The organism is Domibacillus indicus (assembly GCF_023715895.1).
Classification (GTDB): domain Bacteria; phylum Bacillota; class Bacilli; order Bacillales; family Domibacillaceae; genus Domibacillus; species Domibacillus indicus_A.
Window position 1 is genome coordinate 1 of record NZ_JAMBOO010000001.1, and the last position, 461,373, is coordinate 461,373.

Consider the following 461,373-nt stretch of genomic DNA (forward strand, 5'->3'; position numbering starts at 1 on the left):
TAAAGGAAAAAGAACAAAAAGCCTAAAAGGAAATAGGCAGATTCCTGTTGAATTTTGAACAGGAATCTGCCTATTTTTGTTGGAGAAACAAGCAAGAATTTAAAAACGTAAGTTTTTCAGTGCCCTCCTCTAGAGGAGCTGGTGTTTTTCATTTGTCATCAGTTCATTGCCTCACTGACCTGGCTCATTTCTCCCGCCCACTGCCGGGCCTCTTCATAAATCATTTTCACTGTTTGCACATTCAGCCCAAGCTCTTGCACTTTTGTTTCAATGATCTTCCAATCCACAATATCCATACCGACCACAAGTTCTAAGAAAGGAGTGATAGGCGTGATAGTTCCCCTTAACGTTTCATTTACCTGATCAGATAATGGAATTTGCGCTAATACATCTGACATGCTGCACTTAAGCAGTACATCCACGAGTGAAAACATACCTGCAAGAAAAAACTCGGCTGCATTCCCAGCTTGTGTGTTCCTGGCCAGTTCCTCGCATGCTTTTGCGCGAAACAGCGCCGATTCCATTAATTCTTTTGTTTTGGCCGGCAAGTCCTTTTGAATTTCCCGCAGAGCCAGCATATACAGCCATTTTGTCAGTTCAATAAACCCAATCATCATAATCGCTTGTTTAATAGACTTAATCTTGGCTCTTGTACGCAGTGCAGGTGAATTGGCCAGCTTTAATAGATGATACGACAGTGACACATCCCGTTCAATCAAGCGGGTAATGTTTTCAATATCGATTTCCTCTTCCTGCAAAAGCTTGATCAAATGAAAATAAGTGACCGCATTGATCGGCAGGTATGCTGACTGAATCAGCTGCGGTTTCGCAAAAAAGTAGCCTTGAAACAGTTCGTAACCTGCCCTTTTTGCCCTCTCGAATTCTTCATGTGTTTCAACCTTTTCTGCCAGAAGCACAATATGCGGAAAATCGTTTTTCACTTTTTGTTCGATGGCCAGCCGCTCGGCGGGTGTTGTGTGTAAAAAATCTACCTTTATGTATGTAGTCAGGTTAAACAGCTCATTATACAGGTCTGTCTGCCCGCGCAGAATAAAATCATCTAAAGCAATTGAGTACCCTTTTTGTTTCAGTCTCTGAAGAACGGCAATCAGTTCAGCTGTAATTGGAATATCCTCCAGCACTTCAATAATAACGTGCTCCGGCGGAAAGTTTTCAGCCACTTTTTCTTTTAACAGCGTTTCTGTAAAGTTAATAAAACAAGGGTGCCCATGGGCTATTTTTTCTACTCCAACCGTCAAAAATGAATGAATTAACACTTCAATTGTCGCCTGATCCGGGGACACATCCGGAAAAGTATTGGTTTCGCTGTTTCGGTACAGCAGCTCATAACCAAATACGTGCTCATTGACGCTGAAAATGGGCTGGCGTGCCATAAATAAATTCATCTTTTTGTGCTCCGATCATTATTAATCTATGACATTATACCAATATATAGATAAAAAGTCCCTTTTTCAAGCAAAAAAAGTCATCCTTGGAAAAGGATGACTTTTTAATCGTTTACACGAGTGATTTTCACATCTTTTAAAATGTCACGAACAACATAGCTTGCTGCGATTAAGCCCGCAACAGATGGAACAAAAGCGTTTGAAGCGGGAGGCATTTTCGCTTTGCGAATTTCCGCCTCATCGTTGCCGACGACCTGACGTACATCTTCCCGGATCACAATTGGGCTTTCATCCGAGAAAATAACGGGAATGCCTTTTCGAATGCCTTCTTTGCGCAGGCGTGTGCGAATCACCTTTGCAATAGGATCCGTATGGGTTTTAGAAATATCGGCAATGGTAAACCGTGTCGGGTCTAACTTATTCGCCGCCCCCATGCTGGAGATGATCGGAATATTTCGGTTTAAACATTCTTTCATTAAGTGAATTTTGTAAGAGATCGTATCGGACGCATCCACAACGTAATCGAGTCCGTAGCTGAAAAACTGCTCATATGTTTCTTCTGTATAAAACATTTTCAGTGCGATCACTTCACATTCAGGATTGATATCCGCAATTCGTTCTTTCATTAGATCCGCTTTTGGCTGTCCGACTGTTGATAAAAGTGCCGGCAGCTGGCGATTAATATTTGTAATATCGATCACATCTTTATCGACCAGAATTAAGCGGCCGACTCCTGAACGGGCAAGTGCTTCCGCTGCAAATGAGCCCACTCCGCCAATGCCCAAAACGGCAACGGTTGCATTTTTTAATAGGTCAAGCCCTTCTTTTCCGAAGGCAAGTTCATTACGGGAAAATTGGTGAAGCATTTAAACAATCACTCCTGTTTTTAAGCATAAAAAAAGACGGCGAATCCCAATCGTGCCGTCGTTGTAATAACATATGTTTTGAACCCGCTCTACAGCAGGTGGGTGCCCTGTTCTGGGCGTTGCAAGTCCCCGCAAAGGGCATGTGCGCTGTCCAAAAACTCAGACTCCCTAACATATAGTGTTCGGTCAAAACAGAATGTGTAACTAACGTACACATCAGGATCCGCCTCATTGAAATCATATTATCATACGTTTTTTTGAAAATCAACTAATGATCACTGCGAATTTATCAGAAAATTAAAAACACAACTTTTTTCTTATTTCGCTGTTTGGCTGATACGTAGATGCAGTTCTTCAAGCTGTGCATTGGACACTTCGCCCGGCGCATCTGTTAATACGTCTGCTGCACTTGCTGTTTTCGGGAAAGCAATAGTATCACGCAGATTTGTACGGCCGGCAAGAAGCATAACCAAACGGTCTAAGCCCAGCGCAATACCGCCGTGTGGAGGCGTACCATATTCAAATGCATCCATAAGGAAGCCGAACTGTTCTTTCGCCTGCTCTTCTGTGAAACCAAGCAGCTTGAACATTTTTTCCTGCACATCACGTTCAAAAATACGAATCGAGCCGCCGCCGAGTTCATAGCCGTTTAACACAATGTCATAGGCTTGCGCACGTACCGCGCCCGGGTCTGATTCCATTTTCTCGATATCTTCACGGAATGGCATTGTAAATGGATGGTGCGCTGCGTAGTAACGTCCTTCTTCTTCGTCATACTCAAGCAGCGGCCAGTCTGTTACCCAAAGGAAATTGTATTTAGATTCATCGATCATGCCAAGCTCTTTACCAAGTTTTAAGCGAAGAGCACCCAATGCATCGGCTACAACCTGCTTTTTGTCTGCGACGAACATGATTAAATCGCCTGTTTTTGCTCCGGCTGTTTCCAGCATCTTTGCCTGTTCTTCGTCCGTGAAGAACTTGATAATCGGCCCTTTCATGCCGTCTTCTTCAACTTTCAGCCAAGCAAGGCCTTTCGCACCGTAAATCGCTGCAAACTCTGTTAGATGATCAATATCTTTACGAGAATACTTTTCAGCACCGCCCGGTACACAAAGCGCTTTTACTTGTCCGCCTGACTCTACAACCTGCGCGAATACTTTAAATCCAGATCCACGAACCACATCGGCCATATCGATCAATTCAAGACCAAAGCGTGTATCCGGCTTGTCAGAACCAAAACGGTTCATCGCGTCTTTATATGTCATGCGTTCAAAAGATCCATCAATGTCGAGGTTTTTCACGCGCTTCATCACTTTTTTCAGCATCTCTTCTGTCATTTGCATGATGTCTTCCTGGCTCATAAAGCTTGTTTCAATATCGACTTGTGTGAATTCAGGCTGACGGTCTGCACGCAAATCTTCATCACGGAAGCAGCGGGCAATTTGATAGTAACGATCTACACCAGACACCATAAGCAGCTGTTTGAAAATTTGCGGTGACTGCGGCAGCGCGTAAAACTCGCCTGGGTGAACACGGCTTGGAACCAGATAATCACGTGCGCCTTCCGGTGTTGATTTTGTTAAAATCGGTGTTTCCACATCAAGAAAACGATTTTCGTCTAAATAATCACGAATCGTTTTTGTTACATCACTGCGCATTTTCAGTGTTTCAAACATCACTGGACGGCGAAGATCCATGTAGCGATATTTTAAGCGGACGTCTTCGTTTACTTCCGTTCCGTCTTCAATCATGAATGGCGGTGTTTTCGCTTCGCTCAGTACGTTGATTTCCGTTACGTGTACTTCAATCGTACCAGTCGGGATGTTTTCATTTACGGTTTCCGCATCACGCTTTACAATTGTCCCTTTGACATCAAGTACATATTCATTGCGGACTTTTTCTGCCACAGCAAGTGCTTCTGCTGAAATTTCCGGGTTAAACACGATCTGCATGATGCCTGTACGGTCACGCAAATCAATAAAAATGACGCTCCCAAGGTCACGGCGGCGCTGCACCCATCCTTTTAATGATACTTCTTTTCCAATATGTTCTTCGGTCATTTCACCGTTATAAAACGTGCGTCCAAACATTTACTTCGCCTCCATTTTTGTTTTAATATAACCAGCCAGCTCATCCAGTGACACCTGGTCCTGCGAACCCGCCGCCATGTCTTTGACGGTAATTCGGTTTTCCGCCAGTTCATCTTCACCCAAAATCGCTGTAAAGCGGGCGTGCTGGCGATCAGATGCTTTAAGCTGAGCTTTCATTTTTCGGTCCTGGTAGTCACGGTCTACTGAAAGACCCGCTGTACGCAGCTCATGAACAAGCGAGACGGACCGGTCTTTTGCTGCATCTCCAAGCGCTACTACAAAACAGTCAATTCCTTGATCGATCGGCCATTCTACACCTTCTGCCTCCATCGCGGCAATAAACCGCTCAATACTGAAAGCAAAGCCGATTCCCGGTGATTCTGGACCGCCAAGCTGCTGGACAAGACCGTTGTAGCGTCCTCCTCCACACAGCGTCGTGATGGCCCCGAAGCCCTCTGCCTCGCTCATCACTTCAAAAGCTGTGTGATTGTAGTAATCAAGCCCGCGGACAAGCTTTGGATCTACGGTATATGAAATGCCGATTGCATCTAAATAGCTGGTTACTTTCTCAAAGTACGCTTTTGATTCTTCGTTTAAGTAGTCCAGAATAGAAGGTGCTGTCTGCATCAGCTCATGATTCCGGTCTTTTTTGCAATCTAAAATCCGGAGCGGATTTTGCTGCAAACGCGTCTGGCAGTCGCTGCAGAATTCCTCAATACGCGGCTCGAAATGACCGATGAGCGCTTCCCGGTGTGCATTTCGGCTGTCAGCATCGCCAAGAGAATTAATGACGAGATTTAACTTTTGAAGCCCTGCTGCTTTGTAAATATCCATTACAAGTGCAATCACTTCCGCGTCGATGGCCGGATCTTCGCTGCCAATCGCTTCTACGCCAAACTGGACAAACTGGCGGTAGCGGCCCGCCTGAGGGCGTTCATACCGGAACATCGGACCTGTGTAAAACAGCTTGACCGGCTGATCCGGGTGGCCAAACATTTTGTTTTCCACAAACGAACGGACAACCGCGGCTGTTCCTTCTGGGCGAAGGGTTAAACTGCGCTCTCCTCTGTCTTCGAACGTGTACATTTCTTTTTGAACGATATCGGTTGTATCGCCGACGCTGCGCTTGAACAATTCGGTATGCTCAAAAATCGGTGTGCGAATTTCTTTATAGTGATAACGGCGGCAGACGTCTTTAGCAATGGATTCTATGTACTGCCATTTTTCTGACTGTCCTGGCAAAATATCCTGCGTACCACGTGGAATATTCACTGACATGGTCGTTCCTCCTTTATTTGTAAAAGCACATAAAAAAACTTCCATCCCTGCACTGCGCGCAGGGACGGAAGTTTTCCGCGGTACCACCCTCGTTAAAGCCGAAGCTTTCCCTTTTTTGATAACGCAATACGCGGTTTTTCCTACTATTGTTTCAGAAAAACGCCTCAGAAGTGTCTGTTCATGAAGGTGCACCGTAAATGCTCTCAGTCGCGGCATTTTTCTCTGTCCGGGCATGGGCTTCACTACTTTTCTTCGTCTATGGCTTTTCATATGTTCTTTTATGATGGACTGGATATCCAGCCGATGAAAAGATTATAAAAAACTTTTCCCCTGATTTCAACCTTAATCTTTCGTATCAAGAATTAAGGTAACCGGACCGTCGTTTACAAGCGACACATCCATCATGGCGCCAAACACACCCGTTTCCACCTGTACGCCTTTTTCGCGGATGAGGCGGTTAAAGGCATCATATAGCCCTTCTGCCTGGGCACCGGCTGCTGCCTTCATGAAATTCGGACGCCGCCCTTTTTTGCAGTCACCGTACAAGGTAAACTGGGAAACCGATAAAATCGATCCGCCCCGCTCAAGCAGTGATTCATTCATTTTTCCCGACTCATCTTCGAAAATACGCAGATGCACAATTTTTTCGGCGAGCCAGGCTGCGTCCTGCTCCGTATCCTCATGTGTTACACCGACTAGAAGGACAAGGCCTGAGTCAATGGCTCCTTTGATTACTCCGTCCACCGTCACGCTTGCTTGTTTGCTTCTTTGTAAAACCACTCTCATTCTTCTACACCTGCCAACGTTAATTCATAATGCGGCGGACTGCATAAATGTCCGGAATTTGTTTGACCCGTTCCACCACTTTTTGCAGGTGATTCACATTACGAATAAAAATAGACATATCGATTTTGGCCATTTTATTTCGGTCTGAACGTCCAGATACCGCGGAAATATTTGTTTTTGTTTCACTGACTACATGCAGCACTTCATTTAAGAGACCTTGACGGTCGTAGCCGGAAATCTCAATATCAACCAAATACTCTTTTTGATTTGCACCGCCTGACTCCCACTCAACCGGGATCAAGCGATTTTCTGCATCGTCATCCGCCGTCACGTTCGGACAGTCTTCCCGGTGAACAGAGACACCGCGTCCTTTTGTAATATAGCCGACGATATCGTCACCCGGTACAGGGTTACAGCAGCGGGACAGCCGAATCAGCAAGTTGTCGATGCCTTTAACCGTAACACCGGCATTTTTCTTTTGAGCGGCTGGATTTGGCGGCGTTTTAATTTCCTTCACCACTTCACTCAGCGCCGCTTCCTGATCACGCTGCTTGCGAAGCTTTTCAGTCAGCCGGTTGGCTACTTGAAGAGCGGTGACTCCGTTATAACCGACTGCTGCATACATGTCTTCCTCATTCAAGAAGTTGAACTTTTCCGCCACGCGCTTTAAGTTCTGCTGCGTCAACACTTCTTTTACATCGAATTCCATATTTTTAATTTCATTCTCGACCATTTCCTGGCCTTTTTCCACGTTTTCTTCACGATTTTGCTTTTTGAAGAATTGGCGGATTTTGTTTTTCGCCTGCGACGTCTGCGCCATTTTGATCCAGTCTTTACTCGGGCCGTATGAATGCTTTGACGTCAAAATTTCTAAAATATCGCCTGTTTTTAATTTATAATCAAGCGTAACCATCTTCCCATTTACTTTTGCGCCAATGGTTTTATTGCCGATTTCTGAGTGAATACGATAGGCGAAATCAATCGGGACAGAACCGGCCGGCAGCTCCAGCACATCGCCTTTTGGCGTAAACACAAACACCATATCCGAAAACAAATCGAGCTTTAATGATTCCATAAACTCTTCTGCATCCTGCGATTCATTTTGGAAATCCAGAATTTCACGGAACCACGTCATTTTCTTTTCAAACGAAGCATTTTCGTCTACCGTTCGTCCTTCTTTATAGGCCCAATGCGCCGCAACCCCGTACTCGGCAATTCGGTGCATCTCTTCTGTGCGAATCTGCACTTCAAGCGGATCACCTTTCGGGCCGATGACCGTCGTGTGGAGAGACTGGTACATGTTCGTTTTTGGCATCGCTATATAATCTTTAAAACGTCCTGGCATCGGTTTCCAGCATGTATGAATAATGCCGAGCGCTGCATAACAGTCTTTGATGCTGTCTACGACAATACGAACCGCTAATAAGTCGTAAATTTCATTAAACTGTTTGTGCTGCATGGCCATTTTCCGATAAATACTGTAAATATGTTTAGGGCGGCCGGAAATTTCCGCGCTGATATCCATCTCATCGAGCCGTGTTCTCATTAAATCAATGACGTCATCTAAATACTGCTCCCGCTCCTCGCGCTTACGTTTCATCAAGTTGACAATCCGGTAATACTGCTGTGGATTCAAATAACGAAGTGCTGTATCTTCCAGCTCCCATTTAATCTTCGACATTCCAAGACGATGGGCAAGAGGTGCAAAAATTTCCAGCGTTTCGTTGGAAATACGGCGCTGCTTTTCCTGCGGCAGGTGTTTCAACGTTCTCATATTGTGCAGACGGTCTGCCAGCTTGATTAAAATCACACGAATATCCTGTGCCATTGCGACAAACATTTTCCGGTGATTTTCCGCCTGCTGTTCTTCTTTTGACTTATATTTAATTTTTCCAAGCTTTGTGACACCGTCTACCAGCATTGCTACTTCCGCATTAAATTCATTCGCCAAGTCCTGCAGTGTCACATCCGTGTCTTCTACCACATCATGCAGAAAACCGGATGCGACCGTTGCCGGGTCCATTTCAAGATCAGCCAATATGCCCGCAACCTGGATAGGATGAATGATGTACGGTTCGCCCGATTTACGAAACTGGTGCTTATGCGCTTCTTTTGCGTACTCAAACGCACGCCGGACAAATCCGACATGCTCTTCGTTCAAGTAGGCACGGGTCCGGTCGATGACCTGGTCGGCGGTTAATATCTGGTCTTTCGCCATATGTTTTGTTCACCTTCGCCCTTTCCGAAAAAAACTGATTGTTCTTATTATCGAAAAAAAAGCGCAGGATGTAAAGTCATCCTGCACTTTTTTTGTGAATTAGGCGATTTTTGTCGAATCAGTCGTACGGAATGATGGTTAATACATCATATCCATCCAATTTTTCGCGCCCGTTCAAGTAATTTAATTCAATTAAAAATGCAATACCTACTACAATACCGCCAAGTTGCTCTACAAGCTTGATTGTCGCTTCAATCGTACCGCCTGTTGCCAGCAGGTCATCTGTAATAAGAACACGCTGACCCGGCTTAACGGCGTCTTTATGGATCGTCAGCACGTCTTTTCCATACTCAAGCCCATATTGTACTTTGATCGTCTCACGCGGCAGCTTGCCTTCTTTACGGACCGGCGCAAAGCCAACACCAAGAGAGTAGGCAACCGGGCAGCCTACAATAAAGCCACGCGCTTCCGGACCTACAATTAAATCTACTTGTTTATCTTTTGCATACGTGACAATTTGATCCGTTGCATAACGGAATGCCTCGCCATTGTCCATAAGTGGTGTGATATCTTTAAACTGAATGCCCGGCTTTGGCCAATCCGGCACAATTTTAATATACTCTTTTAAATTCATGTTAATCGTTCCTCCCAGTGTCTAGCGGGCTGCTTCATCCATTCATCCAGAATTATTTTTAATTCACGGTAGGATGAGTACAGCAGCTTTTGTTCAAGGTTAAATTGCGTCTGCTTTCGTATGTAGGCAGGCGACTCGCTCAAATCACGCTTGTCCGCTTCTCTTTGCACTTCAATCTTTCCATTCTCTAGTTTAACAAATCCAAGCTCTAAAAACACGTTTGACATAAAACGAACAGCAGCATAAGACCAGCCCTGCTTTTTCGCCAGCAGCTCACCATGCTGTTTCACATCAAATGAGCCTCTTTTCAATAAAAATGCGTAATACCATTTGAAATGATCCCGTGTTGGCATCGAACTGAAGAAATGATTCTCCTGCGTGCTGAAATGGGCATAAATACGAGCCGGCGACTTTCCACCCAAGAGTGACTTGATCACTTCTTCCCTTTCCGGCAAATCTAACAGTACTACATTTTTGCCATCCATTTCAACGGCTTGGGCATCCTGTTCGTTTTGAACAAATACGACATTAGGATCCCCTGATGCACGGCTGAAGGATACAGCGACCTTTACATCGGGTATGTTCTTGTACCAGCTTGAAACATTTCTTCCGCCGCGCATATCAAACAGCTGGCATTCGTCCACCCGAAGGTCGCGAAGCATAAGCTGCGGGCGGCGCATATTATTCCATTCATTAATAGACAGTTCGCCAATCACCGAAATGTCTGATGTTTTCGCTATTTGATCGGCGTACTCTCCCATGCCAAAACCGACTCCGTCAATGGTCTGCCCGTTTTGTTCAAACGCTGCTTTTAAGTGCGTTTGGTTGGCGCCAATCTTTTTCATCGAAGCAATTTTAGCATCCTGGATCACAAAAAGCGGTTTCGGGTTGTTCATGCCAAACGGCGCCAGCTTATTCAGCTCCTCAATCCCCTGCACTGTAATATCAGACACCGAGGCCTGCGCATCGACTTGAACAATCGGCGTAAAATCCTCTTCCCTAAGTGTATCCTTAGCGATACGAACCATACGGCTGCGCAGCTCATCTACATCATGAATCGACAGGGTCATGCCGGCAGCCATTGGATGACCGCCGAAATGCGGCAAAATATCCCGGCAGGTTGACAAGCTTTTAAACAAATCAAAGCCTTTAATGCTTCTGGCTGAGCCTTTCGCAATGCCTTTCTCAGAATCAAAACCAAGCACGATAGCCGGCCGATAAAATGTATCAGTCAAACGGGACGCAACAATTCCGACAACACCGGGATTCCACCCTTCCTTGCCTACCACAATGACCGGGTACTCATCCGGCGGAAACTCCTGATTTACCATGTCAATTGCTTCTTTTGCCATGTCGTTGACGATAGACTGCCGTTGTTTATTCATTGCGTCAATTTCTTCTGCAAGCATCATCGCTTCTTCTATGTCTTCCGTTAACATTAATTCTGCAGCAGGACCTGCATCATCAAGGCGGCCAGCTGCATTAATACGCGGTCCGATCATAAATCCGACCGTTTCTTCATCAATAGATGACTGCTCTGTGCCCGTCTGTTTGCAAAGCGCGACAATACCCGGCCGCTCTGTCTGGCGCAGGGCGGACAGACCTTTTTTGGCAATCAGCCGGTTCTCTCCGTACAGCGGCACCAGATCGGCAATCGTGCCAATTGCAGCCAAATCAAGCAGATGTTCCGGTACTTTCCCGTATAACGCATGTGCCACCTTCAGCGCCACCCCTACACCGGCAAGATACCCAAATGGATACGTGCCCTCTGGATGCTTCGGGTGTATAATCGCTAATGCTTCCGGCAGTACAGGCCCGGGTTCGTGATGATCCGTAATAATTAAGTCAATGCCAATCTCCTTGGCCACCTGTGCTTCATGAACGCCTGAAATTCCGGTATCAACCGTAATAATCAAACCAAAGCCACTTTCTTTCGCATGACGAAAAGCCGGCTCATTCGGACCATAGCCTTCAGTGAACCGGTTCGGAATATAATAATCAGCGAGAACACCATAATCGCGAAGCGCTGTTAAAAGCAGCGACGTACTGCTGACACCGTCAGCGTCATAGTCACCAAAAACAAGAACAGCTTCTTCCCGCTCTTTCGCCTGACGAATGCGGTCGATTGCTTTGTTCATATCTTTTAACAAAAAAGGATCGTGAAAAGCGACACCTTCATCAAACAAAAATGCACGTGCTTCTTCTTTTTCTGTGATTCCCCGTCCCAATAAAAGCGATGCAGCGAGAGGGCTTGTTCCAACTTCCTCCGCAAACGCTTCACTTTTTTTGTGGTCCACTTCTTTCAAGGACCAGCGCATTTTTGGTTTCAGCATAATTTCACCCCATAACGTACTCATTATACGGGTCAATTGAACAAATGACAATATGATTCAAAAGAAGAGAGCTGAGTGGGTTTCACTCAGCTCTCCTTTTTCTTTTATGAATCACCGTCCGGCGCCAGCCGGGTTGACGTAGCAGCGGGTGTTCTCTGCTCCCGGTGCTCAAGCTTTAATTCGTGCAATTCTTTTTTTAGCTGCTCATTTTGCCGGACCAGCTCCTTACGCTGCCGCTTAAGTGCCAATGTACGAAACAAACTAAACATAAAGATAGCGAGTCCGCCAAGCAGCACAGAAAACAAAATAACAAGAATTAGCGGCCATTGTGCAGAACCAAATAGGTAATTTACCGTTACCGGATTTACATTAATGACAGCAAAAACAGCGATAACAAGTGCGAAAATCAATCCTAAAATAAGAGCTGTTTGTGTTTTCATCTTTTCCCCTCCCTACATGTCTTTACTTTTCCTTTTTCGAATTCACTTCAAACATTGGCCGGCCGCTTCTCTCTTGAATTCTTTTTCCAAAACAGGCACGATAAGAGAAAAAGAAAGCAGGAGTAGCATGCAGCGTTTTTATATCGACATTCTTCAAGGAAGAGGGAGTTATTATGATCTCGGGCTTCTTGCCGGCGAAAAATTAAAGGAATCGCCGCTTTTTGCGGCTCATCAAAAACGGCGCCAAAAGTCTCTTCGTTCTTATGATATTGATTTCAAAAAGGTAAAAGCCTACTTTCAATCCTTCCTTCCTCTTATATGGGAAGAGCTTGAGGGCCTTGCAGAGTCCCTTAGCTGGTCTTTATATGAGGTGGTTCACGAATACAGCGGTTTTCAAGCCGATGATGTAAACAGCGGATGTTCTGCCCTGATGAACAATGGCATTTTCGCAAGAAACTATGATTATCACCCGAAAACCTATGAAGGCAGACTTTTATTGTGGCAGCCTGATCATGGCTACGCTTCAGTCGGTATAAGCGGCAGGATGATTGGGCGGATTGACGGCATGAATGAAAAAGGGCTTGTGATTGGCTTTCACTTTGTAAATCGGCGTCGTGCTGAAGATGGATTTACGTGCAGCGTTATCGCTCGCATGGTGCTGGACTCGTGTGCGACAACAGACCAGGCGATCGACCTGCTTCGTTCTATTCCACATCGACATGCATTTAATTACTCTCTTTATGATGCCTCCATGCATAGTGCAGTTGTCGAAGCGTCACCACGAGGGGTACAAGTGCACAAGCAGGCTGCAGCTTGTGCGAATCATTTTCTCTCGGACACCTTATCGTCCGAAAACCGCCATCATACAGCTGAGTCTATAGAACGGCTGCAGACGCTGCAACACTTTTCCGGAACCGCACAAAGCACCATGGAACGATACAAGCTTTTCAACGATCCTGCTTATGGCATTTTTAAAAAGAAATACGCCAGCTGGGCGGGAACACTTCACACAACCGTATATGAACCGGCTTCTCTCCGGATGCTTCTTGGCGTCGGCGAAAGCGCCCATCCTCTTCCCATTGACTTCGGCCGCTGGCTGGCTGGAGAGCGGCTTCCCATTACCCGTGTGTTTGGAAAAATTGATTCGAATGAGTCGTTTTTGCATATGTCATGAGCGTACAAAAAAAGACAGGCTTTTTCAGCCTGTCTTTTTTATTATGCAGATTTTGATTGCTGTATTTGACGCACTTCTTCGAGGTATTGTCTCCCTTTCGCTTCATTGTACTGTCCTTCCCATTTAGACATTACAATAGCAGCAAGAGAGTTACCTACAACGTTAACCACTGTACGGGCCATGTCCATGATCCGGTCGATTCCCGCGATGAATGCCAAGCCTTCAACCGGGATTCCCACGCTTCCAAGTGTAGCAAGAAGCACGACGAAGGAAACGCCTGGAACTCCTGCAATCCCTTTAGAAGTAACCATTAACACAAGTACAAGTGAGAGTTGTTCTGCCATCGACAAGTCGATTCCATACATTTGCGCGATAAACAAAGCTGCAATCGCCTGGTAAAGGGTAGATCCATCAAGGTTGAATGAATAACCCGTTGGAATAACGAATGAAACGATCGCTTTCGGGCAGCCGAACTTCTCCATTTTTTCAATTAATTTCGGCAGCACTGTCTCCGAACTTGACGTGGTATACGCAAGAATCATTTCGTCTTTTAAAATTCTAAATACGTTAAAAATGTTTACTCCAGCGATTTTCGCTGTAATTCCCAATACCACAAGGATAAAGAAAATCATTGACCCGTATACAAGAATAACCAATTTGCTTAGCGGGATCAGTGATTCAACCCCGAATTTAGATACGGTTACACCAATCAAGGCAAACACGCCGAACGGCGCGAATTTCATGATTTGGTTTGTAATATAAAACATCGCCTCTGCCGTTCCCTGGAAAAATTGCAGAACCGGCTTTCCTTTTTCACCGATTGCGGCAATACCAAGACCAAATACAACAGAGAAAAAGATGATTGCCAGCATATCACCCTCTGCAAGAGACGTGAATAAGTTTGACGGCACGATATTGACAAACGTTTCAGCAAACCCATGGCTGGATGTTTCTTCTGTTGTGTCTACGTAGCTGCTGATATCGGTTTTATCCAAATTGGACATATCAACTCCAGCACCCGGCTGAAAAATATTGGCGGCAGCAAGACCGACCAAAATCGCGATTGTTGTAATGATTTCAAAGTAAAGAATTGTTTTACCGCCCAGTCTTCCAAGCTTTTTCGTGTCGCCGACACCGGCTACCCCGACAATAATGCTGGAAATGACAATCGGAATGACAATCATTTTAATGAGACGCAGAAAAATATCGCCAATTGGCTGCAGATACGTGGCAACATGCGGGTTTCCAAAAAACATGGCTCCGACCGCTATACCAAGAATTAAACCAATTAAAATCTGCCATGCTAAACCTATTTTTTTCATTTCATCAATCCCTTCCCCTTATTTATCATCCATCGCTGCATTCAACTGTCCGCCAAATGCGGCTGGTTATTCCCTAAAAAAAGCTGTCAACTGTGCTTTTTTTATTTACATCCAGATGACAGGTATACTTCCATGTATATAACTATATTTCACTACCTACAAAATCATACAATTACCTACAAAGGGAGCGTTTTTTTATATAAAAAAAACGTTAAGTTGTATTACGTATCGCCCAATTGTATACTATTCTTCATAAATCGAAACAAAAGGAGGGGTTTTTATTTTTCCTTCCCGTGCCTTTTTGAAAAATGAGCGGCTCCTGATACTTATCATGATTTTCGCTGTTCCAGCAGCAGGAGAACTGAAGATTTATCCATTTGGAGAAGTGTTCCGGATTGGCCTGGGTCCACCGGTTATGTTTTTCTTTTTGTTATATTTAAGGAAAGAACGGATCATATGGGCCGGCCTGCTTACCGCTGCAGCGGTCTTTTTATTTCGTACCGGTCTTGAGACAGCTTCTTTTCATGAACAAGATCTCATTCTTTCTTTTTCGCATCATGTTCCAGCTTTTATTTATTATTTTTCATACGCTTGTTTGTTCCGTCTTTTTTACGTAAAAAGTCATCGAAATAGGCTGCTTGGCGTTGGATTTGCCATGCTTGGAATTGATTTGGCTTCCAATTCTATCGAGCTTTTTATTGATTATCTGCTGTTTGAGATTTCTCTTTCTTTCAACGACATAAAAGAAATTATTCTGATTGCACTTGCCCGCAGTTTTATCGTTGTTAGTTTGTTGAACATGCTGAAACTAAATGAAGCGCATACAAGAGAAAAGCATATCACGGAGCGAAATGAGTATATGCTCATGCTTGTTTCCAGTTTGTATGAAGAAACCGTTTATTTAAAAAAAACGCTCACTGATGCAGAAGAAGCGACAAAAGAATCCTATCATCTCTATCGCTCTCTAAAACAGGAAGATCATCCGGCAAGCCAGGAGGCATTGAAGCTGGCGGGTAAAATTCACGATATTAAAAAAGATAATCAGCGGATTTATGCCGGACTTTCCAATGTGATTACAAACGAAAGCCCGAAAGATTTTATGAGTGCCGAGGAACTTCTTCAACTAACAGTCCAGATTAATGAAAAGTATGCTATTGCCTTAAAAAAGAAGGTGACCTTTTTATCTGCAGTATCGGGAGAGCATCCTCCGTATCATGCTTATACGTTCCTGTCCCTTCTGAATAATTTGGTTTCAAATGCTGTCGAGGCCATACCGAAGGAAGGGTTTGTCCAAATCAAGCTTTTATCACAGCAGGAGCACATTGAGCTTCAGGTGCGCAATAGCGGTCTTTCTATTTCCGATAAATATCAGAAGGTAATTTTCGAGCCGGGCTTTACAACAAAGTATGATGAGCAAGGAAACCCTTCAACAGGCATTGGGCTTGCCCATGTAAAGGAGATCGTGAATGGCTTTCATGGCAGCATTGAATTAAAAAATGAACAGGGCAGTGTTTTGTTTCAAATTAACATTCCGGTTCAGGCGTTTATGCAGAAAGGTTGATTACATATGCGTTTTTTTCTTGTAGATGATGATGATGCAATTCGTCTTACGCTGACGAAAATTATTGAAGATGAGGATTTGGGAGAAGTAGCCGGAGAACAAGCAGATGGCGATGGATTAACCGGTGCGTTTTTGAACATGCAAAAAATTGATATCCTTTTTATTGATTTGCTGATGCCCATCAAAGACGGCCTGGAAACGATCCGCGACCTGGCAGGGTACAATGGCAAAGTGATTATGATTTCACAAGTAGAAACGAAGGAACTGATCGGCGAAGCATACGCCCTCGGTGTAGAATACTACGTTATGAAACCGATCAATCGAATTGAAATCATTACGGTTATTCGAAAAGTAAAAGAGCGGATTCAGCTTGAAAAATCAATCCAGACGATTAAAACATCCTTAAACAGCCTGCTGCCGGCCGAAGAATCGGACAGACGCGCTGCACAAAGCGAAACGAGCTTAATCGATACAGGAGAATACCTGCTGGCTGAAATGGGGATTGTCGGCCATAACGGTGCGAAGGATTTGCTTGATATTCTTTCTTTTTTATTTTCAGACGAGGAATCTGCTTTTGATCAAAGCTTTCCTTCTTTAAAAACCATTTTTGAAAAGACGATTCAAAAAAGACTGGGTGAATCTGCTTCCGCCCAAGCGGTTAACAGGGAAATAAAAGCTTCGGAACAGCGGGTCCGCCGCGCTATTATTCACTCCATCGTTCATTTCGCTTCACTCGGGCTGACTGATTACGCCAATCCTAAATTTGAGTTTTATGCGGCCAAGTTTTTTGATTTTATGACCGTCCGCCAAAAAATGCTGGAACTGCAAAAAGACCCAAATGCCGCTTCTGCTCCCGTTAAAGTGAATATGAAAAAATTTATCCAAATGTTCTTTTTTGAAGCGAAACGCTTAAGAACCGAAACAAACCACCCATATTAACAGAAAAAACCTGCAGACTGATGCGTCTGCAGGTTTTTTGCATTTATACTTGTAATTCGTCTTTGTTTGCTGCTTTTTCTTTGTACGTAATTAATTTGCCTTTTTTCTTTAATTCTTTCTTTTTCCAAATCAGCCATAGCTGGGAAGCAATAAAGATAGACGAGTATGCTCCACCAATCAAGCCGACCAAAAGCGCAATAGAGAAGTTTAAGATCGACGGGCTTCCAAGCACAATCAACGTGATAACAGCAATGACGACAGTTAAAACCGTATTGATAGAACGGGCCAGCGTCTGCCGGATACTTTTATTGACAATATTGTCCAACTGCTCCGGTGCCGTGATTTTCTTTGCTTTCGTCATATTTTCGCGAATCCGGTCAAATGTAACGATCGTATCGTTAATTGAATACCCGACAATCGTCAATACAGCCGCGATAAAGGTAATATCGACTTCAAGGCGCGTTAAACTGAAAAACGCAATGATGAAGAATACGTCATGCAAAAGTGCTAAAACGGCAGCAAGGCCCATATAAAATTCAAAGCGGAACGCCACATATAAAATAATTCCTATTGTGGCAATGGCAAGTGCCTTTATTGCATTTTTCGCCAGCTCTTTCCCAACGACCGGCGAAACGGTGCTGATATTTGGCTCAGAGCCAAATTTTTCATTCATGCCTGCTTTGACTTTAGCAATTTCCTGCTGCGTCAGCGCTTCATCAAACCGGGCAGATGCAATGGTTTGATTGTCCCCGCCAAGCGTTACATTTACGTCATAGCCAAGCTTGTCGAGCTCTGCTTCAACCGCCTCCTCGGTTAACGGTTTCTCAGACAGCAATTCCATCCGGGAACCGCTGGAGAAATCAATACCGAGGTTTAAACGGAACACAGCCAGTACAATCATGCCGGCAATAATCGCCACAGCCGACAGTGCAAACAGCTTTTTATGCGGTTTAACAAAATCCAGCTTGTCAAATTTAGTTGGCAGATCCAGTGCATCATATCCTTCACTGATCGGATGAATATCTGCTTTTTTCACGCCAAACCAGCCCGGCTTATTATTTAGCCAGTTGCTTTTTACAAGAATGCTCATCAGCACCCTTGCACCCCAGATAGCGGTAATAAAGCTGACAAGAATACTGATAATCAAAGTTGTCGCAAAGCCTTTTACAGAGCTTGTCCCAAAGTAAAATAAAACGCCGCCTGCCAGCAGTGTCGTTAAGTTTGCGTCAACGACGGTCAGGAAGGCATTGCTGCTTCCTGTCTTGAAAGCGGCTTTGATCGGCCGGCCGATCTTAATTTCTTCCTTGATCCGCTCTGCGGTAATGATGTTTGCATCTACTGCCATCCCAACCCCAAGTATAAGAGCCGCGATACCCGGCAGCGTCATGACTGCACCAAGCAAATCAAAAATAAGCAGTGTTAAGTAAAGAAAGGCTATCAGTGTAATGACTGCTACGAATCCCGGCAAGCGGTAATATAGAATCATAAATAAGAAGATGATCCCGATACCAACAATACCAGCCAGCATCGTTTCATTGAGTGCTTGTTCACCAAACTGTGCCCCAACGGACGTTGAATATATTTCTTTCAGTTTGACCGGAAGAGCCCCTGCATCCAGCAGTGCTGCAAGTTCCTGTGCTTCTTCTACTGTAAAATCCCCTTGAATGGTGACTTCTGTTGTATTGAATACCTCGTCAACATTTGGGGCCGACAAAAACTTCGGATTTTCTTTTTGAACTTCCTTGGCAAAAGAATCTTTGCCTTCTTCAAAATCAAGCCAGATGACCAGCTGATTGTTTGGTGCCATGGAAACAATTTTTTCTGTTACTTCTTTGAATTTATCTTTATCTTTTAACTTAACAGCGACGTTGGGCTGCCCTGTTTCCGTAAAGGACTGCTCAGCTCCACCTTCGACAAGATCGCTTCCATCCATCATCAACTTGTCGTTTACATCGCGAAAAGATAAATTTGCCTGTGTAGACAGCATGCTTCGTGCCTGCTCCTGATCCTCTATACCAGCCAGCTGCACACGAATCCGATTGCCTTCCTCCACTTGAATGCTTGGCTCGCTGACACCGAGAGCGTTAATTCGCTTATCCAGCGCTTCAGCGGTATCCGCTACTACACTTTCCGTTATTTTCTGTCCTTCTTTTGCAGGCTGTACTTCATACAGCACTTCAAAACCACCCTGCAAATCAAGCCCCAGCTTAATATCCTGGACGATGTTTTTTGCCGTTGTACTCATCGCTCCTAACAAAACGAGGACCACGAGCAAAAAAGCAACGATCCGGCTCCGTTTTACCATTCTACATTCCCACTCCTTATGATATATAAAAACCAGTTGATAAAAAAAATTCCGGTAACGAATACCAGAATCCCTCAGCCCTCTACATTATGAATGAGAACAAACAGGCTGTCAATTTACTCCCTTTCTTTAGGCGGAGCAAACAAAGCAGCTATTTCCACATCAGACAGCGGTTCACTCCATTCCGGCGCTTTAAAGGCCGTCAGCTGCGTGTAATTCATATATTCCCCCGGCTTCACTGATAAGATATCTCCTACTAAACGGGAAAGCGAACGCTCTGTGTCCATTGATTTCCACCTTTTTTCTTTCAAAAACCGCCATAGCATTCCCGTTTCTGCAGTTTCATAGTGAAGCAGCCTAAACTCTTCAACTTTGCTGATTAGTGCCGGCAGCAGCTTGTCGTAATACACATCGTACGGATGATTTCCCATCATGAATGCCCCCTGTCATGCTCGTCCATCTTTGTACATATATCTCATTATACAATACTTTTCTCACAATTACTTTCTTAGAAAAGGCGGTGGCAGATTGTCATCATTTATAAAAGGAACGATGTGGCTTGCAGGCGCTATTTTCCTTGTGAAAATCCTTGGCTTCGTCAACCGGATGGTCATTGCCCGGTTAATTGGCGAAGAAGGCGTCGGCTTGTATATGGCTGTATTTCCAGCTTTTATATTAACGATTACAGCCGTTCAGTTCGGACTGCCGGTGGCTGTTACACGAAGCGTTGCCGCTGCAGAAAATGATGCACAGCGAAAGCATATTTTCTGCACATCGCTTTTTATCACCCTTTCACTGGCAGCCGTTTTAACACCTTTATTTTGTTTGCTGGCACCCTATCTTGCTGAAAACTTATTTCATGATAAACGGGCAGTCCTGCCGCTTTATGCCATAGCACCATCGATTCCAATTATCGCCATTTCATCTATTGTGCGCGGCTATTTTCAAGGAAAGATGAATATGAAGCCGGCTGCTCTTTCACAGCTGATTGAGCAGATCGTCCGAATCGGCTTGATTATCGTATCAGGGAGGCTTCTTCTGCCTTATGGAATCGAGTATGCTGCAGCAGGTGCCATGGCAGCTGCTTCAGCTGGAGAGCTGATTTCCCTCCTTTATCTTCTCGGCTCCTTTCGTTCGGAGTGGCGGAAAGTCCGGAAGTATCCCGGCAGGCGGACAAGCCGGCCTCTTTTTGGCGAATTGGCGGAAACGGCTCTTCCTGCTGTTGGAAGCCGGCTGATTGGGTCTGGTGCCTGGTTTTTAGAGCCGATTGTCGTCGTGAAGAGCCTGGCCATTGCAGGGCTTGCTTCGAGTGAAGCGATGAAAGAATACGGAGTGTTGACAGGCTACGCGCTGCCGCTCATGTTCCTGCCGTCTTTTTTAACGGTTGCTCTTTCCTCTTCGCTCGTTCCGGATATTAGCGAGTCTTTCAGTAAAAAAAGATTCAGCAACGTTGCCTGGCGGGTAAATGAATCTATCCGCTTTTGCTTGTTTTCAGGCGGATTCGCTACGATTATTCTGTTTTTGTTTGCAGAGCCTTTTATGCTGGTGATGTATCATACCCAAAAAGGAGCCGATTTAATTCAGGTTATGGCACCCTTTTTCCTTCTTTATTACTGCCAGGGACCGCTCCAGGCTGTTCTTCAGGCACTTAACTTGTCACGTGCTGCCATGCTGAACAGCTTTTATGGCGCTGTGGTAAAGCTTCTGGTTATCTTTCTTTTATCAAGCCAGCCTGCATTTGGTATTCGCGGCACCGCCATTGCTATAGCGGCCGGCATCGTGATTGTTACACTTCTTCACACAGCATCTATGCTAAAAGCCGTACCGTTTTCACTTCAATATGGCTTATACGCAAAAATCGGTTTGCTGCTTCTCTTTACCTTTTTCAGCGCCCAGGCGTTTCTTCCCTTTCTTAAAGAGAGTACCTTCCTTTATGTAGGAGGTGGAATGACCGGCTGCCTGCTCGTTTATGTGGCTGGCGCTGTTGTACTCGGTATCTTTAAAAAAGACGATCTGTCCACGCTTCTTTTTTGGCGCACATAAAAAGCCCGGAATATTTTCCGGGCTTTTGCATGTTAGACAGTCGTTTTGTTTACTACATCACGTACCGCAGAGCGGTCAAATGTTAAACGTGTACCATCGCCGACTACAATGGTAATCGTTGTTTCATCGGTTGATTCAATCATACCGTGAAGACCGCCAATTGTGACGATTTTGTCTCCTTTTTGCAAATTGGTCTGCATTTCCATCACCGTGCGCTGACGCTTTCGCTGCGGGCGGATCAATAGGAAATAAAACAGGGCAAACATGATAATCAAAGGGAGAAACTGAGCTAATGCTTCCATTCGTATTCTTCACTCCTTTCCAAAAACAAACAACGTCAAAAGTTTTTTGCATCCGGACGATTGAACCCGTATTGCTCAAAGAACTCCTCGCGGAAATCACCAAGCCGGTCCTCTCGGATCGCTTGACGTACGTTTTCCATTAATTTTATCAGAAAATGTAGGTTATGGTAAGTCGTAAGTCTAATTCCAAATGTTTCATTGCAATGAAGCAAATGGCGGACATACGCACGAGAATAATTTTTACATGCATAGCAGCTGCAATTTGGATCAAGCGGCCCAAAATCACGGGCATACTTGGCGTTTTTTACGACAAGTCTTCCTTCACTTGTCATCAGGGTGCCGTTGCGGGCAATGCGTGTCGGCAGTACGCAGTCGAACATGTCGATTCCGCGTATCGCTCCATCAATTAACGAGTCTGGTGATCCTACCCCCATTAAATAGCGCGGCTTGTCTGCCGGCAAATGAGGCGTTGTAAACTCAAGTACACGATTCATGACATCTTTTGGCTCGCCGACCGATAAGCCGCCAATGGCATAACCCGGGAAGTCAAGCGACACGAGGTCACGAGCGCTTTGTTTACGAAGATCTTCATATTCACCGCCCTGTACAATACCAAACAGCCCCTGATCCTGCGGCCGTTGGTGTGCAGTAAGGCAGCGTTCTGCCCAGCGGGATGTGCGCTCTACAGATTTTTTCATATATTCATACTCTGCCGGATACGGCGGGCACTCGTCAAATGCCATCATAATATCAGAGCCGAGCGCATTTTGAATCTCCATCGCTTTTTCAGGAGATAAAAACAGTTTGTCGCCATTAATATGATTACGGAAATGAACGCCTTCTTCTTCGATTTTCCGGAATTCACTTAACGAAAATACTTGGAACCCGCCGGAATCGGTTAAAATAGCGCCATCCCAATTCATAAATTTATGAAGGCCGCCTGCCTCCTTCACAATATCGTGCCCGGGGCGCAGCCATAGATGGTACGTGTTGCTGAGCAAAATGTTCGCGCCCATCGCCTTAATATCTTCCGGCGCCATTGTTTTAACCGTGGCAAGCGTTCCAACCGGCATAAAAACCGGCGTCTCGAAGCTGCCATGCGGTGTATGTACACGGCCAAGACGGGCTCCTGTTTGTTTACATGTTTTAATGTGTTCATATTTAATAGCTGTCATTCGTTTTGTCACCTTTCACATCGATAATAAGCATCGCATCTCCAAAACTGAAAAAGCGGTATTTTTCTCTTACGGCTTCTTCATAAGCTGCGAGGACACGCTGCTGTCCGGCCAGAGCACTGATTAACATAATGAGCGTAGACTTTGGCAAGTGAAAATTCGTAATCATGCCGTCAATCGCCCGGAATTCAAATCCCGGATAAATAAAAATATCGGTCCAGCCGCTTGATTGTTTCACTTCCCCGTGTTCGCGTGCAGCCGTTTCAAGCGTACGAACAGAAGTTGTTCCGACCGCAATAACCCGGCCGCCTGCTCGTTTTGTTTCGCGAATCGCTTCTTCCGTTTCGGCAGAAATGGTATAGTACTCCGCATGCATATCATGGTCTTCAATTGAATCAACCGAAACCGGACGGAATGTCCCAAGACCGACATGTAGCGTAATAAACTCGATTCGTACGCCTTTTTCTTTTAACTCGGCTAAAAGCGGCTCAGTAAAATGAAGACCCGCCGTCGGTGCAGCCGCAGAGCCGCGCTCTTTCGCATATACGGTCTGGTAGCGGTCCCGTTCTTCAAGCTGTTCTTTAATATACGGAGGGAGCGGCATTTCACCAAGCTCGTCAAGCACTTCATAAAAGATTCCTTCGTATTCAAAGCGAAGCATCCGTCCGCCCTGTTCTTTTTCTCCGACACAGACCGCTTTCAGTTTACCATCTCCGAATGAGATGACACTGCCTTCTTTAATACGCTTGGCCGGCTTTACCAATGTTTCCCATACATCCGTTTCGTCCTGCTTCAAAAGAAGCACTTCAATATTAGCGCCTGTTTCTTCTTTGACGCCATGCAGACGAGCCGGCAGCACTTTTGTGTCATTTAACACAAGTAAGTCGCCCGGCTGCAAATAGTTTGTGACATTTTGAAACGTTTCATGAGTGACGCTTCCCGTGCCCTTATCGAGCACCATCAAACGACTCTTAGCCCGCTCTTTCAGCGGTGTCTGTGCAATTAACTCTTCAGGAAGCTCAAAATCAAAATCTTCTACTTTCATTTCTTACACCTCTAATTTATCTCCATTTTCCAATTACATAAAAAAGAAGCGACAGCACAATGCTTGCCACGATCGATGTTACAATCGGAAAATAAAAGGTTGCGTTTTCTTTTTTAATCACAATATCGCCCGGCAGCCGGCCGAGCTTTCCAAATTGGACAAGAAGCCCAATGAGGAATAAAACGGCCCCAGCTGCCATCAGCATTTTGCCCATACTTGTCATAATGCAGGCAGCTCCATTCCAAAATGCTCGTAAGCCGCTGGCAGGGCGATTCTTCCACGCGGCGTCCGCTGCAGAAAGCCAATTTGCAATAAATAAGGTTCATATACATCTTCTATTGTAGCAGATTCTTCGCCAATGCTGGCAGCCAGCGTATCAAGCCCCACCGGACCGCCTTTAAAACGGCTTAATATCGTGTTAAGCAATTTATGGTCAATATGATCAAGGCCAAGGCGGTCGACCTGCAGAAGCTCAAGCGCTTCGTTCGCTTTTTCGATCGTAATGTGCCCTTCTCCACGGACTTCCGCATAATCGCGCACCCGTTTTAATAATCGATTGGCAATACGGGGTGTACCGCGTGAGCGGCGCGCCAGCTCATCGGCTCCTTCTGCATCAATAGAGGTACCCAGTATATCTGCTGTTCGTATGACTACTTCCTTGAGCTGATCAGGCGTATAATACTCTAACCGGGAGTGAACGCCAAACCGGTCACGAAGCGGCGCAGAAAGTGCCCCAGCCCGTGTGGTCGCGCCAATAAGTGTAAACGGAGGCAGATCAAGCCGCACTGACCTTGCTTCCGGTCCTTTTCCAATCACAATATCAAGACAGAAGTCTTCCATTGCCGGATAAAGGACTTCTTCAATCGAGCGTGGCAGCCGGTGAATCTCATCAATAAACAGCACATCGCCTGGGGCAAGGGCTGTTAATACTGCGGCTAAATCTCCTGGACGTTCAATGGCCGGACCGGATGTTGTCCGGAATCCGGACCCCATTTCGTTGGCAATGACCGCTGCCATCGTTGTTTTGCCAAGTCCGGGAGGCCCATACAGAAGCACGTGATCCAGTGTTTCTTCCCGTTTCAATGCTGCTTCAATAAAAATAGACAAGTTTTGTTTAACTTGTTCCTGTCCAATATATTGACGTAACGTTTGCGGCCGGAGCGACTGCTCTTCAAATCGTTCTTCTGCTCCGGCTCCGCCTGATAATACCCGCTGATCTTCCAATCCAGTCCCTCCTTCTTATCCAAGCAGCAGCTGCAGTCCTTTTCGAATGTACTCATCAGTAGACATGGCTGCTTCTTTCTCGAGCCGGCCCGTAATGCGCTTGATTTCCCGCGCTGAATAGCCTAGCGCCTCAAGCGCAAGCAGCGCTTCATCAAGCGCAGCATTCCCCGATGAAGCAGGTTCCGGCTGTTTTGGAGCAAATAAACCGGTCAAGGAATCCGATACAACGTGATCCAGTTTTCCCTTTAAATCTAAAATCATTTGGCGCGCCGTTTTTTTGCCGATCCCCGGGAATTTCACTAAATAGGGCTCGTCTTCGCGCTCGATTGCACTGACAACATGTGATGGTGTACCAGAAGCCAGAACCGCCAGCGCTCCTTTTGGACCGATGCCGGACACACTAATCAGCTTTTCAAATAGCCTTTTTTCTTCCATCGTTGCAAATCCAAACAGAACATGAGCATCTTCACGGACATGCTGATACAAATAAACCGTTTTTTCTTCCTGCTCATGTTTTGAAAAAGCAAATGGGTTCGGTGTAAGCACTCGATAGCCGATGCCATTGTTTTCAACAACAATATACTCCGGCCCTACAAATGTAATAAATCCTTTAATATACTCGTACAAATTCCTGTCTCCTTTTATACGCTTGTTCATTGTATCATATCATATCAGCGCTAAAAAAGAAACATTTGTTCCCTGAATATTCAGTCACCTTTAAAAAACTCATCAACTGCCACAACAAGTGCTCCCATTCGCTCATGTTCCGGTGCTACCACCCGTGTGATGCCATATTCGCTTAGCGTTCCAGTTGTAACCCTGCCAATCGAGCCGGCAACCGCTTTTTCATTAAAAGCCTGCGCCAGCTGCCCGGCCAGCCCTTGTTTTTCCGCTTCTTTAAATAAAACACGCACTTGTGGCGTCGCCGTAAATAAAACAGCATCGATTTCACCGTCAATGATTTCATGGACCAGTTTCGTGACTACTTCAGGATATGGAACTGTCGTTTCGTACGGCATAATGCATGTTAAATCTGCTCCCTTTTCTGCAAACCCCTGCTCAAGAGCCGGCACCCGCTCTCCATGAAGCTGTAAGAACACGCGCTGTCCAGCTAAATCCACTTCTTCAAGCGCCCCAAGCAGTCCGGCGTTTGTGCCGTCACCATCAATAATTTCTGGAGCTAACCCATGTTTTTTTAACTCCTGCACAGTTTTGTAGCCGCGCGTTGCAATTCGGGAAGCCGCTACCGCTTTTTGAAGCGGCTCACTCAGGCCAAGCGAGGCAGCTGCTTCAAAAAGAGCCGCTGTTCCGACACCCGTTGTAAAAACACTCCAGTCTGTTCCGTTTGCGATCACGGCTTCAAGAATTTCCTGCATATCCTCCGGCTTACATTTTATTGTTTCCTGAAGTGGCCGTTCGTAAGCCGTGCCGCCTTTTTTTTGAACCATCATGCTCATTTCTGCCATTTTCCGTGAGCCAGTAATGGCAATTCTTTTTTCATGCAAGTTTCCCATTTTATCTCTCCGTTTCTCTTTTCTTTTAATACTATCCGTTTCCCCGGCTTTTTTCCATAGAAAAAGGCGGCTCAACCTCGGTTGAGCCGCCTTAGTTCCTTATTTAACTGGCTTTTTCAAAACAGCAAGAAGGAGAGCTGTTACAGCTGCGCCTACCAGGACTGCTACCAGGTAAAGAAGGGGATTTCCTTGTACAACAGGGAAAACGAAGATCCCGCCGTGTGGTGCAGGCAATTTAACACCAAAAATCATTGTCAGCGCACCGGCTACTGCTGAACCGGCTACTGCCGCTGGAATTACGCGTGCTGGATCTTTTGCAGCGAACGGAATCGCTCCTTCCGTGATAAAAGAAAGACCCATAATGTAGTTTGTTTTACCTGCATCGCGTTCTTGTACAGTAAAACGATTTTTAAAGAATGTTGTCGCAAGCGCGATACCAAGCGGCGGAACCATACCGCCGGCCATAACCGCTGCGTGCGGTGCAAAGTTGCCGGCATCAATCATGGCAATACCAAATGTAAAAGCGGCTTTGTTAATCGGGCCACCCATATCAACAGCCATCATACCGCCAAGAATCACACCAAGAAGAACAAGATTGCTTGTTCCCATTCCGCCAAGGGCATCTACAAGCCATTGGTTCAAGGCACTTACAGGACCATTAATCACATAAACCATTGCCATACCGGTAATAAAGATACCGAATAGCGGGTACAACAGAACTGGCTTAATTCCATCCAATGCCTGAGGAAGGCCAGCAAAGATTTTTTTCAACAATACGACTGCATAACCAGCAAGGAAACCGGCGATTAAACCGCCAAGGAAGCCAGAACCGCCATTTGCAGCCAGCATACCACCAACTAAACCAGGAGCAAGACCAGGACGATCCGCAATACTCATCGCAATGAATCCAGCAAGAATCGGAATCATAAGAGCAAATGCACTGCCGCCGCCAATATCCATTAATGCTTTTGCAAACGGATTGTATGTTGGATCATCAGGATTTACTGCATTAATACCAAAGAAGAATGAAATCGCGATTAAAATACCGCCGCCGACTACAAGCGGAAGCATTGCGGATACACCGCTCATTAAGTGCTTGTAGAATGCGTTTCCAGCTGAAGAATCGCTTTTCGATGAAGAGGCTGCAGCACCACCGCCGCCCTGGAATACAGGTGCATCTTGTTTTACGGCACGGTCAAGCAATCCATCCGGGTTGCGAATCCCTTGTGCCACCGGCACTTGAATCACATGCTTGCCTTTAAAGCGCTCCATTTCTACCTGCTTGTCCGCTGCGACAATAATGGCGGACGCTTTCGCAATTTCATCGGCTGTAAGCGCGTTTTTCACGCCGCTTGAACCGTTTGTTTCCACTTTAAAGTTTAAGCCTTTTTCTTTCGCTTTTGCTTTCAGTGAGTCTGCTGCCATATACGTATGCGCAATCCCTGTCGGGCAGGCTGTTACCGCCAGTACAAGCGGTGCATCCGCCTCAGCAGGAGCAGCTGTTTCTTCTTTTTCTTCTACATTTTCACGCAGGTCAAACGCTTGAATAATTTCATCTTCGTTTTTAGCGTTCATTAGCTCATCCCGGAAGCCAGGATCCATTAAAAAGCCGGATAAGCTTGAAAGTGTCTCTAAGTGCGCTTCGTTTGCGCCATCTGGAGCCGCGATCATGAAGAAAAGTGTAGATGGCTGTCCGTCTAATGATTCATAATCAATTCCATTTTTCGCACGGCCAAATGCTACAGCCGGTGTTTTAACCGCTGCTGTTTTCGCGTGTGGAATGGCAATGCCTTCTCCAACACCTGTTGTGCTTTGTGCTTCACGGGCTAAAATGGCTTCTTTATAGGCAGCACGGTCGTTTAAACGGCCGGCTTGATCTAGTTTCGCAACCAATTCATCAATAACAGACGCTTTATCTGTTGCAGACAAGTCCATGATGACTGTGTCTTTTTTCAGCAAGTCTGTAATTTTCATACTAATCCCTCCTGTTCTGCTTCTACAATCGTCACACGGCTGTACACGTCTTCTACTTCTTCTTTTGTGCACAGATCATCCGAAAACGCTGTTGCGCTTCCTGCTGCAACCGCCCAGCGGAACGCTTCATGCGGCGCTAGACCCGCATCGATTTTAGCCATGAATGCTGCTACCATGGAGTCACCGGATCCGACTGTGTTTTTCACTGTACCTTTTGGTGAAGAAGCGAAATAAACGCCTTCTTTATGAACAAGAACAGCACCATCACCGCCCATAGAAACGATCACGTTTTGAGCGCCTTCATCTACGAGTTTTTTCGCAATAGAAGCAGCTTGTTCTTTTGTTTCTACTTTTGTATCGAACAACTCACCAAGCTCATGATGGTTCGGTTTTACGAAAAACGGCTTATATGGAAGAAGTGCTTTAAGGGCTGCGCCGCTTGTATCAACGACAACCCGCGCCCCTTTTGCTCTTGCCGCATCGATTAATGTTCCTGCATAGTCTGCTGGCAGTGAAGACGGTACGCTTCCGCCGATGTGAAGCCAGTCCCGATCCGTTAATTCGCTCGTTAGCTGAACCAGCTGCCTCGCATTCTCGTCTGAAATAAGGGGTGATGGACCATTGATTTCTGTTTCGCTGTTTGATTTCAGCTTTACATTAATACGTGTGGCGCCTTCAACAGGTGTAAAGCGGTGAGATACCCCTTCGCGATCCAGTTCGCTTTTGATAAACTCTCCTGTAAATCCTCCTGCAAAACCAATCGCGCACGTGTCGCTTTCAAGGCGCTTCAGAACACGCGATACGTTAATTCCTTTTCCTCCGGCATACATATCGGCGCTTTCAGAGCGGTTTAATCCACCTGCTTGAAATTGATCGACCCGTATCACGTAATCAATGGCCGGGTTTAGTGTGCATGTGTAAATCATGATAGTGCCTCCTTGATGTCCGTTACTTTCTCGAACATCCGTCTTGTTTTCTCCGGGATTTTGCCCGTAATAATGACTGCGTCTTCAAGATTAGCAATATGAGCAAACGTGCTTTCCTGAAACTTCGACGCATCCGCTAAAATAAACGGCTGCTGTGCACGCTTTATTGCCTCTGTTTTCACAGCTGCTTCTTCCGGATCCGGTGTAGTATACCCTGCTTTTAAATGAATCCCGTTTACACCAAGAAATGCTTTGTCAAACCAATATTGCTGAAGGCCGTGTACCGCTCCAGTTCCCGTTAAAGCTTCCGTAGACTTCTTTAACCGGCCGCCGGTTCCGTACGCTTCAATTCCCTGTTCAGCTAAGAGACGCAAATGATCAAAACCGCTCGTGACGGCGACAATATTTTTCGCTTGAATATATGGAATAAGAGCAAGTGTTGTTGTTCCCGCATCAATAAACACGCAGTCATTGTCTTCAATAAGGGATGCAGCCAGGCGTCCGGCCGCACGCTTTTCTTCTGAGAAACGATTACTTTTTTCACCCATCGATGGTTCAATACGTTTCCTGGATACTTTTGCAGCGCCGCCGTGAACCCGCCTAAGGAGTCCTGATTCTTCCAGATCCGTCAAATCGCGGCGGATGGTAGATTCTGACGCCCCTGTTGCTTCCGTTAGTTCTTGAATCTTAACCACTTCTTTTTCTTTTAAAAGATTTAAAATCGTGGCGTGGCGTTCTTCTGTCAGCACTGGCTGCATCCCTCCTTTATTTTTGTTACTTTCATTATATAACCGCTTTCATGCAAAAACAATCATTTTCAATCATTATTTCTCAAAAACATTCACATTTTGATTATTTGTGACTGATTCATGAAAAAAAACGGGCAATTTCTGCACTGTTTTATCTGAAAATTATGTGAATATACAAAAACATACTATTTTCTACTCCACAAAAAAAGACGTGCGAAAGCGCACGTCTTTTCAGTCAACGATGACAGTATGGGCATTTTGGCATCATCATTTCCGGATAATGCATGTTATCATGATGCTCTTGTTCTTCCTCATCTTCCATCTCTGGCATCAACCCGTAAGGCTGGTGCATGTACGGCACTGGGCAAGGCACCGGCACAAAGTAACATGGTATTGGCGGACAAGGCATCATCATCTCGTGTTCAAGCTGTGGCGGTGCGGATGGCATGGATGGCACCTGCGGTACAGATGGCATCGATGGCATAGACTGTATCGGCGGCACAGACGGCATTGATGGTGTTGGTGTTGGTGCTGGCGCTGGTACAGATTCTGCCGTTGGTGCCGGTACCGGCTCTGTCATCCAGTCTTCCGGCATGGTCAGTTCAGGTTCAGATTTCATGTCTTCTTCGATTCCCTTTACTTCTTCCATTCCTTTTGTTTCTTCCATTAAAGGTGGGTATGCAAATGGCTTGTTGTTTGCATATGGATGGCTTTTTTCCATTATTGCAGCAGTATCGGGCAATTTAATTTTCATACCCGGAACGATCATATCCGGATTGGCCAAATGGGCATTTAGTTTTTGTACTTCTTCAAACGTCACTCCATGTTTCTCGGCAATCGACCATAGCGTATCACCGCGCTGCACAATATGGATCTTCATTGTGTCCCTCCTCAATGATCATTCCCCCATATTGTATGCGCCCGGTAGGCCGGTGTGCGAAAAAATCAGTATGCTCGTGCCAGCATACGGTCAAGCGACCATTTGGCTTCTTGGGCCGTGCGTGCATCCACTTGAATAATGTTTCCGCTCTTTCCTTCTGCAATGGTTTCCAGTGACCAAAGCAGGTGTGGCAGGTCGATCCGATTCATGGTAAGGCACGGACACATATTCGGATTTAACGAGACGATTTCTTTGTCCGGATGCTGCGCCATAATCCGTTTAACAAGGTTCATTTCTGTTCCAATAGCCCAGGCTGTACCTGGCTCTGCCTGCTCAATCACATCGATAATATACTTTGTGGAGCCGTTATCATCTGCCATCGCCACTACTTCTCTACGGCATTCCGGATGAACGATAATCTTCATGTCCGGCCGTGTGCGGCGCAGTTCTTCAATATTAGCAACCGTGAAATTTTCGTGAACCGAGCAGTGTCCCTTCCATAAAATAACCCGGACTTTTTCTATATCTCCTTCATATTCCAATGTATCGGTAATCGGGTTCCAGACCGCCATTTCTTCAAGCGGCACACCAATGTCGAAGGCTGTATTGCGCCCAAGGTGCTGATCCGGCAAAAACAAAATACGCGGCTTTTCCGTAAACGCCCATTCTACCATTGACCTTGCATTGGATGAAGTGACACATGACCCGCCATTGCGTCCGGTAAAAGCTTTTATCGCTGCGGTTGAATTGACATAAGTCAGAGGAATCATCGTGTCACCGAACAACGCCTGAAGGGCTGTCCACGCGCGCTCTGTCTGGTAAATATCAGCCATATCCGCCATAGAGCATCCTGCACGCATATCCGGCAGGTAAACCGTTTGTTTTTCACTTGTTAAAATGTCGGCTGTTTCCGCCATAAAATGAACGCCACAAAACACAATATGTTCTGCTTCACGGTTCGCTGCTGACACCTGTGCAAGTTGAAGAGAATCTCCTACTGCATCTGCGAATTGAATGACTTCATCTTTTTGATAATGGTGGCCAGGAATAAATAACGATTTGCCCATTTCCTTTTTAATTTCCCGCACCCGTGCTTCCATATCCTCCTGCGCCATTTGCCGATATTGATCCGGCAGCATCCCTTTAACCAGTTCAGTTAATGCCATGCAAAACCTCTCCTTTCATTTCTACTCTTGCGCTAATATCAAGTGCTTGAACGGAATGTGTTAATGCACCAAGCGAAATCCATCCGATTCCTGTTAACGCGTAGTCACGGATTGTTTCAAGCTCAATGCCTCCTGATGCTTCTGTTTCAATATGCGCCGGTACAAAAGGCAGCCACGCTTCGATCTGGGCCGGCGTGCAGTTATCAAACATAATAATATCCGCGCCTGCCTGCACAGCTTCTTTGAGCTGTTCTTCCGATTCAATTTCCACTTCAATTTTGATGGTGTGTCCGCATGACTGCTTCGCTTTTGTAACAGCCTGCTTAATTCCGCCTGCAAATGCAATATGGTTATCTTTCAGCATAATGGCATCATAGAGCCCGTTGCGGTGATTGAATGCACCGCCTGTCCGAACTGCATACTTTTCAAGCATACGAAGGCCGGGAACCGTTTTTCTTGTATCACATATTCTCGCCCTTGTTCCTTCTATTTCTTTTACCGCGGCCGCCGCAGCTGTGGCAATCCCGCTCATTCGCTGAACCAAATTTAAAATGACCCGCTCTCCTGCTAAAAGCGATCGATACGGCCCTGTAATTCTTGCAAGGCATTCTCCTTTTTTCACCTGGTCGCCGTCTTGTTTCAGTACACTTGTTGAAATGGTTTCGTCTACGAGCCGGAATCCCCGTTCAATCACAGCTCTTCCGCAAAAAATACCGGCTTCTTTTGCCCAAAAAGAAAACGTCCCTGCTTCGTGTTCACTAAAAATGCTCTCCCCTGTCAGGTCGCGATCTCCTATATCCTCAATAAAAAAAGCTTTCAGCATATCGTCCAGTTTCATGCCATTCATGTTCTTCACTCCTTGTATACAGCCATTTATTTTGAAAGGTAATCCATGTTTTTGCCCATTGCTCATTTTTTTCCGGGTAATCAGCCCGAATATGAGCGCCGCGTGACTCAGTACGTTTTAACGCGGCGGAAACAATCAAATAAGCGGTTATATGCATAAAGAAACGCTCGATTTTCTCGATCGGCCAGCCGCTGATATCCCCTTTTTGTGTTCCTGCCTGCTTTAAGCAGTCTTCGAGTTCTTGAAGCGTTTTCTTTGTCCGGATAATACCGGCTCCCTCCATCATAGCCGCCTGAAGCTCTTCTTTTTGTAAAAGCGGCAGAGGGGAAGGCGGCATCACCGGCTCCGGTCCATATACACTTCTTTTCTCTTCTTCGTTGTGAAGCACCGCTTCAACAAAACGTTTTCCAAAGGCGAGGCCTTCAAGAAGAGAATTGCTTGCTAAACGATTTGCCCCATGCACACCTGTACAGGCTGTTTCTCCAATTGCATACAGCCCTTTTACACTTGTACGGCCGCATGTGTCTGTTTTTACGCCGCCCATTAAAAAGTGGCTTCCGGGTGCAACAGGGATGCGTCCTTTTGTAACGTCTACGCCGTGCCGGCGGCATAACGCGGCAATAGACGGGAAGCGGCGGTCAAACTCTTCGATCATCGAGATATCCAAAAAAACATCTCTTCCCTGCTGCCGGGCTTTGTAAATCTCAAAAGCTGTCACATGACGGGGTGCTAAATCTTCGAGCGGATGTATATCCTTCATTATTTTGCGGCCCTGCTCATCGACTAGAATAGCCCCCGCTCCCCTGACCGCTTCTGAAACGAGTCCTTTCGTTTCGCCATTTATAAATAAAAGAGTCGGGTGAAATTGCATAAATTCCATATCGGTTACTGCGGCTCCAGCCCGGCAGGCCAAAGCAATCCCGTCACCCGTAATCGTCTCCTGGTTAGAGGTAAACGAATAAAGAGCTCCGGCCCCGCCCGTTGCCAGCACAATATGGTCTGCATCATAGTGATACAAATCCCCTTGACTTGATTTTGTTTTAACACCCGTGCAGATGCCATCATAAACAATGAGTTCAATCGCCATTTCTCCTTCACGGATCGTGACCTGCTCCGGCAGGTGTGCGATTAAATGCTCAATTGTCCACTTCCCGGTTGCATCGCCGCCCGCATGAATAATCCGACTTGTGCTGTGTGCTCCTTCTAAACCGAATGAGAGACTTCCATCTGCTTGCCGATCGGCCGGGAACCCTTCCCTTAATAAGCTGTTTACTTCACGAGCTCCTTTTACAACCAGCTCTCTGACGGCTTCTTTATTGTGATGGTATTCACCCGCCGCGAGAGTATCTTGTATGTGAGATTCATTTGTATCAGATAAAGACAAAACGGCTGCAATACCGCCTTGCGCATAGTAAGAGTTGCTTTGCCGAATCGTCGTCTTTGTGATAACAATCACATTCATATGCGGCGCTAAATGTCTAGCGGCCTGCAGCGCCGCAACCCCGGAGCCGATAATGACCGCCTGTGGCATTTTTTTCATTGCCCACCCTCACTTTACAGTTGTCTTGACACCTATCTTTACATAAAATAAAAAGAAAGACAAGCTTTAATTTTTTGCTCAGAAAGCAGGGATAATATGTATTTTGATTATGCAGCCACCTCTCCAATGAAAAAAGAGGCACTCGATATATATATAGAAGCAGCAAGTCGTTTTTGGGGAAACAGTTCCAGTCCGCATGATGAAGGAACACGGGCTTCCCTCCTGCTTGAACGAAGCCGAGCTCTTATTGCTGAGCGGGCTGGTGTGCAAAAAGAGGGGATTTACTTTACAGGCAGCGGAACGGAAGGGAATTTGCTGGCGATTCTCTCCTTAGCGCGAAGCAGCGGAAAAAAACATATCATCACCTCTATGGCAGAGCATACATCCGTACATTCTGCGATGTCCGTTCTGCAATCAGAAGGGTTCTCTGTGACGAAGCTGCCGATGACCAGGGAAGGAATTGTTGCTGCAGAATCGGTAAAAGCATCGATCACCTCCCAAACCGGGCTCATTTCCATTCAGCATATTAACCCGGAAATCGGTACGATTCAGCCGGTGGAAGAACTGGCTGTGGAGGCAAAGAAGCGAGGGATTTTTTTTCATACAGACTGTGTTCAATCGTTTGGCAAAATGCCTCTTCATTCCATTCACGCCGACGCCATGACTTTTTCAGCCCACAAAGTCGGCGGCCCAAAAGGCTGCGGGGCAATTTATCTGTCTCCATTTCATGCGTTAAAGCCTGTGTTTCCCGGTTTAACGCATGAAAAAGGCGTTCGCGGCGGTACAGTGGATACACCGGCTGCTGCGGCTTTTGCAGAAGCTGCCCAAACGAATTCATCTCTTGAGAAGCTTTCCTCCCTGCGTCGTCTGCTGAAACAGGAGCTGAAGGACTCTTCGATTCGGTGGATTGAAGGGCCAGACAGCAAGCAGTACCCGGGTGTAATTGGTATGTGTATTCCCGGCGTGGAAGGACAGCTGGTGATGCTGGCTTTAAATGCCCGGAATATGTATATCTCAACCGGGAGTGCTTGTGACGCTTCTTCTGCATCAGGCATGAAAGCAGCACTTGCGATGGGAATGTCCATGGAAGAAGCACGGCAGTTTTTCCGCGTTTCCTTTGGTTCTGAGACGACAGAAGACGAAGTCCGGCAGCTCGGACAGGCACTTATTCATGTTGCAAAACAAGCGGTTGTGCTATGATTACCGGTGGAGGGATTGCATCATGATAGATAAAAGAAAACTGATCGGCGAAAACCGGCGTGAGCAGATTTTGCACTGGCTTCAATCAAGCCAGAATCCGCTGACCGGGAGTGAGCTGGCCGAACGGGCACAAGTGAGCCGTCAGGTTGTAGTCGGAGATATTACGCTGCTTAAAGCCCGCGGCATTCCAATTGTGGCGACAAGCCAAGGGTATGTATATATGGATTCACCTCAGAGCGGACAAGTGGAACGGATCGTTGCCTGCTCGCATCCGCCCGGTCAAACAAGAGAAGAGCTTCTTCTCCTCGTAGACCTTGGTGTTCTTGTTAAAGACGTTAAAATTGAACATCCGGTTTATGGTGATTTAACTGCGTCCATTATGGTATCAAATCGAAAAGAAGCAATGCAGTTTTTGGATAAAATTAATCAAACAGGTGCGGCTTACTTGTCTGAGCTGACAGAAGGCGTTCATTTGCATACATTGTCCGCCAAAGAAGCCGCGGTGCTTGATGAAGCCGAGCAGGCTTTGCGTGAAGCCGGATTTTTGCTTCAATAAAATAAAAAAGAAGCCCGTTTTGAAACAGGCTTCTTTTTTATGCTTTTTCTGCGGCTTGTCCTACTTCATAGCCGTAATAACTTCCGAGCACCTGCACCTTGCATCCGAGTGCTTCCATCTCAGCGAAAGCGCCCGGCACTAACACATCGTCAATGCGCTGTGCAACATCAATAATGAAAAAGTAATTGCCCAGACCTGTTTTAAGAGGGCGAGACTCAATTTTCGCAAGGTTCAGATTTCGCCAGGCGAACGTTGCCAGTACTTGATGAAGCGTCCCTGGCCGGTCTGTCGGCAGCGTAACAACAATGGTTGTTTTACCGCCTGTTTTAGGAAGTGAAAACGATAACTCTTCGTGTGTTTTAGATAAAACAAGAAAACGAGTATGATTAAACGCCAAATCATGAATATCTGCTTTTGCTGTATACAGGCCATATTCTCTTGCTGAAAGTGAATTGGCTATGGCTGCAATGCATTCTTCCGGATGCTCACTTACATATTTCGCTGCGGCCGCCGTCGAAGTCATTTGCTGCGACGGAACGCCATAAAAGTAACGGTGCAAAAATTTGTGGCATTGCGCAATGGCATGCGGATGCGACAAAACTCTTTTAGCTTCTGTCCATTTTTGGGCGTTGTCCGGATGAACAAGCAGGTGTTGCTGAATCGGAGCCGTTAGTTCGCCGACAATGGTTAGATCCGCTTCATGAAACAAATGATCGATGGTCATATTGACCGTGCCTTCTAAGGCGTTTTCAATCGGTACAACAGCCAGATCTGCTTTTCCTTCAATAACATAGTCCATGCATTCCGGAATAGTCACACATGGAATCCGCTCATCATTCGGGAATGCTTCTGATACTGCAATATCAGTGAATGTAGCCGCGGGACCTAAAAAAGCAATTTTCCTCAAAACAGTTCACTCCAGTCTTCTCTTCAAACAACTTATGCGCCCGAACCGAGCACTTCTACTGTATCAACAAATTCCAATTTTTTTAATTGAGATAATAGCTCGTCCAGCCCGGTAATCATACCGGTCACATTCAAGGACAGCGTCACGTTTGCGCGTCCCTGCAGCGGAATCGTCTGGTGAATCGTCAACACGTTTCCGCCGCAGCTCGCGACAACGGCCAGCAGTTCAGATAAGGTACCCGATCGGTCTTCCAGGTGAAAAAATAAAGTAATGATCCGCTCTTTGACAACGGTGTGAAACGGAAACACCGTATCGCGGTATTTATAAAAAGCACTGCGGCTCAGATCCACTTGTTGAACCGCGTCCCACACAGAGTCTGCTCGTTTCCGTTCGATTAATTCTTTTGCATCAAGCGTTTTTTTCATCGCTTCCGGAAGTACATCTTCGCGGACAAGATAAAATTTTTCATTCTGTTCTTTCTTCCCCATGTCGCTCCCCCTCAAAACCGCCGGCTGCAGCTTTTAATCGACAAATTCAAATTCGTAATCAAGCAGACGGACGATGTCGCCGTTTTCAGCACCCCGTTCACGCAGCGCTTCATCTACCCCCATTGAGCGCAGCTGGCGGGCAAAGCGTTGAATAGATGGTTCCCGCGAGAAGTCCGTCATTTTAAACAATTTTTCAATTTTGCTGCCTGTCAGCTCAAACGCTCCATCCGGACCGCGTGTAATCACAAACTCAGCGGCTTGCTTGTCATGGCGGTACATCACCCGGTTTACAGACAAATCTTCTTCTTCGTGCTCAAGCGGGAATTCAGGCGTCTCTTCCACTTTATCGGCAATAGCAAACAGCAAGTCGCGCAGCCCGCTGCGTGTCAGCGCAGAAATTGGGAAAATAACCGCATCTTCTCCTACTTTTTCCTTGAACACTTTCAAATTTTCTTCTGCTTCCGGCATATCCATTTTATTGGCTACAATAATTTCTGGACGCTCTGTCAGCCGAAGATTATACTCTTTTAGCTCATTGTTAATGGTTACGTAATCCTCATACGGATCACGGCCTTCCATCGCAGACATATCAAGTACGTGAACAATGACGCGCGTCCGCTCGATATGACGCAGGAATTGATGGCCAAGTCCGGTTCCTTCATGCGCACCTTCAATTAATCCTGGCAGATCCGCCATAACAAAGCTCCGGCCGTCTTCGGTCTCAACCATGCCGAGATTTGGAACAAGCGTTGTAAAGTGGTAGGCCGCGATTTTTGGCTTAGCCGCCGTTACGACTGAAAGAAGAGTGGATTTACCCACACTTGGAAAACCGACAAGTCCTACATCTGCCAAAAGCTTTAATTCTAACGTAACATTACGCTCGATACCAGGCTCCCCGTTTTCAGAGATTTCCGGTGCCGGATTAGCCGGTGTCGCAAAGCGGCTGTTTCCACGGCCGCCGCGGCCGCCGTGTGCAATAATGGCCTGCTGCCCGTGTTCTACGAGATCCGCAATCACTTCTCCGGTTTCATCATCTGTTACAACTGTGCCCGGCGGAACTTTGATAATCATATCTTTTGAATTACGGCCATGCATGTTTTTGCTCATGCCATGCTCGCCGCGTGGCGCTTTGAAATGGCGCTGGTAACGGAAGTCCATTAATGTGCGGAGTCCTTCTTCCACTTCAAATACTACATTCGCACCGTTTCCACCATCACCGCCGGCCGGCCCGCCGTTCGGTACGTATTTTTCACGGCGGAATGCGACCATCCCATTACCTCCGTCGCCGCCTTTAACATATATTTTAACCTGATCTACAAACATATTGTCTGTTCCTCCTAAAATGTCACTTCCATTAGTATATCCCCGGAATCCGTTTCCCACACAGCAGTTTTAAGCTCAAGACTATGCGCAAATTCCTTTATTTTCTTCAGAAGCAGCGGCCGGTTAGCCACTTCTCCCATCCATTCCATCTCTGCAGCAAGAGACCCTTGTTTTTCAGATAAATGAACAAACAGCTCGTGCTCGTTAAATTCTTTTACATGCTGCTCCAGCAGCGAAAATAACTCATTAAAGAAACGGCACGCTTTTTGGTCGTCCGCCGTGCCGGCAGCAACGGATTCATCCAGTTCATATTCAAGCCGGAATAAGTGCTGCGACCAGTTAAACGTCATAAACAGCTCCGCCATCCCCGGCATGCCAAGATTACACAGCCTCGACTCCTGTACAGCCTTTAAAATGATATGATCTGCAGCTCGGGCTGCGGCATCAATGTTATTAAGAGAAAGATACCCTTTGACAATTTGTATATCATTCATCCAGTCATGACGCGCATGACGAAGCGTTTTTAACAACGTCCATTTTTCATTTTCCACTTGGCTGATCACGCCCCCCGCTCGTTCCAACGTTCACACATTCTTTTTTAGTATAGCAGAAAAATGTCCCAATTGAACGGGAAAACCTCAAAGCCTGCACACAAAAAAATAGAGGCGCTCCGAAAGGTTGACTTTCAGAACGCCTCCATTCGTTCATCCAATTATTGAGCAGCAGGATAAACACTTACTTTTTTACGATCGCGTCCAACGCGCTCGAAACGAACGATACCGTCTGTTTTCGCAAACAATGTATCATCGCCGCCACGGCCAACGTTTTCACCTGGGTGAATTTTTGTACCGCGTTGACGGTAAAGGATTGAACCACCTGTAACGAATTGACCGTCAGCACGTTTAGCGCCAAGGCGTTTTGCTTCAGAGTCACGTCCGTTCTTTGTAGAACCTACCCCTTTTTTGGATGCGAAAAATTGAAGATCCAATTTCAACAACATGTGATTTCACCTCCTATAGAAAATTTATCTTAATATACTGTCCGTGCCCTTCTTCAATCGTCTGCAGTGAAACGACCATGCCTTCGAGCAGAAGCTGAATCTGGCTGCGCTTGTCTTCAGGCAGTCCGTCCGGCACCTTGCAGTAAAGCAGGCCGCCATCTTCCCCCAGTTCAATATGAGGTGTGATACCGGTCAATGCCTGTACTGCATTAATGGCGCCGAACGAAACAGCTGATGCACCGGCGCAGACAAGATCTTTGCCGCTTTCATCAAAGCCGGCATGTCCTTTCATCGTAAATGACTGAATGAGCCCGGCCTCGTTTTTGTTCACATCTACATAGATCATTGCATCATCGCCTTATGCGTTGATTTTTTCAATGACTACTTTCGTGTAAGGCTGACGGTGTCCTTGCTTTTTGCGGTAGTTTTTCTTCGCTTTGAATTTAAAAACGATGATTTTCTTCGCGCGTCCTTGCTTTTCAACCTTCGCCGTTACAGTTGCGCCTTCTACGACTGGGCTGCCGACTTTCACGTCGTTGCCACCAACGAAAAGAACTTTATCAAAAGTGACAGTGTCACCATCTTGTGCGTTCAATTTTTCGATGTAGATTGCTTGACCTTCTTCAACTTTAACCTGCTTGCCGCCTGTTTCAATAATTGCGTACATTTCTGCACCTCCCTGTTTACTCAGACTCGCCACTTAACAGGTGATCGATCGATACTTAAAACCTGCTGTGCGCGGTTGTAGCACGGGTGCTACAAACAATAACATATGAATTCTATCATCTTTTAAAAGAAGTGTCAATCCATATTTTCATCAACTTCCCGGATGTATTTTTTTCCGGCAAAAAAGGATTGAAGCAATTGTTCTTCTGTCATGTCCCTGCCGCCTTTCACTTTAAGCGTGTGCGTCCGGTTCCGTTTAAACCTTCTGACCGTGTAAAGCAGGCGGTCTGATTTCAATACAGGCAGATCAAGCAGGCGCAGTGAAACCGGCTCATAATAGCGGGCCGTTAAAAATCGGATAAACATTACTTCTTTTTCTTTCCACATAACAAGAAGCTGGACTGCGACGTAGGAAGCCGTTAAAACGAGCTGGACGTAAAAGGGAAGCAGAACAACGGCTGCCCCCATCAGCAAAGCAAGCGACGCAAATGAAAAAAAGATCGACTGCTTGTACGCTTTGTAGTAAGGATGAAGTGTACATAGAAGGAGCTGAACCATTTTTCCCCCGTCAAGCGGCAGGACCGGAAGCAGATTAAACAAAAAAATAAAAGCATTTAATTGAAACAGCAATTGTGATACATCTGCGCTGATCCAGCCGGCTTTTTGCATAAGTGTGCTTGCCGCAAGCATTGGGACATGCATAAAAGGACCAGAGATGACAACGAGCCATTCCTCGACAAGCGGCCGTCCGGCATGCTCATCTGTTTCAAGCTTTCCACCAAATGGCAGGAATTCCATTTTGGTGATGCGCCAGCCTGCTGCTTTAGCGGCAGCGGCATGCCCCATTTCATGGACAAACAGAATGAGGGCGACACAAAGCCCTTCTAAAAAGAGACCTGTGGCAGCAGCAACAGCCCCAAACAGCCAGGTGATCGGATGAACGGATACCTTATTCATTTACATTCACTTTTCTGGAAGAAAGAATCTGGCCGTTTTTTCGTTCGATGAATTCAACCGATTTTCCAGAAGCGGCTCCAACCGGCTCCCCTTGTTTAATGCGTTCAAAAAGACGATACGAATGAGGACGCAGTCCCTTCACCTCCATTTCTGAACCATCTTCCTGCTGAATGACGATATATTCAGCGCCAACCCGTACCACTACGCCGTTTTGTTCCGCGGCGAGCAGGCTGTTTGTGCTGGCAACGAAAGTCTGCCTGTCATTTGTTTGATGCATAGCCGGCAATAAAGGACCGAATTGTTCCTCATATGCGGCCGAAAAAACGGCAAACGAAAAGTCACGGGTAAAGATGGTTTGCACAAAGGAGGTGTGCTGATTAACATGCACGGCCGCAAATAAGCAAACAGAAACGAGGACTTTCTTGATCATCAGAATCCCTCCCGCCTGCTTATGTATATGCCGTCTAAAGAAAAAAAGCCGCTTTAAAAAAGCGGCTTTTTTTATCGGCTCATGCCAATAAATCGTTTGAACTTCGTGAGAAACGTATCCTTTTCCTGATCAAGCGGCTGAAGCGGAACCGACTCGCCGAGTATACGGCGGGCGATGTTCCGATATGCGATTGAAGCGCGGTTGTTCGGATTATGCGCAACCGGCTCTCCGTTATGAGACGATTTAATGACCTCATCATCATCTGCTACAATCCCGATCAGCTCAATCGACAAATGAGCAGCTACTTCATCCACATCCAGCATGTCACCTTCTTTGACCATATGATTGCGGATCCGGTTTACCACAAGCTTTGGCGGTGCCATGCCTTCTTCTTTTTCCAAAAGACCGATTACACGGTCTGCATCCCGGACGGACGACTTTTCCGGTGTAGTCACGACAATGGCGCGGTCTGCGCCAGCTACAGCGTTTTTATATCCCTGCTCAATTCCAGCGGGGCAGTCAATTAAAATATAATCGTAATCTTGTTTTAATTCATCGACCAATTTTTTCATTTGCTCAGGCGTAACAGCAGACTTATCGGTCGTTTGGGCAGCCGGCAGCAAATAGAGGAGATCATTAAAACGCTTGTCCTTCACAAGAGCCTGATGCGTTTTGCACCGCTCCTCCACTACGTCAACAAGGTCATAAATAATCCGATTTTCAAGTCCCATGACTACATCCAGGTTACGAAGACCGATATCTGTGTCAATGAGACATACTTTTTTCTCCTGCAGCGCAAGCGCTGTACCGAGATTGGCGGTCGTTGTTGTTTTGCCGACTCCGCCTTTTCCAGAAGTAATGACAATTGCTTCCCCCACTTAAAAGCCCCCTTTAAACGTCGATAAATCAGGACGCAAATATTTCAATACTTGCAGCCGATCAATCACCAATTGTTGTGCTTCATTAATAAACGCGCATTCCGATTCTGTAACGTCTTCTTCATCATATCGGTCTGGTGAACGGGTTAAATGACTGCTGATCCGCAGCTGGGACGGCATCATTTTTCCAGCGGCAATCACCGCATTGTCATTTCCATAGCAGCCCGCGTGCGCCATGCCTTTCAGCGCCCCCATGATAAAAATGCTTCCTCCTGCCATCACAGCACCGCCAGGATTTACATCCCCAATCAGCAGTAAATCTCCCGGCACTTCCAGCACCTGACCGGAACGGATACGGCCTGTATATGAAACAATTTCATTTTCTTCTTTCCATTGTATAGCTTCGTCAATTGTCAGCACGTTGGACTTGATGTCTTCGACAACTAGGTGACGGCGCTGCCTGATCAGCTGACGCAGTTCTTCTTTTTCTTCTTCAGTCAAATATCGGTTCCCTGTTTGAACCGTGACTGTAATGAGTGCATTTTCGCCGTCTTTTGTAACGGCATCTAATTTTTCGGTTAATTCCTCTATTAATTCATTATAGGAACATTTATCACTTAACTGAAGAGTCAGGCCGTCTTTCGTCCCTTTAATGACGACATTTTGACTTTGTTTCATAGAAAGTATCCCACCTCTGTACGTCTCAATATTCGACAGCGCTATCCGATATTCCTTTTTTCTCTCTTAATCGAACACTTTTTTCAATTTCAAAAAAGCACCTCGGAGCGGGATGGCAAACAAAATGTAAAAAAGAGCGTTTAACACAAGCGTTGCCAAAAGCCGCATATAGGTGAACTGCTCAAATGAAAAGGTTGTCCGCTGTACGAGCACATTCAATCCGTACATGACCAATTCAAGCAGGGCAATATCAAACAACACGATAACGAGAAAAACAGGCAGCGTACCATGAAGCCATTTCGTCAGCATGGATGTTATGTAAACGATAAGCGGCAGGAAAAAGAAATAGGCGCCTAGAAGCCCTGTATAAAACATATCAAATAAAAAGCCGAAGAAAAAGCCATATTTTATAGCTGTATTCCGGTCAAAGAAAACAGACATAAACAAAAGGCCAATGATAAAAAAACGCGGAACCGGCATGTAGGCCCCGTCAAAGGCCTGTTCTGAAAAAAAGATCATAAACACACTATCACTATAAAACAGGGCGGTCATTAAAAGAGGAAGGAGCGCTTTTTTCACATTCCTTCCTCCTCAACCACTACCTGCTGGCGGTCTTCTTCTTCAGGCAGTACTTTTGTCATTTTACGCTTGGACACCATAACGTGTTCCAAATCGTAAAAGCTTGCGGCCGGTTTGACAAGTGCTGTCTGCGTTAAACCAAACTCATCCGGAACAAGCTCTGATACCTTTCCAATCACCAGGCCTTTCGGGAAAACGCCGCCAAGGCCGGATGTTGTGACAGCTTGTCCTTTTTTCACTTTCGCATCGGATGGAATCTTCGTTAGTTGAAGCATTTGTTTTTCTTCATCATATCCTTCAATAAGCCCATAAACGGTTTTGTCGCCTTGGACAAGCGCCGAAACGCGGTTGTTTGAATCGTGAGCCGACAAAAGCTGCACAGTAGACGTGAACTTTGACGTACTCTGTACTTTTCCGACCAAGCCGCTCGCTGTCATCACTGCCATATCCGGCTCAATCCCATTTGATTCTCCTTGATCGATGGTAATCAGCTCATACCAGCGGTCAGGATTGCGGGCAATGACCGTTGCCTGCACGGGCTCGTAATCAGCCAGGCTGTCTTCTTTCTCAAGCACTTTACGGAGTTCGGCATTATCTTTTTCAAGACGCGCCACGTCACTTTCCAGCTGGGCAAGCTCTTCCAAGTGAGTGCGAAGCTTTTCATTTTCTTCATATGTATGGCGCAATCTGCTTACATCGTCAAAAAAAGACTCCACAGCACCCGCGGGCTTCGACACAATATTCTGCCCGAAACCTGTTACGTCTTTAATAAATTTTTCCGACCAAGTGATGTTCTCCCGGTCCCGCATGGAAAAACCAATCATAGCAACAAGAAGAATAATACTGCCGAGCAATATAATCAACCGCTTGTTTGTTAAAAAGTGCGGCATGAATTCCACCTCAGTTTTCTAAGCATTCAAAACGGTGAGGCTGGTTCAACGCGCACCGGAAAACCGGTTAAGACGCGCGGAGAACCGGCCTCATCGTCAAGGATTATTTGTTTTTAAACAGATGAATGTGATCCAATGCAAGACCCGTTCCTACTGCAACACAGTCAAGTGGATTTTCGGCAATAATAACTGGCATATTGGTTTCCTTGCTGATCACCTTGTCTAAATTGCGCAGCAACGCACCGCCGCCCGTTAGTACAATACCGCGGTCCATAATATCGGCCGCTAATTCCGGAGGCGTTTTTTCCAAGGTACTTTTTACCGTTTCTACAATAGCGTAAACTGTGTCTTTTAGCGCATCTGCTATTTCTTGTGCGGTAATTTCAATCGTTTTCGGCAATCCTGTCAACAAATCACGGCCGCGGATTTCCAAGTTTGGAATGCCTTCCGCATCACCGGCTGACCCGATTTCCATTTTAATCATTTCTGCTGTCCGGTCTCCAATCAGCAAATTGTACTGCTTGCGGATATACGCAATAATCGCATCATCCATTTCATCACCGGCAATCCGAAGTGATTCGCTTGTCACAATACCGCCAAGCGAAATAATCGCGACTTCTGTCGTACCGCCGCCGATATCTACTACCATGCTTCCCGTTGGTTCCCATACAGGAAGATTGGCCCCGATGGCTGCTGCAAACGGCTCTTCAATCGGATAAGCATCCCGTGCCCCTGCCTGGCGTGTCGCATCAATTACCGCGCGGCGTTCAACGGCTGTAATGCCAGATGGCACACAAACCATTACATACGGCTTGCTTGATAGGAAGCCGCTTGCACCTTTTGTCGCCTGCTTAATGTAGTACTTAATCATCGTGGCTGTTGTTTCATAGTCGGCAATAACACCGTCTTTCATCGGGCGAGTGGCAATGATATTACCCGGTGTCCGGCCGATCATGTTGCGTGCATCATTTCCAACTGCCACGATCTGTTTTGTATCTGTCTGCAATGCAACAACAGATGGCTCCCGTACAATAACACCTTTTCCTTTTGCATAAACAAGTGTATTCGCTGTTCCAAGGTCGATGCCAAGGTCACGGCTCCCAATTCCAAACATGTAGTGTATCTCCCTTTCCTCAATAGACCCTTTTTATCGTGATCATTTCACTAGATATGGCTGTTTTAAAATGTGTGAAAAGCTTCTCAAAAACCATAACTTATATTATAGCGGAACGAAAAAAAAAAGCATAGCGTTATAAATAACCTTTTTCTTTCAAACTCACATATTTCTTCTCACCTATAATCAAATGGTCGAGGATATCAATGCCTAATATTTTTCCGCACTCCACCAGCCGTTTAGTTACATCGATGTCTTCACGGCTCGGAGACGGGTCGCCCGATGGATGATTATGCAGACAGACAATCGAAGCAGCGGAACGGCGGAATGCTTCTTTAAAGACCTCGCGCGGATGGACAATCGAAGCATTCAAGCTGCCAATAAACAGCGTTTGTTTGTGCATCACCTGGTTTTTTGTGTTTAAGTAAAGTGCAACAAAATGCTCCTGGCTTAAGAAGCGCATTTCTTCCATCATATAATTAGCGGCATCTTCCGGAGAGCGGATGGTAAAACGCTCATCATACTTTAAGCGTTCTATACGCCGCCCTATTTCAACGGCCGCCATCAGCTGAATCGCTTTGGCGCTTCCTATTCCTTTGAGGGATGTAATTTCTTCAAGCGAGGCATCCTTGAGCAGGCGCAGGCCTTCAAAGTGGATTAAAATGCGATTGGACAGCTGCAGAACCGACTCTTCTTTTGAACCGGTACGAAGTAAAATAGCGAGGAGTTCATGGTTGGATAAACTGTGCGGACCGCTCGCGATCATTCTTTCACGCGGGCGGTCGTGCGGCGGAACATCCCGTATCATCAGCGGCTGAGACGGGATTGTTTTATCATGGGTCATTTGGATTCTTCCCTTCTTTCAATCGCGGACCGGCCCGTCCTCAAGAAGGCCCAATTGATTCAAGCGGCGGTGAAGTGAGGAAACCGGAAGTCCCACTACATTAAAATAATCACCGTGAATCGCTTTAACAAAAAGCGCGCCGGCTGTTTGAATTCCATAGCTGCCTGCTTTATCAAATGGGTCACCTGTCTTGATATAAGCTGCGATCTCCGCTTTTGTCAGTTCCCAAAATTCAACATCAGTTTTTTCATGAAAGACCACTTTTTCATTTTTCAAGAGAATGGCCACACCGGTATAAACGGCATGGTGACGGCCGGAAAGCCTGCAAAGCATGTCCATCGCCTCCTGCTCGGTTTCCGGCTTTCCAAGAATACGATCGTCAACAGACACAACGGTATCCGCACCGATCACTACTTTATCCGGATATTCAGCCAAAACAGCTTCTGCTTTTCGAAGAGCAAGCTGCTCAACTGCCTGAGCCGGATGCATTCCAGGTATGATGGTTTCGTCCGTATTGGCCGCATGAACGGTAAAAGGAATGTTCACTTGAGCAAGCAATTCTTTTCTGCGGGGCGATGATGAAGCCAAAATAATGTGGGTCAAAGAGGATCACCTTTCCTTTTGGTTGGATATAAAGAGTCATTGGGAGTTACGCGTTTATCATATCAAACAAACATACCGGCAAACAAATAAAACCCGCCGGATGGAGGCAGGCTAGGGTGACAGAATCGAGGCGGCTTCTTCCAGCTGCTGATCCTCTGCCGCTTTTTTTAACACTTTTTCTTCTTCGCTTGAAACAGTGACTTTCGTTTCTTTTACATAAGCGGCTGTTCCGTCCGATTCCAATTGCTGCTCGGCTTGATCCGCTTCGGGTTTGGAGAAAAAAACACCGTAGATCATGCTGTATTGCTTCTCTGATGAAAGGACAGCGGCCCGCTCTTCTGATGCAGCAGCTGCTTCGTCTGCTGCCGATTTTGTAGAATAAAGCCCTCCTTGAAGAACAAACAGCGAAATATTTTTTTCGGAAGCAGCTATTCCTTTTTCGGCCGGCTCCTCTGCTGACGGCGCCGCTTGCTCAGAAGGCGTACCCGATGCCTGCACTTGTTTGGCTGATTTTTGATCCGGAACCGCGCTCATCATTAACAGCCCGAACACACTGCCTGTTAAAAGAGCAGCAAAAATAATTAGGATTCCCGTCCCTGCTTTTAAAGCAGGCTTTTTTTTCGGCTTCGGCAGTACCGTTTCTTCACCGGGAAGCTGCCAAATCAATACCTCTCCATCCCGGCGTGTCCAGTCCGGCTCTTCCATGTTTATCCCTCCTCTCTTAAACATACGGCTTATAGAAAGCAAAAAGAACAGAATAAATATTATTCTGTTCTTATAATTTTTAATAGACAAGATGATCACTAGATACGTTTCTTTACACCTGTTTTTCAAAAGAAACTTAAGTACAATCAATAAATATATTACCTTTAAAATAAGCTAGCAATGTACCCATCGAAATAAATGGAGCGAAAGGGACAGGTTCTTTTCTTTTTATTATTCCAAAAAATAAAAGAATAAGACTTATGACAGCTCCAAAGAAACAAGCAAGGAAAAAAGCTAGCAGAATCAATTTAAATCCTAATGTAAATCCAAGCAGCGCAAACAATTTAATATCTCCTCCGCCAATTCCTCCCCTTGATAACATAGCAAATGCTGCTAATACACCAAAAGTGAATAAAGCGGCTAATAAAGAGTTTCCCCAAGATTCTAGGGGCTTAATAAGCCATATAGGAAATATGATGCTTCCAAAAACCAGTAAGATTTTATTTGGAATAAGCATATAAACAAGATCTGAAACAATAAGAATACTAAGTAACGAAATAAGCAGAAAGGCGTATAAAAAAGATAACGACCAGCCAAAAGTTTGATATGCAAATACAAAAAGCAGTGGTGTAACGAGCTCCATTTTGAACTACCACCCACTTACCTGACGGTTGAAGTGAAGGATTCCTGGGCAAGGGGACCTTCGACCCCCAGTAATCAGGCTAACCCCGTATTCCAACGGTTTTATGACCAATCTTAAATAGACTGAAGTGAAAGAAGCCGAAGGGCTTCTTTTTTAATATTCAGGCTCGCATTCAGGTCCCGGTCGTGACACACACCGCAGGATGGACACTCCCACACCCGGACAGCAAGACTCTTTACATCCTTATGCTGGTGGCCACACCCGGAACAGAGCTGGCTTGATGGGAAGAACGGATCGACTTTTATAATCGTCCGTCCGTACCACTTTGCTTTGTAGGCGAGCATTTCGTTGAATCTCGACCATGACGCATCGTGAATCCGCTTGCTTAGTTTTTTGTTTTGGACGAGATTCTTCACTGACAAATTCTCCACTGCGATCACTTGGTTTTCATGAACGAGCCTGGTCGTCAGCTTGTGAAGAAAATCCTCTCTTGTGTGTTTGATTTTTTCGTGCAGTTTAGCAATCTGGGCTTTATTTTTTTTCCACGATTTCGAACCTTCTTTTTTACGTGCAAACGCACGCTGAAGAAAGGCTAGTCGCTTTTCGTATTTTTGGTAGTATTTCGGGTTGGCAATGGATTCACCATTGGAGAGCACGGCAAACTCTTTTAATCCCAGATCAATGCCAACGGCATCCTTGGTGCTTGGTTTGTACGGGGAATAAGGCATCTCGCAAATGAACGAAATAGAATACCGGCCGGTGCTGCTTCGGCGTACGGTGACACGCTTAATGTCACCTTCAATGTTTCGGGACTTGGAAAAACGAATCCAGCCGAGTTTCGGCAGCTGAACGCGATTGTCTACGATTTTAATATTGTGATTTGTCATTTTGGTTGTGTAGCTTTGGACTGGGTTTTTCTTGCTTTTGAATGTTGGATGGCCCTTAAAGTCATACGCCGTTGGCGTGTAGCCTTCTGCACATTTTTTAACGGCTCGTTTTTTTAATTCTTTTTTCGGCTGATCCTTATATTTTTTGAATCCTTCGTACTGATATTCGATGCTTGCCTGAAGAGCAATACTGTCAGAATCAGACAACCATTTGAACGTTTCCTTTAGCCCAGGGAGGAGCTTTTTAGCGGCTGTTTCTGTATACCGTTTTTTTGTTTTTTCAAAACTCTTGATGTTTTCATTTAATATATAATTGTAGACAAACCGGCAGCAGCCGATCGTTTGGTTAATCAGTTGTTTTTGCTCGTCACTTGGATGGATTTTAAACCGAAATGCTTTAAAATGAAGGTTCTTTTTTTCATCTTTTTTGGTTTTTATCATCTTCCTCACCCTTGAACACTTGTTCTATACCTAATTATACCATTTTAGCCATAGAGCGTTCAAGGAAAAAGAATGACTGAAAGAGCAACGATTCATCCCCCACTTAGCAAGCTTGAAGTGGGGGTGTTCTCGCCAAAGATGATAAAATAAAGAGGAAAAATACTCTTTTTACACTTTCTACACCTGCCTCTTAACAGGATATAGGATATAAGAGGCAATAAGTCAGCAAAAGTTAAGCGATACTGACAGTGAGTGCATGTGCTTGGCGGGTAAAGAATTGACTTTCCGGCTGGAACACGCATCCCTATTACATTATAAAACGAAGTGAAAACAAGTCCATATAGAAAAATCACCAAAGAATTCGCCATTAAACTTGATCATTAGAAACATGCATAGACTTTTTGTAAATTTTTGATCTGTTGGCCTTCTTCTGAAAAGTGAACGGATACATAAAATTCTTACTTTGTTTGTATTTGATTAACCTAATCATTCTAATGTTCTTCCTCCACTTCTTTTACTTTGTGCTCACTATACTTTAAATTTTTCTGGTTATGAAATGTAGAAATGACGTATTTCTACCCATATATTTACCATTTCCCTCTCTATATCTAAAGAACTTATACATTTGGTCTTTAATCCAAAAAAAGAAAAGAAGACAATAACACTGATAGTAATATCTTTTGGAGGACATTAAAACGATGTAAATTAGTGAGCAAATAATCCTTTTGCTCCTTTTTTCCACTTTGAACTAACCATTTAAATGGTTAGTTCTTGTTTTATCATAGAAATAAAATAAAGAGAGCCCGTGACAATAAGAATATCTTGAACGGTAGAATTTTGCTGGAAGTCTCGAATAACCCTAACACAATCCGGATCAAATATAACTGATGCGCTTTGAAATGGTGCATACTCTTTTGCACCCGCGGCTCTTGGAAAGTCAAACGAAGTCAGGTACAGCTGATCTGCCATTTGATTTAAGCGTGCAATCATTCCATCCAGCGGTTTGTCCTTCATGGCCGCAAACAGGACCGTTATGTTTTTATTCGGAAACCGCTGGCTGGCTGTCCGCACAAGTGCTTCTACTCCCTCTTCATTATGGGCGCCGTCTGCAATGATCAGCGGATCGTCTGAGAGTGTTTCGAATCGTCCCGGCCATACGGCTTTTTGGAGCCCTTGCTCAATATGGTGCTCTTCGATTAAAAAGGAGTAAAATACACGTAAAAAGTCAGCTGCCATCACGGCTGTCGCCGCATTTTGCACCTGGTGCAGCCCGGCCAGTCCCGTTTCGAGGGCAGGACGGCTGCTGTAAAGGGACGTGAAGTCAAATTGTTCTCCTTTTTCCGTTGAAGCGATCCAGCTGCCCGTGAAATCCCGGCCGTATTGGTAAAGTGCTGAACGTTTTTGCTTTGCCGTCTCGGCAATCACAGCAAGAGCTTCCGGCTGATGAACCGCTGTTACAACGGGCACACCGCTTTTAATAATGCCTGCTTTTTCCCGCGCAATTTCTTCCAGCGTGTCACCAAGGAATTGAAGGTGATCCATGCCAATCGTGGTGATCACCGACAGCAGCGGATGAACAATGTTTGTTGAATCCAGGCGGCCGCCAAGACCGACTTCAAATAAAACAAGGTCAACCGGGTGCATATAAGCAAAATAATAAAAAGCCATAGCCGTAATGATTTCAAATTCACTCGGCCCGCCCATTTCCAGCTCTTCCATTTCATCTGCAATCGTTTTAATTTTCACTGCCAAAGCCGTAATCTCTTCATCTGAAATAGGCGTCCCATTAACGCTGATCCGCTCATTGAATTGTTCAATGTAAGGTGATGTAAACGTCCCTGTTTCAAAGCCGGCTTCCGTTAAAATCGACCGCAGCATAGCGGTAGTCGAGCCTTTTCCATTTGTTCCGCCAATATGGACTGCACGCAGGCGGCGCTCGGGATGATCAAGCCGTTCCATCATATATTCCATCCGCATCAGACCCGGCTTAATGCCTACGCGCAGACGTCCATGAATCCAGGCAAGTGCTTCTTCGTACGTATTCATGCCATTTCTTCTCCTTATGTACGAAAAAGACGAACCGCCTTGAGGCGGGTTCGTCTTCTCGATTAATTCTTTAAATCTTCGATACGTGCTTCAACAGCAGCGAGCTTTTCACGGTAATCCGCTTCTTTCGCGCGCTCTTCATCAACGACTTTTTGCGGTGCTTTTGAGATAAACCGCTCATTAGACAGCTTTTTCAGTACGCGGTCTACTTCAGACTGCCACTTTGCTTTTTCTTTTTCAAGACGGGCAATTTCTTCATCAATATTTAATAGACCTGCAAGCGGCATAAAGAGCTCGGCTCCCGTTACAACAGCTGTCATCGCTTTTTCAGGCACTGCCGGGTTTGCATCAATTACAAGCTCATCCGGGTTACAGAATCGCTCAATGTAGTAGCGGTTTTCTGTTAAAGTAGAAAGAACTGCTTCGTCTTTTGCTTTTAAAACAAGCGGTACTTTCTTGCTCATCGGCGTGTTCACTTCTGAACGAATGTTGCGGACAGCACGGATAATATCAACGAGCAGCTTCATGCTGGCTGCTGCTTCTTTGTTTGTTAAAGAATCATCTGCTGTTGGCCATGATGCTTCGACAATCGTTTCTCCTTCGTGCGGCAAGTTCTGCCAAATTTCTTCGGTAATAAACGGCATAAACGGATGTAGAAGACGCATTGTGTTGTCGAGCACGTAAGCAAGAACCGAACGGGTCATTTGCTTCGCCTGTTCATCTTCTCCGTACAGCGGCAGTTTCGCCATTTCAATATACCAGTCACAGAAATCGTCCCAAATAAAGTTATACAGCGTCCGGCCGACTTCCCCGAACTCGTATTTATCCGATAAGTGTGTCACACTTTCAATCGTTTCATTTAAGCGTGTTAAAATCCATTCATCTGCAACTGATTTTTTGCCCGTCAAATCAATTTGATCATATGTCATACCGCCCATATTCATCAGGGCGAATCGAGACGCATTCCAAATTTTATTGGCAAAGTTCCATGTTGCTTCCACTTTCTCGGTTGTATATCGCAAGTCCTGTCCAGGCGAGCTTCCCGTTGCAAGGAAGTAGCGAAGTGAATCGGCACCGTACTGGTCAATGACTTCCATCGGGTCCACACCGTTGCCAAGAGACTTCGACATTTTGCGTCCTTCTGCGTCGCGTACAAGACCATGGATTAAAACATCTTCAAACGGACGTTCACCTGTAAATTCAAGCCCCTGGAAAATCATTCGGGATACCCAGAAGAAAATAATATCATACCCCGTTACAAGGGCTGCGGTCGGGTAATAGCGCTTGAATTCAGCAGAATCCTCATCCGGCCAGCCCAGCGTTGAAAACGGCCACAGAGCTGATGAGAACCATGTATCGAGTACGTCGGTATCCTGCTCCCAGTTTTCTGCATCCTGAGGCGCTTCCTGCCCTACATAAACTTCACCTGTTTCTTTATGGTACCAGGCTGGAATGCGGTGCCCCCACCAAAGCTGACGGGAAATACACCAGTCACGGATGTTCTCCATCCAATGCAGGTATGTTTTTTCAAAACGATCCGGTACAAAGTTTACTTTGTTTTCGTTTTTTTGAAGCTCAACGGCTTGTTCAGCCAAAGGACCCATTTTAACAAACCACTGGGTAGACAAATACGGCTCGACAACAGCGCCGCTTCTTTCCGAATGGCCGACTGAATGTAAATGGTCTTCAATCTTAAATAGGACACCTTGTTCCTGAAGATCTTTGACAATCTGCTTACGGCATTCAAAACGGTCCATGCCGCTGTATGTACCGGCTTCTTTGTTCATTGTTCCGTCTTCATTCATCACAAGGATACGCGGAAGGTCATGACGGTTTCCGACTTCAAAATCGTTCGGATCATGCGCTGGCGTAATTTTTACAACACCGCTTCCGAATTCTGGATCTACATACTCATCAGCGATAATTGGAATTACCCGGCCGACAATTGGCAGGACAACATTTTTGCCGATTAAATGTTTGTAACGCTCATCTTCTGGATGAACCGCTACGGCCGTATCACCAAGCATCGTCTCCGGACGTGTTGTGGCAACTTCAATAGAGCCCGAGCCGTCCTCAAGCGGATATTTCATATGATAAAAAGCACCTTGTACATCTTTATAGATAACTTCAATATCTGACAGCGCCGTTTTAGTAGACGGATCCCAGTTGATAATGTACTCACCACGGTAGATGAGCCCTTTTTCATACAGCTTTACGAATACTTCACGAACGGCTTTTGACAACCCTTCATCCAGCGTAAAGCGTTCCCGGCTGTAATCAAGACCAAGACCAAGCTTTGCCCACTGGGCACGGATATGCCCGGCGTATTCTTCTTTCCATTTCCATGATTCTTCAAGGAATTTCTCACGGCCAAGATCATAGCGGGTCTTGCCTTCTTCTTTTAACTTCTGTTCTACTTTTGCCTGTGTCGCGATACCGGCATGGTCCATTCCTGGAAGCCATAGAACGTCAAAGCCCTGCATGCGCTTCATGCGCGTTAAAATATCCTGCAGTGTTGTATCCCATGCATGCCCAAGGTGAAGCTTGCCTGTAACATTCGGGGGCGGAATAACAATCGTATAAGGGGTTTTGGATTCATCGTTTTTTGCTTCGAAAAATTTGCCGGCTGTCCACCAGTCGTATCGGCCTTTCTCGATCGCCTGTGGATCATATTTTGTCGGCATCGTTGTTTCTTGTTGTGACATTGTTTTTCCTCCTTGTAAAAAAGCGCAAGGCACACGTTTTTCAGCGGCAAGCTTAAGACAACCCCTCACAGAGACGGTTTATACCTCCGGAAGGAACCGGCTTATGCCCTTGCTGATGGCGCCTGGAGCTTGGACATCATAAAAAAAAGCCCCGCCGTCTGAAAAGGACGAAGAGGCTGCTTGCGGTACCACCTTTTCCCGGTCCACACGTTTCTTTTCAATACCATTATCTTAGCCGAAAATGCTTCAGTGCGTCAACCTTACGCACCTTTTTTCGTGCAATTCATATGATGTCAAAAAGGAGTGTTTTCCATGATGCGCCATTACGATAGGTGGCCGCCGTGGCTGCGCCGCTGCCGCCTTATGTGCTGCCGGATTATTATTCCGCTTTGCTGCTTTCAAGGGCTGCGCACGCTTTTTTTGCCGACGACGTTTGATGTTATTCTGTTGTCTCTTTTGATTCTTCTTGCGGCTGCTCTTCATCTTGAGTGGTTATAAGTTCCACATTGCCGGAGGATACCTGGAACCGCCATTTTGCTTTTTGTGCAGGCCGCTCTTCAAGCCAGCTAAAAACGGAAGCATCGTCTTCCGCCCGTTTTTGAACTTGAACAGCGGCATCTTCTGATTCTATTTCGGCTGTTTCCTGCTCTTCTTCGGCTTCTGCGCTTTCTTCTGCTTCACTCTCCTCAAGCTCTTCTACGTCGCTTTCTAAGCTTCCTTCTGGCTCGTACTCGTACGCAGCTGCCACGATTGGCGCTGGTTCTTCCTCTATTTTTCTGACAGTGGACACTGCAATAGCAAGCTCTGCTTCTAAAATAAGCCGGTCCGGCTTTTCTACTGTATAATCAAAGGTGTGAATTTCAATATCTGCCCCCTCCGCCGCACGCTGGTCCGGAGGCAAGACGGCCTGCACCGGAATATGACGGAAAAACTGGCGGATAGAATCTTCTTCCAGGCCAAAATAATCGTGTATACGATACTCGCCTGTTACCTCAATAGAGCCCTGCACACTTGCTCCTTGAATCACAACTTGCGGATCAAGGGAAATGGACAGCAGTTCATCCACTTCTTCTCCTTCTGGAAATACAACATCCTCCTGAAGCGCAACGAAAAATAACTCTTCCATGCACACCCCTCCCTTTCGCGCTAGTGTATGCGCGCAGAAACGGAAACATGAAAAAAAGGTGTCTATAACATAGCCTTAAATGCTTTGTTATAGACACCACGTCGTTTTATTTTGCCAAGCGGCTAAACGCTTTTTCGGCTGCTTGAATGGTTTGATTAATATCCTCATCTGAATGCGCTGTTGATAAAAACAGCCCTTCAAATTGGGACGGAGGCAAGAAAACACCTTCAAGCGCCATTTCGCGGAAATAATCAGCGAACAGAGCAAGGTCCGACCCTTTTGCATCTTCATAGTTTTGAACGGGTCCTTCATGGAAGAAGCAGCCGATCATCGAGCCAGCACGGTTAAACGTGATTGGAATCCCATAATTACGTGCCGCATCCGTCAGCCCTTTTTCAAGCATATCCGCTTTGCGTCCAAACTCCTCGTAGGATGCCGGCGTCAATTGACGAAGTGTTTCGATTCCGGCAGTCATGGCCATCGGGTTTCCGGACAGCGTGCCCGCCTGATAAATGGTTCCCGCCGGCGCCACATTGTTCATAATTTCCGCTTTGCCGCCGTAAGCACCAACCGGAAGACCGCCGCCGATCACCTTGCCAAGACAGGTAAGATCCGGCGTAACGCCGAAGTGCCCCTGTGCACAGTTGTAGCCGACACGGAAACCCGTCATCACTTCATCAAAAATAAGCAAGGAACCATTTTGCTCCGTAATTTCACGCAGGTCTTCTAAAAAGTCCGGCAGCGGAGGAACAACGCCCATATTGCCGGCAACCGGCTCGACAATTATACAGGCAATATCCTCACCATATTGTTCAAATGCAAAACGAACACTTTCCAAATCATTGTATGGAACCGTAATGGTGTTTTTAGCAACACTCTCCGGCACACCCGGGCTGTCCGGCAGTCCGAGCGTTGCAACACCGGAACCGGCTTTAATGAGCAGCGAATCTCCATGTCCGTGGTAGCACCCTTCAAACTTAAGGATTTTGTTGCGTCCTGTATATCCCCGTGCCAGCCGAAGCGCACTCATTGTAGCTTCCGTACCGCTTGATACCATTCGAACGACTTCGATCGACGGTACGCGCTCAATGACGAGCTTTGCCATTTCATTTTCAAGCAGCGTAGAAGCGCCGAAGCTCGTACCTGTTTCCGCCGTTTTTTTCAATGCTTCGACTACCTGGTCATTTGAATGGCCCAAAATAAGCGGACCCCATGACAGTACATAATCAATGTACTCATTCCCATCAATATCCCAAATTTTTGACCCTTTGCCCCGCTCCATGAAAATAGGATCGATATTGACCGATTTAAACGCACGAACCGGACTATTTACGCCGCCCGGCATCATTTGAACCGCTTCTTTAAAAGCAGCTTTTGATTTTTCGAATGAACGCATGAAAAAGCCTCCTCTTATTGTTCGTTTAGCCAGCGTGCCGCATCTTTTGCATGATACGTCATAATTAAATCTGCACCTGCGCGCTTCATGCCGGTTAATGTTTCAAGAACAATCGCCCTTTCATCAACCCAGCCATTTAAAGCAGCGGCTTTCACCATGGCATATTCACCGCTTACGTTGTATGCCACAATTGGTGCATCAAATTCGTTTCGTACATCCCGGACAATGTCCATATAGGAAAGAGCCGGCTTAACGATTAAAAAGTCTGCACCCTGTTCAATGTCAGCCCGCGCTTCCCGAATCGCTTCACGCCGGTTTGCCGGATCCATTTGATACGTTTTACGGTCGCCAAATTGCGGTGTAGAATCCGCCGCATCACGGAATGGTCCATAATAAGCAGAAGAATATTTTACAGCGTAAGACATGATTGGCACTTCTGTAAAGCCCGCTTCATCCAGCCCTTTGCGGATTGCTGCGACAAACCCGTCCATCATGTTTGATGGCGCGATGATGTCGGCACCTGCTTCTGCCTGGCTGATTGCCGCTTTGGCCAAAAGGTCAAGAGATGGGTCGTTTAATATGCGGCTTCCTTCGATAACGCCGCAATGACCGTGATCGGTATATTCACATAAACATGTATCCGCAATCACAATAAGGTCTGGGTAATGGTTCTTAATATGGCGTGTAGCTTTCTGGACAATGCCATCATTATGATAAGCGCCTGTTCCAACTGCATCTTTTACATCAGGCAGACCGAATAAAATCACCGATTTAATGCCAAGCCCGACTACTTCTTCGATTTCCTCGTTTAATTGATCAATAGACAATTGAAAAACGCCCGGCATAGATGGAACCTCGTTGCGGATGCCCTCTCCTTCTGCTACGAAAATCGGGTAAATAAAATCATTCACATCAAGCTGTGTTTCCCGCACAAGCGCCCGCATATTTGCGGTTTGACGCAAACGGCGGTGACGTTCAAAATTCAATTCCATTTGTATCACTCCTTATAAAATCTGCTTATTTCCTTTACAAGCGCGTCAATGGTAAAAACGGATGGACAGACCGAAATCGGTATGCCGCATGCTGCTGCTTCTTTTTCTGTTACCCGGCCAATCACTCCGTAATCTGTTCTTGGCAGCGGCTCTTGTGCCTGCTTCAGAATCTGCATAAAATGCCGGACAGCAGATGGACTTGTGAATGTAATCATATCTACTTTTTCCGTCCGAATCAGCTTTAATAAGTGTGCCCGCTCATCGGCTGGAAAGTACGTTTCATAAACAATCCAGTCGTCTGCCTGTCTGCCTGTCTCACGAACGGTATCCGCTATTAAGCTGCGCGCCATGCTGCCTTTTGGAATCAGCACTTTTTCGGGCAGAAAACATCCTTTTCGTATGTCTTCGGCAACATCCTCTGCGGAAAACCGTCCGGGCATATAAGAAACAGAAAGTCCATAGGATGCTGCTGCTTTAGCCGTCTGTGTGCCGATCGCCGCCCATTTTGCCCTTATTCTGTGCAAAAGATGACCGGCTTTTTGCATAAAAAAATCAACGCCGTTTTTGCTTGTAAACAAAATCCAATCATATGTATGCAAGCTGGCCAAAATGGCCTCTTCCTGCCCGTCTTCAAACGTCCGGAATGCGATAAGCGGCACTGCGTATGCTGTGCCGCCCGCTTCTTCTATTTTACCAATAAACGGTGCTTCCTGTCCCCTCGGACGGGTTACAACGATTCGTTTACCAGCGAGCGGCTTCATTCGGCTGCCGCCCTCGCTGCCTGGATTAATTCGAGCGCACCCCGGTCCTTTAAAAGATGTGCCGCTTCTAAGCCCACTTTTTCAGCGTTACTTCCGGAGACCGTTTCTTTTAAAATGGTTTTTCCATCCGGTGAAGCAACAAGTGCTGTTAAAGACAGCTCTTCACCTTTTGTTGTAGCAAAACCAGCTACCGGTACCTGGCATCCGCCCTCTACTGCTCCTAAAAAAGCACGCTCTGCCGTAACCGCTCGTTTCGTGTTGTCACAAGTGAATTGGTCCAGCAAATTCCGTAATTCTTTGTCATCTTCACGGCACTCAATCGCCAGAGCCCCTTGACCGACAGCGGAAACCGACAATTCTTCACTCAAAAATTCTGTTACGGTATCTGCAGACCAGCCCATACGTGCCAGACCTGCGGCAGCAAGAATAATCGCATCATATTCTTCGTTCTGGAGCTTGGTCAGCCGCGTGTCAATATTGCCCCGAATCCATTTAATCTCAAGATCCGGTCTTTCCGCCAAAATCTGGGCGCTCCGGCGAAGACTGCTCGTACCAACAATGGAGCCGGCCGGCAATTCATGAAACTTCACATGCCCGTTTGAAATAAGCGCGTCGCGATGATCTTCCCGCTCCGGCACGGCGCCAATCACCAGACCTTCCGGCAGGACAGCCGGCATATCTTTCATGCTGTGAACAGCCATATCGATCTCGCCATCAAGCAGTGCCTGTTCGATTTCTTTTACAAACAAGCCTTTACCGCCCACTTTTGATAACGTCACATCCAGAATACGGTCGCCTTTTGTCACGATTTCTTTTACTTCAAACTCTGTTCCCGGCGACAGCGCCTTCAGCTGATCGATCACTTGATTCGTTTGTGTGAGCGCCAGGCGGCTTCTTCTCGATCCAACAATAATTTTCCGCAAGATGATTCCCTCCATAACCGCCCGAAAGCCGGTGTCACGAATACCAGAAATGGAATGTGGACAGCCGGCTTCCGAGGAAAAAGTTCATTAAGATGATAAGAAAAGCCGCTGCATTGATCGATGCAAGGGTTTTTCCCGAGACTCCTTTTCGCACTTTCACATACAAAAAAGCACTATATATAAACAGTAAAACAAAAGAAGTAACAATTTTCAAATCAAACCAGCTTACATCAGGCAGTTTAATCGTTTTCCAAACCAGTCCTAAAATTAAGCTCAGCAGCAAAAGCGGAACACCCATTGCATTCCAGATGACTGACAGTTTTTCAAGCTGGCCAAGATCGCCAAGCCTCCAGAGGCGTTCATTCCACTTTTTCATTTTTAAAAGCCGGTATTGAAGCAGGTATAGGGCTGAAAAAATAAACGAAAGCGAGAACGCTCCATACGACAAAATCGCTGTCGTGATATGAAGAAGCAAAAGTTCCGATACCAGTTTTTCCGCTGCCGCCTGCGACTCTACCTGAACCGGCGCAAAGGTATGGATCGTCATGATCATAAATCCTATCACATTCGTAAAGAAAACCGTGAAATCCATCCGAAGCAGCTTATTTAAAACAAGGGAAAACGTAACCAGCACCCATGCATAAAAATAAAGACCCTCAAAAAGAGTCAATACAGGAAATCGGCCTGTATTATACATATACAAGCCTAAAAAAATAGTTTGAAGGCTCCAAACCACTGTTAAAATCCAGAAGGCGATTCGATTCGCCCGCTGGTTTTTTTGAACAAAATCAAGAAAATAAAGCAATACGCTTACAGCGTACAAAATAATCATAAGTTCATGAAGGCGGATCATTCCTTGCTCCAACATCACGTAACCTCACTTAAAACTGGAGTAAAGGCTTTGTTTGAACCCTCTGAACACGCTCTTCCTCTTCCTGTGCACGCTTCAGTTCTTGAACGTCTTCCTCAATATTGAAAATGTGCATAAAAAGCTCAAGCTTTTCAGCCGCCCGCTTGTCACCGGCTAATTCTTTTGCCTGCAAGATCGGATCTTTCAGCATCTGATTGACGATACTTTTTGTGTGCTTACTTAATACTTTCCGGTCACGCTCTGATAAATGCGGGAGCTTCCGGTTAAGGCTCTCCATCGTGTCCGCTTGAATCGAAAGTGCTTTTTGGCGCAAAGCCGAAATAACCGGCACAACACCAAGCAAATTAATCCACTCATTAAACGCGACGATTTCCCCTTCAATCATAAGGCCTATTTTTGCGGCGGCTTTTTCTCGTTCAGCCAGGTTCGCTTCGACAATGCCTTCCAAGTCATCGATATCATATAAGAAAATACTGTCCAAATCTGCAACCTCAGGAGCAATATCACGAGGAACTGCAATATCGACCATAAACAAAGGACGCCCTTTGCGCAGCTTTTGAACACCCTCGATTATTTCTTTTGTGATGACGTAATCCTTTGAGCCGGTTGAGCTGATTAAGATATCCGCTTCAACCAATGCGCCTTGCAGCTCGTCCATTGTTTTAGCCCGGCCCTGGAACCGCTCAGCAAGCGCTTCTGCTTTTTCGAACGTCCGGTTTACAACAGTCACTTTTGTCGCACCGCTGCCATGCAGGTTCTGGATGGCCAGTTCGCCCATTTTACCAGCACCCACAACTAAAACATGACGGCCGGCCAAGCGGCCAAAAATCTTTTTGGCAAGTTCCACTGCTGCATAGCTGACAGATACTGCATTCGCGCCAATATCTGTTTCGGCATGCGCCCGTTTAGCCAATGTAATCGCCTGTTTAAATAAATGGTTAAAAACGGTACCTGCCGCTTTTACTTCTTGTGATTGCAAAAAGCTTTGGCGGACCTGTCCTAAAATTTGTGTTTCGCCCAGAACCATTGAATTTAATCCGGCAGACACACGAAAAAGATGTTCAACCGCGGCCTCTTGCTCATAAATAAACAAAAACGGCGTAAAGTCTGCCTGAGGAATATCGAACCATTTCGACAAAAATTCTTTTATATAGTAACGGCCGGTATGCAGCTGATCAACAACCGCGTAAATTTCTGTACGGTTACACGTTGATACGATGACATTTTCAAGCACACTTTTTTGTTTTTGGAGCTCTGCCATCGCTGCCGCGAGCGTTTCTTCTCTAAATGAAAGGCGCTCACGAATTTCTACCGGGGCTGTTTTATAATTTAATCCCACCGTGATGATATGCACGTCACTGCACCCCCGAAAACGATTCATTGTAGGTTTCATTATACCATAATGTAACGTTTTTATTTTTTATAAATTGTGAACATATGCTAACATAAAAGACAGTCATGCTTTTAAAACATATGTACACGTATTCCTGTTTCTGTTTGTACTATAGACAGAAACTCCAATGCTAAAACGACGGCGTCACCGATCACCGTTATAACGCATGTGCTAATGCGCTGAACAACAGGTAAAATGACATAAGTTCGGGGCCGTATTTTTTCAAACGACGTTTTGTTTGGTTTCTTATTTATAAATATTATCAAATAAAAATCATTTTAGCAATAGGATGAAATCATTGTACAAAGACTAAGAACGTGACATCCTGTCACAACGTCTTCGTGACCCACTTCCTATGGGCCTCAAATAAAAATTATTTTAGCAACAGGTTGAAATCATTGTATAAAGACTAAGAACGTGGCGTCTTGTTACAACATCCTCATCACCCACTTCCTGTGGGCGCTCTATTAATCGTGTTGGAAAGCGGGGCTTAATCGATATGAATGAACAGCGTATCTTCCCAGGAGTTTTATTAATTGGCTTTGGTTTGTACTTTTTTCTCCAGCAATCAGCTTTTACGTGGGTTAAGCCTTATCTTGGCTGGCCGGCTCTGCTCTTTATTACAGGTCTTGCTTTTCTTGCCCAAGGGTTTAAAGGTGATGGAAGCGGACTGGTTCCCGGTGTCGTACTTTCGGGATTTGGCTTTCATTTTTATGTAGTCGACTATCTCGGCTGGTGGGCCAATGATACCGGTGTTTTTCTTCTCATCATTGCCGTAGGCTTTTTGCTGCAGCATCAGCAGACCGGCCGCGGCCTTTTAAACGGTGTTTTATTTTTGGCTTTAGCAGCCGTTATGCTTTTTTATGGCACTGTAAAACAATGGCTGGGACCGGCGGGTTCCTTTTGGCAGTTTTGGCCGCTGATTTTAATTGTGGTGGGCGGATACCTGCTGTTTGTGAAAAAAAACAGCGGGCCGGCCCGTAAAAAAACATAAAAAAACAGCCTCCCTTGTTGGGAGGCTGTTTTTATTCTTCTCCGAATTCTTCTTCTTTACGCAGCTCTGTTTGATATTCTTTTTGATCGAGCATCCGTTTTTTCACGGCTTTCCACACTTCATCTTTTCCAAGGCCCGTCTCCGATGAAAAGACAATGATATCATCTAGCGGATCAAAATCAAGGGTTTCTTTTACCACTTTTAAATGCTTTTGCCATTTTCCTCTTGGAATTTTGTCTGCTTTTGTCGCAATCACAATAGCTGGAATGTCGTGATATTTTAGAAACTCATACATCGCTACATCGTCAGCAGACGGAGCATGACGCAAATCGACAATATGAATGCAGGCAGTAAGCGGCTCCCGGTCTGTCATATACGTTTCGATCATGCGTCCCCAGGCCTCACGCTCTGTTTTAGCCACTTTTGCATAGCCGTAACCCGGCACATCGACAAAAAAGACGGTGTCTTCAATTTTATAGAAGTTCAGTGTTTGCGTTTTGCCGGGTTTTGATGAAATACGAGCCAGGCTTTTACGGCCGATCATGCGGTTAATAAAAGATGATTTTCCTACGTTCGACCGTCCGGCAAGTGCAAATTCCGGCAGTCCATCCGTCGGGTATTGGTGCGGTTTCGCGGCACTGATCACCAGTTCCACATTGTTTACTTTCATGAATTGCTTCCTCCGATCGCGATATCCAATACTTCATCCATGGTCGAAACAGGCAGGAACGTCATGCCTTCACGGATACTTTCTGGAACATCATCGATATCTTTTTCATTGTCTTTAGGCAGAATGATCGTTGTTAAACCGGCACGATGCGCACCGAGTGATTTTTCCTTTACACCGCCGATAGGCAGCACGCGGCCGCGTAGTGTAATTTCTCCCGTCATGCCCACATCCCTGCGTACTGGACGTCCCGTAAGAGCCGAAATAAGTGCCGTCGCCATTGTAATCCCTGCAGATGGCCCGTCTTTCGGAACTGCCCCTTCTGGAACGTGAATGTGAATGTCATGATGTTCATGAAAATCTGCTTCAATGCCGAGCTCATCCGCTTTTGAACGCACATAGCTGAATGCAGCCTGCGCGGATTCTTTCATCACGTCTCCCAGTTTTCCGGTTAAAATAAGCTTGCCTTTCCCCGGAGAAAGTGACACTTCGATTTGCAGCGTATCGCCGCCGACAGAGGTATAAGCCAGACCGTTTGCTACGCCGATCTGATCTTCGGTATCAGCCTGCCCATAGCGGAAAATACGCTTGCCAAGAAACTCCTGCAAGTTTTTGTCTGTAACCGTAATCCGTTTTTTCTCGCCTGATACGATTTTTTTAGCGGCTTTGCGGCAGATGGCAGCCATTTGGCGTTCAAGACCCCGCACGCCGGCTTCACGAGTATAATAGCGAACGATATCCCGAATCGCTTCTTCTTTTAACCGAAGCTGATTTCGTGAAAGGCCATTTTCTTTTACTTGTTTCGGGAATAAATGGTCTTTTGCAATATTGATTTTTTCCACTTCTGTGTAGCCGGCGATAGAGATCACTTCCATGCGGTCACGCAGCGGTCCTGGAATAGCACTCAGATCATTGGCTGTTGCAATGAACATGACATTCGATAAGTCGTATGTTTCTTCAATGTAATGGTCACTGAAGTTATGGTTTTGTTCCGGATCAAGCACTTCTAAAAGCGCAGCAGATGGATCACCACGAAAATCGCTCGACATTTTATCAATTTCATCAAGCAAGAAAACGGGGTTGATCGTACCTGCTTTTTTCATCCCTTGAATAATCCGTCCCGGCATAGCACCTACGTACGTGCGGCGATGGCCGCGGATTTCCGATTCATCACGGACGCCGCCAAGCGAGATGCGTACAAAATTCCGGCCAAGCGATTCCGCGATAGAACGGACCAGACTTGTTTTCCCTACGCCCGGAGGACCTCCAAGGCAAAGAATCGGCCCGCGCAGTGACTGCGTTAATTGACGGACAGCTAAAAATTCAAGCACCCGCTCTTTTACTTTTTCAAGACCGTAGTGATCGCGGTTTAACACGTCTTCGGCTTTTAATACATCCAGGTCATCTTCAGTCGCCTTGGACCATGGCAGTGTAACGAGCCATTCAAGATAGTTGCGGATAACCGCACTTTCCGCGGCGCTTTGCGGAATTTTTTCGTAACGGTCAAGCTCCTTCATGGCTGTTTTTTCCACATGCTCCGGCATATTTGCAGCCATAATGCGTGTGGTCAGTTCTTCAACTTCCCCTGTTTTTCCTTCTTTATCGCCAAGTTCAAGCTGGATCGCTTTCATCTGCTCACGCAAATAATATTCTTTCTGCGTTTTTTCCATCGATGTTTTCACACGCTGTCCGATTTTCTTTTCTAAATTCAATACTTCCCGTTCACTGTGAAGAAGGGAAATTAATCGTTCCAGTCGTTCTTTTATAGAGAATGTCGCTAAAATCTCCTGCTTTTCTTTTACTTTTAGTGACATGTGAGATGTGGCAATATCAGCCAGTCTTCCCGGTTCTTCAATATCAGCCACTGAACTGATCGTTTCCGCGGAACCTTTTTTCGACAACTTGACATATTGCTCAAACTGCTTTAACAGCATCCGCATCAATGCTTCTGTTTCTGTATCTTTTGTCACGTCTTCTTTATGCACTTCTACGACCGCTTCATAAAATGCTCCCTGGTCTACAACAGAAATCAGCTTTGCCCGGTCCAGCCCTTCAACAAGCACACGAATCGTCCCATTTGGCAGCTTCAGCATTTGCTTTACTTTCGTTAATGTACCGACTTCGTATACATCATCCCCAGATGGATCATCTAAATCCGGGTCTTTTTGAGCGGATAAAAAAACAAGCTGATCGTTCATCATGGCTTTTTCAAGTGCTTCGATCGACCGATCACGGCCTACATCCAAATGCAGAACCATTGTCGGATATACATGCATTCCGCGCAGCGGAAGCAATGGCACAGTATAAATTGTATCTGCCTTCATGACAAATCTCCCTCCCAGTAAGAAAAGCGCAAGGCGCCCGTTTATCCATTTAAACAAAAGCCACGATATCATACCATGGCGCTTTTATGCTTTACATAAGTGGATCTCCGGCAGCGCTCGAAGCTGGATAACGTCCAAAATATCTCTTTTCTTCCCTTTCTTTCTTCCTATCTTAACGCAAACGAACAGAAACTGTCGATTGAAAAGAAGGGACAGCACCCCGAGAGGCACTGTCCCTTCCTAAAATGACCCGTCTTTATGCAGACGTTTTATCGGCAGAGCCGACATCGTTTCCATTTTCATCAAGAAGACGCGGCGGCGCAAGGTCGGTTACGGTTTCCTTCGTGATCACACATGTTTTAATATCTTCACGTGTCGGCAATTCATACATTACATCGAGCATAATGCTTTCAATAATGGAACGAAGACCACGGGCACCTGTTTTCCGCTCAATCGCTTTTTTCGCAATTTCACTTAAAGCCGCATCTTCAAATTGAAGATCTACATCGTCAAGCTCCAACATTTTTTGGTACTGCTTGATCAGCGCATTTTTCGGCTTTGTTAAAATTTCAATCAACGCGTCTTCATCCAGCTGCTCTAGGCTTGCAATCACTGGAAGACGTCCGATAAATTCCGGAATTAATCCAAAACGAAGCAAGTCTTCCGGTACAAGCTGAGCAAGGTAGGATTTTTCCTCGCCTTGATCATTTTTCTGCTCGGAGCCAAATCCAATGACTTTTTGGCCAAGGCGGCGTTTAATAATTTGTTCGACGCCGTCAAACGCTCCACCACAGATAAATAGGATGTTCGTTGTGTCAATTTGAATAAATTCCTGATGCGGATGCTTACGTCCTCCTTGCGGCGGTACGCTCGCTACTGTTCCTTCCAGGATTTTCAACAGCGCCTGCTGAACACCTTCACCGGATACATCACGTGTAATCGATGGATTTTCTGATTTTCGGGCTACTTTATCAATTTCATCGATATAAATAATCCCTTTTTCAGCTTTTTCCACATCATAATCAGCCGCTTGAATTAACTTAAGAAGGATATTTTCAACATCTTCCCCTACATAACCAGCTTCTGTCAGTGATGTTGCATCTGCAATCGCAAATGGCACATTTAAAATACGCGCCAGCGTTTGAGCAAGAAGCGTTTTCCCGCTTCCTGTCGGGCCAATCAAGCAAATATTTGATTTTGCCAATTCAACATCATCAATTTTGCTGTTTGAATTAATACGTTTATAGTGGTTATACACTGCCACAGCAAGCGATTTTTTCGCACGCTCCTGACCAATAACGTACTCACCTAAAATTTCACGAATTTCAGTTGGTTTTGGCACATCTTTAAATTCTACTTCTTCTTCTGTACCCAGTTCTTCTTCCACGATCTCTGTGCATAGTTCAATGCACTCATCGCAAATATAAACGCCAGGTCCCGCGACGAGTTTCCTCACCTGGTCCTGTGATTTTCCACAAAACGAACATTTCAATTGTCCTTTTTCTTCATTGAACTTAAACATCTGTTCACCCCTTATGCTATGTTGGTGCAGCTGGGAGCCCCTTTTTAATAGTCCGCTTTTTAACTGCGCCGTAACTAAGTTATGTATCGCATTGTAGCACATCTGCCACAAAACCAAAACGAAAAAGCGTTTCTCAGCTCTTTTTGGGTAGAAAACAAGGCACGATCACGTCGCGCCCTGTCAGTTTGTTCTTTATTTATTATGCACCAACTGTGCTGTTTTCGACAAGAAATTCGACTGCTTTACGAATTTTCAAGTCTGCTTTCATGCCTTCAAGACTTCCAAGTGCTTTTTGAATGTCTTCTTTAGAAAGACCAAATTGCTCAGACATTTTTGTTACTTCTGCATCTACATCTTCGTCTGTTGGCTCAAGGTTTTCTGCTTCTGCGATCGCTTCAAGCGTTAAGCTTGTACGTACGCGTGTTTCAGCATTTTCTTTCATTTGGCTGCGAAGGTCTTCTTCTGTTTGTCCAGAGAATTGATAGTACAAGTCAAGATTCATACCTTGCATAGAAAGGTTTTGCGTGAATTCTTGAAGCATACGGTCGATTTCTGTGTTAATCATTGCTTCAGGCACGTCTGTTTGTGCGTTGGCAACTGCTTTTTCAACAAGATCGTCACGAAGCTTTTGCTCTGCAGCGTTTTTCTTTTGCTCTGCAAGACGCTCTTGGATTTTTGTTTTTAATGCTTCTAATGTTTCTACTTCTTCGTCTGTTTCTTTTGCGAATTCATCGTTCAGCTCAGGAAGCTCCTGCGCTTTGATTTCATGAAGTTTTACTTTGAACGTTGCTGGTTTACCCGCAAGCTCTTCTGCATGGTACTCTTCAGGGAATGTTACTTCAACGTCTTTTTCTTCACCTGTTTTCATGCCGATCAATTGTTCTTCAAAACCTGGGATGAATGTGCCAGAACCGATTACGATTGAATAGTTGTCAGCTTGGCCGCCTTCGAATGCTTCACCATTCACGAAGCCTTCAAAATCGATTACAACTGTGTCGTCGTTTTCAACTGTACCGTCTTCTTTTACAACAAGCTCAGCATGACGTTTTTGAAGATCTTTTAATTCATTTTGCACATCTTCTTCTGTTACTTCTGTGTTTTCTTTTTCTACTTCAAGGCCTTTGTAGTCGCCAAGTGTTACTTCAGGTTTTACCGTAACTTTCGCAGTGAAGATAAACGGCTTGCCTTTTTCGAATTGCTCTACATCGATTTCTGGACGGTCAACTGGCTCAATGCCTGTTTCGTCGATCGCTTTTCCGTATGCTTCAGGAAGAATCGCATCAATCGCATCCTGGTAAAGAGCTTCCACGCCAAAACGCTGTTCAAACAACGGACGCGGCATTTTCCCTTTACGGAATCCTGGAACGTTAATTGTTTTAACTACTTTTTGAAATGCTGTGTTAAGGCCTTTATCAACGGTTTCAGCGTCAACCTCAACTGTTAGTACGCCTTGGTTGCCTTCTTGTTTTTCCCACTTTGCTGACATAAAAATTCCCTCCAACAATCTATTAATAAATATGAACGTTCGTCCTATGTATATTCTGAATTGATATAAAAAGGACACAATACGACTTTTACATTATACCATACAGCGGCTTTGTTTCAACTAAAAGGCTGAAATTTCATCGAGTTCTTTCATAAATTGAAGTGCTGCTTCGCCTTCTGAAGTACCTTCCTCTGTACTGCTCATCTCGTACAGGCGGCTTATTTTCAGCACCAATGCCTCCGTCCACTGCTCTACAGATGCAGGGGGATCAAAAGGATACAGCAAAAATTGATACTGTCTGGCCAGCTCCACAGCCTGCTCGCACAGGGCGGGGTCATTTTGGCCGGCGGTTTCTTCTAAGTATTGTATTACACCTCTGAAAAAAGGATGGCTGAACACTTCCCCTTCCATCACAGGAATGACCTCTTTTTCAAAGTGAAATTTGCGCACCAACACCCTTTCGGCAGTTCCTATATCCCGCAGCAGCCCAAGAGCCATCGTTTGAATAAAAGGATGCTCGGTTTGATCGCCCGCTCGGTCTATCAGCTCTTTTTCAAAAGGAGCGGCATCCGTTTTGGCCAGTTCTGCCAGCTTCATCATTTTATCCTGAAAGGAATCGTCCGTTTTAAACAGCGTTTCTTCTTTTTTTACACTCATTCGGTCTGCCAGTGCTTTTAAGTGTGCAAAATGCTCGTAACGATCTGGCGGAAGCCCTTCTTCAAGCAGGACGGATAATGTATCCGCGACTTCTTTATACCGCCGTTTTTGAATGAGCATCAACACATGCAGGTCAAGCACGTCAAAATAATGGCCTTCTCCTGCATGCAGCATCGCACGTGAAAGCTCTATCCCTTCATCGTGGTTCCCGCTTTCGTGATAAGCAATTAAGAGAGCTGTTTTAATTTCTTCCTGGTGCCCTTCGTCAAAACGGAGCGCTTCGGTATACAGACGAATGGCTTCATCAAACCGCTTTTCCTCCAGCGCCTGCTGTCCCTGCTGCTGGAGCCGGGCTGAGGTGCCGGGAAATTGAACGACATTGCCTGATTTTTTTATTCTTTTTTTCTTCAACGTTCTCACCCGCCAGCTCTTATAATAGTTGAGTGTAGCATGGTACCGGACGGTTGAACAGAGAAAACAGTTGCTCTCGCCGCTTCCGACTGTCATGCTGTTAGTATGAATACAATGAAAAGGAGATCCAATCATGATCGAAGTTAAAACATCTACATTAAGCGACGGTGAACTGAACCGCGGCGTTTTCGCTGTCCGTGATATAAAAAAGGGAGAGATGCTTCACGAGGCGCCTGTTATTCCCTACCCGAACGACCAGCACATCCATATCGAAAAGACCCTGTTAGCCGATTATGCTTTTGAATACGGCGTCAATCACTCAGCTATCCTGCTTGGTTATGGTATGCTGTTTAATCATTCCTATGACCCTAATGCTATATATGACATTCATTTTGAAAGTCATTCTTTTAAATTTTATGCATATCGGGATATTCAGGCCGGTGAAGAGATTTTAATTAATTACAATGGTGATGTGGATGACAACGCTCCGCTTTGGTTTAATGATGACAGCCTGGAGCAATAAGAGTAAAGCTGCCGTACTTTCAAGGCGGCTCTCTATGTCCAGTTTATAATAAGCCCTCTCGTCCTGCATCATACATTGCAAAAAAGCCATATATCCCCTGTATGGCTTTTGCTTTGTTTTATATATCGGACTGCCAGATTTCTTTTTTCGCTCTATAAAAAAAATCAAAGCATTGGTCCATGCTTTGATCTGCAGCTTTACTTAATATAATAAAAATAAAGATAGATTCCTATAAAATACACAAAAAAAGCGCCCTACGGCGCTTTTTTTATTACGTCCCAGGAGGGATTCGAACCCCCGACCGCTCCTAGCCCGCATATGTATACGCTATTCTAATCCGTCAGTTGAAACGTTCATTGATCGGTCATTCGACCGCTTGTGGCGATTTTACCATCGTGTGGCATTACGCGTCAAGCTGTTACGGTTTTCTACCTATTTATAAGCACAAAAAAGAGCCGCCCAAAGGCAGCCCGTTGTTTATTACGATTAAGCTCCGCCGTCCATTACTTCCGCTAATCTACGGTTCATGTACGCTGCGAAACGGTCCATTTCGGCTTTATCGAGCTTTTGGCCTCCGTTATACGCGACGTTGAGGTAAATGGTGTTACCGCCGGATCTTCCTGCACGCCATGCCGCAGCTTGGTCGCGATTCAAGACAGCTTCGTCCTTATGGAGACGCGTTACGTAATTATCATAGGGAATTTTTTCCATACCGTGGTAATTACCAGGAATCACGCCGCCTGAGCCTCCACCTCCGCCAGTAATTGCGCTAACGATCTTACCAGCACCCGAAAGAACGGACGAAACAGCATCCGGTAACGAGAATCCTTTCAAAGCGCTTGTTAAGTCGTCAAAACGGCTCTTGGCGCGGCTAATGAAATCGAGCAAAGGTTCAAAAAACGCCGATACCTTCGCTTTTGCACTGTCCATCGCGTCGCCGATCGTCGATTTCACCTTGTTAAAGACTTCGATTGATTTCGCCTTCACTTTGTCCCAGTTTTTGTACAACGCGACTCCAATCGCAATTACGGCTCCGATCGCTGCGACTAACCACGTTCCAGGGAAAAGAAGCATCGCTAATCTAACAAGTGTAAATGCGGTTTTTACTACCTTGAAAACCTTCGTTAGAACGCCGAATACAGCAATCGCGCCGCGAACTAGAGTCAGAACGCCTGTGATGATCTTAAAACCAGCGAAAGCTGCAATCACTGAACCGACAATCGGAGCAATTACGCTGAAATTATCGCGCACATACGAAGTGAAGCTCGCTAAACCTTGTAACAACGTTGAGCCAATCGGCATAAGAGCTACAATCGTTTTTCCGGCAATACTGGCTAAATTACTGAACACCTGCATGAGCACCGGTCCATTCGCCTTTGCATAATCGATAAACGCTTTGAATCCGTTTGATGTGGCCAAAGTCTCCGACCAGGTGCGGAAGCGCTCAGTCAGTCCGACCAGTCGTGTCTCCATGCTCGCTCCGACAGACGAAAAAGAGTCGAGTATATTGACCACGCCTGCAAACGTATTGCCCGCCATTGTAGCGAAGTTTTGAAGGCTCCGAGCCGCATTACCTTCGAGCCATGCGAAGAAAGTCTGCATAGTGCTACCGGTCATCGACTTATTAATATCGGTCATAACCTGAGTAACAACGCCTGAGACGGCTGTTATCGTTGGCTTTAGCCCGTTCAGCAATCCTTTTGTTGCTTGAAGCGATTGTCCGAACGCATCAAATACCGGATTTTCAAATTCCTTCGTAAAGCCCGCCCAAAACGACTTGAACGACTGTAGGTCTTTAAGCGCTCTGGCCTGCGATTTGCTCATGCCTTCGTAAAGCGCCGCCAATTCTTTCTCGGCTGCTAGTCGCTCCTTAGCCGTATCTGCCTGCGCGATTTTCTCGTTAATCTTCTCAAGCTCGTCGGATGCCTCAACAACCTTTCCGATTATGGATGAGGCAACGACGCCGTAGGCTGCAAGGCCTCCTGCTGCTGCGCCAAAGCTCGATGCCAAGCCACCAGCTGCGGCTCCAAGCGGAGCAATCGCAGATACTGCAAGAGCGCTTCCAGTAGCCACAGCCGGCAACGCATTAGCGAAACGCATTGTAGCGGACGTCGTCTCCCCGGTCATACGGTTGAGCGTATCCATGTGCTTGTTTACGTCGCGAAGCGGCTTAGAAATGCGGTCCTGTAATTTTAATGTGGCAACCAAGTCCCAAGCCATGTCACATCAACGCCTTTTCTACGCGATCCATTGCGTCAATTACCGCAGCGACCGCCTTTTGCAGCTCGCTAAAATCATCGCCTGTATTGAAATAGTCCACGTAAGCCAGCGTCTTCTTAATCAAGCTCAGCGCAGCAAACGTCATGTAGCTCGGATCTTCCTTTAAGAAAATCGCTTTATGTGCCTCTAATTCGCTCACATGCATATGACTGATACGGTGATTACTGCCGGTCGCTTTAATTACGTTATCTACCGCGCCTAATAGCGCTTTTAATTTCTCGATTTGTTCATCCATTTCTCTCTCCCTTTCCGGATAAAATAAAAAAAGCAGCCCGTTAAGGCCGCTTTTTACTTACTGAATGCTGCGATGTATTTTTGCTTTAGCAATTTGTACTTTCCGATCGCCTCGACTGTCTTTTTAGCGCCGGCAACCTCATACAGTTTCGCTAACTCATCTGCAGTAGCGCGAATACCGTCTATATTGACTTCCTCAAGGTTTTCACCTTCAATTTTCGTCAGTAAATCCTCATCACCTGTAATGCTGATTTGTCCGTTTTCAGTGTGAAATATTTTCATTTATACGTCCCCTTTTCTGTAAATTTAGAAGCCGGTGAACGTGAAACACCGGCCTGTTTAACGGAGGCTATTGCGGTCTGACTTCCCGGTATGTCATGCCGGAGCCATTCAAACCCGCGATTTATTTATTCAGCTACTCGTTTTACTTGTGCGTATAGCGCGATATTTTCTGCCGACGACTGATGCTTTGCTGCTCTTTCCATCGCTTTAACATCCGCTGAGGTCATCTTTTCACCAGCGATTAGTTTCTGTCGCAGCCTGTTTACTGTCTGATGCGTTTGTTCATGCGCTCCATTATGGCGGTACTCAGTGCTTTCCCGGCGATCTCTGGCGAGCTCATAACGCATTTTGTCGGCTTCGTCGCCTTCTTCCGCTTTGGCTTTAAGCCCCTCAACGTAATCAGCGCTAGGCAGGTTCGGCAGAGGCTCATCATCGGTAAAATAAGCCGCTACAGTTTCGTTGTATTGCTTCCGAGCCGTACTATAAGCCGCTATCTTCTCCGGATTACCGCGGCTCATCATTTTCATTTCGTCTAATTTTTTAACGCTTGTAAATTCCGCCATTATTTCTTCACCTCTGATTTAATTGATTCGGGCATCTGCGCCATGTTCAGATCATTAATGTCGGCCTGCTTAATAAAGTAGCGATCCGTCTCTTTTGTTGTATTGAGTGCGGCATCGTTAAACTTGTAATAGTGCGTCTGTGCCAGTTCCGCGCGGTTTTCAGCACGACTATCCTCGAACTCTGATACGGCAGTGTGATAGTCAATTACCGCAGCAGCGTACTCCAATTTAGCAGCGAGAAGCCGTTCGAGAACCGGCTCAAGTCGCTCTTTTTTGAACGCTGGAATTACCTCGTTATTAAAGGCGTTAATAACGTCCTGCGGAGTAATGGTATTTAACGGATCCATAGCACTGTAAACGCGCTGTTCCTCTCTGCGGCGCTCACACGCTTTTTTCGCTGCGTCAATTTGCCCGGCAAGCTCATCGAGTTCAGCCGTTTTATCAACGCCAGATACAATCGATTCACGGATAAGAGCTTCATGTTTCGCTTTGAGCGCCTGGTAATCCTCATCTGCTTGCGCGATTCTACGCTGAAAATCCTCTGCAGCCTTAGTGCCGGCGGCTTTCTGCGCTTTATACTCTTCTAGTTTCGTCATTGTTTTCTTAGCCATATAGTTAACTCCTCCAATTTCGTAATTAAGTACAATCGCCACTTTGGAAGCGGCTTTTTTGGCGGCAATGCTTCGATTTGGAATATCTCACAGAGCAGGTCCGCTTGTTGCTCGATGGCTCGCCTTGTGTCAGCCGTATCGTCAGAGTGTTTATACTCCGCACCGATGCCGACAATCTGTAACAGAAAGCCATACAGTTCTCGATCGCTTGTCCATGCTTGTTCAGCGCCGATTTCCTGCAGTAATGCGACTGCCTGCGGATAACTTTCAAATTTTCGTATAATCTGGTCGATCAGCTGGCCGCTCTCATTGCTATATACGTTCGCCACGATAAGACGGCCGGACTCTAACGGCTCGACGTTTATGACTGCGAACCTACCCGCCATGTTTGTTCAGCTCCTCGTATGCCATCCGGTAACATTCCCCAGGCAATTTCTCCGAATGAAGGATGCGGACATCTTTTAAAGACCACCGCTTCAATCGGCGCGGATCCGTCTTGAATATCTCCGCTGCTCCAATAAACACCGTGCCATTCTCGGCATATTTAAGCAGTAGATGTCGAAGGCATCCGTTCCGGCTCGGATAAACAGAGCGCGACAAAAAAGCCGATTCCATCGAAATCAGCCTGCCACGATCGGTTATCATCACACCGGCGCCGAAGCCGGCTTTACTCTCCGCCAGGGCTATGCTTACGCGTATTTCTGCGGCGACTGGGTGTCTTTTTTGGAGCACCGGCCAGTTTTTGCAGCTTGCGCGCTTGTTCCGGATCTAACATGTCTGCGAGAGTGAATCCGTTATTAGTTTTCTTCATTTGTCGGTTGCTCCTTCGCGTTTTCTAAGGTTTTCATCATACGCTCCCCGAATTTATTGAAATCATTGCGGCCGTGCGTCTGTGCCTTACGTTTTTCTTTCCGTTGTTTCCACTGGCTTAACGAGCTATATCTTGCATCCTTGCTACTCTTGCGCCCCATATTATCGAGCCTCCCATTTCACGACGTTGCTGCTGGCTAAATACTGAATACGCTGCTCTGAAACATGCGGACCCACAGACATCCAGCCGACGCGGTTATTTTTTGTGATTTTCACTAGTTTTGGACCTCGATTGACGCTTTTACAGACTGTTATGCGCATCCTCTCCGAACCTCCTAGCAAAAGTGTGTGTATTTGACGGATTTCAAGGGAAATCAGCCGTTTTAAGCGTCTTTTATTTCGTTTTGAATACTAGCGGAAGGGTAAGGCATCAAAACGGCTTAAATCGCCTCATTTTCCTTATTTTCTGCACCGTAAAACATACGCTCAGCAGGCCGCCGTTGTTCAATCGGTATTTTAAATTGAACGCCGACTAAACGATTCCCCTTAAAATAATCCGCCATGATCGTCCAGTCCTTTTTGTACCGCTTGATTCTGCGAATAAGGTCGCGATCCTCCGTATAGCCGCAGAGAAAGCCGGTTTCAAACTTCCAGAGCTCATTTTTCATCCTGTCGCCTCCTCTGCAGCCCATCCGGCCATGATTTTACGAATACGCTCGTTATTCCACTGACGCTGCTCCTCTACAAAGTCAGCCAGGACATCGCTGTAAGGAACGCCCTTACGTGTAGCCACTTGCCGCATAAGATCATCCGCTTCTCGATGCCGCAGCCGAACCTCCAAAAAGTCGAGAAAATCACCGTCTCCTTTTTCCTTGTTACACCGGGCACAGACCGCAGTACAGTTGGAAATCGTATTCGGATGCCCTTTGCTCATCGGCAGTAGGTGTTCAAGGGTCAGCCGGTCAAGTCGGTTACAGTAATTACAGCGGCCGCCTGAGATCGCGAATAAATACGCTACATCATCAGCAGTAAGGTCGCTGTATACTCCGAACTTGGCGGCTTTTCTTGCGGCATTACGGGCGGCAGTGGCAGCGATATTTGATTTGGAGTGCATACGCCACTTTGCGGACTGGCGCTCACAGGCGATACAGTAATGTCGGCCAGCGTTGTAAAATTCCTTTATCCTCTTCGTTTGGTCGCAGCGGGTGCAGTGTTTTGTTTTCATTCCGTTCCATTCCCTTCGTTTCAGTTATTTTTTCAGTTCGAGCTCCACTTTAATGGCTGCGATTGCCTCGGCGATTTCCCTGCTAACGTACACATTGCCGTTACGCTCGATTTGAGCCAGAGCCGCGATGTATGCTGCCAGGTTTGCCGCACGTCCTTCATTCCGTTCCATTCCAATCACCTCCTTAAATGAGCGCATAGAAAAAAGCCCCGCAAATGAATGCGTAGGCTTCTCTGTTTTATATAAATAGGACTCTGATTCCGTCTAAACTGGCGCCGCCACCCGCATAAACTACCGACGGGTTAACGACTACCTTTCTTGCTCGCTTGTCTCCGTCGATTTCAAAAAGGCCGAAGACTGACTGGTTATTGTGCTTTATCTTCCGCAGGGCTGTTACGAGTTTGTGCGTGTCTTTGTAGCCGAGCGCCGCCGCGAGCTTGTCCAACGTCATAGGTCGAACGAGATCCACGTTACTCTCCTCCGGATTGTAGCAGATAACGTTGAAATTGAAGTTCACGAACGGCAGCACCGAATATATAATGGCGAGTTGCTTGATTGCGCGGCCTCCGTACAGTTCATAAAGCTCCCGCACGGTTTTCCGGAACAATCGAGTGTACTGGACATCGCCAAGCTGTTTGCGGACATCGCCGAGATTGCCGCGGTAAAAGACCGCCGCATTTACAAAGAGGTCTCCGTCTTTTTCACGGATAATTTCTTCCGCTACTAGCTTCTTATAAAACGTACCGAATGCCGGTCTGCTTACGTTTAATAGCTCCGCAAGTCCTTTCTTATCGATCGGACGCCCGTTGTCGTGCTTTAGCTGGCCGGTTTCCCATGCCGCATATGTACCGATAAACATGAGGCGCGCCAGGTCCGATTGTGTCAACGTTGGGAACTGGCCGTCCATCGTTTGTGCAGCGTCAAAAAAGGCGAATACGAAGCCGCCATGCTCTTTTTGATGCTCGGCAAGCTCAGCTATTGCGTTGAGGCTGTCGCGCTGTGGTGGCGTTGTAGCGTTCACTCTCGGCTGCAGTTCGAATAGATAAGTGAGATCGCGTCCGTCTTCCGTAGTGAACCTGCCGTTTTCGATTCGCAGATTATCCTTATTTTCCATGTAATCACGGCGTACTTTCGGATGTGCGTTTACCCATGCGCGTTGTGCTGCTTGTCTGTTATTTTCCATTCATCGTTCCCCCAGTTTTATCGGATTCAGAAAAATACACTGCTTTTCGTTTACAAAATCGGCTAGATACACTGCTTTTCGTTTACATAGCAAAAGTGTCCTAACGCCAATGGTGGCGCGGGTTACAGCCGTTTTTTGCTTTGCTAGCTTATCTTAATCAGTCTTTACGGAATACGTCCGGTACGAGAAATAGCGAAGGTATTTAGCTTCGGGGCAAAGAGCGCCCCTCGCGCATCCATAGGAAAACCGCCTATGAATGCATCACTTTTAACGTTGGTTTTAAAGCATACGCAAAGAGATATACGATAGTAGAGATTGCAGAGCAGGTGCTTTTCCTGCGAATGCCGGGCCGGTCTTGCCCGTTGTTCTTTGCTCTTGTAACATTCTAACCGCCTTGTCGATATTCTCCGATTTTAGCGTATAGCCTGCGTATTTCTTGAAGGCGTTCTATGTCGATATTTAAGGCGGCCATGATCCGCAATGACACGGATTCTGTAACACGGCGCTGGCCGTTTTCTATCATCGTAATGTAGGCGGTAGTATAACCGGTCTTACTGGCGAGTGCTTCTTGAGTGAGCGAGTAGCAGTGGCGAATATTAGCAACGTCAATTGCGGTCATGTCGATTCCTCCTATTAGTTTTGTTATAAAATGCAACAAGTAGCGTAAATAAAAACGGCAGCCGATAATAGCTGCGGAAACTTCTCCACACTTCCTTAGTCCTTAAACAACAATCATTGACGAAACTTTTTAGTCCCCTCATCTTTTAAAGCACAACGTTTTGGCCTTTTTCGCCCCTATAAACGTAAAATGTAATAAAACTGTAATATTCCAGGTTAATTTTATAACTTAAATGTCCTTCCCCTCTATTAAAAATACTTGTATTATGTGACACTTAATTAATTTTTTCTAAAATTCTTTGGAATCTTTTTCTGACTAAACTCTCTTTAATGCCTAGCTTTTCCGCAATATATTTCTTAGAAACCCTTAATTCGCCGTCTATTTCACATTTATAATCGTCCATATTCCCGGCTTTCTTGTCCGCTTCTACTATTTCATATACTTCCTGGATAAATTCTCGCTGAGCATCATTCAAATAGCGTAATGAGTCACTAATATCATCGCCAAATATGACGTGGTAAATATTCTTCGGAAAATATGGCTTCACCAAATAAGACGAGCGCTCTTTGCCGAATGTTTGCCGCTGGATCCGTCTTAAACCATTGCGCTTTGCTTCTGCGTCGGATAGCTTGCTGCTGAACGTCATATTTACGTACTTAACGATTTCCTTTTCGCTTTTGTTGACGTCTACATACTTTAAAGCATACTTGAGCGCTCCAATGGAAATTTCGTGGATTTCCCGCTGTCTTTCCGCTCTTTCTGCACGCATTTGTAATTCGAGCTGCTTATATTTATCGAACATCCAACGGAAATAACGGAACTCATCTACACTAAATCGTTCTTCCAGCTCCGGCATAAGCGGCTCTAATCCCTCAAAAAGCTCGGAATTTAACTTGAAATAGTATAGAAACTCGTCTTTATCGTATATAGTCGCCTTAAACTGAATGCCGAAGTCAATGTAAATGATAGATAGATACCGTTGAAATTCGTTAATGTTATCGGAGAACTCCACCATTACATGCCGCAGCAAAAGCTCTCTCATCGCTCGAATGCGATAGGCGATATATTCGTAATTTTTATTCAAGCTAATACGAACGCCCCCGGAAGCTGTACCGTCTACAATACGTGTTCTCGTAGGATTCCCCATGAAATCCTTTTCTACTGCGGACATAATGTCATCGATAACCGTTTCATCCCCATTTTGCTGATAATTAGCGATTTTCTTCTTAAATTCGGACACTGCGCATCCCTCCTACTAAAATAATAACAAAAAATGCTAACCCGACGCGATACAGGCGCCGGGCTTTTTGCTTTTATACTTATTTAACACCTCATTGCGTCCAAAAGTGGGCTGTTTTTGTTATGCAACGTAAGGTGCTAGTTCGATAACGGACATGCGGGCTAGTTTTTCCGCGCTCATTTGCTTTCCTTCCTCCGATAAATAAATCCATGAGCAGTGAATATCCGTTACGTCTACGCCGTCGGCATCCTGCGGAATCGGTTGTGGCAGCGTGAACAGGTTTAGCTTCTCATCGTCGCGGATTGCGATTGTGCGCTGCCCTACTACCGTCCCCATACGTACGCTCCATTGATCCTCCCAGTTCACCGCAAGATCGTCCTGGCACCATTCGATTACTCTGATATTTCTTGACGTCATTTCGCATTCCTCCGATTTTTGTATTTTGTATTGGATGCGCTGCTCTGGCGCTGTTATCATCGTTCGTACCGTTTAAGATTCGCAAGGCGCTCATTCATTTCGTCGTAGCCTTTGAATAGATCCCGTAGAGGAAGAAGATTCATGGCGATGTTTTTAATACGGGCGCGATCGGCCAGTAGTTGCTGCATTTCATGTGCGGTAATGTCGTCGATGTCGCCACGATTCTTTAATTCGTTGATTCTTTTATCAATGTCTCCCTGGGCGCGGGAGTAGTAGCGCCAGTCCGAGTTTACTTTCTCGCAAATAGTATCAAGCTGCTCAAGATAACGTTCATGTGGTGGTGTCATAATAAAATCCCTCCGATTTTTTTTTATTAAAATGCTTTACGCTAGGTATCGAATTAATTTTGATAGCGGCATCCCTGCCAATTTATCTAACGGTTCATTAAGGCCGTCGGCATTCAGTTCCAGGGAGATCGGCGACAAGTCGGTAATGTCGACTACTTCGTCCAGCCCGACGACTGGCTTCGGTAGTATGTAAGCGTGGATCTCAGGAAAGGTCCGGCTTTCGTCTCGCCATGCGACAATATCACTGTCGAAAATGATTCCGTCGTAATATTCAGTGCTCGCAGGATCGAGTGGCAAGTCGGCTTCGATGTGCTGCACCAGTTTAATCGGGCTGAATTTCATCGCTGTCCCTCCGTTTTATTGTATTTTGTGTTCGACTTCTTGTACTTATAATACGATATGTAAAAACGGACGTCAACTGTTTTCGTAAAAAAAGTTCGATAAGTCGAATATTTTATTTCTATTTACGTAGATGTAGTATAGAATTAACGTATGGGAGGCGTTGAACATGGCAAGAGAAAGAAGAAAAGCCGAAAGCATTGCTCCGTCGTACAAACCGATGGACATTACGCTAATCAAAAGAGATAAAACGCGCACTGATCTGCGGAATGACTTGAAAATATCACCGTCCACACTGGCGAAAATGAGTGCCGGCGAGTATGTGGCGCTTGATGTAATCGCCTTGATTTGCGAGTACCTGGACTGCGATATTCAAGACGTAGTGGAATTTAAGAAGGTCGAACAACAAAAAGACGCCCCTCGCGATTGAGTAGGCGTTTTTTTTCTGCGTTAAAATAAGCTCGACATCATATCAGCCGTCTTTGTAAGCGTCCAGTGCGTCATTTGCCCGAACATGTAAAACGTGGCGATTCCGTGGTCGATTGGCGAGTAATCCTCAAACACCGGCCACACTTGATGCATTTCATGTACGTAGGCATTAACGGTGGACTGATCCACACAGACCTCCGCATTTGCCGTGTTAAACATTTCCTCATAATTGAACGCCTCAGTCGGCTCACACATGCGCAGTTCCTCTCCGTTCACCGTTACTTTCATATTTACACACCTCGATTGTTTTTTATTGTAATCACCGGGGCTTTACGCGGCTTCCCTGTCGCTGTCGGCACTGTTCTGGCGCCCATAATGCGCATAAATTCGTCGATTGACTCGGCTTGAATAACGGCAAACCGGTCGCTTTTAATGGCGTATTTCTTCGTTGTGAGCAGCAAAACAGCCGGGAATACAGGCGACTTTCCTTGCGGCTGCCACGGCTCACTATCGAGCAGGTGCGAATCATACAGCGCCTCATAGCGTGCGATCTTTTCCTTCATTAACTTTTCGGAGTACGTACTCCGCTGAACCTCGATAAATAGAGGCGACTTTTTGAATACGGTGAATATGTCGGGCTGTGCTAAGCCCTTCTGATACTGTATTTCAGTGCGGAAGATGTCCGGCTGTTCATACGCCAGAAGGTCGATATACACTTTTACAAGTTCGAGGTAGTGAGGAATTTTCTGCGAGTTCTTTTTCATGGATGAATTAGCGGGAAAATAGACGAATGGTTGATAGTCGGTCGTTCTTTCGATTAAGTCTTGCCGGTAAAGCCTTAACAGCGTTGCATTTGTGGCCTGTATCGGGTCCTTTACATGCGAGAAGTAAATGGCGGCCACCGAGTCTCGATCCATGCAGGAGAAGCGCTTGAGATCCGCAAGGATAGCACGGTCACGCTTACTTAGTCGCATCGTTCGCACCCCCTAGCAATCCGAAGCTGTACTGCGGTTCTTGCGGCTCAGGTTCAGCGTCAAATACTTCCTTGCGCTTACGGCCCGTCTGTTTCAGCGGATTCAATAGGCGCTTTGCTTCTTCAAACGATAGCCACGGCGTTTGTACGGTAACGGCTTCCTCCGCCATAAGGATCATGCGGCCACGATCGGTTACTTTTATATTTTCCGAGCCAGGAACCCCGGCGACAGTAGCGTTGGTTGTGTTTGATTGCCTTCCGGAGATTCTGACGACAAGATTATTTTTGAGCCTTCCCGACAAAATTCCGGCGTCTGGACGTTGCATAGACAAAAGCAAGATAATACCGAGGGAACGGCCAATTGACGAAATATCCTCAACGATAGCCATTAGCTCTTTTTCTTCTCTTAAAAGCGCGACCTCATCGATGGCAACGATAATGTAATTGAGTTTTTGCGGCAGATCCTTTATATGCGGCATCTCTGCGTCATCTAATAAATCCCCTCTACGATCCATCTCGATTTTCACCTGCATCAACGCTTGCTCAACATCGCTGATTTTTATATGAACGCCTCGCACATGCGGTAAATTTTTAAAAAGCCCGAACTCGCTGCGCTTCAAATCACATAGAACTAGCTCCACCTGGTCCGGCGTGCGTGACAGTATTAAATTCGTGAGGATTGACCGCAGTAATGAAGATTTACCGGAGCCCGTTTCGCCAGCAATGCTCACATGCGGCAGCTCAGCGCAGTCAAAAGCGACCTTCCCGCCTTGTTGATTAACACCAACGATAATAGGCAGCGTCATGCCTTCGGTTGCTTCCGTCCAGTCAGCCGGCCGATACTTTACTTCACGCGGCATCTTTTTACGATAGACGGTAAGAACAAACTTCTTTGCCGTACCTTCTAACGTCATGTTCTCGCCTAACACCTGATGAAAAGCGAATAGTTTATCGTGGAGGAGCTTCGGATTCATTCCGTTTGGAATCGTGAAGACGTACCGTGTAAAGCCTGGCGTCATGGTAACGTCGTGTATAAGCGGTTTATAGTCGCTGAATAAGCTGAACACATTAACGAGCTTCCTGCGGGCTGCCAGGCGTTCAAATACGCTCATAAGATCAACCCCATGACCGCTGTAAAGCCTGCAATAGCTCCGACAGGCAGCAAGACTTTTAAGGCGGCGGCATAGCGTGGCAGACCGTGTTGCTCACAGAACTTCTCTAAGCTGGCTATCGCTATAACTCCGATTAGGCTCGTAATCAACAGTACATCTTCCATCTTCCGTTTCCTCCCTTTATTAAACAAAACTCTGAAACCGTATACCTACGGGCTTTATCGAGGATTAACTGTATTAACGTAAGTGGATTCGCTACTGCAATTTCTGCTGGCGTTTCTGCATCTGCTGTTAATGTATTAACGACTGCTTGTACATGTTGTATAATTTTTTTCATTTTTTTCAAAAGTTGCCGCAGGTATAAAAATGTAAAACGTGGACAATACTGTTTGCCAGGAGGTGACCGACATGTTTAGTTGGTTCGGATTAGGAAAGAGCAGAACGAAGTTTGGACGATTTATTGACGAAAAGGGAATTACACAGTCGGAGCTTACAAGTAAATCGAAGGTAAGTCACGCAACGATCTCACGGATGTGTAACGATGATGACTACATACCGAAGTACGCGACGCTGGTAAAAGTAAAGAAGGCGATCGAGGCGATGGGTTACCGGCTGCCGAAAGATTTCCTCGACTAGCCCCCTGAGTTAAAATTTTTGTAGCGAATTTTTTTTCAGACGCAGCTGCATCGTCAAAAAACAAGGTATGGGGTAAATATGATTGGTAAAAATTGGTCAAAATGTTTTTTTGTTGTGAGCAAATTCCGGACACCAGCTGAGGGGTATTCGGTGGGTACGCTATGGGGGTCAACGCAAAAAAGAGCCGCAGCATCACGCCTGGCTCGATTCCTTACGTTTATTTAATTCTTTATATAACAACGCTTTGCTGATTCCTGTTGCTTCCGTTATCTGAGCAACTGAGTATTGATTGCTGTCGTACATTACAAGCGCCTGCTTTACCTTCTGCGGATTGGCTGCAGGTCTTCCACCTTTACGACCCCGTGCGCGTGCAGCTTCCAGCCCGGCCTGTGTACGTTCCTTAATGATGTCCCGCTCTAGCTCTGCCATAACGCTTATCATACCGAACATGGCGCGCCCCATTGCTGTCGCTGTATCAAGTTTCTCCTGGATGCTTACGAGTTCAATGCCACGCTCCTGCAGGTCATCGGCTATCTCGCGTAATTGCTTAGCGCTACGGCCGAGACGATCGAGTTTATAGACGATTAGTGTATCGCCTTTTCTCAATACGTCCAAGCAACGTTGCAGCTCCTTACGATCCCACTTGCCGCCGCTTTGCTTCTCCGAAAAGATTCGTTCAGCCCCCGCCTTGTTTAATGCGTCCATTTGAAGATCCAGCGACTGATCCGCCGTAGATACGCGAGCATAACCGATTTTCATAATAACCGCCCCTTGTCGTTTGTTTGTACCTTAATAGTACATCAAACGTATGGAGAAGTCAACTATGATTTATGAACGAGTTTATAAACTAAATAACGAGTAAATAGACGTCATTTTGCGGAGTTTTGTCGGAGTTTATAAACCGTTCGTTTTATAGACGATAGCCGAACCCCCTAGTGATCGCTGAAATCGGAAATTTCCGGAAGCAAAATAGACCCCCCGATATTTTCAGAGGCGTCCGTCCCGCGAGCATCCAGCCGATGAAATGCACAATAATGCACAACGGATTTATTACGTAATGTAACCCTATGTAAAGTTGATTTGACGTGTTTCTTCTATATAGTGCGCTAAAACGGAACTACGTTACATCGTCATTGTGACGCAATGTGCCGCCAAAGTGTTTCGGGTACGTGTCCGCCAGAGGCACGCAGCCGGTGTTTTGTGTAATATTGAGTAACGTCATTTCCGATTTCCTTCTATAAGGTATCCCGTAGTTCAGTCATTACACATTCGGAAAGTTTCCGGCGTGTCTCCGTCTGGACCCGCGTGCCCGCAAATAGTAAAGCAGAGTAAAGCGAAATCATAACTTTTCCTAACCCGTTTGAGCGCGTTTCTTCTATATAGTGCGTAGAAATAACGTAGTTAGGGTCGCACTTTAGACTGTAGCGCCCGTCGCAGCCTTTTTTTTTTATGTAATCAGACGTCGATCCCGTAGTCCTCTCGCAACACTCTCCGCAGAGCCACGTTAATAAGCTCCTTCTTAAACCCGCGTGCTGGCGCTGTGGCTTCGAGCTGATCGATAATAGGCAGCAGTTTGTTTTCAACGTGAAAAGTCCGTCTCGTATGCGTTTCTGACAGTTTTGGCCGCGCTGCTTTCTTGGCCATAACGTCGTGAATCGATTTAGGCGCAGCGGCTTTCTTTTTCTTGCTCATGGTGCGTTCTTCCTCTCGCAGTTAATAGACGTATACCGTATCACTACACGGAAGGTCTACGCAAATGGTAAACCGCCTTGAACCCGCGCCAGGGTTGTGTTTCAGACGACCTACGCTATTAATTTCGGTGCCATTTTCGAACGATTTACCACACCGGCAGCGGTGCCGTTAATGGAACGGATTCTTGCTCGATAATATCATCGATATAACTGTCTATCATGCGGCTAATAACGCCGTTAAAAAAGCCCGGCAGGTTACGTATGCGGCGGCTTTTAGTCGCCATTACAGCGGCGTGCAGGGCGCTCATGGCAATGTTTTCGAGGTCTTCCTTGTCATATGCGTCGCTCTTTAATAAGGCTGCCGTTTGCCCTCTGTAAACGCCGTACATGCGGCTTGCAAGCGTCTCGTCTTGGCTATTTACGTTCTTAACGAAGGATTTAAAACGTTGATAAAACGTTAGCGGCTCCGCAGGATACGTATTGGTATTAATATTAGTACTAGTCTTAGAAAAGATATTGTCTTCATGCTCCCCGTTTTCTGCGGGCGCTTGCCCCCGTTTTTCATTTTCCGCAGGCTCAGCGGGCATGATTTGCACCAAATTCACGGTCTGCTGCATCGTCGAGCTGCGTTTAGTCGGCAGTATATTAACGATACCTAAAGACGCCAATTTCTTTAGCCATACGCCAATCGTGTCCGGCTTCTTTACGCCAAAGTCAGCGGCAATCTTGCGCTGGCTACGGAACGATAGGCCGGGATAATTACGGGAAATGTCGCGCAGATAGTCCAGTAAACGGATGAGCTTGCGCTTCCAGGCGGCAGATAGCTCGCTCGCTTCTATCGTGCGAACGTGTTTATTCACTGCGATTCTAAGTCCATCCATATCTTTGAACTTTGCAAAATCTGACTTTTGTATTTTATCGAACACAATATTAATCATTTTAAACGGCTCCTTTAATAGGACACCGCAAGCAAATAAGCACATACGTTCTGTTAAATGAACAGACGGGCAGAATTTGCTTAAAGCCGAAATTTTTGATAAACTAACCTTACGACGGGGGTCATCATCTGTTTCGGCAGGCGGTGGCCTTTTTTTGTTTTATAGAAATCTCCGCAGGCTCTCTGCGACTTCTTCTTTGTCGAGGTGCAAGTATCGACTGGTAACGGCTATATCGCTGTGACCGAGCGCTCTTGAGATCATCGCTACGTTCGCTCCTTTATCGAGCAAATTCTTAGCGAAGCCTCTACGTAATGCGTGCGGATTAATATTTTTTAGTCCGTATTCACGGGCGTATTTAGCCAGCCGTTTCTGTATGTTATTGTGAGACGCTCCAGAGGCCGTAGGACCGCCGTTCTTAGTTATGAATACAAAATCATTACGACAGCGGTTATGGCGCCTTACAACGTCATTCTGACGCATTAAAACGTCTAGCAAGCGTGCTAGGTCATCGCCAATAGGTAAATGTAGTTGTTCGTGGTTCTTAACGATACTTCCGTCAATTTTAAGGAGTTTGGCTTGAATATCGACGTGCTTGTTTTCGAGTTTGGCGATTGTGCCGACGCGTAGCCCCGTCTGATACATCATCAAAATGGCGGCAGCATCACGTAGTTCAACGAATCTCGTTAAATCAAGCAAGTGTAGTAGAATACGAATGTCTTTTTCGGCGGCACCTGTTTTAACGGGGCTATCAACCTTTATATTGATCGCTCGCCAAAAACGTGTCTGAACCCAGCCTAAGTCGAAACAACGGCCTAGAAACGCCTTGAGGCACTTTAGACGCGTTAATTTCGTTTGATTGCTGACGTTCATGCTCGAAAGCCACTCGTAAATGTGGTCGGCTGTCAATTCGTCTAGGAACTGGACGCCGGTTATTTTTGCGAAGTGTGTAACGTGGAGTCTATAATCGCTGATCGTTCTTTCTCGGAAGCCAGTCGCTTCCATGTGGCGGGTAATCGTGAACAGCGCTTTTTCTATCGGCATACCTTCCGCAACAAGACGACGCTGTTGCTTCGGTTGCTGCTCGATAAAAAGATCGGATAAATCTGCGTTTACGGTTAATGACGCATTCTTTTTAGACAACAAAAAAACCTCCTAACGCGTGAATGTCGGTTACGATCGGCTGTTGACCGGATCATTGACCGTTTCATTCGACGCATTAGAAGGCGTTTTGTAAAGCGCCCTACGGCGCTTTTTTTATTACGTCCCAGGAGGGATTCGAACCCCCGACCGACGGCTTAGAAGGCCGTTGCTCTATCCAGCTGAGCTACTGAGACTTCCTCTGAAGACAATATCTATAATATCAATCCATTTATCGCCTGTCAACACTTATTTCATTTTAAAATAAATTATTTGTTATACCGCTCGATTTTTGACTTGAAACAAAAACGCCCTGCGCGAACAGCAGGACGTTCTGTTCGCTCAACGGCTGAATGTGCAGCTCAGTTCTTTTACTTCTTGATGTGTGTCATCATAAAATTGAACAGAAATCGCCGATTTGCTTACATCGACAATAGCGTATGTTTTTTCACGGCGTCCTCTCGGCAGGGAAATGCTTCCCGGGTTCAAATACAAAACACCGTCTTCCATTTCAGCACCCGGGGTATGAGAATGACCGAAAAAAACAAAATCGGCTCCGGTTTCTTTTGCCTTCATAGCTAAGTTCGTTAACGTCATCTTGATATTGTAGCGATGGCCATGTGTCACAAATACACGGCAGTCTTCTACACTTTCTAAGATGTCGTTTGGGAACTTGTCCTCATCATCGCAATTTCCGCGGACAATCGTATAGCCGACGACTTCCGGGTCTGTTGCCCTCATTTCGGAATCTCCGCAATGAATCATCACCGAAACTTTACCTGCATAGTGCTGCTTTAAATCCGACAAAATGCTGTTCCATCCATGGTTATCACTTACGACAAGCATCTTCATTCCGGTTCACCTGCCAATTCCGGCAGCTGTGCCCGTAATGACTGAAGGGCATTTGCACGGTGGCTGATTCGGTTTTTTTCTTCCGGATCAAGCTGTGCCATTGTCACATTGTACCCTTCCGGAATAAACAATGGATCATACCCGAATCCATGCTGGCCCGCTTCTTCAAAACCAATGATTCCTTCACAGCGCCCTTCTGCATAAATCGGGTCACGCCCATCCGGAAACGCTACAGCGAGCACACACATAAAACGGCCGGTCCGGTCTTCTCTCGGTACGTCTTTCATTTCGGCCAGTACTTTGTCATTGTTCGCCTGATCGTTTTTTTCTTCTCCGGCATACCGTGCTGAATACACGCCCGGACGTCCATCAAGCGCATCAATGATCAAGCCTGAATCGTCAGCAATCGCCGGCCGGCCTGTTGACCGGGCGGCAAAATCAGCTTTTAAAAAGGCATTTTCCGCAAAGGTTTTGCCTGTTTCCTCTACATCCGGAAGATCGGGGTAATCAAGCAGTGTTTTCACTGTGATGCCGACAGGCTCAAACATGCGAATAAATTCCTTTGCTTTACCAGCATTACGTGTAGCCACGATGACTTCATTCATTGACTGACTTCCTTTCGTAGATCAACTCTGCTGCAACGCCAAGCGCCTCTGCTTGAATATCAAATAACGTTTCCAGGCCGCTTTGTGCTGCTTGAAGCATTTCTTGAAGCTCGTTCATAGAGAAAGTGGCTTCCTCTCCTGTTCCCTGTACTTCAACAAATTGTCCGGTCCCTGTCATGACGACATTCATATCTACTTCTGCAGTGCTGTCTTCTTCATAATTTAAATCTACAACAACTCCCTGCTCCTTGACAATGCCAACACTTGTGGCCGCAAGAAAATCCGTAATCGGATAAACGGAAAACTCCTTTTCGATCGCCAAATCATGCAGAGCCAGGGTCATGGCTACGAACGCGCCTGTAATGGCTGCAGTCCGAGTTCCGCCGTCTGCCTGAATCACATCGCAGTCGATCCAGACAGTGCGCTCTCCAATGACATCAAGGTCTACGACTGCGCGCAGCGCCCGGCCGATCAGCCTCTGAATCTCCATCGTCCGTCCGGTTACTTTTCCTTTTGTTGATTCCCTCATGTTGCGCTGGCCGGTCGCTCGCGGAATCATCGCGTATTCTGCTGTAACCCAGCCTTTTCCGCTCCCTCTCATAAAAGGCGGAACCCGGTCTTCAATCGTCGCGGTGCAAATTACTTTTGTATTTCCAACCGAAATCAGCACGGACCCTTCCGGATGTGTTAAAAAGCTGGTTTGAATGTCAACCGGCCGAAGTTCTTTTTCTGTCCGTCCATCTGTGCGCATATACATTCCTCCGTTTTTTCCTGCTTCCGCTGTCCATTTTCCAAAAATTATACGCGTCTGTCAAATATTCATTCGGCAGATGGAAGACTTTCTTCGTTTACAAATAAAGGAGTCGTCAAGGAAGCCGGCAGAGGGGCCCCTGTTTCCATTTTCACTTCTGGGTGGCCTTCCACTTCAACCCCTATACTTTCAATTTGGGCAGTAGCAGCCAGCGTCAGTGATAACGGCTTTAACAGACTGCTTGAAACAAGAGCTTCCCCGTTGTTTTCCAAAACGGCCTCGTTAAACTGAAGAACAGCCCGTCCATCTTCTACTTCTGGTTCTTTTGTCAGCTTTGCATCAGCCGGCCAGCTTGTCATAAGCCCGCTGCCTGCTGCAGGTCCTTTCGCAAGCTCTTTTACAGAAGCAGCAATAAGGTCTGTTTCATCCTCTGAAATGCGGCGGGTAACCGGCACTAAATAAGGTCCCTGTTCATTTTGTCCGGTAAAATACACAGTAATCGGTTTTGTTGCTCCAGGATCGGTATAGCCCGCTTTTAAGTTGATGCCATCTTCCCGCTTCATGCCTCCGGCTGCAATCGGCAGTCCTACTTTCGGCATGGACTCCAGTGTTTCGCCGTTAAATTTAATTTGAACGCGATCCGCCTGGCCCATTCCGGTAACCGTCCACGTAATGGCTGATGCGACAAGTTCCTCTTCCTCTGCCGGATAATTGGCAAAAGCGCCCCCCACACTTACGATGGCTGTTTTCCCATCGAGCTCGACATCTTGAATAACGGTTCCTTCAGGCAATGGAGAACGGAAGCCGGCTGGAATGTTCCCTTCCGCCAGCGCGATAAGCGCAGCTTGCTCTTCCTGCCCGTTCCCTTCGACTGCCGCTATTTGAGGAACAAGAAGTCCATTTTCGTTCACCACATACAATTCTGCCATCACTTTTTCTTCTGCCGCGACCGGCTTGTCTCCCTCTTCTTCGGTATACACCACTTTCACCGGCAGTCCTTCCTCTGGTTCCGCTGAACAGCCTGACAGTATAAGCAGCAACAGCAAGCCACATTTTTTCTGCACTTAAACCGCCCCTTTCATTTGCATTCATACAAATATATGCAGACAAATGAAAAAAAGCCGGCATTTATGCCAGCTGAATTTTTTTCGTATTTAATGGAACATCCCCAAGCCAGTCTGCTGCAATCGCGTTAAAAGCCCGGACACTTCCGGTTGTAAAAAAACGGTGATCCGCCTGTTCGCTATCTGAAAGCATCTCATTAAACTCTAAAATCGCACTGACTTCACGGGCGGTTTCATCACCAGAACTAATGACTGACACCTCTTCCCCCATAAAATCCGCAATAATCGGTTCCAAGAGAGGATAGTGTGTGCAGCCAAGTATAACCGTATCAGACGGCGTTTCTTTTAGCGGTTCAAGTGTATGGGCCACCACCTGCTTGGCTCGCTCACTGCGATATTTTCCACTTTCAACAAGCGGGACAAATCCCGGGCAGGCAAGAGCATACACTTCTGCTCCCGGATCAATGGCAGCAATAGCTTTTTCATAAGCTTTGCTTTTCACCGTGCCGGCGGTTCCAAGCACAGCAATACGACGGTTCTTGGTTTGTTTAATAGCCGCGCGGGAGCCTGGCTGAATAACACCGACAACCGGAATAGGAAGCTGGCGTTTAATTTCATCTAACACAACGGCCGTAGCCGTGTTGCAGGCAATCACCAGCATTTTCATATCATACCGCTCTAAAAAACGGGTCATTTCCCAAGTAAACTGCCGTACCTCTCCGGGCAGCCGCGGGCCGTACGGACAGCGCGCTGTATCCCCTATATAATAAATGGTTTCTTTAGGCAGCTGGCGCATCATTTCTTTTGCAACCGTCAGCCCGCCGACACCTGAATCAATTACTCCAATTGGTCTGTTCAACACCGACGCCTCATTCCACTTTCATTTCAATGTGCATTTTACTTAAAAGGGCATTTAATTGCGCTGTTTCTTCCTCCGAAAAGTTATCCAGCACATCCTCCACATATTGGCGGCGCCTTTTAATAACTTCTTTAATAATTTTTTCGCCTTCTTCTAGAAGATGAATCCGGACAATGCGCCGGTCTTTTGTGTCCCGGACGCGCGCAACAAGGGATGCTTTTTCCATTCGGTTAATTAAATCCGTTGTCGTGCTGCATGCCAAAAACATTCTTGAAGAAAGATCGCCAATAGTTGTATCCCCTTTTTCATATAATGAATGCAGGGCAATAAATTGTGGCGGCGTAATCATGTAATCATTTAAAATTTCACGGCCTTTTTGCTTGATAATGCTGTCAATATGACGCAGGTTCCGTTCAATATCGGCGACCGCTTCTCCCGAACTGCTTCGTGTGAGAGACATGTTTTTGCACCCTTTCATATGTAAAACAATATGCCATTCTTCTTTTATTTTCGCTTTTTTTCAAACAAAATGCAAGCAAGGGAAAAGCCGCGCCCTTCTCGGCACGGCTTTAGCTTTATAACGTAAGCTCCCCGATCCGAAGCAATTCTACAATGGCTTGTGCCCGTCCTTTGACGCCCAGCTTTTGAATGCCATTTGAAATATGGTTCCGGACCGTTTTTTCACTGATTCCCAATTCTTCTGCAATGTCGTGTGTAGATTTTCCGTCAACCAGTCTCTTGAATACGTCTTTTTCGCGCTTCGTCAAAATCAGAGCTGCCACAAACAACGTCACCCTTTCAAAGAGCAGCCTGTGTCGGTTAGCCGCCACTACCCTTATCATATGCGCGCTATACGTAATTGGTTTTACATAAGAAGCTCTTTTGTATTAACAGTAAAAGAAACGGGCCGGCCATAGGTTTTATCAAGGGCATCATCACGTTACTTTTTCGCCATAAAAACCACCGGGAAAGTGACAAGGGAAGCTGTTTAAACTTACATTTTAATTCATTACGATAGAGCACTTTTCCCTATAGTCACTTATAAATCAGCTGTTACAGCTGTAATGAGTTCCACGATTGGTTTTTTTGGGAGCCGCCCGCCTGCAAAAAGCAAACGAGACCTTTTCCAGAACATATAAATACGGCGGGTGTATGACGGGGACATGCCCATTCTTCCAAAGCCTCACATACGCAGCTGCTTTCATTCACCGACAACGGTCATGGTATCTTTCCATACAAAAAACCTCCAGCATAAGCTGGAGGTTTTCTATTAATCTACTGCGTGGTCGCTTCCGAAGAAATTACGGAACGACTGGAATGTAGCTTCACGGTTTAACGCAGCGATCGATGTCGTTAACGGAATGCCTTTCGGGCAGGACTGAACACAGTTTTGTGAGTTACCGCAATTGGCAAGTCCTCCGTCTCCCATAATCGTTTCGAGGCGCTCATCACGGTTCATGGCACCTGTTGGATGCGCATTAAACAAACGAACCTGCGATAGTGGCTGCGGACCGATAAAGTTTGATTTGCTGTTTACATTCGGACAAGCTTCCAAGCATACACCGCATGTCATACATTTGGACAGTTCATATGCCCATTGGCGCTTCCGTTCCGGCATACGCGGTCCAGGCCCTAAATCGTATGTTCCATCAATTGGTACCCATGCTTTAACACGCTTCAATGAATCAAACATACGGCTGCGGTCTACCTGAAGGTCACGGACAACTGGGAACGTATTCATTGGAGCCAGGCGAATCGGCTGCTCCAATTGGTCAACCAGAGCTGTACAAGACTGGCGCGGCTTGCCATTGATATTCATAGAGCAGGCACCGCATACTTCCTCAAGACAGTTCATGTCCCAGGTAATCGGTGTTGTTTTTTCACCTTTTTTATTTACCGGATTACGACGGATTTCCATTAGGGCGGAAATCACGTTCATATTCGGACGGTAGGGTATTTCGAACTCTTCCTCATACGGAGTAGAATCAGCGGCATCTTGACGTGTGATGAGAAATCGAACTGTTTTTTGCTCACTCATTATTTCTCCTCCTTCTTCTTCGAGTAGTCCCGTTTACGAGGCGGAATGAGCGATACATCGATGTCTTCGTAATGGAAAGAAGGCGCCGTGTTTTCACCTGTGAACGTGGCCATCGTTGTTTTCATAAATTCCTCGTCATTACGATCCGGGAAGTCCGGCTTGTAGTGTGCTCCTCGGCTTTCGTTCCGGTTCAAAGCACCAATCGTCATGACGCGTGCTAAATGAAGCATGTTTTTCAACTGGCGCGTAAACATCGCACCCTGATTGCTCCACTTGGCTGTATCGTTAATGTCGATGTTTTTATAGCGTTCCATCAACTCAACAATTTTATCGTCTGTCTGCTGCAACTTATCATTATATCGAACAACGGTCACATTAGCGGTCATCCATTCGCCCAATTCCTTGTGAAGAACATAGGCATTTTCAGATCCTTTGTTTAAGGACATGACATCGTTCCATTTTGCCTGTTCCTGCTTCACATGATTGTCGAAAACAGACGAAGAAACGGCCTCGGCACTTTTCTCTAGTCCGTTAATGTACCGTACTGCGTTTGGTCCTGCTACCATACCGCCATAAATAGCGGAAAGGAGAGAATTCGCCCCAAGACGGTTTGCACCGTGCTGTGAATAGTCACACTCACCAGCTGCAAAAAGACCTGGAATATTGGTTTGCTGGTCATAATCAACCCATAGTCCGCCCATAGAGTAATGAACAGCAGGGAAGATTTTCATCGGTACTTTACGCGGATCATCACCCATGAACTTTTCATAGATTTCGATAATTCCGCCCAGCTTGATGTCTAGTTCGTGTGGATCTTTATGGGACAGATCCAAGTATACCATGTTTTCACCATTGATACCTAGTTTTTGGTTTACGCAAACGTCAAAGATTTCACGTGTTGCAATATCCCGCGGTACCAGGTTTCCGTAAGCTGGATACTTCTCTTCCAGGAAGTACCAAGGCTTTCCATCTTTATATGTCCAAACGCGTCCACCCTCACCACGCGCCGATTCACTCATTAGGCGAAGTTTGTCATCGCCTGGAATCGCTGTTGGGTGAATTTGAATGAACTCGCCATTTGCGTAATGAACGCCCTGCTGATACACAATTGATGCAGCTGAGCCTGTGTTGATAATCGAGTTTGTAGACTTACCAAAGATAATACCAGGGCCGCCTGTTGCCATAATAACTGCATCTGCTGGAAACGATTGAATTTCCATCGTTGCCAGGTTTTGCCCAACAATCCCACGGCAAATTCCTTCGTCATCAATTACGGCGCCGAGAAATTCCCAGCCTTCATATTTTGTCACAAGGCCTGCTACTTCAAAGCGGCGCACCTGCTCATCCAGCGCATACAGCAGCTGCTGGCCTGTAGTGGCACCTGCAAAAGCAGTACGGTGATGCTGTGTGCCCCCGAAACGGCGGAAATCAAGAAGACCTTCCGGTGTCCGGTTAAACATAACGCCCATACGGTCAAGCAAATGAATAATGCCTGGTGCCGCTTCTGCCATCGCTTTTACCGGCGGCTGATTCGCTAAGAAATCGCCTCCATAAATGGTGTCATCAAAATGTACCCACGGAGAATCGCCTTCCCCTTTTGTATTAACCGCTCCATTAATGCCGCCCTGCGCACAAACGGAATGAGAACGCTTTACCGGAACGAGCGAAAATAACTCGACAGGCGTACCTGACTCCGCTGCTTTAATCGTAGCCATCAAACCGGCCAAACCGCCGCCGACTACGATAACTTTACCTTTACTCATTGTGAGGTCCACTCCCTTTTCAGTCCTGCCTTCTATCTATCTGACAAAACTCCATTCATTGCCGGGTTTTATACAAACGCAAAGATAGCGCTTAATCCGACATACGATAAAGCTAAAAATACAAGTAATGTTGCGTATGTAACAATGCGTTGTGAACGTGGCGATACTGCGATTCCCCAGCTCACACAAAACGACCATAAACCATTTGCAAAATGGAAAATTGCTGAAAGAACTCCAACTATGTAAAAAACAAGCATAAATGGATTATCTAAAATATTCTCCATCATCTGAAAATTCACTTCTGCACCAAGCGCAGCTTGAACCCGTGTTTCCCATACGTGCCATGCAACAAAGATCAGTGTAATCACGCCTGTCCAGCGCTGCAGCACAAACATCCAGTTGCGGAAGTACCCAAAGCGTCCAGGATTGTTTTTCGCAGTGAACGCAATGTAAAGCCCATAAATCGCGTGGAACAAAAGTGGCAGGAAGATCACTAACGTTTCAAGCACAAGCACAAAAGGTAAACTTCCCATAAAGCCTGCCGCCTGGTTAAACGCTTCTTCCCCTTTCGTCGCAAAATGATTCACGACTAAATGCTGCGTCATAAAAAGCCCGACTGGAATGACACCGAGCAATGAGTGCAGCCTGCGGTAAAAAAACTCTCGATTGTCAGCCACCATTTTCCCCCCTTGAATTTGAAGCATCCGACAAATATTTTGTTTATTCGCACATTGCTTCATCTAGTAATCTTACGATGTGACAAATTCATTTTACTCCCATAAATTAAGAGCGTCAAGGTAAGGTGGGGACATTTTTGTCCGGCTTTTCATGCGGAATATGCTTTTTTTGGGACGATCAATTGTATATAATAACGAGAGAGAAAGCGAGGAATTCACTTTGACTATTGAAAACGAAGAACAGGGACTCGTTGAAGCACCGAAAGCGTCCGTTTCTGTCTTTGGCTATGAACTGATACGGGATGTTTTACTTGGCGATCTGCTCGGAAATGACGCGGCTGAAATCTTATATTGGGGCGGAAAAACGCTGGCGCGGCGCTTTCCTTGTGCAAATACAGAAGAATTGACAGCTTTTTTCAAAGAAGCTGGCTGGGGTACAATTGAACTTGTAAAAGAAACGAGAAAAGAATGGGTCTACCACTTATCTGGAAGTTTAGTTGAACGGCGGTTTACCGTGCAGGCAGATCCTGCTTTTACACTTGAAAGCGGCTTTATTGCGGAACAGGCAGCAGCCCATTTTGAGTCGAACGCTGAAGCAATTTGTCATTTACATAAGAAAAATAAGCATGTCGAAATTACGGTAAAATGGGAATAGACCGCTCGCTGAGCGGTCTATTCTTCATTTAGAGCTGCCATAACGGCTTCGGCTGTTTTGGCTGGAATCCCAGCCGCCATGATTTCTTCTTTTGATGCTTCTTTTAGTTTTTTAAGAGAGCCAAATGCTTTTAACAGCTGCTTTTTCCGCTGCGGCCCCACGCCCTCTATGTCATCTAAAATAGATTGGAAAGCACCTTTGCCCCGGATTTGCCGATGGAAGGTAATCGCAAACCGGTGCACTTCATCCTGAATACGCTGAAGCAAATAAAATGCCTGGCTGTTGTGCGCAAGCGGAACAATTTGCAGCGGGCTTCCATAAAGAAGCTGAGAGGTGCGGTGACGCTCGTCTTTTGCGAGGCCGGCGACCGGGATATCAAGCCCAAGCTCATCTAGCAATACATCGCGCGCTGCTTCTATCTGCCCTTTTCCGCCATCGATAATAATTAAATCAGGCAGCGGCAGCCCTTCCCGCAGCACACGAGTATACCGACGCCGCACTACTTCCCGCATAGAGCCGTAATCATCGGGCCCTTTTACAGTTTTAATTTTATATTTTCGATATGCTTTTTTTTCAGGCTTCCCGTCAATAAAGACAATCATCGCCGATACCGGAGCTGTTCCCTGGATGTTTGAGTTATCAAATGCTTCAATTCGACGGGGAACATGAATATTCATGGCTTCGCCAAGCTGCTCAGCCGCTTTGATCGTTCTTTCTTCGTCCCGGTCAATTAACGCAAATTTTTCTTTTAAAGCCGCTTTTGCGTTGTTGCCTGCAAGCTCCACCAATTCCTTTTTCTTGCCCCGCTGCGGCTTTGTAACCGGCACACCGATCAGCTGGCCGGCAAGATCTGCATCAACGGCGTCTGGAAGAAGAATCTCCTTCGGCTTAAAATGCTCCGGCGCCTCATAAAAACGGCCAAGAAATGTTAAAAATTCTTCTTCAGGCTCACTATAAATAGGAAAAGTGGACACATCCCGTTCAATTAAGCGCCCCTGACGCACAAAAAACACCTGCACACACATCCAGCCTTTATCGACTGTATAGCCAAAAACATCACGATCAGTAAGGTCGGCCATGTTGATTTTTTGCTTTTCCATCAAGGTGTCGATATGAGAAATTTGATCACGATATTCTTTTGCACGTTCAAATTCAAGCTTTTCCGCTGCTTCTTCCATTTTTGCGGTTAAAGCTTTTTTCACTTCTTGATGGCCGCCATTTAAAAAGCGGGTAATTTCCGCTGCCATTTCCTTATACGTATCAGCTGGCACTTCTTTTACACAAGGAGCGAGACACTGCCCCATATGGTAATAAAGACAAACGCGGTCAGGCAGCGTTGAGCATTTGCGGAGCGGATACAAGCGGTCCAGGAGCTTTTTTGTTTCCGATGCAGCATACGCATTCGGGTACGGGCCAAAGTACTTCCCTTTGTCTTTTTTTACCTTCCTCGTGATAATAAGGCGCGGATGCCGCTCTGCAGTCAGCTTAATAAACGGATAACTTTTGTCGTCCTTAAGCATGATATTATACTTTGGATCGTATTTTTTAATTAAGTTCAGCTCTAAAATAAGTGCTTCAAGATCCGAGGAAGTAATAATATATTCAAAGTCTACAATTTCACTGACCAGTCTCGTTGTTTTCGCATCATGCGAGCCGGTAAAATAGGAACGGACCCGGTTCTTCAGCACTTTTGCTTTTCCCACATAAATCACTGTCCCGTGCCGGTCCTTCATTAAATAGCATCCAGATTCATCCGGCAGGAGAGCCAGTTTATGCTGGATCAGTTCATTCATCTTTTTTCACTCCTTTTATATAAGAAAGCATACGGCGGACGAGCCAGGCAGCATTCTTTACCGGAAGGCTGGCTGCCTGGCAGGAAAACGAAGGAGCTTTTTAAGGAAATAACGTAAAAAAAACGCCCCGTCAATGCGGGACGCCTTTTCTTTCATTACGCGTTGCGGTTGATTAGTTCTTCAAGCGCTTCTTTTGGCTGGAATCCAATCACTTTATCGACCGGCTGGCCGTCTTTGAATAAGATCAGTGTCGGGATACTCATTACGCCATACTCGCCAGCAGTTTGTTGGTTTTCATCAACGTCAATTTTGACGATTTTTACTTTTTCGCTCATTTCAGAATCTAATTCTTCAAGAACAGGCGCAATCATTTTGCACGGTCCGCACCAAGGTGCCCAGAAATCCGCGAGAACAAGTCCGCTTCCTGTTTCAGTCGAGAAGTTTGCATCAGTCGCTTTTACAATTGCCATGTATAAATACCTCCTAAAGTTTCTGTACGGAAAGTATATCACCGTTTTTTGGGGTTAGCTATTATTTTGCTTACCCTAAGTAAAAGAGCCCCAAACTCAGGGGCTCACCGCCTTTACTTTTTTCAGCTCTTCCGTCAGCATCGGGACTACCTCAAATAAGTCACCGACAATTCCGTAATCCGCCACCTTAAAAATCTCTGCATCCGGGTCTTTATTGACCGCTACAATCACTTTTGAATTGGACATTCCGGCTAAATGCTGAATGGCTCCGGAAATGCCACAGGCAATGTATAAATCAGGGGTTACCACCTTACCCGTCTGTCCAATTTGCAGAGAATAGTCACAATAGCCGGCATCACAGGCTCCCCTCGAAGCACCAACGGCTCCGCCCAGAACATCCGCCAGCTCCTGCAGCGGCCGGAAGCCTTCCGCACTTTTTACCCCTCGTCCGCCGGCTACAATCACTTTTGCTTCTGAAAGATCTACGCTTCCTGCTGATTTTCGAACGACCTCCTCGATCACAACGCGGATATCTTTAACCGGAAAAGAAAGAGGAGAAATATTTCCGGAACGCGTCCGATCCCTTGGGCATGGCTCAATGTTATTCGGCCGGATGGCCGCCAGCAAAAGGCCTTCAGGAACGGTTACTTTTTGAAAAGCCTTGCCCGCATAAATAGGTCTTGTAAATACAACCTCCCCGCTCCTTACTTCGAGAGCCGTCACATCCGAAACGAGCCCTGCATCCAGCTGTGCAGCGATTTTGGGAGCTAAATCCTTGCCGAGCGCTGTATGCCCGAAGAAAATGCCATCTGGCTGCTCCTGCTCAACAGCCGCAATCATCGCGCTGGCAAATCCGTCTGATGTGTAGTGACCGAGCTTTTCATCTTCTGCTGTCCGCACCCGGTCTGCACCATATTGAATCATTTCTTCAGCAAGAACACCGGCCTCTTTGCCAATCAGAACACCGACCACTTCCCCGCCCTCTGCAGCGGCTTTTGCAGCGGCAATGGTTTCAAAAGAAACACGGCGGAGCTGTCCTTCTCTTATTTCTCCTACTGCCATGATTTTCTTTGGCATAATAACCCCTCCCCTAGAAATCAAATGACATGTGCTTCAGAGCGGAGCAATGTGACCAGCTCACTGACCTGTCCGGCTAAATCTCCCTGCAAAATGCGTCCGGCTGTTTTTTGGGGCGGCATAAATACTTCAACGGTTTTTGTTTTGGGCGCCGCATCGTCTTCCTCCAGTTGAAGGTCGTCGAGCTCGCATTCTTCAAGCGGCTTTTTCTTCGCTTTCATAATGCCAGGCAAAGAAGGATAACGGGGATCGTTTAACCCCTGCTGACAGGTTACAAGAAGCGGCAGTGTTGTTTTTACTTTTTCGGTATCACCTTCTACATCCCGGGTGATCAAAACTTCCCTTCCGTTTATTTCTATTTTTGTAATGGTCGACACGCAGACCATGCCGAGACTCTCTGCTACACGTGGTCCGACCTGGCCGCTTCCTCCGTCAATCGTGACGTTTCCCGCTAAAATAAGATCTGCTTTTTTGTTTTTTAAATACTCGGTCAAAACTCGGGCTGTGGTAAAGGCATCTCCATCCTCGATCTCTTCTTCTATATTGATAAGCACGGCTTTGTCTGCGCCCATGGCGAGAGCTGTTCGAAGCTGCTTTTCAGCTTCGTCCGTGCCGACAGTTATAACGGTTACTTCTCCGCCGTGCGCATCCCGGATTTTGATGGCTTCTTCAATTGCATATTCATCATATGGATTGATAATAAATTCGGCTCCGTCTTCTTGAATACTTCCGTCTGAAATAAAGATTTTTTCTTCTGTATCAAATGTTCTTTTCATTAAAACATATAAGTTCATTTGATTTCCTCCTTCTGTTCAGACAATTAACGGCCTGAAAAACCATTTAACAGCATCCTGGTTACTTCTTCCGCTGAAGCAGCCAGGTTATACTTTTGGTCATTCATCACCCAGGTAGTGACCATTTCATCAAGTGTTCCGAATACCATTTGCCGGGACAGGCGTATATTTAAGGCCGCGTTGAACTCGCCGTTTTGGACTCCCTTTTGTAAAATTTGTTCGATCAGCTGCAAGTATGATTTTAACACTTCATTGATTTTCAAACGCAGCTCCTTGTTGGACTGACGCAGTTCTAACTGGGTTACAACCGCCAGATGGGGGTCTTCTGCAAGAAGCCCGAAGTGGTTTTGGACAAGCAGCTCCAGCTGCTCAGCTGCTGTTTGCTTCGTTTCAATAATTTCACTTGTTTTTTGGATAAATGTCCCCATTTTTTCCTGGAACAATGAAATTAAAATATCTTCTTTGTTTTTAAAGTATAAATAGATGGTTCCATCCGCGACACCGGCCTGCCGGGCTATTTTCGATACTTGTGCTTGGTGGTAGCCGTTCTCGGCAATAGCGACAACGGCGGCATCGATGATTTGATGGTATTTTGGTTTGTTTCGCTGCATGAAGCAAGCCGCCTCCTGTGAAATCAATAATGAATGACTATTCATTCATGAATTTATCTTATTCTTATTCTTTGATTTCGTCAAGCAGGCAGCCCCCCTTCAGCTTTTTCAGTCCGTTTTTTGCTTTTCTTCTTCAATGAGCACGCGGCGTAAAATTTTACCGACAGCTGTTTTCGGCAACTCGTCACGGAATTCATAAATACGGGGTACTTTAAAAGCGGCTAAATGTGTCCGGCAGTAATTGTCGAGCTCTTCTGCAGCTGTATGCCGGCCTTCTTTCAAGACGATAAAAGCTTTGACTGTTTCACCGCGGTATGGATCTGGAACACCTGCCACTACGGCCTCTTGGACGTTTTCGTGCTCATAGAGTACTTCTTCTACTTCGCGTGGATATATATTAAATCCTCCTGCGATAATCATGTCTTTTTTTCGATCGACTACATAAAAGAAGCCGTCTTCATCCATATAGCCAATGTCTCCCGTTAACAGCCACCCGTCTTGAAAACACTGTTCCGTTTCTTCCGGCCGGTTCCAATATCCTTTCATCACCTGCGGGCCGCGGACAGCAATTTCTCCACGTTCTCCCGGCTGATCCACCGGCTTACCGGTTTGCAGTGATAAAATCACAGCTTCGGTATCCGGCCATGGAACGCCGACACTTCCTTTTACACGCTTTTCCCAAATAAAATTAGCGTGGGTAACGGGAGAGGTTTCTGTTAACCCATATCCTTCAACAAGCTTTCCGCCTGTGGCCCGCTCAAACTTTTCCTGCACCTCAACCGGCAGCGGCGCTGAACCGCTGATACATGAATCAATAGAAGATAAATCGTACTTTTGTAAGCGTGGAGCGTTAAGCAGACCAATGTAAATCGTCGGCGCCCCCGGAAAAATAGTCGGCTTTTGCTTATGAATCGTTTTTAAGGTTGTTTTCACATCAAACTTCGGCAGCAGTACCATTTTATATCCTTGCATAACGCCTAAAATCATCACGGTTGTCATGCCGTATACATGGAAAAAAGGAATGACGCCTAAAATCACTTCCCCGCCAGGGCGGTATTTGTACATCCATGCGCCGCACATCGAAGCGTTTGCCACAAGATTTTGGTGAGTTAGGACCACACCCTTTGGAAAGCCCGTCGTACCTCCTGTGTACTGCAAAACGGCCAGATCGTTTTCAATATTCACTTCCAAGGCTTCTTCCTTTGCTTCGGCCTCTTCCATAATAGATGTGAAAAAGTGATTGTTATAACGGTTTTCTATACTTACCGAGATGCCAGTTTGCTTTTTTTGAATGAAGGGATAAAGGACGTTTTTTGGAAAGGGCAGATAGTCTTTGATAGCGGTTACAATCAAATCCTGTACGTTTGTATGGTGAATGATTTTTTGAACGCGTGGATAAAGAAGATCGAGGACAATCATCACTTTGGCACCACAATCTTTTAACTGATACTCGATTTCCCGTTCTTTGTATAGCGGATTAAACTGGACAACGACTGCCCCTGTGTACAAAATAGCGTAAAAGCTGATCACAGCCTGCGGCGTATTGGGAAGCATAATACCGATACGATCGCCTTTTTGAATGCCGAGTTTTTTTAAATAGGAGGCAAGTTTTAGTGCGGATTCATGAAGCTCTTTGTAAGACAGTTCTTTCCCAAGAAAATGAATAGCCGTTTTGTCGGGATACTTCGCAGCGGCTTTCGTGAGAAACGATGACAGCGGTTCCTTCGGGTAATCGAGCGCAGCGGGAATTTCCTTCGGATAATGAATCAGCCACGGTTTTTCGGACATCTTCATCTGCCCCTTTGCAAAAAGAATAGGTGCTGCCTTCAGTATAATGAACAGAAATTCATTTTACAAGAGAAGAAAAAGCAGCTCTTGAGCCGCTTTTTCTTTCCGCCATAAGCGGTTTTATTTCTTTTTTATTTTATGAGTTCATCACCATATAAATGATGCCGACAATCAAAAAAGCTGCACAGCAGGCCATCAAGATCTTTGCTAATGTTTCCATGTTTGTGCTCCTCTTTTCTTTACAAAAGCGCAGCGCCAATCATGTATGAGAGGCCTGCAGAAATAATAAATGAAATAAAGCCGACAGCCCGGTTATCACGCTGGATTTCTTTGTCCACGTTAAAACTCGGCGTCAGAAACTCAAACATAAAATAGCCGGCCAATAGCAGGATAAAGCCGAAAATGCCCCATCCCGCCATGGTTAAAACAGAATCATTATGCAAAATAGAGTGGTGAAAAACATTGGCAATACCGAAGATTTTGCCTCCAGTTGCCATGGCTACTGCCATATTGCCTTTTTTGATTTCTTCCCAATTCCGATAGGATGTGACCAGTTCAAATATAGCCAGGCAGATAATAATACAGATGGTTGCAATGCTGTAATAGCCCGCCATCTGCACATATTGGTTTTCCCAAAAACCTGTCATAACCCGGCCCCCCTCTTATTTCAGCTCAGCGATTGTGACACCAAGTCCGCCTTCGCCCGCTCCGCCAAATCGTATATTTTTGACCATCCGGTGTTTTGTCAGGTAACTGCGTACCCCTTTCATAAGCGCACCCGTTCCTTTTCCGTGGATAATCGACACTTGATGATACCCCGCTAAAAGCGCGTCATCCAGGTACTTTTCCACTCGCTTCAGTGCATCTTCATATCGCTCACCGCGTAAATCCAGTTCAGAGGAAACGTGAAAGTCTTTGCCCCGGATCGTCGCAATTGGTTTTGGTTCTTTCTTTTTCTCGGATTTAATGAATTCCATATCCGATTCGGCTACCTTCATTTTGATGATCCCCATCTGAACGATCCATTCATCGCCGGCGGCTTTTTCAATGATGCTGCCTTTTTGGCCGAAGCTGATCACTTTGACTTCATCGCCTGGTTTCCACTGGCGTTTCGCTGGTTCAATAGCCGGCTTTTTCGTTTTCTGTTCCGGCACCGCGTCTTCCAGCCTTTTACGTGCTTCAATCAGCTCATGCTCTTTTACATTCGCTCCGCCTGCCAGCCGAAGTGCGCGAAGCTCTTTCATCACTTCTTCTGCTTCTGCACGTGCTTTTTCTACAATCTCGGCTGCTTCCGCACGCGCTTTTTCTTCCATTTTCTCTTTCTGCTCGTGATAAGCAATCACTTCTTTTTGCAGGTCACGATGAAGTTTTTCTGTGTCACGCAAATAAGCACGTGTTTCCTGTTCATGCTGTTCAGCTTTGCGGCGGCTCTCATCAAGTGCTGCAATCATATTATCCACTTCGTGCGAATCGGCGCTGATCAAATTCCGGGCATTTTCGATAAGCGCAGTATCAAGCCCAATCCGCTTCGAAATTTCAAATGCGTTGCTTCGTCCCGGAATGCCGATCAGCAAGCGGTATGTCGGGCTTAACGTTTCCACATTAAATTCCACACTCGCGTTAATGACTCTATCGCGGTTATATCCGTAGGCTTTTAGCTCTGGATAATGCGTTGTTGCGATTACCCGTGCCCCACGGCTGATCACTTCATCTAAGATCGAAATCGCCAGAGCCGATCCTTCCTGCGGGTCCGTTCCTGATCCAAGCTCATCGAATAGGACAAGGCTTTCATGGTCAATTTCTTTTAGCATGGCGGCGATATTAACCATATGAGAAGAAAATGTACTTAAGTTTTGTTCAATCGACTGCTCGTCACCGATATCGGCAAACACGGATTGGAAAACCGCTGTTTCGGATCCGTCTTCAGCAGGGATAAACAAACCGGACTGCGCCATCAGCACAGAAAGACCCGTTGTCTTTAGCGTAACGGTTTTACCGCCGGTATTCGGACCCGTGATCACGATCGCGGTATATTCGCGGCCGATCTCAATGTCACTTGCTACCGCTTCATCCGCAGGCAAAAGCGGATGCCGCGCGCCAATATAATGAATATAGCCTTCCTCGTTTAAAAGAGGCTTTGTGGCATTCATCGAGCGGGCAAACTTTCCTTTTGTAAAAATAAAATCAATTTCAGACAGCATCTTTGTCATGGTGAAAAGACCCGGTGCGTGCTCAGCCGTTTGAGCGGTCAGCTCCTGCAAAATCTTTTCCACTTCATACTGCTCTTTTACGGTCAGCTCTCGCAGTTCATTGTTTAAGCTGACAACCGATGCCGGTTCAATAAACAGGGTTTGTCCAGAAGACGACTGGTCATGGACGATACCGCCATAGTGGGAACGGTATTCCTGCTTTACCGGAATAACATAGCGGTCGTTTCGAATAGTCACAATGGCATCCGACAGCATTTTTTGTGCACTTTGCCCGCGTGTCAGGCTTTCAAGCTTGGCCCGGATACGCGATTCCGCCGAACGCATGCCGTGACGAATATGCCGCAAGCTGTCACTTGCTGAATCAAGCACGCGGCCATTTTCATCGACTGTATGTTTAATTTTATGTTCAAGGTCTGTTAAAACCGGAATCACGGCTGTTTTTTCCGGTAAAATACGCAGGGTCACCTGTCCTTCTGAACGTACATCTTCAATAAAATTACGGATGTGGCGGCTTGCAGCGATTGTACTGGCAATCCGCACTAGTTCTGTACCACTGAGTACGCCGCCGATTTGCGCGCGTTTGGCATGCGGACGGATATCATAAATGCCGTCAAGCGGAACATTTCCTTTAATGCGAATCACAGCGGCTGCTTCTTCTGTTTCGTCGAGCCACCGTTGTACCTCTTCCGTATTCAGTGAAGGCTTTAATTCTTCCGCAAACGAACGGCCGACTTCGGAAGAAGCATGTTCGGCCAGTTTGGCAATAATTTTATCAAATTCAAGTGTGGCAAGCACTTTTTTATTCAACACGTTTCGACTCCTTTAAAAGCTACAAGCGGCGGATAAATGACATCAGTTCCGCTTTTGGCCAGGTATTCACGACCGTTTCCGGCCGCAGCCATCCTTTTCGGCCAGCGCTCGCGCCAGTTTCCATAAATTGCAGATGCTCGATGGCATGGGCATCTGTATTGATCATAATTTTCACGCCGGCTTCCTGAGCCGCCTTTAAGTGCTCAGCAGACAAATCGAGCCGATGCGGATTTGCATTTAATTCAAGCGCTGTGTTCGTTTGAGCCGCAAGACGGATTAATTCTTCCATATTGACTGAATAGCCGTCGCGCCGGCCGATAATCCGCCCGGTCGGGTGAGCAATCAGTTTCACGTATGGATTGTGCAGCGCTGTTTTCAACCGCTCCATAATCTGCTCCTGCGTCTGTGAAAAGCTTGAATGAATTGATGCGATCACAAAATCAAGCTGTTTTAATACGTCGTCCTCGTAGTCAAGTGTTCCATCAGGCAAAATATCCATTTCAATGCCAGAGAGGATTTCGATATCGCTGTATTTAGCGTTCCACTCTTTAATTTCTTCGTTTTGTCGAAGCAGCCTGTCAACAGACAAGCCATTTGCTACTTTTAAATATTGGGAATGGTCGGTAATAGCCATGTATTCATATCCGCGTGCGCGGCATGCTTCAATCATTTCTTCAATGGAAAATGCCCCATCCGACCAGGCTGTGTGCATATGCAGGTCGCCTTTAATATCAGACAGCTCAATTAACGTGCCTTCTTTATATTTATCCGTTTCTGTCCCGTCCTCGCGGATTTCCGGCGGAAAGTATGGCAGCCCAAGGTGATGATAAAGCGACGCTTCACTGTCGAATGTTTTGACGCTGCCGTCCGGCTGCTCAATGCCGTATTCGCTTACTTTCTCATCCCGTTCTTTTGCAATTTGACGAATCTTCACATTATGGTCTTTAGAACCGGTAAAGTGATGAAGTGCACTCGCAAACTGGCCCGGTGTGACAATGCGGAAGTCAATGGATAGATCAAATTCCCCTCCAATGACCACTGATACCTTTGTCGGCCCGGCAGCAATCACTTCTTTAATGTCCGGCATGGCTAAAAGATGTTCTTTTACCCGTTCCGGCTGTTCGGTCGCAACGATAAAGTCAAGATCTTTGACTGTTTCACGGAGGCGCCGCAAGCTGCCTGCACGTGAAAAGCGGCTGATTTCTTCAAAACTGTCGAGATAAGCTTCAACCCCTTCCGCAACGGGCATAACATACATAATCGGCAGCCGGTCAGGCTGCGTTCCCGCTTTTGCTACCGCCGCTAAAATCTTTTCTTCTGTTTTAGCGCCAAACCCGGCAAGCTGCTGGACACGATGTTCTTCACAAGCTGCTTTCAGCTCAGTCATATTGGTAATACCCAGTTCCTTGTACAGCTTGGCAATTTTTTTGCCGCCGAGCCCTGGCAGTCCAAGCAGTGCCACAAGCCCTTCCGGCACTTCGCTGGAGAGCTCGGTCAGAACAGTAGATTTGCCTGTTTCCATGTACTCGGTAATCACAGCAGCCGTTCCTTTACCGATGCCGGACAGCTTCGTTACGTCATCAATTTCCGACAAGCTTCGGTCATCCTGCTCAAGTGCCGCAGCCGCTTTTCGGAACGCGGATATTTTAAAGGGATTGTCCCCTTTCAGTTCCATATAAACAGCGATTTTTTCAAGCAATCGAATGATATCTTTTTTGTTTACCATACAGGTCACCTGCTTTTCTTTTATAGTAGCAGAAAAAAACTTCTCTACCAAATAGGAGAGAAGTTTTTCAGCCATTCACCGCATTGCGGCTTTTCATACGGCTCATTTCCATTTTCATTTGTTCCAATTCTTCTTCCATTTTTAAATAATCATTCACCATATTAACAGCCGTCAGCACCGCAATTTTCTGCGTATCGAGCGAGGCATTGCGGCTGCCGATTTCACGCATTTTATCATCAACCATTTCCGTTACACGGCGAATATGGTATTCTGATTCAGTTCCGATAATCGTGTACTGATAACCGTAAATGTCAACTGTTAGGCGAGTCTTTTGTCGATCTGACAAATGCAAGGCCCCCATTTCTGTTGCAATTCTGTTATATATCATACCATGAGTCATTTACCGTGAAAAGGAAGAAAGTCTGGAGGCGTGTCGAATTGAGTCATACTGTTCTTGTTGTAAACGAAGCTACACTGCAAAAAATGAAAAATCATTACGGAGTACCAGCCAAACTTCCCGCCGGCGCCGTTTTTGCGGCAAAGGTGGACGGCTGTTCTGTGACAGGCTACCGGTCCGGAAAAGTGCTGTTTCAAGGAAAAGAGGCCCAAACAGAGTCTGCCAAATGGGAGGGCCAGGCAGCGGCTTCAAAGCCGAAGAAGGCATCTCCACCAAGCGGCCAGCTGCCCGCTGGGTTTGCCAATATGTCGGTGGCTGGAAGCGATGAAGTGGGCACAGGTGATTTTTTTGGACCGATTACCGTTGTGGCCGCCTACGTTGAAGCGGACCGGATTCCGGAGCTTGCCGCACTTGGTGTACGGGACTCCAAAGATATGAAAGATCCTGAGATTGTATCAGTTGCCAAAAAACTGCTCCGGACGATTCCATACAGCCTGCTCGTTTTACGCAATGAAAAATACAATGATTTACAGGAAAGCGGCATGTCGCAGGGAAAAATAAAAGCCATCTTGCATAATCAGGCGCTTGGCAAGCTGCAGGATAAAATGGCACCCGAAAAACCAGAAGCGGTGCTGGTGGACCAATTCGCTGAAAAATCCATTTATTACCGGCATTTAAAAGGACAAAAACGGATTATAGAGGAAAATGTATTTTTCAGTACAAAAGGGGAAAGTATTCATTTAGCGGTTGCGGCCGCTTCGATTCTAGCACGTTATGCATTTCTGAAAGAAATGGACACACTGTCCGAAAAAGCGGGCTTTACCATTCCCAAGGGCGCCGGACCAAAGGTGGATGAAGCGGCCGCCCGCCTCATTCGAACATATGATGAAAGCGTGCTGCGCCATTTTACCAAGCTTCATTTTGCCAATACAGAAAAAGCAAGACGGATCGTACGGGGATTATAAGGGTTTATGCCTGCAGAGCCGGAATATAAAAAGCAGGGCCGGATGCCCCTGCTCGAAAGCCGGATTCCTTCAAAATACAGCTTGAACAAATGGATTCCGGCCCAAAAAGTACATTTTTTATCAAAAAAGCAGTCCCTCTATATGAGGGACTGCTTCTTTTCTTTTATGCGCGCAAATAAGCGTTTGCTTTTTCTTTCAACGCCGTAAGCACTTTTTCGTGTACAGCGGTGACTTCTTCATCTGTCAGCGTTTTTTCAGGATTCATATACGTCAGGGCGAAAGCAACAGATTTCTTGCCTGCTTCCATCCGGTCTCCTTCATACACATCAAACACGTGAACATTCGTTAAAAGCGCTCCGCCTGCTTCTTTAATGACAGCCTCCAGCGAAGCCGCTTCCGTTGCACTATCTACAACCAGCGCAATATCACGGCTGATCGATGGGAAGCGCGGAATTGGCGTATAAGCAAGTGCTGAACGCTCTGTATTCAATAGAACATCAAGCTTCAACTCAAACAAATACGCTTCTTTTATATCTACTTCTTTTGCGAGCGATGGATGAAGCTGTCCGATGACTCCGACCGCCTGCTCATCAAGTAAAACAGCAGCTGTCCGGCCCGGGTGGAAGCCTTCCGGCGCAGCTTTTTGGAAAGAAAGACGGTCTGTTAAGCCAAGACGGTCAGCGATTCCTTCGATTACGCCTTTAACGGCAAAGAAATCAACGGCTGTTTTTTCTCCCTGCCACAGATGCTCCTGCCATAAGCCTGTGACGATACCCGCAAGCCGTTCTTCTTCTTTCGGCTGCACGTTTTCACCTTCATTTAAGTAAACAGAGCCTGTTTCATAAAGAGCGACAGAACCCATTTGACGGGCGTTGTTGTAAGCAGCCGCTTCGATTAAATGCGGCAGCAGGCTTTCACGCAAGTACGCACGCTCTTCACTCATCGGCATCGCAAGTGCGACCGGCTCGCGTACTTCAAGCGCAAACTGGGCAGCCCGCTTTTGGGACGTTAAAGAATACGTAACAGCCTGGTTAAATCCGGCTCCTTCCAAATAACGGCGCACCGTACGGCGGCCAAGCTGATATGGTGATAAAGCACCTGGCAGCGCTTCTCCTTCCGGCAGCGTCAGCGGGATGTGATCATAACCGTAAAGACGGGCCACTTCTTCTGTTAAATCTTCTGGAATGGTAATATCCGCGCGGCGCGTTGGAACCGTTACAGTAATCGTGTCTCCAGTTGTTTCTGTTTCGAATTTCAAACGGCTGAAGATCTCTTCCACGTTATCCATTGTTAAGCTTGTGCCAAGGCGGGTATTTAGACGGTCAAGTGTAATCGATACTTGTTTTGGCTCAGGTGCATATTCGCCAGCCACAACCGATCCCGACAAAACTGTGCCTTCTGCCAATTCTGCCATCAGCTCTGCTGCGCGGTCACATGCGGCCTGCACACGGGCTGGATCTACCCCTTTTTCAAAGCGGGCACTCGCTTCTGAACGAAGACCATGTGCTTTAGATGCTGCACGGACCGTTTGGCCATTAAAATAAGCAGACTCAATGAGTACATTTACCGTTTGCTCTGTTACTTCTGAATTTGCACCGCCCATTACGCCGGCAAGGGCGATTGGCTTCTGGCCGTTTGTAATCACAAGCTGATCAGCCGATAATGTCCGTTCTACGTCATCAAGCGTGGTGAATGTCTCACCTTCTTCGGCATGGCGGACCACAATTTCTCCGGTTTCAACCCGGTTAAGGTCAAAGGCATGAAGCGGCTGTCCGTATTCCATCAGGACATAGTTCGTAATATCAACCACGTTATTGTGCGGGCGGATTCCTGCATTCATAAGCAGTGTCTGCATCCATAGCGGTGACGGACCAATTTTTACGTTTTTCACTACTCGTGCAATATAAAGCGGATTATCTTCAGGCGCGTCGATTTGAATGCGAACAGCGTCTGATGCTTTTTCATCCGCTTCAGCCGGCTTTGGCTCCGGCAGTTTCACGTCACGGCCCAGGATGGCCGCTACTTCATAAGCTACTCCGATCATGCTGAGTGCATCTGAACGGTTTGGTGTCAGAGACAGCTCTAAAATGGCGTCGTCACGATTCAAGGCAGCGAGCGCATCCTCTCCTGGTGTAACGTCATTTGGAAAATTAAAAATACCCTCCGCGTATTCTTTCGGATTTAAGCGGCTTTCAATACCAAGTTCGGACAGCGAGCAGATCATGCCGTTTGATTCTTCGCCGCGCAGCTTGGCACGCTTAATTTTAAAGTTGCCAGGCAAAACCGCACCTGTTCGGGCTACAGCTACAAATTGGCCTGCATCTACATTTTTGGCTCCGCAAATAATTTGCACGGGCTCTTCCTCGCCTACATCCACAAGACACTTGCTTAATTTGTCAGCATTCGGGTGCTGTTCACGTGATTGCACATACCCGACTACGATGCCTTTCATCTCAGAAGCAGGCATTTCAACGCCTTCCACTTCAATACCGGCGCGTGTAATTTTTTCCGCCAGCTCTTCCGGGGTTTGATCGGCAATGTCTACGTACTGAGACAGCCATTTATATGAAACAAACATCGGTTAATTCCTCCTTATTCGTGTACAGAAAATTGCTTTAAGAAACGAAGATCATTTGTGTAGAAATGGCGGATATCATCAATGCCGTACTTCAACATGGCAATGCGCTCCTGTCCCATGCCGAATGCGAAACCGGAATAAACATTTGAATCAAATCCGGCCATTTCAAGCACATTTGGATGCACCATGCCGGCACCCAGAACTTCAATCCAGCCGGTACCTTTACAAATCGAGCAGCCTTTGCCGCCGCACATACAGCTCACATCTACTTCAACAGACGGTTCAGTGAATGGGAAGAAACTTGGACGAAGGCGGATTTCGCGCTCTGCACCAAACATTTTCTTCGCAAACACATCCAGCGTGCCTTTTAAGTCGCTCATGCGGATGTTTTCACCCACCACAAGCCCTTCGATTTGGTTGAATTGGTGGGAGTGCGTCGCGTCATCACTGTCACGGCGGTATACTTTACCCGGGCAAATAATTTTAACCGGCCCTTTGCCTTCATGCTGAAGCATCGTTCGTACTTGTACGGGTGAGGTATGTGTACGCATTAAAAGCTCCGGTGTAATGTAAAATGTATCCTGCATATCACGCGCCGGATGGCCTTTTGGCAGGTTGAGTGCTTCGAAGTTATAGTAGTCCTGCTCCACTTCGGGTCCTTCAGCCACTGTATAGCCCATGCCAATAAATAAGTCTTCAATTTCTTCTGTAATACGTGTAAGTGGATGATGTCCGCCAAGTTTGACCGGACGGCCCGGCAGGGTTACATCAACGGATTCTTCTGCCAGCTGCTTTTGAATAGTTTCGGACTCTAATGAGGCCTGCTTCGATTCAATCGCTTTTGTGATGGCTTCACGCACAACATTGACAAGCGCCCCCATTTTCGGGCGTTCTTCTGCAGACAGCTTGCCCATGCCTTTTAGCACTTCTGTAACAGGTCCTTTTTTGCCAAGGTACGCAACGCGTACATCATTCAGTTCTTTTAAATCCTGTGCGGCTGCCGCTTTCTTAATCGCTTCTTCCTGCAGCACTTTTAACTGTTCTTCCACGTTTTTTCCTCCTTTTTGGCAACAAAAAAAGCCCCGTTCCCGGAAAGGGACGAGGCTTCTGATATCGCGGTACCACCCTTTTTAACGCGCTAGAAAAACACGCGTTCACTTCATTCAGATAACGGTAAAAACCGGTATGCCTTTACACAAATGTGGTCCAAGCACCGGCTCGGGAGGTGAACTTCGGCCAGCTCTTTTTAAAAATGCTTTCAGTCGGGGCATTTTCTTCCTAAAAAAAGAGGAATGGCGTACTTTTCTCCGTCATTGCCTTTTAATTATCAAATTTTATACTTTCTTATTATAGACAACCCATTTTTGAAATTCAATTGTTTTCCCGAAAATGATAAAGAAGGATACCGGCCGCAACTGCGACATTCAGCGACTCGCTTTGGCCGAAAATCGGAATGTAAACATTTTTGGTTGTTTTCTCAAGAAGCTCTGGACGTACGCCGTTTCCTTCATTGCCCACGAGCAGCGCAAACGGCCCTGCTTGTTCCTTTCTGTAATCAGACGCTCCTTCCAAAGCCGTTCCGTACACCGGAATATTTCGTTTTTGCAGCTCTTCAACCGCTTCGGTTAAATCTACGCTTAAAACAGGCAGGTGAAAATGGCTTCCCTGTGCCGAACGAAGCACTTTTGGATTATACAGATCAGCAGATCCATGGCTGAGCAGCACCGCATCAATTCCGGCGGCATCGGCTGTCCGGATCATCGTGCCGATATTACCCGGATCCTGCACGGCATCCAGCAGCAAAAAGCTTTTCCCTGCCGGCAGTTCCGCCGCTTCCTGTTTCCGGCATACCGCAAAAACGCCCTGGCCGTTTTCCGTATCAGAAAGCTTTTTCGCCACCTCGGCCGAAATCATGGTCACGTCGAGGCCATCTATATTCCACGATGCCGGTACTGCCGCTTCCTCTGATAAAAGAAGTTCCTTTATCTGCTCTTTGTAGCGAAGCGCTTCTTCAACGAGATGAAAGCCTTCGAGCATATAAAGACCTGTTTTATCCCGTTCTTTTTTTGTCCATAGTTTATTCAGCTGTTTTATATGTGTGTTATTTGCGGATTGAATATACGTCAATGTGATTCTCCTTTCGCCGTATTCATTATAGCATTTCTCTGTATAATGGGCGCTACAGTGGTAAAAATAATCAAAACAAGGAGGGATAAACATGGATTTACGAGGCGCTATTATTCAAAATTTAAACGGACAAAATCCAAATGAATTATCGGCTGTAATTCAAGACGCGATTTCAAATGGCGAAGAAAAAACGCTGCCAGGTCTTGGTGTGATGCTTGAACTTTTCTGGAAAAAAAGCACAACAGAAGAGCAAAAAGTCGTATTAGAACGCATGGCATCTGCTCTTCAGTAACACAAAAAACCGCTCACAGCACTGTGAGCGGTTTTATTTTTAGTCAAATGTAATGGTGTTAACCGTATCGCGGTCAAGGCGAAGGATTACTTCTCCAAGCAGCTTCACGGCGTTTTCATAATCATCACGGTGAAGCATGGCCGCATGAGAATGGATGTAGCGTGTAGCAATGGTAACAGACAGCGTCGGAACGCCATTGCCTGTTTTATGAATTTCCCCTGAATCTGTTCCGCCGCCTGCCATAGCGTCAAACTGGTAAGGAATATTTAATTCATCGGCTACATCCGTTACAAAGTCACGCAGTCCTTTGTGGGATACCATTGATGCATCATACAAAATAATCTGCGGGCCTTTGCCCATTTTTCCCATTGCCTCTTTTTCTGTTACCCCTGGTGTATCGCCGGCAATGCCAACATCGACGCCAAATGCGATATCCGGGCCAATTTGGTGAGCGGATGTTTTCGCACCGCGCAGGCCGACCTCTTCCTGTACCGTTCCAACACCGTACACGATATTCGCATGCTGTTTATCTTTTACGTACTTCATCACATCAATGGCGATCGCACAGCCGATTCGGTTGTCCCAAGCTTTAGCCAGCAGCATTTTTTCATTGTTCATAACAGTAAATTCAAAGTAAGGAACGACCATGTCGCCAGGACGCACGCCCCATTCTGAAGCTTCTTCGCGGCTTGATGCGCCGATATCGATAAACATGTCTTTAATATCAACCGGTTTTTTGCGTGCTTCAGCCGGCAAAATGTGCGGCGGCTTTGAGCCGATCACGCCTGTAATATCTCCTTTGCGCGTCACGATCGTAACGCGCTGGGCGAGCATTACCTGGCTCCACCATCCGCCGACGGTTTGAAAACGAATAAACCCTTTGTCATCAATGCGTGTAACCATAAAGCCGACTTCATCCAGGTGCCCAGCCACCATGATTTTCGGGCCGTTTGCATCCCCGGTTTTTTTGGCGATCAAGCTGCCAAGGCCGTCTGTTGTCACTTCTTCTGCAAATGGCTCAATGTATTTTTGCATGACTTCCCGCGCTTCACGTTCATTCCCGGCAATCCCTTTTGCATCCGTTAGCTCTTTTAGCATCGTTAACGTTTCATCGAGTTTCTTCATTATAAATAAAGTCCCCTTTCTTAGTAGCCCGACTGCTGGCGCTTATAGTTTACTTCATTTTTGGCGATATACGCCTGTTCCACTTCTTCTGCTGAAAATCCAAGCATATCCCCCAATGTAAAGAAACGGTCAAGCAGGGATTGATACGCTTCTTTTGTTTTATCACGGTGGAAGGTATGAACGGCTTCTGTGACAAGCAAAAACTGGTCCGTTGCCGTTTTTGCAGGCTGCTGGGACGCCGGCACCGCATCTGTCAGGTCAGCTAAAATGCCGAGTGACAGAATAAAATGTACGCCGTCTACAAATTCTTCTAAAATGATTCCCCGCTCTGACGGCCCTTTTGTACTCCAAAATTTAAAGCATCTCGTTTCATTAGCCAGTTCACCAATTTCAACAAGCAGAGCGAGCACTTTTTGGTTAAACAAATCCGTTCCTTCCAGATTGTGTTCCTTTTCTATGTATGAATCGAGCCCGCGCTGCATTTCAAACAATGTATTCATATTCAAATGGCTGTTCCTCCTATCATTGCTAACACCATTAAATCCATAACGGCAAGAACCGGCATTCCGTATTTAAAGGATGCATGCTTCGTTTTATGCCGGTACGTCTGCATGGCCACCCATCCGCCCGGTGCACCGCCAAGCAAAGCCAGCAGCCAGAGCGTCCTTTCCCGGGTTCGGTACAGCCGTTTTTGCGCTTTTTTCTTATCATTTGCCATCGTTATGTAGGCAATCATATTAATAAAAATAAAATAAATGAAGACCATCACTATCTGCTCTCCTCCTTCCCTATTTTAACAAACTTTTCCCGAAACAGCCTAATTTGGAGAACAAGCGAAACAAATCTTTTATCAGCCGGCTGCTTTCCTGAAGCTGATGATGTAAAAAACTGTTCATTCGGCTCGTTGCTTTTACAGGCCGTTAAACCCAATAGGTATAAAAAAACCGCCCTGACGGATCAGGACGGTTTTGAGGTTATTAACCTAGTTGTTTTTTTGCAGCGTCTGCAAGCTGTGCAAATCCTTGCGCATCGCTAACAGCAAGATCAGCAAGCATTTTGCGGTTTACTTCGATACCCGCAAGCTTCAAACCGTGCATTAAACGGCTGTAAGAAAGACCATTTGTACGAGCAGCTGCGTTAATACGAGTGATCCACAATTTGCGGAAATCACGTTTTTTGTTACGGCGATCCCGGTATGCATATTGCAGGGATTTCATAACTTGTTGGTTGGCAACTTTATATAAACGATGTTTCGAACCGAAATAACCTTTTGCTAATTTAAGAACCTTTTTACGACGTTTGCGTGTTACAGTACCGCCTTTTACGCGTGGCATACTATTTCCCTCCTAATGATGTTACGTTAATTTTCTTACAGATTGTCAAGCATGTGGCGAATGCGTTTGAAATCGCCTTTTGATACAAGAGCGCCTTTGCGCAATTTACGTTTTTGTTTTTGAGATTTGTTCGCGAACAAGTGGCTTGTGTAACCGTGTGAACGTTTCAGTTTACCTGAACCTGTTTTCTTGAAACGTTTGGCAGAACCACGGTGAGTTTTCATTTTTGGCATTTCGTCTTCCTCCTCAAACTGGTTTACTTTTCGTTTTTAGGCGCCATAATAAGGAACATACTACGGCCGTCCATTTTCGGCTTGGACTCAATAGTCGCAACTTCCTTGCACGCTTCTGCAAAGCGGTCAAGTACACGCTGGCCGATTTCTTTATGCGTAATCGCACGTCCTTTGAATCGGATCGATGCTTTTACTTTGTCACCTTTTTCCAAGAACTTAATCGCATTGCGAAGCTTGGTATTAAAATCGTGGTCATCAATCGTTGGACTGAAGCGCACTTCTTTTAATTGGATGATTTTCTGGTTTTTGCGGGCTTCCTTATCTTTCTTCTGCTGTTCGAACTTGAATTTGCCATAATCCATAATACGGGCTACAGGCGGTTTCGCGTTCGGAGCAACAAGCACAAGATCAAGATTTACGCGGGCAGCAATTTCAAGCGCTTCGCGTTTTTGTTTAATGCCGAGCTGATCGCCGTTTTGATCGATCAAGCGTACTTCACGGGCACGGATGCCTTCGTTTAAATTCATATCTTTGCTAATAACAAGCCACCTCCGGGTCATTTTAAAAACACTATTTAAAAGAGAAGCGCACTGCTGCATGAAAAAAGCGAGGCATCTAAAAGTAGATGCCCCGCTAGTAAAAAGCTGTCCAAAACAGCTTAGTCGTTTTACCATGTCAACCTGCCAACTTTTCTGTCAGACGAGGTGAGAAGCGGGTGCTTCTGCTTTCTTTTATTATGTGTTTCATTCACCTAAGTAACTATATCATATCCTCTTTCAAATGTCCAGAAGACAAATTGAAAGAACCAACGTTTTAAATAATACCATTGCTTTTTAAAAAAAACAATAGTTTTTTTCTTAACGTTTGCCTTCTTTTTGAACAAGGTCGCGGAAAGCGTCAAATGACATCGTCTCAGACTGCTGTTCACCGTACTTGCGGACATTCACTGTACCGCTCTCAAGCTCTTTATCACCCACTACGAGCATGTACGGAATTTTCTTCATTTGCGATTCACGGATTTTATACCCGAGCTTTTCTTCACGGCTGTCCATTTCGACACGGATGCCGGCTGCTTTCAGCTCATCCTGTAACTTTCTTGCATAGTCGTAGTGAACCTCATTGGAAACAGGAATGATTTGAACCTGAACCGGTGCAAGCCATGTCGGGAATGCTCCCTTGTATTCTTCAATCAAAAACGCAACAAAGCGTTCCATTGTGGAAACAACACCGCGGTGAATAACAACCGGACGGTGCTGCTTGCCGTCTTCACCCACATATGTTAAGTCAAAGCGTTCCGGAAGAAGGAAATCCAGCTGTACAGTAGACAAAGTTTCTTCTTTGCCAAGCGCTGTTTTCACCTGTACGTCAAGCTTCGGACCGTAGAACGCCGCTTCATCTTCTGCTTCTACGTACTCCATGCCAAGCTCATCCATTGCGTCTTTCAGCATCGCTTGTGCTTTTTCCCACATTTCATCATCATCGTAGTATTTCTCTGTGTTTTCCGGATCACGGTAAGATAAGCGGAACGAGTAATCATTTAAGTCAAAATCTTTATAAACAGACAGGATCAGCTCGACAACACGTTTGAGTTCATCTTTGATTTGGTCTGGACGAACAAAGATGTGGGCGTCATTCAATGTCATCCCGCGAACACGCTGCAGGCCGGCAAGGGCGCCTGACATTTCATAGCGGTGCATTGTGCCAAGTTCAGCAATACGGATCGGCAGCTCGCGGTAGCTGTGAATGTCATTTTTATAAATCATCATGTGATGCGGGCAGTTCATTGGGCGAAGAACAAGATCCTCGTTGTCCATTTCCATGACCGGGAACATACCATCCTGATAATGATCCCAGTGGCCGCTTGTTTTGTAAAGTTCAACGCTTCCCATTACCGGTGTGTATACATGGTCATAACCGAGGCTTACTTCTTTATCGACAATGTAGCGCTCGATAATACGGCGGATGGTTGCACCTTTTGGCAGCCAAAGCGGCAGACCCTGTCCGACCTTCTGGGAATTTGTAAACAAATCAAGCTCTTTTCCAATTTTGCGGTGATCGCGCTCTTTTGCTTCTTCAATCATTTTCAAGTGATGCTCAAGGTCTTCCTTTTTAAAGAAAGCCGTGCCGTAAATACGCTGAAGCATTTTGTTGTCTGAATTACCGCGCCAGTATGCACCGGCGATGTTAAGCAGCTTAAATTCTTTTAACTTTCCAGTGGACGGAACGTGTACACCGCGGCATAGATCGGTGAAATCACCCTGCTCATACAGTGTAACCGTTTCGTTCTCCGGAATTGCTTCAAGAAGCTCCAGCTTGTATTCATCATCAATTTCTTTGAAAAACTGCTCTGCTTCCGCGCGTGATACTTCTTTGCGGATAACCGGCACGTTTTCGTTAATGATTTTCTTCATTTCTTTTTCGATTTTCGGCAAATCTTCCGGTGTAATGGATTCATCCAGATCAATATCATAATAAAAGCCGCCTTCAATAACCGGACCCACACCAAGCTTGACTTTGTCGGCTCCGTAAACACGTTTGATCGCCTGCGCCATCAAGTGTGCTGTACTGTGGCGAAGCACTTCAAGCGCGTCAGCATGCTCAGGTGTAATAATTTCAATCGCGCCATCCTGCTCGATCGGTGTTTTTAAATCAATAAACTGTCCTGATACTTTGCCGGCAAGTGCTTTTTTACGCAGGCCTGGGCTGATCGACTGCGCAACCTCTTCCATTGTTGTTCCAGACGCAAATTCCTTTACAGCGCCGTCTGGGAATGTTAATTGAATCGACATTTGTATTTCCTCCTTCTTTTTAAACGACAAAAAAACCCCGCTCCTTCATAAACGAAGGGGCGAGGTTTAATCGCGGTTCCACCCAACTTTCCGGAAAATTCCCGGCTCAATTACAGTCAGATAACGGTCTGGTGCCGCCGCTTCTTACTTTCAGGTTCAGAAGCAGAGCTCGAGGGTGGTGAATTCATTTGTTTCGACGGGAAAGTTGCAGCTCATCGCTTTCCCTCTCTGTAGACGTCTCAAATGAAACATGTCCCTGTCTTCGCTTTTCATATGACGTTATTATAGTCTCCCTCTCACTCAAAATCAAGAGTGAGTTTTAGTGCCGGCGGTTCATACCGGTCAGTTCCACTGGCGTGGTCAAAAACTTAATGCGTTCCATAATGCGTGCTGCTTTCAGCTCTTCGGATTCACCGCGCTGTGAATGCGTCAAGTGATGCTCAAGCTCACTATAATTAAAGTTAGAGGTAAACAAAACCGGAAGTCCTTCAAGCATACGGTGCTGCAGAATCGTGCCGAGTATATCGTCGCGAATCCAGCTCGACATCGTTTCTGCCCCAATATCGTCAATCATTAAAACAGGCGCGGATTTCACCGCTTCAATTTTCTCTCCCGTTGAATGATCGTTAAGCGACTGTTTCATTTCACGGACAAACTCCGGAAAATAAACGATCATGGATGCAATATGCTTCTCGGCCAATTCATTGGCGATAGCACCAAATAAAAAGGATTTACCGACGCCGAATTTCCCATGTATATATAAACCTTTAGAAGCCTGCCCAAGCGCGTAGCTGTCAACAAAATCTTTTGCCATTGAAACCGCATCTATTCTGCTTTCATCATCCAGCTCCACTTGATCAAATGTAGCTTTTAAAACGTCTCCCGGCATATAGAGGCTTTTCACGTGCCGGCGCAAATGTTTCATTTCATCATCCCGAATTTTACGAGAACAGCGCTTGTAATCCAGTTCAACTGCCTGGTAACGCATGGAAAGCTCCGGCTCAAAGCCCGGCATCATGTTCACACACCCGTCAAGAGATGGGCATTTCCCACAGCCGCGGCTTTGGGATACATACTCATATAGTTTGACCATCGCGCGTGTTACTTCCCGTTCACCAAGATTGTGTTCTTTAATAAATTTCTGGACCGTTTTGTCTGCCAGCACTTCCCGTTTTGTCTGCTCATATTGTTCTGCAAACCCGGGCGACGTTTTAATACTCCCGAGTGCTTCGTTAATCTTTTTCACCGGCCGACGCCCCCTCTTTCCGTTTTCTCAATTCTTCCTGCAGCTTGCGTTTCTTCGCTTCAAAGTCTTCGCTTTGTTTAGGCCGCTCTTTTTCTGTGTCTTTTTCTTTTTCCTTTTCCGTAAACCAGGCTGGCAGTTTTTCCTGGCGAACTGCTTTGCGGTTTCCATAGGATGATGAGGTGCTCTTTGGCTTTGTCCATTCCTTCGGCTGCTTTTGTTCCGTTTTTGCCAGTTCAATACCCTCTTTGGCCGTTTTTACTTTTTTGCGTGCCCACTGGGCGGCAATTTTGTCCATAAAGCTTTTAGACAGCTTCATATTTGATTTCAGCATAACATATTGAATGAGCGCATTCATTACACCCGGCGTAAAATCGTACTGCAGCATCACCTGCTCAATAAGCTTCATATCTACCGATGAGGGCGCTTTATCTGATATATCGATCATCATTTGATAGGGGGTAACCGATTCACAATGAAGGATCAGCTTTTCTTCTTTTGTTTTCGGCTCACCCGCTTCTTTAAGCTCCTGGCTTCCCATGCGCGGTGTCATGTCTGGAAGGCGCCCGCCTGATTCAAACTGATAGGCATTACGCGCAGATTTCCGAAGTTCCTCCACCTCAATTTCATCCTGCTCGTTTATCGAAGACAAAACCAGGTTCTTCATATCAAGCGGTTGAATGCCATATAAAAAAGACAATTTTTTAATCGTTTCTTTAATAAAGGGGGTGAGGGCAGATGCCGGAATCAAGGCGTCTTTAAGAGCCCGTTCAAGCGCTGAAAAGTCAAAGGACTCATTTAAAACAGGTCCTGTTTTAGTTCCTTTTGAAGCGAGGCGGGTACCCGGCTCCGGCGCACTGTCTATTTCTGCTTCCTGCATTTCTGTATACCCTGTTGAAAAAACGTCCGGAAAAGCATGGGTCACATCCTGATAATCAGGCGACTTCGGCTCCCGGTCGCAAAATATCCGCTTCAGCCTCAAAAAATGAGGACGGCCAATTTTCCGGTATAAAAAAACGTTTAAAAGGCCGTCTGTAAAAAATTGGTCTGGAGCAAGAGGCGGCAGCAGCTCATAAAGAAATTCGCGGTTTTCTCCTGTTTTTTTCACATAGGTTTTCAGTAAGCCAATCCCTTCCAGCTTAAGCCGGTCTTCGTATATTTGCTGCGGACTGCAGCCGAGTGTATTCATTAAATGATAGTGCAGAGCACTCTCAGACGACAGCTTGCCGTCCTCTACTTCCGCATACATGGTCATGTATAAGCTGAGTGCCTGGGCACCGATCAGCGGCTGGTACAACAGCGCAACCACTTTTTGTTCAAGGCTGTCTACACAGCCGGACACTGTCACCCTATAAGCATCGGCGGGCTGCATTTCATTCCAGTGCCGATTCATATTCTTCACCTCAAAGTTTCTTAAATAAGAAGAAAAAAGCCCGGAGCTCTATCTCTCCCGGGAGTTTATTTTTCTTTGTTAATAATTTCTTTTAATTCATCCAAAAATACGTTAATATCTTTGAATTGCCGGTACACGGACGCAAAACGGACATACGCTACTTCATCAATTTCTGCAAGGCGGTCCATGACCATTTCACCGATTGCATCTGACTGCACTTCCGATACACCTTTTGAGCGTAGTTCCTGTTCGATATCAGCGGTCATTTTTTCAAGCGTTCCAAGCGGCACCGGGCGCTTCTCGCATGCTTTTATCAATCCGCGAAGCATTTTCTCGCGGTTAAATTCTTCGCGCATTCCTTCTTTTTTTACAACGATGAGCGGCATGTGCTCTACGCGTTCAAAAGTCGTAAACCGGTAGCCGCATTTTTCACATTCACGGCGCCGGCGGATGGAATGCCCGTCATCTGCCGGGCGCGAATCGACAACTTTCGTCCCGTTAAAACGGCAGTCAGGGCAAATCATGGCTTTAATCAACTCCGATTTTATTTATATCCTGCAATGTGCAGGTTTCGTTCTTACTCATTATCATACTAAAAAAGAGACCTTATGAAAATAAAAAAGAGGCGTATGAAAGTTCATACACCTCGTTTTGCTTACACATTTGCAGTTTCTTTAAGTTGCGTGCGTACCGGACCCATACCACGCGGCATCTCAATTGTTTCGCGTGTTTCAGCTTCAAGTGCATCTGCAATATAGTTTGCAGCAATGTTCGGATCAAGATCCCCACATGTATAAACATCAATACTTGCATATCCATGTTCCGGGAAGCTGTGAATCGTTAAATGAGACTCGGAGATAATGACGACTCCACTTACTCCTTGAGGAGCAAACTTGTGGAACGCGACTTCGCGAATTTCCGCACCTGATTTAAGAGCGGCGTCGACAAATGTTCTCTCGATGACTTCCATATCGTTTAATTTGTCAAAATTGCAGCCCCATAATTCTGAAATGACGTGACGACCCATTGTTTCCATGATCGTTCCCCCTTTTACAAAGTAGTTTTTGAATCAATTGTAAAAGTGATCACTGCCACGGGGGAAAGTTAGTCCGAAGAGGTCCTAACCCTTTAAGCATTTATTTCACAAAGTTGAGTATACGACCTGTCAAAACATTTTGCAACAAGTTTCTTTATTTTTTTCATAGAAAAAAGCCTCGGTGGGTACCGGGGCTTATGTATGAGACAATTAAGCTGAAATATAAACTTTTTTCTTCATTTGTTCTGCCACAAACTGAACAAGATCGACAACGCGGCATGAGTAGCCCCATTCATTATCGTACCAGGCAAGCACTTTTACTTTTGTTTCGCCCATGACCATCGTAGTCAGGCCATCGATCGTGGAAGAATGAGGGTTTGTATTAAAATCAACCGATACAAGCGGCTCTTCTGTAAAGCCAAGAATACCATTTAATGGACCTGCCGCTGCTTTTTGAAAGGCTTCGTTTACTTCTTCTGCCGTTACTGGCGTTTTCACATCGACTACCAAGTCTACCAGTGAAACATTAGATGTTGGCACACGCAGGGCCATTCCATGCACTTTTCCTTTTAATTGCGGCAGCACAAGAGAAAGTGCTTTTGCTGCTCCAGTTGAAGTCGGAATAATAGACTGAGCGCAGGCACGGGCACGGCGAAGGTCTTTATGCGGGTTATCAATATTTTTTTGATCATTTGTGTACGCATGAACGGTTGTCATCAATCCATTTTCAATACCGAATTGATCATCCAGTACTTTTGCGACCGGCGCAAGACAATTTGTTGTGCAGGATGCATTGGAAATAATATGGTGATTATCAATATCAAGTACTTCTTCATTAACCCCCATCACAATAGTGACGTCTTCTTCTTTGCCCGGTGCCGTTAAAATGACTTTTTTTGCACCTGCCTGCAGGTGAAGGGCCGCTTTATCGCGGGCATTAAATTTACCTGTTGCTTCAATCACAATCTCTACTCCAAGTTTGTCCCATGGAAGCTCAAGCGGGTCACGGCTGGATAGAAGCTGCACGCGCTTTCCATTTACAATAAGCGCTTTTTCTTCAACTTCGATATCCCCTTCGAACTTTCCGTGATTCGTGTCGTATTTAAGCAAATGTGCAAGGGTTTCCGCCGGATAGCTGGCGTTTACCGCAATAATATCAAGGTTGTCCTCTAAAATAGCTTTACGAAATACCATACGGCCAATACGTCCAAATCCATTAATGGCTACTTTTGCTTTTGTCATAAATAAGGCCCTCCCGCTAATAATGTTATACTTTATATTGATTAACTGAATTTAGTATAACATATTAAACGGAAAATGGAACAAAAAATGTCCCACTAATTTAAAAAATTTTATTAAGGGACAAAAAAAGACCCGATTAAGAATCGAGTCCTAGTCGGGTCAGCCACTGCTCAAGCTGCTTTGCGGTTTCTTCTTTTGTACCACTGTTATTAATGATATCATCAGCCAGCTCTTTTTTTTCTTCAATTGGCATTTGAGATTGAATGCGGGCAGATGCTTCTTCTTCCGTGTACCCGTTTCGGTTCATCAGCCTCTGCAATTGAACAGCAGGATCAGTGTAAACAAGCAGCGTGCGGTCTGCCATCCAGGTAAGCTTGCTTTCAAAAAGAAGCGGGATATCAAACACAATGGTTTTGTACCCCTTCTGGACAGCTTTATCCTTCTCAGCCATCATCCAGGCCCGCACGGCAGGATGTACAATTTCATTCAGCTGCTTTCGCTTTGCTTCATCATGAAAAATAATCGAGCCGAGCTTTTGCCGGTTTAATGATCCGTCCGCGCTTAACACATCACTGCCAAATGCATCCACAATTTCCTGTAAAGCTGGCTGTCCCGGCTCTACAACGGCACGGGCAGCAATATCAGCATCTATAACAGGGAAGCCTTTTTCTTTTAACATATTGCTGACCGTACTTTTTCCAGTCGCAATGCCGCCTGTTAATCCAATAATCATAGCGGACGCTCCAGCGGCTGGCAGTTCAAACATATATGCGTGCCGCGCCCGCTTGTTTTCGTTTTTACAATTTCTGCTCCGCACTCTACACATGCTTCCCCGGCACGTCCATATACATTTAATACTTCCTGGAAGGTCCCTTTTTGTCCCTGGCTGTTTACATATGTGCGAATCGTACTTCCGCCCCGCTCTACCGCTTCTGCCAGTACGGCGACCGTATGCTGGTGAATCTCTGCCGCTTCTTCCTTTGTAATCGTCCGGCCGAGCCGATGCGGATGCACGCGGGAACGAAACAGCACTTCGTCCACATAAATGTTGCCAAGCCCTGTTACAATCACTTGATCTAAAAGAGCTGTTTTTACCTGGCGTGATGTTTTTTGCAGCTTTTCATATAAATGATCGGCTGTAAAGTGTTCATCAAACGGCTCAGGACCGAGCCCTTTCAGCGAAGCCAGCTCGTGTTCGGCACCTTTCGCCGTTAAATGCATCGTACCGAATTTACGAACGTCCCGATACCGAAGCTCCGTACCGTCTGTGAATGAAAAAACAACATGAGTATGAGGGGCTTCAGGCTCTGCAGCTTCATTTACACTAAACTTGCCTTCCATACGCAAATGGGAAATAAGCGCATAATGATCGAGCTGAAAAATTAAAAATTTCCCCCTCCGATCGATTGACTGAATGGTTTCACCAATCACTGCATCGCGAAAAGCGTCTGCTTCGGGCTGTTTGATCATTTTCGGCCAGCGCACATCAACGCCGGCAATTGTTTTGCCCGCCGCCAGCTCGCTCAGCGTACGGCGGACCGTTTCTACTTCTGGTAATTCCGGCATGTTTCTCTCTCCTTACTTCGCATCATACCATGTTGGCCCAAATGAATAATCTACCTTCAGCGGGACATCGAGCTCAAAAGCATGCTCCATGACATCCGGCACAATTTGTTCCATTTGTTTGATTTCTTCCTTTGGCACATCAAAAATCAATTCATCATGCACCTGCAGCAGCAGCTTGGATGTTAAGCCTTCTCTCTCAAGACGTTCAGCAACGTCAATCATCGCTTTTTTAATAATATCTGCTGCGCTTCCTTGAATCGGTGTGTTCATCGCCGTACGTTCCCCAAATGAACGCAGGTTAAAGTTTCGGCTGGTGACTTCCGGAATGTAACGCCGGCGGTTTAACAATGTCGTCACATAGCCTTTTTCTTTGGCCTGGCGAATAGCCGTATCCATATATTCTTTTACACCTGGATAGGTGTTTAAATACCGTTCTATAAAAGCGGCTGCATCCTTTCTTGTAATGCCAAGACTTTGAGACAAGCCGTAATCGCTTATGCCGTAAACAATGCCGAAGTTAACGGCTTTTGCCTGGCGCCGCATATTCGATGTTACTCCGTCTTCATCTACATGAAAAACTTCCATGGCCGTGGCCGTGTGAATATCAAGTCCCTGCTGAAAAGCTTCAATCAGTTTTTCATCGCCGCTTATATGTGCCAGCACCCGCAGCTCAATTTGAGAGTAGTCGGCAGCAAACATAACAGAATCCTTTTTTTCCGGCACGAATGCCTGTCGGATTTTCCGTCCTTCTTCAAGCCGGATCGGAATGTTTTGCAGGTTAGGATCAGTAGAGCTTAACCGTCCCGTCTGAGTCAAAGCCTGATTAAAGCGGGTATGGATTTTATGTGTATCCGGGTCCGCTACTTTCAGCAATCCCTCAATATACGTAGACTGCAATTTGCCGATTTGTCGGTAATCTAAAATATGCTGTACAATTTCATGTGACGGCGCCAATTTTTCAAGAACGTCCGCCGAAGTCGAGTACCCGGTTTTTGTTTTTTTAACCGGCGGAAGACCGAGCTTTTCAAACAAAATAACGCCAAGCTGCTTCGGTGAATTTATATTAAAGTCCGTTCCAGCCAGCTGGTGAATCGTTTGTTCCATTTGTGCAAGCCGTTTTTTCAGCTCGGTTCCCATTTCATTTAACCGGTCCATGTCAACCCGCACGCCTTCCGATTCCATGTCGGCTAAAATGAGGGCAAGCGGAAGCTCCAATTCATCAAACAATTCATTTTGGTCGTTTTCAGTCAGCTCCTGCCGGCATGTGTCATCAAGCCGGCTTAACGCTTCTGCTTTTGCACTAATATGCTTCGCATAAACAGCTTCGTCCGGAAGAGCTAGTTTTGCCCCTTTCCCATAAACGGTTTCGTCCGATGAGATGCCTGTTTCCCCATGCAGCTTCGCTACAGCAGCGAAATCTTCCGGTGATTCAGATGGGTTAATTAAATAAGACGCCAAAAACACATCAAAATCAATACCGGCTAACTCGATCCCCGAACGCCGCAGCGCAATGACCGTTCTTTTTGCATCATAAACGGTTTTTCGGGCAGACGGGTTTTCCGCCCACTGCTTAAATGCCGGAGAAGACACAGCCGTTTCGCCCGGCAGAAAAATGGTTTTCCCACTTCCCGACACAGCAATACCGGCAATTGGCGCCCGGTGGTAGTTCACATCGAGCATTTCTACATATACAGCGTCCGCTTGTTCAAAATGAGACGCCTGCGGCTCCCTTACAATGGTAAAATCCACGTCTGCTGCTGGTTCGGCTTCCTCCGTACGCTGAATACTGTCAAGCAATGACTTAAATTCAAGATCCCGGTATAAATCATACAATTTATCCTGATCTGCCCCCTGATAAGCAAGTCGTTCGACTCCGAGCTCCATAGGCACCGTCCGTAAGATCGTTGCAAGCTGCTTGCTCATGACTGCTTTATCTTTATGTTCGACAAGCTTTTCCTTCAACTTTGCACCGCTAACCTCATCAATAGACTGGATCAATTCTTCAACAGAGTGAAACTGCTTTAACAGTTTAATCGCTGTTTTTTCACCGATACCCGGCACCCCAGGGATATTGTCGGAAGCATCTCCCATGAGCCCCTTCATGTCTATGATCTGCATCGGTGTCAGGCCATATTTTTCTTCAATATGTTCAGGTGTATATTCTTCAATATCTGTTATGCCTTTGCGTGTAATGCATACAGTCGTTTTGTCTGTAGCGAGCTGTGTTAAATCTTTGTCGCCCGAATATACTTTAACCGTATATCCTTCTTTTTCTGCTTGAAGAGACAATGTCCCGATAATGTCATCGGCTTCATAGTTTTCTAATTCAAAGTAAGGAATACTGTACGCTTTCAGCAGTTCGCGCACATAAGAAAATTGTTCAGACAGCTCGGGCGGCGTTTTTTGGCGCGTCCCTTTATATTCTGTAAATGTTTTGTGGCGAAAAGTCGTTTTGCCCGCATCGAAGGCAACCAGTATATGAGTCGGCTGTTCGTCTTTCACCATTTTATTAAGCATCATCGCAAAGCCATATACGGCATTTGTATGCACACCTTTTGAATTACTTAAAAGCGGCAATGCAAAAAAAGCCCGATACGCAATGCTATTTCCGTCAATAAGCACTAATTTTTTTTCCATACATCCTCCTTGGCATTCATAGTAAATGCACCTCAAAAAGCGCCAAGCGCCCCTTATCGGCAGCAGGCGTAAGAATGGAGCAGAAGTTGACAGCATCCGGCTGCCGTACCTTGTGACCCCTTCTCCTGTAAGCCCTCAGGCACCCGGCGCTACATATTCGTCAGTAAAAAAGCCGTTGTTTTTCTTTTTCATTCTACCATGCACGGCAGAAAAAAAGAAAACAACGGCTTGTTTGTTTTTCGGAAAAAAAAAGCGGCGGAGAGCCATCAACTAAGCGCCTCCGCCAAACAAAAGCTGGATAAAGGGGTTGATATTCATACTATACCAGTTCAATATAAAATAAATGTAAACGGTTCGTTAATCTTTTGTAAAATCATTCCGCAAATTCTTGATGAACGAAACGGTAAATGTCGTTCCTTCGTTCAACTTGCTTTCCACGTTAATTTTCCCGTGATGGGCTTCCATAATATGTTTAACAATGGCAAGTCCAAGCCCTGTTCCGCCTGAATCCCGGCTCCGCGCTTTATCCACACGGTAAAACCGTTCAAAAATACGCGGCAGCTCCGCTTTTTCAATTCCAATACCGGTATCAGAAACTTTTACATTCACCATCTGGTCCGACTCGATTGCATCCACGAAAATTTGCCCGCCTTTTGGTGTGTATAAAATGGCATTTGTAATGAGGTTAACAAACACCTGCTTGAGCCGGTATTCATCTCCTTGAATAACCAGATGATCAGACACGTTCATTTGAAGAGCAATATCTTTTGCTTCCAGACGGCTTTCAAGCGTGACAATCACTTCGCTCAACAGTTTTTTCAACGGCACTGCTGTTAAATTAAGCGTAAGTCCTTTCTGCTCAATTTTGGAAAGGTCGAGTAAATCAGCCACAAGTCTTTCCATGCGGCCGCTTTCTTTCCAGATAATCTCCAGAAACATCTTTGCCGCATCCGGGTCATTCAGCGCACCGTCCAGCAGTGTTTCTGAAAAACCTTTGATTGAGGTGATCGGTGTTTTTAATTCATGGGACACATTGGCAACAAAATCCTTACGCATTTGTTCCAAATGCTTAATTTCCGTAATGTCGTGATACACGACGAGAATCCCTTTCCATTCGTCGTTTGTACCGATAATCGGGGCACCTGATACTTCAATGTCCTTCTCTTCAAGATCAAACGTCATTTTAATTTGCCGGCGGACATTTTTCTCTGTCATAAAAACGTCCTCGACAATTTTAATCACGTCTTCTTGGGTAATGACTTCATAATACCGTTTTTTAATGATGCGGCCGGTGCTGTACATTTTTTTAAAAGACCGGTTCGCCATCACAATATAGCCGCGGTCATCAATAAGCAGAAGCCCGCTTTCAATGTTTTCAATTAGGGTTGTCAGGCGATTTTGATGAACTTCCTGCGCCTGCATCATTTCTTGAAGATTTCTTGCTAATATGTTAATCGACGTACTGAGCATTCCCATCTCATCAGGAGGCGTTTCATATGTTCTCGCCCTATAGTTACCCTTTGCCAGCTCAATGGCCACCATAGCTGCCGATTCAATTGGCTTTACATACCGGGTTGTAATTTTGGTCCCGATTAAAATAATCAAAAGCAGGGACAGTCCGAGCGAAGTCAGCAAAATCGCCCAAATTTGGCCGTATATTTCATCGAGCGCATCGACCCGCATACTCACAATGACGTAGCCTTCCTGCTCACCCGTTTTTGTTAAAATGGGTGTCCAGTGGTATTGAACATCCATTTTACGCATTAAGGAGGTTTGATAGTTTTTTTCATTTAAGGTTTCTGAGATCCGGTGGGCGATATCTCGGTGCACGGCGTTTTCTTCTTCATCTGTCCCGCCGCTGTCATAAAGAAGATCTCCATTGTTATCCGCCACACTCAAACGCGTATCCATCTGCTCGCTCCATTCGTCAAGCACCACCGGATTAATTGCTTCTGTTCCTCCCCAATCTTCCACTGCACTGGCTAGCAGGGAGGTTTCCCGCTCAAGCCGGTCATTAATGGTAGCAAGATAGTAAGATTTAAACATTTGACCAAGCCAGATTCCCAAAGCGGCCAAAACAGCCGCAATCAAAATAAAAAGCGACAGAATAAGTTTTGCCCGGAAATTGATCACGCTTCTTTCGGCTCTTCCAGTTTATATCCAAGTCCGCGGATTGTTTTAATATACTGCGGTTTTTTCGTGTTTTCTTCCATCTTATCTCTTAAATGGCTGATGTGAACGTCTACAATACGGGTATCCCCGACAAAGTCATATTTCCAGACTGCCGCAAGAAGCTGGTCACGTGTCAGCACTCTCGTTTTGTTTTCTGCTAAAAACAGCAGCAGTTCAAATTCCTTTGGTGTTAAATCCAGCAGGTTTTCCTTGTAATACGCTTCATATTTCTCAGGATAGAGCTTTAAGTCCGCCACTTTAATTAAGGCGCTGTCCTCTTCTTCCTCAACAACTGGTTCTGCCGGCGGCAGCTGTACGCGGCGCAAAATCGCTTTTACGCGTGCAATCAGTTCTCTTGGACTGAACGGTTTTGTCATATAGTCATCTGCCCCAAGTTCAAGACCAAGCACCTTATCAAATTCTTCGTCTTTTGCTGTTAGCATTAAAATAGGCGTAGCAACCCGCCTTTGCCGCAAGTCCTTGCACACTTCCATGCCATCGAACTTTGGCAGCATCCAATCTAAAATAATTAAATCTGCAGACACAGACTCCGCTTTTTGAAGAGCTTCCTCTCCATCACAAGCGGTTTCCACTTCAAAACCTGCCTGCTCCAGATTATATTTAATTAACGTGACAATAGATGGTTCATCATCTACAACCAAAATTTTCTTCATATGACCCTCCTGATTCAAATGTCTATCTTTCATTATAGCGAAGAAATCCTGCTCGATAAAGTGCTGTTCTGCACAAAAAAGAACCTGCCATATTACGGCAGGTTCTTTTTTATACTTGATTTAAGAAAGAACAGACATCACGCTGCGTACAGCTTCAGCAGATCTGTCAAGACCTGCTTGCTCTTCTGCAGTTAATTCAAGCTCAATGATTTTTTCAATGCCGTTGCCGCCTAGAATGGTCGGAACGCCTAAATATAAATCATTGTAGCCATACTCACCTTCGAGATACGCAATTGCCGGCAAAATGCGGCGCTGGTCTTTTAAAATCGCTTCAGTCATTTCAACAAGTGACGCAGCCGGTGCGTAATACGCTGAACCGTTGCCTAAAAGCTGGACAATTTCACCGCCGCCTTTACGCGTACGCTCAACAATGGCATCTAAGCGGTCCTTTGGAATAAGTGTTTCAAGCGGAATCCCGCCTGCGTAAGAATAGCGTACGAGCGGAACCATGTCGTCTCCGTGCCCGCCAAGAACAAATCCTGTAATGTCTTTTACAGAAATCTTAAGCTCTTGTGCAACGAATGTGCGGAAACGAGCTGTATCCAGGACACCTGATTGACCGATTACACGGCTTTTCGGGAAGCCCGATTCTTTTAAAACGGTGTATGTCATCGCATCAACCGGGTTTGTTAAAACGATAATTGTACAGTTTGGAGAATATTTTACAATTTCAGACGTAACAGATTTCATAACCTTTTGGTTTGTTTGAACAAGATCGTCACGGCTCATGCCTGGTTTGCGTGCAATACCTGCTGTAATAATGACGATATCTGAATCTGCTGTTTCAGCATAATCAGACGTGCCGGTAATATTTGCATCAAATCCTTGGACAGGGCTTGCTTCAAGCATATCAAGTGCTTTGCCTTTTGTTGGGCCCTCTGCCTGCGGGATATCGACAAGAACAACGTCTGCCAGCTCTTTTTGCGCCAGAAGAAATGCCGTTGTAGCACCAGTAAAGCCGCCGCCGATTACAGAAACCTTTTTACGGTTATATGCTGTCATAATAAAACTCCTCCTTTAATTATGGTGGAACCAAATATTATGCAAGATGCTCTCCTTTTAGGGAGAGCATCAAACAACATTACAGGTTTTTAATCAATTCGTCTGCGAACTCAGAACATTTAACTTCCGTTGCCCCGTCCATTAAGCGGGCAAAGTCATATGTAACAACCTTCGAAGAAATTGTTTTTTCAACTGATTTTGTAATCGCAGTTGCTGCTTCATTCCAGCCAAGGTGCTCAAGAAGCAAAACGCCTGACAACAAAACAGATGATGGATTTACTTTATCAAGACCTGCATATTTCGGCGCAGTACCGTGTGTTGCTTCGAAAATTGCATGGCCAGTTTCATAGTTGATATTAGCACCTGGTGCGATTCCAATTCCGCCTACTTGAGCTGCAAGCGCGTCAGAAATATAGTCTCCGTTCAAGTTCATTGTCGCTACGACATCAAACTCTTTCGGACGAGTTAAAATTTGTTGTAAGAAGATATCGGCAATAGAATCTTTTACGATAATTTTGCCTGCAGCTTCCGCTTCAGATTGTGCTTTGTTTGCGGCTTCTGTGCCTTCAGCTTCTTTGATTTTGTCGTATTGTGCCCAAGTGAACACTTTATCGCCAAATTCTTTTTCAGCAAGCTCATAGCCCCAGTTTTTAAATGCACCTTCTGTGAATTTCATGATGTTGCCTTTGTGAACAAGCGTTAAAGATTTACGGCCTTCTTTGATTGCGTAGTTGATCGCCGCACGTACCAGACGCTGTGTTCCTTCTTTTGATACAGGTTTAATACCGATACCAGATGTTTCAGGGAAACGGATTTTGTTAACGCCCATTTCGTTTTTCAAGAACTCGATCACTTTTTTCACTTCATCTGAGCCTTCAGCATACTCAATACCTGCATAAATATCTTCTGTGTTTTCACGGAAGATGACCATATCAGTATCTTCAGGACGTTTTACTGGTGAAGGTACGCCATCGAAATAACGAACAGGACGAAGGCATGTGAAAAGATCCAATTCCTGGCGAAGTGCTACGTTCAATGAACGGATTCCGCCGCCAACTGGCGTTGTAAGTGGACCTTTAATTGCGATCAAATACTCGTCAATTTGCTCAAGCGTTTCTTTTGGAAGCCATTCGCCTGTTTGGTTAAAGGCTTTTTCACCCGCAAGAACTTCTTTCCAAACGATTTTCTTTTCGCCATTGTACGCTTTTTCAACCGCTGCATCTAAAACGCGTGAAGCAGCTGCCCAAATATCAGGACCAATTCCATCGCCTTCAATAAAAGGAACGATTGGATTGTTTGGTACATTTAGTACGCCATCTTGCATTGAAATTTTTTCGCCTTGAGTCATCTTGCCTTTCCCTCCAATTCCATGTTCAAAGGTTAGAGAAAATTTCTCTAACCCGTGTTTACCATCTTTCATATTACACTAGTTATTTATTTTTTTGCAAATGCTTTCTTAATTATACACGTTCACTAATAGGTACGTATTTTTGCATATCCGGACCTGTATATTCAGCTCTCGGACGGATCAGTCTGTTGTTGGCATACTGTTCAAGAATATGTGCAATCCAGCCTGATGCACGGCTTACAGCAAAGATAGGCGTGAACAAATCATGCTCAATACCAAGGCTGTGATAAACGGATGCTGAATAGAAGTCTACGTTTGGCGGCAGGTTTTTGCTTCCTGTAACAAGACTTTCAATTTCGATAGACATGTTATAAAGCTCTGCTTCACCGTTTTGCTCTGTTAAACGCTTAGACATTTCACGAAGGTGTTTAGCCCGTGGATCGCCCTGGCGGTATACGCGGTGACCGAAGCCCATGATCTTTTCTTTGTTATTGAGCTTCTCAAGAATATACGGTTCTACGTTATCTGCTGAACCGATTTCTGTAAGCATTTTCATAACCTGCTCGTTTGCGCCGCCATGAAGAGGCCCTTTTAAAGCGCCAAGAGCTGCAGTTACACCTGAATACATATCTGACAAAGTAGCGACACATACACGGGCTGTAAAAGTAGACGCATTAAGCTCATGATCTGCGTGAAGAACAAGGGCTTTATCAAATGCTTCAACTTCTACGGCTGTTGGTTCATTACCAGAAAGCATATATAAGAAGTTCTCGGCAATACCGTACTCCTTTTTCGGTGCAATCGGCTCTTCCCCTTTACGAATGCGTGAGAATGCTGTCACAAGCGCAGGAATCTTCGCCTGGATGCGAATCGCTTTACGGTAGTTGGCTTCATCTGTCATAACATCAGCTTCTTCATCGTAAAGGCCAAGCAGTGACACAGATGAACGAAGCGCCGCCATTGGATGAACTTTCTCAATTGGATACATTTTAAAATGATCCAAAATTTCTTTTGGAATTGTATAGTTTTCCGAAAGCTGCTCTTTCAGTTCATCCAGCTGCGCTTGTGTTGGAAGACGGCGATGCCAAAGCAAATAAATTACTTCTTCAAAGCTTGCATTCTCTGTCAGATCATCAATATTGTATCCTGCGTATGTAAGTGTGTCATCAATGATAGAGCTGACAGATGATGTTGTAGCCACTACTCCCTCGAGTCCGCGTGCAGTAGTCATAATTATCTCTCCTTCGCTTGTTTATTTCCCCGTTACCCGCTTTTTTATTTGTATATGTATGCCGAGCAACTGCTCAGTACCATTTTATAAATAAAAAAGCATATGTAAATTACGTGCTCCTTTTAAAACAAAATTACTTAAATGTTCAAAAAGGTGTGCGCTTACATTGCTTATTATAAACAATGTGAGCAAGTTTGTGAATCAAAACGTGCCAAATTGTTCGAATTTTTTTTGAAAACAGTAAAATTCCGGGCGTAACATACCCGGAATTTATGGTATTATAGTAAGTTTTAGTTTAAAAGTCAGACTGCCTGTTCATTCTGTCCGCTGTTTTGTAAGCATCATAAATGCCCCAGATCCACACAAGCGGATAAGTGATAAATCCAATCAGCACAAACATCAAGGCTGCATTAATCATCTGCACAACAATTAAAATTAAACCTTTCATAATTTGGCCGTTATAAATTTGCCCGACACCCGTCCAGAATACACTTAAGACAGCGGCAATACCCGGATTTTTGTTTAACAACACATCCAGCTCCTTTTTATCTTATTGTGTATTCATACGAAGAATTATTGAAAAAGTTTCATTTTTTCTGCTAAAGTACAGAAAACATCTTCATTGCATAATACGCGATGCCGGCACCAATTAACGGCCCGACTGGAACTCCATTAAAAAGAGCGACTGCTAATACGGTGCCAAGCACCAGCGCTGTTGTAATATGGGGATCATCGGCTAAAAGCACGATTCCTCCTTTTGCAATGAGCGCTACTAAAATGCCTGCTGTAAGAGCGATCCAGGCATACGGTGATTTCAGAGCTGCGCCCAATTCCCTAAAGCCAATCGCCCCTGTTGCAATGGGGACGAGTACCGCAATTGTGATTACCGTAACCCCCCAATTTATTCCGTTTTTCTGCATCATATCAAACCACTTCAGATCGAGGCCTATTGCTTTTAAGGCCAGTAAGAATACCGAAGCAATAAGCAATGATTGGTTTTTGGCTACAATGCTGATTGCTGTCAGCAGAAGCAAAAATAAAAACGCCTGCATAACTTCACTCCTAAAAAAAGACGCATGGCCGTGCCCTTTTTCTCATACGAGTAGTATAGAAACGGGGGCATGTACCATGCGGATCATTGTTCAATATCTTATTGCCAGTGCAATTTTTCTGCTTATTTACTGGCTCCTGCCAATTTTCAAGCCATTTTTAGCTGGGGCATTTTTTGCCGCTGTGTTACATAGACCAGCCCACTTTATTCAAAGAAAGACGAATGCCTCCCGGACTGTGGCTGTATGTGTATCAATGGTCTGGATTCTTCTGCTTCTGTCAGCAGGGTGCCTGCTGTTCGCCTGGATTAGCGCCCGGACCGTTTCCCATCTGCATACGGTGATTCCTCATTATATTCCTATTGCCGTTATGCATTTGGAGCAGCTGCTTCAAAGCATGATGAATTTTTTAACAAAAGACCAGCTTGCTCTTTTGCTGCAATATCTGCACACGGTCGAAACGGCGGCTGCTCACACCGTTGAGGAATCCGCTGGAAAGTGGCTTCTTGCAGGCACTTTTTACTTTCTCTCACTTCCAGGTACAGCCACCCAATTGCTGATTGCTCTGCTGGCTGCTTTTTTCATGGCAAAAGACGGCTCTTTTTTCCTCTCTCTTTTGCCCGAATCCATCCGTGCCAAAACAGCCCGTGCAGCTAATACCTTTTCTTTTTCCTTGTACGCCTATGGATACGCACAATTAAAGCTGTTTACTGTTACTTTTACAGCAGCATGCGCAGGCTTTTTTCTGCTGGGTACTCCTCATATACTGGAGCTGGCTTTTTTAACGGCCGTTCTTGAGTTTATTCCCATTGTCGGCTCTATCCTTTTGTTTGTACCCTGGATTTTCTTCTGCCTTCTTACTGGACAAACCCACGCAGCCATTTTCACTGCTGTTTTATATACGACCCTTGTTCTTGTACGCCAGTTGCTTGAACCGAAGCTTGTTTCCGATTCAGCGGGCCTTCATCCCCTGGCCGTTTTATTTGCAGCATTTGCAGGCTACCATTTAACCGGCGTTTTCGGGCTCATCACAGCACCCTTATTTTTGCTTCTTGGTTTGTCTATCCATCAAGCTGGTTTGTTTTTTACAAAACGTTAGCGTGACCGTTGTAAATAATACCGCGTGCCGCATCTACTGTAATTTCCTGGCCATCTGAGAACGTATTAAGAGCTCCCTCAACATCCACGATAACCGGAATGCCAAGATTGATGCCAACTACAGCTGCATGGCTTGTTAATCCGCCTTCTTCTGTAATAAGGGCACTGCATTTTTCAATGGCAGGCATCATTTCACGATCTGTTCCGTATGTGACAAGAATATCGCCCGGTTTTACTTTTTCAATGGCTTCAGAAGCTGTTTTAGCTGTCACAACTCTTCCATATGCTGAATGACGGCCAATACCTTGTGCTTTCACAAGAATGTCACCAACAACATGAATTTTCATTAAGTTCGTTGTTCCAGATTCACCTACCGGTACACCCGCTGTAATAACAACAAGCTCACCGTGGCTGATCAGCCCTTCATCGAGGCAGTGGACAATCGCGTTATCCAGCATATCATCTGTTGAAGACACACTAAGCCCCATCACCGGGAATACGCCCCAGACAAGTGATAAGCTTCTCATTACGCGTTCGCTGTCTGTTACAGCATAGATAGATGCTTTAGAACGGTAACGTGAAATCATCCGTGCAGTATGTCCGCTTGACGTTGGCGCGATAATCGCTTTTACTTCCAATGCTTCCGCCGTTTTAGCTACAGACTGGCCAATAGCGTCTGTCATAGTCATACGGCCTGTATTGTTGCGGCGGCGAGGCGGAATATCTCTCATTTGCAGCTCTGCTTCCGCGCGGACTGCGATGTTGTGCATCGTTTTTACTGCTTCAAGCGGATATGCACCAGCTGCTGTTTCACCTGACAGCATAATCGCATCTGTTCCATCAAAAATCGCATTTGCTACGTCACTTGCTTCCGCACGTGTTGGACGCGGATTACGCTGCATAGAATCAAGCATTTGTGTAGCCGTAATAACTGGTTTGCCAAGCAGATTACACTTTTTAATCAGTTGCTTTTGTACAATCGGCACTTCTTCAGCCGGAATTTCCACACCAAGATCACCACGTGCAACCATCAGCCCGTCTGATACTTCAAGAATGTCATCGATGTTATCAACACCTTCTTGGTTTTCAATTTTCGGGATAATTTGAATGTGAGTAGCATTGTTTTTTTCCAGCAGCTCACGAATATCCAATACGTCAGATGTGCGGCGTACAAAAGAAGCAGCGATAAAGTCGACACCCTGCTCGATACCAAAACGGATATCGTCCGCATCTTTTTCTGTAATACCCGGCAATTTAACAGAAACGCCTGGTACGTTTACACCTTTTTTATTTTTTAATGTACCGCTGTTTAAAATTCGAACGCCGATTTCGCCTTTTTCACGATCAATGCCTGTAACCAAAAGACCAATCAAGCCGTCATCAAGCAAAATACTTGAACCTGGCTCCACATCATCAATCAAACCTGAGTAAGTAATCGAAAATTTTTCAGGTGTCCCCAATACTTCTGTCATGGAAATAACAGCATCTTTGCCGCTTTCAAGCTCAATAGCTCCGTTTTCCATGTTATGTGTACGAATTTCAGGACCTTTTGTATCGAGCAAAATCGCAACAGTTTTCCCTGTGTTGTTTGCTGCTTGGCGAATGTTTTGAATGCGCGCTCCATGCTCTTCATGGCTTCCGTGAGAAAAGTTTAAGCGTGCAACATTCATGCCTGCGTTCATTAATGATTGAAGCGTTTCAAGGCTTTCGCTTGCTGGTCCAATTGTACAGACGATTTTCGTTTTTTGCATTGGTAGTTCCTCCATTTTTGTGATTAAATCGACAGTTCTTGCGATAATTCATACATACGCTGATCGACTTTATGCGGTTTTGAGAGCGCCTCAATAATGTCGTAATCAACAATTTGGTTTTGTTCGATCCCGACAGCACGACCGCCTTTTCCTTCTAGAAGTAATTCCACTGCATGTGCACCAAGACGGCTGGCGAGCACTCGGTCTGCTGCGCTTGGTGAGCCTCCGCGCTGCATATGGCCCAAAACGGAAACACGTGTGTCGAATCCTGTCAACTCTTCAATAATAGCACCAAACTTGCTGCCTGTCATGACGCCTTCTGCTACGACGATAATACTGTGTTTTTTACCGCGCTCCTGGCTGCGTTTCAGCTTGGCCGCAATTTTGTTCATATCGTAAGGTGCTTCCGGAATAAGAATTGTTTCCGCACCGCCTGCAAGGCCTGACCAAAGCGCTAGATCGCCGGCATGACGGCCCATTACTTCTACAATGAATGTGCGCTCATGGGAGCTGGCTGTATCCCGGATTTTATCGATCGCATCGATGACTGTATTTAAAGCTGTATCAAAGCCAATTGTAAATTCTGTTCCGGGAATGTCGTTATCGATTGTTCCAGGCACTCCGACACACGGAAAACCATGTTCTGTTAATGCTTTCGCACCCATGTAAGAACCGTCTCCACCGATTACCACTAATCCTTCGATCCCAAACTTCTCCATTTGCTCGATACCTTGCTTTTGGCCTTCAAGCGTTTTAAATTCCAAACAGCGGGCTGAGCGCAGCATCGTTCCGCCTCGGTGAATAATATCGCCGACCGAACCACGATCTAATTGTTTAATATGCCCATTAATTAAGCCATGATATCCCTGATAAACACCGAATACTTCCATGTCGTGGTAAATCGCTTTCCGGACAACAGCACGCACGGCTGCATTCATTCCAGGTGCATCCCCGCCACTTGTTAACACACCAATTCGTTTCATATCTTGTCACCTCTAAAAATTTTTGTCAGTTGCATCTTTTGTATGCCTACCCTCTTTTAAGATAACAGAACGTTTTCCCGTTCACAATGTTTACTCAATAAGTAAGCGTTACCACCAAGAAAATGTCTATGCATGGAAAAAACCGGTCCTGAATATTAATTATTCAGGCCGGTTGTTTGTTCCGCATAGCCGCCGATTCGTTTGTATTTTTCATAACGCTGGTCAACCAAGTTTGCATGATCAATGCTCTGCAGCTCTTTCATGGCCGGATACAACACTTGGTCAATCAGCTGCGCCTGCTCTTTTGCATCACGGTGTGCTCCGCCCCGCACCTCTGGAATAATTTCATCCACAATACCGAGTAAGCGCAAATCCCGAGCTGTAATTTTCATCGTTTCTGCTGCACGCTTCGCGAGACTCGCGTCTTTCCATAATAAAGCGGCTGCTCCCTCGGGCGAGATAACCGAGTACGTAGAGTTTTCAAGCATAAACAGACGGTCACCGACACCGAGTGCTAAGGCTCCTCCACTTCCTCCTTCACCAATAACGATGCAGATAATTGGTACGGTTAAGCCGGCCATTTCAAAAATATTACGGGCAATGGCTTCACTTTGTCCCCGCTCCTCGGCCGCTTTGCCCGGATACGCACCTTTTGTATCAATTAAGCAAATGATCGGTCGTTTAAACTTTTCTGCCTGTTTCATTAAACGAAGTGCTTTCCGGTAGCCTTCCGGGTGGGGCATGCCAAACGTACGCTGAATATTTTCTTTTGTATCGCGTCCCCGCTGATGTCCAATCACCGTTACCGGCTGGCCATGGTACTTTGCCACCCCCGCTACGATGGCTGCATCATCACCGTATGCACGGTCTCCATGAAGTTCGAAAAATCCTTCAAACAAGAAAGGAATGTAATCCAGTGTGGTTGGACGATTTGGATGGCGTGCCATTTGAACACGGTCCCAAGGTGTCATGCTGTTGTAAATGTCATCTTCAAGCTTCTTTAAGCGCAGCTCAAGCTTTTCAATTTCATCTGATAAGTCTACATCAGAGCTGGAGGTGAAATTTTTGAGCTCCGCTATTTTTTCCTGCAGGTCACGGACCGGCTTTTCAAATTCAAGTCCTGTCATTGTTTTACACCGCCCGTTTGATGGATATCGAGTAAAAATGAAAGCTTTTCTTTCATTTCTTTTCTGTGCAGAACGGCATCAAGCTGTCCGCACTGAAGCAAAAATTCAGCTGTTTGAAAATCTTCCGGCAGCTTTTCGCGAATGGTTTGCTCAATAATCCGCCGCCCGGCAAATCCGATCAGCGCGCCCGGCTCTGCAAAGTTAAAGTCGCCGAGAGATGCAAAGCTCGCCGATACACCGCCTGTTGTCGGATGCGTCATTACAGAAATAATGAGCCCGCCCCGGTCGCTGAGACGTTTAAAAGCAGCTCCTGTTTTCGCCATTTGCATAAGTGACAATACGCCCTCCTGCATCCGCGCTCCGCCGGAAGCGGTAAAGATAATAAAAGGAATTTGCAGGCGAATCGCTTCTTCAACGGCACGGGTAATTTTCTCACCCACCACTGAACCCATGCTGCCCATCCGGAAAGATGAGTCCATGAACGCAAAAGCGGCCTGATGGCCATCGATGGCTCCAACGCCTGTGACAATCGCTTCATTCAGCCCGGTTTTCTTTCGGTCGGCCGCTATTTTTTCTTCATAATCAGGAAATCCGAGCGGATTAGCTGTTGACAGCTCTGCATCAAGCTCACGGAAAGATCCTTCATCGAGAAGGCTTTCGATCCGTTCAAAGGCCTTCATCGGATAATGATACCCGCAGCCCATGCAAACATGAAGATTTTTTTCCAGTTCTTTCGTATACATGATCTTTTTGCACTTCGGACACTTTTGCATGATGCCTTCTGGAACATCCTGCTTGGCTGCCTCCGAAGGAATGGTTGCATATTTTATTTTTTTTGGTTTTTGTTTGGTAAACATATTTTTAATCGCCATTGTCCCACCCCTTTACTGGCGTTTTGAATACTGAATTTGTCTGGCTGATGCCAGCAGCTTTTGGAGCCGTTCATGGTCCGGATCGCTTCCTGCGTAATTTGAAATAATTATCCATATGTTTTGCAGGAGCCGATTGCCGGTTTTACCTGTCAGCTCCTCAAAAGAACCTGTCAGCTCTATTGAATCTAAATCGGCTTTTCCCGCCAAAACGGCGAGACAGCCGAGCTCCAAGATCGCCTTTACGTCGTGAAGCTCCTCTTTTGTTTGGTCGCCATCAAAAAGAAAGGTACCGATAAGCGGGACAAGCTGATGGTCTTTGAAGTCACGCAGAAAAGTCCCTTCGCCGCGCCGCGTTTCAATAAGCCCCAGCAGTTCGAGCGCTCGCAATGCTTCACGAACTGATGAACGCCCGATGGAAAGCTTGTCTGAAAGCTCGCGCTCTGAAGGGATTTTATCTCCGGGCCGAAGGCGGTCCCTTTTGATCATTTCCTGAATTTGTGCAATGGCAGCCAAAAATTTTGATGGCGGGCGCACAGAACCAGTCATCTATTCACCTTTGCCAATCAATGACAGCTGCATAGTTTTTTGGCGAACATCCTCCGGTTCTACTTTCCGGCGCGCCACGCCTGTTTCCATGCCGGCTTTTGCTACAGCCGCTGCTACGGCAGGCGCAACCCGGGGGTCAAAAGGACCTGGAATTACGTAATCGGCATGAAGGTTTTCTTCAGCCACAAGGCTGGCAATCGCTTCTACAGCAGCTTGTTTCATTTTTTCATTTATATGTGTGGCACGGACATCTAATGCCCCGCGGAAAATACCCGGAAAAGCCAGCACATTGTTTACCTGGTTCGGAAAATCAGAACGGCCGGTTCCGATTACTTTTGCTCCGGCTGCTTTTGCCTCTTCCGGCATAATTTCCGGTGTTGGGTTTGCCATCGCAAAAATAATAGGTTCTTCGTTCATCGTTTGGATCATTTCTTTCGTTAGCGCACCCGCTACCGATACTCCAATAAATACGTCCGCTCCTTCAATAACATCAGCAAGGCTGCCGGCTTTTTTCTCTCGGTTCGTAAACTTCGCTACTTCGTCTTTTACGGGATTCATGCCCTCTGGGCGCCCTTCGTAAATGGCTCCGCGCGAGTCACACATAATAATATTTTGCACGCCATATCCTTTTAACAATTTAATAATAGCAATACCTGCCGCACCCGCACCATTTGCCACTACTTTAATGTCCGTCATTTTTTTCCCTGTCAGCTTAAGGGCATTAATTAAACCGGCTACTGTCACAATAGCAGTACCGTGCTGATCATCGTGGAAAACAGGGATATTTGTTTCTTTCTTCAGCCGCTCCTCAATCACAAAGCAGTTCGGAGCCGCAATATCTTCTAAGTTTACGCCGCCAAATGTCGGCTCCATCATTTTAACCGTTTCAATGATTTTTTCTGGATCCGTTGAGTTTAAGCAGATTGGAAAAGCATCTACTCCTGCAAAGCTCTTAAACAGCACAGCTTTTCCTTCCATAACCGGAAGAGCGGCTTCCGGACCAATATTGCCCAGTCCAAGCACTGCAGTGCCGTCTGAGACAACCGCTACCATATTGCCCTTCATTGTATAATCATACACGGTTTCTGGCTTTTCATAAATTTCTTTGCACGGCTCTGCCACACCAGGTGAATAAGCAAGACTTAAGTCTTTTGCATTTTTCACAACTGTTTTAATACCGGTCGACAATTTACCGTGATTTTCTTTATGCATTTGAAGCGCTTCTTCCCGATTCGACATTCTGCCAGCTCCTCTTTTTCTCCTTTAAGTGGTCAGACCACACAATTCAATATAATACTTTAAACGATTCATCCCGAATTGTAAAGGTTAGTCAAAGGATTTAAGCACAACGTTGCGTGTTCCACACCTTTTTTTCAGCCCCTCAATCAATTCTTCTTTCGGTGATACTTTATACTTCGGCCCGAGCCTTACTGTTTCCTTCGTCCGTTCATAATGGATCACCACCGAGGCCTGGCCCGGATTAAGCTGAAGCTCTTCCACTACCCAGCCTGCCAGCTCACTTTCTCCTTTTCCTTCCGGCAGCTGGATAAAAAGAACTTGTTTTTTCTCCATCGTTTTGTTTATTCCTTCTTGGATCGGTTCAAGAGACTGAACAATAAGCTGGAGACCGCCGTTTCGTTCTTCTGCTGCTCCTTTTACAAGTACCGCTTTCCCTTTTTCAATAAATGGGCCATGTTTTCGGTACACTTCCGGAAATAAGATCATTTCCCGCTCTCCTGTTTCATCTGCAAGAGAGGAAAAAGCCATTTTATCGCCTTTTTTCGTGCGGATCTCACGAATGCTTCCGATCATTCCTGCTGTAATGACTTTTCGGCTGGCTTGAACCTTTACCACCGGAACGGCACCGGCTTGAGCAAGCACCTTTCGATGAAGCGCTATCGGGTGATCCGAAACATACAGACCGAGCATTTCCCGTTCTTTTTCCAATTTTATATCTATGGGAAGTCCAGTTACATCCGCATATTTAGGATGGAACGATACACCAAGCCCTTCAAATAAACTCCCTTCATCCGGCTGAATAAGAGCTGCGTGTTCTATGGCCGCATCAATACTGGCCAGCAGCACCGCACGATCCTGGCCAAACTCATCCATCGCTCCTGCATAAATTAGTGATTCGATTGCTTTTCGATTCACAATATTCGCCGGAACCCGCTGGCAGAAATCAAATAAATCCTGAAAACGGCCCTCTTTGCGCGCCTCTATAATCGTTTTGGCAACCGTCTGGCCCACTCCTTTTATCGGCACAAGACCAAATCGAATCCCATCTTGTTCGGCTTGAAATGAATAGCCGCTCATATTAACAGATGGTGCGAGAAAAGAAAGATCATGCTCTGCTGCCTCCGCTGCGTATTGCCGCATTTTTTCTTCATTTCCCGTTTGAGATTGCAAAAGCGCTGCTAGAAAATGGGCCGGATAATGAACCTTCAGCCAGGCAAGCCAGTATGCGATCATACTGTAGGCAACCGCATGGCTTCGGTTAAAGCCGTAGTCAGCAAACCGGACAATCAAGTCGTACACGAAAAGAGCGATGTTTTCATCCACACCGTTTTGAACAGCACCGCTGACAAAATGTTTTCGCTCCTGCTCCAATGTCTCTTTTTTCTTTTTGCTTACAGCACGGCGCAGCAAATCGGCTTCTCCGGGTGTAAAGCCGGCTAGCTGCACAGCGATTTGAATAATCTGCTCCTGATAGACAATAATGCCATACGTCGGCTCTAGTATCTCTTTTAAAACGGGATGTGGATACTGAAGCGATTCCTGTCCATGCCGCCGTTTAATATAGGTAGGAATCTGTTCCATTGGGCCGGGGCGGTACAAGGCATTCACGGCTACCATATCTTCAAAGCGGTTTGGCTGCAGCTGCGTGAGAACATTTTTCATTCCTTCAGATTCAAATTGAAAAATACCGGCTGTTTTTCCTTCTCCAAGCAGCTTGAAAACATCATGATCATCTAGCGAAAGCGACAATAAGTCTATCCTCCGGCCGGTTTTTCTTCGAATAGAAGCGACAATTCGTTCGATTGTTGTTAAATTGCGCAAGCCCAGCAAATCTATTTTTAAAAGCCCCAGCTGCTCAAGCGGCTCCATTGGATATTGCGTTAAATACACCTCGTCATGCCCCTTCATGATGGGCACATGGTCAGTGAGCGGCTTTTCAGTCATCACGATACCCGCTGCATGTGTAGAGGTATGGCGCGGCAGTCCTTCTAGGCGGAGTGCTGTTTGATAAATGCGTTCATGAACAGGTGACTCCGCCCGCCAGCCCTCCAAGTTAACCTGTGAAAGCTTTGTTCCTGGTGTCGACGGAATAAGCTTTGACAGCCGTGATAATTCTCCGCTGTCAAAACCGAAGACCCGGGCTGTGTCTCTCATCACCGCTTTAGCTGATAATGTACCGAACGTTACAATTTGCGCGGCGTGAACAGCACCATATTTTTGAGCAATGTACCGGATTACTTCATCACGACGATAATCTGGAAAATCAATATCAATATCCGGCATCGTAATCCGCTCCGGATTTAAAAACCGCTCAAACAAGAGATTATGGCGTATAGGATCTACTGCGGTGATACCAAGCGCAAAGGCTACAAGAGATCCGGCAGCGGATCCCCGGCCCGGCCCTGTCAGAATTCCTTGTTTTTTGGCAAAGTGTACAAAATCATGAACAATTAAAAAGTAATCACTGAAATTCATTCTGCTGATTACAGACAGCTCGTAAGAAAGGCGCTCTATATAAGCTGCATCACTTCGGTCCCTCAGCCCTTCCATACATAAATTTTTCAGCCGTTCATCGGCACTTTCTCCCTCCGGCAGAGGAAATGCAGGAAGAAGGCGGCTGCCAAATTTTATGTTTACATCGCAGAGCTTGGCAATAACCGCTGTATTGTCCATTGCTTCCGGAATATCTTGATAGAGTTCCTTCCATTCAGCCTCGGACTTAAAAGAATACGCCGCTTCCGTTAATTCTTCTTCCGGTTCAATAAGCCGGTTGTCCCGGATGGCCTGGAGGCATGCTGAAGCAAAAGCGCCTGCTGGATCGGCATACTGAACATGGCCGATGGCTACAACCGGAATGCCGTCAGCCCTTGCTTTTTCTATTAAAAAACGTTCAGCCCGCGTTCCACGAAGCCCAATATAAAAATGCTGAAAAACCTCTTTAAAAAAAGCCAGTGCTTCCCCGGAAGGATCACCATCTAGGCCTGGCAGAACGGCAATCAGATCTTTGGCATATCCGTTCAGCCAGCGAAGCGGAAGACCGGCTTCTGCTTTTGTCTGCAGAGCACTGGAAATTTTAATTAAGTTTGAAAAGCCATTATCATTTTGCGCGTACAAAAGAAGCGGATATGCCCGATCACTCTCCTGCTGGGCTTCCACTTCCGCTTTTAATCCCATAATAGGCTTAATGCCGCGCTTTTGGCAGGCAAGATAAAAAGGAATAGCTCCATGCAGGTTGTTCCAATCTGTCAGCGCGACCGCCTTTTGGCCCGCTTCCTGCGTTTTTTGAGCAATTTGCTCTGGCGTGAGCGTCGCGCCGCGAAAGCTGTATGCCGTTTCCGTTTCCAGCTGGATCACTTCTTTTCACTCCTCTCACAATCTGAATATACGTTCTCTTTTTAATATAAAAAGAAAGGAGAAAAAATTCTCCTTTATTGTCCTGCTACAAGATTTTTTAAATCTGCTAATACTTGGTCTGCTTCTTCCCATGAATACACACTTGCCCCTGCCGCAAGCGCATGGCCGCCGCCTCCGTGCTTCATCGCCAGCCCATTAATGACAGGTCCCTTAGAGCGGAAGCGCACGCGGATTTGATCTTCTTCTTCAATAAAGAAGACCCACGCTTTAATGCCTTTTACACCGCTTAAAATGCTGACAAGCAGAGAGGTTTCAGCTTGTGTAGCGCCGAATTGCTTTAACAATTCTTTCGTCAGCCGCACTTCCGCTACACCCGATTCATCCATCACAAAATGCTGAAGGATATATCCTTCAAGCTTCAAGACATGTGCGTCTTTTTCATACAAATGGTTAAACAGCTCCTGCCGGTCAAACGCATACTGCATCAATTCACCAGCGTACTGCATAGTCTCAATCGTCGTAGACGGGTATAAAAAACGCCCTGTATCACTGACAATACCTGCATAAAGAAGGCGTGCTGCTTCGTCATTGATCTTCAGCTGTCCGCCAGATGTTTTAAACAGCTCATAAATCATCTGGCTGCACGCTGCCGCATCTTCCTCTACCCAAAGAAGATCGCCGTATGGATCCTCATTTGGATGATGATCAATTTTAATCACTTCTTTGCCAAGTTTGAAACGCTGATCGCAAATTCGCGCCTGGTTGGCTGTATCACATACAATGACGAGCGCATTTTCATAAACATTGTCTTCAATTTGATCGAGGCGCCGCATAAAATAAAGCGTCTGCTCCTCTGCCCCAACTGTGTAAACGTTTTTTTCCGGAAACGTAGCGCGGATTATTTCAGCGAGTCCTCCTTGTGATCCGTACGCGTCCGGGTCCGGACGTACGTGACGGTGAAGAATGATCGTATCGTATTCTTTAATTTTATCAATAATCTGTTGTTTCAACTTTTTTCCCCTTCTCTACAGGCTTGTTTCCGGTGGAAATCCGCCGCTGTTCCCGTTACAATAAAACGGAAGCCAAAAACGGAGGAATACATCGAATGCCTAATTTCTTTTTGGTCGTCATCATTGTTTTATCGTTTATGTTTTACTTGTTTTATAAAGTACAATATGTCAGAAGCAGACGGCCAATGGAAAGAAAATGGCTGTCCGCTAAATCCAGTATGGTACTGGGGTTATTTGTCGGCATGTTTGGCGTAAATACGCTGCTTATTCAGCAGACTACAACCGCCTATATTATTTCCGCCATTTTTATTTTGTACGGATTCGCCAGCATGGCGGCCGGTTTTAAATTGTACAGGCATTACCAGCCATTCGCCCGGCAAGAAGCAGAAAAAATGGATCAGCTGTAACCGAGAAAGCAGGCAGACCGCCTGCTTTTTTATCGATCAATTAACTGGCACATCATCATCGCTTTGCCCGCAAGCACCCCTGCATTATATACCTCGACATCTACTTTCCCGAACTTACGGCCAATTTCCAGCACTTTGGGGGCAACCGTAAGAATGGACTCCATCTGAATCGGTTTTAAAAAGTAAATCGTGATATTTTCTACCACAAGGTCACCGCGTTTATGTGCACGCAAAACGCGATTTGCGGCTTCGGTTACAATCGTTGTAAACACTCCGTAAGAAACCGTGCCGAGCTGGTTGGTCATTTGCGGGGTTACCTCAAACTGATAACTGCCGCTTGCGCTTTGATCCTCAGGCAGAATCAGCTGCTTGGCAATCGTATCATCGAGGGTCTCGGCTGCCTGTGGCTGACGCTGCGCGGTTTGCATCGCTTTAAGCACATCCTGGCGGCTGACAATACCCTGCAGACGATTTTGTTCATCTACGACTGGCAGCAGTTCAATTCCTTCCCAGATCATCATATGGGCGGCTGAGGCCACACTTGTTTTCAAGGTAACGGTAAGCGGGTGTTTCGTCATCACTTTTTCCACACCGACTTCCCGGCCGCTTCCCATAATATCTTTCGCCGTTACAATACCGAATACCTTTAAGTGCTCATCCACAACCGGAAACCGGCTGTGTGACGTTTCTCTGTTTTTATCCAGCCAGTCACCCACTGTATCTCCAAGTTGAAGAAATACACTGCTTTCCACTGGTGTTAAAATATCCCCGACCAGTACAATTTCTTTTTTGATCAGCTGATCGTAGATCGCCCGGTTGATCATGGCTGCTACAGTAAATGTATCATAGCTTGTTGAGATGACCGGCATCTCCAGCTCATCGGCCAGTTTTTTTATTTCGTCGCCTGCCTCAAATCCGCCTGTAATGAGGACAGCAGCGCCCGCTTGAAGAGCGAGCTCATGAGCTTTCACACGGTTACCAATAATCAGCAGGTTGCCAGGTCCTGTATAGCGCATCATCGCTTCGAGCTGCATTGCTCCGATGACAAACTTATTTAATGTTTTATACAATCCGTTTCGCCCGCCAAGTACTTGTCCGTCTACAATATTCACAACCTCTGCAAACGTCAGCTTTTCAATATTCTCTTTTTTCTTTTGCTCGATCCGAATCGTTCCGACACGCTCAATCGCACTGACCATGCCTTTTGTCTCAGCATCCTTAATAGCCCGGTAAGCAGTCCCTTCACTAAGCGACAGCGCTTTGGCAATCTGGCGGACGGAAATTTTTTCACCGATCGGTAATTCCTCAATGTATTGAAGAATTTGTTCGTGTTTTGTTGTCACTGGCTCCACCCGTCCCTTTCCGCTCTCATTCCTTTTTCAATTATAGAACAAAATAAAGCGAAAAAAAAGAAGCCGCCTCAATTGAGACGGCTCCGCTTTTATAACTCGATTACTTCCCCTACGGTCATCACCTGGCCGCTTCCGTTTTGTACCATGGAAACAAAATCTGCGGGGTTTTGGCGGATTGGCGGAAATGTATCGTAATGAATAGGCACCGTTATTTTTGCGTTCAAAAATTCTGCTGCAACCGCCGCGTCTTCCGGTCCCATCGTAAAATTGTCCCCAATCGGAAGAAGGGCCAGGTCGATTGGATGGCGCTCCGCGATTAGTTTCATATCCGAAAATAAAGCGGTATCACCCGCATGATAAACGGTTTTTCCTTCATTCATAATCAATACACCCGCCGGCATACCCATATAAAGAAACGTTCCATCTGCCTGCTGAAGTCCTGATCCATGGAAAGCCTGCGTAAATTTGATTTTCCCGAATTCGAATTCCCGGCTTCCGCCAATATGCATCGGATGGGCTTCTACCCCCTGGTGCTGCAGGTAAAGAGCGAGTTCATTGACTGCAATGACAAGCGCACCGCTTCGCTTGGCAATATCAACCGTATCTCCGATGTGGTCCCCATGTCCGTGTGTAAGAACAATAAAATCCGGATTTTGTTCGTCTGCTCTTAAATCTGTTAAATCATTTCCGCTAATAAACGGATCGATTAGAACTGTTTTTCCGTTTGATCGGATTTTTACAACTGAATGTCCATGATACGACACTTTCATGAGCAGACTCCCTTCTTTAGTCTTTAATACATCAAATGGCTTTTCCCTGTCTTTAAAATCTTCAAACCTCTTTAAGGAAGTTTACAGAAATGTTAGACTTATCACTTTTGATTTCCTTTTTTTGAGGTAAAATAAAACTATAAGGGGGAATGAATTATGCTAAAATACAAGCACATCTTAGTAGCGGTAGATGGGTCAAAGGAAGCGGAATGGGCATTTAAAAAGTCTATTCAAATCGCCAAACGAAATGGCGCTTCGCTTAATCTGGTCCATGTCATTGATACCCGCTCATTCGCTGCTATTGAAGCGTATGACCGTTCCATTGCCGACCGGGCAACAAAGTACGGAAATGAACTCTTAAATGATTACAAAAAAGAAGCAGCAGCGGCCGGTGTTACAAACATAAATGTATTTGTTGAATACGGGTCTCCAAAAGCTGTTATTCCAAAAAACGTAGCAAAGCATGTAGAAGCCGATTTAATTATATGCGGGGCCACCGGGCTTAACGCAATGGAACGTTTTTTGATCGGAAGCGTTTCCGAGCATATTACGCGGGCAGCCGGATGCGATGTGTTAATTGTCCGTACGGATGATCCTGATGAATAACAAAAAAACCGCCACTCCTTTGGCGGTTTTTTTATAGAGAGCGCTACTGATAGCAGCGCCTTACGCTTTTTATTTAAGCAGTTCTTTTGCCGCTTGAATCTGGTTTTCTACTTGGTCAAAACCAGTACCGCCAAGAGACTTCCTTCTCTTAACCGCTTCATACGGAGATAGAACGCCGTAAATATCTTCTTCAATTACACTTGATGCTTCTTTCAGCTCTTCCATAGAAAGATCAAGCAGGAAGCATCCTTTTTGAATGCACGTAAAAACAAGTTTCCCTGTGATTTCATGCGCTTCTCGGAATGGGATGCCTTTTGCAGCCAGGTAATCCGCAAGCTCTGTTGCATTAGAAAAGTCATTTTGCACGGCGTCTTTCATGCGGTCTTCGTTTACCGTCATTGTATCCACCATGCCAGCGAAAATTTTCAAAGAACCGAGAACAGTATGAACAGTGTCAAACATGCCCTCTTTGTCTTCCTGCATATCTTTGTTATATGCAAGCGGCAGTCCTTTTAAAATCGTCAGCAAACTAAACAAGTTTCCATATACACGGCCCGTTTTGCCGCGGATCAACTCTGCCATATCCGGATTTTTCTTTTGCGGCATAATGCTCGAGCCTGTTGAGAACGTATCATCCATCTCGACAAAACGAAACTCCTGGCTTGACCATAAAATAATTTCTTCTGCAAAGCGGGATAAGTGCATCATTAAAATTGATGATGCGCTTAAAAACTCAAGAATGAAATCCCGGTCGCTTACCGCATCCATGCTGTTTTGATAGACGCCGGCGAATCCAAGCAGTTCTGCTGAACGCTCACGGTCAATCGGGAATGTTGTTCCCGCAAGTGCCCCCGCCCCGAGCGGTGATACATCGATCCGTTTAAGCGCTTCTGTGAACCGTTCTTTGTCACGCTGCAGCATCCAAAAATATGTCATTAAATGATGGCCGAATGAAATCGGCTGCGCCCGCTGCAAGTGTGTGTAGCCTGGCGCAATCGTTTCTTTGTGCTGATCGGCTTTCTCCACTAAAACCGATTGAAATTGGCTGATTAGCCCGATAATGTTTTTAACCTGCTTCTTCAGGTACAAATGCATATCTGTAGCAACTTGATCATTCCGGCTTCTTCCGGTATGAAGCTTGCCGCCAACAGGGCCAATCGAATCAATTAAAGCTTTTTCTAAATTTAAATGGATGTCTTCAAGCGAAACCGAAAACTCGATTTCACCGGCTTCGGCTTTCTTCTTTAAAGCCTCAAGTCCTGACTTGATCTGTTCCATTTCTTCACTTGTTAAAATACCTGTTTCACCAAGCATGGTCACGTGGGCGATGCTGCCTTCGATATCCTCGAAAACGAGCTCCTGGTCAAATGAGATGGACGCTCCGAATTCGTCTACCCACTCTTCCGCTGATTTTTGGAACCGGCCGCCCCATAACTTTTTCGTCATGATTACTTAAGCCCCTTCTCTTTATGAACCCGTGAGCTCACAACCGTTGGAAGACCATATAAGTTGATGAAACCAACTGCAGACGCATGGTCAAACGCATCGTCTTTCGAGTATGTTGCAAGGCTTTCATCATACAATGAATACGGCGATTTTCTTCCTTCTACAATTGCATGGCCTTTAAACAATTTTACACGAACTGTGCCTGTTACATATTTCTGTGTATCTTTTAAAAACGCAACAAGCGATTCACGAATTGGGTTAAACCAAAGACCGTCATAAATAATTTCCGTTAAACGTTTTTCAATGACTGGTTTAAAGTGAGCCAATTCTTTTACAAGTGTAATATCTTCAAGCTCTTTATGCGCAGTGATCAATGTCGTCGCACCTGGAGTCTCGTATACTTCACGCGATTTAATGCCGATCAAGCGGTTTTCAATATGGTCAATACGGCCGATACCGTGCTTGCCTGCCACTTCATTTAAGTGAAGAATGAGTTCTGCCAGCTCCATTTTTTCACCATTCACAGATGTTGGAACCCCTTCTTCAAAATCAATTTCAATGATATCCGGCGTGTCCGGCGTATCTTCTAAGTGAGCAGTTAAGTCGTATGCCTCAAGCGGCGGTGCTGCCCAAGGATCTTCAAGAGCGCCACACTCATTAGCACGTCCCCATAAGTTTTGGTCAATTGAGAACGGGCTTTCTTTACCGATTGGCACCGGCACATTATGCTGTTTCGCATATTCGATTTCTTCTTCACGTGACCAAGCCCAGTCACGAACAGGCGCCAATACTTCAAGGTCTGGATTAAGAGCGCGGATCGCCACTTCAAAACGAACCTGGTCGTTTCCTTTTCCTGTGCATCCGTGCGCAACAGCTGTTGCATTTTCTTGTTCTGCGATTTCAACCAGCTTTTTTGAAATAAGCGGACGAGACAGTGCAGATACAACTGGATACTTGTTTTCGTACCATGTATGCCCCTGCAAAGCAACAAGCGCAAAATCTTCCGCGAATTCTTTTTTCGCATCGATCATGTAACTTTCGACTGCACCAACCTGCAGGGCTTTGTTTTTAATAAATTCAAGATCTTTTCCTTCGCCGACGTCCAAGCAAACCGCTACAACGTCGTATCCTTTTTCTTTCAGCCACGGAATTGCAACGGATGTATCAAGGCCACCCGAATATGCCAGAACTACTTTCTTACCCATCTATATTTCCTCCTCTTTCTTGCGAACAAAAGTATATTTATTCAACGAATCTTATTTTTATTCTTATATTATGTATAAAGAATATCATGTTCAGAGGGGCCTTTCAAGTGGTTTTCTCAAAAAAAAATACATTTTTTTGTGTATTTATGTAAAGATTCTGCATATTCAGCTCTTTTGCTATTTTACCCTTTTTCTTTTACTATGGAAGAAACCCGTTAAAAGCAGGTGACCAAATGTTTCAATATGATAAACGCCTGGGCATTCCTCTTCCTTCGCTTCAGCATGACTGGTTTTCTTATTCCGTGAATGAACGCCAGCAGATCACTCTCGAATGGGAAACGATCCGAGGAACCATCCCAGACCGCATCGGCGAACTTGAAGGGCAAATTAATAGGAAACAAGCCGCCTTAAATGAAGAAGAGAACTTCGACCAATCGTGCCGGCTGAATACAGAGATCAGTGAGCTTGCTTCTATCATTAATGATTTATGGCTTTGGTTTAGAACGTCGCCAGACGTAGATGAGGCAAAAAAAACACATGCATAAAAAAGAACCGGTTTTTTAATTCCGGTTCTTTTTTTCATGCAAATAACGGTATTGATAATATCGTTCCGCCAACACTGCTGTTTCGTTTACTGTCCGCCAGCTTGCTCCAATGCCAATGGCCATTGACAGGAGCGGAAGGCCGGACATTTTCTGGCGGCGAAATCCCCTGACAGCTGCCAGCTTGATGATATATTGCAGCGGCTCCCGCAGCATCGACTCATTGAAGGACCAGCGGCCGTCTATATAAGATGTTCCTTCTTCCACCTCCGTAATCAGCTGCGCCCATCCATCTACTTTTAAATGCTTCGGGAGCATGGCTGTATACAGTACGTGAAGGATAGTTTCTTTCTCAAATGGTTCGTTCAAATCAAAACCATAGGACATCGCAGTTGCTTCAATAACATGCAGCTGAATAACGGGCAGTGAAACCACATCGGCTGCCAGCGGCAAAAGTTTTCCCGTTCCCGTAAGAGCCCCCTGTGCAGCTGCAAGCAGGCGGCTGCGGGCTGTTTGCTGGCTGCTTATGTAATGAAGCTGATCAATGGGCAGGCGGCGCATATGTGCCAGCGTTTCGATTTCATCATCAAAAACCCGCGCTACAGCCAGCACTCGACTGCGTACTTCGTTTTGAAGCTGTGTTTTGTGCATAAACGCATAAATATTCTTTAAACCTTCATCCGCTTTTTCAGCGAGGAGCGTCTGCGTCTCTTTCGGCAGGACAGCTGCGGCCTGGCTCGTAAAAGAATTCGCTTCTTCCACTGTGCTGTTTTGATCAGCTGCAAGCTGCTGTTCCCACGCCATTAACTCATCCCAGTAAGCCTGATCCCGTTTTGTCCACATATTGGTCATCCCTTCTGATAATCTGCAAACCACCGATCAATTTTTTGTACAATAGACGCTGTTGCCCTTTTATCCGTTAAAGACGGCATTGCTGCGAGCAGTACTTCCTTCGGCTTTTTCACACCCGGTGCTTTTTTCCGGATCATCAAAATACTTTTTGCTGCATTTTTGTTTTTAAAAAGGGTTTCCGGCAGCTGGATCACACCTTCGATATACGCTTCTTCCGTTAAAAAAGTCTGCAGCTTTTTTGCTTCCGGCGATTCGAACAGACCATTTGGAATAATAAAGAAAAGCTGGCCGCCCGGCTTAGTGTGATGTAAGCTCTGCTCAATAAACAAATGATGTGCATATGAATGGCCGCTGTCCGCTTTTAGCTTGTAAGAAGACGCCCGAGCATCATTTGGATAATAACCAACCGGCAGGTCGCATACAACAACATCAACTGGATCGATTAAAAGCGGCTCCAGCGCGTCCTGGTTGTACAGCGTAATAGGATGGTGCAGGAGGTTGGCTCCCGCATATGCCAGCTTAAGCAGCACATCATCAAGGTCAACTCCGTACGCTTCCACCTTGCCGTCAAACTCATTTAACACAGTGGCCACGAGGTTTCCCGTTCCAATAGTTGGGTCAAGAAGGGTAAAAGAAGTGTTTTTTCCCATGCTTTTTCTTAATAAATAAGCGATAAACAAACCGATCGAGTCCGGTGTCATTTGATGATTGGGCTGCACATGCTCTTTCATGCCTTTTAAAATAGCGAGCTGAAACGCTTTGCGGATCGCTTCTTTTGAATAGCGGTCGAGCTGTGCACTGCTGTAAAGCTTTTGCAGGCGTTTTTCATCCATTTCATTTAATTCTTCCTGGATAACATCCCCGTGAAAAAGATTTTCTGCCGTTTCACCAAGCGCTTCTAAATAGGGAATAGACAAAAGGCGGCTTAGAAGAGCGGCCGATTCATCGAATACCCCAAATAAATTTTCTACTGTTAATTCCTGTGTCATAAAAAAACCTCACTTTCCTGTCGAAAAAAACAGCCGGCTCCGACAAAATGTCAAAGCCGGCTGCAAACCGAGCCTGTACTAAATTAGTTTGCTGCTTTTGCAGCTTCAATTGCTGCGGTGTAGTCTGGATGATCTGTTCCTTCTCCAACATACTCCACGTATGTAACAGTGTCGCTTGAATCGATTACAAAAACAGAACGAGCCAGAAGGCGAAGTTCCTGCATTCCAACGCCGTACGCTTGTGCAAATGAAAAATCACGGTGATCCGATAAAGTTTTCACATTTTCAAGACCGGCTGCTGCACACCAGCGTTTTTGAGCAAATGGAAGGTCAGCTGAAATGGTTAATACTTCAACGTTGTCCAATTTAGCTGCTTCTTCGTTAAAACGGCGTGTCTGCGCATCGCAAACACCTGTATCAATCGAAGGCACTACACTGATTAAACGCACTTTGCCTGCTGTGTCTGCAAGCGTGACTGGAGATAAGTCATTTGCCAAAACAGTAAAGTCAGGCGCTTTGTCTCCTACTTTTACTTCATCGCCAATCAATGTCATTGGATTGCCTTTAAATGTTACGTTTGCCATCTATAATTCCCTCCACATTCTGCATTATACATACATCATACTGAATCGACCAATGCCATTGCAATGAAAAAGAGTTAAATAACGGCTTTTTTCTTTTGAACCGTTTTTAATTGAGCAAATGTAAAAACAACGAGCGCACTCCAAATAAAAGAAAACGACAGCAGCTGGGATGGTGTAAAAGGCTCATGGTATAAAAACACACCGAGCAGCAGCGTCATTGTCGGAGCAATATACTGTAAAAAACCAATTAAATAAAGCGGTATTTTTTGGGCACCGTGACCAAATAAAAGAAGGGGAACGGCCGTCAGTACGCCTCCTCCGATAAGCAGAAGATCCGTTTGTACACTGCCGGAAAACAATTGAAGGGTTCCGCTCGATGAAAGAAAAACCAAATATAAAACAGCGATCGGCGTCACAACAGCTGTCTCGATCGTCAATCCCACTGCAGCATCCATTCTGATCATTTTCTTAGCCAGTCCGTAAAGCGCAAACGAAACCGCCAGTGATATCGATACCCACGGAAAAGAGCCATAGGAAAAAGTCATAATGAGCACACCGCATCCTGCTAGAATAAAAGAAAGGATTTGTGCTTTTGAAAGAGCTTCTTTCAATACAAGAATACCAAGCAGCACACTCATAAGCGGATTGATATAATAGCCCATGCTTGTTTCAATAATATGGTTGTTGTTAACTGCCCAAATAAACACAAACCAGTTAATGCTGACTAAAACAGAAGCCGTTGCAAGTGCCGCCGCTTTCTTAGGGTGAGCGGTAATTTCTTTTAACACTTGTCCCAGCGGAGCAAGCTTTCTCATCAGGACAAGCAGCAAAATCATAAAAACAAACGACCATATCACGCGGTTAGCAAGTATTTCATAAGCGGATACACCGCTGACCAGCTTCCAGTAAATCGGAATCAAGCCCCATATTACATACGAACCGGCTGTATAGATCATGCCGGCTTTTCGTTCGTCCTGCATTTTTTCACCTCATTTATTTCTATACACGAAATATTTGTTAAAAGAAGCCGCGCTCACAGGCGCGGTGTTTTACAAAAGATCGTCCATTTCTTCTTCAATGTTTGGAAGCAACATTGTCTCGGTTGATTGAATCGCTTCTTCAATCAGCGGTTCAAAGTCTAAAAAGCTTTCAAAAAACTGGACTTTTTCCGTTTTCGGCTTTGTTTTTGGTGCAGCCGGCGTAAAAATCGTGCAACAGTCTTCAAACGGCAGAATCGAAATGTCATGCGTACCGATTTTGCGGGCAATATTCATGATTTCGAGTTTGTCTGCTGCAATGAGCGGCCGAAGAACTGGTGTGTTGGTTACATCATTGATCGCAGCCATGCTTTCCATCGTCTGGCTGGCTACCTGTCCAAGGCTTTCTCCTGTGACAATGGCCAGGGCGCCGGTCTGTTCACGAATGCGGTCAGCAATGCGCATCATAATCCGCCGTGTTGATGTCATTGTGTAGTTTTCCGGCACCTGCTTGTGAATCGTTTCTTGAATCTTCGTAAAAGGCACGATATGCAGACGGACATTGCCGCCATATGTTGTCAGTACGTTTGCCAAATCAATCACTTTTTGTTTAGCCCGGTCGCTTGTATAGGGAGGACTGAAAAAATGAACTGCTTCGATTTCGACGCCGCGCTTCATCATCATGTAACCGGCAACCGGACTGTCAATTCCGCCGGATAAAAGAAGAACCGCTTTACCTGAAGCGCCCGCTGGCATGCCGCCTGCTCCAGGAATCGTTTCTGAAGATAAATAAACCCCTTCTTCTCTTACTTCGATCGTTAAGACGAAATCCGGATTTCGTACATCTACCGTTAATTGTTCCGTTTTTCGTAAAACAAAGCTGCCAATTTCATGATTCAGCTCATGCGTATCAAGCGGAAACTGTTTGTCTGCCCGGCGTGTATTGACTTTGAACGAAGCCGGTTTGCCATCCATTGCTTTTTCAACCAGCGCCAGTGCTGCTTCTTTTATGTCATCAATATTCTGCGCTGTTTTCATTACCGGGCTGAAGGATTGAATGCCCGACACGTGGACAAGCGCATCCTTTACTTTGTCAAAAGATGCTCCATTTAAATAAAGAAACATCCGATCCCGCTGCGCTTCTACACCAATTCGATCATCTTTTAACAAACGCTTAATGTTGGTTTTCATTTTATTTGTAAATTTACTCCGGTTCCGCCCTTTTGTGGACATTTCACCGTACCGGATCAATACGCGGTCATAATTCATGTTCGTTCATTCCTTTTTTTTGCGAGCGTTGGAACGACCCGGTCCAACGCTTCGATAAATTGTTCAGCTTCCTTCATCGTATTGCTGGATGACAAGCTGACGCGAATTGCCGAAGCCGCAAGTTCGCTGCTGATGCCCATTGCCTGAAGCACCCGGCTTGGCTTTGCGAGCTTCGAAGAACAGGCGCTGGTCGTTGAAACAATCACTTCTTCCTGTTCAAGTGCATGTACAAGAACTTCCCCTTTTAAACCAGGAAAAGATAAACTTAAAATATGTGGAGCCGACTGAGCAACCGGAGTATGGATGTTTACCCATGGACGTTTTCCCAGTTCATGATACAGCCATTCGGTGATGTGCCGCACTGGTTCCATATCCGACTCAAACGCCATACGAACGGCTTTTGCCAGTGAAGCCGCTCCAGCCGTATGCTCTGTGCCGCTTCGGAAGCCGCTTTCCTGCCCGCCGCCCGAAAGCAAAGGAGCAAGGTGAATACCGTGCTTTTTAAATAAAAAGCCTGTGCCATTTAATCCATGCAGCTTATGACCGGATACTGACATCAGGTGAACACCCCAATCCTCCAGGTTAAGCGGCACTTTGCCAAATCCCTGAACAGCATCTACATGAAATAGTGTTTGCGGATGCTGCTGGATGATACGGCCGATCTCCTGGATGGGCTGCACTGCACCCGTTTCATTGTTCACGTGCATAACAGAAACCAAAATCGTTTCATCTGTTATCGCCTGCTCAATATCCGCCGGCGTCACAACCCCGTTTGCTGACGGCTTTACGTACGTCACTCGAAATCCTTCTTTTTCGAGATCGCGGCATGCCTCAAAAACAGAAGGATGCTCAATTTGAGTCGTGACGATGTGCCGTCCCCTGCCCTTGTAGAACTGTGCCGTACCTTTGATCGCCAGGTTATTGGATTCTGTACCGCCAGACGTAAAAATAATTTCGGACGCTGACACTCCACATAGCGAAGCCACTTGAGTACGCGCTTTTTGAAGAAATCGTTCTGCCTCCATGCCTGCATGATGAAGGGAAGACGGATTGGCGAAGAAACGCTTGCTTGCTTTTATAAATGTCTCGAGCACCGAATCATCGGGCATCGTTGTCGCACTGTTGTCGAAATAGATCATAGGCGCTGCTCCTCATTTTTTTTACCTATCCATGTTAGCATATTGAGTCAGAAAAAGCCGCCTCTTTTTCTCGAGGCGGCTCTGCATTATCATTGTTCTTGTTTGAACTGGGCATCAAACTTTTTGAGTCCTTTGGAATCCACCCTGTCGATCGCTGTCGCGCACAGTTCCAATGCTTTACTGTAATCTGCCTGGCGAAAAGCGAGCTCGGCTTCATTCAGTTTAGGTCCCACAGCAGGATGAGTGCGGCGGTACCGGTTGCCAAACTGAATCATTCGTTCTGCCAGCGCCACTTGGTCAATCAGCTCGTCTGTTTTATTAGCAAGATGATCAATCGAGGCACTTGCTGCATCCAGCTGTTCCCGCACCGCTTTCATATTTAACGGTTTTTCATTCAAGTGTGTATTCGTCTGCTGAATACGTACACGCGCATCTTCACTCATTTCCCGGTAATAATCTGGGATATCCGGCAGATTGCTTTGCTTTACTTTCCGCATAATCTGCTGAAGCTGGTTTCTGAGTCCGTACAGTTCCTCTGCCGCCTCTACCTCGTCTTTTCGAAGCGTTTGAAGGAAAGCAGCAAAGCCCTGCTGCTCTTTTTTCATTTCGGCGATACGGACCTGGATTTCTTTTAATTCATCATGAAGGAACGAATAAGCCGTTTTTTCTTCTTGAATGCGCCCGTGTAAAATTTCATATTGTTTCTCAAGATGGTAAATTTCCTCTTTTAGCCGTTTCGGCACATCGGATTCTTCTCCGCTGAGCTGATAGCTTTGTTTCACGAGATCGGTTTCTTCAAGCAGCTCCTCGTTCTGATCACTGATCCCGGCAATAGCTGTACCCGTTTCACCTTCATCTTTTAACACTTGATGCTTCGCCATCACTTCTTTTTCAAGCAGATCATAGAAAAATTCGATACTGTCTCTGGCATCGGACACAATAAGCTCTGTTTCTCCTACTTCTGTTTTCAAAAGAAGATCGCGTCCGCGGCTCAGCTCTTCTTTTAAAGCAGCTGTTTCTTTTTCAATCTGTAAATGATCGAGCAGATAGCCGTCCTGCTTCATTTCCTTATAGCCATGCTCAATTTCCGATAATTGAGCCGGAAGCGTATGGTTTACCTCTGTCATTAAAACAGGAATGCGCGACATCTTATGCTCCATCGCATCCATTTCCGCTTGAATTTCCATTAACAGCTCCCGCGCTTCAAGATAGTTGCCTTCTTCTGTTAAATCGGCGAACTTTTCAAAACGGCCTGCAAGCACTTCAAGCTGCACCTCAAGCACGGATGCCGCTTTGCCAAAAGTGTGACGATGAGCAAGCAGTCTTTTTCTCGCTTCACGCTGGCGTGTGTGCATGTCTTCACCTTCGGACCGGTTTTTTTCCTCACTTCCAACCAGCTGATCGAGTTCCGATAAAATATTATTTACTTTTTTTTCAATTTGATGGAGGCGGCTTTCAATCTCATTATTTGTTTTTTTGGCGGCGCCAAATCGAAATTTATCCGTCTGCTCTTCTGAAAGAAAAAGCTTTTCATCCACAGCTGGAATATCGATGGTTACGACCTCATCCCATTCGGTGCGCCATCTATCAAACAGAGCCTCTGTCTGCCCTGTCATATTAAGTCTTTTTACTTTAGCCAGCTCTTCATGAACCGGCCTGTGAAGCAGTTCTGTTTTCTTCATATCCAGCCGATCGATTTCAGCCCTGTTTTTTTTCTTATTCATCAGTGTATAGATGAAAAAAACAAGTACGACAATGATCGCTCCAATGACAAATTCCACCCTCATAAGCCCCCTCGTAACCACGAATAAATAGTATGTATAGAAAGAAAACGCCTCATTGCGTCCTTTCAGTCAATTGCGTATAATTTCACTATCATTAATAATAGCATGATTGTCCACATTTTTAATGGGAACTTACGTTTTTTTAAGCGGGTTTTCGCAAAAAAATGTCAAAATAAGTGCTTTTTAAAAGAAAAAGGAGTTTTTTCGCATGCTTAGAGACGGACATATTCATACACGATACTGCCCGCACGGCTCAACCGATTCATTAGATCAGTATATTGAGCGTGCACTTGAGCTTGGCTTTTCAGAAATTACGTTTACAGAACACGCGCCGCTGCCGGACCACTTTATAGACCCTGCACCAAACCGGGACAGTTCTATGCGAAAAAGCGACCTTGAACAGTATTTAAAAGAAGTGGAAAACGCGAAAAAGCAATATGCCTCTTCTCTTACCATCCATACCGGTCTGGAAGTGGATTTCATCACAGGTTTCGAAGAAGAAACCACTCAATTTCTAACAGAATACGGTCCCTTTTTAGATGATGCGATTTTATCCGTTCATTTTCTTCCGTTGAACGAACGATTTGTCTGCGTCGACTTCAGTGAAGAAGAATTTGGACGAATCATAAAAGAAGCCGGATCGATTGAATTTGTCTATGAATTATACTATGATACCGTATTGAAGTCTGTACAAGCAAATCTCGGGGCTTTTAAGCCAACCCGAATTGGACATATTACGCTTGCGCGTAAATTTCAGCTCCTATATCCGTGCACAACATCGTTCGAGCCGCATATAAACCGCTTGCTGCAGGCCATTAAACAGGCCAATTATTCGCTTGATTATAACGGGGCCGGTTTTGTTAAACCGCTTTGCGGTGAAACATACCCTCCTCTTGATATTGCCCGTGCCGCTCATTCGCTCGGTATTCCGCTCGTTTACGGATCCGATGCTCACGCGGCTGCCGGCATTGGTCAGGGTTTAGAGCAAATTGACCGTACTATTATAATAGAAGGAAGTGTTTAAACATGTTTCAAACCGCCGCTTACTCTGGAACAAAACCAGAACAATATTCACTTGTAAATAAGCAGTTAGAAGCACTGCTGACAGGAGAAACGAATACGATTGCCAATTTAGCCAATGCGTCGGCTCTTCTTGGCCAATTCCTTCCCCGGATTAACTGGGTTGGGTTTTACGTACTTGATGAAAACAAAAACGGACTCGTGCTTGGGCCTTTCCAGGGGCTTCCTGCCTGCGTCCGTATTCCGTTCGGCAAAGGCGTATGCGGAACTGCTGCTGCTGAGCGAAAAACACTTCGCATTGAAGATGTACATGCATTTCCGGGACACATCGCCTGTGACGCCGCATCCCGGTCTGAAATTGTCGTTCCTTTAATCAAAGATGGCGAGCTGCTGGGTGTGCTCGATATTGACAGCCCGGAAACAAACCGCTTTGACGAAGAGGATGAAGAAGGACTCGTTCAGTTTGCCGAAACACTCGTCCGCTTTTTATAAGAAAAGGTTGACACTATAATAGGCACGTTATATACTATTCTTTGTGTAAAATAAATGCAGCCTATGTGTTCGCTGTTTAGATGTCATTTTGTTTCTTTATCCGGTATCAATCTGGAAAAGGGGCATCGTGTAACCCGTTGCTGCAGGGCGATGGTGCATGAAAACAAAATGTGCTGGCAGTTATTCACACCGGTTTTTATTTTACAACAAAATAAAAACACAGAAGGAGGAGTCATTCAATGGCTCGTTACACAGGTCCAAGCTGGAAAATCTCCCGCCGTCTAGGCATTTCTCTTAGCGGTACAGGTAAAGAAATCGAAAAACGCCCTTACGCTCCAGGTCCACACGGCCCGAACCAGCGTAAAAAGATGTCTGAATACGGACAACAACTTCAAGAAAAACAAAAACTTCGTCACATGTACGGCGTGACTGAGCGTCAATTCCGTAACTTGTTTGACCGCGCTGGTAAACTAAAAGGCGTATACGGTGAAAACTTCATGATTCTTCTTGAATCACGTCTTGACAACCTTGTATACCGTTTAGGTCTTGCCCGCACTCGTCGTCAAGCTCGTCAGCTTGTTAACCATGGTCACATCACAGTTGATGGAAAACGTCTTGACATTCCATCATACCAAGTGAAAATCGGCCAAACAATCGGCGTTCGCGAAAAATCAAACAACTTCTCAATCATCAAGGAAGCAGTAGAAGTAAACAACTTCGTACCTGACTACTTGACGTTTGATGCTGATAAACTTGAAGGTACGTTCACTCGTCTTCCAGAGCGTTCTGAACTTCCAGCAGAAATCAACGAAGCGCTTATCGTAGAGTTCTACTCTCGTTAATTTTATCGCTTTATGGATTTACGCAAAACACCAGCTGTTATATATAACAGCTGGTGTTTTTTTATGCTCAATAGATTTATATCATCTCTTCATACAAAGGAAATTGAATCGTTACTGTTGTTCCTTTTTCTTTTACACTTTGAAAACGGATCGTTCCTTTATATTTTTTCACGATATTGAAGCAAATCATTAAGCCAAGACCGGTTCCTTTGCTTTTTAATGAATAAAAAGGAGTGCCCAGTGATTGAATTTCCGTTTCTGACATGCCCTTTCCATGATCAATAATGCTGATTTCTACGTTCTGTTTAACCCGTTTTGCCCGAACAAGTACAGAATGGCCATCTTCAGATGCTTCTATCGCGTTTTTAATGAGATTAATACATAATTGCTTGAATTCCATTTGATTGGCCGCAATTATGCACTCTTCCTCCGCTTCTAACTCAATCCGGTTTGCATGCAGCAGGCCATATGAATGGATCAGCCCCACTACACTGTAGAGACTTTCTTTTATCTTTATTTTTTCTATACTAACTTCTTTGCTTGGCCCAGAAAGCGTTAAAAATTGAGAGATTACTTCCTCTGCGGTATTGAGCTCATCTATCATTAAAGCAAAGTGCTTTTTTGCTTCTTCATTGTATGAAGAGTCTTGTTCATAAAGCTGCAAAAATCCTTTTACAACCGTTAGCGGATTTCTTATTTCATGTGCAACCGCAGCCGCTAATTGTCCGGCTGTTTTAATTCGCTCCGCCTGCTGAATTTGCTCATAATAAAGACGCTGTTTTTTAATTCGTAAGTAGGTCAGATAAAAAAGAAGGCACAAGATAATCTGGCTGCCGAAAAAGTTAATCATATTTCCGATTAGATCCTGCTTCATTAAAACATACAGCCCGCCTTTTTGAGTGATCATGACATAACTCACAATACTTGTAATAGCGGCCGTATTCATAAACAGCGTTAAATAAAAAAGCTTTGGATCAAAGAATAAAATGGAGATAGCCGGAATCAAACAAATGTAAATAAACGTAGACCACGTATCTGGATAAAGGAAGAAAATCGTATAAAAATAAGCGATGGCTGCCGAAATAAGCACGGTTTTCATCATGCGGTTTCGAAAAGCAGGATACATGAGAAGGCATAAAGAAACGGCAGCCACAAGAAGCACATGCATCAGGAAGGTTGAATCCATTTGATGAAAATGAGTATTTCCCCATAATAACCCTGTGACCATGGCTGCTATCACAAATCCCATTCCAATATAATAGTTTCTTTTTAAATTAAAATATGTATTCATCTGATATAATTACTCCCTGACTTCATCACAAAATGGATTTACTCTTATTTTTCTCTGATCTTTATTTTACCATAAAACAGCAATCTCCATTTATCGATCGAAAAAGCAAAAAAAACCGCCCCCTTTGCGTGACGGTTTTTTGAATGCATATGCACTTTACTGATTACTTGTACTGAATTAAAAAGTACTTCTTTTTCCCGCGGCGGATGACGGTGAATCGGCCGTCCATTTTGTCTTCTTCCGATAAAACATAAGCCGTGTCTGTCATTTTTTCACCGTTGATCGATACAGCGCCGTTTTGCACATCTTCACGCGCCTGGCGTTTTGATGGAGAAATTTTAGCGTCGACAAGCAGGTCAACAATGTTTGGAAGCTCTCCTTCTGCCGTGTAGCTTGGAACGTCTTTAAGCCCCTGCTCGATTTCATCAGCAGATAATGACTTAATGTTACCGCTGAACAGCGCTTTTGTAATATTGATCGCTTGAGCCAGCGCTTCTTCTCCATGAATGAGACGCGTCATTTCTTCTGCAAGCGCTTTTTGTGCTTTACGAAGGTGCGCTTCTTCTTTCATTGATACTTCAAGGGCTTCGATTTCTTCTTTTGAAAGGAACGTGAAAATTTTCAAGTAGCGGATTGTATCAGCGTCCGCTGTGTTAATCCAAAACTGGTAAAACTCATAAGGAGATGTTTTCTCCGGATCAAGCCATACTGCGCCGCTTTCCGTTTTTCCGAATTTTGTTCCGTCTGATTTCGTTACAAGCGGAATGGTAAAGCCGTATGCCTGCTCGCCTTCTGGGTTTAGTTTGCGGATCATTTCAAGACCGGTTGTAATATTGCCCCATTGATCACTGCCCCCAATTTGCATGCGGCAGCCGTGATTTTTATGAAGATAGTAGAAATCCATCGCCTGTAAAATCGTATAAGCAAACTCTGTGAATGAAATGCCGCTCTCAAGCCGTGATGCGACTGTATCCTTGGCCAGCATGTAGTTCACACCGATATTTTTTCCGAAGTCACGCAGGAATGTCACTACATCCATAGATCCGATCCAGTCGTAGTTATTGACAAGAACAGCGCCATTTTCACCTTCTACTGAGAAGATTTTTTCCAGCTGGGCACGAAGGCCGTTCACATTTTTTTGCACCTGCTCCATCGTCTGCAGCGTACGCTCTTCTTTTTTACCGCTCGGGTCGCCGATTGTTCCCGTCGCTCCACCCACCAGCACAATAGGCTTATGGCCGTGCTGCTGAAAGCGGCGCAGTGTTAAAAATGGCAGCAAATGGCCGATATGCATACTGTCTGCTGTCGGATCGACACCACAGTACAGGGCAATTTTTTCATCTTTCAGCATTTTTTCAATGCCTTCTTCGTCTGTCTGCTGGTAGACGATGCCCCGCCATTTTAAGTCTTCTAACAATTCCATATTATCCTCTCCTTTTTCAACAAAAAAACGCCCCTGCAATCAATGCAGGGACGCTGTTTACGCGCGGTACCACCCAGGCTTGAGAAAATCATTCTCCACTCTATACCGGTAACGACGGCAGACGTCAGCCGCTACTTGTTGTTCACGGCGAAAGCTCCGGGAGGTAATTCATCTCACTGTTTGTGCTTTCTTCCACCAGCCGAAAGCTCTCTTTGTAACAGGGACAGCAGACTACTTGTTCCGTTCATCGCTTTGTTTATTGAATATAACACACATTGTAGCCTGCACCACTTTGTTTGTCAAACGGAAATTGTTTATTGTTACATGATGCTACTGCTTCACAAAAAAAGCTGCTCCGCTTTTTTTGCGGAGCAGCCGTTCAAACTTGTTAGTCTTCCATCGTCGATAAGTCACCCGTTGGCAGATCAAGCTCCCATGCTTTCAAGACACGGCGCATAATTTTGCCCGAGCGTGTTTTCGGAAGCTTGTCACGAAACTCAATTTCACGTGGAGCAGCGTGAGCAGCAAGGCCTGTTTTAACAAATTGGCGGATTTCTTCTTTTAAATCGTCCGATTGTTCATATCCGTCACGAAGTGCAATAAATGCTTTGATCACTTCGCCCCGGACCGGGTCTGGTTTTCCAATCACGCCTGCTTCGGCAATAGCTGGATGCTCGACAAGCTTGCTCTCTACTTCAAATGGGCCGACGCGCTCACCAGCTGTCATAATGACGTCATCTACGCGGCCCTGGAACCAAAAATAGCCGTCTTCATCCATGTATGCGGAATCTCCGGATACATACCAGTCACCCGGCATAAAATAAGATTCGTATTTGGCTTCATTGTTCCAAATCGCCGCCATCATAGACGGCCAGCCTTTTTTAATCGCCAGATTGCCCATTCGGTTTGGCGGCAGCTCATTGCCCTGGTCATCTACAATGGCTGCTTTCACTCCAGGAATTGGTTTACCCATAGATCCCGGGCGAATATCCATTGACGGATAGTTACAAATTACTTGAGCGCCTGTTTCTGTCATCCACCATGTATCGTGAATGCGAAGGTCAAAAACTTTTTTACCCCAGCGTACAACCTCCGGATTTAATGGCTCTCCCACGCTTAAAATATGGCGCAGGGACGACAGATCAAACTTTTTCACAACTTCATCACCAGCGCCCATCAGCATGCGGAAAGCTGTTGGCGCACTGTACCAAACGCTTACTTTATACTCTTCAATCGTTCCATACCAAGCCTCCGGACTGAAGCGTCCCCCAACAATGACGTTTGTAGAGCCTGTCAGCCATGGGCCGAAAATGCCATAAGCTGTACCTGTTACCCAGCCCGGGTCCGCTGTACACCAGTAAACGTCACTTTCCTGCAGGTCAAGCACCCACTTGGCTGTCTGATATTGCTGAATCATTGCATTATGTACGTGCAAAACCCCTTTAGGTTTTCCGGTCGAACCAGATGTGTAATGAAGCAGCATCCCATCTTGACGATCTACCCATTCAATCTCAAACTGGTCTGATGCTTCTTTCCACTTTTGCATAAAATCTATTTGCTTTTCGTCCTCTTCTACGCTGTCGGACACGATAAATACTTTTTCCAGCTTCGGCAGCTCATTGACCGGAATACGGCTTGCAAGCTCCGGCGTCGTAATAATCATGCGTGCCTCACTGTCTTCCAGACGGTCCCGCACAGCCCCTTCCATAAATGCTTCAAACAACGGCCCCACAATAGCTCCTGCTTTAATTGCCCCTAATGCTGCGAAATAAAGCTCCGGTGAACGCGGCATAAAAATAAAGACACGATCTCCTTTTTGAAGATCTCCGTATTGCTTTAGTACATTGGCTGCTTTGTTTGTATTTGCTTTCATCTCTGCGAACGTGTATTGCTCACTGCGGCTGGCATCCCGGTAATAAAGCGCCACTTTTTCCCCTTTGTCAGACTCGGCATGACGGTCAATCGCTTCATATGCCGCATTTACTTTACCTGTCTGGGACCAGGAAAAAGCTTTCTCTGCTTCTTTCCAATCAAAAGAGGCATACGTTTGATCATAATCTGCTAAATTATAATTTCCCTGCACAGCTGATAGCGCTTCCAATTTCATAAACCGATTCCCCCTTTTGTATGATGAATGCTCCCTTATTATATAACACATCCAGATTTTTCACAATTTATACAAAATTAAAATTATGAAGATTGTAAGGATTCTATGAAAATTCAGTGAAAACGCTTTATTTATTGTTTATTTATGTATATGGTTAGGATAGAAGATTTATGAAGGCGGTGACCTAATGGAACATATCAAAACCTATTATTCAAAAGAATTACAAACACCCAGCGGGACACTGATTGTAGAAGGTCCCATTGAGCCGGAACAGCTTGCAGAGTACAAGTTCCATGAAGGACTGGTAGCATTTCGCCAGCCTGACCAGCAGCTTGAAGCTCTTATTGAAATTGCGGGTCTTCCCGAAGGGCGAATTATTATTGCGAGAAATGATCAAACGATCGTTGGGTATGTTACTTTTTTGTATCCCGACCCTCTAGAGCGGTGGTCGGAAGCAAAACTTGATAATCTTATTGAGCTTGGCGCAATTGAAGTAGCGCCGGATTACCGGGGCGCCCGGGTTGGCCAAACGCTGCTGCACGTTGCCATGATGGATGACCAAATGGAGGAGTATATCACCATCACCACCGAATATTATTGGCATTGGGATTTAAAAGGAACCGGTTTAAATGTGTGGGAATATCGTAAAATCATGGAGAAAATGATGGGTGCCGGCGGACTTGTATGGTACGCAACCGACGATCCAGAAATCAGCTCTCATCCTGCGAATTGTTTAATGGTCCGAATTGGTTCAAGAGTAGATCAGGAATCGATTCAAAAATTTGACCAGGTGCGTTTTATGAACCGCTTTATGTATTAAGAAAGGAGGGCTGACCAGTGATCCTTGAAGAAATTATGAAAGTTCATATACATACACTTACCCCTGACGATACGATCGGGGCCGCTCTTCAGCTTTGCCGTGACCATAAAATCCGCCATATCCCTATTTTGGATGCAGATCATACATTGGCCGGACTGGTGACTGATCGAGACATAAAGGACGCGACACCCTCCATTTTAAAACAAGAAACCGGCTCTGAACAATTAAACAAGCCGCTCAGCCTTATTATGAAAACAAATGTGATTACAGGACACCCGCTCGATTTTGTTGAAGATGCCGCTGCAACCTTTTATGAGCATCATATCAGCTGCCTGCCCGTTGTTCAAAACGGCAAAGTGATCGGGCTAGTGACAGAAACCGATGTTCTTCATACCTTTGTAGAGCTCACAGGTGTTAACCAGCCTGGTTCACGCGTCGAGGTTCGTGTGGAGAATAGGGCAGGGGTTTTATACGAAATTTTACATGTGATGCATCATCGGAGGGTAAATGTACAAAGTGTTCTTGTTTATCCGGACCGCACAGCTGCAACACATAAGGTGATTGTTTTACGCATTCGAACGATGAATCCGGTCGGCGTCATCGACGATTTGAAAAAAGAAGGCCACGAGGTGCTTTGGCCAAACATGCCGGGGATTCGTTCATGAATCATGATGCCATTTTTATTTATTCCGATCAATTATTGCGATATCGGTTTTCAGAACATCATCCCTTTAATCAGTTTCGCCTTACGCTGACCCTTGATTTGCTTCGTCACCTGAATGCATTGGACGACAGCCAGATCATTGAACCTCGTATGGCAGATGATGAAGAGTTGACGCTTATTCATGACCGTGAGTATGTAGAAGCAGTAAAAAAAGCGGGACGCGGTGAATTGCCTGAATCAATCGGTGAAGGATTCGGACTTGGCACAGAAGATACACCGATGTTTAAAGACATGCATGAAGCAAGTGCTTTTCTGGTCGGCGGCGCTTTGACCGCAGCTGACCAGGTGATGACCGGCCGGTCCAATCATGCCATTCATCTAGGCGGCGGCCTTCATCATGGATTTCGCGGAAAAGCGTCGGGGTTTTGCATTTATAACGACAGTGCCGTTGCGATCAAGTATTTGCAGAAAAAGTACAAAGCACGGGTTTTATATGTAGATACAGATGCCCACCATGGCGATGGTGTACAGTGGGCTTTTTATGATGATCCGGATGTGGCCACGTATTCGATTCATGAAACAGGGCGTTACCTTTTCCCCGGAACAGGCAGTGTAACAGAGCGAGGACATGGACAAGGCTATGGTTATTCTTTTAATGTACCGCTCGATGCATTTACAGAAGATGAGTCCTGGCTCGCTTCCTATGAAACGACGCTGCGTGAAGTGACGCATTTTTTCAAGCCGGATGTGATTTTAACGCAAAACGGTGCGGACGCCCATTATTATGACCCGCTAACGCACTTGTCCGCAACGATTAACATTTACAAGCATATTCCTGCACTGGCCCACGAGCTCGCTCACGAATACTGTGATGGCCGCTGGATTGCGGTTGGCGGGGGCGGCTATGATATATGGCGTGTTGTTCCGCGCGCTTGGTCTCTATTATGGCTTGAGATGAGCGGACAGCAGCATCTTGCAGCGACATTTCCAGAGGGCTGGACGGCAAAGTGGCAGCCAAAAGCACCGCATCCCCTTCCCTCATCCTGGACAGACCCGCCTGATATGTACCCTGCTATCCCGCGAAAAAGCGAAATTACGGAAAAGAACCAGCTGACGGTGGACAAGCTTCTTTATCCGCTCCGTGATCAAAAAAAATAACCGGACAGGCACAGTTTGTTTGTACACTGTGCCCGTCCGGTTTTTATTGTTTATCCTGTTGTTCTTACGCTTTCGTTGAGCCGCGCTTTTCAATGCGGTGCGGCAGTACCACCACTGGGTTTTCTACTTCTTCCTTGTTCATCAGCTTTGTTAACAAACGCATTGCAACCGCACCAATGTCATAAAGTGGCTGCGCAACCGCTGTCAGTTGAGGACGCACCATTAGAGACAGCTTTGTTGAATCGAAGCTGACTACTTCAAGATCATCTGGAATAGACAGACCCGCTTCTTGAGCTGTGTGAACAACACCAAGAGCCATCTCATCATTGTAAACAAATACAGCTGTTGGCTTTTCGTCTGCTTCGCTTAGCTTCTCCCATGCTTCAATCCCAGAATCATATGTGTAATCGCCTTCCACAACGAGGGATTCATCATAAAGGCCTGCTTCTTCAAGTACCTCTTTGTATACCGCAAGCGCATACTTTGTGTTGATCACATCGTGGAATGGGCTGGCTACATAAGCAATGCGCTTATGACCGCTTTCAATTAAAGACTGCATCACTTCACGAGCGGCCTCTTTGTAATCGATATTAACAGAAGCTGTTTTTCCAGATGTTTCAACAGAACCCGCCAGCACAACCGGTACTGGTGAACGGTCAAATTCTTTTACATGCTCTTCTGTAATGTGATTGCCCATAAAAATAAGGCCGTCTACTTGTTTGCCAAGCATCGTTTGAATTAAATGCATTTCTTTTTCTTCATTTTGATCCGAGTTGCTTAAAATAATGTTGTACTTATACATAGTCGCAATATCTTCAATTCCGCGTGCAAGCTCTGCATAGAAAATATTTGAAATGTCAGGAATGATTAACCCGACAGTTGTTGTTTTTTTGCTCGCCAGCCCACGTGCAACTGCATTTGGACGATAGCCTAAACGCTCGATTACATCATTTACTTTCTTTCTTGTTGCCGGTTTCACATTCGGGTTTCCATTTACTACGCGCGATACTGTTGCCATCGACACGTTTGCCTCTCTTGCTACATCATAAATCGTAATATTCATCGGGTAATAGCTCCTTTTCGTTTCTTTCTCTCTATATTAACGAAAAAAGGCTCCTGTGCAAACACAGGAGCTCTAATTTTATGCTTTTACTGGTACAGATTTTAAAATCTCATCATAAAATTCATCAAATTGTTGCAAATTCATCTGCTGCGCTGCATCAGACAGTGCAACGGCCGGGTCCGGATGCACTTCTGCCATAATTCCATCTGCCCCGATTGCGATACCTGCTTTTGCCGCTGGAAGAAGAAGATCACGGCGTCCAGTTGAATGCGTAACATCCACAAAAACAGGAAGATGCGTTTCTTGTTTTAAAATTGGCACCGCGGTAATGTCAAGCGTGTTTCGCGTAGCGCGTTCATAAGTACGAATGCCCCGCTCGCAAAGAATGACTTGATCGTTTCCTTGGGCAAGAATATACTCTGCTGCATTAATAAATTCATCAATGGTAGCCGCTAAACCGCGTTTCAACAAAATAGGCTTTTTCACAGCCCCTGCTGCTTTTAAAAGCTCAAAATTTTGCATATTACGGGCACCGATTTGAATGACATCTATATAGTCACAGGCTGCTTCAATATCAGCCGGATTGACAATTTCGCTGACAACAGCAAGGTCAAATTCATCTGCTACGCGCTTTAGAATTTTCAGCCCCTCTAAGCCAAGTCCCTGGAAATCATATGGAGACGTACGCGGCTTGTAAGCACCGCCGCGGATCATTTTCAATCCTTTGCCTTTGATCGATTTTGCCACTTCTGCTACTTGCTCGTATGATTCAACCGCGCAAGGTCCAAAAACAAACGTAACATTGCCATCTCCTACTTTATGGCCTCGAACCGTCACAACAGTATCTTCTTGCTTTTTCTTTCTTGAAACAAGAAGCGCTTTTCGATGATCGTCTTCTTGAAGTTCAAGACCTGCTTTGAAAATTTCTTTGAAAATATGTTCAATAGTGGAACGTTCAAACGGTCCATCGTTTTTATCTAGTAAATTATTAAGCATAGAGCGTTCACGAACTGGATCATAACGGTTAACACCTTGTTTTTCTTTAATACGCCCGATTTCTTGAACAAGTTCTGCCCGTTCGTTAATTAACTTTAGCAGCTGGACATTCATTTCATCCACTCTGCTTCTTAACTGTTCTAGTTCCTGATTGCTCACATGTCTCATCCTTCCACACTGATATAATCGAAATATTTCCTCAATTTAAAGCAAACAAATGCCGTATTCAATTCTTAATTACATTTATTATAAATCAACCGTTTGGAAAAGTCACGATAATTTTACTTTATTACTAAAACGCTTTTAAGCATTAAAGTAAAAGGGTCAAAAAACCCAAACGAAATTCGTTTGGGTTTGACTTATAGAACGGAAGCAAGCTGGTCCTTTGTGATTTTCCAATGAGATTCATTCCACTCCGGTTTTCCATTTTTAAAATAAATCACCTGAGGAGATTCATGTCGAATATCCGTCACTTGAGCAATATGATTGGATAATTCCCGCGCTTCCTGGACCGCCAGGTAGACCCCCTGCTGACCAGAAGTGGGGTCTTTTATAAATGATTCGTATGCTTCGTATGCGGCAGCGCTGATGGGACATGTGGTACTATGCTTTAGTAAAAAGAAAGGCTCGTTCCTTTCCAAAAGTTCTTCAAACTCCGCAATATACATAATCTTCTGCATCCTGACAGCTCCTTTTTCAAAATGAAAAGCCGGAACCAGTCCGGCTTTAGGCTGCCCGCAAACGCCCGCTTTCGGCGTCACTTGCCGGCTGTGAATGCTTATGACCCCGAAAGGTCACTCCGCTTCTCAGCCGACAGCGTTTTTGGAAAGCCAGACGTTTTTAATCAGCCTGCTTTCTTACTTTGTCTACACTCTCAAACCGGAACAAGTCCGGCCTATTCTTATTTGTTGTTAAACTTTTTATTTGAATTGTTGTTATTTCTGTTGCTGTTGTTATTGTTGTTATTTAAACCGCCGTTTTTCTTTTTTTCATTAATACCTTTGTCAGCTGGGTCTACCCATCCGGCAGAAGTAGCATTCGTTGATGCTGTTGTGCTTGAGACCGTTGCTGTCGAGGTTGAGGTTGATGTATTGCTTGATGTATTGCTGCTTGTTTGATTTGAATTATTTTTTGCTTTTTCTGCTTCATCAAACGCTTTTTTTGTTTCATCAAGCTTTGTTTTAGCTGTATCAGCTGTTGTATCTACTTTATCTTTTACCGCTTCTGCTACGCTGTCTACAACCGATTTTGCATCTTCTTTTTTCTCATCCAGCGATGCCGAATTCATTGTTCCAGTTCCTGAGTCAGCATTATCAGATGACTTCATGGACTTTACTTTATCCATTAAAGCAGAAGATTTTTCCTGCACTGCGCTTGTTAAAGAAGATGTTTTATCTTTTGCCGTATCCGTTAAGCCGCTGGCACGCTCTTTTAAAGAGCCGGCCTGCGAATTTAAGCTGCTGCGCAGTTCTGTACCTGATTTAGGTGCAAGCATCAAAGCGGCCGCAGCACCAACAACTGCACCAAAGATAGCGCCTGTAACAAAGTCTTTCGTATTCATTGACTCTTCATAATCATAACGGTCTGTATTTAAATCAAAGCTGTCATACTGAGGCTGAGCCTGAATTGGATATTGAGGTGAATTAACCCCATTCTTTTTAATATTAAACTGATCATATGTGTTTTTAGTTCTCATGGGTAAACGCTCCTCTTCAAATTTAGTCGTTATGCTTTACTTTTTAGTCATTTATATATCGTTGTTTTTGTAAGCTGGGGCTGGTAAAGCTTCTGTGCGCCCTGCTGGGGACGGGGAACCTGCTGTAGTTTTTTCGTCCTGTTTAAATTTGTCAACCAGCTGCTTTATAACATTTCCCCATTGCACAGCTTGAGAAATTTTGTATTGATTTTTTTCTACTTGGGATGCAACGGTTGTTGTCACCTTTTTCAATGAATGGTTCAAGTTATGAACAGATGAACCAACATCCTTTACAGCATAAACAACTGTATTCAGCTGCTCCGTTTTATGCTGAACATCCTCAGCCAGCGCATTCGTTTTATGTAACAGTTCAGCCGTTTCCGCTGTCACATTCTTCAATTGCCCTTCTAGGCGGTCAACTGTACGGGATAGAGTATCAAGCGTGTTATCGACTGATTTTAATGTTCTGGACAAATTAAGGACCAAAATTAAAAACGCGATAGCCGCAACCGCCGCACTCAAATAAAGAATAATTTCCACTCCGGGACACCTCCAACGTTTATTTATGTAATAAAATTACCCTGTGCTTATGATTATAAACACTAATTTTATTATTTCTTTTTTTACAATTAAATTTCCTGCTTTTTGCACAAAGTTTCGGGAAATCGTACAATAAAAAGGATTAGGAGGATGATTTTATGAAAGATTCACGTATTCAAACATTAGCTGCCAATTTGATCAACTACTCTTGCCAAATACAACCCGGTGAAAAAGTATTGATTGAAAACTTTGGCCTGCAGCGCGAATTGGTCACTGCGCTGATAGAAGAAGCATATAAAGCTGGAGGATGGCCCTACGTGCTGTTAAAGGACCACAGAGTAGACCGCTCCCTTCTGATGGGTGCGCAGGAAGGCCAGTTTGACCTTATGGCCGATTTTGAAGCGAATGTAATGAAGGAAATGGACGCTTATATTGGTCTGCGGGCCGGTGATAATATAAATGAGCATGCTGATGTGCCGGCAGAAAAAATGAAAATCCACGGCAATACGATCGGCAAAAAGGTACACCGTGACATTCGGGTACCGAAAACAAAATGGGTTGTTCTTCGCTATCCGACATCTTCTATGGCGCAGCTTGCCAAAATGAGCACAGAGGCATTTGAAGATTTTTATTTCAATGTATGCAACCTGGACTACAGCAAAATGGATGCAGCGATGGAGCCGCTTGTAGCGCTCATGAACCGCACAGACCGCGTACAGCTTAAAGGACCTGGAACAGATTTAACTTTTTCCATTAAAGATATTCCTGCTGTTAAATGCGCGGGCCAGCTGAATATTCCGGATGGTGAAGTATACACAGCGCCTGTGCGTGATTCTGTGAACGGCGTGATTTCTTTTAATACGCCTTCTCCTTATGAAGGCTTTACGTTTGAAAATGTAAAGCTGCGGTTTGAAAACGGGAAAATTATTGATGCACATTCTAACGACGTTAAACGAATCAATGACATTTTTGATACCGATGAAGGGGCTCGGTTTATCGGTGAATTTGCCATCGGCGTCAATCCTTATATTCTTCATCCGATGCAGGATATTTTATTCGATGAAAAAATTGACGGCAGCTTTCATTTCACGCCTGGTGAATGCTATGAAGAGGCTTATAACGGCAATCATTCTAATATTCACTGGGACATGGTCAATATTCAGCGTCCGGAATACGGCGGCGGTGAAATTTGGTTTGATGGTGTATTGATCCGAAAAGACGGCCGGTTTGTTCTGCCGGAGCTTGAAGGCTTGAATCCAGAAAACTTAAAGTAAAAAGTGAATTTGCTCCATAAAAAAACGCCTGCTGCCGGGTAACGGCAGCAGGCATTTTTCATTAAGCAAGCTGTTCTTCGTAAGCAGCCTGGAATTTTTGAATGTCACCAGCGCCCATAAAAATTAAAACGCTGTTTTCATGCTTTCTTAAAACCGGCGTACCGTCTTCTTTGATAAGCTGTGCACCTGGAATTTTTTCTTGAAGATCTTCAATCGTCAATTTGCCGTGGTTTTCACGGGCTGACCCGAAAATATCACACAAGTAAACCGCATCTGCTCCATTTAAGCTGTCTGCAAATGCATCAAGGAAAGTCTGTGTACGAGAAAACGTATGCGGCTGGAATACGGCTACGATTTCACGGTTCGGATATTTTTGGCGTGCTGCATTAATCGTTGCACGAATTTCAGTTGGATGGTGCGCATAATCGTCAATCAGCACCTGTCCTCCCGCCTGCTTTTCAGAGAAGCGGCGTTTTACACCCGAGAATGTCAGCAGCCGTTCTTTTACGATGTCTGTATCAATATCCTCGTAGTGGCATAAACCAATGACTGACAGAGCGTTTAAAACGTTATGATCGCCGTATCCAGGGATTCGGAACGTCGCATAAAATTCATTCCGGACAAACACATCAAAAGTGGTTCCTTTTTCGTCAAAAGACGTATTGCGTGCCTGGAAATCATTTTCATCGCCAAAGCCATAAAAAACAACCGGTACGTTCGCTTGAATGCCCTGTAAATACTCGTCATCACCGCATGCAAAAATACCTTTTTTCACCTGCATGGCCATTTGTTGAAAAGCAGAAACAACATCCTGCACATCAGCAAAATAATCCGGATGATCGAAATCGATATTCGTCATAACGGCGTAATCTGGCGAATAAGATAGGAAATGACGGCGGTATTCACATGCTTCAAATACAAAATAAGCTGCATCTTTTGCTCCGCGGCCTGTTCCATCTCCAATCAAATAAGACGTTGGCGCCGATCCGCTTACAACATGTGCCATCAAGCCGGTTGTAGACGTTTTCCCGTGTGAGCCTGTAATCGCCACGCTCGTAAAGTTTTGAATAAAATCTCCTAAAAACTTGTGATAGCGGATCACCGGCACGTTCATTTCATGAGCGCGTTTGATTTCTTCGTGATCATCTCCGAAAGCATTTCCCGCAATAACTGTCATGCCTTCTTGAATATTATTTTCGTTAAATGGCAAAATTAAAATGCCTGCTTCTTCAAGCGCTTTTTGTGTAAAAAATGTTTTTTCTACGTCAGATCCCTGCACAGTATATCCTTTATCGTGAAGAATATGGGCGAGGGCGCTCATTCCAGAGCCTTTTATTCCAACAAAATGATAGGTTGTCATCATTAAACCTCCAGCATTCTCTAGCCTTTTACATGTAGTATATGTATTCCCGCCTCATTTGAAACGGAAGGCAGTCAATCATTGCATTTGTCCATTATAGCATTTTTTTCAGAGTGTGACTATTCTTCAAAAAAACCGGTGCATATGCACCGGCCGGTTAATTTGATTCTTCGAAATAAGCCAGCAGCTCTTCTTCCGAAATCAACACTTCCCGCGGCCGTCCCGCCCGTTGGCCAGAAACAAGACCTTTTTCTTCCATTATTTCAATCAAGCGGGCAGCGCGATTATAGCCTACCTTTAAATTCCGCTGCAGCATAGAAGTCGAAGCGCCTCCCTGGCGGACTACCAGCTCACAGGCTTCTTGAAACAGTTCATCTTCTTCATCATGAACGGCTGCTTTTTGCAGCAGCTCTTCTTGCTTAAACAAATAATCGGGCTGCTGCTGTGCTTTTGCAAATTGAACCACTTCATCAATTTCCTCATTGGTTACAAACGTTCCCTGCAGACGGACAGATTCGCTCGCGCCGTTATTTAGGAACAGCATGTCCCCTTTTCCAAGTAGTTTCTCCGCCCCTACTTTGTCTAAAATCGTACGCGAGTCAATCTGTGAAGAAACCGAAAAGGCAATCCGCGTTGGAATGTTCGCTTTAATCAAACCTGTAATAACATCTACAGACGGGCGCTGGGTTGCCACAATCAAATGAATACCGCAGGCGCGGGCTTTTTGGGCAATCCGGCAAATCGACTCCTCTACATCCCCTGGTGCCATCATCATTAAATCTGCCAATTCATCAATCACTATGACCAAATACGGTAGATGCGGTTCATTGAATTCCGATGCTTTCACTTTTGCATTGTAAGAAGCCATGTCCCTTACACCTGCATGGACAAAAAGCTGATACCGCCGCTCCATCTCTTCTACCGCCCATTTCAATGCCGCAGTCGCTGCCTTTACATCCGTGATCACCGGGCTCGCTAAATGCGGAATGCCATTATACGGCGTTAACTCAACCATTTTCGGGTCAATGAGAAGCAGTTTGAGTTCATGAGGCGCTGCTTTGTACAAAAGACTAACTAAAATGGAATTAATACAGACGCTCTTCCCTGAGCCAGTCGCACCGGCAATGAGCCCGTGCGGCATTTTTTGCAAATCCAGCACAACCGGATTGCCGGCAATATCAAGGCCCAGCGCGGAAGCCAGCGGCGAAGAATGTGATTGAAAACGGCTGTGGCCGATAATTTCACTGATATAGACCGGGCGGCTTTTTTCATTAGGGAGTTCAATACCGACGACCTGGGTGCCTGGAATTGGTGCTTCAATTCGAATCGTCCGCGCGGCAAGACTGCGTTTAATATCGTCTGTTAAACTAACAATCTTGCTCACTTTAACTCCGATCGCCGGTGTTACTTCAAAGCGCGTAATAGACGGGCCAGTGGTTACCCCAGTCACATGTGCATTGATGTTAAAGCTTTTCAATGTTTCATTCAGCAGAGCTGACTTCTCCTGTACCCAAGTATCGTCAGCTGATTCCTGTGCCGGCGGTGTTAAAAACGAGAGCGGCGGACGATTTATTTTCTCAGGGATCACCGTCGGTTCCTGTACAGGCGGCTTGTCCTCTTTGGCTTTGGCAGCAGGCACGTTGGATGGAGCAGAAGCGGACTGGGGCTGCTGCTTTAATGCCGGCTTAGGCTTTGCCATTTTCTCGCGATCTTTCTTCAGCATGACAACGTTAAAAGGGGAATGGCGCCGTTCTCTCGGCTTTTCTTTTTGCTCGGAAGGCATGCTCTTTTCTGGATAAAGAACGGCCGGCTTTTGTGCCGGCGCCTCCTCATCCTCCTTCGGCTTTGGCACTTCCCGTCTTGGCACCTCTTGTATAGATGCTTCCTTCTTCCGTTCAAGTGGACGCTTCTGCTCTTTTGAAAACAGCAAAAGCGGCTCATTCCTTTTTTCCCGCTCTTCGCTGCGTACACTGCGTATATCTTCTTTCACCGGCCGGGACCGAAATCCATAAATAGGTGACGGAATCTCTGTCGGCTTAAACGGACGCGGTGCAATACGTGATGCTCCTGACGCAGAAGTATACGCTGGCTTGTGTCCCTGCTCACTCCTCGATGATTCAACCGGCGCAGCGGAAGCAGGCTCGTGCCGGGTGAGGCGCGGCGAGCGGCGTGGATTTTCCTCATGCCCGCTCCGCTTTACAGTCGGATACCGGTATGCTACACGCGTAGAAAGCTGCTGCACGGATGGAAGCGAAGGAATGGTGCGCTTCTGCTCAAAAGAAGCAGGGGCTGGAGCCTGGCGCGGCGGCGGCTCTTCCACCGGCTCTGGTTTTAGCTCTTCAACTGTATCAGCATCGACTGGTTTCGTTTCATCTACTTCAATGATTTCAATTTCTTCTCTGAAATAGGAGAGAATTTTTTTAAACAGACTCATTTGTAATCACTCTTTCTCCTTAAAGTCTTTTTCATTGTACCAACTATACACGATTTGTTAACAGAAAAACGAAATTTTGGGAAAATAGATGGGGATGAAAAAGAACCGTCCGCTAAAGACGTTACTCTTTACGCGGACGGTTTTTAGCTAAAATAAAGATTGGTTCAAGGTGTCCTTCTTCATACACAAAAGAAAGAGCGGTGATGGGAACACGGCCGGCCGCGAAAAAGCTCATCGCCATCTGTGCCAATATGTCATAGCCTGTTTCATTCCGAATGTCCCCAATAATGAGTACATCCCCATGTGGAATAGAAATCGTCATCGCTCCTTCTATTTTCTCACTCATTTCCTTTAAAAACCGGTCATTTAAAATACGAGTGGCATCATAGCCATCATTTGAATTCAAGAAATAAAAGATATTTCCCGCTACTGTATCCTGTTTCATCTCAAGCGGCAGAGAGCGCAGGTTAAAACGGGCTATTTCCCGTATTTGCTCTGCTGTCCATCCTTCTTTTTTCATAAGCTTCTCATCGATCAGCCGGTAAGTGGTACCAAGATCCACCGCATAGTATATACGGGTTTCTGCTGTATGTTCATCCCAAAAAAGCGGCACACCTTCCTCCGCCTCTGTTGGAAAAGAGGCGGCCCGGATTACCGGAAAAATCTGCTTTTCTTTTTCTTCTTTTTGCCCGGCTCCATCGAATGCATTTAACGCTTCATTTACATAATAAATCGTTTCCTCAGCTGCTTTTTGAACATTGCCTTCAAATTTAGCCAAAATGCCGCCCAGTGCCACTGTGACGCCTTTTTTCGTTTCACTGTTTTCAATCCGCATTTCTTCTTTTTCACGGTCGTATAGGATGGTTCGATTCGGCTGTTTAAGCGTTTGTTCAAGTTCTCTTTTTAATTTCATGGTAGACATATCAGTCTCCCCCCATCTTTAGTATTGCTTGATCGTATCAACCGTCGCTTTATCCATACTAGTGACCAATCGAACGAGCAGTTCTTTGGCCGCATCATAATCGTCCGTATGAATAATAGATGAATGTGTATGAATGTACCGGGAACAAATACCGATCACGGCACTTGGCACGCCGCTTCCTGTCGTATGAACACGGCCCGCATCTGTACCACCGGGCGATACGAAATATTGATAAGGGATGCTGTTTGATTCTGCCGTATCAAGTATAAACTCACGCATACCGCCATGCGTCACCATAGAGCGGTCAAAAATACGCAGAAGAACTCCCTTGCCAAGCTGTCCGAACTCCTTTTTATCCCCTGTTGCGTCGTTGGCCGGGCTTGCATCCAGCGCAAAAAAGATGTCCGGGTTGATTAAATGGGCAGCGGTTTGTGCCCCGCGAAGACCTACTTCTTCTTGAACGGTTGCGCCTGAATACAGCATGTTCGGGACTGTTTTTCCATGAAGCTCTTTGAGCAGCTCAAGCGCCAATCCGCATCCATATCGATTATCCCAGGCTTTCGCCATGATTTTTTTCGGATTTGCCATTGGTGTGAATGGGGAGACAGGCAAAATAGATTGACCCGGCTTAATGCCAATCGCTTCCGCGTCTGCTCTGTCGTCTGCTCCTACATCGATCTGCATATGCTTAATCTGCATCGGTTTACTGCGTTGATCTTCCGTTAACAGGTGCGGCGGCGTGGAAGAAATCACTCCTTCTATCGGACCATTCTTTGTATAGATACGGACTCTTTGGGCCAGCATGGTTTGATTCCACCAGCCGCCAAGCGTTTGAAAGCGAATCATTCCATTATCGGTAATCGCGGTTACCATAAAAGCGACTTCATCCATATGGCCTGCTACCATCACACGCGGCCCATTTTCATCCCCATTTTTCACTCCAAATATGCTGCCAAGGTGATCTTGAATAATAGAATCAGCATAAGGCTCCATTTCTTTTTTCAAAAAAGCGCGCACGGCATGTTCATTTCCCGGTGCACCCGGCAGTTCTGTCAGCGTTTTAAACATGTTTTTGGTTTCCTGATTCATTTGCTCCATTCCTCCCGCTTTTCTTTTGTTCATTATACCGAAAATAACGCTCAAGGTGGACTGAAGCGCATTTTAGTTTTCAGTCCTTTCGTCTTCTTGTATACTAAAGAAGCAATCAACTAGATAAACAGGGGGTTTCAATATGGTAAAATGGGATCGAACCGCTTTTTTGATCGGCGCAGCCGCTGGAGCAGCCGCCGCCATTTTGATTCAAAAACAAACGTCCAAATCAATGAATATTCCACCTGAAAAAGTATTAAAAAAAGTAAAAGAGACCTTTAAACAGAATGGACCGGTCGATGGTTCCTGGATTCAAATGAAGCCGGAGCAAATTGACAACAATGGATTTCCCGTACTCGTTTATAAAGGCGGTATTTCCCGCCCTGGCGATTCCGGAAATACACAATTTGAATTTTCAGCAGATGCAAAAACGGGCACACTGTTAAACGTGCAGCCTGTATAAAACAAAAATCCCAAACGGGTTCGACCCGTTTGGGATTTTTTATGCACGCGGCTGGAATCGGGCCTCCGAACGGTAAATTCGCTGGCCTTTTGCCGAGAATTTTTCTTCATATTCAGTCATCACATTTCCTTCAAAGGAGCTGTTGTGCAGATCCAGGCTGACAAACGTTAACAGCATACCATATTCGGAAAAGCTTTTTAACGAGAATTCAAACAGCCCTTGGTTGTCAGTTTTAAAATGCACTTCCCCGCCCTCAGGCATAAGGGATTCATACAAGCTTAAAAATGTCTTATAGGTTAAACGGCGTTTGGCATGGCGGCTTTTAGGCCATGGGTCAGAAAAGTTTAAATAAACGCGGCCTACTTCCCCTTTTTCAAAATAATTGAGCAGCTCTGCCCCATCTACATTAAGCAGTTTCAAGTTAGGAAGGTCTGCTTCAATAAGCCGGTCAAGCGCCGTCACAATGACGCTTTCATACATTTCAATCCCGATATAGTTGATATCAGGGTTTTGTTTTGCCATTCCTGTTACAAATTGGCCTTTTCCTGTTCCTACTTCAATATGAATCGGATTGTTGTTGCCAAAAATTTCATACCAGTGCCCTTTTGCTTCTTCAGGGTTTGGAACAATATATTGTGGATGAGCGCTGATTTTCTCGCGCGCCCATGGTTTATTTCGTAAACGCATCTTGCCTGTTCTCTCCATTTCCAAATAAATTATGCTCTGCTTCCAACAGCTGATGCAGAGAAGCTAAACCGCGGTTCATATCGTGGAAGCGGGTTTTTTCACGGTTCCACTCAATAGATGAAAGCAGCTGTGCGGCCGCATACCATTTCATGCGGTGAAAGAAATCTGGTGTTAATGCCAAGCCATACTGATTGAGCCACTCGGCCCAGTTTTCCCGTTTCACATATCCAAACAGCAATGTGCCAATATCCATCGCCGGATCGGCAATCATGGCACCATCCCAATCAATTAAGAATAACTCGTCCTCGTCAGAAAGGAGCCAATTATGATGATTTACATCCGTGTGACATACGACAAATTGATAATCCGGCACATTTGGCAGACCCTCTTCTAAAAAACGAAGCGCATCCGAGACAACCGGATGGGCAGACATCGAATGAACTTGGGAACGGATATCAGATAAAGTAGCTGCCGGCAGTACAGGCTGTTTTCCAAGCCGTTTGAGCATGTTTAAAAGCGGTTTGGATGAATGAATTTTCCCCATCAGCCGGGCAACACGATCTGACTCCATTTCTTCCGGCCCAAGTTCCCTGCCATTCATCCAATGCTGCGCGGAAATCACATCGCCGTTTTCAAGCCGCTTTGTCCAAACAAGTTTTGGGACAATTCCCTCAGCTGAAAGCATAGCAAGAAAAGGAGAAGAATTTCGCTTTAAAAACAGCTCCTGTCCAGCATGACGCGCAAAAAAAGCTTTTCCTGTTACGCCTCCGGCAGGCATTATTTCCCAATCTCTTCCCAAAAAGTGTTCCAAAAACCTCACCTTTTTCATAAAAAAAAGACAGCAGCCGCTTCGAGAAACAATCGCTGTCTTTTTTATTACTTGTATCGTTCGTTTATCGTCTGACATATTGTATCATGAATCGGCGCTTTCGACCAGTTCCTTTATGAAACATTCTATCTGGCGAAAACGGCACAGCTGAACGGCTCTACTGAAGCGTCCTGCTTCACCGTTTGAAGCGGCTTTGTTCCAGCTTCAGTACCTGAAACGATCTGGTGCCATTCTTCTCCTTCCGGAAGTGCAAAAGTCGAAGCCATTCTACCCGTATTAAAGCTTAAAACCAAGTCTTTCCACTTGCCGTACGAACCGACATCCTTCAGCCAGACAGTTAGTGTATCCGCATTGGCTGGCCATTTAACGATATGATAGCAAATGGCTTCTTCTTTTCTAAGACGAAACGCCCCCGTTGATTTTCGGACTTCTATCAGCCCTTTCACATATTGCACATGGTCTACAAATTCACCACGGCGGCGCCAATCCATTTGATTAATAATATCTGAGCTTGTGTAGCTGTTTTCAACTCCATGCTTTGTCCGGCAAAATTCCTGGCCGGCATGCAGGAACGGAATTCCCTGGGAGAAAAGCACAATAGCGGTGGCCAAAAGATGCCTTTTCTTATTGGTTTCTGTATCTCCTGGAAAGCATGCTTCAAGCTTATCCCATAGTGTATAGTTGTCATGACATTCTACATAGTTGACAGACTGGGCCGGCGAGTGAAACAACCGGTCCACACCGCTGCATCCGACATTGGCCGTCAGTGCGGCAAAGGCATTGTCGAGCATCTTGCTGTTTCCAAACGCAAAACCGGTTTCAAACAACTGAAAGGTACTTCCCTTAATGGAGTCACGGAACCGGTCATTGAAAAAAGCAATCTCCGGCAGTGCATGTTCATTGCGAATCGCTGCTTTTTCCTCAGCGGGCAGCGCGGTGTTTAAGTCCCACCCTTCTCCCAGCAGAATAAGACCTGGATTATGACGGCGAAGACGGCTGGCTGCCTGCTTCATCGTTTCCACATCAATCAGTCCCATTAGGTCGAAACGAAATCCATCGAGATTGTAGGCTTCCATCCAGTACTGAAGAGAATCTAAAATAAACTTGCGGCCCATTTTCCGCTCTGAGGCAAAGTCGTTTCCGCACCCTGATCCGTTTGAAGGCATCCCGTCGATTCCCTGGCGGAAAAAGTAGCCCGGAACGAGCTTTTCAAACGAGGAAGTCTCCCGGACGAATACATGGTTGTACACCACATCCATGATGACTCGGAGCCCTTTTTTATGAAACGCTTCGATCATTTGCTTCAGCTCTATTGAACGTGCATACAAGTCGGCTGGATTGGAGCTGAAGCTTCCTTCCGGCACGTTAAAATAAAGAGGATTGTAGCCCCAGTTGTAGTTGGCGGAAAAATCTGTGTCAGATACACCAAAAAAATCGAAAAAGGGCATCAGCTGTACATGGGTGACACCAAGCGATGTAATATAATCCAGTCCAGTCGGCTGCCCGTCAGGACTTTGTGTCCCTTCCTCTGTGAGTCCAAGATACAAGCCCTGGTGCTTAATGCCGCTTTCCCGCTGGCTCGAAACATCACGAATGGAAGCTTCGTAAATAATCGCATCGAGCGGAGAAGAAAAAGGAGGGAGCTGGTGCTTTTCCACCTTCATTTTTTCATCATCGACAACACGTGCCCACTCGCTGTGAACAGAAACCATTTTTGCATAAGGATCCACCGCTTCATGCCAGATATTATTAACCCGCACTTGGTAATGGTAAAAAAAACCTTCTGCATTTCCGTTTATTTCTGCTTCAAATGTACCGGATGGCCCTCTTCTCATCGGCATATAGCGAAGCGGAGCTTCTTCTGTTTCTTTAAACTTTACAAAAGCTTCAGTTGCCGTTGGTGCCCACACTCGAAAAGAGGTCTTCTCCGGTGTGTACATGCTTCCCAGCTCACCTTCGTAGTAAAAGAGCCGGTCGAATTCTTTCGTCCGGATTACACCGCCCATTTGCAAATCGGTACGCATAAGGCGTTCATCTAAAATAACATGCTCCCGGCCAAATTCCGGCATTTCTTTTAAGCGGCACGTGTATTTTATTTCTGCATTCAATTCCTGCACGCTCACAAGCTCCATTTTCGTTACGTTGCCCTCGCTCTCAATATAAAAAGCAGAAGACTTCCCTGAATAATAATGCTTTGGAAGCAAAACAGCGACTTCAGTCAGTGTATCTAGATATGCATTAAACGGACGGGTTGAAATCATTTATATCTCCTCCTCCCATTCTGGGCGGCGCAGGCTGATCGAATCTGCATGTGCGAGCAAAACTTTTGCTGCTTTCAGCTGAATCGTTTTCAGTGGTGAAGACAACTGTCTCATTTCTTGAAACCAGTGGGGAAATTTACGCTTATCAATGTAATATATGTCTGCTGGTGCGGACGGGTCATCAATGTAGCCGTTTCGAGATAAAATCGCTTTTCGAACGGGAATATCCACTTCATGATGCCGGAGCAGTTTTTTGACGATCGTTTCTGTTCTCGCCAATGAAACGGCAGGACTTAACACTTTAGATTCCGTTTCTCGAAAACGCTTCATCCAAAACCGGTCAGAAGAACCGGTAAAAACCGCTTCGTCCTGCTCTTCCAAAAATGTAAGGCACCAGACTTGCAGCGGTGTGATCAGTACAATGTCCAGCTCGACAACGGCTTTTTGAAAGCGGAAAACCGGCTTATACAAAATGAGGAACGTATCCGGCAGACGCGTCGCTAAAAATTTCAGCTGCTCATCCATATAATATTTGTGGTCGAGCGGTGACTGATGCAGCAGCGTTGAACTTGCCCATTTCACTTGAAAAGCAAACATTTTATCAACGAATGCTTTTTTTACATCCTCTTCTGTTTGTAAGTATATAAATTCTGATTCATTCATTGAAAACAAAGCTTCATCTTCCTGCAAAGGCCCGGGCTCTGTTTCTACCCGTTTTTCTTTTTTAGAAAACAACCCCCGGAGCAAAGAATGCTTTTCCTTTGGTTCTTCCAGCAGCCAATTTTCCTCTTCGCCGGGTTCTGTATGTATTATTCCCGTGCTCCGCTGGTATTCCCACTGGTTATGAACCTTTTCCCACTCCCCTTTTTTCAGCCGAACATACCGGGCTGGGTAATGGAAAGGGTCTTGTTCATATCTTGAGATATAATTTTGAAGCTTAATTAATTGCGCCATGGCTCTTGTTCCTCTCCTGACCCGCTTAATAGACAGGACCATTTTTTTACGTACTTTGGACCCGGTGCCCTTTTCGTTTCATACAAAGCAATTTCAGCTGCAGGAAAAGACGGCCATTCCGGAAGTACATCTGGCACATACGGCTCGGAACCCGCCCATTTTCGCGCAGTAGTAATATGAGGGCGAAACGGTTTTTCATCTATGGAAATTCCTGCTTTCCGGCACGCAGCTGCCACCCCTTTTTGCACATCGAAAAGAGAAGAAGGCTCATTCGTTCCAATCCAGAAAATACGCGGAGACGTTTTTTGGCCAAACGTACCAAACGACGTCAGTTTAAGTTCGAAAACAGGTATATGTTTTATGTTTTCCTCTATAAACACGCAGGCTTTTTCCAAACCTGAAAGATCAGCTGCGCCCACGAATGCCAATGTTAAATGGTAATCCTCCTTATGGACCAGCCGTTTAAAAAGCTCATTTCTTCCTTTCATTTCATCCGCAATCTTTTCTTTCACGTCATCGGGAAGAACAAGTGCAAAAAAATAATGTGGCTGCATACCCTACACTCCTTTTTTCGGCCAATTGTTGTTTTTAGTTTACCAAAAACCCGCAAGAAAAGTCGTCTTTTCTCATCCACTGTATTTCGATTGGAATTGTTCGAGTAATATGCTTTAATTGAACAAAGAAAGGGTGACGTTTGATGAAAGTGGTTGATAATATTGCCAAACTGATTGGCGACACACCGCTCGTAAAGCTGCAGCGTTTGTCACCTGAACACGGAGCAGATGTATACGTAAAATTAGAATTTTACAACCCGAGCAGAAGTGTAAAGGACCGCGCTGCTTATAACATGATTATAGAGGCAGAAAAATCAGGAAAGTTAAAATCGGGAGCTGTGATCATTGAACCGACAAGCGGAAATACAGGCATCGGTATTGCGATGAACGCGGCTGCCAGAGGATACAAAGCCATTTTGGTGATGCCGGACACGATGACAAAGGAACGCATCAACCTTTTAAAAGCATATGGTGCAGAAGTCGTTTTGACGCCGGGAGATGAAAAAATGCCTGGCTCCATCCGCAAAGCACTAGAGCTGGCCGAGCGTGTTCCAAACAGTTTTATTCCCATGCAGTTTGACAATCCCGCTAATTCGGATGCCCACCGTGGCACAACATCCTCGGAAATTTCCGAAGCTGTAGAACAGATTGGCAAGCGGTTTGCTGCTTTTGTGGCAACTGCAGGCACAGGCGGAACAATTACAGGTACAGGGGAAGAACTAAAAAAGCAATTCCCTGATTTAGCTGTTCATGTCGTAGAACCGGCCGGATCCCCTGTTTTATCAGGCGGCCAGCCTGGCCGGCACAAGCTCGTCGGTACGAGCCCTGGGTTTATCCCTTCTATTTTAAATACAGAGGTTTATGACTCGATCTTTAAAATTACAGATGAGGACGCCTATGATATTACCCGCCGCCTTGCTGCTGAGGAAGGAATTTTGGTCGGTCCATCTGCCGGTGCTGCATGCTTTGCGGCGATTCAAGCAGCTAAAGCTTTATCAAAAGATGATATGGTCATTTGCCTGGCTCCGGATACAGGCGAACGGTACTTGTCTACGGATGTATTTCAAGATGAGTAAATGAGCTTTCTCCTAAAAAAGACAGGAAATTTTCGGGGGATACATCGCTTCTTAAAAAGAGCCGATAGAGGAAGCCGGCCGGACTTCTTGAACAAAAAAGAAACAAAGAGATACTTTGTCAAAAGATTTTGTTTGTCTACAAGCTGAAGAACCCTGCTCCTATGGCAGGGTTCTTTTTAATTCTTTTTTCCAGCAAGCTCGACAATAGCCCGTGCGTAAATAGCCGCTGCTCGGAACAGATCATCCAAGACCGCATATTCATCTTTCTGATGGGCAACGTCAGCCCGTCCAGGAAACAAAGCTCCAAACGCAACGCCTCTTTTTAAAGCCCGCGCATATGTACCGCCGCCGGTCGAAAGCAGCTTCGCCTCCTCGCCGGTTTCCTCTTCGTACACTCGCTTTAGCGTTTGGACAAATGGATCATCCGGCTCTGTATAATGCGGAGGATTGTTGTCTAAAACCTGTAGTGAAACAGGAGAAAGATATTCCTTAAGCTTGTGTATTTCTTCTTCAAATGAAAAAGAAACAGGATATCGAATATTCAAGCCGATTTGCGCTTTTTGCTGCTTTTCATAGCAGAACAAAGCCGCGTTCACTGTAACATCGCCCATTTCTGCATCGGTTGAGGCAATGCCCAGCCGGTGCCCCCGTGTATCATCCTTGAAATTATCTATAACAAACTGCAAATAAGCAGAGGCGGCGGGATCAATCGCTTCCTTCACTAAAAAATCGGCCAGGAACAGCGCAGCGTTTTGTCCATCCTTTGGTTCCGCTGCATGAGCAGATACGCCATTCATTTCGAGAAAAACAATTCCTCCATCAATATAATAAGAGCCTTCTAAGTCGTTGTCTTTTATATACTCTGTATAGTTTTGTAAAAATAATGTATGCTGCTTTTCAATCCAAACGGCTGCTTTTGCATAATCTGGAACCATATTATACCGGCTGCCCGCCTGGAAAGATTCGATTTGGATATCAGCTTGTCCGGGCTCCGGAACGGTCAGATTCAGCTGAACATCCGCAATCCCTTTTTCTGCAAAAATAATCGGGAAATCTGCATCAGGCGCAAATCCGACTCCTGGCATTTCTTCTGTTTTAAAGTAATGCTCCACGCATTGCCATGTACTTTCTTCATCAGTGCCCACAATCATTCGGATCCGCTTTTCGAGCGGAATACCTAATTCTTGAACGGTTTTCATGGCATAGTATGCTGCAATAGTCGGTCCCTTATCATCAATCGCCCCGCGTCCAAAGATTTTGCCGTCCTCTACTTCTCCCTCAAATGGTTTATACGACCAGCCGTCACCCGGAGGCACAACGTCGACGTGGCACAAAATACCAATCAGTTCTTCTCCTTGTCCCATTTCAAGGTGTCCGGCTACGTTTCCTGTGTTTTTTACACGGAAGCCGCTTTTCTCGCCCAGTTCAAGCATAAAATCAAGCGCCTGCCGTACTTCCCTTCCAAAAGGAGCATCTTCTGCTGCCTGATCGCTTTTCACACTTGGAATTTGAATTAACGACTGCAAATCCTGAATCAATTCGCCTTCGCGTTTTTTTATTTCATTTCGCCAGTTAATGGTACGCATAAGCATTCCTCCTTTTTTCATTTTACATGGGAACCGGCATTTTAACCAATTTCTTTACAAAAGATTTATTTTTCAATTTTTTTACCAAAATACGTACATTTTTTTTGTTATCAGGCATAATATTATTAAAAAAGGGTAAATCTCTTGTAAATTAAGCTCTTTTCCCTAGCATAATCTCTATAAATACAGTACACTGTAATTGTCAGACAGTTTAGCGCCTGTTAAACAGGTGCAGGGAGATGTCTGAATCAGCTTATCATATTATCATTTCATGTCTCCTGCTGTCGTTATGTCTCATGGGAAAAAAGATGAGGGAGTGGTATTTTGAAGCCTACTACAAATCGGATGCTGACTCGCATAAAATCCATCTATATGTTCATTAAAGAAAATGGAACTGTGACAACGCAGGATATTGTAGATGAATTTGGCATCACCCCGCGAACCATTCAACGCGACTTGAATGTACTGGCTTACAATGAGCTTGTTTTTAGCCCGACACGTGGGAAATGGACAACCACAGAAAAGAAAGTTCGGATGACATCATAATATCTTTATCAAAAAACGGCTGCCTCTTCAGGCAGCCGTTTTTTCAGCTTTCACGCAGTAAAGCAAGCTCTTCTTCTGTTACTTCCCGGTACTCGCCAAGCTCCAATTCTTCGTCAAGCAAAAGACCGCCCATCGATAGTCTTTTTAAATAAAGAACTTCTTTACCTACGGCTTGAAACATTCGCTTTACTTGATGAAACTTTCCTTCTGTGATCGTCAGCTCAATCTCCGACTCTTCGCCTGCTGATAAAATAATAAGCTCTCCCGGCTTTGTATGATAGCCGTCATCAAGCGTTACCCCTTCTCGAAAAGCTGCTGCATCTTCTTCCGTTACATGGCCGCGGACACGGGCAAAATATGTTTTAGGGACATGATGCTTTGGCGAAAGCAGAGAATGGGACAGCTGTCCATCATTTGTTAAAAGAAGCAGCCCTTCTGTGTCTTTGTCAAGGCGGCCGACCGGGTGCGGGTCGAAATGCTTATGCATATCATCAAGCAGATCCACCACTGTTTCGTCCCGCTTGTCTTCTGTTGCTGAAATAACCCCTGCCGGCTTGTTCATCATCAAATAAATAAATTCACGGTATTCAACCGGCTCATCAAACAGCATCACTTCATCTGTTTGGGGATGAACGTGCTGCTTTGCATCTTTTATTACTTTTCCGTTCACTGTTACAGCTCCCGATTTTAACAGCTTTTTTACTTCTTTGCGGGAACCGATGCCGGAATTAGCCAGCCATTTATCTAAGCGCATAGCGTTACTCCTTTTATGCTTTTTTCAAGCGTAGTTTTCGTTTAATTCCGTCCAGTCTTGAACCAAATACCTCATCAAGCAGGCCAAACTTCTGGCTGAGCACAAAGTAAACAACGGCTCCAGCGCCAGCACAGATGATGGTAATCAATAAAGCAGGACCGTCCGATTGTGCCGACAATACGAAAGACAGCACTCCGTAAAGGGCCATCACAACCACAGCCATCACCACGTTAAACCCAATAATCAAGCCGATTTTTTTCGCAAGCGGGCGAAGTGAGTAATTGGCATAAAAACGGATGACAACCAGATTGATGATAATAGAAGTGGAGTAGCCGAGTGCAGTCGCATAAACGGCCCCTTCTGTTTCAAACAATTTAATAAGCGGAATATTTAAAGACAGCTTAACCAATATACCGGTCAATAAACTTAAAACCGTAAAACGCTGTTCATTAATTCCTTGTAAAATGGCTGCGGTAACGGAAAATAGCGCAAATAAGATCGCAATCGGTGCATACACACGAAGTACGTCTGTGCCAAGCGCGCTCGCTTCATAAAAAATGGTATAAAGCGGTTCTGCTAAAAGCGCCATACCGACCGCCGCAGGAACCGTTAAAAAAAGCAGTACTTCAAAGGTTTTATTCAGCTGCTGCGTGACAACATCCATTTTTCCCTTTACAAATGAGCTCGTGACCATCGGAACAAGCGTCATGGCAAATGCAGTAGCAAGGGAAACGGGAATAATGACAAGTTTCTGCGTGCTGAAATTTAAAATCCCAAATGCCGATACTGCCTGATCAGCTAAACCAATTTGAGACATGGCGCGGGAAAAGGTTAACTGGTCGACAAGCTGGTAAAGCGGAATCGCGATGCCGACAAAAATAAACGGAATGGCATACACGACAATTTCTGAATACATCCCAAATAATGAAACTTTTGCTTGTCCTTTATCCTGCTCAAGAAGCTTGTCCAAATGCTTTTTTCGCTTGAAGAAATACACGTACAGCACAATCAGTCCGAACACCGCACCGATAAAAGCAGCAAATGTCGCAACGCTGACCGCTGTTACGACCGATCCGTTCATCACATAAATCACAATATAGGCTCCAGCCAATAGAAAAGCAATACGGGCGATTTGCTCTACAACCGTTGAAACGGCTGATGGCCCCATTGATTGATGCCCCTGGAAAAATCCGCGCGTGATGCTCATAAATGGAACGATAATCAGGGCAAAGCTGACTGCGCGTATAACGGTCGTGACGTCCTCAATCGTATAAGTCGTCTCTTCCCCATTTAATGATAATTGTGCAAAGAAAGGCGCAAATGAATACATAATAAGAAAAGCAGCAAAACCAGTCATCAGCATAATGACCATGCCCGATTTAAACAGCTTCCTGCCAACGGCATACTCTTCTATCGCATTATACTTTGCGATGTATTTAGAGACAGCAAGCGGAACTCCTGCAGTGGCGATACTAATAAAAATCGTATAGGGCACATAGCCATAACTATACAGGGCTGCCGCATCTTCCCCTCCGATAATACTGTAAAACGGGATAACATAAAACAAGCCAAGAAATTTAGATATAAACGTGCCAAGTGTGAGGATAAACGTCCCTCGGATCAAATTGGATGACATACATTGAATCCCTCTTTTTCTCTTTAAACATCACTTGCTAGTGTACCTCTTTCTCTCGTGTCTGACAATTTTTTTCGCCATCTGCTATAATGAACAAAGTTTGAACAATGAGGTGACTATATGTATGACGTAATCGTCGTGGGCGGCGGGCCGGCCGGCTTAATGGCAGCGATTGCCTCCGGCCGTGCAGGCGCACGCACACTGCTTATTGATAAAGGGCGTAAACCGGGAAACAAGCTGCAAATTTCCGGCGGCGGGCGCTGTAATGTAACAAACCGCCTGCCTGTTGAAGAAATTATCCGGCACATTCCCGGTAACGGCCGTTTTTTGTACAGCGCTTTTTCTGTGTTCAGTAATGAAGACATTATCCGTTTTTTTGAACAGCTCGGCGTGAAACTGAAAGAAGAAGACCACGGACGAATGTTTCCGGTCTCAAACCGGGCGCAGGACGTTGTGGAAGCACTGCTCGGTGAGCTTAAGCGCCTTCGGGTCGATATGCGCCTTGGCTCGCCTGTTGACTCATTATTGATGGATGAGCAATATATACGCGGTGTCCGTCTGGCCTCCGGCGAAGATATTCATTCGAATGCAGTAGTGCTGGCAACAGGCGGAAAAGCGGTTCCGCAGACAGGCTCTACCGGCGATGGCTATCCATGGGCCCAGCAGGCGGGCCATACCATTACCGAGCTATTCCCGACAGAAGTACCTATTACGTCAAAAGAGCCGTTTATTGTAAACCGCTCTATGCAGGGGCTTGCTCTTCGGGATGTAGGCTTGTCGGTACTCAATAAAAAAGGCAAAGTGCTTGTTACTCACCGAATGGATATGCTGTTTACTCATTTCGGTTTATCGGGCCCTGCTGCCCTGCGCTGCAGCCAATACGTCGTGAAAGAAGGCAGGAAAAACGGCTTTCCCGTTCAAATGGCCATCGATGCGTTTCCAGACGGAAATGAACATGACGCAGGTGTTGCCCTCCGCAAAACGATAAAAGAAGAACCGAAAAAAGCAGTGAAAAACAGCTTGAAAAAAATGGTACCGGAACGATATCTGCACTTTTTGCTCCAGCAGGCCGGCATCGATCTTGAGACACCAGGAAACGGATTATCGGAAGCGTCCATCCGTGAACTCGCCTCCCTTTTCAAGTCATTTAAAATGTCCGTTCACGGAACATTGCCAATTGAAAAAGCGTTTGTAACCGGCGGCGGTGTATCCGTAAAAGAAATCGAGCCCAAAACAATGGCTTCTAAAAAGAAAGACGGCCTTTTCTTCTGTGGGGAAATACTCGACATTCATGGCTATACCGGCGGCTACAATATTACGGCGGCTCTTATTACCGGACATATTGCCGGCACGAATGCAGCAGCCGTTCGATAAATAAAAAAACTGTGCGGAGCGAGTCCGCACAGTTTTTTATTTTTTCGGTGCTGTTTCACCTGTATAGTTCAGCATGCCGCCTGTCATGTTTGTGGCTTTAAAGCCGTTTTCAATGAGAAAGCGGGCCACATTCTCAGAACGTACACCTGAACGGCATACGATGATATAGTCGGTTTCTGGATCAAGGCGATCCAATTCACCAGGAATGGTTCCCATGACGATATGCTCTGCTTCCGGGATCATGCCTTCTGCAACTTCATCTTCTTCACGAACATCGATCAGGGCTAATGTTTCGCCGTTTTCGAGTTTTTGACGTACTTCTTCTGCTGTAATCGTTGGAATCATATTTTTCATCCCCTCAACATTAGTTGGCTACAACGTTCACAAGCTTGCCCGGTACAGCAATCACTTTGCGAACTGTTTTACCAGCCAGCTCCGCTGCAAACTGTTCGTCCTGCATAGCGAGTTCTTCCAGTTGTTCACGCGTGGCGTCTTTAGATACCATACGTTTTGCTTTTACTTTTCCATTCAGCTGCAAGACGATTTCGACTTCGTCATCGACAAGCTTTGACTCATCAAACTGCGGCCATGCTTCGTACGTTACCGTCTCGCTGTGGCCGAGCTTTTCCCATAGCTCTTCTGCCAAGTGCGGAGCAAGCGGTGATAGAAGCTTCACAAATCCTTCTGCGTATTCTGTTGGAATCGTTTCGGCTTTGTTCGCTTCATTTACAAATACCATCATTTGTGAGATGGCTGTGTTAAAGCGAAGGCCTTCATAGTCTTCCGTTACTTTCTTCACGGTCTGGTGATACACTTTCTCAAGCGCTGTATCGCCTTCGCCTACTTTTGATGTTAACGAACCATCATCTGTCACAAGCAAACGCCAAATGCGGTCAAGGAAGCGGCGTGCTCCTTCTACGCCGTTTGTATTCCAGGCAATAGATGCTTCAAGCGGGCCCATGAACATCTCATAAAGGCGGAGCGTGTCGGCACCATGGCTTTCCACGATTTCATCCGGATTAACGACGTTGCCTTTTGACTTACTCATTTTTTCATTGTTTTCCCCAAGGATCATTCCCTGGTTAAACAATTTCTGGAATGGCTCTTTTGTATGAACCACACCGATATCATACAGCACTTTATGCCAGAAACGCGCATATAGCAAGTGAAGTACAGCATGCTCTGCTCCGCCGATATAAATATCAACCGGCAGCCAGCGTTTTAAAAGATCGGCATCCGCAAGCGCTTCTTTGTTGGTCGGATCGATAAAGCGCAGGTAGTACCAGCAGCTTCCCGCCCATTGCGGCATTGTATTTGTTTCCCGGCGGCCTTTTTTGCCTGTTTCCGGATCCACGACATTCACCCAGTCTTCAATAATAGCAAGTGGTGACTCACCAGTGCCGGACGGACGAATTTCCGTCGTTTTCGGCAATACAAGCGGCAGCTCTGATTCTGGAACAGCTGTCATTGTACCGTCTTCCCAGTGAATAATCGGAATTGGCTCACCCCAGTAACGCTGACGGCTGAACAGCCAGTCACGAAGACGGTACGTCACTTTTTTCGTACCAATGCCTTCTTTTTCGAGCCAGGCGATCATTTGCGCAATCGCGTCTTCTTTGTTTAAACCGTTAAGGAAGTCTGAATTAATATGCTCGCCGTCTCCTGTATAGGCTTCTTCTTCTACATTTCCGCCGGCTACCACTTCCTTGATTGGCAAATCAAATTTCCGTGCAAACTCGTAGTCACGCTCATCATGTGCCGGAACGGCCATAATCGCACCCGTACCATATGTGATCAATACATAATCTGCGATCCAGATCGGCATTTTTTCACCGTTTACCGGGTTTACGGCATAAGCGCCTGTGAAAACACCGGTTTTGTCTTTGGCAAGATCGGTCCGCTCAAGATCACTTTTTGATTTGACTCCATCAATATATTGCTCGACAGCTTCTTTTTGTTCCGCTGTTGTAATTTTTTCAACAAATGGATGTTCAGGAGCCAAAACAGCATACGTTGCTCCAAACAGGGTGTCTGGACGCGTTGTGAACACCGTAAACGTTTCGTCATGGCCGTCAATATTGAACGTTACTTCTGCTCCTTCAGAACGGCCAATCCAGTTACGCTGCATATCTTTGATGCTCTCTGGCCAGTCCAATTCCTCTAAATCTTCGATCAAACGGTCCGCATAAGCCGTGATTTTAAGCATCCATTGACGCATTGGGCGGCGTTCAACCGGGTGGCCGCCGCGTTCCGATTTCCCGTCAATCACTTCTTCATTTGCAAGAACCGTTCCTAGTGCCGGGCACCAGTTAACCGGCACTTCATCTACATATGCCAGCCCTTTTTTATACAATTGAAGGAAAATCCACTGTGTCCATTTATAATAATCCGGGTCTGTGGTATTGATTTCACGATCCCAGTCATAAGAAAACCCGAGTGATTTGATTTGACGGCGGAAGTTATTAATATTTTGTTCTGTAAATTCGGCCGGGTCGTTTCCAGTATCAAGCGCGTATTGTTCTGCCGGAAGCCCGAATGCATCCCATCCCATTGGATGAAGCACATTGTATCCCTGCATACGCTTAAAACGGCTTAAAATATCCGTTGCCGTATAGCCTTCCGGGTGTCCAACGTGAAGCCCGGCGCCTGATGGATACGGAAACATATCCAGTGCGTAAAACTTCGGCTTATCCAAATCATTGTTCATTTTAAAAGTTTTATTTTGTTCCCAATGGTGCTGCCATTTTTGCTCGATCTTTTTATGATCAAAATTCATGTTGAAACCTGCCTTCCGTTTATGTACTGCCGATCGAAAACTGAATACGCCGCGCTTCGCGGCCTTTATCGTAGACCTAATAGAAAACTCCTGCCCAGCGAGTGGGACAGGAGAGGTTTTTCTCTACCCAAAATGGAGCATTAGTCCGACGGCTTTCTTCATTAATCTTTACCTTTCATTTTAGAAAAATTCCAGCTAATATGCAAGCGCATTTTACCCGCTTCCCTCTTCATGCTACAATTTAAAACGAGCTTTAAAGGAGGAATGAATGATGACAAACCCGTTTCCGTACGCAAGCGACGACAGACGGTATCATACATGGAATTACCATTTGCGGCAGCACTTCGGTCATAAAGTATTTAAGGTAGCACTTGACGGCGGATTTGACTGCCCTAACCGCGACGGCACGGTTGCTTTTGGCGGCTGTACATTTTGCAGTGCAGCAGGCTCGGGTGATTTTGCCGGCGACCGGGTTGACCCGCTGGAAAAACAATTTCATGATATAAAAACAAAAATGCACGAAAAATGGAAGCACGGAAAATATATGGCGTATTTCCAGGCATATACGAATACACATGCGCCGGTTGAGGTGCTTCGTGAAAAATACGAGACGGTCCTGAAGCAGAATGATGTGGTTGGTATTTCGATCGCCACTCGTCCGGACTGCCTTCCGGATGACGTTGTTGACTATTTGGCTGAACTGAATGAGCGTACGTATTTATGGGTAGAACTCGGCCTGCAGACCGTTCATGAAAAAACAGCCCGCATCATTAATCGTGCCCACGATTTTCAAACCTATGTGGAGGGCGTTGAAAAGCTGCGCAAGCACAACATCCGTATTTGCTCGCATTTAATTAACGGCCTGCCGCTTGAAACTCCCGAAATGATGATGGAAACGGCCCAGGCTATCGCTGATTTAGATGTACAGGGCATTAAAATTCACTTGCTGCACCTTTTAAAAGGGACACCTCTTGTCAAACAGTATGAAAAAGGCATGCTGGACTTTTTATCGATGCAGGACTATGCGAAGCTTGTTGTAGACCAGCTTGAAATCCTGCCGCCGGAAATGGTTGTCCACCGCATTACGGGCGACGGCCCAATCGAGCTGATGATCGGCCCGATGTGGAGTGTCAATAAATGGGAAGTATTGAATGCCATTCATGCCGAAATGCAAAAGCGCGATACGTGGCAGGGCAAGTTCTACAAAGGAGCTATTGTGCAGCCATGACGCTAGATGGAATTTTGCCGTTCGCACGGCTTCTCATTCAAAAAACCCTGTCAGATGCCCCATGCTTTGTCGATGCTACAGCCGGCAATGGACATGATACGGTATTTTTAGCCGGGCTGGCCGGCGAAGGCGGCCGCGTTTTTGCATTCGACGTTCAAGAACAGGCGATTCATAATACAAAAAAACGTGTAGCAGAAGCGGGCTTCTCAAACCGTGTTTCACTGTTTCATAGCGGCCACGAAGAGGTCCGAAAGCATATTCCAGACTTCTACCACGGAGGGATCAATGCGGCTGTTTTTAATCTCGGCTACCTGCCAAAAGGCGACAAATCGATCATTACCAGACCGGATACCACTATTGAAGCCATTCGCCAGCTGTTTGATATGCTTAAACCCGGCGGTTTGATTGTACTCGTTGTATACCATGGCCATGCAGGCGGCGCTGATGAGCGGAATGCGGTGGTTGAATTTGCTGCCGGTCTTGACCAGCAGCGGGCGCACGTGATGCAATACGGCTTTATCAACCAAGTAAACACGCCTCCTTTTATTGTCGCTATCGAAAGACGTCCGGCCATATAAAAAGCTTCCTCCTTTTAAAAGGAGGAAGCTTTTTTACAGATTGAAATATCTTATTGTGTAGGAGATTACTTTTTAACCATCAAATACATAAAATATGGAGCGCCGATCAATGTGACAATAATCCCTGCTGGTACAGAGGTTGTAAACGGCAGCAGGCGGCCGATCGTATCCGCTCCAAGAAGCAGCAGTGCACCGATGACCGCTGCAGCCGGCACAAAATGCTGATGACGCGGTCCTGTTAATCCTCTTGCAATATGCGGAGCCATCAAGCCGATAAACACAATGCCGCCGCTCACTGACACGGCTGCTGATGCAAGTGCAACGGATAGGAGCAGCAGCATAATCCGCTCCCTGCCAACTCTTACTCCAAGCCCCGCAGAAGTGCCTTCATTTAAGTTTAATAGATTCAATACATTTGATTTCCACAATACGGCCGGAATCAAAACAACCAGCCATGGCACCAATGCTTTTACAAAGTTCCAGTCATTACCCCATATATCGCCGGCAAGCCAGCCGGCGATAAATTCGTATTCGCGCGAGTCAAACTGTGAAGCAAGGATCAGCATGATGCCCGCCATTGCCATCGCCATGCCGACTCCTGCTAAAACAAGATGAATCGGATCAAGACCTTCTGTTTTATGATAGGAAACTGCGGAAATGATGAGTGCCGTTACCATGCCGCCAATAAATGCGAACAGCGGCACCATATATAAAAATGTAGAAGACTGCGGCGTAAAGATCAACGCGTAAATGGTGACCATCAAGCCCGCTCCCGCGTTAATGCCGAGAATTCCGGGATCGGCCAGCGGATTGCGGGAGATACTTTGCAATATCGCGCCTGAGACGGCCAGCGCCGCTCCGGCAAGCATCGTAATCATCATGCGCGGCAGACGGAAGCTGTATAAAATAAGCTCTTCTCTGGGTGTCCCATTACCGAGCAGCGTTTCTAGAAGACGCATCGGCGGAACAGCCGCTTTTCCCGACGCAGCACTTGCTATAAATAAAACAACAAGAAGTACAACTGACACGGTCAAAACGCGCCTTGCTCTTTTCTTTAAATGATCATTCATTGTGTGAGCCGCCCCCTTTTGCGAATAAGATAAAGGAAAAACGGCACGCCGACAACAGAAATGACCGCGCCGACCGGTGTTTCAAATGGCGGGTTAATCATACGGGCTGCTGTATCAGCCAGCACAAGCATCATGCTTCCGAAAAGAGCTGAGCCCGGAATAATCCACCGATAATCCGTTCCGACAAGCGCCCGGACTAAATGTGGAGTCATTAAGCCAATAAACATAATCGGTCCCGCGACAGAGACGCCTGACCCAGAGAGGATAAGTACGACCAAAATTAAAATCACTTTTACAAGCGTTGTCCGCTGTCCGAGCCCTTTAGCCATTTCCTCACCAAAGCTTAAAATAGTCAGCGACCTCGACAGCAGAATAGCGGTCAGCAGACCAATTCCAACGACCGGAGCCAACACTTTAAGCTGAGGCCAGCTTGTCCCGGAAACACCCCCGGCCTGCCAGAAAGCAAGGTCCTGTGACAACTGAAACATAAGGGCGACACCTTCTCCAAGTGCCGTTAACAGAGCAGAAATGGCGGCCCCTGCGAGTACAATACGCAGCGGCGAGAAGCCGCCTTTTTTGATTGAAGCCAGGCCGAATAATAAAACAGCTCCGACAGCTGCACCGGCAAAAGAAAAAAGAATAGCCATTGTATAAGAGCTGGCAGAAAAAAAGGCCAGCATACAGGCAAGGCCAAGACTTGCACCTGTATTCAAGCCAAGCAGGCCCGGCTCCGCCAGCGGGTTACGTGTAACCCCTTGCATAATAGCTCCTGCTGTTCCAAATGCCGCTCCCGTCAGCGCCGCTCCAATCTCCCTTGGCAGACGGATGCCCATAATAATTTGATCTGCTTCACGGCTTGGATCAAATGAAAAAATGGCTTCCCAAACCGTTTTCAGCGTCAGTTCTGCTGCCCCTACCGAAACGGACAGCGCGAGACTGATCAATAAACCTGCAAATCCTGCTAAAAGAACGAATACTCCCGTCTTTGGACGGGAGCTTGCTTGTAATTCACTTGTATGATTCATACGTATCTTCCCTTTATTGTGCCGCTTTTTTCGTTAAAGCGTCTACGATAAAGTCAAGTTCTTTTTCAACTGAGATCGGATCATTGAAGTAGAAAGAATCCGAGTCAAATGTGATCACATTTCCTGCTTTTACAGCCGGAATGTTTTTCCATAGGTCTGTTTCCATAAATGTTGAAGATGATACGTTGGCACCTTCTCCAACGAAAATATAATCACCCGCATATTCTGGAATCGCTTCAGCAGAGATGGCCTTATAGCCTGGTCCAAATGCTTCCGCTTCTACTTTTTCAGGGGCCTTCATGCCAAGAGCCTGATAAATGACTTCTGTTCCACGGCCCCAGTTTTTGCCGTATATATACGTGTCTTTGCCGAATGTTTCAACTACAGTTGCTGTTGCATCTGTTCCAATCGCTTCTTGAACCTTTTTCTTCGCTTCTTCTGCTTTCGCATTCCATTCATCTACCCATTTTTGGGCTTCTTCTTCTTTGCCTAAAATTTTGCCGATTTCAAGATGCTGATCAAGATAATTGTATTTCTCGTAAGAGAGTCCGACTGTTGGCGCAATTTCTTTGTATTTCGCCATGTTTTCGTCTCCTGTATACGTAATAATTAAATCCGGCTCTAAACCAATCAACGTTTCATAATCATCTGGTGCTACTACTTTTGCATCTTTTAGCTTATCACCTAAAAACTTGCTTTTAGCAGACCAGTCGGTAATCGCAACAGGAGTTACACCAAGCTCCAGGAAATTCCCCGGATACGTAGCAGCCATGACAGCTACCCGTTCTGGGTTGGCTGGAATCTCAATGTCACCTTCTTCTGATGCATATGTACGGGTTTCTGCTTTTGTATTTGATTCTTTTTCCTGCCCGCTTTCTTCTTTCTCCTGAGAACACGCGGCTAGGAAAAGAGCACTTATGATCATAAGCAACGGTAAAACTGAAAATAATTTACGCTTCATGTTGTTCGTCCTTTCTAAGTGAAAATGATTATCATTAACTAGGTAAATCTTATCGAAAATGATTCTCATTGTCAATGTTATTTTTTAAAAAAAGCTCCTTTTAAAGGAGCTTTTTATTACCCACTGCCTCAGCAAGTAATTGAAAGGAGCGTTTCTTTTTTTCAAAATCAAACAAGATCGTCACAGCCATGATCTCATCCGTCCCGCATTTTTCCGCTAATTCCTCCAGCTGCGTTCGAACAGTGTCCGGTCCTCCCACAATCATACGCTTTCGGTTTTCTTCAACATGCATCCGCTCAAACTTCCCATATGAGTAAGCCGCTGCTTTTTCCGGTGAAGGTGTGCCGGTTGATCGAATCCCCTGCCCGGTCATCATCAGGGACAGATCAAGGCTTCCCGCAAGAAAATCGGCTTCCTCATCTGTCTCTGCACATACAAGAAAAACGGCCACAGCGGATTTTGGCTCCTTTAAATGAGAAGACGGCTGAAAGGTACGCCGGTACTCAGCCAGCTCATCGGGCCCCCCGTCGCCATTAATAAATTTAGCAAATACGTACGGCAGCCCTTTTTGGGCAGCGAGCGCTGCACTGGATGGGCTTGAACCAAGCAGCCACACATCAGGCGGTACTTCAAGAGCAGGAGTTGCCCTGACACCAGAATACGGATGGGGAACGGGCTGATCATACAAATAAGCGAGCACATCATCAATTTGTTCCGGAAAGCGGTCTTTTTCCCGCTTCCGGCCATTAGACAGGGCAAACGAAGCCCTCGGCATACCGCCTGGTGCCCGCCCTACACCTAGATCGATTCGCTCCGGAGCAAGCGCAGACAGTACTTTAAAATTTTCAGCAACTTTATAAGCGCTGTAGTGCGTCAGCATCACACCACCTGAGCCAAGCCGAATGCTGTTTGTTTTTGCAGCCAAATGGCCGAGCAGCACTTCTGGCGAAGAGCCGGCGAGTGTATCTGCATCATGATGCTCAGATACCCAAAATCGTTCATATCCAAGTTCTTCCGCCCATTGAGCCAGCTCTACCGTTTCCTGAAGAGCTTTCATAGCGCTTTGTCCTTCCGACAAGGGAGACTGATCCAATATACTAAGCTTCATATGCCCCTCTCCTTTTACCGGCCGGCCTGGCGCATTTTCCGGTATGTTTTATAAGTTCGGCCATTCCAGTAAAAGAAAATACTGGCCGCTCCAGCTGTATGGACAAGCTTGCGGCAATGTCCACGCACGCTTTTTTTGCCAGCCGCTTTTTCTTCCGATAAGTAAACAGCCACAATGCCCTCAATTAAAAATGAATGAAACTTAGCGTGCGGCAGCCGTTCGGTTCCTTTTTTTGCCTGGCGCAAAAAGTGAAGAAACCGTTCCATCATTTCTGTTTCGTTGTTGTAGTATGTACAGAAATTTAACTCACCATCTTCCATATCTTCTTCCTGGTCAATAAAGTAGTCGAGCAAAATATGAATGCCCTGCCCATATGGGAAATAGCAGTCACGCACCATTTTGGCGTATGTAGGCGTAAACGCCGGCTGCATCGCACAAGACATTAAGCAGTATACACCGACTGTCGAACCCGTGCAGGCGGCAAACTCATACCATTCCATTTCCGGTAAATCCGCTTTGTAACTCTCAAACCAGCGGATCAGGCGCTCTTCCCGCTCTTCTTCGCGAACATGCTTATGAATTTGCAGTTCGCTGTAATAGCGGCTTAAATCCAGCACATGCGGTTTTGCCGCTGCAAAGGAAGGTGTTTCTTCCACCACCTGGCGGCAGCCATCAACCAATGCATCTAAATAGCCGCCATCATTCTTGGTTTCACGAAATCGATAATAATCGCTTTTAGGCTGGCCAGGAAAAAAACAATCACGCAGCGCTTCATGAAGCGCCGCGAAATCATTCGGATCAAATGATGTAGTCTGGTCGCATAAATTATCGAGATAATCACAAATTAATTGATAAGGCACAATAAAAGAGATCGCTTCTTTTTGGCTATTACCGGCCAGCATTGAAATCACACCGCCTGCTTCACAGTGGAAGTATTTTTCCTCATACACGTCCATTGCCTGCTTGCGTAGTTCCGGATTGGGTATTTGTTCCGCTAATTCCTTCCATTTGCTCCATTCTGTTTTCACAGCAGGGAAAATGGTTTTATATATTTTTCGCATTAACAGGAGCGAATTCGTAGGGACTGTCATGTTCTTACCTCACTTTTCCATAATAAAACCGAGCGACCGCAATCGGTTGTGGACAAAATCGAGCGCATATTGAAATACATCTTCCCGCTCTGGTTCGTTAAAAATTTCATGATAAAGGCCCGGCCATTCCTTGTATTGCAGCTCGGACAGCTCCAGCTTTTTGGCAAATGAACGGGCTGTACTTCCGTCGGTGATCCGGTCTTCTCCCGCCTGCATAATTAAGTGGGGAATATCCGGCACTTCTCCCGGTCCAGCTGTTGCGATTTTGATGGCCTGCACAATTTCTCTGTACCACCGAACCGATACTTTCCGGACAAACAAAGAGTCTTCAGCATCAAAGGCCCAAATTTCTTCGTTCCGGGTCGCCATTTCAGACGTAATGCCTGAATCAAATTTCAAGGACGGAGTCATTGAATTTAAGCCGTGTGTAAGCACATTTAAATGCTTAGGCGGCACATGTTTCATTTTAAATAGAGGAGACGACATAATGACCCCAGCGATCTCCGGCTTTTCCTCCTGTAAATAGCGGGTAATCACAAGCGCACCCATACTGTGGCCCAGCAAAAACACAGGGACGTTAAATTGGTACGCTGCCTGCACCCAATCCGATAATTCATTTGTATATTCTTTAAAAGATGAAATGTGGCCGCGTTTTGCACGTGAAGTCATTCCCTGTCCAGGCAGATCTCCCATGACAACATGAAACCCGTTTTGCCGCCACATTTCAATAAGCCAGCCGTACCGGCCATGGTGTTCAAGGGCACCATGCACCATCACAATCACGCCTTTTGGCTTTTCTTCACATTCCCATTTCCACATAGTGCTCTCTCCTTCAAAAAACGACAACCGTTTTTTCTATTATACAAATCTTTTGCTGTTCGATAAAATAAAACGGTATAACAGACAAAAAAGAAAGGGGCCTCAACCATGATTTATCCGTATAAAGATAAACAGCCGGTTATTGCTGAATCCGCTTTCGTTGCGGACTACGCAACGATTACAGGAGATGTCGTGATCGGCGAACAATCTACTATTTGGTATAACACCGTTATACGCGGAGATGTTGCACCGACGATCATTGGCAGTAAAGTAAATATCCAGGACAATTCCGTTCTTCATCAAAGTCCAAACAACCCGCTCGTCATTGAAGATGAAGTGACAATTGGCCATCAAGTGATCTTACATAGCTGTAAAATTCGAAAAGGCGCCTTGATCGGCATGGGATCCATTATTTTAGACAATGCCGAAATCGGAGAAGGTGCATTTATCGGCGCGGGCAGCCTTGTACCGCCGGGTAAGGCGATTCCTCCAAATACAATGGCCTTCGGACGGCCTGCTAAAGTAGTGCGAAATGTAAATGAAGAAGACCGCAAAGACATGGAACGTATCGTGCGTGAATACGCTGAAAAAGGCCAGTATTATAAATCTATTCAAGCATAAAAAAACCATGCCCGAGTATTTGGGCATGGTTTTTTATTACTTCGCAGCTGCTTTCAATGCTTCTGCTTTATCTGTACGTTCCCACGGAAGATCTACATCCGTGCGGCCAAAATGGCCATAAGCTGCTGTCTGACGGTAAATCGGACGGCGAAGGTCCAGCATTTTAATAATGCCTGCTGGACGAAGATCGAAGTTTTGACGAATTACGTCAACAAGCGTTTCTTCCGCTACTGTTCCAGTTCCGAAAGTATCAACTGAAATTGACACCGGATGTGCTACACCGATTGCATAAGCAAGCTGTACTTCACATTTGTCCGCAAGGCCTGCTGCTACGATGTTTTTCGCTACATAGCGTGCTGCATAAGCGGCAGAGCGGTCAACTTTTGTTGGATCTTTACCAGAGAACGCGCCGCCGCCGTGACGTGCATATCCACCGTACGTATCTACAATGATTTTACGGCCTGTTAAGCCTGCATCCCCTTGAGGTCCGCCGATAACGAAACGACCCGTTGGGTTAATAAAGAATTTTGTTTCCGCGTCGATTAATTCGGCTGGAACCACTTCATTAATCACTTGTTCGCGAATTTCTTTTTGAATTTGCTCAAGTGTTACTTCTGGATGGTGCTGCGTAGAAATAACGATTGTATCAACACGAACAGGTTTGCCGTTTTCATCGTACTCAACTGTTACTTGCGTTTTACCATCTGGACGAAGGTAATCAAGTGTCTCGTTTTTGCGCACTTCTGTTAAACGGCGTGCCAATTTATGAGCAAGTGAGATTGGAAGCGGCATAAGCTCTTCTGTTTCGTTACACGCAAAACCGAACATTAAGCCCTGGTCTCCGGCACCGATTTCATCAAGCTCTTTATCCGTCATTTGGCCTTCACGCGCTTCAAGAGCTACGTTAACCCCTGCTGCAATATCAGGTGACTGTTCATCGATAGATGTTAAAACCCCTGCTGTTTCAGAGTCAAATCCGTATTTTGCACGAACATACCCGATTTCTTTTACCGTTTCACGAACGATTTTTGGAATATCCACATAAGAAGTAGTGGTAATTTCCCCTGCAACAAGAACAAGTCCAGTTGTTACAGATGTTTCCGCTGCCACGCGGGCATTCGGATCTTTGTCAAGAATGGCATCAAGAATCGCATCGGAAATCTGGTCACAGATTTTGTCCGGATGTCCTTCCGTTACGGACTCTGATGTAAACAGGCGGCGCTGTTTTGTCATGAAAAAATTCCTCCTTAAAATCAGTGTGTGTACGGTACTCATTTCCCTCAGGTGATCCAGAAAATAAAAAAACTCTCCCGGCATTGAGAGAGGAAAGGTTGTTTTCACTCGGGCCTTTCACTCTTATCGTCCAAGGCTGATCCTTGCTCAGGTTTAGCACCTTGTCCGTAAAGTACGGCAGGTTGCTGGGTTTCACAGGGCCTGTCCCTCCACCAACTCAGGATAAGAGTATCCGTTCAAGTGTCAATGTTACGAAATATCGCGCTTCGTGTCAACCCGTTTCTCTTTCAAAAAGCAAACAATTTTTAAAGGTGCTTTTTTTTGTATCCCGCTTTTCTTCCTATTTAATTAAATTCACATATTTAGTAGCATGGCCCAAAAAATATAAAAATATACGAAAAATTTCATCCAATAGTATAGACTATTCATTTCAATGTGTTATACTAATTTCAAGTTAATCAAACACATTAAAACTTAAATAAAGGATGGTTGTACATGATGAACTCTTTAACTGTTTCCAGCGAATTAACTGAGCTGCTCAAAGGCTCCAATATTCTCGTTCAGCCTTCTGTACCGGTTCTTGTAGAAAAGGTACTTCAACGCGGCGAAGGTGTTTTAACCGCGTCCGGTGCTGTTCGCGCCGAAACAGGCAAATATACAGGCCGCTCCCCAAAAGACAAGTTTACTGTCCGGGAAGCATCTGTTGAAAACAGCATAGACTGGGGTTCAGTCAACCAGCCGATTTCTGAAGAAGCGTTTAACCGCTTGTATGAAAAAGTGGTTTCTCATTTAAAAGAAAAAGAAGAACTGTTTCTTTTCAAAGGCTTTGCCGGTGCAGATCAAAAACACCGCCTTCCGATTCAGGTTGTAAATGAATATGCCTGGCATAACCTATTTGCGCACCAATTGTTCATTCGTCCGACAGAAGAAGAGCTTAAAACACATGACGCAGGCTTCACTATTTTGTCAGCGCCTTCTTTCCAGGCGGATCCTCTTACAGATGGCACAAACTCTGAAACATTTATTATTGTTTCCTTTGAACAGCGTGTTATTCTTATTGGCGGCACAGAATATGCCGGTGAAATGAAAAAATCCATTTTTTCTGTGATGAACTACCTTCTGCCGCAAAATAATGTCCTGCCAATGCATTGCTCAGCAAACGTCGGCTACGAAGGAGATGTAGCCCTGTTCTTCGGTCTTTCGGGTACTGGAAAAACGACGCTTTCCGCTGATCCAAACCGCCGTTTGATTGGCGATGATGAACATGGATGGTCCGCCAACGGGGTGTTCAATATTGAAGGCGGATGCTATGCGAAGACAATTGGCCTGACACGCGAAAAAGAACCACAAATTTTTGATGCGATTCGTTTTGGTTCTGTTCTTGAAAATGTTGTCCTTGATTCTAAAACACGGGAGCCGGATTACGACGATAACACATTAACCGAAAATACACGGGCCGCTTACCCGCTTCAAGCCATTGATAATATTGTAGACCCGAGCGTTGCCGGTCATCCGAATACGATTATTTTCCTGACTGCAGATGCGTTTGGTGTGCTGCCTCCAATCAGCAAACTGTCGAAAGAACAAGCAATGTACCACTTTTTAAGTGGGTACACCTCTAAACTTGCTGGTACAGAACGCGGTATTACAAGCCCTCAGGCAACGTTCTCTACTTGCTTTGGGTCACCGTTCCTGCCGCTGCATGCAACGGTTTATGCAGAAATGCTCGGCAAAAAAATCGATGAGCAGAATGTGCAAGTTTTCCTCGTGAACACAGGCTGGACAGGCGGCGAGTATGGCACTGGCGAACGAATGAAGCTTTCCTACACGCGTGCAATGATTCAAGCTGCTCTAGAAGGCGAATTGGCGCACACACCAACTTATAAAACAAAAGTTTTTGGCCTGGAAATTCCACTTCATGTTCCAGGTGTGCCGGATGATGTTTTGATTCCACGCAAGGCATGGGCGGATGAAAAAGCCTTTATGCAAAAAGCGCAGGAATTAGCAGCAAAGTTCCGGGAAAACTTCAAAAAATTCAGCGGTGTAGCAGATGAAATTGCTCAAAAAGGCGGTCCGCTTCTTTAACCCATACAGAAAGCCCGAAGGATCAATCCTTCGGGCTTTCTTACTTTTTGTCTACACTCTTAAAGCCCGAGGGACTGTCTCTCTCGGGCTTTCATTTTTTAATTCGTTGATTTCAAAGAAACGAGCGTATAGGTAATGGTCGTTTTCCCCTGCTGCCATTCTACTTTTTTAATGAGGGCGGTACCGCTTTGTTCGCTGTCTTTTGTTTTAAACACGGCAATTGGAATATCAATTGGATACAGCCGGTAGCCGTCTTTTTGAAGAACGAACCGATTTTCTTCCTCCCGTACTTCATTTCCTTTTGTGACAATCATCGTATTTAGTTCCATAGGCATTCCCATGATTTTAATCCCCCTTTATCCATTTTGCAATGTAACCGACAATCTGACGGTTTACTGCAGGTGGTATGTAATGATCATATTTATCCAAATACATCGTGTCTGCATGCGGCACAGCTTCCTTCAGCCGGTAAGCATGCTCTACCGATACATTCTTGTCACTGCGGCCGTGAATAATCAGCACAGGCGCTGTGATCTGGCCGGCTTCTTCCAGGGGTGTACGCCAGTCGTACGCCTCCGGCACTTTTTGGGGCGTTCCGCCGATCACACGTTTCATCATTCGGCGCATATCCTTTCTTTCTTCATACGTAAGTTTCATGTCGGATACGCCGCCCCATGTAACAAGTGAAGACACCGGCCGGTGGATGGCTGTCCAAAGAGCCATGATTCCGCCTCGTGAAAAGCCAAACACATGAATCCGGCCATTTTTTATACGCTGATGATTTCTCAAAAGGTCAAAAGCGCTAAAGGCATCTTCGCGGTCTTCTCCTGCGAAGTCTTCATTTCCTTCTCCGCCGCGATTGCCTCTGTAAAACGGTGCGAAGACAATAAATCCTTCTGCAGCGAATTCGGCGACTCTTGACGGCCGCACCATGCCAATGCCTTTAATACCGCCTCGCAAGTATAAAAAACCTTCGTACGATTCCTGGTCAGCCGGCTCCGCTAAAAAGCCTTTTACTAAAAGACCCGCAGACTTATAATGAACCAGGAAAAGACGTACATGTGGATTTGGCGATGGGTACGGTATACACTCCATTAGACCAGCCCCTTTCTCCTTACTTCTGATAACGCGAGCGGAATCATTTCATCTTTCATTAAAAAAGAATAATGAGCTCCAAAGCGCGCTTCGAGCAAATCATCCTTTTCTATATATGGACCGTCTGTTTCTAAATAATCTTGTTTCTTTTTTATATCCGTTACGTGCGCAAAAAAAACCGCTTTTGAAAACGGCTGCTCTGGTGCATGAACATAATACTCACCTATGAAGTGCAAACCGGATATCGCGGCCCCCGTTTCTTCTGCCACTTCCCTGTGGGCTGCTGCTTCAAGCGTTTCACCCGGTTCTCTTTTTCCGCCCGGACATTCAAGGCCTCGCACTTTATGTTTTGTTAAAAGCCAAGAATGCTCGAATCGGCATAAAACAAGAACGTGAGACGGCGCCCTTCCAAACGCTCCTCTTGTAAACACCATCGTAACAGGATAATTGTTTTGATCGGTAAAACTGTGCAACCGGCATCCCTCACCCCTGCTTGCTTTCTCTCTATTATACGTTATTTCTCCACGTTTTTATATGTTGTCGTGCGTCTTCATCCCCAAGTTCATAGATTTTTTCGTATACCGCCATCATATAGTCGTCATACCGGTCATTGTTTTGATCTTCATGATACGGAATAGCAGGAACGTGCGCCCGCCAGAACGAGCCAAAGTCCTCCCGGTTCATTCCATTTAACAGCTCACGCAGCGATTGTATTTCCCTATCATTGGCAAAAACACGAAAATTCCATGGGGACACATCCGGCTGTGATTGAATTTCTCCATTCGCGATGGCAATATAGTAAGGCTGTTTTTCCACATCAATCCCTCCTTTTTACAGCATGTGCGCTTTTTCTTTTCTTCATTCAATAAAAAAAGTTGGAATATGATAGCGTTTTCATGTATAACTATATATATATTCTTAAAAAGGAGGCACAGCGATGAAATTTGTAAATGAATTGTTTGAGCTGTATCGCGGCCGGCTGCAGGGAACAGAAGACGACCTGGATATGATCACGCTGACCGTTCTTGGTGAAATGACTGAGACAGATATCCTGTCCATCATTGGAGAAATGCCGAATGAAGAACTTGCCTGGCTGTTCCGCGTTTATTTGTACGAAGGATTAAAAGAAAAATTCAACCAGGATCAAATACCTGCCGATCGAAACCGCCTGCTCCATTAATACATAAAGAAAAAACGGAGAGGGCTCATTCTCCGTTTTTTTGTTTCCTTTCATAAAAAAAACCGAGCTCTTATCGGCTCGGCTTGTTCATTATTTTCCTAGGAATGATTTAAGCATCCAAACATGCTTCTCTAGGCTTTGGTGGATCGCCAGAAGCATATCGCCTGTTGTTTCATCGCCTACTTCAGCGGCTAAATCCATTGCCTCTTTTAATTCGCCAGTCAGCGTTGTAAAGTCATTGACAACTGACTGTACCATTTCTTCCGCAGCTTCCTGCCCTTCTGCTTCATTTACCGTTGCCAGTTCAAGGGATTCACGAAGCGTTGCTACCGGCTTTCCGTCCAGCGCCAAAAGACGCTCAGCCAGCTCATCAATATGCCCGCTTGCTTCAGTGTATAACTCTTCAAATTTTGCATGCAGCGTAAAGAACTGGGGTCCTTTTACATACCAATGATAGTTATGAAGCTTTGTATAAAGCACCGTCCAGTTTGCAACCTGTTTGTTTACACTGCTGATTAGCTGTTCTGACATAAAAGAATCTCCTCCAACATTTTCAAAATTTATCTCGACTTTTTTAGTATACCACTCTTATACAGAACTAAACAAAAACGTGATACACTATGAAAAAAGGAGGGATTTCCTTGTCGGATATGATGATAGTCCTTATCATTTCTGTGCTTGTTGTTCTCGTTGTACTGGCTCTTTCCTTATTCACCATTCAAAAAGGATACCGTTACAAACACACGATTGATCCGCCAAAAGAAAACTCCGCATATAAAAAACAGGAGGAAAAATGAAAAAGCTATTCTTGTTTTTGATCCGCTTTTACCAAAAAGGAATTTCACCGCTAAAGCCGCCTTCATGCCGCTTTTATCCGACTTGTTCCCATTATGGGTACGAAGCCGTTCAAAAGCATGGAGCCCTGAAAGGCGGACTGCTTGCTGTTATTCGTATTTTAAAATGCCATCCGTTTCACCCTGGCGGCGTAGATTATGTGCCCGAAAAGTGGCCGCTAAAAAAAAGAAATTGAATTAAGCGGAATGAACCGCTTTTCGCTGCTTTTCTATTCGCTTCCGGCTGACTTCGAAGCCAATGCCTGGTTCCTCCGACAAGTGAATCCGGCCGTTTTGAACAAAAATGCCGGGCTCAATAAAATCTTCTTCCCAGTAGTAGTCAGTGGAGACAATGTCACCTGGCATCGTAAATCCTGGAAGCGAAGCAAGCGCCACATTGTGTGCGCGCGAAATGCCAAATTCAATCATCCCGCCTGCCCAAAGATCGATATTCTGTTGAAGGCAGTAATCATGAATGCGTTTTGCTTCCGATATTCCTCCTACTCGGCTGAATTTTACATTGATCACCCGGCAGGCCTTCATTTCAACCGCACACTTGGCATCATGAAAAGAACGGATGCTTTCGTCTAAACAAACCGATGTCTTAAGCTGGCGTTGCAGCTTCGCATGGTTCCACATGTCGTCTGCTTCAAGCGGCTGTTCGATCATCATCAGTCCATATGTATCGAGCGTTTTTAAATGATCAATATTCTGCATCGAGTAGGCTGAATTGGCATCAGCCATCAGTGAAATGTGTGGGTATGCTTTACGAATTGCTGCCAGCATTTCGATGTCTGTGCCCTGGCTGATTTTCACTTTAATGCGCCCGTATCCAGCTTCTACATGAGCTTGTATGCGTTCCAGCATGTCGTCCGTTGTTTTTCCTGAAGCAACCGCTCCGACCGAAATAGATGAGCGCGCTCCGCCAAGCACTTCAAAAAGCGGCTGATCCAGCTTTTTAGCGTACAAATCCCACAGTGCTGATTCTACACCCGCTTTAGCCATCCGATTGCCCCGTACAGCCCAAAAAAGAGACGATGCATCCGCCGGATGAGAAATGTCATGCTCTTTTAGCAGCGGAAACAGCACGTCCTTTATAATGTGCCACTCTGTGGCCACCGTTTCTTCCGTATACCATGGCGTAGAAAAAGCGGACGCTTCCCCCCAGCCTACTGTCCCATCCCGGTCTTCTACCTCAATGATAATTGCTTCCCGCTTCGTGACCGTTTCCAAGTGTGTGTAAAATGGCGCTTTCAGCGGCATTTCTACTATATGCATCGTGAGCCGCTTAATGTTCATAACGCTCACTCCACTGGCTGGCCAGTTCACGCCGGAGCAATTTATTTGCCGCATTTCTCGGCAGGACTTCTACTTCAATAAAATAAGCCGGCACTTTAAAACGGGCGAGCTTTTCCTGACAGAAATGCATCAATTCCGCTTTCGAAACCGGAGATCGCGCCACATAAAAAGCAGCGGGAACACTTCCCCATTTCTCATCCGGCACACCCGCCACCCCGGCTTCTAAAAGGGCTGGATGACCGGTAAGGACGGACTCGATTTCAGCCGGGTAAATATTTTCACCGCCAGAAATAATTAAATCGGAACGGCGGTCCAGCACATATAAAAATCCTTCTTCATCAAGCCGGCCGATATCTCCAGTCCGAAACCAGCCGTTTTGAAAAGCCTGCTCGTTCGCGTCCGGGCGGTTTAAGTAGCCTGGCGTCACGTTGGGGCCGCTGACCCAAATTTCTCCCTCGTCTTCTCCATCAATATGGATCGCGCATGGAAACAAAGGCTTGCCGGCGGAACCGATTTTCCGGAAAGCATCTTCTGGTGCGAGCGTTACAATTTGAGAGGAAGTCTCAGTCATGCCATACGTTTGGTAAACAGGGACCCCTTTTGCCTGGCACGTCTCCAATATGGAAAGAGGAGCAGGGCCTCCGCCCAGAAGAACACAGCGAAGCCGGGCGTGGTACGCTCCCTCGAGTGTATGCAGCATGGAAGAAAGCATGGCCGTGACAACTGAAATCATGGTCACTCGTCCTTCTTGTAACAGTCCGTTTACATAGTTCGGATCAAATTTTTCAACGAGGCACACTTCCATCCCATACAACACGCTTTTCATTAAAATAGAATACCCTGAAATATGAAATAGAGGCACGGCACAAAGCCAGGCATCGTCCGAGTGAAGACCAAGATTTAAAGCCGAAGCTGTCGCGCTGGCATAATGATTGCCATACGTCTGTTTAACACCTTTTGGCCGTCCTGTTGTACCAGATGTATACATAAGCGAGCAAATGTCTTCTAAAGCAAACATTTCACGCTTGTTTTCTTTCGCTGCTTTCTCGAATGAGGTAAAACAAAAAGAACGTATATCTGTCACAGAATGAGCTTTATTCTGATGCTCCCCGTCATACAGCAGACACACAGCATCGGCATCTTGAAGCTGCCAGGCCAGTTCTTCTGCGGCCAGCCGGCTGTTTAGCATTACTGCTGCAGCGCCGATCTGCTGAAGAGCATGAATGAGAAAAACCGTGTCCGGACGATTTCCTGCCAACACACCGCAATAGTCGCCTTTTTTTATTCCCGCTGCCTTCAATTGATCTGCCAGCACGGATGCTTTATCGAACAATTGTGAAAAGGTCCACGTTTCGTTATAAAAAGCAAGAGCCGTTCGCCCAGGAGTTAGAAAAGCACGCTGCTGAAGCCAGTTTGGCATGTTCATTATGATCATCCTTTCCATTTAAAAAAAGAGTGTCCGGTATAGGACACTCTTTCGATTTCGTTACGGGAATCTTGGGAACTGGCCAAAGTCCGGATCGCGTTTTTCTTTGAACGAATCGCGTCCTTCTTTTGCTTCATCTGTTGTGTAGTAAAGAAGCGTCGCATCACCTGCAAACTGCTGCAGGCCTGCAAGACCATCTGTGTCCGCATTCATAGCCGCTTTGATAAAGCGAAGCGCCGTCGGGCTTTTTGAAAGCATTTCTTCCGCCCACTGCACTGTTTCTTCTTCTAATTTTTCAAGTGGTACAACCGTGTTTACAAGACCCATGTCCAATGCTTCCTGCGCATTGTACTGACGGCAAAGGAACCAAATTTCACGCGCTTTTTTATGGCCGACGATGCGTGCCAGGTAGCCTGAACCGTAACCAGCATCAAAGGAGCCGACTTTCGGTCCTGTTTGTCCGAATACAGCATTGTCTGCTGCAATCGTTAAATCACATACAACGTGAAGCACATGGCCGCCGCCGATTGCATAGCCTGCCACCATTGCGATTACCGGCTTTGGAATAACACGGATCAAACGCTGTAAATCCAGCACGTTTAAGCGTGGAATTTGGTCATCTCCTACGTAGCCGCCATGGCCGCGCACTTTTTGGTCACCGCCGGAGCAGAATGCTTTTCCGCCTTCACCGGCTAAAATAATAACGCCAATTTTAGAATCGTCACGCGCATATGCAAATGCATCGATCATTTCCGTGACTGTTTTCGGACGAAATGCGTTATGTACTTTGGGACGGTTGATCGTCACTTTGGCAATGCCATTATACGTTTCATACTTAATGTCTTCGTATTCGCGTTCTTTTACCCAATTAATTGCCACTTTGTTGTCCTCCTTTTTGATTCAACAAAAACGTCTTTACTATTGTACCAAATTTTTCGCGCTGCTCCACATGAATTGCATGGCCTGCTCCGTCAAATTGAATCCATTCACAAGATGGAAGCCGCTCCTTCATCCGGCAGGCGATACGTGTAAATTTTTCATCCTGCGTTCCTGTAAGCAGCAAAACAGGCATGCTAAGCGTTTGAAGCCGGTTCCAATACGAGGGCTGGCTGCCGGTTCCCATCAAACGAAGTGACGACGCCAGCCCTTCTGCCGACTGGGCCAGGCGCTCCCTCCGGACCTTTTCTTGAACAGCCGCTGGAAGTTTTTTCTGTGAAGCAAACATTGGAATACTTCCCCAAAAATCAACGAACGAGGCAACGCCTTCCTGTTCAATTCGTTGAGCCAGTTTTTCGTCTGATTGCCGCCTTGCTGCACGCTCTTCTTCACTCTCGAGCCCCGGTGAAGTGCTTTCCAGCACCAAAGACCGGACCGCTTCTGGGTAAAGAAGCGCGAGAGCCAAAGCGAGGCGGCCGCCCATTGAATAACCGATAAGGTGAAAAGAAGAAAAACCGGCGTCATTCATCATCTTTTTAAGAGATTCAGCTTCTGTTTCCAAATCTGCTGCTAAGCGGTTTGTTTGTCCATGCCCGGCAAGATCGGGCATCACAAGCTGAAAGGGAAGATGCTCGTCCAGGCCTTCCCACGTAGAAGAACTTCCCGTAAAACCATGCAGCAATAAAATCGGCTCTCCTTCACCTTTTACTTGACGAAAAACGGTCATTGAATCACCTGTTTTGCAGCTGCAATCGCTCTTTGCCATAACTCCCGGTGAATCGCTGTGTTTTGGGAACGATCCGTTAATGCTTCTAATATGGTGATTCCGTCCCGTTTCACGGACAGTTCTCTTTGAAGCTCGCCGCTGTTCTCAATTCGAACGTAGTGGCAGCCGTAAAGTGCAGCTGCATGATCAAACTTTAAGCCAGACGGAGTGCCGAACAGCCTTTCAAAATGCTTTTGTTCCCCCGCCTGCGGCAAATAAGAAAAAATGCCGCCGCCATTGTTGTTCATAATCAAAATGGTCATCGACAGGCCGTTCATTTTGGCCGCCAGCAAACCATTTACATCGTGAAAAAATGATAAATCTCCCATAACAGCATAAACCTTTTCCCCGCTTGCGGCAATGCCAAGAGCTGTAGAAACAAGACCGTCTATACCGTTTGCCCCACGATTTCCGTGAAGACGAAGAGTTTGTTCGCCTGAAAATAAAAAGGAATCAAGATCTCGAATCGGCATACTGTTTCCTGCAAAAACAGAAGAGCCGGATGGCACTGCCTCTAAAAACTGCCGAAACAATGAACCTTCGTCCATGCCTTCTGCTTTTTTCATCTCCGAGCGGGCTGCTTCGTTTACGTTCTGCCATAATGCGTACCATGAAGAGCGGCTTCCTTCCAATCTCTGTATCATTTCACGGCAAAAAGCGGCGTCATCTACATTCACCATATGGGTCGCAATATGGGAAGGATCACGCCATCCTCCATCTGCGTCTACAATCACATGTACCGCATCCTGATGACGCTTCATATATTGCATGAGAGATTTTGAGACCGGCAGCGCACCAAACCGGACGATCGCTTCTGGTTTTAATGCGTCTTTTATCTCATCATCACGTAAAAAGGCGTCATAGCTGTCAATCACTGTTTTGTCCGTACGAAGCTGCGAAAGCGGATCGGCTACAACCGGCCAGCCTGTTTTTTCGGAAAGCGAAAGGATCGCTTCTGACATCTCCGGCTTCACAATCTCTCCCGCTACAATAAGACCTTTTTCGACTTTGAGTGCTCCTGCTACATCATCCAGCATAATCGAATCCGGCACCTTTCTGCCAGAAATCAGCCGAACGGGAGCAGGGATTTTGATTCGTTCAAAAATACCATCATAATCCGGTACGAGCGGCTCACGGTAAGGAAAATTTAAATGAACCGGCCCTGCCGGTTCAGCAAGTGATTCAAAAACCGCCCGGGCACCTTGTGTGCGGACGTACTGCAACGCAGACTGATCTGATTCAGGAAGGGCCATTTCCGCAAACCATTTTGCTGTATGACCGTATAAGTGAAGCTGGTCAATCGTCTGCGGAGCGCCAACATCCCGGAGTTCAGGCGGACGGTCTGATGTCAGCACAATAAGCGGAACGCGTGAGATTTTCGCTTCCGCTACTGCCGGCATGTAGTTGGCCGCCGCTGTGCCGGATGTACAAAGAAGCGCAACAGGATTTTGTGTGGCTTTAGCCAGCCCAAGCGCAAAAAAACCCGCCGACCGCTCATCCACTTGAATAAAAGTGCGCAGCCGAGGATGCTCTTCCATTAATAGCGCCATCGGTGTCGAACGGGAGCCGGGGCTGATGACCGCCTCCTTGACTCCCGAACGGACCAGACTATCTATAAAATGTGCATTGTATTGTGTCATGTTGTCCTGATGATTATTCATTGCCGCCTCCGATCGCCCGCAGCATCGGCCGCAGCTTCATGTTTGTTTCCTCAAGCTCCATCTCCGCAACAGACTCCGCCACTACTCCACAGCCTGCATATAAAAATGCTTCGTTCTGTACCAGTAATCCAGAGCGAATCGCCACCGCAAACTCACCATTTTTCCGGTAATCCATCCAGCCAACCGGCGCTGCATAAAAGCCCCGGTCCATATCTTCCAGTTCACGGATCACACCAAGTGCTTTTTCACTCGGAAGTCCGCCAAGTGCAGGAGTTGGATGAAGTGCCTGAACAAACCGCAGAATAGACTCGTCCTTGTCTGCTTCTCCGATGACCGGCGTATACAGATGCTGAATATCTCTTACTTTCATTACGACCGGCGCATCCGGCACGGCCACGTAATCGCACATCGCCTGCATTTCCTCTCGGATCATCTGCACAACATAGTCATGTTCCACCCGGTTTTTACTGTCATGCAGCAGTGCATCCGCTAATTGCTCATCTTCCTGCTCTGTTGCACCGCGGGCTGTTGAACCGGCAAGGCACGTTGTTAAAACGGTTTGTGCCCGTTTCTTCACAAGCCGTTCAGGGGAAGCACCTAAAAAACAGCTGTCCATTGCTTCAATAGAAAAAACGAAGCTGTCCGGCTGTCCCTCGTCCAAGCGGCGAAGAATGCGGTCTGACGAAATAGTACCGTCAAAAGCAGCCGTTGCTTTGCGGGCCAATACTACTTTCTTCAGATCGTCGTCTGCTTCAATTCGATGAACCGCAGCTTGAACGGACTCCTTCCACGCTTGTGTATCCCCAGCACGAAGTTCCATTAATACCGCTTCTTTTTCGAATGAACGCTTCAAATCTGACAAAATGGCCTGCTTCCGTTCTTCAATTTGATCAAACAATCGGCCTGACTCTACATCTTCGCACATCATATTGACCGTTACATATGTTTCACCGCCATAAACCGTCATCATTAATTCCGGCACATAAAAAAAAGACGGTGCAAAGCGGGACCACTCTTCTCCTTGAAAGCGAAGCGGATCAAATGAAAAACCGCCAAATGCAACGGGCCCTGTCCCGTAAATATCATAAGGATTATGGATAGAAGCACGCTTTATCAGGGCATCCCACTGCCCTTCCACATCCTCAAACCGCTCGGCTTTGCTGCTTTGGATTGTCTGTACGCTGCCGAGTCCTGCAATCGTTCTTTCCCCATCACGGTCTTTGAAATAAAACCGTTCTCCTTTGTACCATTCTTTTCCGTTTTCATAAAAACAGATCGGGTCGCCTTTTTCCACTTTTTCTACATAACTGAATAAAGTCGAACCGTTTATTTCGTTTATAAAATCAACAAAGGCCCCTTTAAGCGGGTGCCCCTTTATCATAGCCAATGAAATCCCTCCATTGTGCCGACCACACAGGGTCAAACTTCTTTGGCCCCTTAAGGCACTAAGACATTGCGGCTTTTAAACCGCGCTTTATGTTTCCTTCTTATTATATACCACTTGTGCTACATTTTCATTTCCGAAAAACGATGTTAGATTTTTCGGAAAAAATTCAAGATTAATATCCTATTGAAAAAGGATTGACACTTTTGGTTCCGTTTTCTACACTTGATGAAGGACATTTGTTTATTTGTTCACAATGAAAATTGGGAGAGAAGAAGAATGAATCAAACCCCTTCCGCTGACACTGGCTTTCAAATATGGTGGCAGCTTATGCGGCCTCACACGTTAACAGCTGCGTTTGTTCCTGTTTTTCTTGGAACGGCGCTGGCTCTTGCCCATACAGACCTGCATATTCCGTTGTTTCTAGCGATGTTGATTGCCTCTTTGCTTATTCAGGCAGCAACAAATATGTTTAACGAATACTTTGATTTTAAGCGTGGCCTTGATACAGAAAAATCAATTGGTATCGGAGGCGCTATTGTACGCAACGGTGTTAAGCCGAAAACGGTTCTTTATATGGCTTTCGCTTTTTTTGGCATCGCGCTTTTGCTCGGTCTATACATTTGTACCGCTTCTTCATGGTGGGTCGGCTTAATTGGCATTATTTGTATGGCTGTCGGCTACTTGTACACAGGCGGCCCCCTTCCGATTGCTTATACACCATTTGGTGAATTGGCATCTGGCGTTTTTATGGGCGGCATTATTATCTATATTTCGTTTTATATTCAAACGGGTTTCCTGTCCACAACAGCGATTTTATTTTCACTTCCTATTATATTGCTTGTTGGCAGCATTAACTTATCCAACAATATTCGTGACCGTGTTGGCGACAGGGAAGCCGGCCGAAAAACAATGGCTATTTTAATCGGCCATGACCGTTCGGTTTTCGTTCTTGCTACATCTTTTTTCATCGCTTTCTTGTGGGTGATTGTTTTATTATTCACAGATTCAGGTTCCCCTTGGCTGTTTCTTTCATACTTAAGCATTCCAAAAGCCATAAAAGCAGTAAAAGGCTTTAAAGGCAAAGGCGGGGAACCTCCGTTTCAAATGATGCCGGCGATGAAGGCGACCGCCCAGACCAATACGTTTTACGGCTTCCTTCTTGCTTTCGGCTTATGCATCAGCTACCTTTTTTAACCCGATCAAACAATCGGGTTTTTTTCTATGTCAAAACGGCTATAGAATAGGATATAGATGAAAGGATGAGGCAACTTATGCTTACACAAGAACAGTTAAACGAACTCAAACAAGAATTGCTCCGCCAAAAGGAGCAGCTGACCGGCCGGCTGGAGCAGGATAACGATAACGAGGATGTAGGAGAGCTGTCTTCTTACGACAATCACCCAGCGGATACTGGAACGGAATTATATGTACGGGAGCGGGATATGGCTATTGATGATCACAGCCGGGATGAGCTGGATAAAGTCGAGGCTGCTCTTGCGGCGATGGAAGATGGCACATACGGCATTTGCAAAGAAAGTGGTGAGGAAATCCCATTTGAGCGTCTTCAGGCAGTCCCAACAACCCTTTATTCTGTAGATTACACACCAGATCAAGAACCTGAAACCGACCGCGTGCCGGAAGACCGTCTCTCCCATCCGGATGACGGCATTGACAGTTTTAGTGATGCAGCAAATTACGGAACTTCCGAGACTCCTGCTGATTTTGTAGAAGATAAAGAGAATTACAACGAACTGTATAAAGAAGACCGTGATGAAGACAATGAAAATCCAGCGACGTAATGTCGCTGGATTTTTTAAATATGCCAAATGCCTTTTGCGTATTCCTGAATCGTACGGTCGCTGGAAAAAATGCCGGAGCCGCTAATATTGTGGACCATCATTTTACGCCAGCGTTCCGGATCGTTTGTATAAATCCGGCCTGCTTCTTCCTGGGTTTTGCAATAAGACTCAAAATCTTTCAGCACAAAATATTGATCATTCTCTCCAAGAAGAGAATCATAAATGACATTAAACAAGCCTTTATCATCAAGCGTGCCATCCACAAGCTGGTCAAGCGTACGGCGAATGAGCGGACTATGGTGATAGTAATCCATCGAACGGTAACCGCCTTCTCTATCATACGCCATCACTTCTTCTGCTTTTAAACCGAAGATAAGAATATTCTCAGGACCTGTTTGTTCTAAAATTTCCACATTCGCCCCATCGAGCGTGCCAATGGTAATGGCTCCGTTCATCATAAATTTCATATTTCCAGTACCGGATGCTTCCTTGCTTGCAGTAGAGATTTGTTCACTAAGATCTGCTGCCGGAATGATATCTTCCGCCAGAGACACGCGGTAATTTTCCATAAATACAACAGTAAGCAGCCCTTTTGTGGCCGGGTCATTATTCACCAGGTCCGCTACCGAATGAATCAATTTAATGATTCGTTTCGCATAAAAATAGCCCGGCGATGCTTTTGCTCCAAATACAAAAGTGCGCGGCGGAATCTGGTAAGAAGAATCTGCTTTTACCCGGTTATAAAGAGACAGGATATGAAGCACATTTAACAGCTGCCGCTTATAAGCATGAAGACGTTTAACCTGTACATCAAAAATCGACGACGGATCGACCTGAATGCCGTTTTGGTCAAAAATACGCTTAGCTAATATTTCTTTCCGCTTCATTTTTACATTCCACAGCTTTTCCTGAAATGCTGCATCGTCAGCATAAGGTGCAAGCTTAGAGAGCTCTGCCGCATTTTTGTGAAAACCGTCGCCAATCGTCTCTGTTAACAGGGATGTAAGCTCTGGATTTGCTTTTAACAGCCAGCGGCGGTGGGTAATGCCATTGGTTTTGTTATTAAACTTCTTCGGATAAAACTGATAAAAATCGTTCATTTCACGATTTTTTAAGATTTCCGTATGAAGGCGTGCTACTCCGTTTACACTATGACTGCCGGCAATTGCTAAATGGGCCATACGAACTTCCCCGTTAGCGATAACGGCCATTTTTTCAATCCTTGACCAATCACCAGGATATTTTTCCCACAAACTTCTACAAAAGCGTTCATTAATTTCTTCCACAATCATGAAAATACGCGGCAGGAGTGGCTTAAATAAACGAATCGGCCAGCGTTCCAGCGCTTCCGACAAAGTAGTATGATTCGTATAAGCAAATGTTTTTTCCGTAATATGCCATGCTTCTTCCCACGAAAGCTGATACTCATCAAGCAAAAGACGCATCAATTCTGGTATAGCTAATACCGGATGAGTGTCATTGATATGGATCGCTACATGTTCATGAAGCTCCTTTAATTCCCCGCCAGTGCTGAGAAAGCGGCGTAAAATAGAACGGATGCTCGCAGATACTAGAAAGTATTGCTGCTTTAAGCGCAAAATCTTTCCTTCATCATTGGAATCATCAGGATATAGAAACTCAGAAATGGCTTCCGTTTCCCGTTTGTATTTGAGCACATCATGCATCGGTGTCATGGTAGACATTTCTGCGCTCCATAATCGCAATGTATTAATGGTTTCTCCGCCATAGCCTACAACAGGCATATCATGCGGGACAGCTCGTACATATTCTGCATCTACATGACGAAACTTCATTGCACCGTTGCGCTCGATCACATCGACACTGCCCCAAAACGGGACATCGACTGATAAATCAGACTTTCGTATCTCCCATACATAACCGTAACGCAGCCAGTTTTCCGGCAGCTCCATTTGAAAACCGTCGACCATTTTTTGTTCAAACAATCCGTGTTTGTACCGAATACCGCATCCATGTCCTGGTAAATTCAAAGAAGCCAGTGAGTCCAGGAAGCAGGCGGCAAGGCGGCCTAAGCCCCCGTTGCCAAGCGCAGCGTCCGGCTCAATTTCCTCCAGCTCATGAAGGGGAATGTTTAAATCTGACAGCCACGAATCCAGTTTTTCATACAAACCAAGATTAATTAAATTTTGTCCAAGCAGGCGTCCGAGCAAAAATTCTATGGACAAGTAGTACACCTGCTTGTTGCTTTTTCGGTAGCGTTCATTTGTTTCAATCCACTCGCTGCTGATGTATTCGCGAACCATGCTGCTGAGCGTAACAAACTGCTGGGAACGTGTAGAATCTTGAAAGCTGATGCTATAGGACTGTTCCAAACGTTTTTTAAACGAGTCTTGAAATGCTTGTTTATCAGAAAACATGACTTTCCCTCCTGTTGGATACATCCTCATAGAGCTTCATATATTCCTTAGCAGATTGCGACCAGCTGTAATCCGCCTGCATAGCATGCTCGACAATTTCCGTCCATACTTCAGGCTCTTCATGATAAAAATGCAACGCCCTTCTCACGGTATGCAGCATATCATGGGCATTAAAATTACTGAATGAAAATCCGTTGCCTGTTCCGGTTTCTTCATCGTATGAATGAACGGTATCATTTAACCCCCCTGTTTCACGAACAATAGGCAGCGAACCATACTTCATGGCAATTAACTGGCCAAGACCGCAAGGTTCAAACTGGGAAGGCATTAAAAATAAATCAGATCCTGCGTAAATACGATGGGCCAGCTCCTCATTAAATCCAATATAGGAGCGGACTTTTTCCGGATACGCCCATTCCATTTCACGGAAAAAGTTTTCAAACTGGGCTTCACCGCTGCCAAGAAGGATAAATTGCACATCTTCCTGCATGATTTCATGAAAAACATGTTGGATGAGCGACAGTCCTTTTTGCTCTGTTAAGCGGGATACAAGGCCGATAACCGGAACATCCTCACGAACAGGCAGATGGAAAAACTCTTGAATCTGGCGCTTGTTCTCCGCTTTCCCAGCCATATTTTCAACACTGTAGGGTTCAATCATCTCATTGGTTTCTGGATTATAAATGGAATAATCTATCCCATTTAAAATGCCTTTTAAATCACCCTGCCGTTCCTGCAGAACGCCTTCAAGCCGCTCTCCAAAATATGAGTTTAAAATTTCATTTCGGTATGTCGGACTCACAGTCGTAATCGCATCGGCAGCGACAAGTGCGCCTTTCATAAAGTTTGTATTGCCATTAAACTCAAGCTGGCCCGTTTGATAATGCTGGCTATGTAAGTTTAATAAATCGGTCACGGCTTCAGGCGGGAAAATCCCCTGGAACATTAAATTATGAATGGTGAACACGGTCCGTATTTTTTCATATCCTGGCCGGTGCTGATGCTCAACTTTGAGCATAAATGGAATCATGGCTGTGTGCCAATCATGACAGTGAAGAATATTTGGAAAAAAGTCCAAATGACTTAAAGAATCCAAAATAGCTCTTGTAAAATAAGAAAAACGCTCTCCGTCGTCATAATGGCCATACAAGCTGTCCCTTTGGAAATAATAAAGATTATCTATGAAGTAATAAGTAACGCCATCCTGCTTCAACTCAAAAATGCCGCAATACTGATTTCTCCATCCAACCGGCACAGTAAAAACAGCGACTTGTTTCATTTCTTGTTGATATTTTTGAGGAATCGTACCGTATTTCGGCATGATTACCCGTACATCCACGCCCATACTGGCTAATTCTTTAGGAAGGGCCCCTGCCACATCGGCGAGGCCCCCTGATTTGATAAATGGTACACATTCTGAGACAGCAAATAAAACCTTCACGAACTGGTCACCGCACTTTCAACAGATCCTTTTTTAATGACAAGCGGCTTTTCCGGTGTTCCACGCAAAATAGCCCCATCTTGTACTGATACATCTTTATCAATAATGACGTGCTCCAGCACGCAATTTTCGCCTACCTTGCTTTTTTGCATAACGATGCTGTTTTTAACCGTCGAATTTTTGCCGATGGCTACGCCACGAAAAACGATACTATGATTGACTTCCCCGCTGATGATGCAGCCGTTGGCAATCATGGCGTTTGTAACGTGTGAGCCTGCGAGATAATTGGTTGGCGGCTCGTCTTTTACTTTTGTATAAATAGGCTGAAATTCATTAAACAGCTCGCTCCACTTGTCTTTTTCAAGAAGCTGCATGCTTGTTTGGTAGTAATCGTCCACTGTCTTGATCCGTTGTAGGAAACCTTCAAACTCGTATTGGCATTTTATTAACGAAGAAGATGCATCTTCAACTGCTGCCTGTACAGATTCATATCCTGTTTCATTACGCCGGTCAATTAAGTCAAGCAAGAGCTCTAACGAGAGAAGATAAATATAAGTAGATTCACCTTTATGGGTAACTTCCAAAACATCACAATTTTGCTTTATAAACCGGTCCAACACAGGAGCAAAATCCATATTTGCTACTGTCGTGCAGTTTGAAACGATCACATACTTTTGATCACTGCGATGGAAGTAGTCAAGGTGCTCCGACATGCGGTCCAGCTGCCCTTCTTTTGTTGGTGAAGGAAAGAAAAACAAGCCATCGCGCTTACGATTCAAATCCCAATCTTTCCCTGAACCTAAATGGTCCATCAACGAGCGGTAAGGAGATCTTGGGAAAATTGCCACACTCTGTACTCCTGAATTAACCATATTGGAGAGCACAAAATCAATAAGCCGGTACCGGCCCGCGAAAGGGATCGCTGCGGGGGAGCGATAAAGGGCAAGATCGCCCATTTCCCCTGGAAGCATAGTTGCATCAATAACACCAAGCATCGATTTTTTCATTAGGCTTCCTCCACTTTCGATTGTTGTTCAGTGTGCTCCATTAAGAATTGTTCAGTCACCAGCAAAATATCATTGGAGTCGTTTCGAATTACTGTATTTTCTGGTATTTCAAGATCACCCATCACGATCGCGCGCTCAATATAGGAACCGCGTCCGATACGAGCATTTGGCATGACTACACACTCTTTCAGTACAGCTTCTTCTTCCACTTCTACTCCCTGGAACATGACTGACTGCTCGATCACCCCGTCAATAATGCAGCCTTCATTCACAAGCGAATGCTGAACCTTCGCCTTTGAGCCGATAATTTGTGGCGGCTGATTCGGATTCACGGAATAAATGCGCCAAGAGTATTCAAATAAGTTTAGATCCTGCTTTTCGTCAAGCAGATCCATATTGGCTTCCCATAAGCTTTTTACTGTGCCGACGTCTTTCCAGTAGCCTTTAAATGGATAAGCAATCAGCTTTAAATTGTCCGCCAGCATAGCAGGAATAACGTCTTTTCCAAAGTCATTGGATGAGTCAGGATTGCTTTCGTCCATTTCCAAATACTTTTGGAGAACAGACCATTTAAAAATATATATACCCATTGAAGCCAAGTTGCTTTCCGGTTTTTCAGGCTTTTCATCAAAACGGGTTACATTAAAGTCCGCATCTGTATTCATAATGCCAAAACGGCTTGCTTCTTCCCATGGCACTTCAATAACAGAGATGGTTACGTCTGCTTGTTTTTCGATATGGTAATCAAGCATTGTATCATAATTCATTTTATAAATATGATCACCGGATAAAATCAGGACATATTCCGGATCATATTGCTTAATGTAGTTTAAATTTTGATAAATCGCACTTGCTGTTCCGGAATACCATTTTACTTCAGACGACTCACTATAAGGAGGAAGAACGGTTACCCCGCCGTTTTTACGGTCAAGATCCCAGGCACTTCCAATTCCAATGTATGAATTTAAGACAAGCGGCTGATATTGTGTAAGTACACCGACTGTATGAATTCCTGAATTGGCACAATTGGAAAGCGGAAAATCAATGATCCGATATTTTCCGCCGAATGGCACTGCTGGTTTTGCAAGGGTCTCCGTCAATTCTTTTAAACGGCTTCCCTTTCCTCCAGCCAGAAGCATTGCTACACATTTTTGTTTTGCCATGTTAGTTCCTCCCTTTTTCGTCTACGCGGCGCAGATAAACTGCTCCAAATGGCGGTATATTTATTTCTACAAAAGCAGGCTGTCCATGAAACATGTCTGAAACCGTTTCGATAGAACCGTTATTCACCTGATTTGATCCTCCATACAATGCGCGGTCACTATTTAATATTTCTTCATACTGCCCTGGTTCCGGAACACCTACTTTATAATCACTGTACCCGTATTCACCAAAATTACACACAATTACGATCGGATTTCCCTCTTTGTCTTTTCGTACAAAAGACAAAATGCTTTGTTGGTTATTGTGAACATCAATCCACTCAAAGCCTTCCGGACTGTGATCACGTTCAAACAATGCAGGTTCTAGTTGATAGCAGTGCAGCAGTTCTGTGAAATAACGGTTGAAACTATGATGCATGTCGTAATCGGTTAAATGCCAATCCACTTCCTCCAGATCCTTCCACTCAGAAAAAGGAGCAAGCTCTGTTCCCATAAACAGCAGCTTTTTGCCGGGATGAGCCATCATAAACATCAGCAGTAAACGCAGTTGTGCGAACTTTTGCCAGTAGTCACCCGGCATTTTATCAAGCAAGGACTTCTTGCCATGAACGACTTCATCGTGTGAAAAAGGCAAAATATAATTTTCCGAGTAGGCGTACATCAGGGAAAAAGTCATCAAGTGATGTTTTTGAGAGCGCTCGTTCCAATGTGTTTCCATATATTCAAGCACATCGTTCATCCAGCCCATATTCCACTTGTAATTAAAACCTATGCCGCCTTGATGTACGGGCGCAGTTACTTGCGGCCAGTCACTTGAATCTTCTGCAATCATAAGCGCCTGTGGCTTAAATGAAAAAACGGCTTTATTTAATTTTTGCAAAAATGCGACGCCGTGTGGGTTTGCTTCTAATCCGTCACGGTTAGGCCAGTAAAATATGTTTGATACTGCATCGACACGAAATCCGTCGATGTGGTAATAATCCATCCAAAAAAGAGCATTTGAAATTAAAAAACTATGTACTTCTGTTTTACTTAAATCGAAATTGGCTGTTCCCCATACGTAGTTTTCACGATCCCAGCTGTTTTCATATTCATAACTGAAATTTCCGTCAAAATTATGCAGGCCATGCGCATCTTTACAAAAGTGACCAGGCACCCAGTCTAAAATAACCCCAAGCCCCGCGCGATGGCATTCATCAACAAAGTACATAAAATCTTTCGGCTCTCCATAACGCCGTGTAGTTGCAAAATATCCTGTACTTTGATAGCCCCATGAGCGATCAAAAGGATGCTCTGTTATCGGCATAACCTCAATATGAGTAAATCCCTGTTCCTTCACATGTGGAATCAGCATATCAGCCAACTCTCTATATGTGTAAAGGTCATTTTCACCTTTTCCTTTTCTTTTCCACGTACCTAAATGCATTTCATAAATAGCCAGCGGCTCCTCGTAAACAGAGGATGATTCCAAGCTGCGCAGCCATTCTTCGTCACGCCATTGATAATGATCAAGCGTTTTCACTACGCCGGCTGTATTTGGACGAAGTTCTGTCATAAAAGCAAATGGATCGGTTTTATGCATCACTCTGCCGCTTTGTGCAACAATTTCATACTTGTACAATGATCCTTCCAAATTACGTGGAACTTCTAAAAACCATACTCCTTCAGCAGATACCTGATGCATTTCATATCCTAGTCCATCCCAGCTGTTAAAATCACCAATTACTCGAACCTTTCTTGCATTGGGAGCCCATAAGACGAAGCAGGTTTTTTCGTTTTGAACGTGCGCTCCAAATAGTTTGTAAGCTTTGAAAAGATTTCCCTCATGGAATAAATGGAGGTCAAAATCGCTTGGATAAAATGTTTCTGATGACATGGTCCACACCCTTTATTTATGTATTCTTGGTGAAGTGAAAAGAGGAAAATGCGGATAACTCCGTATTTATAATTGAATTATTGTTTAGTATTCTTTAAAAAAACAGATTTCCCTTCTTTATTTCCATATTTATTTATTATCTTCCCTTATTTTTTAAAAAATAACACGAATCCTCGTGCTAAAATTTTGCAAATAAAAAAGCACCCGGAAGTTATTTTAACTTCCGGGTGCTTTTCGCTTTTAAATGACCCCTACGGGATTCGAACCCGTGTTACCGCCGTGAAAGGGCGGTGTCTTAACCGCTTGACCAAGGGGCCATATGGCGGAGAAGGAGGGATTTGAACCCTCGCGCCGGTTACCCGACCTACACCCTTAGCAGGGGCGCCTCTTCAGCCTCTTGAGTACTTCCCCATATGGCTCCGCAGGCAAGACTCGAACTTGCGACCGATCGGTTAACAGCCGATTGCTCTACCACTGAGCTACTGCGGAATAATGAATAAAATGGGCCTGAATGGACTCGAACCATCGACCTCACGCTTATCAGGCGTGCGCTCTAACCAGCTGAGCTACAGGCCCAAAGCAAACAATATGTATGGAGCGGGTGATGGGAATCGAACCCACGACATCAGCTTGGAAGGCTGAGGTTTTACCATTAAACTACACCCGCATATTGTTAAAATGGTGGCTCAGGACGGAATCGAACCGCCGACACAAGGATTTTCAGTCCTTTGCTCTACCAACTGAGCTACTGAGCCATATAAAAATGGCGGTCCGGACGGGACTCGAACCCGCGACCTCCTGCGTGACAGGCAGGCATTCTAACCAACTGAACTACCGGACCAACGATTGCGGGGGCAGGATTTGAACCTGCGACCTTCGGGTTATGAGCCCGACGAGCTACCGGGCTGCTCCACCCCGCGACGATAAAATAATGGAGGAGGAAAGGGGATTCGAACCCCTGCGCGGTTTGACCCGCCTGTCGGTTTTCAAGACCGATCCCTTCAGCCGGACTTGGGTATTCCTCCAAATTAAATAAGAATTCAAGTGGTGGACCTTGCAGGACTCGAACCTGCGACCGGACGGTTATGAGCCGTCTGCTCTAACCAACTGAGCTAAAGGTCCTCTTATTCACCATGTGTGAATCAAGAATGCATCTTTTACAAAAGGCATTCTCATTATTTAAATATATGGTAGCGGCGGAGGGGATCGAACCCCCGACCTCACGGGTATGAACCGTACGCTCTAGCCAGCTGAGCTACACCGCCATAAAAAAGTATTAAAAATATTGGTGGAGCCTAGCGGGATCGAACCGCTGACCTCCTGCGTGCAAAGCAGGCGCTCTCCCAGCTGAGCTAAGGCCCCATATTTAAACAGATCGGGAAGACAGGATTCGAACCTGCGACCCCTTGGTCCCAAACCAAGTGCTCTACCAAGCTGAGCTACTTCCCGTCAAAACGAAAAATCGTTTATGTATAAATGGCGCGCCCGAGAGGACTCGAACCTCTAACCGCTTGATTCGTAGTCAAGTACTCTATCCAATTGAGCTACGGGCGCACTATTTGATTGTAAAGTGGTGCCGAGGACCGGAATCGAACCGGTACGGTAGTCACCTACCGCAGGATTTTAAGTCCTGTGCGTCTGCCAGTTCCGCCACCCCGGCAAGGGTATATAAGCTTGATATGGAGCGGAAGACGGGATTCGAACCCGCGACCCCCACCTTGGCAAGGTGATGTTCTACCACTGAACTACTTCCGCGAAAGTGCGGGTGAAGGGACTTGAACCCCCACGCCTTGCGGCGCCAGATCCTAAGTCTGGTGCGTCTGCCAATTCCGCCACACCCGCATATACATGGTGAGCCATGAAGGACTCGAACCTTCGACCCTCTGATTAAAAGTCAGATGCTCTACCGACTGAGCTAATGGCTCGGTAAATGGTGCCGGCAAGAGGACTTGAACCCCCAACCTACTGATTACAAGTCAGTTGCTCTACCAATTGAGCTACACCGGCATAAATGGTGGAGGATGACGGGATCGAACCGCCGACCCTCTGCTTGTAAGGCAGATGCTCTCCCAGCTGAGCTAATCCTCCACATATGTAATAAGTAAATCGCCAGGCAGCGTCCTGCTCTCGCAGGGGGAAACCCCCAACTACCATCGGCGCTGAAGAGCTTAACGGCCGTGTTCGGGATGGGAACGGGTGTGACCTCTTCGCTATTGCCGCCTGACTTTTTTACGACATTTATTATTATAACATATTAAACAAATTTAGCAATCCATTTTTCAAAGGAACTTGTAAGCAATTTGTTTTTACTGCTAACGACAAAAAATAATATATCATAACTTTTATCTTTATGCAAGTATTTTAAGAAGAATACTTTTTTCTTTTTCAAACCAAAAAGAAACTCACGTTTAATTACCTATCCTGTCTAATACGAAACAAACACCTAAAGACTCTCCTTTAGTAGGAAGGCGGCAGATTGTATGGAATGGATGATTGATACTTCTTTACTGCTTAAGCTTGGGTTATCCGGCGGACTTTGGGGCCCTTATAGGGTTAGAACGCGAATTAAGAAGCAAGCCGGTCGGCTTAAAAACTATCATTGTGGTCTCCGTTATCAGCTGCTTTCAACCGCTGTTTCAGTGGAATCGATTTATCTTTATCATGGAGATGCCGATGTAAATGTAACCATGGACCCTTTGAGATTAGCCTCCCAAATTGTTTCCGGCATTGGTTTTCTCGGTGCAGGTGTAATCCTTATTATCCTGGCTGTAGAAATGCTGCCTGTTCTTCGGTTTGCCGGTCCAAGCCGCCTCCAGAAAAAGACCTGCACATTAAATTAAGAACTGCCTCGCATCATTATGTTGAAGAAATTTTAAAAGACGTAGAAAAAGGCAAAATTACCATTAAAGAAATTCGTATTTTATATGATGAAAAACGCCATACTCATTTACTGGCTTTTACCGCAGGTGTATATTTCAAAAGACGAACTATAGAAGTTTATTATACCCTATTTGAAATTCCTCATGTGCAATCTGTTGAGCTTGAAAGCACATAAGCAGACTGCCTTCTTCTTGTAAATAATAAAAAAAGCTGTTCCCATTGGAACAGCTTTTCATTCATCAATGTATGGAGACTATCGGGATCGAACCGACGACCTCTTGCATGCCATGCAAGCGCTCTCCCAGCTGAGCTAAGCCCCCGTCTTTAAGATATATGTATTTCTTAGCGTCTAGATTAAATTATAAAGATTTTTTTAGTTAATGCAAGTCTTTTTTAAAAAACTTCGGGGGAATTATTCCCCTCGAAGTCGTTTTTCAAGCTCAGCTTTCTTTTCTTCAAATCCTGGTTTGCCAAGAAGCGCAAACATATTCACTTTATATGCTTCTACGCCCGGCTGGTCGAACGGATTCACACCAAGAAGGTAGCCGCTGATTGCGCATGCTTTTTCAAAGAAATAAGCTGTGTAGCCGAATGTGTACGCGTCCATAGCTGGAATAGAAACGGTTAAGTTCGGTACACCGCCATCCGTATGAGCAAGAAGTGTGCCTTCAAATGCTTTATTATTCACGAAGTCCACTGTTTCACCTGCCAGGTAATTTAACCCATCCAGATCATTTTCTGCTTTTTCAATCGTTAAGGACTTACGCGGGTTTTCAACACGAACAACGGTTTCAAACAAGTCGCGGCGCCCTTCCTGCACATATTGGCCCAATGAATGAAGATCCGTTGAGAAATTGGCAGATGATGGATAAATACCTTTAAAGTCTTTTCCTTCACTTTCACCAAATAACTGCTTCCACCACTCAGAAAAGTATTGAAGCCCTGGCTCATAGTTAATCAACATTTCAATTGTTTTGCCTTTGTTGTACAAAATATTGCGAACTGCTGCGTACTGGTACGCTTCATTTTCTTGAAGTTCAGACGAACTGTACGCTTCACGGGCATCGCGCGCTCCCTGCATCATGGCTTCAATATCCGCCCCTGCTGCTGCAATTGGCAGAAGGCCTACGGCTGTCAAAACAGAATAACGGCCGCCGACATCATCAGGAATAACAAATGTTTCGTATCCTTCTTCATCCGCAACGGTTTTTAAAGCGCCGCGTGCTTTGTCCGTCGTTGCGTAAATACGGCTCTTCGCTTCTTCTTTTCCATATTGTTTTTCAAGCAGGTCACGGAATAAGCGGAATGCAAGTGCCGGCTCTGTTGTAGTACCGGATTTAGAAATAACGTTAATTGACCAGTTTTTTCCTTCCAGCACTTCGATAAGGTCACTCATGTATGTAGAACTAATGTTATTTCCGGCAAAGAATACTTGCGGGCCGTTGCGCTTTTCAGATGAAAGCACGTTGTAGAAGCTGTGGTTCAGCATGTCAATTGCTGCACGGGCGCCAAGGTAAGAGCCACCGATACCGATTACCACTAAAACATCAGAGTCCTGGCGGATTTTTCCGGCTGCTTTTTGAATACGGGAGAATTCTTCTTTATCATAATCAACCGGAAGGTCGATCCACCCAAGGTAGTCGCTTCCCTGGCCTGTTTTTTCATGCAAAGAATGGTGAGCTACTTTTACAGCGTCTTTTAAATAATCGATTTCATGTTCTCCGAAAAAAGGCAGTGCATTTGAGTAATCAAACTTAATATGCGTCATTCTTCATTACCCTCCATCTAAACGGTATTTTTCCACTTAACTGTATACGACTGTACGCGGTTTCGCAAGGAAAAAAACAAGGAAAAACCGGGCTTAATTCTGCCCGGTTAAAGTGATGCACGTAAGATCGCGACCACGTCTTCCCGGTCCAATTTAGTAAAATTCCCAAATGGACCATTAAATAACGTTTTTTCCGCCATTTCCTCAAGACGGCTGTCATCAATATCGTAGTCAGCAAGGCGTGACGGAGCTCCGATCGATGTCCAGAATGTACGAAGTGCTTCAATCCCTTCCAAGCCTGCTTCGCGATCTGATTTCCCTTCTGGGTCTACATCAAAAACACGTACGGCGAGCTGCTTGAAGCGTTCCGGTTTCACATCGATATTGTGTTTCATCCAATTTGGGAAAATAATCGCCAGGCCGCCGCCATGCGGTATGTCGTACACAGCTGACACTGCATGTTCAATGTTATGGGTTGCCCAGTCGCCGCGGTACCCCATTTGCAGCATACCATTTAATCCAAGCGTACCGGCAAACATTACTGTTTCACGCAGCTTTTCATCCTGAAGGTTATTCATAAGCGCCGGTGCTTTTTCTATCAGTGTTTTCATTGTCCCTTCAATCAAACGATCCTGCACATCGGTTTCCTCTGCATTGTGGAAGTATTGTTCCAACATATGTGACATCATATCTACGATCCCATAGATGGTTTGATCACGCGGCACCGTTAATGTCCATTTCGGATCACAAATAGAAAATTTCGGGAAGGTGTGCGGGCTTCCCCACCCAAGTTTTTCATTTGTATCCCAATTTGTAATAACGGATCCTGAATTCATTTCAGAAGCAGTCGCTGCGTGGGTTAAAATTGTTCCAAATGGAAGCGCTTCTTCCACTGCAGCTTTTCGTGTAATAAAGTCCCATGGATCTCCTTCAAATTTTGCGGCTGCTGCAATCGCTTTGGTACAGTCAATCACACTGCCGCCTCCAACCGCCAGAATAAAAGAAACGTCATTTGCCCGGCACAGTTCTGCACCGCGCTTGACCGTTGAAAGGCGGGGATTCGGTTCTACGCCGGAAAGCTCCGTAATATTAAAGCCGTCAAGCTGCTCAATGACTTCATCGTAAAGACCGCTTTTTTTTATGCTGCCGCCTCCATAAACGAGAAGGATGTTTTCACCAAACGGAGCAACATTATCCCGTAATTGCATCGCTGTATCTTTACCGAAAATCCACTTTACCGGGTTCCAATACACAAATTGATTCATTTATTTCAGCTCCTTTTCTTTTTCATTATGCGAAAGAAGCTGTTTGTTTTTCAACTGATTGACCTTGAGGCATAAAAAAACCGGCTGATCATCAGCCGGTTTATACCCACCCTCTAAACTTGGAAGCTTCTGCCGCTCGGCGTACGCCGACCATGTAGGCGGCAAGACGCATATTGACACCACGTGTTTGCGCAACTTCATAAATATTATCAAATGCTTTTGTTAAGTTGTCATGCAATTTTTTATTTACTTCTTCTTCCGTCCAATAGTAGCCCTGGTTGTTTTGCACCCATTCAAAGTAAGATACCGTTACACCACCGGAGCTTGCCAGAACATCTGGAACAAGCAAAATATCGCGCTCTGATAAAATCTTTGTTGCTTCAAGCGTTGTTGGTCCATTTGCCGCCTCTACTACAATGGATGCTTTAATATTATGTGCATTGTCAGCGGTAATTTGATTTGAAATAGCCGCCGGCACCAAAATATCACACTCCATCTCTAAAAGCTGCTGGTTTGTAATTGTATTATCAAACAGTGTCGTAATCGTCCCAAAACTATCGCGGCGGTCTAATAAGTAATCAATATCAAGACCGTTTGGATCATAAAGTCCGCCATACGCATCTGAAATACCAACGACTTTCGCCCCGGCATCATGCATAAATTTCGATAAAAAGCTTCCGGCGTTTCCAAATCCCTGAACGATCACACGAGCGCCTTTAATATCAATGTTTCGCTTTTTAGCAGCTTCGTGAATACAAATCGTTACACCTTGGGCAGTCGCTTTTTCACGGCCATGTGATCCTCCAAGTGCAAGCGGCTTTCCGGTAATAAATCCAGGTGAATCAAATTCACGAATCCGGCTGTATTCATCCATCATCCAGGCCATAATCTGGGAGTTTGTATACACATCCGGAGCTGGAATATCTTTTGTCGGGCCGACAATCTGGCTGATCGCCCGAACATAGCCACGGCTGATATTCTCAATTTCACGCATAGACAGCTGACGAGGATCACATACAACGCCGCCTTTTCCGCCTCCATACGGAAGATCTACAATGCCAGCTTTTAGCGTCATCCACATCGACAGCGCTTTCACTTCTTCTTCATTGACTTCAGGGTGAAAGCGGACTCCGCCTTTTGTCGGGCCAGGTGCGTCATTGTGCTGCGCCCGGTAGCCGGTGAAAATTTTAACCGATCCATCATCCATTTTCACCGGAATGCGCACCGTCATCATCCGGAGCGGCTCTTTCAACAGCTCGTACATTTCTTCTGTGTAACCGAGTTTTGTCAGCGCTTCTTTAATGACATTCTGGGTTGATGTGAATAAGTTTAAGTTCTCAGCCATGTACCTTCGCCTCTTTTATTCTCATTTTTTCAATCTTGCTTTTTGCTTCCGTTTTCATTTTCATTTTACGCCGGTGCAAGGATGATTCGCAAGCAATCCGTCACCCTTTTTTTCGTTCTTCTTTCATCGATTGCTCGATCCACTCCTGCAGCTTGTCCTGAAGTGGATGAAAACCGTCTCCATCATCATCAATACGAATACCGCGCCGATGGTTTCGGCCTCCTTCGTCTGTTGCCCGGATCGACAAGCTGATCTTGCTTTCGTCCTCATTTACCGATAGCACTTTTACCGTAATTTCATCGCCCACCGTTAAATAATCATGGACATCACGGACAAATCCATGGGTAATTTCCGAAATGTGGACAAGTCCCTGACGGCCATGATCCAGCGCTACAAATGCACCATATGGCTGGATGCCGGTAATTTTCCCGGTCACAATTTGTCCCGGTTCAAATTTTGGTTCCATCAAATCTCTCCAGTTTTTTTGTGGTTTCTTGTTTTATGCGTCGCGATATTATATCACACTTTTGATTGACATAACATTATCTACCGGTTTTTTAACAAAAAAAGAAGTGCCGTTTACACGGCACTTCTTTTCTGCTTCTCTAAAAAGCGGCTAATTCGTTTGATGGCTTCCTGCAGCTGGCTCATAGAGGATGCATAGGAACAACGAATGTACCCTTCTCCTCCCTTACCGAACACGGAGCCCGGCACTACAGCGACTTTTTCTTCAAGCAGCAGCCCTTCGGCAAACTGTTCAGAAGTTAAACCTGTCGATTGAATGGATGGAAACACGTAAAAAGCACCGCCCGGCAAATGGCAGTCAAGACCGATTTCTTTAAACGACTGCACCATGTAATTACGACGCTGCCGGTAATCTTTTTTCATGCTTTCCACGTCCGTCATTCCGTTCTGCAAAGCTTCGACGGCTGCATACTGTGCAGGTGTAGAAGCACACATCATCGTATATTGATGAATTTTCAACATGGCCCGTGAGATTTCTTCGGGCGCGCACGTAAAGCCAAGCCGCCAGCCGGTCATGGCAAATCCTTTGGAAAAGCCGTTAATTAAAATCGTCCGCTCTCGCATTCCACCAAGTGATGCGATCGATGTGTGTGACTGGTCGTATGCCAGCTCTGCATATATTTCATCCGCAATTACAAGCAAATCGTGTTTTTTCACAATCGAAGCGATCGCTTCAAGATCCTCCCGGTCCAGCTGTGTGCCGGTCGGGTTATTTGGATAGCAAAGCAAAACAGCTTTCGTTTTCGGGGTAATCGCTGCTTCAAGCTGCTCCGGCTGCAGTTTAAAGCCGGTCTCTCCCGTTGTGCCAATCGTTACAGCATGACCGCCTGTCAACTCTACCAGGGGAGCGTAAGACACAAAGCAAGGCTCTACCACAATGATTTCATCACCCGGGTCAATAATCGCACGCATCGCAATATCGAGCGCCTGACTTGCCCCTACCGTAACAATCACTTCTTCTTGCGGAGAATAACTTACTCGAAACCGGTCTGCCATATAACGGGCGATTTCTGTCCGCAGTTCTATTAAACCGGCATTCGCGGTATAAGAGGTGAAGCCTCGCTCTAATGAGTTGATAGCAGCTTCCCGCACAGACCATGTAGTGACAAAGTCGGGTTCCCCTACACCGAGCGAAACAACTCCTTCCATTGTCGCAGCCAGGTCAAAAAATTTCCGGATACCGGACGGGCGCATTTTTTCCACAGACTTTGCAACATAACTTTTTTTAGTGAGTGTCATTATGGCGACACCACGATTCGGTTATCTTCACGCTTTGATGCATAAATCTTGCCATCATGCTTATATTTTTTCAGTTGAAAATGAGTAGTTGTGGAAACGACTGAATCAAGCGTAGATAATTTTTCGGAAACAAAGCGGGCAATTTCATTCATGGACTGCCCTTCAACAGTTACCGATAAATCATAAACCCCTGACATTAAATAAACAGAGCTGACTTCTTTGAAGCGGTAAATCCGTTCTGCCACTTCGTCAAAACCGACACCTCGTTTCGGCGTGACTTTCACGTCGATCATCGCCGTTACACCTGTGAAATTGTCCATCTTCGCCCAGTCAACGAGTGTGGCATAGTGAACAATCACCTTTTCTTCTTCCAGGCGGCGAATCGTCTCCGCGACTTCAGTTTCTGACGTACCGATCATTTTGGCAATGTCCGCTGCCTCAAACCGTGCGTCTTTTTGCAGAATTTCCAGAATTTCCACTTCTTTTTCATTCAGCTTCATTACGAATCCTCCTCAACGATATCAAAAGCTACATGGATCATTATAGCAAAAAACGAAACGATTTGTGTGCCTCACTAAAAAATACGATTATATTTGTGTTTTTTCACAAAGAGCAAGAAATGGTTTGTTTAATAGAAAGCAGTTTTTTTGCGAGATGAATAGGATCTCCTCCCGGCATCGGAGCATCAAACGAATGCTCATAAATGCGGCGAATCTCTGCCGCCAGCTTTTCAGCATCGTCCTCCTGGTGAACCGCATAAATCGCATCCGCCATTTCTGTATCATAAAATCCTTCTCCTGCTTTATAAGGGTCAAACGCCTGCAGTACGTCTGCAAGTGCAAAGTTTAATTGAGCAGTTTCATTCATTTGTATCACCTTCCAACTTGATGTATGTTTATTGTCAAGGAGAGTGAAAGGCATGTCAAGATTTGATGAAGTCATTGAGCGCCGCGGAACAAACGCGGTAAAATGGGATGGATTAAAAACCGTATTTGGCCGCGAAGATGTCTTGCCGATGTGGGTGGCAGATATGGATTTTAAAGCGCCGGATGTTGTGATTGAATCCATTAAGCAATCAGCGGAGCATGGCGTGTACGGCTATACGATTGTACCAGACTCTACGCGGGAGGCTATCGTCAACTGGATGCAAGACCGGCATGGCTGGGCCATAAAAAAAGAATGGCTGCTGTTTAATCATGGTGTGGTTCCGTCTATTGGTGCAGCTGTTGAAGCGTTGACCGAGCCGGAAGATGCGGTGATTGTGCAGCCGCCTGTTTACAATCCATTTTTTGATATGATTCAGCGAAACGGGCGCAGGCTTGTGTACAATGAACTGCTTCTTCAAGACGGGCGTTACGAAATGGATTTCGCGGATCTTGAACAAAAAATGGTTCAAGAAAAAGCAAAAATGATGGTGCTCTGTTCCCCTCATAATCCAGGCGGCCGTGTCTGGACAGCGGAAGAGCTAGCAAAAACAGCGGACCTGTGTGAAAAGCATGGCGTTATCCTTGTTTCAGATGAAATTCATTCTGATTTAACACGTGCGCCTCATAAACACGTCCCCGCTGCATCACTGAAAGAAGAATATGCAGCTTTTACGATTACACTTATCGCCCCAAGCAAAACGTTTAACTTAGCCGGCCTGCAGGCTTCCGCTCTTATTGTGCCGGATAAAACCATTCGCACGAAATTGCAGACGCTGTTTGCGAAACAAGGTCAGTTTACGCTGAATCAAATGGGCATTGTCGGCATGGAAGCGGCTTATCGATACGGCCATGAGTGGCTCGATGAAGTGTTGGAATATATTCATGGAAATGTACAGCTAGTAAAAGAATATGCAGATCAATATATTCCCGCTCTTTCTGTTATGGAACCGGAAGGAAGCTATCTCGTTTGGGTAGACTGCCGAACACTTGGCCTTTCAGACAAAGAGCTGCTGGATCTTTTTCTCAAGCACGGTGTGGCTCTTGGAAACGGTGCTAAGTACGGACCGGGCGGAGAAGGCTTTATGCGGATTAATGTCGCCTGCCCGCGCTCTGCTGTGGCTGAAACGATGGAACGAATGAAAAGAGCCGTAGAATCCCTTTAATCGAAAAAAGCCAGGCCGCAGAACGGCCTGGCTTTTTTATACACCCTTTTTGTTTCCCCACACAAATGTATGCAGCTGCGGAAGCACCCGCACGCGTTTAAAATCAGCATCCGGCATCACAAGATTAATCAGCCATTCGTACCGGCCTGCCAGGTGAGCAAGCAGCCGGCTGTCATCTCCTTCGTCAAGCCGGTCGTTGCCTACCTGCAAATAAAACGGCACATCCGGGAACCGCTTATGCACATTCTTTGCATAAGCTAAATCTTCTTCATTGAAAACAACCACTTTTAAGCTGACAGACTGGCCGGCTGTCTGCGTCACAATATGAGCCAGTTTATCAAAGTCTGTCACCATGCCAGAGCTCGGCGGCTTTGGCGAAATCGTCAGTTCATCAATGTCTTTAAACCAGAGCTGATACTTTGTTCCCTGCGTTTCAAGCGCAGATGTAATGCCTTTTTCTTTAAACAGCTCAAGGAGTCCATCAATATGCGGCAAAAGCGCAGGGTTGCCTCCTGAAATCGTTACATGATCAAACGTATTTCCTCCAACGCTGCAAAGCTCCGCCCAAATTTCTTCCGGTGTCATTTTGCGAATCTCGTCTTTTGCACTTCCATCCCACGTAAAAGCCGAGTCACACCAGGAACAGCGATAATCACAGCCGGCCGTCCGGACGAACATTGTCTTGCGGCCAATGACGGCTCCTTCCCCTTGAACAGTCGGACCAAAAATCTCTAATACAGGAATCATGCAAAATCACCTTTTTTCGGACGGAAAACCACATAGCTTGTTGGCGTTTCACGCACAAACACCTGAAGGCATTTTGGCTTATTGGCCATTTGATCGAGTTCTTTTTGGATCACTTCCCAAATTGTGCGGGCTACCACTTCCGTTGTGGGAAAGCGTTCTGAAAGATCTTCGGAAAAAAGCCCATCTTCGTTTAAAAGCGTATGGTCAAAACGTTTGTGCACAAGTGACTTGATCAGCTGAAAATTCACTAAAAAGCCCGAATCGTTCAGCTGGTCCCCGGCAACCGTAATGTTGACGAAGTACGTATGTCCATGTATGTTCCGGCAGGCTCCCGCTTCTTCATGCGGCACATAGTGCGCTGCGGCAAAATGAAAGTCTTTGTTTAATTCATAGCGGAAATCGTGCGCTGGCGCTGGATAAATCTGCTGCATCATTGCACGCCGCCTCCTTTTTCCTCTATAAACTGATCAAGGCCGTTTTGACGCAGGCGGCATGCCGGGCATTCGCCGCACCCCGACCCCTTTATTCCGTTATAGCAGGTGAGCGTCCGATCCCGCACATATTCAAAAGCGCCCAGTTCATCGGCAAGCTTCCATGTTTCTTTTTTATCCAGCCACATAAGCGGGGTATGAATCACAAACTCATGGTCCATTGATAAGTTAAGCGTGACATTCAATGATTTCACAAAAGAATCACGGCAATCCGGGTAGCCGCTAAAATCTGTTTCACACACGCCTGTTACAATGTGACGGGCTCCAGCCTGCTTTCCAAGAATCGCCGCAAACGAAAGAAACAGCAGATTGCGTCCTTCCACAAATGTAGATGGAAGCTCCCCTTCTTTGATTTCAATATCAATATCAGAACGAGTCAGTGCACTCGGTGCCAGCTGGTTTAGCAATCCCATATCAAGCACATGGTGCGGCACCCCTAAATCAGCGGCAATTTCTTTTGCCACCTCAATTTCAGCATCATGCCGCTGTCCGTAATTAAACGTTACTGCAATCACATCTTTAAAGGTTTGTTTGGCCCAGAACAAGCATGTAGTACTGTCCTGGCCGCCGCTGAAAACAACAACGGCTTTTTCATTTTTTAACATATAGTTTTCCTTCTTTCTTATTCGAAAGAAATGGAACGCGAAGACACGAGAAAAAAACCGTCATCTGCCGGTTTTTTCCTTAGTTTTTTATAGAGGGAATTCGCGAACCTCTCCCGCCCTGGGGCGGAATGTCTTCTTTCATTTATTGATAACGCTTATCGCCTCGTTTTGTTGGCTCTTTGAATTTGTTCTTCCAAATGCTTTGTCCGCTCTTCTTCTTTTCTTGATATACGTTTAATTAGAAGAAACGCGCCGATTGCCATGAGCACAAACACACTCATTGAGATGGCTGCTGGAATATACTCGCTTTTGTCTTCAGGGAAATACAAAAAATTACCAAACCCGATCAAAAGATTCATCCACACAGGCCATGCCTCCATTCGTTGTTCCCGTCTATTATAGCAGGACACTTTCATAAATCCAACTGTACGATAATGTTATTTCCATTCACACAGGAATATTGATACAATAATCCATTAAGGAGGGAAAAATATGAACATTGGTGATTTAGTAACAGCCCATTATAAATCAGGCAAATATATTGGAACGATTACTGGCATCCGCCCCGGTATCTATACAGTGAAAATCTCATCTGTTTTACGTCACCCTGCCCAGGGAGATCTGCACAATCCAAACGAAGCGGATGTGCCGTTTTTTCATGAGCGCAAAGCATTGGCCCATCACGAGCAGGCGAATATTCCGGAATCAGCTGTCCACTCTTACGAAGGAGCTCCCCTGGAGTACAATGAATCTCTCATTGCAGCTGTTCACAAGCTTGAAACAAGATTAAAAGACCGGGAAAATGCTTTTTCTGCCCGCAGCCTCGAGGCACTTCAGTCTGTGAAAAAAGAATATGAACTTATGTACAAAGTTTCGTTCAAATAGCCCACTTTTGTGAAGAAGAGCCCTTTATTTCCAAAGTTATTTCCTTTATTATGGTACATATGCACGTTTAAACCTCGAAAAAGGCGGTTAGTGAATGAGAACGGTTTTAGGATATGTACTCATTATTTTACTGATCCCCCTCTCTGTTTTAACATTTTATTATGCGGATGCAGAAGCGGGAAAAGTGCAAAATTTTGATGATTACGTAGAAGAAAAGATAGTCATTAACGAAGTAGATCTGCCTCAGGCAAGCAAGATAAAAGACACAAACGGGGATATTTACGTTGAGTTATATCAGCCTAACCGAATTGTAGTCGATGGGGAAAAAATCCCTTCTTTTCTAAAAGAACTCTTTCTTCAGTCGGAAGACAAGCATTTCTATGAACATTCCGGTATTGATGCGGCAGCTGTGATTCGTGCATTCATGGTTAACGCTCAGTCAGACGAAATTGAACAAGGCGCCAGTACGATTACCCAGCAGGTGGCACGCAATATTTATCTGACACAGGACCGGACGTTGGCACGGAAAATTGCTGAAGTACTGTATTCTTATCAGATTGAGAAAAAACTAGAGAAAGAAGAAATACTAGATTTATATTTAAACGTTATTTATTTCAACCACAACACCTATGGTGTTGAAGCGGCTGCGCAGTATTACTTCCAAAAGCCGGTGGACAAGCTGTCCAAAGCACAGATGGCTTTTATTGCAGCCATCCCAAACAATCCAACTCTTTATGATCCTGAAAGAAACTTTGAAAATACGAAAAAGCGTCAGGAACGGCTGATTGATATTATGGCCCGTGAGGAATTTATTACTCCTGAAGAAGCGGAACAAATCAAAAGTGAAAAAATCACGTTAAAAGTACGGGATCGTTTAGATAAATATCCAGACTACTCAACTTACGTGATGCATGAATTCAGAGAGCTGATTTCAGAGTCGGAAGGCTTTGACCAGCAGCTTTTAAACGCTGAGGGCGACGCCCGTGAAGCGATCCAGCAAAAGCTGAGCGACCGCGTCGCAGAAGTACTGGCGTCCGGTATTGTCATTCACACAGCGCTTGACCCGGACATTCAATCAAAAGCAGTAAATGCCGTCAATAACGTGCTGGCCGGCTCATCAGTCCAGGCATCTGCTGCCGTGATCGGCAATCAATCTCATGATATTGTAGCGATGTCCGGCGGAAAAGAATTCCAGAAAACAGACTTCAACCGCGCTTTCCAAGGATACCGCCAGCCGGGTTCAACAATTAAGCCGCTGCTTGATTATGCGCCTTATCTCGATACGTATGGAGCGGGCATCAATGACATGGTTTCAGCGGATAATTATTGCTATCAAGGGTACTGCCCATCCAATTACAGTAAAACAGAGTATGGAATGGTGCCTATCAAAGAAGCGCTGGCCAAGTCACATAATACAGCCGCTCTGCGCCTTCTAACAAAAACAGGCATGGAACGAGCTTACAGCTACCTGGATAAGTTTGAATTTGAAAAAGTAACAGAAACCGATCATAACGCTCCTGCAACAGCACTGGGCGGCTTTGATTACGGGATGACCACATTAGAAATGGCGAGCGCCTATACATCCTTTATTGATGGCACGTATACAAAACCTCATGCGATCAAGCGTGTTACGGACTTTAACGGCAATACGCTGTTTACATGGGACGAGGAGCCGGTCCGAGTCTGGTCAACGGCGACTTCTTACAAAATGCGGGCGATGCTGGCCAATGTTGTAAAAAATGGTACCGGGAAAAAAGCAAACTTTGCTACGTCGTATATCGGCGGAAAAACCGGTACAACAAACAGCTACCGCGACCTTTGGTTTGTCGGGTTGACAGAAGGCTACACAGCTGCTGTATGGACCGGGAAAGACAAATACGAAAACAAGTGGGATAACATTCGCTTTATGGAATCCTATGCGCCGCACCAACTGATCTGGAGACGCATTATGAGATAATGAAAACGCACATCCGAACCGGATGTGCGTTTTTTTTGCAAAGAAAAACCGGACGCAGGGTCCGGTTCTGATTCATTATGCATTTGTTTCGTCGTAGATTGGCACCCAGCCTTCCGTTGTTACGAAAATACGGACGGCAACCACTTTACGATCGTCCATCAACGTAAAGTAATGGCGCGTGTTGACCGGTACAGAAATCAAATCACCCGGCTCAAGCTCAACATTAAAGAACTGGCCGTCTTTTGCCTGGATTGCAAAAATTCCATGGCCGCTGACGATAAAACGAACTTCGTCATCTGTGTGGATATGGATTTTTTGAAAGTTTGTTAAAAGCTCATCTAAATTAGGTGTGCTGTCAGACAGGGAAATCACATCATGCGCCTGGTAGCCGCGGCGCTCTGAAATATCACGGATTTCTTCACCGAACACCTCAAGGATTTGCTGCTTTTCTTCATCTGACAACGTATAGTTTTCACGAAGGTTTTCCGGAAGTTTGGAAATATCCCATTTTTCATAAATAACTTCCTGTGCTGCTAAAAATGCATCAATTGCGTTTTTATCGGTAATACGTTCGCCTGTTTCCTGGAATTGAATGACTGCCATTTTGTTATCTTCCTTTCAACATCTGTAGTTTAATATGCCATGAAAACAAAAATTCATAGGCTTCTAAAAACTTTTTCGCTTCGAATGCATCCCTGCCCCATACTGTAATACCGTGATTACGGATCAAAACGGCACCGGCATCCTGTGTAACATAGCGGCCGAACTCTTTGGCGAGAGCCGGGATATGGGCATGATTCGGAATAATCGGTACCGTAATCGATGCATTTTCTTCCCAAATGCCAAATGCTTTAATGATTTCCTGGCCGCTGAATGTTACTGCTCCTTCTTCAGCGTACAGCTCAGAGATGACATTATTGTCCACCGTGTGCACGTGGAGGCTGCAGCCGGCAGCCGTTTTCCCATACACTTCTACGTGAAGAAGTGTTTCGGCGGACGGCTTACCGGCAAATCCTTCAATCGCTTGACCTTGAAGGTCTACAAGCAAAAAATCCTCATCCGTTTCTTTTCGCTTGTCTTTGCCGCTGGCTGTTACTAAAAAAGACTCGTCGTCTACTTTAATAGATAGATTTCCACTTGTGCCGGGAAACCAATCGCGGGCAGCAAGCTCTCTTTTAACCTCCGCCAGATCATTCCATCTTAATTGTAATGCATTCATTTTACTACCTCTTTCACATGGTCGATAACATCCCAAAACGTTTCAAATGGCTTGTGAGGAAGGCCCAGCTCTTCGCTTTTTTGCAGCAGCAAATCTCTGGCAATCACAAAGCTGGCAAGCTTGGCTGCTTCAAGGTCGGTCACGGAGTCCCCGATCACAATCATCTCCTGCCCCGGTGCAATATGACGGACAATCGACGGTTTGCAGCAGCCGCACTCGTTTGTACAATGCTCGTCACAGGAATGCGGCCATTTAATATGAATATGGCTGCCTGAGAAATCAGCTTCATTGCAGTAAATATGGTCTTCCGGCACAAGGCCCTGTAAAATTGGTTTCACGAAAAAGTCCATTCCGCCGCTGACTACGTAAAGCGGAATACCTGCCTCTTTTGTATACGCGACAAACTCAGCAAATCCTTCCCGAATTTTTGCATCTGCCAGAATAAACTCTGTAATTTCACTTCTTTGAGAAGACGGAAGCAATGAAAACATTCGGCCGACGCCTTCCTTAATCGAGATTTTCTGGGAAAGGACGCCGTCTTTCAGCGCATTCCATTCTGGAGGAGCGAATTTCTTCATGATGGCAATAATATTGTCATTCTTTGTAATAGTGCCATCAAAGTCACAAATAATAACGGGGTTTTGCATCATTTATTTGCTCCCCCATAAATCAAGTGCCACACGCAGCTCTTCATTTTCTTCTGCTGCCTGCTCAAGAGCCCGGCCGGCTAAAACCGCATCAATGGCCTGGCGGAATGCACGCCCGCCGCCTTCTGCACCACTCGGGTGGCCGTGAACTCCGCCTCCTGCATTAATGATCGAATCTTTTCCAAAGTCATCATACAGAACAGGAACAAGCCCTGGATGAATGCCTGCTGATGGAACCGGAAAAGTGGGCTTATGCACACTTGTCTGGAGCGCCATTTCTGCTGTTTTAAGCGCTGCTGATCGCTCAAGTGCCACCGATCCATATGGAGATGGAAACAGTGTAAAATCAGCTCCCGCCATCCGTACAAGCTTGCCAAGCATAAGCTCAGTTGAAAAGCCGTGATACGGTGCAGATGTGAAGGCGCCTGAGACAGCAGGGTGCGCCATGATCGGTACGCTGATCTTTGGATCCTCAGCGAGCTCCTGCAGCACATCAAGTCCATAAGCAAATACATTAAACAAAAACGCTGAAGCGCCAAGCTCAATGCCCCGATACGCTTTTTCTTTCAATTCGCTTGTACGTCCTGACAGGTTTACGGCATACAGCGCTTTTCGGCCGCTTTGTTCAATAACCCGTTTTCCAAGCTTTACACGCTCTTCAAACGGTGTCAGCGGGTTATCAAATAAAATTTCATCATCTTTGACGATATCAATACCGCCGGCGATTTGCGCTCGCAGCTGTTCTTCCATATACGCCATATCGCGGCCAATCACACCTTTGAAAATACTCATGAGAAGCGGACGCTCGAAAGCACCGGTCTGTTCGCGAATTCCTTCCACGCCAAACTTTGGCCCCGGGAAACGACGGGCAAGATCATCTGAAAGGGATAAATCGACCAGTTGAACCGCACCGTCAAGTGACAGTTTGCCAAACACCGTCACGAGAATCGCCGGCAAATCCGCGCTGAAGTTTGCAGCAGGATAGGCAATTTCCACTTCTGCCCCGCGCCCATAAACCGTTTCTTCTCCAGTTTCCTGAACAGACAGAACACGCCCTTTATGCTGCTTTAGCTGCTCCTGTTCCAGAAGCGGCAAATCGGTCCAAGAACCAATCGTTAAACCAAGTGCGATTCCTTCTGCTTTTTTTTCAAAAGCGCCTTTTTGATCAAACAGGCGGTACGTTGCGATCACTTCGTTCATATAGCTTTTCTCCATTCTAAATGCCTACTAGTTTACTAGGATTGTGTCATTTTTGAGTTAATTTGTCAATGAAGCGAACCTTCATTAAAGAGCGGAAAATAAGCCAAGCCGGCCAATACGCCGGATGGCTTCTTGCAGCCGCGCTTCCTCCGTCAGCAGTCCAACACGGACATAGCCTTCCCCATGGGCACCAAATCCAATACCCGGCGCTGTGACAACATGTGCTTTTTCCAACAGTAAATCGGAAAACTGAACGGATGTGTAAGGCTTTGGCACTGGGAGCCAGGCGAAAAATGAGCCAGCCGGAGCCGTCACATCCCAGCCGATTGACCGGCAGGCATCAACAAGTGCGTTACGGCGCTTCTCGTACCGGTTTGATAATTCCCGCACACAATCCTGCGGCCCTGAAAGTGCAGTCGCTGCAGCCTGCTGAATGGCACTGAAAAGACTTACATACATATGATCCTGCAGCAGGTTGACCGCAGAAATCACACTTGGATTCCCCGCTAAAAATGCGACCCGCCAGCCGGCCATATTATAGGTTTTCGACAATGTGTACAGCTCTACGCCAACTTCTTTCGCGCCTTGTGACTGCAGAAAACTTGGCGGCTTCTGTCCATCAAAACCAATTCCTCCATACGCAAAGTCGTGTACCACACAAATATTATGCTCATACGCAAGAGCAACGGTTTCATCAAAAAATGCCCGGGTCGCCTGTGCACCAGTCGGATTGTTTGGATAGTTCAGCAAAAGCATTTTTGCCCGTTCGAGCCGAGCTTTCCCGATATCCCCGTAATCCGGCAAAAAGCGGTTTTCTTCCACAAGCGGCATGTAATCCATTTGAACGCCGGCAAGCGCTGCTCCCGACCAATAATCCGGATAGCCAGGGTCAGGCACGAGCATATATTCACCTGGATTCATTAAACACATTGGCAGCTCAACGAGTCCCGCTTTGCCGCCGAATAAAATAGCGATTTCCGTCTGCGGGTCCAGATCTACATCATACTCCCGCTTATAAAAGCCGGCCGCTGCTTCCTTTAAGAAATTCTGTCCTTGAAACGGCGGGTATTTATGAAAATCCGGCCGTTCTGCTGCTTCTTTTAAAGACGCTACAATATGCTCCGGAGTCGGCTGGTCTGGATTGCCTTGTCCTAGATTAATAACATCGTGTCCGGCGCTGACATATTGGGCGGCTTTTTTGGTAAGTGCCGCAAAAAATTGGTCGGGCAGCCCGGATAACAGCTGTGATTGTTTAAATTGCTTCATTCGTTCACCTACTTAAAATTTTCTTGCAATTTCAGTCATAAATATATATATTATTGAACAAATTGTAAATATATTTGGAGGAATGACCATGTCTTCATATGAACCCTTAACGATAGATTCTGCGGTTGCCCTCGTTAAAAAGCTTGGTTTGCTCGCGGAAACCGACACCGTTTCTGCAAATGAAATCGGAGATGGCAATTTAAATTACGTGTTTCATATAAAAGGAACAGAAAAAAGTCTTATTGTTAAACAAGCCCTTCCTTATGCAAAAGTAGTAGGAGAAAGCTGGCCGCTGACGCTTGAACGGGCTGATATCGAAAACCGTGCCCTGCGCCTGCAAGGAACATTTGCGCCTGACTATGCCCCTAAAGTCTACTATTCTGATAAAGATTTAGCGATTACGATCATGGAAGATCTGTCTCATCTGACCATTGCCCGGACAGGCCTGATTCATGGAGAAGATTATCCGCTGATTGCCCGCCATACCGGTGAATTTATTGCACGCACGCTATACGGAACCTCGGATTTCGCACTCGGTCCGCAGGAGAAAAAGAAGCTGCAGCACACATTCAGCAATCCTGAGCTATGCGATATTACAGAAGGACTTGTGTTTACCGATCCGTTTTTTAATGCAGAGACGAATGATTTCGAAGAGAGCTTGCGTGCCGATGTGGAAAAGCTTTGGCAGGACGATGAACTGAAACTTCATGCTGCCCAGTTGAAGCGCTTGTTTTTAACAGCGGGTGATGCGCTTCTGCATGGAGATCTGCACACAGGAAGCATTTTTGCGAGCCCTGCTGAAACTAAAATCATCGATCCGGAATTTGCTTTCTATGGGCCATTCGGATTTGATATTGCTCACTTTACAGCGAACCTGTTTATGAATGTTCTATCCCGCGAAGAGGGTCGTCGCGAGCCGCTTTACGAGCATATTGTGACTGTTTGGGATGTTTTTAACCGTGAGTTCAGCCGTCTTTGGAACGAACAAAATACGGAAGCATTCGCAAAAACAGAAGGCTATTTAGAGTGGCTGCTAGCGGATATTTTTGAACAGGCTGCCGGCTTTATGGGACTTGAAATGATTCGCCGGACAATTGGACTTGCTCACGTAAAAGATTTGGATGGCATCGTGGATGATCAGCAGCGCCTGCAGGCGAAACGCCACTCTCTGTCGCTTGGTGCTCACTTTGTTAAAGAGCGGGCTTCCTATTCATCTGCCGATCAGTTAGTTGCAGCTGTAAAGGAGGCACTTCAATGAATATTCCACAATCCGTCTTCTGGGAGAACGATGCGATTCAACTGCTTGACCAGCGAAAATTGCCTCATGTAACTGAATATTTAACGTTAGAAACGGTTCCGGCTGTGTTTGACGCAATCAAGTCTCTCGCTGTCCGCGGGGCGCCGGCTATTGGAATTGCGGCTGCTTTTGGTGTCGCATTGTCGGCACTCCGTCACCCATCTGATGACCTTGATGAACTAAAGGAACAAGTATTAATCGACAGCGGCTATCTTTCACAGTCCCGCCCAACAGCTGTTAATTTATTTTGGGCATTAAATCGGATGAATGACGTGGTCGTTAAATCTGAGACAGCCGCCGCACTGCGCGAAAACGCGCTTGCTGAAGCACTTGCTATTCAAAAAGAAGACGAAGATGTGTGCCGGGCGATTGGCGAACACGCTCTTCCTCTTTTCAACAACGGTGACCATGTCATGACCATTTGTAATGCAGGCTCTATTGCAACTGCGAAATATGGAACGGCGCTTGCCCCTTTCTTTCTTTCAAAAGAGCATGGAATCAACTTGTCCGTTTTTGCTTGTGAAACACGCCCTGTGTTCCAGGGAGCCCGCCTCACTACGTGGGAACTTATGCAGGCCGGTGTAGATGTCACACTGATTACGGACAGTATGGCAGCACACACGATGAAAACGAAAAATATTTCAGCAGTGATTACAGGAGCCGACCGTGTAGCAGCGAACGGGGACTCTGCTAATAAAATCGGAACCTTTGGCCTTGCTGTTTTAGCCAAATCATTTGGCATTCCGTTTTATATTGCCGCTCCCCTGTCGACCTTTGATTTGGATACGCCAAATGGCGATGCCATTCCGATTGAAGAGCGGGATCCTGCCGAAGTTACCGAAGTGAATGGCATGCGCATTGCACCAGAAGGCATTTCTGTTTTCAACCCAGCTTTTGATGTAGCGCCAGCCGAATTGATTACAGGCATCATTACTGAAAAAGGAATTGTAAAACCGAACAAAGAGGCCATTGCGGCACTGTTTGTATAAAAAAAACGAGCTTCGTTCGAAACGAAGCTCGTTTTTTTTAAAGTGGTATAGCAGCCAGCAGGCCATTGTATAACTTCATAAAAATAAGAGCGAGCAATAAGCCGAAGAAAATCCAGAAGACCGCTTCAAACACAATAATTCCAATCATTTGCGGCGTTGAAATATGCGGGCTCAGCTTATAAACAAAGTACACAACATACACTACAGACGTCACAAGAAAAATAATGATCGTCCCGACAGCAGAAGAAAAGCTGACCAATGAAACCAGTCCGCCCAGAAAATAGATCACTGCGCCAAAGCGAGTTTTGTTCAGCAGCTCTCCTTCTGCATCTTTAGAGAAAAAAAGCAGCGCCAGCTCGTTTGCTGTATTCGCCAGCAGCTTGAGCGTGGCAAAAATCATAGTGAATACAACCATCAACCCGCCGATTACGACGAGATTTACTTCTGTTTTGGTAAAGATATCGAGCATGGTATTATACAAGTTTGCTTTTTTCAGCATATCTACAATAAAGGCTTGTCCAAACATCGAAAGTGATAAGCTGAATAATAAGATGGATAAGAGCGGCATATAGCCGGTTAAATACGAGTTTTTCATCAACATAATTCTCCCCTGTCACAATCAGTCACTGTTCATTATGCAAGAGGTTGTTTGTTATGACAAGTCATTTCCAATCTTTTTTTGGAAAAACCCCACAATTTCTGTCAAAATCCGCATAGTTCTTTTGTCGAATTTTTATTTTTTTCGTTCAGAAAATACCGTTACTCTTCATATTTATTACGAGAAGGAGCAGTTCGATTGTTCTCCCGTTTTGGGCAATGCACGAACATTTTTTTTACGTTATAATTTGAATTATGCATAAAAATATGGGGAGGGATTTATTTGTCTTTGCTTCACTGGGCCATTCTCGCTCCTTTTTTGATGGCTGTATTCGTTCCGCTTATTCATAAAAGAGCAGCGTCCATCCATACTGGGTGGTTTGTACTGATTCTGCCCGTTCTTTTGTTCGGGATGTTTCTGCAATATCTTCCCGTCACAAAAGAGAACAGTTCTATTACCGAAACAGCTTCCTGGATTCCATCACTTGGAATCAACTTTACCGCATACATAGATGGCTTAAGCCTCCTGTTTGCCCTCTTGATTACCGGGATTGGCTCGCTGGTTGTGCTGTATTCTGTTTTTTACTTGTCTCAATCAAAGGAAAAACTAGGTCACTTTTATGTATATTTACTCATGTTTATGGGTGCGATGCTTGGCGTTGTCCTGTCTGACAATGTGATCACGCTGTATATGTTTTGGGAATTTACGTCTATTTCTTCTTTCCTGCTGATCGCGTACTGGTATGACCGCGAACGCTCCCGTTACGGGGCTTTAAAGTCGATGCTCATTACCGTATTCGGCGGATTGATGATGCTTGGCGGGTTTCTCGTTTTATCGCTTATGGGTGATACATTCAGCATTCGTGAATTGGCGGCTCAGGCTCTGGAGTTAAATGAAGACCCGCTTTTTGGACTTGCGATGATTCTTGTTCTGCTCGGCGCTTTTACAAAGTCCGCACAGTTCCCATTCTACATCTGGCTTCCAGATGCGATGGAAGCACCAACGCCGGTTAGTGCGTATCTGCACTCGGCTACAATGGTCAAAGCTGGGATTTACCTTGTTGCCCGTTTCAGTCCGATCTTTGCCTTTTCCGGCTACTGGTTCTGGATTGTTGGAGCCGTCGGATTATTCACCATGACATGGGCTTCCTTTAATGCCGTAAAACAAACCGATTTAAAAGGAATTTTAGCGTTCTCAACGGTCAGTCAGCTTGGCTTAATCATGTCGCTGCTGGGCATAGGGGCAGCAGCGCTTCATGTTGAATCGCTGGATGACAATGTATTTACCGCAGCGGTTATTGCAGCTGTGTTTCATTTAATTAACCATGCAACCTTCAAAGGAAGTTTATTTATGGCGGTCGGTATTATTGACCATGAAACAGGCACGCGGGATATCCGCAAGCTTGGCGGATTAATGAGCTTAATGCCGGTTACCTTTACGCTGTCTGTAATCGGTGCTTTTTCAATGGCTGGTCTGCCGCCATTTAACGGTTTTTTAAGCAAGGAAATGTTTTTGGCTTCTATGGTTCATTTACTCAAACTGGATTTGTACCAGATGGATACATGGGCAATCCTTTTCCCGGTTATGGCCTGGATTGGCAGTGTGTTCACATTTATTTACAGCATGATAATTGTGTTTAAGGTCTTTACGGGTCCCTTCCAGCCGGAAAAACTCGAGAAAAAACCGCATGAAGCACCTATTGGCATGCTTGTTTCACCAATTATTTTAGCCGCTCTTGTCGTGGTATTCGGCTTGTTTCCGAATTTGCTTTCCTACAGCTTGATTCAGCCGGCTGCGGCCGCTATTGTACCATCCATTCTGCCGCCGGGCGGTCAGCTCGACGTTCATATTTCCTTTTGGCACGGCTTTAAGCCTGAGCTCTTTATGACCATCGGAGTGATTGTCATTGGCATTCTACTCTATAAACTCATGCCAAAATGGATCAAAATGTATGACTATATGCCTGGAAAGGTTACTCTGAATCAGTTTTACAATGCCAGCTTGTACGCAGCAGAACGCGGCTCAAATGCGATTACAAATGCGTATATGACCGGCTTTATCCGCAGCTATCTCTTGTACATTTTTGTGTTTTTTATCGGAATTCTCGGCTTCACCATGTGGGCGAAAGAAGCGTTTCGCTATAATGCTTCTGCTGCTGCGCCGATCGGATTGTATGAAGTAAGCTTAATCATCGTTCTGGTTATTGCGACTGCCACCATTTTACTGGCAAAATCACGTTTAACGTCCATTATTGCGCTTGGCGGGGTTGGCTATACCGTGTCGCTGTTTTTTGTTATTTTCCGCGCACCGGATTTGGCTTTGACGCAGCTTGTAATTGAAACAGTCTCAACAGCCTTGTTTCTGCTTTGCTTTTACCACCTTCCAAAATTATCGCGTCATGAAGAAAAACGGCGCTTTCAGGCAGGTAATGCCCTTGTTGCAGCCGGTGTCGGTATCATGGTGACACTGCTTGGCATATCCGCTCACAGCTCGAAGTTTTTCACTTCTATTAATGACTATTACGTTGAGAACACATATGAAAAAGCCGGCGGCGAAAATATGGTCAATGTAATCCTCGTTGACTTCCGCGGTTTTGATACGCTGTTTGAGATTGCTGTGCTGGCTGTTGCGGCACTTGGTATTTACGGACTGATTAAACTAAGGCTTGAGAAAGGCGGCGAAACAAATGAAAACAAATGATGTGATTTTCCAAACCGTCGCCAAAGTCGTTTTTTTCATGATTATCTTTTTTGCGGTTCACTTGTTTTTTGCCGGACATTATTATCCGGGCGGCGGTTTCGTAGGCGGCCTGCTTACATCCGGCGCGATTGTTCTTTTGCTTTTAGCTTTTGATATTAAAACGGTACGGCACGGGTTTCCGCTTGACTTCAAATGGCTGATCGGCCTTGGCCTCCTTTTTTCAGTCGGAACCGCTGCCGGATCTCTGCTTTTCAATGTACCGTTTTTCACTCACGCTTATGATTATTTTCAACTGCCGCTGTTCGGCAAAACATCGCTCCACACTGCGATGTTGTTTGATTTAGGCGTGTACCTCGTTGTCATTGGTGTAACCATGACCATTATTCAAACGATTGGAGAGAGTGAATAATGGAAATTTTAATGTGTATCATTGCCGGCCTGCTTTTTGCAGCGGCGGTTTACTTAATGCTTTCGAAAAGCCTGCTTCGGATTATTATCGGCACCGGGCTTCTCAGCCACGGAACCCATTTAATGCTTTTGACGATGGGCGGGCTGAAGACTGGAGCCGTGCCGGTTCTCGGGGAACATGCCTCCGCTTATACAGACCCGATTCCGCAGGCACTTATTTTAACGGCTATTGTCATTAGTTTTGGTGTTACAGCCGTGTTTCTTGTAATCGCTTATCGTGCGTACCAAGAGATTGGCACAGATAATATGGAGCAAATGAGAGGAATGGAAACGGATGATTAATTTACCTATTTTGCCAATCCTGATCCCTCTTGTTTCCGCTGTGTTACTCCTGTTTTTATCAAAGCGTATCTATGCCCAGCGAGTGGTATCTGTGGCTGCTTCTTTTGCTACGGTTATTGCAGCGGCTGTTGTTTTAATGAAAGTGAAGACGGATGGGATTCAAACGGTTGACATGGGCAGCTGGCCGGCTCCATTTGGTATTACGCTTGTCTCAGATATGCTGAGTATCCTGCTCGTTTTAACGTCTTCTGTCATTACGCTTTGTGTGGTCATTTACTCATTCCGCTCCATTGGCAGCGGCCGGGAAGCATTTTATTACTACCCAATTGTCCAATTTTTGCTTGTTGGCGTAAATGGGTCATTTACAACGGGTGATATTTTTAACCTGTTTGTTTTCTTTGAAATTATGTTGATGTCGTCATATGTGCTGATTGTGATCGGCGGAACAAAAGTACAGCTGCAGGAATCTATTAAATATATTTTGATTAATGTGATTTCCTCCGCTATTTTTGTTATCGCGGTTGGATTTTTGTACTCGGTTACCGGCTCGCTGAATATGGCGCACATTTCCGCCCGTCTTACTGACATTGGCGGCGAGCCCATTGTCACCGTGCTGGCGCTTCTTTTCTTGATTGTGTTCGGTTTAAAAGGCGGTATTTTCCCGCTTTACTTTTGGCTGCCGGGTTCGTACGCGGCACCGCCTGCACCTGTTTTGGCCCTGTTCGGTGCCCTGCTTACAAAAGTAGGCGTATACGCCATCTTACGAACTTACACGCTATTTTTCTATCATGACCAGCCATTTACACATGATATTTTATCCCTGCTGGCTCTCTTGACCATGGTTGCAGGTTCGATTGGCGCTCTTGCATACAAGGATGTAAAACAAATTCTGATCTATAACATTGTGATAGCGGTTGGCGTTCTATTATTCGGCATTGCCATTATGACGGAGGAATCGATCGCCGGCACCCTCTTTTATTTTATTCATGACATGATTATCAAAGCGGCTCTGTTTATGCTGGGCGGCATCATGATTTGGATTACAGGTACGTCAAAGATGGATAAGATGGGCGGGCTGATCCGCCAATACCCGGCACTTGGCTGGACCTTTCTTACAGCATCTTTTGCGCTCGCCGGCATTCCGCCGCTGTCTGGTTTTATCGGCAAATTATTGATTGTCCGGGCAGGATTTGAAGCGGGTGAATATGTTGGAGCCATCGTTGTGCTTCTGTCGAGTCTGGCTGTGTTGTATTCGGTTGTTACGTTATTTATGGAGGTTTTTTGGAAAAAGCCAAAATTGCCGCAGCTTCATGTAAAAAAACAAACATCCTCCTTGTTCCTTCCGGCTGCAGCTCTTGTTGTTCTTTCTGTTTTATACGGTGTCGGAACAGAAGCGGTTTATCCTTATGTGATGCAGGCTGTTGAAGCGCTCATCCATCCGGAAATCTACATTGACGCCGTATTAAAGGAGTAGATCGTATGGCTTTTCAAATTTTACTCAATGTGTTTCTCGCATTTCTTTGGATGTTTTTGCAGGTGTCTTTCAGTGCACGGACCTTTATTATTGGATACCTGCTTGGATTGATTGTGATGGCTGGAATGCGCCGCTTTTTTAAAAGCCGCTTTTATCTGCATCGTGTCTGGGCCGTGATCTATTTGTTTCTGCTGTTTTTAAAAGAGTTAATTAAAGCGAATTTTGACGTGTTAAAGCTGGTGCTCCGTCCCAAACTGAACATTCGTCCGGGTATCTTCGCACTTGAAACTGAACTGAAGTCGGATTGGGAAGTCACCCTGCTGTCGAATTTAATTACGCTGACTCCCGGTACACTTGTGGTGGATGTATCGGATGATAATAAAACTCTTTACATTCACGCTATTGATATTGAAGATGTGTCAGAAGCAGTAGACAGCATTAAAAATTCGTTTGAAAAAGCCATTATGGAGGTGAGCCGCGGATGATTGAGACTGTTTTGCAGATTTCTCTTTTACTGCTGGCCGTTTCTATGATTGGCCTCGTTTACCGGCTTGTGAAAGGGCCAACCGTTCCAGACCGTGTTGTCGCCCTCGATGCAATGGGCGTCAATCTTGTGTCGATTACCGCCGTTTTGTCTATGCTGCTTGATACGCATAATTATCTCGATGTTATTCTCTTGATTGGTATTTTGGCATTTATCGGAACCGTTGCTTTTGCCAAGTTTTTAGAAAAAGGCGAGGTGATTGAATATGACCGTGATCAGTGAAGCTGTTATTGCCGTTTTATTGCTTCTAGGAGCGTTTTTAACCCTTGTCGCAGCATTCGGGCTGATCCGCCTTCCAGACGTTTATACACGCAATCACGCCGCCTCTAAAAGCGCAACACTCGGAGTGATGTGCATTCTGCTGGCAACGTTTGTTTACTTTTTTGCGAAGGACGGATTTTTCAGCTCACGGCTCCTGCTCGGTATTGCTTTCTTTTTTATTACTGCACCTGTTGCAGGCCATTTAATCAGCCGTGCCGCCTACAATTCCGGCGTGAAAATGTGGGATCAAAGCGTGCGTGATGACTTAAAGACTAAACAGGCACAAAAAAAGAACTAAAAAAGCTGTCCGCAACTGGACAGCTTTTTTTATTCATACAGCGTTTGGGCCTTCTCACCATTTTCCTGATAAATCGTAAGAATTCCTTCGTGCTGTTTCACATATTCTTTCGCTTCCTCTAAAAGCGCCTGTTTTGTGCCCTCTGAACGGATGGCCCGTTTGCCATTTTCTTTTTTCAGTACCCAACGCTCTTCTTCATGCTTTACTTCATAACGCGGCCGTCCTTCATCCTTTTTTCCTTCTGCGCTTCTCGCACGGTCAATGGCAATGGCAATAGAACGCCCTTCCTCATACCCTTCACCCAAGAGCGCATTGGCAATTTCGATCGCTTTATCGCGTATATGATCCGGCAGATTTTTCATCGAAGCCGGGTACTCATTTTTGTTCCAAGGCATGAAAACCACTCCTTTTCCAAAAATATTCCCGCCCTACGAAAAAATCAAACGTCACTTTTTCGCTTTCACAGCAATCGTACATCGTGAAAGACAAATCAGCTCCCCGTTTTCGTCCTTTATTTCAATAGACCATACCATTGTTGACTTTCCACGGTGAACGATTAGAGCGGTAGCCGTCACAATCCCATCTCTTTTCGATTTGATGTGGTTGGCATTGATTTCAAGGCCAAAGCAGACCTCCGTGTCCAAGTCAATCATCGCTGCAGCGCCAATACTTGCCGCGGTTTCCGCAAGGGCAACAGAAGCGCCTCCGTGCAGAAATCCGAACGGCTGGCGCGTGCGTTCATCCACAGGCATTGTCATCACTACACGGCCCGTTTCAATCGTCACTACTTCCATTCCGAGTGCGGCAAGCAGTGTATGATCGGTTTGAATGTTCATAAAATCCTCTCCTTTAAAAAAAGGTGCCTCTTAAAGAGGCACCTTTTTATTATAACGTCATGGCTGCAATCCAGCCGAAAATAATAACAGGGATATTATAGTGAAGAAATGTCGGCACAACTGTATCCCAAATATGGTCGTGCTGTCCGTCTGCGTTTAATCCGGACGTTGGACCGAGCGTACTGTCCGAAGCAGGTGAACCAGCGTCACCAAGCGCGCCGGCTGTTCCCACAAGCGCAATCGTTGCCAGCGGGCTGAAGCCAAGTTCCAAAGCAAGCGGTACGAAAATGGTCGCAATGATCGGAACCGTTGAAAAAGATGAACCGATACCCATTGTAACAAGCAGCCCGACTACAAGCATCAGCAGGGCACCAAGCGCCTTGTTTCCACCGATTGCTGCAGCAGAGTTTTGCACTAATGTTTCTACATCACCTGTAGCTCCCATAACACTGGCAAATCCGGAAGCAGCAATCATGACAAAGCCGATAAAGGCCATCATGCGCATACCGTTTGTCAGCAGTTGGTCTGCCTCACTCCAGCGAACCGCCCGAAACACATACAGGATCACAATTCCGGCGAGCGCGCCAAATACCATAGAGTCTGTTAATAGCTGTGCAGCCAGGGCAGCGACGATAGAAATGCCTGCCGTAATCAACCCAGAAGTTGTATAAAGGGGGCCGCTGACCTCTGATTCTTCTGAAGTTGACAACTTGGATTCTGCATATTCCCGCGGCTTCCGGTACGTAAAAAAGACCGCGATGAGTAAACCGACAAGCATGCCGGCAGCTGGCAGCATCATCGCTCTTGGCACCTGGTCGATAGCCACTTCAAGTCCGCTGTCAGTCATATTGGTTGCAATAATCTCGTGGAAAATCTGTCCGAAACCGACTGGCAACAGCATGTACGGCGTTACAAGACCGAATGTTAGTACAGATGCTGTCAGGCGCCGGTCAATCCGCAGTTCATTCATGATTTTTAACAAAGGTGGAATCAAAAGCGGAATAAACGCAATATGAACAGGGATCACGTTCTGTGAAAAGCAGGCCATAATTAAGATCACAAATAAAATAAGAGCTTTCGGCAGCTTTTTCGAACGTGCTTCCTCTTTATTTCCAATAAACTTTAATACAAATGCAACAAGTGCTTCTGGAAGCCCCGTGCTTGAAACCGCAACGGCGAATCCGCCAAGCATTGCATAGCTGAGCGCGACATTTGCACCGCCCCCGACTCCTTCAGAAAACGCCGCAATGGTCCCATCCATTCCAAGTCCGCCTATTAACCCGCCGACAAGAGCACCCGTAATAAGGGAAAATACAACATTGACGCGGAGCAGGCTGAGGATGAGCATTACAATGACAGCAAAAACAACTGCATTCATCTCTTCTTATACCTCCAACACTTTAATCTGCTAAATTACTAAAGAACCGCTTAAAGATAGCAAATTGCCTGCCCGCTTGTCAATATACTTTTCTAATATAGTTAATAAACAAATTATTCAGACTGATCTGACAGCGCCAAAATTGCTAGTGTCCGTGTCATGACTCCCGGTGTCAGCTCTGCACTGCCGGCGATGTCGAGGTGCACCCAAGGCGTGCTTTCTGCAAATTCGCCGATAAAGCCGCCTCCCATAATGGCATGGCCTTCCCGTCCCGGAGAATTGTTTAAATCCGCCACATCGCTTGTTCGAATTCTTTTTTTATCGTATTCAGTCAGCGGAAGCTGCCAGATCATTTCCCCCGCTTCGTGTGATGCTTCAAGCACCTGCTCAAAAAACGGTTCATTGTTGGTGATCGCACCTGTTTTATCTTTTCCAAGCGCAATGATCACTCCGCCTGTCAGTGTGGCCACGTCCACAATTTTACCGGCACGCTGCTGTTTGGCATACGTGATCGCATCTGCTAACACAAGGCGGCCTTCTGCATCTGTATTTTTTACTTCGATCGTTTTTCCTGACAAAGAGGTAATGACATCATCTGGTTTAAAAGCATTGGCGCTAATCACATTGTCTGTCGCGGGAATCACAGCCATAACCGGCTGATCCGGCTGCAGCTCTCCAATAATCTCCATCGCACCAAGCACAGCCGCTGCGCCGCCCATATCTGTTTTCATGCCGACAATGCCATCTTTCGGCTTGATAGAGTAGCCGCCTGTATCAAAAGTGACTCCTTTTCCGACAAATGTCAGTACATCCTCCCAGCTATCTGCAGGGTTGTATTTGAGCGTAATCATTTTAGGCGGTTCAGCCGATCCTTGGGCAACGGCTAAAAAAGCACCCATGCCGATTTTCTCCATATCTTCCCGTTCCAGCACTTCCAGTTCAAAGCCATACCGCTCGGCCAATTTCTCCGCATGAAGGGCAAGATCACTGGCTGTCATCATATTCGGCGGAGTAGCGGTTAAACGAATCGCTGTGTTCGTGCCATCTGCCATCGTTTTTCCTACTTTACATGCCGCCTGGATTTCGTCCGGATCTGCCTCTGTATATACGGCAACTGTCGTTAACTGCTTTTCCGGCTCGTTACCCGGCGTGCGGTATCCCGTGTATTCAAAGCGCGCTAAAAACAGGGCTTCTGTTAAAGCCTCTGCCGCTTCAACGGCTGTCACGTTCTCTGTGACAAAGGAATCAAGTACAATGGCAATCGATTCCAGACCGTATGGCCTGGACTGCTTGGCTGCTTTTTGGACAGCTCGGTGAATGGCATGAAAATCCGCTTCTTTTTCTTTGCCAAGCCCAACTGTGACCATTCGCTTAGCTGGAATATGGCCAAGAGCTGGAATAACAGAGGTATGTTCTTCTTTCGCGGAAAGATCACCGTTTTTCACTAGTTCTGTCAGCTGTCCGGAAAAAGCTTGATCGAGCGGTTCGAGCACTCCCTCAAATTTCAATGGCTTATCAAACAGGCCGATAAGGAGTACATCTGCTTCAGTTTCCAAAAAGGGTTCGTTTTTGATTACAAACATTTTCATCACCTCACGTGCTATTATAGGGGAAAATGGATAGGAGTGTTGGAATGAGGATTGTATCGCTTTGCCCTAGCAATACAGAAGTGTGCCAGTATCTTGGTCTGGAAGAGCAAATTGTCGGTGTAGACGACTTTTCCGACTTAGAACGAACCAGGCTCGGACCTGATTTAGCGATTGATATGAAGAAGCTGGCCGCTCTTCAGCCGGATATGGTGCTGGCATCGCTCAGTGTACCAGGAATGGAGAAAAATATAGAAGCACTGGATCAGCTTGGCATTCCGTATATCGTGACAAATCCCCATTCACTTGACGATATCGGGCATTCCATTGAGCAAATTGCCGAAGCTTGTAGAACAGATGGAAGAGAAGCTCGAAGCAAGTGGATGCGGGCACTCCAGCCGTACAGGTCACGTGAATGGACAGACCGTGTGCGTCTTTATTGGGAATGGTGGCCGAAGCCATTGTTTACACCCGGAGGCACCAATTGGCTCACCGAAATCAGTACGCTGTGCGGCGGAATCAATGTATTTGAAGATAGATTAATGCCAAGCTTACAAACCGATTGGGAAACGGTTCTGGAAAAAAAGCCGGATGTCATCCTGCTGGCGTGGGTAGGAGTAATGACCAGCAAAGTAAATATCGATATCATTAGAAAACGGCCTGGGTACGAAGAAACGCCCGTTTTCATTCTGGAAGAAAAATACTTTTGCCGGCCATCGCCAAACCTGCTTAAAGGAATTGAAACATTGGACAAGCTTTTACAAAACAAAAAAACGACCTTAAAGAGGCCGCTTCCTTAAAACATTTGATAGCCTTTTGCACGCAGCAGCCGCATGACGAATCCGCTTCCAATAGCGCCTAAAAAGCCGCATGATAGAATGGTAATATCGACCGGCTGAAGCCCGATCACCCGCCCGCTGAGAATACCGAATGATTCTCCCGGCTGAAACAAGTAATCAAGCGTGCTGATATTGTCCACAATGGCGATCGTCACAAGCGGATAAATAAAAGCCATAATCCACGTCATGCGCAGCAGCATGTTTAAAATAAACCCAATGCCAAAAAACAGAACAAAAAACAGCAAGGCAGATACAAGTACAACGGCAATATGCATGGAGCCATTCCCCCTATTTGTATACATTTAAGTGTACTGAACCGCTCTCAAAAGGTCAATGAGCGAAAAACAGAGAAAACCCGGCATGTTGCACTTTTAGCCGGACAGGTAGTCTTCCACACAAAAAAGCACTGGATACGAGGGGGACGCGTACCCAGTGCTTTATAGAAGTATTTCCTTTTGAAAAGGAAATAAACTTTCCCGGTTTAGTATAACCATTTTCCTTCTTTTTATTCCCTCATCCTCTTACCCAAAAAAGCGGTATGCTGTATAGCCAAACTGCGGACCTGGATCTGAGATATCGAGAGAAGTTAAACCTGGCGCCTCAAATGATTCAATGATGCGGCGCAAAAGCACGGACGTATCGGAACTTTCTTGCAGTTCCGATACGTCCATCCAGCGCGCAGCGAGTAATTCTCTCCCGCATGCTTCGGGCTCCTTTTCTTCTGCCGGCATCATATGAAAAACGACCATGGTATCACTGACATCATGTTGAATGACGCCAGACCGAATACCGGCCACCCCGCACACGGATGCTTCAATTCCTGTTTCCTCACGCACCTCTCGGACAGCGGCTTCATCTACTGTTTCGCCCGCATCCACAAATCCGGCCGGCAGTGACCATTGTCCCTTCAGCCCGCCATATGCTTTTTTCACAACAAGCCAGCGCCCGCTGCTGTCAATAACCAGACCGGCTGCCGCCAGCCATACCTTTCCCCTTTTCATCCAAACGCTTCCTTTCTTTCCATAAAAAAAGAGCCTCTTTTAAAGAGGGCTCTTTTGCTTTTTACAGGACGTTGAATTTCCCTTTTTTCAAGACAAGTGAAGGGCCGCCAACCATAAATAGCGCGCGGTTATCAATCATTTTCTTCATGAATGAAGCTTTTGTGCCTTTAAGCTTTTTGTCGAACACGACACCGATTGCATCGTTATCGCCAAGTGAGCACACTGTACCTTTAATGTTCGGTGTGAAGGATTCAAGGTTCCCTTCGCCCTTCACTAACTTCACAAGGTTTTTCGCAACCGTTTCCCCTTGCTGCATTGCGATTTGCGCCGTTGGCGGGTACGGACGGTTGATTTCCTCGTTGATCACAAGTGAACAGTCACCTAAAATGAAGATTTCGTCATGGCCAGGAGCGCGAAGTTCAGGCGTTACTTTTACGCGTGCACGCATGTTTTCAATGCCTGATTTTTCGATGATACTGCTGCCGCGGACACCTGCTGCCCAAACCACTGTGCCTGCTTTGATTTCCTCTGTTTCGTTTTCGCCTTTTGCCACGATAATGCCGTCAGCTGTTGCACCTTTGATCGGTGTGCCGATTTTGAACTCAACACCTTTTTTCTCAAGCTGTGCAACCGCATATTTAACAAGCTCAGGGTCAAAACCAGGAAGAACCATAGGTGCTGCTTCTACGCAGTACATACGCACTTTTGAAAAATCAATATCATATTCTTTGCAAAGCTCAGGAACACGGTTTGCAAGCTCACCAAGGAACTCGATACCTGTAAAGCCGGCACCGCCGACAACAAATGTTAAACGCTCATCATTTTTTTCTTCTTCATTTGCATAAGTTGCAAACTGGAATTCAATATGATCACGCAATTGACGGGATGTGTTTACATTCGAAATGGTGAAAGCGTGTTCTTTTAGTCCTTCGATTCCGAATGTTTCAGATTCTCCGCCAAGGGCGATCACAAGGTAGTCATACTCTACTTCGCCTGTATCTAAAATGACTTTCTTTTCATCTGTTTTAATATCTTCTACTTCCGCGCGAATAAATTCTACTTTGCTGCGGTTGATGACTGCATCGATATCGTAGCGCACACGATCGTGGTGCATAGTGCCCGCTGATGCCTCATGAAGCCATGTTGTTTCATAGTGGTAATCATTTTTGTTGATGAGCACAATATTTGCTTCATCTACAGATAATGCTTTTTGAAGACGTGTTACAGTAATAAGACCGCCATAGCCGGCGCCTAGTACTACAATTTTCGGCTTTCTCACTGTCATCTTTATCCACCTCTACTAAAAATATTCACGCGAAGAATGTGATAATCTTCACGTATAAGTATAAAAAAATACCTCTTACTTTGTCACAAAATGTTAACAATGTGCATAACTAGTTTTATCATAGACGCTTTGACTGCTTTTTTCAAGTTATTTGGACAAGAAATTTGAAATGAGACTTCCCTTATGGAATTTTGTAAAATAAGACATAATAAAGCAAAGATAGCATATACATCAATCTTATGGCTTTTTAAAAAGGGGGATTATGAGTGAAAGACATTACGATTATCGGGGCAGGTCCTACCGGCCTGTTTGCCGCCTTTTACGCAGGAATGCGCGGTGCTTCTGTTAAAATTATCGAAAGCCTGCCGCAGCCGGGAGGACAGTTATCCGCTCTTTACCCAGAAAAGTTTATTTACGATGTAGCTGCTTTTCCGGCAGTACGGGCGCAGGAGCTGGTTGACCGGCTTGTCGAACAAATGAATCGTTTTCCAGTTGAACTTTGTCTGGAGGAGGCCGTTCAGTCCCTCGAAAAAAATCCAGACGGCAGTATTGTTCTTGGAACGGATAAGGGAAAGCATGAAACCAAAGCGGTAATTATTACCGCGGGCAACGGTGCTTTTCAGCCGAGGCGGCTTGAGCTTGATGGCGCAGATGCTTTGCCGAACGTTCATTATTTTGTCAATGACCTTTCCTCTTTTTCAGGCCGGCGTGTCGCGGTTCTAGGAGGCGGTGATTCTGCGGTTGACTGGGCCATGATGCTTGAAAAAACCGCAAAAGAAGTGACCATTATTCACCGGCGTGACAAATTTCGCGCCCACGAACACAGTGTGGACTTGCTTCACAAATCAGATATCCAGATTATGACGCCATTTGTTCCTGTATCCTTTGACGGGCAGACTCTTGCGCTTGAGGAAGTGAAAGGCGACCAAAAGAAATCGCTAGAGATCGATGACCTCCTTGTAAACTACGGGTTTATTTCTTCACTTGGCCCGATGAAAAATTGGGGGCTTAACATTGAGAAAAACTCGATTGTGGTCAATTCACGTATGGAGACAAATATCCCAGGTGTGTATGCAGCCGGTGATGTGGCAACATACGCAGGTAAAGTAAAGCTAATTGCCACTGGATTTGGAGAAGCGCCGACGGCCGTTAACAATGCAAAATCCTATATTGATCCGGATGCAAAAGTCCAGCCGCTGCACAGCACGTCCTTGTTTTAATCCTTTAATAGCGGGTAAAGGAATAAGAAACGGAAAAAAAGGGTGGTTCACTATGCATGTACTTGTGATCGGTGCAGCCGGTACAACCGGCCGCCTCGTTGTCCAAAGTCTGGCTGAAAATATTCAGCATCACGTTAAAGCAATGGTTCGAAAAACCGACCAGATGGCAGACATGGAACAGCTTGGTGCCAGACCGGTTTTGGCCGACCTGGAGCAGGACTTTAGTTATGCAATGAATGATGTGAACGCGGTTATTTTTGCAGCCGGCTCCGGCTCAGCAACCGGCCCTCACAAAACTACGGCTGTTGACCGCGATGGAGCAATCAAAGCCATTGACCTGGCCGTTTCACATGGTATTGAGCGTTTTGTCATGCTCAGTTCAATGGGAGCAGACCGGCCGGATGCAGGTCCTGAGGCTCTGCAGCATTATCTTCGGGCCAAGCATGAAGCAGATGCTCATTTAATGATGAGCGGTCTTACTTATACGATCGTTCGTCCCGGTGCCCTTTCAAATGAAGCCGGCAGCGGAAAAATTGAAGCAGCTCCCCAAGTTGCGAATCGAATGGAGTCTATTACACGGGCTGATGTTGCCGAAGTACTTGTTCAAAGCCTGCTCGCCCCCCAAACAGAGGGCCGGATCTTTGAAATTGTCGAAGGCACTGTCCCGATTGCCGAAGCCTTAAAAGCCTTATAATTAATATAGAAAAAAACCGGCATGCCCCTGGTATGCCGGCTTTTTTGCTGCAGATGTTTCATCACAAAAAACCGCCTGGCAGCGGCCGGGCGGTTGTACTGCTTAAGAAGCAGCCGTTTTTTTTGTTTTCTTTCCTCGTAAATCTGTCCATTTCTTTACGTTGTCAGCCCCTATAATCTCCACTTCCTGCTTCGTATCGATTTGAACTTCTTTCACTTCTGCATCTCGCAAATCAATAACCTGCCCTTTTTTCGGCGTGGAAACGATAACGGTATTATACTTTAACCCTTCTCCTTCCAGTACAGCTGAACGCTTTACGATAATGCCTTTACTGAAACGGGCGCCTTCATCAAACTCCAGATGAATCCCCGGCTGTGCAGCCACAAACTGTTTTTTCTCCATCGCCGGCACATAAACGATTTCTGCTTCTGGAGTATCTTCCGCAAAGGTCGTGCGAATGATTACTGGATCGTGGTCGCTCGCCCGTCCATGCTCCTCCATAAATTGTGAATTGGTATGAACAATATCCACTTCAGTAGAAGCGGCCATATTATTCGTGACCAGGATATGGTCGAGCACCTGTGCATTTCCTTGATAGGAATACGTGAACCGCTCTTCTGCCGGTACTCTTTCAATCATGTTGGTCAGCTCATCCCCTTTTACAATAGAAAGAGTCTCGGTAAATTCAAAATCGTTAAAATCACCTAAAAGCACCAGATTCGCATTTGGATCCGCTGACTTTACATCTTCAACAAAGCCATTTACAATCGCAGCAATTTGCTTGCGCTGGATTTCACTCTCTAAATAAGGAGGCTGATTTTTTCCGAATAACGGCTCATCTCCGCCTTTTGAATTAAAATGATTGGCCACTACAATGACCTTTTCACCTTTAAATATAAATTGAGCAGCCAGCGGCTTGCGGCTATTTTCAAACGCTTCGTTTTCCGGATCAATCCGGCCAGGATTAGCGGTCAATTTCCCATCTACATAGGCAACCGCTTCTGTCGCGCTTCCTTTTGTTCCTTCCGCAAGACTAACACGTTCAGGATTGTACAAGAAGCCAACACGAATGTTACCGCCCGGCTGTCCGCCGTCTTCTTTATTGACCGGTGCCACATCCGTGTACTCATAAGCCGGTCCGCCCAGCTCTTTTATAGCTTCAATCAGTACGGCGGCGCTTTGAGATGCGTCCGTTGTGCCAGAATCTGCTGGCCCGTCATTGTCCTGTACTTCTGTTACACCGATGATATCCGGCGACTTCATTCCATTTACAATTCCCATGGCAAGGCGTCTTGTTTTCTCTTCGCCTGAAACCGTTGAAAAGTTTTCGAGATTGTAAGAAGCGATCGTTAGTCCATCTTTCGTTGATGTAAGGGTTGTTTCTTCTGCTTTTAACCCTCCGTCAATCACTTCAGGCACTTCGTCCGCCAGCACTTTAAAGTTACTGTAGCCGTAGCTGACGACACCCGTGACAGGACCGGCAAATGAGTCGCCTGTTTTTGCCACAAAGTCTTCATTATCCAAATCAAGATGAATACGTTCTGGGTTGTAGTCGTCTGCTTCAATCCGAAGACCCCCCGCTGTTGTATTGGTTTCTATATTTTCCGGCACAACCACTACTTCTCCGTATCTCTGCGGAGCGATGATTTTCGGGTTCTTCACTTGAACGCGCATGCCTTCCATGCTTTCAAAAAAGTCAATGCCGTCCTGCTGTGGATCGAATATGCCAAATTGGTCGTTATCAATCACTTTCATTGGCATCATGCGATCTTTATTCAACACAACCGGTGCCGGCAGCGGCTGTCCGGATGCTTTTTTACTGACAGTACCCGCACTAATTTCCGTTACGGGGAGATCTGTTTGCAGCTTTTCCGCATATCCATCAAGCACCCATTCTTTTACCGTACCATCAACAAAGACAAGATCTCCTTGCGACAACCCGTGGCTCCGCTTATAAACGAGAATACCTTCTGACGTATTTTCATCCTCATCTGCTTCTACGCTCTGCATATAAAAGTTACTGCTGTCAACGATATGGGTAACGATTCCTTCTACATCTCCAACAGCTAAACCATTATACGGAGAAGTGTGCCCAGCTCCTTGAATATCATGGATGCGAATGTTTTCTTTTTCTATAACGTATGAAAAAGAGGAAACGGCACTGTCATTTAAGCCTTCTTTAAATGCTGCTGCTTGAATCGTTTTGTTTTCATTAATCACGATCGGTTCTGTATAAAGCGCGCTTTCTTTTGTCGGCTGAGAGCCATCCAGCGTATAACGAATGTCGGCACCCTCTGTTGGCGAAGACAGTGTAACACTCGTTCCTGCTTTAACAACGCCCGCTGCCGGATTGGCCGTTACCGCTCCAGCCGTAGAAGAGTCAGGTTCAATATCCGCTGCATGGCGCGGAATTAATTGATAGGCGTTGTTGTAAGAGCCGACAACCCCTGTTACCGAATCGTATTTGGTGTTTATGGCAAGAAGTGATGCATCCTGCGGCCTGATTTGAAAGGTATTTCCTTCTCCGTCCTTTGCTGTGTAATTGCCGCCTGAAAAACTGGAAATAGAAACGTTGTTGATTGTAACAAGCTCCCCTTCCACTTCTTCTGTGAATTGATCAGCCCTTACGGTTAACGGTGCCGGCACACCAGCCTGGCCGGTCACAGTTACACTGCCGGATGATACGTTAATCTCCAAAAGAGAATTGTAGTCATCAATGCTTCCCTTCACATCTACAACATCACCTATTTTTACATTCATACCGGAACCATATAAAACAATACCGGCGGTTTCATCCTGAATATACACCGTGCTTCCGAAAACAGCCGTTACTGTGCCAGACGTCCACACCTTCGTGTTTTCTGCTTTTTGGCGCACGTCGGAAATCGGTTCTTTTATAAGGTTTGACGGCTCCTCAGGCACTTCTGGTTCTTCGGTTCCGTTATCCAAAAGTTCAATCGACGTTGGTGATTTCAAGCCAGGAACTGTAAAATACACTTCAAGAGAGCCTGTCACCCGCACTTTTTTGCCGAGATTCCCTGGATGATCCTTTAAATTAATACCCTGCCGGAAACTTGTCGTTAATTGCACTGGTAATATTTTAGCTGGATCTGTCTCTCCTGCTTCATCCGCTATACCAATATTTGTATTTTGATAACGTGCAGGATCTGTTGTATAACTACTTCCTGATAGTGCGTAGCCAACGATATAGCCTTCGACGGTCGCTGTACCCGAGTTGTTAGCAATGGCATCCGCCACCGTGATCGATGCGGCGCTCGCCGGGATTTGAAACGGAAGCAATGTGCCAATGACGAGTACAAGAGCAAATAAAGCCTGTCCAATTTTTCTCATTTAAAAACTCCTCTCTCATGTAATGGCTCGTTCGACAAAAACCACCTTCATTGTAATCTACTTTTTATTTTAAAATATAACCTTTACAGATAATTTAAAAAACTTTAATAAATAGAAAAAACAGGAATAATTTCCTCCTTATTATTGTCCGTTTGATTCATTCTATTTCCTTTTATGTAAGCCTTTTTGTATAAGAATCTTCCTGCTGTCCCATATTAAAGGTAAAAAACTTTTAGGAGGCAGCAGCTTGTATAATGATTATTGGCTTTTACAATTAATCTTTGCCTTGTTTATTCTGTTCTTCGTTATCATTCCGCTTGTATCGGTTTGGTTTACGCGAAAAAAGAAATCAAGCCAATAAAAAAGCCTGGCTGCATCCGTAGATACAGCCAGGCTTTTTTATTATTAGCAGTTTTCCGGTGTTCCGGTTTCTGTTGCTGTCCGGAAAGAAGACCCGCAGCCGCAGGACGCGATGGCATTTGGATTATCAATCGTAAATCCGCCGCCCATTAGCGACTGCTTGTAGTCCACTATCGTTCCCTTCAAAATCGGGGCATCCTTTTTGGCTACCACAATCGGGATACCGTGCTGAAGAAGTTCCATATCGCCTTCTTCTGCTTCAGGCGTAAAACCCATCCCGTATGATAATCCACTGCATCCGCCACCATGAACAGCTACCCGCAAAAATGAACCTTCTTCTTCGTTTTGCTTCATCATATCTTTTATCTGAAAAGCCGCAGCTTCCGTAATTGTAACAACTTGTTGATCCGCCAAAGGAATCGCTCCTTTCATTTTCTTTTAGTATACGAGGAATAGAACAAATCCTCAACTGAACCGCTCATTGATTTTTTTATTCAAATTAATTCTTTTTACCTCCAATTCCTGTATAATAAAATAAGTAAAAAGACCTTTATTTCAGAAAAAAAGGAGGTTTTATCATGTCTGATGCCCCATTAATTTATCATAAAATGATGAAGTGCCCTCATTGCCAGCAGTCCTTTAGCACAACGAAAGTTCGTAAAAGTGCTGTTAAAGTCATTGGCCAGGATACGGACTTAAAACCGCTTTATGAAGCGGGAGGGATAAATCCTCTTTTTTACAATGTGCATGTTTGTATGCATTGCGGCTATTCATTTACAGAGGATTTTACTTCTTATTTTGCACCAGGAACAGCAGAAGTATTAAAGGCTTCGGTATCCGATCACTGGGTCGAGCAGGATTTCAGCGGTGAGCGTTCGCCAGCTAAAGCGATTAAAAGCTATAAGCTCGCTCTTTATTCTGGCGTACTGAAAAAAGAAGAGCATTTAACTTTGGCAGGTCTTGCCCTTCGCACGGCATGGATCTATCGGGACATGGGCCGCAACAAAGAAGAAAAGCGATTTTTGTCTATCGCTGCCCGTGAGTATGAGGAAGCTTTTTCTGTGGAGGATGTAGCACAGAAAATGTCTGAAATTAAAGTGCTCTATCTCCTTGGTGAACTGAATCGAAAGCTGGGACGCACGGAAAAAGCCGTTTCCTATTTTTCAAAAGTGATTGAACGGCAGCGCCAGTCAAACGAAAAACAAATTGTGGAAATGGCGCGTGACCGCTGGCATGAATTACGCGAGCAAATGAAAACGACTTAAAGTGTACATAAGAAAAACCGGCTGCCTTGGACAGCATCCGGTTTTTTGATGTTTAAAACAGCCACGTTTGGTCAATATGTGTATATATATTCGAAACAAGCTCGTCAGGCGTCGCTCCATCGACAACTTCTCCATTCACAAGCGCAAATGGAGATTCCGAGCAGCGTGTGCAGTAGCTTAAGCAGCCATATTCGATCACATCCAAGTTCGGATCCCGTTCCAATTTTTCAAATGCTTCCTGGGAACCGCTTGCTAAGTTGCTGACGCAAAACTCAATAATTGGCTTCATTTTATCTTTCACCTCACCCGCTTATTGTACTATCATTTACGTGCAGAAAAAAGCGTGAAGTTTCGCGAAGTCTGTTGAATAATAGGGCTATCTTCGTTATACTCGGATATGAATAAATGAATACTGTACATATGAATACGAAGCAGAGGGGTCATACATATGAGACATTTAGTTTTGCTTGGAGGCGGATATGGCAATATGCGTGTTTTGCTCAGGCTGTTGCCCAATCATTTGCCGGATGACGTAACGATTACACTGGTTGATAAAGTGCCATATCATTGCTTGAAAACGGAGTACTATGCACTGGCGGCTGGAACCGCTTCCGATCATGAGGTCCGTGTATCTTTCCCGGAGCATGAAAAACTAAATATTATTTACGACGAAATTACAGCTATTCACTTAGATCGAAAAGAAGTTGAGTTAAAAGCAAAAGGCGCTCTTGCTTACGACGACCTTGTTATTGGCCTTGGCTGTGAGGATAAATATCACGGCGTGCCAGGGGCTGAAGAGTATACATACAGCATTCAGTCCATCCAAAAATCGCGTGCCACGTATGAAAAGCTGAACAACATGCCGGCTGGTTCAAAAGTTGGTATTGTAGGTGCAGGCCTTTCCGGAATTGAATTGGCGAGTGAACTTCGTGAAAGCCGTCCGGATCTTGATATTAAATTGTTTGACCGCGGACCGCGTATCTTAAAAGACTTCCCGCAGCGTTTAAGCCGTTATATTGAGAAATGGTTTACCGACCACGGCGTGGAAGTAGTGAGAGATGCAAACATTACCCGTGTTGAGCCTGACCGTATTTACAACCGTGAAGACGAATATCAAATGGACGCTGTTGTATGGACCGCAGGCATTCAGCCGAGCCTTGTTGTCCGGCAGATGAATGTGGAAAAAGACCGCTCTGACCGCGTTGTATTGACACCTCATCATAATCTGCCCGGCAATGAACATGTTTATGTAGTCGGAGACTGCGCAAGCCTTCCTCATGCACCGAGCGCACAGCTTGCGGAAGAACAAGCAGAACAGATTGTCGATGTTCTTCAAAAGCGCTGGAGAAATGAGCCGCTTCCGGAAAAAATGCCGGAAATGAAACTTAAAGGTGTACTTGGTTCTCTTGGCAAAAAACAGGGCTTTGGTTTTGTAGCAGACCGGGCTATTACCGGACGCGTTGCCCGCTTCTTGAAATCAGGCGTTTTATGGATGTACAAATATCACAACGGATAATAAAAAAAACCGGCTTCTTCAGCCGGTTTTTTTATTTTACAATCCAAGCGAAATATATTTAACTTCTAAAAATTCTTCCATGCCGTGATGGCCGCCCTCGCGTCCAAGCCCGCTCTCTTTAAAGCCTCCAAATGGTGCCTGGGCCACAGATGGAAGTCCATCATTCAACCCGACAATGCCATATTCTAGCCCTTCGCTTATCGCAATAGCTTCTGAAATATTTTCCGAGAACACATAAGCCGCCAGGCCAAATGGTGTGTTGTTCGCGCGTTCTATCACTTCTTCGGTTGTACGGTACGTGGCAATCGGTGCCAGTGGACCGAATGTTTCCTCAACCATACATTCCATATCATCTGTCACGTTCGTTAGAACAGCAGGCGTAATAAAGTTTCCGTCCGCTTCACCGCCCATTTGAATGACTGCCCCTTTTTCTTTCGCATCTTTTAACTGGTTTTGTACTTTTTCAACTGCATCCGCATCAATAAGCGGGCCGATCGTTACGCCTTCTTCCATTCCATTCCCGACACGTAATTTCGCCACTTCTGCTTTAAACGCCTCCGTAAATTCCTGCTCAATGGATTCATGAACGTATACACGGTTAGCGCACACACAGGTTTGGCCGGCGTTACGGAATTTTGAGCCGATCAAGCCTTTGGCTGCTTTTTGGATATCTGCATTGGCTGTAACAATAAATGGCGCATGGCCGCCAAGCTCAAGCGATACTTTTTTCATTGTATCTGCTGCCTGCTTCATGAGCACTTTGCCAATTTCCGTTGAACCGGTAAAAGTCACTTTGCGCACACGGCTGTCTTCCATCCAGGAACCAGCCACTGATTTTGAATCACCGGTTACAACATTCAGTACTCCTTTTGGGATACCCGCTTCATGAGCGAGTTCAACAAGCTTCAGCGCTGTAAGAGGAGTGGAAGAAGCCGGCTTTACTACAGCCGTACAGCCGGATGCCAGTGCTGGTCCGACTTTGCGCGTAATCATGGCTGCCGGGAAATTCCATGGTGTAATGGCTGCGACAACGCCTACTGGCTGACGTGAAACAAACAGGCGCTTTTTCGGATCTGAGGCTGGAATCGTTTCTCCGTACACCCGCTTTCCTTCTTCTGCATACCATAAAATGAAGCTGTTCGCATAATTCACTTCGCCAATTGCTTCCTGGAGCGGCTTCCCCTGTTCCTCCGTCATAATCCGGCCAATTTCTTCTTTGTGCTCGTCAATGAGGCGATGCCAATTTCGTAATAATTCGGATCGCTCACCGGCCGTTTTTTGGGACCATGTGCGAAATGCTTCATAAGCTGCATCTACAGCTTGCTTCGCCTCCACAGCGCCGCCTTTGGGTACGGATGCAAAGGTTTCGCCTGTTGCCGGATTCACGACTTGAATTTGTTCATCCGCTGTTACCCATTCACCGTTTATGTACATTTTCCATTCTTTCAAGCTAATCCTCTCCTTATTTATACGTATAGTGTTCTATTGCCCTGACGATCTTTTTTAAACACTTTTTCATTCTATATAGGGGTGCTGAGAATAAAACATCCTTTTTCCCTTTCCGTAAAGGAGAAATTGCATTTTCAATTTAAAATCATTATAATATATGTATCGAATCGAAAGGAGCCGATGATTCATGCAAGCACAAGAACAACAAATGTTCAGTGAAGTACAGGAAGTACTTGATAAATTACGTCCATTCCTGCTTCGCGACGGCGGCGACTGCGAACTCGTTGATATTGAAGACGGGATCGTAAAACTTCGTCTGCTTGGCGCGTGCGGCAGCTGCCCTAGTTCTACTATTACACTCAAAGCAGGAATTGAGCGCGCATTGCTCGAAGAAGTTCCTGGTGTTGTAGAAGTTGAACAAGTGTTTTAATGATGAGAGCTGATCTTTATAAGATCAGCTCTTTTTTAAAATTGTAATACATCTTTGTTCACAAGCGTTTTGGGCGGACGTTCATCAAATACCGCTTCAATATTGTCACAGCATGTCTGCATCATAGCCAGCCTTGTCTCTCTTGATGCGCTGCCGATATGCGGAAGTGCCACTACATTTTTCATCGATAAAAACGGATGATCAGCGGAAATCGGCTCGCTGTCGAATACATCCAGCCCTGCTGCTGCAATGTCACCGGCTTCGAGTGCCTCTATTAGTGCCTGTTCATTGATAATCGGTCCCCGGCTTGCATTGATAAAGATCGCATCTTTTTTCATTTTTTGAAAGTGTTCCCGCTGAAACATGCCCCGTGTATCATCGTTCAGCGGAGCCAGGCAAACGACGAAATCCGCTTCCTCTAAAAGCTCGTCCAAGCTGCGGTACTGGGCACCCAGCATTTCTTCTGCTACTTCATGGCGGCTGCGGTTATGATATAAAATATCCATATCAAAGCCGGCTGCTCTTTTGGCTACAGCGGTTCCGATCTTACCCATTCCAACAATGCCGATTTTTTTATGATGCACATCCGTTCCAACCAGCATCATCGGCGCCCAGCTTGTCCATTTTCCTTCTTTCACAAACTCAGACGCTTCTGTTACCCGGCGTGCTGTTGCTAAAAGAAGCGCGAAGGTCAAATCTGCCGTTGTATCCGTTAATACATCCGGCGTGTTGCAAATAGCCACACCATGGCGGCTGGCCGCATCCAAATCAATATTATCAAAGCCAACGGCCATATTTGCGACCACTTTTAATCGTTCAGCCTGTGAAAGCAATTCCTCATCCACTGTATCTGAAATTACGGTTAACAATGCATGAGCGGAGGCTGCTTTTTCGAGCAGAATTTCCCGCGGCACAGCTCTGTCCTCTTCTGTCCATGTTTCCACCTGGTAAGAAGCCGACAACCTCGCTGTTATTTCATCCGGCACTTTTCTCGTTACGTACACATACGGCTTCACACAGCGTCCCCCATTTCCGATTATTCTGTCTTATTGTATCATTTTCATCTTGAGTATGTCACAATGAAAACGGGTATAGGAACAGCAGTAATACATATAATGATAAAAAAGGTGTGTGGAAGATGAGTATTGAAAAGAAACGCGTCATGAGCATGTCTGAACAAACGGCCCGCCGCTGGATTGCCGAGCGCGGCGTTAAAGTGGATGATATTGCGGAGCTTGTTTTATATTTACAAAAACCTTATCATCCTAATTTGAAGCTGGAAGAAGCAGCAGAGCATGTAGAAGCTGTACTGCGTAAGCGTGAAGTACAAAACGCGATCCTGACCGGCATTCAGCTTGATATGCTGGCGGAGAAAAACCAGCTGGCGGAACCGCTTCAATCCATTATTAAAACGGATGAAGGACTGTATGGCCTTGATGAAACGATTGCCACTGCTATTATTAATGTTTATGGAACAATTGGCTTAACAAGCTACGGCTATATTGATAAGCAAAAGCCAGGTATTCTGGAGTTTTTAAATGACAAATCAACCGGACAGGTACACACATTTTTAGATGATATTGTCGGCGCCCTTGCTGCTGCTGCAGCGAGCCGTCTTGCCCACCGTGCTGCCCATACCGAATAAGCTGCCTTTTACAGGCGGCTTTTTTATTTCTTTTTCAATGGCTGAACAGCCGGCCCTTCCAGCACTTTGCCGTCATAAGAAAATCTAGAGCCATGGCATGGACAGTCCCATGAGCGTTCGGCATCATTCCAGGCTGTTTCACATCCCATATGCGTACACGTTATATCGACAAAATGGCACTTGCCCTGTTCATCCTTGTACGCTCCGGTTTTTTCACCGTCTAAGGTTACGATGCCTCCTTCACCAGGCTGTAGAGAGTCGGCCGTTTTGTCTGCTCCTTTTAACTTTCCGCTGATCAGTTCTTTTGCAACGGCTGCGTTTTGAGAAATGAATGTTTTAATATCGGTCGGTTTCACTTTGGCACGCTTCGGATCGTAAACGTCGGCATACCGGCTGCTGCCCCGTATAATCAAATCGGTTAGCAGCGCGGCGGCCACTGTTCCGCTCGTCATTCCCCACTTGGCGTATCCGGTTGCCAAATAGACTTTTTCATGTATCTGCCCGATATAAGGAACTTGATCCAGTGTGATTAAGTCTTGTGCGGACCACCGATAAAGGATTTCTTCAGCTCCAAAATGCTTTTTGGCAAACGCAGCCAGCTCTTCGTAATGATGAGTCGTCTCCTGTTTGCTGCGCCCGGCTGGATGATTTTCCCCGCCAATAATAAGCAGCTGCTCTCCATTTTCCATTCGCGTATATCGGACAGAGCGCGATGGCTGATCCTGGCTGATATACATGCCGCTCTGGAGCGTGTGATCCCCTTTTACCCCAATAGCATAGGACCGTTCCGGATGCAGCTTGGCAAAATAAGCACCGTCAAAATCATTAAACGGATAATGCGAAGCCACAACAACATGATCCCCGGTAATGAAATGTCCGTCTGTTGTTTTAACCGTCCGTCCATCTATGGACTCTGCCCGTGTATCTTCAAAAATGTGAACCTGCCCCTCCATCTCTCTCACAAGCGCTTCTAAAAACTTTACGGGATGAAATTGTGCCTGCTCTCTTATGACGAGCGCTTCTTCCACATGAAAAGGCAGGTTCATCCCTGCAGAGGCACCGGCCAAGCCTCCATTTATGCCGAGCTTTTGGTAAGCGGCTGCTTCTTTTTCAAGCGCCGGAAGCATTTCATCGGTTGTAATATACGTGTAAGCATCCTGTTTTGAAAACCCGCACTCAATATCCAGCTCTTTGACCGTCTTCTCTATAAAAGCGATTGCTTCCTCGTTTGCTTCGTAATAAAGTCTCGCTTTTTCTTCTCCGAAGGTGCGAATCAGCTTATCATAAATAAGACTGTGCTGAGCGGTAATTTTGGCGGTTGTAAACCCGGTTGTCCCGTCGGTTAATTTTCCTGCCTCAATCAGAACTGCTTTTTTTCCTTCTTTAGCCAGCTTCCATGCCGTTAAAATGCCGGTAATCCCACCGCCGACAATGACAACCTCTGCTGTTAAATCGGTTTGCAGCGGAATAAATGACCGTGGTGCTTCATGGTCTTTCCAATAAGATATGGATTTTTTCGGAATGTTCATAAGAGCCTCCCTAAAACTAGTCATATGGACTCCATACCCTTATGTGCTCATTTTTACCCAAAAAAAGAAACAGCAATGTGCTGTTTCTTATAATTCCCACTCATTTAAATTTTTTCGTGTGTAAGTCGGCTGGATGTCATACCGCTCCAAAAACTCCGGCTGCGTTACACCCGTATGCACAAGCAGTGTATCGATTCCAATGTTTATACCGGCCAGGATATCTGTATCATAATAATCCCCGATCATAATCGTTTCTTCTTTTGACGTGCCAAGAACTTCCATAGCCTGTTCCATAATAATCGGCTCCGGCTTTCCAATAAAGACCGGCTCTGTTTCAGTTGAAACAGACACCACCGATGTCAGCGAGCCATTTCCAGGCAGAAAGCCACGTTCTGATGGAATAGCAATATCGCCGTTTGTCGAAATAAAGCGGGCGCCGTTACGCACAGCCAAGCAGGCACCTGCCAGCTTTTCATATGTAATACCACGGTCAATTCCTGTAACGACGTAATCAGGGTGTTCATGCGTCACAACTTCAAGGCCTTGCTCTGCAAGCGCCTGCAGGATTCCATCTTCTCCGATCACATACACCGTTGCTCCCGGTTTTTCATCATGGATAAATTGCGCCGTTGCACGCGAAGTGGTAAATACATTTTCCGGCCGTGTATGAATACCCATTTTCACTAGTTTGTCCGCCACCTGTTCCGGTGTACGGGATGAGTTGTTCGTCACAAACAAATAAGGAAGGCCCGCAGCATTCAGGCGGTCAACAAACTCTGCTGCTCCCGGAATAATTTGTGTGCCGGCGTACATTGTGCCGTCTAAATCGATTAAATAGCCTTTATAACGTGTCATTTCTTTTCTCCTTCTTCCGGTAAAAATGCAGAAACAGGTCCAAGCTCATGTTCCAAATAAGCACGGACACGGTTTGGAAAATCAGCCAATTCTTTTTTATTGGCGATAAATACCGCCGCCAGCTCATCATGCGAAATAGAGATATATTCGCGGACAAGCATTTTCCGAAGAGCGATTACATCTTTTAAAGGAGCAGATTGTTCTGGCAGAATGACGTTTTCATCGTCCAGAATATCAATAATGTCATCGTAACTTCCTGGATCACGCATAATAAAGCCGTCGATCATTGCATTGCCAACGTCAATGATCGATTCCACAACCGTTTGGGCAATTCTCTCCAGTGCCGCTCTTTCAATGACTGTTCCCCAGGCTGGCTGAGAGTGGAACAAATCGAGCTGCTGCTCCATAAAGCGAAGTGTTGCTTCTATTTTCTTACGGTCAATAAAATACACAGGCCATCCATCCTTTCCGCTTCTATTGTATCATGTGGTACAATGGTTGAAAATGTAGAGCGGAGGACAGCACATGAGTGAACGTTTTTTTCTTTATGACGAAAAAGATACGACGGTAACGCGATTTGTTAGCTTTGCCGGCGAACACAGCCGATACGACCTGGCCCTTATGCAGACGGACCGCTATTACGGCAAATCGGTCGTTTTAAACCTGCAGGGAAATACATATGCCATTATCGGCCGCGATGACCTGGAAGAGCCGGGCTATATTGAATATGCGTTTAATATGGGTGAAGAAGAAGCGGCGGAGTTAAAAGAATTTTTATATGAAGTGATTTAACGCTTAAAACAACATGGCGCGATTCATATTGAATCGCGCCATACAAATAGGCAAACACGCCGCCTGTTATTTTCCTTGAGACTCAGCTGGTTTTTTCGGTGCTGCCGCAACAGGCAGCTTTTTTAAAATAAAATAGCCGCATCCGAAGTTGCAGTATTCCAGCAAATAATCACGTATAGTCGAAAACTTGTTGTCGTAGGAGGCTTTTTTGTTGTCATCTTCGAAAAACCCTTTGAGCCGAAGCTGTCCATATCCCCAGTCGCCGACAATATAATCATACTTTGCCAAAATATCGCTGTAGCGGGCCCGAAAGGCTTCTTCATTAAATCCTTCTGTCCGCTCCTCAACAATTTCATAGTTTTCATTTTGAATCGTAATCATTTATTGGGCCGCCTGTGCTTCGCCCTCGGCGTGTTTCGCTTTTGCCGCAGCATTAACCTGCTCATCCGCATGGTAGGAAGAACGGACCATTGGACCCGCTTCGCAGTGGCTGAACCCTTTTGACATGGCAATTTCACGCAGCTCGGCAAATTCGTCTGGATGGTAATATTTTTGTACCTTTAAGTGTTTTTTCGATGGCTGCAAGTATTGCCCAATTGTCATGATATCTACGTTGTTCGCACGAAGGTCGTCCATCACTTCAATAATCTCTTCTTTTGTTTCCCCGAGACCAACCATTAAGCTTGATTTTGTCGGGATATCCGGCTGCATTTCTTTCGCACGGCGTAAAAACTCAAGCGAGCGGTCATACTTTGCACGCGCACGAACACGCGGCGTTAAGCGGCGGACCGTTTCGATGTTATGATTTAAAATATCAGGCTTGGCATCCATTAGCATTTGTAAGTTTTCTTCAATCCCGCCCATATCAGAAGGAAGTACTTCAATCGATGTGAATGGATTTTTCCGGCGAATGGCCCGAACCGTTTCAGCAAATACATAAGCACCGCCGTCTTTTAAATCATCGCGCGCAACAGCTGTAACAACGACGTGTTTTAAATTCATTTGTACAACCGAATCCGCTACGCGTTCCGGCTCCTGCAGGTCAAGCTCTGTCGGAAGACCTGTTTTTACAGCACAGAAACGGCAGGCACGTGTGCAGACGCTGCCAAGAATCATAAATGTCGCTGTACGGCGGACAGCCCAGCACTCGTGAATGTTTGGGCACTTGGCTTCTTCACAAACCGTATGAAGCTGCTTTTCGCGCATCATTTTCTTTAATCCTGTGTAATTCTCGTTTGTATTTAGCTTTATTTTCAACCATTCTGGTTTACGCAAGTATTCCTCTTTCGTACTCATTTTTCCATCTCCAATCGGCTTACACTATACCGCTACTTTATCATAATTATCAAGTGCTCGCAAAAGGTGATTTCTTCAAAGCAGGAGAAAATACGGCCGGCTGTTAAAATAGAAATAAACGAAAAAGCTGCATCCCTTATGTTAACAGGGATGCAGCTTTTTCTTTATATGAAGAAATCGATACTGTCAGAAGAAACCTTATTTATCTTATACTCTTTTGTCATTATACATCGCTCGTTTAAAGAAAATGTATCGGACCGCAGTCCAAGCCGTAATGTTTCAAGCGGGATCGCATCAGAAAACGGAATATTAGCAAGGTTCACATTCGGGCCGGCTATTTGGATAAAAGCGGTCTGTAATTTTTTTGAGGGTGCTTCAAAAATCATTTTTTGCAGATCCATTCCCGTTTCTAGTATTTTATCCACGATTTCCATGCGCATTTCCCCATTACTCCGGCAAATTCCGCTTGTGCCGCTTTCACGCGCTTCGGTGATCACTTTGGTTGAGCCGGCTTCAATATCTTCAAGAATCCATTCGACCCATTGAGATGCATTTTGATGCAGAGATTTGTCACTGTCTTTGGCTCCTACTTCACTAAACACAGTAAAGTCCTTAGCAAACCCTTTTATATAAGCTGCTTTTTCCCTGTTGGTCATGTCGATTGTGCCGTTCGAGATTTCGATGTACTGGCATCCATGCTTTTGGATAAATTTCTCAAAATCACTCAATTTCTTCTGGCTGACAAACTTCTCAAATAACGTTCCGCCAAAAAAGAAGTTCACTCCATTTTCCTGCAGGCAGGCAATTTTCTCTTCGAGGTGCTTTGTGACAAGCGCTGTTCCCCATCCAAATTTCACAAAATCAATATATGCTTCTGAACTATTGATCGTGTCTTGAAAAAGCTGCAATGGAACCCCGTTATCGATCAGAACGGTGAGCCCATTTCCTCTTGGTTTACTGCTTCTTTTCGGCAGGTTCAGCCCTGTGTCCCTCATACATTCACCCTCACAATTCTTGGTAAATTATTTTTCTGGTTTACTTCCATCACAAAACCAGTGTCCAGCTCTTTCACACACAGGGCAATATCAGCACTTTTAAATTCTGGCCGGTTATCATCAAAAAACTTTTGTGCCGGCTCTGCTTCTCTAATTCTCGAAACTGTTTCAAACGCGGAGCAGCCTTTCTCTCCTTCGATAATAGCTTTCATGTATTCGGCACAGGCAAGATCCTCATCGCCACTCGGATGAGAAGCGATTATATTAATGTCCGCGTTTTTCCCGACGAGCTGGCGAATGTATTGAGCGGTTGTTTTCGCATTGGAAAAGCCCGTTACAAATACATGGCTGGCGTTTAATGCATGTAACGCTGCTCTTACTCCATTGGTCGTTTTTTGAACGAGAATTTTCCCCTCCATGTTGTTCGCTTCAAGAAGGCTGGCTGGAGAGTTATCAAGGTCAAATCCAGGGATGTAGAGCCCCTTCTCTTCACCAGCCAGCATGTATGTGGGATTTTTTTCTTTTGTTTGAAGTGCAGAATTGATTGTTTCTGCCAGTAAAATTTCCTCTGCCCCTTTTATAAACGCGTAGTGGGCAAAAGTGAACGCACGAATGACGTCAATCACAACATTCACATCGGCACAGCTCAGCTGGTGAGAGTGGCCTTGATAAATTCGGACTGCCATTATCTGCTCCTCTCCTTTTAACGTTTTCCCTGCCTGCTGACAAACCGCTTATGTTAGCATTCATTTGTCTCTCACCTTATCAGCATATAGCTAATTTATTCGTCTATTTTTCAGATGGTTCTTGATTTTTGCTTCTTTGGGCATTTGCTCAGCCTGCTTTTTTCCATTCGAACTCTTTTTCTAAATGCTGAATAAACTGCTTTTAGGAATTCACCTATTTATTGGTTTTGTTTGTTTCAGGAAGGAGTGCAGCCAGCTGCAGCACAGCTGCTTGTTTAGGAATAACCCGTACAAGATGCCAGTCCAGTGAGAAAATAGAAGGCGGGCGTTACCCGAATGGATAGGAGCGGAACAGGAAAATGATTACCTTATTGGCTTTTCTGGCAGCCCTTTTCTTTGCACTCAATATCGGTGCAAGCGGAGCCGCTGCCTCCATGGGCATTGCCTATGGTTCTGGAGCGTTAAAAAACAGGCGGATGGCATTGGTTATTTGCGGAATCGGCGTTTTGCTCGGAGCGGCTTTAGGCGGCGGCGAAGTAGCTAAAACCCTTGGTTCAGGGATTATTCCACAAGAATTGATCAGCATTCACATTTCCTTGATCATTCTTTGCTCGGCCGCTATTTCACTTTTTATCGCCAATATTTCCGGGATCCCGCTTTCCACAAGTGAAGTGACGGTAGGAGCGATTGTTGGCGTTGGGGTGGCGTACAAACAAGTATTTATCAGTACGCTGTTGACGATTATGATGTATTGGATTCTTATTCCGATTGTAGCCTTTTTTTTCGCCTGGCTTTTAAATAAAGGAGTAAAACAAGCAGAAGCCCGGCTGTTGTTTTTAAAAAAGCCGAAATGGATCAAAATTTTGTCCGTATTAGTGATCTGCACAGGATTTTTGGAAGCTTTTTCAGCCGGTATGAACAATGTCGCCAACTCGATCGGTCCGCTCGCTGCTTCCGGGCTGATCTCTATCCAAAACGGGATTGTGATCGGCGGACTATTTACTGCAGCGGGCGCGCTGCTGCTCGGCGCAAAAGTGATCGAAACAAATGGGAAAAAGCTGACCGACCTGAGTCTGCTTCAAGGAAGTGCGGTTTCAGGTCTCGGCGGGACACTCGTGATTATTGCTTCTCTATTCGGCATTCCTGTTCCACAAACCCAGGTGACCACATGCAGTATTCTCGGTATAGGCTTTTCGGAAGAAGGCGCAAAAATATTTCAAAAAGGCATTATCAGCAGGCTGCTGAAAGTATGGCTCGTGTCCCCGCTTTTTTCTCTGGTTATTTCCTACAACCTCGTTAAGCTGTTTTTGGATTTTGATCTTTATGCCGTCATCGTGGGTGCTTCTGTTTTTGCAGCTACGATTGGCTCGATCAGCTTGATTAAACCGATCGGCCTTGCAAAGCCTGCTTTCCTAAAAGAAGGAAATAAAGTTAAATAAGCTGGATCGTTCAAAAATAAAGAAAGGACCGGAACACATATAGATCGTCCGGTCCTGTCAAGACAGGGAAAGTCTTCAGTTTTCGATTTCCTTTACCTGAATAAATTTCATGACCACAAATAGCATAATCAGTCCCAGTACGCCTGCTGTAATATACCCTCCATTTAAAAATTTTGCCATCACGATAGACATCAAAGGCGGCCCTGCTGCTACCCCGGCAAACCGGGCTGCACTGTAAAAAGAGGTAATAGTGCCTCTTTCTTCTTTTTTGATGTTCTCTGTAATAATGGCATCCAGTACAGGCATAACAGCTCCAATCGACGTTCCCAGGATGCTGGTCACTACCAAAAGAAGGATCAGCTGCTTGCTGACAAAACCAACAAATACCACACTAATAGATGTAATAATCAAACAAACAATAAGGATTTTCCTCATAGTTGGCAAATTCCCTTTGATTTTGCGCCCGACTGTAAACGCCACAATACAAAGCAGGAAAAGCGGAATTGCTAATATAAAACCTTTTTTGATGTCAAAAATTTGATGTACTTTCTCCAAAATGTCCGATAGGTAAAATAACACACTGAATAATACCAAAAACACATAAAATCCCAAAAGAAAAACGGTAAAAAGCCATTTCCCTTCTTTTTTAAGGGTCTTTTTCGTATTATTTAAAAATTCCTTGAATTTTTTAGGCTTTCCCTGTTTTTCCGGTTCTTTAACAAAGAAAAAAATCAATGCGATTGAAATCAAACTGAAAACAGAAATAGCGAAAAAGGGCACAAACCATAAAAAGGCGGCCAGTATAGATCCGAGGATCGGGCTTAACGCTTTTCCAAATGTATTCGACGTTTCAATGGTCCCTAAACAGGCACTTGTTTTTTCCGCATTGTCCTTGTAAAGATCTCCCACCAGCGGCAGGATAACAGGCATCGCTCCCGCTGAACCAAACCCCTGCAGAATCCGGCCGATAATAATCCAGGCATAGGGATCGGCCATTTTCCAGGAGGCAAACCCGGCAATGAGTCCTCCAATGAGGGCGAGAATCAAGCTGGGCAAAATGATTTTTTTTCGTCCAAGCCGATCCGATAAATATCCCGCAAGCGGAATTAAAAGAACAGCCGCAACCGAGTAACTTGTGATAATCATACTGGACTGAAAAGGGGAAATGCCCACCTTTTTTTCCATGATCGGCAAAACCGGTATCAGCATAGAATTTCCTAACGTCATGATGAGCGGAATGGAAGCCATACTTACAACACACCATATACTTACTTTCTCAGCCTGTTTCCCCACATGCACACCCCGTTTAATGTTTTTGTGACAGCTCATTAAATGTATGGTCTCCTTGCGTATTCTTTTTATACAGTGCCGCATACACTTTAAAAAGAAGGACGAGCACGCCATTTTATATGTAATTGGGGATGATTTTTTCTGAAAACCAACAATAAAAGTTATGCTCCATTGACCTTCCGCGCTTTAGTCAGAAAGTATTTTTTAGTCAGTGTGGGAGCGGTTATGCAGGGCTTCGCTATGGGCGTGTTTTTATTCCCTAACTTTATTCCTTCCGGCGGCGGCGCCGGGCTGACTGTACTGCTGAATTACTGGCTGGATATTCCAATAAGCATTGCGCTGTGGCTTGTTAATTCTTCTATGCTTTTGTTCGCTGTTCACTATTTAGGAGGCATGAGTGCTTTAGGTACACTGCTCGGCATTACGATTACCTCTATTTCGGTCAACATCTTTAACGTATACCTAGAATCACCATTTTCAAATGTATGGATTGATTTGTTTTTTGGCTCCCTCTTTTTTGGTACAGGCGTATCCATTTTATTAAGGCAGGGAGTATCAAACGGAGGAGTTGGCGTCATCGCTTTAATTATTGCCAAGTACAGGCATGTGAATCCCAGTAAACCGCTTTTTTGGATTAATGGTTTTATTTTCCTGATCACAGCTTATGCCATCGCTTGGGAAATTGTCGTCCAAGCTCTTATTTGCCAATGGATGTCCACAAGAACCATTGGCTGGCTGTATACCGTTCCCCGCCCTAAAAACATTCTGACTTTTGATTTTATCTGGCGTAAAAAATAAATCATTCCCCATGAAAATAGGAATGGTTCGCTGTTTACTGTAAATAATATAAAAAGCCGGATTACCTTATCGGTAATCCAGCTTTGATTTTGCAAAGTATTCAGCAGAGCAGCGTTTAAATCCGCTTTTTTGCTATTATGAATGTTTGTTTTCTTTTGCTTTTTTTACTGCGTGACCAATGCTGGCACCAAGGCCGCCCCAAATGATCACAACCCCAATGACCATCATCACAATTGCACTTGTATCCATTATAGCCCCTCCTTGCTGTTCCGGCTTAAAGGCTTAATAAACATAAAGACTACCCCAATGATAATGGCAAGTGCTGCCGTACCCCAGCCGTAGGTAATCAGGAATGAAAGCGGGTAATCCTCATATGGAGTAGACAAGTCCTGACGAATGTTATCAAACATCATATAAGCCAGCACGATAGGCGTTAAAATCATTAAGCAGAATTTCCACCATGCACCCAGCTTTATGTCAGAAACGGCATCCGCATGCTGTTTCAACGAATCCAATTCTTTAAATACCCAGGCAACAAGAATAACTTCAACGAACCCAGCGAACACAATTCCATACAAGTTGATAAAATGATCTACCGTGTCTAAAAAGAAAAGACCGCCTTTTGTGGCGTATAAAAGTGAAATTAACGCTGAAAGGCCTCCCCCTACTGCTACAGATACTGTTCGGGAAATATTAAATTTCTCCTGCAGTCCTGCCACAAACGTTTCAATAATGGAGATAAGCGATGTTAACCCTGCAAGCGTAAGCGAGATAAAAAATAAGAATCCAAAAAATCCACTTGCTACTGGAAACTCATTAATAATTTGCGGGAAGACGGCAAAAGCTAAAATGATTCCGCTTGATACAACTTCTTCTACCGCTACACCCTGTTGCTGTGCCATAAACCCAAGAGCGGCAAAAACACCAAAGCCAGCAAGCAACTCAAATGAGGAATTTGCAAAAGCTGTAATAAAAGCATTATTCGTAATATCTGCTTTTTTCGGCAGATAGCTGGAGTAAGTAATCATGATAGCAAACCCGACTGACAAACTAAAGAAAATTTGGCCGTAAGCTGCAATCCATACTTTACCATCCGAAATTTTAGACCAATCCGGCTGGAAAAAGGCATTTAAGCCTTCAACAGCTCCTGGCAAAGTCAACGCGCGTACTACAACAATAAAGAATAAAATAACAAGAAGCGGAAGCATAAATTTCGTAGCTGCTTCAATTCCTTTTTTAACACCTGAAAACATAATGCCCAATGTTACAATCCACACAAGCAATAACGGAAGAAGAACACCACCTGCAAACCCGCCAAGCTGGCCCGGTTCACCTACTTGTAAATATTCTCCCAGCAAAAAGTCCTGCGGGGCGTTACCCCATGATTTTGTAAATGAGAAAAATGAATACGATGTAGCCCATGCAATAATAACAGAATAATACGTTGCAATGAAAAAAGAAATTGCTAGCTGCCACCAGCCAAGCCACTCTGACTTTCTATTAATTCTTGTCATTGTCAGCGGTGCAGAACCGCGATACTTGTGACCCATTGTAAATTCCATAATAAGCAGTGGGATTCCGGCTGTTAATAAAGCGAACAAATAGGGAAGGAAAAAAGCACCTCCGCCATTTTCATACGCTACTGCGGGGAAACGCCAAATGTTTCCGAGTCCGACTGCCGAGCCAACCGCTGCCATAATAAATCCAGCGCGGGACCCCCATTGTGGACGATTTTGTTCCATATATATGGACCTCCTTGAATGTTCAAAATTTTGTATTTTCAGATAATTTCCGAAGACCATCTTTATTATAATCTTCTTTAAAATATTCGTAAATATCTTTTTTATTATTTTTTTAGAATAATTCAGTTAATTATCTATGAATCCGCTTACCCAACAAAAAAGACCTGTATATTTTCCATATACAGGTCTTTTTTTCTAAAAAATTTTACTTTGTTCTTTTTAAAATAAAAGCCAATATAACTAGTAAAAGAATCGTCACGACAAGCCCAAGAAACATATTTTCCGTAAAACCGAGCACAAGATAACCCGCCGCTGCCACTAAAGCGGATACGAGCGCATAAGGAATTTGTGTTATCACATGGTCCATGTGGTTGCTTCCTGCCCCGGTTGATGAAAGAATCGTTGTATCTGAAATCGGCGAGCAGTGGTCTCCGAATACAGCACCCGCTAAAACGGCTGCCAAAGCCGGCAGTAAAAGCGAAATATCTGTTGCTGCTGCGATTTCACCGGCAATCGGAAGAAGAATCCCAAACGATCCCCAGCTTGTTCCAGTTGCAAAAGCCATAATACCGGCTGTCACAAATAAAATCATCGGTAAAAAGCCAATGTTCAAGTCAGATTTTTCTACAAGGCCGGCTAAATACGTGCCTGTTCCAAGCTCACCAATCAATGCTACGATCGTCCACGCTAAAAATAAAATATACACTGCGGGAAGCATGGATTTAATGCCTTCGACTATCCCTTTCCCTAATACAGCACCGGCTCCCTCAGGGAACACAGCGGCCTGTCGTGCAAAAACCACCAATGCTGTAATAAGCCCGATGACTCCACCAATAAACAATGATTTTGCTACATCTGTGTTTTCAAAAATAGCAAAAATGTCTGCGCCTTCTCCTGCCGCTTTGGAGCCCGTAAAAAGCATAGCTGCGACCGTACCGATAATCAATGCTACAATCGGCCAGACAAGTCCTCCGATCGTGCCGCGGTCACTCACCGGCAAATCTTCTTTTAGCTCACCAGGGATTTCACGGCCGCTGAATACCACTTCTCCTGTTTGAATAGCATGATTTTCATGCTTTTTCATTGGTCCAAACTCCCTGTTTAATACCGCAACAAGAAAGACCATTCCGAGTGCCGCCCAAACGTAGTAATTCATAGGAATCATTTGCATAAACGCTGAGAAAGCGGTGATATCCGTTACTTGGTGAGCAGTTAAAATGGTGCCAATCAATCCTATGATGTAAGCGCCCCAGCTTGATACCGGTGCTACTACGCAAACCGGAGCAGATGTCGAGTCAATGATATAAGCAAGCTTGGCACGTGAAATACGATGGCGGTCAGTAATAGGCCGTGATACCTGGCCTACTGCAAGTGCATTAAAATAGTCATCAATAAAGATCAAAATACCAAGTAAAGCTGCCATTATTTGAGCACCGGTGCGTGACTTTACACGTGTAACAGCCCATTCCCCGAAAGCGCGGCTGCCACCGGAAATAGTAATAAACGCTGTAATGATACCTAGAATCAGCAAAAAGAAAATAATATATAAATTCCATTCACTCCATTCAAATGCTCCATCTGTTCTTGTGTACACATTAGCAGATAATGCTCCCCAAGCGATCGAGAAGGTTTTCCCAATTTCAAAATCAGCAAGCAAAAAAGCTGCCGCTATAATCCCAACACCAAGCGACAAAAGCACACGGCGTGTTAAAACCACCATTACAATCGCCAGGACCGGCGGTAAAAGTGAAAAAATTGTATTTTCCAAAAGCATTTCTCCTCCATTTTGTGCAATAAAAAAAAGCAATGGCTTATTGGCTGCATTGCCTTTATAATTTATTTCTTTAACATCGTATCAAAAAATACAGACCTTTTCTATGCTTTTTATTTTGACGGTACATTGATGGCATCTGGATTATAGTAATTTGGCACCGTTCCATGAACAAGCCCCATCGCTACAGGAAGTGTTTGTTTGACGACTGTTGTATCCACCGCAAATGGAACGATAACTTCTACGCTGACTTCAAGTTCAATGTATACTTCTACATAAGCAGAGTTAATACCGAACGGCTCCACTTTTGTTTTGACATTCGATGTAACGTCCCCGATGGCATGAAAGCGAATCGGAATACGCGGTCCAAGATTGCCAAGAATAGCGTTATTTGTAATTTGTCCGAGCGGGATCGTGTAAGCAATCCCCTGCGCCCGTGCTGTTTCTTCCGTATCAATTTCGACACCTGAGATCTCTTCAAGTTCCGTTAAATTACCCGCTTCCGCTTTGTCCAGGTTTTCTTCGGCAAGATCGGTCACTTCGGCAAGCACCCTGTTGATCACTTCCGCATTAAACGTCGTCGACCCTCCATCGCCTTTTTCGGTCGTCATGATATCTTTTATATCAAGATTTTCGGTAATTTCCTCACTGATCGCTTTTTGCAGAACCATTGAAGCAATTTTGTTCGTCTGCGCCTCAGCGAAGTTTAAAATGACTGGCTGAATATTCCGGTTGATCAGCCAAAGAACAAAAATAATGCCGGCAATAAACAAAATAACAACAGTTAAAAAGCGGCGGCGGCCCGATGATGAAGCACGGCTTTTCCATTTCCTGCGCCTGCGCATAAAAAAACCTCCTTTTCCGCATTGTATGCGGGAAAGAAGGCTTATAGTTGCAGAAGCTTCCATTCCATAATATCGCGTAAAAATTCGGGCATGAAATACCGTTTTGATGAAGCACGATGCAGTTCCACAAAGTAATGACCGTATGTAAACATATCAAGGGTTGCAACCTTGTACGTCCGCTTTATATCGATCGGCTCACCGTTAATGAAAATGTTTGGCTTATCGATCTCGATGCGGTCATATACAAATCGGCCCATGACGCTTCCACGAAAACCGAGCCCTTTAATTTGCAGATGCGGCCATTTTTCATCACATGTCTGCCGGATGACTTCTGCCAGCTCCGCCCCTGTCAATTCGATTAAACAAGGGTTTATAGGATGAGGCAGCAGTTTATGCAGGTCGTATTTTGTGATATCCCCTGCCGGCAAATTCCCCAATACGACGCCTGCATTTAAAAAGGAGCAGTCGGCTCTGCACCACTCTGTAAGTGCTTCGGTCAGCATTTGAGGAAGCGGAGACGGCTTAAACCAATCACTCCAAAGCTCTTTTTGAAGCCGTACAACCGGCACAGACAGGGCTTGTTTCCCCTTCTCTTCAAAGAGCGCCTGCTGCTTCTTTTCATCTGGCGGAGGTGTAAGCGACCGGTTTGTTTCATATACACGGGCCCGTTTCCCAGCTATGCGGCCGGCTTTATCGATATCTACCTCTACGTGGCCGGTAAAATAGCCATATTTGCCGGCTGCCGCCATCAATGTTCCATTTACTTCTTTTCCTTCATGAAACGTATGATGGGTATGTCCGCCTAGAATAATATCCGCTTCTGTTTCTTCCGCCAGCTTTTCATCATCGTACATCCCAAGATGAGAAAGCACGATTACAATATCTGCTCTTCTTTTCAGCATCGCAATTTGCTTTTTCAGCTCATCAATAGGAAGAGTGACGCACCAGTCCAGAAGCTCATAAAAAGCGGTGTACTGTGCAGTCGCAGACGTAACGGCAATCGTGGTGCTGCCTGCTTGAAAAAAAGTATGCGGTACAACCCAGTCCGGCCGCCTCTCTCCGTTTTTTTCAAACAAGTTGGCGCAAACAACCGGAAAGCGGGCTTGCTCGTACAGAGCGTTCAGCGCTTCTCTTGGCATCGTAATTCCTTCATTGTTACCGATCGCAGCCGCATCAAACCGAGATGAATTCAGCAGTTCAATGTTGAAGGTGCCGAGCGTTCCTTCTGTTAACGGATGGGCCCGATCCACATGATCGCCAATATCAAAAGCGAAAACGAACTCTCCGGCCGATTCATGCAGTTCCCGCTTTTCCTTTAAAAAGTGGGCAATTCTCGGCCAATTTTCAAAATGGCTGTGTAAATCGTTTGTATGGTAAATATGTATCGTTTTTTCCATGTTCATTCCACCTTTAATAAATGCCCTGCCAAATCAAGCGGACACCAACCAAAATCAAAACGAGACGAAGCATTATCACAACGGTTTTTGACGCCAGGCGGGCATTCAGCCAGGCCCCCATTTGTGCCCCGAACCAGGCTCCGGGCACGAGCGCTGCTGCATAAAGCCAGTTTACGTTTCCAAGAAATACGTGTGTCACACTCGATACGCCTGCTGATAAAAAAATAAGCAGCATCGATGTAGCAACAGCTACATGCGGGGGAACCGCAAACAGCATTATCATGGCAGGCACCATTAGTGAGCCGCCGCCGATGCCGAATAAACCGCCTAAAAAGCCGACCACAAATGAAGCGATCGTTCCGGTAATCGGCTCAATGGAATATGTATGAGTTCCTTCGTTATCGGTAAATGTCCGGGTGAAGCCGCGCGAGGCAAACAGCGGTTTTGCACGATTTTTCAACATAAGTACAAATGACATAAACACCATGAACAAGCCAAAAAACAAGCTGAACTGCTCCATGTTCAGCCCTTTATTGGCCCAAGCCCCAAGCAGGCTTCCCGGCGCGCTGCCAATAAATAAAAGAAAGCCCAATTTATAATCCACTTTTTTCTGCTTCATGTAAGCAAGGGTTGAAGACAAGCCGGTAATAATTAAGATAACCGACGACGTACCTACTGCTACTTGTGGGGAAACAGGGTCGAGCAGGGCCGTTCCGCCTAAAAAAAGCAGTGCCGGCACAATGATAATCCCGCCTCCAAGTCCGACGAGGGCACCGATTGCTGCTGCGAGCAGGCCGATGCCGAGTAAAAGAATCCATTCCATTCTACATTACTAGCCTCCTAAAACAAATCGAGCTGGCGCGAAGCTAAATTGTCATATTGAATATCAGCTAAATGTAAGAATTGCTTCGCATTATCTGCCGCATCGCCGCCGGAATTATTGTTAAACAGCACGAAGACATCTTTTGACTGTTTATGGAGTTCATTCGTAAAATCAACCCACTGCCGTAATTCATGCTCATTGTAGCGATACAGATAGCGCACCTTGCGCCAGTTTTTCTGACCGTTTTTCTGCCAGCCTGCCCGGTTGCGTCCATGCAGGCGGACCAGCGTTTTTTCCTTGTTCGTTGCTTGAAGCACAATAGGAATTGAGCCTTCACCGGCCTGCGGCTCATCGCACACCGTATGAATCCAGTTCTCCTGTTCTAAGAAAGAAATCGTTTTATCAAAATACTTGGCTTCATACCAGGTTTGATTCCGAAATTCAATGGCAAGCGGGATATTCCCCATTTTTTCCCGGCAATACCGAATATACATCACGTTTTCACGTGTGCAGTCGAACCAGGGCGGAAACTGAAATAACACCATGGCGAGCTTTCCTGTTTCGATCATTGGTGTGAGCGATAAGTTAAATGCGTGAAACATCTCTTCTTTCGAGTCAAACGGAATTTCGCCCCGTTCATGGCCGGTCATTCCCTGGTATGCTTTCACTACAAATCGAAAGCCGTCCGGCGTATCTTCTGTCCATTTCCGCATGTTGCGCTCCGGCTGTACAGCATAAAAGCTGGAGTCAAGTTCAACGGTCGGGAAATGCGCTGCGTACTCGGTTAATTTATCGCGGGAAGCGACTCCTTGCGTGTAAAGTGTGTCATGATCTCCCCAGCCGGTTACCCCTGTATAAATCATCTCGTATCACCTCGTAGTAAGAGTGTAGCATAAGTAGGAAGGGCTGTGAATTTCAAGCATCTCAAATACCAGCTCTTTATTTTACTTTTCTTTCTCAAAAAGAAGATGGCATTCCCCAAAGATACACTTCGTAAATCCAGCCTCTCTTTCCTTCTTCAAAAAGCAGCTTGCAGTATGGTTTCTTATTACCCTTTCTCCTTCTCATTGACTCCTCATTACTTTTTTCATTATTTGTAAATACTTTCATTTTACCCCGGCAATCAAAAAAACCAAACCACGCAGGTGGTCTGGTCTTGGAACAGCTGTGATACACTGTTTAACCGAATGAATGTAAGCATCGTACCAAGCCCTGGCAAGCATCGAATTCAACAACTTAAAAATCCATCCGTACCCCAGCCTCTTTATTCATTCATTCCTTATTAAATACTATTTTACTTCAATAAAGGGCAGCAAAGGTCCCCCTCGACTTTCCATCCATGTTTCCTTTAGTCCCCGACTCTTTCGCCATTAATATAATAAGCAGGCTCGGAGAAAGGAATAAACACAACTTCTATTTCATCAGCACCTGTTGACATAATATGTCTGGTAACGGACTGGGCGAATCGATCGCGAGCTTCCTGCCCGCGTTCAAACCATTTTACTTCAATAAGCGGGAAAGCCGGAATCTCTTCCCCATCAAATACAAACGTGGAATGAGGCACTTCGAACGTAAAATTATCCATCCCACATTCACAAATTTCTGCAAGTTCATCTACTAATGGCTTGCTGATTCTTTTCATCTCCTCAATCGATACCCCTCGAATCACTAAGTGCGGCACTTGTATTCCCTCCATTATGTATGATCATTTGTTAGCTCTCTGCTGAAAAGTTTATATCAAATCTTTCTATAATCAAAGTCTTTCCTTCTGTTCCATATTGCAGAGGCGAACCAAAGTGATCGGTTAGTAGAACTCCACTAATCCCTGCCTGTTATTTTGGTTTTATTAAGATCGCAGCTTTCTTGATGAAAAATGACTGCCTGTATAGGACCTGATAAGATTATGGTCGATAAACAAATAAGAAGAGATGATCAAAATACTGTCATCCTGACAACATTAAAAAATTCTTTTTATCGCTCAAATAAAACAGACCCTCACTTAGTACGTGAATGGGAAAGATTTAAACTGAAGATGGTATCATTTCCTGAAATTATCATGATCTAACTGCTTCTCTTATTCGCGAAACAATGCAAGATTATTTCAAAAAAGCCGGCGTTGAATATAGCAAAAGCACTCATGATTTAAATATATAGACGTGGTTCTATTAATTAAAACAGGGGTAAGCCTTAAATATACCTTAAATCGCTTGGAGCATAAGACCTTTAAGACAAGATCGAATACTTACCCTCGATACTATAAAAAAATAAAAAAGACGAACTGGATAAGTCCGCCGAACACCCTTCAGAATGAAATCCAATTGAACTTGGTACATTCTTGTGGTATGCGGCTGATTTATCACAGTTCGCCTTCTATTAAAAGCCTTATGAATAAGGGTTTTTCGATATTAACCGATAGAACCTTCCATCTCAAATTTAATGAGGCGGTTCATTTCAACGGCATATTCCATTGGCAATTCTTTTGTGAACGGCTCGATGAAGCCCATAACGATCATTTCTGTTGCTTCTTCTTCAGAAATACCGCGGCTCATCAAGTAGAACAACTGCTCTTCAGACACTTTCGATACCTTCGCTTCGTGCTCAAGAGAAATGTTGTCGTTTAAAATTTCATTGTATGGAATTGTATCCGACGTTGATTTGTTATCCATAATAAGTGTATCGCACTCGATATTTGAACGGGCGCCTTCTGCTTTACGGCCAAAGTGAACGATACCACGGTACGTTACTTTTCCGCCTTGTTTCGAGATTGATTTAGAAACGATTGTAGATGATGTGTTTGGTGCAAGGTGAATCATTTTTGCCCCTGCATCCTGATGCTGTCCTTTACCGGCAAGAGCGATCGAAAGCGTCATACCGCGCGCCCCTTCGCCTTTTAGGATAACAGCTGGATATTTCATTGTCAGTTTAGAGCCGATGTTTCCATCTACCCATTCCATTGTTGCGTTTGCTTCACAAACGGCACGCTTCGTTACCAGGTTGAATACGTTATTCGCCCAGTTTTGAATCGTTGTATAACGGCAGTATCCCCCCGCTTCAATCGCAATTTCTACAACCGCTGAGTGAAGTGAGTTTGTTGTGTAAACAGGAGCTGTACAGCCTTCAACGTAATGTACACTTGCATCTTTATCAACGATGATTAATGTACGCTCAAACTGGCCCATATTTTCTGAGTTGATACGGAAGTACGCCTGAAGCGGCGTATCCACTTTCACGCCCGGCGGAACATAGATGAATGAGCCGCCTGACCAAACAGCCGAATTTAGTGCAGCAAATTTGTTGTCTGTCGGCGGAATGATTTTCGCCCAGTACTTGCGGAAAATGTCTTCGTTCTCTTTCAAAGCAGAATCCGTATCTTTAAAGACGATTCCAAGCTCTTCCAAATCTTCTTTCATGTTGTGGTATACAACTTCAGATTCATACTGTGCTGAAACCCCTGCAAGATATTTTTGTTCCGCTTCCGGAATTCCAAGCTTGTCAAACGTTTGCTTGATTTCGTCCGGTACTTCATCCCATGATTTCTCTGAGCGTTCAGACGGTTTTACATAATACGTAATTTCATCAAAGTTAAGAGACGCCATATCGCCTCCCCATTGAGGCATTGGCATATTATAAAAATACTCTAATGATTTCAAACGGAAATCGAGCATCCATTGTGGTTCATCTTTCATTTTTGAAATTTCTTTTACGATTTCAGGCGTTAATCCACGTTCTGAGCGGAAAATTGATACGTCACGGTCATGGAAGCCATATTTGTAATCGCCAATTTCAGGGGCTTTTTTAGCCATGCTGCATTCCTCCTGTTGTTATGGCAGGCTGACGATAAACGCTCGCTTTCAGAGGTATCTGACGTTAGCGGCGTGATTCCTCAGCCTGCTTTTTTATTTGTTCGTTATTTATCGTTTATTTCTGGTCCTGGAGTCCTTTTTCCATCGCTTTCCACGATAGTGTCGCACATTTGATGCGGGCCGGGAATTTTGCCACTCCCTGCAGCGCTTCAATGTCGTCAAGGTCTACATCGTCCGGATAGTCATTGCCGAGCATCATGTCAGAAAAAACTTGAGACAGCTTGATGGCATCCTCGATGTTTTTCCCCTTGATCGCCTGTGTCATCATGGAAGCAGAAGCCATGGAAATCGAGCAGCCTTCACCGTCAAATTTCGCGTCCGTGACAATCCCGTTTTCTACATTCATCGTCAAATGAATCCGGTCTCCGCACGTTGGGTTATTCATATCAACGGTTACACTGCCGTCTTCAATGGCCCCTTTGTTGCGCGGATTTTTATAATGGTCCATAATCACCTGACGGTACAACTGATCTAAATTATTAAAAGACATCTGAGAAATACTCCTTCGTTTTTAACAAACTGGCGGCAAGTCTGTCGATATCTTCTTCGGTATTATACAAGTAAAAGCTTGCACGTGCTGTGGCAGATACTTTGCACCATTTCATTAGTGTTTGTGCGCAGTGATGCCCTGCACGGACAGCGATGCCTTCCGCGTCAAGAACCGTCGCCACATCATGCGGATGAACATCATCTAAATTAAATGTTACCACACTTGCGCGGTCTTTTCCTCTTTTTGGACCGAAAACAGAAATTCCCGGAATCTCCGTTACTTTATCCATGGCGTACGCAGCAAGCTTATGCTCATGCTGCTCGATTGCATCCATGCCGATTTCTGTTAAGAAGTCGATGGCTGCGCCAAGCCCGATGGCTCCGGCAATAATCGGTGTACCGCCTTCAAATTTCCACGGAAGTTCTTTCCATGTTGATTCGTATAAGCCGACAAAGTCAATCATTTCTCCGCCGAATTCAATTGGTTCCATTTCCTCTAAAAGTGCTTGTTTTCCATACAATACTCCAATGCCGGTTGGACCGCACATTTTATGGCCGGAAAAAGCAAGGAAATCACAGTCAAGCTGTGCGACATCAACTTTCATATGAGGAGCCGCCTGAGCTGCATCCACTACCATAACTGCTCCGTTTTCGTGAGCAATTTTCGTAATTTCTGCAATCGGGTTAATGGTACCGAGCACATTTGATACCATCATCACCGATACAATTTTTGTGTTAGGCGTGACGGTTTTTCGGACATCCTCTAAAGAAATGGTTCCGTCTTCCTGTAGAGGAATGTACTTCAAAGTAGCTCCTGTTGCTTTGGCAACCTGCTGCCACGGAATGATATTGGAGTGATGCTCCATCATCGTAATGACGATTTCGTCGCCTTCTTTTACGTTCGTACGCCCGTAGCTTTGAGCGACAAGATTCAATGCTGTCGTTGTTCCACGCAGAAAAACAATTTCCTTTGTAGAAGCCGCATTAATAAACTTGCGTACTTTTTCACGTGCGCCCTCATACAAATCCGTCGCCCGGTTGCCGAGCGTATGCACGCCGCGGTGCACATTCGAATTTGCATAACGGTAATAATGATCAAGCGCTTCAATCACTTGAACGGGCTTTTGGGAAGTGGCCGCGCTGTCAAGATAAACAAGTGGATGACCGTTCACTTCTTGATCAAGAATGGGAAAGTACTTTTTCAGTTCTTTCGCATTCATTGGCGAACTTTCCTTTCAATAACCCCTGTCAATTGCTTTTTCACATTTTCGATTGGCAGGTTGTTTACGACTGGTGCCAGGAAGCCGTGAATCACAAGGCGTTCTGCTTCTTGTTTCGTAATACCGCGGCTCATCAAGTAGTAAAGCTGAAGCGGATCAACACGGCCAACAGAAGCAGCATGTCCTGCTGTAACATCATCTTCATCAATCAAAAGGATTGGGTTTGCGTCACCGCGAGCTTTTTCACTCAACATAAGTACGCGTGATTCCTGCTCAGCGTTTGATTTTGAAGCACCATGCTCGATTTTGCCGATGCCATTAAAGATTGATTTTGCTTCATCTTTCATTACACCGTGCTTTAAGATGTAGCCTTCTGTATGCTTGCCGAAATGAACAACCTTTGTTGTAAAGTTCATTGACTGCTTGCCGCGGCCGACCACTACTGTTTTTGTATCAGCAAAGGACCCATCGCCAATCAAGTTTGTCACATTTTCTGAAACGGTATTGCCATCATTCATGATACCGAGTGACCAGTCAATACGGGCATTTGGTGACGTAATACCGCGACGGTTCACGTATGTTGTCATATTTTCAGCCAATGTGTCAACAGCGCCGTATGAAACTTGTGCGTTATCGCCAGCGATCACTTCTGTCACGATATTCGCTACGCCTTGCTCTGTTTTCACTGTGGAAATGTAGTTTTCTACATACGTCACCTTACTGTTCGCATCCGCTGCCACAATAACATGGTTGAACAGCGCAGCCTGCGCATCGTCATGAATGAAAACAGCTTGAATAGGTTCTTGAATTTCAACATTTTTAGGCACGTATAAGAATACACCGCCGTTTACAAGCGCTGCATGAAGAGCGGTTAATTTATGCTCATCTGCTTTGACCACCTGCTGCATAAAGAACTTTTGGAAAACCTCGCTGTGTTCTCTTGCGGCTGTTGAAAAATCAGTAAAAATGACACCTGCTTCTTTTAATTCAGCTGATACGTTTAAAATAGACGGCGTATTGTTGCGCTGTACATAAATGTTTTGTGAAGCTGTTTCTTCACCAATAACCGCTTGTGCAGCCTGTGGCAGCTGAGTAAGCTGGGTATACGCTGCACTTTGTACGCTGTGTGCGCCAAACTCAGTAAAGTTCCATTTATCGATTTTCGTTTTATCCGGCTTTGGAAGCGGAAGATCCGCCGCCTTGTTAAACGCATCCAGACGAAGGTTTAACAGCCATTCTGGTTCGTTGTTTGCAGCTGAAAAATCGCGGATTGCTGATTCATCAACTGACCATTTTGCTTCTGTCATGTTTGCTCCTCCTATACGATTACTGTACCGTTTCGTCTTCGATGCCAAGTTCCTGCTTGATCCAGTCATATCCTTCTGCTTCAAGGCGTTCCGCTAGTTCCGCTCCACCGGATTTCACGATTTTACCCTGCATCATAACATGAACATAATCAGGTGTAATGTAGTTCAGAAGACGCTGGTAGTGCGTAATCATAAGGCAGCCAAAATCTTCGCCGCGCATTTTATTGATTCCTTTTGAAACCACTTTTAATGCATCGATATCAAGACCGGAGTCAATTTCGTCAAGGATCGCAATTTTCGGCTGAATTGTCATTAATTGAAGAATTTCGTTGCGCTTTTTCTCACCGCCGGAGAATCCTTCGTTTAAGTAACGCTGTGCCATATCCTGGTCCATTTCAAGAACGTCCATGTTTGCATCCATTTGGCGGATAAATTTCATGAGGGAAATTTCATCGCCTTCTTCACGGCGCGCGTTTACAGCTGAACGAAGAAACTCAGCGTTTGTAACACCTGTAATTTCACTTGGGTACTGCATCGCAAGGAAAAGACCTGCACGTCCGCGCTCATCTACTTCCATCTCAAGCACGTCTTCACCATCAAACGTGATCGAACCTTCTGTTACTTCATATTTAGGGTGGCCCATGATTGCAGACGAAAGAGTGGATTTACCTGTTCCGTTCGGTCCCATGATCGCATGGAACTCGCCGCCTTTGATTTCAAGGTTGACCCCTTTTAAAATTTCTTTTCCGTCGATTGAGACGTGAAGATTTTTGATTGTTAACGTTGATTGTGACATCTTTTACCCTCCGTATTCATCGGCCGAGAAAACCGATTGTGTCTATTCTCAATTTATTCTCATTACAATCTTATAACAAATGAAATTTATATTCAACTTAGGAAAACGATTAAATAAAGTATTCTCAAATAAAAGCAGAAAAACCGGTTTTACAACCGGTTTTTCTGCTTATTCATTAGGAAAGGTGATTGGTAAATTTACGATTAAAGTCAGCAACCATGCGTCTTGACTGTTGATAGTCTTCCTCACGGTTCTGCTCAATATCCATTCTCACTTCATGCTTCTGATTGTACTCTGCATAGCCGACACCATGCGATGCATGCATGGCTTTTTCCATACCTTCTGTGTACTTCATATCAAGTGAGTTACTAATGGGGAATCAATCCTTTTCGTTTTTTTTGAAGACCTGGCTTTCGTTCTCTATCCTACCAGAGTCTTGCCAGGAGGCACAAAAGCCGTATGGCTTCTTCCAGCCTTCTCACACTCGGTGAGCTTCGTTACACTCCTTTATATAACCGCTATCTCCGAATATAAACCTTTTACGCCCAAATTCTAAATTGCCAGAAAATAAAACAGGTAAAAAAAAGCGCCTGGCTGCATACCAGGCGCTTTTTCATTATTCTGTAACCGGAACGACTGCTCCGTTCCATTCTTTTGTAATGAAGTCTTGAATTTCTTTTGATTTCAATACTTCAACCAATGCTTTGATTTTCTCTGAATTTTCATCACCCGTACGTGTAACAATTAAGTTTGCATATGGTGAATCTGTACTTTCAATCGCAACAGAATCTTTTGTCGGGCTGATGCCGGCATCAATAGCATAGTTGGAGTTAATCACAACTGCATCGCCTTCTTCGTTATTGAAAATTTGCGGAAGAAGTGCTGGCTCGTAATCGTAGTCAAACTTAAGATCTTTTGGATTTTCAGCAATATCCTCAAGTGAAGCTTGGGTCTTATCGATGCCATCTTTGATTTTGATTAAACCTTCTTTTTCTAAAAGCATCAATACACGGCCATGCTCAGCAACTGAGTTACTTAGGATGATCGTAGCACCTTTTGGAAGGTCTTTCAGGCTTTTATATTTTTTTGAGTAAACAGCCATTGGCTCAAGGTGAATAGCGCCGGCATTTGCAAAGTCATATCCTTGTTCCTTCTCTTGAAGCTCAAGGTATGGGGTGTGCTGGAAGTAGTTTGCATCTAAATCGCCTTCTTCAAGCGCTGTGTTTGGAAGTACATAGTCCTGGAACGTTTCAATTTGCAGGTCGTAGCCTTGTTCTTTTAAGATTGGCTTTGCCTGCTCCAAAATAACTGCGTGCGGTGTGTTAGATGCTCCGACAACAATTGTTTTATCGTCTTCAGATGAACCGCCTGAAGCTGATTCCTTATCTTCCGCTTTGTCCCCGCCGCCGCAAGCTGCAAGCACAAGCATAATGGCAGCTGTTAACAAGCCTAGAAGCCATTTTTTATTCATGGTTACATTCCTCCTAAAAAATAAATATATTTTATTAGCGTTTATCAAGCTTACGGACAGCCGTATCGCCGATAAACTGGATAATAAACACGATAACTAAAATCACAATCGTTGCCATTAAAGTCACATCACTGCGGCTGCGCTGGAAACCATCCAAGAAAGCAAGGTTCCCAAGGCCCCCTGCCCCAATCACACCTGCCATTGCCGTATAGCCGACAAGAGCGATGGCTGTGACCGTTAAGCCAGATATAAGAGCCGGCAGTGATTCTGGGATCAGCACTTTGCGGATGATCGTCCAAGTGGACGCTCCCATTGCGCGGGCTGCTTCAATAACGCCCCGGTCAATTTCGCGAAGGGCAATCTCAACCATACGAGCGTAAAACGGTGCTGCTCCAATAATTAAAGCAGGCAGTGCCGCGTTTTCACCAATGATCGTTCCTAATAATGCTTTTGTAAATGGAATCAGCAATACGATCAGTATAATAAATGGAATCGAACGGAACACATTGACAATGACGGCGGTGATGCTATACACTGCTTTGTTCTGCCAGAGCTGTCCTTTTGATGTTAAAAACAACAGCAGTCCAAGTAGTATTCCTAAAACAAAGGTAATCACAACAGAAATACTGGTCATATAAAGTGTTTCATAGGTTGCTTCCCACATTTTTTCCCAGTCAACATTCGGAAACCATTGTTCAATCATACTCAATCACCTCCGAATCAACTTGCTGGGCATCCAAAAAGGCGACTGCCTTGTCCACTTCAGACGAATCGCCCGTAATTTGAACAAACAACGTTCCATACGCGCCATTTTGTGTTTGAGAAATTTTCCCCTGCAAAATGTTTACCCCGACATTAAACGAACGAATCAATTCCGTTACAACCGGCTGTTCCACTGAAACGCCTACAAATGTCAGCTTGACGATTTTTCCTTCCGGATGCTCGGTAAGGAGGTGCTGAATCGTTTCTTTTGATTCCTCTGGTTCGGTGATCTGCTGAACGAACCGCTTCGTAATTGGCTGCTCCGGACGACGGAACACATCGAGTACCGGACCAAGTTCCACGATATTACCATTTTCCATTACGGCTACCCGGTGGCAGATTTTTCGAATAACGTGCATTTCGTGCGTGATAAGCACAATCGTTAATCCAAGACGCTGGTTGATATCGACAAGAAGCTCTAAAATAGAGTCCGTTGTCTGTGGATCGAGAGCTGATGTTGCTTCATCGCAAAGAAGCACTTTTGGATTGTTCGCAAGTGCCCGTGCAATGCCGACCCGCTGTTTTTGACCGCCGGAGAGCTGTGACGGGTATGAGTCGCCACGGCCTTGAAGGCCAACGAGCTCAATTAATTCATCCACACGCTTAGTGCGTTCTGCTTTGCTAACGCCCGCAATTTCAAGAGGAAATGCAATATTCTCCCGTACGGTGCGTGACCAAAGTAAGTTGAAATGCTGAAAGATCATGCCGATTTCCTGGCGTGCTTTCCGAAGTTCAGATCCTTTGATCGTTGAGATCTTCCGCCCCGCTACGGTTACGGATCCTTCCGTCGGTGTTTCAAGCCCGTTCAACATGCGGATCAGTGTACTTTTACCTGCGCCACTGTAGCCAATCATGCCAAAAATCTCGCCTTCCTGGATGGATAAATTTATATTATCGACCGCTTTAACCGGACCATTCTTCGTTTGAAATATTTTTTTTGCCTGCTCAATAAAAATCACGGGATCACTTCCTTTCCACAAAAAAAGCCTGACTGTCATAATGACAGAAAGGCGTTTTTGACGTTTCCTTTCTCTCATCTTCCGAAACATGCTGCTTCGTGTGATTTGGCACCTTTTCCTGTAAAGACGGTTGCCGGGCGTCATCGGGCACATTCCCTCAGCCACTCTTGATAAGAGTTGTTTTAATTTATGAATGGATTTTACCACCGTCTGAATACATATGTCAACAAAACATTCTGTAATTCCGACAATATTCGACGGCCTCTTAAAGTGACCGTATTTCTTCATATATATATGGAACTGACTGAAAAGCATAAATTTTCTTTTTTAATACACCCTGCTCAAATAAAAGAAGACACGGAACGCTCTCGATCTCAAAACGATGAGCGATTTCTTCGTAATAGTTTATATTGATGCGTTGGAGCGGTACATCTGTATTCATCGCTTCAACAACATCAAGCATTTTCCCTGCTACCTGGCATGTACCGCACATCGATGTATACACATAAAGAGCCGATTTAGGCTTGGCTGTATATTCCAGGATTGATTCAGCTGTTTTCATTTTAATGATGTGTTCCTTCCTGCTGTAAATACTCACCGCGCACGTCAATATCAGCCCCCATTAGGAGAGCCGCTAAATAACGGTGCGGCGCCGCAGCCACTTCTTTGTACCCGCGGTCAATGTAAAGGTGCCGGGCATGAGGAAGCTCGCGCTTAAACTGCTGGCGCAGCTTTTCTCCTGATGCATCGGCATCGACTAAAATGTATACGTCCCGCTCGAATAATTGCTCTACCAATTCATCAAGACGCGCGACACCGATTGTTCCATTGGTGCAAATAATATCTACCGGTTCTTTTACAATTTCAGCCACCCGTTTCCGATCAGATGACCCTTCGACGATAATCGTTTTTTCTACCATCATCACCAATCACCCCGCTGCACATTATACTTCTATTGTGGCGCGTTTTCGCTCAAAATGCAAAAAAGAAGGAGGCTCGGCGGCTAATAATATGGAATAAAAGCGACATCCTTCCACTTGTGCTTTTATTTCCCGTGACGTATAAGCCCCTCGCGCTGCCTGGTGCCAGCCAAAAGCAAAAAGACCGGCACGTTGCCGGTCCCCATGTTTAATCTTCTTTTGTCATTTCTGCGTATTGCTCTGCTGTCATTAAAGCATCAATTTGAGAAGCATCAGAAGGTTCGACAACAATCATCCATGCTTTTTCATATGGTGATTCATTCACAAATTCAGGATTGTCATCAAGCTCTTCGTTAATTTCTACCACTGTACCGCTGACAGGTGCATACAACTCAGAAACCGTTTTAACAGATTCTACGCTGCCGAATGGTTCGTTAACTGTTACTGTATCGCCAACAGACGGAAGCTCAACAAAAACAATATCACCAAGTTCTGCTTGAGCAAAATGAGTAATACCGACCCGCACTTTCCCGTCTTCTTGTTTTACCCACTCATGTTCTTCAGAATAACGCAGCTCTTTAGGTAAGCTCATGTGTATGTACCTCCAGATAAGAATAATTTCACTTTACACTTTACTGATTATGAAGATGGAAAGCAAGAAATCACTGCCATTTTTGTGCATAGTCCTCTTCTTTAAAACCTACTGTTACCTTATCATTGTCTATAGCAAGCGGGCGCTTAATGAGCATGCCATCGGAAGCAAGCAAATCAAGCAGCTCATCATCATCTGCTGTTGCGACTATTTCTTTTAAACCAAGCTCACGGTATTTTTGGCCGCTTGTATTAAAAAACTTTTTCAGTGGAAGACCGCTTTTTTCGTACGCATCTTTTAATTCTGCTTTTGACGGCGGCGATTCCACAATATGAATGGCTTCATATGAAATATTATGCGCGTCCAGCCACTTTTTTGCATTGCGGCATGTACCGCATTTTGGATACCAGTAAAACTTCATTTCCTATCACCTCATCACATCCATTTCGACATAAGCGCCCAAAATCCTTTTTCAAAGAAAGGGATTCCGGAGGCTGGCCGCAGAAAGCTGCCTCAGTGTGTAGACAAAGTCTTTCGCTTTTAAAAAAGGGCCGATAAGTGGTGTTGCAGATCAATAATCAAAGAACGAATAGACATTTTCTCTTTTTTAAACAGAAAGATACGACCTTATCAGCTCTATACCATCTTGTCGCAAGCCACTTGGCGGCGTCCAGGCAACGCCTGCCCCATCGAAAGCGGCGCTGCCTGGACGCCGCCGATCCATCCCATCCATGTGCACGATCATCCATATCATTTGTCTACAGTCTGCGGCGGCAAAAAGCCGCCTCTCTTTAAAAGGAGGCGGCCGCATTTGTTACACCGTATATTTTAGGGATAAATTCAGCCTGTCGGCAGCTTCACGCTTTTTGGCAATAACATTGACGGGGGTATGGCGGCTGAGCTTGCGCAGGGCAGACAACATCATGCGTAAAGCGTCTCCGGATTCGACAGCAGTGAGCGTTTCTTTTGCATGGGCTTCTATTTCATTGAATGCTTCCTGGCAAAAAATTTCGGTATAAAGCACTTTTTGTTTGTTTTTTTCTTCGCCCGACACACTGATCGCTTTTTCTGTCCGCAGCACGGCCGACTCCATCGCATACACCAGGTTTGTCAGATCTGCAATGTTGGCGAGCACTTCCTGCTGAGATTCGAGCGATGTACCATACGTTTTAGCTGCAAGCCCAGCAGCGAGCAGCGTTATTTTTTTAGCCCTTTTCACAAGCATTTTTTGTTGGTCGAGCACCTCATCTCCCGGCTCTTCCGGCAGTAGCATCATGATTTCGTCCTGCAACTCTCTAGCTCGTTCAAAAAGCGGCAGTTCCCCTTTTATCGCTCTTTTAATCAGTGTACCTGGCACAAGCAGCCTGTTAATTTCATTCGTCCCTTCAAAAATCCGGTTAATGCGGGAGTCCCGGTACATGCGGGCAATTTCATATTCCTCCATAAACCCGTATCCGCCGTGAATCTGCACACCTTCGTCCACCATGTAATCCAGCACCTCTGAGCCGAAAACCTTGCCAAGAGAGCATTCGACCGCGTATTCAGCGATAGAGGAAGCGACTGCTTTTCCGTTCTTTTGTTCCTCAGCCGTTAAGCCGCTCATCCGCTCTTCAAAAAGACCAACCGTCCGGTAAATGGCACTTTCCGCGGCATACAGTTTAGCAGCCATCGTACCGAACTTTTCTTTCATGAGAGGAAACTCGGCAATAGGCGTTTTAAATTGTTTTCGTTCCGCGGCATATTTCAAAGAAATATCAAGTGCCCGCTTGGCGCTTCCAACAGCGCCGACACCAAGCTTATAACGGCCAATGTTTAAAATATTAAAGGCAATGACATGCCCGCGTCCTGCTTCACCGAGCAGGTTTTGGACCGGCACCTGTGCATCTGACAAAATAAGGGTTCTCGTTGAAGAGCTTTTAATGCCCATTTTATCTTCTTCCGCTCCGGTCGATACACCTGGATATTGCTTTTCAACGATAAAAGCTGAAAAGTGTTCGCCATCAATTTTTGCATACACAATAAATACGTCTGCAAAAGCAGAATTGGTAATCCACTGCTTCTCGCCATTTAAAATATAGTGAGTTCCGGCTTCATTCAGCCGGGCAGTCGCTTTCGCCCCAAGAGCATCTGATCCAGATCCGGGTTCAGTAAGCGCATAGGCGGCAAAGCGGGTGCCGGCAGCCAGGTCCGGGAGATACGCTTTTTTTTGATCTTCATTGCCAAACAACACGATCGGCAGCGAGCCGATACCGACATGCGCTCCGTGTGAGATCGAAAATCCGCCGGCAGCGGCCAGTTTTTCTGCGATTAACGCTGAGCTTATTTTATCAAGACTTAAGCCTCCGTATTCTTCCGGTACATCTGCGGCAAGGAGCCCAAGTTCTCCTGCTTCCTGCAGCAGTTTTACCGACCGGTCAAATTCATGATTTTCAAGAAAGGGCACCTGCGGCATGACGCTGTTTAGCACAAATTCTTCTGTTGTTTTAGCAATCATTTTCTGTTCGTCTGAAAATTCTTCCGGGGTAAATACTGCGCTGCATGGAACGTCTTCGATTAAAAAGGAACCACCTTTTGCTGCCATACCTTTTCCCCCTTTTACGTAATCCGTTCAAATACACCAGCGGCTCCCATGCCACCGCCAATACACATTGTGACTACGCCGAACTGCCCGCCGCGCCGTCCTAATTCATGGATAAGCGTTAATGTCAGCTTCGTGCCTGTACAGCCAAGCGGATGGCCAAGGGCAATCGCGCCCCCGTTTACATTCACTTTATCCATATCAAGGCCTAGCGTCTGTATGACGCCAAGCGCCTGGGAAGCAAAGGCTTCGTTTAATTCAAACAAGTCAATATCTTTAAGATGAAGCCCTGCCATTTTCAAGGCTTTTGGTATAGCGGCGACTGGGCCAATGCCCATCACTTCCGGCGGTACACCTGCGACCGCAAAGGAACGAAACTTGGCAAGTGGTTTTAAGCCAAGGGCATCCGCCTGCTCCCGCTCCATGACCATGACCGCCGCGGCTCCGTCAGATGTCTGGGACGCGTTCCCTGCTGTAACAGATCCAGCGGCAGAAAAAGCAGGACGAAGCTTGGCGAGTGCTTCCATAGATGTTTCGCGGCGCACACCTTCATCCATTGAAAAAGTGACTTGCTCTTCCTGTATGCGCAAACCCTCTCCTATGTGCCGGAATGTAACGCCCACCGGTACAATTTCGTCGTTAAATTTTCCTTCGGCAATGGCGCGGCCGGCTTTTTTATGGCTTTCAACAGCAAAGGCATCCTGATCTTTACGGGAAACGCCATACTTTTTGGCGACTTCTTCTGCAGTATGGCCCATGGACATATAGTACTGGGGCATTTCTTCGGCGATTTTTACGTTAAGACGAGCTACATGCCCCATCATCGGGACAAGGCTCATTGATTCCACTCCGCCAGCGATAATTGTTCGGGCATGGCCGAGCATAATCCGCTCTGCCGCATACGCAATGGACTGAAGACCGGATGAACAGTACCGGTTAATGGTTACAGCCGGAACGTCATGCGGCAGGCCGGCCAGCGCCCCAATATTCCGTGCTACATTTAATCCCTGTTCGGCCTCAGGCATCGCGCAGCCGATAATCAAGTCATCAATGTCTCCGCTGTATTCTCCTGCCCGTTTTACTGTTTCCTGCACAACGAGTGCACCGAGATCGTCCGGACGTGTATGGCGAAGTGTTCCTTTTTTAGCCCGGCCGACCGGTGTCCGCGCCCCTGCTACAATCACCGCTTCTTTCACTGAAATCCCCCTTTTAGTTACGAAGTGGCTTTCCTTTCAGGAGTATGTGCTGCATACGCTGCTGTGTTTTCGGCAAGGCGGCCAGCTGTAAAAACGCCGCTCGCTCAAGCTCCAGCAAATACTCTTCCTCTACTTCCGTTCCAAACGGCACTCGTCCTCCGGCAATGACCCAGGCGAGTTTTTGGGCAATTTCAAAATCATGGTCGGAAATAAAACCTGCTGTGTGCATGGACCGGGCTCCCATCAGCATCGTGGCATAACCCGTTTCTCCGGTGACCGGAATTTTTTTTCGAATCGGCGCTCTATAGCCTGTATCTGCTAAGTGAAGTGCCGCTTTTTTTGCTTCATAAAGCACATGGTCGCCGTTTAAACTGATTCCGTCAGATCGATAAAGAAACCCGCGTTTGCGTGCTTCTGCTGCTGAAGTAGATACGTTTGCCAGGGCAATCGTTTCGAACGCTTTGTTTGCAGCCGCCTGCAGATCTTCCCCGGGCATTTGGTTCAAGCAGCGGATGTAAAGTTCTTTATTGCCTCCTCCTCCGGGAATCAGGCCAACGCCAGCTTCAACAAGACCTATATACGTTTCATGGGCGGCCTGGATGTGGGCGGCCGGCAGGCACACTTCTGCTCCGCCGCCGAGCGTCATACCAAACGGTGCGGCTACAACAGGCTTTGGGCTGTATTTAATATTCATCATCGCCTGCTGAAACTGTTTAACGGTTGCTTCAATTTCCCAAAGGTCCTCATCCTGCGCCGCCATTAAAATAAGCGCCAGATTTGCACCGACACAAAAGTTTTTGCCCCGGTTGCCGATCACGAGAGCCTGATAGTTTTTCTCCACTTCTTCTATCGAGAGATTGATCATTTGGATAATATCGAGACCAATTGCGTTGTTCGGCGAAGTAAATTCAAGCAGCGCTGCCCCGTCGCCGATATCATGCAGCCGTGCTCCACTGTTTTCCTTGATGACAGCTGTTCCTTTTGGCAAATAAATCACTTTTTTGTCCTGAGGTACAGGTTTATAGGATTTTGTCAGGGGATCGTAATAACAATCATATTTATAAAAGGAATCTTTCATTTCTTTTACCCAGGCCGGCACCTTCAGCCCTTCTGCTTCCATCCTGGCAATAGATTCGTTTCGGCCGATTTGGTCCCAGATTTCAAACGGGCCTTCCTTCCAGCCGAACCCCCACTTCATTGCCCGGTCAATCGCAACAATATTGTCGGCGATTTTTCCGGTAAGCGCTGCCGAGTAAAGAAGCGTCGGAGCAAGTACCCGCCAAAGAAAAGTACCCGCCTTGTCTTGGGCATACAGGAGTGTTTTCCATTTGGCCGATCCTTTTTGCTGCTTGGCACGTTCTACTGAATCCGCTTTCAACTTCTTGCGTGGACCGTATTCCATCGTTTGAGCATTCAGCTCTAAAATCGTTTGTTCTTCTTTCTTAAAAAAACCCTGCCCTGCTTTTGCACCAATCCAGCCGTTTTTCTGCATTTGCACAAGCAGTTTTGGCACTGTAAATACGACTTTTTCCTCTCCATCCGCCTGTTCATATACATTTTTCGCTACATGAATAAATGTATCAATCCCCACGACATCAAGCGTACGAAAAGTTGCGCTTTTCGGTCTTCCAATGAGCGGTCCCGTAACCGAATCTGCTTCTCCGAATGAGAAATTCATTTCTTCCATGACGTGCATTGTTTTTAACAAGCCGTACGTGCCGATCCGGTTGGCAATAAAGTTAGGTGTATCTTTTGCAATCACCACTCCTTTGCCAAGGATGTTCTCCCCAACTGATTTCATAAAATCAGTCACATCCGGGTTGGTATAGGGTGTGGGAATCAGTTCAAGCAGCTTTAAATACCTGGGCGGATTAAAAAAGTGTGTACCAAGAAAATGCTTTTTAAAATCTTCGCTGCGTCCTTCAGTCATCGCTTCAATCGAAATGCCGGATGTATTGGAAGAAACGATACTTCCGGTTTTGCGATGGACATCTACAAGCGCTAAAATATCTTTTTTTACATCAAGCCGCTCAACAACCACTTCAATGATCCAGTCTGCATCCGCTAATTTGTCTGCGTCGTCTTCAAGGTTACCTGCTTTAATCAGGGCAGCATAATCTTTTAAAGCAAGCGGAGCCGGTTTTTGTCCAGACAGCTCCCGAATTGCTTTTTCGGAAAGAGAGCTGCGGTTCTTTTCACCTTCTAATACCCGGTCAAGAAGCAAAACGGGAATACCTGCATTGGCTAAATGGGCAGCAATACCTGAACCCATGACTCCTGATCCGATCACAGCCGCTTTACGAATAAGCTGAATCACAAATGAGCCCCCTTTTTGAATGAATACTCATTCATTTATCTTATTTAAACTATAACGCACCCTTTTTTAAATTTCAACGGTCGCATCAATGAAATTTTTGGGTAAACTAATGGAAACATTGATAAAGTGCTTTCTTTTCGGGATAAATCCGTCAGGGACAAGCATTGTAAAAGGATGGGACAGTCATGAGAGAAAAGATTGTACAACTGTTTGTACTGGTCATCTGTATGGGTTCAATTTATTTTTCAATTCGTTTTTATTCCAACGAGTTATCAGTTGCCTTTACGTATTTAGCTGTCGGGGTTTCCGTTTTAGTTGTCATAAATCTCCTTCTGTTTGATTCACGCGGGACCAACTCAAAGGTGGCATGGAGTGCAATTGTCCTTGCATTTCCGCTTGCCGGCGCTGTCTTGTATGCCGTATTTGGCCGGGATCCAAGAAGACGGCTGCTGCCGAAGCAGGTTGTCTCGGAAACCGTTAAATTTATCACCACCATGCGTCATCTAGGAAAAGAATGGGATATATCTGACCAGCTTCCAGAGGCGAAAAATATTCGAAATATGACCGGCTTTGAGGCGATGTCTGGCAATAAAGTAGATGTTTTAACGAACGGTGATGAAACATTTCCAGCAATTTTAGATGCAATTCGGCACGCGGAACATCACATTCATATTCAATATTATATTTTCCGCGACGATAATATTTCTATTCAAATTCGCGATGCGCTTATTGAACGGGCAAAAGCGAACGTTCACATCCGTTTTCTTTTCGACGGCCTTGGCTGTTCAAGCCTGCCAAAATCTTTTTTAAAGCCGATGCGTGATGCAGGTATTGAAACTTATGCATTTGATTCGATTATATCCCCATGGCTCACCCGTACTGCTAACTTGCGCAACCATCGTAAAATGGTCGTTGTGGATGGGCATACCGGCTTCACAGGCGGACTGAATGTCGGTGAAGAATATTGCAGCAACGCCCCTCAATTTAAAAAGTGGCGGGACACCCATATCCGTATTCATGGACCGGCTGTTCACCAGCTTCAGGAAGCATTTATAACAGACTGGATCCACGCAACAGGAGCAAAATCATCCTTGCTTGACGAACTGAAAGAACCGTTTCGATTTGAAGCGTATTTTCCCGCAAAAGTGGATGAAGCCGATCAAATGGTGCAAACCGTTTATGGCGGCCCCTATAATGAAGAACGTGATGTCCGGGATGCGATGCTGGAAATGATTCAATCCGCTGAAAAATCAATTTGGCTTACCACTCCATACTTTGTGCCGGATGATGAAGCGCTGGCGGCTATTCGTGTAGCAGCCAGAAGCGGAAAAGACGTGCGCGTTATTGTACCGGGAAAAGGCGACAGGGCGATTTCATTTTATGGAACGAATTCTTATTTTAAAGATTTGCTTAGCGCTGGCGTAAAAGTGTTTGCTTACCGGGATGACTCGTTTACGCATGCAAAAGTACTGCTGATTGACAATGTGCATGCGATTGTAGGAACAGCAAATTTTGACGTTCGGAGCTTTCGATTAAATCATGAACTTATGACGTTTATATATAACCGGACCCCCGCTGTAGAGAAAATTGAAATTGATTTTCTCCATGACTTTGCTGATTCTGTACCCGTTACGCGCGAACGCTTTGAGCACCGGACCTTCTTTAAGCGGATTGGAGAATCACTGGCCCGTCTGCTGTCTCCCATTTTATAAAAAATCGGCTGCCGGATAAAAGGCAGCCGATTTTCCCTAAAACCGGAAAATGTAGTCGGTTAAAATTTCTTTAAATGTCACAAGAGAGTCGGTATCGACATATTCGTTTTTACCGTGATGATTCGCACCGCATGGCCCAAACTCTACTGCGGGAATGCCTCGGGCAGCGTAAAAGCGCGTGTCAGCCGCTCCATGCTGGCCAAACATTTGAATATTCCGTCCGGATACATGCTCCGCTGCCTGCTGAAGACGTTTAATTAATGGATGATTTGGATTCGTCTGTACCGGTTCTCCCTCGCTTAATACGCGAACAGTGCCGTTGACAACCCCTTTTATTTCTTTAAGCAGCACTGCCGGGTCCTGACCGGGCAGATACCGAATATCGAGATCCATAATACAGCAGTCAGGTACTTGGTTGATCGCCTGTCCGGCTTCAATCCGGGCAAGATTAAGCGATGGATGCTCAAAATACGGCGTACTTACGCTGAAAATCGGCAGTTCTTCAATTCGTTTGTACGTTTCAACCGCATTTAAAATTGCATTATCACCAAGCCAGGGCCGGCTGCCGTGAGCGGAAACCCCTTCAATTTGGATTTCCACTTGAAGGACCCCCTTTGCTTGTACAGCAATATCAAGGTTTGTCGTTTCTCCGCAAATCACAACGTCTCCAAGCAGGCCGTGTTCAACTAAGTATTTGGTTCCTTTTTGCCCGCCTTTTTCCTCATCCGGCACGAGCGCAAGCATGACCTTGCATGGCAGCTCTTCCTGCACAAGCTCTGCCATTACATGCATCATGACTGCAACCGAGCCAAGCATATCAAAGCTGCCGCGCCCATAAAGCTTTCCTTCTGCCACATAAGGAATAAATTGATCGGGACCGGCTGGCACCACATCGAGATGGCCATTTAAAATAACAGTCGGTCCTTCCTCACCGATCACAGACACGACGCTTTTTAAGCCTTCATTATTAATCACCCTGGCATGAACGCCGTTTGCAGCCAGCCATTCAGCGCAATACTCAGCTGCTTCGTTAATCCGTTCTTTCTCCACGGTGCGGAACTCAATCAGCTTTCTCGTTAATGAGATAATGGATTCTTTCAACCGCTCCCTCTCCTTTACTGCAAAAAATCTGTTTCTATATAACTTCCTTTTGGCGTCGTAAATAAACATACAAAAAGAAGCTGAATAGGGCACTCAAGAGCGCACAGGCACCAATAAACAAATAGCCGGCCTGCATACCGCGTACAACTCCCATACCGGCTCCCGCATATTCTGTTACGGCAGTAATAATAGCGCCAATAATGACATTTCCGGAAACGGTGAAAATACCCATAATCGTAACCACAAACGTAATGGCTGTATCACTATTTTCTCGATAACGGCGGGCGATCATCGCCATAACGGTCGGATAAACAGGCGCAATGCCGATGCCGGCTGCAGCTAGTAATAAGGCACCGGGCTCACCCGCTGCAATGCCAATGAAAGTAAAAGTGGCTGAAAGGGCGCCGAATAAGATAAGCGATACAGTAAAACCGATTCGGTCCGTTATCGGTCCAAGAAACAAACGGGAAAAAGTAAAGAATAAAAAGAAAATCGACAGCATCTGAGAGGCATCCGCATTTGTCCAATCGTATGCCTTTTCCAAAAAGTTGACGAGCCAGCCGCCGACAGACATTTCAGCTACCACTCCAAATGAAAGAATCAGCACAATAAGCCACAGAACCGGGTCACGTGCAAGCATCCGAACCGGAATCCGATGTTCGGGTTGTACATCCTCCTGCGGAAACCGGCTTGCCAGAGCTGGAATCATCGGAATAAGGGAAAGCAGCATGACCGCAAGATACATTCCGCGCCAATCCAGCTCCGTTCCGCCAATGGTCAGCTTCATTAAACCAGAAGCAAGCATAGGGGCAACAATTGAACTAAGCCCATAGAAAAAATGAGCTAAGTTCATCATCATCCCTGTATTTTTTACAAACAAGCGCGCGCTTAAAATAGCCAGGACAATTTCCAGCATGCCGTTTCCAACGTACATAAAAAAATAGGCTCCTGCCAGGCTTGTATAGGTGGAAGACAAATAAATAAATACACCGGAAAGGGCCATGGAGCCAAACGACAAAGCACTCATGGTCTTGATGCCCCATTTTCTTGTTAGCTGCGCGGTAAACGTGCAGGCAAGCAAATAGGCAATGGAATTAAAAGCTAACAGTGTACCGACTTGAAAAGCATCCAGATCGAAATCCGCCTGGATACGCGGCATGGCCGGCCCTTTTACATTTTCTGAAAAACCAAAAATAAGAAAGCCGACGAACACAGTCGCCAGCATAAAAGAATAGTTTCGTTTCATTTTTTCTCTCCTTAAAAAATCAGCAGGTACACGGCACCGATCATAATGCCTGCAAAGCCAGCCATCATGGCGAGAAAGGTAAATTCCGGCGCAGGCCCTTTTGATGCCGGCTTGAGAGGGCCAAAACCCATCTTTTTCTTCCTCCCCTTCAGCTCATCCGCTTCTCTTCTCAGGTAGTCATCCGGCGGCGTTTCCGTTAAAAGCGTTTCGATGAGTGATTTTTTCATATTTCCCTCTTCTTTCAGCACTTTTCCTCATTATACCAAAAAATCCGCAGTGGCATCACTGCGGATTACATTAGGAGATGACTTCAATTTCTGTTCTTACTGTATCTTCTTCGCCCGGCATCAGGATACGCAATCCTGTTTCTTCAGGTGAAAGGTTCATATTAAACGCATTGGTGATGCATGTGTAAGGCTCTGGGCAGACAAAACCTTCCTTTCCATTTCCATTGTAGATGACCCAGTGTTTAAAGGCGGAGTCCGTTCGATATGTAACCGTACAGCCTGTTTCCCTGTTATGCATAACGGCCTCGTTTCCTTCGTCAAAAGCTGCATATGCATCATCGAGCGGCATGGCCTGCAAACTGATTTCTTTCATCGGTTCCCCCGACACCTGCTCTCCTGTAGGAATCGCTTCTTCCGTCAGCAGCCACTGGCTTTTTTTCGTTAAGGAAAAAGAAGAATGCTTTTCATCAAATAAAAAAGAAGTGTGGTAGCCGATTCCCCATGGGAATGGTTCGTCACCGCTGTTTTTAACGGTCGCTGTTTGGCGTAAAACCGCTCCGTCAAGCTCGTATGTTAATTGGATAGATGCCCCTTTATAGATCGCAGGCTGGTCAAGCTGAATCATCGTCTGGATAGTCACAACACCTTGTTCTTCTTTTTCATTCATAACCTGCCAAGGCTGGTCGTATACAAAACCATGAATGTGATGCTTGTCAATTTCATTGATTGGAAAATGGTGCGTGATGCCGTTAAATATAAACGTACCGTTTTCAATTCGATTCGGCGGAAATAAAACCGGGATGCCATTGAGCATCGGGTTTTCAGTTAATGCCTCGAACGAATCCGGCTTCACGAGCAATTCTTTTCCCGTTTTCTTATCGATTAATGAAATCACATTGCTCCCAAATGACGGGATCATGAGAAGTTGAAGGTAATCGTTGGATGCTTGAATGGCTTCTTTTCCATCAAAAAGTACATGTTTAATCATGGTTACTCTCCTTTGCGCGCGACATCGCTGCCAGACCCTTTTGTTAACGATTTGCCCATTTCATAAGTTTTATAAACGTACTCTACAGGAAATCGCAAAATTCCGATGTTGAAACAGGCAGTCTGGCCCATCAGCCGCTGTGAAGCTTCAGCATTACCGATCTTCAATCACAATATACGCGGCTTTAACAGGACCATGCACACCCACAACGAGGTTCATTTCAATATCAGCAGAGTTACTTGGACCGGTAATAAAATTGATGCATGACGAAATCGTCTCACCCGCCTGCACACGCCGGGAAATTTCCCGGGCTGCCTGCGTCATACGCGGTACAATCGTACTTTTCGGCACGAGGGCAATATAGTTGCGCGGAAGAAGGCTGACCGTGCGCCCTTTTCCAGCACCGGAAAACAGGACGACCGTACCGGATTCAGCAAGGGTGATATCGCTGAAAGTAATACCAATGTTCGCTCGCTCTGCCTGGGCGATATTTTCCCGGCCACGGGCAGCATCCCATTCGTTTACTTCCACATTACGCGATGGCCACGTTTCTTTCAGCAGCCCATCCAGGCCAAACTCCGCAAAGCGCGGGTCTTTCCAAAGAGATATCGGTCCGCCGCCGTATAAATGAACAGCCGCTTCCAATACTTCCGCCAGCTTGCTGCTGGTCGTTTCAATCAATTCAGTATGAATCAGCCGGCACTGGTCACGCAGCACATTCATTAATTCGTCCGGCGTTTTATCTGTCAGTGTTTTATCCTGCGGACGAAACTGCCAGTTTCGCTCCGGCTTTACACTTGTATTACGGCTGCGGCCAAGCTGCCTGGCCACGTTGTTTAAAAAAGATTCACGTTGATGGATCATTGTCCGCCACCCCCTTTTTCGTGCTGTTTAAACCAGTCACGGAAGCGCTCCTTATTTGGCGCCGGAAATTCCCGGATTTCTGTCCATGCTTTTAATGGTCCCGGCCCGCTTGAAATGCGGTCATTTTTCGTAAACGGCTTCATCATCGCCGCCGCCATTTTCGAGCCTGCTGCATACATAGGATTTGAAGCGGCTCCAAGCCCAAACGCTTTCATCGCAAGCTTTTCAGAAATAGGTGCGCGTCCTTCTCTTTCTACAATCACCTGCCGATGCTTGTGCAGCAGTTCATGCAGCGGAATTTTCACCGGGCAGGCGTCCGTGCAGGCCGCACAAAGCGTCGAGGCATAAGGAAGATCTTTAAAGTCATCATAGCCGCCAAGGAGCGGTGTGAGCACGGCTCCAATCGGCCCCGGATAAATCGAATTGTAGGAGTGGCCGCCAATATGACGGTATACCGGACAGACGTTAATGCAGGCCGCACAGCGGATACACTGCAGAACGGACTGAAATTCCGTGCCTAAAATCTTAGAACGCCCGTTATCCACGATTACAAGATGAAATTCTTCCGGTCCATCCACATCCCCTTTTTCGCGAGGACCGGTAAGCGCTGTGATATAGCTCGTTAATTTCTGTCCGACCGCACTGCGCGTCAAGAGGCCCACAAGCACTTCAAATTCTTCAAACGTTGGTACAATTCGTTCCATGCCCATCACAGCAATTTGCGTTTTGGGCAGGTCCGACACAAGCCCTGCGTTCCCTTCGTTCGTCACAAGACCTACAGATCCAGATTCCGCAATGGCGAAGTTACAGCCGGTAATGCCGATGTCGGCTGTTAAAAACTCCTGGCGCAGCGTTTCACGCGCATGCAATGCCAGTTCTTCCGGTTTAGAAGTCATCTTATAATCTAGCTTGTCAGAAAACACATCCCGAATCTGCTCTTTGTTTTTATGGAGTGCCGGCGCAACGATGTGAGAAGGTGGATCATGTTCATCCAGCTGCAGGATATACTCGCCAAGATCTGTCTCAATCACTTTGCAGCCTTCCTCTTCCAGCACTTGATTTAAACTGATTTCTTCTGTAACCATTGATTTAGCCTTCAGAATTTTTTTGCCGCCATTCGCGTTTACGACTTCACGGATATACCCAGTCGCTTCGTCTGCCGTTTCGGCAAAAAACACATGCCCCCCGCGCTTTTGAAGGTTTTCGGCCAGCTCGTGCAAATAATAATCCAGGTTATTTAATACATGCTGACGTATTTCCTCTCCGTGCGACCGCCATTCTTCCCAGTTTCCAAGCTCTTCCGCTGCATCAAGGCGGCGTGTACGGAGGCGTTCCTGGGCGCCCGCTACCGCACCACGCATAAAGGTATCTTCCATATTTTTGTTGACGTTTTCTTTAAATTTGCCTTCTCCGATTTTCATTGCCATGTTGTTTCCCCCCTCACCGGCTGTTTAACACTTCCGCGATATGCATCACGCGGATTGGTTTTCCTCTTCGTTCTATACGTCCACCAATATTCATCAGGCAGCCGCCATCGGCTCCAATTAAAAAGTCGGCTCCTGTTTGCTCGGCCGAGTCGACTTTTTCATCGACCATCTGCTCCGAAATATTACCCATCTTCACAGAAAACGTGCCGCCAAAGCCGCAGCAGTTATGTGCGTTTGGCAGCGGCTCAAACCGAAGCCCTTCCACATTTTGAAGCAAGGTCATCGGCGCATCTTTTACGCCAAGAAGCCGTGTCATATGGCAGGACGGGTGATAGGTCGCCACCCCGTTTAGCTTTGCACCTACGTTTTCCACGCCTAATACATGGACGATAAATTCAGTCAGCTCATAGGTTTTTGCGGCCAATCGTTCCGCGCGCGGACGCCAGATGGGATCATCATGAAAAATATGCTGGTATTCTTTAAACATCGTGGCACACGATCCGGACGGAGTTACAACGACCTCCGCGTTTTCAAATGTCGCAATCATTTTTTTCATCGCATCTTTTGACTCTTCTACATAACCCGAGTTGTAGGCCGGCTGCCCGCAGCAAACCTGCCCCATTGGAAATTCGATATCACAGCCGAGGCGCTCCAGTACTTCCACTGTTGCCTTGCCTACATCGGCTTGAAACATATCAATGATACATGTGATAAAAAGCGTAACCTTCATGTTGCTCACCTCATAAAAGTAAGGTCATCTGATGACCTGTACAATTTGTTTGTTTAAATGATACTACAAACGCTTACAAAATTCCAAATAATTTTTTCTATAGAAAAAAACCAGTGAAATTCCACTGGCTTCAGATGGTTTTTAATGGGTGTCCATATAGTTGCGAAGAACGATTTCAACGTAGTCTAAGTGAGTGTGCATTGCTTTTCTTGCCTGTTTTGCATCTCCACTTTCAATCGCCTGTAAAATCGTTTCATGCTGGACGTTCAGCTGATCCACTGTCGCCATTTTCCCATACAAACAAAGGCGCCTTGTTTCACGCATTGACTCTGCTGTTATATCCGAAACATGGTGCATAAGGCTTGCAAGAAGGTTGTTTCCAGCTGCCTCTGCGATAGCCAAATGAAAGGCAAGGTCCGCTTTCTCACCGAGCTCAGGATCGGCAGAATATTTCACCATATCCATTACAGCCTGTTTCATTGCGTTTAAGTCGTCCTGTGTACGCCGTTCGGCGGCTGACGCAACGATGCCGGTTTCCAGGATTTTGCGTACCTCCATTAAATTCTTTAAATCATCGCTGTTCATCAGAAGAGCGCTTTGCAGCGGAAAAGCAATACCTTCAGCTTCAAATGACTTTACATATGTGCCTTCACCCTGGCGCATTTCAATGAGCCCCATTGCGCGAAGGGATGTGAGCGCTTCACGAATGGCGGAACGGCCAACTTGAAAGCTTTCAGCGAGTTGTTGAACGGAATCGAGCTTTTCACCTGGCTTTAATTCGCCTGAGCGAATGGAAGCCAGCAGCGTTTCCGCCACTTCTTCATATATTTTTTTAGGTTTAATTTGCTTATACTTCAATGTCTGCTTCACCTCTTTTTTTTATTATATACCGAACAATCAAAAAATTTTTATTGATTTTTCGAAAACAATTAATCTATAATCTAAACAGGTCATCAGATGACCTAATCATCAATGATTTTGAAATCGCTTACTTAAAAGGGGGAAAGAATAAGTTTCGTTTAAATTTACAATAACTTTCATTTGAATGTTCTTGCAATGCCCTTAAATTGGCCAGAGAATCAGGCTGTGCCAGCAAGCAATCATCGTGATAACCATGAATGCCATGTTCGTTTTAGGGACGGATGGCCCTATTGTTGCCGATGCTGCCTTGGCTGAACTTATTACAGCATTAAAAATTATAGTTATTGTATCCGGCCCTGTACTAATTTCAAGTACTGTAAAAGAAAGCGTTGTCATTAATATGCTTGCAGGATAGCTGAATCACCTTCATTTTCTAAGAGTAATGCTTCTTTCTTTTATTGTATAAGCCAACTCAGTTTCTTGGATTTATAAACGATTTTATTTTTTGAACTAATTAGCAGATTAATTTGAAAATGAGGTGTTATTTATGACGTGGACACAAAACTTTACGCCTATTGGAGGCAGTTTATTTTGGTCTTCTGTAGTAGCTTTAATCCCTATTTTGTATTTTTTCTGGGCTCTGGCCATTAAACGTATGAAAGGGTATGTAGCTGGTGTTACGACATTGCTTGTTGCGCTGGTCGTGGCGATATTTGTATATGGAATGCCAGCCGGCACAGCTATCATGTCTGCAAGCCAGGGCGCGGTTTACGGGGTGTTGCCAATCGGCTGGATTATCATCACTTCTGTTTTTCTTTACAAATTAACTGTAAAGACCGGTCAGTTTGATATCGTTCGTAATTCTGTTCTTTCTATTACAGAAGATCGCCGTTTACAAGCCCTTTTAGTAGCCTTCTCATTCGGAGCCTTTCTTGAAGGAGCAGCAGGTTTTGGTGCACCGGTTGCCATTTCAGCCGCATTGCTTGTAGGTCTTGGATTTAATCCTTTATACGCAGCTGGTATTTGTTTATTAGCGAACACCGCACCGGTCGCCTTTGGCGCCATCGGTATTCCGATTACAGCGATGGAAGGACCAACAGGTGTTCCGGCAATGGAGATCTCCAAAATGGTTGGCCGCCAGTTGCCATTCATATCTGTTTTTATTCCGTTCTATTTAGTTATGATTATGTCTGGTTTTAAGAAAACAATTGAAGTAATGCCTGCTATTTTAGTTTCAGGTATATCCTTTGCAGTAACACAGTACCTAAGCTCAAACTTTTTAGGGCCTGAGCTTCCAGATATTTTATCTGCACTTGTTTCTTTATTTGCTTTAGCAGTTTTCTTGAAATTCTGGAAACCAAAAACGATTTTCCGTTTCAAATCTGAAAGTGATGCTGAAGTCGCAGCTACAACTGAAGCTGCGCCCAAGAAATATACAAGTGGTGAAATATTTAAAGCCTGGTCCCCATTTTTAATTTTAACAGCTTTTATCTGCGTATGGGGGATTCCACAAATCAAAAGCGCTTTAACTGGTCACTATGAAGGAACAAACGGCATTTTGAAAGCGATTAATTCTATTGGCCATCCATTAACACTTATGCCCGAAGTTCCGGGCTTAAATAACCTGATTCTAAATGGAAACAATGAACCAATTCCTGCTGTATACAAGCTGGAATTGCTGGGTGCGGCAGGTACAGCTATTCTTTTATCAGCTATTGTAACGAAATTTATCGTAAAGATTTCATGGAAAGAATGGGTCAAATCGTTCGGTGAAGTTTGTAATGAATTAAAATTCCCGATCCTAACGATTATGGCGGTAGTGGGCTTCGCTTACGTGACAAACTCCTCGGGCATGAGTACGACACTAGGAATGTTATTGGCTAAAACAGGAGCGTTATTCCCATTCTTCTCTCCTGTATTAGGCTGGCTCGGTGTATTTATTACGGGTTCTGATACCTCAGCAAACTTATTATTCGGTAACTTACAAAAGATCACTGCAACATCAATTGGAATGGATCCACTTCTTGCACTTGCAGCGAACTCTTCAGGCGGTGTAACAGGGAAAATGATTTCTCCTCAATCTATTGCGGTAGCTTGTGCGGCTGTAGGATTGGCAGGCAAGGAATCCGACTTATTCCGCTTTACCGTAAAACATAGTCTGTTCCTGCTTCTTATCGTTTGTATTCTAACATATCTGCAATCTAACGTATTATCGTGGATGATTCCATAATTTCATTTTCATTCATTATGATCTAAGCCACTCTATTCGTTGCCTTTTACATGAATAGAGTGGCCTTTTCTTTAGGACATACTTTTCTTCATATTATTATTTATTCAGCCATTCTTCTTTCAGCTGTTCTGCCTGGTATGATAAATTCAGCTTTGCTCTCTCCGTTTCTTCTTGTTCAAGGATAGACTTAAACTTGTCCAAGAAGGCCATCGCCTGTTTACTGTTCCCTTTTTCTGCTTGATGCAAAGCTTGCTTGAGAGCATTATCCAGCTTCTGCCCGGCTGGATGGGAAAGCTCTTCCGCTTCAATATAATCATCAAGTAAGTTCTGAAGGGTCTCGGCTGTCCCCGGCGTATGGTATTCCGGCTTCGGTACAGAAGACCAATCCGTATCCGATGCAAAGTAAAAGCCTGTGTACGCCGGCTGATTGTAGACGATGTTTTGTCCGGCAATGCCTGTTCTGTATTGCGTATCGTGCATCAGCGTATACATTTTCCGGTCTGTTTGCTCGGTGCTTGTGAATATGCGAATTGCACTGCTGTCCGCGGTCCGCAGCATCAGTTCCTCACGCCAGTCGCCAAATACATCTACTACAAGAGATGGATTTCCTTTTGTACCGTTATTCGTACGCGTATTTTCCGCCAGCAGCTTTCTTCCTTCCAGCCAGTCATCGATGCTTGGCGTACCTTCCCCTGATCCATTTATAATTTGCGTTGTCATATCGGGCGCCCATTTAATGTTCATATTTGTGCCGGGAATTTTTGTGCCGATTTGCTCGCCCTGGGCGGTCCGCAGGTCTACTGCCCATGTTTCCAGCCCTCTTTTGGATGGATCAATGTCTCCCACCATGCCTCGTCCCGTGTCTTTGCCGGTATAAGCACCGTAAATGACCCGGCCGGTTTTCGCATCCCGCATCGCATAACCGTATGGAGCATAAGCGGCGCCTTCATGCACCATGAAGATTTCCAGTCCTTCACGGTCCGGATCTATATCCGTTACATGAATCGCATCACCATGGCCAAGCTTCGCGGTGGTTCCTGGCGCAGCGCTTTGTGCCGGCATTGTATCTGTGGAGCTGTAAAGCAGACTGCCGTCATGATCAACCGTTGCCGATCCGTACACGATTTCCTGCTTCCCATCTCCGTCTACATCTGCTGTACTTAAGAAATGGGCACCCTGGTTGGCAAGTGCGCCTAGGGCCGGATCTTCACCGCTTGTTCCATGCGGACTGTCGTTAAAAGGATTTTTCATCGGTGTCCAGCCGCTGTCTGCTGCCCATACTTCACGCAGCTTTTCCCCGTCCCAATCATAGGAAACAAGTGCCGCACGTGTATAATAGCCGCGCGCAAAAACGGCCGATGATGTTTTACCGTTTAAGTATGCGACTCCTGCAAGAAACCGGTCCACCCGATTGCCCGGTTCAATCCGGCTCATGGCATAATCTCCCCACATCAGTCCATCGTCATGACGGCTGACTCCATACGGAATGGTTTCCATCTCGGCACCGGTCTCCCCGTTAAATACCGTCATATATTCAGGGCCGCTTACAATCAAACCTTCGAAATTCCGTAAATTATTACGTGTACTTCTTGCCGGAGCATACACATCCATAAAGTAGTCAGCTAATTTTTGAGCGTCTTCTCGAGACAACGGATACGTATATTGCGCCTCAATGCCAAAGCTTTCTTCCAGTGTTTTCGGCCAGCTGCCATTTACAACTTCTTCATGCTTATGCCAATTGATAAACATCTCGACAACGTGATTATAGTAATCTTTTTTGCTCATTCGATAGTCATCCGTATGGGCATAACCTGCTTCTATATCTTCCTTTGGCATCGTAATATATTTTTGGGATATCACATCGCCTTTGTCGTTATAACGAATAATTTTGGTGCCTGGTGCCGTTTTAAACATTGATTCCGCTTTGCCGTCCCCGTCAAAGTCGTACACGAGAAATTGAGTATAGTGTGCACCCGAGCGAATATTGACGCCAAGGTCAATCCGGTATAAAAGCTTGCCTTCAAACGTATAACAGTCAATGTAGGTATTGCCTGTGTAGCCAATCTGCGACACATCTTTTGAATTAGACGGGTCCCATTTGACGAAAAATTCATAGCGGCCGTCTCCATCTACATCACCGACACTCATGTCGTTCGCTGAATACGTATACCGTTCTCCGGCTGGTGTAACACCGTCTGCCGGCTTTTGCAGTTTTAAATCATAGTATTGCTGCTTCCAGGGCTGTACTGTATCACTTTGATTTAATTCTTTGCCGTTTTTAACTGCGCGGACAAAATAGGAAGCATTGGCTGTACCAGCTGGATCAACAAAATTGGTACTGTCTTGAACAGCTGCGATTTTTTGTCCATTCTTATAAACGTGAAAGTCCACACCTGTCATGCCTGTTTCGGCGTACCCATCCACTTCGTTTCCGAGGAGCCGCCAGCTAAGAAAAACACCGCTTGATGTTGGAACAGCCTGCAGCCCTCTATCTAGAGCTTCGAGCTGTACGGCTGCGGGAGGCTGTGTTGTTTCTTCCGGTGCTGCCTGAGCCGCTCCTGTCCATGAAGAAAGAAGCAGCGGCAGCGCTGCAATAGGGGCGATCATTTTCGATTTAATATACATAAACTTTTCCACCACCTTTTTTGCAGGCGTTTTTAAAATCTTCCCTCAGTATAAGTTGTTTATTTAAGCCTTAACAGATAAAAAGCAGATGAAATTGTTTAAAAAACCGGGAGACTTCTTTACAGGAAAATCATTTTTAATTATGAGTTGACAGATTTGGAAACACCGGTTAAGATAATACTTGTAACCGGTAATGATAATCATTATCAATTTAGCTTTACCCCACCGATTCATTGTGCATTGTTTGGCGGTCCGAATGCCCATCCGGACCGCCCCCTTTTTTTGTTCTTTTTTAATAAAATGTAAAAACTTTGTAAAGGCCTTCCCAGCCTGTTTTATCCCTTCCTCCATCTGGGAAGTAGATGACTGGTTTTCATTCTATTTTTTTCAAGGAGGAGTTCGGCATGGATTCTATGCTGAAAAAGAAGTTTGCGGCCGGCGGAATGACCATGTTTTTAATGATGGGCGCTTTAGCAGGCTGCGGCGGTTCTGAGGAAGAAACGGATACTGATACAGACACCGAGGAAATGGAAACAGAAGAAACAGAGATGGAAGATGAAGAAGAAAGCAATTAACGTAAATAAAAGCCCGGACTTCTATCTGGTCCGGGTTTGACTGTGTGTTTGGAATTTTCCTCGAAAATAAACGGGTAATCCAATGCTATACGTATGTTATTTTAAATGGTTTCATTTCAACATAAAAAATGGGCAGCCATTACGGCTGCCCGTTTTGCTTATTTTCCAACTCCAAGATACGTAAGTGCCTGCGGAAGGCCGTGAAATGTTTCAAGCCGGCTGAAATCCAAACCTAACTGAATTGCTGTCTGTGCTGTTTCCGGCCGCATGCCGGATACAACCGTTTGAATACCAAGGAGCTGCAGCGACTGGGTTAAGCCAAACAATTGATTGGCCACAAAGGTGTCAATCACTTTCATGCCGGAAAAGTCTATCACCAAATGCCCTACTTGCTGTTTGGCACATTTTACGGGGATGGATTCCAGCAAAGACTTCGCTCTTTTTTCATCCATCGCACCGATCAAAGGCAAAATAGCAATTCTTTTGGAAACCGGGATCACCGGCGCATCTATCTCCTCAATCAGCTGCTCCTGGCCCTGCAGACGGCTGCGGGTTAAATAATAGTAACGGGTAGAAAACTCAATGACCAACGTATCTAAAATGGAATGATATACAGCACTCCAGTTTAAAATATCTTTCTTATCGACGTCTTCTTTCTCTAAACTGTATTGTGTGATAAAGTCCCAGATGAGGTTTCTTGTTTTGTTAAGCGCCGCAATGACTTCATAAATGGGTGTGTCCCACTCAAGGCGGGTGTTCACCACAATCTCGGTCCATTCCTTCAAATTTTGTTCAAACAATGTTTGATCCGGCAAAAAACCGCTTGCGATCGTATGAATGGTAAAAAGATGCTGTTCTTTTAATTCTTTTTGAATCACAGAGCCGGCATTTTTTGCGTAAACAGACCTATCTGTTTTTTGTCTGGCTTCAAACCATTTTTTGCTTATATCAGCCGCATTCAAACGGATTGCTTCATAAAGAGCCTGGTCTTTTTTCTCCAATTCTTTTTCCTCCATCGCCATGTTCTTTCTTCTTATTTATTATACCGCTTTCCCCACTCAAAGAAACGATAAAACCAAGTCAAAAAAAGACGGATGCGGATGCTCATATGCTATACTGAAACAAGAGAGGCGGATGAACATGGAAATCACCATTACACCGGCTGCGGTCGAAAAAATACATGTACTAAAAAACCGGGAGAACGGTATATTAAAGCTAAAATGGGATACAGAAGGAAACGGATGTGTGCTAAACGGCATTCCAACGCTTTGGTATGTGGATGAAGCTGATTCAGATCACGACGTGCTGCTTCAAACAAATGCGATGCCGATTTTAGTGGAAAAGCCGAAGATGGTTTTTTACGACGAAGCTGTTAAAATTGATTTTTCTCAGGAAGCCAACACATTTCAGCTGAAAAGCGCAAATCAAATGCTGAACGGCAGAATGGCTTTTCGCAATAAATAAAAAAAGCGGCTGCTTCGGCAGGCCGCTTTTTATTTTGCTTGTTTGAGGGTCACGACGACGATTTCTGGACGGTTAAAGATACGCTGTGGAGCCAGACTGTTGCCCAGCCCCCGATTGACCACCATTGTAGAAGAGCCAAGCATATGGGCGCCGGCCGTATAAGAAGGAAAAAAACCCTGCCCCGGGGCAAATAAGCCGCCTACAAAAGGCAGCCGCACCTGGCCGCCGTGCGCATGCCCTGTAAAAATCAAGTCCATTCGAGCCCCAGCATAAAAAGAAAAAAGCTCAGGACGATGGGAAAGCAAAACGGTATACTGATCCCGCTGTTTAATGCTCTGTTTTGCTTGCTGTATGGCTTCACTCGTTTCAATCCTAGTCGGATCATCAATCCCCACAAGATTGATCGCTTCTCCGCCCCGCTGGATAACCATACTTTCATTTTGAAGTACGTGAACCCCCATTTTTTGCAGCCGATCTTTTTTTGCTGCAAAGTCCCCTTCCTCATGATTACCGGTAACAAAATAAACGGGTGCAATGTTGACCATTTTCTTCATCAAATCGTAGCCCGCTGCTTCGCCGCCCCGCCTGAGATCAATTAAGTCGCCTGTATATACAATGATATCCGGTTTTTCCCGTTTCACCTTTTCGGCAAGCACTTGCTGATGTTCTCCAAATGATTTGCTGTGCAGGTCTGACAACTGTACAATCCGGTATCCACTAAAGGCAGCTGGAATTTTTTCCGATTGTACTTGTAGTGCCGTAACAGTTAAGACATTATTTTGTATGTAGAAAAACAGCCCCAGCAGGACGAGAAAAAGAAACAAAAGAATAAGACGCTTGCTATTTCGCCGCTTCACGTTCGTCTCTCTCCTTCCATTCTTCCTCCAGCAGGCTCATTTCCCAGAGACTCCAATATTCCTGCCCGAACTTGCGTACATCGCGAAGCAGCCCTTCTTTTTGAAAGCCCACTTTTTCATAGCAGGCAATCGCTGCTTGATTAAAATCAAAGACTCCAAGACTGACACGATGCATTTTAAAGGTACAAAAAGCAAGCTCGACTGCTGCTTCAATCAAGCTGGCACCGAGGCCACGGCCGCGCATAGATTCGTCACCGATCAGAACTTTTCCAATCCGCGCAGAGTCATTGCGCCGGTCGAGTTTTAATGAAAGATGTCCAACCACCTTCCCCGTTTTCTGCTCAACGGCCTTGAAAACAAAGGTATCTGCGGTTGGCTGATTGGCTTCTTTTATGTATTGTTCAAGCTGATAAACATGAAGCGGAAACTCAAAAGAAGAACCCGCCCACTGAATCATAAAAGCCTCACTTGGAATCCATTGCATCAGTGTTCCGAAATCTTCCCGTGTAAAATGCGCAAGTTCAATCATTTAATGCCCCCTGTCCACCACATACTCCAATCTGTCATCATCGTAACCCAATCATAGAATGGACGTTTAAAGCCAAATGCTCCTCAAAATGCAGAGAATGAAAAAAGCGGGCTTCCCAGCAAAGCCCGCCTTTTCACCTACAATACACGCTTAATTGACTTAATCGTTTCAGAGTGAAGCCCCTCATGGTAAAGACTGTATGTCAGCATTTCTTCAACAGACAAAAGTGTTAAGCCGGCTGAGGTGGTAAATGGCTCAGCAAGCGGATGTGGCAGGCGGTGTGCTGTCTGCCGCTTGATGCGTTCTGTCTGATCTTTTAAAAGCGCACGCAGTTCATCCATTTTCGGCACTCCGCCCTGCCAGTCGGCTGGCTTTGTACCGCGTCCAAACCAGCTGTTAAACTCATCCGGCATCATCATTTTATCACCGGTAAAATGGAAGCCGAACCGCTCTTGTACCAAATAAATGTGTCCGAGATTCCACTTAATATTGTTATTGAATCCAACTGGCACAAGATGCGAGGTTTCTTCATCAATTCCTTCTACTTCTTTGAGTGTCAGCGTTCGAACAAATGCTAACTGGTTCAATAAAAAATGACCCATGCCCATTTCTCCTTTTTACTGCTGTTTTATTTTTTACGCGGAATGAGGAAAGCTTTATCTACCCGTTCATAGCCCTGCTTCGGATAAAAACCGATCGCTTCCGGCGCGGACAGGAGCACAAGCGCCACTTCATCGCTCAGCTCCGCTTTTACTTGTTTTAAAAGCGCCGCACCGATTCCCTGTCCTTGATGCTCTTTTTTAACGGCCAAATCAGAAATATAAGCACAATACGAAAAATCCGTAAGTACACGCGCGATTCCAATCAGTTCCTGCTCCTGCCATGCTTCGGCTATCAGATCCGCATGGTCAATCATTTTCTGCAGACGAAGCAGATCGTCTGCCGGGCGGCGAATACCAGAGGATTGAAAAACCTCGGCCAGCTGAGCAGCCATAATGCCCGTGTTCAGTCGATATGTAACCATGTTAAAAGCCTTCCTTCCCGCCTTCGTCATCTTTTCTTGTTCTACATTATAATCTTTTATACACGTTTTTCCAATTAAAAGAAAAAAGCTGTCTCGTATAAAGACAGCTTCAGACTGTAGACAAACTATATGGATGACCGTGCACATGAATGGGATGGATCGGCGGCGTCCAGGTTGTATAGGGCTAATAAGGTCGTATTTTTCTTTTTAAAAAAGAAAAAATGTCTATTCGGTCCTTGCTTATGGATCTTTCACACCACTTAGTGAAGCCTGGCGGACGAAGACTCCTGCGGGAAGTACAGTGAGTCGGGAGACCCCGCAGGCACAGCCGAGGAGGCTCCCGCACTGCCCGCGGAACGCGAAGTCCGGCAGGCTTCACTTATCGGCTCTTTCTTAATAGCGAAAGACTTTGTCTACACACTGAGACTGCCGACTTTGTCGACAGCCTCAGCTTTTTTACATCGTCTGTTCTGCTTTTTCTAATAGATTTGTAGTCAGCTTTGACAAGCCCTCGGTTGTCTGGCTGACTTCCTGTATGGAAAGAACAATTTGATCCAGATCTTCTTTGTTGCGGCCAAACATCGTTAAGTAATTTTCCATTTCCATTTTAACTGTTGCCAGGCCGCCCTTTACTTGCTGCAGCTTCAACTGCGACTGTTCGTTTGATTGATTCACGTCTTCCATCTCACTGACAAGCCGGGTAATATTCATGTTGTTTTGAACGATTAATTCGTTGATGCTGCTGCTCATTACTTTTGAATGTTCGGCAAGCTTGCGCACTTCACTGGCAACAACGGAGAACCCTTTGCCATGCTCTCCTGCACGCGCAGCTTCAATGGATGCATTCAGCGCAAGCAAATTGGTTTGATCGGCAATGTCCTCTATCCCTTTTGTAATGCCAATGATTTCTTCTGAAGCTTGTTTTAATTCACTAATCCCCGTTAGGGAAGCACTTACTTTCTTTGTTGACTGCTTAAACTGCCCTTCCATCTCTTCCATCTGCTTTTCGTTCTGAAGTGTTAAACCGACCAGGTTTTTACTATTTTTTTCGGTTTGGTCTGTTTCCTTTAACACCTGCGCAGCCCGGGAGCTTGTATCCAAAATGGCTGCTTCTGTTTGTTCAACCGATGCCGCTACTTCCTGGCTGACTGAAACAATCTCCTGCTGCAGTATGTGTTTCGCCTCGGTTGCCCGGTGTACTTCATCCATCCGCACATTCATGTAGTGATCAATGACCATTTGAGCATCCAAGTTCATGGCGTGTGTAATCGCTTGAATCGTTTGAGACAACACTTCCGGCTCGTGCTGATAATGCTCAACGATTTTAGGAATGATTAACGTGCTGAACGCGGAGTAAGAAGCAATAAACCATGTAACCGGGACTGAAAACCGGCTGTGAGTCTGCCCCATCTGCTTGCGCATGTTTAAAATTAAAAATGACTCATCGATTTTGCCGGTCAGCAGGCTGCCAAAGTAATCGCCAAACACCCGTTTTAACCGTTCCCGGCTTGAATGATCCTGTGCAATTTTAGCCATTTCCGGGCTTTTCACCAAATGATCAAGTACATTTTCCAGTACGTCATCCAAAATAGCGTTCATAACCGGAGCCATTTGTCTGAGCATATCCACCTGCTCCTGCGTATAGCCCATATAGTAAAGGCGACGAGCTAAACGATCATCGGGCGAGACGGCAATCCTCGACTTGTCTGGAAATTGTACAGACGCTTTAAACTCTTTTACTTGTTTATCTTTAAGGAAAGGAAACATCGTGATCCTCCATATTCTATAAGGTACGTTTTCTTTTTATTATGGAGGATCGCGATAGGTCTTTTCAAGTACAAGTGTGCTCCAGATAAGTCTTTTGACACCCATCATCCTGTATATGCATTCAGGAATTTATTCCTCTTTTTTCTTCCATAGAGCAGATTTCACTTCTCCTTCAACAAAAGAAGGAGCTTTAATGCCAAGAAGGTTATACACATTCGGAGCTAGATCGAGCGTGGATACTTTCCCAATCGTGCTTCCTTCTTTAAATAAAGGCCCTGTTGCCATAAAGACGGGGCGCAAATCCTGTTTGGTCGAGTTTCCACCGTGTGTGCCTAATTCAACTGATGGCTTGCTGAAACGGCTCGTACCGTTTGCCATCATGTATCCCGGTGCACCAATCAACAAAATATCTCCAGCATGAGCATGGCCAAGCGGTTTTTTCTCCATATCCTCAGATGACAGAACCGTTTCATATGGATGAATCGTTTCTTTTAAACCCGCTTCCCATATTCCTTTCATACTTGCTTCCGGCAGCTTTGACAGCTCTTCTTTTTCTTTGCCGGAAAGAACAGCTTCAAAGCCGAGCTCCAGCATATCATTTCGATTTTTCTGCTTTATTTCTGCTGTCTTGAATGCGTTGATGGCCTGGCGCTTCACATCGTCAAACTCATCTTTTTCTACAATGCCTTTTTTCTCGGTTGCTTTGGCATTAATATATACATGGGCAGCTGAGCCGCTCGGTACGGCATATGCTTTCGTTTTGGAGTAATCAATCGTGCCGTCTTCGTTTGTTTTAAGAAGGCCCGCTTTCTTCAGTACGGCATTCGGCTCAAGCATCGTGTGTGCCGCTTCCATTCCATGATCTGATACGACAAATAAATGGTCATTGTCATCCATGGCTTCCACTGTTTTGCCAACTGTATCATCTGCCAGCTGATACGCCCATTTGATATACGCTTCATAACGGTCTGCTTTTTTCTTCGTATAACCCGGCTGGCGCGGATCCGTCAGCGTATATTTATGCTCCTCATGATCAATCTGGGGACCATAAAAAAACAGTGCATCAGGCTTATACGTGTCTTTTATATAAAGAGACACATCGGTGATCCATGTATCGAACCGGGCACTGATTTGCTCATATTCTTCGCGGGTAATCCATTTTTTCTTCAACGCATCATCCTCAGACTCAACGGGAAAAAAGCCAAACTGCTCTGTAATGCCGGCTTCAAATCCGGCCGGTCCGCTAAACAGGCCGGATGTAACGGCTGTTTTAAAAAACGGTACCGGCTCTGTTAAATCCGTTGTTTCTCCTTTTACCTTGAAGGTAAAGCCGGCATGCTCCCCTTTGTCCATTGTCAGCGGGACTGTGCCCCATTCATCGCGCTTTGCACGTCCGTCTTCTGCGTTTATCTGCTTGTCCTCAGAAACGGTAAACTGATCGTAGTTTACACGTCCGTCATCCGTTGTATCGACTGCGAGAACAAACAATGTTCGGTTTTTAGCCCTTTTCAGCTTCAGCGGCAGGGCAGCTTCCTGCGGCGGACTAAAACTTTTTGGTGCCCCTTTCCAGCCCGGTGCCTCCTTGAACGAAAGCTCGTTTAAGCTGGCTTTTGCCCAGGTATCTCCATAGAAAACAGAGTAATCCGCCGTCTGGTTTTTCGTTTCTGGATTGGCTCCTGGAAATGCGACGGTCGCCGTTGTTTTCCCCTGCCGGCTTGCTTCGCTCCAAATCGGGGATACATGAATGGTTGTATGAAAGGCATCGTCTTTATTATTGAACTTTTTTTCGGGATCGTGGAACTGATTGCTGACAATGCCTGTTTTATCCGGAGTGGCGCCCGTTGAGAGAGCGGCATGAGATGGGGCCGTTAAGGACGGTACAATCGTTTCCGGCTTCTTTGCCCACACTCCTTTTTCGATCAGCGCCTCCATATTTGGCAGGTCACCCGCTTTTATGTATTTTTCCGTTAAATCCTGACGCATGCCATCAAAAGAAATCACGATGATATCCTGGTCTTTTGATTGGGTCCCTGTTTTTGCCTGAGCCGAAAAAGGATTCAGGCAAATCGACAGCCCGGCCGCTAACAGCAACAACTTCTTCATTTTTCCAGCCTCTTTTCTCTTCAAAAGTACGGTGTTCTTTACCCGAAAAGAAGGAGAAATAGGCCTGTTTCTTTTTGGCAGCTTCATCTTTCCGAAAGAGGTTCTATTTTTTATTGGAGCGGGTATACTGAAAATACTTTTATTCTACGAAGAAAGGTTTGATACGCATGTTTGTTAAAACTGTTTACATAAGAAGCTTTACCCCGCAAACGGCTGTTCCACTTGTTCATTTAGCCAGCCAGTTCGTATCCGATATTTATCTTCATTATCAAAACCGGCACGTCAATATGAAATCGATTATGGGAGTGCTGGCACTTGGTTCACCCAATGGGGAAATGACACTTACAGCTAAAGGAATCGATGAATACGAGGCCATTAAAGCCATCGGAACAGCACTTGAACAAACAGAAACACGCCCCGCTTCATAGCAGGGCGCGTATTTTATGGGAAGATGGAATTGTATCAACCCGTCCTAACACCCTGACTCGTTTTTCTGTTTACCAGCGGAGCCCGCGGATAAAAGCAGAGAGCTCCTCCTTGGCTGAATCAGAAATGGCCCATGAATGGATTTCTTCTTCAATTTGGGACAAAGTCGTGTATTCTTTTACAAATCCATTGAGGCGGGCGGTCAAAGTTGAATCGGTAAAAGAAGCGGGTGTGGTAAATACAGAGGCGAGTTTTTCCGCTGCCCGCTTAAATCGTTTTAAATGATACTTTTGATGCCGCTCTTCTGCAGGCGTAAAAACGGAAAACGGCTGAATCTCTGTTTCAATCTGTTCATTTCTTTTCATTTCAAGCTCACGCTTGACCTGCTCAATGGCCTGCCTTTGTTCATCATTGTGATAAAAAAGAATCGACATGTACTGGCGGTCTTTGTATTCTGTCCGGTTTGTTGACGTATGATTCGCCCAAAAGATATGAAGAATTTCTTTAAAAGAGAGGATATCCGGATCAAATTCAATCTGTACCGTCTCTGTGTGATCTCCCATTTGCCGGTAGACCGGATTACTTGTTGTACCACCCGCAAAGCCGGTTTTTGTCCGAATCACACCGGGCAGGGCACCAAAACGAGCGTCCGGGCTCCAAAAACAGCCCATGCCAAATGTAGCGGTTTGACGGTTTGACATGTGCGCCTGCCAGTTTGCTTCAATTTCTGCAATGGTATGCATGATTTCCCTCCTATACATATGAATCAAAACGAAATAAACTCCGGGCAGCTGAGGCCCGGAGCCGTTAGTCTTCAATGGCAACTGTAAAAGCGCCTGTTTCTTCAGCAGTAATGACCGCTTGTTTTTGTTTTCCCTTATGATCTACGCTGTACGTTTGAATTAACGCGTTCAGCTTAGCTGAATCGGTATCAAGGCTTGTATCAGCAGGCTTTGCATCCATTGGCAGAAATCGCTTCGCCAGCTCTACCGCTGCCTGCGTACCCATCGGTATCGAACTTGACAGCTTATGTACGTTTTTTTCTTCATCGATCCAGCACGTTAACTTGGCATTGATGCCGGGAACTTCAAATAAGATCATTTCATTGGTTGATTCGGGCGACGGCTGGCCGCATACATTCACAAATGCCTGAAGGGAGTCTCCTACTTTTGGATATCCATGATGCATGTAAATCACTCCTTTGACTAGATGGTCTGCTCTTTGGCTTTACCCTTATCTTCATCCACTGAAACGCCTGTGCCACCTAAGTGGAATCCTTCCAAAAGCGATATCATTTGCTACCGCTTTTTCTGCATGTTTCTCCCCTGCAAAACAAATAGTATAAGCAAACAGAAGAGGTGGTGAAAAAACATGGCAAACAATAACCGGCAACAGCTTCTTGTCCCTGGGGCAGAACAAGTTTTGGAACAATTTAAATACGAAATTGCCAGCGAATTTGGTATCACGCTTGGAGCAGATACTACTTCGCGGGCAAACGGCTCAACAGGGGGCGAAATCACGAAACGACTAGTCCGCCTTGCTCAGCAAGAGCTTCAAGGTTAATTTTTCTTACGCATGCATCCTGCAAAATTGAAACGGAAAACCAGTTTGGTTTTTGACGCTTTATTTTCAGGGGCATGCGTCCTTATTCTTCCTCTTCTCCCCAAATTGATACATACTGCTGCTCTATTTGGAATGCACGCTCGTTCCATTTTAACACGTTTTGCACATAACCAAGGCGATCTGCATTGTAACGTCCGGCAATGCCCTGCCATGTATTTAACTCATACACGCCGTTACGGTCAAAATCAATCGGATAAAGCCCTGAAAGCGGTGAGACCCATCCTTCGACCGGCTGCTTTAATGTGCCGTCCAGGTTGTAGATTTCGTTCAAGTAATCAGGCCCTTTCGTTGTCAGGTCTAAGATATACCGTTTTGCCGGCTGCCTGCTTGTTACTTCTGCTTTATAATTATTTTGGTACCGGACAGTGTATTGTGTTTGCTTGTTAAACAGAGCTGTGTCAAAAATCAAATAAAAACGCCCGCCATCATAAGAATATACATAAGCGTAAACAGTGCCGCCGCTCCCGCCTGTATCGGTCACCACCAAAATATCTTTTACTCCATTACCGGTAAAATCGCCGAGAAATACTGTTGGATTGTAGCCTGTATTTTCAGGCAGCAAAAGCCGGAAAGAACCGCCTGTACGCCTGTCCTGAACAACGAGTGTAATCTGCTGCAAAAATGAACTGCCGGCCGTTTGAACGGCTGTTAAGTACACAATATCCGGCACCCGGTCTCCCGTAACATCTCCATGGTGCACTTGAATGACTTGTTTTTCGTCCATTAGGGCGCTCCTCTCCGCTGTTTGAAACCTCTTACCATTCGTATGCATACAGCGAAGATTTTAGACAGCACAAAAAAGACAAGAACCTAGGTTCTTGTCTTTTTTATTTTATTAATTGTGGAAATTCGTTCCGTCCGTCGTTGCTTCGACGATACCAGCACGAACGACGAAGTCACCGAAGTGCTCGCCTTCCTGGCGCTCATTTGCGTAGCGGGAAAGAACGACGCGCAGTTCTTTTAAGATTTCTTCTTCTCCAATGTTTTCACGGTACATTTTACTTAAGCGGCTGCCGTCATGCGCAGCGCCCAAGTACATGTTGTATTTGCCAACCGCTTTTCCGATAAAGCCGATTTCGCCAAGCGCGTGGCGGGCACAGCCATTCGGGCATCCAGTCATACGAATCGTAATTTCTTTATCGCGGAGGCCATTTTCATCGATGATTTCATCAATTTTATCCATTAAGCCCGGCAGGTAGCGCTCAGCTTCTGCCATCGCAAGGCCGCATGTCGGCAGGGCTACACAGGCAAGTGCGCTGCGGCGGATCGCTGAATGGTGGCGTCCTTCTGTTAATCCATATTGGTCAATGAGCGCCTCAATTTTTTTCTTGTTTTGAGCAGACACATTGCCAATAATCAAGTTTTGGTTGGCTGTGAGGCGGAAATCACCTTTGTGTACTTTTGCAATTTCCCGAATACCCGTCATCAATTGATATTCAGGGTAATCCACAATCCGGCCGCCTTCAACAAACATTGTAAAATGCCATTTGCCTTTTACGCCTTTTTGCCAGCCGTACCGGTCACCATTATGGTCAAAATGGAAATCGCGTGCTTCGTCAAGCGTCCAGCCAAGGCGGCGCTCAAGCTCTGCTTTTACGTTTTCGAGGCCAAGACGGTCAACTGTATATTTAAAACGGGCATATTTACGAACAGAACGGTTTCCGTAGTCGCGCTGAATCGTAATGACTTTTTCCGCAAGATCAACAACTTTATCAGGTGTTACAAAGCCAATTACTTTTCCGAGCTGCGGATATGTTTGTGTATCACCGTGGCTCATCCCCATACCGCCGCCGATTGTTACATTAAAGCCAGTCAGCTGGTTGTTTTCAACGATGGCAATAAAACCAAGATCCTGTGAAAACACGTCAATATCATTAGAAGGCGGTACCGCGATCCCGATTTTAAACTTACGCGGCAAGTAAAGCGGACCGTACATTGGTTCTACTTCTTCCGTTTCCGGCGTGCCGGCTACTTTTTCTTCCCCAAGCCAAATTTCATGATAAGCACGTGATTTCGGAAGCAGGTCATCACTCAGCTGTTGTGCCAGTGCGTGAACTTCGGTATGAACTTCCGACTGGTATGGATTCGACGTAGCCATTACGTTCCGGTTTACGTCTCCGCATGCCGCAATCGTATCCATCATCGTTGAATGAATGTCTTGAATCGTCTGCTTCATGTTCCATTTTAAAATCCCGTGGATCTGGAACGTTTCACGTGTTGTTAGTTTCAGGGTGCCGTTTCCGTATTTATGCGCCAGGGTGTCCATCATCAGCCACTGGCTTGATGTTGCTACACCGCCCGGAAGGCGCACGCGCAGCATAAATTGATATGCCGGCTCTAATTTTTGTTTTTGTCGTTCTGTGCGCAAGTCACGATCGTCCTGCAAGTAGCTGCCGTGGTGCTTCATCAAGCGGTTGTCATCTTCTGGAATACCGGCTGAGATGCGGTCCTGCATCACTTCTGCAAGTGTGCCGCGCAATAAATTACTTCTCTCTTTAATGCCTTCTACATCACTTGGCGGTCCTTCTGGTGCGCGCAGCTGGTGAAGGTCATTTACCGTTTTGCTCATTGTGCTTGTCCCCTTTCGATCATAAAACTTAATATACGTCGCGCTGATAGCGTTTTTGCTGCTGCATATCGGCTACATATTTCTCTGCCTGCTCGCGGCTCATGCTGCCTTCTTTTTCTACAATATCAATCAATGTCTGGTGTACGTCGTGAGCCATATTTTTCTCGTCGCCGCATACGTAAACGGCAGCGCCTTGTTGAAGCCATTCGAACAATTCTTTGCTGTTTTCCTGCATCCGGTGCTGTACATATACTTTTTCGGCTGTATCGCGTGAGAATGCCACATCCATTTTTGTCAGCACGCCGTCTGCCAGCCACTTCTGCCATTCAGTCTGGTATAGGAAGTCGGTTACGAAATGCTGGTCTCCAAAGAACATCCATGCTTTTCCGTCAGCACCTAACTCTTCGCGCTCCTGCATAAACGCGCGGAATGGAGCTACGCCTGTTCCTGGTCCGATCATAATAACCGGTGTTTCCGGATTTTCCGGCAGCTTGAAGTTGTCGTTATGCTGAATGTAAACCGGTAATGTATCGCCTGGCTCTAAACGCTCGGCACAAAGAATCGAGCAAACACCACTTCGATCACGGCCATTCGCATTATAGCGGACCGCACCAATTGTCAAATGTACTTCATCAGGATTCGCTTCTAAGCTGCTGGCGATCGAGTAAAGACGAGCCGGCATTTTTCGAAGTACATTCACAAAATCCTGAGGTGAAACGCCAAATGGTCCAAATTGCTGTACTACATCAAGCAGGTCGCGGCCGTGTATGTAGGCTTTCACTTTCTCGCTATCGCCGATTAAGTCATGAAGCTCATCTACGCCCGTTAACTGAGCGATTTTTTCCAGCAATGGTTTTGTTAATACTGTTATTTCATAATGTGTTAAAAGTGCATTCCGCAATGAAAGGACATCGCCTTGTTTGTTAATCGTCACTGTTTCATCTGGATTCCAGCCAAATGCCGCAATCAGTTCATCAACCAGCTTTGGATCGTTTTCTGGATAAATGCCAAGCGCATCACCCGGTTTGTACGTAAGACCTGATCCTTCAAGAGAAAGCTCAATGTGGCGTGTTTCTTTGTTTGAACCGCGTCCATTCAAATTAATGCTTTCAAGGATTTCCGCACGAAACGGGTTCGTTCTTGAGTACTCAGATTCTGCCACTTGTGGACCTGCTGCTGCCGGTGCCGCTTGAGCTGCTGCTGGCGCCGATGCCTCGGACAAGCTTTTTACGACACTGTCAATCCACTCTGCTGCCGGCTCGTCGAAGTCAAGATCACAATCAACGCGCGGTGCGATACGCTTGCCGCCGAGTTCTTCTAAACGCTGATCAAACTCTTTTCCTGTCTGGCAGAAAAATTCATACGAGCTGTCGCCAAGAGACAGAACAGAAAATTGAAGATCATCCAGTTTTGGCGCACGCTTGCCATGAAGAAATTCATGGAATGTGATGGCATTATCCGGCGGATCGCCTTCTCCATGTGTGCTGGCTACAATCAGCAAATTTTGTACTTTTTTCAGATTATTTGGCTTAAAGTCACTCATTGCCGAAACCGTGACGTTAAATCCGTTTGATTCGAGCGTTTGGCCGGCTTTTTGGGCTAAGCGCTGTGCATTACCCGTTTGAGAACCGTATAAAATAGTTACATCTTTCGACACAGCTGGAGCAGCTGCAGCTTGAACGGGTGCTGCTATTTCAGCCGCAGCTGGAGCAGGTGCCGCTGAAACAGTTACAGACGGAGAAGCGGCTAAAAATCCACCCAGCCATACCTTTTGCCCTTCTGTAAGTGTTGGCAGAAGGCGATTCAGGAGCTCTGCCTGCTCCTCATTAAACGGACTGTTCGTTACTTGAAGTTGCAACACGATCCACCTCACAAATTTATAGGAAAATTCTTTTTAACGCCATAATAATACATTTATCGTAGTCGTATTATTCCTACAAGTCAAGTCGGTTTTAATTATATCAACCATTAGCAATTACTTATAGTACAGCAAAAAAAGAAAAGTTCAGTCCCTGTTCATTAAAAACGGCACCTTTCTTTTAAGGAAAAGGCGCCGTCAATCAAATTATTTTTCATCGTGTGTAGGATGTGCTCCTGGGTACTCTCTGGGGCGGTTTTCATGCAGATGCTTGAATTCGTACGTAAAGTTGCTCGCCACGTGCTGGTCTTTTTTCCACGGCGTACTTTTTCCTTCCACTGGTTTTTCGTTATCAATTGGCTGTCCATAAGCCCCTTCTGGAAATTCTTCCGGAATCAGGGTCAACTGGTCCCGTACATTGTACAATTCCTTATAATCCGTTTTCTTGTCCACTTGCTCACCTCCTTTTTACTTAGTATGTCCTGGCTTGCTGTTTGTTTTATTCGTGACAATGCAGGGAAATAATGAAAAAAAGAAAAGATTAAGGGGGACTTTAATAATGGACAAACCAACATGGGTCGTGGATAAATCCCAGAGCCGGGTTTATGCTGCTGTCAATCATGTGAAGGGCTCCTTCCCTTCGTATGAAGCGACGATTGAAGCCGAGGCAGATCATTTAGTAACGGCGAACATCTCGTTTAATGTGGATCTATCCACCATACAAACAGGCAGTAAAGAACTTGATGCCCACTTGATATCAGAGAAGTTTTTTGATGTGGAAAAATACGCAGAAGTACGGTTTATCGCTAACAATATTTTGGATCAGGAGAACGGGCAATACGAACTCGTCGGTGACCTTTCCCTGCACGGCGTAACCCGGACAGAATCTTTTTTTGTTACGTTTAATGAGCAACAGAATTCCGACACGGGTGAAACCGCCCGCCTTCAGGCAAAAGCCGTCATTAAACGCAGCGATTACGGTTTAACGCTCGAAACAGGAGGCGTGCATATGGAAGACGACGTAAAGATTGTACTGGATCTTCAACTGGTGAAAGCTGCATGAACAAGCGGCTTGTCTATATAGCGGCTTGTGCGATGCTGCTGTCGGCCTGCCAGCCGGGTGAACCTGAGCCCGAGCCGGCAGCCGAAAAAGGTGCACCCCTGCAGGAAATGGCCTCACAAAAAAATGGGTTGTCTCTTACCGTGCAAAACGTATCTGACAGCGCCTTAAGACTGATGATTCAAAATGGGCGTAATACTGATTTTACATATGGCCGCGCCTTCCGAATTGAACAGCAGCTCGACGGTACCTGGTATGCTGTGCCGTTCCAAAAAAACAGGGATGCTTTTGAAGAAATTGCACTGTTGTCTCCACCCCGCAAGCAAACCATTGAAACGGTTGACCTTGGCCATCTCCAAAAACCGCTCGAAGCGGGCAAGTACAGAATCGTCAAAGCGTTTCGTTCTTTTTCTATCGATGAAAATGGACGCAGTGTGTATGGAACGGAATTTTGGCTGGCAGCACCTTTTGAGATTGGAAACTAAATCAGCTCCATACCTCTTATGATGTGGAGCTGTTTCATAAAAAAGGTAAAGTCTTTTAGCTGGACTGCTCACTTGATTAATTATTGAAATAAAAAAGTCCACAATCGTCATGATTGTGGACTTTTTTTGGCACCCCGGGCGAGCCCGAAATACGCAATCATTGCTAACATGCTGGCACCGAAGATCGTCAGCCCCATTGGAACAGCCGTATTTTCACCGGCAATGCCGACAAGCGGCGCTGTCAGTGACCCAAGTGCAAATGGAAGCAGTCCAAGAAGCGCCGACGCACTGCCGGCAATATGCCCCTGCGTTTCCATCGCCAGAGAGAAAGCGGATGTACCAATGATACCAATTGAAGAAACAAAAAAGAAAATGGGAATTACGATCGAATAAAGCGGTCCATGAATCAATACCATGATGACAAGTACGATGCTTGATACTGCCGACATCCACAGGCCGAACCGCAAAAATTTGGCTTCTGAAATGGTATCTGAAAATCGGCCGACTACTTGTGAGCCGATCATAATGCCAATGCCGTTCATACCAAAAAGCAGGCTGAACAGCTGGGGAGATGCGCCATAAATATTTTGATACACGAAAGGTGTACCTGAAACATAGGCAAAAATCCCGCCGACCATAAAGCCTTGTGCAAGCGCGTAGCCCATAAATTCCCGGTTTTTCACAAGGGAACCGAAGCTTTTAAACGTTTGGGCAATATTACTTGGCTGGCGCCGTTCAACCGGAAGCGTTTCATCCATTTTCCATGTTACGACAAGCATTAATCCGATGCCGATCACGCTAAGGACAAGAAATACACCGGACCAGTCTGTAAAAGCGAGCACGCCGCCGCCGACAATTGGCGCTAAAATCGGCCCAAGATTGTTGACAAGCATAAGCAGCGCAAAAAATTTCGTTAATTCACGCCCGCTGTACATATCCCGCACAACTGCCCGGGAAACAACAAGACCGGCTGCTGCTGAAAATCCTTGAACCACACGTCCGGCAATAAACAAATAAATAGACGGTGCAAAGGCACAGAAAAGAGACGCGGCAAAATATAAAAATAAAAAGAAGGCCAGCGGTTTTTTCCGTCCGCGCACATCACTCATCGGCCCGATCACAAGCTGTCCCAAAGCAAGACCGATCAAACAAGCCGTTAAGCTGATTTGTACAAGCGACGCAGTTGTCCCGTAGTCATCGGCAATCGTCGGAAACGATGGCAGGTACATATCAATCGTAAATGGGCCCATCGCTCCAAGCGCTCCCAGAAGAATCGCCATCTGCGTCCGCTTAATGGTACGTGTTTTTTCCAATTTATCCACCTCTTTTTCCAAAACAAAAAAACGCTCGTCCAGAAGCTCATTTTGTTTCACAATATGAACAGTATAGCGGATTTGGTCTCGCTCGCCCAGCATTCCCGCTTGTTCTTTTCTACTGATAGAATAAAAGAATCCCTCTTCTTTTTCGTCCGTTTAAGCATATGAATATAGTGGAACATATACAATGATCTTCTGCGAGCCTTCTTCTGGGCTGAAAATAAAAAAAGCAAACAAAAGATGAAACCTTTTTTTATTTGATTCGTAGAAAAGAAAAACAGGAAAGTAGGGATTTCATGCTAAAGAAACTTCTTCAACAGATACTGAATCAAAAATCTTCTCACAGCCGCCGTTATTCCAGCAGTGATCACCGATCTCGAAAACATTCCCATCAATCTTCAAAGCATGGACATCATTATTACAAGAAAAAACGCGGTTCTTCTTTCAGCTCTTACAGCAGCTGAAGCGTATGCATATGATGTTTTCCAAGCTAATTGAACGACCGCTAAAGCCAGGCATTCTCGTTGGCGGCCGATTTCGGCTGGCAGGCCTGCTTGGCAGAGGCAGCTATGGCCTCACGTACAAAGCGAAAGATTTGCAGACCGGCCGGGATGTAGTGGTTAAACAGCTGCGCAACCGTAAACGGCACAAGCCGGCTGAAATAAACTTCTTTTGGCAGGAAGCTCATTTTTTGCAGCAGCTTCGTCACCCGGCCATTCCCCGGTTTGTCGCCGCTTTTAAAAGGGATGGCGTGCCGTTTTTTGTGATGGACTCGATAAACGCTCCCAATTTTGAGGAATTAATTTTCCATCAAAATCAACGGTATACCGAAAAAGAAGCATTCCGAATCCTATTAGAGGTCCTTTATGTAGTCCAATACTTTCATCGTCAAGGGATTGTTCATCGGGACTTGCGCATCCCAAATATTTTGTGGGATGGGACAGCTGTGCATGTAATCGACTTTGGCCTCGCACGGATTCTTGGCAGCAACCCCTCCTCTAGGCGCAGACGAAAAAAAGAGCACCCGCTTTTTCGGGAGCTGTCTGTTCGAAGCGATTTTTTTGCGCTCGGTCATTTTGTTCTGTTTTTGCTGTATTCTACATTCGAGCCCTCGTCCAAAAAAGAAAAAAGCTGGGAAGAAGAACTGACGCTTTCTTCTCCAGCAAGATGTGTGATTCGTCGTATGCTCCAGCTGGATCAGCCTTATGAGACAGCCGATGAGCTAATAGCAGATGTTCAATGTGTCATAGATTCACCGGAAAAGCGCTGCCTTTAATGTAACGGCAGCGCTTTTCCCCTTTGGGCTGATTTATAAAATATTAAGCCATTTTTTTAAGCTTTAGGTCTGAAAAAAGTCAGCCGATAAAAAAGCAGCCCTGGTACCAGGGCTGCTTCAGGCTGTTGACAAACGCCCGCTTTCGGCGTCACTTGCCAGCTGTGAATGCTCATGACCCTAAAAGGTCACTCCGCTTCCCAGCCGGCGGCATTCCTGGAAAGTCAGACGTTTTCAATCAGCCTGCTTTCTTACTTTGTCTACACTCTCAAGCTGTCCTAATACCAGAGCATGTATCATTATTGAAATACCTGGTCAATTTTGCTGATTTCTTCTTGTGTAAGCTGAACATCTAATGTTTTTAAGTTGTTTAATACTTGCTCAGATCGTTTTGCACCTGGAATGATAACGTCAATCGCATCACGTGTTAAGTACCATGCCAGCACTAAATGAGCCAGTTCTACCTCTTTGCTTTCTGCAATCGGGCGAATTTGATCGACTTTTTCAAGGTTCGCTTCAAACGCTCCTTTTTGGAAGTATGGCAGGTCATTACGAAGATCATCAAATGTCGCATTTTTATCGTACTTGCCTGTTAAAAGTCCGGATGCAAGTGGGAAATACGGCACAAATGAAATGTTTTTCTCAGCAAGGTACGGGAACAATTCTTTTTCCGCGTCGCGTGCAAGCAGATTATATTCTCCCTGAAAAACATCAACATAACCGTCTTTGTTCGCTTCCTTCAACTGATCGAGAGAGAAATTAGAGACACCGATATGGCGGATTTTCCCTGCATCTTTCAATTCCTTTAGCGCTCCAACCGCTTCATCTTTCGGTGTTTGTTCGTCTGGAAAATGGATATAAAACAAATCAATATAGTCCGTTTGGAGGCGTCCTAATGCTTCGTCTACGGCATTTTTTAAGAAAGCCGGAGAATTGTCAAATTTTTCGCCGTCATCCGTTAGAACATGCGCTGCTTTTGTAGCAATCACAGCTTCTGATCGATTTCCCCGCTCTTTTAACACTTCCCCAATCAATTCTTCTGAACGCTTCGGTCCGTAAATAAAGGCTGTATCGAGAAAGTTAACACCATGGTCAAGCGCTGTACGCACCATATCACGGCCGGCTTCTTCATCCAGGTTTGGATATAAGTTATGGCCTCCTACCGCATTGGCGCCAAAGCCAATCGGGTTTACACGCAAGTCTGTTTTGCCGATCTGCACAAGCTTTGTCATTATGTATACATCTCCTTTTGCTTTTTTCCACCCTTTTCCTATTGCCGGAATGAGAAGGGGCTAAACCCCTTCGGTCGCTCCAAACAATCGCTCTTTCTGATAAAACCCGCACGATTCCCGGATAATCAGCTCGTCTTTCATGACGAATTTTTTCCGGTCAATTGAGCCGCCTTTTAAAAGCGTTAAAAGCAAATCCGTTGCTTTTTGGCCAATCTCATATTTCGGCTGATCGATCGTCGTCATGTAAGGAGTGAAAAGAGACGCCATCCGCAGGTTATCAAATCCGACGATAGCTATATCTTCCGGTACGCGGAGACCGTGGTCTTTAACCGCTTTAATTGAGCCAAGCGCCATTTCGTCATTAAACACAAACACAGCCGTCGGACGATCTTCAAGCGCCAGCAGTTTCACCATTTGATTGTAGCCTGAATCCAGTCCATCATCTCCTTCCTGTACCCAGGAAGGATCGATCAGCAGATCATGGCCCATCATCGCCTGCTTGTAACCGCGCAGCCGGTCCCGGCTTAAGATAATATCCATAGGACCACAAATATGCGCAATCTTCCGGTGTCCGACATTGATCAAGTGCTCGGTTATTTTGCGGGCACTGCTGATGTTGTCAATCGAAACCGTCGGAATGTCCAGGCCATCCATATATTCACAAGCAAGAACGATCGGAAACTGGGACGATAATTCTTCCAGGCTGTCCCGATCCATACGGGCGGTTAATAGTACGGCACCGTCTGCCTGTTTTCTATATAGAAGCTCAATATATTCTCTTTCCCGCTCAACCTGATTTTCTGTGTCACCCAAAATAACCTGATAGCCGTTTTGAAGCGCTGTATGCTCAATGCCGCGCAGCACTTCGGAAAAAAACGGACGGGTAATATCCGGTACCACCACTAAAATCGTTTTTGTTTCACGTGTGCGGAACTGGCTGGCGATCATATGCGGTTTATAGTTTAATTCGTTAATCACCCGCATTACTTTTTCTTTCGTTTCTTTGCTGACCAAATCTGGCTGGCGAAGCACCCGGGACACAGTAGCCGGAGATACATTCGCCCGTTTGGCCACATCTCTCATTTTCATCATATTGTTCACCTGCCTTTTCCCTGTTCCGTTCTTATTATCTCTATTATAACGAACTCTCATTATTATGCTTAAATATTGATTCCGTTTTCATTTCCCCCTGCCATTTAAAACTAAACAAAGCGCCTAATACACCAACAGCACCGGAGAAATAAAAGCTTGCTTCCAGTCCAAAATACGTGTTTAAAATGCCGGCTAAAAAAGGACCGGCGAACATACCGATAGCGTAAAGAGCCTGGTAGGCCCCCATTGCTGTCGCCCGCTTGGCGTGAGGAATTTCTTCTACAGCCATACCAAGGAAAAGCGGGAATAAAAGGCCAAGGGCAAATCCATTTACGAGCTGCAAACCCATCAAGGCTGCTTTTGTATCTGCGAACGGCATAAAAAAAGTAAAGATTGCCGCGGCAGAAAAAGCGACTTGCAGCGTGCCCCATTTACCCAGCTTCGGAACAAACCAGCTGCCGCTTAACAAGGTAGAAACAGCATGCGGCACCATAAAAGCAAATACAAGAATTGTGATGTCACCCGCCCTCATGCCGGCTGACAGTGCATAATCAGTCGTAAAACCAAACATCGTGGTAAACATGATGCTATGCGCTAATATGGACAGCAGAGATACTTTTAGCAGCGCCGGTTCCTTCAGCGCTGTTCCGAGCTCCTTCAGCCGAACCGGCTCCCGTTTTGTTTCTGTTTTTCCTTCTGCTACAAACAGCGAAAGCAGCAGGCCCGCGGCTCCGAAAGCGACTCCGAACCAGTAAGGTGCATGCCAGCCCCACTCTTCCACGATCCATGCACTGAGCGCCATCCCGAGCAGCTGGGCAAATACAACGGCAAAAGATAAATGGCCCATAGCCCGGTGCAAATTCCGCTCCGCTGCGTAGCTCGAAAAAAGAATGGTAAAAGCCACCCAGGTGGCGGCAGCGATGCCGGCCAGTGAACGGGACAGGAGCACCCATCCAAGGCTTTCAGTCAGCGCAAAAGCGAGGCAGCTGAACATACTTACAGCCATACCGGCCACAACAAAGCCTTTCCGCTTATTCCAAAGATCGGACCCGATGCCGATCGGAAGGCGAAACAAAAACTGCATAAGCCCGTAGCTTGCCAAAACGATGCCGATAAAGGTATACGTGCCCCCTATCTGCTCGATGTAAGGAGAGAGCATCGGAATATAAATAAAGTGCGAAAACCAAAAAAGAAAAGAAATCAGTAAAAACAATCTTTGACTGCGTTTGTTCACATGCTCACATCCTGCTCTTCGGCTCTTTGAGAAAAAGGAGCCGTCCTATGCAATGGACCAGCTCCTCTCTCTTGATACCAGACAAGCGTATTAGGCTTTGCCGCTCGTGTTAAATTCTCTCATTTTCCCTTTTACAGCGTCCTTTACTGCTTCAATGGCCGGCAATAAAATAAGCCGCGGCTCGTATACATCCGGATTTTGGTTTAATGTTTCACGGACAGAGGCGGTCCATGCCTGGATGCTTTCTGTGTTGACATTAATTTTTGCGTGGCCAAGCTCTATGGCGCGCTGAAGCTGATGAAGCGGAATGCCGGAGCCGCCGTGCAGGACAAGCGGCACGTCCGTTTTCTCTGAGATTTCTTTCATTTCATCGAAGCCCAGCTGCGGCTCACCCTGATACGGGCCATGAACCGAACCAAGCGCTGCGGCCAGTGCATCAATGCCGGCTTCTTCAACAATTCGGATACATTCATCCAGATCCGCATATTGAATACCGCCGACCATGCCATCTTCCTGCCCGCCGACTGTGCCGACTTCTGCTTCAACCGTTACCCCTTTTTCCTTTGCATACGCGACGACTTCTTTCGTCATCGCAATATTTTCGTCGATTGGGCTGTGGGAGCCGTCGATCATGACAGACGTATAACCTGCATCAATCGCTTTCTTGCAGCGCTCGACGCTCATGCCGTGATCTAAATGAAGCGCAACCGGCACGGTAATGTTTAATTCCTCCATCAGCGCCTTGACCATGGCGGCAATCGTTGTGAAGCCGCCGAGGTAGTCCACAAGCCTATCGGATGAGGCCAGAATAATGGGTGCCCGTTCTTCTTCTGCTGCCTGCAAAAACGCCTGGGCAAATTCCAGTCCGTTAATATTGTATTGACCGACGGCATAGCCGCCCTGCTTTGCTTTTTGCAGCATATCTTTCATTGATACTAACATACAATCAGCCCTCGACTTTCTCCGTTAACCCAAGACCTTCTTTCATTTTTTGAAGCATAAGTTTACTTGACCAGTCCGCTTTGTCTTTCCAGGCAAATACAGCGTTTGTTGCGATGCCATCAAAGTTCATTTCTTTCAGCTTGCGGAAAATTGTATCGAAATCTACTTCTGCTTCACCGATGTTCAAATGCTGGTGAACCGTTGCTTCTACTGCCGGCGGGTTCACAATGTAGCGAAGGCCGTCTGATGCCATATGGTTGAATGTATCCGCAAATAAAACATGCGTCAGGCGGTCGCCTGCTGAATCAAACATTGGCGCAATATCGCCTTTACCGTTGTCATAGTAGAACGTGTGAGCTGTAGAGTACACAAGGTTAATCCAGTCTTTATCCAATGCACGGATCATATCCATCGCACCGTCATGCGTTTCAATGAAATCATATGGATGCGCCTGAAGGTTCAATTTAATGCCTTCACGTTCAAAGATCGGCAGCAATTCGTCCATAGAACGGATAAACTGCTCTTCGCATACAATCGGATTGAACTTAGATCCGTTGAATTCACTGTTCATTAAATCTACTTCCAATTCAACCGCTACCTCAATGGCGCGTTTCCAGTTGCGTACAGCTGCCTGGCGGCGGTCTTCGTCTGGACCTGCCCAGTAGTAAAGAGGAAGAAGAGAAGAAATTTGAACACCTGCATCACGGCAGTAGCGTTTTAAGTTTTTAATTTTTGCGCTGTCTACTTTTGGGTACTTGTAGAATGGGCAGAAATCCTCGCGCGGTGAAAGCTCAATGTAGTCATAGCCAAGCTCCGCTGTTTTATCTACCATTTCTCTCAAAGAAAGATCGGCATACATAGTTGGATCAAGTGCTAGTTTCATTAGAAATTCCTCCTGTTTATTTACGGAGCCGGCCGAGCCGGCACCCTTGTTAGTTTACAGCTGCTGTCTGCTTTTGGTAGAATGCTGGTTTTTCTTCAAGCGCTACATCTTCTTTCTGGCCGGACTGCTGTGCTTTCACGCATGCATCCGCTGTTACAGCAGCGATGTAGCCGTCCCATGAAGTCGGTCCATTCGGCTCGCCTGTTGCTTTGATTGAATCCATAAAGTCTTGTAACTCCACATCGTAGGCATCAATGAACCGGTCTTTCCAGTCTGTCATAATGCTTGTAGAAAGCTTCGCACTCTTGCGTGTCACGATGCTTGCCGGCTCTGGCAGGTAAGCTACGCCGTCCTCACCGATGACTTCACATTGAATGTCATAACCATAGTGGCAGTTTACGAACACTTCCGCATTAATAATGATGCCTGATTTTGTTTCTAAAATAATGATTTGCGGATCTTTTAAGCCCGCATGAGCACGTGCTGTTTTTTTCGGGTACAGTACTTGTACTGATTTATAGTCATCATTGATCAGCCAGTGCAGCACGTCAATTTCGTGAATAAGTGTATCAACAATGGCCATTTCTGTTCCGTATGTTTCTGGTACTTCCGGGTTGCGGTGTACACAGCGGACCATCAATGGATCACCGATTTCATTCGCATCAATTGCTTCTTTTAATTGAACATATCCTGGATCATAACGGCGCATAAAGCCTACTTGAACTAGCTTTTTCCCGTGTGCCATTTCAGCCTGGACGATTTTCATTGCACCTTCCGCCGTTGTCGCAAGCGGTTTTTCACAAAATACGTACTTGCCTGCTTCAATGGCGTTTAATACGTTTTGTTCGTGCGCCGGCCCCCAGCTTGTAACCAAAACGGCATCTACGTTCGGATCCTGGCAAAGAGCTTTATCATCTTCATGAACAACTGCCTCAAGTCCGTATTGCTCAACAGCTAGTTTTGCAGATTCAAGATTCACGTCTGTTACCGCAACGATTTTACCGCCTGCTAAACTGTTTGTAATGCGTTTAATATGTTCACGGCCAATTGCCCCTGTTCCAATTACTCCAAATTTCAATGTCATGATTCATTTCCTCCCTTATATTACCACTTTTGTAACGCTTACATCATTAAGCGCGTTTGTTTTCTGTATAGCTTGCTACCACTGGTTTTTTACCATGATTGCGGAATTTTTGCTCTAATTGTTCAAGCGTAAGCCCTTTCGTTTCTGGAAGGAATTTTGCTACAAATCCAATCGCCAGGACGCCAAGTGCCACAAAAATATAGAATGTTCCAGATAGTCCGACTGCTGAAAGCATGATCGGGAATGACAAGCCGACTAAGAAGTTGACAAGCCATAAGAATAATACAGTTAAGCCCATTCCAAAACCGCGCAACTGCAGCGGGAAAATTTCGGAAAGCATCAGCCAGGTGACCGGAGAAATGGCGCCTTGCTGGAATGCAAGAAATGTAACGGTTAAAGTAAGAATAACGTATGGCAAGTTTGGTGAGCCTTCTAGTACGCTTGAGAAAATGGCAATCAACAAAAGGCATACAGTTGTACCGGCAAGTCCTGCCATCAGCATCGGACGGCGGCCGATTTTACCTAACAGCCAAATACCGACGAATGTAGCGAGTACGGAAATCGCTCCGTTTGCAATGTTACCCACGAGTGCCGCTTCTGTTGTAAAGCCGGCGTCTTTTAAAATCTCTGTTCCATAGTACATGATCGAGTTTACACCCGTAATCTGCTGCACAACCGCAATACCGACACCAATAAACATAATGCGGCGAATCCACGGTGTGGAAAGATCTTTGAAACCAGCTTGCTTTGTATGTTCTTCTTCAGTAAATGTTGCTTTAATTTCAGCTAGTTCAGTTTTCGCTTCTTGCTCTGAACGAATGCGGCTTAAAACAGCAAGTGCCTCACTGTCTCTTTTCTTAGACACAAGCCAGCGCGGGCTTTCCGGCACTTTCAGCATACCGATGAATAAGAAGATGGCTGGAAGAGCGGCAATCAGCAGCATCACACGCCAGATTCCTTCAACGTGACCGAGTGTTGTACCAAGGATGGCATTCAAGACAAAAGCTAAAAGCTGACCACTAACGATCATCAATTCATTTTGCGTTACGATACGACCACGGCGTGATGCCGGTGACATTTCTGCCAGGTAAGAAGGAACGGTAACGGATGCTCCGCCTACTGCCAGTCCAAGCAAGAAACGAGAAATGATCATAACGGTGACGTTTGGTGCAAGTGTACATCCAAGAGTGGCAACTAAGAAAACCACGGCCAGCATTAAAATGTTTTTTCTGCGTCCATTAATGTCTGACAGTCGTCCGCCAAACAAAGCACCGAGTGCGGCACCGAAGAGAAGCGAACTTGCTACGAACCCTTGTGTTGCAGGCATTAAGCCCATCTCTTCTGTCATAAAAGGAAGAGCTCCATTAATAACACCTGTATCATAACCGAAGAGAAGTCCGCCCAGCGTCGAAATAATGATAATCTTACGTAAAAAAGATGATGGGGCTGCGTTTGTATTCATTGTTCATGCACCTCTTTTTATTTCTCCACGCGTGCAAGCAATGATTCGTCCAAATACCTTCGGGCGATCAATGCATACTCAAGCGGGTGGGCAATGGCTGGGTCCTGTTCTGCTTCAATAACGATCCAGCCTTTGTATCCATGCTCTTCAAGAAAGCGGAAAGGCTTCCTAAAATCAATGCATCCGTCTCCTGGCACTGTAAACATTCCAGCTAAAAACGATTCTCTAAATGATTTTCCTGGTTGTTTGCATTCGTCCATTACAGACTCTCTAACATCTTTGAAGTGAACATGTTTAATACGGTTCATATGTTTTTCAAGAAGCGTCATATAATCGCCATCTGAAGCAAAAATATGGCCTGTGTCATATAAAAGGTGGACATGGTTTGAATCTGTTCCTTCCATCAAACGGTCAATTTCTTCCAGCGTCTGCACACCGGTTCCCATATGATGATGGAAGACAAGCTTTAAGCCATAGCTGTCGGCAATTTTGCCAAGTTCATTCAGCCCTTCGCAAAGAATGGTCCATTCTTCATCGCTAAAGTAAGGCTTTTCGGCAAAAACATTTTTATCAAGACCCTGTATGCTGTATGTTTGTTCGGAAACCACTGCAACCGCTGCTTCCACTTCTTTTAAATACGCACAGTGGGCATGAAATTCCTGTGATGCTTTTTCAATGCCATCACGAATGATAAAGCTTGAAAACCACTGGCCCGCAATTTTTAAGTTACGCAGTGCCAGTTCCTTTTTTAAAACGGCAGGTTCAGGGAAGAAGCCGCCGACTTCTGTCCCTTGAAATCCTGCTACAACGATGTCGCTTAACAAATGAGATAGTGTATTTTCAGCGCCGATTTCTGGAATGTCATCGTTGCGCCATCCAATTGGAGCAATGCCCCATAAAATATCCTGCATGATGTGCGGACCTCCTATTAATACATCTTCGCCGTTTCTAATTTTTCCGCTCTTGCGGCATAGGCTTTTTGAACGCTTTCAGACTCGGATACTTCAGCGACGCCCACGTTCCACCATCCATCATAGCCATCCGACATCGTTTTCGGAAGCACTTTCATATCAATCAATGTGGAAACGGACTGCTTTTTCGCATCTTCAAGCGCTGCTTTCAATTCTTCTACTGTGTTGGCTTTGTATGATTTTGCTCCGTAGGCTTCTGCCAACTTCGCATAATCAATGTTCATAATCTTGTTGTCATGTGTACGGAACTCACAGAAGTATGAACCGCTGCCATTATCCATCTGCAGGTTATTAATACATCCATAACCAGAGTTATCAAACAAGAGAATATTGATTTTTTTATCGTACTGAAGCGCTGTTACAAGCTCTGTGTGAAGCATGAGGAAGCTGCCATCTCCAACGGCTGCGTATACTTCACGGTCCGGGTGAGCGAGTTTCGCACCCAGTGCGCCGGCCACTTCATATCCCATGCAGGAATATCCATATTCCAGGTGGTAAGTGTTCGGTACATCCGAATGCCATAAGCGCTGCAGGTCGCCTGGAAGTGATCCAGCTGAACCGATAACGATGCTGTTTGGTGCGACTGCTTCATTGGCAGCGACCAAAGCGGCCGTTTGTGTGAATTCAGTGTCCAGCACATCGGCATATTCATTCAGTGTTTCCTGAGAAAATTGATCCTTGATTTCCGGCGTGAAGTTTTCACGATTAAATGTTACGTTCGCCAGACGGTCGCGTTCTGTCAGCCACTCTTCTTTCCATGCTGAAAGCAAGCCGCCATATGCTGTTTCATAGTCTCCCAAAAGAGGCGCCAGCTGCTCAAGCGCCGTTTTTGCATCCGCTACTACTTGGAATCCGTCTAATTTGTATGCCTGCAGACGGCTGACGTTAATATTCAAGAAAGAGGTTTTCTCGAAATCAAACGCTGTTTTTGATGATGTTGTAAAGTCTGTATAGCGTGTTCCCACACCGATCACGAGGTCTGTGTCACGCGCCACTTTATTGGCAGCCGACGTACCAAGAATACCAACGCCGCCCAGATTGTTTGGAAACGAAACTTCCACTGTTGATTTCCCGGCCTGTGTTTCTACGAGCGGAATATTATGTTTTTCAGAGATTTGTTTTAAAATGTCACGGGCGCCTGAATAACGGGCACCGCCGCCGACAATAATAACGGGCTTTTTGCTTGCTTTGATCCGCTCTGCCGCGCCTTGAATCTCGCGTTCTACCGCCGGCTTGCGGTCCAAATAATGAACGCGTTTTTCGAAGAAACGCTCATCATAATCAAACGCTTCCCCTTCTACATCCTGTGCGATGCAGATGGTCGCCGGGCCAGCTTTGGCCGGATCGGTCATCACTTCAAATGCACGGATCAGTGCAGACATTAACTGTTCCGGGCGTGTTACGCGGTCCCAATAGCGGGAAACCGCCATAAACGCTTCGTTTGTTGTCACGGCTGTGCTGTGTTCATGCTCTAGCTGCTGAAGCACTGGATCAGGCTGGCGTGTCGCAAATGTATCCGCCGGAAGCAGAAGAACCGGAATGTTGTTCGCAAACGCGGTTCCCGCTGCCGCGATCAAGTTTGCCGAACCCGGGCCGGCAGATGTGGTGACCGCATAAATTTTGCGGCGGAGCATTTCGCGGCTGTAGGCGATTGCCGCCTGAGCCATTCCCTGCTCATTCTTTCCTTGATAGACTTTCAAACGGCCTGCGTCCTGCTCAAGCGCCTGGCCGATTCCGACCACGTTGCCATGGCCGAAAATGTTAAAGATGCCTTCGACGAAAGGTGTTTCTTCGCCATCAACGTGAATGTACTGCTGATTTAAAAATTTAATTAACGCTTGCGCGGTTGTTAATCGAACTGTTCCCATTAGTTGCTCACCTCTTAACGAATCATTTTTTACACATGTACCGCAGCTGCGATCAACTGCTCAATTTCAGAAGCAACCGGCATCGCATCCGACGAGCTGTGCTTGCTGACTACAATCGATGCAGAAGCACTGCCATACTTCAAAGCAGTTTCAATGTCTTTCCCGCTGACAAGTGCGTAAAGGAAGGCGGATGCGTATGAATCACCTGCACCGAATGTCTTCAGCACGTTTGTTTTGTACGCCTGCGCGCGGAATACTTCTCCCGATTTTGCGTACGCGTATGACCCTTCTACTCCATGCTTGATCACAACAAGATCAGCTGAATGCTTGAATAAGTTTTGAATGGTTTCATCGTTGTCGCCGCCCTGGATGTTCTCCATTACGTCAAACTCATCACGTGTGCCGATGACGATATCCGACTGCTCAGCCACAAGTGAGTAGTAAACCGCTGTTTCTTCCGGTGACTGCCATGTGTAAGGACGGTAGTCAAGCTCAAATACAATCTTCACACCGTGTTTTTTCGCCAGGCCGACCGATTTTAAAACCGCTTCTCTAGATGGGCTTTTTGCCAGTGCTGTACCGGATACAAGCAGGATTTTCGCTTTTTGAATGTAGTCTTCGCTTACTTCAGATGGCTCAAGGTATAAATCTGCCACATCATCACGGTACATCAAAATACTGCACTCATCCGGGCTTAAAATCTCAGTAAAGGCAAGACCGGTTTTATGGCCTTCTTTATCTACTACCATATTGGATGTATCCACGCCGACTTCACGCATGTACTTTTCAATAAAACGCCCATGCTGGTCATCGGCAAGCTTGCCGATAAAGCCGACTTTTAAGCCAAGCTTCGCGCTGCCGATCGCGACGTTTGCGGGTGAGCCGCCAACGTACTTGGTAAACGTCATGGTCTCTTCCATTGGCATGTTGTATTCGTTTGCATTTAAGTCGATGCAGGCACGTCCAATTGCGATTACATCAAGTTCTTTTTCATTATTGAATGTATAGTTCATCCGTTTTCACCGCTCCTTTAATTTGGTTAACGTTTTAAAATCCACTCATGGTCTGGATCATTGTAAAATTTCCAAATACGTGTCGGGCCGGCCATCACATTTAAGTAATAAGACTCATAGCCATCCGGTACGCCGACTGGGTGGTATCCAGCTGGCACAAGCACAACGTCGCTGTTTTCAACGGTCATCGTTTCATCAATCGACCGGTCATCGGTATACACACGCTGGAACACAAAACCCTGTGGCGGATTCATTTCATGGTAGTAAGATTCTTCTAAGAATGACTCATCCGGCAGATTATCCTGGTCATGTTTGTGCGGCGGGTAGCTCGACCAGTTTCCGCTTTCTGTATAAACTTCTACGACAAGCAGGCTGTTTGCGCGCGGGTCGGAATCCGGCAGGATATTGTGAACCATCCGTTTATTGCTTAGAATGCCGCGGTTTTCAATGCCAACCTCCGAAGCTTTAATCAGTACAGTCGGCAGCTGCTCCTGGGAAGGGGAATAGCATAATGCTACCCGGGCAGCTGTTGCGCCTTCTACGTGGAAAGTTTTATCGTTGGAAACATATACGCTGTCTGTCGGCACTTTTTCAAAGACATTTTCACGTGTGCCAAGGCTGCGGAATTCTTCGCTTCCTTCGGTTACGTGAATCTTGCCTGTCAGGGCGACAATGCAGCATTCTGTTTTATTTAATGATTCAGTGTAAGTGGCGCCGGGAGCCAAATCAATGACTTTAAATCCGACATATTCGAGGGGAGAGTTTTCTTTTGTGACGTCATGAACGAGTGTGACGCCTTCTGACTGTTCTTTTTTCATTGGTTTTTGAAGCAAGCGGCTCATGTTATGTACCTCCTGATTTTTTCTTGAATGGCCTGCTGCCCGGATTGAGCCGGACAGCCAGGACAAATTCAAGATATTACTTCACGTAGCGTGCAGTGACCATTTTCTTGCGTGTAAAGAATTCAACCCCATCTTTACCGTTCGCATGAAGATCGCCATAGAATGAATTTTTGTAGCCTGAGAATGGGAAGAATGCCATTGGCGCCGGTACCCCAACGTTAATGCCCAGCATGCCTGCATGAATGGTTTCACGGAACTGGCGTACTGCTGCTGCGCTGTCTGTGTACAGGCAGGCACCATTCGCAAGTGTAGAAGCATTGGCTGTCTCAACACCTTCTGCCAGGTCTTTTACGCGAACGACTGAAAGAACTGGTGCAAAGATTTCATCCTGCCAAATCGTCATATCCTGTGTCACATTGTCGAAGATTGTTGCGCCAAGGAAGTATCCATCTCCTTTTGCCGCTTCGTCTTCACGGCCGTCACGCACAAGCGTTGCACCCTGCTCGATACCGGCTTCAATGTAGCCGATTGTACGCTGTTTCGCATTGTCGCGGATGATCGGGCCAAGGAATACGCCATCATCTAAACCGTTGCCAATTTGAATGTTGTCTGCGGCTTCTTTTAGTTTTGCGATAAACTCATCGGCAATGCTGTCTTCTACTGCTACAACGGCTGCAGCCATGCAGCGCTCACCCGCTGAACCAAAGGCGGCGGCTGTTACTTCTTTTGCTGCCAGGTCAAGATTTGCATCTGCCAGCACAATGGAGTGGTTTTTCGCTCCTGCAAGCGCCTGTACGCGTTTCAAGTTCGCTGCTCCTGTTTTATATACGTATTCTGCAACAGGCTGTGAGCCGACAAATGAGATGGCTTTCACTTCTGGGTGCTCAAGAAGGCCGTTTACCACATCATGCGCTCCGTTTACGATGTTCAGTACGCCGTCTGGAAGGCCGGCTTCTTTGAATAAATCTACTAATTTCGCTGCCAAAAGCGGAGTACGTTCAGACGGCTTTAGGACAAATGTGTTGCCGCATGCGATCGCCAGTGGGTACATCCAGCAAGGAACCATCATCGGGAAGTTAAATGGTGTGATCCCGCCGACAACGCCTACTGGATAACGATACATGCCTGATTCAATGTTTGTGGCGATGTCTGGAAGCTGGCTGCCCATCATCAGTGTCGGCGCACCGGCCGCGAATTCTACGCATTCAATCCCGCGCTGCACTTCACCCATGGCTTCTGACAAGCTTTTTCCGTTTTCAATCGTGATCAATTTTGCTAGCTCTTCCCAGTTATCAACAAGAAGCTGCTGATATTTGAAAAGAACGCGTGCACGCTTTGGAACAGCCGTCTGCGACCATGTTTTAAACGCTTCGCTTGCGGCCTGCACCGCACGGTCTACATCTTCTTTTGTAGAAAGCGGTACCTGGGCAATTTCTTCGCCTGTTGCTGGATTTACAACCGTCTCGGTCTGGCTGGACAGAGAATCTACCCATTCTCCATTTATATAGTTTTGTAACGTTTTCACTTCTGAGTTTACTGCTGACATGTTTGATTCCTCCTTGAAAAGTCGGTTTTTAAATAAACAAGAAGCTGGCCATTGGCTTAAAAGCAGTGTCTGACTGAAATCGATTTCATCATGTTTCAAAAATAAGAACGCTGTTTAAGAGACTTGCCCACTTAATAGAGCGTTTTCATTACTACCTTATTAATGATCTTAATACTCTTTACATTGCCTTATCAAGCAACATATGACTGAAATCGATTTCAGTCAATTTCACTGAAAACAGCTTATTGACGTTTTGATAGGATTATTAAGTAATTAATCCAACGATCCTCACTAAATGAAAACGCTATTTGAAATCGATTTCATTCAGTTATTTCTGAACCTTCAAAACTTTATATTGAAAGTGTACAACACTCTTTTTGATTTGTAAACACTTTCAATGTAATTTTTTTCGACAAAAAATAAAGAACCCGACAAACACTGTCAGGTCCGTATTTTCGCCCATTACTTTTTTTGAAAAACAGATAGAATGGCATAAATCAACACCATAATAAATCCTATTCCCGCTGCCAGAATAAATCCGTAAATTCCAACCATTCGGACCCAGCCAATTGTGAATGTAAAAAAGATCCAAGCATACACGATGCCTCCTAAAACTAAAGCAAGCGGCCCATTGAACGGAAATAGGCGCCTCCACTTCCAAATAAGCAAAGCGGCTAAAGCGCCTAGTATGACAAGCCCCGCTGCTTGATCCGGCCCGAAAAAAGGCAGCAGCCGTGACTGTTGAACATCTACATCTGCGTCAGCTGGGGATGGCTGCGCGAGTCCTGTAAAAGTTGAAAAAATAGACCAAGCAGCTGCAATAGCAAATAGGGCAATCATCACCCAATTGATTTTTTGATAAAAAGACTTGTTTTGCATGTTATGGCTCCTTTTTGTGCTATAAAGGCTCCAGCCATTTTAAGTTAAAAGAGATATTGCTTTTATATAAAAACGGCTGGATATGAGACAAGCTGGCTCTTACTCTTTGTAACCGCATATGATTTTCCAGCTGTTTCTTTCATTATCTCATAAAAAGTGCTATTCAAGTGTGTAAAGGGTTGAGCACCAATGATTTGAATTGGTTTTCCGGCGGCCCTTCCACCCGTTTTTCCTCAGCTCGCCGGCTAACAGCTGGTTAAAAAAGCCGTGACCAACAAGAGCAATTGAACGATGTTCAGCTGCGGCCAGCTGCTTCGCTCCTTTTTCCGCTCTTCGCTTTGCTTCTTTATATGATTCACAATGCCGGCTATATCCAGCTAACCACACTGTTCTCAGTAAAACTGTCCATACAGCAGGCGGCAGCTTTAAATGGGTAAAAGAAACAACTGGCAGCTCTACTTCACGAAACAGCGCGTCTGATTGTACTTTAACAGCTGGATTCAAATGCTTAGCCGACTCGATGGATCGAACTAAATCGCTCGTGATGAGGCATGGTACATCCTTTATAGAAGAAACCGTCTCCTTCGGGCAGCTGCTTTCCTGTACGCCAGCTTCGTTATAAGCCTGCACCCATGCTAAAAATTCCCGCCCGGTCATAGGTCTGCTTTCAGTATGGGCAGAACGGCCATGCCGGATTAATAAAATGGTTTTCATCACCTTTATTTCTCACTTTCTATTAGCAGCTTTCACTCAATGGTATAGTTTTATATAATAATTGATTTGCCTGTGAAACCAGGTATACTCTCGTCCGGCTCATTCAGTCAACAGATGCTTCCAATTATACATACTAGTATACTTACATTTTGCGTGGATGGGAGCCATCATAAGAATCTTTTATTTATTTGTTTATACAGTGAAAAAGCTATCTTTAAAAGGGGGTCTCAGTAACCTTTTTTAAAGAAAACAGCCTTTTAACCAAACTCTCCTGTTCTTCTTTTAAACACTTGTCAGTAAGAAGAGAAACAAGCCAGATGGATGTTCAGCCGGCTTGTTTGCCTAAACTTACCTGAATGCAAAAGAACATCCAAATAGATTATTTGAATGACAACAGAAAAGAGCACAGCCAAGATACTTTACTTTATAATACTTACTCTGACAGCTTTGTGCCTATCGCTTCAGCAACTTGCTTCCAATAAGCCTTAGAGTGAGGTACAAACGACTGCTTATCTGCCCGCTTTCTAACGAATTCCTTTTCTCCAGCTTCGTTTATCCCAAAACCCTCCACTTCGATAAAGTTAATCTGACCGAAGCAAAAAGACTGAAAAAGGCCAAAAGGCGCCCGAACGAGGCCTGATACTTCTTCCTGCTGAAGCGTAAAGTTCACTTCTTCTTCAATCTGATGCATATATACATGCCTAAACTCCCTGTCTAGGAACCCTTCCAGCTCAATCGACTCTTTTATGATACCAAGCGGCTGTACCTGGTGAATTGTTAAGTCGAGACCTAGTTCCTCGTTTACTTCTCGAATACCATCTTCAGCTGTTTCATCCTTCAGCAGATGTCCTGCCGCAGTAATGTCAAGCAGGCTCGGAAAATCCTTTTTCATGCTGCTTCGAATTTGAAAGTAAATATACACGGTGTTTTCTTCTTTTTTTAACAGCCAATATTGAAATGTTTCATGCCAGTATCCTTCTTTATGAATCTCTTCCCGGCTCGCCGTTCCGATTTCACGATGCTCTCCGTCAAATATTCGCAGTCGTTCACTTTCCATGTCTGTCCGTTCCTCCCTGTTTTATAAAAAGGTGGATTCATCTAACCCGTATTCATTCTAAAATCAGCCTGAATGTCTTCATCATAAGAAAGGAGCCCAAACTGTTGCAGCCGACAGAATACAGCAGACAGGCCGTTCCCACCCTCATCTGCTTCTTCCTTCGTTCTGCCCTTCATTAAATTGATTTTCATTTATGCTGGATTGGGGTATAATTGGTATGTAAAGAAACATATTAAAAAAAGACCACTGGTGCGGCAAACACCAGCGGCCTTGCGCAGAATTCCCTTCAAGGGGGATCAGCAAATGAAAGTGAAAGGTAATCCACTCCCCTGCTTGTCGGCTCAAGGGTGGATTACTTTTTTTGTGTTAATGAGATGATTGAAACAACGAGACTAGCAAAAGCAATCATCAGCATCAGCGATTGAAAAGTCGTCATAGGCAGCACCCCCCGGGCCTGCGCAGGGCAGGTAGTGCAGACATTGCCCCAGGAACCGGCGCTCTTTGTCTGCCAGCCGATTAAAAGAATGCTGTCCACCCTTGAGACGCAATTCCAACGCACTTTCATTATAGCATAGAGCTGGTAAATAAGGATAACAAAAAAGGAACATTAGTTCTTTTTTAGTAGATTTTTCTATCTTTCAAATATTTCATGCTTCCAAACCTACTTCTCTTTTTCTTCCTTCAGCTATGTTTCGCAGCCTTTACAATGTCATGTCAATTTGGTTAAAAGGGTTGAAAATCCGGTTAAGCGGCTCAAAACAAGGTACTAAAAAGATATAGATACCACTGAAGGAGGCAGCATAATGAAACGTTCATTTATTAAAGCGGCAGCACCAGCTCTTGCAGTTGGCCTTGCTTTCTCCGCTCAAGCCGCAACAGCCAGTGCTTCTGTTTCTACCCACACTGAAACGCAACCGTTAAAAACCGTCCAAAGTCAAATTGCAGTCATAGATAAAAAGCTCGAAGATATTCATGCCGATTTGGCAAGAGAACGAGTGATTTCAGAAGAAACTCGTGTCCGCTCACTCAGCCGGTTGAATTCTCTTCTTTACCAAACGAATACCGCTTCACAAAAAGTAGATGCGTTAGCCCAGCAGCTTGGCGGCGATACTCTCCAGACGGCTGATGCAGAGACAAAGCTGAATACTGCCTCTGCGCGTATTCTTGAAGTGCGTGACGCTTTATTTATTCCGGACAGAGATGACCCGGCTAACACAGAAGATGTACCCGAAGGAGTTATGGATGAAAACTAAGAGAGGTGTAAAGGAGCTCCCTTCCCTGTTGAAAGGAAAAGAGCTCTTTTTCTTTTTCTGACCGACAAATTCAGCATGCACAGCAGCGGTATACAGATATGATTTACCGCCAGACTCATTTCGTTTCCCCTACTTCATACAAGTCAATTCCCAAAAATTCATTACACGACTCATCAGAAAACAAAAAAACAACATGCGGGGCGTCCGGATGTACTGCGGAACCTGCTGCTTTTTCGTTACTCAACCGAAAAGAATGCTTGAATCCCTGCGCTATGACTTCCCGAACAAAAACATCTGCTGTTCCATTCAAATACTTTACTTTTTGAGCGGTTCTTCCTGCCAGCTCAACGCCAATTACCGGTACCTGCCAGCCAAAATGGATTATAATCTCCTGGTTTTCCATCAAATCGACTGTTGCTGCTACAGAACCGGCTTCAAAATCCGTTAAATGCATATAAGCTCTTTCCGCTTTCTTATCATAAGTAATTTGCTCTCTCACCCTTTATCCCCCTATCATTTAAGGCTGAAGGCCAAAATATTTCTCATGAACGCCGAAAAAAACAGCCTGCTGCCATGCTCTTTACTTTTTCACTTTACCCCGTCTTCGGTAAATAAAAAGCAAAAAAAGACGATTTTAGCCGTCTTTTATTTGCGGATTCCCGCTGATTCAAGCTGTTCATTGATCGATGTTTCTGCTGCCTGGACTGTATTTTGTTTTTCAATATAACGGCTATATTTATGATTCCATTTTTTTACGGCCCATACGGCCACAACAGCCGTCAGAATGGCCAAGCTTGTTAATGCCGGCCAGAATAAGGGTGAAACGATCCCGCTTTCATATGCAAGACCAATTGGAGAGAAAACGATATAAAATTCAAACATCAGTCCGATCAGTACGAAAGCCGTTGCCAGGGCATATTTCCATGGCTTCATATCAATCTTTGGATGTGGTGTGTAGCTCCATGCTTTTTTCGCCGGGTATAGCTTTCCGATTACAAGCATGATGATGAGTTCTGTTATAAATAAAATACCATACACATGAATATAATTGATTTCGAGCGAAAAACCAAAAAGGTGGTTTGTTCCCCAAATCATCATATAGTAGGTAATCACGTGGAAAACAATGACCACTTTGGCAGCAGCGGGCGGTACACGTCTGGCAAAAATGCCAATAAGAACGATCGTGATAATCGGAATGTTAAAAAAACCGGTAAAGCGGCGAATCAATTCCCATAAACCGTCTGGTGCATACATAAGCAAAGGGGATATGCAAAAACTGATAACCGCAAGCCCCGCTGTAAACCATTTGCTTAAGCTGAGAAGCTTGGCATCCGATAAATGAGGCTTCCACGGCTGAACAACATCAAGGGCAAACATCGTTGCAGCTGAATTGATCAGCGCATTAAAAGTGCTGAATACCGCACCAAGCAGTACAACTAAAAAAAGTCCCTGCAAGTACCATGGGAGAATATTGGCCGCCAGTGTCGGATATGCCAGGTCAATAGAGGCCAGCTTTCCGCCATATAAGTGAAAAGCCATAACGCCTGGAAGCATCATAAACACTGGGACAAGCAGTTTAAAAAAGCCGGTATACAGTACGCCTTTTTGTCCTTCCGCCAGGTTTCGGGCTCCAAGTGTCCGCTGAATGGCATACTGGTTCGTTCCCCAATAAAAAAGATTCGCCCAAATCATCCCCGTAAAAATGGTCGCAAAAGGAACTGAATCGGTACTTGATCCAACTGCATTTAATTTTTCGGGATGGTTTGTGGCCATCGTTTGAAAACCTTCTGCAATGCTGCCGCTTCCTAGTTGATACAGCGCCATGATTGGAATAAGCGCACAAATGACGAGCAAGCCAATGCCAATAAAAGTATCCGATACAGCGATCGCCTTCATTCCGCCAAAAATGGCAAAAAACGCGCCAATGATGCCGATCACCCACACCATCAGCCAAATGGACTGTGTATAAGAAATGCCAAATAAGCTTTCTACATCAAATAGCTTCATAACCCCTAATGCCCCTGAATATAAGGTCGATGGAATGGTAACGAAGACATAGCCGAGCATAAATAACACAACCGCAAGCCGCCGGACTCCTTCGTCATACCGATCCCGCAAAAATTGCGGAAGTGTCGTAAACGCGCCGCCTAAATAGCGGGGCAGCAGAATCAGCGCCATGATGACGATCGCCAAAACGGCGGTGACTTCCCACGCCATGTTGCTCATATTCGTCCCATACGCCTGTCCATTTAATCCGACCATTTGCTCGGCAGATAAATTTGTGAGGATCAAAGCCCCGGCAATAAAGCCGCCGCCCAAGCCGCGCCCGGCTAAAAAATACCCTTCTGTTGTGGAATTAGCCCCTTTTGTTTTTTTGTACGTCCAGATGCCGAGCAGCACAATGATGACCGCACTCGACAACAACGTAAACCAGATATTTTGACTGCCCATCCTATCGCTCCTTCCATCCCCTTTGTCTTTTTTTCATTAAAAGAAGCGATCCACTATGTATAGTCGCTGAATGCAGGGCGTATGCCCAGTAAGTATGCCATCCTCATACCCACGTTTCGATAGAATAAACCCCTTTTCCTTCCTTTTTCCATCAATCAGAAAAAAACAGCCGACTTTGAAGGAACCCTGCTGCCTAAAAGAATGCATACATCTCCAGCTCTTCTTTTTATTATTGAATGACTTTTTTTAATTCGTTCACTGACTCTTTCGACATCGTTCCATACCCTTCATTATTCAATCACATACAGCTTTTGATCGCCTCTGCCAAACGAGCCATCACCGCTTTTTGTTTGCTGCTAATGAAAATAGTAGAGTGTATTCTTTGGCGAATCCATGAAATACTTACAGAATTGTTTTCCAGCTTATGAATCTTAAAGAAGATCATTCATTCTTGTGATAAACTGATTGAAAAGGAGGCACTAGCATGATTGATCAATGTAAAAAAAAGCAAAAAGCAGAGCTGGAACGGCATACGTGAAAACATCATTTGGCCTTTCTGCCTTGCTGTCGCAAGGATTGTTTCTCGCATTCCTTCCTGTTTGGTTTATGCTTTTTTCGTATCTTCACCCTGTGGTCATTGTTGTTGTATGGGCAGCACTGACCGCGCTTGTTTTCTTACTCGTGTACGGCTTTCGCCAGGATACAATTGATCTACCGGCAAAGTTTTTAAAACGGATAATGGCCCTTTACACAGCGGCGCTGCTCATTCTGCTGTTTTTTCGGCCATCAAATCAGACTTATGAGAATATGAACCTTATACCACTTCACACGATCCGCCTTTTTTTAAGCGGAGAGGCAGATGCGTTTGTGGCCTTTTACAATATAGCCGCTAATGTCGTGCTGTTCGTACCATACGGCATGTTCTGGATGCTGACAGCGTCCCCTTCCCTTCTGCAAAAAACGCTTATACCTGTTCTGGTTATTACCTTGATCGAATTGGTGCAGTTTGTTACCCACCGGGGCAGCTTGGATATAGATGACCTGATCTTAAATGTCGCTGGCGTGTTCCTTGGATATGCGTTGTATCCGTTGGGCCGGCGTGTTTTGCGTGTGATCCACTAGTACTTCTAGAAACATAAAAATCCGGCAGACCTTCACGCAGGCCTGCCGGATTTTTATGTTTTGCTTTTACTTATTCAGCTATAGGAAGCTTATTCACATAAGTGCTGTACACGTAGCCTGTCTGGGACGGGTTATCTGACACGATCTCCGCCCACTCTCCATCCTTAATAATGGTAACCGGCATGCCGCTCGCTTTGTATGTGTACAAGATGCTTTGACTTGTGCTTGGACCTGTGCGCACGTTTAAGCCCGGCGTGTTTGTAAAACCAATCGTATAGCGGCCAAAGTCTTGTCCGCCCATTGCCTGGTCAACCGTATACATATGGCCGGCAAATTTTGCACCCCAGTAAGGATCGGATGCGTACTTCACGTTTACGCCTGTTGTTTTGTTTCCAGGCACGGAGCCATTAAACCGCCAGTGAGTCGGTGTGAAATATCCTGCTCCTAAGTAATCTTTTGCAAGCGCCGTTACACCTTCTTCTACGGTTTTAAACACAGAGCCGCCAGTAGGATCAGAGTCGTACACTTTCAAGCCGAATAAATTATTGATCGTTTGTGCTTTATCACTCATTCCGTAATCACTTTCATGAATCGCCAGTGTAACGATCATAAGTGCGTTGACGTTATATAAGCTTTCTGCTTTTTTGGCCATCGTACCGAGGCCAATCAGCTTGCTTTTCGTTGTGGCATTTGCGTATTTAGAAAGGCCCATCGCCTGTCTTTCCGCCAGCACTTTTTGAATATAGGCATCAAGCTCGGCAGCGGTGTAATTCGTTTTCGTGCGGCCGGACAGGAATTGGAAATATTGATATTCACGCCCTGCCTGCTGACCTGCTTCATTGTAAAACGAGAAACCATCCCAGCTATAATACTTTGAGCCTGCCTGCATAAATGATGGTGCCGGTCCAGCTGTATATGCGACTGTCTTGTTTGTGTCAACATTGTAAATGTGATGGACAAGCAAACCATTTGATACAGAATAATAACCGCGCCCTTTTGCTCCTTCGTACGGTACAAGGCGTGTATCTTCCGGCTTCATAAAATACTCGCTTCCGCCAAGGTATACCTTTACGTATGCATCGGTCGAAGTGATATACTGCAGCTCGGCCGAAATGCCGCTGCTTCCAATCGCAGAGGCCGTCACATACGTTTTGGCCGTTTTCAGCGTTTCATCGGCATAAAGATCAACCGTCGCTTTACCGCTTTCCGGCTTGGCAAAAACCATGCCTCCATACTCTTTCATATACACAATTTTCCCATTTTTAAGCAGAAGCTCAGCCCCGTTTTTGTCCATGGCTTGTTTGGCAGCATCAAAAGATTCATACGCAACAGCTGAAGGTGTAATCGTGCCAGCTGCATCAATCATCGCTGTTTCAAACGGCTTTACAATCGGCTCTGGCAGGTTTCCTTCAAGCATCCGGTAAATAAACGCAGCTGCCTGTCCGCGGCGCGCGTTATCCAGCGGACCAAATCGTCCATCTGTATACCCAGAAATGATACCTAAGCTGACACTTTTGCCGATTGCCACCCGATACGCCGAGCTGATATTATCAATATCTGTAAAGGATGGCTTTACATACGCGGCATCTTTCCTTAAATAGTTGAGCGCATTGCTGATCATAAGCGCCATATCCTGGCGGGTGATCGTTGCTTTTGGCGAGAAATTTCCGTCTGAACCGCCGTTAATGATGCCGGCAGCAGCCGCGGCATTTACATAAGGAGCCAGCTTAGCTGAAGCCGGGACATCTTTAAATCGCTCCGGTCCTTCCGGCAGCTGCAAGGCCCGGGCTAAAAACGTTGCGAATTCTTCCCGTGTGACGCTGTTGTCCGGCTTATATGAGCCATCTTCATAGCCGCTCATAATACCGGCTTCAATCACTGCACTCAGTTCTCTGCCAAGCGAATCGCCGGCCGCCTCTGCGTTGTTTTCGGATAAAGGCACAAGCGGAAACAATAAGCTGGCCGCCAGCACATATGAACCTATTTTTTTCATTCTCTCCAAAACTCCCCTCACTGCTTATCTTGTATGTACGTTTACAGCTCATAGCCGCTCTTTTTCTCAAATAATTCCTTTAATACATCATAATGGAAAAAGAATCGCACTCCTACTCTTTTTTTCGGCTTTCCTGTCTTACTTGTTTAGAAGTCTGCCAAAGAAAAAAGGAAAGCCAGCCGGCTTCCCTTATGAGTTAGCTAGATCGTATAATGAATCAACATCATAGCCTTTTGCTTTGTAGTAATCCAAAATACCGTAGTAAAGGGCTTTAGACATCACTGTCTGCCAGTAATCTGACTTTAGCTTGTCATTCTCCTCTTTATTCGTAATAAACCCTAGCTCCACTAACGCGGATGGCACTGTGTTGTATTTTAGTACACCTAAATCTGTTCTTCTTACTAAACCGCGGTCTTTTAAATTCCAAGCCTGCAGCATACGGTTCTGAAGTTTTTCGGACAGCAGCTTGCTGTCTGCTGAATTAGCCGTATTTGTGGCGCTGTAATAAAGCGTTTCAGTGCCGTTTGCACTTGAACTTGCTGCAGCGTTAGCATGGATACTGACAAACACATTACCGTTGTTTTTGCTCGCAAATGCAGCACGATTATTGATTGTGATAAATGTATCTGTTGAACGGGTCATCTTCACATTAAACGGTGTTTGTTTTAACAGCTCGTTCACTTTCAAGCCTGTTTTCAGCACAACGTCTTTTTCCTGAAGTCCAAAACCAATGGCTCCTGGATCCCGTCCGCCATGACCCGGATCTAAAATGATCGTTTGATTTGACAGGCGTGGATCACTTGCTGCGCTTTTTGTCTCTGTATCACGCAGATAAAAAGCATGAACGAAACCAACAACTTCCCCTGACTGAATATAAATCCAGTCACCCACTTTATGGGCTGCTGAAACTTGTACATTTTCAGCTAGTTTTCCTTTTGAACCATAAGCGGTTGACGGACCTGAGCGAATATTCAAGTCGCCCACATTCGCCCACATTGTCTTGCTAAAATCGTTCGTTTTGACTAGGCGAAACTCTGGATTGATGGCACGCGCAAGGAAAACGGAAAAGTCTGCGCGCTTCAGCAGCTGATCGGTCCCAAATGTGCCGTCATCTACACCTTGAGCAATCCCGCGTGCTGTTAATGCTTTGGCTGCGCCTGACAGTGTACCGCCGAACGAATAGTCAAATGCTTTCGCCATCATGACCGCCATTTCGCCGCGCGTTACTGGTTTATCCGGCAAAAAGCGGCCGCCGTCATAGCCCGAAAAAATCTTTTTATCTACCGCCGACTGTATATACCCGGACGCAAAATTCCCTGAACCTACATCCACAAAGTTAGTGGCTCTCTTTGCTCCATCCAGCTGCAGAGCCCGTCCAATAAACGCCGCTGCCTCTGCACGCGTAACGGTTTTATCGGCGCCAAATACTGTTGCGGATGATCCGTTTGCAATCTTTCCTTCGGCTAAATAATTAACTTCCTTTGCTGCACGGCTTGGCACATCAACAAACCCGGCTGCTTGAGCGGGCAGCCCGAAACCGGCCATTGATAGAATAAGAGCCAGTACCAAACCAATCATCGCTGCTTGTTTTTTCAAACCTTTTCCTCCAGTTCTCTTTTGTTACAAATTTCATCTCTCTATTGGTTAATTTTACATATTAAATTCTATTTTTCTATAATTTAACTTTAATTGTAATCTAATTGTTATTTTTGATATCCAATAGTCATCATGTCCATATTTCTAAAAAATTACCTGTTTACTGGTTAAATGAAGGTATTCTTCGAATCCTCTTATACTTTCGAACTATTAAGCCGATAATAAAAAGGGAGGTGAGACGTATGGATATCGCTGCTTTATCGACTGGCATAAGCCAGGCTTCTCTTAACCAAAGTGTCAGTATTGCGCTGACGAAAAAAACAATGGATATGGCCCAGCAAAATGCCAGCCATATGGTGCAAATGCTGCAGGCTCCTCATCCAACGCTCGGAAAATCAATTGACGTAAAAGCGTAACAGAAAAAGCAGCGGATCAATCCGCTGCTTTTTCTGTACGCATAATATAAAATGACAATGGTTTATCGCCTTCATATCCTTCTCCATTATCGATTACACCAAGCTCTTTCACAAAATAATATAAAATGATGATATATTCCTTTAAGCTGGATGCAAGTACAACCCGCTCATTATATTCATGATCCACCTCGACGACCTGCCCGTACTGGCCCTTTGTATCTGGATCAAGGTCGATGGCAATAAAGTTGCCGCCCCCATCATGCTGAAAAGGAATTTTGTTGGACAGCATTTCATTATTTTTCACATAACCAGCCGGGATGGATTGAACCGGATACCGTCCTTTTATATTGCGGCCCGCAAAGTTGACTTCACGGACAATTTCATCCCAGTTCATCAGCGGGTTTCCGCCAATATGCGCATATGCTGCGCCTTCTTGTTCAATATCTTCTATCCACTGATCGGCGTCGTTGCCGTTACAAAGCGTGTAAAGCGTGACGAAGTCTTCAATCGGTTCTGCCTCATAATGGTTAAAAACCGAGAAAATCTGTCCTCTTTCATTTCCCGGCAAAAGCGGTGTGCAAAGCCTGCCAAATGTCCCACTTAAAAAAGCATGGTATTCTTTCCAGAATTCTTTAAATGGCATTGATTTGTATGTACGGATAAATTCTTTTAAGCCTGGCACGGAATGGTACACACCATATTGAGCATGATGATTCTTTGCTTCAAGCATTGCAGTCCCTCCATTGCTTTGTTTAAAGTTTATACCCACCCTTTTTTCTCACATAATGAAGTAATATGCGCCAGATGATGACGGCCATGCCAGGCATAAATGCCAATGTTTTCGCCGATCGTTACATGGCCCGAATCAGGGTGTATAAATGTTTTATTTATATCGTTTTTCGTGAGGCTTGATAGGAGTGCTGTCCATCGTTCATGCAGCGCTTCAAGTAAAGAAAGAGACACTTCAACGGGCAGGCGGCTGTCCGTAAGATTCGCCCACGCCGCTTCATCATACGGCTTGATAACAGGTGTGGCTTCAGTCAGGGCCAGTTTAAAGCGGATAAACGCATTCATATGGCTGTCTGCAAGATGATGCACAACCTGCCGCACTGTCCAGCCGCCGTCCCGGTAAGGTGTATCAAGTTGCTCATCTGTCAATTGTTCTACCGTTTGGCGCAGTAGCAAAGGAAAGGTTTTAAGGTCCTCTCTCCAGCCACTAATTACGTTTTCCGTTAATTCATCAGGCCGGGCAAAGGAGCCAATTGGAAATCTCTCATTCATTGCTTTTTCCTCCCCATTTAGTATCATTTCAGCAAAAAGCTGCTGCTCTATAAGCATTTAAACCGGAGCAGCCGCCATCCTTTTACTGATAAACGTCAATGTATCACCCCATGCTTTTTCTGCCGATACTTGATCATAGTTTGATGAAAAAGGATCACTGAATCCATGACCTGCTTCATACTGGATCGTGTGGATCAGCGGGTGATTGAGCGCTTTGATTACCTCACTCACTTGAAAAGACGGCTCCTCACTCGGAAAAAACAGCAGGACCGGACAGGCAGCCGATATGTGCAGATAGTTTCGAATACGAGAACCATAAAACCCGATAATCCCCGTCAGGCCTGCTTCCTCGCTGCAAAGCCACGCGACAGTTGCTCCTGCACTAAATCCTATTAAAAAAACTTGTTTATATTTCTGTTTGCACGCAGCAATTAGTGCTTTCACCTGCTCTGCTGCCTTGTGAAAACCAACATGTTTCATAAAAAAAGTATAAGCTTCACTTTCCTGCTCATAGGTGAAGGGTGTGGCTCTCCCAAGTAAATTAGGGCATTGTATATCCAGCCCTTTTACCGACAGTTTTCTGCAGATGCCTTCAATATGCTGATTGATTCCGTATATTTCATGCAGAACAATGGTGACCGCGTTACATTCCACAAACCGGCTTTCCCTTCTCCAAATTGACCTGTTCAAAGTGCTCAACATCAGGAAACGGTTCGTAAAAGTGATGCAGCAGCTCTTTCCATTTCTGATACTCAGACGATTGTCTGAATCCGTCCGTATGATCTTCAAGCTGTTCCCACTGAACTAAAAGTAAGTATTTCCCCGTCACTTCCAGGCAGCGCTGCAATTCATGTCCTTTATATCCTTTCATCGAGACGATAAGCGGCGACGCCTCGCGAAATGCTTCTTCGTATTTCTTTTCCATCCCCAGCCTTACCTGCAGCATAACCGCTTCTGTTATCATTCTGATCGCTCCCTTTCCCTTCTATTGCTAAAACCTTACTAAAAAAAGAAAAAAATAGCAAAAAGCCCGGCAGAAGCCGGACTTAAAAGAATGTATTTTTATTTAGTTAAAATTGATTCCATGAATTCATTCATTTCTTCACTCAGCGCATTTAAATCCTCAATAAGCGCACTAAACTGGGCAACAAGCTCCGCCTGCTCAGCAGAAGATTCTTTGATCCGGCTTACTTTATCAGCCAGCGTGCCAATGTTATCCGTAATTGCATGCAAAGAAGAAGTTACATTTTTTGTGACAGCTGTTGTTTGAAGAGCCAGCTTGCGTACTTCGTTGGCTACAACGGAAAAACCTGCTCCAGCTTCTCCTGCCCGCGCGGCTTCAATGGACGCATTCAGCCCTAAAATATTGGTTTGCTGTTGAATTTTATGAATCTCACCCGCTTCCTGAACCGTTTGCTTCGTCCGGTCCAGGGATGCCTGTGACTGAGCAGAGATTTCTTCACTCGATGCGGCCAACTCCTGCGATTGGGCGGCAACCGTTTGAATACTGTTTTGCAGTCCTTCCGTAATAGAATGCATCCGGCCAATAAATGATTCCAGCTTTTCCTGTTTTTCAAGCGGCGCCGCTGTAGCAAGTGCACCGATGATCTGTCCGTTTTCATCCCGAATAGGAAACGCTTTTGCCTGCAATGCCACCCCGTAGATATGCTTTGGTATAACCACCGAGCTGCTTTTGCCTCTTAAAGCTCCACGGAGACTTTGGTCCTCAGCAGGAATGGGATCTCCCTTTTTTAGTCCAAAATCTACTTTCGACGTTGGCAGGTAAGCTAGAAACTTTTCTTTATCTGTAATTCCTTTACAGCTTCCACCCATCCGTTTAACCGGCTCATCTAAATCCCCTTCTTTATAAAAAGCTTATTCTCCTGTTTATATCGTCTTTACCTCTAAAATATATAGAGGTGTTTTGCAATGAACAGGCATTTATAATTTTAAATAAATACATTCATCAAAAAGGACCTCCAAATGCTGCTTGGAGGTCCTTTTTTCCCTTATTCGCTATTTGAATTCAGTTAAAATAAACTACTGAACAAAATATATTGATCTCTTAATTTTTCTTCATCGGATTTGTCGGCTGCGTCTCTCGTTACATCGCGTTCACGGGCTAAGACATAGACTCCGTCGTCTTCTGCGGCTAGTTTTGTTAAAATATGCATCGACTGAATATCTGCTGTACCAGGATCAAATTCGTGTAACGAAGCCATTTTTCATTTCCTCCTCTTAATTCAGTTTGATCTATCAGGCAACCTACTGAAAAAATGAAAGAAGCTCGACATTATCCTGACATTTCCTTTTTGCACCGGCCCCGCCTGCGCCAAATACACTGACAGCCACTCACGCTATCCCGCCTAAGAACACACATGTCGTGTGTTCTTCTTTTTTACCCGGGCAAATCTATTTTCAAACCTTTTTCTATTATTTTTTTCTAAGATTATATATGTATTGGGCAGAACCTGCTGCACAGGCTCAGCTCGTTCTTATCCGGTCCTTCCCATCCTTACATCCAGCGCCGTCTTTACGACTTCATAATGATGCCCCTGCAGGCTCTCTAAACACTGCAGCAGGTGAAAAGGCCCTGATCCATTCCATAAATGAAGCGCAAGCCGGCCAAGCTGGACCGCGCCGGCGCTGAGATCGTAGACCGAATCATCCTCTTCCCATTGAATGATCCAGTCAACTGGCGTTTCATGCGTATCTAATTCAGATACTATATGTTCAAATACCATCGGCACGGCCAGCAAATAGCAGGCAGCCGCATATTCTAAATCGTACTGGGCAAATTCCCATTGAATTTGTGTTAATTTAAAATTGACGGCGTGGTGATCATCCACAAAATACATGTACACCGCTCCTTTTTCTTTACTTTTTGCGCAGCAGAACATCTTTTCAATATACCCACGCTTTCTTGTATTCATTCCCATCTTAAAGGGAGTGTTTCCAAAAAAGCCCCCAAGCCTATTTATCGTGTTATGATGTAAAAAAAGAAGGAGACGTACGATGAACCGTTTAAAGCAGTGGGCACAGCAGTTAAAGCGCCAGTTGTTTATGCTGTATTTCGCATGCCGCGATCCGCGGGTGCCCTGGTATGCAAAACTCTTTACTGCCTGCGTTGTCGCGTATGCATTCAGCCCAATCGATTTAATCCCGGATTTTATTCCCGTTTTAGGTTATATCGATGACATTCTTCTCGTCCCGCTCGGTATTTTTTTCGCATTAAAAATGATCCCAAAGCCGGTAGCAGCGGACTGCGAGGAACGAGCACAAAAGCTGATGAAAAATGGCAAGCCAAAAAACTGGATAGCAGGTATTTTTGTGCTGCTTATCTGGGCAGCTGTTTTAACCTGGGTGGGACTATGGATTTGGCGACGGTAAAAAGTCCGTCTTCAGACAATTTTCTCACAATTTCTTCAATTCTCATTGACAAATCAGCCAATCGATAATACGATTGTAAAAAATGAAACGATAAAACGCTTTGATTGGGAGCATTAAGGAATCGTGATTGTCAAGAGAGCTGCCGCTTTGGTGAAAGGCAGTCAATCGCATCCCCAACTCGCCCATGAGCGGCAAAGCTGAAACGGCAGTAAGCTTTGACGGACGCCCCGTAATCAGCCTACAAGCGGGTTTATGCATTTGCATAAACCAATGAGAGTGGTACCACGGAAGGTTAACGCCTGTCGTCTCTTTACTAGAGATGACGGGCGTTTTTTATTGAGCCCGATACAGGAAAGGATGACAGAAAATGAAAAATGTAAACAAATACACGCGCAATTACTTTATGCCGCCGACAACAAGCTTAAAATGGACACAAAAAGAGTACATCACCAAAGCTCCAACATGGTGCAGTGTTGATTTGCGTGATGGAAACCAGGCGCTGATCATCCCAATGAACCTGCAGGAAAAACTAGAATATTTCCAAGTGCTTGTAGATGTTGGTTTTAAAGAAATCGAGGTTGGTTTCCCGGCCGCATCCGAAACCGAATATACATTTCTTCGCACATTAATTGAACAAGATTTGATTCCGGATGATGTGACAATTCAAGTGTTAACGCAGTCACGTGAGCATATTATTCAAAAAACATTTGAATCGCTTCGCGGTGCAAAAAGCGCGGTCGTTCACTTGTACAACTCTACTTCCCTTGCACAGCGTGAGCAAGTGTTTAGACGTTCTAAAGAAGAAATTAAAGAAATTGCAGTCAGCGGCGCAAAGCTGTTGAAAAAATATGCAGCTGAAATAGAAGGCAACTTTAAGTTCCAGTACTCGCCAGAAAGCTTTACGGGTACGGAAATTGAGTACGCGCTTGATGTGTGCAACAGTGTCCTTGACGTGTGGCAGCCAACCGCTGATAACAAAGTGATTATCAACCTTCCAGCTACTGTTTCTATGTCTATGCCGCACGTGTACGCAAGCCAGATTGAATTCATGAGCGAAAACATGAAGTACCGTGAAAATGTGATTTTATCTCTTCATCCACACAATGACCGTGGCACAGGCGTTGCTGATGCAGAGCTTGGCGTACTCGCAGGCGCGGACCGCGTAGAGGGCACGCTGTTTGGAAACGGTGAACGAACTGGAAATGTAGATATCGTCACGTTAGCGCTTAATATGTATACACATGGTGTAGATCCGAAATTGAACTTGGATAACCTGCCGGCGATCCAGGAAGTGTATGAACGTGTTACCCGCATGACGGTTCCAGACCGCCAGCCGTATGCAGGCAAGCTTGTTTTCACCGCTTTCTCAGGTTCACACCAGGATGCAATTGCGAAAGGCATGAAATGGCGTGAACAGGAAGAACGCGAGCATTGGACCGTTCCGTATCTGCCAGTTGATCCAGAAGATATCGGCCGCGAGTATGAAGGCGAAGTTATCCGCATTAACAGCCAGTCAGGCAAAGGCGGTATCGGCTATCTTCTTGAACAGGCATACGGTTTTGAACTTCCGCCAAAAATGCGTGAAACACTCGGCTATAAAGTGAAAAACGTGTCTGACCGCAGCCAAAAAGAATTGATGACAAACGAAATTCACGACATCTTTATGGAGGAATTTGTGAATGTAAGCGAGCCGGCTAAGCTGATCGATTATACATTTGAAGGAAAAGATACCGTGAATATTAAAATTGAAGTAAACATGAATGGCCAGTCAAATGAATGGCATGGCAGCGGAAATGGTCGCCTGGACGCTGTGAACAATGCGATCCAAAAAGAGCTTGGCATTTCCTATAAAGATTTAACGTACAAAGAGCATGCCCAGGAAATCGGTTCACAGGCCAATGCCGTTTCTTACGTGAGCATTACGTCCGACAATGGTGCTGTTTACTGGGGCTGCGGCATCGACCCGGATATCATGAACTCATCTATTAAAGCCCTGTTCAGTGCTGTAAACAACTTGTTGAAAGTGGAACAAGAACGCTTTGCAGCAACAAAATAATACTAAAAACCCGTTCCCGGCTCGGGAACGGGTTTTTACGCTTCAAAAAAGCAGCTCCTTTAAAGGGAAGCTGCTTTTTGTGATGGTTCTGCTTTCACGCTTAAACTGACCGTGTCGCCTATTCCATACTTTGGTTGAAAAACAGACTGGTGGACAGTCCAGTTTTCATTTTCTACTTCAACCGTATAGTGTATTTCCTTGCCTTGATATTGAACCGTCAGAACCGTTCCTTTTAAACCTTCTTCCTTTTCTCCGGCCAGCTTCCATTGTTCAGGGCGAACCGGGCATAGTCCCTCTTTTTTTAAAGACTCCGTTACTCCGATGTCCGGCCACCTTTCCCAAGGAAATTCATTTGGAATGAAAAAATCCTGCTCCCATTTTCCTTTTACCATATTACACTTGCCAACAAAGGAAGCGACAAACGCGGTTTCCGGTCTTGTGTACACAGCTTCCGGTGATCCGATCTGTTCAATTTTGCCGTGATTCATCACCACAATTTTATCGGCCATTGCCAATGCTTCACCCTGATCATGGGTCACATATACAACGGATGCATGGGTTTCACGGTGAATACGCTGAATTTCATTGCGCATTTCCACGCGCAGTTCGATATCCAGTGCGCTGAGCGGCTCGTCCATCAGCAGTACATCTGGCAGCGGTGCGATTGCCCGTGCCAATGCTACCCGCTGTTTTTGACCGCCGGACAGCTCAGCCGGGTAGCGGTCGAATAGCTGCTCAAGCCCCACTAGTTTTAATACCTGCTGCACCCGCGCCCCTATATCCTGCTTCCACTCATTACGTGTATGGTGATGATGGCGGAGCGGAAAAGCCACATGTTCATACACCGTCATATGCGGCCAAAGCGCAAAAGACTGAAAAACCATACCGATGTTTCTTTTCTCAGGCGGAACAAGCCGTTTTTTCGAAGCAGCCAGAAAGCCGTCTATATGAATATCTCCTGAAGAAGGCTTCATAAAACCAGCCAAAAGCTTTAAGAATGTTGTTTTCCCGCAGCCGGATGGTCCAAGAATGGCGGTAAATTCCCCTTTTCGTATGCTCAAATCCATTTCATGCAAGGCGGTAAAGGAGCCATACTGTTTTGTCACATTGTTGACTTCAATCATCGCTTTTTCATCACCTTTCGCTCCCACTGCCTGCTCAAAGCAGTAAAAAGCAGGCCGCCCGTTAAAATGGCCAGCACGAGCACGCTTGCAAAAGCAGTGGAATACGTTGTATAGCCTGCTTGTTCATAATTAAAAATTACAACACCAATCGTTTCCGATCCAGTTGACCAAAGCAGGCTTGAGACAGTTAATTCCGTCAGCACCATTAAAAAAACAAGGAGTGCGCCGCCGGCAAGCCCCGGAAATAGAAGCGGCAGCAAAATCCGCCGCCATTTAACCCAGCCATGCGCACCAGATACTTTCGCCGCTTCTTCCATAGAGGGATCCACCTGCAAAAGTGCCGTATAGCTGCCTCTAACCTGCAAAACAAAAAAACGGGTAACATATGCAATGAGCAAAATCCAAACGGATCCGTAAAGGCCGGGATTCCAGCCTGGGATTGGCTGCATCCATGCAAAGATCATGCAAAGGGCCAGCACCGTGCCTGGTAATGCATAGGGAACTGTCACAAACAGCTCCATCCATTTTGCAAGAAAGCCATCTCCCCGGTAACGCAGATATGCCAGAGCAGTGCCCGCTACAAGGCAGATGCCCATTGTGAAGACTGCCAGCCATACACTGTTCCACAAGGCAGAGCCAGTTTTGGCATCTTCTAAAAACACATAATAATAGTTTTCGAGCGACAAATTTTCAGGGCGGAAGGGGAGCCCGTATGCTTTAATAAGTGAAAGTGCCCCCATGGCAAGAAACGGCACCAGGCTTGTCACCCCTAAAAACAGCCATATGCCCGCTTCAAGAAGCTGCTGCGGGCGCGAAGCCAAATAAATGCGCGGATTTGTATCACGCACTACGGTTTCGGTGACCCGGCTTTTTTTCAGCAGCAGCCATTGTAGAAAGGTTCCGGCAAGTGCAATGGCGCCAAGCAAAACAGATAAAACGGCAGCGCGTGCAAATGATGATGGACCAAATCCAGCGATCTGCTCATAAATATAAGTGCTGAGCACACGAATATTGGCGGGGATCCCTAAAAAAGCGGGAATGCCAAAGTTGTCTAGATTGGTTAAAAATGCAAGGAGGCCGCCGCCGGCAATACCGGGCAGGGCAAGTGGCAGCACAACTTTCAGCAGAACGTGCTTTCTGCCAGCTCCAGACGTTCTCGCTGCGTCTTCCAGCTCCCGTGGAATTTTGCGGAATACATCTACTGTAAACAAGTACACAAGCGGGTAATGAGACATTCCCAGCAGGAAGATGATGCCGCCCATGCTGTATAAATTGGGCGCCCAGCCGAACAGTGAAAACACAGGGCCGCTTTTTCCTAAAAATTGAATCCAAGCAAGCGTCGTAATATACGACGGAATAATAAACGGCAGAAAAATAAATAACTGCATCCATCGTTTTCCACGCAAATGAACATAGGCCATAATCCAGGCCATTGATACACCGAGTACAAGCGACAGTATAGTGGAGCCTGCTGTCGTATATAGGGTATTTCTAACAGCTGTCCATGTAGCTGCTTCTTTCCATATACTTTCATAATGAGCCGAGGACCACGTACCATTATCAAGCACACTAAGAAGGAGAAGACGAAATACGGGAACAACGAACATAAACACAACAAGCAGTAATCCAAGTACCATGAGCCATTTTTTCATTCCAAAAAAAGAAGAGAAAGAAGGGGCTTCCCTTCTTCTTTCCGGTGCGACTGATTGAGGTGAAATCATTCTGCTTACCTTTACTGCTGGCCAAACATGCCGCCGAACAGCTCCTTGTCTTCTTCACGTGCTTTTAAAAGCTCTGACGTATCTGATGTAAGTACATTGAGTTCCTCTACAGTCCGCAGCCCTTCCGGTGCCTCGATCCCTTCCCGGATTGGCGTATAGCCAATTTCTGCTGCAAGCTTCTGCCCTTCTTCAGATAAAACAAAGTCTACGAAGGCTTTGGCGGTTTCTTCGTTATCGGTGTTTTTCATAATGCCGACCGGCTCGGTGATAACCGGCACGCCTTCTTCTGGATAAACAAGTTCAACCGGCGACCCATCCTGCTTTGCACGTGCCGCTACAAAATCAACAACCATACCATATGTTTTCTCACCAGATGCAACGGCTTCAAGCACGCCGCCGTTTCCTTTCGTAATGCTCATTTCATTGTTTTTCAAGCTCTTATAGAAGTCCCAGCCTAATTCCTCCTGCCGTGTGATCACACCTAAATTGTAGGCAGCAGCGCCGGAATAAAACGGGCTTGGCATAATACTTTTTCCTTTTGCTTCCTTCCCGGCCAGTACGCTCCAGCTCGTTGGCATTTCGGCCGCTTCGTTTGTGTTTACGACAAGTCCGGTGGCCATAACTTTTGTTCCAGTATAAGTGCCATCCGGATCTTTAAAATCATCGGGGATGTGTTCCGCTTCCGAAGACTCATAATTCATCAGCATATCTGCTTCTTTTAAGCTTTCAAATGTGACCGCATCGGCAACAAGCAGCACGTCCGCCTGTACACTCCCTGCCTGCTTTTCTGCCTGCAGCTTGGAAATGACTTCTTCTGTTCCTGAGCGGAATGTTTCCACTTTCGCTTCCGGATACTTTTCTTGAAATGCCGTGACAAGTGCCTGTGCATCTTCATCAGGCTGTGATGTATAAAAGCTGAGTGTGCCTGATACACCCGCTTCTTTTTCACCACCCGCTGCTTCCCCTGATTGCAGCGCCTCCTGTGAACATCCTGCTGAAAGTACGGCTAGTGCCAAAGCTGGCAAAACATAATGACGCATGAAAATTCCTCCGCTTCTTTTTACTCCATTTTCTTGTCATTTATTGTAACGGTTCATTGTGAACGAAGAATAAAACAAAAATAAAAGTTATGTTGAGTTCTTGTAAACGAATGGAAAATCGAAAAAAGCTGTATATCAACGGTTTGGAGCCGATTGTAAAGGCACTGTAAAAAAATGTTCATCTTTTTTAAAATAAAAAGCAGCCTTTTAAAAAGGCTGCTCGCTGTTTATAACTATAAAGTAAATTTTCGGTTTAATTCATCCAGCTCGCCCGACATAACCTGCAATTTATTCACCTGGCTTTGTGTTACTTCCGCCAGATGATTCATTTGTTCGGCGGATGCTGTTACTTCCTCAATACCCGCTGCATTCTGCTCGGAAATAGCGGCTACTTCCGTCAGGGCATTAGACATCTCGCTTTGGCGTGTGAGCACTTCTTGAAGACGGCTTTGCATTTTTTTGATAGCATCATCCATAGAATGAATTTCCCCTGTAATATCCTTAAATGCTGCTCCAGTTTGATTTAATCCATTTTTACTTTCTTCCACCTGCTGAAGTCCCTGCTCCAGGAAAGAAGCCACCTCATTCGTCGTTTCATTTACACTTTGAACGATACGCTGAATTCCTTGAACGGATGTAGATACTTGATCAGAAAGCTTTCGCACCTCTTCCGCCACTACAGCAAAGCCTTTTCCTGCATCGCCGGCGCGCGCCGCTTCGATCGCTGCATTCAACGCCAGCAGGTTTGTTTGATCCGCGACTCCGCTTATAAAAGAAACAAGTGCCTGCACTTCATTTGTTTTTGCTTCGAGCTCTGTTACTTTTTGAACGGATTGGCGTACTGTCACATGCGTTTTGTCCATTTGGTCAATGGCTGACGTCATCAGCTTCTCGCCCTCTCTCGTCCTCTGCATAACTTCATTAGATGAGCCCGAGATCGCGCTGCCCTGTTCTGCAGTTTCTAAAACAAGAGAGGAAAAGCGGTTCATGCCTTCTGAGATGCCGGCTGCTGCTTCGGCCTGCTGCTCTGTGGCAGTTGCCATTTCCTCCATTGTCACCGCAATTTGGCTGCTCGATTCTTTCATATGGTGAGACATCTTATATAATGAATCGCTTTGGCCCCTCACCTCTACAGAGTGAAGCTGAATGTCTTGAAGCATGCCTTCAAGCGTCTTAATCATGGTTTGAATCGACCCGCTGAGAACACCAATCTCATCATTGGAAGCAGCCTGGAATGCCTGTGTTTCCTTTTTTGCTTCATGAATGTTTCCATTTGAAACAAGAGCTGCTGCCCGATTTAGTCTTGCAAGTGGGTTCAGTCGTTTCGTCAGGAAAAAGAACAGGATGCCCAGCAGTAAAGCGAGTGCTCCTAAAAGCCCTGCTATAAGCAGCGGAATAGAATTCTTCATTACATTTTGAATGATGGTTTTTACAATATTGGCTTCTAGATCTACACCAAGCACCCCGACTACATTGCCGCTGGCATCTTTAATAGGAGCAAAAGCAGACATGTAGTCGCCGTAGTCTGGATCACTCACAACCTCTGTGGCAGCTGTTTCTCCTTCAAATACAGCTGCTACGTCCTTATAGCTCGTTGCGGTCGTCGGTTCTCCGATCGCCACAGCATCTTCCGCTTTTGCCATGCCATCTACCATGATACCAAGTGATTCCTGCCCGTCTGCCTGCAATGTATATACGTACATAGCACCAATTTTTTCCCGATAGTCATTGAGCTGAATACGCAGCTTTTCATACGTTTGATCTTTTTTTGGATTTTCTAAAAAATCACTGTACACTTCGGGATCAATGCTTTCCGCAATCCGCTCGGCATGCAGAACAGCCGTTTCGCGGACAGTTTGTTCAATCGCTTTTTTCGTATTTATGTACATAAACGATCCGATCAAAAGAAACAAACCGATCAACAAAGCTGTAACTAGTCCGATGACGGTCCGTTTCAAGGACCCTGCTTTTTTCCTTTTCATTATATTCCTCCTCACTCCGCCCTTTATTTGCTATATCCTTTATTACATCGGTTTTCATGAAACTTTTTAAAGAAGCAAGCCATTGTTTTTCCAAAAAATATACGTTTTGGCTGTAACCCTTTTAGGTAAGTGTCATGGCCATTCGAATCATATCACGGCACTGAATGCCGTTTTCCCAAATTTCTTCTTTGTAATGTCGGAGAAAAAAATCGCGGTCAATGCTGATCATGCGAAAGCCGCACTTCTGATAAAAAGCAATCTGAGAAATGCTTGAATTACCAGTACCAACTTCCATTGTTTGATAACTCCCGGCTTTAGCCTGTTCGATCGCGTGGTCCATAAGCTGCCTGCCAATGCCGGTTCCTTGGCGGGTTTCCTCTACAGCAATATTGACAAGCTCTATTGTTTCAGGATTAACAGGCAGAAGGATATACGCACCAATGATTCTGCTTTCTTCTTCAAGTAAAAAGCACCGTCCCCGTTTTACGTATTTCTCTACGATAGACCGGGAAGGATCAGCCAGCAGCAGCAGTTTATATGGTGGTGCTTCCGATGGTTGAAGCAGGCGAATGTTCATCGAATCGTCTCCTTGTAAACGCTATCTTTCTTTCAGAATCGCTTGATCAGAAAAGAGAAGAAAATTCCTATTCCTTCTACATATTATTTTCATAAGCACAATCAGCAATATCATACCATATTTACCGTGTTAACCCTCAAAAAATCCTGCTTTTTTTAAAGGTACATGCCGTCTAATCATACTTTTAAACTACCAAAACGTTTGAATAATGCAAAAAAAGGGTATATAGTCATGGATAGACTTTTACATATTCGATTATTAAGCTGCCGGCATATAGGGACTGGGCACGAATAAAGGAGAGCTTATGGAATTTTCACAAGAAAAGCATGCTTCCTCATTATTGGTTCATACATTGGACCTTATTGAAAACGGGGCTGTCATCACAAATGCTGCTAAACCTGACAATCCCATTGTGTTTGTCAACAAAGGATTTGAACGCGTAACAGGGTATTCAAAGAAAGAAGCGGTCGGAAGAAACTGCCGGTTTCTGCAAGGAGAAGAAACCGACAATAGCAGCATCTCCGAAATGAGAAGAGCGATTAAGCTTGTACGCCCATTTGAACGTACACTTTTAAACTACCGTAAAGATGGCACACCGTTTTGGAACCGGATCAATATTAAGCCGGTCCGGCTGGATAACATGCTTTATTTTGTTGGCCTCCAGTACGATGTGACGGATAAAATCAACTTGAATGTAGATATTGAAGCGGCAAAAAAAGAAATTGAAGATTTATCTATCCCGATTATTTCTCTTGATGATGAAACGATGGTCGTGCCGCTTGTCGGCCAAATGGATGCAAACCGGTCTTTTCTGCTTATCGATAAGCTTTCTGACAAACTGTTCAAAACAGAAACGGAGCATGTGATTGTGGATGTGACCGGGCTCTATCTGGATTCTAATATGACGGAGGAATGGATACAAAACCTTCGAAACACCGTTCGGCTGCTGGGAGCGGAATTGATCGTCAGCGGTGTTTCTCCCAAAATGGCCTTTTACTTTAACCGGACCATGAACGATATCGCTGACATGCAGTTTTACGCCAGTCTGCAGGTGGCTCTCGGCAGCATTAAACGGAACCCACCGGGCAGGGTGTGAAGACTACATAGAAAAAAGCACTCCAAATATGGAGTGCTTTTTATTTTCTTATTGAGCGGCTTCGGTCGCTGGTACACCAGCAGGCTGTTCAAATGATTCTTTTACGTTTGCGCTCGATGTAGCTGTAACCGGTTCAAAGTTAAACGGCGCTACAATTTCTTTTTCAAAATCGCTAACCAGCATTGTGCCTTTTTTGCCCGTTAAATCTTCATGACGGATTGTTAATGTCATACGATCTGCTGACAATGTATAAGACGTGGGGTTAATTTCGTTTTCTGTGCCATCACTGTAATCAAGAGAAAAGTAAAGCAGGCTGGCAATTTCTCCTGGCGTATAATCGTCTGGTACTGCTTCCTCTAAAACAACCTGTGTAGAGGTAGCTGATGTAACAGTCGCTTTGACTGGAACTGGATAATACAAGTTTTCAAATTCAAACATAACCGCAGCATAAAGCAGGTTCGCAAACTCGCCACGAGTAATGTTTTGATACGTGCCATAGGATGTTGCTGTTTTTCCGTTTGTAATACCTGTGCCGTATAAAGCCTCGATATACGGCTGGAATACACCGCCTACGTCTGTAAACGGAGTTTCTTCCGCATAATCTTGAAGTTCAAACGCAGTAACAAGGAACTTCGCCATTGCACCACGGCTCAGCGGCTCGCCTGGCTTGAATTCCGTTTTCGTTACGCCAGAGACAACTCCGTATTCTACAAGGGCATTCACCGAACCTTTAACCCGAGTATTTAAATCTTTAAATCCAGCATCCGGCGCGCTTTCTGTATCCAGTCCAAGCAGATTGGAAAGAATAACGGCAGCATCTCCGCGCGTCAGCGTCTGCTGTGTTTCGAATTTTGTTTCGGATACACCGTTAATGGCTTCGATCATATATAAAAACTCAACCGCTTCCGCATATCGGTCCCCGACATCTGTAAAAGGAAATTCATAATCTGCATGATCTGCTGCGCTTGCAGGTGCTGAGAAGCTTGCAACAGTGACAGTAGCGGCAGTAGCGGCGGTAAAAAATGTGTACTTATTCAAGTATGCTAGTCTCCTATCTAGGTGTGTTGAGCTGATTTTAGCATTTACAGGCAGACACGTAAATAGTTCGCTAGCATTGGAAAAATGAGTATACTTCTAAGGTCTAATAGCACTTGTTGAAAACAAGGATCAATTTCATTTTTTCGACTGTTTTACAGGGCCTTTGTAATGATCTCTTATTCTATTTTCCTTAGAACATTTCACCTAAACATGAAATCATATTTACTGCAGTTCGCCATTTTAGAAAAAGGCTCCGGTTTCGTATTCTCTATTTCTGGTCAGCAATGACGACATCGCCTGCGGTCGGTTTTATTTCTTCCACCTTTATTCCAGTGTATAAAACGAGGAGGAGAATTCGCTGAGAAAGACATCGTTTTTTACACATTTTAGCATAGAGCACTTCATTTATTTATTTTTCCTTATTTGTTTTATTTTGAAAAAAGTAAACAAAGCTTGTTATCTTTTTTAATAAATAGGTTTTTCTTCCTAGAAAAGAAGGGAGAATTGACCGATAATAAGGATAGGACTGTGTAGAAACGAGGAATTCTTTATGTTTACGTTATCCGCTCCATCAGGATATATCGAGCTATCCGGAAATCATTCACTTTTACTTGTACTGTTGTCCATTTTCATTGCATGCCTGGCTTCCTATACGGCTCTCTCGCTCAACGAACGAGTGCGAAAAAACAGTTTTTTCCACCAGTCGATTTGGCTGCTTTTATCTTCTCTCTCAATGGGATTTGGAATTTGGTCTATGCATTTTATCGGCATGAGTGCTTTTTCCATGCCTATGGAGATGCATTTTGATTATGGCTGGACCTTTCTTTCTATTGTGCCGGCGATTCTCGCTTCTTTTTTAGCGTTTTATTTAGTCAGCCGGCCCAGGCATTCTCTTTTTTCGTTTGTTCTTGCCGGCGTGACAATGGGGATCGGCATCGCAGCCATGCATTACACAGGCATGGCTGCGATGGCTACAAATGCCATCTACCGATATCACCTTGGCCTGTTTATTTGGTCTATTATCCTGGCCATCTTCGTGTCATTTATCGCGCTATATGTTTTTTCCCAGTTAAAAAAGCTAATGGAAAAATGGACGTTCAAGCTTGTTACGGCTCTTTTAATGGGAGTGGCCGTTTCGAGTATGCATTACACCGGGATGAGTGCGGTCACTTTTTTTGCTTTACCTTCCGCTATAACAGGCGGTCATGCTGATCATGCCAATATGAATATGCTCATTATGCCGGTAACCGCCGGAATATCTTTTCTGCTCGTCCTGCTGCTGTTTTCGAGCATATTAGACCGGTATATTGATTACCGCATCAGTTATTTCGACGGACTTACCCGTCTGCCTAACCGTCGCTTGTTTGAAAAAACACTCAATAAACCAGCTGAACGATGCAGTTTAGCGATCTGGCATTTCGATAATCTTGAACAAATCAACCAAAGCTACGGCTATGCGTTCGGCGAGCAGGTTCTTCAGCAGGTTGCATGCACGCTGCGAGAAGCGCATCCGGGCTTTACCGATTTATATCGGATTGATGAAAATCGCTTTGCTTTTCTTGCCCCGGCAGTTGAACCTGATATTTTAGTTCAGGCGATGAAAACAATCGCATTAAAATGGAAGGAACCTATAGAGATCGAGGAAAAATGGATTGAGCTCGCTTCCGTGTGCTCCGTTTCTTCGGTCAGCGGGACGGATACGACTCATCAGCTGTATGCAGAAGCGATGGCTGTATTGGAGTACCCCCTTCTTTCATACAATCATGATGTTGTTTTATATGACCCGGCCGTTCATGCATTTTCCGTTGAACAGGAGATTTTAGGAGGACTTACACGGGCAATGGAAAAAGACGAGCTTTTCCTCGTCTATCAGCCTAAAATCATGGCAGATACAGACCGGCTTGCCGGATTTGAAGCGCTCATTCGCTGGCGTCATTCTGAACATGGGATGCTGTCGCCAGGCATTTTTATTCCGATTCTCGAACAGCATCATCGCATCAATGAGCTGACAGACTGGGTCATTGACCGGGCAGCCCGGCAAATTGCTGAATGGGAAAAAAGCGGACTTCCTAATCAAAAAATTGCTGTAAATATTCCAGGCGAGTACGTAACATCGCCCCGTCTAAAGGCGGCTTTAAAAAAAGCGCTTGAACGTTACCATGTGAATCCGAAGCAGCTTGAGCTTGAGATCACAGAGACAAGCGTGGTGCAATCTGCTGAAAGTGCCATCCGGGCGATCGGCTCGTTCCGCGATCAAGGATTTTCTGTAGCGCTTGATGACTTTGGAACAGGCGTATCGTCACTGTCTTTTTTGCGTCAGATGCCGATTACAACGCTCAAAATTGATAAATCATTCGTTGACCGGGTGCCGCTTTCAGAAAAAGATTCTGCCATTTTAAATGCCATTATTACACTTGGCCAGTCGCTGAATTTGCATATTGTCATTGAAGGGGTTGAAAAAGCGGAGCAGGTACATTTTTTAACTGAAACCGCCCGTTCCCTTATTGTGCAGGGCTACTATTACGCCAAACCAATGGTACCAGATGAGCTTGCCGAATGGCAGACCCGTTTTTCAACGGCATCCGGCGTAAATTAATCCATTATAAAAAACGGCTGTCTCTCATCGAGACAGCCGTTTTTTGTTTCATTTAGATATAGAAACCACGACTGCAAGCCGGGCGGCCAATGCTTGTTTTTCCTTGCTACCTGGCTGCTTCTATATAAATAAGCATTCCCCAGTCTGCCTGCTGAATCGATTCTTCGGTTGTAGAGCTTGCAGCTCCGTTCACTTTGTTCATTCCATATCCCCAGACAGCTTTTCGTTCATCCGGTTTGATCTTCAAGCCTTCGTCGCCGGCATTCTCAGCAAGATCAGCTGCCCAGCTTATGGATGTGTCACTTGGAACATCCACGGATGAAGAAAGTGATAATTCATTGCCATTACAAGCAATGGTCACAAGCTGGCTGTTTTTATTTGACAGATCGGGCTGAAGCGAGAAGCTTACCTCTTTAATATCCCCTTGCGGATCATTTGACAGTCGACTGCCTTTCTGCGCTATTTTGCCGTTTTGCCATATATCGAATGTAATAGCGACATCGGACGGCTTATTTAATATAACGGCATCGCCTTGAATATGGAGGTGTGGCTGTAAAGCTTTTTCTCCTCCTTTAAATAATTCACTGGCTTTGACAGTGATCACTTCTTCCCCGGCCTGCTTTTTTTGCTTTAAACCCTCTCCCTGTGAACAGCCGGCAAGCAAGAAACCCGCCGCCAGTATATATGTCCATTTCTTCATTTCTTCCCTCCAAGATTCTGCCTGCACTTGAACCATATAAGCGGAATCATCCCGCTTTTCTTGTCCAATCGTGATATACGTACTAACATCCGGCTGGTCCGGCAGAAAAAAATGATTTTCTTAACGATGCTGCTTCCTGCTTTCATCGATTACTGCACCTAACTTGTAATGGACAACTTCGCTGCCCGGGAAGGAAGCTGTTTTTTGTTTGAATCCTTCCTTCTCCCCAAACAAAAAAAGAAGCAGCACAGCGGCTGCATGTAAAAAGGATAAAACGGCTTAGTCACGCTGTTTTTCCTCATAAGGATGTTCATGTTTTGTTTCTTGCTGACGTTTATAGGAATGCGAATCAAAAGACTGGCTGAGCTGAAGATCATCATACGGCGTGTAGTAATTGTCCGGCAGCGACTTCTTTTTAACAGCTTTCACAACCAAAAATATGGCAACGGCCACAACCATTAGGATAAAAAAGGCTGGCATCTGATCGCTCCCTCCTATGGGTATTGCCACTATTTTATACCATTTTTGGAACAGAGACCATGATTATTTCCAGCTTCTATGAATCTCGCCCGGCAGTTCGGTCCAAAAGCCGGAATACAATAGCCGCTAAAAGCACAGCTGATAAAAATAACAGAAACGTATTTACATTGAAATTTTGATGATTGATATGAATGGAAAGCCCGGTTGTAATATCCTGTACATACTGTTCATTCCATGTGCCGTAACGGTCCGAAAGTGCCTGCCTGATCACGCCACGGTATGCTTCAAGTGAATGATGCCGGTAAAAAAGGGCCGCTGCTAAATGGGTAAGCAACAGAAGAATACTGATGCAATATGTTTTGGCTTGAAAAGGGCAGCGGCGCAGCAGTGTCCACCAGAGCACTGTCATCACAATGAACAAAGGAATAAGTCCCATTAAAATCAGCAGAGCGGGATTGCCATTACCGGATGAGGTACCGGGAGCTGGCGTCATCCAATACCCCAGCATAAACAAACCAGATACGATCAGTGTGAGGATGCATAACGTTACCTTTACCGCTTTCATTTTATCACCTCTTCGCCAGCATACCTTTTTTTCAATTTTTTGTAAATTCCATTTTAAAGAAAAAGCTGTCTCTACTAAAGACAACTCTTCCTGTTTTATTTTCCATATACCTGGGCTTCTGTCACGTATCCTTCTTTTATGACGGTTTTCATGAAATAATTGGGTTGGTTTTCTTTTTTTGTTATTATTTTATTAACAAAACCATTAAAATCGAGGTGTACAGATGAAAGATATTGAGCAGGCAGTGAGATGACTGCTTCCGGAAGAATGGCAGGAAACTTTTTAAGTACACAGAAAGATATCATTGAATTCTCGTTTACATCAGATGGAGAGCTTCCGCTGATGACATCAAAAGCAGGCGGCTTCGGATACATACCAAAAAGCATGGAGTTTCCAGTAAACCGAGAAGGCATGCCCCTATCGCTTCTAGCGAAAATTAACTTTGAGGAATTGCCGGCACTTGATCCCTATCCTACCCATGGACTGCTGGCCTTTTACGTGGATTACTATGACGATTTGATTGGCGCTGATTTTGATGACTATGAAATTAAAGCCCCTGTTGTAAGCATACTCCTCTAGAAGCGGCGGAATGAGCCCGGCAGCAAAAAGACAAACGGCACGAACAGCAGCACATTTCCCACCTCTTTTACTCCTTTGATTCATTCTATACAGCTTGTCCACCTTAATTTTTCAAGATGCTCCTTCCACTGCAAACGCCGTCTTTTGCAAACCATCAAAGATTTATAAAAGACGGCGCCGCTGTTTACAGTGATAACAATGCTATTCCTAAAGTGAGCTGGGCTGCTGGCCCCGTTTAGGTGATCACCCCATCCGCTTTTAAAAAAGCGGCAGCATCCCGGTGAACCTGCTCCGAACCCCTGCCGAGCCAAATCAAATGCCCCCACGTGTTGTACAGTTTCAATGAAGCAGAAGGAATATGCGCTTTTGCAAAATAAGCGTGAGCTGTAGATACAGAGCGGTCGTTCAAGCTTGCTTGAATGAGTACCGGACAGGAAATACGGGAAAGATCCTTTTCTGTAAGCATTCCGGAGCTTTTTAAATCCATAAGAAAGCCTGTGCCAGATCGCTGACGGCAGTTCATTTTTCGTACCTCTTCGATGTCCTCTTCTTCCACAAGGTGCTTTCCTTCTGCATACGTAAGCGTGCTGAGCGAAAAAAACATTGGCCTAAACGACAGGCGCGGAAATGCAGTGCCGACAACTGAAAGCAGCTTCCACGTCAGCCACTCGAACGGGGGGCGAAAAATAACCTGAGAGGTTTTGTATTCGGTATGGTCGGCAGTAAGCCATTTGCCGACAACTGCGCTTTGCAGGGTTAAAGTCCGTACTTTTTCTGGAAACAAGCCGGCAAACTTAACAGCGGTCGGCCCGCCGGCTGATATGCCAATGACATGCACCCGGTCAATGCCCAAATGATCCAGCAGTTCAGCGTAGCGTCCGACCGCTTCCTCCAGGGGGGCAGGCGTTGTTAAACCATAGCCCGCCCGCGACGGTGTAATGAGCTGAAATCCACGCTCTAAGAGAGGTGCATAACCAAATTCCTCGTAGCAGTTGGAATGTCCGCCATGCACAATGAGTACCGGCGTTCCATTTCCAACTTTTGAATACTCAACGATATAGTCGTTTGTTTCATATGTTCCGATAATTCGATTCAACCCGCTTCCTCCTTGTCGAACAAGCCGGGAGAGATCCATACGCTGTATAAACATTTTGGCTTCTCCTCTTTTTGGTATAGTCTTTCCCATTGAAGTCCGTTTCTCATGCTTACACCGATAATTTTTCCGCTCCTTAACAAAGGCTTTAGGCTTGTCAGCTTCCCATTAACTGGGCAAACCCGTAAAAAACCCCATTGCTCCAAGCAAGGCAAGGCCGAGAAGCACAGTGGCGATCGCCAGGACCAGCGTGCGCTTCGTCTGTTTCTTAAACTGCACGAGCGGCATACAAGCTGTAAGAATGCTGAGCGTGGTAAAGCCAGCGATGAGCCAGCCATGTACAAAAAGAAGTGAAACATCTGCGATAAACAGGATGGTGAGAACACACTCGGCCAGAAAGAAAGTGCCCAGCACTCCAGCTTTCATACGGCCTACCCTTTCTTGCCCAGCATTATGCTGGATGAACATCATTGTCTATCTCATCCGAAAAGGCTTCTTCCGAGAGCACCCGAATGCCATGCCGCAACAGCAAGGCTGTTGTGACTCCGGTTCCCGCTATTTTTTTGCCTGAGAAGCTTCCATTGTAAACAGCCCTGCTGCCGCATGATGGACTGTTTTCTTTTAATACGGCCGCCTCCGCTCCGATTTCCTGGGCGGTTTTAAGTGCTGCCCTCGCACCAGCAACGTACATATCCGTTACATCATTTCCAAAATGATCGATCACTTTAGCCCGTCCATCGAGTACATCTTCTCCGGTTCCGCCGACAATTTCAGCCGGCGGACGCGGCGTTTGAAATCCTCCCAATAATTCCGGACATACCATCACAGCTTTTTTCTCTTCAACGAGCTGGCGGATTCGTTTATCCAGCCGGTCTGTCCCGTTATAACGCACTTTCATACCCGCCAGGCAAGAACTGACCATGATCATGTTTCTCACACTCCACTTGCATGTCTTTCCCAAAGAATAACATAAAGAGCGGGTAAAAGCGTCTCTCCCGCTATTTTGGGCAAAATGATTTACACTGGAGAAAAGGAGTGAATTCATGGCAAAGCATATCTTTACCCTAACAGCTGACTGGCCGGGCGGGCGCAACGACAGCGGTACGATCCAGTCTGGCCATTTAAAAACGAAGGTGTCGATTCCTCCTGAAATGGATGGTCCCGGCATTGGCACCAATCCCGATGAGATGCTGCTTGGCGCAGCGGCCACCTGCTATATTATTACGCTGGCGGCAATGATGGAGCGCAGCCGGCTGGAGAAATCCTCTCTTACAATGACCTCCGAAGGTGTAGTGGACGTAACAAACGGCGTGATTACATATGAACGCATTATCCATAAGCCGCGTATTGTGCTGCCAGCGGATGCAACAGAAGCGGATGTGCAAAAAGCGCACCGGCTGGCGGAAAAAGCGGAATCATCCTGCATGATCAGCCGCGCTGTTAAAGGAAATGTCGAAATTGAACTGAAGGCTTCCGTTCAAAAAGTGCTATCATCGTCTTGAGGAGATGAAATAATGAAAACAGTTGTTATAATTGGCGGCGGCATTACGGGCGTAACCGCACTTTATCACCTGACAAAAGAGCAGCCGGACTGGAACGTCGTGCTCGTGGAACAAAACGAGACACTTGGCGGAAAAATCCGGACAATCAAAGAGAATGGGTTTACGATTGAAACAGGGGCGGATTCGATGGTCGCCCGGAATGCCGGCGTTCTGCCGCTCATTGAAGAGCTGGGTCTTGGAAATGAGCTTGTCTATAATGAAACTGGTGTATCGTATTTATATACAGATAATACTCTTCACAAAATTCCTGAAGAAACGGTGTTTGGCATTCCAACAAGCATCGAATCGCTGAACGAAAGCACTCTTCTGTCCGAAGAAGGAAAACGGGCGGCACTTTCTGATTTTGATAAACAAGACAATCCGTTTGGCCCGGAAGATTCGGTCGGTGACTTTTTAACCTATTATCTTGGCCCTGAAATTGTCGAGCGACAGATCGCTCCGGTTCTCTCCGGCGTTTATTCCGGGAATTTGAGCAATTTAACGATGAAGTCAACGCTTCCGTACCTGCTTGATTATAAAGAGAAATACGGCAGTATCATCAAGGGATTTTCCGCCAATAAAGAAACGTTTCTCGGTGATAAAGCACGAAAAAAATTCGTTTCCTTTAAAAGCGGGCTCGGTACACTGGTCGACCGGCTCGCAGAACGCTCACCATCGGCCCGCATCTTAACGGACACAAAGGTAACAAGCCTTCAAAAAACAGGGAATGCTGTTTCGATTTCTCTTCATACAGGGGAATCGCTTCTGGCCGATGATGTTGTACTCGCCATTCCGCACGATGCAGCACAAAAGCTCTTAAATGATCCGGTGCTCGACACCCATTTTAACGAGCTGAAAAATTCTTCGCTTATCTCGGTTTATTTGGGGTTTAACCTGCCAGACGAACAGCTTCCTGCGGATGGAACCGGCTTTATCGTAACGGAAGGCACCGATTTAACGTGTGACGCCTGCACCTGGACAAGCCGGAAATGGACGCACACATCAGCGGAGCGTAACTTGCTCGTCCGGTTTTTCTATAAAAGCTCAAATCCGCACTACCCTTCTCTTGCGCGTTTGACCGAAGCAGAGCTTACCGAGGCGGCCCTTTTGGACCTGCAAAAAAGCCTTGGCATTCATGAAGCACCAACGACTGTTCATATTACGCCATGGATGGATTTAATGCCAAATTATCACCTTGGACACAGTCAGGCTGTAGCGGGGCTTTCTGCTGAACTTACTCAGCATCACCCGCATCTGCATCTTGCCGGCTGCTCTTATTTTGGCGTTGGAATTGGAGCCTGCATCCAAAACGGCAGGCAGATCGCGCATACCCTTTCCGAAAACGGGGACACTGCTCATAAGGAGTGATGATCTGTGGAGAAAAAAACATACGATGAACGATTTGAAGAAAATACGAAACAAATTCAAAGAGAAAAGAATGAGCGTTTAGAAGACAAAAGCCGCCTGCCAGATGACCAAAATCGTATGAAAAGCGTAGAAAATCGGCGCACATAAGGAACAAGCGGCACTCTTTTATGAAGTGCCGCTTGTTTTTTTAAAGTTTAAACTTATGTACCAGTCCATCAAGTTCTTTCGCCATATGGGCAAGAGATTGAATAGAATCCGACATGTGCTCGGTTAAGCTGCTTTGTTCAACTGCAATAGCCTGTACATGTTTTGTGCTGTCTGCCGATTGGGCAGCTACCTGTGCAGAATCTGCTACCGAAGCAGCAATTTCTTCAGAAGAAGCGGACATTTCTTCTGATACAGAAGAAACCTCCTCAATTTGACGTGCGATTTCTTCTATTGAAGACAAAATCCTTTCAAAAGCTTCTCCCGCTTCCCGAACAAGCAAAATTCCGCTTTGCACGTTTTCTACTACTACATTCATTCTGTCAACAGACCGATTGGTGTCTTTATTCATATTCGTAATCAGCAAGGAAACTTCTTTTGCCGACTGTGCGGATTGCTCGGCCAGCTTCCGCACTTCCTCTGCCACGACCGCAAAGCCTTTTCCATGCTCCCCCGCTCTTGCCGCTTCGATTGCCGCATTCAAGGCAAGCAGGTTTGTCTGGGAAGAAATGTCCTGAATCACCTGAAGAATGTCTGTTACTTCAACGGACTGTTGCTCCAGCTGCTTGATCGCCTCGCTTGACTGCCCGACGGATTCGTTAATATTATGCATTTGCTCAACAACATCTGTCACTTTTTGAAATCCACTTTCGGCCTCAGCCAGCGTTAAAGAAGCCCGTTCCGAAACAACTGAGCTGGATGCGGCTGCATGCTGAATACCTTGGGACAGCTCACCCATCACGCCAGCACTCTCCTCGGCCCGTTTACGCTGAATGTCAGTTCCTGACGCAATTTGCTGCATAGACGCTGTAACCTTTCGGCTCCCCTCGCTGATTTCACGTGCATCCTTTAACAGCCCGCCGGAGGTTTTTACCAATTGGTCTGTACTATCGTTGATTCCTCCGATCACTTTTTTTAAATCGTAGACCATTCCTTGGAAAGCTTCGGTTAAAACACCGAACTCATCTTTTGAGCTGTCCTTGATATTGGAGGATAGGTCCCCGCTTTTTACCCGTTCTACTTCTTTTGTCAAACGCTTTAACGGCTTTGTTAAATAATGGGTAACGAGAAAAATAACGAGCAGGCTCAAAACGAGGATGAGCCCGGTCAAGAGAACCAGATTGATTTTGTTCGCGTGCATGGTTTTGTACGCTTCACTGGCATCAAAGTCTGCCCCGATCAAACCGATTACCCTGCCATCTCCAGCCTTGATCGGTACATAGGTGGTCACCAGGGCGCCATAGTCGTCTGTACGGCTCATTTCTGTTTGAACTTTCCCTGTTTCGAATACTCGATTCATCATGGCATAGTATTCTTCGTTTTCTTCTATTTCTCCAAGTCCGGACGCATTTTCATTCCCTTTGGGCATGCCATCGACCATATAAACATAACGATAGCCATCCCCTTCCTGCTCACGAGCCATTGTATACAGATATTCCAGGCCATTCATTTCTCTTAACTCATTTAAATTGGCACGCAGTTCCTTGTAATAAGCGGTTTCGCTGGATTCCATAGTAATCTCTTCATATTGCGCTGCGTCAATCAGGACGGCTGCACGGCTCGCAATATTTTCGGTTACACTGCTGAGTGACTCCTTCGCCAGCTGTTCCGCTGTGTAATAACTAACGAACGAAATAATGACACAAGCCAGAAGAACAATCATTGAAAAAATGAAAAGCATCTTTCCTTTTATGCTTTGTCTAACTGTATCCTCTCCATTTCTATTTTATTTTATCATCTAGTCCTTTTAACCTTTATTCTAATCGAGAAATACGAACTAGCAAAAGGAAATATCTCAAAAATAATAGTCTATTTTTCTTGTTTTTGAAAATAGATGGTTTCTTTCTAGGGATTATTACGGGTCTTTTTCCATACAAAAAGTGTCCAGCTGCTTCAAACAGGCTTTGTCCGCTATATTCTTCTTTTCTTTCGTTTGCTACACTAGTAGAAAAAAGCAGGTGATCCAATTGCTTTCTCCGATTCTCTCCCAAAAAATTATTCAAGATGTAAAAAAATTGATCGATGAAGACATTTTGATCGCTGGCACAGACGGCATCATCACCGCAAGTTCTGACGAAAAGAGGGTCGGTGCGTTTCACGAAGGTGCGCTTCTTTGTGCGGCCGAACGGCGGACACTCGTTCTTTATAAGGAAGATGAAAAGCGGCTAAAGGGGGTTAAAAACGGGCTCAATCTGCCGATTTTTTTTATGAGCCGTGTAATTGGGGTCATTGGCATTACCGGACATCCTGAGACAATCCTGCCATATGGGGAATTACTGCGAAAAATGACAGAGCTGCTTGTGCAGGAAGGATATATGGCCGAGCAGGCGCAATGGCAGGCGCGTAGCCTCGAATCCTTCGTTTATGACTGGCTTCATACGGCAGCCCTGACACCGGAGCTGAAAAAACGGGCAGATGCACTTCAGGTCGACTTAGCTAAATCAAAACAATTTGTGTTGATCGAAGCTTCTTTTACTTCCCGAAGCATTCAAGAGATGAACCGGTTTTGGGACGATGCGCGCGGTCTTGACTTCTTCGTCTATCAAGGACATGAACGGATACTGCTCATACATTCTGTTCATGATAATGCCTCGATTTTGCCCTACAAATTGAACAGGCTTCAACATTTTATGGAGGAAGCGCGCCTCGGCGCCGGTCAGCCGGTATTACCGGACAATGCAGCGGAAGGGTTTGCCCAGGCAGAGCGGGCACTCTCAGCTGCCCCGCCGAACCATATTGTATTCGAAGAAGAGCTACGCCTGTCTCTTTGCCTGCAAGACATCCATCCGAAAACAAGAAAAGAATTTGTCCACCGGCTGATTGGAGAGGCCACAGGCCAGAATGAGCTGATCGGGACACTGCGTACATTTTTTGATCAAAATATGTCCTTGAAGCAAACCGCCGAGGCAATGAACATTCATATTAATACGCTTCATTATCGGCTGAAAAAGTGGCAGCGTCTGACCGGGCAGGACGTCCGCATAACCGAAGACGCTGTTTCTACGTACCTGGCTCTTCGATTTTTGGATGAATCACTAAAATCATAAGGAAAAAAGATGATTTTTTCCTATGTATCTCTATATGAATTCGCTTTCAATCACCTTATGATTAAGGGGAAAAGGAGCGATTGATCATGATTTCTTCGGAAAACATTCAAACATTCAAGCGTATTGTCGGCGAGGATAATGTTATTACTTCTTCTGCCGGCCGTCTTGTGTATTCATACGATGCTACACCAAACTTCCAGTCGATGCCGGATGCCGTTATCGCGCCGCGCTGCACAGAAGAAATTTACAAAATTGTAAACATTTGCCGTGACAATAAAATTCCGATCGTCCCGCGCGGCTCTGGCACTAATCTCGCGGCCGGGACGGTTCCTTCTGAAGGCGGTATTGTCCTTCTATTCAAACATATGAACAACATTTTAGAAATTGATGAAGAAAATTTAACCGTAACGGTGCAGCCCGGTGTCATTACACTCGATATGATTAAAGCCGTGGAACAAAAAGGCTTATTTTATCCGCCAGACCCGAGCTCGATGAAGATTTCCACGATAGGCGGCAACATTAACGAAAATTCCGGCGGCTTGCGCGGCTTAAAATACGGCGTGACGCGCGATTATGTGATGGCGCTCGAAGCCGTTCTGCCAAACGGCGATATCATCCGTACCGGCGGCAAGCTGGCAAAAGATGTAGCCGGTTACGATTTAACGAGGCTGCTCGTCGGCTCAGAAGGCACACTTGCCGTCATTACGGAAGCGACGCTGAAACTTATTCCAATGCCAGAAACGAAGCAGACAATGCTTGCCCTTTATGAAAGCATGGACGCGGCAGCGAAATCGGTCAGTGAAATTATCGCAGCGAAAATTATTCCAGCAACACTCGAATTTTTAGATCGGCCGACACTCATTGCCGTTGAAGACTTTGCCCAAATCGGCTTACCGACGGATGTGGAAGCGGTGCTCCTGATTGAACAGGACGGCCCGCCGGAAATTGTCGCGCGCGACATGGAAAAGATGGCGGATATCTGTACACGCGAGCAAGCTGTTTCAGTACAGATTGCTGCAACGGAAGCGGAAGCACTGGCACTCACAACGGCAAGACGTTCCGCCCTTTCCGCTCTCGCCCGTCTAAAGCCGACAACGATTTTAGAGGATGCAACCGTGCCTCGGTCAGAAATCGCCAACATGGTGAAAGCGATTAATAAAATTGCGGAAAAGCATAACGTGCGCATTGCTACGTTCGGCCACGCTGGCGATGGAAACCTGCATCCGACGTGTCCGACTGATTCGCGTGACCATGATGAAATGGAACGGGTTGAAGCGGCATTCGCCGATATTTTCGCAAAAGCGATTGAACTCGGCGGAACGATTACCGGTGAGCACGGTGTCGGGATGATGAAAGCGCCGTACTTAGAATGGAAAGTGGGCCCGGAAGGTATTGCCATTATGAAAGCGATCAAGCAGTCATTTGATCCAGAAAACATTATGAACCCGGGCAAGCTGTTTGCAAAAGAAACGAGAAAACGGGTGGTGGTGACACTATGACAACGATGACAGCACGTGAACGGACGATTCAAGAACAATTCAGCTTACGCATGGACGAGGGTGAACTGTTAAACTGCATGCAGTGCGGCTTTTGCCTGCCCTCCTGCCCGACGTATATTGAAACCGGATTTGATGAAAGCCAGTCGCCGCGCGGCCGGATTGCACTTATGAAAGCAGTCCATGACGGACTGATCGCCCCGGATGCGGAAGTGGAACGCTCACTGAACTTATGCCTTGGCTGCCGCGCCTGTGAGCCGGTTTGTCCGGCAGGCGTCAACTATGGCCATTTGCTTGAAGAAGCGCGTGATATTTTTGCTGGTCATAACGAATTTAAGCCGGCAACAAAAGCGGTCCGTAAAACAGTATTTGAAGGTCTCTTCCCTCACCAAAACCGGATGGAACATGCCGTCAATCTGCTTGGCATTTACCAGCGGAGCGGCCTGCAAAAAACAGCGTGAAAGCTCGGATTTATGAAGCTGTTTCCGGAAAGTATGCAGGCAATGGAACGGTCCCTTCCCGCTGTGCCAACAAGAAGTGCGATGAAAAATCGCAGCCGATCCCTTACTGCTCTTGCGGAGAAAAAAGCAACCGTTGCTTTTTTTTCCGGCTGCTTGATGGATACAATGTTTCTTGATACGAATAATGCGACGCTCAAGCTGCTTCAACGGGCAGGCTGCGATGTGGTGATTCCCGACGGCCAGAATTGCTGCGGCGCACTGCACGGCCACAGCGGTGAAAAGGATGGCGCAAAAGAACTTGCCAAACGTAACATTGATGCCTTCGAACGAACAAAGGCCGATTACATTATTACAAATGCCGGCGGCTGCGGTGCTTTTTTAATCGATTACGATCATCTGCTAAAAGACGATCCCTACTACAGTGAACGTGCCCGTGCGTTTACAGCGAAAATAAAAGATATTACTCAAATCCTATTTGAACTGAAGTTTCACGAAAAGGTGCGGCTGAAAGTGGATCCGCAAGTGATTACGTACCAGGATTCATGCCATTTGCGCAACGTAATGCATACGCACGCCGCTCCGCGTGTGCTGATGCAGGCGATTGAAGGCGCAGACTACCGCGAAATGGAGAAAGCGGATTCGTGCTGTGGGTCGGCCGGTATATACAATATCGTAGAAAGCAGCATGTCGATGCAGATTCTAGATCACAAAATGGAGCACGCAAAAGCCACAAGCGCGACAACTATTGTCACTGCTAATCCAGGCTGCCTGCTGCAAATGAAGCTTGGCATTGAGCGGGAAGGCTTGACGGATTCCATTCAGGCAGTGCATATTGTCGATCTTCTGCTGGAGGCATGTGAATCTTAAATAAAAACGGCAGGCTCCCTGCCGTTTTTTTTCGTTATCCGAAAGCAGCCAATTCTCTCTTCAGCCGGCCGTTTGTTTTTGCAGCACTTCCGTTTTTTAGCCCTGCTTTTTTGAGCTTTTCATCCCCAGCGGATACCGGCTTCCCACTTCAAAATAAAAACTTTCATCACCTTTGATAGAAGAAAAAAACTCCTTTTCTTTTTGTGTAGAGAAGCACAAGAAAAATCGATACCGATCTATTAATTTGTTCCAATAAAAGAAGAGAGAAACAGTGGAGGAGAAAAAATGAAGCTCTTTTCACAAATATATAATTGGATGTCAAAGACGCTTAAAGGGCGCTTTTTTACGACTTGTTTTATGCTGACAGCAGCGGACGTATACTCTACAACATGAACCCCAGAGCTGCAACGAGAAAAATTAGTGTGCACAACACGCCTTATTTTCAGGAAGGTATGGAGTGGCACACGTTTACAACTGGTGTACGGCTGATTGGAGATCGAAACATTCGCTCGATCATTTTTTCCGCTCCCGTTACTAAAGAAAATGGCCGGTTTGACGGAATCCTCGCCGGCATTGTCCTCGTTAATGACATTCGCCATATTGTCGGCGACTTTGCATACGGAAAAACGGGTACGGTGTTCCTGGTTGATAAAACCAGCGCCGTACTAAGCGCTTCCTCCCGCACATTTCCTGCTTCCTTAAACAACACCGAACTGTTTCAGGATGCGCTGAAGCGAAAAAAACGAACCGAGCCGTATATAAACGCAAACGGGGTGGAATCCATCGGCCAATACACGTGGACCAATGGAGATGAGTGGGTGCTGATCAGCGAAGTGTCCACCGCGGAAATTGAGCAGCCGTTTCGGGATACGCTTTTTTTCATGAGCATTATTTTACTGGTTATTTTTGTTATTTCTTATTTTTTATACGCCGGTTGATCGGCCGGATCACCGAGCCGATTCCAGCCCTGCTCGAAGGAACCACCATTTTGCGAAAAGGCCATTACAGCCACCGAATTGACGATCGGGTATTTGCAAATGCATCCAAAGAATTCAGCGGGCTTTGCAGCGCTTATAACGATATGGCACGCGACCTTCAAAGGGAGCAGGCACTTCGCCTGCAGGCAGAAGAAGAAATGCGACGGACTAATGAGCAGCTGCGGCACTTGTCATTCAGTGACAGCTTAACCGCCGCTTTTTTGATGATATGCTGACGCTGTCATGGAAAAAAGCGCTCGAACAAAGAGAGCCGCTTTCTCTTCTTCTGCTCGATATTGATTTTTTAAAAAATACAACGACCGATACGGGCATGATACCGGTGACAGAGCGCTGCAGCATGTAGCAAGAGTAGCAGATGAGATCGCAAAAGAAGTTGGGGCTGCTGCTGCACGCTATGGCGGCGAAGAACTGGCCGTTATTTTGCCGCCCGGCAGTTGAACGTCTTGGCATTTCGCATGAAGACCATAAAAACAAAGTGATTACGGTTAGTATTGGAGGCGCCGCTCTTACGCCTCAGCCTGGCGACCACCCGTCTCTTTTAATACGAAAAGCAGATGAAGCTCTTTATACGTCAAAGCGCAAGGGACGCGCCCGGAATACAACCTATGAATCTGTAACACTGTGAACGGTTCCGTTCACAGTGTTTTTTTTCAAACGGGGTTTCGAATTGAGCGCATTCCCTGTATATAACCATTAGAAAGGAGGATGGTTTGATGGAGACGATACTGCCGCTTATTCAGGACGTCGGCTTTCCAATCGCGGTGACTTTTTACCTTTTGTACCGGATTGAAACGAAGCTTGATGGCGTCATTCAGTCTATTCAAAATCTGCCTGATAAAATGAAAGAATAAAAGAAAAAGCAGCTCTCCTTTCTAAAGGAGGCTGCTTTTCATGGTGACGGACGGATTTCCGCATAGCCAGGCCGGAAAAAGTAGTTTTTCGGTCTTCATAACAAGTAGTCCGGCCCTGTTTACATGTTTCTGGTTCTCTCATCCCCATTTCGCGCCCCACAGCTTCATTTCTTTAATAATCTTATGAAAATCCTGCCCTTTTTCGGTTAACGTATACTCGACGCGAAGTGGTACGGTCGGGTACACGGTCCGCACAACAATGTCATTCGCTTCTAGACGGCGAAGCGTATCGGACAGAGATTTTGGACTGACCCCCTGGACAGCGCGTTCAAGTTCTCCAAACCGTTTCGTTCCACAGAACAATTCCCGCAGGATTAAAAAAGACCATTTGGATCCAATGATATCGAGTGCCCGTTCAATCGAACAGTCAATAACCAATTCTTCTTTACTCATATCCATCCCCCTTACTATCTTTTTGATAGTACCTATACCATACCATATTACCTTTTAAAAATTTCACTACTTTTCAGTGAAAAATGAAAGCGTTACACTGAAAGAAGACTATGAGACAAAGGAGACTTTTACATGAGCTACCTAACCAACTCCGATCGTTACCTGGCAAATCCTGACCGTTACAAAGGCAGCATGCAATACCGCCGAAGCGGAAAATCAGGTCTTCTTCTCCCCGCCATTTCACTGGGCCTCTGGCACAACTTCGGCGGTGTTGATACATTTGAAAATGGCCGGGCAATGCTGCGCCGGGCGTTTGATCTCGGCATTACTCATTTTGATCTTGCCAACAACTATGGACCGCCGCCAGGCTCTGCTGAAGCTATGTTTGGAAAAATCATGCGCAGTGATTTTGCTCCGTACCGCGACGAAATCATTGTCTCTACCAAAGCCGGTTATTATATGTGGGAAGGCCCTTACGGTGAATGGGGGTCAAAAAAATATTTAACTGCCAGCCTGGATCAAAGCTTGAAACGGATGAATCTTGACTATGTGGATATTTTTTATTCTCACCGCCCAGATCCGGATACGCCTTTAGAAGAAACCATCGGGGCGCTGGATTTATTTGTCCGCCAGGGAAAAGCTTTGTATGTCGGAATTTCGAGTTATTCTGCCGAACAGACAGCCGAAGCAGCAAGTATTGCCAAGGAACTTGGCACGCCGATTCTCATTCACCAGCCGTCTTATTCGATGTTCGAGCGCTGGATAGAAGACAGCCTGCAGGATGTACTGGATGAACACGGCATTGGTTCGATCGCTTTTTGTCCGCTGGCGCAGGGACTGCTGACAAATAAATATATTCACGACGTACCTGACAATTCTCGTGCCGCTAAAAATACCGGATTTCTGGAGAAAGAGCGGATTACCGATGAAGTCCGGGTACAAATCCGTGCTTTAAACGACATGGCTGCGGAACGCGGCCAGTCGCTTGCCCAGATGGCTCTAGCCTGGGTACTGCGTAACGGCCGGGTCACTTCGGCCCTGATTGGCGCAAGCAAAGTAAGCCAGATTGAAGAAAACGTAAAAGCTCTTGACAACCTTCACTTTTCTGATGAAGAGCTTTCAAAAATCAACTCCATTTTATTACGTGACGTCAATGCCTGACAGCGGCCATCCCTTTTTGGGGGATGGCTTTTTGTTTATACATTGTATCTGTCCCGCATACATCCCATCTTTTTTTAAATAAGGGTATCGGTTTTCCTTTCTTCCTTGTACATAAAGGGTGAAAGGAGGGGAAAACAATGGCACAAGCAACTTTAACGAAATCATCACTGCGCCTTACGTTTGACAATGGCGTAGATGAAAATGGCAAGCAGCTGTTCCAAACAAAAACATATTCAAACGTAAAAACAGATGTCACACCTGATCAGTTTAATGCTGCCGCTGCAGCGATTGCCGGGCTGTCTGCACGGCCGCTCGTATCCATTGAGCGAAACGATACTTCGACTATTAACTAAAAAAGGAGGAATACTGTATGGCTAAAACCCTACAGCTTCAATTCACTACTGCCGGAGGCGGCACGTCCAGCCTCACGATCGATACACCGGTTGAACCGGTGGATGCGGCAGCCGTTACGCAGGCGATGAACGCGATTATCGCATCCGGCGTTTTTATGGCCTCAACCGGCTTATTCACCGCTGCCAAAAGTGCCAGCTTGATCGACCGTGAAGTAACCGAGATTTTATAATCGTGAAGCCTGCCCGTTTTGAACCGGGCAGGCTTTTTCATACGATTGAAATTGATTTTAAAAATATCCATTTACAAAAACTCTCCTTTAGTGTATTTTTACACTAAAGGAGAGTTTTTGATGAAAAAATATTATATTTTCTTTTCTATTATCTGCTTATTTGTTTATTTTTCTATTCCTTTTCTTATGATGGCTGATGTGTTTTTCTATACGTTCGATGAATTTTCCATTTTTTTAATGGGGCTGTTTCCATTGCTCGGTATTCTTTATGCTCTTTTAGGAAAAAGAGGACGGGCTGCACGTATCAGCATTATGTTAAACAGCCTGGCTTTTTGTTTTTTATTTTTGCTCGTGGTTCTAAGGACAGGCGTTGTACCGATGTAAGCAGTAAAAAAGCAGACTGGAGTGCTGAATATGGCAAAATGGATTGTTTTATTTCTGTTGGCCGCTTATCCTGCTTTCTATTTGTGGGGCCCTCACCTATTCAAAGAAAAACAAGTGAAACAGGAAGTGCTCGCTTATTTAGAAAAAAGCCAAGGCTGGAGTGAGGATGACCTTTTATCCATTAAAGTCGTTGATGACTGGATGTCAAACGGAACACCCTGGCGGTATCGTGTTACAGTAGTGCGAAAAAAGGAACCAGAAACTCACTACGAGTTTTACAGTGGAGAAAACGGTCAGGTAAAGCTTTTTTCTATACCTTCCCAAAACGGCGTGTTCCTGCTGGAGCGTGCGAATAACTTCAATCACTGAAACAAACCAACATAAGGACATTTATCAAGGTAAGAAAAATATAGAACGAAAGTAATGACATTGATCAATATAACCACTCTTCTGCTCATTTTTGCTATCGGAAGGACTCTATGAGGAAGGACAATCAGCAGGAGAATGAATTACCCTCCACTGAAAGAAAGCTGGACAGAATTTGATCAGGCAGGAAAAATTCTTACTCCATGCTCTCGTTCGTGCTTGTATTATATGAAAAGGACAATATAAAAACCGATCCGCTTTTGCGGATCGGTTTTTATTCCCGGTGAAACAGCCCCATTACTTCAACCGTCTGCGTAATGTTTACGAACGCGTGCGGGTCGACTTCTTGAATCATCTGTTTCACTTCATTTAATTGATAACGGGTAATGACGGTCATTAAGACGGAGCGGCTTTCGCCGGAATATGCACCTTTTGCTTCCGTGACGGTAATGCCGCGGTACAGGTTTTTCAGCATTTTCGCACAAAGCTCATCGCCTTTTGAGGTTACGATATGCAGCGTGAGCTTAATGTGCTTCGTGTGAATCGTATCAACCACTTTGCCTGTTGCGTAAATGGCAATCAAGGTGCTGAGGGCAGCATCCCAGCTGAACAGAAAGCCCGCGGCAACAATCACAATTGCATTCATGATGGACAGCAGTGTGCCGAGCGGGAAGTCCCGCTTGCGTGCCAGCAGCATCGCGATAATATCAAAACCGCCGGATGAAGCAGACGCACGGAAAGTCAGGCCGACTCCCGCACCCGTTAGCACGCCGCCGAACAAAGAAGAGAGGATCGGCTCAGTGGACAGCTGCGTGATGGGAATCCAATAAAGAAACAAAGACAGCGATACAACCGATAAAATCGTATACGCAATAAATTTCTTTCCAAGCTTGACTACCCCGAGTATGAGCAGCGGAAGGTTTAATAAAAAGTTTAACAATCCGGTATTCAGTGGCGTAATAATGCCAAGCATGATCGCTACCCCGCTTAATCCGCTGCTTAAAATCTCGTGTGGGATTAAAAAGAAATTATACGCGATGGCAATCAGCACGGAACCCGCCAGTATAAGCAAAATGTGCATAAAGCAGCTCCCCCTTTTTTTTCTTCATTATAAGAGAAAAACTGGCAGTTCCTTTAAAAATAGTGTTTTCAGAAAAGCGGCAAATGCGTGTTTTTTTTCTTCTTATTGTATAATAGAAGGAATCAAAGGCAGCTTCGTTCGCCCTTGTGATTTGCCAGAGGAGTGGACCTGAATGAATGAACAATCCCCGCTCGTCCGTTTTTTAGGCGGACGCACAGCCCTATTCGTCTTAAGCCTTGTGCTTTTGCTTGGGCTTACTATTATGGTATATTCCCGAGTTTCCTTTATTTTTGACCCAATTTTCGGGTTTATCGGCACCGTTGCCCTCCCCGTTATTTTATCCATTGTTGGCTACTACTTATTAAGCCCGCTTGTGAATCTGCTTCAGCGCTATAAAATACAGCGCGGCTGGGGAATTTTAATTGTTTTCGTGGCGCTGTCCGGCCTGATTACCGTTTTGCTGGTGACTATCCTGCCTTTTTTGCGGGATCAGACTGAAGCGCTGATTGCTTCATTCCCAAGCTACGCCCGGCAGCTCGGCATGGATATCGATATGTGGGCACGGAACTCGCCCTTTGAAGCCCAATACATGGAAATCTCTAAAAATATGCAGACGAACGCTGAACAGTTTCTAGGATCCATTACGCAGAATTTTTCTGATTTTGCCGGGCATACGCTTGACAGTATTACGAATGTGATCGCTACACTCACTAATTTCATTGTCTCGCTCGTAACTGTGCCGTTTATTTTGTTTTACCTGCTAAAAGACGGCCATAAGCTTTATAACGGCTTCCTGCATGTGCTGCCGCCAAGAATGCGCGGCCGTACTGGGGCGATGCTGATTGAAATGGATGAACAGCTTCGCTCATATATTCAAGGACAAATGCTGGTGAGTCTTTGCATTGGAATTATGATGTATATCGGCTTTCTCATTATCGGCCTTGATTATGCGCTGCTGCTTGCGGCTATTGCCAGCGTAACCAGCGTTGTGCCATACCTCGGACCGGTCATTGCCATTACACCAGCGATTATTATTGCCATCGTGACCTCACCGTTTATGGTGGTGAAGCTTGCCTTAGTATGGACAGTTGTCCAGCTTTTAGAAGGTAAATTTATTTCTCCGCAAATTATGGGCAAATCGCTGCAAATTCACCCGGTCACCATTATTTTCGTTTTGCTGACGGCTGCCCACCTGTACGGCGTGGTCGGTGTGTTGATCGGCCTGCCGACTTATGCGCTTCTAAAAGTCATTGTTCAGTATATGTTTGGCTTATTTAAAGCTCGTTATAACCGTTTTTCCGAAAAAGCGGATGATCAGTATGCTGTTGTTGAAACGGATGATGATCTTGTTTAAGACTGTGCAGCCCGGGTAAACATCTACTAGACGTATCAAAAAGGAGATGTTTTCATCATGGCACATGACAACAATGGACTTGGCGACAAATTAAAAGGCGCCGTAAACAAAGCAAAAGGTGAGGTAAAAGACCAGGTAGGGAATGCAACAGACAACGCAAAAATGCAGGCAGAGGGCAAAGCTGATAAATTAAAAGGCGATGTGCAGAACCATATTGGTCATGCGAAAGACCATCGTTAACCACCTGCCAAAACACCCGCAGTGTAATAACTGCGGGTGTTTTTTACTTTCCATGACCAGTGTACAAAAAAGCAGCTTCCTGATCAGGAAGCTGCTTTTTTTATACTCTTTTTTTCATCCATTTGGATAGAACTTCATATACAATCGGCACAATAACAAGTGTCAGCAAAGTTGAACTTGTCAAGCCGCCGATTACAGTTACACCGAGGCCTTTTGAAATCAAGCCTCCTCCTTCGAGACCGAGCGCAAGTGGAAACAGGGCACCAATCGTCGCCAGCGCTGTCATTAAAATAGGACGCAGACGTGTTGATCCTGCTTCGAGCAGCGCTTCACGCGTCGTTAAGCCTTCGCGTTCTTTATGAATGACTCGGTCAATCAGCACGATCGCATTCGTTACTACAATCCCGATCAGCATAAGCGCACCAATCATAGAGGAAATACTGATTGTTTCGCCAGCAATCAAGAGCGCCACAAGCGCACCGATAATAGCAAACGGCAGCGAGAACAAAATTGCGAATGGTGCGAGACCGCCGCCAAATGTAATGACGAGTACGAGATACACAATCGCAATCGCCGCCAGCATAGCAAGGCCAAGCTGCGTAAACGACTCATTAATATCCTGCGTTACACCGCCCATTTCTACATTTACACCTGCAGGCAAATCAAGTTTATCGAGTTTTTCCTGCAGTGAATTGGATGCCGCAGATACATCGTCGCCTTTCAGCTCTCCGCTCACATCCACAAAAACTTTCCCATTACGGCGGGAAACCGTATCGGATGTTTCTCCTTCTTCTACCGTCATTACACTGCCGATTTTCACCGGCTGGCCGTTCATTGCTGAAACAGAACGGTTCGTGATATCGTCAATAGATTCATATGACTGCGCAGGCACATCAATATAAACATTGACGTCTTCCCCATCCCTTTCAATCGTCGTTAAAATTGGGCGTTCCCGCACCGGGCTCAGCTCCATAGCGATTTGACCGGCAGTCAGGCCTGCTGCCGCCATTTTTTCTGGATCGGCAACGAGCGTGTATTCTTCATAGGCGTCTGCAAGACCTGTTTCCACCTTTTTAAAATCACCGCTATCTTTCATCATCTCTTCTACATTTGCCACAACCGGCTCGATGTCTTCCAGCTCTTCGCCGTAAATATTAACGGCGACTTCATTACTTCCGGCGCTGGCCGAGAAGTCCTGCGACGCCCATTCTCCTTTAGAAACAGAGTCTTGCAAATCTTTGAGCGCGTCTTCTTTTTTCTGTGTGAAATCTTTTGTCTCTTCGTTATACATCACATAAAACATGGCGCTGTTCGATTGGCCCGGGTTCATCGGATTTTCACTTCCGACTGAATACTGAACCGTCTCTACATCGTCGATATCCATAAAGTAGCGCTCCGCATCAGCCGCAATATCCGCTACTTCCTCCATTGTCTGTCCCGGCTCCGGGGCGTACGTGACAATAACCATTTTCTCTTCTTCACTAGGCAGGAAGCTGACGCCGATCTTCGGCACTAAGAAAAAGCTGCCGATCAGGAGCACAACGGCCGTTAGAAATGTAATGATTTTATGATTTAAGGTCCAGTTCAACACAGAACGGTAACCCGCTGCAAGCCGTCCTGGCTTTTCTTCGTGTGCTTTTGCCTTAACACCGCGTTTAAACAGTGTATGGGCGAGCATTGGCACAATGGTGACAGCTACCAGGAGCGAGGCAAGCAGCGCGAACACAACCGTCAGCGCAAATGGAAGAAACAATTCGCCTACCGTACCTTCTACCAGCCCAAGCGGCAGGAACACCGCAATGGTTACAATAGTGGAAGACATAATCGGCACGAACATTTCTTTTGTTGCTTCACGGATCAGTTCTTTTCCGCGCAGCGTCTCACCCTGAAGCGACAGGCGCCGATAAATGTTTTCCACAACCACGATCGAATCATCAATGACGCGCCCAATAGCAACTGTCATCGCTCCAAGGGTCATAACATTCAACGTAATATCCATTTGTTTCAGTAAAATTAACGCAATTAAAATCGACAGTGGAATTGAAATAACTGAGATAACCGTCGAGCGTACATCACGCAAAAACAGCATGATAATAATAACCGCAAAAAGAGCACCGAACAGCGCTTTGTTCAGCATTGTTTTCACAGATTCTTCAATTGGACCGCCTTGGTCAAAAGTAGAAGTAATCGTCAGACCGTCCATATCACTTTCAAACTCATCTACTTTTTCTTTTACTGCATTGACAACGTCCACTGTATTCGCATCGGCTGCTTTTACAATTTGCAAGCCAATTGATTCCTGGCCGTTTGTTCGGGAAATCGATTCGGCTTTTCCGGTTAATTTCACCTCGGCGATATCCGACAGCTTGACCGGTCCGATTAGAAGATTCTTCAAGTCTTCAAGCGTTGTAATATTGCCATCAACCATCACAGACTTTTCCGTGCTGCCAAATTCAAATAAGCCAAGCGGTGCTTGAATGTCAGCTCCTTGAATCATTTTCGTCACTGTGTCCTCATCCAGCTTCAGCTGGGCAAGCTTTGCCTGATCAAACACAACGGTTGCTTCCTCCACCTGCTGGCCGGATATTTGAACCGATGCCACACCTTCAGTGCCTTCAATTTCCGGTACAATCTCCTCTTCTACAAGTGTTGTCAGCTCCTCCAGAGACAGGTTTTGGTCTGAAAGACTGAGCGCCATGACCGGAAATGCATTAATGCTTAAACGCGATACGTCAGGCTCCTGCACGTTTTCTGGAAAATCCAGGTCCTCAAGTGCTTCTTTTGCTTCCTGTTCCGCTTTTTCCATATCCGTTGAGAAGCTGTATTCTACTTGGACAGAGGAAGCGTTTTGATAGGAAGTCGAGCTGACGACTTTTACGCCTCCTAAGTTTTGAAGCTGCTTTTCAATGGGTTCTGACACACTGTCCGCCACTTCTTCCGGCGTCGCTCCCGGATAGACCGTTGTTACTGTCACAATTGGCGGCGTGATATTAGGAATCGTCTCAAGCTTCATAGAAAGCCCGGCATACAAACCAGCCGCGGTTATGATGATGGTCATCAGCCAGACGGCAAATTTGTTTTTCAAGACGAAGTTAATTAACGCGTTCATGTTTCCTCTCCTTTATGACCAACCGGTCAGTTCTCTTTTCAATATATATGACTAGTCGGTCAACCGTCAAATAATTTCCGGTTTCAAAACAGTGACTTGTGGGTCATAATAGAAGTAGAGGTGAACGTCTATGACTGAGAAAGAACAACGAATTATTGAAGAATCCCTTAAACTATTTGCCCAGAAAGGCTTTGCTGCCACTTCCATACAAGAAATCGCCACCGCCTGCGACATATCAAAAGGTGCTTTTTATCTTCACTTTAAATCCAAAGAAGCATTGCTGTTAGCGGTTCTGCATTATTACTTTGATTTGTTGTCAGCTAAAATCAAGACGATTGAATCTGAAGACTTGCCGCCGCGCGAAAAGTTTGTAAAACAAATTGAATGCCAAATGCGTGAGATTCAACAACATAAAGAGTTTCTTATCATGCAGGCACGCGAAAATGCAATTCCATTCAATGACGATATCGAAGCGTTTATTTTCAAAATGCGTACGGAGACGCATCAACTTTATCGAAACCGGCTGATCGGTATGTATGGACGCGAGATTGAACCGTACTTTTGGGACTTGTCTGCTGCACTTCAAGGCATCCAGCATGCGTTTTTGCATATGACACTTGTGGATGGAATAGAGCTGGACGTCCATTCATTTGCGGAGTTTTTATTAGATAGTGCCGATGATCTGCAGGCCGGGCTGAAGCGCCGCGCCAAGCCGCCTGTGATCGACTCGCAAATCATGGAAAATTTGTTTAAGCATCACCTGAACGACGATCTTTTCGTTCTTTGGCTGTCTGATTTAAAGCAGGAAAACTGGTCTGATGACATCTTCGTTTCGCTTGATGTGATCGAACAGGAACTCCAAAGCAGCAGTCCGCGGCCCGCTGTGCTGCGCGGTATGCTTGCCAATCTGACCGAAGAACCCAGCCTCCACGAGTTTATGCAGGCTGTGAAAAACTATTACAAACTTGGGTAACAGATCGTTTCATAAGAAAAGCCCTGGCAGGAATGCCAGGGCTTTTCTTACTTCGATTGCGGCCGGAATCCTTCTTCCAGCAAATAACGCTCTGCTTCTTTAAATGATTCAAAGCTTTCTTCCAAATTCAAACCTGTGTACACATTCCACAGCTCATCTTCATTCGCAAGCACCAGCACTTGTCCTTCACGGTTTTTCCATTCCGTTTCTTTCACAAGCTCCTCCTGCTCAATGGCTTCGTCTTCTGGTTTATCTGATAAGTACCGGATCGAATCCGATACCGCTGCCCGGAGTTCACTTTCTGAAAAGTCCCGAATATTGACAAGCCCTTTTGAATCAGCTTCATACCCCGGCAAGTCGCCGACAAAAACAAATCCATTCCCATTAGGATGCAGGTGGTACACGACCACTGTTTTTTCATACAAACTTTCCTCAAAATGGTAATTAACACGCTTTAACGACACATCTTTCGCTGTCAGCTGCGGAAATGTCGCAAGAATTGCTTTTTTTTCTTCAAATGTAAGCATGGTACGCCTCTTTTCTTTTTAGATGACCGTAGTATATCATTTGCAGCCCCGCTTTTAAAATTAAATAAAATATTTATCATTTCTCCCAAAAAGCTGGCCAAAAGAGCTAAATATTTATCATTTTTTGCCGAAATACATAGCAAGATATCGACATATTACGACAATAACTAGGAGGTTATACCCATGAAACATCTGAAAATTGGCCAGAAAATGCTCGTTTTAATCATAGCGGCTGTTCTTTTTTTGCTGATGATCGGCGGTACCAGCTATTTCTTTTTGAATCAGACAGCCGAAAAGTCGAAGGAGATGTATGAAAATAAACTGGTTTCCATCCAAAACATCGGCCAAATCCGGACGAACAACCGGGCCATCACGGCTTATACACTGGAATTAATGATCTCTACTGATTCAAACATGAACCAGGAGCTCCGCGAGAAAACGGAAAACTTGATCGATGAAAATAACAAGCTCATGGAAGACTACTTGAACGCCAGCAAATCCGATCCGAAAGAACTCGAAATGGCTGAGCCGTTTGTAGAAGAATTTAAAACGTTCAGTGAAAAAGCAATCGATGCTCAAATTCTCGCTGGACAAAATAAAAATAAAGAGGCCTACGAGCAGTACTTAGCAGAAGTAGAACCTGCACGTGCAAAAATGACAGAGCTTGGCACTCAATTAAGCAATTATAATCGAGACACGGCGGCTGTATTAAACAATGAAAACCAGGAAAGCGCCCAAAAAGCAAACGCGATTATTTTAATCGCTTCTCTTCTTTCCATTCTTCTTTTCGTGGGACTTGCAATTTTGATTTCCCGGATGATCACCCATCCTATTCGTACCATTCAGGAATTAATGAGCCAGGCTCAAAAAGGAGATTTAACCGCTTCCGGAACGTATGTTTCTCGTGACGAGCTTGGACAGCTGACTGCGTCATTCAATGACATGACGAGCGGATTGCGTGAGGTGATTCGGCAGGTCGCTGAAACGGCGGAGCAGGTTGCGGCTTCTTCCGAGGAGCTCAATGCGAATTCAGAGGAAACGACGCGTGCGACTGAATTGATCGCAAACACAATGGAAGAAATGGCAAGCGGGTCGGACAGCCAGCTGCGTCAAGTGTCTGACACAATGGCAACGATGAATGAACTGGCAGACGGCGTTCAGCAAATCGCGCGCAATGCACACTCTGTCTCCGAAACAGCTGCTGGGGCGATTGAACGTGCGACTGCCGGAAACGCATCAATCCGCCAGGCCGTTAACCAAATGGGATCCATCAATACAACATTCGACGGGCTTTCTGGTGTGATTCAAGGACTCGGCCGCCGTTCAAACGAAATTGGCCAGATTATTGATTCTATTACAGCGATCGCTGCCCAAACGAATCTGCTTGCGCTGAATGCAGCGATTGAAGCGGCACGGGCCGGCGAACAAGGCCGCGGATTTGCGGTGGTAGCCGATGAAGTTCGTAAGCTTGCCGAAGAATCTGCCCAGTCAGCCAGCCAAATTTCCGAGCTGATTTCCACTATTCAAGCAGAAACCGCCCAAGCCGTCGAAGCGATGAAATCAGCCACAGCTGAAGTACAGGGCGGTATTAATGTGGTGCATAATGCGGGCGGCTCGTTTGCAGATATTACTTCTGCAATCGGCGACGTAACCGGTCAAATCCAGGAGGTATCCGCCGCTGTCCAGCAAATGGCTGCCGGCACTGAGCAAGTTGTTGCAAGCATGGATCAAATTCATTCTATCTCAGAAGAAGCTGCTGCCAGCACGGAAAATGTCTCGGCGGCATCTGAGGAGCAAATGGCCTCTATGGAGGAAATCGCCGCTTCTGCCCGTTCTTTAGCGGAAATGGCAACCCATCTTCAAGAGATGACCCGACGCTTTACCGTTTAATAAAAAAGCAGTCTCTTTACCGAGACTGCTTTTTTAATAAGCCTGGATTGAGGACAATGGATAAAACCGCAGCTGCACTTCTCCGTTTACACTGTTCTCCGGGATCAGCCCGAACGCGCGGCTGTCTTTGCTGACACGGCGGTTATCGCCCATCACAAATAAGTATCCGTCCGGAACCCGGTCATACCCGGTTTTTTCCTTTAAAGTAAAGTCACCCATCAGCTTTTCCCCCGGCATCAGTCCGGCCCGATTTTCATCTAAATACGGCTCCTCTGTCGCTTTTCCATTCACGTACAGCACATCATTTTTCACCTCAATCGAATCGCCCGGTACTCCGATAACCCGCTTAATATAATGTTCATCCACATCCGGCGCGTCAAATACGATTTGATCAAATCGATTGACCTTCGTTGTTTTAGTGATAATGACTTTATCGTCGTTCTCAAATGTCGGTGCCATGGATTCTCCGTGTACGACAATACTTGAAAATAAAAAGTAGCGTACAGCACCTGCGATGATGACCGCCATGGCAATCGACTTTATCCACGAAATGACTTCGCTCCAATTCATGTAGTTCTTCCCTCCCTTTTTCAATTGAAGCAATTCCTTTTCCTTATTGTATCAAACCGAATCCTTTTCATGCCAGAATCACCCTTTTAAAACGGACAACTGCAAGAATACGTTTAGCCATCTTCTGGAAAGGTTAAGGTACTATTGTGTACAAAAAGAAGGAGGAGATCCAGATGAATATTTATGAACAGCAAAAAAACGGCCAGCCGGCGCAGTCACAGTCCAAGCAGCCGGGAATTGAATCTCAAATGGAGCCCCGTCCGATTCAGCCGACTAACTACATAGGCAGCGGCAAGCTAAAAGGCCGCGTAGCGCTGATTACAGGCGGTGACAGCGGAATTGGCCGTGCTGTTGCTATTGCCTATGCTAAAGAAGGTGCTCATGTGGCGGTCAACTACCTTGAGGAACATAGCGACGCGGAAGAAACAAAGCAGCTTATTGAAGCAGAAGGTGTACGCTGTCTCCTGCTCCCTGGCGACGTTTCAAAAGAAGATACATGCAAGGAGCTCGTAGAGAAAACGGTGAGCGAGCTGGGAAAACTCGATATTCTCGTAAATAATGCAGCGATTCAGTTTCCAACGCAAAACATTGAAGATATTACTGAAGAACAGTGGGATAAAACGTTCCGTACCAATATGTACTCCGTCTTTTTTATGAGCAAGCACGCGGTGCCGCATTTAAAACAAGGCAGCGCCATTATTTCCACCACTTCTATTAATCCTTATATCGGCAACCCAACCTTAATGGATTACACAGCAACAAAAGGGGCGATCGTCGGCTTTACACGCAGCCTGGCGCAAAACCTGGCGTCAAAAGGCATCCGTGTGAATATGGTGGCACCTGGCCCCATTTGGACACCGCTTATTCCGGCCACATTTGAAGGTGAGAAAGTCGCCGAATTTGGAACAAATACCCCGCTCGGGCGCCCTGGACAGCCGGCAGACCATGCAGGCGCATATGTGCTGCTTGCATCTGATGAAGGGGCTTATATTACCGGACAATGTATTCATATCAATGGTGGTATGGCGATGTCTTCTTGATCATTCCAGGCAGAAAAGCAGTCCGCTTTTCTGCCTTTTACTTTACATAGAAAGAAGGGAAATAAATTGGATTTTACCGAGAAAAGCACACTCACCTCACACATTCACAATATCCTTCGTTTTTATTACCCTGCCTGTATCGACCAAAAAAACGGCGGCTATCGGAGCGGCTTTTCCGATGACGGGACAGTGACAGACAGCCAAACAAAGCACCTTGTCGGCACAAGCCGGTTTGTTTACCTTTTCAGCATCGGCGTACTGACAGACGGACCGGACTGGTGCCGGGATGCGGCGGAACACGGCATTCGCTTTTTGACTGAGCACCACCAGGATAAAGAAAATGGCGGCTTCTTTTTTGAGCTCGACGGCACTTATGTACAAGATGATACAAAAATGGCCTATGGTCATGCTTTTGTGCTGCTGGCCGCTTCAATCGCCCATCAAGCCGGTGTCCCAGGCGCCAAAGAATTACTCGAGATTGTTGACGAGGTAACGGAGCAGCGCTTTTGGGACGAGGAGCATGGCTTATACCGTGATGAATGGGATGCTTCCTGGTCTGTACTGGCTGCGTACCGCGGGCAAAATGCCAATATGCATATGTGTGAAGCCATGCTGACAGCATTTGAAGCAACTGGGGAAAACAAGTATCTTGACCGGGCATACTTGCTGGCAAAAAAGGTACCCATAGAACTGCGGACAAAGGGCGGCGGCATGATCTGGGAGCATTACACACCAGACTGGCAGCCGGACTGGGTATACAACCAAGGTAACACCAAAGACGAATTCCGGCCGTACGGCTTCATTCCCGGCCATCAGCTTGAATGGAGTAAGCTGCTTCTCTGGCTGGATCGTCACCGTTCGGAATCCTGGATGCTTGAGACGGCAGAAGACCTGTATCGAAACGGCTGGGGATATGGACACGACGCTGAGCACGGTGGTATTTACTACTCTCTTTCTCCGGAGCGTGAAGTGATTGATACCGATAAAAATTACTGGGTAATTTCTGAAGCCATCTCCGCTGCCGCTCTTTTAGGCGCAAAAACCGGCCATGATCCATACTGGGACCATTACCGTGAATTGTTCACTTATGCCTCCGAGTATTTTATCGATCATATACATGGTGGCTGGTATACACTGCTGAATGAACAAAATGAGCGATATGAAGGAGAAAAAAGCGTTGCCCCTAAAGCTGACTACCATCCAGCGGCAGCCTGTTATCAGACGATTCTTGCTTTATCATAAAAAAGCCTGCAGCATGAAAAAACGATCCCCTTACACTAGGGGATCGTTTTCGGCCAGACGGTTTTTCTTCTTTTACGGAAGACGCGTCTGTGTGTCTTTTAAACGATTTTGGTCATCAGGCATACGGTTTTTATCAGCCGTTTTTTGCGCTTCTTGTTTTTGGGCTTCTTTCATGTTTTCCTTTTGCTTGTTTGTTAATTCTTTTGGATGGTCCATGAAATATCACTCCTTTGTTATGACTGTTCCCGGTCTGATGAGGTATAAACGTCCTTTTTAAAGAGTGGGTTCATTACTGAACCGCCATTCTTCCGCGAAGCCCGTCCAAATAAGCAAGCACCTGGCCGCGCATTTCCGGCCGGCTGAGCGCCATTTCAATGCCGGCACGCAGATAACCGAACTTGTCGCCGATATCATAACGCTGCCCCTCAAGTAAAACGGCATGAATCGGGGAAGCAGCACACTGTTTCCGAAGTGCATCCGTCAGCTGAATCTCTCCTCCTGTGCCACGCTCTAAAGATTCTAAAACAGGAAAAATAGATGGATTAAGCACATAACGGCCCATAACCGCAATCATCGACGGCGCTTCGTCAACAGATGGTTTTTCCACCAGATCAGCAAGTTCGTACACAGAACCTGTACAGGCACGGGGGTCGATAATACCGTATTTTGATACATCCACTGGCGCAACATGCTGTACGCCGACAACATCGGTACCCACCTGTTCGTGCACATCCATCAGCTGGCGAAGCGCCGGCTTTTTAGACATCATTAAGTCGTCTCCTAAAAGTACTGCAAACGGTTCATCGCCGATAAATTGACGGGCGGAGAGAACAGCGTGTCCCAGGCCCAGAGGCTCTCTTTGCCGGATATAATGAATGGAAGCTAGATTCGAAATCCCCTGCAGTTCTGCCAGTATCTCATTCTTCCCTTTTTCCTCTAATGTTTGTTCCAATTCAATCGAGCGGTCAAAATGATCCTCAATCGATCTTTTGTTGCGCCCTGTTACAATAATAATGCTTTCGATGCCCGAGGCAACTGCTTCTTCCACAATATATTGAATGGCCGGTTTATCAACAACCGGCAGCATTTCTTTTGGCTGTGCTTTCGTAGCAGGCAAAAATCTTGTGCCAAGTCCTGCTGCTGGAATGACGGCTTTTTTAATAGTCATATTGATTTTCTCCTTTGCTGCCTGAACACCCAGAAACGGCTGCCGAAAAACGTGACGGACAAGCCGCTGAGTGTGGCGATGGTTTTACTAATAAAAAGCGGCTGCCCGCTTAAAAGGGACAGCAGAAACGTCGACATACAAAGAGCAATCACATTTAGAAGGAGAAACTTTGTTATTTCCTCTATATGTATTCGCCCACTTACTTTAAATGTCCATGACCGGTTCCAGACGAAACTGTTGAGTGTGCCTGCACTGTAGGATAATACTTGTGCTAACAAGTACGGCACACCAACCGACCAAAGCGTGAAAAAAAGAAGCATATCGATCGCTGTATTTAGTACGCCTACAATCCCAAATTTCATCATTTTATTTAAATTTCGCATAGCGGGTCACAACGTCGCTTTCATGTTCGGATTGACGGCTGTCACGCAAAATATACAGCGGCCGGTTTTTTGCTTCGTCGTAAATGCGGCCGATATATTCTCCAATGACGCCCAGCATAATCAGGATGACACCGTTGAAAAACAGCATTGTCAGCAATAAAGATGACCATCCTGGAGTCGTTGTATCTGTAAACAAGCGCTGATACAAGACGATCAAAATAGCCAGTGAGCTTGCTGCTGACAGCATGACGCCAAGCAGGCTTGCCAGCTTCAGCGGTTTATACGAAAAGGAGGTGATACCGTCTATTGAAAACTTGAGCATTTTTTTGAGCGGGTATTTTGTTTCGCCAGCCAGCCGTTCGTCTCGTTCATATTCAATCGCGGTTTGTTTAAAGCCAACCCAGCTGACAAGACCACGGACAAAGCGGCTTTGTTCTTTCATGTCCTTCAGCTGATCGCATACTTTCCGGTCGAGCAGGCGAAAGTCTCCGGTATCGAGCGGAATATCGATATCGGTAGACGCCCGCAGCAGCCGATAAAACATTTTCGCCGTTTGTTTTTTGAAAAAGGTCTCTCCTTTGCGCTTTGTCCGCTTGGCGTACACAACATCATAGCCTTCTTTCCATTTCTCAATCATGTCTAGAATAAGCTCCGGCGGATCCTGTAAATCAGCATCAATAACCACGATTGCGGAGCCGGCAGCATGATCCATGCCGGCTGTAATCGCAATCTGGTGTCCGAAATTACGAGAGAAATCAAGATATTTCACATGGCGGTCCTGTACCGCAATCTCTTTTAAAATATCAATGGTCGCATCCTGGCTGCCGTCGTTCACAAACAGCAGCTCATACGAACCGTCTGCCTGATCCATTACTGTTTTAAGGCGGCTGTACGTTTCACGGATCACTAATTCTTCATTGTACACTGGGATAATAATGGAGTATTTCATATCCTCACGCTCCTTCATAAACATATAAACCGCTCCAGTCATCAGATGTGACTTCCTTGCAATGCTCTTGAATCCATTCGGTTACTTCACTATTTTGGCCGCCGCCCGGTCCGCCGCCTGATGTCATGAAAAATTTCACTTCTCTGCCGGCTGTCATTTCTTCCAGTTTTTCAACCGTCATAGCTGGATCGGAGCCGCCAAATCCTCCCATAGCCAGGGCTGTGTAGTCCGTATCCAAAATGATGCTGGCAGCGGAATTCGCATTTTGCACTGCAACTAAGTAGGTTTCGCCTGTATTGTTTTCCTCCAAGTAGCTGATCAGCTCTTCGCTCATCTCTCTGCCCATACCACCGCCGCCTCGGCCGTCTGAACTGTTTTCATCTGTCCCGTCAGGACGCTCCATTCCATCTGGCATTTCACCATCTTGAGGCATTTCCATTCCTTCCGGCATCTCTGGACGTTCGCCGTCTGCTGCCATCGCCATACCCCGGTCAGCAAATACACCGCCGCCCGGTCCGCCTGCTGCAGCAGGTCCGGCGGTTGGCATGATGCTGTTTGTCGTACCCGCCATAACGGGTATGGCCGCCCAGTAAGCTGGCATTAACAGCAGCCCCAGCATCGCTGCTGTCCGGACATGATGGGCATATTTTGTTGTGAGAATCAGCAGGATGCAGACCATCAATCCGAGAGCCAGCACTCCGCCGATCAGCCACGGCTGAATCGAGTCAATATTCTGGTAAAGCACGTACGCCTCAAAAGCAAATGTAGCCAGCAGCGCTATTGGAAACAGCAGGCGGCTCCAGTTCTTTTTCTCTTTGTACAGTCCCCACAGCACCGCGCCGCCAATAGCTGTTAAAGCCGCAACAGCCGGTCCCATCATGCTTAAATAGTAGCGATGGTAAAAGCTTGCGATGCTAAAAAAGCCCATCATCGGCAGCAGCCATGCCAGCCAGAAAATAGCGAATTTATGCTGCATCGTAAGTGCTCTTTGACGCTTGATTGACACCGCTATTCCGATTAAACCGAACAGGACAAATGGAAGCAGCCAGCTCGACTGTCCAGACATCGAATCTGAGAACAAACGCAGAACACCTGCTTCGCCAATATCTTCCCCGCCGGCTCCCTGGGAAGAATTGTTATTCAGTAAGCTGCCCGATTTATCATCGGTACCGCCGCTTTTTGATTGGTCCCCTGTCAGCCGCTGAATCCCGTTATAGCCAAATGCCAGCTCCAGCACTGAGTTTGTCTGGCTTCCGCCGATATAGGGACGGTTCTCTTCCGGCGTCAGCTGTACCGCTGTCGTATAGGAAACAGAAACGCCCAGTAAAATGACTGTTGCCATAACCAGGTGAACGATTCGTTTCTTCCAGTTGTGCTGCGCAGCGATTAAATAAAAAAGATAAAAAGCCGGTACAACCATGTACGCCTGCAGCATTTTGATATTAAAGCCGATCCCAATCAACACCATGGAAAGGAGCAGCAAGCTGAATTTTTTTTGCTGAACCGACTTCATGAGCGACCATACAGCAAAAAGCAGTGTTAAAATCAGCATCGCATCTGTATTGTTCGTCCTTGTTACCGCAACGAAGATTGGCGTTACCGCCAGCACAAGCCCGGCCCAGCGTGCGGTTTTTATACCAAATACGGGTTTGACAATTGTATATAAAACAAAAACGGATAATACACCGGCGATCGCTTCCGGAAGCAGCACGCTCCAGTCACTCACGCCAAAAATTTTCGCGCTGATCGCTTGAACCCAAAGAGCGACCGGCGGCTTATCCACTGTAATAAAATTGCCTGAGTCCAATGACGCGTAGAAAAACGACTTCCAATTGGTCGTCATGCTTTTTACAGCCGCCGTATAATACGAGTTGGACCCTGATGCCCCTATGTTATAAAAATTCAATATCGCTGACAGCGCTAAAATCGCCGCGAGCCACGGATCAAACCGTTTCTTCATTCTCTTCACACTCCATTTTCTTCTTTCGATATTCTGAAGTGTAAACCGCGTTGGTGAAAGAACGGTGAAAAGCAACATGTTTTTTGTAAAAGAAAAACGCCCGTGCCTTATTGGCACAAGCGCTTTTCTTCAATCCCAGTTTCCATACATCAGTTCCGTACTATGGCTGTACAGCTCAATGGTGTTGCCAAAGGGGTCCTGGCAGTACTGTAGAAAGTACGGCTTGTGGGGGCGGGTGTTCCACTTTTGGCTGATCCGCTTCCCTCCCCCCTCTTCAATTTGTTCGGCGGCCGCATCCACATCATCTACTATCAGACAAAGATGAAAAAATCCGGTGTGGTATCTTTCCGGTTCTCTTCGTTCCATCCTCGGCTCCATAAATTCGAACAGCTCCAGCCCTACCCCATTTCCGGCTGTTAAGTGGGCATTTTTCATTCTCTTTATGTGCTGACCCTGTAGATCCTGTGTCATATTAGGCTTTTTTTCTTCCGACGCATCAAAGAAATACGGTCCGGCAATGAGCTCAAATCCGAGTGTCTTCTCATACCAATCAACCGCTTTCTCCAAATCTGGCACCGCAAGCCCTACATGTGTAATGGCAATCATCTTTTTTCCTCCTTTTTTACGTCTTTACCCCATCTTTAGGTTTACAATAGTCGAAAAAGCGAGTACACTACCGCAAACGGAGGTGTAAAAGGATGGAAAAGGAGATTTTGACAGCATTACGGGGCATTGAACAGAAATACGATGTGAAAGTACTGTACGCCTGTGAATCAGGGAGCCGGGCATGGGGGTTTCCGTCTCCGAACAGCGACTGGGATGTTCGCTTTTTTTATATACACCGCCCAGAAGTGTATCTCAGCATTGACCCTGTAGGTGTCGGAAAAAAACGTGACGTGATTGAACGCCCGATTCATAATCAGCTTGATGTAAGCGGCTGGGACCTGACCAAGACACTTAAGCTGTTTCGTAAATCCAATCCGCTACTTTTGGAATGGCTGTTCTCCGATATTGTATATGAAGAACCGTACCAAACCGCCGGGCAGATGAGACAAATGAGCATCAGCGTGTTTTCACCGGTTTCCTGTATGCATCATTACATCAATATGGCAGCCAGCAACTACCGGGCTGTACATCAAAAAGAAAACAGTAAACTTAAACTATATTTTTATATCCTGCGCCCGGTGCTCGCAGCTAAGTGGATTGCTGAGCGGCAGACTATCCCTCCTTTTCCGCTCGGCTCCCTGCTGGACGCGCTGATTAAGGATAAAGCACTAATGACGGCCATCCAGCAGCTTGCTGTACAAAAAACAGCAGGTAAAGAGGGAAACGGTGGATCTGGCATTGCCCTCATAGACGCATTTCTTGAACGGGAGATAGAAGAGCTTCGAAGCCGCGCTGCGTCCCTCAAGCAGCCGTCAGAGAATCCAACAGAGCGGTTAAACGATTTGTTCCGCCAAACATTAAAGGAGGTGTGGAGTGAATGAAAAAAATCACCTTGCAGCCGCACAGCTTAACGAATGCAGACCGAATTTTTACGCTGACCTCTGCGCCCGAGATAAAGGAAGCGCTTGGCCTGCAAGTAAGTACAGTCCATGACACGATTGACTTTTTGCAGGCAGTGATGGCGGAGGAGCTGGAAGGAAAAACAGTATCACGGGCGATCATCAATGAAGGCGGTGAACTAATCGGCATTACCACTTTAATGTTCATTGACCGGGAAAGAGGTTCATGCAGCCTCGGCACATGGATTGGACACGAATATTGGGGACAGGGATATAACAGGGCTTCTAAATACGCTATTTTGCAGACAGCTTTTGCAGAACTGGACCTTGACCGCGTTTTTATCGGTGCGCGTCTTGTGAACAAACGATCACAGGCCGCACAAAAGAAATTGCCGTTTATTACGTGGAACGTTGAATCAGACTATCCGGATGTGCATGCAGCGCTTGAAAAAAAAGAAGGACATCCCTGCCTGTTAAACGTTGTGTACCGGGCTGATTTCCCGCTCGTCCGCCCGGCGCATACCGAAGACATTCCAGCCATCCAGGCTGTTGCACGGGCAGCCTGGCATAATACATATGAAGAGATCATTCCACGGTCTGTGCGGGATGCTTTTTTGGATCGTGCTTATGCGGTAAACCAGCTTAAGGAACGGTTCCAGGGCTTGTTTTTTGTGGCGGAATGCGGCGGGCAGGTGGTTGGGTTTGCAAACGCCGTACAAGAAGGGCCAAATGCCAGTTTGCAGGCGATCTATCTTCATCCGGATGCCCAGAGGCAAGGGATCGGCACACGGCTGCTGGATGAAATGATCAATCATTTATCTAAACCCTGCTCTATAACTGCTGAGATAGAAAGCGACAACGCGTCCGGGGAGCGATTTTACGAAACGAACGGTTTTTCCTTTGTAGGAGAATACGAAGAAAACTTTTCAGGTCATAGCTGGCATACGAAAAGGATGCAGCGAAAATGCGGACAAACAAAAAAGGGTGTCTCCTCATGAGATACCCTTTTTTAATATACTTTTTCTCTATGTATCTCTAACTCTCTGCGCTCAAGCTCTTCTTCGAGCAGCAAGAGAAAATCGTGATCCAGATCCAGTTCCACTGCTTTTTTATACGCTTCCACAATAAACTCATCCGTTTGCTCTTTCATTATTAAACGCTTCCCCCTTTTCTAAAAGAACATATACCTTCCTATGTCCTTCTTCAAACCTTTTTTATCAAAAAAAAAGCCGTTCCTTAATTGGACGGCTCATTTTTCATATACTGTACCCAATCGGCTGGCTGAATTTGATTGGATACATCCAAAATCTTTTCCATTACCCGTTCCCGCTCCGCTCCTTGAAGCAGGGTCGGCTGGTAATCATTTCGATCCGTTCGTGAAGAAATGGAAAAAGGCACCACATTAATATCTTTTCCATCTGTCAGCTTTCCATCTTTTACTTCAAACGTCTGCTGAAACACGTACGTGTCTTTATCGGACGGATTGCGATTTCCGCCAAACATAAAGTTACCAAGACTGTAAACAATAAATTTACCGTTATATTCTTCAATTCCCTGTACCACATGCGGATGATGCCCTACAACAAGGTCAGCACCGGCATCGACCGCAAATCGGGCCAGTGTCTTCTGCGATTCTTCCGGCACGTAGCTTCTCTCCACTCCCCAGTGAAAATGAATGATCACGATCGTCGCGCCCTTTTCCCGCAACTGCGCAATATCCGCTTCCATCTGATCACGGATCTCCGCCGTATCGGCCCAGCCTTCATAGCCGAGCGCACCGACTTTCACACCCTTTACTTCTGTTAAAAAGGAATCTTCATAACCAAAAAAGCCAATGTTCGCTGCTTTTAAATTCGCCTTTGTATCTTCATATCCTTGCTCCAGATAATCAAAAATATGATTGTTGGCCACATTGACTGCTTCTATACCGGCATCCGTTAAAATCTGCGTATATTCCGGATCTCCTTTAAAGCGGAATTTTTTTTCTGCTTTTTCTGTCGCTTCGGTCAGCGTCGTCTCCAAGTTTACCGTTGTCAAGTCATCGCGCTCGAAAATACCGTTCAGCCCTTTTGTAAAATGAGCTAAGCCATTCCGCTCTGCTTCATCTGGAAATGACCCGGCATATGTGAATGTCTCATCCGTTCCCAGTGTAAAATCTCCTGCTGCACTCACTGTAATCGACACGGGCGGCGTTTCTTTTTGAGAAGCCGTCGCCTCATCCAAAATACCTTTTGGCACCCCTTGTGCCTGTTCTTTCGTCACCATTATATTTAACGCAACAGCTGCAGCAACAGCTAAACATAAGCCGAAAAGCGACACTCTGACCCAGCGTTTCAGCCGGCGGCGCTTTCGTCTTTCCATCCTTCTTTGTTCTGGCATAATGTACCTAATCCCCCTGATCCCTATTTATACCATTATACAACATTTTCGGCCAAAATAGGAGATCAATGGTGGTGCTTCATATCTACGGAAGGCTCATTTTGCTCGAGGTCTGCTTCTACGCCCACCCATATTTTTTTGGTTGGCATAATATGCTGTTCATTCGTTTGAATATCCGCTTTTACAAAATAGATCCCTTTTTCTATAATCCTTTTTTGTGCTGTAAAAACCCCGTCTTTTCCTTCCTGCATGGGCAGCGTTTCCCTTTGTCCGCCCTCCAGCCAAAAAGAAACGGATACGTCCGCACCCGTTGATGTGGTAACTTGTACATGGCCGGCTGATACATCAATCGCTGCAGCCAGTTTTTCCTCTGTGACATACTGATCCGCTGAATCGGGATCAAGGCTGCAGCCGGATAATAGAAATAGACTGCTAAAGATGAGCCACTTTCTCATGCTGCAAATCCTCCTCTTACCCGCTTTGCGATTTGATCAATGATCCATACAACGAGCATGGATGCACCCGCAAGTGGAAACAAAATACCAAGCATGATAATCAATGTCCATAATCCTTTTTCCACTCCCGCTGCAGGACGCGCGGGTGCGCCGTGCTTTCGCTTTCGCCATAGAAGCAGTCCGCTTACAATAACAAGTATCATTCCTATACAAACTGCAAGCCCAATCAGCTTGTTGATCATGCCAAACTGCGACCCTTTATGAAGGGTAATGCCGAGTGCAATCGCCTTACCGGCCGGTCCGTAGTCTTCATAACGATAGTCTGCCAGTACTGCGCCGGTATACTGATCAATATGCATCGTCACTTCATCCTGTGCTTTTGGCGGAAACGCAGAAACCGTGTACACACCTGTCGCCTCCTGAGGAATAAATAAGTCATAGCCCGGCTTGATGCCCCGTTCGTTGATAATATGGATAACATCATCAATCGAGAGCGGGACGTACGCCGATTGCACAGACTGCGGCACCGGAAGATTTTCTGCCGACCAGCCAACATCCGCTACATCTTCTGTTTTTAAGCTGGAAAGCGGCGCTTCTCCCACCCAGATCGATGGCGGATATCCTTCTCCAGAATTGGTTGCCGCGTTTTGCACCTGCGTACCCCAAAAACCAGACCAAGGCAGCCCAGTTATAATAAGAAAAAACATGCCGGCAGAGATCCAGGCGGCTGGGACTACATGCAAGTCGCGGACGAGTGTCCGGCTTCCTTTGGAAAAGCGCGGCAGCACAACGCCCCATACTCTTTCCCTCTTACGCGGCCACCAGAGATATGCCCCTGTAATGATTAAAATCAGTGCCCAGCACGCGGCCAGCTCCACCAGACGGTCACCGACTGTGCCTGCCATTAATTCGCCGTGAATTTTTTCAAGCTTGTCCATAATCCGGTCCGCGTCATCGAGCGTTCCCATAATCTGCATCGTGTGCGGATCGACAAACACGGTCATCGCTGTTCCGTCATGATCGGTAATCCCGATTTCTGCTGACTGGTCTGCCGAATCTGCAGGCCGGTAGCGCGTGATGACGGCATGCAGATATTGCTCTTTAACAGCGGCAAACATATGACTGGCCGGCATCGTCTCTGACTGCGGCGTTACATCATATAAGTCTGCATAAAGCGCATGCTCAATTTCTGCTTTAAACAAATAAACTGCACCTGTTATCGCGAGTACAAGCAAAAAAGGTGCAAAAATAAGACCGGCATAAAAATGCCAGCGCCAAATCCATTGGTCATGCCTTCGCGATTGTTCCACTTTCCTGCCCCCTCTTACTCTTTACTTCATGGATTATACAGGTCAGATGTGAACATTGCGTGAAGAATAAATGAAAAAATGCCCGTTTGATTTAAACGGACATTTTACGAAGAACAAGCATAGATATTGTAATGATCGTAAAGGCACACAAACTTAAAAATGGAATGGTAATAAACCCAAGCCAGTTAATATATTCTCCTGAGCAGGGAACGCCGCTTGTACACATTTCAAAATGCTTCATCGCCGGTATCTTTTGCAAAGCATAATGATATCCTGCAATCCCCATTCCGAATATGCTGACCGGCAGAATATAGCGGTACATGCGTGTGTCGCCCCAATAAAACGCCAGGCCGAGGAAAATACAAAGCGGGTACATTAAAATACGCTGGTACCAGCACATCGTACAAGGAATAAAACCCATTTGCTCACTGAAAAACAAGCTGCCAAGCGTGGCTGTAATGGCCGTGAGCCAGGCGGCGAGAAGCGGTTTACTCAGCATCAGCCGCTGCCTCATCTACCATTTTAACTAAATCGTCAAACGAATTTCCTTCAAACTTTTTGCCGTTCACGAACAGAGTCGGGGTTCCAGATACCTCAAGCTCTTTTGCCGTTTCGGCGTCTTTTTCCCACGCTGCCATCGAGCCTTCTTTTTCTACGACCGCCATCACTTTTGCCACTTCTTCATCGGTTGCAATCTCCGACAGCGTTTCTTTTAAAAAGTCATTCGTATATAAGTCGACTTTTTCAAATGATAAATCATCCGGCTGTTTTTCATACATAAGATGATGGAACTTCCAGAAGCGGTCATTGCCAAGCGTCTGATAAACTGCTTCAGCAAACTGGGCCGACCGGTTGGAATCTACGTTAATAAATGAGTAATTCATAAAATAAAACTTCGCTTTTCCTGTTTCCACGAGTTGTTCATTGATCAGCGGAAAAAACGATTCATTAAAATCTTTGCACACAGGGCATTTATAATCACCGAATTCTACAATGGAAACCGGTGCCTCTTCTTTGCCTAAAAACGGTTCCTTCTCATAATTAATCTCGGCACTTTTTTCACTTACGTTCGATAAAAAAACGACTCCTGCCATACAAATGGCAAAAAAGCCGACAATCCAAAAAACACCTTTCGCCAAACTTTTTCCTCTCCTTTAAACTGCGATTCGCAGCTTTTCTCTATTCAAACATTTCTTTACAGCAGCACATCAATAAATAACAAGCAAATGCCGGCAAAAACAGACAGCGACCAAAAAGCTGACTGAACCGGTATATGCAGCGGCCGGTCTGCAGCCGGGTTCAGCAGGCGGTGAATCCGCTCGTTTACAGATGTATCGGCAAAAGATACACAGGACAGCGGCATATGAATTTGTCTGCCTGCTTTGATCATTTTAACAAGCGCACTGCCAAGCTCGGCTGCAGAGCCTGTCCGCTCAATCGCATACGCATCAGCCAGCAGTTCTTTATCACGCCGGTACTGCTCCCGTACCCATCCTAAAATAGGCATGTACCATAAAACAGAGGCCGACACCGCCAGCAAAAAAACCTTCAGCGGATCTCGGCTTCGATGATGGTAAAGTTCATGATACACGACTGCTTCAAATTCCGAGTCCGTCAGCATGTCCTTTAATCCGGTTGACAGAACGACAACCGGGCGAAAAAATCCCATTGTCACTGCCACAGGGGCAGGGTATGAAATCAAGCGGATATCCGCACTGTACCGCTTGGACCATTCGTTTGTCAGTGGACCGATTTCATATGCGCCAAACCACCGTCTCAGACGAGAGGCCAGAAGCCATTGCCTGCTAAGCTTCCAAACGAATAGTATAAGCGTGCTGAACACAAGCGCATCAACGGCGTATTCCAAAAACGTAAAGCCGATCCATTTTAACGCGCTATGGCACACAGCGACGAAATTCAGGCGCACATCCCAGCCGGCTAACAGCGAAACAGCATAAAGCCCCATCTGGGATAAAATCGTACCCGAGGCAAGCAGGCTGACGAGAAACAGACTTTTTGATGGGTGTGTAGTCCTCATATTACCGGTCCTTTTTCCATTCTTTTATTTTCTGCTCCAGCTGTGCAACCAAGTCATCATCTGCTTTATCAAGCGCATCAATCATATGGCTGACAACCACGCTCCCGAATTCGTCTACCAGCTCCTGTGTCATTTCTTTTGACTGGGTGTTTACAAACTCTTCCCGCGTAAGAACCGGCTGGTACATAGAAGTCCGTCCTTCTAATCGTTTTGTCAGGATGCCTTTTTCCACCAGACGGTTCATGACCGTCATGACAGTATTGAAATTAGTCGCTTTTTCCTTTTCTAGTTCATGCTGAACGTCCTTGATCGACTTTTCGCCGCCACACCAAAGCACATCCATAATTTTAGCTTCAAGCGGTCCAAAAAAACGGTTCAAGCCGCGCTCATTAAATTTAAAGGATTGAATTTTCACTTCCTGCCCCCCTCACATTACTCATTGTAGTGTGCAGACAAAGACTTCGTCAAGAATCCGTTGTGTAACATTTTTGAAACAAAATCTTAACAATTATTTCGCTCATTTCATAGTAAACTACAAAGCATAGTGTTATAACACTACCGAATGTAGTGAATAAGAAGAAGGAGGATTTACAATGGAAAAAGGAAATCTTATTTTAAGGCTTGTGCTTGGATTTACGTTTTTTATGCACGGATTAGACAAGTGGAGAGGCGGCATTGACGGCACAGCCGGTTTTTTTGAAAGTGTAGGAATTCCGGGCTTTATGGCGTATGTGGTTGCAGGCATTGAACTTGTTGGAGGTATCCTTTTAATGCTCGGATTGGGTGTGCGCATCCTGTCCATTTTGTTTGCCGTTATTTTAATAGGGGCCATTTTTACAGTTAAGCTGTCTGCTGGTTTTTTAGGCGGACTGGAATTGGATATTGTATTGCTGGCGATGTCTGTTCACCTGGCTCTTGCCGGCTCGTCTAAATATGCTCTTGATTCTCGCGTAAAAGTAAAAGCAGCCTCCTAAGGAGTGCTGCTTCTTTTTTCTTATATCATATTTGAGTACCGCCAGAACCGGTTAGCTGTCGGCGGAGCCAGGCGCTCAAGCCCGCGGCTCTTAGAACGGTGCAGCGGCTTCCATTCGCCGGCTCCGCTTTTTAAATAAACTTCGTGATGCGGTGCTTCATCATGTTCACCGCTTATCTCCATCAATCCATTTGTATAAAAAGCGGCATGGACCTTATACACAATGTCTGGTGATGGCATTAACGGGTTGCCTACGGAATGATCAAGCAGAAAAGATACCTTTTCCTCGTCGGTCTGTACACTCTTTATGACAATCCCTTCATCTGAAGCCCGGTCCCGTTCAACCAGCTTTTTTTCTACAGTATAGCCTTCAGATGCGCCGACACTTCGTGAAAGTGTAACATTTTTGCCATTAATTTTCACTTCAGCTCTTGTCCGGTACCGGTCTGCTTCCGGATCAAATGTCCGTCCGTCTCCCGTAAAAAAGCACATTTTCGATAAAACATTCGGGTTTTCTACCCACTCATCTTCTAAAAAGGTTGTATAACGAAGAACATGGTCACGATCTACAGAGGCCTGCTGTTCTTTTAACGCATCGGCCGGCCGGCCAATATCTTTAAAAAGTAAAAACGTTTCAACAAGCATATCATTTTCATTCTTTTGAACTTTTAACAAATCGATCACTTTGGCAATCGGAGATGACTTTTCCGCTGCTTCTTCATCTCCCGGCTCAAGCGGCCGGATACCTTTAATTTCGTATACATATGATTCATCCATCGTTATACGGGTATCATGAAAACCCGGCTCTGTTACGGTTCCGGCATATTCATCGTTACGGTAAATCGCATACTCCTCTACACCGCGAATCGGCTCCCAGGCCATCGCGATTTTCCCTTCTTCTATAACCGTTGTAACAATCAGTTCCTGCAGCGGAATGTCCGCATTTTTGTCCTCACGCTCTACCGCTGTTGCTGTTTGAATCTTCAGCGTGCTGTCTCCTTTAAATAAATAGGAATATGCGGTTCCCGGTTTCAGGCCTGTATCTGTAAACGTCATATCCTGGCCGCTGTAGACCTCTTTGCCGTCTTTTAAAATGCGCACCGGTCCTGCTCCCTCCCAATCCAGAGAAATGCGGTCCGGTGTCTGGCTGACTCGTGTAAGATTCATGATGACGCCACCTTTCTTTCTCCTTCTTTACCCGCCTTTTTGCTGTTCAAAAACTTTGCAAAAAAGAAGCTGACTTTATTCAGCTTCTTTTTTTACCGATTTTAATCAGTGCGGCTAATAAAATGAGCACCGGTACTCCGAGCAAAAGCCCGAGGCCCACGGTGTAAAAGCTTTCGACAATCATTGGCGCTCCTCCAGCTTTTTTTCTATTCGGTCCAGCTGCTTTGATCGTCTGCGCCAGGAGCGTATACCGAGAAAAATCAAACCGGCTGGCACAAAGAGCGTCAGCAGCATAACCATTTGAAATAAAACGTCGGCGATATTTATGTTACTCATATGGCAGCCTTCGATCTTTCTTTTTAGTATATAAGTTTTTTCCAAAACAAAAAAGCCCTGGCTCCCCGGGGCTTTTTTGTTACGCTGTCCAGCTCCGGATATTCAATCCGCCGCTGGGTTACAAGGGCTGACGGCCGGCCGCTGGCTGTCAGCTCTTGATCCAGGTAAGCTTTGTGCTTTTCTCACTGTCCAGCTTCAGGCAGCCAGCCCCTCGGTCATAAGCTGTCACAGCTGTGCGGCAAAAAGCGCCGCTCTGCTGGTCTGTCTTATGCCTTCAGGCCTGAACGGCCGCCTTGCGCTTTTCTTTAATGCAATGGCATTTTGTCAACACCAAGGTCTTCAAGCTGTGTTTCTGCGTCTTCAATCAAGCTTTCTGCTTTTGCTTTTGTTTCATCATCCAGCCCTTGCAGCATATCACCGCGTCCTTTGCCTCCATGTCTGCCATGTTTAGGCAGATCTGCACCAAGCGCTTCAAGCTGCTCGTCCGCTTGCTCACGTGTTAAATCTCCACTTTTCAGTTTTTCCATAATCGCTTCCGCTTTTGCTTTTGTTTCATCATCCAAGTCCGCAAATAGATCCGGACGCTCAGGAAGAGTGATACCGAGTGCTTGAAGCTGTTTCTTTGCTTCTGCCTCCGTTAAAGTGCCATTCTTTTTCTTTTCTAAAATCGCTTCTGCTTTTGCTTTCGTTTCTTCATCTAAGCTTGAGAGAAAGCCGCCCTTGCCGCCACGTTCATTGATTTCAATACCGAGCGCCGCCAGCTGCTCCTCCGCTTCATCATGTGTAATAGTTCCATTTTCTTCCTGCGCGAGAATATTATCGGCTTTCTTCTGTGTGGATTCATTCAAATCCGCATCTTCTACATCTTGTGCCAGATGACCGATGCCTTTGCCCTCGCCACGCTCTGGCATTTGAACTCCCAGTGCTTCAAGCTGTGTTTTTGCTTCTTCTTCCGTGATCACACCGGCTTTCTTTTTATCCACAATGGCTTCTGCTTTCGCTTTTGTTTCCTCATCCAAGTTCGCGAACATATCGCCTCTTTCCGGAAGGTCCACACCGATGGCTTCAAGCTTTGTCCGTAAATTACTCATAATGGTGTCTACTTTTGCCTGCGTGCTGCTGTCGAGTGCAGAATTGCTCGCTGCAAACACCGGCAGGCTTGCTGCACCGAGGACACCTAGTGATAGGGCTCCGGTCATCACTACATTAAAAACGCTTTTTTTCATTCACTTTCCTCCTTTAGATTTGGGCTTTTCCAGCCCTGCTCATACTGTAACCAGCCTTGGTGAAAAATCGGTGAAAGTTATTCACTTTGCGCGGATAACGTCATGGAAATAGTTTGCTCCTTGCCATCGCGATAAATGGTGAGGTTAACTTTGTCTCCAATGTTCGCTTTATTGTACAAGTACTTTCGGAATTCTGATGTGCTTGCCACTTTTGTATCATTAATCTTTACAATCACATCTCCGACCTCAAAGCCGGCTTTTGCTGCTGATGACCCCATTTCCACTTGAGAAATTACAGTGCCTTCCGTAACGCTTGTCGGCAAATTCAGCTGGTTTTCTGTAACTTCACGTGATAACGCACTCACATCTTCCAAGCCTACTCCCAGGTACGGACGGTCTACTTTTCCCTCTTCCATCAATTCTTGAATAACCGGGATGGCATCCTCAGATGGGATGGCAAAACCAAGCCCTTCTACACCTTCTTCCGCAATTTTCATGCTGTTAATGCCGATCACCTGGCCGGCACTATTAATAAGTGCGCCGCCGCTGTTGCCCGGGTTGATCGCCGCATCGGTTTGAATGACATTGGCTTCCCATTCACCCGCTGAGGTTGAAACCGGCACAGTCCGGTTGATTCCGCTGACAATCCCTTCCGTAACTGAACTTGATAAATCCAGTCCGAGCGGGTTGCCGATGGCTGCTACCTGCTGACCTAATTTAAGGGCACTTGAATCACCAAAGTCAGCGACTTCTGTAACATGGTCACTGGAAATTTTCAAGACAGCAAGATCCGTCAGTGCATCCGTTCCAACTACCTCTGCATCAATCCGCTCTCCTCCTGCCAGCGCCACTTCTACCGTGTCGGCTCCCTCCACGACATGGTTATTCGTCACAACGTAGCTGACATCTTCCCCTTTTTTGAAAATAACTCCCGAGCCTGTTCCAGCTTCTGTTTCCTCAGTATCTTCACCTGTAGCAGCCATGGACTGACTGCCAAAAGGATTAAATTGCTCCTGCTGCTGCAAATTCACGACACCGACAACCGCTTCATTCATTGAATCAATGGCGGACATTAAGTTATTTTCCGAAGAGGAAGCCGTTGATGCCGGCTGTACAGTGATTTCATTTGCTGTATTTGACGACTTTGTTTCAGTCGCTGTTGTATTGGTATCAAGCAGAGCTGGTGCCATATAAAACATCATTGTGCCGCCGGCCAAAACACCCGTAAATGAAGCGGCCGCCATTTTCACGAAACCGCCCTTTCCTTTTTTCTCTGGCTGTGGTGTATAGCGTTCTTCTGTCTCCATGTTTATCTGCTCCTTTTGCGTAATTGATTTACTGAATTGACCTCATTGTAGAAAAGAAAAGTGAAAAGACGGTGAAAATGCAGAAAAAGTATTTTTTATTTTATTTTGGTTGATGGTCTTTCCCACTGTTCACCCAAAACCGGCTTGGCTGTTCTTACACAGACAGCGGTGAACAATAAAAAAGCTGTTTCCCTATTATGCGGAAACAGCTTTTTCTTTTGGTATCGTAACAATAAATGTACTGCCCTTTTCCGGCTCGCTCTCTACAGAAATGGTGCCGTGATGAATATCAACAATCCACTTGGCGATCGATAAGCCCAGTCCATGCCCGCCGACAGTGCGGGTGCGCGATTTATCAGAGCGGTAAAAGCGGTCAAAAATACGAGGCTGGTCATCAGGATGAATACCGATGCCTTCATCTGTTACTTTCATCGTCCAGTGACGAGCGGTCTCTGATAATTGCAGACTGACCCTGCCTCCGTCCGGTGAATACTTGACTGCATTATCCAGCAAAATGTACATAAGCTGTTTTAATCGCTCCCGATCCCCCATGACCGGCAGGCTTTCCGGTGCTTCTATCTCAAGCGAAACACCGTTTGCTTCGGCATGCGGTGTCAGCGATTCGATCACACGGTCAGCTTCTTCCCTCACATCAAAGCTGGCCACTGTACGTTCTGCCCCGCCCGAATCAGCACGGGCCAGCACAAGCAAATCGCTGACAAGCCCTGTCATTCTTTTCACTTCCGACTTCATATTTCGCAGTAGTTTCTGTGCAAAAGGATCTGCTTCAACACCGTCTGTCATGTGAATCGCATCAATGGATGAAAGCATAACACTGAGCGGCGTCCGCAGTTCATGTGAAGCATCACCGACAAACTCTTTCTGCCGGTTAAAAGCATTTGAAATGGGTCCCATCGCTTTTTTCGACATGACAGAGCTGATAAAAATCGCTACGCCAGCAAACAGTACCGTTAAGCTGACCAGCACAACAAGCAGCCATTGAAACAATTGATACGCAAAAGAAATGTCCTTGCCAATGTAAATCATGCCGACAAACTGTCCGTTATAAAAAATCGGGCTGCCGTCGATCATCAGCCGGACTGTATCGGATTTCGGCTGCTCTTTAATTTCTTTTCCGCCAATACGCCGTTCATCAAATTTCACCTGTATAGTTTCTTCACGAATTTGATTGCGGTCAGGCACCCAGCCCGACACAAGCGAAAACAAATCCTTCCGTATATTTGGAACCATTTCATTTCCCATTACAAAATTTCCATCTGCATCTGTCACATAGTAAAAAAACTGGTCAACCCCGGCAAGCACCAGCTCCTGGCTGCCGATTCCCTGCAATTCATTTCGGGCGCTCTCTGCTAAATAATCACTGATCACCCGCGTTTCCTGCCGGGTCAGCTGTTCAAGCTCCCGATGCTGGTCACGCAGAATGACGATATATAGCAGCGTGTATACAACCACGATAAAAAGAACGAGAAACAGCATAATTAAGCTGCTGTACTGCATGGTGAGTTTCCGCTGTGTTTGTTGAAACAAGTCGCTGCTGCTTTTAAACCAGTTTATCTTTAACCATTTATTCTTCAACTTTATATCCGACTCCCCGTACACTTTGCACAATATCCGGCCGGTCAACGAGATCGAGCTTTTTACGCAGCAGCTTTACCGTTGCATCGATCGTTTTGGTCGTTACGTCCGTCTCGTATCCCCAAATGCGGTCAAGCATCACATCCCGGGTTAATACTTGTCCTTTGTTTTGCACAAGCAGGTCTAAAAGCTGGAACTCACGGGGGCTTAACTGAATAGATTGGCCGTTCTTTTGAATCGTTTGGCTATTTCGGTTCAGCTCTACTCCTTGAATAGATACCGTTTCTTCCACAATAGGGGCGTAGTTGCGGCGGGTAAGCGCCCGAAGCCGTGCCAGCAGCTCATCAATTTCAAACGGCTTTACCAGGTAATCATCCGCTCCTGCATCAAGCCCCATCACCCGGTCTTCTACTGCATCCTTTGCCGTCAGCATTAAAATGGCTCCGCCGTATCCTTCTTTGCGCAGGTCTCGGCATACCTCCACTCCAGTGCCATTCGGCATCATCCAGTCTAAAATAAGAACGTCATAATGAACAGAGGATGCATAATCATAAGCATCTTCTCCTGTTTTTACCCATTCTACCCCATAACCGCCTTTTTTCTTCAGCATAAAGCTGACTAATTCTCCAAGCTGCAAATCATCTTCTGCCAGCAATATATTCATCCGGCCCACTTCCTTTCGCTTCTTTTGTTATACCATGTTTTAATGAAAAAAGAGTGAAAAAAAAAGACGCCCTCAATAGACGACTTTAAACCGAAACAAGCGGCAGCTCGATTGTAAAAGCTGTCCCTTTGTCCACCGTAGATTCAACGCGGATAATTCCTTCATATTGCTCGACAATATTAAAACAAACCATTAATCCGAGGCCTGTCCCATCTTCCTTTGTCGAATAAAAAGGTTCACCCAGCTTTTTTAATACGCTTTCCGGCATCCCTTTTCCCTCATCAGTAATCACAATTTCCACTTTTTCACCGTTTAAACGTGCCGAAGTGCGTACTACTCCGCCGTTTTCCATCGCTTCAATTGCATTTTTTATAATATTAATAAACACCTGCTTCATCTGCCCGGCATTACACCGAACAAAGCAATCCGGTTCTATGTCACTGTACTGAATGTCAATTTTCCGCATTACTGCCTGTGATTGAAGCAACATTGATACGTCTTTCAGCATTTTACCGGCATCGCACGTTTCAATTTCAACCGACATCGGCTTGCCGAGCACAAGCAGCTCACTCGCAATCGTTTCAATCCGGTCAATCTCTTCTTCGATAATCGTGTAATATTCATCATGCATGGTGTCTTCACGGGCCAGCTTAATAAACCCCTTAATCGAAGTCAGCGGATTGCGCACTTCATGGGCAATCGACGCAGCAAGCTGCCCGGCAAGGCTGAGCTTTTCTGTTTTAATAGTCAGCTGCTGATGAGCTTTGCGATCCTGAATGCTGCGGATAATAAGGATAACCGTGAAATCATTTTGAATATCAAATGAAAACGGAAAAGTTGCCACTTCAACATCTAAAATTTGGCCATCGTATGTTTTTATTTGCATTTCCTCAAGCGGTACTCTACTATTTTGCAAAAGCTTTTCTTTATTTTTATGAATAAGAGGGTGGCATTCTTCTGCGAAGATCTCCCAAACGGTAGCATGCTGTAAATCACTTTCATTACACTTCAGTATATTTAAAGCTGTATAATTTCCGTAAATAACTTTCTCACCTGAAAAAATAAAAACAGCATCCGGCATTTCATTAATAACATGCTTGTAATGCTGGACTTTTTCCTGTAAAAAGTCTTCCATAAACAGTGAAGGTGTTTTCTGTTTGTCTTCATAGTACGGTGAACTCTTAATCTCGTTATCCGTCATAACATGCGAGTGCCCCTTCATTAACTTCAAGGAGAAATTTGCCGAAACATCGTTACCGTCGTAGGCGCAGACAGTAAAAACGTGAAACGGCTTTAAGACGGCATCTGCTTCTTGTTCATAAAGTGGAACTTCTTTATTACAGTATGTATCTTCTTGCCATATGACACGGCTCCATATACGGATAGGCGCCCCCTTGGCTACATAATGATGAACAGCGTCATCAAGCCCCTGCAGCACCGTTTCAGTTTCAAATGACTGATAGGCATTGTAAAATTGGTAGTGGTCTATAAAGCCAACGGAGGCGATTTGTTCATCCGAGAACCCTTTTTGAGCAAGCTGCTGTTTGATTTTCTCAATCCGCTCGGCCGATTCGAGCAGAACCACCTGATGTTGGAGCTTTAAACCGGTAGCGGCAAAAGAAAGTAGATTCTCCCAATACTTTTCGCGTTCTGCATACAAATATAAAATGTGGGCTCCACTTATTAATTCCATATTTTTTGTTAACGCCACTTTTGGGTGTACAAGGTCATTTGGCAAGTTCATAAGCGTGATCCCTCATTTTGACATGTTTTTTCAATCTATTGTAACATGGACATTTTCTTCCGTATATATGTGACATTTTACCCACTTAACTGTACTTATGTAAGATCTTTTCGTAAAATAGTAACTAAAAGGAAGTGATGGATTGAAAACATGGTCATTCCGGCTCATATATCGCATCGTATTAATTATTTTTGCGCTTTTTTACGGAATTTCCGCTTATCCGGGCGGCTGGAGCCGATTCGCACTGCTTGTAGCGGTTATCGCTATTTTTATGACGATTGAAGATCTTTTTATGAAAGAAGCAGAGAAAAAACAGCGGACTATTTTCGTTGTATTGTTTGCCCTTGTTTTTTTCGTTACCTTCTTTTTTATTTTTCTGGCATAAAGAAAAAAACCGCCGTTATGGGGCGGTTTTTTTATATTAACGTTTGTTTTGATCTAAATATTGATTTAGCTGTTTAAACAGCAAATGAAGCCCGCCGCTGGCGATTGCAATCGCAACAATAAATGTTACAAACATGATAAGAAAAAAGCTCATTTCTGCTATACGCCCCTCTCACGTAATCTCATGAGGTTAGTATAGCGCTGGACAGTTACACACGTGTGACAATGGAGTTAAGTTACATTACGGTTTGATGAACGAGTGAAACATAAAAGACATTCATTCGAGTTCCGTTTGTTTTGTTTCACGCCCAAGCAGAGCCAGCACAAGTACGCCGATAACAATACTTACGCAAAACAAGCCAAACACAAAGCCAATCGTCTGGCCGGACGCAACAAGCGAGCCAACTAAAAGCGGACCTAAAATACCGCCAATTCGCCCAACAGAAGCCGCCATGCCGGATCCGGTACCACGGATAACAGCTGGGTACTGTTCTGGCGTGTACGCGTATAGTGCTCCCCACGCCCCCAGGTTGAAGAATGAGAGAAGCATCCCTGAGGCAATCAATACTGCAGTTGATTCAGCATTTCCAAATACAAGAGCAGAAGCAGCTGTGCCAAGCAGATAAACAACTAAAACAAACTTCCGGCCCGCCCGTTCAATCAGCCAGGCAGCGGTAAAGTAGCCAGGCAGCTGTGCCAGAGTCATAACGAGGACATATCCGAAGCTTTGAATTAAATCAAAACCTTTTATCACCATTACACTCGGCAGCCATAAAAACATGCCGTAATAAGAAAACACAACCGTAAACCATACGACCCATAGTACGAGTGTAGACCGTGCATACTTTTTCGACCATACATCGCGAATATTTTGCCCAATCGTCCGTTTTTCAGCTTTAGACGGGGAAAACGCCGGCGAATCCGGCAGCTTTAACCTTAAGTACAGCGCGTAAAGCGCCGGCAGTGCCCCAATAACGAGAGCCGTCTGCCATCCATAGGATGGAATAACAAAGTACGAGATGACAGCAGCCAGCAGCCAGCCCAATGCCCAAAAGCTTTCAAGCAGCACAACCACACGGCCGCGATCCTTCGCCGGAACGCTTTCTGATACAAGTGTAGAAGCGACCGGCAGCTCGCCGCCCAAGCCCATTCCAACGAAAAAGCGTAACAATAAGAAAACAGTAAGCGTCGTTGTCAGGGCGGATAAGCCGCTTGCCAGTGAAAACATCAACAATGTAATAATGAAAATATTTTTTCGGCCGATCCGGTCGGCATAAATGCCAAATACGAGCGCACCCACTGCCATACCAATAGAGTTTACGCTGCCGATCCAGCCCATTTGTTCCGGCGTTAAATCCCATTCTACTTTCAGCGCCGCTATAATAAACGACAGCATGCCGACGTCCATCGCATCAAACATCCAGCCGAGTCCGGCCACGCCAAGCAGTTTTTTCTGAGAAATTGTTTTTTCTGCCATTGATCCCTTCTCCTGTCTTTACAGATGTTATTACTTCATCACTATAGAGAATCTTTGTCGAAAAAACAACCGTTTTTCCCTTAATCCAAAATCTCTTTCAATGTCGAATTTTGCTGAACTATTTGCTTCGCTTTTTCTCTGTATACTTCTTCATGCAAGTACGTGCGGCGGCTCGGCTTTATTCCGGGTGCCCGGTCAATAGCCATCAGAAATTCAGACCGCTTCATTCCAATGGTTTTTACATAATCAAAAAAGCCTGTACGCGAAAATACCTTGTGCATTCTCTCGTACCGATGCTCCTGCACAAGCGACATAATGTAAGCAGCGACACCGACTTGAATGCCGTGCATTTGCGGCTTTTCCGCCCATTGATCAAGCGCGTGTGAAATCAAGTGCTCCGAACCGCTGATGGGAGCGCTTGAGCCGCTGATTTCAGTGGCAATCCCGCTCATCGTCATCGAGCTGATCAGCTCTTTCAGTAAAATAGGGGCATGAATGTCTGCCATAGGCGTGCGGACAAAGCTGTTAACCGCTTTTTTACTGGGCATTTCCGCAAAAGCATTTACTTCTGCTGCCCCTTGTTCTGCTTCAAACCGCCAGTCGTATAAAGCTGTAATATTCGACAGCAGATCGCCAATTCCCGCCAGAATAAACGGAGCCGGTGCCTGCTCCAAAATAGTCAGTTCTGCTACAATGCCAAATGGAATTTTGGCTGGTACGCTCGTTTTTTTTCCATTAACTATTAAAGAACAGCCGCTGCTTGCGAATCCGTCGTTTGAAGCGGATGTAGGAATGCTGATAACGGGCAGCTTCCGCAAGAAGGCGGTGTACTTTGCCACGTCCATCACCGCACCGCCGCCCATGCCAATGATGACATCGCTTGCCGTTAATTGAAAAGCCCTCTCCGTAATATCATGAATGTCACTCGTTCCGTCCGAAAGAACCGTCCCAACTGAACAGCCATGTAAAGCGGAAAGAAGACGGGGTCCATATGAGGCTTCTACAAAGCCATCCCACATAACGGTCACACGCTGAAATCCATACTGGCGTAACCGCTCGCCTACAGAATCCAGCACCTGCACGCCAATTTCCATCATCGCTGGGATCGAAATGTTCGTCACTGCACGATTCATTCGGGCAGCCTTCCTTCTTTAATTAAATCTGCTTTAATATCATTAAAGCGTTCAAACTGGACATAAGGGACCCCTTTTTCGTCTAATATAGCCGGAAGTGCTTCTTTCGCATACGTCCGGTCCGCAATAACAGCTGGATGAGAATCCGGCTCACTGTCTCCAGCAAAATAAACGACATCATATTCTTCCTTCAATCGCTGAATCACAATCGCTTTATCAATCCCATACCGTTCTGAATAACTCCAGTGCTCCGGATCAATATCAAGGTGAATATTTTGCTCGCGGTACACGCCTTTATTGGAAAGCACAGCTACGTTTTCAAGCCCGCGGCTTTCTACAATTGGTTTAATATAGTAATCGGTGCCGGCGCTTAAAATGAAAAAATCGCCGCCAGCCGCCTGTACAGACCGGACAAACTCCGGTACATCTTCATCAATAGGAATGGACAAAATGTCTTTTGCAATCTGTTCCTCGCTTTGATGAATGGACCCAAACACTTTTGCCAAAAAATCGATATCTTTCCACTCGCCGCTTTTCCATTTCGGGTATAGATCGCGTCCTTCCGGAAAATACGCATCAATTACAAGCCAGTAAAAATCACGTTTCGAAATCGTGCCGTCAAAATCAGAAACAAATGCCCACTTTGTCATTCTTTTCCCTCCTGATGGTCTGTTATAACGTCATTATATAAAAGTCATTGTCCAAAAACGAGCGATGTCACAATTTGTGAAAATATTCACAAATAATTTCTAAAGAAGAAGCGGCACTGAGCCGCTCTCCTTCCTTACTTTGTTGGTTCAATACGGGCTTCTGGCTGGCCATCCATTCCCTCTCCTAAGAAGAAAGATGGGTGAGGCGGCTGATTGTAGCCGACATTCTGCCAGGCAACCGCTTGACGATACTGCAGGTCATGCATTAATGTGTACAGCTTGTGCTCCGTTAAATCCGTTGTCGTGTAAATACGAAGAGCAGAGCTGTCTTCTGTCCGCCAGGCAATTTCTTCACGCCAGTCGCCAAACAAGTCTGCTTGAATGGCCGGATTGCCTTTTGTCGTATTGTTTGAGAATGTTCCTTCTGCCGTTAGTAGATTCACAAGTTTATTTTGCTCGTAATCCCATTTGTCGATCGTACCGACGCCGGCTGCGACTGAGTCGTTATACGTATGATCTGCAAGTTCCCGCAGCAGATCACCATCCCACCAGATCGCAAAGTTTGCGGATGGAATCGAATCAGAAATCTTTTCTCCCGTTGACGTATGAAGCCCGCCTGCACGACTGTTCCAGGCGCCTGAAACGGCCCATGCTTCAGCTCCGGCGTGGCGCGGGTCAATATCTGCTGCAACCCCCCGGCCTGTGTCCTGTCCGGTTTTCACGCCCCATAAAATACGTCCCGTTTTCGCGTCACGCATATCGTAGCCGTACGGGCCTGTTTTAATTTCCTGGGTCGCAAATACTTCCATACCTGGATTTGACGGTACAAGATCACTTACATGAAGCGCGTCGCCATGGCCAAGGCCTGTCGTATAAAGCCCTTTGCCGTTGTCATCAATAACCATCTGTCCGTATACAATTTCGTCTTTGGCATCGCCATCGATATCTGCGACACTAAGCGCATGGTAGCCTTGTCCTGCATAATCCTGCTTGCCTTCGTTTGTATCAAATGTCCATTGCTTCGTTAATGTACCGTTTTTAAACTGGTAGGCGGATACAACGGTGCGTGTATAATATCCGCGCGCCATAATTAAGCTCGGGGTTTCCCCGTCCAGGTAGGCCACTCCAGCAAGAAAACGGTCTACCCTGTTGCCATATGCATCGCCCCATGAGGCCACATCGCCCCGAGCCGGTGTGTATGGAATGGTCGTTAAAGCTTTACCTGTTGCGCCTTCAAAAACGGTTAAAAATTCATCACCCTGTAAAACATAACCGCTCGAATTGCGGTGGTCTGCATCGGCGCGTCCGATCACATTTCCCTGCCCATCAACCGTACCGTCTGCTGTTTTCATGGCGACCTCCGCTTTTCCGTCGCCATCAAAATCGTACACAATCATTTGTGTATAATGGGCGCCGGCGCGGATGTTTTTACCGAGATCAATGCGCCATAATTTAGTTCCATCAAGCTTGTACGCATCCATGTATACATTGCCTGTGTAGCCTGCCTGGGAATTATCCTTTGAATTGCTCGGATCCCATTTGACAATATATTCATATTCCCCGTCTCCGTCCACATCGCCAATGCTTGTGTCGTTCGCCCGGTATTGGTACGGATCACCAAGCGGTGTCACACCCGGCTCTGGTTTATCAAGCGGAATATCCAAATAGTTTTTCTCTATTGCCGTAACAGTTTCATAGCCTTTTTCTTTTCCCGAGACAATCGGACGAATTTCGTATGTGTCACCTGCTTTTCCATCTGGATCCACCAGGTTCGCCGCACCGGAAATCGGCTGCTTGTTTACTTTTTTTCCATTGCGAAAAACATGAAATGAAATTTTCTTCAGATCTGTGCCCAGTATCCGCCAGCTCACAAACACGCCTTCATCTGTTTCCACTGCTACAGGAGACCGTTTCAAGGACTCTGCCTGCCGCTTTAAAACAGTTACAGCTTCGGTTTGGAGTACATCGGATTCTGCTGAAGCACCGCCTGCGTTTACAGCGGCTGCTTTATAATAATACGGAATGGTTGTCAGCACACTGCTGTCTGTAAAAGAAGCAGACGTTGTAACACCAGCAAATTCAAATTTACCATCTGCTGACTCTGAACGGTAAACCGCATAAGAGGAAGCGCCGTCTACAGCATCCCACGTGAATGTCACTTTATTTTTCTCGATATCGGTTACGTTCAAACCGGCTGGTTTTTGGGGTGCCGGTATATTCGGGTCAATCAATGATACTTCCATGGATTCGGATGGAGCGGTTTCCTGTCCGCTTTCATCTACTGTTGTGACAGTATACGTATACGTGTATCCAACATGGGCGGTTTTATCTGTGAATTCTGTCGTTGACACGGTGCCCACTTTTTCCGTTTTATCTGTGCCGGCCATTGTCCGGTACACGTTATACTCTTTCGCACCGCCCGCTTCCAGCCATTTTAGTGAGACGGATGGAGCAGCTGGATCAAGAGAAATGTCACTTGCCTGCGGCTGGGCTGGTGCGGTTAAAATCGGGGTAAGCTCTATACCGTTTACAATCCCTGTGGCGCCGCTGAACGCAAAGTTCATCTGCCCGTCTTTGATCGAAATCTCCGGAATGATTTTGGTTGTATAGTTGTTTTTCGGCGCGGAAACGGTTCCGTAGCTCACGCCTTCTACCGCTACATCTGTGCGGGCTGTTCCGCTTAAATCACCGACATACACTTTCGCTGAATAAGATCCGTTTGGCACATCTGCTGCAAATTCCCACTTGTTGTTAAAGTAACCAACCCAGTCCCGGACAATATCGTTTCCAGCTGCACCACGGTCACGTCCAATCATACCTGCAGGACTTATAATGCCAAATCCTTTTTCTTTTGAATACACGGTCGATAGATTTACCTCGTTATATCCTTCTGCTACCGGTGTGCCGGCTAGGCCGAAGTCATATTTGTAAGCAGCCTGCTTTGTCTGCACCGTGATCGTTTGAGACGGCTCGGATTCGCCTTTCGCATTGACCGCCGTGACATAAAGATTGTATGATTTCCCTTCTTCCATGCCGGAAATCGTCAGGCGCGGCAGTGTGCTTGTCCCGATCAGCGAATAAGAATCCGCCGTTGATTCTTTCCGATACACTTTATAAATATCGGTGTTTTCTGTTTCATTCCACGTTAAAAGCGCTCCGGCATTGCTGATATTGCCGGCTTTGACGTTTTTCGGCACGGATGGTACAGCAGCGGGCGGCTCAACAGATGTGACGAATTCTTTTAAACTACTGCTGCTTTTTTCTACTTCACCGGCAACGAGCCGCGCCATTTGAATCGCCCCGTATTCCTGGAAGTGTGTATTATCCTGTGAGCCATTTGGGAAAGCAGGATATACACCGGGATCTGTATGCAGGAAAACAGCAAGCGTGCCTTCAGGGCCGATCTCATTGAAATATTCTACGCTCCGAGCGCTTAAATCAACGAGTTCAACATTCATTTCTTCTGCGACTTCTTTCATCCCCTGTACGTATTCAGGGAAGCTGATATTAAATTGTCCGGTTGTTTCTTGAAAATCACGGCGTCCGACCGGTGTGACTAAAATCGGTTCGGCTCCGCGCTGGCGTGCTCCATTGATGTAGGTCTTGAGGTAATTTTTGTAGTCAGGTACAGATGCGTAACGCTCCGGGCGGCTGATGGTCGCATCGTTATGTCCGAATTGAATGAGGAAGTAATCGTTTGGACGGATGGCTCGCAAAATGTTATCAAGCCGGCCTTCCGTAATAAATGTTTTGGAGCTTCGGCCGCCAATTGACTGGTTGGAAAAAGCAATGTCTTCGTTAAAGTAACGTGGAATCATCTGGCCCCAGCCTGCTTCCGGACGCCAATATTCGTCGTATGTCTGCACAGTGGAATCACCGGCCATGTAAACCGTCGGCTCTTCTCCCGCTGTCCGTTCCGGAAGTTTTTTGATAGACAGTCCATTGATAACAGGCGCTGTTCCCGTCCACTGAAGTGTCAGCTGGCCGTCCACAAGTGCGATTTCAAAGGTACGTTCCGTAAACTCACCGGCTGCCGCAACCGTATTCTGTACTTTTTGAATGCTTTCGGCCATCACGCCGGTTTCTGTTTGTTCCAATGCATCACCAGAAGTAACGGTTACAGCGTAATCACCATTGGGTAAATCAACTTGAAATTTGGATGCGCCAGGCCGGACGAAATCTGATTGAACCGGATCCTCTCCTGTTCGTTCTACAGAAGATAAAGATTCGGCGTCTGTAAAACCAAAGCCGGTACTGCCATCATACAGGCTTCCGTCCATGACCTGCACGGCTCCTTCTTTCACTGGACTGTCCGCTGTGCCAAAGTCAAATTCTTTTACTGTATCTGTTTCTTCCGCCTGGATAACAGCAAGCGGCGGAATACTGGAAACAGCAAGCATCGTTCCCATAACAGCCGCTGCTGCTCTCTTGTGCTTCTTGGCCATCTTATCCCTCCTTTATCTATGTAAGCACTTACAATGATCATCGTAATCTCGTAAACGCCATTTGAATAGCCAAAAAACAGTTGTGATTGTTTAAAAAGTAGATATTCATGCTCCTTTTTTTAAGAATAAAAATATAGACCTATGACTTAAAGAAGTACTTTTAGATTTTTTTTACAAACAGCAGGAAAATGGAATGATCTGTTTTTTAAACAGTAATTTAACAGTAAAAAACAAAGCGTATAAAAAAGCACAGCTCTTTTGAAAAAAGAGCTGTGCTCAGTGCGTAGACAAATAAAATCTATTGCCAAAGGATTTCTTTCGTTTCTTTTTTATGCAAGGTGTGCAGGTGGTTGGGATGAGAGCCGATAAGGCGGCGGACGCGCGGCTTTGCTTTCCATGGAGCAGGCGCTGAGCCCGCTAGTCCCATAGAAGTCTTCGCCGCACACCCGCCGCCTGTGCGGTTAAATAAGACTGCACAGCTTAATAGATACACCTGCCTGCCCTATCACCAAAGCGGTAAAAGTGCAGGTGGAGATGCGCTTTTTGCTGATTTTTCGAAACAAATGGGGAAGCCAGCCGGACTTCCCCTATCGGCTCTTTTTAGGAAGCAATGTTTCTCGAAAAGTCTCCTGCCTGTTTTCGGCGGTGAAAATTTTCATAAAAAAAGACTGACGACTTTGTCGTCAGTCTCAGCAAAGCTCTTTTGAAAAAAAGGGCTTTGCTTTCTTTTTTACAAGAACAATACTTCTCCGGTGGCTGCGTGAACAGCTGCACGTGAATCGAGCTTGCCATTCAGCCGGTACTTTTCACCATTATACACATACATTGGTGTGACCGTGATGTGCGGCTTGATCTTATCAAATGCTTCATTTTTCGAAAGCATTGGTTTGGCGGCTTTTTGGAATTCAGCACATGCATCCGTCATCCAGCTGCTTTTATCTACATAATGAACGACTTTATATGACTCAGAATCAATAAATACATCGTACATTCCCGGAATGACGGTAATGTCTTTTGTGTTCACCAGCCTGGCTTTGACCATGCCCTTCGTCCGGCTTATGTCCGACAGCGCCCATTCACCGCTTTCTTTTGGAACATACGTCTGCAAAAAAGCAGTAGCCGCTTCGCGTACTTTTGCCTGCGTTTTTTTCGTTAACGGCTTTGTATCGGGATGAGGCGGAAACTGAAGAAGTTCTTCTTCATCGATCTCTGCAGGCCCCAGCTGCAAAAGCTTTCGCTTTACCCGCTGGTTTTTTGCACTTTTCCATGTTAGGATGTCCTGCTTCTGTAAAACCGCTTTTCCTGTTTTATTATCGACAAACACATCATCTATCATAAACAGCGGCAGCCATTTTTCTTCTTTCATAAGCGGGTATTCCACAAATACGAGCCGCTCTTTTGCCAAGGATTCAAGCGCGGCAGCATCAAGCTGGAACTCTGCTTCTTCCGCTTCATCTGGCACAAGTCCGTAAGCAGAAAACAGGGTCAGCTTTTTTTGTTCATCCATTTCCACTGTAACCGAGCCGCCCGGCGTAACGGGCACGCCTTTGTATGCAAGGTCAAATGTAAAGGAATCTGTCTCCGCTCTTGTATCTATAAACTGGCTTCCATAGGTCCAGCCGGTTTCCTGTTCAATAAACCGGATGACTTCTTCCCTATCCCCGCTTAAAAACGAAAAGCCATGCTCGGGCGCCCGTCCGCCCACAAACACAACATTGGTCAGCCGTCCTGTTTTCGCGTCAAGCTCTATAACAGCCGTGCCTTCTGGATTTGTTTCGTCTTCTTTACGCTCGGAATGTCCCGGAGGAAGCCATTCACTCGTAAAACGATAGCTGGTTTCGTTCCACTCGTTTTTTTCATACGTGGCAAACGTCTCCAGACATGTGTAGTCTTCAAGGCCAAACTTTGACCTGACCATGTCGACCCATTGGGCCAATTGCGCATGTTTCACTTCTTTAAGAACCCCTTCCCCTGAACAAAATCAAGCATATACGCACGGCGCGGCTGCGATAAATAATCGGCCATGCCCTCGGTCCAGCCGGCTGACTTATTGTTGGTAGAACGGCTAGCGTAATACGTGCGGATCACATCATCGTACTCATCTAAAATCGTTTCGTATTTTGCTTCATCGTATTCATTCGTATGCAAAACAGCTTGCACCGGCAGACGTGGTTTTACTTCATTGCGTTCAGCCGGAACGCCAAATGTTAAGCCGAATAACGGAATCACATGCTCAGGCAGGTTTAACAGCTCACTGATCGGCCCGGGATTATTGCGGACACCGCCAATATAGCAAATCCCATAGCCTTTTGATTCAGCCGCAATAACGAAGTTTTGAGCGAAAAGAGCTGTATCAATCACCGCCACCATAAAGTTTTCGGCTGTGCCCGCTTCGACCGTTTTTCCGTGCTTTTTGGCTGCATAATCAAGCCGCTTTAAGTCCGCACAAAATACAAGCGCGCGTGCCGCGCCTTTGATTTGAACCGGGTTTTTTGACAGCTCGGCAAGCTTGTCCCGTTTGTCCGCATCTGTTACATCGACAATGGAGTAGGCCTGAACAAAGTGCGATGAAGCCGCACCTTGAGCTGCTTCGATCAAGTCATGAAGCTGCTCTTCTGTAACAGGTTCATCTGTGTATTTTCGAACGGAAACATGTGATTTCAAGAACTCTAGCATAAATGATCATCCTTTCATTTGTTGAAGAAAAAAGTCAAAGCCAAGCACTGTAGCAATGCCAATAATAAGCGTCCAAAGAGCGATACTGACTGTTATCCACAAAGTTGTCCATCCTCTGCTTGCCCCGAATGATAGCCCGATGAATACTGCAATATGCGTACCGATAAACAAGGGACCGAGCAGTGCGAGCGTCGGAAATCCGTATCGATTCATGATTTGGCGCGCGCGATCTGCTTGTTTTGTTCCTTTGAGGCCCGTTCGCTCCAGCCGTTTTTTCAGCCAGACTTCTACCTTTGAAAAAGCGGCAATTAAGAGAAGCACTGTCACCATATTGCCTGTGAACGCCAGCAGCATGACCCAAAAAGGTGACAGGCCGCGCACAATTCCGACTGGAATCACAAGCGCAATCTCCATCCAGGGGATCGCAGCTGCGATAAAAACAAGCGCATACTCAATGAGCTGCATCCATCTGCCTCCATCTTCTTGTTATTCTTACTTTAACGAAGGGCTGTCCTCCCCGCAACTAAAGAGTATCCGGTGCTTTCTGTTCTTCGTTTTAGTCTCCCCAGCAATCCGGCAGGAAACCGGCCCTGCTGGTTGCCATCGTTTTGAAAGTTAATAAGAGCTGATTCGTGAAATAACGCCGCCTATCCATAGGGCTGCCCATGTGGCAGAGGGATAAGTAAGCAGGCTGCCGAGCAGAACGAAACGCATAAGTTTTCTTTCCAGAAACGGCCGTACCTGCCGGATAAAAAGAAGAAAGAGTACAAGAATCACACAAGCGGAGGCCGCACCCGGATTATACGCCCTGAACACAGCGAGCAGCACAATATGCTGGACAGCGTTGAAAAAAATAGTCCCATAAACGAACAGCAGAAAGGCTTTTGACTTTCCAAAGGTTAAAACAAGAAAGAAAACGAGGATAGTCAGGAAAACGACAGCTGCTGTGAATTGACGCTGTGTGACCGCTTCTATCCTAAACCGGTTGTGTAAAAAAGATATCATTCCAAAGGATTCCTCTATGTTATGTACAAGAAAAAGAACAGGCAGTCCCCATTTACACAAGTGCCATCCAGCCTGCTGTTTGATTGGCGCCACAATATTCCCTCCCTTCCATTTATTAAACCATAGAAAGCATATCCATTGTCCGCTCAGCGGCAGGCTGATAAGATAAAGCGAAGAGATTTATTGGAGGAGGAATATACTTTGGCACAATCATTACAAGGAAAAAAAGCCATTATTACAGGCGGAGGCCGCGGCATCGGACGCGCGATTGCAGAAGCGCTCGCAGCGGAAGGTGTACATATTGGCTTGATCGGACGGACAGAAGAACATGTACAAGCAGTAGCAGAGGACCTCGGGTTAAATCCGGAAGTGTCAACACGTGATATGTGCGGCCGCCCCGTACTGATGCCGTCTAAGGTAGAAATTAAAACAGCGTTCGCAACGGCGGATGTTTCAAATCTAGAAGAAGTAACAGCAGCTGTTGAAAAAGTGAAAGCAGAGCTTGGCGGGTTAGACATTCTCATCAACAATGCCGGCATCGCAAAATTTGGCGGTTTTATGGACCTTGATCCGGACGAATGGAAAAAAATTATCGATGTCAACCTGATGGGTGTGTACAATGTAACACGCGCTGTACTGCCGGATTTAATCGAGCAAAAATCAGGCGACATTATTAACATTTCTTCGACTGCAGGCCAAAAAGGAGCACCAGTCACAAGCGCCTACAGCGCATCTAAATTTGGCGTGCTTGGCTTGACGGAATCTCTTGCGCTTGAAGTACGGAAGCACAATATTCGGGTCACAGCTCTGACACCAAGTACAGTGGCAACGGACCTTGCAGTTGAAAATAACTTAACGGACGGCAATCCTGACAAAGTAATGCAGCCGGAAGACATTGCGGAATTCGTAGTGGCACAGCTGAAATTAAACAGCCGCACGTTTATCAAATCAGCGGGACTTTGGTCAACTAATCCATAAAAATAAGTAAACGCGCCGGAACTGCCGGCGCGTTTTTTATATGTGAAGCGACTGTTTTTATCAGCTTCTCTGTTTCTAAAATGTTTTTCGTCTCTCTTTAAAAGCCTGCTGCATAAAATCGGAGCAGGCCGGCTGCTTTTTAAACGAGAAGACGAATCTGATTTCCGGCCGGGTCTTCTGTTACATACTGATCGACGTTAGCACCTATATTTTGAAGGCGTGCCACCGCTTCTTCTCTTGCTTCCTCATTCGGAAACACAATTGTATACCAATTGAGCCCTGCACTGTTTTCGGCTGGACGCGGCGCACCAACCCCCTGCCATGTATTTAACGCAATGTGGTGATGATATCGGCCGGTTGAAGTAAAAATCGCCTGAGGATAATGGCTGACAATCTCAAAGCCAAGTCCTTCCGTGTAAAAACGTTCTGCATCCGGAATATTCGAAACATGCAGATGAATGTGCCCCATGATTGTTCCAGCAGGAAGGCCCGTAAATGCTTCTTCACTTTCCGCAAGAATACTGTCCCCGTCGAGCTGGACAGTAGCCATATCAACCAGTCCATCGTTCCACGTCCATTCTGACGCCGGGCGGTCGCGGTACACTTCAATGCCGTTGCCGTCAGGATCATCGAGGTAAATCGCTTCGCTCACGTAATGGTCGGCCGCGCCAAAACGGTAGCCTGTTTGCAGCAGGTGGCGTAAAAATTGAGCCAAACCTTTTCGCTCCGGCAGCAGAATCGCAAAATGATACAGGCCCGACGTACGTCCTGCTTTCGGTGTGACATCTTCTGGCTGCTCCAGTGTTACCAACGCTGTTTGTCCATTCGCTGTTAATACAGCCTGCTGCCCGGACTGCGACAACACTTTTAAGCCGATTATTTGCGTATAAAATGCAATCGATCTATTCAAATCTGTTACACGAATACTCACTTCTCCAACAAACGTATGCGGCTTTTCATGAAAATGATTCATGGTCTATTCTCCTCTTATGTTACCTTTTTTAATTTTAGTTACTTTATGTAACAAATTATACAAATGATCAAAAGTGAAAGTCAAGCATCCCGATGACCCTTTAAGAGAGCTCTCTTTGTGTAGAAAAGTGAATATAGTATAAACAAACAGGGGATCATTATCAGCCTTTACGAAAAATAATGGCTGTCAATAAAAAAAATCAATCTTAAAGTATCTTTTCTTTTAGCGCTTCACCTGTTACAATAAACCCACAAGCATTATGAACTGAATATCGCCTTCATCCGTAAAGGGGAGTAGCGTCAGGAAACTGAAATAAAGTCGTCATTACGTGGAATTCATTCCTCCGGCTTTATTGACCTATTGATTTAGTGTTTAGCGAGACCTTTGCCATATACCTATGGCAGAGGTCTCTTTTATTTTGATTAAAAACAAAAAGGAGATGGGCAAATGGAAACAGAATTTATAACCGCATTATTTGCTATTATTATGATTGACCTTGTGCTCGCTGGCGACAACGCCATCTTGATCGGTCTTGCTGCACGCAAGCTTCCGAAAGAACAACAAAAGAAAGTAATTCTTTGGGGAGCGATCGGGGCCATTGTGATTCGTGCAATCGCCACATTGCTTGTCGTGTACCTGCTTGAAATTCCGGGCTTGCACTTGATCGGCGGCATCCTGCTTGTGTGGATCGCATATAAACTGCTTGTGGAAGAAGAAGAGCATGAAGTCAATGCAGCTGACTCCCTATGGGGGGCCGTTAAAACGATTATTATCGCAGATGCTTTGATGGGACTCGATAACGTTTTAGCTGTTGCCGGCGCTTCTCACGGAAACATGTGGCTTGTGGTCATCGGCTTGCTTGTGTCGATTCCAGTTGTTATGTGGGGCAGTACGTTAATTTTGAGAATGATTGAGCGTTACCCGATTATCATTATGATTGGGGCAGCGATTCTTGGCTGGACAGCATCGAAAATGATTGTTGGCGAACCATTTATGAACGGATACTTTGCCAATCCATTTATCAAATACGGCTTTGAGATTGTCGTCGTAGCGGGTATTTTACTGGCTGGTGCATTGAAACAGCGCAAAATGGCCAAAGAAAAAAACGATACACGCCTGGATGAAAATGCTCTTTAATACATTCAAACAGCCTGCTTTCTCTGCGAAAGCAGGCTGTTTTTTTATTCCACAACGGCAACATGGATCTGCCGTTCGTCCAATCCCCTTTTTATGGCTTCATCCAATCCTCTGTCTGTAATCACTTCATAAAGACCACTTGGCGGCCCGATCGATGAAAAAGCACGCTTGCCGAATTTGCTTGAATCAGCCATTAAAAACACTTCATCTGACTGCTCCATCATTTTCTTTTTTAAAAGAGCCTGCTGCTCATTAGAATCACTCAGACCTGCATCAAGATGAACGGCTTTGCAGGACAAAAAGGTTTTGTTCACATGGTATAAATCAAGAGAACGTTCCGCCAGCGGCCCAACAAACGATAACGACTTTGGCAGAAGAATACCGCCGGTTGAAATCACGTTGATCCGTTCTTTTTTACTTAGTTCCATCACCACTTTTATCGAATTCGTAATAACTGTCAGTGTCATATTCGGCAGCGCCTTCGCCATATACCAGGCCGTCGTGCTTGCATCTAAAATAATGCGGTCCCCTTCCTGCACCCGTTTGGCTGCTTCGTGTGCGATTACTTTTTTTTCCTGTACATTCGTAATGACACGCTCGGAAAAATGCACTTCTGATTCTTCATCCTGCATGCTGACCGCACCGCCATGACTTCGCTGCAGTTTGCCTTCCTTTTCAAGCTTTTCAAGATCGCGGCGAATCGTTTCTTCCGTGACGGAGAAAATATCGCTCAGCTCTGATACGCGGATACTTGACCGTTCATTCACCAGCTCTACAATTTTTTGATGTCTCTCTGCTACCAGCATCCTTTTGCACCTGACCTTTGTTTGTTTTTGTTTATTTTATCATGCTAAATAAAAAACGTCTTTCAGCTCCACCGCCACTGGACTGTTATCCGGATTCGTTTCCATTATCGGCTCCATAAACGCCCACCATCTCTGGCAAATATCTGTCTCTGCCATTTGAGCCCATTTTTCTTCACTCTCAATTTCCACATAGGCAAACAGCTTGCCCGTCGCTTCCTCTAAAAAAATTGAATAGTTGCGCGCTCCATGGGCCCGCAGTGCCTCTGCCAGCTCAGGCCAAAGCTCATCATGACGCTTTTTGTATTCCTCATATTGGTCTTTATACACAGTCATCGCAGTCGCTTTTCGAATCATCGCCTACACTCCGTTTCTTTTTGTTTTATCATAACTTATTTTTGTTTATTTTTGAATACCCTTTCAAAACAAAAAAACCGGCTGTTTACAAAATCCAGCTCTTTTTATCTTCAACCTCATCTGTCGGCATATGGCTATTCCGTTTTTCAGGATATTCTATTTATTTAACAGACAAGCACAAGCTAATCTTTTCTACAAAAAAAACCGGCACTTGTTATAAGTACCGGTTTTCCTTTTCGTTTATTTACAATCACTGCTTTTTACCAGGCAACTTCATAATCCACTACGATGACATTGTCGGTTAATCCTTCAATTTCGGACAGAAATTTTTCATGCAGCGGGTGTGTTTGGTACTCTTCTAAAGACTGTTTGTCTTTAAATGTAACATGCAGGCCTAATGTGTACCCTTGTGCCTGTTCTACTTCATCTGTTGCATTAATGCCGGCTGTTACCTTCATAATACCCGGGATTTCTCCTTGAAACTTCAACAGCTGCAGTGCCAGCTCCTGCTGCTTTTCCGTTGTTACCTCTTCTTTAAATTTAAAAGACACCAAGTGTTCGTACATGTTTGCTACACACCTTCCTTTTTTTCCGTTCACTCGTTTTATTCCCCATTTTTCCAGCAGATATGCAAAAGAAAAAGCCGCCCGGTGGAAGATCTCTGGGGCGGCCTTTCGCAAAAGAACTTTTTCTTGGTTTTTCTGTTTTATTTGCTTACTTCCTGCTCTTTTTGTGACCGTTTCGACAAAACCGTTTCTTCGTATTGCTTTACCTCATTCAGCCAGCTCTCTTTCACCGGCACGTTCATCTGCTCACAGTAGTAATCCCAGACGGCGCCGAACGGATACGTTTTAAACTCTTCCATCAAAGCAAGGCGTTCGGTGAAGTTTCCTTCTTCCTGCAGCTGCTTTAAGTGATCGTTCGGCACGAGAAGCGCATACAGCAGTGCTTTAATCATATTGCGCGTACCAATCGTCCACGCTGCTACACGGTTAATGCTTGCATCAAAGAAATCAAGGCCGATAATCACTTTATCGAGCGCATCGTTACGGACAATTTCAAGCGCAATTTCCCGAAGCTCGTCATCTAAAATGACAACATGGTCACTATCCCAGCGAACTGGTCGTGATACATGCAACGCCAGCTTATCTGCATAAAGCAGCATGGACGAAATTTTGTTCGAAACTGTTTCAGTCGGATGATAATGCCCCGTATCAAGCAAGCATAATTTGTTGTTTTTCAGCGCATAGCCGAGATAAAATTCATGAGACCCCACCACATAAGACTCAGAGCCGATTCCGAATACTTTGCTTTCCACGGCATCCAGGTGGTACTGTTCATCGATATCTTCAGCAAAAATTTGATCCAATGACTCTTTTAATCTTTTGCGGGGCGTCAGGCGGTCACTTGGAATGTCCTTGTATCCATCTGGAATCCAAACATTCGTTAAGCAGGGCGTTCCAAGCTCACGGCCAAAATGCTCACCGATTTTGCGAGATGCGATGCAGTGATCAATCCAAAACTTTCGGATTTCTTCGTCCGGATGCGAAAGTGTCAAGCCGTCTGCTGCTTTTTCGTGTGAGAACAGCGTCGGATTAAAATCAAGGCCGAGGCCATGCTGTTTTGCCCAATGAACCCAGTTATCGAAATGCTCTGGCTTTAATTGGTCACGGTCCACTGCTTCTCCGTTCGTTTCCGCATATAAAGCATGCAGATTTACCCGGTGCGTACCCGGAATAAGCGACAATGCTTTTTCTAAATCTGCCCGCAGCTCTTCTGGTGTGGTTGCCTTGCCCGGGTAGTTCCCCGTAACATCAATGCCGCCCGATAATTCACTTTTGTTCACTTCAAATCCGCCAATATCATCACCCTGCCAGCAATGAATCGAAATGGGCACTTTTTTTAATGTTTCAAGTGCCGTATCTACATCGATTCCCCACTTGGCATATGCCTGTTTCGCTGCTTCGTATTGTTCTTTTACGTTCATACCTTTTCACCCTTTCGATGTTGACTAAACTGTTCTATTCGTTTTGCTGCCTGCTCCTGCGGTGAAAATATCTGGAGCGGAAATGAAGCTCGAATAAGTTCCCTTCCTTCCTGCAGGCTGCCAAGTTCTTTTGAAGCGATCATCTGCATCATTAAATTGCCAACCGCTGTTGCTTCCGAAGGACCCGCATAAACTGTTCTACCGCTTACATTTGCAGTAAGCTGGTTAAGCAGTTTATTGTTTGCTCCGCCGCCGACAATGTGCAGCCGGTCAATCCGCTGGCCGGTCATTTCCTCGAGATCTCGAATCGCAATGGCATAAATAATAGCCAGGTTGTCATACACACAAGCGGCCAGCTCACCGGCTGTTTCCGGGACAGGCTGATTGGTTTCACGACAGTACGCTTTGATTTCTTCAACCATGTTAACCGGGTTTAAAAAACGGTCATCATTTAAGTCGACAAACTGGCGGAAATGCTCCACGTTTCTCGCTTCATCTACAAACTCGGCAAACGTGTAATCAACCGGGAGATGCCGGCGCACTTCCTGCATAATCCACATGCCCATAATATTTTTTAACAAGCGGTATGTGCCGAAAACGCCCCACTCATTCGTATAATTATCTTCAAGAAACCGCTCACTGATCACCGGCTCAGCCGACTCAATCCCCAGCAGAGACCAGGTGCCGCTGCTTAAATACGCCCAGTTTTCGCCTTCTCCCGGTGTACCGGCAATGGCGGAAGCGGTGTCATGTGACGCAGCCACTATTACGCGGCAATCCGGCAGATCTGCTCCTGGAAAACGTTCCTTTACAAGAGGGCCAAGCTCCTCCCCCGGTTCCGCGAACGGCGGAAATTGGCGGCGTTCAATAAACAGTAATGCCAGCAGTTCTTCATCAAAATCACGCGTTTTTACATTCAGCATCTGCATAGTCGATGCATTGGTCACTTCTGTAACTGCACGTCCAGTCAGGCAGTATCCCAGATAATCAGGCACAAGCAAAATATGTTTTGCGCGCTTGATGAGCTCTTGTTTTTCTTCATATAATTGATAGAGCGTATTAAACGGTAAAAATTGAATGCCTGTTTTTTCGTAAATGCTCTTTTTGTTTATATGCCGGCTGATTTTGCTTATCGTCTGCTCAGTCCGGCTGTCCCGATAGGCAATGACTTCTTGCAAGCGGTTACCATTTTCATCAACCAATACATAGTCAACCGCCCACGTATCAATCCCTACGGTGACAGAATGATAGCCACATTTTTTCGCTTCAGCCAGCCCTTTAATGATTTCATTGAGTAAATGATCAATGTCCCAATAACTTGTACCATCTACTTCCCGAAACCCATTGGCAAAACGGTGAATTTCGTTCATCACAAGCTTGCCGTCTTTTATTTCGCCCGCTACAAGCCGGCCGCTTGAAGCGCCGATATCTACTGCAATATGCGCCATTTCTATCACTCCTTCTTTCACGCCAAAAGCAGCCGGACTGCCTATGTCATTACAACATAAGGCAGTCCCTTGCCTGCTGATGAAACTTTATCGCGTAAACGCTGCCGGCACGCCGCCGTCAACTGTAATCATGCAGCCCGTTGTTTTGTCGGCTTTGGATGAAGCGAAAAACGCAATGGATTCCGCAATGTCAGACGGATAAATGTTTACAAGCAGCGTCGTGCGCTTCCGGTAATGCTCTTCCAGCTGATCTGGTTCAATGCCGTATGCTGCCGCACGCTCATTACGCCAGTTGGATCCCCAAATAGCTGATCCCTGCAGCACGG

General features: G+C 45.6%; 463 protein-coding genes, 22 tRNA genes, 1 rRNA gene, 1 other RNA gene, 3 pseudogenes, 3 riboswitches and 7 other annotated features (1 of these 500 only partly in view). Of the genes and pseudogenes, 105 read left to right on the forward strand and 385 right to left on the reverse strand.

Going from position 1 to position 461,373, the window contains the following annotated elements:
- Positions 1–158 precede the first annotated feature (158 nt).
- The 10 genes from M3221_RS00005 to M3221_RS00050 all read right to left on the reverse strand — a co-directional run bounded on the left by M3221_RS00005 (position 159) and on the right by M3221_RS00050 (position 12,051).
- On the reverse strand, positions 159–1,406 hold the full coding sequence (locus tag M3221_RS00005) for an EAL and HDOD domain-containing protein (protein WP_251269528.1): 1,248 nt from the start codon (positions 1,404–1,406) through the stop codon (positions 159–161).
- 104 nt (positions 1,407–1,510) lie between these two features.
- Positions 1,511–2,272, reverse strand: a complete 762-nt coding sequence (locus M3221_RS00010) for a tRNA threonylcarbamoyladenosine dehydratase (RefSeq protein ID WP_242233369.1) — start codon at positions 2,270–2,272, stop codon at positions 1,511–1,513.
- A 39-nt stretch (positions 2,273–2,311) separates the two neighbouring features.
- Positions 2,312–2,498: non-coding RNA, 6S RNA (gene ssrS, locus M3221_RS00015), on the reverse strand.
- A 91-nt stretch (positions 2,499–2,589) separates the two neighbouring features.
- Positions 2,590–4,362 carry an aspartate--tRNA ligase gene (aspS, locus tag M3221_RS00020; RefSeq protein ID WP_251269529.1) on the reverse strand — a complete coding sequence of 591 codons (1,773 nt, stop codon included), beginning with the start codon at positions 4,360–4,362 and terminating at the stop codon, positions 2,590–2,592.
- Positions 4,363–5,640 (reverse strand): histidine--tRNA ligase, encoded by a 1,278-nt coding sequence (gene hisS, locus M3221_RS00025; RefSeq protein WP_251269530.1) that lies wholly within the window; start codon positions 5,638–5,640, stop codon positions 4,363–4,365.
- A 57-nt stretch (positions 5,641–5,697) separates the two neighbouring features.
- Positions 5,698–5,908: a binding site (T-box leader), on the reverse strand.
- A 74-nt stretch (positions 5,909–5,982) separates the two neighbouring features.
- On the reverse strand, positions 5,983–6,426 hold the full coding sequence (gene dtd / locus M3221_RS00030; RefSeq protein WP_251269531.1) for a D-aminoacyl-tRNA deacylase: 444 nt from the start codon (positions 6,424–6,426) through the stop codon (positions 5,983–5,985).
- Between the two features lie 19 nt (positions 6,427–6,445).
- A complete protein-coding gene (locus tag M3221_RS00035; protein WP_251269532.1) occupies positions 6,446–8,644 on the reverse strand; it encodes a RelA/SpoT family protein in 2,199 nt (732 codons plus the stop codon).
- Positions 8,645–8,762: 118 nt separating this feature from the next.
- Positions 8,763–9,278, reverse strand: a complete 516-nt coding sequence (locus M3221_RS00040) for an adenine phosphoribosyltransferase (RefSeq protein ID WP_251269533.1) — start codon at positions 9,276–9,278, stop codon at positions 8,763–8,765.
- Positions 9,275–11,611, reverse strand: a complete 2,337-nt coding sequence (gene recJ, locus M3221_RS00045) for a single-stranded-DNA-specific exonuclease RecJ (RefSeq protein ID WP_251269534.1) — start codon at positions 11,609–11,611, stop codon at positions 9,275–9,277. Before recJ ends, M3221_RS00040 begins: the two co-directional genes overlap by 4 nt.
- Positions 11,612–11,715: 104 nt before the next feature.
- Positions 11,716–12,051: a LapA family protein gene (locus M3221_RS00050; protein ID WP_242233362.1), complete on the reverse strand. Its 336-nt coding sequence runs from the start codon at positions 12,049–12,051 to the stop codon at positions 11,716–11,718.
- A gap of 127 nt (positions 12,052–12,178) precedes the next feature.
- Between M3221_RS00050 and M3221_RS00055 the strand changes: the two genes are divergently transcribed.
- Positions 12,179–13,225, forward strand: a complete 1,047-nt coding sequence (locus M3221_RS00055; RefSeq protein WP_251269535.1) for a C45 family autoproteolytic acyltransferase/hydolase — start codon at positions 12,179–12,181, stop codon at positions 13,223–13,225.
- Positions 13,226–13,266: 41 nt separating this feature from the next.
- On the opposite strand, the gene gltP is transcribed toward M3221_RS00055, so the two are convergent.
- Complete coding sequence (gene gltP / locus M3221_RS00060) at positions 13,267–14,547, reverse strand: glutamate/aspartate:proton symporter GltP (RefSeq protein WP_251269536.1); 1,281 nt, start codon at positions 14,545–14,547, stop codon at positions 13,267–13,269.
- A 331-nt stretch (positions 14,548–14,878) separates the two neighbouring features.
- On the opposite strand from gltP, the gene M3221_RS00065 reads away from it, so the two are divergent.
- Positions 14,879–16,108, forward strand: a complete 1,230-nt coding sequence (locus M3221_RS00065) for an ATP-binding protein (protein WP_251269537.1) — start codon at positions 14,879–14,881, stop codon at positions 16,106–16,108.
- Between the two features lie 6 nt (positions 16,109–16,114).
- On the forward strand, positions 16,115–17,047 hold the full coding sequence (locus tag M3221_RS00070; RefSeq protein ID WP_251269538.1) for a response regulator: 933 nt from the start codon (positions 16,115–16,117) through the stop codon (positions 17,045–17,047).
- A 43-nt stretch (positions 17,048–17,090) separates the two neighbouring features.
- Here the strand turns inward: M3221_RS00070 and secDF are convergent, their stop codons facing one another.
- Together secDF and M3221_RS00080 are read right to left on the reverse strand one after the other, a co-directional pair.
- Complete coding sequence (gene secDF, locus M3221_RS00075; protein WP_251269539.1) at positions 17,091–19,352, reverse strand: protein translocase subunit SecDF; 2,262 nt, start codon at positions 19,350–19,352, stop codon at positions 17,091–17,093.
- Between the two features lie 116 nt (positions 19,353–19,468).
- Positions 19,469–19,786 carry a post-transcriptional regulator gene (locus tag M3221_RS00080; protein ID WP_251269540.1) on the reverse strand — a complete coding sequence of 106 codons (318 nt, stop codon included), beginning with the start codon at positions 19,784–19,786 and terminating at the stop codon, positions 19,469–19,471.
- Between the two features lie 118 nt (positions 19,787–19,904).
- On the opposite strand from M3221_RS00080, the gene spoVB reads away from it, so the two are divergent.
- Positions 19,905–21,395, forward strand: coding sequence for a stage V sporulation protein B (gene spoVB / locus M3221_RS00085; protein ID WP_251270083.1), 1,491 nt, complete (start codon positions 19,905–19,907; stop codon positions 21,393–21,395).
- Positions 21,396–21,427: 32 nt separating this feature from the next.
- On the opposite strand, the gene yajC is transcribed toward spoVB, so the two are convergent.
- The 14 genes and pseudogenes from yajC to nadB form a co-directional block, all read right to left on the reverse strand.
- Positions 21,428–21,697, reverse strand: a complete 270-nt coding sequence (gene yajC, locus M3221_RS00090) for a preprotein translocase subunit YajC (protein WP_251269541.1) — start codon at positions 21,695–21,697, stop codon at positions 21,428–21,430.
- A gap of 35 nt (positions 21,698–21,732) precedes the next feature.
- Positions 21,733–22,872, reverse strand: coding sequence for a tRNA guanosine(34) transglycosylase Tgt (tgt, locus tag M3221_RS00095; protein WP_242233354.1), 1,140 nt, complete (start codon positions 22,870–22,872; stop codon positions 21,733–21,735).
- Positions 22,859–23,917, reverse strand: coding sequence for a tRNA preQ1(34) S-adenosylmethionine ribosyltransferase-isomerase QueA (gene queA / locus M3221_RS00100; RefSeq protein WP_251269542.1), 1,059 nt, complete (start codon positions 23,915–23,917; stop codon positions 22,859–22,861). The genes tgt and queA overlap by 14 nt, the downstream gene beginning before the upstream one ends.
- A gap of 16 nt (positions 23,918–23,933) precedes the next feature.
- On the reverse strand, positions 23,934–24,140 hold the full coding sequence (locus tag M3221_RS00105) for a DUF2905 domain-containing protein (RefSeq protein ID WP_251269543.1): 207 nt from the start codon (positions 24,138–24,140) through the stop codon (positions 23,934–23,936).
- Positions 24,137–25,141, reverse strand: coding sequence for a Holliday junction branch migration DNA helicase RuvB (gene ruvB / locus M3221_RS00110; RefSeq protein WP_251269544.1), 1,005 nt, complete (start codon positions 25,139–25,141; stop codon positions 24,137–24,139). Before ruvB ends, M3221_RS00105 begins: the two co-directional genes overlap by 4 nt.
- Positions 25,142–25,156: 15 nt before the next feature.
- Positions 25,157–25,768, reverse strand: a complete 612-nt coding sequence (gene ruvA / locus M3221_RS00115; RefSeq protein ID WP_251269545.1) for a Holliday junction branch migration protein RuvA — start codon at positions 25,766–25,768, stop codon at positions 25,157–25,159.
- A gap of 80 nt (positions 25,769–25,848) precedes the next feature.
- Positions 25,849–26,655: a uroporphyrinogen-III synthase gene (locus M3221_RS00120; protein ID WP_251269546.1), complete on the reverse strand. Its 807-nt coding sequence runs from the start codon at positions 26,653–26,655 to the stop codon at positions 25,849–25,851.
- Between the two features lie 99 nt (positions 26,656–26,754).
- Positions 26,755–28,629, reverse strand: coding sequence for a PTS fructose transporter subunit IIABC (locus M3221_RS00125; RefSeq protein ID WP_251269547.1), 1,875 nt, complete (start codon positions 28,627–28,629; stop codon positions 26,755–26,757).
- The gene (gene pfkB / locus M3221_RS00130; RefSeq protein WP_251269548.1) at positions 28,626–29,555 is read right to left on the reverse strand and encodes a 1-phosphofructokinase; all 930 of its coding nucleotides are present in this window, start codon (positions 29,553–29,555) and stop codon (positions 28,626–28,628) included. Before pfkB ends, M3221_RS00125 begins: the two co-directional genes overlap by 4 nt.
- Positions 29,552–30,304 carry a DeoR/GlpR family DNA-binding transcription regulator gene (locus tag M3221_RS00135; protein ID WP_251269549.1) on the reverse strand — a complete coding sequence of 251 codons (753 nt, stop codon included), beginning with the start codon at positions 30,302–30,304 and terminating at the stop codon, positions 29,552–29,554. Before M3221_RS00135 ends, pfkB begins: the two co-directional genes overlap by 4 nt.
- Before the next feature lie 735 nt (positions 30,305–31,039).
- Positions 31,040–31,184 (reverse strand): annotated as a pseudogene (locus M3221_RS26985) (LysM peptidoglycan-binding domain-containing protein); the annotation flags it as partial.
- Between the two features lie 65 nt (positions 31,185–31,249).
- Positions 31,250–32,350: a quinolinate synthase NadA gene (nadA, locus tag M3221_RS00145; protein WP_251269551.1), complete on the reverse strand. Its 1,101-nt coding sequence runs from the start codon at positions 32,348–32,350 to the stop codon at positions 31,250–31,252.
- A complete protein-coding gene (gene nadC, locus M3221_RS00150; protein ID WP_251269552.1) occupies positions 32,337–33,197 on the reverse strand; it encodes a carboxylating nicotinate-nucleotide diphosphorylase in 861 nt (286 codons plus the stop codon). Before nadC ends, nadA begins: the two co-directional genes overlap by 14 nt.
- Complete coding sequence (nadB, locus tag M3221_RS00155; RefSeq protein ID WP_251269553.1) at positions 33,151–34,737, reverse strand: L-aspartate oxidase; 1,587 nt, start codon at positions 34,735–34,737, stop codon at positions 33,151–33,153. Before nadB ends, nadC begins: the two co-directional genes overlap by 47 nt.
- Positions 34,738–34,833: 96 nt before the next feature.
- Here nadB and M3221_RS00160 point away from each other — a divergent pair, with 96 nt between their 5' ends.
- Positions 34,834–35,937, forward strand: coding sequence for an IscS subfamily cysteine desulfurase (locus tag M3221_RS00160; protein ID WP_251269554.1), 1,104 nt, complete (start codon positions 34,834–34,836; stop codon positions 35,935–35,937).
- 22 nt (positions 35,938–35,959) lie between these two features.
- Complete coding sequence (locus M3221_RS00165; RefSeq protein WP_251269555.1) at positions 35,960–36,493, forward strand: transcription repressor NadR; 534 nt, start codon at positions 35,960–35,962, stop codon at positions 36,491–36,493.
- 37 nt (positions 36,494–36,530) lie between these two features.
- Here the strand turns inward: M3221_RS00165 and pheA are convergent, their stop codons facing one another.
- The 29 genes from pheA to hemA form a co-directional block, all read right to left on the reverse strand.
- Entirely contained in the window at positions 36,531–37,400 is an 870-nt protein-coding gene (gene pheA, locus M3221_RS00170) for a prephenate dehydratase (protein ID WP_251269556.1), read from the reverse strand.
- 32 nt (positions 37,401–37,432) lie between these two features.
- Entirely contained in the window at positions 37,433–37,888 is a 456-nt protein-coding gene (locus M3221_RS00175) for an ACT domain-containing protein (protein WP_050181236.1), read from the reverse strand.
- Positions 37,889–37,921: 33 nt separating this feature from the next.
- Positions 37,922–39,211 carry a GTPase ObgE gene (gene obgE / locus M3221_RS00180; RefSeq protein ID WP_251269557.1) on the reverse strand — a complete coding sequence of 430 codons (1,290 nt, stop codon included), beginning with the start codon at positions 39,209–39,211 and terminating at the stop codon, positions 37,922–37,924.
- Between the two features lie 14 nt (positions 39,212–39,225).
- Positions 39,226–39,792: a Spo0B C-terminal domain-containing protein gene (locus M3221_RS00185; protein ID WP_251269558.1), complete on the reverse strand. Its 567-nt coding sequence runs from the start codon at positions 39,790–39,792 to the stop codon at positions 39,226–39,228.
- Positions 39,793–39,923: 131 nt separating this feature from the next.
- Positions 39,924–40,208 (reverse strand): 50S ribosomal protein L27, encoded by a 285-nt coding sequence (rpmA, locus tag M3221_RS00190; RefSeq protein ID WP_242233486.1) that lies wholly within the window; start codon positions 40,206–40,208, stop codon positions 39,924–39,926.
- A 16-nt stretch (positions 40,209–40,224) separates the two neighbouring features.
- Entirely contained in the window at positions 40,225–40,557 is a 333-nt protein-coding gene (locus tag M3221_RS00195; RefSeq protein ID WP_242233336.1) for a ribosomal-processing cysteine protease Prp, read from the reverse strand.
- Positions 40,558–40,569: 12 nt separating this feature from the next.
- On the reverse strand, positions 40,570–40,878 hold the full coding sequence (gene rplU / locus M3221_RS00200) for a 50S ribosomal protein L21 (RefSeq protein WP_251269559.1): 309 nt from the start codon (positions 40,876–40,878) through the stop codon (positions 40,570–40,572).
- Between the two features lie 12 nt (positions 40,879–40,890).
- Positions 40,891–40,965: a sequence feature (ribosomal protein L21 leader region), on the reverse strand.
- A gap of 47 nt (positions 40,966–41,012) precedes the next feature.
- A complete protein-coding gene (locus M3221_RS00205) occupies positions 41,013–41,834 on the reverse strand; it encodes a site-2 protease family protein (protein ID WP_251269560.1) in 822 nt (273 codons plus the stop codon).
- Complete coding sequence (locus M3221_RS00210; RefSeq protein WP_251269561.1) at positions 41,827–42,264, reverse strand: hypothetical protein; 438 nt, start codon at positions 42,262–42,264, stop codon at positions 41,827–41,829. Before M3221_RS00210 ends, M3221_RS00205 begins: the two co-directional genes overlap by 8 nt.
- A gap of 71 nt (positions 42,265–42,335) precedes the next feature.
- Entirely contained in the window at positions 42,336–43,142 is an 807-nt protein-coding gene (minD, locus tag M3221_RS00215; RefSeq protein WP_251269562.1) for a septum site-determining protein MinD, read from the reverse strand.
- Positions 43,143–43,820, reverse strand: a complete 678-nt coding sequence (gene minC / locus M3221_RS00220; protein WP_251269563.1) for a septum site-determining protein MinC — start codon at positions 43,818–43,820, stop codon at positions 43,143–43,145.
- Positions 43,821–43,886: 66 nt separating this feature from the next.
- On the reverse strand, positions 43,887–44,399 hold the full coding sequence (mreD, locus tag M3221_RS00225; protein WP_251269564.1) for a rod shape-determining protein MreD: 513 nt from the start codon (positions 44,397–44,399) through the stop codon (positions 43,887–43,889).
- Positions 44,396–45,289: a rod shape-determining protein MreC gene (gene mreC, locus M3221_RS00230; protein WP_251269565.1), complete on the reverse strand. Its 894-nt coding sequence runs from the start codon at positions 45,287–45,289 to the stop codon at positions 44,396–44,398. Before mreC ends, mreD begins: the two co-directional genes overlap by 4 nt.
- A 103-nt stretch (positions 45,290–45,392) precedes the next feature.
- Positions 45,393–46,403: a rod shape-determining protein gene (locus M3221_RS00235; RefSeq protein WP_242233328.1), complete on the reverse strand. Its 1,011-nt coding sequence runs from the start codon at positions 46,401–46,403 to the stop codon at positions 45,393–45,395.
- 136 nt (positions 46,404–46,539) lie between these two features.
- Entirely contained in the window at positions 46,540–47,247 is a 708-nt protein-coding gene (radC, locus tag M3221_RS00240; protein WP_285878375.1) for a RadC family protein, read from the reverse strand.
- Between the two features lie 18 nt (positions 47,248–47,265).
- On the reverse strand, positions 47,266–47,850 hold the full coding sequence (locus tag M3221_RS00245) for a Maf family protein (RefSeq protein WP_251269566.1): 585 nt from the start codon (positions 47,848–47,850) through the stop codon (positions 47,266–47,268).
- Between the two features lie 111 nt (positions 47,851–47,961).
- Entirely contained in the window at positions 47,962–48,555 is a 594-nt protein-coding gene (locus M3221_RS00250; RefSeq protein WP_251269567.1) for a hypothetical protein, read from the reverse strand.
- Between the two features lie 136 nt (positions 48,556–48,691).
- Positions 48,692–49,198 carry a prepilin peptidase gene (locus M3221_RS00255; RefSeq protein WP_251269568.1) on the reverse strand — a complete coding sequence of 169 codons (507 nt, stop codon included), beginning with the start codon at positions 49,196–49,198 and terminating at the stop codon, positions 48,692–48,694.
- Positions 49,199–49,311: 113 nt separating this feature from the next.
- On the reverse strand, positions 49,312–50,526 hold the full coding sequence (gene tnpB, locus M3221_RS00260) for an IS200/IS605 family element RNA-guided endonuclease TnpB (RefSeq protein ID WP_251269569.1): 1,215 nt from the start codon (positions 50,524–50,526) through the stop codon (positions 49,312–49,314).
- Between the two features lie 92 nt (positions 50,527–50,618).
- A complete protein-coding gene (locus tag M3221_RS26750) occupies positions 50,619–50,894 on the reverse strand; it encodes a prepilin peptidase (RefSeq protein ID WP_396120220.1) in 276 nt (91 codons plus the stop codon).
- A gap of 388 nt (positions 50,895–51,282) precedes the next feature.
- Positions 51,283–52,572, reverse strand: coding sequence for a bifunctional folylpolyglutamate synthase/dihydrofolate synthase (locus tag M3221_RS00265; RefSeq protein ID WP_251269570.1), 1,290 nt, complete (start codon positions 52,570–52,572; stop codon positions 51,283–51,285).
- 62 nt (positions 52,573–52,634) lie between these two features.
- Positions 52,635–55,277 carry a valine--tRNA ligase gene (locus M3221_RS00270; RefSeq protein ID WP_251269571.1) on the reverse strand — a complete coding sequence of 881 codons (2,643 nt, stop codon included), beginning with the start codon at positions 55,275–55,277 and terminating at the stop codon, positions 52,635–52,637.
- A 439-nt stretch (positions 55,278–55,716) separates the two neighbouring features.
- Positions 55,717–56,403, reverse strand: a complete 687-nt coding sequence (locus M3221_RS00280; RefSeq protein ID WP_251269573.1) for a hypothetical protein — start codon at positions 56,401–56,403, stop codon at positions 55,717–55,719.
- 106 nt (positions 56,404–56,509) lie between these two features.
- Positions 56,510–57,799, reverse strand: coding sequence for a glutamate-1-semialdehyde 2,1-aminomutase (gene hemL / locus M3221_RS00285; protein ID WP_251269574.1), 1,290 nt, complete (start codon positions 57,797–57,799; stop codon positions 56,510–56,512).
- Positions 57,800–57,813: 14 nt separating this feature from the next.
- Positions 57,814–58,791: a porphobilinogen synthase gene (gene hemB / locus M3221_RS00290; protein WP_251269575.1), complete on the reverse strand. Its 978-nt coding sequence runs from the start codon at positions 58,789–58,791 to the stop codon at positions 57,814–57,816.
- Between the two features lie 5 nt (positions 58,792–58,796).
- Entirely contained in the window at positions 58,797–59,552 is a 756-nt protein-coding gene (locus M3221_RS00295) for a uroporphyrinogen-III synthase (RefSeq protein ID WP_251269576.1), read from the reverse strand.
- A complete protein-coding gene (gene hemC / locus M3221_RS00300) occupies positions 59,549–60,475 on the reverse strand; it encodes a hydroxymethylbilane synthase (protein ID WP_251269577.1) in 927 nt (308 codons plus the stop codon). Before hemC ends, M3221_RS00295 begins: the two co-directional genes overlap by 4 nt.
- A 34-nt stretch (positions 60,476–60,509) precedes the next feature.
- Positions 60,510–61,343, reverse strand: coding sequence for a cytochrome C assembly family protein (locus M3221_RS00305; RefSeq protein WP_251269578.1), 834 nt, complete (start codon positions 61,341–61,343; stop codon positions 60,510–60,512).
- 13 nt (positions 61,344–61,356) lie between these two features.
- Entirely contained in the window at positions 61,357–62,700 is a 1,344-nt protein-coding gene (hemA, locus tag M3221_RS00310) for a glutamyl-tRNA reductase (RefSeq protein WP_251269579.1), read from the reverse strand.
- A gap of 538 nt (positions 62,701–63,238) precedes the next feature.
- On the opposite strand from hemA, the gene M3221_RS00315 reads away from it, so the two are divergent.
- The gene (locus M3221_RS00315; protein ID WP_251269580.1) at positions 63,239–63,733 is read left to right on the forward strand and encodes a hypothetical protein; all 495 of its coding nucleotides are present in this window, start codon (positions 63,239–63,241) and stop codon (positions 63,731–63,733) included.
- 31 nt (positions 63,734–63,764) lie between these two features.
- Here the strand turns inward: M3221_RS00315 and yihA are convergent, their stop codons facing one another.
- The 5 genes from yihA to M3221_RS00340 all read right to left on the reverse strand — a co-directional run bounded on the left by yihA (position 63,765) and on the right by M3221_RS00340 (position 70,800).
- Positions 63,765–64,403 carry a ribosome biogenesis GTP-binding protein YihA/YsxC gene (gene yihA, locus M3221_RS00320; RefSeq protein WP_251269581.1) on the reverse strand — a complete coding sequence of 213 codons (639 nt, stop codon included), beginning with the start codon at positions 64,401–64,403 and terminating at the stop codon, positions 63,765–63,767.
- Positions 64,400–66,724 carry an endopeptidase La gene (gene lon / locus M3221_RS00325; RefSeq protein ID WP_251269582.1) on the reverse strand — a complete coding sequence of 775 codons (2,325 nt, stop codon included), beginning with the start codon at positions 66,722–66,724 and terminating at the stop codon, positions 64,400–64,402. The genes yihA and lon overlap by 4 nt, the downstream gene beginning before the upstream one ends.
- 256 nt (positions 66,725–66,980) lie before the next feature.
- Positions 66,981–68,246, reverse strand: a complete 1,266-nt coding sequence (gene clpX / locus M3221_RS00330; RefSeq protein WP_242233311.1) for an ATP-dependent protease ATP-binding subunit ClpX — start codon at positions 68,244–68,246, stop codon at positions 66,981–66,983.
- Positions 68,247–68,445: 199 nt separating this feature from the next.
- Entirely contained in the window at positions 68,446–69,732 is a 1,287-nt protein-coding gene (gene tig / locus M3221_RS00335) for a trigger factor (RefSeq protein ID WP_251269583.1), read from the reverse strand.
- A 120-nt stretch (positions 69,733–69,852) separates the two neighbouring features.
- A complete protein-coding gene (locus M3221_RS00340) occupies positions 69,853–70,800 on the reverse strand; it encodes a tetratricopeptide repeat protein (protein WP_251269584.1) in 948 nt (315 codons plus the stop codon).
- A gap of 133 nt (positions 70,801–70,933) precedes the next feature.
- Between M3221_RS00340 and M3221_RS00345 the strand changes: the two genes are divergently transcribed.
- Positions 70,934–71,323, forward strand: a complete 390-nt coding sequence (locus M3221_RS00345; RefSeq protein WP_251269585.1) for an SET domain-containing protein — start codon at positions 70,934–70,936, stop codon at positions 71,321–71,323.
- Positions 71,324–71,809: 486 nt separating this feature from the next.
- On the opposite strand, the gene M3221_RS00350 is transcribed toward M3221_RS00345, so the two are convergent.
- From M3221_RS00350 to M3221_RS00435, 18 genes are all read right to left on the reverse strand, one after another.
- On the reverse strand, positions 71,810–73,543 hold the full coding sequence (locus M3221_RS00350) for a phage tail family protein (protein WP_251269586.1): 1,734 nt from the start codon (positions 73,541–73,543) through the stop codon (positions 71,810–71,812).
- Position 73,544: 1 nt separating this feature from the next.
- Positions 73,545–73,838, reverse strand: coding sequence for a hypothetical protein (locus tag M3221_RS00355; protein ID WP_251269587.1), 294 nt, complete (start codon positions 73,836–73,838; stop codon positions 73,545–73,547).
- A 53-nt stretch (positions 73,839–73,891) separates the two neighbouring features.
- Positions 73,892–74,119: a hypothetical protein gene (locus tag M3221_RS00360; protein WP_251269588.1), complete on the reverse strand. Its 228-nt coding sequence runs from the start codon at positions 74,117–74,119 to the stop codon at positions 73,892–73,894.
- 125 nt (positions 74,120–74,244) lie between these two features.
- Positions 74,245–74,682 carry a hypothetical protein gene (locus M3221_RS00365; RefSeq protein WP_251269589.1) on the reverse strand — a complete coding sequence of 146 codons (438 nt, stop codon included), beginning with the start codon at positions 74,680–74,682 and terminating at the stop codon, positions 74,245–74,247.
- A complete protein-coding gene (locus M3221_RS00370) occupies positions 74,682–75,293 on the reverse strand; it encodes a hypothetical protein (RefSeq protein WP_251269590.1) in 612 nt (203 codons plus the stop codon). The genes M3221_RS00365 and M3221_RS00370 overlap by 1 nt, the downstream gene beginning before the upstream one ends.
- Positions 75,275–75,679 (reverse strand): hypothetical protein, encoded by a 405-nt coding sequence (locus tag M3221_RS00375; RefSeq protein ID WP_251269591.1) that lies wholly within the window; start codon positions 75,677–75,679, stop codon positions 75,275–75,277. The genes M3221_RS00370 and M3221_RS00375 overlap by 19 nt, the downstream gene beginning before the upstream one ends.
- Entirely contained in the window at positions 75,669–75,938 is a 270-nt protein-coding gene (locus M3221_RS00380; protein WP_251269592.1) for a hypothetical protein, read from the reverse strand. Before M3221_RS00380 ends, M3221_RS00375 begins: the two co-directional genes overlap by 11 nt.
- 152 nt (positions 75,939–76,090) lie before the next feature.
- Positions 76,091–76,264 (reverse strand): hypothetical protein, encoded by a 174-nt coding sequence (locus M3221_RS00385; protein ID WP_251269593.1) that lies wholly within the window; start codon positions 76,262–76,264, stop codon positions 76,091–76,093.
- Position 76,265: 1 nt separating this feature from the next.
- A complete protein-coding gene (locus M3221_RS00390; protein WP_251269594.1) occupies positions 76,266–76,424 on the reverse strand; it encodes a hypothetical protein in 159 nt (52 codons plus the stop codon).
- Positions 76,425–76,543: 119 nt separating this feature from the next.
- Complete coding sequence (locus M3221_RS00395; protein WP_251269595.1) at positions 76,544–76,771, reverse strand: hypothetical protein; 228 nt, start codon at positions 76,769–76,771, stop codon at positions 76,544–76,546.
- On the reverse strand, positions 76,768–77,328 hold the full coding sequence (locus tag M3221_RS00400; protein ID WP_251269596.1) for an HNH endonuclease: 561 nt from the start codon (positions 77,326–77,328) through the stop codon (positions 76,768–76,770). Before M3221_RS00400 ends, M3221_RS00395 begins: the two co-directional genes overlap by 4 nt.
- A gap of 24 nt (positions 77,329–77,352) precedes the next feature.
- Positions 77,353–77,499 (reverse strand): hypothetical protein, encoded by a 147-nt coding sequence (locus M3221_RS00405; RefSeq protein WP_251269597.1) that lies wholly within the window; start codon positions 77,497–77,499, stop codon positions 77,353–77,355.
- A 67-nt stretch (positions 77,500–77,566) separates the two neighbouring features.
- Positions 77,567–78,511 carry a hypothetical protein gene (locus M3221_RS00410; protein WP_251269598.1) on the reverse strand — a complete coding sequence of 315 codons (945 nt, stop codon included), beginning with the start codon at positions 78,509–78,511 and terminating at the stop codon, positions 77,567–77,569.
- Between the two features lie 385 nt (positions 78,512–78,896).
- Entirely contained in the window at positions 78,897–79,130 is a 234-nt protein-coding gene (locus tag M3221_RS00415) for a helix-turn-helix domain-containing protein (RefSeq protein WP_251269599.1), read from the reverse strand.
- A gap of 274 nt (positions 79,131–79,404) precedes the next feature.
- Positions 79,405–80,370 carry a hypothetical protein gene (locus M3221_RS00420; protein ID WP_251269600.1) on the reverse strand — a complete coding sequence of 322 codons (966 nt, stop codon included), beginning with the start codon at positions 80,368–80,370 and terminating at the stop codon, positions 79,405–79,407.
- A 120-nt stretch (positions 80,371–80,490) separates the two neighbouring features.
- Positions 80,491–80,787, reverse strand: coding sequence for a hypothetical protein (locus tag M3221_RS00425; RefSeq protein WP_251269601.1), 297 nt, complete (start codon positions 80,785–80,787; stop codon positions 80,491–80,493).
- A 56-nt stretch (positions 80,788–80,843) separates the two neighbouring features.
- Positions 80,844–81,134 carry a hypothetical protein gene (locus M3221_RS00430; RefSeq protein WP_251269602.1) on the reverse strand — a complete coding sequence of 97 codons (291 nt, stop codon included), beginning with the start codon at positions 81,132–81,134 and terminating at the stop codon, positions 80,844–80,846.
- Between the two features lie 36 nt (positions 81,135–81,170).
- Positions 81,171–81,476: a hypothetical protein gene (locus M3221_RS00435; protein WP_251269603.1), complete on the reverse strand. Its 306-nt coding sequence runs from the start codon at positions 81,474–81,476 to the stop codon at positions 81,171–81,173.
- Positions 81,477–81,642: 166 nt separating this feature from the next.
- On the opposite strand from M3221_RS00435, the gene M3221_RS00440 reads away from it, so the two are divergent.
- Positions 81,643–81,903, forward strand: a complete 261-nt coding sequence (locus tag M3221_RS00440) for a helix-turn-helix domain-containing protein (RefSeq protein ID WP_251269604.1) — start codon at positions 81,643–81,645, stop codon at positions 81,901–81,903.
- A gap of 20 nt (positions 81,904–81,923) precedes the next feature.
- On the opposite strand, the gene M3221_RS00445 is transcribed toward M3221_RS00440, so the two are convergent.
- Genes M3221_RS00445 through M3221_RS00460 form a run of 4 tightly spaced genes read right to left on the reverse strand, consistent with a single transcriptional unit; the run spans position 81,924 to position 84,151 of the window.
- Positions 81,924–82,190 carry a hypothetical protein gene (locus M3221_RS00445; RefSeq protein WP_251269605.1) on the reverse strand — a complete coding sequence of 89 codons (267 nt, stop codon included), beginning with the start codon at positions 82,188–82,190 and terminating at the stop codon, positions 81,924–81,926.
- A gap of 2 nt (positions 82,191–82,192) precedes the next feature.
- Entirely contained in the window at positions 82,193–82,819 is a 627-nt protein-coding gene (locus M3221_RS00450; protein ID WP_251269606.1) for a competence protein CoiA family protein, read from the reverse strand.
- A gap of 43 nt (positions 82,820–82,862) precedes the next feature.
- Positions 82,863–83,987: an FtsK/SpoIIIE domain-containing protein gene (locus M3221_RS00455; protein ID WP_251269607.1), complete on the reverse strand. Its 1,125-nt coding sequence runs from the start codon at positions 83,985–83,987 to the stop codon at positions 82,863–82,865.
- A complete protein-coding gene (locus tag M3221_RS00460) occupies positions 83,984–84,151 on the reverse strand; it encodes a hypothetical protein (RefSeq protein WP_251269608.1) in 168 nt (55 codons plus the stop codon). The genes M3221_RS00455 and M3221_RS00460 overlap by 4 nt, the downstream gene beginning before the upstream one ends.
- Positions 84,152–84,395: 244 nt before the next feature.
- On the opposite strand from M3221_RS00460, the gene M3221_RS00465 reads away from it, so the two are divergent.
- Entirely contained in the window at positions 84,396–84,623 is a 228-nt protein-coding gene (locus M3221_RS00465; protein WP_251269609.1) for a helix-turn-helix domain-containing protein, read from the forward strand.
- A gap of 192 nt (positions 84,624–84,815) precedes the next feature.
- Here M3221_RS00465 and M3221_RS00470 read toward each other — a convergent pair whose 3' ends face one another.
- From M3221_RS00470 to M3221_RS00540, 15 genes are all read right to left on the reverse strand, one after another.
- Positions 84,816–85,382: a recombinase family protein gene (locus tag M3221_RS00470; RefSeq protein ID WP_251269610.1), complete on the reverse strand. Its 567-nt coding sequence runs from the start codon at positions 85,380–85,382 to the stop codon at positions 84,816–84,818.
- 696 nt (positions 85,383–86,078) lie between these two features.
- Positions 86,079–86,315, reverse strand: coding sequence for a hypothetical protein (locus tag M3221_RS00475; protein WP_251269611.1), 237 nt, complete (start codon positions 86,313–86,315; stop codon positions 86,079–86,081).
- 145 nt (positions 86,316–86,460) lie between these two features.
- On the reverse strand, positions 86,461–87,252 hold the full coding sequence (locus tag M3221_RS00480; RefSeq protein ID WP_251269612.1) for a helix-turn-helix domain-containing protein: 792 nt from the start codon (positions 87,250–87,252) through the stop codon (positions 86,461–86,463).
- 159 nt (positions 87,253–87,411) lie between these two features.
- Complete coding sequence (locus M3221_RS00485; RefSeq protein WP_251269613.1) at positions 87,412–88,392, reverse strand: tyrosine-type recombinase/integrase; 981 nt, start codon at positions 88,390–88,392, stop codon at positions 87,412–87,414.
- 120 nt (positions 88,393–88,512) lie between these two features.
- A tRNA-Arg gene (locus M3221_RS00490) sits at positions 88,513–88,586 on the reverse strand.
- A gap of 145 nt (positions 88,587–88,731) precedes the next feature.
- Positions 88,732–89,241, reverse strand: coding sequence for a metallophosphoesterase (locus M3221_RS00495; protein ID WP_251269614.1), 510 nt, complete (start codon positions 89,239–89,241; stop codon positions 88,732–88,734).
- A complete protein-coding gene (locus M3221_RS00500) occupies positions 89,238–89,846 on the reverse strand; it encodes an XTP/dITP diphosphatase (RefSeq protein ID WP_242233306.1) in 609 nt (202 codons plus the stop codon). The genes M3221_RS00495 and M3221_RS00500 overlap by 4 nt, the downstream gene beginning before the upstream one ends.
- Entirely contained in the window at positions 89,839–90,597 is a 759-nt protein-coding gene (rph, locus tag M3221_RS00505; protein WP_251269615.1) for a ribonuclease PH, read from the reverse strand. Before rph ends, M3221_RS00500 begins: the two co-directional genes overlap by 8 nt.
- Before the next feature lie 68 nt (positions 90,598–90,665).
- Positions 90,666–91,661, reverse strand: a complete 996-nt coding sequence (locus tag M3221_RS00510; protein WP_251269616.1) for a GerMN domain-containing protein — start codon at positions 91,659–91,661, stop codon at positions 90,666–90,668.
- Positions 91,662–91,725: 64 nt separating this feature from the next.
- Entirely contained in the window at positions 91,726–92,520 is a 795-nt protein-coding gene (gene racE, locus M3221_RS00515; protein WP_285878401.1) for a glutamate racemase, read from the reverse strand.
- Between the two features lie 10 nt (positions 92,521–92,530).
- Positions 92,531–92,980 (reverse strand): MarR family winged helix-turn-helix transcriptional regulator, encoded by a 450-nt coding sequence (locus tag M3221_RS00520; protein WP_242233303.1) that lies wholly within the window; start codon positions 92,978–92,980, stop codon positions 92,531–92,533.
- Positions 92,981–93,095: 115 nt separating this feature from the next.
- A complete protein-coding gene (locus M3221_RS00525; protein WP_094031938.1) occupies positions 93,096–93,302 on the reverse strand; it encodes a helix-turn-helix domain-containing protein in 207 nt (68 codons plus the stop codon).
- 488 nt (positions 93,303–93,790) lie between these two features.
- Positions 93,791–94,558 (reverse strand): succinate dehydrogenase iron-sulfur subunit, encoded by a 768-nt coding sequence (gene sdhB, locus M3221_RS00530; RefSeq protein WP_251269617.1) that lies wholly within the window; start codon positions 94,556–94,558, stop codon positions 93,791–93,793.
- A complete protein-coding gene (sdhA, locus tag M3221_RS00535) occupies positions 94,558–96,321 on the reverse strand; it encodes a succinate dehydrogenase flavoprotein subunit (RefSeq protein WP_251269618.1) in 1,764 nt (587 codons plus the stop codon). The genes sdhB and sdhA overlap by 1 nt, the downstream gene beginning before the upstream one ends.
- Before the next feature lie 68 nt (positions 96,322–96,389).
- Positions 96,390–96,998, reverse strand: a complete 609-nt coding sequence (locus tag M3221_RS00540) for a succinate dehydrogenase cytochrome b558 subunit (RefSeq protein WP_309089606.1) — start codon at positions 96,996–96,998, stop codon at positions 96,390–96,392.
- Positions 96,999–97,218: 220 nt separating this feature from the next.
- Here M3221_RS00540 and M3221_RS00545 point away from each other — a divergent pair, with 220 nt between their 5' ends.
- A complete protein-coding gene (locus tag M3221_RS00545; protein WP_251269619.1) occupies positions 97,219–97,653 on the forward strand; it encodes a YslB family protein in 435 nt (144 codons plus the stop codon).
- A gap of 17 nt (positions 97,654–97,670) precedes the next feature.
- On the opposite strand, the gene uvrC is transcribed toward M3221_RS00545, so the two are convergent.
- The 10 genes from uvrC to zapA all read right to left on the reverse strand — a co-directional run bounded on the left by uvrC (position 97,671) and on the right by zapA (position 109,278).
- Positions 97,671–99,446 carry an excinuclease ABC subunit UvrC gene (uvrC, locus tag M3221_RS00550; RefSeq protein ID WP_251269620.1) on the reverse strand — a complete coding sequence of 592 codons (1,776 nt, stop codon included), beginning with the start codon at positions 99,444–99,446 and terminating at the stop codon, positions 97,671–97,673.
- 155 nt (positions 99,447–99,601) lie between these two features.
- A complete protein-coding gene (gene trxA / locus M3221_RS00555; protein WP_251269621.1) occupies positions 99,602–99,916 on the reverse strand; it encodes a thioredoxin in 315 nt (104 codons plus the stop codon).
- Positions 99,917–100,012: 96 nt separating this feature from the next.
- The gene (locus M3221_RS00560) at positions 100,013–100,993 is read right to left on the reverse strand and encodes an electron transfer flavoprotein subunit alpha/FixB family protein (RefSeq protein ID WP_251269622.1); all 981 of its coding nucleotides are present in this window, start codon (positions 100,991–100,993) and stop codon (positions 100,013–100,015) included.
- A gap of 20 nt (positions 100,994–101,013) precedes the next feature.
- Positions 101,014–101,787, reverse strand: coding sequence for an electron transfer flavoprotein subunit beta/FixA family protein (locus M3221_RS00565; protein ID WP_251269623.1), 774 nt, complete (start codon positions 101,785–101,787; stop codon positions 101,014–101,016).
- A gap of 26 nt (positions 101,788–101,813) precedes the next feature.
- Positions 101,814–102,398, reverse strand: a complete 585-nt coding sequence (locus M3221_RS00570) for a TetR/AcrR family transcriptional regulator (RefSeq protein ID WP_251269624.1) — start codon at positions 102,396–102,398, stop codon at positions 101,814–101,816.
- 108 nt (positions 102,399–102,506) lie between these two features.
- Positions 102,507–104,186, reverse strand: coding sequence for a long-chain-fatty-acid--CoA ligase (locus M3221_RS00575; RefSeq protein ID WP_251269625.1), 1,680 nt, complete (start codon positions 104,184–104,186; stop codon positions 102,507–102,509).
- Between the two features lie 239 nt (positions 104,187–104,425).
- Positions 104,426–104,833 carry a DUF350 domain-containing protein gene (locus M3221_RS00580; protein WP_251269626.1) on the reverse strand — a complete coding sequence of 136 codons (408 nt, stop codon included), beginning with the start codon at positions 104,831–104,833 and terminating at the stop codon, positions 104,426–104,428.
- Positions 104,834–104,848: 15 nt separating this feature from the next.
- Complete coding sequence (locus M3221_RS00585) at positions 104,849–107,203, reverse strand: endonuclease MutS2 (RefSeq protein ID WP_251270086.1); 2,355 nt, start codon at positions 107,201–107,203, stop codon at positions 104,849–104,851.
- Between the two features lie 22 nt (positions 107,204–107,225).
- Positions 107,226–108,932: a DNA polymerase/3'-5' exonuclease PolX gene (gene polX, locus M3221_RS00590; protein WP_251269627.1), complete on the reverse strand. Its 1,707-nt coding sequence runs from the start codon at positions 108,930–108,932 to the stop codon at positions 107,226–107,228.
- Positions 108,933–108,999: 67 nt separating this feature from the next.
- Complete coding sequence (zapA, locus tag M3221_RS00595; protein ID WP_242233290.1) at positions 109,000–109,278, reverse strand: cell division protein ZapA; 279 nt, start codon at positions 109,276–109,278, stop codon at positions 109,000–109,002.
- A gap of 92 nt (positions 109,279–109,370) precedes the next feature.
- On the opposite strand from zapA, the gene rnhC reads away from it, so the two are divergent.
- Entirely contained in the window at positions 109,371–110,294 is a 924-nt protein-coding gene (gene rnhC, locus M3221_RS00600) for a ribonuclease HIII (protein WP_251269628.1), read from the forward strand.
- 163 nt (positions 110,295–110,457) lie between these two features.
- Here the strand turns inward: rnhC and pheT are convergent, their stop codons facing one another.
- The 3 genes from pheT to M3221_RS00615 all read right to left on the reverse strand — a co-directional run bounded on the left by pheT (position 110,458) and on the right by M3221_RS00615 (position 114,999).
- Entirely contained in the window at positions 110,458–112,872 is a 2,415-nt protein-coding gene (gene pheT, locus M3221_RS00605) for a phenylalanine--tRNA ligase subunit beta (RefSeq protein WP_251269629.1), read from the reverse strand.
- 14 nt (positions 112,873–112,886) lie between these two features.
- Positions 112,887–113,921 carry a phenylalanine--tRNA ligase subunit alpha gene (gene pheS, locus M3221_RS00610; RefSeq protein ID WP_251269630.1) on the reverse strand — a complete coding sequence of 345 codons (1,035 nt, stop codon included), beginning with the start codon at positions 113,919–113,921 and terminating at the stop codon, positions 112,887–112,889.
- A gap of 42 nt (positions 113,922–113,963) precedes the next feature.
- Positions 113,964–114,195, reverse strand: a binding site (T-box leader).
- 48 nt (positions 114,196–114,243) lie between these two features.
- Positions 114,244–114,999: a TrmH family RNA methyltransferase gene (locus tag M3221_RS00615; RefSeq protein WP_251269631.1), complete on the reverse strand. Its 756-nt coding sequence runs from the start codon at positions 114,997–114,999 to the stop codon at positions 114,244–114,246.
- A 91-nt stretch (positions 115,000–115,090) separates the two neighbouring features.
- Here M3221_RS00615 and sspI point away from each other — a divergent pair, with 91 nt between their 5' ends.
- Positions 115,091–115,291 carry a small acid-soluble spore protein SspI gene (sspI, locus tag M3221_RS00620; protein ID WP_251269632.1) on the forward strand — a complete coding sequence of 67 codons (201 nt, stop codon included), beginning with the start codon at positions 115,091–115,093 and terminating at the stop codon, positions 115,289–115,291.
- Between the two features lie 39 nt (positions 115,292–115,330).
- Here sspI and M3221_RS00625 read toward each other — a convergent pair whose 3' ends face one another.
- The 22 genes from M3221_RS00625 to M3221_RS00730 all read right to left on the reverse strand — a co-directional run bounded on the left by M3221_RS00625 (position 115,331) and on the right by M3221_RS00730 (position 137,428).
- Positions 115,331–116,416 (reverse strand): M42 family metallopeptidase, encoded by a 1,086-nt coding sequence (locus tag M3221_RS00625; RefSeq protein ID WP_242233284.1) that lies wholly within the window; start codon positions 116,414–116,416, stop codon positions 115,331–115,333.
- A gap of 20 nt (positions 116,417–116,436) precedes the next feature.
- A complete protein-coding gene (locus M3221_RS00630) occupies positions 116,437–116,922 on the reverse strand; it encodes a dUTP diphosphatase (RefSeq protein WP_251269633.1) in 486 nt (161 codons plus the stop codon).
- Positions 116,919–117,182 carry a DUF1294 domain-containing protein gene (locus M3221_RS00635; protein ID WP_242233481.1) on the reverse strand — a complete coding sequence of 88 codons (264 nt, stop codon included), beginning with the start codon at positions 117,180–117,182 and terminating at the stop codon, positions 116,919–116,921. Before M3221_RS00635 ends, M3221_RS00630 begins: the two co-directional genes overlap by 4 nt.
- Positions 117,183–117,393: 211 nt before the next feature.
- On the reverse strand, positions 117,394–117,750 hold the full coding sequence (gene rplT, locus M3221_RS00640) for a 50S ribosomal protein L20 (protein ID WP_242233282.1): 357 nt from the start codon (positions 117,748–117,750) through the stop codon (positions 117,394–117,396).
- A gap of 35 nt (positions 117,751–117,785) precedes the next feature.
- Entirely contained in the window at positions 117,786–117,983 is a 198-nt protein-coding gene (rpmI, locus tag M3221_RS00645) for a 50S ribosomal protein L35 (RefSeq protein WP_242233281.1), read from the reverse strand.
- Between the two features lie 23 nt (positions 117,984–118,006).
- Positions 118,007–118,543 carry a translation initiation factor IF-3 gene (infC, locus tag M3221_RS00650; RefSeq protein ID WP_251269634.1) on the reverse strand — a complete coding sequence of 179 codons (537 nt, stop codon included), beginning with the start codon at positions 118,541–118,543 and terminating at the stop codon, positions 118,007–118,009.
- Positions 118,544–118,577: 34 nt separating this feature from the next.
- Positions 118,578–118,716: a sequence feature (ribosomal protein L20 leader region), on the reverse strand.
- A gap of 124 nt (positions 118,717–118,840) precedes the next feature.
- Positions 118,841–120,772 carry a threonine--tRNA ligase gene (gene thrS, locus M3221_RS00655; RefSeq protein ID WP_251269635.1) on the reverse strand — a complete coding sequence of 644 codons (1,932 nt, stop codon included), beginning with the start codon at positions 120,770–120,772 and terminating at the stop codon, positions 118,841–118,843.
- Positions 120,773–120,824: 52 nt separating this feature from the next.
- Positions 120,825–121,044: a binding site (T-box leader), on the reverse strand.
- Positions 121,045–121,091: 47 nt separating this feature from the next.
- Complete coding sequence (gene dnaI, locus M3221_RS00660) at positions 121,092–122,018, reverse strand: primosomal protein DnaI (protein WP_251269636.1); 927 nt, start codon at positions 122,016–122,018, stop codon at positions 121,092–121,094.
- On the reverse strand, positions 122,005–123,408 hold the full coding sequence (locus M3221_RS00665) for a replication initiation and membrane attachment family protein (protein ID WP_251269637.1): 1,404 nt from the start codon (positions 123,406–123,408) through the stop codon (positions 122,005–122,007). The genes dnaI and M3221_RS00665 overlap by 14 nt, the downstream gene beginning before the upstream one ends.
- Before the next feature lie 65 nt (positions 123,409–123,473).
- Complete coding sequence (gene nrdR / locus M3221_RS00670; protein ID WP_242233276.1) at positions 123,474–123,932, reverse strand: transcriptional regulator NrdR; 459 nt, start codon at positions 123,930–123,932, stop codon at positions 123,474–123,476.
- Between the two features lie 131 nt (positions 123,933–124,063).
- Entirely contained in the window at positions 124,064–124,444 is a 381-nt protein-coding gene (gene speD, locus M3221_RS00675) for an adenosylmethionine decarboxylase (RefSeq protein WP_242233275.1), read from the reverse strand.
- A 210-nt stretch (positions 124,445–124,654) separates the two neighbouring features.
- Positions 124,655–125,686 carry a glyceraldehyde-3-phosphate dehydrogenase gene (locus tag M3221_RS00680; protein ID WP_251269638.1) on the reverse strand — a complete coding sequence of 344 codons (1,032 nt, stop codon included), beginning with the start codon at positions 125,684–125,686 and terminating at the stop codon, positions 124,655–124,657.
- A 136-nt stretch (positions 125,687–125,822) separates the two neighbouring features.
- Positions 125,823–126,419, reverse strand: a complete 597-nt coding sequence (gene coaE, locus M3221_RS00685; protein WP_251269639.1) for a dephospho-CoA kinase — start codon at positions 126,417–126,419, stop codon at positions 125,823–125,825.
- Entirely contained in the window at positions 126,416–127,252 is an 837-nt protein-coding gene (gene mutM, locus M3221_RS00690) for a DNA-formamidopyrimidine glycosylase (protein WP_251269640.1), read from the reverse strand. The genes coaE and mutM overlap by 4 nt, the downstream gene beginning before the upstream one ends.
- A 12-nt stretch (positions 127,253–127,264) precedes the next feature.
- Positions 127,265–129,889, reverse strand: coding sequence for a DNA polymerase I (gene polA / locus M3221_RS00695; RefSeq protein ID WP_251269641.1), 2,625 nt, complete (start codon positions 129,887–129,889; stop codon positions 127,265–127,267).
- A 357-nt stretch (positions 129,890–130,246) separates the two neighbouring features.
- Entirely contained in the window at positions 130,247–132,022 is a 1,776-nt protein-coding gene (gene pnpS / locus M3221_RS00700; protein WP_251269642.1) for a two-component system histidine kinase PnpS, read from the reverse strand.
- Complete coding sequence (locus M3221_RS00705) at positions 132,019–132,735, reverse strand: response regulator transcription factor (RefSeq protein WP_251269643.1); 717 nt, start codon at positions 132,733–132,735, stop codon at positions 132,019–132,021. Before M3221_RS00705 ends, pnpS begins: the two co-directional genes overlap by 4 nt.
- A 120-nt stretch (positions 132,736–132,855) precedes the next feature.
- The gene (mdh, locus tag M3221_RS00710) at positions 132,856–133,797 is read right to left on the reverse strand and encodes a malate dehydrogenase (protein ID WP_242233268.1); all 942 of its coding nucleotides are present in this window, start codon (positions 133,795–133,797) and stop codon (positions 132,856–132,858) included.
- Between the two features lie 79 nt (positions 133,798–133,876).
- A complete protein-coding gene (icd, locus tag M3221_RS00715; protein WP_242233267.1) occupies positions 133,877–135,145 on the reverse strand; it encodes an NADP-dependent isocitrate dehydrogenase in 1,269 nt (422 codons plus the stop codon).
- A 112-nt stretch (positions 135,146–135,257) separates the two neighbouring features.
- Positions 135,258–136,376, reverse strand: a complete 1,119-nt coding sequence (citZ, locus tag M3221_RS00720; RefSeq protein ID WP_251269644.1) for a citrate synthase — start codon at positions 136,374–136,376, stop codon at positions 135,258–135,260.
- Between the two features lie 295 nt (positions 136,377–136,671).
- Positions 136,672–136,905: a hypothetical protein gene (locus tag M3221_RS00725; RefSeq protein ID WP_251269645.1), complete on the reverse strand. Its 234-nt coding sequence runs from the start codon at positions 136,903–136,905 to the stop codon at positions 136,672–136,674.
- Between the two features lie 70 nt (positions 136,906–136,975).
- On the reverse strand, positions 136,976–137,428 hold the full coding sequence (locus M3221_RS00730) for a DUF441 domain-containing protein (RefSeq protein WP_251269646.1): 453 nt from the start codon (positions 137,426–137,428) through the stop codon (positions 136,976–136,978).
- A 76-nt stretch (positions 137,429–137,504) separates the two neighbouring features.
- Here M3221_RS00730 and M3221_RS00735 point away from each other — a divergent pair, with 76 nt between their 5' ends.
- A complete protein-coding gene (locus tag M3221_RS00735) occupies positions 137,505–138,524 on the forward strand; it encodes an AI-2E family transporter (RefSeq protein ID WP_251269647.1) in 1,020 nt (339 codons plus the stop codon).
- Here the strand turns inward: M3221_RS00735 and pyk are convergent.
- The 8 genes from pyk to M3221_RS00775 form a co-directional block, all read right to left on the reverse strand.
- The gene (gene pyk, locus M3221_RS00740; RefSeq protein ID WP_251269648.1) at positions 138,511–140,274 is read right to left on the reverse strand and encodes a pyruvate kinase; all 1,764 of its coding nucleotides are present in this window, start codon (positions 140,272–140,274) and stop codon (positions 138,511–138,513) included. The genes M3221_RS00735 and pyk overlap by 14 nt on opposite strands.
- Positions 140,275–140,297: 23 nt before the next feature.
- Entirely contained in the window at positions 140,298–141,257 is a 960-nt protein-coding gene (pfkA, locus tag M3221_RS00745; protein ID WP_242233261.1) for a 6-phosphofructokinase, read from the reverse strand.
- Between the two features lie 155 nt (positions 141,258–141,412).
- Positions 141,413–142,384 carry an acetyl-CoA carboxylase carboxyl transferase subunit alpha gene (accA, locus tag M3221_RS00750; protein ID WP_251269649.1) on the reverse strand — a complete coding sequence of 324 codons (972 nt, stop codon included), beginning with the start codon at positions 142,382–142,384 and terminating at the stop codon, positions 141,413–141,415.
- Positions 142,381–143,256 carry an acetyl-CoA carboxylase, carboxyltransferase subunit beta gene (gene accD / locus M3221_RS00755; RefSeq protein ID WP_251269650.1) on the reverse strand — a complete coding sequence of 292 codons (876 nt, stop codon included), beginning with the start codon at positions 143,254–143,256 and terminating at the stop codon, positions 142,381–142,383. The genes accA and accD overlap by 4 nt, the downstream gene beginning before the upstream one ends.
- Positions 143,257–143,268: 12 nt before the next feature.
- Complete coding sequence (locus tag M3221_RS00760; protein ID WP_251269651.1) at positions 143,269–143,802, reverse strand: FadR/GntR family transcriptional regulator; 534 nt, start codon at positions 143,800–143,802, stop codon at positions 143,269–143,271.
- Complete coding sequence (gene ystJ / locus M3221_RS00765) at positions 143,803–145,041, reverse strand: NADP-dependent malic enzyme (protein WP_251269652.1); 1,239 nt, start codon at positions 145,039–145,041, stop codon at positions 143,803–143,805. It lies immediately after the preceding gene.
- A gap of 87 nt (positions 145,042–145,128) precedes the next feature.
- Entirely contained in the window at positions 145,129–148,395 is a 3,267-nt protein-coding gene (gene dnaE / locus M3221_RS00770) for a DNA polymerase III subunit alpha (protein WP_251269653.1), read from the reverse strand.
- A 74-nt stretch (positions 148,396–148,469) separates the two neighbouring features.
- Complete coding sequence (locus M3221_RS00775) at positions 148,470–149,405, reverse strand: DHH family phosphoesterase (RefSeq protein ID WP_251269654.1); 936 nt, start codon at positions 149,403–149,405, stop codon at positions 148,470–148,472.
- Between the two features lie 95 nt (positions 149,406–149,500).
- Between M3221_RS00775 and M3221_RS00780 the strand changes: the two genes are divergently transcribed.
- Complete coding sequence (locus M3221_RS00780) at positions 149,501–149,812, forward strand: YtpI family protein (protein ID WP_251269655.1); 312 nt, start codon at positions 149,501–149,503, stop codon at positions 149,810–149,812.
- Between the two features lie 29 nt (positions 149,813–149,841).
- Here the strand turns inward: M3221_RS00780 and M3221_RS00785 are convergent, their stop codons facing one another.
- Entirely contained in the window at positions 149,842–151,155 is a 1,314-nt protein-coding gene (locus M3221_RS00785; protein WP_251269656.1) for a DRTGG domain-containing protein, read from the reverse strand.
- A gap of 98 nt (positions 151,156–151,253) precedes the next feature.
- Complete coding sequence (locus tag M3221_RS00790; protein ID WP_251269657.1) at positions 151,254–151,934, reverse strand: metal-dependent hydrolase; 681 nt, start codon at positions 151,932–151,934, stop codon at positions 151,254–151,256.
- Between the two features lie 156 nt (positions 151,935–152,090).
- On the opposite strand from M3221_RS00790, the gene M3221_RS00795 reads away from it, so the two are divergent.
- Positions 152,091–152,540 (forward strand): universal stress protein, encoded by a 450-nt coding sequence (locus M3221_RS00795; protein WP_285878442.1) that lies wholly within the window; start codon positions 152,091–152,093, stop codon positions 152,538–152,540.
- A 69-nt stretch (positions 152,541–152,609) separates the two neighbouring features.
- Here the strand turns inward: M3221_RS00795 and argH are convergent, their stop codons facing one another.
- Positions 152,610–153,986, reverse strand: a complete 1,377-nt coding sequence (gene argH, locus M3221_RS00800; protein WP_242233251.1) for an argininosuccinate lyase — start codon at positions 153,984–153,986, stop codon at positions 152,610–152,612.
- A 2-nt stretch (positions 153,987–153,988) separates the two neighbouring features.
- Complete coding sequence (locus M3221_RS00805) at positions 153,989–155,191, reverse strand: argininosuccinate synthase (RefSeq protein WP_242233250.1); 1,203 nt, start codon at positions 155,189–155,191, stop codon at positions 153,989–153,991.
- 233 nt (positions 155,192–155,424) lie between these two features.
- On the opposite strand from M3221_RS00805, the gene M3221_RS00810 reads away from it, so the two are divergent.
- Complete coding sequence (locus tag M3221_RS00810; protein ID WP_242233249.1) at positions 155,425–155,736, forward strand: hypothetical protein; 312 nt, start codon at positions 155,425–155,427, stop codon at positions 155,734–155,736.
- 15 nt (positions 155,737–155,751) lie between these two features.
- On the opposite strand, the gene M3221_RS00815 is transcribed toward M3221_RS00810, so the two are convergent.
- The 7 genes from M3221_RS00815 to ezrA form a co-directional block, all read right to left on the reverse strand.
- Complete coding sequence (locus tag M3221_RS00815) at positions 155,752–156,576, reverse strand: EcsC family protein (RefSeq protein WP_251269658.1); 825 nt, start codon at positions 156,574–156,576, stop codon at positions 155,752–155,754.
- Between the two features lie 5 nt (positions 156,577–156,581).
- A complete protein-coding gene (locus tag M3221_RS00820; RefSeq protein ID WP_251269659.1) occupies positions 156,582–157,574 on the reverse strand; it encodes a class I SAM-dependent methyltransferase in 993 nt (330 codons plus the stop codon).
- Between the two features lie 83 nt (positions 157,575–157,657).
- The gene (gene tpx, locus M3221_RS00825; RefSeq protein ID WP_251269660.1) at positions 157,658–158,158 is read right to left on the reverse strand and encodes a thiol peroxidase; all 501 of its coding nucleotides are present in this window, start codon (positions 158,156–158,158) and stop codon (positions 157,658–157,660) included.
- Positions 158,159–158,232: 74 nt separating this feature from the next.
- Entirely contained in the window at positions 158,233–159,138 is a 906-nt protein-coding gene (rarD, locus tag M3221_RS00830; RefSeq protein ID WP_251269662.1) for an EamA family transporter RarD, read from the reverse strand.
- A 69-nt stretch (positions 159,139–159,207) separates the two neighbouring features.
- Positions 159,208–160,404, reverse strand: coding sequence for a tRNA uracil 4-sulfurtransferase ThiI (gene thiI / locus M3221_RS00835; RefSeq protein WP_251269663.1), 1,197 nt, complete (start codon positions 160,402–160,404; stop codon positions 159,208–159,210).
- Positions 160,401–161,543, reverse strand: a complete 1,143-nt coding sequence (locus tag M3221_RS00840; RefSeq protein ID WP_251269665.1) for a cysteine desulfurase family protein — start codon at positions 161,541–161,543, stop codon at positions 160,401–160,403. Before M3221_RS00840 ends, thiI begins: the two co-directional genes overlap by 4 nt.
- An 89-nt stretch (positions 161,544–161,632) precedes the next feature.
- Positions 161,633–163,324 carry a septation ring formation regulator EzrA gene (ezrA, locus tag M3221_RS00845; protein ID WP_251269666.1) on the reverse strand — a complete coding sequence of 564 codons (1,692 nt, stop codon included), beginning with the start codon at positions 163,322–163,324 and terminating at the stop codon, positions 161,633–161,635.
- Between the two features lie 211 nt (positions 163,325–163,535).
- On the opposite strand from ezrA, the gene hisJ reads away from it, so the two are divergent.
- The 3 genes from hisJ to rpsD all read left to right on the forward strand — a co-directional run bounded on the left by hisJ (position 163,536) and on the right by rpsD (position 165,681).
- Positions 163,536–164,351 (forward strand): histidinol-phosphatase HisJ, encoded by an 816-nt coding sequence (gene hisJ, locus M3221_RS00850; RefSeq protein ID WP_251269667.1) that lies wholly within the window; start codon positions 163,536–163,538, stop codon positions 164,349–164,351.
- 2 nt (positions 164,352–164,353) lie between these two features.
- Complete coding sequence (locus M3221_RS00855) at positions 164,354–164,839, forward strand: GAF domain-containing protein (RefSeq protein WP_251269668.1); 486 nt, start codon at positions 164,354–164,356, stop codon at positions 164,837–164,839.
- 239 nt (positions 164,840–165,078) lie between these two features.
- Positions 165,079–165,681, forward strand: a complete 603-nt coding sequence (gene rpsD / locus M3221_RS00860; protein ID WP_251269670.1) for a 30S ribosomal protein S4 — start codon at positions 165,079–165,081, stop codon at positions 165,679–165,681.
- Between the two features lie 76 nt (positions 165,682–165,757).
- Here the strand turns inward: rpsD and M3221_RS00865 are convergent, their stop codons facing one another.
- From M3221_RS00865 to acsA, 3 genes are all read right to left on the reverse strand, one after another.
- A complete protein-coding gene (locus M3221_RS00865; protein WP_251269671.1) occupies positions 165,758–166,972 on the reverse strand; it encodes a sensor histidine kinase in 1,215 nt (404 codons plus the stop codon).
- Positions 166,973–167,135: 163 nt separating this feature from the next.
- Positions 167,136–168,395 (reverse strand): tyrosine--tRNA ligase, encoded by a 1,260-nt coding sequence (tyrS, locus tag M3221_RS00870; protein ID WP_251269672.1) that lies wholly within the window; start codon positions 168,393–168,395, stop codon positions 167,136–167,138.
- A gap of 43 nt (positions 168,396–168,438) precedes the next feature.
- Positions 168,439–168,652, reverse strand: a binding site (T-box leader).
- Between the two features lie 131 nt (positions 168,653–168,783).
- The gene (gene acsA / locus M3221_RS00875) at positions 168,784–170,502 is read right to left on the reverse strand and encodes an acetate--CoA ligase (RefSeq protein WP_251269673.1); all 1,719 of its coding nucleotides are present in this window, start codon (positions 170,500–170,502) and stop codon (positions 168,784–168,786) included.
- A gap of 187 nt (positions 170,503–170,689) precedes the next feature.
- On the opposite strand from acsA, the gene M3221_RS00880 reads away from it, so the two are divergent.
- The 3 genes from M3221_RS00880 to M3221_RS00890 are packed head-to-tail and all read left to right on the forward strand — an operon-like array spanning position 170,690 to position 173,144.
- Positions 170,690–171,322 (forward strand): GNAT family N-acetyltransferase, encoded by a 633-nt coding sequence (locus M3221_RS00880; RefSeq protein WP_251269674.1) that lies wholly within the window; start codon positions 170,690–170,692, stop codon positions 171,320–171,322.
- A 17-nt stretch (positions 171,323–171,339) separates the two neighbouring features.
- Positions 171,340–171,987, forward strand: coding sequence for an acetoin utilization AcuB family protein (locus tag M3221_RS00885; RefSeq protein ID WP_251269675.1), 648 nt, complete (start codon positions 171,340–171,342; stop codon positions 171,985–171,987).
- Complete coding sequence (locus tag M3221_RS00890; RefSeq protein ID WP_251269676.1) at positions 171,984–173,144, forward strand: acetoin utilization protein AcuC; 1,161 nt, start codon at positions 171,984–171,986, stop codon at positions 173,142–173,144. Before M3221_RS00885 ends, M3221_RS00890 begins: the two co-directional genes overlap by 4 nt.
- A gap of 64 nt (positions 173,145–173,208) precedes the next feature.
- On the opposite strand, the gene ccpA is transcribed toward M3221_RS00890, so the two are convergent.
- The 5 genes from ccpA to M3221_RS00915 all read right to left on the reverse strand — a co-directional run bounded on the left by ccpA (position 173,209) and on the right by M3221_RS00915 (position 177,439).
- On the reverse strand, positions 173,209–174,207 hold the full coding sequence (ccpA, locus tag M3221_RS00895) for a catabolite control protein A (RefSeq protein ID WP_251269677.1): 999 nt from the start codon (positions 174,205–174,207) through the stop codon (positions 173,209–173,211).
- 78 nt (positions 174,208–174,285) lie between these two features.
- Complete coding sequence (locus tag M3221_RS00900) at positions 174,286–175,362, reverse strand: bifunctional 3-deoxy-7-phosphoheptulonate synthase/chorismate mutase (protein WP_251269678.1); 1,077 nt, start codon at positions 175,360–175,362, stop codon at positions 174,286–174,288.
- A gap of 200 nt (positions 175,363–175,562) precedes the next feature.
- Positions 175,563–175,883, reverse strand: coding sequence for a bacillithiol system redox-active protein YtxJ (gene ytxJ / locus M3221_RS00905; protein WP_251269679.1), 321 nt, complete (start codon positions 175,881–175,883; stop codon positions 175,563–175,565).
- Positions 175,884–176,104: 221 nt separating this feature from the next.
- Positions 176,105–176,899 (reverse strand): YtxH domain-containing protein, encoded by a 795-nt coding sequence (locus M3221_RS00910; RefSeq protein WP_251269680.1) that lies wholly within the window; start codon positions 176,897–176,899, stop codon positions 176,105–176,107.
- A 51-nt stretch (positions 176,900–176,950) separates the two neighbouring features.
- Positions 176,951–177,439, reverse strand: coding sequence for a DUF948 domain-containing protein (locus M3221_RS00915; protein ID WP_251269681.1), 489 nt, complete (start codon positions 177,437–177,439; stop codon positions 176,951–176,953).
- Between the two features lie 158 nt (positions 177,440–177,597).
- Here M3221_RS00915 and M3221_RS00920 point away from each other — a divergent pair, with 158 nt between their 5' ends.
- Positions 177,598–178,713, forward strand: a complete 1,116-nt coding sequence (locus M3221_RS00920) for an aminopeptidase (RefSeq protein WP_251269682.1) — start codon at positions 177,598–177,600, stop codon at positions 178,711–178,713.
- 61 nt (positions 178,714–178,774) lie between these two features.
- Here M3221_RS00920 and murC read toward each other — a convergent pair whose 3' ends face one another.
- The 4 genes from murC to M3221_RS00940 form a co-directional block, all read right to left on the reverse strand.
- A complete protein-coding gene (gene murC, locus M3221_RS00925) occupies positions 178,775–180,073 on the reverse strand; it encodes a UDP-N-acetylmuramate--L-alanine ligase (protein ID WP_251269683.1) in 1,299 nt (432 codons plus the stop codon).
- Between the two features lie 157 nt (positions 180,074–180,230).
- Complete coding sequence (locus M3221_RS00930; protein ID WP_251269684.1) at positions 180,231–182,507, reverse strand: DNA translocase FtsK; 2,277 nt, start codon at positions 182,505–182,507, stop codon at positions 180,231–180,233.
- 121 nt (positions 182,508–182,628) lie between these two features.
- The gene (locus M3221_RS00935; protein ID WP_251269685.1) at positions 182,629–183,429 is read right to left on the reverse strand and encodes a DUF1444 domain-containing protein; all 801 of its coding nucleotides are present in this window, start codon (positions 183,427–183,429) and stop codon (positions 182,629–182,631) included.
- 18 nt (positions 183,430–183,447) lie between these two features.
- A complete protein-coding gene (locus M3221_RS00940) occupies positions 183,448–184,518 on the reverse strand; it encodes a M42 family metallopeptidase (protein ID WP_251269686.1) in 1,071 nt (356 codons plus the stop codon).
- Positions 184,519–184,660: 142 nt separating this feature from the next.
- Here M3221_RS00940 and M3221_RS00945 point away from each other — a divergent pair, with 142 nt between their 5' ends.
- Complete coding sequence (locus M3221_RS00945; protein ID WP_242233222.1) at positions 184,661–184,981, forward strand: PepSY domain-containing protein; 321 nt, start codon at positions 184,661–184,663, stop codon at positions 184,979–184,981.
- A gap of 39 nt (positions 184,982–185,020) precedes the next feature.
- On the opposite strand, the gene trmB is transcribed toward M3221_RS00945, so the two are convergent.
- The 5 genes from trmB to thpR form a co-directional block, all read right to left on the reverse strand.
- Positions 185,021–185,668: a tRNA (guanosine(46)-N7)-methyltransferase TrmB gene (gene trmB, locus M3221_RS00950; protein WP_251269687.1), complete on the reverse strand. Its 648-nt coding sequence runs from the start codon at positions 185,666–185,668 to the stop codon at positions 185,021–185,023.
- A complete protein-coding gene (locus M3221_RS00955; RefSeq protein WP_396120234.1) occupies positions 185,652–186,488 on the reverse strand; it encodes a phosphotransferase in 837 nt (278 codons plus the stop codon). Before M3221_RS00955 ends, trmB begins: the two co-directional genes overlap by 17 nt.
- 134 nt (positions 186,489–186,622) lie before the next feature.
- Positions 186,623–188,758, reverse strand: a complete 2,136-nt coding sequence (gene pulA / locus M3221_RS00960) for a type I pullulanase (protein ID WP_251269689.1) — start codon at positions 188,756–188,758, stop codon at positions 186,623–186,625.
- A complete protein-coding gene (locus M3221_RS00965; RefSeq protein ID WP_251269690.1) occupies positions 188,759–189,712 on the reverse strand; it encodes an NERD domain-containing protein in 954 nt (317 codons plus the stop codon). It lies immediately after the preceding gene.
- On the reverse strand, positions 189,700–190,266 hold the full coding sequence (gene thpR / locus M3221_RS00970; protein ID WP_251269691.1) for an RNA 2',3'-cyclic phosphodiesterase: 567 nt from the start codon (positions 190,264–190,266) through the stop codon (positions 189,700–189,702). The genes M3221_RS00965 and thpR overlap by 13 nt, the downstream gene beginning before the upstream one ends.
- Before the next feature lie 140 nt (positions 190,267–190,406).
- Between thpR and cysK the strand changes: the two genes are divergently transcribed.
- Positions 190,407–191,342: a cysteine synthase A gene (gene cysK, locus M3221_RS00975; protein WP_251269693.1), complete on the forward strand. Its 936-nt coding sequence runs from the start codon at positions 190,407–190,409 to the stop codon at positions 191,340–191,342.
- Between the two features lie 176 nt (positions 191,343–191,518).
- On the opposite strand, the gene pepV is transcribed toward cysK, so the two are convergent.
- Positions 191,519–192,928 carry a dipeptidase PepV gene (gene pepV / locus M3221_RS00980; protein ID WP_251269694.1) on the reverse strand — a complete coding sequence of 470 codons (1,410 nt, stop codon included), beginning with the start codon at positions 192,926–192,928 and terminating at the stop codon, positions 191,519–191,521.
- A 324-nt stretch (positions 192,929–193,252) separates the two neighbouring features.
- Here pepV and M3221_RS00985 point away from each other — a divergent pair, with 324 nt between their 5' ends.
- Positions 193,253–193,474, forward strand: a complete 222-nt coding sequence (locus tag M3221_RS00985; protein ID WP_045851690.1) for a DeoR family transcriptional regulator — start codon at positions 193,253–193,255, stop codon at positions 193,472–193,474.
- Positions 193,475–193,517: 43 nt separating this feature from the next.
- On the opposite strand, the gene M3221_RS00990 is transcribed toward M3221_RS00985, so the two are convergent.
- Both M3221_RS00990 and M3221_RS00995 read right to left on the reverse strand, forming a co-directional pair.
- Positions 193,518–194,228, reverse strand: a complete 711-nt coding sequence (locus tag M3221_RS00990; RefSeq protein WP_251269695.1) for a pseudouridine synthase — start codon at positions 194,226–194,228, stop codon at positions 193,518–193,520.
- Positions 194,229–194,241: 13 nt separating this feature from the next.
- The gene (locus M3221_RS00995; protein WP_251269696.1) at positions 194,242–195,864 is read right to left on the reverse strand and encodes a putative polysaccharide biosynthesis protein; all 1,623 of its coding nucleotides are present in this window, start codon (positions 195,862–195,864) and stop codon (positions 194,242–194,244) included.
- A gap of 120 nt (positions 195,865–195,984) precedes the next feature.
- Here M3221_RS00995 and M3221_RS01000 point away from each other — a divergent pair, with 120 nt between their 5' ends.
- Positions 195,985–197,238 (forward strand): BaiN/RdsA family NAD(P)/FAD-dependent oxidoreductase, encoded by a 1,254-nt coding sequence (locus M3221_RS01000; RefSeq protein WP_251269697.1) that lies wholly within the window; start codon positions 195,985–195,987, stop codon positions 197,236–197,238.
- 36 nt (positions 197,239–197,274) lie between these two features.
- Here the strand turns inward: M3221_RS01000 and M3221_RS01005 are convergent, their stop codons facing one another.
- Together M3221_RS01005 and leuS are read right to left on the reverse strand one after the other, a co-directional pair.
- Positions 197,275–197,583: a rhodanese-like domain-containing protein gene (locus tag M3221_RS01005; RefSeq protein ID WP_251269698.1), complete on the reverse strand. Its 309-nt coding sequence runs from the start codon at positions 197,581–197,583 to the stop codon at positions 197,275–197,277.
- A 19-nt stretch (positions 197,584–197,602) separates the two neighbouring features.
- A complete protein-coding gene (gene leuS / locus M3221_RS01010; protein WP_251269699.1) occupies positions 197,603–200,014 on the reverse strand; it encodes a leucine--tRNA ligase in 2,412 nt (803 codons plus the stop codon).
- Positions 200,015–200,285: 271 nt separating this feature from the next.
- Here leuS and mnmL point away from each other — a divergent pair, with 271 nt between their 5' ends.
- Both mnmL and mnmM read left to right on the forward strand, forming a co-directional pair.
- Positions 200,286–201,242, forward strand: a complete 957-nt coding sequence (gene mnmL / locus M3221_RS01015) for a tRNA modification radical SAM protein MnmL/YtqA (RefSeq protein ID WP_251269700.1) — start codon at positions 200,286–200,288, stop codon at positions 201,240–201,242.
- Entirely contained in the window at positions 201,239–201,820 is a 582-nt protein-coding gene (gene mnmM, locus M3221_RS01020; protein WP_251269701.1) for a tRNA 5-(aminomethyl)-2-thiouridylate-methyltransferase MnmM, read from the forward strand. Before mnmL ends, mnmM begins: the two co-directional genes overlap by 4 nt.
- A 65-nt stretch (positions 201,821–201,885) precedes the next feature.
- Here the strand turns inward: mnmM and M3221_RS01025 are convergent, their stop codons facing one another.
- The 6 genes from M3221_RS01025 to M3221_RS01050 form a co-directional block, all read right to left on the reverse strand.
- On the reverse strand, positions 201,886–202,890 hold the full coding sequence (locus M3221_RS01025) for a FecCD family ABC transporter permease (protein ID WP_251269702.1): 1,005 nt from the start codon (positions 202,888–202,890) through the stop codon (positions 201,886–201,888).
- Positions 202,887–203,915 carry a FecCD family ABC transporter permease gene (locus M3221_RS01030; RefSeq protein WP_251269703.1) on the reverse strand — a complete coding sequence of 343 codons (1,029 nt, stop codon included), beginning with the start codon at positions 203,913–203,915 and terminating at the stop codon, positions 202,887–202,889. Before M3221_RS01030 ends, M3221_RS01025 begins: the two co-directional genes overlap by 4 nt.
- Before the next feature lie 13 nt (positions 203,916–203,928).
- The gene (locus M3221_RS01035; protein WP_251269704.1) at positions 203,929–204,876 is read right to left on the reverse strand and encodes an iron-hydroxamate ABC transporter substrate-binding protein; all 948 of its coding nucleotides are present in this window, start codon (positions 204,874–204,876) and stop codon (positions 203,929–203,931) included.
- A 100-nt stretch (positions 204,877–204,976) separates the two neighbouring features.
- Positions 204,977–205,984 carry an LLM class flavin-dependent oxidoreductase gene (locus M3221_RS01040; protein WP_251269705.1) on the reverse strand — a complete coding sequence of 336 codons (1,008 nt, stop codon included), beginning with the start codon at positions 205,982–205,984 and terminating at the stop codon, positions 204,977–204,979.
- Between the two features lie 14 nt (positions 205,985–205,998).
- Positions 205,999–207,075 (reverse strand): tetraprenyl-beta-curcumene synthase family protein, encoded by a 1,077-nt coding sequence (locus tag M3221_RS01045; protein ID WP_251269706.1) that lies wholly within the window; start codon positions 207,073–207,075, stop codon positions 205,999–206,001.
- Between the two features lie 9 nt (positions 207,076–207,084).
- The gene (locus M3221_RS01050) at positions 207,085–207,894 is read right to left on the reverse strand and encodes an alpha/beta hydrolase (protein ID WP_242233202.1); all 810 of its coding nucleotides are present in this window, start codon (positions 207,892–207,894) and stop codon (positions 207,085–207,087) included.
- Between the two features lie 108 nt (positions 207,895–208,002).
- Here M3221_RS01050 and M3221_RS01055 point away from each other — a divergent pair, with 108 nt between their 5' ends.
- The gene (locus tag M3221_RS01055; RefSeq protein WP_251269707.1) at positions 208,003–208,515 is read left to right on the forward strand and encodes a gamma carbonic anhydrase; all 513 of its coding nucleotides are present in this window, start codon (positions 208,003–208,005) and stop codon (positions 208,513–208,515) included.
- Positions 208,516–208,551: 36 nt separating this feature from the next.
- Here M3221_RS01055 and metK read toward each other — a convergent pair whose 3' ends face one another.
- Positions 208,552–209,748 carry a methionine adenosyltransferase gene (gene metK / locus M3221_RS01060; protein WP_251269708.1) on the reverse strand — a complete coding sequence of 399 codons (1,197 nt, stop codon included), beginning with the start codon at positions 209,746–209,748 and terminating at the stop codon, positions 208,552–208,554.
- 120 nt (positions 209,749–209,868) lie between these two features.
- A riboswitch (SAM riboswitch) is annotated at positions 209,869–209,977 on the reverse strand.
- A 269-nt stretch (positions 209,978–210,246) separates the two neighbouring features.
- Between metK and pckA the strand changes: the two genes are divergently transcribed.
- A complete protein-coding gene (pckA, locus tag M3221_RS01065; RefSeq protein WP_251270088.1) occupies positions 210,247–211,833 on the forward strand; it encodes a phosphoenolpyruvate carboxykinase (ATP) in 1,587 nt (528 codons plus the stop codon).
- 98 nt (positions 211,834–211,931) lie between these two features.
- On the opposite strand, the gene M3221_RS01070 is transcribed toward pckA, so the two are convergent.
- Genes M3221_RS01070 through M3221_RS01085 form a run of 4 tightly spaced genes read right to left on the reverse strand, consistent with a single transcriptional unit; the run spans position 211,932 to position 213,744 of the window.
- A complete protein-coding gene (locus M3221_RS01070) occupies positions 211,932–212,174 on the reverse strand; it encodes a DUF2584 domain-containing protein (protein WP_251269709.1) in 243 nt (80 codons plus the stop codon).
- A 4-nt stretch (positions 212,175–212,178) separates the two neighbouring features.
- Entirely contained in the window at positions 212,179–212,928 is a 750-nt protein-coding gene (locus tag M3221_RS01075; RefSeq protein WP_251269710.1) for an alpha/beta hydrolase family protein, read from the reverse strand.
- Positions 212,928–213,401, reverse strand: a complete 474-nt coding sequence (gene ytkD / locus M3221_RS01080; RefSeq protein ID WP_251269711.1) for an RNA deprotection pyrophosphohydrolase — start codon at positions 213,399–213,401, stop codon at positions 212,928–212,930. Before ytkD ends, M3221_RS01075 begins: the two co-directional genes overlap by 1 nt.
- A gap of 34 nt (positions 213,402–213,435) precedes the next feature.
- Complete coding sequence (locus M3221_RS01085) at positions 213,436–213,744, reverse strand: hydrolase (RefSeq protein ID WP_251269712.1); 309 nt, start codon at positions 213,742–213,744, stop codon at positions 213,436–213,438.
- A 121-nt stretch (positions 213,745–213,865) separates the two neighbouring features.
- Between M3221_RS01085 and M3221_RS01090 the strand changes: the two genes are divergently transcribed.
- The gene (locus M3221_RS01090; RefSeq protein WP_242233195.1) at positions 213,866–214,108 is read left to right on the forward strand and encodes a DUF6154 family protein; all 243 of its coding nucleotides are present in this window, start codon (positions 213,866–213,868) and stop codon (positions 214,106–214,108) included.
- Between the two features lie 90 nt (positions 214,109–214,198).
- On the opposite strand, the gene M3221_RS01095 is transcribed toward M3221_RS01090, so the two are convergent.
- Positions 214,199–214,639: a Dps family protein gene (locus M3221_RS01095; protein WP_251269713.1), complete on the reverse strand. Its 441-nt coding sequence runs from the start codon at positions 214,637–214,639 to the stop codon at positions 214,199–214,201.
- Positions 214,640–214,758: 119 nt separating this feature from the next.
- Here M3221_RS01095 and ytzI point away from each other — a divergent pair, with 119 nt between their 5' ends.
- Together ytzI and yidD are read left to right on the forward strand one after the other, a co-directional pair.
- Positions 214,759–214,905 (forward strand): YtzI protein, encoded by a 147-nt coding sequence (gene ytzI, locus M3221_RS01100; protein ID WP_251270089.1) that lies wholly within the window; start codon positions 214,759–214,761, stop codon positions 214,903–214,905.
- A complete protein-coding gene (gene yidD, locus M3221_RS01105; protein ID WP_251269714.1) occupies positions 214,902–215,138 on the forward strand; it encodes a membrane protein insertion efficiency factor YidD in 237 nt (78 codons plus the stop codon). Before ytzI ends, yidD begins: the two co-directional genes overlap by 4 nt.
- 1 nt (position 215,139) lies before the next feature.
- Here the strand turns inward: yidD and menC are convergent, their stop codons facing one another.
- Genes menC through M3221_RS01135 form a run of 6 tightly spaced genes read right to left on the reverse strand, consistent with a single transcriptional unit; the run spans position 215,140 to position 222,410 of the window.
- The gene (gene menC, locus M3221_RS01110) at positions 215,140–216,240 is read right to left on the reverse strand and encodes an o-succinylbenzoate synthase (RefSeq protein WP_251269715.1); all 1,101 of its coding nucleotides are present in this window, start codon (positions 216,238–216,240) and stop codon (positions 215,140–215,142) included.
- On the reverse strand, positions 216,230–217,669 hold the full coding sequence (locus M3221_RS01115; RefSeq protein ID WP_251270090.1) for an o-succinylbenzoate--CoA ligase: 1,440 nt from the start codon (positions 217,667–217,669) through the stop codon (positions 216,230–216,232). Before M3221_RS01115 ends, menC begins: the two co-directional genes overlap by 11 nt.
- A 57-nt stretch (positions 217,670–217,726) precedes the next feature.
- A complete protein-coding gene (gene menB, locus M3221_RS01120) occupies positions 217,727–218,539 on the reverse strand; it encodes a 1,4-dihydroxy-2-naphthoyl-CoA synthase (RefSeq protein ID WP_396120235.1) in 813 nt (270 codons plus the stop codon).
- Entirely contained in the window at positions 218,535–219,329 is a 795-nt protein-coding gene (gene menH / locus M3221_RS01125) for a 2-succinyl-6-hydroxy-2,4-cyclohexadiene-1-carboxylate synthase (RefSeq protein ID WP_251269717.1), read from the reverse strand. Before menH ends, menB begins: the two co-directional genes overlap by 5 nt.
- Positions 219,326–221,029, reverse strand: a complete 1,704-nt coding sequence (gene menD / locus M3221_RS01130; RefSeq protein WP_251269718.1) for a 2-succinyl-5-enolpyruvyl-6-hydroxy-3-cyclohexene-1-carboxylic-acid synthase — start codon at positions 221,027–221,029, stop codon at positions 219,326–219,328. The genes menH and menD overlap by 4 nt, the downstream gene beginning before the upstream one ends.
- Positions 221,022–222,410: an isochorismate synthase gene (locus tag M3221_RS01135; RefSeq protein WP_251270091.1), complete on the reverse strand. Its 1,389-nt coding sequence runs from the start codon at positions 222,408–222,410 to the stop codon at positions 221,022–221,024. The genes menD and M3221_RS01135 overlap by 8 nt, the downstream gene beginning before the upstream one ends.
- 282 nt (positions 222,411–222,692) lie before the next feature.
- On the opposite strand from M3221_RS01135, the gene M3221_RS01140 reads away from it, so the two are divergent.
- Both M3221_RS01140 and M3221_RS01145 read left to right on the forward strand, forming a co-directional pair.
- A complete protein-coding gene (locus M3221_RS01140; RefSeq protein WP_251269719.1) occupies positions 222,693–223,610 on the forward strand; it encodes a 1,4-dihydroxy-2-naphthoate polyprenyltransferase in 918 nt (305 codons plus the stop codon).
- A 77-nt stretch (positions 223,611–223,687) separates the two neighbouring features.
- Positions 223,688–224,215 carry a TraR/DksA C4-type zinc finger protein gene (locus tag M3221_RS01145; protein WP_251269720.1) on the forward strand — a complete coding sequence of 176 codons (528 nt, stop codon included), beginning with the start codon at positions 223,688–223,690 and terminating at the stop codon, positions 224,213–224,215.
- A gap of 14 nt (positions 224,216–224,229) precedes the next feature.
- Here the strand turns inward: M3221_RS01145 and M3221_RS01150 are convergent, their stop codons facing one another.
- The 26 genes from M3221_RS01150 to rrf all read right to left on the reverse strand — a co-directional run bounded on the left by M3221_RS01150 (position 224,230) and on the right by rrf (position 234,322).
- On the reverse strand, positions 224,230–226,611 hold the full coding sequence (locus M3221_RS01150) for a glycogen/starch/alpha-glucan phosphorylase (RefSeq protein WP_251269721.1): 2,382 nt from the start codon (positions 226,609–226,611) through the stop codon (positions 224,230–224,232).
- Entirely contained in the window at positions 226,601–228,052 is a 1,452-nt protein-coding gene (gene glgA, locus M3221_RS01155; RefSeq protein ID WP_251269722.1) for a glycogen synthase GlgA, read from the reverse strand. Before glgA ends, M3221_RS01150 begins: the two co-directional genes overlap by 11 nt.
- On the reverse strand, positions 228,049–229,059 hold the full coding sequence (locus tag M3221_RS01160; RefSeq protein ID WP_251269723.1) for a GlgC family sugar phosphate nucleotidyltransferase: 1,011 nt from the start codon (positions 229,057–229,059) through the stop codon (positions 228,049–228,051). The genes glgA and M3221_RS01160 overlap by 4 nt, the downstream gene beginning before the upstream one ends.
- Positions 229,059–230,222 (reverse strand): glucose-1-phosphate adenylyltransferase, encoded by a 1,164-nt coding sequence (locus M3221_RS01165; RefSeq protein ID WP_251269724.1) that lies wholly within the window; start codon positions 230,220–230,222, stop codon positions 229,059–229,061. The genes M3221_RS01160 and M3221_RS01165 overlap by 1 nt, the downstream gene beginning before the upstream one ends.
- A gap of 1 nt (position 230,223) precedes the next feature.
- A complete protein-coding gene (gene glgB / locus M3221_RS01170) occupies positions 230,224–232,098 on the reverse strand; it encodes a 1,4-alpha-glucan branching protein GlgB (RefSeq protein WP_251269725.1) in 1,875 nt (624 codons plus the stop codon).
- A 245-nt stretch (positions 232,099–232,343) separates the two neighbouring features.
- Positions 232,344–232,415 (reverse strand) — tRNA-Glu (locus M3221_RS01175).
- A 3-nt stretch (positions 232,416–232,418) separates the two neighbouring features.
- A tRNA-Ser gene (locus tag M3221_RS01180) sits at positions 232,419–232,509 on the reverse strand.
- Between the two features lie 3 nt (positions 232,510–232,512).
- Positions 232,513–232,587, reverse strand: a tRNA-Asn gene (locus M3221_RS01185).
- Between the two features lie 13 nt (positions 232,588–232,600).
- Positions 232,601–232,674 (reverse strand) — tRNA-Ile (locus tag M3221_RS01190).
- 17 nt (positions 232,675–232,691) lie between these two features.
- A tRNA-Gly gene (locus tag M3221_RS01195) sits at positions 232,692–232,765 on the reverse strand.
- A 12-nt stretch (positions 232,766–232,777) separates the two neighbouring features.
- Positions 232,778–232,853: transfer RNA gene (locus M3221_RS01200), tRNA-Phe, on the reverse strand.
- Between the two features lie 9 nt (positions 232,854–232,862).
- A tRNA-Asp gene (locus tag M3221_RS01205) sits at positions 232,863–232,939 on the reverse strand.
- 5 nt (positions 232,940–232,944) lie between these two features.
- Positions 232,945–233,018 (reverse strand) — tRNA-Met (locus M3221_RS01210).
- Between the two features lie 12 nt (positions 233,019–233,030).
- Positions 233,031–233,123: transfer RNA gene (locus M3221_RS01215), tRNA-Ser, on the reverse strand.
- A 20-nt stretch (positions 233,124–233,143) separates the two neighbouring features.
- Positions 233,144–233,220 (reverse strand) — tRNA-Ile (locus tag M3221_RS01220).
- Between the two features lie 66 nt (positions 233,221–233,286).
- A tRNA-Met gene (locus M3221_RS01225) sits at positions 233,287–233,363 on the reverse strand.
- 21 nt (positions 233,364–233,384) lie between these two features.
- Positions 233,385–233,460 (reverse strand) — tRNA-Ala (locus M3221_RS01230).
- Between the two features lie 13 nt (positions 233,461–233,473).
- Positions 233,474–233,547: transfer RNA gene (locus tag M3221_RS01235), tRNA-Pro, on the reverse strand.
- 28 nt (positions 233,548–233,575) lie between these two features.
- Positions 233,576–233,652, reverse strand: a tRNA-Arg gene (locus M3221_RS01240).
- Positions 233,653–233,669: 17 nt separating this feature from the next.
- Positions 233,670–233,758, reverse strand: a tRNA-Leu gene (locus M3221_RS01245).
- A 20-nt stretch (positions 233,759–233,778) separates the two neighbouring features.
- A tRNA-Gly gene (locus tag M3221_RS01250) sits at positions 233,779–233,853 on the reverse strand.
- 5 nt (positions 233,854–233,858) lie between these two features.
- A tRNA-Leu gene (locus tag M3221_RS01255) sits at positions 233,859–233,940 on the reverse strand.
- Between the two features lie 7 nt (positions 233,941–233,947).
- Positions 233,948–234,023: transfer RNA gene (locus tag M3221_RS01260), tRNA-Lys, on the reverse strand.
- Between the two features lie 6 nt (positions 234,024–234,029).
- Positions 234,030–234,105 (reverse strand) — tRNA-Thr (locus tag M3221_RS01265).
- Between the two features lie 5 nt (positions 234,106–234,110).
- A tRNA-Val gene (locus M3221_RS01270) sits at positions 234,111–234,186 on the reverse strand.
- A 20-nt stretch (positions 234,187–234,206) separates the two neighbouring features.
- Positions 234,207–234,322, reverse strand: a 5S ribosomal RNA gene (gene rrf, locus M3221_RS01275).
- A 256-nt stretch (positions 234,323–234,578) separates the two neighbouring features.
- Between rrf and M3221_RS27070 the strand changes: the two genes are divergently transcribed.
- On the forward strand, positions 234,579–234,938 hold the full coding sequence (locus tag M3221_RS27070) for a hypothetical protein (RefSeq protein ID WP_472843766.1): 360 nt from the start codon (positions 234,579–234,581) through the stop codon (positions 234,936–234,938).
- Positions 234,939–235,225: 287 nt separating this feature from the next.
- Here M3221_RS27070 and M3221_RS01290 read toward each other — a convergent pair.
- The 8 genes from M3221_RS01290 to M3221_RS01325 form a co-directional block, all read right to left on the reverse strand.
- Positions 235,226–235,298, reverse strand: a tRNA-Ala gene (locus M3221_RS01290).
- A 92-nt stretch (positions 235,299–235,390) separates the two neighbouring features.
- Complete coding sequence (locus M3221_RS01295; RefSeq protein ID WP_251269727.1) at positions 235,391–236,746, reverse strand: glucose-6-phosphate isomerase; 1,356 nt, start codon at positions 236,744–236,746, stop codon at positions 235,391–235,393.
- Positions 236,747–236,853: 107 nt separating this feature from the next.
- The gene (locus tag M3221_RS01300) at positions 236,854–238,011 is read right to left on the reverse strand and encodes an iron-containing alcohol dehydrogenase (RefSeq protein WP_251269728.1); all 1,158 of its coding nucleotides are present in this window, start codon (positions 238,009–238,011) and stop codon (positions 236,854–236,856) included.
- 100 nt (positions 238,012–238,111) lie between these two features.
- Positions 238,112–239,356, reverse strand: a complete 1,245-nt coding sequence (locus M3221_RS01305; RefSeq protein ID WP_251269730.1) for a Glu/Leu/Phe/Val family dehydrogenase — start codon at positions 239,354–239,356, stop codon at positions 238,112–238,114.
- A gap of 100 nt (positions 239,357–239,456) precedes the next feature.
- Positions 239,457–239,822 (reverse strand): S1 domain-containing post-transcriptional regulator GSP13, encoded by a 366-nt coding sequence (yugI, locus tag M3221_RS01310; RefSeq protein ID WP_050183036.1) that lies wholly within the window; start codon positions 239,820–239,822, stop codon positions 239,457–239,459.
- 113 nt (positions 239,823–239,935) lie between these two features.
- Positions 239,936–241,120: an aminotransferase gene (locus M3221_RS01315; RefSeq protein WP_251269731.1), complete on the reverse strand. Its 1,185-nt coding sequence runs from the start codon at positions 241,118–241,120 to the stop codon at positions 239,936–239,938.
- Positions 241,120–241,620: an Lrp/AsnC family transcriptional regulator gene (locus M3221_RS01320; protein WP_251269732.1), complete on the reverse strand. Its 501-nt coding sequence runs from the start codon at positions 241,618–241,620 to the stop codon at positions 241,120–241,122. Before M3221_RS01320 ends, M3221_RS01315 begins: the two co-directional genes overlap by 1 nt.
- A 103-nt stretch (positions 241,621–241,723) precedes the next feature.
- The gene (locus tag M3221_RS01325) at positions 241,724–241,987 is read right to left on the reverse strand and encodes a DUF1871 family protein (RefSeq protein ID WP_251269734.1); all 264 of its coding nucleotides are present in this window, start codon (positions 241,985–241,987) and stop codon (positions 241,724–241,726) included.
- Positions 241,988–242,039: 52 nt separating this feature from the next.
- Between M3221_RS01325 and M3221_RS01330 the strand changes: the two genes are divergently transcribed.
- Positions 242,040–243,209: a MalY/PatB family protein gene (locus M3221_RS01330; protein ID WP_251269736.1), complete on the forward strand. Its 1,170-nt coding sequence runs from the start codon at positions 242,040–242,042 to the stop codon at positions 243,207–243,209.
- A 36-nt stretch (positions 243,210–243,245) separates the two neighbouring features.
- Here the strand turns inward: M3221_RS01330 and queE are convergent, their stop codons facing one another.
- The 4 genes from queE to M3221_RS01350 all read right to left on the reverse strand — a co-directional run bounded on the left by queE (position 243,246) and on the right by M3221_RS01350 (position 245,411).
- Entirely contained in the window at positions 243,246–243,956 is a 711-nt protein-coding gene (gene queE, locus M3221_RS01335; protein ID WP_251269737.1) for a 7-carboxy-7-deazaguanine synthase QueE, read from the reverse strand.
- Positions 243,953–244,390, reverse strand: a complete 438-nt coding sequence (gene queD / locus M3221_RS01340; protein ID WP_251269738.1) for a 6-carboxytetrahydropterin synthase QueD — start codon at positions 244,388–244,390, stop codon at positions 243,953–243,955. Before queD ends, queE begins: the two co-directional genes overlap by 4 nt.
- A complete protein-coding gene (gene queC, locus M3221_RS01345) occupies positions 244,387–245,052 on the reverse strand; it encodes a 7-cyano-7-deazaguanine synthase QueC (RefSeq protein ID WP_251269739.1) in 666 nt (221 codons plus the stop codon). The genes queD and queC overlap by 4 nt, the downstream gene beginning before the upstream one ends.
- Positions 245,053–245,125: 73 nt before the next feature.
- A riboswitch (PreQ1 riboswitch) is annotated at positions 245,126–245,169 on the reverse strand.
- 38 nt (positions 245,170–245,207) lie between these two features.
- Positions 245,208–245,411, reverse strand: coding sequence for a hypothetical protein (locus M3221_RS01350; protein WP_251270093.1), 204 nt, complete (start codon positions 245,409–245,411; stop codon positions 245,208–245,210).
- A 133-nt stretch (positions 245,412–245,544) separates the two neighbouring features.
- Between M3221_RS01350 and kapB the strand changes: the two genes are divergently transcribed.
- Together kapB and M3221_RS01360 are read left to right on the forward strand one after the other, a co-directional pair.
- On the forward strand, positions 245,545–245,937 hold the full coding sequence (gene kapB / locus M3221_RS01355; protein WP_251269740.1) for a kinase-associated lipoprotein KapB: 393 nt from the start codon (positions 245,545–245,547) through the stop codon (positions 245,935–245,937).
- A 94-nt stretch (positions 245,938–246,031) separates the two neighbouring features.
- Positions 246,032–247,894, forward strand: coding sequence for a transglycosylase domain-containing protein (locus tag M3221_RS01360; RefSeq protein WP_251269741.1), 1,863 nt, complete (start codon positions 246,032–246,034; stop codon positions 247,892–247,894).
- Between the two features lie 75 nt (positions 247,895–247,969).
- On the opposite strand, the gene M3221_RS01365 is transcribed toward M3221_RS01360, so the two are convergent.
- From M3221_RS01365 to M3221_RS01385, 5 genes are all read right to left on the reverse strand, one after another.
- Complete coding sequence (locus M3221_RS01365; RefSeq protein WP_251269742.1) at positions 247,970–248,497, reverse strand: 1,2-dihydroxy-3-keto-5-methylthiopentene dioxygenase; 528 nt, start codon at positions 248,495–248,497, stop codon at positions 247,970–247,972.
- A 4-nt stretch (positions 248,498–248,501) separates the two neighbouring features.
- Positions 248,502–249,113, reverse strand: a complete 612-nt coding sequence (locus tag M3221_RS01370) for a methylthioribulose 1-phosphate dehydratase (RefSeq protein ID WP_251269743.1) — start codon at positions 249,111–249,113, stop codon at positions 248,502–248,504.
- A complete protein-coding gene (locus M3221_RS01375; protein ID WP_251270094.1) occupies positions 249,110–249,760 on the reverse strand; it encodes a 2-hydroxy-3-keto-5-methylthiopentenyl-1-phosphate phosphatase in 651 nt (216 codons plus the stop codon). Before M3221_RS01375 ends, M3221_RS01370 begins: the two co-directional genes overlap by 4 nt.
- Before the next feature lie 3 nt (positions 249,761–249,763).
- On the reverse strand, positions 249,764–250,960 hold the full coding sequence (locus M3221_RS01380) for a 2,3-diketo-5-methylthiopentyl-1-phosphate enolase (RefSeq protein ID WP_251270095.1): 1,197 nt from the start codon (positions 250,958–250,960) through the stop codon (positions 249,764–249,766).
- Positions 250,961–251,044: 84 nt separating this feature from the next.
- Entirely contained in the window at positions 251,045–252,226 is a 1,182-nt protein-coding gene (locus tag M3221_RS01385) for a pyridoxal phosphate-dependent aminotransferase (RefSeq protein WP_251269744.1), read from the reverse strand.
- A gap of 88 nt (positions 252,227–252,314) precedes the next feature.
- On the opposite strand from M3221_RS01385, the gene mtnK reads away from it, so the two are divergent.
- Both mtnK and mtnA read left to right on the forward strand, forming a co-directional pair.
- Complete coding sequence (gene mtnK, locus M3221_RS01390; protein WP_396120222.1) at positions 252,315–253,484, forward strand: S-methyl-5-thioribose kinase; 1,170 nt, start codon at positions 252,315–252,317, stop codon at positions 253,482–253,484.
- Positions 253,481–254,512 carry an S-methyl-5-thioribose-1-phosphate isomerase gene (gene mtnA / locus M3221_RS01395; protein ID WP_251269746.1) on the forward strand — a complete coding sequence of 344 codons (1,032 nt, stop codon included), beginning with the start codon at positions 253,481–253,483 and terminating at the stop codon, positions 254,510–254,512. The genes mtnK and mtnA overlap by 4 nt, the downstream gene beginning before the upstream one ends.
- 37 nt (positions 254,513–254,549) lie before the next feature.
- Here the strand turns inward: mtnA and M3221_RS01400 are convergent, their stop codons facing one another.
- Positions 254,550–255,107 carry a DUF5366 family protein gene (locus tag M3221_RS01400; RefSeq protein WP_251269747.1) on the reverse strand — a complete coding sequence of 186 codons (558 nt, stop codon included), beginning with the start codon at positions 255,105–255,107 and terminating at the stop codon, positions 254,550–254,552.
- Positions 255,108–255,392: 285 nt separating this feature from the next.
- On the opposite strand from M3221_RS01400, the gene M3221_RS01405 reads away from it, so the two are divergent.
- The 7 genes from M3221_RS01405 to mnhG are packed head-to-tail and all read left to right on the forward strand — an operon-like array spanning position 255,393 to position 261,137.
- Entirely contained in the window at positions 255,393–257,810 is a 2,418-nt protein-coding gene (locus M3221_RS01405; protein ID WP_251269748.1) for a Na+/H+ antiporter subunit A, read from the forward strand.
- Entirely contained in the window at positions 257,797–258,219 is a 423-nt protein-coding gene (locus tag M3221_RS01410; RefSeq protein ID WP_251269749.1) for a Na(+)/H(+) antiporter subunit B, read from the forward strand. Before M3221_RS01405 ends, M3221_RS01410 begins: the two co-directional genes overlap by 14 nt.
- Complete coding sequence (locus M3221_RS01415; protein WP_251269750.1) at positions 258,219–258,560, forward strand: Na(+)/H(+) antiporter subunit C; 342 nt, start codon at positions 258,219–258,221, stop codon at positions 258,558–258,560. The genes M3221_RS01410 and M3221_RS01415 overlap by 1 nt, the downstream gene beginning before the upstream one ends.
- Positions 258,553–260,034, forward strand: a complete 1,482-nt coding sequence (locus M3221_RS01420) for a Na+/H+ antiporter subunit D (protein ID WP_251269751.1) — start codon at positions 258,553–258,555, stop codon at positions 260,032–260,034. Before M3221_RS01415 ends, M3221_RS01420 begins: the two co-directional genes overlap by 8 nt.
- A gap of 5 nt (positions 260,035–260,039) precedes the next feature.
- Positions 260,040–260,519 (forward strand): Na+/H+ antiporter subunit E, encoded by a 480-nt coding sequence (locus tag M3221_RS01425; protein WP_251269752.1) that lies wholly within the window; start codon positions 260,040–260,042, stop codon positions 260,517–260,519.
- Positions 260,516–260,800: a Na(+)/H(+) antiporter subunit F1 gene (locus M3221_RS01430; protein ID WP_251269753.1), complete on the forward strand. Its 285-nt coding sequence runs from the start codon at positions 260,516–260,518 to the stop codon at positions 260,798–260,800. The genes M3221_RS01425 and M3221_RS01430 overlap by 4 nt, the downstream gene beginning before the upstream one ends.
- A complete protein-coding gene (mnhG, locus tag M3221_RS01435; protein WP_251269754.1) occupies positions 260,784–261,137 on the forward strand; it encodes a monovalent cation/H(+) antiporter subunit G in 354 nt (117 codons plus the stop codon). Before M3221_RS01430 ends, mnhG begins: the two co-directional genes overlap by 17 nt.
- A gap of 29 nt (positions 261,138–261,166) precedes the next feature.
- On the opposite strand, the gene M3221_RS01440 is transcribed toward mnhG, so the two are convergent.
- The 4 genes from M3221_RS01440 to M3221_RS01455 form a co-directional block, all read right to left on the reverse strand.
- Positions 261,167–261,532: a DUF2188 domain-containing protein gene (locus M3221_RS01440; protein WP_251269755.1), complete on the reverse strand. Its 366-nt coding sequence runs from the start codon at positions 261,530–261,532 to the stop codon at positions 261,167–261,169.
- A gap of 51 nt (positions 261,533–261,583) precedes the next feature.
- Positions 261,584–261,973 (reverse strand): hotdog fold thioesterase, encoded by a 390-nt coding sequence (locus M3221_RS01445; RefSeq protein WP_251269756.1) that lies wholly within the window; start codon positions 261,971–261,973, stop codon positions 261,584–261,586.
- Between the two features lie 49 nt (positions 261,974–262,022).
- Positions 262,023–263,351: a Na+/H+ antiporter family protein gene (locus tag M3221_RS01450; protein WP_251269757.1), complete on the reverse strand. Its 1,329-nt coding sequence runs from the start codon at positions 263,349–263,351 to the stop codon at positions 262,023–262,025.
- 113 nt (positions 263,352–263,464) lie between these two features.
- Positions 263,465–264,934: a leucyl aminopeptidase gene (locus tag M3221_RS01455; RefSeq protein WP_251269758.1), complete on the reverse strand. Its 1,470-nt coding sequence runs from the start codon at positions 264,932–264,934 to the stop codon at positions 263,465–263,467.
- Positions 264,935–264,984: 50 nt separating this feature from the next.
- Here M3221_RS01455 and M3221_RS01460 point away from each other — a divergent pair, with 50 nt between their 5' ends.
- Positions 264,985–265,737: a cobalamin-binding protein gene (locus tag M3221_RS01460; protein ID WP_251269759.1), complete on the forward strand. Its 753-nt coding sequence runs from the start codon at positions 264,985–264,987 to the stop codon at positions 265,735–265,737.
- On the opposite strand, the gene M3221_RS01465 is transcribed toward M3221_RS01460, so the two are convergent.
- The 3 genes from M3221_RS01465 to M3221_RS01475 all read right to left on the reverse strand — a co-directional run bounded on the left by M3221_RS01465 (position 265,734) and on the right by M3221_RS01475 (position 268,056).
- Positions 265,734–266,051, reverse strand: a complete 318-nt coding sequence (locus M3221_RS01465; RefSeq protein ID WP_242234031.1) for a YuiB family protein — start codon at positions 266,049–266,051, stop codon at positions 265,734–265,736. The two genes, M3221_RS01460 and M3221_RS01465, sit on opposite strands and share 4 nt — an antisense overlap.
- A 246-nt stretch (positions 266,052–266,297) precedes the next feature.
- A complete protein-coding gene (locus M3221_RS01470; RefSeq protein ID WP_251269760.1) occupies positions 266,298–266,777 on the reverse strand; it encodes an NUDIX domain-containing protein in 480 nt (159 codons plus the stop codon).
- 61 nt (positions 266,778–266,838) lie between these two features.
- A complete protein-coding gene (locus tag M3221_RS01475; protein WP_242234152.1) occupies positions 266,839–268,056 on the reverse strand; it encodes an NAD(P)/FAD-dependent oxidoreductase in 1,218 nt (405 codons plus the stop codon).
- A gap of 272 nt (positions 268,057–268,328) precedes the next feature.
- On the opposite strand from M3221_RS01475, the gene M3221_RS01480 reads away from it, so the two are divergent.
- Positions 268,329–269,282 carry an NAD(P)/FAD-dependent oxidoreductase gene (locus tag M3221_RS01480; RefSeq protein ID WP_251269761.1) on the forward strand — a complete coding sequence of 318 codons (954 nt, stop codon included), beginning with the start codon at positions 268,329–268,331 and terminating at the stop codon, positions 269,280–269,282.
- 52 nt (positions 269,283–269,334) lie between these two features.
- Positions 269,335–269,976, forward strand: a complete 642-nt coding sequence (locus tag M3221_RS01485; RefSeq protein WP_251269762.1) for an SDR family oxidoreductase — start codon at positions 269,335–269,337, stop codon at positions 269,974–269,976.
- 102 nt (positions 269,977–270,078) lie between these two features.
- Here the strand turns inward: M3221_RS01485 and M3221_RS01490 are convergent, their stop codons facing one another.
- Positions 270,079–273,327 (reverse strand): DUF6359 domain-containing protein, encoded by a 3,249-nt coding sequence (locus tag M3221_RS01490; RefSeq protein WP_251269763.1) that lies wholly within the window; start codon positions 273,325–273,327, stop codon positions 270,079–270,081.
- A gap of 405 nt (positions 273,328–273,732) precedes the next feature.
- Entirely contained in the window at positions 273,733–274,101 is a 369-nt protein-coding gene (locus tag M3221_RS01495) for a HesB/IscA family protein (protein WP_255821944.1), read from the reverse strand.
- 164 nt (positions 274,102–274,265) lie between these two features.
- Between M3221_RS01495 and M3221_RS01500 the strand changes: the two genes are divergently transcribed.
- A complete protein-coding gene (locus tag M3221_RS01500) occupies positions 274,266–274,952 on the forward strand; it encodes a DUF2225 domain-containing protein (protein WP_251269764.1) in 687 nt (228 codons plus the stop codon).
- A gap of 52 nt (positions 274,953–275,004) precedes the next feature.
- On the opposite strand, the gene M3221_RS01505 is transcribed toward M3221_RS01500, so the two are convergent.
- Positions 275,005–275,241, reverse strand: coding sequence for a YuzB family protein (locus M3221_RS01505; protein WP_242234037.1), 237 nt, complete (start codon positions 275,239–275,241; stop codon positions 275,005–275,007).
- A gap of 159 nt (positions 275,242–275,400) precedes the next feature.
- Between M3221_RS01505 and M3221_RS01510 the strand changes: the two genes are divergently transcribed.
- Positions 275,401–276,468: an NAD(P)/FAD-dependent oxidoreductase gene (locus M3221_RS01510; RefSeq protein WP_251269765.1), complete on the forward strand. Its 1,068-nt coding sequence runs from the start codon at positions 275,401–275,403 to the stop codon at positions 276,466–276,468.
- A gap of 36 nt (positions 276,469–276,504) precedes the next feature.
- Here the strand turns inward: M3221_RS01510 and M3221_RS01515 are convergent, their stop codons facing one another.
- Positions 276,505–277,902, reverse strand: a complete 1,398-nt coding sequence (locus M3221_RS01515) for an NAD-dependent succinate-semialdehyde dehydrogenase (protein ID WP_285878772.1) — start codon at positions 277,900–277,902, stop codon at positions 276,505–276,507.
- 202 nt (positions 277,903–278,104) lie between these two features.
- On the opposite strand from M3221_RS01515, the gene M3221_RS01520 reads away from it, so the two are divergent.
- A complete protein-coding gene (locus tag M3221_RS01520; RefSeq protein WP_242234039.1) occupies positions 278,105–278,347 on the forward strand; it encodes a NifU family protein in 243 nt (80 codons plus the stop codon).
- Between the two features lie 35 nt (positions 278,348–278,382).
- Here M3221_RS01520 and M3221_RS01525 read toward each other — a convergent pair whose 3' ends face one another.
- Complete coding sequence (locus M3221_RS01525) at positions 278,383–279,363, reverse strand: 2-hydroxyacid dehydrogenase (protein ID WP_251269766.1); 981 nt, start codon at positions 279,361–279,363, stop codon at positions 278,383–278,385.
- 122 nt (positions 279,364–279,485) lie between these two features.
- Here M3221_RS01525 and M3221_RS01530 point away from each other — a divergent pair, with 122 nt between their 5' ends.
- Positions 279,486–279,992 carry a phosphatidylglycerophosphatase A family protein gene (locus M3221_RS01530; protein ID WP_242234041.1) on the forward strand — a complete coding sequence of 169 codons (507 nt, stop codon included), beginning with the start codon at positions 279,486–279,488 and terminating at the stop codon, positions 279,990–279,992.
- 23 nt (positions 279,993–280,015) lie between these two features.
- Here the strand turns inward: M3221_RS01530 and M3221_RS01535 are convergent, their stop codons facing one another.
- The 3 genes from M3221_RS01535 to M3221_RS01545 form a co-directional block, all read right to left on the reverse strand.
- Complete coding sequence (locus M3221_RS01535) at positions 280,016–281,521, reverse strand: FAD-dependent oxidoreductase (protein ID WP_251269767.1); 1,506 nt, start codon at positions 281,519–281,521, stop codon at positions 280,016–280,018.
- 87 nt (positions 281,522–281,608) lie between these two features.
- Positions 281,609–282,376 carry a TIGR01457 family HAD-type hydrolase gene (locus tag M3221_RS01540; RefSeq protein WP_251269768.1) on the reverse strand — a complete coding sequence of 256 codons (768 nt, stop codon included), beginning with the start codon at positions 282,374–282,376 and terminating at the stop codon, positions 281,609–281,611.
- Positions 282,373–282,828 carry a DUF86 domain-containing protein gene (locus tag M3221_RS01545; protein WP_251269770.1) on the reverse strand — a complete coding sequence of 152 codons (456 nt, stop codon included), beginning with the start codon at positions 282,826–282,828 and terminating at the stop codon, positions 282,373–282,375. The genes M3221_RS01540 and M3221_RS01545 overlap by 4 nt, the downstream gene beginning before the upstream one ends.
- A 73-nt stretch (positions 282,829–282,901) precedes the next feature.
- Here M3221_RS01545 and M3221_RS01550 point away from each other — a divergent pair, with 73 nt between their 5' ends.
- Positions 282,902–283,168 carry a DUF3055 domain-containing protein gene (locus M3221_RS01550; protein WP_242234045.1) on the forward strand — a complete coding sequence of 89 codons (267 nt, stop codon included), beginning with the start codon at positions 282,902–282,904 and terminating at the stop codon, positions 283,166–283,168.
- Between the two features lie 66 nt (positions 283,169–283,234).
- On the opposite strand, the gene M3221_RS01555 is transcribed toward M3221_RS01550, so the two are convergent.
- From M3221_RS01555 to M3221_RS01570, 4 genes are all read right to left on the reverse strand, one after another.
- Positions 283,235–283,549 carry a YutD family protein gene (locus M3221_RS01555; protein WP_251269771.1) on the reverse strand — a complete coding sequence of 105 codons (315 nt, stop codon included), beginning with the start codon at positions 283,547–283,549 and terminating at the stop codon, positions 283,235–283,237.
- Positions 283,550–284,464, reverse strand: coding sequence for a lipoyl synthase (gene lipA, locus M3221_RS01560; protein WP_242234047.1), 915 nt, complete (start codon positions 284,462–284,464; stop codon positions 283,550–283,552).
- Between the two features lie 164 nt (positions 284,465–284,628).
- Complete coding sequence (locus M3221_RS01565) at positions 284,629–285,459, reverse strand: phosphosulfolactate synthase (RefSeq protein ID WP_251269772.1); 831 nt, start codon at positions 285,457–285,459, stop codon at positions 284,629–284,631.
- Positions 285,456–286,145, reverse strand: a complete 690-nt coding sequence (locus tag M3221_RS01570) for a 2-phosphosulfolactate phosphatase (protein WP_251269773.1) — start codon at positions 286,143–286,145, stop codon at positions 285,456–285,458. Before M3221_RS01570 ends, M3221_RS01565 begins: the two co-directional genes overlap by 4 nt.
- 359 nt (positions 286,146–286,504) lie before the next feature.
- Between M3221_RS01570 and M3221_RS01575 the strand changes: the two genes are divergently transcribed.
- A complete protein-coding gene (locus tag M3221_RS01575; protein WP_285878543.1) occupies positions 286,505–287,584 on the forward strand; it encodes an inorganic phosphate transporter in 1,080 nt (359 codons plus the stop codon).
- Positions 287,585–287,659: 75 nt separating this feature from the next.
- On the opposite strand, the gene M3221_RS01580 is transcribed toward M3221_RS01575, so the two are convergent.
- Complete coding sequence (locus tag M3221_RS01580; RefSeq protein ID WP_251269775.1) at positions 287,660–288,913, reverse strand: MFS transporter; 1,254 nt, start codon at positions 288,911–288,913, stop codon at positions 287,660–287,662.
- 132 nt (positions 288,914–289,045) lie between these two features.
- On the opposite strand from M3221_RS01580, the gene M3221_RS01585 reads away from it, so the two are divergent.
- Entirely contained in the window at positions 289,046–289,672 is a 627-nt protein-coding gene (locus tag M3221_RS01585; RefSeq protein ID WP_255821946.1) for a YitT family protein, read from the forward strand.
- 135 nt (positions 289,673–289,807) lie between these two features.
- Here M3221_RS01585 and M3221_RS01590 read toward each other — a convergent pair whose 3' ends face one another.
- The 24 genes from M3221_RS01590 to M3221_RS01705 all read right to left on the reverse strand — a co-directional run bounded on the left by M3221_RS01590 (position 289,808) and on the right by M3221_RS01705 (position 314,720).
- Positions 289,808–289,921 (reverse strand): methionine/alanine import family NSS transporter small subunit, encoded by a 114-nt coding sequence (locus tag M3221_RS01590; RefSeq protein WP_251269777.1) that lies wholly within the window; start codon positions 289,919–289,921, stop codon positions 289,808–289,810.
- Positions 289,921–291,414, reverse strand: a complete 1,494-nt coding sequence (locus M3221_RS01595) for a sodium-dependent transporter (RefSeq protein ID WP_251269778.1) — start codon at positions 291,412–291,414, stop codon at positions 289,921–289,923. Before M3221_RS01595 ends, M3221_RS01590 begins: the two co-directional genes overlap by 1 nt.
- 205 nt (positions 291,415–291,619) lie before the next feature.
- The gene (locus M3221_RS01600; protein ID WP_251269780.1) at positions 291,620–293,182 is read right to left on the reverse strand and encodes a Na+/H+ antiporter NhaC family protein; all 1,563 of its coding nucleotides are present in this window, start codon (positions 293,180–293,182) and stop codon (positions 291,620–291,622) included.
- 116 nt (positions 293,183–293,298) lie between these two features.
- Entirely contained in the window at positions 293,299–294,030 is a 732-nt protein-coding gene (gene yunB / locus M3221_RS01605) for a sporulation protein YunB (protein ID WP_251269781.1), read from the reverse strand.
- Positions 294,031–294,071: 41 nt separating this feature from the next.
- Entirely contained in the window at positions 294,072–295,427 is a 1,356-nt protein-coding gene (locus tag M3221_RS01610) for a bifunctional metallophosphatase/5'-nucleotidase (protein WP_251269782.1), read from the reverse strand.
- Between the two features lie 13 nt (positions 295,428–295,440).
- Positions 295,441–296,250, reverse strand: coding sequence for a sulfite exporter TauE/SafE family protein (locus M3221_RS01615; RefSeq protein WP_251269783.1), 810 nt, complete (start codon positions 296,248–296,250; stop codon positions 295,441–295,443).
- Positions 296,251–296,267: 17 nt separating this feature from the next.
- Positions 296,268–297,113 carry a DUF72 domain-containing protein gene (locus M3221_RS01620; RefSeq protein ID WP_251269784.1) on the reverse strand — a complete coding sequence of 282 codons (846 nt, stop codon included), beginning with the start codon at positions 297,111–297,113 and terminating at the stop codon, positions 296,268–296,270.
- Positions 297,114–297,598: 485 nt separating this feature from the next.
- Positions 297,599–297,931, reverse strand: a complete 333-nt coding sequence (locus M3221_RS01625; protein WP_251269785.1) for a DUF1904 family protein — start codon at positions 297,929–297,931, stop codon at positions 297,599–297,601.
- A gap of 724 nt (positions 297,932–298,655) precedes the next feature.
- Positions 298,656–300,053 carry a Fe-S cluster assembly protein SufB gene (gene sufB / locus M3221_RS01630; RefSeq protein WP_242234059.1) on the reverse strand — a complete coding sequence of 466 codons (1,398 nt, stop codon included), beginning with the start codon at positions 300,051–300,053 and terminating at the stop codon, positions 298,656–298,658.
- 115 nt (positions 300,054–300,168) lie between these two features.
- Positions 300,169–300,603 (reverse strand): Fe-S cluster assembly sulfur transfer protein SufU, encoded by a 435-nt coding sequence (gene sufU, locus M3221_RS01635; protein ID WP_251269786.1) that lies wholly within the window; start codon positions 300,601–300,603, stop codon positions 300,169–300,171.
- Positions 300,593–301,822, reverse strand: a complete 1,230-nt coding sequence (locus tag M3221_RS01640; protein WP_251269787.1) for a cysteine desulfurase — start codon at positions 301,820–301,822, stop codon at positions 300,593–300,595. Before M3221_RS01640 ends, sufU begins: the two co-directional genes overlap by 11 nt.
- Complete coding sequence (sufD, locus tag M3221_RS01645; RefSeq protein ID WP_251269789.1) at positions 301,819–303,129, reverse strand: Fe-S cluster assembly protein SufD; 1,311 nt, start codon at positions 303,127–303,129, stop codon at positions 301,819–301,821. The genes M3221_RS01640 and sufD overlap by 4 nt, the downstream gene beginning before the upstream one ends.
- A gap of 19 nt (positions 303,130–303,148) precedes the next feature.
- Positions 303,149–303,925, reverse strand: coding sequence for a Fe-S cluster assembly ATPase SufC (sufC, locus tag M3221_RS01650; RefSeq protein ID WP_251269790.1), 777 nt, complete (start codon positions 303,923–303,925; stop codon positions 303,149–303,151).
- A 175-nt stretch (positions 303,926–304,100) separates the two neighbouring features.
- Positions 304,101–304,280 (reverse strand): YuzK family famiily protein, encoded by a 180-nt coding sequence (locus tag M3221_RS01655; RefSeq protein WP_242234064.1) that lies wholly within the window; start codon positions 304,278–304,280, stop codon positions 304,101–304,103.
- Positions 304,281–304,541: 261 nt separating this feature from the next.
- On the reverse strand, positions 304,542–305,396 hold the full coding sequence (locus M3221_RS01660; protein ID WP_251269791.1) for a MetQ/NlpA family ABC transporter substrate-binding protein: 855 nt from the start codon (positions 305,394–305,396) through the stop codon (positions 304,542–304,544).
- Positions 305,397–305,430: 34 nt separating this feature from the next.
- On the reverse strand, positions 305,431–306,099 hold the full coding sequence (locus M3221_RS01665; RefSeq protein WP_242234066.1) for a methionine ABC transporter permease: 669 nt from the start codon (positions 306,097–306,099) through the stop codon (positions 305,431–305,433).
- Positions 306,092–307,117 carry a methionine ABC transporter ATP-binding protein gene (locus M3221_RS01670; RefSeq protein WP_251269793.1) on the reverse strand — a complete coding sequence of 342 codons (1,026 nt, stop codon included), beginning with the start codon at positions 307,115–307,117 and terminating at the stop codon, positions 306,092–306,094. Before M3221_RS01670 ends, M3221_RS01665 begins: the two co-directional genes overlap by 8 nt.
- A 71-nt stretch (positions 307,118–307,188) precedes the next feature.
- Positions 307,189–307,294, reverse strand: a riboswitch (SAM riboswitch).
- Between the two features lie 88 nt (positions 307,295–307,382).
- Positions 307,383–307,679 carry a thioredoxin family protein gene (locus M3221_RS01675; RefSeq protein WP_242234068.1) on the reverse strand — a complete coding sequence of 99 codons (297 nt, stop codon included), beginning with the start codon at positions 307,677–307,679 and terminating at the stop codon, positions 307,383–307,385.
- 1 nt (position 307,680) lies between these two features.
- The gene (locus M3221_RS01680) at positions 307,681–308,043 is read right to left on the reverse strand and encodes a toprim domain-containing protein (protein ID WP_251269795.1); all 363 of its coding nucleotides are present in this window, start codon (positions 308,041–308,043) and stop codon (positions 307,681–307,683) included.
- A gap of 202 nt (positions 308,044–308,245) precedes the next feature.
- Complete coding sequence (gene gcvH / locus M3221_RS01685) at positions 308,246–308,629, reverse strand: glycine cleavage system protein GcvH (protein WP_251269796.1); 384 nt, start codon at positions 308,627–308,629, stop codon at positions 308,246–308,248.
- A 70-nt stretch (positions 308,630–308,699) separates the two neighbouring features.
- Positions 308,700–309,050 (reverse strand): arsenate reductase family protein, encoded by a 351-nt coding sequence (locus tag M3221_RS01690; RefSeq protein WP_251269797.1) that lies wholly within the window; start codon positions 309,048–309,050, stop codon positions 308,700–308,702.
- 393 nt (positions 309,051–309,443) lie between these two features.
- Entirely contained in the window at positions 309,444–311,210 is a 1,767-nt protein-coding gene (locus tag M3221_RS01695; protein WP_251269799.1) for an acyl-CoA dehydrogenase family protein, read from the reverse strand.
- Positions 311,211–311,224: 14 nt separating this feature from the next.
- Positions 311,225–312,403 carry an acetyl-CoA C-acetyltransferase gene (locus M3221_RS01700; protein ID WP_251269800.1) on the reverse strand — a complete coding sequence of 393 codons (1,179 nt, stop codon included), beginning with the start codon at positions 312,401–312,403 and terminating at the stop codon, positions 311,225–311,227.
- A gap of 13 nt (positions 312,404–312,416) precedes the next feature.
- On the reverse strand, positions 312,417–314,720 hold the full coding sequence (locus tag M3221_RS01705; RefSeq protein WP_251269801.1) for a 3-hydroxyacyl-CoA dehydrogenase/enoyl-CoA hydratase family protein: 2,304 nt from the start codon (positions 314,718–314,720) through the stop codon (positions 312,417–312,419).
- Positions 314,721–314,905: 185 nt separating this feature from the next.
- Here M3221_RS01705 and cls point away from each other — a divergent pair, with 185 nt between their 5' ends.
- Positions 314,906–316,432: a cardiolipin synthase gene (cls, locus tag M3221_RS01710; RefSeq protein WP_251269803.1), complete on the forward strand. Its 1,527-nt coding sequence runs from the start codon at positions 314,906–314,908 to the stop codon at positions 316,430–316,432.
- A gap of 36 nt (positions 316,433–316,468) precedes the next feature.
- On the opposite strand, the gene M3221_RS01715 is transcribed toward cls, so the two are convergent.
- The 8 genes from M3221_RS01715 to M3221_RS01750 form a co-directional block, all read right to left on the reverse strand.
- On the reverse strand, positions 316,469–317,533 hold the full coding sequence (locus M3221_RS01715; protein ID WP_251269804.1) for a M20 family metallopeptidase: 1,065 nt from the start codon (positions 317,531–317,533) through the stop codon (positions 316,469–316,471).
- Between the two features lie 34 nt (positions 317,534–317,567).
- Complete coding sequence (locus M3221_RS01720) at positions 317,568–318,779, reverse strand: MFS transporter (protein WP_251269805.1); 1,212 nt, start codon at positions 318,777–318,779, stop codon at positions 317,568–317,570.
- A gap of 11 nt (positions 318,780–318,790) precedes the next feature.
- A complete protein-coding gene (locus tag M3221_RS01725; protein WP_251269807.1) occupies positions 318,791–319,006 on the reverse strand; it encodes a hypothetical protein in 216 nt (71 codons plus the stop codon).
- A gap of 70 nt (positions 319,007–319,076) precedes the next feature.
- Positions 319,077–319,994 carry an aldose 1-epimerase gene (locus tag M3221_RS01730; protein ID WP_251269809.1) on the reverse strand — a complete coding sequence of 306 codons (918 nt, stop codon included), beginning with the start codon at positions 319,992–319,994 and terminating at the stop codon, positions 319,077–319,079.
- Positions 319,995–320,147: 153 nt separating this feature from the next.
- Positions 320,148–320,858 (reverse strand): LutC/YkgG family protein, encoded by a 711-nt coding sequence (locus M3221_RS01735; protein ID WP_251269810.1) that lies wholly within the window; start codon positions 320,856–320,858, stop codon positions 320,148–320,150.
- Positions 320,855–322,285, reverse strand: a complete 1,431-nt coding sequence (locus tag M3221_RS01740) for a LutB/LldF family L-lactate oxidation iron-sulfur protein (protein ID WP_251269811.1) — start codon at positions 322,283–322,285, stop codon at positions 320,855–320,857. Before M3221_RS01740 ends, M3221_RS01735 begins: the two co-directional genes overlap by 4 nt.
- A 13-nt stretch (positions 322,286–322,298) precedes the next feature.
- A complete protein-coding gene (locus M3221_RS01745; RefSeq protein ID WP_251269812.1) occupies positions 322,299–323,015 on the reverse strand; it encodes a (Fe-S)-binding protein in 717 nt (238 codons plus the stop codon).
- 141 nt (positions 323,016–323,156) lie between these two features.
- Complete coding sequence (locus tag M3221_RS01750) at positions 323,157–323,873, reverse strand: FadR/GntR family transcriptional regulator (RefSeq protein ID WP_285878561.1); 717 nt, start codon at positions 323,871–323,873, stop codon at positions 323,157–323,159.
- A gap of 247 nt (positions 323,874–324,120) precedes the next feature.
- On the opposite strand from M3221_RS01750, the gene M3221_RS01755 reads away from it, so the two are divergent.
- Positions 324,121–324,291, forward strand: coding sequence for a hypothetical protein (locus M3221_RS01755; protein WP_251269813.1), 171 nt, complete (start codon positions 324,121–324,123; stop codon positions 324,289–324,291).
- A 132-nt stretch (positions 324,292–324,423) separates the two neighbouring features.
- Positions 324,424–326,106 (forward strand): L-lactate permease, encoded by a 1,683-nt coding sequence (locus M3221_RS01760; protein ID WP_251269815.1) that lies wholly within the window; start codon positions 324,424–324,426, stop codon positions 326,104–326,106.
- 96 nt (positions 326,107–326,202) lie between these two features.
- Here M3221_RS01760 and M3221_RS01765 read toward each other — a convergent pair whose 3' ends face one another.
- Entirely contained in the window at positions 326,203–328,731 is a 2,529-nt protein-coding gene (locus tag M3221_RS01765; RefSeq protein WP_251269816.1) for a rhamnogalacturonan lyase, read from the reverse strand.
- Between the two features lie 404 nt (positions 328,732–329,135).
- Here M3221_RS01765 and M3221_RS01770 point away from each other — a divergent pair, with 404 nt between their 5' ends.
- Positions 329,136–329,306, forward strand: coding sequence for a hypothetical protein (locus M3221_RS01770; protein ID WP_251269817.1), 171 nt, complete (start codon positions 329,136–329,138; stop codon positions 329,304–329,306).
- Positions 329,307–329,464: 158 nt separating this feature from the next.
- Here M3221_RS01770 and M3221_RS01775 read toward each other — a convergent pair whose 3' ends face one another.
- A complete protein-coding gene (locus M3221_RS01775) occupies positions 329,465–330,328 on the reverse strand; it encodes an STAS domain-containing protein (protein WP_251269818.1) in 864 nt (287 codons plus the stop codon).
- Between the two features lie 118 nt (positions 330,329–330,446).
- On the opposite strand from M3221_RS01775, the gene M3221_RS01780 reads away from it, so the two are divergent.
- Complete coding sequence (locus M3221_RS01780) at positions 330,447–330,770, forward strand: iron-sulfur cluster biosynthesis family protein (protein ID WP_251269819.1); 324 nt, start codon at positions 330,447–330,449, stop codon at positions 330,768–330,770.
- 29 nt (positions 330,771–330,799) lie between these two features.
- On the opposite strand, the gene M3221_RS01785 is transcribed toward M3221_RS01780, so the two are convergent.
- The 6 genes from M3221_RS01785 to M3221_RS01810 form a co-directional block, all read right to left on the reverse strand.
- On the reverse strand, positions 330,800–331,627 hold the full coding sequence (locus tag M3221_RS01785) for a metallophosphoesterase (protein WP_251269821.1): 828 nt from the start codon (positions 331,625–331,627) through the stop codon (positions 330,800–330,802).
- Entirely contained in the window at positions 331,611–332,156 is a 546-nt protein-coding gene (locus M3221_RS01790) for a GNAT family N-acetyltransferase (RefSeq protein WP_251269822.1), read from the reverse strand. Before M3221_RS01790 ends, M3221_RS01785 begins: the two co-directional genes overlap by 17 nt.
- 137 nt (positions 332,157–332,293) lie before the next feature.
- Entirely contained in the window at positions 332,294–332,758 is a 465-nt protein-coding gene (locus M3221_RS01795; protein ID WP_251269824.1) for a DinB family protein, read from the reverse strand.
- A 26-nt stretch (positions 332,759–332,784) separates the two neighbouring features.
- Positions 332,785–333,180, reverse strand: a complete 396-nt coding sequence (locus tag M3221_RS01800; RefSeq protein WP_251269825.1) for a GNAT family N-acetyltransferase — start codon at positions 333,178–333,180, stop codon at positions 332,785–332,787.
- 456 nt (positions 333,181–333,636) lie between these two features.
- A complete protein-coding gene (locus M3221_RS01805) occupies positions 333,637–334,947 on the reverse strand; it encodes a globin-coupled sensor protein (RefSeq protein ID WP_251269826.1) in 1,311 nt (436 codons plus the stop codon).
- A gap of 129 nt (positions 334,948–335,076) precedes the next feature.
- Positions 335,077–337,050 carry an alkaline phosphatase family protein gene (locus tag M3221_RS01810; RefSeq protein WP_251269827.1) on the reverse strand — a complete coding sequence of 658 codons (1,974 nt, stop codon included), beginning with the start codon at positions 337,048–337,050 and terminating at the stop codon, positions 335,077–335,079.
- A 167-nt stretch (positions 337,051–337,217) separates the two neighbouring features.
- Here M3221_RS01810 and M3221_RS01815 point away from each other — a divergent pair, with 167 nt between their 5' ends.
- Complete coding sequence (locus tag M3221_RS01815; protein ID WP_251269829.1) at positions 337,218–337,478, forward strand: HPr family phosphocarrier protein; 261 nt, start codon at positions 337,218–337,220, stop codon at positions 337,476–337,478.
- Between the two features lie 69 nt (positions 337,479–337,547).
- Here the strand turns inward: M3221_RS01815 and msrA are convergent, their stop codons facing one another.
- Together msrA and M3221_RS01825 are read right to left on the reverse strand one after the other, a co-directional pair.
- Positions 337,548–338,219 carry a peptide-methionine (S)-S-oxide reductase MsrA gene (gene msrA / locus M3221_RS01820; protein WP_251269831.1) on the reverse strand — a complete coding sequence of 224 codons (672 nt, stop codon included), beginning with the start codon at positions 338,217–338,219 and terminating at the stop codon, positions 337,548–337,550.
- A gap of 64 nt (positions 338,220–338,283) precedes the next feature.
- The gene (locus M3221_RS01825; protein ID WP_251269833.1) at positions 338,284–338,664 is read right to left on the reverse strand and encodes a hypothetical protein; all 381 of its coding nucleotides are present in this window, start codon (positions 338,662–338,664) and stop codon (positions 338,284–338,286) included.
- A 183-nt stretch (positions 338,665–338,847) separates the two neighbouring features.
- Between M3221_RS01825 and M3221_RS01830 the strand changes: the two genes are divergently transcribed.
- Positions 338,848–339,039, forward strand: coding sequence for an alpha/beta-type small acid-soluble spore protein (locus M3221_RS01830; protein ID WP_242234101.1), 192 nt, complete (start codon positions 338,848–338,850; stop codon positions 339,037–339,039).
- A gap of 82 nt (positions 339,040–339,121) precedes the next feature.
- On the opposite strand, the gene M3221_RS01835 is transcribed toward M3221_RS01830, so the two are convergent.
- The 4 genes from M3221_RS01835 to M3221_RS01850 all read right to left on the reverse strand — a co-directional run bounded on the left by M3221_RS01835 (position 339,122) and on the right by M3221_RS01850 (position 343,979).
- The gene (locus M3221_RS01835) at positions 339,122–339,823 is read right to left on the reverse strand and encodes a hypothetical protein (protein WP_251269834.1); all 702 of its coding nucleotides are present in this window, start codon (positions 339,821–339,823) and stop codon (positions 339,122–339,124) included.
- A gap of 111 nt (positions 339,824–339,934) precedes the next feature.
- Positions 339,935–341,668: an assimilatory sulfite reductase (NADPH) hemoprotein subunit gene (gene cysI / locus M3221_RS01840; RefSeq protein WP_251269835.1), complete on the reverse strand. Its 1,734-nt coding sequence runs from the start codon at positions 341,666–341,668 to the stop codon at positions 339,935–339,937.
- A 28-nt stretch (positions 341,669–341,696) separates the two neighbouring features.
- A complete protein-coding gene (locus tag M3221_RS01845; RefSeq protein ID WP_251270099.1) occupies positions 341,697–343,526 on the reverse strand; it encodes an assimilatory sulfite reductase (NADPH) flavoprotein subunit in 1,830 nt (609 codons plus the stop codon).
- A 207-nt stretch (positions 343,527–343,733) separates the two neighbouring features.
- A complete protein-coding gene (locus M3221_RS01850; RefSeq protein ID WP_396120225.1) occupies positions 343,734–343,979 on the reverse strand; it encodes a hypothetical protein in 246 nt (81 codons plus the stop codon).
- Between the two features lie 106 nt (positions 343,980–344,085).
- Between M3221_RS01850 and M3221_RS01855 the strand changes: the two genes are divergently transcribed.
- Together M3221_RS01855 and M3221_RS01860 are read left to right on the forward strand one after the other, a co-directional pair.
- Complete coding sequence (locus tag M3221_RS01855) at positions 344,086–344,589, forward strand: YceI family protein (protein WP_251269837.1); 504 nt, start codon at positions 344,086–344,088, stop codon at positions 344,587–344,589.
- The gene (locus tag M3221_RS01860; RefSeq protein ID WP_251269838.1) at positions 344,586–345,071 is read left to right on the forward strand and encodes an immunoglobulin-like domain-containing protein; all 486 of its coding nucleotides are present in this window, start codon (positions 344,586–344,588) and stop codon (positions 345,069–345,071) included. The genes M3221_RS01855 and M3221_RS01860 overlap by 4 nt, the downstream gene beginning before the upstream one ends.
- 107 nt (positions 345,072–345,178) lie before the next feature.
- On the opposite strand, the gene M3221_RS01865 is transcribed toward M3221_RS01860, so the two are convergent.
- Positions 345,179–346,351, reverse strand: coding sequence for a Bcr/CflA family multidrug efflux MFS transporter (locus M3221_RS01865; protein WP_251270101.1), 1,173 nt, complete (start codon positions 346,349–346,351; stop codon positions 345,179–345,181).
- A gap of 505 nt (positions 346,352–346,856) precedes the next feature.
- Between M3221_RS01865 and M3221_RS01870 the strand changes: the two genes are divergently transcribed.
- Positions 346,857–347,663: a serine/threonine protein kinase gene (locus M3221_RS01870; protein ID WP_311316114.1), complete on the forward strand. Its 807-nt coding sequence runs from the start codon at positions 346,857–346,859 to the stop codon at positions 347,661–347,663.
- Positions 347,664–347,959: 296 nt separating this feature from the next.
- Here M3221_RS01870 and M3221_RS01875 read toward each other — a convergent pair whose 3' ends face one another.
- The 16 genes from M3221_RS01875 to M3221_RS26755 form a co-directional block, all read right to left on the reverse strand.
- On the reverse strand, positions 347,960–348,892 hold the full coding sequence (locus M3221_RS01875; protein ID WP_251269839.1) for an aldo/keto reductase: 933 nt from the start codon (positions 348,890–348,892) through the stop codon (positions 347,960–347,962).
- Between the two features lie 60 nt (positions 348,893–348,952).
- Positions 348,953–349,984, reverse strand: coding sequence for a LacI family DNA-binding transcriptional regulator (locus M3221_RS01880; protein WP_251269841.1), 1,032 nt, complete (start codon positions 349,982–349,984; stop codon positions 348,953–348,955).
- 43 nt (positions 349,985–350,027) lie between these two features.
- Positions 350,028–351,218 (reverse strand): MFS transporter, encoded by a 1,191-nt coding sequence (locus M3221_RS01885; RefSeq protein WP_251269843.1) that lies wholly within the window; start codon positions 351,216–351,218, stop codon positions 350,028–350,030.
- A gap of 90 nt (positions 351,219–351,308) precedes the next feature.
- Positions 351,309–352,160, reverse strand: coding sequence for a class II fructose-1,6-bisphosphate aldolase (fba, locus tag M3221_RS01890; RefSeq protein WP_251269844.1), 852 nt, complete (start codon positions 352,158–352,160; stop codon positions 351,309–351,311).
- A gap of 4 nt (positions 352,161–352,164) precedes the next feature.
- Positions 352,165–353,043 carry a sugar phosphate isomerase/epimerase family protein gene (locus tag M3221_RS01895; protein ID WP_251269845.1) on the reverse strand — a complete coding sequence of 293 codons (879 nt, stop codon included), beginning with the start codon at positions 353,041–353,043 and terminating at the stop codon, positions 352,165–352,167.
- Between the two features lie 49 nt (positions 353,044–353,092).
- Positions 353,093–354,127 carry a bifunctional inositol 2-dehydrogenase/D-chiro-inositol 1-dehydrogenase gene (gene iolG, locus M3221_RS01900; protein WP_251269846.1) on the reverse strand — a complete coding sequence of 345 codons (1,035 nt, stop codon included), beginning with the start codon at positions 354,125–354,127 and terminating at the stop codon, positions 353,093–353,095.
- A 46-nt stretch (positions 354,128–354,173) separates the two neighbouring features.
- Positions 354,174–355,589 (reverse strand): sugar porter family MFS transporter, encoded by a 1,416-nt coding sequence (locus M3221_RS01905; RefSeq protein WP_251269847.1) that lies wholly within the window; start codon positions 355,587–355,589, stop codon positions 354,174–354,176.
- A gap of 17 nt (positions 355,590–355,606) precedes the next feature.
- Positions 355,607–356,500: a myo-inosose-2 dehydratase gene (gene iolE / locus M3221_RS01910; protein ID WP_251269849.1), complete on the reverse strand. Its 894-nt coding sequence runs from the start codon at positions 356,498–356,500 to the stop codon at positions 355,607–355,609.
- A gap of 17 nt (positions 356,501–356,517) precedes the next feature.
- On the reverse strand, positions 356,518–358,428 hold the full coding sequence (gene iolD, locus M3221_RS01915) for a 3D-(3,5/4)-trihydroxycyclohexane-1,2-dione acylhydrolase (decyclizing) (protein WP_251269850.1): 1,911 nt from the start codon (positions 358,426–358,428) through the stop codon (positions 356,518–356,520).
- Positions 358,429–358,457: 29 nt separating this feature from the next.
- On the reverse strand, positions 358,458–359,441 hold the full coding sequence (gene iolC, locus M3221_RS01920) for a 5-dehydro-2-deoxygluconokinase (protein ID WP_251269851.1): 984 nt from the start codon (positions 359,439–359,441) through the stop codon (positions 358,458–358,460).
- A 26-nt stretch (positions 359,442–359,467) separates the two neighbouring features.
- Entirely contained in the window at positions 359,468–360,283 is an 816-nt protein-coding gene (iolB, locus tag M3221_RS01925) for a 5-deoxy-glucuronate isomerase (protein WP_251269852.1), read from the reverse strand.
- A 76-nt stretch (positions 360,284–360,359) separates the two neighbouring features.
- Positions 360,360–361,829, reverse strand: a complete 1,470-nt coding sequence (locus M3221_RS01930) for a CoA-acylating methylmalonate-semialdehyde dehydrogenase (RefSeq protein WP_251269854.1) — start codon at positions 361,827–361,829, stop codon at positions 360,360–360,362.
- Between the two features lie 462 nt (positions 361,830–362,291).
- Complete coding sequence (locus M3221_RS01935) at positions 362,292–362,708, reverse strand: hypothetical protein (RefSeq protein ID WP_251269855.1); 417 nt, start codon at positions 362,706–362,708, stop codon at positions 362,292–362,294.
- Positions 362,709–362,867: 159 nt separating this feature from the next.
- Positions 362,868–363,422 carry a histidine phosphatase family protein gene (locus M3221_RS01940; protein ID WP_251269856.1) on the reverse strand — a complete coding sequence of 185 codons (555 nt, stop codon included), beginning with the start codon at positions 363,420–363,422 and terminating at the stop codon, positions 362,868–362,870.
- A gap of 433 nt (positions 363,423–363,855) precedes the next feature.
- The gene (locus M3221_RS01945; protein ID WP_251269857.1) at positions 363,856–364,479 is read right to left on the reverse strand and encodes an NUDIX hydrolase; all 624 of its coding nucleotides are present in this window, start codon (positions 364,477–364,479) and stop codon (positions 363,856–363,858) included.
- Between the two features lie 352 nt (positions 364,480–364,831).
- On the reverse strand, positions 364,832–365,044 hold the full coding sequence (locus M3221_RS26755; protein ID WP_396120226.1) for a putative holin-like toxin: 213 nt from the start codon (positions 365,042–365,044) through the stop codon (positions 364,832–364,834).
- A 238-nt stretch (positions 365,045–365,282) separates the two neighbouring features.
- Here M3221_RS26755 and M3221_RS01950 point away from each other — a divergent pair, with 238 nt between their 5' ends.
- Positions 365,283–365,732: a hypothetical protein gene (locus M3221_RS01950; protein ID WP_251269858.1), complete on the forward strand. Its 450-nt coding sequence runs from the start codon at positions 365,283–365,285 to the stop codon at positions 365,730–365,732.
- Between the two features lie 115 nt (positions 365,733–365,847).
- On the opposite strand, the gene M3221_RS01955 is transcribed toward M3221_RS01950, so the two are convergent.
- Both M3221_RS01955 and M3221_RS01960 read right to left on the reverse strand, forming a co-directional pair.
- Positions 365,848–366,231, reverse strand: a complete 384-nt coding sequence (locus tag M3221_RS01955; RefSeq protein ID WP_251269859.1) for a hypothetical protein — start codon at positions 366,229–366,231, stop codon at positions 365,848–365,850.
- A 146-nt stretch (positions 366,232–366,377) separates the two neighbouring features.
- On the reverse strand, positions 366,378–368,183 hold the full coding sequence (locus M3221_RS01960; protein WP_251269860.1) for a solute:sodium symporter family transporter: 1,806 nt from the start codon (positions 368,181–368,183) through the stop codon (positions 366,378–366,380).
- A 534-nt stretch (positions 368,184–368,717) separates the two neighbouring features.
- On the opposite strand from M3221_RS01960, the gene M3221_RS01965 reads away from it, so the two are divergent.
- A complete protein-coding gene (locus M3221_RS01965) occupies positions 368,718–369,305 on the forward strand; it encodes a VanZ family protein (protein WP_251269861.1) in 588 nt (195 codons plus the stop codon).
- Positions 369,306–369,375: 70 nt separating this feature from the next.
- Here the strand turns inward: M3221_RS01965 and M3221_RS01970 are convergent, their stop codons facing one another.
- Positions 369,376–371,298 carry an S-layer homology domain-containing protein gene (locus M3221_RS01970; RefSeq protein ID WP_251269862.1) on the reverse strand — a complete coding sequence of 641 codons (1,923 nt, stop codon included), beginning with the start codon at positions 371,296–371,298 and terminating at the stop codon, positions 369,376–369,378.
- Between the two features lie 189 nt (positions 371,299–371,487).
- Entirely contained in the window at positions 371,488–372,894 is a 1,407-nt protein-coding gene (locus M3221_RS01975; RefSeq protein WP_251269863.1) for an N-acetylmuramoyl-L-alanine amidase, read from the reverse strand.
- 242 nt (positions 372,895–373,136) lie between these two features.
- Here M3221_RS01975 and M3221_RS01980 point away from each other — a divergent pair, with 242 nt between their 5' ends.
- Entirely contained in the window at positions 373,137–373,310 is a 174-nt protein-coding gene (locus tag M3221_RS01980; protein WP_251269864.1) for a YjfB family protein, read from the forward strand.
- A 16-nt stretch (positions 373,311–373,326) separates the two neighbouring features.
- On the opposite strand, the gene M3221_RS01985 is transcribed toward M3221_RS01980, so the two are convergent.
- The 7 genes from M3221_RS01985 to M3221_RS02015 all read right to left on the reverse strand — a co-directional run bounded on the left by M3221_RS01985 (position 373,327) and on the right by M3221_RS02015 (position 377,449).
- On the reverse strand, positions 373,327–374,040 hold the full coding sequence (locus tag M3221_RS01985) for an SMI1/KNR4 family protein (protein WP_251269866.1): 714 nt from the start codon (positions 374,038–374,040) through the stop codon (positions 373,327–373,329).
- A 29-nt stretch (positions 374,041–374,069) separates the two neighbouring features.
- The gene (locus M3221_RS01990; RefSeq protein ID WP_251269868.1) at positions 374,070–374,591 is read right to left on the reverse strand and encodes a YfiT family bacillithiol transferase; all 522 of its coding nucleotides are present in this window, start codon (positions 374,589–374,591) and stop codon (positions 374,070–374,072) included.
- 57 nt (positions 374,592–374,648) lie between these two features.
- Positions 374,649–375,245 carry a dienelactone hydrolase family protein gene (locus M3221_RS01995; protein ID WP_251269869.1) on the reverse strand — a complete coding sequence of 199 codons (597 nt, stop codon included), beginning with the start codon at positions 375,243–375,245 and terminating at the stop codon, positions 374,649–374,651.
- Positions 375,235–375,555 (reverse strand): antibiotic biosynthesis monooxygenase family protein, encoded by a 321-nt coding sequence (locus M3221_RS02000; RefSeq protein ID WP_251269870.1) that lies wholly within the window; start codon positions 375,553–375,555, stop codon positions 375,235–375,237. Before M3221_RS02000 ends, M3221_RS01995 begins: the two co-directional genes overlap by 11 nt.
- 98 nt (positions 375,556–375,653) lie before the next feature.
- Positions 375,654–376,424: a methyl-accepting chemotaxis protein gene (locus M3221_RS26200; RefSeq protein WP_285878594.1), complete on the reverse strand. Its 771-nt coding sequence runs from the start codon at positions 376,422–376,424 to the stop codon at positions 375,654–375,656.
- Between the two features lie 197 nt (positions 376,425–376,621).
- Positions 376,622–376,813, reverse strand: coding sequence for a hypothetical protein (locus tag M3221_RS02010; protein WP_251269871.1), 192 nt, complete (start codon positions 376,811–376,813; stop codon positions 376,622–376,624).
- A 273-nt stretch (positions 376,814–377,086) separates the two neighbouring features.
- Positions 377,087–377,449, reverse strand: coding sequence for a hypothetical protein (locus tag M3221_RS02015; RefSeq protein ID WP_251269873.1), 363 nt, complete (start codon positions 377,447–377,449; stop codon positions 377,087–377,089).
- Positions 377,450–377,606: 157 nt separating this feature from the next.
- Here M3221_RS02015 and M3221_RS02020 point away from each other — a divergent pair, with 157 nt between their 5' ends.
- On the forward strand, positions 377,607–377,981 hold the full coding sequence (locus tag M3221_RS02020; RefSeq protein WP_251269874.1) for a YkvA family protein: 375 nt from the start codon (positions 377,607–377,609) through the stop codon (positions 377,979–377,981).
- Between the two features lie 91 nt (positions 377,982–378,072).
- Positions 378,073–378,294 (forward strand) — a binding site (T-box leader).
- 54 nt (positions 378,295–378,348) lie between these two features.
- Entirely contained in the window at positions 378,349–380,037 is a 1,689-nt protein-coding gene (locus tag M3221_RS02025) for a 2-isopropylmalate synthase (RefSeq protein WP_251269875.1), read from the forward strand.
- A 59-nt stretch (positions 380,038–380,096) separates the two neighbouring features.
- On the opposite strand, the gene M3221_RS02030 is transcribed toward M3221_RS02025, so the two are convergent.
- The 5 genes from M3221_RS02030 to M3221_RS02050 all read right to left on the reverse strand — a co-directional run bounded on the left by M3221_RS02030 (position 380,097) and on the right by M3221_RS02050 (position 386,481).
- A complete protein-coding gene (locus M3221_RS02030) occupies positions 380,097–381,188 on the reverse strand; it encodes an ABC transporter ATP-binding protein (protein ID WP_311316115.1) in 1,092 nt (363 codons plus the stop codon).
- Positions 381,158–382,882: an ABC transporter permease gene (locus M3221_RS02035; protein ID WP_251269876.1), complete on the reverse strand. Its 1,725-nt coding sequence runs from the start codon at positions 382,880–382,882 to the stop codon at positions 381,158–381,160. Before M3221_RS02035 ends, M3221_RS02030 begins: the two co-directional genes overlap by 31 nt.
- 11 nt (positions 382,883–382,893) lie before the next feature.
- Positions 382,894–383,922, reverse strand: a complete 1,029-nt coding sequence (locus M3221_RS02040) for an ABC transporter substrate-binding protein (protein ID WP_251269877.1) — start codon at positions 383,920–383,922, stop codon at positions 382,894–382,896.
- Positions 383,923–384,155: 233 nt separating this feature from the next.
- Entirely contained in the window at positions 384,156–385,904 is a 1,749-nt protein-coding gene (locus tag M3221_RS02045) for a methyl-accepting chemotaxis protein (protein WP_251269879.1), read from the reverse strand.
- 121 nt (positions 385,905–386,025) lie between these two features.
- Positions 386,026–386,481, reverse strand: a complete 456-nt coding sequence (locus tag M3221_RS02050) for a GNAT family N-acetyltransferase (protein WP_251269880.1) — start codon at positions 386,479–386,481, stop codon at positions 386,026–386,028.
- Between the two features lie 304 nt (positions 386,482–386,785).
- Here M3221_RS02050 and ytvA point away from each other — a divergent pair, with 304 nt between their 5' ends.
- Positions 386,786–387,577: a YtvA family blue-light photoreceptor gene (ytvA, locus tag M3221_RS02055; RefSeq protein WP_251269881.1), complete on the forward strand. Its 792-nt coding sequence runs from the start codon at positions 386,786–386,788 to the stop codon at positions 387,575–387,577.
- A 48-nt stretch (positions 387,578–387,625) separates the two neighbouring features.
- Here the strand turns inward: ytvA and M3221_RS02060 are convergent, their stop codons facing one another.
- Entirely contained in the window at positions 387,626–388,615 is a 990-nt protein-coding gene (locus tag M3221_RS02060) for an S-layer homology domain-containing protein (protein ID WP_251269882.1), read from the reverse strand.
- 550 nt (positions 388,616–389,165) lie between these two features.
- On the opposite strand from M3221_RS02060, the gene M3221_RS02065 reads away from it, so the two are divergent.
- On the forward strand, positions 389,166–391,211 hold the full coding sequence (locus M3221_RS02065) for a bifunctional diguanylate cyclase/phosphodiesterase (protein ID WP_251269883.1): 2,046 nt from the start codon (positions 389,166–389,168) through the stop codon (positions 391,209–391,211).
- Between the two features lie 106 nt (positions 391,212–391,317).
- On the opposite strand, the gene M3221_RS02070 is transcribed toward M3221_RS02065, so the two are convergent.
- The 3 genes from M3221_RS02070 to M3221_RS02080 form a co-directional block, all read right to left on the reverse strand.
- The gene (locus tag M3221_RS02070) at positions 391,318–391,911 is read right to left on the reverse strand and encodes a hypothetical protein (protein WP_251269884.1); all 594 of its coding nucleotides are present in this window, start codon (positions 391,909–391,911) and stop codon (positions 391,318–391,320) included.
- Positions 391,912–392,190: 279 nt separating this feature from the next.
- A complete protein-coding gene (locus M3221_RS02075) occupies positions 392,191–392,391 on the reverse strand; it encodes a hypothetical protein (RefSeq protein WP_251269885.1) in 201 nt (66 codons plus the stop codon).
- A 76-nt stretch (positions 392,392–392,467) separates the two neighbouring features.
- Entirely contained in the window at positions 392,468–392,956 is a 489-nt protein-coding gene (locus M3221_RS02080) for a hypothetical protein (protein ID WP_251269887.1), read from the reverse strand.
- A gap of 249 nt (positions 392,957–393,205) precedes the next feature.
- On the opposite strand from M3221_RS02080, the gene M3221_RS02085 reads away from it, so the two are divergent.
- The gene (locus M3221_RS02085; RefSeq protein WP_251269888.1) at positions 393,206–393,535 is read left to right on the forward strand and encodes a DUF1963 domain-containing protein; all 330 of its coding nucleotides are present in this window, start codon (positions 393,206–393,208) and stop codon (positions 393,533–393,535) included.
- Between the two features lie 235 nt (positions 393,536–393,770).
- Here M3221_RS02085 and M3221_RS02090 read toward each other — a convergent pair whose 3' ends face one another.
- The 3 genes from M3221_RS02090 to M3221_RS02100 all read right to left on the reverse strand — a co-directional run bounded on the left by M3221_RS02090 (position 393,771) and on the right by M3221_RS02100 (position 395,556).
- Positions 393,771–394,631, reverse strand: a complete 861-nt coding sequence (locus M3221_RS02090) for an alpha/beta fold hydrolase (protein ID WP_396120236.1) — start codon at positions 394,629–394,631, stop codon at positions 393,771–393,773.
- Between the two features lie 165 nt (positions 394,632–394,796).
- Positions 394,797–395,054 (reverse strand): hypothetical protein, encoded by a 258-nt coding sequence (locus M3221_RS02095; protein ID WP_251269891.1) that lies wholly within the window; start codon positions 395,052–395,054, stop codon positions 394,797–394,799.
- Positions 395,055–395,079: 25 nt separating this feature from the next.
- Entirely contained in the window at positions 395,080–395,556 is a 477-nt protein-coding gene (locus M3221_RS02100; protein ID WP_251269892.1) for a 2-thiouracil desulfurase family protein, read from the reverse strand.
- 115 nt (positions 395,557–395,671) lie between these two features.
- Between M3221_RS02100 and M3221_RS02105 the strand changes: the two genes are divergently transcribed.
- The 3 genes from M3221_RS02105 to M3221_RS02115 are packed head-to-tail and all read left to right on the forward strand — an operon-like array spanning position 395,672 to position 397,684.
- Positions 395,672–396,130 (forward strand): OsmC family protein, encoded by a 459-nt coding sequence (locus M3221_RS02105; protein ID WP_251269894.1) that lies wholly within the window; start codon positions 395,672–395,674, stop codon positions 396,128–396,130.
- A gap of 12 nt (positions 396,131–396,142) precedes the next feature.
- Entirely contained in the window at positions 396,143–397,537 is a 1,395-nt protein-coding gene (hemG, locus tag M3221_RS02110; protein WP_251269895.1) for a protoporphyrinogen oxidase, read from the forward strand.
- Between the two features lie 6 nt (positions 397,538–397,543).
- Positions 397,544–397,684, forward strand: coding sequence for a hypothetical protein (locus M3221_RS02115; protein WP_242231718.1), 141 nt, complete (start codon positions 397,544–397,546; stop codon positions 397,682–397,684).
- A 40-nt stretch (positions 397,685–397,724) separates the two neighbouring features.
- On the opposite strand, the gene M3221_RS02120 is transcribed toward M3221_RS02115, so the two are convergent.
- Positions 397,725–399,422 (reverse strand): methyl-accepting chemotaxis protein, encoded by a 1,698-nt coding sequence (locus M3221_RS02120; RefSeq protein ID WP_251269897.1) that lies wholly within the window; start codon positions 399,420–399,422, stop codon positions 397,725–397,727.
- 286 nt (positions 399,423–399,708) lie between these two features.
- Between M3221_RS02120 and M3221_RS02125 the strand changes: the two genes are divergently transcribed.
- The 7 genes and pseudogenes from M3221_RS02125 (at position 399,709) to M3221_RS02155 (ending at position 405,461) form a co-directional block, all read left to right on the forward strand.
- The gene (locus M3221_RS02125) at positions 399,709–400,788 is read left to right on the forward strand and encodes a CdaR family transcriptional regulator (protein ID WP_251269899.1); all 1,080 of its coding nucleotides are present in this window, start codon (positions 399,709–399,711) and stop codon (positions 400,786–400,788) included.
- Between the two features lie 86 nt (positions 400,789–400,874).
- Complete coding sequence (glcD, locus tag M3221_RS02130; protein WP_251269900.1) at positions 400,875–402,287, forward strand: glycolate oxidase subunit GlcD; 1,413 nt, start codon at positions 400,875–400,877, stop codon at positions 402,285–402,287.
- Positions 402,284–403,612: pseudogene (locus M3221_RS02135) on the forward strand ((Fe-S)-binding protein). Before glcD ends, M3221_RS02135 begins: the two are co-directional and overlap by 4 nt.
- Before the next feature lie 350 nt (positions 403,613–403,962).
- Positions 403,963–404,550, forward strand: coding sequence for a cache domain-containing protein (locus M3221_RS02140; protein ID WP_396120227.1), 588 nt, complete (start codon positions 403,963–403,965; stop codon positions 404,548–404,550).
- Positions 404,547–404,825 (forward strand): cell wall metabolism sensor histidine kinase WalK, encoded by a 279-nt coding sequence (locus M3221_RS02145; protein WP_251269902.1) that lies wholly within the window; start codon positions 404,547–404,549, stop codon positions 404,823–404,825. The genes M3221_RS02140 and M3221_RS02145 overlap by 4 nt, the downstream gene beginning before the upstream one ends.
- Positions 404,819–405,235 (forward strand): annotated as a pseudogene (locus M3221_RS26760) (diguanylate cyclase domain-containing protein). Before M3221_RS02145 ends, M3221_RS26760 begins: the two are co-directional and overlap by 7 nt.
- A gap of 88 nt (positions 405,236–405,323) precedes the next feature.
- Entirely contained in the window at positions 405,324–405,461 is a 138-nt protein-coding gene (locus M3221_RS02155) for a YvrJ family protein (RefSeq protein ID WP_242231721.1), read from the forward strand.
- Positions 405,462–405,599: 138 nt separating this feature from the next.
- Here the strand turns inward: M3221_RS02155 and M3221_RS02160 are convergent, their stop codons facing one another.
- The gene (locus M3221_RS02160; RefSeq protein WP_251269904.1) at positions 405,600–405,914 is read right to left on the reverse strand and encodes a winged helix-turn-helix transcriptional regulator; all 315 of its coding nucleotides are present in this window, start codon (positions 405,912–405,914) and stop codon (positions 405,600–405,602) included.
- A 132-nt stretch (positions 405,915–406,046) separates the two neighbouring features.
- Between M3221_RS02160 and mgrA the strand changes: the two genes are divergently transcribed.
- From mgrA to M3221_RS02185, 5 genes are all read left to right on the forward strand, one after another.
- Positions 406,047–407,075 (forward strand): L-glyceraldehyde 3-phosphate reductase, encoded by a 1,029-nt coding sequence (mgrA, locus tag M3221_RS02165; RefSeq protein WP_251269905.1) that lies wholly within the window; start codon positions 406,047–406,049, stop codon positions 407,073–407,075.
- Between the two features lie 137 nt (positions 407,076–407,212).
- Positions 407,213–407,428 (forward strand): DUF1659 domain-containing protein, encoded by a 216-nt coding sequence (locus M3221_RS02170; protein WP_251269906.1) that lies wholly within the window; start codon positions 407,213–407,215, stop codon positions 407,426–407,428.
- Between the two features lie 17 nt (positions 407,429–407,445).
- Positions 407,446–407,658, forward strand: a complete 213-nt coding sequence (locus M3221_RS02175) for a DUF2922 domain-containing protein (protein ID WP_251269907.1) — start codon at positions 407,446–407,448, stop codon at positions 407,656–407,658.
- A 120-nt stretch (positions 407,659–407,778) separates the two neighbouring features.
- Positions 407,779–408,042: a hypothetical protein gene (locus tag M3221_RS02180; RefSeq protein ID WP_251269908.1), complete on the forward strand. Its 264-nt coding sequence runs from the start codon at positions 407,779–407,781 to the stop codon at positions 408,040–408,042.
- A 30-nt stretch (positions 408,043–408,072) separates the two neighbouring features.
- On the forward strand, positions 408,073–408,411 hold the full coding sequence (locus M3221_RS02185) for a DUF3139 domain-containing protein (protein ID WP_251269909.1): 339 nt from the start codon (positions 408,073–408,075) through the stop codon (positions 408,409–408,411).
- A gap of 271 nt (positions 408,412–408,682) precedes the next feature.
- On the opposite strand, the gene M3221_RS02190 is transcribed toward M3221_RS02185, so the two are convergent.
- Positions 408,683–409,489, reverse strand: coding sequence for a YitT family protein (locus M3221_RS02190; protein WP_251269910.1), 807 nt, complete (start codon positions 409,487–409,489; stop codon positions 408,683–408,685).
- Between the two features lie 172 nt (positions 409,490–409,661).
- On the opposite strand from M3221_RS02190, the gene M3221_RS02195 reads away from it, so the two are divergent.
- Positions 409,662–410,843, forward strand: a complete 1,182-nt coding sequence (locus tag M3221_RS02195; RefSeq protein ID WP_251269911.1) for an AI-2E family transporter — start codon at positions 409,662–409,664, stop codon at positions 410,841–410,843.
- 57 nt (positions 410,844–410,900) lie between these two features.
- Complete coding sequence (locus tag M3221_RS02200; protein ID WP_251269912.1) at positions 410,901–411,083, forward strand: CsbD family protein; 183 nt, start codon at positions 410,901–410,903, stop codon at positions 411,081–411,083.
- A gap of 100 nt (positions 411,084–411,183) precedes the next feature.
- Here the strand turns inward: M3221_RS02200 and M3221_RS02205 are convergent, their stop codons facing one another.
- On the reverse strand, positions 411,184–414,192 hold the full coding sequence (locus M3221_RS02205; protein ID WP_251269913.1) for an efflux RND transporter permease subunit: 3,009 nt from the start codon (positions 414,190–414,192) through the stop codon (positions 411,184–411,186).
- A 130-nt stretch (positions 414,193–414,322) separates the two neighbouring features.
- Between M3221_RS02205 and M3221_RS02210 the strand changes: the two genes are divergently transcribed.
- On the forward strand, positions 414,323–415,165 hold the full coding sequence (locus tag M3221_RS02210; protein ID WP_251269914.1) for a TetR/AcrR family transcriptional regulator: 843 nt from the start codon (positions 414,323–414,325) through the stop codon (positions 415,163–415,165).
- A 47-nt stretch (positions 415,166–415,212) separates the two neighbouring features.
- On the opposite strand, the gene M3221_RS02215 is transcribed toward M3221_RS02210, so the two are convergent.
- Positions 415,213–415,692, reverse strand: coding sequence for a hypothetical protein (locus tag M3221_RS02215; RefSeq protein WP_251269915.1), 480 nt, complete (start codon positions 415,690–415,692; stop codon positions 415,213–415,215).
- A 183-nt stretch (positions 415,693–415,875) separates the two neighbouring features.
- Between M3221_RS02215 and M3221_RS02220 the strand changes: the two genes are divergently transcribed.
- Positions 415,876–417,582 (forward strand): methyl-accepting chemotaxis protein, encoded by a 1,707-nt coding sequence (locus tag M3221_RS02220; protein ID WP_251269916.1) that lies wholly within the window; start codon positions 415,876–415,878, stop codon positions 417,580–417,582.
- A gap of 33 nt (positions 417,583–417,615) precedes the next feature.
- Here M3221_RS02220 and lepB read toward each other — a convergent pair whose 3' ends face one another.
- Positions 417,616–418,152, reverse strand: a complete 537-nt coding sequence (gene lepB / locus M3221_RS02225) for a signal peptidase I (RefSeq protein ID WP_251269917.1) — start codon at positions 418,150–418,152, stop codon at positions 417,616–417,618.
- 173 nt (positions 418,153–418,325) lie between these two features.
- On the opposite strand from lepB, the gene M3221_RS02230 reads away from it, so the two are divergent.
- Both M3221_RS02230 and M3221_RS02235 read left to right on the forward strand, forming a co-directional pair.
- Positions 418,326–419,192, forward strand: coding sequence for an SDR family oxidoreductase (locus M3221_RS02230; RefSeq protein WP_251269918.1), 867 nt, complete (start codon positions 418,326–418,328; stop codon positions 419,190–419,192).
- Positions 419,193–419,258: 66 nt separating this feature from the next.
- Positions 419,259–420,434, forward strand: coding sequence for an AGE family epimerase/isomerase (locus M3221_RS02235; RefSeq protein WP_251269919.1), 1,176 nt, complete (start codon positions 419,259–419,261; stop codon positions 420,432–420,434).
- Positions 420,435–420,506: 72 nt separating this feature from the next.
- On the opposite strand, the gene M3221_RS02240 is transcribed toward M3221_RS02235, so the two are convergent.
- The 6 genes from M3221_RS02240 to M3221_RS02265 all read right to left on the reverse strand — a co-directional run bounded on the left by M3221_RS02240 (position 420,507) and on the right by M3221_RS02265 (position 425,500).
- A complete protein-coding gene (locus tag M3221_RS02240) occupies positions 420,507–420,650 on the reverse strand; it encodes a hypothetical protein (protein WP_251269920.1) in 144 nt (47 codons plus the stop codon).
- Between the two features lie 73 nt (positions 420,651–420,723).
- Positions 420,724–421,602: a UTP--glucose-1-phosphate uridylyltransferase GalU gene (gene galU / locus M3221_RS02245; RefSeq protein WP_251269921.1), complete on the reverse strand. Its 879-nt coding sequence runs from the start codon at positions 421,600–421,602 to the stop codon at positions 420,724–420,726.
- A complete protein-coding gene (locus M3221_RS02250) occupies positions 421,599–421,967 on the reverse strand; it encodes a GtrA family protein (protein ID WP_251269922.1) in 369 nt (122 codons plus the stop codon). The genes galU and M3221_RS02250 overlap by 4 nt, the downstream gene beginning before the upstream one ends.
- Before the next feature lies 1 nt (position 421,968).
- Positions 421,969–422,976 (reverse strand): glycosyltransferase family 2 protein, encoded by a 1,008-nt coding sequence (locus tag M3221_RS02255; protein WP_251269923.1) that lies wholly within the window; start codon positions 422,974–422,976, stop codon positions 421,969–421,971.
- Positions 422,939–424,894 carry an ArnT family glycosyltransferase gene (locus tag M3221_RS02260; RefSeq protein WP_251269924.1) on the reverse strand — a complete coding sequence of 652 codons (1,956 nt, stop codon included), beginning with the start codon at positions 424,892–424,894 and terminating at the stop codon, positions 422,939–422,941. Before M3221_RS02260 ends, M3221_RS02255 begins: the two co-directional genes overlap by 38 nt.
- 129 nt (positions 424,895–425,023) lie before the next feature.
- Positions 425,024–425,500, reverse strand: coding sequence for a VOC family protein (locus M3221_RS02265; RefSeq protein WP_251269925.1), 477 nt, complete (start codon positions 425,498–425,500; stop codon positions 425,024–425,026).
- Positions 425,501–425,592: 92 nt separating this feature from the next.
- Here M3221_RS02265 and M3221_RS02270 point away from each other — a divergent pair, with 92 nt between their 5' ends.
- Positions 425,593–426,381 carry a nucleotidyltransferase domain-containing protein gene (locus M3221_RS02270; protein ID WP_251269926.1) on the forward strand — a complete coding sequence of 263 codons (789 nt, stop codon included), beginning with the start codon at positions 425,593–425,595 and terminating at the stop codon, positions 426,379–426,381.
- Entirely contained in the window at positions 426,378–427,397 is a 1,020-nt protein-coding gene (locus tag M3221_RS02275) for a GNAT family N-acetyltransferase (RefSeq protein WP_251269927.1), read from the forward strand. Before M3221_RS02270 ends, M3221_RS02275 begins: the two co-directional genes overlap by 4 nt.
- Positions 427,398–427,408: 11 nt before the next feature.
- Here the strand turns inward: M3221_RS02275 and sda are convergent, their stop codons facing one another.
- The 8 genes from sda to M3221_RS02315 all read right to left on the reverse strand — a co-directional run bounded on the left by sda (position 427,409) and on the right by M3221_RS02315 (position 432,996).
- On the reverse strand, positions 427,409–427,549 hold the full coding sequence (gene sda / locus M3221_RS02280; RefSeq protein ID WP_251269928.1) for a sporulation histidine kinase inhibitor Sda: 141 nt from the start codon (positions 427,547–427,549) through the stop codon (positions 427,409–427,411).
- Positions 427,550–427,635: 86 nt separating this feature from the next.
- The gene (locus M3221_RS02285; protein ID WP_251269929.1) at positions 427,636–428,778 is read right to left on the reverse strand and encodes a CapA family protein; all 1,143 of its coding nucleotides are present in this window, start codon (positions 428,776–428,778) and stop codon (positions 427,636–427,638) included.
- Between the two features lie 65 nt (positions 428,779–428,843).
- Complete coding sequence (locus tag M3221_RS02290) at positions 428,844–429,233, reverse strand: hypothetical protein (protein WP_251269930.1); 390 nt, start codon at positions 429,231–429,233, stop codon at positions 428,844–428,846.
- Positions 429,230–430,543, reverse strand: coding sequence for a PepSY-associated TM helix domain-containing protein (locus M3221_RS02295; protein WP_251269931.1), 1,314 nt, complete (start codon positions 430,541–430,543; stop codon positions 429,230–429,232). Before M3221_RS02295 ends, M3221_RS02290 begins: the two co-directional genes overlap by 4 nt.
- A 91-nt stretch (positions 430,544–430,634) precedes the next feature.
- A complete protein-coding gene (locus M3221_RS02300; RefSeq protein ID WP_396120229.1) occupies positions 430,635–431,042 on the reverse strand; it encodes a disulfide oxidoreductase in 408 nt (135 codons plus the stop codon).
- Positions 431,032–431,682: a DsbA family protein gene (locus M3221_RS02305; protein ID WP_251269932.1), complete on the reverse strand. Its 651-nt coding sequence runs from the start codon at positions 431,680–431,682 to the stop codon at positions 431,032–431,034. The genes M3221_RS02300 and M3221_RS02305 overlap by 11 nt, the downstream gene beginning before the upstream one ends.
- A 56-nt stretch (positions 431,683–431,738) precedes the next feature.
- Positions 431,739–432,581, reverse strand: coding sequence for a M56 family metallopeptidase (locus M3221_RS02310; RefSeq protein WP_251269933.1), 843 nt, complete (start codon positions 432,579–432,581; stop codon positions 431,739–431,741).
- Between the two features lies 1 nt (position 432,582).
- Positions 432,583–432,996 carry a BlaI/MecI/CopY family transcriptional regulator gene (locus M3221_RS02315; protein WP_251269934.1) on the reverse strand — a complete coding sequence of 138 codons (414 nt, stop codon included), beginning with the start codon at positions 432,994–432,996 and terminating at the stop codon, positions 432,583–432,585.
- Positions 432,997–433,174: 178 nt separating this feature from the next.
- Between M3221_RS02315 and M3221_RS02320 the strand changes: the two genes are divergently transcribed.
- Entirely contained in the window at positions 433,175–433,555 is a 381-nt protein-coding gene (locus tag M3221_RS02320; RefSeq protein WP_251269935.1) for a DoxX family protein, read from the forward strand.
- Between the two features lie 20 nt (positions 433,556–433,575).
- On the opposite strand, the gene M3221_RS02325 is transcribed toward M3221_RS02320, so the two are convergent.
- The 7 genes from M3221_RS02325 to M3221_RS02355 form a co-directional block, all read right to left on the reverse strand.
- A complete protein-coding gene (locus M3221_RS02325; RefSeq protein WP_251269936.1) occupies positions 433,576–434,721 on the reverse strand; it encodes a DUF3238 domain-containing protein in 1,146 nt (381 codons plus the stop codon).
- A 180-nt stretch (positions 434,722–434,901) separates the two neighbouring features.
- The gene (locus M3221_RS02330; RefSeq protein WP_251269937.1) at positions 434,902–435,057 is read right to left on the reverse strand and encodes a hypothetical protein; all 156 of its coding nucleotides are present in this window, start codon (positions 435,055–435,057) and stop codon (positions 434,902–434,904) included.
- Between the two features lie 305 nt (positions 435,058–435,362).
- Positions 435,363–436,283 (reverse strand): hypothetical protein, encoded by a 921-nt coding sequence (locus tag M3221_RS02335; RefSeq protein ID WP_251269938.1) that lies wholly within the window; start codon positions 436,281–436,283, stop codon positions 435,363–435,365.
- A 77-nt stretch (positions 436,284–436,360) separates the two neighbouring features.
- The gene (locus M3221_RS02340; protein WP_251269939.1) at positions 436,361–437,590 is read right to left on the reverse strand and encodes a S1C family serine protease; all 1,230 of its coding nucleotides are present in this window, start codon (positions 437,588–437,590) and stop codon (positions 436,361–436,363) included.
- A 195-nt stretch (positions 437,591–437,785) separates the two neighbouring features.
- The gene (locus M3221_RS02345; protein ID WP_251269940.1) at positions 437,786–439,186 is read right to left on the reverse strand and encodes a sensor histidine kinase; all 1,401 of its coding nucleotides are present in this window, start codon (positions 439,184–439,186) and stop codon (positions 437,786–437,788) included.
- Positions 439,176–439,850, reverse strand: a complete 675-nt coding sequence (locus tag M3221_RS02350; protein WP_251269941.1) for a response regulator transcription factor — start codon at positions 439,848–439,850, stop codon at positions 439,176–439,178. The genes M3221_RS02345 and M3221_RS02350 overlap by 11 nt, the downstream gene beginning before the upstream one ends.
- 85 nt (positions 439,851–439,935) lie before the next feature.
- Positions 439,936–441,594, reverse strand: a complete 1,659-nt coding sequence (locus M3221_RS02355; RefSeq protein ID WP_251269942.1) for an ATP-binding protein — start codon at positions 441,592–441,594, stop codon at positions 439,936–439,938.
- Positions 441,595–441,736: 142 nt separating this feature from the next.
- Here M3221_RS02355 and M3221_RS02360 point away from each other — a divergent pair, with 142 nt between their 5' ends.
- Complete coding sequence (locus M3221_RS02360; RefSeq protein WP_251269943.1) at positions 441,737–441,979, forward strand: hypothetical protein; 243 nt, start codon at positions 441,737–441,739, stop codon at positions 441,977–441,979.
- Positions 441,980–442,255: 276 nt separating this feature from the next.
- Here the strand turns inward: M3221_RS02360 and M3221_RS02365 are convergent, their stop codons facing one another.
- The 9 genes from M3221_RS02365 to M3221_RS02410 form a co-directional block, all read right to left on the reverse strand.
- On the reverse strand, positions 442,256–443,455 hold the full coding sequence (locus M3221_RS02365) for an MFS transporter (RefSeq protein ID WP_251269944.1): 1,200 nt from the start codon (positions 443,453–443,455) through the stop codon (positions 442,256–442,258).
- Between the two features lie 80 nt (positions 443,456–443,535).
- Entirely contained in the window at positions 443,536–444,588 is a 1,053-nt protein-coding gene (locus M3221_RS02370) for an iron-containing alcohol dehydrogenase family protein (RefSeq protein WP_251269945.1), read from the reverse strand.
- Positions 444,585–445,238, reverse strand: a complete 654-nt coding sequence (locus tag M3221_RS02375; RefSeq protein ID WP_251269946.1) for an MtnX-like HAD-IB family phosphatase — start codon at positions 445,236–445,238, stop codon at positions 444,585–444,587. The genes M3221_RS02370 and M3221_RS02375 overlap by 4 nt, the downstream gene beginning before the upstream one ends.
- Before the next feature lie 134 nt (positions 445,239–445,372).
- The gene (locus tag M3221_RS26205; protein ID WP_285878648.1) at positions 445,373–449,683 is read right to left on the reverse strand and encodes a rhamnogalacturonan lyase family protein; all 4,311 of its coding nucleotides are present in this window, start codon (positions 449,681–449,683) and stop codon (positions 445,373–445,375) included.
- Positions 449,684–449,981: 298 nt separating this feature from the next.
- On the reverse strand, positions 449,982–450,176 hold the full coding sequence (locus M3221_RS02390; protein ID WP_251269947.1) for a hypothetical protein: 195 nt from the start codon (positions 450,174–450,176) through the stop codon (positions 449,982–449,984).
- A gap of 237 nt (positions 450,177–450,413) precedes the next feature.
- Entirely contained in the window at positions 450,414–451,634 is a 1,221-nt protein-coding gene (locus M3221_RS02395) for a hypothetical protein (protein ID WP_251269948.1), read from the reverse strand.
- Positions 451,631–452,359 (reverse strand): oxygen-insensitive NADPH nitroreductase, encoded by a 729-nt coding sequence (nfsA, locus tag M3221_RS02400; protein WP_242231767.1) that lies wholly within the window; start codon positions 452,357–452,359, stop codon positions 451,631–451,633. The genes M3221_RS02395 and nfsA overlap by 4 nt, the downstream gene beginning before the upstream one ends.
- A gap of 6 nt (positions 452,360–452,365) precedes the next feature.
- The gene (locus M3221_RS02405; protein ID WP_251269949.1) at positions 452,366–452,824 is read right to left on the reverse strand and encodes a small multi-drug export protein; all 459 of its coding nucleotides are present in this window, start codon (positions 452,822–452,824) and stop codon (positions 452,366–452,368) included.
- Between the two features lie 150 nt (positions 452,825–452,974).
- Entirely contained in the window at positions 452,975–453,457 is a 483-nt protein-coding gene (locus M3221_RS02410) for an HXXEE domain-containing protein (RefSeq protein WP_251269950.1), read from the reverse strand.
- A gap of 108 nt (positions 453,458–453,565) precedes the next feature.
- Between M3221_RS02410 and M3221_RS02415 the strand changes: the two genes are divergently transcribed.
- Entirely contained in the window at positions 453,566–454,342 is a 777-nt protein-coding gene (locus M3221_RS02415; protein ID WP_251269951.1) for a 3-ketoacyl-ACP reductase, read from the forward strand.
- A 139-nt stretch (positions 454,343–454,481) separates the two neighbouring features.
- Here M3221_RS02415 and M3221_RS02420 read toward each other — a convergent pair whose 3' ends face one another.
- Positions 454,482–455,315, reverse strand: coding sequence for a VOC family protein (locus M3221_RS02420; protein WP_251269952.1), 834 nt, complete (start codon positions 455,313–455,315; stop codon positions 454,482–454,484).
- A gap of 447 nt (positions 455,316–455,762) precedes the next feature.
- On the opposite strand from M3221_RS02420, the gene M3221_RS02425 reads away from it, so the two are divergent.
- Positions 455,763–456,452 carry a TerC family protein gene (locus M3221_RS02425; RefSeq protein ID WP_242231772.1) on the forward strand — a complete coding sequence of 230 codons (690 nt, stop codon included), beginning with the start codon at positions 455,763–455,765 and terminating at the stop codon, positions 456,450–456,452.
- Between the two features lie 44 nt (positions 456,453–456,496).
- On the opposite strand, the gene M3221_RS02430 is transcribed toward M3221_RS02425, so the two are convergent.
- The 6 genes from M3221_RS02430 to M3221_RS02455 all read right to left on the reverse strand — a co-directional run.
- Positions 456,497–457,258 carry a DeoR/GlpR family DNA-binding transcription regulator gene (locus M3221_RS02430; RefSeq protein ID WP_251269953.1) on the reverse strand — a complete coding sequence of 254 codons (762 nt, stop codon included), beginning with the start codon at positions 457,256–457,258 and terminating at the stop codon, positions 456,497–456,499.
- 39 nt (positions 457,259–457,297) lie between these two features.
- Positions 457,298–457,612 carry an L-rhamnose mutarotase gene (gene rhaM, locus M3221_RS02435; RefSeq protein ID WP_251269954.1) on the reverse strand — a complete coding sequence of 105 codons (315 nt, stop codon included), beginning with the start codon at positions 457,610–457,612 and terminating at the stop codon, positions 457,298–457,300.
- Positions 457,613–457,872: 260 nt separating this feature from the next.
- On the reverse strand, positions 457,873–458,211 hold the full coding sequence (locus M3221_RS02440; protein WP_251269955.1) for a Dabb family protein: 339 nt from the start codon (positions 458,209–458,211) through the stop codon (positions 457,873–457,875).
- Between the two features lie 107 nt (positions 458,212–458,318).
- Positions 458,319–459,599, reverse strand: coding sequence for an L-rhamnose isomerase (gene rhaA / locus M3221_RS02445; protein ID WP_251269956.1), 1,281 nt, complete (start codon positions 459,597–459,599; stop codon positions 458,319–458,321).
- Entirely contained in the window at positions 459,596–461,047 is a 1,452-nt protein-coding gene (gene rhaB / locus M3221_RS02450) for a rhamnulokinase (RefSeq protein ID WP_251269957.1), read from the reverse strand. Before rhaB ends, rhaA begins: the two co-directional genes overlap by 4 nt.
- A gap of 87 nt (positions 461,048–461,134) precedes the next feature.
- Positions 461,135–461,373: the 3' portion of a bifunctional aldolase/short-chain dehydrogenase gene (locus M3221_RS02455; RefSeq protein WP_251269958.1), read on the reverse strand. Its footprint extends 1,828 nt past the window's final position; 239 of the gene's 2,067 nt are visible here — the last part of the coding sequence; the start codon falls outside the window, past its right edge; the stop codon is at positions 461,135–461,137.

Bases quoted from the DNA above. Each gene is read 5' to 3' on its own strand.
- M3221_RS00005 (WP_251269528.1), bottom strand. From the start codon at position 1,406: ATGAATTTATTTATGGCACGCCAGCCCATTTTCAGCGTCAATGAGCAC.
- M3221_RS00010 (WP_242233369.1), bottom strand. From the start codon at position 2,272: ATGCTTCACCAATTTTCCCGTAATGAACTTGCCTTCGGAAAAGAAGGG.
- aspS (WP_251269529.1), bottom strand. From the start codon at position 4,362: ATGTTTGGACGCACGTTTTATAACGGTGAAATGACCGAAGAACATATT.
- hisS (WP_251269530.1), bottom strand. From the start codon at position 5,640: ATGTCAGTGAATATTCCACGTGGTACGCAGGATATTTTGCCAGGACAG.
- dtd (WP_251269531.1), bottom strand. From the start codon at position 6,426: ATGAGAGTGGTTTTACAAAGAAGCAAACAAGCAAGCGTGACGGTGGAC.
- M3221_RS00035 (WP_251269532.1), bottom strand. From the start codon at position 8,644: ATGGCGAAAGACCAGATATTAACCGCCGACCAGGTCATCGACCGGACC.
- M3221_RS00040 (WP_251269533.1), bottom strand. From the start codon at position 9,278: ATGAATTTAAAAGAGTATATTAAAATTGTGCCGGATTGGCCAAAGCCG.
- recJ (WP_251269534.1), bottom strand. From the start codon at position 11,611: ATGCTGAAACCAAAAATGCGCTGGTCCTTGAAAGAAGTGGACCACAAA.
- M3221_RS00050 (WP_242233362.1), bottom strand. From the start codon at position 12,051: ATGAAAACACAAACAGCTCTTATTTTAGGATTGATTTTCGCACTTGTT.
- M3221_RS00055 (WP_251269535.1), top strand. From the start codon at position 12,179: ATGCAGCGTTTTTATATCGACATTCTTCAAGGAAGAGGGAGTTATTAT.
- gltP (WP_251269536.1), bottom strand. From the start codon at position 14,547: ATGAAAAAAATAGGTTTAGCATGGCAGATTTTAATTGGTTTAATTCTT.
- M3221_RS00065 (WP_251269537.1), top strand. From the start codon at position 14,879: ATGATTTTCGCTGTTCCAGCAGCAGGAGAACTGAAGATTTATCCATTT.
- M3221_RS00070 (WP_251269538.1), top strand. From the start codon at position 16,115: ATGCGTTTTTTTCTTGTAGATGATGATGATGCAATTCGTCTTACGCTG.
- secDF (WP_251269539.1), bottom strand. From the start codon at position 19,352: ATGGTAAAACGGAGCCGGATCGTTGCTTTTTTGCTCGTGGTCCTCGTT.
- M3221_RS00080 (WP_251269540.1), bottom strand. From the start codon at position 19,786: ATGATGGGAAATCATCCGTACGATGTGTATTACGACAAGCTGCTGCCG.
- spoVB (WP_251270083.1), top strand. From the start codon at position 19,905: ATGTGGCTTGCAGGCGCTATTTTCCTTGTGAAAATCCTTGGCTTCGTC.
- yajC (WP_251269541.1), bottom strand. From the start codon at position 21,697: ATGGAAGCATTAGCTCAGTTTCTCCCTTTGATTATCATGTTTGCCCTG.
- tgt (WP_242233354.1), bottom strand. From the start codon at position 22,872: ATGACAGCTATTAAATATGAACACATTAAAACATGTAAACAAACAGGA.
- queA (WP_251269542.1), bottom strand. From the start codon at position 23,917: ATGAAAGTAGAAGATTTTGATTTTGAGCTTCCTGAAGAGTTAATTGCA.
- M3221_RS00105 (WP_251269543.1), bottom strand. From the start codon at position 24,140: ATGACAAGTATGGGCAAAATGCTGATGGCAGCTGGGGCCGTTTTATTC.
- M3221_RS00120 (WP_251269546.1), bottom strand. From the start codon at position 26,655: ATGGGAAACTTGCATGAAAAAAGAATTGCCATTACTGGCTCACGGAAA.
- M3221_RS00125 (WP_251269547.1), bottom strand. From the start codon at position 28,629: ATGAAAATTACAGACTTGCTGAAAAAAGACACAGTCATCATGGACTTG.
- pfkB (WP_251269548.1), bottom strand. From the start codon at position 29,555: ATGATTTACACATGCACACTAAACCCGGCCATTGATTACGTGATACGG.
- nadA (WP_251269551.1), bottom strand. From the start codon at position 32,350: ATGGCATTAACTGAACTGGTTAAAGGGATGCTGCCGGATCAATATCGG.
- nadC (WP_251269552.1), bottom strand. From the start codon at position 33,197: ATGAATGGCATGAAACTGGACGATATGCTGAAAGCTTTTTTTATTGAG.
- nadB (WP_251269553.1), bottom strand. From the start codon at position 34,737: ATGAAAAAAATGCCACAGGCGGTCATTATCGGCTCCGGGGTTGCGGCG.
- M3221_RS00160 (WP_251269554.1), top strand. From the start codon at position 34,834: ATGTATTTTGATTATGCAGCCACCTCTCCAATGAAAAAAGAGGCACTC.
- M3221_RS00165 (WP_251269555.1), top strand. From the start codon at position 35,960: ATGATAGATAAAAGAAAACTGATCGGCGAAAACCGGCGTGAGCAGATT.
- M3221_RS00175 (WP_050181236.1), bottom strand. From the start codon at position 37,888: ATGGGGAAGAAAGAACAGAATGAAAAATTTTATCTTGTCCGCGAAGAT.
- obgE (WP_251269557.1), bottom strand. From the start codon at position 39,211: ATGTTTGTAGATCAGGTTAAAATATATGTTAAAGGCGGCGACGGAGGT.
- M3221_RS00195 (WP_242233336.1), bottom strand. From the start codon at position 40,557: ATGATCTATGTAGATGTGAACAAAAACGAGGCCGGGCTCATTCAGTCA.
- rplU (WP_251269559.1), bottom strand. From the start codon at position 40,878: ATGTACGCAATTATTGAAACAGGCGGCAAGCAGGTTAAAGTTGAAGAA.
- M3221_RS00205 (WP_251269560.1), bottom strand. From the start codon at position 41,834: ATGAATAAGGTATCCGTTCATCCGATCACCTGGCTGTTTGGGGCTGTT.
- M3221_RS00210 (WP_251269561.1), bottom strand. From the start codon at position 42,264: ATGATCAAGAAAGTCCTCGTTTCTGTTTGCTTATTTGCGGCCGTGCAT.
- minC (WP_251269563.1), bottom strand. From the start codon at position 43,820: ATGAAACAAAGTCAAAATGTCGTCATTAAAGGGACGAAAGACGGCCTG.
- mreC (WP_251269565.1), bottom strand. From the start codon at position 45,289: ATGCCGCACTTTTTAACAAACAAGCGGTTGATTATATTGCTCGGCAGT.
- M3221_RS00235 (WP_242233328.1), bottom strand. From the start codon at position 46,403: ATGTTTGGAATTGGGAGCCGTGACCTTGGCATCGACCTTGGAACAGCG.
- radC (WP_285878375.1), bottom strand. From the start codon at position 47,247: ATGACCCATGATAAAACAATCCCGTCTCAGCCGCTGATGATACGGGAT.
- M3221_RS00250 (WP_251269567.1), bottom strand. From the start codon at position 48,555: ATGGAAGAGCCGGACTGGACACGCCGGGATGGAGAGGTATTGATTTGG.
- M3221_RS00255 (WP_251269568.1), bottom strand. From the start codon at position 49,198: ATGGAGCTCGTTACACCACTGCTTTTTGTATTTGCATATCAAACTTTT.
- tnpB (WP_251269569.1), bottom strand. From the start codon at position 50,526: ATGATAAAAACCAAAAAAGATGAAAAAAAGAACCTTCATTTTAAAGCA.
- M3221_RS26750 (WP_396120220.1), bottom strand. From the start codon at position 50,894: ATGGCGAATTCTTTGGTGATTTTTCTATATGGACTTGTTTTCACTTCG.
- M3221_RS00265 (WP_251269570.1), bottom strand. From the start codon at position 52,572: ATGAATACGTACGAAGAAGCACTTGCCTGGATTCATGGACGTCTGCGC.
- M3221_RS00270 (WP_251269571.1), bottom strand. From the start codon at position 55,277: ATGTCACAACAAGAAACAACGATGCCGACAAAATATGATCCACAGGCG.
- M3221_RS00280 (WP_251269573.1), bottom strand. From the start codon at position 56,403: ATGGAAGAGTTATTTTTCGTTGCGCTTCAGGAGGATGTTGTATTTCCA.
- hemL (WP_251269574.1), bottom strand. From the start codon at position 57,799: ATGCGTTCATTCGAAAAATCAAAAGCTGCTTTTAAAGAAGCGGTTCAA.
- hemB (WP_251269575.1), bottom strand. From the start codon at position 58,791: ATGGAATTGAATTTTGAACGTCACCGCCGTTTGCGTCAAACCGCAAAT.
- M3221_RS00295 (WP_251269576.1), bottom strand. From the start codon at position 59,552: ATGAAGCCGCTCGCTGGTAAACGAATCGTTGTAACCCGTCCGAGGGGA.
- M3221_RS00305 (WP_251269578.1), bottom strand. From the start codon at position 61,343: ATGTTGGAGCAAGGAATGATCCGCCTTCATGAACTTATGATTATTTTG.
- M3221_RS00315 (WP_251269580.1), top strand. From the start codon at position 63,239: ATGAATGAACAGCGTATCTTCCCAGGAGTTTTATTAATTGGCTTTGGT.
- yihA (WP_251269581.1), bottom strand. From the start codon at position 64,403: ATGAAAGTAAACAATGTGGAACTGGTGATCAGTGCCGCGAAACCGCAC.
- lon (WP_251269582.1), bottom strand. From the start codon at position 66,724: ATGAAGGCAGATACAATTTATACTGTGCCATTGCTTCCGCTGCGCGGA.
- clpX (WP_242233311.1), bottom strand. From the start codon at position 68,246: ATGTTTAAGTTCAATGAAGAAAAAGGACAATTGAAATGTTCGTTTTGT.
- tig (WP_251269583.1), bottom strand. From the start codon at position 69,732: ATGTCAGCAAAGTGGGAAAAACAAGAAGGCAACCAAGGCGTACTAACA.
- M3221_RS00345 (WP_251269585.1), top strand. From the start codon at position 70,934: ATGATCGAAGTTAAAACATCTACATTAAGCGACGGTGAACTGAACCGC.
- M3221_RS00350 (WP_251269586.1), bottom strand. From the start codon at position 73,543: ATGGCTTGGGACTTGGTTGCCACATTAAAATTACAGGACCGCATTTCT.
- M3221_RS00355 (WP_251269587.1), bottom strand. From the start codon at position 73,838: ATGGATGAACAAATCGAGAAATTAAAAGCGCTATTAGGCGCGGTAGAT.
- M3221_RS00360 (WP_251269588.1), bottom strand. From the start codon at position 74,119: ATGAAAATATTTCACACTGAAAACGGACAAATCAGCATTACAGGTGAT.
- M3221_RS00365 (WP_251269589.1), bottom strand. From the start codon at position 74,682: ATGGCGGAATTTACAAGCGTTAAAAAATTAGACGAAATGAAAATGATG.
- M3221_RS00370 (WP_251269590.1), bottom strand. From the start codon at position 75,293: ATGGCTAAGAAAACAATGACGAAACTAGAAGAGTATAAAGCGCAGAAA.
- M3221_RS00375 (WP_251269591.1), bottom strand. From the start codon at position 75,679: ATGGCGGGTAGGTTCGCAGTCATAAACGTCGAGCCGTTAGAGTCCGGC.
- M3221_RS00380 (WP_251269592.1), bottom strand. From the start codon at position 75,938: ATGATAACCGATCGTGGCAGGCTGATTTCGATGGAATCGGCTTTTTTG.
- M3221_RS00385 (WP_251269593.1), bottom strand. From the start codon at position 76,264: ATGGGGCGCAAGAGTAGCAAGGATGCAAGATATAGCTCGTTAAGCCAG.
- M3221_RS00390 (WP_251269594.1), bottom strand. From the start codon at position 76,424: ATGCGCATAACAGTCTGTAAAAGCGTCAATCGAGGTCCAAAACTAGTG.
- M3221_RS00395 (WP_251269595.1), bottom strand. From the start codon at position 76,771: ATGAAAAATGAGCTCTGGAAGTTTGAAACCGGCTTTCTCTGCGGCTAT.
- M3221_RS00400 (WP_251269596.1), bottom strand. From the start codon at position 77,328: ATGAAAACAAAACACTGCACCCGCTGCGACCAAACGAAGAGGATAAAG.
- M3221_RS00405 (WP_251269597.1), bottom strand. From the start codon at position 77,499: ATGGAACGGAATGAAGGACGTGCGGCAAACCTGGCAGCATACATCGCG.
- M3221_RS00410 (WP_251269598.1), bottom strand. From the start codon at position 78,511: ATGGAAAATAACAGACAAGCAGCACAACGCGCATGGGTAAACGCACAT.
- M3221_RS00415 (WP_251269599.1), bottom strand. From the start codon at position 79,130: ATGACCGCAATTGACGTTGCTAATATTCGCCACTGCTACTCGCTCACT.
- M3221_RS00425 (WP_251269601.1), bottom strand. From the start codon at position 80,787: ATGACGTCAAGAAATATCAGAGTAATCGAATGGTGCCAGGACGATCTT.
- M3221_RS00430 (WP_251269602.1), bottom strand. From the start codon at position 81,134: ATGACACCACCACATGAACGTTATCTTGAGCAGCTTGATACTATTTGC.
- M3221_RS00435 (WP_251269603.1), bottom strand. From the start codon at position 81,476: ATGAAATTCAGCCCGATTAAACTGGTGCAGCACATCGAAGCCGACTTG.
- M3221_RS00440 (WP_251269604.1), top strand. From the start codon at position 81,643: ATGGCAAGAGAAAGAAGAAAAGCCGAAAGCATTGCTCCGTCGTACAAA.
- M3221_RS00445 (WP_251269605.1), bottom strand. From the start codon at position 82,190: ATGAAAGTAACGGTGAACGGAGAGGAACTGCGCATGTGTGAGCCGACT.
- M3221_RS00450 (WP_251269606.1), bottom strand. From the start codon at position 82,819: ATGGATCGAGACTCGGTGGCCGCCATTTACTTCTCGCATGTAAAGGAC.
- M3221_RS00455 (WP_251269607.1), bottom strand. From the start codon at position 83,987: ATGAGCGTATTTGAACGCCTGGCAGCCCGCAGGAAGCTCGTTAATGTG.
- M3221_RS00460 (WP_251269608.1), bottom strand. From the start codon at position 84,151: ATGGAAGATGTACTGTTGATTACGAGCCTAATCGGAGTTATAGCGATA.
- M3221_RS00465 (WP_251269609.1), top strand. From the start codon at position 84,396: ATGTTTAGTTGGTTCGGATTAGGAAAGAGCAGAACGAAGTTTGGACGA.
- M3221_RS00470 (WP_251269610.1), bottom strand. From the start codon at position 85,382: ATGAAAATCGGTTATGCTCGCGTATCTACGGCGGATCAGTCGCTGGAT.
- M3221_RS00475 (WP_251269611.1), bottom strand. From the start codon at position 86,315: ATGAGCAAGAAAAAGAAAGCCGCTGCGCCTAAATCGATTCACGACGTT.
- M3221_RS00480 (WP_251269612.1), bottom strand. From the start codon at position 87,252: ATGATTAATATTGTGTTCGATAAAATACAAAAGTCAGATTTTGCAAAG.
- M3221_RS00495 (WP_251269614.1), bottom strand. From the start codon at position 89,241: ATGAAGATGCTTGTCGTAAGTGATAACCATGGATGGAACAGCATTTTG.
- M3221_RS00500 (WP_242233306.1), bottom strand. From the start codon at position 89,846: ATGAATGAAGTCATCGTGGCTACACGTAATGCTGGTAAAGCAAAGGAA.
- rph (WP_251269615.1), bottom strand. From the start codon at position 90,597: ATGCGCACAGATGGACGGACAGAAAAAGAACTTCGGCCGGTTGACATT.
- M3221_RS00520 (WP_242233303.1), bottom strand. From the start codon at position 92,980: ATGTCTCTCACACGAAGCAGTTCGGGAGAAGCGGTCGCCGATATTGAA.
- sdhB (WP_251269617.1), bottom strand. From the start codon at position 94,558: ATGAGTGAGCAAAAAACAGTTCGATTTCTCATCACACGTCAAGATGCC.
- sdhA (WP_251269618.1), bottom strand. From the start codon at position 96,321: ATGAGTAAAGGTAAAGTTATCGTAGTCGGCGGCGGTTTGGCCGGTTTG.
- uvrC (WP_251269620.1), bottom strand. From the start codon at position 99,446: ATGAATGAACTGATCCAGCATAAACTGGCTCTCCTGCCGGATGAATCT.
- trxA (WP_251269621.1), bottom strand. From the start codon at position 99,916: ATGGCAATTGTAAAAGCGACTGATGCAAACTTCTCGACTGAAACAGGA.
- M3221_RS00560 (WP_251269622.1), bottom strand. From the start codon at position 100,993: ATGCCAAAGAAAATCATGGCAGTAGGAGAAATAAGAGAAGGACAGCTC.
- M3221_RS00565 (WP_251269623.1), bottom strand. From the start codon at position 101,787: ATGAACTTATATGTTTTAATGAAAAGAACATTTGATACAGAAGAAAAA.
- M3221_RS00570 (WP_251269624.1), bottom strand. From the start codon at position 102,398: ATGCAGCGAAACAAACCAAAATACCATCAAATCATCGATGCCGCCGTT.
- M3221_RS00575 (WP_251269625.1), bottom strand. From the start codon at position 104,186: ATGTCCGAAAAACCGTGGCTGATTCATTATCCGAAGGAAATTCCCGCT.
- M3221_RS00580 (WP_251269626.1), bottom strand. From the start codon at position 104,833: ATGACAGGTTTTTGGGAAAACCAATATGTGCAGATGGCGGGCTATTAC.
- polX (WP_251269627.1), bottom strand. From the start codon at position 108,932: ATGGTAAACAAAAAAGATATCATTCGATTGCTTGAAAAAATCGCTGTT.
- pheT (WP_251269629.1), bottom strand. From the start codon at position 112,872: ATGTTTGTTTCATATAAATGGCTGTCTCAGTACGTAGACATTGCCGAT.
- sspI (WP_251269632.1), top strand. From the start codon at position 115,091: ATGGATTTACGAGGCGCTATTATTCAAAATTTAAACGGACAAAATCCA.
- M3221_RS00625 (WP_242233284.1), bottom strand. From the start codon at position 116,416: ATGAAGAAACTCGATGAAACGTTAACGATGCTAAAAGAGCTAACGGAT.
- M3221_RS00635 (WP_242233481.1), bottom strand. From the start codon at position 117,182: ATGGTCTTCATTTATTTTATTTTTATTAATATGATTGCCTACATAACG.
- rplT (WP_242233282.1), bottom strand. From the start codon at position 117,750: ATGCCACGCGTAAAAGGCGGTACTGTAACACGCAAACGTCGTAAAAAG.
- rpmI (WP_242233281.1), bottom strand. From the start codon at position 117,983: ATGCCAAAAATGAAAACTCACCGTGGTTCTGCCAAACGTTTCAAGAAA.
- infC (WP_251269634.1), bottom strand. From the start codon at position 118,543: ATGACCCGGAGGTGGCTTGTTATTAGCAAAGATATGAATTTAAACGAA.
- thrS (WP_251269635.1), bottom strand. From the start codon at position 120,772: ATGTCGATTCAATTAACATTCCCAGACGGCGCTGTAAAGGAATTTGCG.
- M3221_RS00665 (WP_251269637.1), bottom strand. From the start codon at position 123,408: ATGAATCGGCACTGGAATGAAATGCAGCCCGCCGATGCTTATAGGGTG.
- nrdR (WP_242233276.1), bottom strand. From the start codon at position 123,932: ATGATTTGCCCTGACTGCCGTTTTAACGGGACGAAAGTTGTCGATTCG.
- speD (WP_242233275.1), bottom strand. From the start codon at position 124,444: ATGGAAACAATGGGTCGTCACGTCATTTCAGAATTATGGGGCTGCAAT.
- M3221_RS00680 (WP_251269638.1), bottom strand. From the start codon at position 125,686: ATGACAAAAGCAAAAGTAGCCATTAATGGATTTGGACGTATTGGCCGT.
- coaE (WP_251269639.1), bottom strand. From the start codon at position 126,419: ATGATTATTGGATTAACAGGCGGCATTGCGACTGGAAAAAGTACGGTC.
- mutM (WP_251269640.1), bottom strand. From the start codon at position 127,252: ATGCCGGAATTACCAGAAGTAGAAACGGTCCGCCGTACGCTGAGCGAG.
- polA (WP_251269641.1), bottom strand. From the start codon at position 129,889: ATGGAAAAAAAATTAGTGCTTATTGACGGAAATAGCATTGCGTATCGG.
- M3221_RS00705 (WP_251269643.1), bottom strand. From the start codon at position 132,735: ATGAAGAAAATTTTGGTTGTAGATGATGAACCATCTATTGTCACGTTA.
- mdh (WP_242233268.1), bottom strand. From the start codon at position 133,797: ATGACAGCATATAACCGTAAAAAGGTTTCTGTAATCGGCGGCGGCTTT.
- icd (WP_242233267.1), bottom strand. From the start codon at position 135,145: ATGACTCAAGGCGAAAAAATTTCAATGCAAGATGGCGTACTAAATGTA.
- citZ (WP_251269644.1), bottom strand. From the start codon at position 136,376: ATGACTACTGCACGCGGACTCGAGGGAGTAGTGGCTACAACATCATCT.
- M3221_RS00730 (WP_251269646.1), bottom strand. From the start codon at position 137,428: ATGCAGGCGTTTTTATTTTTGCTTCTGCTGACAGCAATCAGCATTGTA.
- M3221_RS00735 (WP_251269647.1), top strand. From the start codon at position 137,505: ATGCGGATCATTGTTCAATATCTTATTGCCAGTGCAATTTTTCTGCTT.
- pyk (WP_251269648.1), bottom strand. From the start codon at position 140,274: ATGCAAAAAACGAAAATCGTCTGTACAATTGGACCAGCAAGCGAAAGC.
- pfkA (WP_242233261.1), bottom strand. From the start codon at position 141,257: ATGAAACGAATTGGTGTGTTAACAAGTGGCGGGGATGCACCTGGAATG.
- accA (WP_251269649.1), bottom strand. From the start codon at position 142,384: ATGACAGGACTTGAATTTGAAAAGCCGGTCCGTGACCTGCAGGAAAAA.
- accD (WP_251269650.1), bottom strand. From the start codon at position 143,256: ATGGCGATTAAAAATATGTTTACCAAACAAAAACCAAAAAAAATAAAA.
- M3221_RS00760 (WP_251269651.1), bottom strand. From the start codon at position 143,802: ATGACTGGTTCTGTGCGCCCGCCATCAAAATTTTTGGCTGCCATTGCA.
- ystJ (WP_251269652.1), bottom strand. From the start codon at position 145,041: ATGTCGAATCGGGAAGAAGCGCTTCAAATGCATAAAGAAAATCACGGT.
- M3221_RS00780 (WP_251269655.1), top strand. From the start codon at position 149,501: ATGCCTAATTTCTTTTTGGTCGTCATCATTGTTTTATCGTTTATGTTT.
- M3221_RS00790 (WP_251269657.1), bottom strand. From the start codon at position 151,934: ATGAAAGTGTCGTATCATGGACATTCAGTTGTAAAAATCCGATCAAAC.
- M3221_RS00795 (WP_285878442.1), top strand. From the start codon at position 152,091: ATGCTAAAATACAAGCACATCTTAGTAGCGGTAGATGGGTCAAAGGAA.
- argH (WP_242233251.1), bottom strand. From the start codon at position 153,986: ATGACGAAAAAGTTATGGGGCGGCCGGTTCCAAAAATCAGCGGAAGAG.
- M3221_RS00805 (WP_242233250.1), bottom strand. From the start codon at position 155,191: ATGGGTAAGAAAGTAGTTCTGGCATATTCGGGTGGCCTTGATACATCC.
- M3221_RS00810 (WP_242233249.1), top strand. From the start codon at position 155,425: ATGTTTCAATATGATAAACGCCTGGGCATTCCTCTTCCTTCGCTTCAG.
- M3221_RS00815 (WP_251269658.1), bottom strand. From the start codon at position 156,576: ATGTGGACAAAACGGGATCAGGCTTACTGGGATGAGTTAATGGCGTGG.
- M3221_RS00820 (WP_251269659.1), bottom strand. From the start codon at position 157,574: ATGACACAGGAATTAACAGTAGAAAATTTATTTGGGGTATTCGATGAA.
- tpx (WP_251269660.1), bottom strand. From the start codon at position 158,158: ATGGCAAACGTAACATTTAAAGGCAATCCAATGACATTGATTGGCGAT.
- rarD (WP_251269662.1), bottom strand. From the start codon at position 159,138: ATGCAGGACGAACGAAAAGCCGGCATGATCTATACAGCCGGTTCGTAT.
- thiI (WP_251269663.1), bottom strand. From the start codon at position 160,404: ATGAATTATGACCGCGTATTGATCCGGTACGGTGAAATGTCCACAAAA.
- M3221_RS00840 (WP_251269665.1), bottom strand. From the start codon at position 161,543: ATGATCTATTTCGACAACAGTGCGACAACGATGCCCGATGATTCGGTG.
- hisJ (WP_251269667.1), top strand. From the start codon at position 163,536: ATGCTTAGAGACGGACATATTCATACACGATACTGCCCGCACGGCTCA.
- M3221_RS00855 (WP_251269668.1), top strand. From the start codon at position 164,354: ATGTTTCAAACCGCCGCTTACTCTGGAACAAAACCAGAACAATATTCA.
- rpsD (WP_251269670.1), top strand. From the start codon at position 165,079: ATGGCTCGTTACACAGGTCCAAGCTGGAAAATCTCCCGCCGTCTAGGC.
- M3221_RS00865 (WP_251269671.1), bottom strand. From the start codon at position 166,972: ATGAATACATATTTTAATTTAAAAAGAAACTATTATATTGGAATGGGA.
- tyrS (WP_251269672.1), bottom strand. From the start codon at position 168,395: ATGGAATTGTTAGAAGACTTAAAATGGCGGGGCATCGTCTACCAGCAG.
- acsA (WP_251269673.1), bottom strand. From the start codon at position 170,502: ATGAAATTGGAAGCGCTATCAGCTGTGCAGGGAAATTATAATTTAGCA.
- M3221_RS00880 (WP_251269674.1), top strand. From the start codon at position 170,690: ATGGAACATATCAAAACCTATTATTCAAAAGAATTACAAACACCCAGC.
- M3221_RS00890 (WP_251269676.1), top strand. From the start codon at position 171,984: ATGAATCATGATGCCATTTTTATTTATTCCGATCAATTATTGCGATAT.
- ccpA (WP_251269677.1), bottom strand. From the start codon at position 174,207: ATGAATATTACGATTTATGATGTAGCAAGAGAGGCAAACGTGTCGATG.
- ytxJ (WP_251269679.1), bottom strand. From the start codon at position 175,883: ATGCAGAAGATTATGTATATTGCGGAGTTTGAAGAACTTTTGGAAAGG.
- M3221_RS00910 (WP_251269680.1), bottom strand. From the start codon at position 176,899: ATGAGAACTAAAAACACATATGATCAGTTTAATATTAAAAAGAATGGG.
- M3221_RS00920 (WP_251269682.1), top strand. From the start codon at position 177,598: ATGAAAGATTCACGTATTCAAACATTAGCTGCCAATTTGATCAACTAC.
- murC (WP_251269683.1), bottom strand. From the start codon at position 180,073: ATGACAACCTATCATTTTGTTGGAATAAAAGGCTCTGGAATGAGCGCC.
- M3221_RS00930 (WP_251269684.1), bottom strand. From the start codon at position 182,507: ATGAGTCTGTTTAAAAAAATTCTCTCCTATTTCAGAGAAGAAATTGAA.
- M3221_RS00935 (WP_251269685.1), bottom strand. From the start codon at position 183,429: ATGTCTACCATGAAATTAAAAAGAGAACTTGAACAAACGCTTAAACAG.
- M3221_RS00940 (WP_251269686.1), bottom strand. From the start codon at position 184,518: ATGAATCAGGAAACCAAAAACATGTTTAAAACGCTGACAGAACTGCCG.
- M3221_RS00945 (WP_242233222.1), top strand. From the start codon at position 184,661: ATGGTAAAATGGGATCGAACCGCTTTTTTGATCGGCGCAGCCGCTGGA.
- trmB (WP_251269687.1), bottom strand. From the start codon at position 185,668: ATGCGTTTACGAAATAAACCATGGGCGCGCGAGAAAATCAGCGCTCAT.
- pulA (WP_251269689.1), bottom strand. From the start codon at position 188,758: ATGATTTCAACCCGTCCGTTTAATGCATATCTAGATACACTGACTGAA.
- M3221_RS00965 (WP_251269690.1), bottom strand. From the start codon at position 189,712: ATGGCGCAATTAATTAAGCTTCAAAATTATATCTCAAGATATGAACAA.
- thpR (WP_251269691.1), bottom strand. From the start codon at position 190,266: ATGCAGCCACATTATTTTTTTGCACTTGTTCTTCCCGATGACGTGAAA.
- pepV (WP_251269694.1), bottom strand. From the start codon at position 192,928: ATGCGTACCATTAACTGGCGAAATGAAATAAAAAAACGCGAAGGCGAA.
- M3221_RS00990 (WP_251269695.1), bottom strand. From the start codon at position 194,228: ATGCGCTTAGATAAATGGCTGGCTAATTCCGGCATCGGTTCCCGCAAA.
- M3221_RS00995 (WP_251269696.1), bottom strand. From the start codon at position 195,864: ATGTCATCCAATTTGATCCGAGGGACGTTTATCCTCACACTTGGCACG.
- M3221_RS01000 (WP_251269697.1), top strand. From the start codon at position 195,985: ATGTATGACGTAATCGTCGTGGGCGGCGGGCCGGCCGGCTTAATGGCA.
- M3221_RS01005 (WP_251269698.1), bottom strand. From the start codon at position 197,583: ATGATTCCAACGATTACAGCAGAAGAAGTACGTCAAAAACTCGAAAAC.
- leuS (WP_251269699.1), bottom strand. From the start codon at position 200,014: ATGAATTTTGATCATAAAAAGATCGAGCAAAAATGGCAGCACCATTGG.
- mnmL (WP_251269700.1), top strand. From the start codon at position 200,286: ATGACAAACCCGTTTCCGTACGCAAGCGACGACAGACGGTATCATACA.
- mnmM (WP_251269701.1), top strand. From the start codon at position 201,239: ATGACGCTAGATGGAATTTTGCCGTTCGCACGGCTTCTCATTCAAAAA.
- M3221_RS01025 (WP_251269702.1), bottom strand. From the start codon at position 202,890: ATGAATGATCATTTAAAGAAAAGAGCAAGGCGCGTTTTGACCGTGTCA.
- M3221_RS01030 (WP_251269703.1), bottom strand. From the start codon at position 203,915: ATGAATCATACAAGTGAATTACAAGCAAGCTCCCGTCCAAAGACGGGA.
- M3221_RS01035 (WP_251269704.1), bottom strand. From the start codon at position 204,876: ATGAAGCGTAAATTATTTTCAGTTTTACCGTTGCTTATGATCATAAGT.
- M3221_RS01040 (WP_251269705.1), bottom strand. From the start codon at position 205,984: ATGAAGCTTAGTATATTGGATCAGTCTCCCTTGTCGGAAGGACAAAGC.
- M3221_RS01045 (WP_251269706.1), bottom strand. From the start codon at position 207,075: ATGACAGTCCCTACGAATTCGCTCCTGTTAATGCGAAAAATATATAAA.
- M3221_RS01050 (WP_242233202.1), bottom strand. From the start codon at position 207,894: ATGTGGAAATGGGAATGTGAAGAAAAGCCAAAAGGCGTGATTGTGATG.
- M3221_RS01055 (WP_251269707.1), top strand. From the start codon at position 208,003: ATGATTTATCCGTATAAAGATAAACAGCCGGTTATTGCTGAATCCGCT.
- metK (WP_251269708.1), bottom strand. From the start codon at position 209,748: ATGACAAAACAGCGCCGCCTGTTTACATCAGAGTCCGTAACGGAAGGA.
- pckA (WP_251270088.1), top strand. From the start codon at position 210,247: ATGAACTCTTTAACTGTTTCCAGCGAATTAACTGAGCTGCTCAAAGGC.
- M3221_RS01070 (WP_251269709.1), bottom strand. From the start codon at position 212,174: ATGGGAATGCCTATGGAACTAAATACGATGATTGTCACAAAAGGAAAT.
- M3221_RS01075 (WP_251269710.1), bottom strand. From the start codon at position 212,928: ATGGAGTGTATACCGTACCCATCGCCAAATCCACATGTACGTCTTTTC.
- M3221_RS01090 (WP_242233195.1), top strand. From the start codon at position 213,866: ATGAAATTTGTAAATGAATTGTTTGAGCTGTATCGCGGCCGGCTGCAG.
- M3221_RS01095 (WP_251269713.1), bottom strand. From the start codon at position 214,639: ATGTCAGAACAGCTAATCAGCAGTGTAAACAAACAGGTTGCAAACTGG.
- ytzI (WP_251270089.1), top strand. From the start codon at position 214,759: ATGATGATAGTCCTTATCATTTCTGTGCTTGTTGTTCTCGTTGTACTG.
- yidD (WP_251269714.1), top strand. From the start codon at position 214,902: ATGAAAAAGCTATTCTTGTTTTTGATCCGCTTTTACCAAAAAGGAATT.
- menC (WP_251269715.1), bottom strand. From the start codon at position 216,240: ATGAACATTAAGCGGCTCACGATGCATATAGTAGAAATGCCGCTGAAA.
- menH (WP_251269717.1), bottom strand. From the start codon at position 219,329: ATGACCGTTTTTCGTCAAGTAAAAGGTGAAGGAGAGCCGATTTTATTG.
- menD (WP_251269718.1), bottom strand. From the start codon at position 221,029: ATGAATAATCATCAGGACAACATGACACAATACAATGCACATTTTATA.
- M3221_RS01135 (WP_251270091.1), bottom strand. From the start codon at position 222,410: ATGATAAAGGGGCACCCGCTTAAAGGGGCCTTTGTTGATTTTATAAAC.
- M3221_RS01140 (WP_251269719.1), top strand. From the start codon at position 222,693: ATGAATCAAACCCCTTCCGCTGACACTGGCTTTCAAATATGGTGGCAG.
- M3221_RS01145 (WP_251269720.1), top strand. From the start codon at position 223,688: ATGCTTACACAAGAACAGTTAAACGAACTCAAACAAGAATTGCTCCGC.
- M3221_RS01150 (WP_251269721.1), bottom strand. From the start codon at position 226,611: ATGTTTTCTGATAAACAAGCATTTCAAGACTCGTTTAAAAAACGTTTG.
- M3221_RS01160 (WP_251269723.1), bottom strand. From the start codon at position 229,059: ATGAAAAAATCGATGCTTGGTGTTATTGATGCAACTATGCTTCCAGGG.
- M3221_RS01165 (WP_251269724.1), bottom strand. From the start codon at position 230,222: ATGGCAAAACAAAAATGTGTAGCAATGCTTCTGGCTGGAGGAAAGGGA.
- glgB (WP_251269725.1), bottom strand. From the start codon at position 232,098: ATGTCATCAGAAACATTTTATCCAAGCGATTTTGACCTCCATTTATTC.
- M3221_RS27070 (WP_472843766.1), top strand. From the start codon at position 234,579: ATGGAATGGATGATTGATACTTCTTTACTGCTTAAGCTTGGGTTATCC.
- M3221_RS01295 (WP_251269727.1), bottom strand. From the start codon at position 236,746: ATGACGCATATTAAGTTTGATTACTCAAATGCACTGCCTTTTTTCGGA.
- M3221_RS01300 (WP_251269728.1), bottom strand. From the start codon at position 238,011: ATGAATCAATTTGTGTATTGGAACCCGGTAAAGTGGATTTTCGGTAAA.
- M3221_RS01305 (WP_251269730.1), bottom strand. From the start codon at position 239,356: ATGGCTGAGAACTTAAACTTATTCACATCAACCCAGAATGTCATTAAA.
- yugI (WP_050183036.1), bottom strand. From the start codon at position 239,822: ATGGAACCAAAATTTGAACCGGGACAAATTGTGACCGGGAAAATTACC.
- M3221_RS01315 (WP_251269731.1), bottom strand. From the start codon at position 241,120: ATGACACTCACTAAAAAAAGTTATGTTGCAAAGTCTGTGGAAAAAATG.
- M3221_RS01320 (WP_251269732.1), bottom strand. From the start codon at position 241,620: ATGAAGCTGAATGAAAAAGAAGTGGAAATTCTGGAAATTCTGCAAAAA.
- M3221_RS01325 (WP_251269734.1), bottom strand. From the start codon at position 241,987: ATGAATGAAACTGCTCAATTAAACTTTGCACTTGCAGACGTACTGCAG.
- M3221_RS01330 (WP_251269736.1), top strand. From the start codon at position 242,040: ATGTCAAGATTTGATGAAGTCATTGAGCGCCGCGGAACAAACGCGGTA.
- queE (WP_251269737.1), bottom strand. From the start codon at position 243,956: ATGATTCCTGTATTAGAGATTTTTGGTCCGACTGTTCAAGGGGAAGGA.
- queD (WP_251269738.1), bottom strand. From the start codon at position 244,390: ATGATGCAGCAGATTTATCCAGCGCCAGCGCACGATTTCCGCTATGAA.
- queC (WP_251269739.1), bottom strand. From the start codon at position 245,052: ATGTTAAAAAATGAAAAAGCCGTTGTTGTTTTCAGCGGCGGCCAGGAC.
- M3221_RS01350 (WP_251270093.1), bottom strand. From the start codon at position 245,411: ATGAATCTTTTGATCGGGTTTGGTAATTTTTTGTATTTCCCTGAAGAC.
- kapB (WP_251269740.1), top strand. From the start codon at position 245,545: ATGAACATTGGTGATTTAGTAACAGCCCATTATAAATCAGGCAAATAT.
- M3221_RS01360 (WP_251269741.1), top strand. From the start codon at position 246,032: ATGAGAACGGTTTTAGGATATGTACTCATTATTTTACTGATCCCCCTC.
- M3221_RS01365 (WP_251269742.1), bottom strand. From the start codon at position 248,497: ATGGCAGTCATTCAATTCCAGGAAACAGGCGAACGTATTACCGATAAA.
- M3221_RS01370 (WP_251269743.1), bottom strand. From the start codon at position 249,113: ATGAATGCATTACAATTAAGATGGAATGATCTGGCGGAGGTTAAAAGA.
- M3221_RS01375 (WP_251270094.1), bottom strand. From the start codon at position 249,760: ATGCAAAACCCCGTTATTATTTGTGACTTTGATGGCACTATTACAAAG.
- M3221_RS01380 (WP_251270095.1), bottom strand. From the start codon at position 250,960: ATGAACGAAGTGATCGCAACGTACCGCCTGTTTGATCAAAAAGGCGCT.
- M3221_RS01385 (WP_251269744.1), bottom strand. From the start codon at position 252,226: ATGAAGCAATTTAAACAATCACAGCTGTTATCCGGGCTGCCCGACCAA.
- mtnK (WP_396120222.1), top strand. From the start codon at position 252,315: ATGTCTTCATATGAACCCTTAACGATAGATTCTGCGGTTGCCCTCGTT.
- mtnA (WP_251269746.1), top strand. From the start codon at position 253,481: ATGAATATTCCACAATCCGTCTTCTGGGAGAACGATGCGATTCAACTG.
- M3221_RS01400 (WP_251269747.1), bottom strand. From the start codon at position 255,107: ATGAAAAACTCGTATTTAACCGGCTATATGCCGCTCTTATCCATCTTA.
- M3221_RS01410 (WP_251269749.1), top strand. From the start codon at position 257,797: ATGAAAACAAATGATGTGATTTTCCAAACCGTCGCCAAAGTCGTTTTT.
- M3221_RS01415 (WP_251269750.1), top strand. From the start codon at position 258,219: ATGGAAATTTTAATGTGTATCATTGCCGGCCTGCTTTTTGCAGCGGCG.
- M3221_RS01420 (WP_251269751.1), top strand. From the start codon at position 258,553: ATGATTAATTTACCTATTTTGCCAATCCTGATCCCTCTTGTTTCCGCT.
- M3221_RS01425 (WP_251269752.1), top strand. From the start codon at position 260,040: ATGGCTTTTCAAATTTTACTCAATGTGTTTCTCGCATTTCTTTGGATG.
- M3221_RS01430 (WP_251269753.1), top strand. From the start codon at position 260,516: ATGATTGAGACTGTTTTGCAGATTTCTCTTTTACTGCTGGCCGTTTCT.
- mnhG (WP_251269754.1), top strand. From the start codon at position 260,784: ATGACCGTGATCAGTGAAGCTGTTATTGCCGTTTTATTGCTTCTAGGA.
- M3221_RS01440 (WP_251269755.1), bottom strand. From the start codon at position 261,532: ATGCCTTGGAACAAAAATGAGTACCCGGCTTCGATGAAAAATCTGCCG.
- M3221_RS01445 (WP_251269756.1), bottom strand. From the start codon at position 261,973: ATGAACATTCAAACCGATCATACACTGCTTGCCGCACTCGGAATGGAA.
- M3221_RS01450 (WP_251269757.1), bottom strand. From the start codon at position 263,351: ATGAATGCAGTTGTTTTTGCTGTCATTGTAATGCTCATCCTCAGCCTG.
- M3221_RS01455 (WP_251269758.1), bottom strand. From the start codon at position 264,934: ATGTTTGTAATCAAAAACGAACCCTTTTTGGAAACTGAAGCAGATGTA.
- M3221_RS01460 (WP_251269759.1), top strand. From the start codon at position 264,985: ATGAGGATTGTATCGCTTTGCCCTAGCAATACAGAAGTGTGCCAGTAT.
- M3221_RS01465 (WP_242234031.1), bottom strand. From the start codon at position 266,051: ATGCATATTGCCGTTGTACTTGTATCTGCCTTGCTGTTTTTTGTTCTG.
- M3221_RS01470 (WP_251269760.1), bottom strand. From the start codon at position 266,777: ATGAAAAGGGGAAAGGTATGGCTGGCGGCAGCCGGTCTGGTTATTGAC.
- M3221_RS01485 (WP_251269762.1), top strand. From the start codon at position 269,335: ATGCATGTACTTGTGATCGGTGCAGCCGGTACAACCGGCCGCCTCGTT.
- M3221_RS01490 (WP_251269763.1), bottom strand. From the start codon at position 273,327: ATGAGAAAAATTGGACAGGCTTTATTTGCTCTTGTACTCGTCATTGGC.
- M3221_RS01500 (WP_251269764.1), top strand. From the start codon at position 274,266: ATGTCTGATGCCCCATTAATTTATCATAAAATGATGAAGTGCCCTCAT.
- M3221_RS01505 (WP_242234037.1), bottom strand. From the start codon at position 275,241: ATGAAGCCAATTATTGAGTTTTGCGTCAGCAACTTAGCAAGCGGTTCC.
- M3221_RS01510 (WP_251269765.1), top strand. From the start codon at position 275,401: ATGAGACATTTAGTTTTGCTTGGAGGCGGATATGGCAATATGCGTGTT.
- M3221_RS01515 (WP_285878772.1), bottom strand. From the start codon at position 277,902: ATGTACATAAACGGTGAATGGGTAACAGCGGATGAACAAATTCAAGTC.
- M3221_RS01520 (WP_242234039.1), top strand. From the start codon at position 278,105: ATGCAAGCACAAGAACAACAAATGTTCAGTGAAGTACAGGAAGTACTT.
- M3221_RS01530 (WP_242234041.1), top strand. From the start codon at position 279,486: ATGAGTATTGAAAAGAAACGCGTCATGAGCATGTCTGAACAAACGGCC.
- M3221_RS01535 (WP_251269767.1), bottom strand. From the start codon at position 281,521: ATGAACATTCCGAAAAAATCCATATCTTATTGGAAAGACCATGAAGCA.
- M3221_RS01540 (WP_251269768.1), bottom strand. From the start codon at position 282,376: ATGACACGTTATAAAGGCTATTTAATCGATTTAGACGGCACAATGTAC.
- M3221_RS01550 (WP_242234045.1), top strand. From the start codon at position 282,902: ATGAGTGAACGTTTTTTTCTTTATGACGAAAAAGATACGACGGTAACG.
- M3221_RS01555 (WP_251269771.1), bottom strand. From the start codon at position 283,549: ATGATTACGATTCAAAATGAAAACTATGAAATTGTTGAGGAGCGGACA.
- lipA (WP_242234047.1), bottom strand. From the start codon at position 284,464: ATGAGTACGAAAGAGGAATACTTGCGTAAACCAGAATGGTTGAAAATA.
- M3221_RS01565 (WP_251269772.1), bottom strand. From the start codon at position 285,459: ATGAGGGACACAGGGCTGAACCTGCCGAAAAGAAGCAGTAAACCAAGA.
- M3221_RS01570 (WP_251269773.1), bottom strand. From the start codon at position 286,145: ATGGCAGTCCGAATTTATCAAGGCCACTCTCACCAGCTGAGCTGTGCC.
- M3221_RS01575 (WP_285878543.1), top strand. From the start codon at position 286,505: ATGATTACCTTATTGGCTTTTCTGGCAGCCCTTTTCTTTGCACTCAAT.
- M3221_RS01580 (WP_251269775.1), bottom strand. From the start codon at position 288,913: ATGAGCTGTCACAAAAACATTAAACGGGGTGTGCATGTGGGGAAACAG.
- M3221_RS01590 (WP_251269777.1), bottom strand. From the start codon at position 289,921: ATGGATACAAGTGCAATTGTGATGATGGTCATTGGGGTTGTGATCATT.
- M3221_RS01595 (WP_251269778.1), bottom strand. From the start codon at position 291,414: ATGGAACAAAATCGTCCACAATGGGGGTCCCGCGCTGGATTTATTATG.
- yunB (WP_251269781.1), bottom strand. From the start codon at position 294,030: ATGCGCAGGCGCAGGAAATGGAAAAGCCGTGCTTCATCATCGGGCCGC.
- M3221_RS01610 (WP_251269782.1), bottom strand. From the start codon at position 295,427: ATGGAAAAAACGATACATATTTACCATACAAACGATTTACACAGCCAT.
- M3221_RS01615 (WP_251269783.1), bottom strand. From the start codon at position 296,250: ATGGAATGGATTCTTTTACTCGGCATCGGCCTGCTCGCAGCAGCAATC.
- M3221_RS01620 (WP_251269784.1), bottom strand. From the start codon at position 297,113: ATGATTTATACAGGGGTAACCGGCTGGGGAGATCATGACACACTTTAC.
- sufB (WP_242234059.1), bottom strand. From the start codon at position 300,053: ATGGCTAAAAAAGCCCCTGAAATTGGCGATTACAAATATGGCTTCCAT.
- sufU (WP_251269786.1), bottom strand. From the start codon at position 300,603: ATGTCTTTTAATAATTTAGATCAGTTGTACCGTCAGGTGATTATGGAC.
- M3221_RS01640 (WP_251269787.1), bottom strand. From the start codon at position 301,822: ATGAATGCGAAAGAACTGAAAAAGTACTTTCCCATTCTTGATCAAGAA.
- sufD (WP_251269789.1), bottom strand. From the start codon at position 303,129: ATGACAGAAGCAAAATGGTCAGTTGATGAATCAGCAATCCGCGATTTT.
- sufC (WP_251269790.1), bottom strand. From the start codon at position 303,925: ATGTCACAATCAACGTTAACAATCAAAAATCTTCACGTCTCAATCGAC.
- M3221_RS01655 (WP_242234064.1), bottom strand. From the start codon at position 304,280: ATGAAGTACACAGAAGGTATGGAAAAAGCCATGCATGCATCGCATGGT.
- M3221_RS01660 (WP_251269791.1), bottom strand. From the start codon at position 305,396: ATGAATAAAAAATGGCTTCTAGGCTTGTTAACAGCTGCCATTATGCTT.
- M3221_RS01665 (WP_242234066.1), bottom strand. From the start codon at position 306,099: ATGATTGAACAATGGTTTCCGAATGTTGACTGGGAAAAAATGTGGGAA.
- M3221_RS01675 (WP_242234068.1), bottom strand. From the start codon at position 307,679: ATGAAAACAGCTGAATCAATCCTGGAATATACAGCCAAGCCTAAATCG.
- gcvH (WP_251269796.1), bottom strand. From the start codon at position 308,629: ATGAGCTTACCTAAAGAGCTGCGTTATTCTGAAGAACATGAGTGGGTA.
- M3221_RS01690 (WP_251269797.1), bottom strand. From the start codon at position 309,050: ATGAAGTTTTACTGGTATCCAAAATGCGGTACATGCCGCAATGCAAAA.
- M3221_RS01695 (WP_251269799.1), bottom strand. From the start codon at position 311,210: ATGGCAGCAAAAGGTGGTTCCTTTTTAATCGAAGACGTTCCATGCAGC.
- cls (WP_251269803.1), top strand. From the start codon at position 314,906: ATGAGAGAAAAGATTGTACAACTGTTTGTACTGGTCATCTGTATGGGT.
- M3221_RS01720 (WP_251269805.1), bottom strand. From the start codon at position 318,779: ATGAAACGAAACTATTCTTTTATGCTGGCGACTGTGTTCGTCGGCTTT.
- M3221_RS01725 (WP_251269807.1), bottom strand. From the start codon at position 319,006: ATGAAAAAATCACTCATCGAAACGCTTTTAACGGAAACGCCGCCGGAT.
- M3221_RS01730 (WP_251269809.1), bottom strand. From the start codon at position 319,994: ATGATTAAACATGTACTTTTTGATGGAAAAGAAGCCATTCAAGCATCC.
- M3221_RS01735 (WP_251269810.1), bottom strand. From the start codon at position 320,858: ATGATCCATCAACGTGAATCTTTTTTAAACAACGTGGCCAGGCAGCTT.
- M3221_RS01740 (WP_251269811.1), bottom strand. From the start codon at position 322,285: ATGGCAATGAAAATCGGAGAAGGCAAATTTAAAGAAAACGTCAACAAA.
- M3221_RS01745 (WP_251269812.1), bottom strand. From the start codon at position 323,015: ATGAAGGTTACGCTTTTTATCACATGTATCATTGATATGTTTCAAGCC.
- M3221_RS01760 (WP_251269815.1), top strand. From the start codon at position 324,424: ATGACGTGGACACAAAACTTTACGCCTATTGGAGGCAGTTTATTTTGG.
- M3221_RS01765 (WP_251269816.1), bottom strand. From the start codon at position 328,731: ATGTATATTAAATCGAAAATGATCGCCCCTATTGCAGCGCTGCCGCTG.
- M3221_RS01770 (WP_251269817.1), top strand. From the start codon at position 329,136: ATGGATTCTATGCTGAAAAAGAAGTTTGCGGCCGGCGGAATGACCATG.
- M3221_RS01775 (WP_251269818.1), bottom strand. From the start codon at position 330,328: ATGGCGATGGAGGAAAAAGAATTGGAGAAAAAAGACCAGGCTCTTTAT.
- M3221_RS01780 (WP_251269819.1), top strand. From the start codon at position 330,447: ATGGAAATCACCATTACACCGGCTGCGGTCGAAAAAATACATGTACTA.
- M3221_RS01790 (WP_251269822.1), bottom strand. From the start codon at position 332,156: ATGATTGAACTTGCGCATTTTACACGGGAAGATTTCGGAACACTGATG.
- M3221_RS01795 (WP_251269824.1), bottom strand. From the start codon at position 332,758: ATGGGTCATTTTTTATTGAACCAGTTAGCATTTGTTCGAACGCTGACA.
- M3221_RS01800 (WP_251269825.1), bottom strand. From the start codon at position 333,180: ATGGTTACATATCGACTGAACACGGGCATTATGGCTGCTCAGCTGGCC.
- M3221_RS01805 (WP_251269826.1), bottom strand. From the start codon at position 334,947: ATGTTTCCTTTCCTTAAAGATAAACAAGTAAAAGAGTTTAAAGCGTCT.
- M3221_RS01810 (WP_251269827.1), bottom strand. From the start codon at position 337,050: ATGAAGAAGTTGTTGCTGTTAGCGGCCGGGCTGTCGATTTGCCTGAAT.
- M3221_RS01815 (WP_251269829.1), top strand. From the start codon at position 337,218: ATGTTTGTTAAAACTGTTTACATAAGAAGCTTTACCCCGCAAACGGCT.
- msrA (WP_251269831.1), bottom strand. From the start codon at position 338,219: ATGCATACCATTGCAGAAATTGAAGCAAACTGGCAGGCGCACATGTCA.
- M3221_RS01825 (WP_251269833.1), bottom strand. From the start codon at position 338,664: ATGCATCATGGATATCCAAAAGTAGGAGACTCCCTTCAGGCATTTGTG.
- M3221_RS01830 (WP_242234101.1), top strand. From the start codon at position 338,848: ATGGCAAACAATAACCGGCAACAGCTTCTTGTCCCTGGGGCAGAACAA.
- M3221_RS01835 (WP_251269834.1), bottom strand. From the start codon at position 339,823: ATGGACGAAAAACAAGTCATTCAAGTGCACCATGGAGATGTTACGGGA.
- cysI (WP_251269835.1), bottom strand. From the start codon at position 341,668: ATGAGCAAAACGGTAAATGACCTTCACCAGCTGCGCGCACCAGAAGGA.
- M3221_RS01855 (WP_251269837.1), top strand. From the start codon at position 344,086: ATGGACAAACCAACATGGGTCGTGGATAAATCCCAGAGCCGGGTTTAT.
- M3221_RS01860 (WP_251269838.1), top strand. From the start codon at position 344,586: ATGAACAAGCGGCTTGTCTATATAGCGGCTTGTGCGATGCTGCTGTCG.
- M3221_RS01865 (WP_251270101.1), bottom strand. From the start codon at position 346,351: ATGGCGATTCTTCTGGGAGCGCTTGGAGCGATGGGCCCATTTACGATT.
- M3221_RS01870 (WP_311316114.1), top strand. From the start codon at position 346,857: ATGCATATGATGTTTTCCAAGCTAATTGAACGACCGCTAAAGCCAGGC.
- M3221_RS01875 (WP_251269839.1), bottom strand. From the start codon at position 348,892: ATGACAAAGCTTGTGCAGATCGGCAAAACAGACTTGCGTGTAAACCCG.
- M3221_RS01880 (WP_251269841.1), bottom strand. From the start codon at position 349,984: ATGATGAAAATGAGAGATGTGGCCAAACGGGCGAATGTATCTCCGGCT.
- fba (WP_251269844.1), bottom strand. From the start codon at position 352,160: ATGTTAGTATCAATGAAAGATATGCTGCAAAAAGCAAAGCAGGGCGGC.
- M3221_RS01895 (WP_251269845.1), bottom strand. From the start codon at position 353,043: ATGAAACTAGCACTTGATCCAACTATGTATGCCGATCTTTCTTTGAGA.
- iolG (WP_251269846.1), bottom strand. From the start codon at position 354,127: ATGACATTGAAATTTGGAGTAATTGGAACAGGGGCAATTGGCCGTGAA.
- M3221_RS01905 (WP_251269847.1), bottom strand. From the start codon at position 355,589: ATGAATACAAACGCAGCCCCATCATCTTTTTTACGTAAGATTATCATT.
- iolE (WP_251269849.1), bottom strand. From the start codon at position 356,500: ATGCAGGATATTTTATGGGGCATTGCTCCAATTGGATGGCGCAACGAT.
- iolD (WP_251269850.1), bottom strand. From the start codon at position 358,428: ATGGGAACAGTTCGATTAACAACCGCGCAAGCGTTAATTAAATTTTTA.
- iolC (WP_251269851.1), bottom strand. From the start codon at position 359,441: ATGAACTATACATTCAATAATGAAAAAGAACTTGATGTAATCGCAATT.
- iolB (WP_251269852.1), bottom strand. From the start codon at position 360,283: ATGAGCCGCTTGCTTCAAAAACCAATGAAAAAAGAACAGTCAGAAGGC.
- M3221_RS01930 (WP_251269854.1), bottom strand. From the start codon at position 361,829: ATGTCAGCAGTAAACTCAGAAGTGAAAACGTTACAAAACTATATAAAT.
- M3221_RS01935 (WP_251269855.1), bottom strand. From the start codon at position 362,708: ATGCAAAACAAGTCTTTTTATCAAAAAATCAATTGGGTGATGATTGCC.
- M3221_RS01940 (WP_251269856.1), bottom strand. From the start codon at position 363,422: ATGAAAACCATTTTATTAATCCGGCATGGCCGTTCTGCCCATACTGAA.
- M3221_RS01945 (WP_251269857.1), bottom strand. From the start codon at position 364,479: ATGGAAAGTGAACGACTGCGAATATTTGACGGAGAGCATCGTGAAATC.
- M3221_RS26755 (WP_396120226.1), bottom strand. From the start codon at position 365,044: ATGAAAGTGCGTTGGAATTGCGTCTCAAGGGTGGACAGCATTCTTTTA.
- M3221_RS01950 (WP_251269858.1), top strand. From the start codon at position 365,283: ATGAAACGTTCATTTATTAAAGCGGCAGCACCAGCTCTTGCAGTTGGC.
- M3221_RS01960 (WP_251269860.1), bottom strand. From the start codon at position 368,183: ATGGGCAGTCAAAATATCTGGTTTACGTTGTTGTCGAGTGCGGTCATC.
- M3221_RS01970 (WP_251269862.1), bottom strand. From the start codon at position 371,298: ATGAAAAAAATAGGTTCATATGTGCTGGCGGCCAGCTTATTGTTTCCG.
- M3221_RS01980 (WP_251269864.1), top strand. From the start codon at position 373,137: ATGGATATCGCTGCTTTATCGACTGGCATAAGCCAGGCTTCTCTTAAC.
- M3221_RS01985 (WP_251269866.1), bottom strand. From the start codon at position 374,040: ATGCTTGAAGCAAAGAATCATCATGCTCAATATGGTGTGTACCATTCC.
- M3221_RS01990 (WP_251269868.1), bottom strand. From the start codon at position 374,591: ATGAATGAGAGATTTCCAATTGGCTCCTTTGCCCGGCCTGATGAATTA.
- M3221_RS02000 (WP_251269870.1), bottom strand. From the start codon at position 375,555: ATGATAACAGAAGCGGTTATGCTGCAGGTAAGGCTGGGGATGGAAAAG.
- M3221_RS26200 (WP_285878594.1), bottom strand. From the start codon at position 376,424: ATGGGTGGAAGCTGTAAAGGAATTACAGATAAAGAAAAGTTTCTAGCT.
- M3221_RS02010 (WP_251269871.1), bottom strand. From the start codon at position 376,813: ATGGCTTCGTTACACGAATTTGATCCTGGTACAGCAGATATTCAGTCG.
- M3221_RS02015 (WP_251269873.1), bottom strand. From the start codon at position 377,449: ATGTATTTTGTGGATGATCACCACGCCGTCAATTTTAAATTAACACAA.
- M3221_RS02020 (WP_251269874.1), top strand. From the start codon at position 377,607: ATGAACCGTTTAAAGCAGTGGGCACAGCAGTTAAAGCGCCAGTTGTTT.
- M3221_RS02025 (WP_251269875.1), top strand. From the start codon at position 378,349: ATGAAAAATGTAAACAAATACACGCGCAATTACTTTATGCCGCCGACA.
- M3221_RS02035 (WP_251269876.1), bottom strand. From the start codon at position 382,882: ATGATTTCACCTCAATCAGTCGCACCGGAAAGAAGAAGGGAAGCCCCT.
- M3221_RS02040 (WP_251269877.1), bottom strand. From the start codon at position 383,922: ATGCGTCATTATGTTTTGCCAGCTTTGGCACTAGCCGTACTTTCAGCA.
- M3221_RS02045 (WP_251269879.1), bottom strand. From the start codon at position 385,904: ATGAAAAGGAAAAAAGCAGGGTCCTTGAAACGGACCGTCATCGGACTA.
- M3221_RS02050 (WP_251269880.1), bottom strand. From the start codon at position 386,481: ATGAACATTCGCCTGCTTCAACCATCGGAAGCACCACCATATAAACTG.
- ytvA (WP_251269881.1), top strand. From the start codon at position 386,786: ATGGAATTTTCACAAGAAAAGCATGCTTCCTCATTATTGGTTCATACA.
- M3221_RS02065 (WP_251269883.1), top strand. From the start codon at position 389,166: ATGTTTACGTTATCCGCTCCATCAGGATATATCGAGCTATCCGGAAAT.
- M3221_RS02070 (WP_251269884.1), bottom strand. From the start codon at position 391,911: ATGAAGAAATGGACATATATACTGGCGGCGGGTTTCTTGCTTGCCGGC.
- M3221_RS02075 (WP_251269885.1), bottom strand. From the start codon at position 392,391: ATGCCAGCCTTTTTTATCCTAATGGTTGTGGCCGTTGCCATATTTTTG.
- M3221_RS02080 (WP_251269887.1), bottom strand. From the start codon at position 392,956: ATGAAAGCGGTAAAGGTAACGTTATGCATCCTCACACTGATCGTATCT.
- M3221_RS02085 (WP_251269888.1), top strand. From the start codon at position 393,206: ATGACTGCTTCCGGAAGAATGGCAGGAAACTTTTTAAGTACACAGAAA.
- M3221_RS02095 (WP_251269891.1), bottom strand. From the start codon at position 395,054: ATGAAAGCTGGAGTGCTGGGCACTTTCTTTCTGGCCGAGTGTGTTCTC.
- M3221_RS02100 (WP_251269892.1), bottom strand. From the start codon at position 395,556: ATGATCATGGTCAGTTCTTGCCTGGCGGGTATGAAAGTGCGTTATAAC.
- M3221_RS02105 (WP_251269894.1), top strand. From the start codon at position 395,672: ATGGCAAAGCATATCTTTACCCTAACAGCTGACTGGCCGGGCGGGCGC.
- hemG (WP_251269895.1), top strand. From the start codon at position 396,143: ATGAAAACAGTTGTTATAATTGGCGGCGGCATTACGGGCGTAACCGCA.
- M3221_RS02120 (WP_251269897.1), bottom strand. From the start codon at position 399,422: ATGCTTTTCATTTTTTCAATGATTGTTCTTCTGGCTTGTGTCATTATT.
- glcD (WP_251269900.1), top strand. From the start codon at position 400,875: ATGATTTCTTCGGAAAACATTCAAACATTCAAGCGTATTGTCGGCGAG.
- M3221_RS02155 (WP_242231721.1), top strand. From the start codon at position 405,324: ATGGAGACGATACTGCCGCTTATTCAGGACGTCGGCTTTCCAATCGCG.
- M3221_RS02160 (WP_251269904.1), bottom strand. From the start codon at position 405,914: ATGAGTAAAGAAGAATTGGTTATTGACTGTTCGATTGAACGGGCACTC.
- mgrA (WP_251269905.1), top strand. From the start codon at position 406,047: ATGAGCTACCTAACCAACTCCGATCGTTACCTGGCAAATCCTGACCGT.
- M3221_RS02170 (WP_251269906.1), top strand. From the start codon at position 407,213: ATGGCACAAGCAACTTTAACGAAATCATCACTGCGCCTTACGTTTGAC.
- M3221_RS02175 (WP_251269907.1), top strand. From the start codon at position 407,446: ATGGCTAAAACCCTACAGCTTCAATTCACTACTGCCGGAGGCGGCACG.
- M3221_RS02180 (WP_251269908.1), top strand. From the start codon at position 407,779: ATGAAAAAATATTATATTTTCTTTTCTATTATCTGCTTATTTGTTTAT.
- M3221_RS02185 (WP_251269909.1), top strand. From the start codon at position 408,073: ATGGCAAAATGGATTGTTTTATTTCTGTTGGCCGCTTATCCTGCTTTC.
- M3221_RS02190 (WP_251269910.1), bottom strand. From the start codon at position 409,489: ATGCACATTTTGCTTATACTGGCGGGTTCCGTGCTGATTGCCATCGCG.
- M3221_RS02195 (WP_251269911.1), top strand. From the start codon at position 409,662: ATGAATGAACAATCCCCGCTCGTCCGTTTTTTAGGCGGACGCACAGCC.
- M3221_RS02200 (WP_251269912.1), top strand. From the start codon at position 410,901: ATGGCACATGACAACAATGGACTTGGCGACAAATTAAAAGGCGCCGTA.
- M3221_RS02205 (WP_251269913.1), bottom strand. From the start codon at position 414,192: ATGAACGCGTTAATTAACTTCGTCTTGAAAAACAAATTTGCCGTCTGG.
- M3221_RS02210 (WP_251269914.1), top strand. From the start codon at position 414,323: ATGACTGAGAAAGAACAACGAATTATTGAAGAATCCCTTAAACTATTT.
- M3221_RS02215 (WP_251269915.1), bottom strand. From the start codon at position 415,692: ATGCTTACATTTGAAGAAAAAAAAGCAATTCTTGCGACATTTCCGCAG.
- M3221_RS02220 (WP_251269916.1), top strand. From the start codon at position 415,876: ATGAAACATCTGAAAATTGGCCAGAAAATGCTCGTTTTAATCATAGCG.
- lepB (WP_251269917.1), bottom strand. From the start codon at position 418,152: ATGAATTGGAGCGAAGTCATTTCGTGGATAAAGTCGATTGCCATGGCG.
- M3221_RS02230 (WP_251269918.1), top strand. From the start codon at position 418,326: ATGAATATTTATGAACAGCAAAAAAACGGCCAGCCGGCGCAGTCACAG.
- M3221_RS02240 (WP_251269920.1), bottom strand. From the start codon at position 420,650: ATGGACCATCCAAAAGAATTAACAAACAAGCAAAAGGAAAACATGAAA.
- galU (WP_251269921.1), bottom strand. From the start codon at position 421,602: ATGACTATTAAAAAAGCCGTCATTCCAGCAGCAGGACTTGGCACAAGA.
- M3221_RS02250 (WP_251269922.1), bottom strand. From the start codon at position 421,967: ATGATGAAATTTGGGATTGTAGGCGTACTAAATACAGCGATCGATATG.
- M3221_RS02255 (WP_251269923.1), bottom strand. From the start codon at position 422,976: ATGACTGGAGCGGTTTATATGTTTATGAAGGAGCGTGAGGATATGAAA.
- M3221_RS02260 (WP_251269924.1), bottom strand. From the start codon at position 424,894: ATGAAGAAACGGTTTGATCCGTGGCTCGCGGCGATTTTAGCGCTGTCA.
- M3221_RS02265 (WP_251269925.1), bottom strand. From the start codon at position 425,500: ATGATTGCCATTACACATGTAGGGCTTGCGGTGCCAGATTTGGAGAAA.
- M3221_RS02270 (WP_251269926.1), top strand. From the start codon at position 425,593: ATGGAAAAGGAGATTTTGACAGCATTACGGGGCATTGAACAGAAATAC.
- M3221_RS02275 (WP_251269927.1), top strand. From the start codon at position 426,378: ATGAAAAAAATCACCTTGCAGCCGCACAGCTTAACGAATGCAGACCGA.
- sda (WP_251269928.1), bottom strand. From the start codon at position 427,549: ATGAAAGAGCAAACGGATGAGTTTATTGTGGAAGCGTATAAAAAAGCA.
- M3221_RS02285 (WP_251269929.1), bottom strand. From the start codon at position 428,778: ATGCCAGAACAAAGAAGGATGGAAAGACGAAAGCGCCGCCGGCTGAAA.
- M3221_RS02290 (WP_251269930.1), bottom strand. From the start codon at position 429,233: ATGAGAAAGTGGCTCATCTTTAGCAGTCTATTTCTATTATCCGGCTGC.
- M3221_RS02300 (WP_396120229.1), bottom strand. From the start codon at position 431,042: ATGCTGAGTAAACCGCTTCTCGCCGCCTGGCTCACGGCCATTACAGCC.
- M3221_RS02310 (WP_251269933.1), bottom strand. From the start codon at position 432,581: ATGAGGACTACACACCCATCAAAAAGTCTGTTTCTCGTCAGCCTGCTT.
- M3221_RS02320 (WP_251269935.1), top strand. From the start codon at position 433,175: ATGGAAAAAGGAAATCTTATTTTAAGGCTTGTGCTTGGATTTACGTTT.
- M3221_RS02325 (WP_251269936.1), bottom strand. From the start codon at position 434,721: ATGAATCTTACACGAGTCAGCCAGACACCGGACCGCATTTCTCTGGAT.
- M3221_RS02330 (WP_251269937.1), bottom strand. From the start codon at position 435,057: ATGAGTAACATAAATATCGCCGACGTTTTATTTCAAATGGTTATGCTG.
- M3221_RS02335 (WP_251269938.1), bottom strand. From the start codon at position 436,283: ATGAAAAAAAGCGTTTTTAATGTAGTGATGACCGGAGCCCTATCACTA.
- M3221_RS02340 (WP_251269939.1), bottom strand. From the start codon at position 437,590: ATGGAGACAGAAGAACGCTATACACCACAGCCAGAGAAAAAAGGAAAG.
- M3221_RS02350 (WP_251269941.1), bottom strand. From the start codon at position 439,850: ATGAATATATTGCTGGCAGAAGATGATTTGCAGCTTGGAGAATTAGTC.
- M3221_RS02355 (WP_251269942.1), bottom strand. From the start codon at position 441,594: ATGAACTTGCCAAATGACCTTGTACACCCAAAAGTGGCGTTAACAAAA.
- M3221_RS02365 (WP_251269944.1), bottom strand. From the start codon at position 443,455: ATGGCAGAAAAAACAATTTCTCAGAAAAAACTGCTTGGCGTGGCCGGA.
- M3221_RS02370 (WP_251269945.1), bottom strand. From the start codon at position 444,588: ATGAATCGTGCAGTGACGAACATTTCGATCCCAGCGATGATGGAAATT.
- M3221_RS02375 (WP_251269946.1), bottom strand. From the start codon at position 445,238: ATGACAAAGTGGGCATTTGTTTCTGATTTTGACGGCACGATTTCGAAA.
- M3221_RS26205 (WP_285878648.1), bottom strand. From the start codon at position 449,683: ATGGCCAAGAAGCACAAGAGAGCAGCAGCGGCTGTTATGGGAACGATG.
- nfsA (WP_242231767.1), bottom strand. From the start codon at position 452,359: ATGCTAGAGTTCTTGAAATCACATGTTTCCGTTCGAAAATACACAGAT.
- M3221_RS02405 (WP_251269949.1), bottom strand. From the start codon at position 452,824: ATGCAGCTCATTGAGTATGCGCTTGTTTTTATCGCAGCTGCGATCCCC.
- M3221_RS02420 (WP_251269952.1), bottom strand. From the start codon at position 455,315: ATGAATCATTTTCATGAAAAGCCGCATACGTTTGTTGGAGAAGTGAGT.
- M3221_RS02425 (WP_242231772.1), top strand. From the start codon at position 455,763: ATGGAAACAGAATTTATAACCGCATTATTTGCTATTATTATGATTGAC.
- M3221_RS02430 (WP_251269953.1), bottom strand. From the start codon at position 457,258: ATGCTGGTAGCAGAGAGACATCAAAAAATTGTAGAGCTGGTGAATGAA.
- rhaM (WP_251269954.1), bottom strand. From the start codon at position 457,612: ATGATTCGAAAAGCGACTGCGATGACTGTGTATAAAGACCAATATGAG.
- rhaA (WP_251269956.1), bottom strand. From the start codon at position 459,599: ATGAACGTAAAAGAACAATACGAAGCAGCGAAACAGGCATATGCCAAG.
- rhaB (WP_251269957.1), bottom strand. From the start codon at position 461,047: ATGGCGCATATTGCAGTAGATATCGGCGCTTCAAGCGGCCGGCTTGTA.